General features: G+C 36.3%; 395 protein-coding genes, 9 tRNA genes and 1 other RNA gene (1 of these 405 only partly in view). 209 read left to right on the forward strand and 196 right to left on the reverse strand.

What is annotated here, in order from left to right:
* The 6 genes from E0Y80_RS20595 to E0Y80_RS02985 form a co-directional block, all read right to left on the reverse strand.
* On the reverse strand, positions 1–566 hold a 566-nt coding region (locus E0Y80_RS20595), incomplete at its 3' end, for an ISAon1 family transposase (RefSeq protein WP_197091491.1).
* Between the two features lies 1 nt (position 567).
* Complete coding sequence (locus E0Y80_RS02965; RefSeq protein ID WP_156305935.1) at positions 568–933, reverse strand: ISAon1 family transposase N-terminal region protein; 366 nt, start codon at positions 931–933, stop codon at positions 568–570.
* Positions 934–1,117: 184 nt separating this feature from the next.
* Positions 1,118–1,191, reverse strand: a tRNA-Pro gene (locus E0Y80_RS02970).
* A gap of 148 nt (positions 1,192–1,339) precedes the next feature.
* Entirely contained in the window at positions 1,340–4,402 is a 3,063-nt protein-coding gene (locus E0Y80_RS02975) for a beta-L-arabinofuranosidase domain-containing protein (RefSeq protein ID WP_231595901.1), read from the reverse strand.
* Between the two features lie 206 nt (positions 4,403–4,608).
* On the reverse strand, positions 4,609–6,093 hold the full coding sequence (locus E0Y80_RS02980) for a SusD/RagB family nutrient-binding outer membrane lipoprotein (RefSeq protein ID WP_156305937.1): 1,485 nt from the start codon (positions 6,091–6,093) through the stop codon (positions 4,609–4,611).
* Between the two features lie 14 nt (positions 6,094–6,107).
* On the reverse strand, positions 6,108–9,341 hold the full coding sequence (locus E0Y80_RS02985; protein WP_156305938.1) for a SusC/RagA family TonB-linked outer membrane protein: 3,234 nt from the start codon (positions 9,339–9,341) through the stop codon (positions 6,108–6,110).
* 505 nt (positions 9,342–9,846) lie between these two features.
* Here E0Y80_RS02985 and rplS point away from each other — a divergent pair.
* Positions 9,847–10,191 (forward strand): 50S ribosomal protein L19, encoded by a 345-nt coding sequence (rplS, locus tag E0Y80_RS02990; protein WP_093098782.1) that lies wholly within the window; start codon positions 9,847–9,849, stop codon positions 10,189–10,191.
* Positions 10,192–10,270: 79 nt separating this feature from the next.
* On the opposite strand, the gene E0Y80_RS02995 is transcribed toward rplS, so the two are convergent.
* Entirely contained in the window at positions 10,271–11,260 is a 990-nt protein-coding gene (locus tag E0Y80_RS02995) for a potassium channel beta subunit family protein (protein ID WP_156305939.1), read from the reverse strand.
* A 239-nt stretch (positions 11,261–11,499) separates the two neighbouring features.
* Here E0Y80_RS02995 and E0Y80_RS03000 point away from each other — a divergent pair, with 239 nt between their 5' ends.
* Together E0Y80_RS03000 and yidC are read left to right on the forward strand one after the other, a co-directional pair.
* Positions 11,500–13,110, forward strand: coding sequence for a CTP synthase (locus E0Y80_RS03000; protein ID WP_156305940.1), 1,611 nt, complete (start codon positions 11,500–11,502; stop codon positions 13,108–13,110).
* Between the two features lie 38 nt (positions 13,111–13,148).
* A complete protein-coding gene (gene yidC, locus E0Y80_RS03005; protein ID WP_156305941.1) occupies positions 13,149–14,981 on the forward strand; it encodes a membrane protein insertase YidC in 1,833 nt (610 codons plus the stop codon).
* Between the two features lie 37 nt (positions 14,982–15,018).
* On the opposite strand, the gene E0Y80_RS03010 is transcribed toward yidC, so the two are convergent.
* Positions 15,019–16,368: an acyl-CoA dehydrogenase family protein gene (locus tag E0Y80_RS03010; protein WP_156305942.1), complete on the reverse strand. Its 1,350-nt coding sequence runs from the start codon at positions 16,366–16,368 to the stop codon at positions 15,019–15,021.
* 236 nt (positions 16,369–16,604) lie between these two features.
* On the opposite strand from E0Y80_RS03010, the gene E0Y80_RS03015 reads away from it, so the two are divergent.
* The 10 genes from E0Y80_RS03015 to E0Y80_RS03060 all read left to right on the forward strand — a co-directional run bounded on the left by E0Y80_RS03015 (position 16,605) and on the right by E0Y80_RS03060 (position 25,003).
* Positions 16,605–16,823 carry a hypothetical protein gene (locus tag E0Y80_RS03015; protein ID WP_156305943.1) on the forward strand — a complete coding sequence of 73 codons (219 nt, stop codon included), beginning with the start codon at positions 16,605–16,607 and terminating at the stop codon, positions 16,821–16,823.
* Positions 16,824–16,962: 139 nt separating this feature from the next.
* Positions 16,963–18,312 (forward strand): adenylosuccinate lyase, encoded by a 1,350-nt coding sequence (gene purB, locus E0Y80_RS03020; protein ID WP_156305944.1) that lies wholly within the window; start codon positions 16,963–16,965, stop codon positions 18,310–18,312.
* 73 nt (positions 18,313–18,385) lie between these two features.
* Positions 18,386–18,940, forward strand: a complete 555-nt coding sequence (locus E0Y80_RS03025; RefSeq protein ID WP_156305945.1) for a NifU family protein — start codon at positions 18,386–18,388, stop codon at positions 18,938–18,940.
* A 236-nt stretch (positions 18,941–19,176) separates the two neighbouring features.
* Positions 19,177–20,025, forward strand: coding sequence for a transketolase (locus E0Y80_RS03030; protein WP_156305946.1), 849 nt, complete (start codon positions 19,177–19,179; stop codon positions 20,023–20,025).
* Positions 20,026–20,051: 26 nt separating this feature from the next.
* The gene (locus E0Y80_RS03035; protein WP_156305947.1) at positions 20,052–21,005 is read left to right on the forward strand and encodes a transketolase family protein; all 954 of its coding nucleotides are present in this window, start codon (positions 20,052–20,054) and stop codon (positions 21,003–21,005) included.
* 6 nt (positions 21,006–21,011) lie between these two features.
* A complete protein-coding gene (locus E0Y80_RS03040; protein ID WP_099369662.1) occupies positions 21,012–21,557 on the forward strand; it encodes an RNA polymerase sigma factor in 546 nt (181 codons plus the stop codon).
* A gap of 34 nt (positions 21,558–21,591) precedes the next feature.
* Positions 21,592–22,527, forward strand: coding sequence for a hypothetical protein (locus E0Y80_RS03045; protein WP_156305948.1), 936 nt, complete (start codon positions 21,592–21,594; stop codon positions 22,525–22,527).
* Complete coding sequence (locus E0Y80_RS03050) at positions 22,527–22,958, forward strand: hypothetical protein (RefSeq protein WP_231595902.1); 432 nt, start codon at positions 22,527–22,529, stop codon at positions 22,956–22,958. Before E0Y80_RS03045 ends, E0Y80_RS03050 begins: the two co-directional genes overlap by 1 nt.
* Before the next feature lie 58 nt (positions 22,959–23,016).
* The gene (locus E0Y80_RS03055) at positions 23,017–24,204 is read left to right on the forward strand and encodes an aspartate aminotransferase family protein (RefSeq protein WP_156305950.1); all 1,188 of its coding nucleotides are present in this window, start codon (positions 23,017–23,019) and stop codon (positions 24,202–24,204) included.
* 43 nt (positions 24,205–24,247) lie between these two features.
* Positions 24,248–25,003 (forward strand): SGNH/GDSL hydrolase family protein, encoded by a 756-nt coding sequence (locus E0Y80_RS03060; protein WP_156305951.1) that lies wholly within the window; start codon positions 24,248–24,250, stop codon positions 25,001–25,003.
* Between the two features lie 66 nt (positions 25,004–25,069).
* Here E0Y80_RS03060 and E0Y80_RS03065 read toward each other — a convergent pair whose 3' ends face one another.
* From E0Y80_RS03065 to thrA, 4 genes are all read right to left on the reverse strand, one after another.
* Positions 25,070–26,254 carry a class I SAM-dependent rRNA methyltransferase gene (locus E0Y80_RS03065; protein WP_156305952.1) on the reverse strand — a complete coding sequence of 395 codons (1,185 nt, stop codon included), beginning with the start codon at positions 26,252–26,254 and terminating at the stop codon, positions 25,070–25,072.
* A 120-nt stretch (positions 26,255–26,374) separates the two neighbouring features.
* Positions 26,375–27,682 (reverse strand): threonine synthase, encoded by a 1,308-nt coding sequence (thrC, locus tag E0Y80_RS03070; protein WP_156305953.1) that lies wholly within the window; start codon positions 27,680–27,682, stop codon positions 26,375–26,377.
* Positions 27,683–27,697: 15 nt separating this feature from the next.
* Positions 27,698–28,696: a homoserine kinase gene (locus E0Y80_RS03075; RefSeq protein ID WP_156305954.1), complete on the reverse strand. Its 999-nt coding sequence runs from the start codon at positions 28,694–28,696 to the stop codon at positions 27,698–27,700.
* Positions 28,697–28,720: 24 nt separating this feature from the next.
* Positions 28,721–31,168 carry a bifunctional aspartate kinase/homoserine dehydrogenase I gene (gene thrA / locus E0Y80_RS03080; protein ID WP_156305955.1) on the reverse strand — a complete coding sequence of 816 codons (2,448 nt, stop codon included), beginning with the start codon at positions 31,166–31,168 and terminating at the stop codon, positions 28,721–28,723.
* A gap of 483 nt (positions 31,169–31,651) precedes the next feature.
* Here thrA and E0Y80_RS03085 point away from each other — a divergent pair, with 483 nt between their 5' ends.
* Together E0Y80_RS03085 and E0Y80_RS03090 are read left to right on the forward strand one after the other, a co-directional pair.
* Positions 31,652–32,227, forward strand: coding sequence for a C40 family peptidase (locus E0Y80_RS03085; RefSeq protein WP_156305956.1), 576 nt, complete (start codon positions 31,652–31,654; stop codon positions 32,225–32,227).
* 101 nt (positions 32,228–32,328) lie between these two features.
* Complete coding sequence (locus tag E0Y80_RS03090; protein ID WP_156305957.1) at positions 32,329–32,844, forward strand: phosphoribosyltransferase family protein; 516 nt, start codon at positions 32,329–32,331, stop codon at positions 32,842–32,844.
* Positions 32,845–32,890: 46 nt separating this feature from the next.
* Here the strand turns inward: E0Y80_RS03090 and E0Y80_RS03095 are convergent, their stop codons facing one another.
* From E0Y80_RS03095 to E0Y80_RS03115, 5 genes are all read right to left on the reverse strand, one after another.
* Entirely contained in the window at positions 32,891–34,345 is a 1,455-nt protein-coding gene (locus E0Y80_RS03095) for a LysM peptidoglycan-binding domain-containing protein (protein WP_156305958.1), read from the reverse strand.
* 147 nt (positions 34,346–34,492) lie between these two features.
* On the reverse strand, positions 34,493–34,708 hold the full coding sequence (locus E0Y80_RS03100; RefSeq protein ID WP_156305959.1) for a Sec-independent protein translocase subunit TatA/TatB: 216 nt from the start codon (positions 34,706–34,708) through the stop codon (positions 34,493–34,495).
* Positions 34,709–34,784: 76 nt separating this feature from the next.
* Positions 34,785–36,062, reverse strand: a complete 1,278-nt coding sequence (locus E0Y80_RS03105; RefSeq protein WP_156305960.1) for a murein hydrolase activator EnvC family protein — start codon at positions 36,060–36,062, stop codon at positions 34,785–34,787.
* 110 nt (positions 36,063–36,172) lie between these two features.
* Positions 36,173–36,952: a lipoprotein insertase outer membrane protein LolB1 gene (locus E0Y80_RS03110; RefSeq protein ID WP_231595903.1), complete on the reverse strand. Its 780-nt coding sequence runs from the start codon at positions 36,950–36,952 to the stop codon at positions 36,173–36,175.
* Positions 36,930–38,636 (reverse strand): tetratricopeptide repeat protein, encoded by a 1,707-nt coding sequence (locus tag E0Y80_RS03115; RefSeq protein WP_156305961.1) that lies wholly within the window; start codon positions 38,634–38,636, stop codon positions 36,930–36,932. Before E0Y80_RS03115 ends, E0Y80_RS03110 begins: the two co-directional genes overlap by 23 nt.
* A 375-nt stretch (positions 38,637–39,011) precedes the next feature.
* On the opposite strand from E0Y80_RS03115, the gene rplM reads away from it, so the two are divergent.
* The 11 genes from rplM to E0Y80_RS03170 all read left to right on the forward strand — a co-directional run bounded on the left by rplM (position 39,012) and on the right by E0Y80_RS03170 (position 48,476).
* Positions 39,012–39,455: a 50S ribosomal protein L13 gene (rplM, locus tag E0Y80_RS03120; RefSeq protein ID WP_094255220.1), complete on the forward strand. Its 444-nt coding sequence runs from the start codon at positions 39,012–39,014 to the stop codon at positions 39,453–39,455.
* Between the two features lie 11 nt (positions 39,456–39,466).
* A complete protein-coding gene (gene rpsI, locus E0Y80_RS03125) occupies positions 39,467–39,853 on the forward strand; it encodes a 30S ribosomal protein S9 (protein WP_093098740.1) in 387 nt (128 codons plus the stop codon).
* An 18-nt stretch (positions 39,854–39,871) separates the two neighbouring features.
* Complete coding sequence (rpsB, locus tag E0Y80_RS03130) at positions 39,872–40,678, forward strand: 30S ribosomal protein S2 (protein ID WP_099369648.1); 807 nt, start codon at positions 39,872–39,874, stop codon at positions 40,676–40,678.
* 187 nt (positions 40,679–40,865) lie between these two features.
* Positions 40,866–41,702 carry a translation elongation factor Ts gene (gene tsf, locus E0Y80_RS03135; protein ID WP_156305962.1) on the forward strand — a complete coding sequence of 279 codons (837 nt, stop codon included), beginning with the start codon at positions 40,866–40,868 and terminating at the stop codon, positions 41,700–41,702.
* A 201-nt stretch (positions 41,703–41,903) separates the two neighbouring features.
* The gene (locus E0Y80_RS03140) at positions 41,904–42,968 is read left to right on the forward strand and encodes an AI-2E family transporter (RefSeq protein ID WP_156305963.1); all 1,065 of its coding nucleotides are present in this window, start codon (positions 41,904–41,906) and stop codon (positions 42,966–42,968) included.
* A gap of 133 nt (positions 42,969–43,101) precedes the next feature.
* On the forward strand, positions 43,102–43,845 hold the full coding sequence (locus E0Y80_RS03145) for an SDR family NAD(P)-dependent oxidoreductase (RefSeq protein WP_156305964.1): 744 nt from the start codon (positions 43,102–43,104) through the stop codon (positions 43,843–43,845).
* A gap of 121 nt (positions 43,846–43,966) precedes the next feature.
* Positions 43,967–44,833, forward strand: coding sequence for a bifunctional transcriptional activator/DNA repair enzyme AdaA (locus E0Y80_RS03150; RefSeq protein WP_156305965.1), 867 nt, complete (start codon positions 43,967–43,969; stop codon positions 44,831–44,833).
* A complete protein-coding gene (locus tag E0Y80_RS03155; protein ID WP_156305966.1) occupies positions 44,820–45,422 on the forward strand; it encodes an alpha-ketoglutarate-dependent dioxygenase AlkB family protein in 603 nt (200 codons plus the stop codon). The genes E0Y80_RS03150 and E0Y80_RS03155 overlap by 14 nt, the downstream gene beginning before the upstream one ends.
* Positions 45,423–45,573: 151 nt before the next feature.
* A complete protein-coding gene (locus E0Y80_RS03160) occupies positions 45,574–47,163 on the forward strand; it encodes an ABC-F family ATP-binding cassette domain-containing protein (protein WP_156305967.1) in 1,590 nt (529 codons plus the stop codon).
* A 19-nt stretch (positions 47,164–47,182) separates the two neighbouring features.
* Entirely contained in the window at positions 47,183–47,722 is a 540-nt protein-coding gene (locus E0Y80_RS03165; RefSeq protein WP_156305968.1) for a dihydrofolate reductase family protein, read from the forward strand.
* 229 nt (positions 47,723–47,951) lie between these two features.
* Entirely contained in the window at positions 47,952–48,476 is a 525-nt protein-coding gene (locus E0Y80_RS03170) for a hypothetical protein (protein WP_156305969.1), read from the forward strand.
* Here the strand turns inward: E0Y80_RS03170 and E0Y80_RS03175 are convergent, their stop codons facing one another.
* From E0Y80_RS03175 to E0Y80_RS03195, 5 genes are all read right to left on the reverse strand, one after another.
* Positions 48,477–49,247, reverse strand: coding sequence for an SDR family NAD(P)-dependent oxidoreductase (locus tag E0Y80_RS03175; protein ID WP_156305970.1), 771 nt, complete (start codon positions 49,245–49,247; stop codon positions 48,477–48,479).
* A gap of 7 nt (positions 49,248–49,254) precedes the next feature.
* On the reverse strand, positions 49,255–50,898 hold the full coding sequence (locus E0Y80_RS03180; protein WP_156305971.1) for a sodium:solute symporter: 1,644 nt from the start codon (positions 50,896–50,898) through the stop codon (positions 49,255–49,257).
* 9 nt (positions 50,899–50,907) lie between these two features.
* The gene (locus E0Y80_RS03185) at positions 50,908–52,128 is read right to left on the reverse strand and encodes an enolase C-terminal domain-like protein (RefSeq protein ID WP_156305972.1); all 1,221 of its coding nucleotides are present in this window, start codon (positions 52,126–52,128) and stop codon (positions 50,908–50,910) included.
* A 38-nt stretch (positions 52,129–52,166) separates the two neighbouring features.
* Positions 52,167–53,213 carry an alpha-L-fucosidase gene (locus E0Y80_RS03190; RefSeq protein ID WP_156305973.1) on the reverse strand — a complete coding sequence of 349 codons (1,047 nt, stop codon included), beginning with the start codon at positions 53,211–53,213 and terminating at the stop codon, positions 52,167–52,169.
* A 174-nt stretch (positions 53,214–53,387) separates the two neighbouring features.
* Positions 53,388–53,819 (reverse strand): L-rhamnose mutarotase, encoded by a 432-nt coding sequence (locus E0Y80_RS03195; RefSeq protein WP_197091472.1) that lies wholly within the window; start codon positions 53,817–53,819, stop codon positions 53,388–53,390.
* A 180-nt stretch (positions 53,820–53,999) separates the two neighbouring features.
* On the opposite strand from E0Y80_RS03195, the gene E0Y80_RS03200 reads away from it, so the two are divergent.
* Positions 54,000–54,866, forward strand: a complete 867-nt coding sequence (locus E0Y80_RS03200) for an AraC family transcriptional regulator (protein ID WP_156305974.1) — start codon at positions 54,000–54,002, stop codon at positions 54,864–54,866.
* A 10-nt stretch (positions 54,867–54,876) separates the two neighbouring features.
* Here E0Y80_RS03200 and E0Y80_RS03205 read toward each other — a convergent pair whose 3' ends face one another.
* Positions 54,877–55,167 (reverse strand): GNAT family N-acetyltransferase, encoded by a 291-nt coding sequence (locus E0Y80_RS03205; protein ID WP_156305975.1) that lies wholly within the window; start codon positions 55,165–55,167, stop codon positions 54,877–54,879.
* A gap of 597 nt (positions 55,168–55,764) precedes the next feature.
* On the opposite strand from E0Y80_RS03205, the gene E0Y80_RS03210 reads away from it, so the two are divergent.
* A complete protein-coding gene (locus tag E0Y80_RS03210; RefSeq protein WP_156305976.1) occupies positions 55,765–56,433 on the forward strand; it encodes an ATP-binding cassette domain-containing protein in 669 nt (222 codons plus the stop codon).
* Between the two features lie 6 nt (positions 56,434–56,439).
* Here the strand turns inward: E0Y80_RS03210 and E0Y80_RS03215 are convergent, their stop codons facing one another.
* From E0Y80_RS03215 to E0Y80_RS03260, 10 genes are all read right to left on the reverse strand, one after another.
* Positions 56,440–58,407, reverse strand: a complete 1,968-nt coding sequence (locus tag E0Y80_RS03215) for a DUF1963 domain-containing protein (RefSeq protein WP_156305977.1) — start codon at positions 58,405–58,407, stop codon at positions 56,440–56,442.
* A 120-nt stretch (positions 58,408–58,527) separates the two neighbouring features.
* Positions 58,528–58,950 (reverse strand): hypothetical protein, encoded by a 423-nt coding sequence (locus tag E0Y80_RS03220; RefSeq protein WP_156305978.1) that lies wholly within the window; start codon positions 58,948–58,950, stop codon positions 58,528–58,530.
* Positions 58,951–59,082: 132 nt separating this feature from the next.
* Positions 59,083–59,856, reverse strand: coding sequence for a hypothetical protein (locus tag E0Y80_RS03225; RefSeq protein ID WP_156305979.1), 774 nt, complete (start codon positions 59,854–59,856; stop codon positions 59,083–59,085).
* Positions 59,857–59,947: 91 nt separating this feature from the next.
* Positions 59,948–60,661, reverse strand: coding sequence for a hypothetical protein (locus tag E0Y80_RS03230; protein ID WP_156305980.1), 714 nt, complete (start codon positions 60,659–60,661; stop codon positions 59,948–59,950).
* A gap of 96 nt (positions 60,662–60,757) precedes the next feature.
* Positions 60,758–61,318 carry a sensor histidine kinase gene (locus E0Y80_RS03235; protein ID WP_156305981.1) on the reverse strand — a complete coding sequence of 187 codons (561 nt, stop codon included), beginning with the start codon at positions 61,316–61,318 and terminating at the stop codon, positions 60,758–60,760.
* Positions 61,287–62,045: a hypothetical protein gene (locus tag E0Y80_RS03240; RefSeq protein ID WP_156305982.1), complete on the reverse strand. Its 759-nt coding sequence runs from the start codon at positions 62,043–62,045 to the stop codon at positions 61,287–61,289. Before E0Y80_RS03240 ends, E0Y80_RS03235 begins: the two co-directional genes overlap by 32 nt.
* Before the next feature lie 8 nt (positions 62,046–62,053).
* Positions 62,054–62,680 (reverse strand): response regulator transcription factor, encoded by a 627-nt coding sequence (locus tag E0Y80_RS03245; RefSeq protein ID WP_197091473.1) that lies wholly within the window; start codon positions 62,678–62,680, stop codon positions 62,054–62,056.
* Between the two features lie 69 nt (positions 62,681–62,749).
* On the reverse strand, positions 62,750–62,923 hold the full coding sequence (locus E0Y80_RS03250) for a hypothetical protein (RefSeq protein ID WP_156305983.1): 174 nt from the start codon (positions 62,921–62,923) through the stop codon (positions 62,750–62,752).
* A gap of 363 nt (positions 62,924–63,286) precedes the next feature.
* The gene (locus E0Y80_RS03255; protein ID WP_231595904.1) at positions 63,287–63,829 is read right to left on the reverse strand and encodes a hypothetical protein; all 543 of its coding nucleotides are present in this window, start codon (positions 63,827–63,829) and stop codon (positions 63,287–63,289) included.
* 246 nt (positions 63,830–64,075) lie between these two features.
* Positions 64,076–64,501, reverse strand: a complete 426-nt coding sequence (locus E0Y80_RS03260) for a hypothetical protein (RefSeq protein WP_156305984.1) — start codon at positions 64,499–64,501, stop codon at positions 64,076–64,078.
* Positions 64,502–65,036: 535 nt separating this feature from the next.
* Between E0Y80_RS03260 and E0Y80_RS03265 the strand changes: the two genes are divergently transcribed.
* The 4 genes from E0Y80_RS03265 to E0Y80_RS03280 all read left to right on the forward strand — a co-directional run bounded on the left by E0Y80_RS03265 (position 65,037) and on the right by E0Y80_RS03280 (position 69,012).
* The gene (locus tag E0Y80_RS03265) at positions 65,037–65,450 is read left to right on the forward strand and encodes a type II toxin-antitoxin system HicB family antitoxin (protein ID WP_231595905.1); all 414 of its coding nucleotides are present in this window, start codon (positions 65,037–65,039) and stop codon (positions 65,448–65,450) included.
* 397 nt (positions 65,451–65,847) lie between these two features.
* Positions 65,848–66,222 carry a hypothetical protein gene (locus tag E0Y80_RS03270; protein WP_156305985.1) on the forward strand — a complete coding sequence of 125 codons (375 nt, stop codon included), beginning with the start codon at positions 65,848–65,850 and terminating at the stop codon, positions 66,220–66,222.
* A gap of 327 nt (positions 66,223–66,549) precedes the next feature.
* Complete coding sequence (locus E0Y80_RS03275; protein ID WP_156305986.1) at positions 66,550–68,343, forward strand: GmrSD restriction endonuclease domain-containing protein; 1,794 nt, start codon at positions 66,550–66,552, stop codon at positions 68,341–68,343.
* Positions 68,344–68,805: 462 nt separating this feature from the next.
* Positions 68,806–69,012, forward strand: coding sequence for a hypothetical protein (locus E0Y80_RS03280; protein WP_156305987.1), 207 nt, complete (start codon positions 68,806–68,808; stop codon positions 69,010–69,012).
* A 69-nt stretch (positions 69,013–69,081) separates the two neighbouring features.
* Here E0Y80_RS03280 and E0Y80_RS03285 read toward each other — a convergent pair whose 3' ends face one another.
* The 9 genes from E0Y80_RS03285 to E0Y80_RS03325 all read right to left on the reverse strand — a co-directional run bounded on the left by E0Y80_RS03285 (position 69,082) and on the right by E0Y80_RS03325 (position 76,807).
* A complete protein-coding gene (locus tag E0Y80_RS03285; protein WP_156305988.1) occupies positions 69,082–69,564 on the reverse strand; it encodes a hypothetical protein in 483 nt (160 codons plus the stop codon).
* 23 nt (positions 69,565–69,587) lie between these two features.
* Complete coding sequence (locus E0Y80_RS03290; RefSeq protein WP_156305989.1) at positions 69,588–70,028, reverse strand: hypothetical protein; 441 nt, start codon at positions 70,026–70,028, stop codon at positions 69,588–69,590.
* A gap of 19 nt (positions 70,029–70,047) precedes the next feature.
* Positions 70,048–70,329, reverse strand: a complete 282-nt coding sequence (locus tag E0Y80_RS03295; RefSeq protein WP_156305990.1) for a hypothetical protein — start codon at positions 70,327–70,329, stop codon at positions 70,048–70,050.
* A gap of 288 nt (positions 70,330–70,617) precedes the next feature.
* Positions 70,618–71,070, reverse strand: a complete 453-nt coding sequence (locus E0Y80_RS03300; protein ID WP_156305991.1) for a JAB domain-containing protein — start codon at positions 71,068–71,070, stop codon at positions 70,618–70,620.
* A 522-nt stretch (positions 71,071–71,592) separates the two neighbouring features.
* Positions 71,593–73,422 (reverse strand): hypothetical protein, encoded by a 1,830-nt coding sequence (locus E0Y80_RS03305; protein ID WP_156305992.1) that lies wholly within the window; start codon positions 73,420–73,422, stop codon positions 71,593–71,595.
* Between the two features lie 62 nt (positions 73,423–73,484).
* Complete coding sequence (locus tag E0Y80_RS03310) at positions 73,485–73,946, reverse strand: hypothetical protein (protein WP_156305993.1); 462 nt, start codon at positions 73,944–73,946, stop codon at positions 73,485–73,487.
* Positions 73,947–74,235: 289 nt separating this feature from the next.
* On the reverse strand, positions 74,236–75,333 hold the full coding sequence (locus E0Y80_RS03315) for a hypothetical protein (protein ID WP_156305994.1): 1,098 nt from the start codon (positions 75,331–75,333) through the stop codon (positions 74,236–74,238).
* Between the two features lie 130 nt (positions 75,334–75,463).
* A complete protein-coding gene (locus E0Y80_RS03320; protein WP_156305995.1) occupies positions 75,464–76,576 on the reverse strand; it encodes a tyrosine-type recombinase/integrase in 1,113 nt (370 codons plus the stop codon).
* Positions 76,577–76,733: 157 nt separating this feature from the next.
* Positions 76,734–76,807, reverse strand: a tRNA-Met gene (locus E0Y80_RS03325).
* 328 nt (positions 76,808–77,135) lie between these two features.
* On the opposite strand from E0Y80_RS03325, the gene E0Y80_RS03330 reads away from it, so the two are divergent.
* Complete coding sequence (locus tag E0Y80_RS03330; RefSeq protein ID WP_156305996.1) at positions 77,136–77,513, forward strand: START-like domain-containing protein; 378 nt, start codon at positions 77,136–77,138, stop codon at positions 77,511–77,513.
* A 470-nt stretch (positions 77,514–77,983) separates the two neighbouring features.
* Positions 77,984–79,447 (forward strand): LptF/LptG family permease, encoded by a 1,464-nt coding sequence (locus E0Y80_RS03335; RefSeq protein ID WP_156305997.1) that lies wholly within the window; start codon positions 77,984–77,986, stop codon positions 79,445–79,447.
* Between the two features lie 72 nt (positions 79,448–79,519).
* On the opposite strand, the gene E0Y80_RS03340 is transcribed toward E0Y80_RS03335, so the two are convergent.
* The 3 genes from E0Y80_RS03340 to E0Y80_RS03350 all read right to left on the reverse strand — a co-directional run bounded on the left by E0Y80_RS03340 (position 79,520) and on the right by E0Y80_RS03350 (position 85,720).
* Entirely contained in the window at positions 79,520–81,937 is a 2,418-nt protein-coding gene (locus tag E0Y80_RS03340) for an outer membrane beta-barrel family protein (RefSeq protein WP_156305998.1), read from the reverse strand.
* Positions 81,938–81,992: 55 nt separating this feature from the next.
* Positions 81,993–83,171, reverse strand: a complete 1,179-nt coding sequence (locus E0Y80_RS03345) for a PepSY-associated TM helix domain-containing protein (RefSeq protein WP_156305999.1) — start codon at positions 83,169–83,171, stop codon at positions 81,993–81,995.
* Positions 83,172–83,248: 77 nt separating this feature from the next.
* Positions 83,249–85,720 (reverse strand): TonB-dependent receptor, encoded by a 2,472-nt coding sequence (locus E0Y80_RS03350; RefSeq protein WP_156306000.1) that lies wholly within the window; start codon positions 85,718–85,720, stop codon positions 83,249–83,251.
* Positions 85,721–85,825: 105 nt separating this feature from the next.
* Here E0Y80_RS03350 and E0Y80_RS03355 point away from each other — a divergent pair, with 105 nt between their 5' ends.
* From E0Y80_RS03355 to E0Y80_RS03365, 3 genes are all read left to right on the forward strand, one after another.
* Complete coding sequence (locus tag E0Y80_RS03355) at positions 85,826–86,803, forward strand: helix-turn-helix transcriptional regulator (RefSeq protein WP_156306001.1); 978 nt, start codon at positions 85,826–85,828, stop codon at positions 86,801–86,803.
* A 164-nt stretch (positions 86,804–86,967) separates the two neighbouring features.
* On the forward strand, positions 86,968–88,179 hold the full coding sequence (locus E0Y80_RS03360) for a bifunctional 3,4-dihydroxy-2-butanone-4-phosphate synthase/GTP cyclohydrolase II (RefSeq protein ID WP_156306002.1): 1,212 nt from the start codon (positions 86,968–86,970) through the stop codon (positions 88,177–88,179).
* A gap of 106 nt (positions 88,180–88,285) precedes the next feature.
* Entirely contained in the window at positions 88,286–89,719 is a 1,434-nt protein-coding gene (locus tag E0Y80_RS03365) for an NAD-dependent succinate-semialdehyde dehydrogenase (RefSeq protein ID WP_156306003.1), read from the forward strand.
* 11 nt (positions 89,720–89,730) lie between these two features.
* Here the strand turns inward: E0Y80_RS03365 and E0Y80_RS03370 are convergent, their stop codons facing one another.
* The 6 genes from E0Y80_RS03370 to E0Y80_RS03395 all read right to left on the reverse strand — a co-directional run bounded on the left by E0Y80_RS03370 (position 89,731) and on the right by E0Y80_RS03395 (position 94,065).
* The gene (locus E0Y80_RS03370) at positions 89,731–90,237 is read right to left on the reverse strand and encodes a hypothetical protein (protein ID WP_156306004.1); all 507 of its coding nucleotides are present in this window, start codon (positions 90,235–90,237) and stop codon (positions 89,731–89,733) included.
* 10 nt (positions 90,238–90,247) lie between these two features.
* Positions 90,248–90,799: a protoporphyrinogen oxidase HemJ gene (gene hemJ, locus E0Y80_RS03375; RefSeq protein ID WP_156306005.1), complete on the reverse strand. Its 552-nt coding sequence runs from the start codon at positions 90,797–90,799 to the stop codon at positions 90,248–90,250.
* Between the two features lie 132 nt (positions 90,800–90,931).
* Positions 90,932–91,957 (reverse strand): uroporphyrinogen decarboxylase, encoded by a 1,026-nt coding sequence (hemE, locus tag E0Y80_RS03380; protein WP_156306006.1) that lies wholly within the window; start codon positions 91,955–91,957, stop codon positions 90,932–90,934.
* Positions 91,958–91,968: 11 nt separating this feature from the next.
* The gene (locus tag E0Y80_RS03385; RefSeq protein WP_156306007.1) at positions 91,969–92,484 is read right to left on the reverse strand and encodes a hypothetical protein; all 516 of its coding nucleotides are present in this window, start codon (positions 92,482–92,484) and stop codon (positions 91,969–91,971) included.
* Positions 92,485–92,492: 8 nt separating this feature from the next.
* Complete coding sequence (locus E0Y80_RS03390; protein ID WP_156306008.1) at positions 92,493–93,200, reverse strand: response regulator transcription factor; 708 nt, start codon at positions 93,198–93,200, stop codon at positions 92,493–92,495.
* Complete coding sequence (locus tag E0Y80_RS03395) at positions 93,190–94,065, reverse strand: sensor histidine kinase (RefSeq protein ID WP_156306009.1); 876 nt, start codon at positions 94,063–94,065, stop codon at positions 93,190–93,192. Before E0Y80_RS03395 ends, E0Y80_RS03390 begins: the two co-directional genes overlap by 11 nt.
* 120 nt (positions 94,066–94,185) lie before the next feature.
* Here E0Y80_RS03395 and E0Y80_RS03400 point away from each other — a divergent pair, with 120 nt between their 5' ends.
* Complete coding sequence (locus E0Y80_RS03400) at positions 94,186–94,887, forward strand: YjjG family noncanonical pyrimidine nucleotidase (RefSeq protein ID WP_156306010.1); 702 nt, start codon at positions 94,186–94,188, stop codon at positions 94,885–94,887.
* 18 nt (positions 94,888–94,905) lie between these two features.
* On the opposite strand, the gene E0Y80_RS03405 is transcribed toward E0Y80_RS03400, so the two are convergent.
* From E0Y80_RS03405 to E0Y80_RS03420, 4 genes are all read right to left on the reverse strand, one after another.
* The gene (locus E0Y80_RS03405; RefSeq protein ID WP_156306011.1) at positions 94,906–96,015 is read right to left on the reverse strand and encodes an SGNH/GDSL hydrolase family protein; all 1,110 of its coding nucleotides are present in this window, start codon (positions 96,013–96,015) and stop codon (positions 94,906–94,908) included.
* Complete coding sequence (locus tag E0Y80_RS03410) at positions 96,015–96,833, reverse strand: 3-keto-disaccharide hydrolase (RefSeq protein ID WP_156306012.1); 819 nt, start codon at positions 96,831–96,833, stop codon at positions 96,015–96,017. Before E0Y80_RS03410 ends, E0Y80_RS03405 begins: the two co-directional genes overlap by 1 nt.
* Positions 96,834–96,891: 58 nt before the next feature.
* A complete protein-coding gene (locus E0Y80_RS03415; protein ID WP_156306013.1) occupies positions 96,892–99,384 on the reverse strand; it encodes a TonB-dependent receptor in 2,493 nt (830 codons plus the stop codon).
* A gap of 86 nt (positions 99,385–99,470) precedes the next feature.
* Positions 99,471–99,752 carry an ATP-dependent Clp protease adaptor ClpS gene (locus E0Y80_RS03420; protein ID WP_156306014.1) on the reverse strand — a complete coding sequence of 94 codons (282 nt, stop codon included), beginning with the start codon at positions 99,750–99,752 and terminating at the stop codon, positions 99,471–99,473.
* Positions 99,753–99,820: 68 nt separating this feature from the next.
* Here E0Y80_RS03420 and E0Y80_RS03425 point away from each other — a divergent pair, with 68 nt between their 5' ends.
* Complete coding sequence (locus tag E0Y80_RS03425) at positions 99,821–100,870, forward strand: 3-oxoacyl-ACP synthase III family protein (RefSeq protein ID WP_156306015.1); 1,050 nt, start codon at positions 99,821–99,823, stop codon at positions 100,868–100,870.
* Positions 100,871–100,921: 51 nt separating this feature from the next.
* On the opposite strand, the gene E0Y80_RS03430 is transcribed toward E0Y80_RS03425, so the two are convergent.
* From E0Y80_RS03430 to E0Y80_RS20930, 10 genes are all read right to left on the reverse strand, one after another.
* Positions 100,922–101,623, reverse strand: a complete 702-nt coding sequence (locus E0Y80_RS03430; protein WP_231595908.1) for a sterol desaturase family protein — start codon at positions 101,621–101,623, stop codon at positions 100,922–100,924.
* Positions 101,624–102,330: 707 nt separating this feature from the next.
* The gene (atpG, locus tag E0Y80_RS03435; protein WP_156306016.1) at positions 102,331–103,212 is read right to left on the reverse strand and encodes an ATP synthase F1 subunit gamma; all 882 of its coding nucleotides are present in this window, start codon (positions 103,210–103,212) and stop codon (positions 102,331–102,333) included.
* Positions 103,213–103,284: 72 nt separating this feature from the next.
* Positions 103,285–104,859 carry a F0F1 ATP synthase subunit alpha gene (gene atpA, locus E0Y80_RS03440; protein WP_156306017.1) on the reverse strand — a complete coding sequence of 525 codons (1,575 nt, stop codon included), beginning with the start codon at positions 104,857–104,859 and terminating at the stop codon, positions 103,285–103,287.
* Between the two features lie 58 nt (positions 104,860–104,917).
* Positions 104,918–105,463 (reverse strand): ATP synthase F1 subunit delta, encoded by a 546-nt coding sequence (atpH, locus tag E0Y80_RS03445; protein ID WP_156306018.1) that lies wholly within the window; start codon positions 105,461–105,463, stop codon positions 104,918–104,920.
* A gap of 27 nt (positions 105,464–105,490) precedes the next feature.
* A complete protein-coding gene (locus E0Y80_RS03450; RefSeq protein ID WP_156306019.1) occupies positions 105,491–105,991 on the reverse strand; it encodes a F0F1 ATP synthase subunit B in 501 nt (166 codons plus the stop codon).
* A gap of 107 nt (positions 105,992–106,098) precedes the next feature.
* Positions 106,099–106,290: an ATP synthase F0 subunit C gene (gene atpE, locus E0Y80_RS03455; RefSeq protein WP_156306020.1), complete on the reverse strand. Its 192-nt coding sequence runs from the start codon at positions 106,288–106,290 to the stop codon at positions 106,099–106,101.
* Positions 106,291–106,328: 38 nt separating this feature from the next.
* The gene (gene atpB / locus E0Y80_RS03460) at positions 106,329–107,414 is read right to left on the reverse strand and encodes a F0F1 ATP synthase subunit A (RefSeq protein ID WP_156306021.1); all 1,086 of its coding nucleotides are present in this window, start codon (positions 107,412–107,414) and stop codon (positions 106,329–106,331) included.
* Positions 107,415–107,503: 89 nt separating this feature from the next.
* Positions 107,504–107,908: a hypothetical protein gene (locus E0Y80_RS03465; protein WP_156306022.1), complete on the reverse strand. Its 405-nt coding sequence runs from the start codon at positions 107,906–107,908 to the stop codon at positions 107,504–107,506.
* Positions 107,901–108,128: an AtpZ/AtpI family protein gene (locus E0Y80_RS03470; protein ID WP_231595909.1), complete on the reverse strand. Its 228-nt coding sequence runs from the start codon at positions 108,126–108,128 to the stop codon at positions 107,901–107,903. Before E0Y80_RS03470 ends, E0Y80_RS03465 begins: the two co-directional genes overlap by 8 nt.
* Before the next feature lie 138 nt (positions 108,129–108,266).
* The gene (locus E0Y80_RS20930; protein WP_156306023.1) at positions 108,267–110,465 is read right to left on the reverse strand and encodes a helix-turn-helix domain-containing protein; all 2,199 of its coding nucleotides are present in this window, start codon (positions 110,463–110,465) and stop codon (positions 108,267–108,269) included.
* Positions 110,466–110,576: 111 nt separating this feature from the next.
* On the opposite strand from E0Y80_RS20930, the gene E0Y80_RS03480 reads away from it, so the two are divergent.
* The 4 genes from E0Y80_RS03480 (at position 110,577) to E0Y80_RS03495 (ending at position 116,040) form a co-directional block, all read left to right on the forward strand.
* Entirely contained in the window at positions 110,577–111,083 is a 507-nt protein-coding gene (locus tag E0Y80_RS03480; RefSeq protein WP_156306024.1) for a cupin domain-containing protein, read from the forward strand.
* Positions 111,084–111,347: 264 nt separating this feature from the next.
* Complete coding sequence (locus E0Y80_RS03485) at positions 111,348–113,249, forward strand: DNA topoisomerase IV subunit B (RefSeq protein ID WP_156306025.1); 1,902 nt, start codon at positions 111,348–111,350, stop codon at positions 113,247–113,249.
* 1 nt (position 113,250) lies between these two features.
* On the forward strand, positions 113,251–114,093 hold the full coding sequence (gene purU / locus E0Y80_RS03490; RefSeq protein WP_156306026.1) for a formyltetrahydrofolate deformylase: 843 nt from the start codon (positions 113,251–113,253) through the stop codon (positions 114,091–114,093).
* Between the two features lie 174 nt (positions 114,094–114,267).
* Positions 114,268–116,040, forward strand: coding sequence for a hypothetical protein (locus E0Y80_RS03495; RefSeq protein ID WP_156306027.1), 1,773 nt, complete (start codon positions 114,268–114,270; stop codon positions 116,038–116,040).
* Positions 116,041–116,126: 86 nt separating this feature from the next.
* Here E0Y80_RS03495 and E0Y80_RS03500 read toward each other — a convergent pair whose 3' ends face one another.
* From E0Y80_RS03500 to E0Y80_RS03510, 3 genes are read right to left on the reverse strand one after another with little or no spacing between them, the layout of a single operon-like run.
* Positions 116,127–117,029: a class I SAM-dependent methyltransferase gene (locus E0Y80_RS03500; RefSeq protein WP_394350217.1), complete on the reverse strand. Its 903-nt coding sequence runs from the start codon at positions 117,027–117,029 to the stop codon at positions 116,127–116,129.
* Positions 117,030–117,076: 47 nt separating this feature from the next.
* A complete protein-coding gene (locus E0Y80_RS03505) occupies positions 117,077–117,841 on the reverse strand; it encodes an ABC transporter ATP-binding protein (protein WP_156306029.1) in 765 nt (254 codons plus the stop codon).
* A 6-nt stretch (positions 117,842–117,847) separates the two neighbouring features.
* On the reverse strand, positions 117,848–118,582 hold the full coding sequence (locus E0Y80_RS03510; RefSeq protein WP_156306030.1) for an MlaE family ABC transporter permease: 735 nt from the start codon (positions 118,580–118,582) through the stop codon (positions 117,848–117,850).
* A 211-nt stretch (positions 118,583–118,793) separates the two neighbouring features.
* On the opposite strand from E0Y80_RS03510, the gene E0Y80_RS03515 reads away from it, so the two are divergent.
* Together E0Y80_RS03515 and ispG are read left to right on the forward strand one after the other, a co-directional pair.
* Positions 118,794–119,711: a LiaI-LiaF-like domain-containing protein gene (locus tag E0Y80_RS03515; protein ID WP_156306031.1), complete on the forward strand. Its 918-nt coding sequence runs from the start codon at positions 118,794–118,796 to the stop codon at positions 119,709–119,711.
* A 28-nt stretch (positions 119,712–119,739) separates the two neighbouring features.
* Positions 119,740–121,746, forward strand: a complete 2,007-nt coding sequence (gene ispG / locus E0Y80_RS03520; protein WP_156306032.1) for a (E)-4-hydroxy-3-methylbut-2-enyl-diphosphate synthase — start codon at positions 119,740–119,742, stop codon at positions 121,744–121,746.
* A 122-nt stretch (positions 121,747–121,868) separates the two neighbouring features.
* Here ispG and E0Y80_RS03525 read toward each other — a convergent pair whose 3' ends face one another.
* Positions 121,869–122,654 (reverse strand): META domain-containing protein, encoded by a 786-nt coding sequence (locus tag E0Y80_RS03525; protein ID WP_197091474.1) that lies wholly within the window; start codon positions 122,652–122,654, stop codon positions 121,869–121,871.
* A 247-nt stretch (positions 122,655–122,901) separates the two neighbouring features.
* Here E0Y80_RS03525 and nuoH point away from each other — a divergent pair, with 247 nt between their 5' ends.
* From nuoH to E0Y80_RS03585, 12 genes are all read left to right on the forward strand, one after another.
* Positions 122,902–123,975 carry an NADH-quinone oxidoreductase subunit NuoH gene (gene nuoH, locus E0Y80_RS03530; protein ID WP_156306034.1) on the forward strand — a complete coding sequence of 358 codons (1,074 nt, stop codon included), beginning with the start codon at positions 122,902–122,904 and terminating at the stop codon, positions 123,973–123,975.
* Positions 123,976–124,539 carry a 4Fe-4S binding protein gene (locus E0Y80_RS03535; RefSeq protein ID WP_156306035.1) on the forward strand — a complete coding sequence of 188 codons (564 nt, stop codon included), beginning with the start codon at positions 123,976–123,978 and terminating at the stop codon, positions 124,537–124,539. It begins immediately after the preceding gene.
* Entirely contained in the window at positions 124,539–125,081 is a 543-nt protein-coding gene (locus E0Y80_RS03540) for an NADH-quinone oxidoreductase subunit J family protein (protein WP_156306036.1), read from the forward strand. The genes E0Y80_RS03535 and E0Y80_RS03540 overlap by 1 nt, the downstream gene beginning before the upstream one ends.
* Entirely contained in the window at positions 125,078–125,383 is a 306-nt protein-coding gene (gene nuoK / locus E0Y80_RS03545) for an NADH-quinone oxidoreductase subunit NuoK (RefSeq protein ID WP_156306037.1), read from the forward strand. The genes E0Y80_RS03540 and nuoK overlap by 4 nt, the downstream gene beginning before the upstream one ends.
* Positions 125,383–127,386: an NADH-quinone oxidoreductase subunit L gene (gene nuoL / locus E0Y80_RS03550; protein WP_156306038.1), complete on the forward strand. Its 2,004-nt coding sequence runs from the start codon at positions 125,383–125,385 to the stop codon at positions 127,384–127,386. The genes nuoK and nuoL overlap by 1 nt, the downstream gene beginning before the upstream one ends.
* A 1-nt stretch (position 127,387) precedes the next feature.
* On the forward strand, positions 127,388–128,992 hold the full coding sequence (locus E0Y80_RS03555; RefSeq protein WP_156306039.1) for a complex I subunit 4 family protein: 1,605 nt from the start codon (positions 127,388–127,390) through the stop codon (positions 128,990–128,992).
* Positions 128,993–129,003: 11 nt separating this feature from the next.
* Positions 129,004–130,503 (forward strand): NADH-quinone oxidoreductase subunit N, encoded by a 1,500-nt coding sequence (locus E0Y80_RS03560; protein ID WP_156306040.1) that lies wholly within the window; start codon positions 129,004–129,006, stop codon positions 130,501–130,503.
* A 448-nt stretch (positions 130,504–130,951) separates the two neighbouring features.
* Complete coding sequence (locus tag E0Y80_RS03565) at positions 130,952–131,557, forward strand: DUF4254 domain-containing protein (RefSeq protein ID WP_156306041.1); 606 nt, start codon at positions 130,952–130,954, stop codon at positions 131,555–131,557.
* Between the two features lie 7 nt (positions 131,558–131,564).
* Positions 131,565–132,584 carry a glycosyltransferase family 9 protein gene (locus E0Y80_RS03570; RefSeq protein WP_156306042.1) on the forward strand — a complete coding sequence of 340 codons (1,020 nt, stop codon included), beginning with the start codon at positions 131,565–131,567 and terminating at the stop codon, positions 132,582–132,584.
* Positions 132,585–132,636: 52 nt separating this feature from the next.
* A complete protein-coding gene (locus E0Y80_RS03575) occupies positions 132,637–133,875 on the forward strand; it encodes a glycosyltransferase (protein ID WP_156306043.1) in 1,239 nt (412 codons plus the stop codon).
* 89 nt (positions 133,876–133,964) lie between these two features.
* A complete protein-coding gene (locus E0Y80_RS03580; protein WP_156306044.1) occupies positions 133,965–134,777 on the forward strand; it encodes a glycosyltransferase family 2 protein in 813 nt (270 codons plus the stop codon).
* Between the two features lie 7 nt (positions 134,778–134,784).
* Positions 134,785–135,594 (forward strand): glycosyltransferase family 2 protein, encoded by an 810-nt coding sequence (locus E0Y80_RS03585; RefSeq protein WP_156306045.1) that lies wholly within the window; start codon positions 134,785–134,787, stop codon positions 135,592–135,594.
* Here the strand turns inward: E0Y80_RS03585 and E0Y80_RS03590 are convergent.
* Both E0Y80_RS03590 and E0Y80_RS03595 read right to left on the reverse strand, forming a co-directional pair.
* Complete coding sequence (locus E0Y80_RS03590) at positions 135,591–136,244, reverse strand: glycosyltransferase (RefSeq protein WP_197091475.1); 654 nt, start codon at positions 136,242–136,244, stop codon at positions 135,591–135,593. The genes E0Y80_RS03585 and E0Y80_RS03590 overlap by 4 nt on opposite strands.
* A gap of 19 nt (positions 136,245–136,263) precedes the next feature.
* On the reverse strand, positions 136,264–137,457 hold the full coding sequence (locus E0Y80_RS03595; protein WP_156306047.1) for a glycosyltransferase family 2 protein: 1,194 nt from the start codon (positions 137,455–137,457) through the stop codon (positions 136,264–136,266).
* A gap of 164 nt (positions 137,458–137,621) precedes the next feature.
* Here E0Y80_RS03595 and E0Y80_RS03600 point away from each other — a divergent pair, with 164 nt between their 5' ends.
* From E0Y80_RS03600 to E0Y80_RS03615, 4 genes are all read left to right on the forward strand, one after another.
* Complete coding sequence (locus E0Y80_RS03600) at positions 137,622–138,107, forward strand: SixA phosphatase family protein (protein ID WP_156306048.1); 486 nt, start codon at positions 137,622–137,624, stop codon at positions 138,105–138,107.
* A gap of 22 nt (positions 138,108–138,129) precedes the next feature.
* The gene (locus tag E0Y80_RS03605) at positions 138,130–140,139 is read left to right on the forward strand and encodes a thioredoxin domain-containing protein (protein ID WP_156306049.1); all 2,010 of its coding nucleotides are present in this window, start codon (positions 138,130–138,132) and stop codon (positions 140,137–140,139) included.
* A 21-nt stretch (positions 140,140–140,160) separates the two neighbouring features.
* Positions 140,161–140,661: an FKBP-type peptidyl-prolyl cis-trans isomerase gene (locus tag E0Y80_RS03610; RefSeq protein WP_156306050.1), complete on the forward strand. Its 501-nt coding sequence runs from the start codon at positions 140,161–140,163 to the stop codon at positions 140,659–140,661.
* A 414-nt stretch (positions 140,662–141,075) separates the two neighbouring features.
* Positions 141,076–142,539 carry a sulfatase family protein gene (locus E0Y80_RS03615; RefSeq protein WP_156306051.1) on the forward strand — a complete coding sequence of 488 codons (1,464 nt, stop codon included), beginning with the start codon at positions 141,076–141,078 and terminating at the stop codon, positions 142,537–142,539.
* 3 nt (positions 142,540–142,542) lie between these two features.
* Here the strand turns inward: E0Y80_RS03615 and mnmD are convergent, their stop codons facing one another.
* Positions 142,543–143,208, reverse strand: coding sequence for a tRNA (5-methylaminomethyl-2-thiouridine)(34)-methyltransferase MnmC2 (mnmD, locus tag E0Y80_RS03620; RefSeq protein WP_156306052.1), 666 nt, complete (start codon positions 143,206–143,208; stop codon positions 142,543–142,545).
* Between the two features lie 60 nt (positions 143,209–143,268).
* Between mnmD and E0Y80_RS03625 the strand changes: the two genes are divergently transcribed.
* The 5 genes from E0Y80_RS03625 (at position 143,269) to E0Y80_RS03645 (ending at position 150,200) form a co-directional block, all read left to right on the forward strand.
* Complete coding sequence (locus tag E0Y80_RS03625; protein WP_156306053.1) at positions 143,269–144,501, forward strand: dicarboxylate/amino acid:cation symporter; 1,233 nt, start codon at positions 143,269–143,271, stop codon at positions 144,499–144,501.
* A 283-nt stretch (positions 144,502–144,784) separates the two neighbouring features.
* Positions 144,785–145,204, forward strand: coding sequence for a cytochrome c maturation protein CcmE domain-containing protein (locus tag E0Y80_RS03630; protein WP_156306054.1), 420 nt, complete (start codon positions 144,785–144,787; stop codon positions 145,202–145,204).
* A gap of 22 nt (positions 145,205–145,226) precedes the next feature.
* A complete protein-coding gene (gene ccsA / locus E0Y80_RS03635) occupies positions 145,227–147,695 on the forward strand; it encodes a cytochrome c biogenesis protein CcsA (protein ID WP_156306055.1) in 2,469 nt (822 codons plus the stop codon).
* On the forward strand, positions 147,695–148,468 hold the full coding sequence (locus E0Y80_RS03640) for a Rossmann-like and DUF2520 domain-containing protein (protein WP_156306056.1): 774 nt from the start codon (positions 147,695–147,697) through the stop codon (positions 148,466–148,468). Before ccsA ends, E0Y80_RS03640 begins: the two co-directional genes overlap by 1 nt.
* A 178-nt stretch (positions 148,469–148,646) precedes the next feature.
* Entirely contained in the window at positions 148,647–150,200 is a 1,554-nt protein-coding gene (locus E0Y80_RS03645; protein ID WP_156306057.1) for an FMN-binding glutamate synthase family protein, read from the forward strand.
* A 4-nt stretch (positions 150,201–150,204) separates the two neighbouring features.
* On the opposite strand, the gene E0Y80_RS03650 is transcribed toward E0Y80_RS03645, so the two are convergent.
* Entirely contained in the window at positions 150,205–150,648 is a 444-nt protein-coding gene (locus E0Y80_RS03650; protein WP_197091476.1) for a MarR family winged helix-turn-helix transcriptional regulator, read from the reverse strand.
* Positions 150,649–150,703: 55 nt separating this feature from the next.
* Here E0Y80_RS03650 and E0Y80_RS03655 point away from each other — a divergent pair, with 55 nt between their 5' ends.
* Positions 150,704–151,201 carry a hypothetical protein gene (locus E0Y80_RS03655; protein WP_156306058.1) on the forward strand — a complete coding sequence of 166 codons (498 nt, stop codon included), beginning with the start codon at positions 150,704–150,706 and terminating at the stop codon, positions 151,199–151,201.
* A 6-nt stretch (positions 151,202–151,207) separates the two neighbouring features.
* On the opposite strand, the gene E0Y80_RS03660 is transcribed toward E0Y80_RS03655, so the two are convergent.
* Together E0Y80_RS03660 and E0Y80_RS03665 are read right to left on the reverse strand one after the other, a co-directional pair.
* Entirely contained in the window at positions 151,208–151,984 is a 777-nt protein-coding gene (locus E0Y80_RS03660; protein WP_156306059.1) for an amidohydrolase, read from the reverse strand.
* A gap of 70 nt (positions 151,985–152,054) precedes the next feature.
* On the reverse strand, positions 152,055–153,032 hold the full coding sequence (locus E0Y80_RS03665; protein ID WP_156306060.1) for a polyprenyl synthetase family protein: 978 nt from the start codon (positions 153,030–153,032) through the stop codon (positions 152,055–152,057).
* 92 nt (positions 153,033–153,124) lie between these two features.
* Here E0Y80_RS03665 and E0Y80_RS03670 point away from each other — a divergent pair, with 92 nt between their 5' ends.
* On the forward strand, positions 153,125–154,300 hold the full coding sequence (locus E0Y80_RS03670; RefSeq protein ID WP_156306061.1) for a glycosyltransferase family 4 protein: 1,176 nt from the start codon (positions 153,125–153,127) through the stop codon (positions 154,298–154,300).
* Positions 154,301–154,311: 11 nt separating this feature from the next.
* Positions 154,312–154,641, forward strand: coding sequence for a metal-sulfur cluster assembly factor (locus E0Y80_RS03675; RefSeq protein WP_156306062.1), 330 nt, complete (start codon positions 154,312–154,314; stop codon positions 154,639–154,641).
* Here E0Y80_RS03675 and uvrC read toward each other — a convergent pair.
* A complete protein-coding gene (uvrC, locus tag E0Y80_RS03680) occupies positions 154,636–156,447 on the reverse strand; it encodes an excinuclease ABC subunit UvrC (RefSeq protein ID WP_156306063.1) in 1,812 nt (603 codons plus the stop codon). The genes E0Y80_RS03675 and uvrC overlap by 6 nt on opposite strands.
* Before the next feature lie 67 nt (positions 156,448–156,514).
* Positions 156,515–158,776 (reverse strand): penicillin-binding protein 1A, encoded by a 2,262-nt coding sequence (locus E0Y80_RS03685; protein WP_156306064.1) that lies wholly within the window; start codon positions 158,774–158,776, stop codon positions 156,515–156,517.
* A 224-nt stretch (positions 158,777–159,000) separates the two neighbouring features.
* On the opposite strand from E0Y80_RS03685, the gene E0Y80_RS03690 reads away from it, so the two are divergent.
* Positions 159,001–160,218, forward strand: a complete 1,218-nt coding sequence (locus tag E0Y80_RS03690; RefSeq protein WP_156306065.1) for a TCR/Tet family MFS transporter — start codon at positions 159,001–159,003, stop codon at positions 160,216–160,218.
* Here the strand turns inward: E0Y80_RS03690 and ispF are convergent.
* Positions 160,215–160,697 (reverse strand): 2-C-methyl-D-erythritol 2,4-cyclodiphosphate synthase, encoded by a 483-nt coding sequence (gene ispF, locus E0Y80_RS03695; protein ID WP_156306066.1) that lies wholly within the window; start codon positions 160,695–160,697, stop codon positions 160,215–160,217. The two genes, E0Y80_RS03690 and ispF, sit on opposite strands and share 4 nt — an antisense overlap.
* 136 nt (positions 160,698–160,833) lie before the next feature.
* Positions 160,834–161,655 carry a glycogen/starch synthase gene (locus tag E0Y80_RS03700; protein WP_156306067.1) on the reverse strand — a complete coding sequence of 274 codons (822 nt, stop codon included), beginning with the start codon at positions 161,653–161,655 and terminating at the stop codon, positions 160,834–160,836.
* Positions 161,656–161,803: 148 nt separating this feature from the next.
* Here E0Y80_RS03700 and panC point away from each other — a divergent pair, with 148 nt between their 5' ends.
* The 8 genes from panC to E0Y80_RS03740 all read left to right on the forward strand — a co-directional run bounded on the left by panC (position 161,804) and on the right by E0Y80_RS03740 (position 169,497).
* A complete protein-coding gene (gene panC / locus E0Y80_RS03705) occupies positions 161,804–162,652 on the forward strand; it encodes a pantoate--beta-alanine ligase (protein ID WP_156306068.1) in 849 nt (282 codons plus the stop codon).
* Positions 162,653–162,695: 43 nt separating this feature from the next.
* Positions 162,696–163,043 (forward strand): aspartate 1-decarboxylase, encoded by a 348-nt coding sequence (gene panD / locus E0Y80_RS03710; RefSeq protein ID WP_094255370.1) that lies wholly within the window; start codon positions 162,696–162,698, stop codon positions 163,041–163,043.
* Between the two features lie 48 nt (positions 163,044–163,091).
* On the forward strand, positions 163,092–163,454 hold the full coding sequence (locus E0Y80_RS03715) for a hypothetical protein (protein WP_156306069.1): 363 nt from the start codon (positions 163,092–163,094) through the stop codon (positions 163,452–163,454).
* A 177-nt stretch (positions 163,455–163,631) separates the two neighbouring features.
* Positions 163,632–165,974: a TonB-dependent receptor gene (locus tag E0Y80_RS03720; protein ID WP_156306070.1), complete on the forward strand. Its 2,343-nt coding sequence runs from the start codon at positions 163,632–163,634 to the stop codon at positions 165,972–165,974.
* A 5-nt stretch (positions 165,975–165,979) separates the two neighbouring features.
* Positions 165,980–166,447 (forward strand): thioredoxin family protein, encoded by a 468-nt coding sequence (locus tag E0Y80_RS03725; protein ID WP_197091477.1) that lies wholly within the window; start codon positions 165,980–165,982, stop codon positions 166,445–166,447.
* Positions 166,448–166,522: 75 nt separating this feature from the next.
* Positions 166,523–167,104, forward strand: a complete 582-nt coding sequence (locus tag E0Y80_RS03730; RefSeq protein ID WP_156306072.1) for an FKBP-type peptidyl-prolyl cis-trans isomerase — start codon at positions 166,523–166,525, stop codon at positions 167,102–167,104.
* 145 nt (positions 167,105–167,249) lie between these two features.
* On the forward strand, positions 167,250–168,890 hold the full coding sequence (locus E0Y80_RS03735; protein WP_156306073.1) for an NAD+ synthase: 1,641 nt from the start codon (positions 167,250–167,252) through the stop codon (positions 168,888–168,890).
* A 49-nt stretch (positions 168,891–168,939) separates the two neighbouring features.
* Positions 168,940–169,497, forward strand: a complete 558-nt coding sequence (locus tag E0Y80_RS03740) for a DUF4136 domain-containing protein (protein ID WP_156306074.1) — start codon at positions 168,940–168,942, stop codon at positions 169,495–169,497.
* A 47-nt stretch (positions 169,498–169,544) separates the two neighbouring features.
* Here the strand turns inward: E0Y80_RS03740 and E0Y80_RS03745 are convergent, their stop codons facing one another.
* The 5 genes from E0Y80_RS03745 to E0Y80_RS03765 are packed head-to-tail and all read right to left on the reverse strand — an operon-like array spanning position 169,545 to position 175,954.
* Positions 169,545–169,916 carry a DoxX family protein gene (locus E0Y80_RS03745; RefSeq protein ID WP_156306075.1) on the reverse strand — a complete coding sequence of 124 codons (372 nt, stop codon included), beginning with the start codon at positions 169,914–169,916 and terminating at the stop codon, positions 169,545–169,547.
* A gap of 35 nt (positions 169,917–169,951) precedes the next feature.
* The gene (locus E0Y80_RS03750; RefSeq protein ID WP_156306076.1) at positions 169,952–170,992 is read right to left on the reverse strand and encodes a GntR family transcriptional regulator; all 1,041 of its coding nucleotides are present in this window, start codon (positions 170,990–170,992) and stop codon (positions 169,952–169,954) included.
* Between the two features lie 42 nt (positions 170,993–171,034).
* Positions 171,035–171,349, reverse strand: a complete 315-nt coding sequence (locus tag E0Y80_RS03755) for an L-rhamnose mutarotase (protein ID WP_156306077.1) — start codon at positions 171,347–171,349, stop codon at positions 171,035–171,037.
* Positions 171,350–171,360: 11 nt separating this feature from the next.
* On the reverse strand, positions 171,361–174,216 hold the full coding sequence (locus tag E0Y80_RS03760; protein ID WP_156306078.1) for an alpha-L-rhamnosidase: 2,856 nt from the start codon (positions 174,214–174,216) through the stop codon (positions 171,361–171,363).
* Between the two features lie 4 nt (positions 174,217–174,220).
* Entirely contained in the window at positions 174,221–175,954 is a 1,734-nt protein-coding gene (locus E0Y80_RS03765; protein WP_156306079.1) for an alpha-L-rhamnosidase-related protein, read from the reverse strand.
* 470 nt (positions 175,955–176,424) lie between these two features.
* Here E0Y80_RS03765 and E0Y80_RS03770 point away from each other — a divergent pair, with 470 nt between their 5' ends.
* From E0Y80_RS03770 to catB, 16 genes are all read left to right on the forward strand, one after another.
* Complete coding sequence (locus tag E0Y80_RS03770; RefSeq protein WP_156306080.1) at positions 176,425–179,700, forward strand: SusC/RagA family TonB-linked outer membrane protein; 3,276 nt, start codon at positions 176,425–176,427, stop codon at positions 179,698–179,700.
* 10 nt (positions 179,701–179,710) lie between these two features.
* Positions 179,711–181,195, forward strand: coding sequence for a RagB/SusD family nutrient uptake outer membrane protein (locus E0Y80_RS03775; protein ID WP_156306081.1), 1,485 nt, complete (start codon positions 179,711–179,713; stop codon positions 181,193–181,195).
* A gap of 42 nt (positions 181,196–181,237) precedes the next feature.
* Complete coding sequence (locus E0Y80_RS03780) at positions 181,238–183,916, forward strand: c-type cytochrome (RefSeq protein WP_156306082.1); 2,679 nt, start codon at positions 181,238–181,240, stop codon at positions 183,914–183,916.
* A gap of 8 nt (positions 183,917–183,924) precedes the next feature.
* Positions 183,925–184,998 carry an aldose 1-epimerase family protein gene (locus tag E0Y80_RS03785; RefSeq protein ID WP_156306083.1) on the forward strand — a complete coding sequence of 358 codons (1,074 nt, stop codon included), beginning with the start codon at positions 183,925–183,927 and terminating at the stop codon, positions 184,996–184,998.
* A gap of 11 nt (positions 184,999–185,009) precedes the next feature.
* Positions 185,010–186,221 (forward strand): hypothetical protein, encoded by a 1,212-nt coding sequence (locus E0Y80_RS03790; RefSeq protein WP_156306084.1) that lies wholly within the window; start codon positions 185,010–185,012, stop codon positions 186,219–186,221.
* A gap of 21 nt (positions 186,222–186,242) precedes the next feature.
* Positions 186,243–187,283 (forward strand): sugar phosphate isomerase/epimerase family protein, encoded by a 1,041-nt coding sequence (locus E0Y80_RS03795; RefSeq protein ID WP_156306085.1) that lies wholly within the window; start codon positions 186,243–186,245, stop codon positions 187,281–187,283.
* A gap of 17 nt (positions 187,284–187,300) precedes the next feature.
* A complete protein-coding gene (locus tag E0Y80_RS03800) occupies positions 187,301–188,461 on the forward strand; it encodes a Gfo/Idh/MocA family protein (protein ID WP_197091478.1) in 1,161 nt (386 codons plus the stop codon).
* 17 nt (positions 188,462–188,478) lie between these two features.
* Positions 188,479–189,276, forward strand: coding sequence for a 3-keto-disaccharide hydrolase (locus E0Y80_RS03805; RefSeq protein WP_156306087.1), 798 nt, complete (start codon positions 188,479–188,481; stop codon positions 189,274–189,276).
* Between the two features lie 25 nt (positions 189,277–189,301).
* On the forward strand, positions 189,302–190,024 hold the full coding sequence (locus E0Y80_RS03810; protein WP_156306088.1) for an EboA domain-containing protein: 723 nt from the start codon (positions 189,302–189,304) through the stop codon (positions 190,022–190,024).
* 11 nt (positions 190,025–190,035) lie between these two features.
* On the forward strand, positions 190,036–191,016 hold the full coding sequence (locus E0Y80_RS03815) for a TatD family hydrolase (RefSeq protein ID WP_197091479.1): 981 nt from the start codon (positions 190,036–190,038) through the stop codon (positions 191,014–191,016).
* A gap of 11 nt (positions 191,017–191,027) precedes the next feature.
* Positions 191,028–191,900: a UbiA-like protein EboC gene (gene eboC / locus E0Y80_RS03820; RefSeq protein WP_156306089.1), complete on the forward strand. Its 873-nt coding sequence runs from the start codon at positions 191,028–191,030 to the stop codon at positions 191,898–191,900.
* A gap of 12 nt (positions 191,901–191,912) precedes the next feature.
* Positions 191,913–193,094, forward strand: a complete 1,182-nt coding sequence (locus E0Y80_RS03825) for a 3-dehydroquinate synthase (RefSeq protein WP_156306090.1) — start codon at positions 191,913–191,915, stop codon at positions 193,092–193,094.
* Positions 193,081–194,295 (forward strand): metabolite traffic protein EboE, encoded by a 1,215-nt coding sequence (gene eboE / locus E0Y80_RS03830; RefSeq protein ID WP_156306091.1) that lies wholly within the window; start codon positions 193,081–193,083, stop codon positions 194,293–194,295. The genes E0Y80_RS03825 and eboE overlap by 14 nt, the downstream gene beginning before the upstream one ends.
* A gap of 2 nt (positions 194,296–194,297) precedes the next feature.
* Positions 194,298–195,680 (forward strand): alkaline phosphatase family protein, encoded by a 1,383-nt coding sequence (locus E0Y80_RS03835; protein ID WP_156306092.1) that lies wholly within the window; start codon positions 194,298–194,300, stop codon positions 195,678–195,680.
* 94 nt (positions 195,681–195,774) lie between these two features.
* Complete coding sequence (locus tag E0Y80_RS03840) at positions 195,775–197,316, forward strand: hypothetical protein (RefSeq protein WP_156306093.1); 1,542 nt, start codon at positions 195,775–195,777, stop codon at positions 197,314–197,316.
* Positions 197,317–197,461: 145 nt separating this feature from the next.
* Positions 197,462–198,094 (forward strand): type B chloramphenicol O-acetyltransferase, encoded by a 633-nt coding sequence (catB, locus tag E0Y80_RS03845; protein WP_156306094.1) that lies wholly within the window; start codon positions 197,462–197,464, stop codon positions 198,092–198,094.
* Between the two features lie 155 nt (positions 198,095–198,249).
* Here catB and E0Y80_RS03850 read toward each other — a convergent pair whose 3' ends face one another.
* From E0Y80_RS03850 to E0Y80_RS03860, 3 genes are read right to left on the reverse strand one after another with little or no spacing between them, the layout of a single operon-like run.
* Positions 198,250–199,689 carry an MFS transporter gene (locus tag E0Y80_RS03850; RefSeq protein WP_156306095.1) on the reverse strand — a complete coding sequence of 480 codons (1,440 nt, stop codon included), beginning with the start codon at positions 199,687–199,689 and terminating at the stop codon, positions 198,250–198,252.
* A gap of 29 nt (positions 199,690–199,718) precedes the next feature.
* The gene (gene uxuA, locus E0Y80_RS03855; protein WP_231595911.1) at positions 199,719–200,921 is read right to left on the reverse strand and encodes a mannonate dehydratase; all 1,203 of its coding nucleotides are present in this window, start codon (positions 200,919–200,921) and stop codon (positions 199,719–199,721) included.
* A complete protein-coding gene (locus E0Y80_RS03860; RefSeq protein ID WP_156306097.1) occupies positions 200,890–201,711 on the reverse strand; it encodes an SDR family oxidoreductase in 822 nt (273 codons plus the stop codon). Before E0Y80_RS03860 ends, uxuA begins: the two co-directional genes overlap by 32 nt.
* Positions 201,712–201,853: 142 nt before the next feature.
* Between E0Y80_RS03860 and E0Y80_RS03865 the strand changes: the two genes are divergently transcribed.
* Together E0Y80_RS03865 and E0Y80_RS03870 are read left to right on the forward strand one after the other, a co-directional pair.
* Positions 201,854–202,846: a sugar kinase gene (locus E0Y80_RS03865; RefSeq protein ID WP_156306098.1), complete on the forward strand. Its 993-nt coding sequence runs from the start codon at positions 201,854–201,856 to the stop codon at positions 202,844–202,846.
* A gap of 1 nt (position 202,847) precedes the next feature.
* Positions 202,848–203,498, forward strand: a complete 651-nt coding sequence (locus E0Y80_RS03870; RefSeq protein ID WP_156306099.1) for a bifunctional 4-hydroxy-2-oxoglutarate aldolase/2-dehydro-3-deoxy-phosphogluconate aldolase — start codon at positions 202,848–202,850, stop codon at positions 203,496–203,498.
* Between the two features lie 5 nt (positions 203,499–203,503).
* Here the strand turns inward: E0Y80_RS03870 and E0Y80_RS03875 are convergent, their stop codons facing one another.
* The 18 genes from E0Y80_RS03875 to E0Y80_RS03960 all read right to left on the reverse strand — a co-directional run bounded on the left by E0Y80_RS03875 (position 203,504) and on the right by E0Y80_RS03960 (position 221,496).
* A complete protein-coding gene (locus E0Y80_RS03875) occupies positions 203,504–204,184 on the reverse strand; it encodes an MgtC/SapB family protein (RefSeq protein ID WP_156306100.1) in 681 nt (226 codons plus the stop codon).
* A gap of 127 nt (positions 204,185–204,311) precedes the next feature.
* The gene (gene rpoC, locus E0Y80_RS03880; RefSeq protein WP_156306101.1) at positions 204,312–208,589 is read right to left on the reverse strand and encodes a DNA-directed RNA polymerase subunit beta'; all 4,278 of its coding nucleotides are present in this window, start codon (positions 208,587–208,589) and stop codon (positions 204,312–204,314) included.
* Between the two features lie 73 nt (positions 208,590–208,662).
* Entirely contained in the window at positions 208,663–212,472 is a 3,810-nt protein-coding gene (gene rpoB, locus E0Y80_RS03885) for a DNA-directed RNA polymerase subunit beta (RefSeq protein ID WP_156306102.1), read from the reverse strand.
* A 165-nt stretch (positions 212,473–212,637) separates the two neighbouring features.
* Complete coding sequence (gene rplL, locus E0Y80_RS03890; protein ID WP_156306103.1) at positions 212,638–213,018, reverse strand: 50S ribosomal protein L7/L12; 381 nt, start codon at positions 213,016–213,018, stop codon at positions 212,638–212,640.
* 78 nt (positions 213,019–213,096) lie between these two features.
* The gene (gene rplJ, locus E0Y80_RS03895) at positions 213,097–213,615 is read right to left on the reverse strand and encodes a 50S ribosomal protein L10 (RefSeq protein WP_093098563.1); all 519 of its coding nucleotides are present in this window, start codon (positions 213,613–213,615) and stop codon (positions 213,097–213,099) included.
* A 2-nt stretch (positions 213,616–213,617) separates the two neighbouring features.
* Positions 213,618–214,316: a 50S ribosomal protein L1 gene (gene rplA / locus E0Y80_RS03900; RefSeq protein WP_156306104.1), complete on the reverse strand. Its 699-nt coding sequence runs from the start codon at positions 214,314–214,316 to the stop codon at positions 213,618–213,620.
* Between the two features lie 22 nt (positions 214,317–214,338).
* Entirely contained in the window at positions 214,339–214,782 is a 444-nt protein-coding gene (gene rplK, locus E0Y80_RS03905; RefSeq protein WP_094255405.1) for a 50S ribosomal protein L11, read from the reverse strand.
* A gap of 154 nt (positions 214,783–214,936) precedes the next feature.
* Positions 214,937–216,160 carry an FG-GAP repeat domain-containing protein gene (locus E0Y80_RS03910; protein ID WP_197091480.1) on the reverse strand — a complete coding sequence of 408 codons (1,224 nt, stop codon included), beginning with the start codon at positions 216,158–216,160 and terminating at the stop codon, positions 214,937–214,939.
* An 84-nt stretch (positions 216,161–216,244) separates the two neighbouring features.
* Positions 216,245–217,261, reverse strand: coding sequence for a glycoside hydrolase family 18 protein (locus tag E0Y80_RS03915; protein ID WP_156306106.1), 1,017 nt, complete (start codon positions 217,259–217,261; stop codon positions 216,245–216,247).
* Between the two features lie 12 nt (positions 217,262–217,273).
* Entirely contained in the window at positions 217,274–218,497 is a 1,224-nt protein-coding gene (locus tag E0Y80_RS03920; protein ID WP_231595912.1) for a DUF5009 domain-containing protein, read from the reverse strand.
* A gap of 255 nt (positions 218,498–218,752) precedes the next feature.
* Positions 218,753–219,298, reverse strand: a complete 546-nt coding sequence (gene nusG, locus E0Y80_RS03925; protein ID WP_093098554.1) for a transcription termination/antitermination protein NusG — start codon at positions 219,296–219,298, stop codon at positions 218,753–218,755.
* Between the two features lie 20 nt (positions 219,299–219,318).
* The gene (gene secE / locus E0Y80_RS03930; RefSeq protein WP_156306107.1) at positions 219,319–219,513 is read right to left on the reverse strand and encodes a preprotein translocase subunit SecE; all 195 of its coding nucleotides are present in this window, start codon (positions 219,511–219,513) and stop codon (positions 219,319–219,321) included.
* A gap of 24 nt (positions 219,514–219,537) precedes the next feature.
* Positions 219,538–219,608, reverse strand: a tRNA-Trp gene (locus E0Y80_RS03935).
* A 158-nt stretch (positions 219,609–219,766) separates the two neighbouring features.
* Positions 219,767–220,954, reverse strand: a complete 1,188-nt coding sequence (gene tuf / locus E0Y80_RS03940) for an elongation factor Tu (RefSeq protein ID WP_156306108.1) — start codon at positions 220,952–220,954, stop codon at positions 219,767–219,769.
* 72 nt (positions 220,955–221,026) lie between these two features.
* Positions 221,027–221,098, reverse strand: a tRNA-Thr gene (locus E0Y80_RS03945).
* A 90-nt stretch (positions 221,099–221,188) separates the two neighbouring features.
* Positions 221,189–221,261, reverse strand: a tRNA-Gly gene (locus tag E0Y80_RS03950).
* Positions 221,262–221,315: 54 nt separating this feature from the next.
* A tRNA-Tyr gene (locus tag E0Y80_RS03955) sits at positions 221,316–221,399 on the reverse strand.
* Between the two features lie 24 nt (positions 221,400–221,423).
* Positions 221,424–221,496 (reverse strand) — tRNA-Thr (locus E0Y80_RS03960).
* A gap of 288 nt (positions 221,497–221,784) precedes the next feature.
* On the opposite strand from E0Y80_RS03960, the gene E0Y80_RS03965 reads away from it, so the two are divergent.
* Positions 221,785–222,954: a BamA/TamA family outer membrane protein gene (locus E0Y80_RS03965; protein ID WP_156306109.1), complete on the forward strand. Its 1,170-nt coding sequence runs from the start codon at positions 221,785–221,787 to the stop codon at positions 222,952–222,954.
* Positions 222,955–222,994: 40 nt separating this feature from the next.
* Here the strand turns inward: E0Y80_RS03965 and E0Y80_RS03970 are convergent, their stop codons facing one another.
* Genes E0Y80_RS03970 through E0Y80_RS03985 form a run of 4 tightly spaced genes read right to left on the reverse strand, consistent with a single transcriptional unit; the run spans position 222,995 to position 227,488 of the window.
* Positions 222,995–223,462 (reverse strand): hypothetical protein, encoded by a 468-nt coding sequence (locus E0Y80_RS03970; protein ID WP_156306110.1) that lies wholly within the window; start codon positions 223,460–223,462, stop codon positions 222,995–222,997.
* 24 nt (positions 223,463–223,486) lie between these two features.
* The gene (locus E0Y80_RS03975; protein ID WP_156306111.1) at positions 223,487–224,806 is read right to left on the reverse strand and encodes a sensor histidine kinase; all 1,320 of its coding nucleotides are present in this window, start codon (positions 224,804–224,806) and stop codon (positions 223,487–223,489) included.
* A 3-nt stretch (positions 224,807–224,809) separates the two neighbouring features.
* Positions 224,810–226,165 (reverse strand): sigma-54-dependent transcriptional regulator, encoded by a 1,356-nt coding sequence (locus E0Y80_RS03980; protein WP_156306112.1) that lies wholly within the window; start codon positions 226,163–226,165, stop codon positions 224,810–224,812.
* 15 nt (positions 226,166–226,180) lie between these two features.
* Positions 226,181–227,488 carry a TolC family protein gene (locus tag E0Y80_RS03985; RefSeq protein ID WP_156306113.1) on the reverse strand — a complete coding sequence of 436 codons (1,308 nt, stop codon included), beginning with the start codon at positions 227,486–227,488 and terminating at the stop codon, positions 226,181–226,183.
* Between the two features lie 285 nt (positions 227,489–227,773).
* Between E0Y80_RS03985 and E0Y80_RS03990 the strand changes: the two genes are divergently transcribed.
* From E0Y80_RS03990 to E0Y80_RS04060, 15 genes are all read left to right on the forward strand, one after another.
* Positions 227,774–229,027 carry an efflux RND transporter periplasmic adaptor subunit gene (locus tag E0Y80_RS03990; protein ID WP_156306114.1) on the forward strand — a complete coding sequence of 418 codons (1,254 nt, stop codon included), beginning with the start codon at positions 227,774–227,776 and terminating at the stop codon, positions 229,025–229,027.
* Between the two features lie 66 nt (positions 229,028–229,093).
* Entirely contained in the window at positions 229,094–231,481 is a 2,388-nt protein-coding gene (locus E0Y80_RS03995) for an ABC transporter permease (RefSeq protein ID WP_197091481.1), read from the forward strand.
* A gap of 51 nt (positions 231,482–231,532) precedes the next feature.
* On the forward strand, positions 231,533–232,216 hold the full coding sequence (locus tag E0Y80_RS04000) for an ABC transporter ATP-binding protein (RefSeq protein ID WP_156306116.1): 684 nt from the start codon (positions 231,533–231,535) through the stop codon (positions 232,214–232,216).
* 259 nt (positions 232,217–232,475) lie between these two features.
* Positions 232,476–232,763 carry a hypothetical protein gene (locus E0Y80_RS04005; protein WP_156306117.1) on the forward strand — a complete coding sequence of 96 codons (288 nt, stop codon included), beginning with the start codon at positions 232,476–232,478 and terminating at the stop codon, positions 232,761–232,763.
* Positions 232,756–235,116 carry an ABC transporter permease gene (locus tag E0Y80_RS04010; RefSeq protein WP_156306118.1) on the forward strand — a complete coding sequence of 787 codons (2,361 nt, stop codon included), beginning with the start codon at positions 232,756–232,758 and terminating at the stop codon, positions 235,114–235,116. The genes E0Y80_RS04005 and E0Y80_RS04010 overlap by 8 nt, the downstream gene beginning before the upstream one ends.
* A 383-nt stretch (positions 235,117–235,499) precedes the next feature.
* Positions 235,500–237,875: an ABC transporter permease gene (locus E0Y80_RS04015; protein WP_156306119.1), complete on the forward strand. Its 2,376-nt coding sequence runs from the start codon at positions 235,500–235,502 to the stop codon at positions 237,873–237,875.
* A 71-nt stretch (positions 237,876–237,946) separates the two neighbouring features.
* Positions 237,947–240,358 carry an ABC transporter permease gene (locus E0Y80_RS04020; RefSeq protein ID WP_156306120.1) on the forward strand — a complete coding sequence of 804 codons (2,412 nt, stop codon included), beginning with the start codon at positions 237,947–237,949 and terminating at the stop codon, positions 240,356–240,358.
* A gap of 55 nt (positions 240,359–240,413) precedes the next feature.
* Complete coding sequence (locus E0Y80_RS04025) at positions 240,414–242,810, forward strand: ABC transporter permease (RefSeq protein ID WP_156306121.1); 2,397 nt, start codon at positions 240,414–240,416, stop codon at positions 242,808–242,810.
* A 22-nt stretch (positions 242,811–242,832) separates the two neighbouring features.
* Positions 242,833–245,280 carry an ABC transporter permease gene (locus E0Y80_RS04030; protein WP_156306122.1) on the forward strand — a complete coding sequence of 816 codons (2,448 nt, stop codon included), beginning with the start codon at positions 242,833–242,835 and terminating at the stop codon, positions 245,278–245,280.
* A gap of 10 nt (positions 245,281–245,290) precedes the next feature.
* Positions 245,291–247,678 carry an ABC transporter permease gene (locus tag E0Y80_RS04035; protein ID WP_156306123.1) on the forward strand — a complete coding sequence of 796 codons (2,388 nt, stop codon included), beginning with the start codon at positions 245,291–245,293 and terminating at the stop codon, positions 247,676–247,678.
* Positions 247,679–247,785: 107 nt separating this feature from the next.
* Entirely contained in the window at positions 247,786–250,191 is a 2,406-nt protein-coding gene (locus E0Y80_RS04040; RefSeq protein WP_156306124.1) for an ABC transporter permease, read from the forward strand.
* Between the two features lie 76 nt (positions 250,192–250,267).
* Entirely contained in the window at positions 250,268–252,670 is a 2,403-nt protein-coding gene (locus E0Y80_RS04045; protein WP_156306125.1) for an ABC transporter permease, read from the forward strand.
* 94 nt (positions 252,671–252,764) lie between these two features.
* Positions 252,765–255,161: an ABC transporter permease gene (locus E0Y80_RS04050; protein WP_156306126.1), complete on the forward strand. Its 2,397-nt coding sequence runs from the start codon at positions 252,765–252,767 to the stop codon at positions 255,159–255,161.
* 224 nt (positions 255,162–255,385) lie between these two features.
* Positions 255,386–256,045 (forward strand): ABC transporter ATP-binding protein, encoded by a 660-nt coding sequence (locus tag E0Y80_RS04055; protein ID WP_156306127.1) that lies wholly within the window; start codon positions 255,386–255,388, stop codon positions 256,043–256,045.
* Between the two features lie 47 nt (positions 256,046–256,092).
* The gene (locus E0Y80_RS04060) at positions 256,093–256,953 is read left to right on the forward strand and encodes a transglutaminase-like domain-containing protein (RefSeq protein ID WP_317163512.1); all 861 of its coding nucleotides are present in this window, start codon (positions 256,093–256,095) and stop codon (positions 256,951–256,953) included.
* 33 nt (positions 256,954–256,986) lie between these two features.
* Here the strand turns inward: E0Y80_RS04060 and E0Y80_RS04065 are convergent, their stop codons facing one another.
* The gene (locus E0Y80_RS04065) at positions 256,987–258,069 is read right to left on the reverse strand and encodes a hypothetical protein (RefSeq protein WP_156306128.1); all 1,083 of its coding nucleotides are present in this window, start codon (positions 258,067–258,069) and stop codon (positions 256,987–256,989) included.
* 126 nt (positions 258,070–258,195) lie between these two features.
* Between E0Y80_RS04065 and E0Y80_RS04070 the strand changes: the two genes are divergently transcribed.
* From E0Y80_RS04070 to E0Y80_RS04140, 15 genes are all read left to right on the forward strand, one after another.
* Positions 258,196–258,846 carry an epoxyqueuosine reductase QueH gene (locus E0Y80_RS04070; protein WP_156306129.1) on the forward strand — a complete coding sequence of 217 codons (651 nt, stop codon included), beginning with the start codon at positions 258,196–258,198 and terminating at the stop codon, positions 258,844–258,846.
* Between the two features lie 74 nt (positions 258,847–258,920).
* Entirely contained in the window at positions 258,921–259,457 is a 537-nt protein-coding gene (locus E0Y80_RS04075; protein ID WP_156306130.1) for a YceD family protein, read from the forward strand.
* A 15-nt stretch (positions 259,458–259,472) separates the two neighbouring features.
* On the forward strand, positions 259,473–259,664 hold the full coding sequence (rpmF, locus tag E0Y80_RS04080; protein WP_156306131.1) for a 50S ribosomal protein L32: 192 nt from the start codon (positions 259,473–259,475) through the stop codon (positions 259,662–259,664).
* 104 nt (positions 259,665–259,768) lie between these two features.
* Positions 259,769–260,707, forward strand: coding sequence for a phosphate acyltransferase PlsX (gene plsX, locus E0Y80_RS04085; protein ID WP_156306132.1), 939 nt, complete (start codon positions 259,769–259,771; stop codon positions 260,705–260,707).
* A gap of 5 nt (positions 260,708–260,712) precedes the next feature.
* Positions 260,713–261,702, forward strand: coding sequence for a beta-ketoacyl-ACP synthase III (locus E0Y80_RS04090; RefSeq protein ID WP_156306133.1), 990 nt, complete (start codon positions 260,713–260,715; stop codon positions 261,700–261,702).
* A gap of 66 nt (positions 261,703–261,768) precedes the next feature.
* A complete protein-coding gene (gene accB, locus E0Y80_RS04095) occupies positions 261,769–262,254 on the forward strand; it encodes an acetyl-CoA carboxylase biotin carboxyl carrier protein (protein ID WP_156306134.1) in 486 nt (161 codons plus the stop codon).
* A 68-nt stretch (positions 262,255–262,322) separates the two neighbouring features.
* Positions 262,323–263,684 carry an acetyl-CoA carboxylase biotin carboxylase subunit gene (gene accC, locus E0Y80_RS04100; protein WP_156306135.1) on the forward strand — a complete coding sequence of 454 codons (1,362 nt, stop codon included), beginning with the start codon at positions 262,323–262,325 and terminating at the stop codon, positions 263,682–263,684.
* Positions 263,685–263,774: 90 nt separating this feature from the next.
* Positions 263,775–264,647: a twin-arginine translocase subunit TatC gene (tatC, locus tag E0Y80_RS04105; protein WP_156306136.1), complete on the forward strand. Its 873-nt coding sequence runs from the start codon at positions 263,775–263,777 to the stop codon at positions 264,645–264,647.
* A gap of 6 nt (positions 264,648–264,653) precedes the next feature.
* Positions 264,654–265,091 (forward strand): ribose 5-phosphate isomerase B, encoded by a 438-nt coding sequence (gene rpiB, locus E0Y80_RS04110; RefSeq protein ID WP_156306137.1) that lies wholly within the window; start codon positions 264,654–264,656, stop codon positions 265,089–265,091.
* Between the two features lie 12 nt (positions 265,092–265,103).
* Entirely contained in the window at positions 265,104–266,693 is a 1,590-nt protein-coding gene (locus tag E0Y80_RS04115; protein ID WP_156306138.1) for a M28 family peptidase, read from the forward strand.
* 132 nt (positions 266,694–266,825) lie between these two features.
* The gene (locus tag E0Y80_RS04120; protein ID WP_156306139.1) at positions 266,826–267,644 is read left to right on the forward strand and encodes an ATP-binding cassette domain-containing protein; all 819 of its coding nucleotides are present in this window, start codon (positions 266,826–266,828) and stop codon (positions 267,642–267,644) included.
* Positions 267,641–268,423, forward strand: coding sequence for a hypothetical protein (locus tag E0Y80_RS04125; protein ID WP_156306140.1), 783 nt, complete (start codon positions 267,641–267,643; stop codon positions 268,421–268,423). Before E0Y80_RS04120 ends, E0Y80_RS04125 begins: the two co-directional genes overlap by 4 nt.
* Positions 268,424–268,777, forward strand: a complete 354-nt coding sequence (locus tag E0Y80_RS04130) for a GntR family transcriptional regulator (protein ID WP_156306141.1) — start codon at positions 268,424–268,426, stop codon at positions 268,775–268,777. It begins immediately after the preceding gene.
* 2 nt (positions 268,778–268,779) lie between these two features.
* The gene (locus E0Y80_RS04135) at positions 268,780–269,553 is read left to right on the forward strand and encodes a hypothetical protein (RefSeq protein WP_156306142.1); all 774 of its coding nucleotides are present in this window, start codon (positions 268,780–268,782) and stop codon (positions 269,551–269,553) included.
* A gap of 8 nt (positions 269,554–269,561) precedes the next feature.
* Positions 269,562–269,759, forward strand: coding sequence for a hypothetical protein (locus E0Y80_RS04140; RefSeq protein ID WP_156306143.1), 198 nt, complete (start codon positions 269,562–269,564; stop codon positions 269,757–269,759).
* A 72-nt stretch (positions 269,760–269,831) separates the two neighbouring features.
* Here E0Y80_RS04140 and E0Y80_RS04145 read toward each other — a convergent pair whose 3' ends face one another.
* Positions 269,832–270,386 carry a ferritin gene (locus E0Y80_RS04145; protein WP_156306144.1) on the reverse strand — a complete coding sequence of 185 codons (555 nt, stop codon included), beginning with the start codon at positions 270,384–270,386 and terminating at the stop codon, positions 269,832–269,834.
* A 150-nt stretch (positions 270,387–270,536) separates the two neighbouring features.
* On the opposite strand from E0Y80_RS04145, the gene E0Y80_RS04150 reads away from it, so the two are divergent.
* From E0Y80_RS04150 to E0Y80_RS04160, 3 genes are all read left to right on the forward strand, one after another.
* Positions 270,537–271,478 carry a DnaJ C-terminal domain-containing protein gene (locus tag E0Y80_RS04150; RefSeq protein WP_156306145.1) on the forward strand — a complete coding sequence of 314 codons (942 nt, stop codon included), beginning with the start codon at positions 270,537–270,539 and terminating at the stop codon, positions 271,476–271,478.
* A 3-nt stretch (positions 271,479–271,481) separates the two neighbouring features.
* Positions 271,482–271,757: a chaperone modulator CbpM gene (locus E0Y80_RS04155; protein WP_156306146.1), complete on the forward strand. Its 276-nt coding sequence runs from the start codon at positions 271,482–271,484 to the stop codon at positions 271,755–271,757.
* Positions 271,758–271,827: 70 nt separating this feature from the next.
* Positions 271,828–272,511 carry a phosphoribosylaminoimidazolesuccinocarboxamide synthase gene (locus E0Y80_RS04160; protein ID WP_156306147.1) on the forward strand — a complete coding sequence of 228 codons (684 nt, stop codon included), beginning with the start codon at positions 271,828–271,830 and terminating at the stop codon, positions 272,509–272,511.
* 14 nt (positions 272,512–272,525) lie between these two features.
* Here E0Y80_RS04160 and E0Y80_RS04165 read toward each other — a convergent pair whose 3' ends face one another.
* From E0Y80_RS04165 to arfB, 6 genes are all read right to left on the reverse strand, one after another.
* Entirely contained in the window at positions 272,526–273,392 is an 867-nt protein-coding gene (locus E0Y80_RS04165; protein ID WP_156306148.1) for a hypothetical protein, read from the reverse strand.
* Between the two features lie 48 nt (positions 273,393–273,440).
* A complete protein-coding gene (locus tag E0Y80_RS04170) occupies positions 273,441–274,790 on the reverse strand; it encodes an energy transducer TonB (protein WP_156306149.1) in 1,350 nt (449 codons plus the stop codon).
* Positions 274,791–274,814: 24 nt separating this feature from the next.
* Positions 274,815–276,170, reverse strand: a complete 1,356-nt coding sequence (locus E0Y80_RS04175; protein ID WP_156306150.1) for a TonB family protein — start codon at positions 276,168–276,170, stop codon at positions 274,815–274,817.
* Between the two features lie 11 nt (positions 276,171–276,181).
* Positions 276,182–276,553, reverse strand: coding sequence for a BlaI/MecI/CopY family transcriptional regulator (locus tag E0Y80_RS04180; protein WP_156306151.1), 372 nt, complete (start codon positions 276,551–276,553; stop codon positions 276,182–276,184).
* A gap of 266 nt (positions 276,554–276,819) precedes the next feature.
* Entirely contained in the window at positions 276,820–277,317 is a 498-nt protein-coding gene (locus tag E0Y80_RS04185; RefSeq protein ID WP_156306152.1) for a hypothetical protein, read from the reverse strand.
* Between the two features lie 155 nt (positions 277,318–277,472).
* The gene (gene arfB / locus E0Y80_RS04190) at positions 277,473–277,910 is read right to left on the reverse strand and encodes an alternative ribosome rescue aminoacyl-tRNA hydrolase ArfB (RefSeq protein ID WP_231595919.1); all 438 of its coding nucleotides are present in this window, start codon (positions 277,908–277,910) and stop codon (positions 277,473–277,475) included.
* Between the two features lie 66 nt (positions 277,911–277,976).
* Between arfB and bshA the strand changes: the two genes are divergently transcribed.
* From bshA to E0Y80_RS04210, 4 genes are all read left to right on the forward strand, one after another.
* A complete protein-coding gene (gene bshA, locus E0Y80_RS04195; protein ID WP_156306153.1) occupies positions 277,977–279,125 on the forward strand; it encodes an N-acetyl-alpha-D-glucosaminyl L-malate synthase BshA in 1,149 nt (382 codons plus the stop codon).
* A gap of 53 nt (positions 279,126–279,178) precedes the next feature.
* Positions 279,179–279,886: a UMP kinase gene (gene pyrH, locus E0Y80_RS04200; protein ID WP_156306154.1), complete on the forward strand. Its 708-nt coding sequence runs from the start codon at positions 279,179–279,181 to the stop codon at positions 279,884–279,886.
* A gap of 25 nt (positions 279,887–279,911) precedes the next feature.
* A complete protein-coding gene (frr, locus tag E0Y80_RS04205) occupies positions 279,912–280,475 on the forward strand; it encodes a ribosome recycling factor (RefSeq protein WP_156306155.1) in 564 nt (187 codons plus the stop codon).
* A gap of 98 nt (positions 280,476–280,573) precedes the next feature.
* Complete coding sequence (locus E0Y80_RS04210) at positions 280,574–281,569, forward strand: sugar phosphate isomerase/epimerase family protein (RefSeq protein ID WP_156306156.1); 996 nt, start codon at positions 280,574–280,576, stop codon at positions 281,567–281,569.
* A 54-nt stretch (positions 281,570–281,623) separates the two neighbouring features.
* On the opposite strand, the gene purE is transcribed toward E0Y80_RS04210, so the two are convergent.
* The 10 genes from purE to E0Y80_RS04260 all read right to left on the reverse strand — a co-directional run bounded on the left by purE (position 281,624) and on the right by E0Y80_RS04260 (position 290,822).
* Entirely contained in the window at positions 281,624–282,124 is a 501-nt protein-coding gene (gene purE, locus E0Y80_RS04215; RefSeq protein WP_156306157.1) for a 5-(carboxyamino)imidazole ribonucleotide mutase, read from the reverse strand.
* A 13-nt stretch (positions 282,125–282,137) separates the two neighbouring features.
* Positions 282,138–283,280, reverse strand: coding sequence for a 5-(carboxyamino)imidazole ribonucleotide synthase (locus E0Y80_RS04220; protein ID WP_156306158.1), 1,143 nt, complete (start codon positions 283,278–283,280; stop codon positions 282,138–282,140).
* Positions 283,281–283,288: 8 nt separating this feature from the next.
* Entirely contained in the window at positions 283,289–283,801 is a 513-nt protein-coding gene (locus E0Y80_RS04225) for an NADH-quinone oxidoreductase subunit B (protein ID WP_156306159.1), read from the reverse strand.
* Positions 283,798–284,385, reverse strand: coding sequence for an NADH-quinone oxidoreductase subunit A (locus E0Y80_RS04230; protein ID WP_156306160.1), 588 nt, complete (start codon positions 284,383–284,385; stop codon positions 283,798–283,800). The genes E0Y80_RS04225 and E0Y80_RS04230 overlap by 4 nt, the downstream gene beginning before the upstream one ends.
* Before the next feature lie 203 nt (positions 284,386–284,588).
* Complete coding sequence (gene ffh / locus E0Y80_RS04235) at positions 284,589–285,932, reverse strand: signal recognition particle protein (RefSeq protein WP_156306161.1); 1,344 nt, start codon at positions 285,930–285,932, stop codon at positions 284,589–284,591.
* Between the two features lie 149 nt (positions 285,933–286,081).
* Positions 286,082–286,717 carry a hypothetical protein gene (locus E0Y80_RS04240; RefSeq protein WP_156306162.1) on the reverse strand — a complete coding sequence of 212 codons (636 nt, stop codon included), beginning with the start codon at positions 286,715–286,717 and terminating at the stop codon, positions 286,082–286,084.
* Positions 286,718–286,735: 18 nt separating this feature from the next.
* Positions 286,736–287,446 carry a hypothetical protein gene (locus E0Y80_RS04245; protein ID WP_156306163.1) on the reverse strand — a complete coding sequence of 237 codons (711 nt, stop codon included), beginning with the start codon at positions 287,444–287,446 and terminating at the stop codon, positions 286,736–286,738.
* A gap of 180 nt (positions 287,447–287,626) precedes the next feature.
* Positions 287,627–288,310 (reverse strand): zinc metallopeptidase, encoded by a 684-nt coding sequence (locus E0Y80_RS04250; protein ID WP_156306164.1) that lies wholly within the window; start codon positions 288,308–288,310, stop codon positions 287,627–287,629.
* 415 nt (positions 288,311–288,725) lie between these two features.
* Complete coding sequence (locus E0Y80_RS04255) at positions 288,726–289,316, reverse strand: RNA polymerase sigma factor (protein ID WP_156306165.1); 591 nt, start codon at positions 289,314–289,316, stop codon at positions 288,726–288,728.
* A 234-nt stretch (positions 289,317–289,550) separates the two neighbouring features.
* The gene (locus tag E0Y80_RS04260) at positions 289,551–290,822 is read right to left on the reverse strand and encodes a serine hydroxymethyltransferase (protein ID WP_156306166.1); all 1,272 of its coding nucleotides are present in this window, start codon (positions 290,820–290,822) and stop codon (positions 289,551–289,553) included.
* A gap of 360 nt (positions 290,823–291,182) precedes the next feature.
* Here E0Y80_RS04260 and E0Y80_RS04265 point away from each other — a divergent pair, with 360 nt between their 5' ends.
* From E0Y80_RS04265 to E0Y80_RS04295, 7 genes are all read left to right on the forward strand, one after another.
* Positions 291,183–291,536 (forward strand): HesB/IscA family protein, encoded by a 354-nt coding sequence (locus E0Y80_RS04265; RefSeq protein ID WP_156306167.1) that lies wholly within the window; start codon positions 291,183–291,185, stop codon positions 291,534–291,536.
* Positions 291,537–292,383: 847 nt separating this feature from the next.
* Positions 292,384–295,797: an isoleucine--tRNA ligase gene (gene ileS / locus E0Y80_RS04270; RefSeq protein ID WP_156306585.1), complete on the forward strand. Its 3,414-nt coding sequence runs from the start codon at positions 292,384–292,386 to the stop codon at positions 295,795–295,797.
* A 3-nt stretch (positions 295,798–295,800) separates the two neighbouring features.
* Positions 295,801–296,184, forward strand: a complete 384-nt coding sequence (locus E0Y80_RS04275) for a TraR/DksA family transcriptional regulator (RefSeq protein WP_093100778.1) — start codon at positions 295,801–295,803, stop codon at positions 296,182–296,184.
* Between the two features lie 57 nt (positions 296,185–296,241).
* Entirely contained in the window at positions 296,242–296,892 is a 651-nt protein-coding gene (locus E0Y80_RS04280; RefSeq protein WP_156306168.1) for a lipoprotein signal peptidase, read from the forward strand.
* Positions 296,893–296,957: 65 nt separating this feature from the next.
* Complete coding sequence (locus tag E0Y80_RS04285) at positions 296,958–297,908, forward strand: M20/M25/M40 family metallo-hydrolase (RefSeq protein ID WP_156306169.1); 951 nt, start codon at positions 296,958–296,960, stop codon at positions 297,906–297,908.
* The gene (locus tag E0Y80_RS04290; RefSeq protein WP_156306170.1) at positions 297,896–298,825 is read left to right on the forward strand and encodes an SDR family oxidoreductase; all 930 of its coding nucleotides are present in this window, start codon (positions 297,896–297,898) and stop codon (positions 298,823–298,825) included. The genes E0Y80_RS04285 and E0Y80_RS04290 overlap by 13 nt, the downstream gene beginning before the upstream one ends.
* A gap of 2 nt (positions 298,826–298,827) precedes the next feature.
* Complete coding sequence (locus E0Y80_RS04295; protein ID WP_156306171.1) at positions 298,828–299,355, forward strand: acyl-CoA thioesterase; 528 nt, start codon at positions 298,828–298,830, stop codon at positions 299,353–299,355.
* A gap of 27 nt (positions 299,356–299,382) precedes the next feature.
* Here E0Y80_RS04295 and E0Y80_RS04300 read toward each other — a convergent pair whose 3' ends face one another.
* The 6 genes from E0Y80_RS04300 to E0Y80_RS04325 form a co-directional block, all read right to left on the reverse strand.
* On the reverse strand, positions 299,383–302,583 hold the full coding sequence (locus E0Y80_RS04300; protein WP_156306172.1) for a sensor histidine kinase: 3,201 nt from the start codon (positions 302,581–302,583) through the stop codon (positions 299,383–299,385).
* 11 nt (positions 302,584–302,594) lie between these two features.
* Positions 302,595–303,332, reverse strand: coding sequence for a LytR/AlgR family response regulator transcription factor (locus E0Y80_RS04305; RefSeq protein ID WP_156306173.1), 738 nt, complete (start codon positions 303,330–303,332; stop codon positions 302,595–302,597).
* A 161-nt stretch (positions 303,333–303,493) separates the two neighbouring features.
* Positions 303,494–303,901 (reverse strand): EVE domain-containing protein, encoded by a 408-nt coding sequence (locus E0Y80_RS04310; protein ID WP_156306174.1) that lies wholly within the window; start codon positions 303,899–303,901, stop codon positions 303,494–303,496.
* 46 nt (positions 303,902–303,947) lie between these two features.
* On the reverse strand, positions 303,948–304,298 hold the full coding sequence (gene gldC, locus E0Y80_RS04315; protein WP_156306175.1) for a gliding motility protein GldC: 351 nt from the start codon (positions 304,296–304,298) through the stop codon (positions 303,948–303,950).
* 2 nt (positions 304,299–304,300) lie between these two features.
* Positions 304,301–304,543, reverse strand: a complete 243-nt coding sequence (locus E0Y80_RS04320) for a hypothetical protein (RefSeq protein WP_156306176.1) — start codon at positions 304,541–304,543, stop codon at positions 304,301–304,303.
* Positions 304,540–305,871, reverse strand: coding sequence for a DEAD/DEAH box helicase (locus E0Y80_RS04325; protein ID WP_156306177.1), 1,332 nt, complete (start codon positions 305,869–305,871; stop codon positions 304,540–304,542). Before E0Y80_RS04325 ends, E0Y80_RS04320 begins: the two co-directional genes overlap by 4 nt.
* A gap of 111 nt (positions 305,872–305,982) precedes the next feature.
* Between E0Y80_RS04325 and E0Y80_RS04330 the strand changes: the two genes are divergently transcribed.
* Positions 305,983–308,121, forward strand: coding sequence for a S46 family peptidase (locus E0Y80_RS04330; RefSeq protein WP_156306178.1), 2,139 nt, complete (start codon positions 305,983–305,985; stop codon positions 308,119–308,121).
* A gap of 127 nt (positions 308,122–308,248) precedes the next feature.
* Complete coding sequence (locus E0Y80_RS04335) at positions 308,249–308,431, forward strand: histone H1 (protein WP_099371976.1); 183 nt, start codon at positions 308,249–308,251, stop codon at positions 308,429–308,431.
* 166 nt (positions 308,432–308,597) lie between these two features.
* On the opposite strand, the gene E0Y80_RS04340 is transcribed toward E0Y80_RS04335, so the two are convergent.
* Both E0Y80_RS04340 and E0Y80_RS04345 read right to left on the reverse strand, forming a co-directional pair.
* Positions 308,598–309,383, reverse strand: a complete 786-nt coding sequence (locus E0Y80_RS04340) for a GLPGLI family protein (protein WP_197091482.1) — start codon at positions 309,381–309,383, stop codon at positions 308,598–308,600.
* Positions 309,384–309,391: 8 nt separating this feature from the next.
* Positions 309,392–312,178, reverse strand: coding sequence for a TonB-dependent receptor domain-containing protein (locus E0Y80_RS04345; protein ID WP_156306180.1), 2,787 nt, complete (start codon positions 312,176–312,178; stop codon positions 309,392–309,394).
* Between the two features lie 217 nt (positions 312,179–312,395).
* Between E0Y80_RS04345 and E0Y80_RS04350 the strand changes: the two genes are divergently transcribed.
* The 10 genes from E0Y80_RS04350 to E0Y80_RS04395 all read left to right on the forward strand — a co-directional run bounded on the left by E0Y80_RS04350 (position 312,396) and on the right by E0Y80_RS04395 (position 322,745).
* Positions 312,396–313,766, forward strand: a complete 1,371-nt coding sequence (locus E0Y80_RS04350; protein ID WP_156306181.1) for a dipeptidase — start codon at positions 312,396–312,398, stop codon at positions 313,764–313,766.
* Positions 313,767–313,836: 70 nt separating this feature from the next.
* Positions 313,837–314,571: a lysophospholipid acyltransferase family protein gene (locus tag E0Y80_RS04355; RefSeq protein WP_156306182.1), complete on the forward strand. Its 735-nt coding sequence runs from the start codon at positions 313,837–313,839 to the stop codon at positions 314,569–314,571.
* A gap of 136 nt (positions 314,572–314,707) precedes the next feature.
* Entirely contained in the window at positions 314,708–314,929 is a 222-nt protein-coding gene (locus E0Y80_RS04360; RefSeq protein WP_002996718.1) for a DUF2795 domain-containing protein, read from the forward strand.
* A gap of 165 nt (positions 314,930–315,094) precedes the next feature.
* Complete coding sequence (locus E0Y80_RS04365; protein ID WP_156306183.1) at positions 315,095–315,568, forward strand: hypothetical protein; 474 nt, start codon at positions 315,095–315,097, stop codon at positions 315,566–315,568.
* A gap of 204 nt (positions 315,569–315,772) precedes the next feature.
* The gene (gene trpD, locus E0Y80_RS04370; RefSeq protein ID WP_156306184.1) at positions 315,773–316,762 is read left to right on the forward strand and encodes an anthranilate phosphoribosyltransferase; all 990 of its coding nucleotides are present in this window, start codon (positions 315,773–315,775) and stop codon (positions 316,760–316,762) included.
* Between the two features lie 25 nt (positions 316,763–316,787).
* The gene (locus tag E0Y80_RS04375) at positions 316,788–317,396 is read left to right on the forward strand and encodes a phosphoribosylanthranilate isomerase (RefSeq protein ID WP_231595921.1); all 609 of its coding nucleotides are present in this window, start codon (positions 316,788–316,790) and stop codon (positions 317,394–317,396) included.
* A complete protein-coding gene (gene trpB / locus E0Y80_RS04380) occupies positions 317,374–318,558 on the forward strand; it encodes a tryptophan synthase subunit beta (protein WP_156306186.1) in 1,185 nt (394 codons plus the stop codon). The genes E0Y80_RS04375 and trpB overlap by 23 nt, the downstream gene beginning before the upstream one ends.
* Position 318,559: 1 nt before the next feature.
* Positions 318,560–319,318 (forward strand): tryptophan synthase subunit alpha, encoded by a 759-nt coding sequence (gene trpA / locus E0Y80_RS04385; RefSeq protein ID WP_156306187.1) that lies wholly within the window; start codon positions 318,560–318,562, stop codon positions 319,316–319,318.
* Between the two features lie 277 nt (positions 319,319–319,595).
* Complete coding sequence (locus E0Y80_RS04390) at positions 319,596–320,048, forward strand: HYC_CC_PP family protein (RefSeq protein WP_156306188.1); 453 nt, start codon at positions 319,596–319,598, stop codon at positions 320,046–320,048.
* Between the two features lie 57 nt (positions 320,049–320,105).
* Positions 320,106–322,745, forward strand: a complete 2,640-nt coding sequence (locus tag E0Y80_RS04395; RefSeq protein ID WP_156306189.1) for a TonB-dependent receptor domain-containing protein — start codon at positions 320,106–320,108, stop codon at positions 322,743–322,745.
* Positions 322,746–322,808: 63 nt separating this feature from the next.
* Here E0Y80_RS04395 and E0Y80_RS04400 read toward each other — a convergent pair whose 3' ends face one another.
* The 3 genes from E0Y80_RS04400 to floA form a co-directional block, all read right to left on the reverse strand.
* Positions 322,809–323,399 (reverse strand): Maf family protein, encoded by a 591-nt coding sequence (locus E0Y80_RS04400; protein ID WP_156306190.1) that lies wholly within the window; start codon positions 323,397–323,399, stop codon positions 322,809–322,811.
* Entirely contained in the window at positions 323,399–323,917 is a 519-nt protein-coding gene (locus tag E0Y80_RS04405) for a KdsC family phosphatase (RefSeq protein WP_156306191.1), read from the reverse strand. The genes E0Y80_RS04400 and E0Y80_RS04405 overlap by 1 nt, the downstream gene beginning before the upstream one ends.
* Before the next feature lie 364 nt (positions 323,918–324,281).
* Entirely contained in the window at positions 324,282–325,259 is a 978-nt protein-coding gene (floA, locus tag E0Y80_RS04410) for a flotillin-like protein FloA (RefSeq protein ID WP_156306192.1), read from the reverse strand.
* A 541-nt stretch (positions 325,260–325,800) separates the two neighbouring features.
* Between floA and E0Y80_RS04415 the strand changes: the two genes are divergently transcribed.
* The 7 genes from E0Y80_RS04415 (at position 325,801) to E0Y80_RS04445 (ending at position 334,893) form a co-directional block, all read left to right on the forward strand.
* A complete protein-coding gene (locus tag E0Y80_RS04415) occupies positions 325,801–329,241 on the forward strand; it encodes a hybrid sensor histidine kinase/response regulator (RefSeq protein WP_156306193.1) in 3,441 nt (1,146 codons plus the stop codon).
* Complete coding sequence (locus tag E0Y80_RS04420) at positions 329,229–330,062, forward strand: CheR family methyltransferase (RefSeq protein WP_156306194.1); 834 nt, start codon at positions 329,229–329,231, stop codon at positions 330,060–330,062. The genes E0Y80_RS04415 and E0Y80_RS04420 overlap by 13 nt, the downstream gene beginning before the upstream one ends.
* Before the next feature lies 1 nt (position 330,063).
* The gene (locus tag E0Y80_RS04425) at positions 330,064–330,633 is read left to right on the forward strand and encodes a chemotaxis protein CheB (protein WP_156306195.1); all 570 of its coding nucleotides are present in this window, start codon (positions 330,064–330,066) and stop codon (positions 330,631–330,633) included.
* An 8-nt stretch (positions 330,634–330,641) separates the two neighbouring features.
* Entirely contained in the window at positions 330,642–332,264 is a 1,623-nt protein-coding gene (locus E0Y80_RS04430; RefSeq protein WP_156306196.1) for a response regulator, read from the forward strand.
* A gap of 65 nt (positions 332,265–332,329) precedes the next feature.
* Entirely contained in the window at positions 332,330–332,875 is a 546-nt protein-coding gene (locus E0Y80_RS04435; RefSeq protein WP_156306197.1) for a plastocyanin/azurin family copper-binding protein, read from the forward strand.
* A gap of 118 nt (positions 332,876–332,993) precedes the next feature.
* Positions 332,994–334,400 carry a dihydrolipoyl dehydrogenase gene (gene lpdA / locus E0Y80_RS04440; protein ID WP_156306198.1) on the forward strand — a complete coding sequence of 469 codons (1,407 nt, stop codon included), beginning with the start codon at positions 332,994–332,996 and terminating at the stop codon, positions 334,398–334,400.
* Between the two features lie 85 nt (positions 334,401–334,485).
* On the forward strand, positions 334,486–334,893 hold the full coding sequence (locus E0Y80_RS04445; protein ID WP_156306199.1) for an acyl-CoA thioesterase: 408 nt from the start codon (positions 334,486–334,488) through the stop codon (positions 334,891–334,893).
* On the opposite strand, the gene E0Y80_RS04450 is transcribed toward E0Y80_RS04445, so the two are convergent.
* Positions 334,890–335,186 (reverse strand): DUF3817 domain-containing protein, encoded by a 297-nt coding sequence (locus tag E0Y80_RS04450; protein WP_156306200.1) that lies wholly within the window; start codon positions 335,184–335,186, stop codon positions 334,890–334,892. The two genes, E0Y80_RS04445 and E0Y80_RS04450, sit on opposite strands and share 4 nt — an antisense overlap.
* Positions 335,187–335,377: 191 nt before the next feature.
* Between E0Y80_RS04450 and lpdA (E0Y80_RS04455) the strand changes: the two genes are divergently transcribed.
* A complete protein-coding gene (lpdA, locus tag E0Y80_RS04455; protein WP_156306201.1) occupies positions 335,378–336,766 on the forward strand; it encodes a dihydrolipoyl dehydrogenase in 1,389 nt (462 codons plus the stop codon).
* A gap of 136 nt (positions 336,767–336,902) precedes the next feature.
* Positions 336,903–337,397 (forward strand): YdcF family protein, encoded by a 495-nt coding sequence (locus E0Y80_RS04460; RefSeq protein ID WP_156306202.1) that lies wholly within the window; start codon positions 336,903–336,905, stop codon positions 337,395–337,397.
* A gap of 1 nt (position 337,398) precedes the next feature.
* On the opposite strand, the gene E0Y80_RS04465 is transcribed toward E0Y80_RS04460, so the two are convergent.
* Positions 337,399–338,436 (reverse strand): DUF2157 domain-containing protein, encoded by a 1,038-nt coding sequence (locus E0Y80_RS04465; protein ID WP_156306203.1) that lies wholly within the window; start codon positions 338,434–338,436, stop codon positions 337,399–337,401.
* A 129-nt stretch (positions 338,437–338,565) separates the two neighbouring features.
* On the opposite strand from E0Y80_RS04465, the gene uvrA reads away from it, so the two are divergent.
* Positions 338,566–341,415 carry an excinuclease ABC subunit UvrA gene (gene uvrA, locus E0Y80_RS04470; protein WP_156306204.1) on the forward strand — a complete coding sequence of 950 codons (2,850 nt, stop codon included), beginning with the start codon at positions 338,566–338,568 and terminating at the stop codon, positions 341,413–341,415.
* A 28-nt stretch (positions 341,416–341,443) separates the two neighbouring features.
* Here the strand turns inward: uvrA and E0Y80_RS04475 are convergent, their stop codons facing one another.
* From E0Y80_RS04475 to E0Y80_RS04530, 12 genes are all read right to left on the reverse strand, one after another.
* The gene (locus tag E0Y80_RS04475) at positions 341,444–344,146 is read right to left on the reverse strand and encodes a M14 family metallopeptidase (protein ID WP_156306205.1); all 2,703 of its coding nucleotides are present in this window, start codon (positions 344,144–344,146) and stop codon (positions 341,444–341,446) included.
* 1 nt (position 344,147) lies between these two features.
* Complete coding sequence (locus E0Y80_RS04480; RefSeq protein WP_156306206.1) at positions 344,148–346,568, reverse strand: alpha/beta hydrolase family protein; 2,421 nt, start codon at positions 346,566–346,568, stop codon at positions 344,148–344,150.
* Positions 346,546–348,099, reverse strand: coding sequence for a S10 family peptidase (locus E0Y80_RS04485; protein ID WP_156306207.1), 1,554 nt, complete (start codon positions 348,097–348,099; stop codon positions 346,546–346,548). The genes E0Y80_RS04480 and E0Y80_RS04485 overlap by 23 nt, the downstream gene beginning before the upstream one ends.
* Positions 348,100–348,111: 12 nt before the next feature.
* On the reverse strand, positions 348,112–349,599 hold the full coding sequence (locus tag E0Y80_RS04490) for a RagB/SusD family nutrient uptake outer membrane protein (RefSeq protein WP_156306208.1): 1,488 nt from the start codon (positions 349,597–349,599) through the stop codon (positions 348,112–348,114).
* 23 nt (positions 349,600–349,622) lie between these two features.
* A complete protein-coding gene (locus E0Y80_RS04495) occupies positions 349,623–350,213 on the reverse strand; it encodes a hypothetical protein (protein WP_197091483.1) in 591 nt (196 codons plus the stop codon).
* Complete coding sequence (locus E0Y80_RS04500; RefSeq protein ID WP_156306210.1) at positions 350,210–352,894, reverse strand: SusC/RagA family TonB-linked outer membrane protein; 2,685 nt, start codon at positions 352,892–352,894, stop codon at positions 350,210–350,212. The genes E0Y80_RS04495 and E0Y80_RS04500 overlap by 4 nt, the downstream gene beginning before the upstream one ends.
* A 244-nt stretch (positions 352,895–353,138) precedes the next feature.
* Positions 353,139–353,567 (reverse strand): energy transducer TonB, encoded by a 429-nt coding sequence (locus tag E0Y80_RS04505; protein ID WP_197091484.1) that lies wholly within the window; start codon positions 353,565–353,567, stop codon positions 353,139–353,141.
* Positions 353,568–353,622: 55 nt separating this feature from the next.
* On the reverse strand, positions 353,623–354,603 hold the full coding sequence (locus tag E0Y80_RS04510) for a hypothetical protein (RefSeq protein ID WP_156306212.1): 981 nt from the start codon (positions 354,601–354,603) through the stop codon (positions 353,623–353,625).
* Between the two features lie 86 nt (positions 354,604–354,689).
* Positions 354,690–355,340 carry an alpha/beta fold hydrolase gene (locus E0Y80_RS04515; protein WP_156306213.1) on the reverse strand — a complete coding sequence of 217 codons (651 nt, stop codon included), beginning with the start codon at positions 355,338–355,340 and terminating at the stop codon, positions 354,690–354,692.
* 18 nt (positions 355,341–355,358) lie between these two features.
* Complete coding sequence (locus E0Y80_RS04520; protein ID WP_156306214.1) at positions 355,359–357,470, reverse strand: type IA DNA topoisomerase; 2,112 nt, start codon at positions 357,468–357,470, stop codon at positions 355,359–355,361.
* A gap of 70 nt (positions 357,471–357,540) precedes the next feature.
* A complete protein-coding gene (locus tag E0Y80_RS04525; RefSeq protein WP_156306215.1) occupies positions 357,541–358,887 on the reverse strand; it encodes a deoxyguanosinetriphosphate triphosphohydrolase in 1,347 nt (448 codons plus the stop codon).
* Between the two features lie 49 nt (positions 358,888–358,936).
* Positions 358,937–359,407: a hypothetical protein gene (locus E0Y80_RS04530; protein ID WP_156306216.1), complete on the reverse strand. Its 471-nt coding sequence runs from the start codon at positions 359,405–359,407 to the stop codon at positions 358,937–358,939.
* A 107-nt stretch (positions 359,408–359,514) separates the two neighbouring features.
* Here E0Y80_RS04530 and E0Y80_RS04535 point away from each other — a divergent pair, with 107 nt between their 5' ends.
* The gene (locus E0Y80_RS04535; RefSeq protein WP_156306217.1) at positions 359,515–360,582 is read left to right on the forward strand and encodes an aldose epimerase family protein; all 1,068 of its coding nucleotides are present in this window, start codon (positions 359,515–359,517) and stop codon (positions 360,580–360,582) included.
* A 125-nt stretch (positions 360,583–360,707) separates the two neighbouring features.
* Here E0Y80_RS04535 and argH read toward each other — a convergent pair whose 3' ends face one another.
* Positions 360,708–362,039: an argininosuccinate lyase gene (argH, locus tag E0Y80_RS04540; protein ID WP_156306218.1), complete on the reverse strand. Its 1,332-nt coding sequence runs from the start codon at positions 362,037–362,039 to the stop codon at positions 360,708–360,710.
* A gap of 737 nt (positions 362,040–362,776) precedes the next feature.
* Here argH and rbfA point away from each other — a divergent pair.
* The 4 genes from rbfA to E0Y80_RS04560 are packed head-to-tail and all read left to right on the forward strand — an operon-like array spanning position 362,777 to position 365,525.
* Complete coding sequence (rbfA, locus tag E0Y80_RS04545; RefSeq protein WP_156306587.1) at positions 362,777–363,148, forward strand: 30S ribosome-binding factor RbfA; 372 nt, start codon at positions 362,777–362,779, stop codon at positions 363,146–363,148.
* 16 nt (positions 363,149–363,164) lie between these two features.
* The gene (gene aat / locus E0Y80_RS04550; protein ID WP_156306219.1) at positions 363,165–363,833 is read left to right on the forward strand and encodes a leucyl/phenylalanyl-tRNA--protein transferase; all 669 of its coding nucleotides are present in this window, start codon (positions 363,165–363,167) and stop codon (positions 363,831–363,833) included.
* Complete coding sequence (locus E0Y80_RS04555; protein WP_156306220.1) at positions 363,811–364,890, forward strand: aminotransferase class V-fold PLP-dependent enzyme; 1,080 nt, start codon at positions 363,811–363,813, stop codon at positions 364,888–364,890. Before aat ends, E0Y80_RS04555 begins: the two co-directional genes overlap by 23 nt.
* Positions 364,887–365,525 (forward strand): hypothetical protein, encoded by a 639-nt coding sequence (locus tag E0Y80_RS04560; protein WP_156306221.1) that lies wholly within the window; start codon positions 364,887–364,889, stop codon positions 365,523–365,525. The genes E0Y80_RS04555 and E0Y80_RS04560 overlap by 4 nt, the downstream gene beginning before the upstream one ends.
* A gap of 110 nt (positions 365,526–365,635) precedes the next feature.
* Here the strand turns inward: E0Y80_RS04560 and E0Y80_RS04565 are convergent, their stop codons facing one another.
* Positions 365,636–366,052 carry a hypothetical protein gene (locus E0Y80_RS04565; RefSeq protein WP_156306222.1) on the reverse strand — a complete coding sequence of 139 codons (417 nt, stop codon included), beginning with the start codon at positions 366,050–366,052 and terminating at the stop codon, positions 365,636–365,638.
* Positions 366,053–366,384: 332 nt separating this feature from the next.
* Between E0Y80_RS04565 and hemA the strand changes: the two genes are divergently transcribed.
* The 5 genes from hemA to E0Y80_RS04590 all read left to right on the forward strand — a co-directional run bounded on the left by hemA (position 366,385) and on the right by E0Y80_RS04590 (position 372,569).
* A complete protein-coding gene (gene hemA, locus E0Y80_RS04570) occupies positions 366,385–367,626 on the forward strand; it encodes a glutamyl-tRNA reductase (protein WP_156306223.1) in 1,242 nt (413 codons plus the stop codon).
* 104 nt (positions 367,627–367,730) lie between these two features.
* The gene (gene hemC / locus E0Y80_RS04575) at positions 367,731–369,317 is read left to right on the forward strand and encodes a hydroxymethylbilane synthase (protein WP_156306224.1); all 1,587 of its coding nucleotides are present in this window, start codon (positions 367,731–367,733) and stop codon (positions 369,315–369,317) included.
* A gap of 60 nt (positions 369,318–369,377) precedes the next feature.
* Positions 369,378–370,349, forward strand: coding sequence for a porphobilinogen synthase (gene hemB, locus E0Y80_RS04580; RefSeq protein WP_156306225.1), 972 nt, complete (start codon positions 369,378–369,380; stop codon positions 370,347–370,349).
* A 71-nt stretch (positions 370,350–370,420) separates the two neighbouring features.
* Positions 370,421–371,866 carry an asparagine--tRNA ligase gene (gene asnS, locus E0Y80_RS04585; RefSeq protein ID WP_156306226.1) on the forward strand — a complete coding sequence of 482 codons (1,446 nt, stop codon included), beginning with the start codon at positions 370,421–370,423 and terminating at the stop codon, positions 371,864–371,866.
* Positions 371,867–371,948: 82 nt separating this feature from the next.
* Entirely contained in the window at positions 371,949–372,569 is a 621-nt protein-coding gene (locus E0Y80_RS04590; protein WP_156306227.1) for an L-threonylcarbamoyladenylate synthase, read from the forward strand.
* Here E0Y80_RS04590 and E0Y80_RS04595 read toward each other — a convergent pair.
* From E0Y80_RS04595 to tilS, 8 genes are all read right to left on the reverse strand, one after another.
* A complete protein-coding gene (locus E0Y80_RS04595) occupies positions 372,564–373,004 on the reverse strand; it encodes an SRPBCC domain-containing protein (RefSeq protein ID WP_156306228.1) in 441 nt (146 codons plus the stop codon). The two genes, E0Y80_RS04590 and E0Y80_RS04595, sit on opposite strands and share 6 nt — an antisense overlap.
* 44 nt (positions 373,005–373,048) lie before the next feature.
* Positions 373,049–373,615, reverse strand: coding sequence for a Crp/Fnr family transcriptional regulator (locus tag E0Y80_RS04600; protein WP_156306229.1), 567 nt, complete (start codon positions 373,613–373,615; stop codon positions 373,049–373,051).
* Positions 373,605–374,516 (reverse strand): EamA family transporter, encoded by a 912-nt coding sequence (locus E0Y80_RS04605; RefSeq protein ID WP_156306230.1) that lies wholly within the window; start codon positions 374,514–374,516, stop codon positions 373,605–373,607. Before E0Y80_RS04605 ends, E0Y80_RS04600 begins: the two co-directional genes overlap by 11 nt.
* Positions 374,517–374,539: 23 nt before the next feature.
* Entirely contained in the window at positions 374,540–374,854 is a 315-nt protein-coding gene (locus E0Y80_RS04610) for a DciA family protein (protein ID WP_156306231.1), read from the reverse strand.
* A complete protein-coding gene (gene recF / locus E0Y80_RS04615; protein ID WP_156306232.1) occupies positions 374,838–375,950 on the reverse strand; it encodes a DNA replication/repair protein RecF in 1,113 nt (370 codons plus the stop codon). The genes E0Y80_RS04610 and recF overlap by 17 nt, the downstream gene beginning before the upstream one ends.
* A 35-nt stretch (positions 375,951–375,985) precedes the next feature.
* A complete protein-coding gene (locus E0Y80_RS04620; protein ID WP_156306233.1) occupies positions 375,986–376,288 on the reverse strand; it encodes a DUF4834 family protein in 303 nt (100 codons plus the stop codon).
* An 82-nt stretch (positions 376,289–376,370) separates the two neighbouring features.
* Positions 376,371–376,856 (reverse strand): hypothetical protein, encoded by a 486-nt coding sequence (locus E0Y80_RS04625; RefSeq protein ID WP_156306234.1) that lies wholly within the window; start codon positions 376,854–376,856, stop codon positions 376,371–376,373.
* Positions 376,857–376,861: 5 nt separating this feature from the next.
* Positions 376,862–378,187, reverse strand: coding sequence for a tRNA lysidine(34) synthetase TilS (gene tilS, locus E0Y80_RS04630; protein ID WP_156306235.1), 1,326 nt, complete (start codon positions 378,185–378,187; stop codon positions 376,862–376,864).
* 95 nt (positions 378,188–378,282) lie between these two features.
* Between tilS and E0Y80_RS04635 the strand changes: the two genes are divergently transcribed.
* From E0Y80_RS04635 to E0Y80_RS04645, 3 genes are all read left to right on the forward strand, one after another.
* A complete protein-coding gene (locus E0Y80_RS04635) occupies positions 378,283–380,742 on the forward strand; it encodes an OstA-like protein (protein WP_231595922.1) in 2,460 nt (819 codons plus the stop codon).
* A 471-nt stretch (positions 380,743–381,213) separates the two neighbouring features.
* Positions 381,214–384,375 carry a SusC/RagA family TonB-linked outer membrane protein gene (locus E0Y80_RS04640; RefSeq protein ID WP_156306236.1) on the forward strand — a complete coding sequence of 1,054 codons (3,162 nt, stop codon included), beginning with the start codon at positions 381,214–381,216 and terminating at the stop codon, positions 384,373–384,375.
* 11 nt (positions 384,376–384,386) lie between these two features.
* Positions 384,387–385,835: a RagB/SusD family nutrient uptake outer membrane protein gene (locus E0Y80_RS04645; RefSeq protein WP_156306237.1), complete on the forward strand. Its 1,449-nt coding sequence runs from the start codon at positions 384,387–384,389 to the stop codon at positions 385,833–385,835.
* 51 nt (positions 385,836–385,886) lie between these two features.
* Here the strand turns inward: E0Y80_RS04645 and E0Y80_RS04650 are convergent, their stop codons facing one another.
* The 4 genes from E0Y80_RS04650 to E0Y80_RS04665 all read right to left on the reverse strand — a co-directional run bounded on the left by E0Y80_RS04650 (position 385,887) and on the right by E0Y80_RS04665 (position 389,533).
* Positions 385,887–386,456, reverse strand: a complete 570-nt coding sequence (locus E0Y80_RS04650; protein WP_156306238.1) for a non-canonical purine NTP diphosphatase — start codon at positions 386,454–386,456, stop codon at positions 385,887–385,889.
* Between the two features lie 72 nt (positions 386,457–386,528).
* Complete coding sequence (locus E0Y80_RS04655) at positions 386,529–387,080, reverse strand: hypothetical protein (RefSeq protein WP_231595923.1); 552 nt, start codon at positions 387,078–387,080, stop codon at positions 386,529–386,531.
* 19 nt (positions 387,081–387,099) lie between these two features.
* Positions 387,100–388,080, reverse strand: coding sequence for a deoxyhypusine synthase family protein (locus E0Y80_RS04660; protein ID WP_156306239.1), 981 nt, complete (start codon positions 388,078–388,080; stop codon positions 387,100–387,102).
* Between the two features lie 343 nt (positions 388,081–388,423).
* The gene (locus tag E0Y80_RS04665) at positions 388,424–389,533 is read right to left on the reverse strand and encodes a mandelate racemase/muconate lactonizing enzyme family protein (RefSeq protein WP_156306240.1); all 1,110 of its coding nucleotides are present in this window, start codon (positions 389,531–389,533) and stop codon (positions 388,424–388,426) included.
* Positions 389,534–389,743: 210 nt separating this feature from the next.
* Between E0Y80_RS04665 and gltB the strand changes: the two genes are divergently transcribed.
* A complete protein-coding gene (gene gltB, locus E0Y80_RS04670; RefSeq protein ID WP_156306241.1) occupies positions 389,744–394,240 on the forward strand; it encodes a glutamate synthase large subunit in 4,497 nt (1,498 codons plus the stop codon).
* A gap of 18 nt (positions 394,241–394,258) precedes the next feature.
* Entirely contained in the window at positions 394,259–395,731 is a 1,473-nt protein-coding gene (locus E0Y80_RS04675) for a glutamate synthase subunit beta (RefSeq protein ID WP_156306242.1), read from the forward strand.
* A 178-nt stretch (positions 395,732–395,909) separates the two neighbouring features.
* Here E0Y80_RS04675 and E0Y80_RS04680 read toward each other — a convergent pair.
* Positions 395,910–395,982: transfer RNA gene (locus E0Y80_RS04680), tRNA-Met, on the reverse strand.
* A gap of 56 nt (positions 395,983–396,038) precedes the next feature.
* Positions 396,039–396,111, reverse strand: a tRNA-Met gene (locus tag E0Y80_RS04685).
* 113 nt (positions 396,112–396,224) lie between these two features.
* Between E0Y80_RS04685 and era the strand changes: the two genes are divergently transcribed.
* On the forward strand, positions 396,225–397,103 hold the full coding sequence (gene era / locus E0Y80_RS04690; protein ID WP_156306243.1) for a GTPase Era: 879 nt from the start codon (positions 396,225–396,227) through the stop codon (positions 397,101–397,103).
* 39 nt (positions 397,104–397,142) lie between these two features.
* Here era and E0Y80_RS04695 read toward each other — a convergent pair whose 3' ends face one another.
* The 3 genes from E0Y80_RS04695 to E0Y80_RS04705 all read right to left on the reverse strand — a co-directional run bounded on the left by E0Y80_RS04695 (position 397,143) and on the right by E0Y80_RS04705 (position 399,786).
* Positions 397,143–398,447 (reverse strand): cation:proton antiporter, encoded by a 1,305-nt coding sequence (locus E0Y80_RS04695; protein ID WP_156306244.1) that lies wholly within the window; start codon positions 398,445–398,447, stop codon positions 397,143–397,145.
* A 6-nt stretch (positions 398,448–398,453) separates the two neighbouring features.
* Complete coding sequence (locus E0Y80_RS04700; RefSeq protein WP_156306245.1) at positions 398,454–398,933, reverse strand: cation:proton antiporter regulatory subunit; 480 nt, start codon at positions 398,931–398,933, stop codon at positions 398,454–398,456.
* Between the two features lie 73 nt (positions 398,934–399,006).
* A complete protein-coding gene (locus E0Y80_RS04705) occupies positions 399,007–399,786 on the reverse strand; it encodes an MBL fold metallo-hydrolase (protein ID WP_156306246.1) in 780 nt (259 codons plus the stop codon).
* 115 nt (positions 399,787–399,901) lie between these two features.
* Between E0Y80_RS04705 and recJ the strand changes: the two genes are divergently transcribed.
* From recJ to E0Y80_RS04725, 4 genes are all read left to right on the forward strand, one after another.
* Positions 399,902–401,602, forward strand: coding sequence for a single-stranded-DNA-specific exonuclease RecJ (gene recJ / locus E0Y80_RS04710; RefSeq protein ID WP_156306247.1), 1,701 nt, complete (start codon positions 399,902–399,904; stop codon positions 401,600–401,602).
* A 32-nt stretch (positions 401,603–401,634) separates the two neighbouring features.
* Positions 401,635–402,375, forward strand: a complete 741-nt coding sequence (lptB, locus tag E0Y80_RS04715; RefSeq protein WP_156306248.1) for an LPS export ABC transporter ATP-binding protein — start codon at positions 401,635–401,637, stop codon at positions 402,373–402,375.
* 16 nt (positions 402,376–402,391) lie between these two features.
* Positions 402,392–403,909: a GH3 auxin-responsive promoter family protein gene (locus E0Y80_RS04720; protein WP_156306249.1), complete on the forward strand. Its 1,518-nt coding sequence runs from the start codon at positions 402,392–402,394 to the stop codon at positions 403,907–403,909.
* A gap of 608 nt (positions 403,910–404,517) precedes the next feature.
* Positions 404,518–405,585: a branched-chain amino acid aminotransferase gene (locus tag E0Y80_RS04725; RefSeq protein WP_156306250.1), complete on the forward strand. Its 1,068-nt coding sequence runs from the start codon at positions 404,518–404,520 to the stop codon at positions 405,583–405,585.
* Positions 405,586–405,670: 85 nt separating this feature from the next.
* On the opposite strand, the gene E0Y80_RS04730 is transcribed toward E0Y80_RS04725, so the two are convergent.
* The 5 genes from E0Y80_RS04730 to pdxA form a co-directional block, all read right to left on the reverse strand.
* Positions 405,671–407,173: an alpha-L-fucosidase gene (locus E0Y80_RS04730; protein ID WP_156306251.1), complete on the reverse strand. Its 1,503-nt coding sequence runs from the start codon at positions 407,171–407,173 to the stop codon at positions 405,671–405,673.
* Between the two features lie 291 nt (positions 407,174–407,464).
* A complete protein-coding gene (gene miaA / locus E0Y80_RS04735) occupies positions 407,465–408,373 on the reverse strand; it encodes a tRNA (adenosine(37)-N6)-dimethylallyltransferase MiaA (RefSeq protein WP_156306252.1) in 909 nt (302 codons plus the stop codon).
* Positions 408,374–408,450: 77 nt separating this feature from the next.
* Positions 408,451–409,032, reverse strand: coding sequence for an IS1096 element passenger TnpR family protein (locus E0Y80_RS04740; RefSeq protein WP_156306253.1), 582 nt, complete (start codon positions 409,030–409,032; stop codon positions 408,451–408,453).
* Between the two features lie 77 nt (positions 409,033–409,109).
* Positions 409,110–410,513, reverse strand: a complete 1,404-nt coding sequence (locus E0Y80_RS04745; protein ID WP_156306254.1) for a CCA tRNA nucleotidyltransferase — start codon at positions 410,511–410,513, stop codon at positions 409,110–409,112.
* Between the two features lie 73 nt (positions 410,514–410,586).
* A complete protein-coding gene (pdxA, locus tag E0Y80_RS04750; RefSeq protein WP_156306255.1) occupies positions 410,587–411,642 on the reverse strand; it encodes a 4-hydroxythreonine-4-phosphate dehydrogenase PdxA in 1,056 nt (351 codons plus the stop codon).
* A gap of 139 nt (positions 411,643–411,781) precedes the next feature.
* Between pdxA and rsmA the strand changes: the two genes are divergently transcribed.
* Genes rsmA through E0Y80_RS04765 form a run of 3 tightly spaced genes read left to right on the forward strand, consistent with a single transcriptional unit; the run spans position 411,782 to position 414,647 of the window.
* Positions 411,782–412,561 (forward strand): 16S rRNA (adenine(1518)-N(6)/adenine(1519)-N(6))-dimethyltransferase RsmA, encoded by a 780-nt coding sequence (gene rsmA / locus E0Y80_RS04755; RefSeq protein WP_156306256.1) that lies wholly within the window; start codon positions 411,782–411,784, stop codon positions 412,559–412,561.
* Position 412,562: 1 nt separating this feature from the next.
* Positions 412,563–413,717 carry an FAD-dependent monooxygenase gene (locus E0Y80_RS04760; protein ID WP_156306257.1) on the forward strand — a complete coding sequence of 385 codons (1,155 nt, stop codon included), beginning with the start codon at positions 412,563–412,565 and terminating at the stop codon, positions 413,715–413,717.
* A 3-nt stretch (positions 413,718–413,720) separates the two neighbouring features.
* Positions 413,721–414,647 (forward strand): NAD(P)-dependent oxidoreductase, encoded by a 927-nt coding sequence (locus E0Y80_RS04765; protein WP_156306258.1) that lies wholly within the window; start codon positions 413,721–413,723, stop codon positions 414,645–414,647.
* Here E0Y80_RS04765 and E0Y80_RS04770 read toward each other — a convergent pair.
* The gene (locus tag E0Y80_RS04770; RefSeq protein WP_156306259.1) at positions 414,630–415,499 is read right to left on the reverse strand and encodes a UbiA prenyltransferase family protein; all 870 of its coding nucleotides are present in this window, start codon (positions 415,497–415,499) and stop codon (positions 414,630–414,632) included. The genes E0Y80_RS04765 and E0Y80_RS04770 overlap by 18 nt on opposite strands.
* 179 nt (positions 415,500–415,678) lie before the next feature.
* Here E0Y80_RS04770 and acs point away from each other — a divergent pair, with 179 nt between their 5' ends.
* Positions 415,679–417,595, forward strand: a complete 1,917-nt coding sequence (acs, locus tag E0Y80_RS04775; protein ID WP_156306260.1) for an acetate--CoA ligase — start codon at positions 415,679–415,681, stop codon at positions 417,593–417,595.
* Positions 417,596–417,659: 64 nt separating this feature from the next.
* Here the strand turns inward: acs and E0Y80_RS04780 are convergent, their stop codons facing one another.
* On the reverse strand, positions 417,660–418,742 hold the full coding sequence (locus tag E0Y80_RS04780; protein WP_156306261.1) for a metallophosphoesterase: 1,083 nt from the start codon (positions 418,740–418,742) through the stop codon (positions 417,660–417,662).
* A gap of 146 nt (positions 418,743–418,888) precedes the next feature.
* On the opposite strand from E0Y80_RS04780, the gene E0Y80_RS04785 reads away from it, so the two are divergent.
* From E0Y80_RS04785 to mnhG, 7 genes are read left to right on the forward strand one after another with little or no spacing between them, the layout of a single operon-like run.
* Entirely contained in the window at positions 418,889–421,198 is a 2,310-nt protein-coding gene (locus E0Y80_RS04785; protein ID WP_156306262.1) for a putative monovalent cation/H+ antiporter subunit A, read from the forward strand.
* 3 nt (positions 421,199–421,201) lie between these two features.
* The gene (locus E0Y80_RS04790; protein WP_156306263.1) at positions 421,202–421,615 is read left to right on the forward strand and encodes a Na+/H+ antiporter subunit B; all 414 of its coding nucleotides are present in this window, start codon (positions 421,202–421,204) and stop codon (positions 421,613–421,615) included.
* 3 nt (positions 421,616–421,618) lie between these two features.
* A complete protein-coding gene (locus E0Y80_RS04795; RefSeq protein WP_156306264.1) occupies positions 421,619–421,975 on the forward strand; it encodes a Na+/H+ antiporter subunit C in 357 nt (118 codons plus the stop codon).
* Complete coding sequence (locus E0Y80_RS04800) at positions 421,972–423,489, forward strand: proton-conducting transporter transmembrane domain-containing protein (RefSeq protein ID WP_156306265.1); 1,518 nt, start codon at positions 421,972–421,974, stop codon at positions 423,487–423,489. Before E0Y80_RS04795 ends, E0Y80_RS04800 begins: the two co-directional genes overlap by 4 nt.
* Positions 423,486–423,962: a Na+/H+ antiporter subunit E gene (locus E0Y80_RS04805; RefSeq protein WP_156306266.1), complete on the forward strand. Its 477-nt coding sequence runs from the start codon at positions 423,486–423,488 to the stop codon at positions 423,960–423,962. Before E0Y80_RS04800 ends, E0Y80_RS04805 begins: the two co-directional genes overlap by 4 nt.
* Positions 423,959–424,231, forward strand: a complete 273-nt coding sequence (locus E0Y80_RS04810) for a monovalent cation/H+ antiporter complex subunit F (protein ID WP_099372782.1) — start codon at positions 423,959–423,961, stop codon at positions 424,229–424,231. The genes E0Y80_RS04805 and E0Y80_RS04810 overlap by 4 nt, the downstream gene beginning before the upstream one ends.
* A complete protein-coding gene (gene mnhG, locus E0Y80_RS04815) occupies positions 424,224–424,640 on the forward strand; it encodes a monovalent cation/H(+) antiporter subunit G (RefSeq protein WP_156306267.1) in 417 nt (138 codons plus the stop codon). Before E0Y80_RS04810 ends, mnhG begins: the two co-directional genes overlap by 8 nt.
* On the opposite strand, the gene E0Y80_RS04820 is transcribed toward mnhG, so the two are convergent.
* A complete protein-coding gene (locus E0Y80_RS04820) occupies positions 424,641–425,741 on the reverse strand; it encodes a lactonase family protein (RefSeq protein WP_156306268.1) in 1,101 nt (366 codons plus the stop codon). It lies immediately after the preceding gene.
* Between the two features lie 139 nt (positions 425,742–425,880).
* Between E0Y80_RS04820 and E0Y80_RS04825 the strand changes: the two genes are divergently transcribed.
* Complete coding sequence (locus E0Y80_RS04825; protein WP_317163517.1) at positions 425,881–427,299, forward strand: peptidylprolyl isomerase; 1,419 nt, start codon at positions 425,881–425,883, stop codon at positions 427,297–427,299.
* A 73-nt stretch (positions 427,300–427,372) separates the two neighbouring features.
* Here the strand turns inward: E0Y80_RS04825 and E0Y80_RS04830 are convergent, their stop codons facing one another.
* From E0Y80_RS04830 to tgt, 6 genes are all read right to left on the reverse strand, one after another.
* Positions 427,373–428,233 carry a DUF4440 domain-containing protein gene (locus E0Y80_RS04830; protein WP_156306269.1) on the reverse strand — a complete coding sequence of 287 codons (861 nt, stop codon included), beginning with the start codon at positions 428,231–428,233 and terminating at the stop codon, positions 427,373–427,375.
* Between the two features lie 23 nt (positions 428,234–428,256).
* Positions 428,257–429,723 (reverse strand): cysteine--tRNA ligase, encoded by a 1,467-nt coding sequence (gene cysS, locus E0Y80_RS04835; RefSeq protein WP_156306270.1) that lies wholly within the window; start codon positions 429,721–429,723, stop codon positions 428,257–428,259.
* Positions 429,724–429,740: 17 nt separating this feature from the next.
* Positions 429,741–431,042, reverse strand: a complete 1,302-nt coding sequence (der, locus tag E0Y80_RS04840; protein ID WP_156306271.1) for a ribosome biogenesis GTPase Der — start codon at positions 431,040–431,042, stop codon at positions 429,741–429,743.
* Positions 431,043–431,637: 595 nt separating this feature from the next.
* Positions 431,638–432,516, reverse strand: a complete 879-nt coding sequence (locus E0Y80_RS04845) for a DMT family transporter (protein ID WP_156306272.1) — start codon at positions 432,514–432,516, stop codon at positions 431,638–431,640.
* Between the two features lie 12 nt (positions 432,517–432,528).
* Positions 432,529–433,614: an LptF/LptG family permease gene (locus E0Y80_RS04850; RefSeq protein ID WP_156306273.1), complete on the reverse strand. Its 1,086-nt coding sequence runs from the start codon at positions 433,612–433,614 to the stop codon at positions 432,529–432,531.
* Positions 433,615–433,628: 14 nt separating this feature from the next.
* Positions 433,629–434,759 (reverse strand): tRNA guanosine(34) transglycosylase Tgt, encoded by a 1,131-nt coding sequence (gene tgt, locus E0Y80_RS04855; protein ID WP_156306274.1) that lies wholly within the window; start codon positions 434,757–434,759, stop codon positions 433,629–433,631.
* A gap of 128 nt (positions 434,760–434,887) precedes the next feature.
* Between tgt and E0Y80_RS04860 the strand changes: the two genes are divergently transcribed.
* Both E0Y80_RS04860 and rsmG read left to right on the forward strand, forming a co-directional pair.
* Positions 434,888–436,030 carry a glycosyltransferase gene (locus E0Y80_RS04860; protein WP_156306275.1) on the forward strand — a complete coding sequence of 381 codons (1,143 nt, stop codon included), beginning with the start codon at positions 434,888–434,890 and terminating at the stop codon, positions 436,028–436,030.
* Between the two features lie 20 nt (positions 436,031–436,050).
* Positions 436,051–436,686, forward strand: coding sequence for a 16S rRNA (guanine(527)-N(7))-methyltransferase RsmG (rsmG, locus tag E0Y80_RS04865; RefSeq protein ID WP_156306276.1), 636 nt, complete (start codon positions 436,051–436,053; stop codon positions 436,684–436,686).
* A 118-nt stretch (positions 436,687–436,804) separates the two neighbouring features.
* On the opposite strand, the gene E0Y80_RS04870 is transcribed toward rsmG, so the two are convergent.
* Positions 436,805–437,035 carry a hypothetical protein gene (locus E0Y80_RS04870; protein WP_156306277.1) on the reverse strand — a complete coding sequence of 77 codons (231 nt, stop codon included), beginning with the start codon at positions 437,033–437,035 and terminating at the stop codon, positions 436,805–436,807.
* A 92-nt stretch (positions 437,036–437,127) separates the two neighbouring features.
* Here E0Y80_RS04870 and dprA point away from each other — a divergent pair, with 92 nt between their 5' ends.
* The 7 genes from dprA (at position 437,128) to E0Y80_RS04905 (ending at position 443,547) form a co-directional block, all read left to right on the forward strand.
* The gene (dprA, locus tag E0Y80_RS04875) at positions 437,128–438,228 is read left to right on the forward strand and encodes a DNA-processing protein DprA (protein ID WP_156306278.1); all 1,101 of its coding nucleotides are present in this window, start codon (positions 437,128–437,130) and stop codon (positions 438,226–438,228) included.
* 14 nt (positions 438,229–438,242) lie between these two features.
* Positions 438,243–439,775: an MFS transporter gene (locus E0Y80_RS04880; RefSeq protein ID WP_156306279.1), complete on the forward strand. Its 1,533-nt coding sequence runs from the start codon at positions 438,243–438,245 to the stop codon at positions 439,773–439,775.
* A gap of 2 nt (positions 439,776–439,777) precedes the next feature.
* Positions 439,778–440,005: a DUF6814 family protein gene (locus E0Y80_RS04885; RefSeq protein WP_156306280.1), complete on the forward strand. Its 228-nt coding sequence runs from the start codon at positions 439,778–439,780 to the stop codon at positions 440,003–440,005.
* A gap of 81 nt (positions 440,006–440,086) precedes the next feature.
* Positions 440,087–440,184, forward strand: an RNA gene (gene ffs / locus E0Y80_RS04890) — signal recognition particle sRNA small type.
* A gap of 101 nt (positions 440,185–440,285) precedes the next feature.
* Entirely contained in the window at positions 440,286–441,128 is an 843-nt protein-coding gene (gene accD, locus E0Y80_RS04895) for an acetyl-CoA carboxylase, carboxyltransferase subunit beta (RefSeq protein ID WP_156306281.1), read from the forward strand.
* 193 nt (positions 441,129–441,321) lie between these two features.
* Positions 441,322–442,722, forward strand: a complete 1,401-nt coding sequence (locus tag E0Y80_RS04900) for a sialate O-acetylesterase (protein ID WP_231595924.1) — start codon at positions 441,322–441,324, stop codon at positions 442,720–442,722.
* A gap of 489 nt (positions 442,723–443,211) precedes the next feature.
* Positions 443,212–443,547 carry a MerR family transcriptional regulator gene (locus tag E0Y80_RS04905; protein WP_094255579.1) on the forward strand — a complete coding sequence of 112 codons (336 nt, stop codon included), beginning with the start codon at positions 443,212–443,214 and terminating at the stop codon, positions 443,545–443,547.
* Here E0Y80_RS04905 and E0Y80_RS04910 read toward each other — a convergent pair whose 3' ends face one another.
* Together E0Y80_RS04910 and E0Y80_RS04915 are read right to left on the reverse strand one after the other, a co-directional pair.
* Positions 443,548–444,039, reverse strand: coding sequence for a metallophosphoesterase family protein (locus tag E0Y80_RS04910; RefSeq protein ID WP_156306282.1), 492 nt, complete (start codon positions 444,037–444,039; stop codon positions 443,548–443,550). It abuts the gene before it with no gap.
* 1 nt (position 444,040) lies between these two features.
* Positions 444,041–444,745, reverse strand: a complete 705-nt coding sequence (locus E0Y80_RS04915; protein ID WP_156306283.1) for a tRNA1(Val) (adenine(37)-N6)-methyltransferase — start codon at positions 444,743–444,745, stop codon at positions 444,041–444,043.
* A gap of 121 nt (positions 444,746–444,866) precedes the next feature.
* Here E0Y80_RS04915 and E0Y80_RS04920 point away from each other — a divergent pair, with 121 nt between their 5' ends.
* Positions 444,867–445,262 carry a hypothetical protein gene (locus E0Y80_RS04920; RefSeq protein WP_156306284.1) on the forward strand — a complete coding sequence of 132 codons (396 nt, stop codon included), beginning with the start codon at positions 444,867–444,869 and terminating at the stop codon, positions 445,260–445,262.
* A 16-nt stretch (positions 445,263–445,278) separates the two neighbouring features.
* Here the strand turns inward: E0Y80_RS04920 and mutS are convergent, their stop codons facing one another.
* Positions 445,279–447,885: a DNA mismatch repair protein MutS gene (mutS, locus tag E0Y80_RS04925; protein WP_156306285.1), complete on the reverse strand. Its 2,607-nt coding sequence runs from the start codon at positions 447,883–447,885 to the stop codon at positions 445,279–445,281.
* Between the two features lie 138 nt (positions 447,886–448,023).
* On the opposite strand from mutS, the gene mtgA reads away from it, so the two are divergent.
* Positions 448,024–448,767, forward strand: a complete 744-nt coding sequence (gene mtgA, locus E0Y80_RS04930; RefSeq protein WP_156306286.1) for a monofunctional biosynthetic peptidoglycan transglycosylase — start codon at positions 448,024–448,026, stop codon at positions 448,765–448,767.
* An 8-nt stretch (positions 448,768–448,775) separates the two neighbouring features.
* Here mtgA and E0Y80_RS04935 read toward each other — a convergent pair whose 3' ends face one another.
* The 7 genes from E0Y80_RS04935 to E0Y80_RS04965 form a co-directional block, all read right to left on the reverse strand.
* Positions 448,776–449,810: an isoaspartyl peptidase/L-asparaginase family protein gene (locus tag E0Y80_RS04935; protein ID WP_156306287.1), complete on the reverse strand. Its 1,035-nt coding sequence runs from the start codon at positions 449,808–449,810 to the stop codon at positions 448,776–448,778.
* Positions 449,811–449,913: 103 nt separating this feature from the next.
* A complete protein-coding gene (locus E0Y80_RS04940; RefSeq protein WP_156306288.1) occupies positions 449,914–451,251 on the reverse strand; it encodes a DUF5125 domain-containing protein in 1,338 nt (445 codons plus the stop codon).
* Complete coding sequence (locus E0Y80_RS04945; protein ID WP_231595925.1) at positions 451,248–452,744, reverse strand: glycoside hydrolase family 30 protein; 1,497 nt, start codon at positions 452,742–452,744, stop codon at positions 451,248–451,250. The genes E0Y80_RS04940 and E0Y80_RS04945 overlap by 4 nt, the downstream gene beginning before the upstream one ends.
* Positions 452,745–452,756: 12 nt before the next feature.
* On the reverse strand, positions 452,757–454,286 hold the full coding sequence (locus E0Y80_RS04950) for a RagB/SusD family nutrient uptake outer membrane protein (protein WP_231595926.1): 1,530 nt from the start codon (positions 454,284–454,286) through the stop codon (positions 452,757–452,759).
* A 10-nt stretch (positions 454,287–454,296) separates the two neighbouring features.
* Positions 454,297–457,266 (reverse strand): SusC/RagA family TonB-linked outer membrane protein, encoded by a 2,970-nt coding sequence (locus E0Y80_RS04955; RefSeq protein ID WP_156306290.1) that lies wholly within the window; start codon positions 457,264–457,266, stop codon positions 454,297–454,299.
* A 194-nt stretch (positions 457,267–457,460) separates the two neighbouring features.
* The gene (locus tag E0Y80_RS04960; protein WP_156306291.1) at positions 457,461–459,119 is read right to left on the reverse strand and encodes a DUF6377 domain-containing protein; all 1,659 of its coding nucleotides are present in this window, start codon (positions 459,117–459,119) and stop codon (positions 457,461–457,463) included.
* The gene (locus tag E0Y80_RS04965) at positions 459,109–459,519 is read right to left on the reverse strand and encodes an RNA-binding S4 domain-containing protein (RefSeq protein ID WP_156306292.1); all 411 of its coding nucleotides are present in this window, start codon (positions 459,517–459,519) and stop codon (positions 459,109–459,111) included. The genes E0Y80_RS04960 and E0Y80_RS04965 overlap by 11 nt, the downstream gene beginning before the upstream one ends.
* A 105-nt stretch (positions 459,520–459,624) precedes the next feature.
* On the opposite strand from E0Y80_RS04965, the gene E0Y80_RS04970 reads away from it, so the two are divergent.
* The 3 genes in view from E0Y80_RS04970 to E0Y80_RS04980 are tightly spaced (at most 8 nt apart) and all read left to right on the forward strand, a layout consistent with a single transcriptional unit that may run on beyond the window.
* Complete coding sequence (locus tag E0Y80_RS04970) at positions 459,625–460,449, forward strand: 2,3,4,5-tetrahydropyridine-2,6-dicarboxylate N-succinyltransferase (protein ID WP_197091485.1); 825 nt, start codon at positions 459,625–459,627, stop codon at positions 460,447–460,449.
* Between the two features lie 8 nt (positions 460,450–460,457).
* On the forward strand, positions 460,458–461,039 hold the full coding sequence (locus E0Y80_RS04975) for an L-threonylcarbamoyladenylate synthase (RefSeq protein ID WP_156306293.1): 582 nt from the start codon (positions 460,458–460,460) through the stop codon (positions 461,037–461,039).
* Positions 461,040–461,041: 2 nt separating this feature from the next.
* A protein-coding gene (locus E0Y80_RS04980) for a DUF4920 domain-containing protein (protein ID WP_156306294.1) crosses the window boundary here: on the forward strand, positions 461,042–461,373 show its 5' portion. 148 nt of this gene lie beyond the right edge of the window; 332 of the gene's 480 nt are visible here — the first part of the coding sequence; it begins with the start codon at positions 461,042–461,044; its stop codon lies off the right edge, out of view.

Below are 461,373 nucleotides of genomic sequence, written 5' to 3' on the forward strand. Positions count from 1 at the left end.
CTTGCGAGTAACTGTTTGATGGTGTCACTGTTGGATAGGACTTCCGGAAAATAGGTTTCCTTATTCTTTCGTGCTTGTTCAATTGCCTGGTTTTCATCGTCAATGGCCTGCCAGCGGTGCTTTATCCTTATTTCCTGAAGCGCTTCGGTAGCAAGTTGCTGAACATGGAAACGGTCTATTACCTGAACAGCATTGGGAAAGCATCTTTTGGCTATCAATCCCATATTGCCGGCTAGATCAAGCGTTATCTCTTGAACTTTATTGCGTAATCTCTGTGGGATCTTTTGAAGGATCGGGATAATGTTCTCTGATTTTGTCCCGTTCAGTATGGCTACGATGGTCCCTTTTTTACCTCGTGCTTCCTTGTTGGTGACAACGGTATAGAGCTCGCCATGGGAAAGGCAGGTCTCGTCAATAGAAAGATGGGCGCTGACATTTTGTGGGAAGATCAGTCCATTCCGTGCATCCTCGCGATGCTCCCAATCCTGGAAACCGCTCAGTTTATTGCGGTAGTATCTCCTTAGTTTACTGGCTGATATCCCATAGAACGAACTGATGGTCTGGATACTATGAGCCTGGCTGTCCGTTGATACCTTTTAAAAAAGCAGCGAAATCCTGTGTGATACGCGTCCCTTTTGCTACTAAATCCCAATTCCTGTAAACCACTTTGTCGGTATCCTGATTGAGCCACCTGCGGCGTTTCACATGCAGGTAAACCTGTTGGCCACGGATAGGAAAATCTTGCAGGGTAACAGGCTCGAAGAAACCTTTGGAGATCAGCTTATTCTTTTGAAACTCTTCCGGAATAGCGTTCATCTCTTCTAGGAAGATATCCAGCCGACCCTCTCCTTGGGAATAGTGCGTCATCTCAAAATAATCGGAAACTCCTTCAGGAATGATAAGCGGCATTAAAGCTTTAAATGAATCGTGCATCTCTATATAAGTTCAAAGCACAAATATCTAATTATTTTTTACCCCCTCCACAACTTTTGTACATGATCCCATCAGCCCCACATCCCCAAACACACGCCCTGATGCTCCTTCGGATCGAACCACGGTTCGAATCTGCCACACCCGGACACAAAAAAAGCCCGACGAAGTCGAGCTTTTTATTGTGTCGGGGTGGCAGGATTCGAACCTACGACCTCCACATCCCAAATGTGGCGCGATACCGGGCTACGCTACACCCCGAAAAGGTATCACCTTTGTTTTGTGTGGCACAAATATACGGGGATATTTTTTATTTACAATAGTATTGAAAAAAATATTATGTAAAACATTGACTATTTGAATAATATATTGCAAAAAGGCAAATACCTTGAAAATAATCCATTGGAAATTACTTTAAAGTAACATCCAAATAAACCGAATGACGACCATAACTATCGTAAAATGGTTTGTAAACTACACCATCAATGTTAAATTCTAAAGTCTTTGGATCACCTTGGATTGATTTGCTGATATCTCTTGCATCAAATGTTACCTTTCTCCATTCATTTTTTGGTTCAGACTCCTGAGCAGCCAATAAGATTGGACCATAAAATAAACTAGCTATGTTAGGTTGATCCATTACTGGATCTAAGTGAAAATCAAATGGCATAGTCAATTCGATATGGTCACCATCCTTCCAATCACGTTTGATAGCAAGATATGAACCAGGGGTAGCTTTAAACTTTTGTTCTTTTCCATTAATTTTTACGAAAAATCCCTTGTTAGCCCATCCAGGAACGCGCACATGAACTGTAAATTTCCCATTGCCATGGATGTTCAACCTAGTTTGATCTTCCTTTGGATAGCTTGTTACTTGTTCGATTTTCACATTTTTCTCTTTCCAGTCTAAGGTCGAAGGAATAAACAAATTTACATACAGATCATTGTTGTCAAGGCTTTTGAAATAGATTGAGTTTTGCAGTTTGGTACTGCTTTCAATAGCAGTTCCATTGCAGCAGGTAAAACCTTTCATATCGGGATTGCCAAATTGCTTGCTAGATCCCGGTCTCAATGATACGTGGTAAGTATTTGCTGGACTATCTTCAGCAACGGATGCCAGGATGTGGTTATATAATCCACGTTCATAATAGTCCATTAACTCAGCTCGCTGATCAAACATAAAAAGATCACTGGTCAGTTTCAGCATATTATAGGTAGCACAGGTTTCATTCTGTCCCCCTGCAGAAAATCCATTTTCATAAATAGAAGCTGGTTGAGCTATAAAGCATTCTGCATTTGCCGGATTTCTTGCCCCAGCAACGCCACCGATGCTGTACATATAATCGTTTACCGCTTTATACCAAAAGTTATCGGCAATTTTGTAATAATTAGGATCGTTGGAAACGCGATACATCTCCATGCTTCCGACAATCTGAGGGATATGTTGATTTGCATGTAGGCCACGGAAGCTGTCGACATTTTTCGCCAATCCGCTTGAATGTTCAGAATCACCATAGAACATCTTAATATTATCAAATAATTGCGCTGTTTTTAAGTAATCTGGATTTTTAGTGATGTGGGAAAGACGAGCCATAGATTCATTCATTCCTCCATATTCACCAGCGATATAGGTATTCCACATCTTGATAAGCGTTTCTTTAGGCAATTTACTAAGACGAGCGTGGACCCATTTACCCATTCCTTCAGCCACTTCCAGCGCCTTTTCATTCCCACTCACTTGATAGATATCCATCAAGCCCGCTAAGATTTTATGCAGTGTATAATAAGGAGCCCAAATTTGATTGTTTTTGGTGCCATAGGTTGCTCCATTTTCCAGCATAATAAATTGATCTGGAGGATATGCACTGATGAATCCTTCGCCCCAGTTCCAATAATCAGTTCTGATTCCAGCTTCCGTTAAATCTGAATCAAAATCCTGTTTATTAGGTCCCTTTGGAACGGCTGTAGGATCTGAATTCTTAGGAGCTCCTGGCTCTTTTGCATATCCGGAAAGTTTAGAAAGATCATAAAGTGTATTCACCATATAATCCATCTTTTTTGCGAAGTTGTCTTGAAGGGCTTTATCATATCCGGTACTGGCATATGCCTGCGCAATTGCCGTTAAATAATGCCCTGTAGCATGACCTCTTAATTTAGTGTCCTGACTATCCCAAACCCCTAATGGAATTGCCCCGACAGGTTGTTTTTGTCCGAAAGCATGACGGAACATGTAGAGAAATGAGTTGGGATCGGTCGTTGCCAGGGTGTTTACAAATTTATCCCTGTTCTCAATAAATTTGGTTTCGTGTTTTTGAGCATCCGTATTTAAGGATACTTGATTTAAAGCAAAGGGAACTAGTTTTTCCTTTGGAGTTGATGGCTTATTAAATCCTTTTACGGTAACATAAGCCTTTGGTTTAAGTGTTGTTCCTGGAACACGACCAGTAACCGTGTATTCACCAGCACGCAATACCGCCTCATTGTCCAAATCTGCAGGCCAGATCACTCTAACTTTTGGCCCCTGCATACCATCCTTGTATGCTCCTTGTATATAGCTTGGAAGGCGGGCTAATTCGCCCAATTGTGTTTCTACTTTCACATCGGCAACAGATTCCAGATAAGCATTGTATAACTGTGCCTTTGTCAAATCATACGTTGGCAAGTTATCTTCTGCTTTTCCCATTCTTTGCGCATCTTCGCGAATACCTTTAAGTGCATTATAATAAATTCCTGAGATTTGTTTCTTTGTTAATGCAACACGATAGATTCTAAAGTCATGCAACAAAGCTTTTAAACTAGTACCATCAGCTTGTAAGGATTTGCCAATTAAAAGCTTGTTGGAGTTACCATTATTGGAACCGAATACTTGGGAAAGCTCCTTAGGGATATTGTTTGCTTCTCCCACCTGTTTTCCATCAACATAGGTTATAATAGATTTTGAAAAGACATCAACGACAATTGCAACATGCACCCATTTATTCAATTGCAGTTCAGGAGCGATTGCACCTGGTTTATTATTTCCATCAGCTGTAATAAGGGCTTGAAATCCTTTTTGACCTTGAGTACCAAAAGGTGCTGCAAAGAAATGTTGATTATTGGATTTCCCAAAATCAAACAAGAATTGACCTGATTGATTGGCTCGTAAATTTACCCAACCAGAAATACTAAGAGATTCTAAATTAGTCAAAGTTCCATCCGGGAGAACCACAAAATCATTCTTCCCTCCTTCTAATGAAAGTACGTTTCCAAATTTTTCATCTTTAAGAAACTTAGGTTGCCCATCCTGAAATTTACCATGAAGGCTGTTTCTAGACCAGTCTCTTAAATTACCATCAAAAACATAGCGTGCGATCATGCCTGTTTCTCCAATTCCATCTAGTATTTGATCCCCAGCGGATTGAGCATTTACCGAATTGGCACCTCCAAAAAGGGCAACAACCATCAATACCACCTGCGCAAATCTTCTGTTCATTCTCATGTTAAGTTCTCAATAATTTAGATTTTACCTGCTTTCATAGGAATACGTAATTCCACATTATAAAATTAAAAAGAATATTATGGCGTGCACACATTCATTTTAGCCAATTCAGGCAGGATTTTAACTATAATAAAAAAGAAGAGAGCCATACAGGTACGGCTCTCATTCTCGAAGTATTATTGTTATTAATTATGATTTTATTAGAATTTGCCAGTTCGCTTATCCCACCACATCTGTTCACCCCACACGTAATCCTTTACATTTGCCGCAGCTTTATTGACATTATCAGCATTATATAAGAATTCATTATTTGGATAAGGATTTCTGAAAGGTTGGTCGTTATGTGCTTTACCATAAACTGATCCTTTAGAAGGATAATTTGTAGAAGGGATTCCAGTACGACGGTATAAGCTCCAAGCTTCAAAGTTTTCTTTGAACAGTGCTACCCACATATCCCACCAAATTCTTTCTTTGGTATTGTTCCATTTTCCTTTTCCTGCTAAATATTTATCGATTGCAGCCGTAGCGATTTGATTATCTTCCATTGATAGGCGTACAGCCTTTTCATAAGCCGCTTGGGCAGTCATTCCTACATTGTAGCCTAACATAGCAGCTTCGGCATAGATGTAATAGGTTTCAGAAGATTTATAAAAAGGTGTAAACCCAGCGGCGTCCTTCATGTATTTGTCCCCGATAAAGGAAATGGATGTTAATGAAGCAGGCGAACCAGGAGCACCATTAACATATCCTCTATAGGTATTATCTGAAGTTTTGTTTGCAACTTTTGCAATACGAGGATCTTCCATTTCCATTAAATGGTTGATAAAAATATCCGACATACCAAAGTTGTCAACCCTCTTTCCAATATACCCATTATTATACCATGGCTCGTAATAAGGAGCTGCTCCAGGATAATAGAGGTAACAACTTTCATCGTTGCTTTCAATCACTGGGTATTTTGTTGGATTTCCAGCTATTTCTTCAATGGTAGATTTTGCCAAAGCGGAAGAAACTCCAGAAATACGCATAGCCATACGAAGGCGTAATGAATTGCAGAATTTTTGCCATTTTTCCATATCACCCTTGTAGATAAAATCTCCTTCACCTAATTCATCCTTACCAAGACCAGCGGCCATTTCATCTGCTATGATCTTTAAGTCAGCCAATACTTTTGGATATATATCTTCCTGTTTATCATATTCCGCTTTCAGAACATTCCCTTTATCAGGAGTACCTTGTAAAGCTTGGGAATATGGCACATTTCTCCACCCATCAGTAAGGTAGGACCACATATAGTTTTGCCAAATTCTGGATACTAGGCGGATATTTTTAAATCCATCCGCATTTTCTTCAGTCATTTTCAGCAATTCATTTAATTGGGTATTGTTATAATAACATGCCGCCCAACGGTTTCCATATGTATTGTTTGTTGGAATTAAACCTGACATATAATCCATGTACTGGATTTTCACAATGTATCCAGCGAAGGTTCCATACCCATCGACATCACCACCAAATTGTTCTCCGGTATTTCGGATGACATTCGCTAAAATATTGGTTGGAGGAACTTTAGTAAGTGCATCTGGATCTGTATTTACCTCTTCAAAGGATTTAGTACAACTCGTTGCTGCTAAACTCAAGAACAAACAAGCAACAATTGAATATCTATTAAATTTTATTTTCATGATTCCTATATTCCTTAAAATGTAACACCCAATTTAAGTCCGAAACTGCGTGAAGTTGGAACAGAAGCCTGTTCGAAACCTACCCCGCGACTATCACTTGACACCCCACCTGTTTCTGGGTCTAAACGCATGGTATTTGATTTATGCGTCCACAAAAGGGCCAGATTTGAACCAATCAAAGAAAGATTGACGCGACTTATTCCTTTTAAATTCTGTAAATATCTAGAAGGAACATTGTAGGTTAAATAAGCTTCTCTTAATTTCAAGAAAGATCCATCAAACACATACATCTGGGAAATACCACCGCTTTCAAACCAAGTTTGGGCATCTGTTTCTATTGTGTTTTCCACCCAATTTCCACTGGCGTCCTGCATTGCGAAACGTTCGTTTGACATGACATCCCTACCCGCAATAATGGCTTTTTCACGCACCCCGTTTTCAGCGGTAATACCGGCAACACCCGCAGTATAAGCATGGCTCATCGTTTGAGACCAGATATCACCTCCTATACGAAGGTCTAATAAAAAGCCCATTGAAAAATCCTTAAATCTAAAATCATTTCTCCAGCTAGCCAGGAATTTAGGAGTAACATTACCGATATTTTGAGCACTCTTATTCACAACAAGTCCATTCTGATTGACCTTAATTGCTCCTTTCATAGCGCCATCTTCAACACGGTCATATCCCCCACCAACTAAGGTACCCCAGCGCTCACCTTTTCTAGCTACGTTGGCAATACCCCAGGTCCAGCCTATCTGATAGGTATTCAATCCCAATTCAGGATATAACTCGATTACCTTACTGTTATCTTTTGCATAATTCAAGGTTGTAGACCAGTTAAATCCTTCTTCTTTCTTGATTACATCCCCTCTTAATTGAATTTCAATACCTTTATTTTCAATTTCACCAGCATTTAATAACATTGAACTAAAACCTACAACATTGGAAGTCGTAACGTTCATGATTTGATCGCGAGTAGTTTTATAATAATAAACGACATCAGCATGTACTCTATCATTGAATAAACCGATTTCGGTACCAATCTCCCATGTTCTAATTTGTTCAGGTCTTAAATTTTCGTTAGGAAAAGTCATGGATCGATACATTTGGGCAACCCCGTCAAAGGATGCAGATTGCGCATAGTAATAGGCTCTATTTTGGTAGGCAGTAGTACCTGCTCCAATTTCAGCCCATCCACCTCTTATTTTCCAGAAATTCAATACATCATTTCTTAACCCCGGGAATGTCGACGTCGGAAGCCAGCTCATACTTACGGAAGGGTAGAAAAAATCATCTTTAATTGTAGAGCTCCAATCATTTCTGGCACTCATATCCAAATAAACCTGATCTTTCCATCCTAAGTTAGCAGATGCGAACACTGAATTTGAACGAATATGACTATGATCCATGGTATTTACGGCATCACCAGATTTATTTGCAATGGTATAAACGCCTAATACAGTTAAGGCATCAGCACCCATTACGGAATTTGACCATAATACATTCCTATAGTTTGCGCCTGCAGAAGCAAGTACGTTGAAATCACCAAATTGTTTATTGAAGGTGGCTAAGAAGTCTAGATTTAGCTCTGTATTATCAGTCTTACGATCGCGGAATCCACCTAAAGGAAATGCACTGTTAAAATAGTTCTTTTCAAATGCTTGAGAATTATAATAATCAAGTCCGGCACGTCCTTCAAACTTCAGGTACTCCACTGGTTGATAATAGAGGGAAGATTTACCGAAAAAGCGATCTCTTTTGTAGGAGTTAGTATTTTCGTACACATTAAAATATGGATTGACATGGTAATTGGTATTCCAGTTATACAGGGTGAAGTTTCCCTGTGCATCTCTTTGATCCCAATTATCTTTCAAACTTTTCATATTAATCTGACGGCCTGACCAAATAAATCCGTTCATCGGGTTGTTACCATCATAGCCTTGATTTAAAATGTTATCACTTTCTGTACGTGTATAATTAGCACTTACATCAAAGGAAACTTTCTCCGAAATGTTGGTGTTGTTGTTTATTTGTAAACCATACCTTTTTTGATCAGTATTAGGCACTGTTCCTTCTTGATTTCTAAAGGAAAGAGCAGCCCTTGTACTGGAATTCTCACTTTGTGCTAGTACCGATAAATTATGATTCATAGAATATCCAGGCACAAAGAAATCACGATAATTATTTTTATGAGAGATCCAATCAGTCGCCTGTCTAACACCATTTACTACCGGGCTATCAAATTGTGGCAATTTTAATCCAGCATCTAAACGAGGACCCCAAGATTCATCATATCCATCGAATACGCCATTACCGCTTCCTGTTCCATCATCATATGCAAAGGATTTTTGTCTAGAATAATCTTGGTAAGACAGATTACCTCCATCTAATTTATAGTGATATTCGTCACCATTATATCCTTGACCATACAGGTTTTGTAATTTCGGGAGATTTGCTACTTGATCAACAGAAAAATTACCATCATAGGCAAGTTGAACGCCTTTATTACCTTTTTTACCTGATTTTGTAGTAATAAGGATAACCCCATTACCAGCACGCATACCATAAAGTGCAGCAGAACCACCCTTTAAAACTGTAATTGTCTCAATATCTTCAGGATTAATATCATTAATTCCAGATCCATAATCCACGCCACTATAGGTATTATCGCCGGATCGTTGCGTATCATTAGAAATGGGAACACCGTCCACCACAATTAATGGCTGTTGATCGGCATAGAGCGAAGAGTTACCTCTTAAGCTAATACGAGCAGATGCTCCGACAGTACCACCGAACTGGTTAATCTGTACACCGGCAACTTTTCCGGAAAGAGCACTAGTTACATTTACCTGCCCTGCTTGGGTTAATTCTTTCGCACCTACCTCCTGCACGGTATAACCCAGGGATTTTTTGTCCCGAGAAATTCCTAAAGCCGTTACCACCACTTCATCCAGTCCTTCTGTACTTGGAAGTAAGGTAATATCCAAAGAAGTCTGATTGGAGAGGTTAATCATTTTGCCTCCGTATCCGAGGGCGGAAACTTTCATTTCACCGGCTTGGTCATAGGTAATATTAAATTCACCATTAGGACCTGTTTGGGTGGAAGTTCCATTTTTAAGAGTAATGGTTACCCCGGGGATGGGAGCACCACTTTCGTCAACAACTCGGCCTTTTAGCTGTGTTTGAGCAAAAAGATAGGTCGAGAAGAAAAGACTTGCTGCTAAAAAAGCAATTTTTCTTTTGTTCATCTAAATTTAGTCGTTTTGGTTATCAATCATTAACTAGGCTAATGTCTGAACATTTATCGCTAAGGAATGACCATTTTTTAGCAAATACCTACCATATTTTAACCAATTATTAATTTAATGTTAACAAACATTAAACAATGTTAAAATATAAAAATTATTAATTGAATATCAATAAAATTGTGTATGCAACGAATTTCTGGAATGGAGGTTCCAAATTTTGATTTCAATAGTTGAGTTTAAAATTTGTGATAAAATTATTTGAGAGAAATTTTAATAGTTAAAAAAGCTAAAAATCTCATTTTATGCTAATTATAAAACAGGGATGATAAAGTTTAAAATTTAAGATACAATAGATGATTAAAAAGGGGTAATTTTTTTATACTTTTGCAGGCAATCTAGGAAAACTAGAATATTTTTAAAAAAGAATTTTCAAATATCAAAATAAAGCTGTAATATTGCATTCCGATTTTTACAGGTTAAATATCGTTATTAATTACTCAGAATCATGGATTTAGTAAAATTTGTAGAAGAACAAGCGGTAGTAAAAAATGAAAACCCCGCTTTCAAAGCCGGAGATACCATCAGCGTTCATTATAAAATTCGCGAAGGAAATAAAGAGCGTGTTCAGGTATACCAAGGTGTGGTAATTCAATTAAACAGCGAAGGAGCTAATGCTACTTTTACCGTTCGTAAAATTTCTAACGGTATTGGTGTAGAGCGTATTTTCCCTGTAAACTCACCTAACATTGAGAAAATAGAAGTTAACAGCATTGGTAAAGTACGTCGCGCTAAATTATTCTATTTACGTGGTCTTACCGGTAAAGCTGCTCGTATCAAGTCAAAAAGATAATCGAGTTACTTTAAAAAAATTATATTTAAGGGCTTTGCAAATCGCGAAGCCCTTATTTATTGTTTTAAAGAATCGGAAATTAATTCTGAATTATGGTGGGTTTAGTTCCCATAATTGTATCAATCCTCTCTTTAACTTCCCCGTTTATTAGCGGTAAAACCTCTAAGGCTTTGAGATTTTCGGTAAGCTGAATTTCTTTTGTAGCACCAAGAATTGCGGTAGTTACGTTAGGATTGCTGATACACCAGGCAATACAAAGCGTTGGAAGGGACACTCCCAATTCATTTGCAAAAAGCCCCAATTCCTTCACTCGACTGAGTTTATCGCTGACAACTGCTTTATCTCTCAACCATTCATATCCTTCCAATGACATTCTTGATCCTTCTGGAATACCATCGTTATATTTTCCGGTCAGCAATCCTGAAGCCAAAGGGCTCCAAATGGTAGTTCCCATCCCTATGTTTCTAAAAATAGGATCATAGTCAACCTCAATCTTTCGGCGATTAAAAAGATTATATTCAGGTTGTTCAACTGCAGGACCTTCCAGACCAAACTCTTTCGCTATCATATGAGCTTCAACAATTTCCGCTGCTGACCATTCTGAGGTTCCCCAATAAAAAATCTTTCCTTGCTGGATCAAAGTATTCATGGTACGAACAACTTCTTCTATCGGGACATTTTTATCTGGTCTATGGCAATAAAACAAATCCAGATATTCCACTTGCATACGTTCAAGCGCTTCATGACAAGCTTCCATCAAATGCTTACGGCTAAGACCGTGCTGGTTCGGTTTCTTTCCCTCTCCCTTCCATCCAAAAAATGCTTTGCTTGAAAGCACAAAAGATGAACGGTCCCAATTTAATTTCTTCAGGACACGTCCCATCATTTCTTCGGACAGTCCGGCAGAATAAACTTCAGCATTATCAAAGAAATTCACTCCGGCATCATAAGCTTGAGCCATCAACCGTTCGTTTGTGTTATCGTCGGTTTGTCGGGCAAAAGTAACCCAGGACCCAAAAGAGAGTGCACTCAATTGAAGTCCGCTTTTACCCATTCTTCTATATTCCATATATTCAAATTTTAGGTTAAAGATAAAGGAATTCAGCAGTTCAAAACATCTGTTGAAAGTAAAAAAACTGATAAAAAACAGCTCAAGTGATTGACAATCGTTCTCTTAGGGAAACAAAAGGTTTAGAACTATTTTTTTTAGCCCTTATTTAATAAAAATTCGTACCTTTGTATCCCGTACATAGAGCAGATGAGCGGTTGATTTTATCGTCTTATCTGAGTTAGAAATCCATTATTGTTATGACTAAATATATCTTTGTTACGGGCGGCGTAACTTCGTCGTTAGGGAAAGGAATTATTGCAGCCTCCCTTGCCAAGCTTCTCCAAGCACGTGGTTTAAAAGTAACCATCCAGAAATTTGACCCGTACATCAACATTGATCCAGGAACATTAAATCCATACGAACATGGCGAATGCTATGTTACAGAGGACGGTGCCGAGACAGACCTTGACTTAGGTCACTATGAGCGATTCTTAAATGTTCCAACCTCCCAAGCAAACAACGTGACGACCGGCCGTATTTACAGCCATGTAATCGAACAAGAACGTGCAGGAGCGTACTTAGGTAAAACTGTACAAGTAGTTCCCCACATTACTGATGAGATTAAACGTCGTATGTTGCTTTTGGGTCAATCCGGAGAATATGATATCGTCATTACAGAATTGGGTGGTACAGTAGGAGATATTGAATCTTTACCTTTTATTGAAGCTGTACGTCAGTTACGCTGGGAGTTGGGCAATAACGACTCTCTGGTTATCCATTTGACCTTAGTACCATACCTAGCAGCTGCTGGAGAACTAAAAACTAAGCCAACACAACACTCCGTAAAAACTTTATTGGAATATGGTGTTCAACCAGACATCCTGGTTTGTAGGACAGAGCACAAACTGAACAATGACATTCGCAAGAAATTGGCTTTGTTCTGTAATGTAAATATCAATGCTGTAGTAGAGTCTATTGATGCCCCAACGATTTACGATGTTCCATTGAATATGCTGAAAGAACAGTTGGACAAAACAGTTTTGGCTAAACTGAAGCTTTCGACGAAAAACGAACCCGATTTAGAAAATTGGAAGAAGTTTTTAGGTAGATTAAAAAATCCGACCGACGAGGTAAACATTGGATTGGTAGGTAAATATGTTGAACTTCCAGACGCATATAAATCAATTGCGGAAGCATTTATACATGCAGGTGCAACAAATGAGACAAAAGTTAAAGTAAAATATATTGCTGCTGAGAGTGTCAACCAAGAAAATGTTGCTGAAAAACTGAAAGGTTTAGACGGAGTCTTGGTAGCTCCAGGATTTGGTGAGCGGGGATTGGACGGAAAATTAGAGACCATCCGTTACGTACGTGAAAATAAAATTCCATTTTTTGGTATTTGTTTAGGTATGCAATGTTCGGTAATTGAATTTGGCCGTAACGTTCTTGGACTAAAAGGAGCCAATAGCTTTGAGATGGACGAGAATACTCCACATCCGGTAATCAACTTGATGGAGGAGCAGAAAAACATCAAGAATATGGGCGGAACCATGCGTTTAGGGGCTTATGATTGTGAGATTAAGAAAGGAACTAAAGCCTATACAATCTATGGAAAGTCAAAAATTACTGAGCGACACCGTCATCGTTATGAGTTTAACAATGCGTATCTAAAAGATTACGAAAATGCGGGAATGATAGCTTCAGGGATTAATCCATCGACTGGATTGGTTGAAATCGTTGAATTAAAGGATCATCCTTTCTTTGTGGCGGGACAATTTCATCCAGAATTAAAATCAACTGTTGTGAATCCTCACCCACTTTTTGTTAGCTTTGTAGCCGCTGCTTTAACGCACAAAAAATCACAGTAGGGTTTAGGCCACTACATATTTATAGTAATTAATAAACAATGGATAGAAATAACATTCTAGGTTTCGTCTTAATCTTTGCCATCTTGGCGGGCTCCTTCTATTTACTGAAGCCTTCACAAGATGAGATCAAAAAAGAACAACAAGTACAAGATTCAATTAAAAGAGCGAAAGAAGGACTAGCACCAATTAGCGATTCTTTGAAAGCAACTGTAGAAGCTCCAAAAGTTGCAGATTCGGTATTAATGAGTCAGCCCTTTGGCGCTGCTTCGGTAGGAACAGAGCAAATCGTTACTTTGGAAAACGAGTTGTTAAAAGTAAATGTAAGCTCAAAAGGCGGACGTGTCAAATCTGTTGAGCTAAAAGGCGAGACAAACTTTGACGGTTCAAAGCTTATATTATTTGATGGAGATGAAAATCGTTTTGGACTTGAGTTTAATATTCCAGGGAAAGCGGTAAAAACAAATGATTTATTCTTCCAAGCTCAAGGCGCAAGCTTTACGGTGGCTGGACAGGATTCTAAATCATTAACAATGCGTCTTTCCTATGCTGCTGATAAATACATTGATTACATCTATACACTAAAAGGGAATGATTACAATGTTCAATTCGACATTAAAACTGTTGGCATTGGAAGTTTAGTAGATGTAAGCTCTAAAAAGATGTTATTAAATTGGGAAACCACTTTAAAACAGAAAGAGCGCAATGCAAAATCGGAGCGTGAGAAATCAACTATTTTCTACAAAGAAGTTGACGGCGGGGTAGATCATCTTTCCGAATCGGGAGATGAAAAAGAAATTATTGAAGAGAAAGTTTCTTGGATTGCATTCAAGCAACATTTCTTCTCATCCGTTTTGACTAGTAAAGAGGGATTAAACAATCCTGAGCTTGCAATTACTTTCTTAACACAGGATAGTGTTGTTAAAAACTACAAGGCAAATGCTGAGCTTACGTTTAACCAACAGAATGATGCACAATATGGATTTAGTTTCTTCTTTGGACCTAACAAATACAACACTTTAAAGGCTGAAGGAAACGGGTTTGACAAAATCATCAATATGGGATGGGGTCCAATGGGATGGATTAACAAATTTATCACTGTTCCCATCTTTGATTTCCTAGATGGTTTTAATATGAATTACGGTATTGTAATCCTGATCTTAACCTTGTTCTTAAAATTATTAATGTTCCCATTAACCTATAAGTCTTACCAGTCTATGGGTAAAATGCGGGTATTAAAACCTCAATTAGATGAAATTAAGGCGAAGGTGGGTGATGATAATCCGATGTTATTGCAACAGGAGCAAATGAAGCTCTACAAACAGGCTGGAGTAAATCCACTTGGAGGTTGTTTGCCATTATTATTGCAAATGCCGTTTACCTTAGCATTCTTCTTCTTCTTCCCGAACTTATTCGAATTGCGCGGAGAAAGCTTTTTATGGATTAAGGATTTATCAACCTATGATGCACCAATAACTTTTGCTCCACTTCCTTTATTAGGAGTTGACCATATTTCATTTATGTGTGTTTTGATGACCTTGACTACATTATTAACTACATGGTATAACAACTCGACATCAGGAGCGGTAAATAACCAAATGAAATATATTGGTTACATCATGCCATTGGTATTCTTCTTTGTGTTGAATAGTTTCCCTGCAGGTTTGAACTATTATTATTTCCTATCGGCAGTTCTTACTTTCTTAACTCAAGTAATCATTCGTCAATTCGTAAATGATGATAAGATCCTTGCTAGCATTGAAGCAAATAAAAAGAAACCTAAAGAAGAGAAAAAACAGTCATCCTTCCAAAAGAAAATGGAAGAAATGATGAGACAGCAACAAGCTTCACAACAGAATAAAAACAAAAAATAAAAATAATCCCCGGTTGATGAAACCGGGGATTATTTTTTTAAACAAAGGCACTAATACCGGTGATACTTCTTCCGACAATCAAGGAATTAATTTCTTTAGTCCCTTCATAAGAATAGATTGCTTCGGCATCAGCTAAGAATCTTGCCACATTATATTCTAATAGAATACCATTTCCTCCCATAACTTCACGTGCTTTAGAAACTATATCCCGCATTCTTAGCGTGCAGAATACCTTAGCCAAGGAGGCATGCTCATCTTTTAGTTTATCATCGTCTTGAAGTTCTGATAAACGGAATACCAAGGTCTGCATAGCAGTCAGATTGGAAAGCATTTCAACGAGGTGATTTTGGATCAATTGGAATGAAGCAATTGGTTTTCCAAACTGTTCTCTTTTAATTGTATAATCTAATGCGTTTTCATAGGCCCCACGAGCACATCCAACAGCCATCCAAGCCACACCAGCACGGGTCATTTGCAGTACTTTCGCAGTATCTTTAAAAGAGTTGGCATTCGGCAATCTATCAGATTCAGGAACAACACAATCCGTCAATGTTATCAGACCGTTCTGCACGATTCTCAATGCCATTTTATCTTTAATTTTCTCCACAGAAAAACCAGGATTCTCCTTACGGACGATAAATCCCTTCACTTGCTGATCATCCAGATCTCTTGCCCAAATAATGGTGATGTCTGAAAAGGTTGAATTACCTATCCATTTCTTCTGTCCATTCAATATCCAATTATCCCCGTCTCTTTTACAGGTTGTGGTTAATCCACCAGCTGTAGCTGATCCCACCAAAGGTTCTGTTAATCCGAAAGCACCAATTTTATTTAATTGTTGCATATCAGGCAACCATTGCTGCTTCTGTTCTTCGGAACCGCACATATAGATGGACCCCATTGCCAAGCCGCTTTGAACACCTAAAAAAGTAGCGATAGAAGGGTCTACCCTACCAAATTCTGCAGCGATGATTCCATCCATCAATGAAGTACCTCCTGCACATCCATAACCCTCATAAACATAGCCACACACATTCAACTCCCTCAATTTGGGAATTATTTCAAAAGGGAATTCATCATGCAACCAATATTTGTTGACAATCGGTTTAATTTCTGCCTCTAAAAATGAGCGGACTTTCATTTGAAGAGCACGGTCTTCCTCTGAAAGTTTGGCCGAAATATCATAAAAATCCGCATTTATAGGAGGAGGATCTTTTTTCTTTTTACTTCCGGTCAACATTTTCATAGCCATTTTCAATTGATTTTCGTCCATTTTTGAGACTGCGCCTAAAACTTCAGCTAAATCAACTTTTTTTGATATCTTCTCCAATTGCTCGAAATCGACTGATTTAATGAGCTTTAGGATGTTTTTCATCTTATCTAGCATAATATTTATTTAAAAAATTAACAGAAATATAACAATTTTTGTTTTTTCTTGTTGCAAATCAACAAAACAGTAGTATATTTGCGCTGCCTTAAGGAAAATATTTAAAAACAACCCGCTGAGTATCAGAAGGTTTAATAAAAATTTTAAAAAAATATAATTTCTTGGGTTACCTTTTAAGGTATTGGGTATTAAGAATTAAATAAACAAATTTGTTTCAACTAAATAGAAAATTAAAAATGAAAAATTTATTCAAATTCGGATTCTTAGGTTTAGCTTTAACTATCGCTGTTGCATCTTGTAACAACGCTGAAACTAAAACTGAAGCTACTGCTGACTCTTTGTCAAATGTTGTAGATTCAACTACTGAGAAAGTTGCTGATTCATTAGAAAACGTTGCTGATTCAGTACGTGCTACTGGTGATTCAATCGCTGACTCTTTGAAAAACGTTCAATAATCCGAACTAAATTTTAAAAATACATCAAGAGCTCGTTTTAGAAACGAGCTTTTGTTGTTTATAGACCATAGGTAATCGAAGAAATCATCTACTTTTCACATCTATTTCTTATTTTTGCCTCCGTACAAAAGAAAATAAAATGACTTTATCACCTTTAACTGCAATCACTCCCATTGATGGCAGATATTATAACTCCACAAAAGATCTATCGAATTACTTTTCAGAATTCGCATTAATAAAATACCGTGTCTTAGTTGAAGTAGAATATTTTATTGCTTTATCGGAATCGGGTATTCCACAATTGGCTCATTTTGACGGGAGCTTAAATGATAAATTGCGTGATATTTACCGTAACTTCAGTTTGGAGGATGCTCAATGGATTAAGGATACCGAAAAGGTTACAAACCATGATGTAAAAGCAGTTGAGTATTTTCTGAAAAACGAATTTGAAAAATTAGGACTTTCAGATTCTCTTGAGTTCATACATTTTGGCTTAACTTCTCAAGACATCAATAATACTGCAATACCCTATTCATGGAAAGATGCGCTTAAAGAAGTTTATCAACCCGCAATCAAGGAATTAGTTGATGAATTGAAAAAATTAAGTTCAGATTGGGAAAATGTACCGATGCTAGCACGTACCCATGGACAGCCAGCCTCTCCTACTCGTTTAGGGAAGGAGATCAAAGTATTCATTGAAAGGATCGAGAAGCAATTAAATTTATTGAATCAAGTACCATTCTCAGCAAAATTCGGCGGAGCAACAGGCAATTTAAATGCACATCATGTTGCTTATCCTCAAAATGATTGGGTTGCATTTGGCAATAAGTTCGTGAATGAGGTATTGGGATTAGACCGTTCTCAAACAACAACTCAAATTGAGCATTATGATAATTTTGCGGCGAGCTGTGACGGTTTGAAGCGAATCAACAATATCATTATTGACCTTTGCCGCGATATTTGGACTTATATCTCCATGGATTATTTTAAACAAAAAATTACTGCAGGACAAATTGGTTCTTCGGCAATGCCACATAAAGTAAATCCAATTGATTTTGAGAATGCAGAAGGAAACCTAGGATTGGCAAATGCTGTTTTAGAACATTTGGCTGCAAAACTTCCAATTTCAAGATTACAAAGAGATTTAACAGACTCTACAGTTTTAAGGAATATTGGAGTTCCATTTTCATATACATTAATTGCTATTAAATCTACATTAAGGGGTTTAAGAAAATTAATTTTGAATGAACAAGCCTTTCAAGAAGATCTTGAGAACAACTGGGCAGTTGTTGCAGAAGCAATTCAAACCATTCTTAGAAGAGAAGGTTACCCGAAGCCTTATGAGGCTTTAAAAGACCTGACAAGAACGAATACGCATGTTACGAAAGATACCATTGCGGTATTTGTAGATCAGTTGAATGTTTCAGAAGAGGTGAAAGCAGAGCTTAAATCTATATCACCAAGTAATTATACAGGGGTAAAGCTGTAAGCTTTTACCCTCCAATGACGTATAGGAACAGGTATTTGCAGTATATTTGTTCTTTCAAATTAGAATTTAAAAAATGGCAACTATAAACGTATATACTGAAAGCACTCCGAATCCAGCTACGATGAAGTTTTTGGTGAACAAATTATTAATCAATGGTAGTTTGGATTATCCAGATCGTGAGAAGGCACAGGAGTCTGCATTTGCGAAGGAATTATTCAAATTTAACTTTGTGAATGGGGTTTTCTTTGCTAGTAATTTTGTGACGGTGACTAAAACTGATGATGCTGAATGGGATGATATTGAAGCCTTGTTAAAGGAATTTGTTAAAGGTGCCGTTGAATCTGAATTGGCAGTCAAACCAATTGAGCATAATGAAGATGTCGTTTTTGAGGGTTCAGAGGTTGAGGTAAAAATTCAACAAGTTCTACATGATTACGTACGTCCAGCTGTAGAGCAAGATGGAGGAGCAATAGCATATAAATCATTTGAGGACGGAAAAGTGACTGTTGAACTACGTGGATCTTGTTCTGGATGTCCATCATCTACCATTACCTTAAAAGCTGGAATAGAAGGCTTATTAAAGAGGATGGTACCTGAGGTGGAAGAAGTTGTTGCCGAGGCTATGTAATTGTAGGTATACAAAGAAATTTTTGGTATTTATTTACCTTTAAATTTAAAATATATAAAAGCTTGAGATAATATCTCAGGCTTTTTTATTCAGTTCATTTTTCCCATTCCTAAACTTTTCTTTGTTTTTGCTCAAAAAACAGGGAAATGTTTATTAAATAATTCAGTTTAAGGGTCTCTACTCCATTAAAAATCATTAACTTTAGCAGCAAAATAATCGAAATATTATACTTTAAAATGAGTGCAGACATAAACAAACTTGAACAGATCGCTTCGCAGGTAAGAAGAGACATTGTTCGTATGGTGCATGCATGCCAATCGGGGCACCCAGGAGGATCATTGGGTTGTACTGACTATTTTGTGGCATTGTACTTCCACGCGATGAAAAATGACCCATCTTTCAACATGGATGGCATTGGTGAAGATATATTCTTCTTGTCAAACGGTCACATTTCTCCAGTTTTCTACAGTACGTTAGCGAGAGCGGGGTATTTCCCAGTGAGTGAACTAGCAACGTTTAGAAAAATCAATTCACGTCTTCAAGGACACCCTACTACGCATGAACACCTTCCAGGAATCCGTATTGCTTCGGGATCATTAGGTCAAGGCTTATCGGTAGCACTTGGTGCAGCACAGGCTAAGAAGTTGAACAAAGACAACAACTTAGTTTACGTATTGATGGGTGATGGCGAATTGCAAGAGGGACAAGTTTGGGAAGCAGCTATGTATGCTCCACATAATAAAGTAGACAATATCATCGCCGCAATTGATTATAACCGTGCGCAAATTGATGGTTCAACAGACGAGGTTTTGTCGTTAGGGAACCTACGTGCGAAATGGGAAGCATTTGGCTGGGATGTATTAGAGGTTGACAATGGAAATGACATGGCATCGGTAGTTGCCGGACTTGACGAGGCAAAGACTCGTACAGGAAAAGGAAAACCGGTTATTATATTATTGCATACTGAGATGGGATCAGGTGTTGATTTCATGATGGGATCGCATAAATGGCACGGTGTTGCTCCAAATGATGAGCAATTAGAATCTGCTTTAAACCAAATCCCTAGAACCATAGGCGATTATTAATCTTATTTTAGACGTTAGTATACATAATGAAAAAATATACATACACAGAATCAAAAGATACACGTTCAGGTTTCGGAGCTGGTTTATTAGAAGCTGGTCAAAAAAATGAGAATGTTGTAGCTTTATGTGCTGACTTAATCGGTTCATTAAAAATGAACGACTTTATCAAAGCATACCCTGAGCGTTTTTTCCAGATTGGTATTGCGGAAGCAAACATGATGGGTATTGCAGCAGGTCTAACCATTGGTGGTAAAATTCCTTTTACAGGAACGTTTGCTAATTTTTCAACAGGTCGTGTTTATGACCAAATCCGTCAATCCATTGCATATTCTGGTAAGAATGTTAAGATTTGTGCTTCACATGCTGGATTAACCTTAGGGGAAGATGGTGCAACGCATCAGATTTTAGAGGATATCGGATTGATGAAGATGTTACCAGGCATGACGGTAATTAATCCATGTGATTATAACCAAACAAAAGCGGCAACAATTGCGTTAGTAGACCATGAGGGGCCTGTTTACTTACGTTTCGGCCGTCCGGTAGTTCCTAACTTCACTCCTGCTGATCAAAAATTCGAAATTGGTAAGGCAATAATGTTGAATGAAGGTACTGATGTTACTATCATCGCTACGGGACACTTAGTTTGGGAAGCAATCCAAGCAGGTGAGGAATTGGAGAAATTAGGCATCAATGCTGAAATCATCAATATCCATACGATTAAACCATTGGATGAAGAAGCCGTATTAAAGTCTGTAACGAAGACTGGATGTGTTGTAACAGCAGAAGAACACAACCGTTTAGGAGGACTTGGTGACAGTGTGGCCCAATTATTGGCGAAGAAATTACCAACACCACAAGAGTATGTTGCGGTAGACGATAGCTTTGGCGAATCGGGTACTCCAGCGCAATTGATGGAAAAATACGGTTTAAATGCTGCAAATATTGTAAACGCAGTACGTAAAGTAATTACAAGAAAATAACAATCTATGGAAGATTCCCTGATAATAGCAAAGTTTGCGGATGAGAAAACTCGAGAAGAGGCATTCCGTTTACTGCTAAAAAAATATCAGCAAAAGATTTATTGGCATGTAAGGCGTATGGTTATAGACCACGATGATGCTGATGATGTTGTACAAGATATCTTTATCAAAGTATGGCGTAATCTTGAGAAATTCAGGGAAGATTCTCAGTTATATACATGGTTGTACCGCATTGCTACCAATGAGTGTATAACCTTTTTGAATAAGAAAAAACAAAAGCAGAGTGTTTCATTAGATGATGAAAACTCTGCTTATTTATCTGATTCGTTAGCCGATGGGGCATACTTTAACGGCGACAAGGCTCAGATGAAATTACAGCAGGCATTATTAACCTTGCCTGACAAACAGCGGTTGGTCTTTAACATGAAATATTTCGAAGACATGAAATATGAAGAAATATCAGAAGTGTTGGGAACGAGCGTAGGAGCATTAAAAGCTTCATACCATTTAGCAGTTAAAAAAATAGAGAACTTTTTTGCCTCAAACGATTAAACCTTTTGGAGTAAAAACTATCTATTATGGTACTATGAAAGAAAATAACACATATTACGAAAATTTAGGAGACAACCAACTACCTAACTCGTTGCGTGTCAACCCTTTCATTGTACCTGAAAATTACTTTGAAAAGCTAGCCGAAAGGAGCCTATTCTTTGCGAAACTTGATCAGATTTCAGACACAGGAAAAATTGGTTTGAGCACTCCGAAAGGATTCTTTGAAGAACAAGAATCCCAATTGTTAGGTCAGATAAAGATCGATCAATTCCAGAGTGTTGACAGTTTTACTGTTCCTGAGCAATACTTTGATCAGATGAGCGAACAGATTCTTGCCCAAGTCCAAATCGATGGAATCAAGGAAATGGAAGAAACGGAAGTTCCAGCTGGTTACTTTGAAAACTTGACTAATCGCATTCTGAATAGAATTGAAGAAGAAGAGTTATCGCTAGAGATAGCAGAACCAGGGTTTACAGTTCCTGAAGGATATTTTGAAGATGCTGATAATCAAATCATGGCTTCCATTTATTCTGAAGAGCTTAAATCTCATGTTCAAACAGAAGGATTTGAAGTTCCGGCAGGATACTTTGAAAATATGTCCAATGCTATTTTAGACAAAGTTCAGGACAAGAAGGTTATTCAATTGCCTTCACGTGATGAGTCTAAAACTTCAGATTCTAGAAAGAAAGGGAAAGTCTATGCTTGGTTGACCTCCGCAGCGGCAGCATGTGTTGCAGCTGTAATAGGAGTATCTGTTTATAATTCAGATAATAATCAACCGATGCAAACGGAAAAGCTGTCGTTGAATGAAATCCCAGAGGATGAAATCATCAACTACCTTTCCAATTACAGTGATGCTTCTGATCTAGAATACTATGCAGAGTATATCTATCAACCAGAAGAATCAAAAGGTGTAGGTTCGGGGATTGATGAGGAAGTTTTAGAAGATTACTTAAATTATACATTATAATGATTCGTTTAAAACATATTATTTCAACGCTTAGTTTGATTTTGATAGCTTGTTTTGTTGCGAATGGACAGTCTCGTCAAGAAAGGTTTGAAGCCATTGAGAGCCAAAAGGCTGCTTATATAACCAAACAGTTGAGATTAACTCCAACAGAAGCACAGAAGTTCTTTCCTCTATACTATGAGTATTCGAAAGAGATAAGGAATGTCAAGTCAAAGAAATCAAGGGGCAACCAAAAGGTAGATTCCAGAGGCAACTCCTTTAGACCGGGCAATGATGTAATTGAATTTGACGCTCAGGAGGTAGACATCAAGAAAAAATACCGGGCAAGATTTGCCGATGTCGTAGGTCAGTCCCGCGCATCCCAATTCTTCTCCGTCGAACAAGAATTTATAGAATTGCTGTACAAAGAACTTAACAGCAGAAGACATTAAGGAAAGAAGCTCTAATTTTTGAGCTTCTTTTTTTGTTTATACCTATCTTTGTCCCATCATGATAAGTAATAGAGAACTTTTTCTAAAAAACACTGCACAAACATCCGATTCCCCCCGATTACTAGAAATTGACCGTGCCGAAGGTGTTTACCTTTATGGTCCAAATGGCGAGAAATACATCGATTTAGTTTCTGGGTTCAATGTGAGTAATATCGGACATAGACATCCCAAAGTTTTAAAAGCAATACAAGATCAACTGGATCGTTTTATGCACGTCACAGTATATGGCGAATTTGTTCAGGCACCACAGGTTCAATTTGCAACTGAGCTATTAGAGGTATTACCAAAAACATTTGAGTCGGTTTATTTTACAAACTCAGGGGCAGAAGCCGTTGAAGGATCCATGAAGGTTGCTAAAAAATATACGGGTCGTCGTGAAATTATAGCTGCAAGGCATGCCTATCATGGCAGTACCCAAGGTGCATTAAGTTTGATTGGGAATGAAGAATATCGAGAAGCCTACGCTCCATTATTGCCTGAAATATCGTTTATCGATTACAATCAACTCAGCGATCTAGATAAAATCACCGATAAAACCGCAGCAGTAATTGTTGAGGCTATTCAGGGAGAAGCAGGCGTGCGTGTACCTGATAAAGAATACATGCAAGCATTGCGAAGGAAGTGTACAGAAGTTGGAGCTCTTCTCATTTTTGATGAAATTCAAACAGGCTTTGGAAGAACCGGAAAACTATTTGCATTTGAACATTTCGATATTGTTCCAGATATTTTAATGTCAGCCAAAGGGATTGGTGGTGGAATGCCTTTAGGCGCCTTTGTTACTCCCAAGGAAATGATGGATGTGATTAAGGCAAATCCAATGCTTGGCCATATTACAACTTTCGGTGGTCATCCCGTAAGCTGTGCTGCTGCCAGAGCATCCCTTCAGGTTATCCAAGAAAATAATTTAGTCCAAGAAGTAGATCAAAAAGCAGATTTGTTCAGGAAAGAACTAGATATTCCGCAAATTAAGGAAATCCGTGGTTTAGGATTAATGATGTGCTTACAGCTTGAGAATTTTGATCAAGTTTATCAAGTGAGTAATTATTGTGCCAGTCAGGGGTTGATTATCGATTGGTACCTGCATTGCGAAACGGCATTAAGAATTGCTCCACCATTGACCATTACAGAGGAAGAAATCCTAAAATCCTGCAAAATAATCAAGGAAGGAATTGCCAAATTCTGTTAGATTAATTAAATTGCTAATACAATTTCAACCTATTAAAGCAAAAATGGATAACAGAAGAGACTTTTTAAAGAAGAGCTTGTTGACACTAGGGGCAGCTGGCTTAGGAACTTCATTGGCAAATGCCATTGATTTTTCAACAGGTGCTAAGGCAAAATTAAGCATCAACCAAGGTGACGTTATATTATTTCAAGGCGATTCGATTACGGATGCAGGAAGGAACAAAGAGAACCAGAATCCTAATGATGGTAATGCTTTTGGAAATGGATATGCTTTTATGGCTGCAAGTACACTCCTAAACAAGCATGCGGATAAGAATCTAAAAATATACAATAGAGGTATCAGCGGAAACCGTGTACCAGATTTATTGAATCGTTGGCAAGAACAAGCTATCGACTTGAAGCCAAATATTTTGAGCATTATGATCGGAGTAAATGATTTTTGGAGAACGATGGACAGCGGTGCTAAGAATACTCCAGAAGATTATAAAGCACAGTATAGGGAATTGTTAACAAAAACTAAGGCAGCTCTTCCAAATGTTAAGTTGATTATCATTGAACCTTTTGGCGTTAAAAATGTAAAGCACGTCACAGATGCATGGTTTCCGGAGTTCCCGAAATATCAACTTGCAGCAAAGGAAATAGCACAGGAGTTTGGGGCAATTTTCTTACCCTATCAACAGACATTCGACCAGGGATTAAAAAGAAATAGTGATGGTGGATATTGGACAACAGACGGTGTTCACACCACCATGGCAGGAGCCAATTTAATGGCAGAAGCTTGGTTAAATTTGATAAAATAAAATAAAAAATCCCTTAGTTATTAACCTAAGGGATTTTTTTATAAATCTTACTATTCAAGAATTAGCTTAAACCACTCTTACCAGCAAACCTTTCAAGTACTCACCTTCGGGGAAGGAAGCTCTCACAGGATGATCTTCAGGTTGACAGAATTGATAGATGAATTGGATTTCTTTACCAGCATCCAAGGCAGCCCATGCAAGAACTTGTTTGAAAGTGTCGATATCCATAGCGCCGGAACAGGAAAAAGTCGCCAAGAGACCGCCGCTGTTTAACAGCATCAATCCCCTTCGGTTAAGATCTTTATAAGCCCGAGAAGCTTTTTCTAAAGCTGCCCTAGAAGGAGCATATTTTGGAGGATCTAACACGATGACATCAAACCTCTCCCCCTTCTCACCTAATTCACGCAAGTATTTATTGACATCCGATTGAACCGCAATATGCTTACCGCTATCGAAGCCATTATTCTTTACATTATTTATTAAAGTTTCGATCGCCAATCCTGAACTATCAACCGAGGTTACAGAGCTCGCCCCTTCGCGGAAAGCGTTTAATGTAAATCCACCAGAATAACAAAAACAGTCCAATACCGACTTATCTTTTACATATCTAGCTGTAATTGCTCTATTCTCTCGTTGATCACAATAGAATCCCGATTTTTGACCTTCCGCTATATTCACTTGATAATGTATTCCATTCTCGATCACATCGACAAATTCCGGTGGCATATCGCCAAATAGTTTTCCATTGGTATCAGGAAGACCTTCATATTCCCTAGATTTCAGATCACTGCGTTCATATATTCCCTTTGGATTCAAAAGCTGAACCAATTGCTCTATCAAAATATCCTTTACTTTTTCAATCCCAGCAGAATGAACCTGAATAGAAATGAAATCTGCATATTTATCAGCAATTAGTCCTGGAAGGAAATCTGCCTCGGCGAAGATTAATCGGACAGTATTGTTCTGTTCAGTCAATAAAGGCATTCTATTTTGAACTGCCTTTCCAACTCGATTTCGCCACCACTGTTCATCAATTTCATTACGAGGATCCCATTCTAGCAGTCTTACAGCAACCCTAGAATTACCATTGTACATTCCGTAGGCAATAAATTCATCTTCTATATTATAAACAGAAACGATATCACCATTCTGAGGTTTCCCCATTACCGATGAAATGGCACCAGAAAAAACCCAAGGGTGTAATTGCCAAGCAGCTTTATCCTTTCCTCTATTCAGGATTATTTTATTCATGAATGCAAAAATAAATAGAATTGAAAGAAAATAATTCATCCCCAAATAAAAAAATGAATAAAAAAGGCAGAACCATAATATTCTGCCTTTTATTCTAATTAGATTACTTTAAGGATTTGTCTAATTATTCTTGATCAAATATTCTTTAAATGTTGCATAATCGACATTCATTGCCTCGGCAAGTTTTGGTTTTCCCTGTAGTTTTTCTGCTCCTTCAGGCAGTTTAACATCTTTGAAGACCTCTGAATCAATAGCTTCAGAAAATTTGCAAGGATGGGCTGTTGAAAGAAATACGGAAGCATATTCTCCAGGATGTTCATTGCGGTATGCTTCAGAAGCTAGGTAGGCAATAGCAGTATGTGGACAAGCAACGTATTTATAGTTGTCATAGAGTTCCTTCATTCCATTGACTGTTTCCTCATCATTATAGGTGTATGAGGTCACTACCGATTTTAATTCCTCTAGGTTGTTGTGAAACAAGTCTTGGATTCTGACCCAATTACTAGGGTTTCCAACATCCATAGCATTTGCTAATGTTTGGACAGACGATTTGGGTTCATATTTGCCAGAATTTAGAAAGCGCGGAACGGTATCATTCACATTTGTTCCGGCAACAAAATGTTCGACAGGCAATCCCATTCTATAAGCCAACAGTCCTGCACCAATATTTCCAAAGTTCCCGCTTGGTACAGTAAAAACAACTTCATTGATCCCCTGAGCTTTTAATTGGGCATAAGCCCAAAAGTAATAGAAAGTCTGAGGAATAAGTCTTGCGATATTTATTGAATTGGCAGAGGTTAAACGAAGTTCCTTATTCAATTCAGGATCATTAAAAGCTTGCTTTACCAATGCCTGGCAATCATCAAATGTACCGTCAATCTCAATCGCTCGGATATTCCGACCATTGGTTGTTAATTGCTCTTCTTGAACTTTTGACACCTTACCCTTCGGATAAAGGATGGTTACACGGGTTCCTTCAACCCCTAAAAAACCTAAAGCAACAGCACCACCAGTATCACCAGAAGTAGCAACCAATACGTCTAAAAGCTTATCTCCTTGCTTAGAAAAATAACCCATCACTCGACTCATGAACCTTGCCCCGAAGTCTTTGAAGGCATATGATGGGCCATGGAATAATTCCAGGACGGCAGTATCTGCACTAAGGAATTTCAATGGAGCATCAAAATTAATAGCATCATTGATTAATTTCTTCAAATCTGCTTCTGGAATATCCTTCCCGATTATTGCATTGGCAATTTGAAAGGCAATCTCCTGAAAGGAGTATTGTTGAATATTCTTGAGGAAATAAGGGGCTAATTGAGGAATTTCCTCAGGCATATATAATCCTTTGTCTTGAGGCAATGAATTGAACACCGCCTCTTGAAAAGAAACTCGTAAATCTTTATTATTTGTACTATAAAATTGCATAGTGTTAAGTTTAGATTATGATTTAGACAATACTTTTGGTCCTTCAGCATTTACAGCAGAGACAAACTGTAAGCTTTCAATTCCATTGGCTGTAAGATGCTCCTGAATGCGATCCACAGCATTTTGGGCAGCATCGAATCCTTTGCTAATGGCTACAACCGAAGGTCCTGATCCGGAAATACCAAAACTCAATACTCCAGAATCCATGGCAATGCGTTTCATCTCGTAAAATTCAGGAATGAGGATAGCTCTTGTAGGTTCAATTAAAACATCATGCATACTTCTGCTGATTAGCTCATAGTCGTTTCTATATAAACCAGCCACCAAACCTGCGATATTTCCCCATTGGCTTACGGCATCCTTCAGGTATACTTTTTCCTTGATCAATTGTCTGGCATCCCTTGTCGGAACATCAACCTGTGGAAATACAATTCCAGCAACTAAATCTTGGGGAACGGGAAGATTGATAATATCCAATGGTTCATAGCCACGAATTAATGTGATACCGCCCATCAATGCTGGCGCTACATTATCTGCATGACCATGTCCACAAGCCAGCCTTTCCCCCTCCACGCAGAACGGCATTAGTTCATCTTTTGTCAAAGGGTTGCCCAATAAAGTATTTATTGCAAATAGACCTGCAACCGTACTCGCTGAACTAGAACCTAAGCCGCTACCAATTGGCATATGTTTGATTAGCTCTATTTCAATTCCTATCTTATCAGCTAGGTCAAGGTGATTCAATAGCATTTTTACACAGGCACTTACCGTGTTCTTGTCAGGATCTATTGGGAGCCTCCCATCATCTCCTTGGATGGAACGGATTTTAACACCTACTGTATCGACTCTTTGCATGTAAACTTCATCTCCGGGCTTATCAACCGCAAATCCAAGGATATCGAATCCACAGATCATATTTGCAACAGTTGCCGGAGCAAATACACGGACTTCATTTAACCATTTATCAGCATTCACTTTTGATTCCTTGTTTAATATTTGTTCAGGATATGACATCTTCTTATTCTTTAAATTATTGTATTATGCCCCTACATTCACTAGGTCAGCGAATACACCTCCTGCGGTAACCTCAGCTCCTGCACCAGGACCTTTAACAACCAGTGGTCTTTCTTTATACCGTTCTGTTGTGAACGAAATGATATTATCGCTTCCTGAAAGTGCATAGAATGGATGTGTTTCATCTACCATCTGTAAGTTTATTTCAACTTTTCCATTTTCCAATGAGCCAATGTATCGAATGACTTTTCCTTGTGTTTCGGCTTCGTTTTTAAGATTATTGAAGAATTCATCAGCCTTCAATAATTCAGCATAAAATTCATCTACAGAAGAAGCTTTTAAGCAACTTTCCGGAAGGATATTCCCTAATTTAACGTCAGAGGACTCAATAGGAAATCCAGCATCTCGCGCTAAGATCAGCATCTTTCTCATGAAGTCAATTCCTCCCAGATCATCCCGAGGATCAGGTTCCGTATAGCCCAATTCCTGTGCTTTCTTTACCACATCATAAAAGGAAGCATCTCCTTTAAAATTATTAAAGATGTAAGAAATTGTCCCAGAAAGGATAGCCTCTATCTTAAGCAATTGATCTCCGCTCATCATTAAATCTTTTAACACCCTTACAATTGGCAACCCGGCACCAACATTTGTTTCATAAAAGAAATCTACACCATGCTTGCGCGCCGTTTCATGAAGGAGTTTATAATGAGCATATTCCCCAGAATTAGCAATCTTATTACAAGTTACAATGGAAATATTTGACTGAAATATGCTTTCATAATAAGTCGCCGGTAATTTACTAGCTGTATTATCAACAAAAACACAGTTTGGCAGATTCATTTCCTGCATTTTAGCAATGAAAGTAGCTAAGTCAGCAACTTCACCATCTGCTTCCATTTCCTCCTTCCAGCTGTTTAAATTCACTCCATCAGCGTTGAACAACATTCTTCTGGAATTTGAAATTCCTACGACCTTGATTTCAATATCATTCTGATCCTCCAAAAAATCATGTTGCTTATTTAATTGGCTGAATAATGTAGAACCAATATTGCCTGTTCCTACATTAAATACGTGTAAGGTCTTTTTTAATTCGGCAAAGAAGGCATCATGTACAGCATTAAGAGCTTTTGACAGATCCTCTTTATTGATAATGACAGAAATATTAAATTCAGAAGATCCTTGCGCAATCGCTCTAACGTTAATTCCATTTCGACCTAGTGCAGAGAATAGCTTACCAGACATTCCTGGCGTACGCTTCATGTTTTCACCTACAATCGCAAGGATAGAAAGGTCACCCTCGATCACTGGCATAGACAGCTTATTGGCAAGCAATTCCAATTCAAATTCATTCTGGATGAGTTCAACAGCCTTCTGAGAATCATTAGGATTCACAGCAAAGGTTATACTATGTTCAGAAGAGGATTGGGTGATTAAGATTACATTAATCTGCTCACGAGCCAACAATGTGAACAAACGACCACTAAAGCCAGATTTTCCGACCATTCCACTTCCCGTCAAATTGATCACAGAAACATCCGAAATAGAAGAAATCCCTTTGATCGGGTAAGCAGACTTACCACTTTCGAATTGGATAACTGTACCTGGAAACTTTGGTTGAAAAGTATTACGGATAACAATTGGAATTTTCTTCATAAATGCAGGTACCATCGTAGGAGGGTAAATCACCTTGGCACCAAAATAAGAAAGCTCCATCGCCTCTGTATAGGATAATATAGGTAGAGAGAATGCTTTTTTCACAATACGCGGATCTGCAGTCAACATACCATTGACATCTGTCCAAATCTCTATTGCAGACGCATTGAGTACTGAACCAAAAATGGCAGCTGTATAGTCTGAACCACCCCTGCCCAAGGTAGTCACCCTACCTTTTTCATTTGAGCCAATAAATCCAGTTACAAATAAGAGTTTATCGGAATGTGTTTGAGAAAGTGCTTGGATAAGTTGATTTGTTAATGGTTCGTTGAGGTGAGCATTCCCAAAGTTTGAATCTGTTTTAATGTAGTAGGAAGCGTTGATATATTCAGCATCTGGGACCTCCTGTTCCATGATCTTCGATACTAGGTAATTGCTGCAACGTTCGCCATAAGAAACAATCAAGTCTTTACTTTGGTTACTCAATTCTTTGAGTGCAGCTACCCCCTGTAAAAGATCTTCCAGTTCGTTTATCAATAGTTTCAACTTTGTTAAAACAGGATTTTGATATTTCACTGCAATTAATTTCTTGACTACTTCGAAATGCTTTTCTTCCATCAACTTCAAATCACTAGCAAATGGCTTCCCTTCTGCAGCATCTTCAGCCATTTTTGTCAATAGGTTGGTGATTCCTGACATAGCTGATAAAACGACTAAAGGCTTCTCGCCGGCATCGTAAGATTCTTTCACGATAGCTAATACTGCTTTGATACTTTCTACGGAACCTACGGATGTTCCGCCAAATTTTAGAATTTTCATGCTTTATGCGCTGTTTATATACTGTTAGTTTGTTGATTAAGAACAAAAAAGCCCTCCTCTAATGAGGAAGGCTTCTAATATCTGTACTATTTACTATACAATAGAATCACTTCCTCCTGGCTTCTCCCCCGGTGGTAATGATAATTGTAATAATAATAGATGCGTTTAACATTAATTTTGTTTTTGTTTTTCCAAATATATTATAAAATTCTATATAATTATGCAGTTTTATTAAAAAAATCGAAAAAAATATGAAATGATGGTATTAAGGCTATATAAGGCTGATTTATTAAAATTATTCCTTAGAAAGTCTGTTGTCACATATTTTTTGGAAATGTTAAAAGTGTTAAAACTTTGTTAAATTTAGATGAAAATGTTTTGAATTCTATACAGTATGTATTAGATTTGCTTCAGCTCCTTTGAAAAATTACAAAAAAATGAACATTTTTCGGAGAGCTTATGGTTGTATAAATTAGCGATTTAATGAAAACAAAGAAACTAGTGGCAGTGATGCTATTCATAGGCTTATGTCTATTCTCGCAGGCTCAAACCAGCCAAAAATCCTCAGACCCTGATAACCTAGCAAAAGAATACTTCTCTCAAATCATGGGCGTTGCTTCAAACGCTACCACAAACACAAAACTTTATCAATTTGTTTATGAATGGTTAGGGACTCCTTATCGCTTAGGGGGAGATTCTAAAAGAGGAATTGACTGTTCAAAATTCTCTTTGGCAGTTTACGAAAATGTATTTAACACAACAATCGGATACAATAGCCGTAACCAATATTCAAATGTTACTCCAGTACGTAAAAATGATTTACAACCAGGAGATCTAGTTTTCTTTAAAATCAGAAGCAGAAGCATTACACATGTTGGCGTTTTTTTAGGCGATGATAAATTCGCACATGCATCATCAAGCAAAGGTGTCATGGTAAGCAACCTAAATGAAGCCTACTGGAAAAGATATTACTATAATGGCGGCCGTCCAAAACTCGAAGAAGAGGAACGTATCATGACTGCCGATGCAAATCCAACAAGCAAAGGAAATCTACACTAGTTTTAGCGTAATTATAAAATATAAAATAAAGTCCGAAAGCATTACTTTCGGACTTTATTTTTTAAATTTTTGCTAAATTTACCCTGATCAAAAAAGCGAAGATGTCATCTAAGAAAACTCTTATATTAAACAAGGAACAAATCCATCAAAAATCAAAACGCATCGCCTATCAAATTGTAGAAGATAATTTTGATGAACCTGCGATTGTTCTTGTCGGATTAGCTGAACGTGGATATGTATTTGCAGAACGTTTACAGAAACTATTGCAGGAGATCGCTCCTGATAAAACATTCGAATTGATTAAGGTCACAGTTCAAAAAACCAAACGCAGCCTAGAGGCTCATACGGACGTGCCTGTTGACATCGCAAAGAACAAAGTAGTCATACTTATCGATGATGTATTAAACAGCGGCAGAACGCTTGCCTATGGCTTAGGGGTATTCTTGAATGTTCCATTGAAAAGAATGCGCACAGCAGTTCTAATTGATCGCAGTCACCATCAATTCCCTGTATTCAGTGATTACTATGGATTAAAGCTTTCAACCATCCTCAAAGAACATGTTGAGGTTGTATTGGAAGAATACGATAAAAAAGAAGATGCGGCATATTTATCATAGCCGCATCTTTTCTTTTAATTAATCTGGTTAGGCAAGGAAAACCTCATTAGCTCTTCCCTTTATAGATCTTCAGTTTCTGTCCTATCTTAAGGTTAGACCCACGAAGATTATTATCTGATTTTATTTTCGAAACAGTTGCTCCACGATGTTTATCAGCAATTCCCGATAAGGTATCACCTTTTCTAACAACGTAGGAAACAAAGGTTTGATTATTACTACTTCTGGCACTCTTTACTTTGCTGGCAGCGACAACATTTCTCGTCAGTTCTTCATCAATCGCTCTTGCTACGACTAAAGTCTTGCCGCTAATGGATGAACGAGAAGTCAGATTATTCCAAGCCAATAAGTTTGGAATACTTACATTATATTTTTTCGAGATAGATTGCAAGGTCTCTCCCCTAACGACTGTGTGGCTTTTATCTTCTTTAACCTCTACCGCAGCAATCGCATTCTGTATTGCCACATTATTTGTATTATTTAATGCCGCATAAATCAATGAGTCACTCATTGCTTCACTTATTGGAATCACCAATCTTCTTTGCTTTTGGGGACTAGCAACAACTATATCTTTCTTATAACCTGGATTCAATTGTTTTAACAGCTCAGGAGAACAGGTCAATGCAGATGCTACCTGACCCAGATTGATCGACTTATCCAACATCAACACTTTATGTTCCGTTCGTAATTCGTTATCAGATGCATTTAATCCATACAATTCAGCATGATTCAATACATAAGTCATTGCAATAAATTTTGGAATATAATTTTGGGTCTCCTTCGGAAGAAATGGTGATAATTCCCAATAATTAGGACTGTTAAGGCCTGATCTAATTATAGCACGTCTCACACATCCTCTACCACAATTGTATGAAGCTAATGCCAGCAACCAATCATTGAACTCATCATAAGCCTCTTTCAAATATGAGGATACGGCATTGGTCGTAGTATAAACATCCTTACGCTCATCAAAATTAGAATCCATGGTCATATTATAGACCTTAGCAGTTCCATAGACGAATTGCCATGGACCTACCGCTCCTGATGTTGAAACCGTATGTGGATTGAGCGAAGATTCTATAACGGATAGATATTTCACCTCTTCGGGAATTCCTTGCTCGGAAAAAATCTGATCATAGATTGGAAAATAATACTCGCTTAAGCCAAGTAATTTTTCTATATAAGGTTTATAGTTTTTAGAAATATATTTATCCAGGTAAGCTTTTACCCGGGCATTATATTCCAAAGGAACAGTTTTTTGGATTTTCTGAATGCGCTGAGCAATGTTTGCATCCTCTTCATTAAATACCACTGCTCCACCAGAAATTTGTTTGATAGAATCTAAAAACTGATAGGTCTTTTCTTTATCCCTTTCCAATTGGTCAATAATATTGGCCTGGAAAGTTTCCCCAAACTGATTGGGTTCAAAATGTTGTTCTTGTGCATTGCCAAATTTGATGACACACAAGCCTATTGTAACTAGGAAACTAATTTTTTTGTTCATAAGTATTATGCGTACTGTAAAACTATCTGTGTTAGTTCTTCGCTTATCGTTGGCAAATTGCCAATTCTATTGGTTAGCTCAAAAAAAAAGTTTCACAAGATAGTTATTCTACCTCGTGAAACTTTTTAAAATCTTTAATGACCTTTATTAACGTTGATTGTTAACTGTATCATTATTAGTATTTGTATTTGTATTGTTTTCTGCATTTTGATCATCTTTCTGGCCTTCTTTGAATTCCTTCACGCCACGACCTAACCCACGCATCAATTCAGGAATTTTTTTACCCCCAAATAACAACAACGCCAATACAACTATAATGATAATCTCATTGGTACCGATAAATAATAATCCTGATGTATACATATTCTACTAATTTACTAATTCTTTCAAGTTGATATATCTAACAAATATATAGATAAAATATTTAAAAACCATGTAACTATCTTGCTATCCAGATAGATGGATTCATGGAGGTTGTACCGCGATAAACGCTCAAATCAATATATGAATATCCAACCTCTGGATCCGAATCTGCAGACCCAATAACGGTCCCAGTTGATATCTTCTGACCCTTCTTAACAGATACTGATTTCAAGTTTGAATAGGCCGTTAAATACTCCCCGTGCTGCACAACAACAGCGTAAGATCCAATATTGATAACCTGTAGTACAGTGCCTTCAAATACGGTTTTTACAGGCGCTCCATCCGAAGTCCGGATACGGATATAATCATAGAAGTCACGAACTCCGCGTTCAACCGTAACACTTCCGTAATTACGAACGACATTACCTGACCCTACTGGCCAAGGAAGCCTACCTCTATTTGATGAAAATCCTGCTGATAATTTTGTTGCCTCCGGTGTATTGTTCAATACCGCAGATCCAGTTTTCTTTTCAATTTTCTTCTCAGCTTCTGTAACAGTCGTACCTGTTTTCTTAGCTTCTGCTTCTGCAAGTCTTCTTCTCCGCTCTTCCTCTGCCCTGCGTGCTGCTTCAACTTCTCTGGCAATTGCAGATTTAATGGCAGCATCTAAACGTTTTTTCTCTTGCTGTTTCTTAGTCAGCTGCCCGCGGAAACTACGTTCCTCTTTTGCTAACTGATTCAACTCTTGTGAGTGAGCCGCTTTATCCTTAGCAATAGTATTACGTTCAGATTCCTGCTCTTTCAATAATCCCTGCTGTGTTTTCTTATCACGCTCCAATTGAGCAATCTTCAATTCTATCTGCTTCTTTGTTCCTTCAATTTCTGCCACTTTCACTTTCCTTGCATCCGTAAACTGCTGCAAATATTTCACCCTCTTGAAAGCTTGGTTGAAGTCTTTAGAAGCGAAGATGAACATCATCTTATTATAGGAATTTTTATTTCTAAAGGCGAATAGGATCATCTTTTCGTAATCCTGTCTCATTTTTTCAAGCTCCCCTTTCAATTTATCAACAATCACATTATTTGAAGAAATGTTCTTATTGATAATTCGCAATTCAGAGTTGATAGTACTGATCTTATTCTCCCTCAAGTCCAGCTGCTTGCTCAATGCAGCAACCTCTTGTTGCGATAAAATCTTTTCTTGAGTTTTCGCGCTTAATATTTTTTGAAGCTCAGCAATCTCCCTATCCAATCTCTCTCTTTGTTTTTTTAATTCCAAACTACTTTGGCCAAAGCTTAAGCCAACAAATAGAAACAAGGAAAATATACTGAGTACAATCTTTTTCAAATCCATGAAATGCTAAATTCTTTCGAGTCTTTTTTTATAGAACTTCCAAAAATAAGGATATAGTTAATACGAAAATAAAAAAAACACAATTTCTTTACATTAACAACCAATTCTAATTAATTGATAGCCTTATATCTTGAGGGAATATTAAAAGGTAATTCTACTGTTTTATTGAATTCGGACTTATTATACAACATATCCGAAGACACCTTCGTACCGCTTCCCTCAATGTTTAACGTGAATCTTTGGGGAAAATTATGCCCGTCAATTACTGCAAAATCACTGTAATGCGCTTCCAACTTATTTGTCTTCCCTATTTCTACCAGATTAAAGGTAAATGGTCGATTACTTTTATTAACACCATAATGGAAGGTTAAACCCTCTTTTATCCCAATTACCTGTACATCGTCTTCACTCGTAGCAATCTGCAGCTGATCCGTCCGCAACATCTCCGTCGAAATATTTCCCATCAAGATATCCTGTAACATCCGAAAGGTAATCCCCGGATTCGTGTACTTATAAATATAGGAGAACGGCTTGGATACATATTCGCTTTGTAATCGATTCATAATTTTGACGCTGTCAGGAGTAATCAAGACTCTAGCAGCCTCAATTCCTAATAAGGCAGTTACTGAAATCCATATCGCCTTATCTCTTTCCATCCTAACATTTAAAGTTACATTCTGAGTTTCCTCACCATACTGCACTTTAGCTTTTGCCCTTCCGGAAAAGGTAATAAAATTCAAATTATTAAGCTCGTATGTACTCAGCAAATCCTTACCTTTCGCAGTAATGCCTGTATCATTTTTTACGGTCGCTTTTTTACTGCCACAAGAATATGCCAGCACTAGAACCGCAAAAACCAAACTAATTCTACTCAATATATTTCTTCTCACTGATTTTCTGTTTTAATTTATCTTTATCAACGGAACTCCCCTCTGCGGAAATCATGGCTTTCTCCCATTGCTTCAGGGCATCCTTAGTCTTCCCTAACTTACTTAAGATATCACCATAATGCTCATATAAAACTGCAGATGGTTCCGAATTCTTAATTGCCTTTTCTATCCAAACTAATGCTTCCTGATATTTTTCCTGTTGAAATAGAACCCATGCATAGGTATCTTCAAATGTTCCTGAGTTCGGTTCTAGTTCATTTGAGCGTTTGGAATATGCCGCAGCTTTTTCCAAATCCTTCTTCTGAACTGCCAAATAATAGGCTGCATTATTCAATACCGTTACATTGCTACTGTCTAATTTTATGGCTTCATCATATGCCACCTCTGATGCTGAATTCATCTTTATTTCATGGTAAAGATCTCCTAAACCACCATAAACCATAGATTTTACAAAATCATTCTCATTAGCACTCTGATCCAACGCTCGCTCTAAGAAAAGTCTTGCATTATCATGATCCTTCTTCATCATATAAGCCACACCTACAAAATAAGTGATGATTACACTATTTGGATTATGGGTCAAGGCTTCATTTCCATCAACGATTGCTTCATCCAGTTTATTTCCTGCCAGCTCAACATTGATCAACTTCCTCCATGCCTCCACGTGCTGAGGGTTCATGCTTACCGTAGTCAGATATAAGGACTTGGCTTGATCCAATTCTCCGCGCATCCAAAGCACATCCCCTTTAAACATATGGCTATCGGGCATTCTTGGATGCTTCAATACCAAGGTATTTGCTAAATCCTGCAACTGGTCCTTACTGAATTCCTTATTGTTATTCACAATGTTCATCATGACCCGATGCTTATCAATAAAGTTGACAGCATCTGATAGAAATGCTTTTTTGATATTCTCAAATGCCTGAGGACCTTTCTTAAGAGCCATGTTCGCATCCGCCATATCCATGTATAGCAAATCGTCTTTCGTTGTGGCCAGTCCCTCCTCCAATACGGTTAATGCTTCTTTTGGCTTATTCTCATCTAAAAGAATATAACTTAAGCTACTATAAACCTGTCGGATAGGCGATTTTTTCTTTCTCCAGACTTGCAAAAGATCATTTGCTTCCTTTGGACGATCTAAGTCCATAAGTATTTCAGCCTTTAAAACATCAAGGGTATCCGTTTCACCAAATTTAGCTTTCGCATCTTCATAAGTCTTCAAGGCATCATCTGATTTCTTACCAGCATGCTGCATCATGATCTTTTCGCGATAGACTTGGGGATTGTTGGGTTGTTTAGCAATAAAGTTATCTAAAACCTGCACGGCAGAACCAAAGTCGCCTTGACTTTTATATAATTCCAGTAGGTGGTTATTATATAATATATTTTCTGGAGCTATTTTCACCGCCTCTTCGGCAGCCGGTAAAGCCACATCAAAATTCCTGGCCTGCGCATATAGTAAAGACTTCGCATAGTAAACTTCTGCACCATTGGGGTATTTTGAAAGGGTTTCTTCTATACTTTGAAGGGCATTCGCAAGATCACCACTTTTCAACTTTGACTCAATTGAGGCTAATTGTTCCTTATAACCCTTATCATCTTTCAAATCTTGCGCAAACAAAACCTGTCCCGCCATCAACATTAATCCTAATGCTAGGGGTTTGCACCATTGTGATCTTCTCATCTAAATCTCTTTAATATTCTCCTATTCTATTGCCTTTTCACGGTTTAAGGCAATTCAAGGTAACAAATTAATTTTAAAGAGCACAAAAATGCAGAAAAGTTTAAAGGCTAAACTTTAATAAATGTTAAATAACCTGAATTCGACCAAAATTATATTAGAAAGGGATAGGATAACAGAACAATATTTAAGGTTTTTAAAAGGAGATGAAACAGGTAAGATCTCCTTTTAAATCAGAAATTTAGATAAAGCGTAAACAAAACCAGAAAAAAGTAAATATGGCTTTGACAATTAAAAATTAATATTGTACCTTTGCAGACCTCTTTGTAGTGATTACAAAAGGATTTAAAACATTATTAATTAATTAAATAAAAGCAAGTGAATACGTTAAGTTACAAAACTGTCTCTGCTAACAAGAACACCGTTAACAAAGAATGGATCGTTGTTGACGCTGAAGGCGAGATTTTGGGGCGCTTGGCAAGCGAAATCGCGAAAGTGATTCGTGGAAAACACAAGCCTTCATTCACCCCACACGTAGACTGTGGAGATAACGTGATTGTTATCAATGCAGACAAGATCAGATTGACTGGAAACAAATTAGGCGACAAAGTATATGTTCGCTACACGGGCTACCCAGGTGGTCAACGTTTCGTTTCTCCAAAAGAGTTAATGGCAAAACACCCAGAGCGCATCATCGAGAAAGCGGTACGCGGGATGTTACCTAAAAACCGTTTAGGACGTCAATTATTTAAAAACCTTTATGTGTATGCTGGAACAGAGCACAAACATGAGGCACAGAATCCAAAACCAGTTAAATTTTAAGGAGAACGATTATGTCAACAACTAACACTTCAGGAAGAAGAAAAACTGCTGTTGCCCGCATCTACTTAACTGCTGGCAATGGAAACATTACCGTTAATGGTAAAGACTACAAGGAATATTTTCCTACATTACCTTTGCAATACATCGTTACTCAATCTTTATTGGTAGCTGATTCTCTTGCAAATTTTGACATCAACGTTAACGTTCAAGGTGGCGGGGTTAAAGGTCAAGCAGAAGCTGTTCGCTTAGCGATCGCTAAAGCTTTAGTAGAGCTTAACCCAGAAGTAAAACCTGCTTTACGTGCTAAAGGTTTAATGACTCGTGATGACCGTATGGTTGAGCGTAAAAAACCAGGACGTCGTAAGGCTCGTAGAAGATTCCAATTCAGTAAACGTTAATATAAGGAGGATCAAAAAATGGCAAGAACAACATATCAAGAATTATTGGATGCAGGTGTTCACTTTGGTCACCTTACTCGTAAGTGGGATCCGAAAATGGCTAAGTACATTTTCATGGAACGCAATGGTATCCACATTATCGACTTGAACAAAACTCTTACAAAATTAGAAGAGGCTGCTTCAGCGATTAAACAAATCGTGAAATCAGGTCGTAAAGTGCTTTTTGTAGCAACTAAAAAACAAGCTAAAGAAATCGTAGCTGAACAAGCTAAAGCGGTTAATATGCCTTTCGTTACGGAACGTTGGTTAGGTGGTATGCTTACTAACTTCGCAACTGTTCGTAAATCAATCAAAAAAATGTCAAACATCGATAAAATGCAAAAAGATGGCACTTACGATGTATTGTCTAAAAAAGAAAAATTGATGATTCAACGTGAGCGTATTAAGTTAGAAAACCTTTTAGGAGGTATCGCTGACTTAAACCGTTTGCCAGCTGCATTATTCATTATCGACGTTAAGAAAGAACATATTGCTGTTGCTGAGGCGATGAAATTAAACATCCCTACTTTTGCAATGGTAGATACAAACTCTGACCCTACGAACATCGATTTCCCAATCCCTGCGAATGATGACGCTACTAAGTCAATCAGCTTAATCGCTAGTGTAATTGGTAAAGCTATTATCGAAGGATTAGAAGAACGCAAACGCGATAAAGAAGAGGACGCGGAAAAAGAAGCTGCTGCTGCTAAAGCTGCAGTTGACAATGGTGAAGCTACTGAAGCTGCTCCAGGAAAACGCACTCGTAAAGCGAAAGACGTAGAATAATATTATTCTATTATATAAGCCGGATAGACTAGTGTTGGTTTCTGGAAGATCTGCTTCCTTTTACCGCCACTGTCTACCCGGTTTTTTGATAATAAGCAAAAAACAGAACATTAAAAGTTAACATTCTTTTGTTTTAAAAACAAAGAATCCTTAACACATCAATCGTAATTTTAACAAAAAAAATACTATGTCAGTACAAATCTCTGCATCAGATGTAAACAAATTGCGTCAACAAACTGGCGCTGGTATGATGGACTGTAAAAAAGCATTAGTGGAAGCTAATGGTGATTTCGAAGCTGCTGTTGACTACCTACGTAAAAAAGGTGCTAAAGTTGCTGCTAGCCGTCAAGACCGCGACTCAAACGAAGGTGTTATCATTGCTAAAGCTAACGCTGATGGCAAATCAGGTATCGTAGTTGAAGTTAACTGTGAAACTGACTTCGTAGCGAAAAACGCTGACTTCGTTGCTTTTGCTGAATCTGTAGCTGATGCTGCTTTGGCAAATAGCCCCGCTTCATTAGAAGAATTAAAAGCTTTAGAAATCGGTGGTGCTAAAATCGCTGACCTTTTAATCGAGCAAACTGGTAAAATCGGTGAGAAAATCGACGTTTCTAAATTCGAATCTGTTGCTGCTGATAAAGTGGTTGCTTACATCCACGGTAACTACCGCCTAGGGGTATTGGTAGGCCTTTCTGCTGATGCTGCTGGTGCTGAAGAAGCTGGTAAAGATGTAGCTATGCAAATCGCTGCAATGAACCCTGTCGCTATCGATAAAGACGGTGTTGATACTAAAACTATCGAACGCGAATTAGAAATCGCTAAAGAACAAATCCGTGCGGAAGGTAAACCAGAAGAAATGGTCGAAAAAATCGCTCAAGGTAAATTGAACAAATTCTACAAAGAAAATACTTTATTGAACCAAGAGTTCGTTAAAGATTCTTCTAAATCTATCGCTCAATTCTTAGACTCTGTATCTAAAGGATTAACTGTTACTGCTTTCAAACGCGTACAATTAGGAGCATAGTCTGAATAAACAAAAAAAGCCCATCCTTAAAAAAAGGATGGGCTTTTTTTGTTTATTAGTAGTTAGTATTGAGTATTTAGTAGTAAGACCTAAGGACGCTAATGGGGTAAAAATTAGAGTTGAAAATATCAAACTATACAAATCTAATTACTAACTACTAAATACTAAATACTAACAAAAATTCCTAAATTGCTTCTGCATATGAGAACGAAGCAGATTAACAACAATTCCATCAATCAGATCATGCTGATAATAATTATCATTTTGGTCTGTATCCTTATTTTCAAGAATCTCTATTATTATCTTCCTGGATTTTTAGGTGCTATTACGTTATATGTACTTTTCAGAAAGAGTTATTTTAAATTGACAGAAAAAAGAAGATGGAACAAGATCCTTACTAGTCTGCTTGCTATTCTAATTTCCATTGTTTTCATTGTACTGCCTATATGGGCATTAGTTGATTATTTAGTTCCTCAAATCACCGCACTCCTTTCAAATACTGATAAGATCCTTTCGCAATTTAATTTGTTGAAGGAATATATGGCCGATAAACCTTTTCTTAAGGATATTGACATGTCAAATGAAGCTTTGTTGAATATTTTACAGAGCTTTACTAAATATGTACCAAGCATCTTAAATTCGGTGGCGGAGGTTATGATCAATATTATCGTGGCTCTATTTGTCCTATACTTTATGCTCGTTTATGGTCGGCAGATGGAAGGTTATATTTCCCGTGCTGTTCCGTTCTCTCCAAAGAGCAAGCAAGAATTATGGACTGAATTCGATTCTATGGTCCGTTCCAATGCTATTGGTATACCAATCTTGGGCTTTTTCCAAGGCTTGGTTGCCATGCTGGGTTATTGGATTTTTGGGGTTGAAAACTTTATACTTATGGGAATGCTGACCGGCATTGCCTCCATTGTTCCGGTATTGGGGACCATGACCATTTACGTCCCTCTTGGCATCATTACATTGGCTGGTGGTGAAACAGCAAATGGTGTTGGTATTTTGTTATATGGATTCTTGTTAATTGGTAGCATTGATAATATTCTTCGCTTTACCATTTTAAAAACATTGGGCAATGTCCCACCTCTAATTACTGTATTTGGAGTTCTATTAGGGCTAAAATTGTTTGGTATGCTGGGCTTAATTTTTGGACCATTGATTCTTTCATCAGTTGGAGTCTTGATAAAAGTTTATTCCAATGAATATGGAAAAGGTGATGCTATAATTTTAAGCAACGATCTTCCCGAAAATAAAGAATAGACAATTATCAAAACTTTGTAACCTTTCCACTTTTCTTTCCTATTAAAGTCATAATCAGTTAATTCAATGACTTTGGTCACACTTTGTCCTGCGTATTCTTTGTACCTTTTGATATTAAAAAAGAGGTATTATTATGAAACAACTAAATGACAAAGTAGCTATTGTAACTGGAGGAGCTTCAGGTATTGGTAAGGCTATTGTTGAACTTTTTGTAAAAGAGGGTGCTAAAGTGGTTGTAGCGGATTTAAATGAAAAGTTAGGCAATGAACTTATCAACAATCTTGGGGATGGAAATGTAATTTTTATCAAAGCTGATTCATCTTCTCCGGAAGACAATAAAAAAATAGTGGCTGCTGCTATCGAGAATTTCGGAGCGTTGCACATCGCAGTAAACAATGCTGGAATCGGCGGTGAAGCCAATCCGGTTGCCGAACTATCCATAGAAGGCTGGAAAAAAGTGATTGATATCAATCTAAATGGAGTTTTCTATGGCATGCACTATCAATTGCCAGAAATCGAAAAAGTCGGCGGAAGTATTATCAATATGGCTTCGATCTTAGGGTCTGTTGGATTTGCGCAGTCATCTGCCTATGTCGCGGCAAAACATGGTGTAGTCGGATTGACCAAAACTGCAGGTTGGGAATATGCCACCAAAGGCGTTCGTGTCAATGCCATCGGACCAGGATTTATTGCTACCCCATTAATTGATGAAAACCTTGATCAAAACACCTTAAAATATCTTGAAACCCAACATGCTTTCCAAAGATTAGGAAAACCAGAAGAAGTTGCTGAATTAACCTTATGGTTGGCTTCAGATAAAGCTTCTTTCGTCACCGCATCTTACTATCCAGTAGATGGAGGTTATTTAGCAAAATAACCCTGATATATAGTTTATTCGGGAAGGTAGATGATCATTTCATCTGCCTTTCTTTTTGTAATATCTCGTAACTTAGCAAGAATCGGATTTTATCTTCTGCCATTTGTAGGGAAATTTGAATATGGAAAAGACACAAAAAGAATTGAATTATGAACGAATTGCTAAGGCAATCCAATACATCCAGGATCACTTCCAAGAGAAGCCTAGTTTGGATGCCATTGCAGAACATGTTCATTTAAGTCCATTTCATTTTCAACGGTTGTTTAGTGATTGGGCAGGTACAAGTCCTAAAAAGTTCCTACAATACACCCAGGTGAATTATGCAAAGAAGTTGTTGAAAGAAGAACAGAAAACCCTTTTCGAAACGCATCTATTGACGGGAGTAGGAAGCACAAGTAGGCTACATGATATGTTTGTACAGATAGAAGGAATGACTCCTGCAGAATACAAACAAGGTGCAGAGGGCATGGATATTTCTTATAGTTGGCAGGAAACACCTTTCGGAATCTGTTTGGTTGCTTCAACCGAGAAAGGAATATGCTACATGGCATTTGTAGATCAAAAAGAAGAAGGAGTACAGGAATTTGAGCAGGTCTTTGAAAACGCCAATTTAAGCGAGCAGGAGCTGCCGATTCATCTTGAGGCTGTACGAATATTCAACCCAGAAGATAACTCCTTAAAACGAATAAAACTTCACTTAAAAGGAACACCATTTCAACTCAAGGTATGGCAGGCTTTACTTCAGATTCCCTTGGGAGAAGTAAGCAGTTACAAAGATATCGCGAATAAAATCGAGCAGCCGAATGCCTCCCGAGCAGTAGGAACCGCAATCGGACAGAACCCCATTGCCTATTTAATCCCTTGCCACAGGGTAATCCAAACCACCGGACAAACCGGAGGATACCGTTGGAAACCAATTCGAAAATCTGTTATATTGGGCTGGGAGTTCGCTCAAAACGACAAAGAAATCACAAATGAAGCTATTTAATACCGCTGAACCTTCGAAGAATCTTTTGCCCCATGATGGTACTGTCAATTATTATGGGGTCATTATACCTGATACAAATTTTTATTACAATACCTTGCTCAATTCCATTGAATGGAAGAATGACCAAGCCGTCATCTTTGGAAAACATATCGAAACTAAACGCAAGGTAGCTTGGTATGGTGATAAAAGATTTGAATACAGCTATTCAAACATCCAAAAAGTTGCCCTTCCATGGACCAAGGAATTATTGGAATTAAAAAAAAGAGTGGAGGAAGAGTCTGGAGAAACCTATAATTCCTGCCTGCTCAATCTCTACCATGATGGTTCAGAGGGCATGGCATGGCACAGTGATGGGGAAAAAGACCTTAAAAAGCATGGTGCTATTGCCTCATTAACATTTGGAGCCGAAAGAAAATTCTCTTTCAAAAACAAGCAAACAAAGGAAAAGATTGATATCCTACTTGAAAACGGCAGTTTACTTATCATGAAAGACAATACTCAAGACCATTGGCTGCATAGGCTTCCTCCAACCAAAGCATCTCATGGTCCGAGAATCAACCTCACATTCAGAACCATAGAGAACGCTTAAACCTCGAAAAGGATAGGATTAAAAAAATAATTCTATATTTGTGTAATCAAAAATCAAAATCGGATATATGTAATACCCAAATTCTTTCCGCAACAATTCACAAAAAGCAAATTGCTTTTTAATGGTTTTATTCCCCTAGCGAAAGGATTTTATGGTTATTCTACAAAACGCAACATATATTCATCCCAATAAGGATATTTTATTTCAAGACATTCAATTTGTCGTTAACAATCAAGAAAAATTGGCATTGATTGGCAATAACGGTACTGGAAAGTCAACATTATTAAAAATCATTGCCGGCCAGCTCAGCCTAAACTCAGGAACCGTAGCATGTGACAGCAAACCGTATTATATTCCACAATTGCTTGACAACTATAATAACATGAGTGTCGCCGAAGCCCTTGGCATTCATGAAAAGCTGAGAGCTTTCCATGAAATATTAGACGGAAAAATGACGGCTGAAAATATGGACACCCTCAATGATGATTGGGGAATCGAAGACCGTTGTCAGCAAGCACTGGAACATTGGAATCTTTCCGAAATATCCTTGGATCATAAGATAGAGGATCTAAGCGGCGGACAGAAAACCAAGGTATTTCTTGCAGGTATTGCCATTCAGGAACCCGAAATTATATTAATGGATGAGCCAAGTAACCATTTGGATTATGAAGGCAGAAATCTACTATACCAATTCATTGAGAATTGCAGCCAGTCACTTTTGGTTGTTAGCCATGACAGAACTCTTTTGAACCTGTTGCCTGAAATCGCTGAAATGACCAAATCAGGAATTACGAAGTATGGTGGCAACTATGATTTCTTTGCCGAACAAAAAGGCATCGCCCAAAACGCATTAGATCAGGATGTAAGAGCAAAAGAAAAAGAACTCCGGAAAGCCAAAGATAAGGAGCGTGAAGCCAATGAAAGGCAGAACAAACTAAATGCTCGCGGTAAAAAGAAACAGGAAAAGGCCGGTATTCCAAAAATCTTAATGGGCGCACTGAAAAATAAAGCTGAGGGTAGTACCTCCAAGCTTAAGGGGGTGCATCAAGAGAAGATTTCCGGATTACGCCAAAACCTACACGAATTGAGGGCAAACCTCCCTGAGCTTGACCAAATGAAGTTTGGATTTGATGATTCAGGTCTTTACAATGGAAAAAATCTGGTTGAAGTTAAAAACCTCAACTATCAAATTGCCGGTAAAAACCTGTGGACCGAAAATCTTAATTTTCAAGTCAAATATGGGGATAGAATAGCCCTTAAGGGATTAAATGGCTCAGGAAAAACCAGCTTAATAAATTTATTGATTGGCAAAAACATGCCTAGTCAAGGAGAGGTTAATCGGGTTAATCTTAACTATGTTTATGTCGATCAGGATTATTCTTTAATAAAATCCGACCTTACGGTTTATGACATGGCACAGAGCTTCAATCAATCGGGATTACAAGAACATGAAGTAAAGATCAGATTAAATAGATTTCTATTTCCAAAAGAATCCTGGGATAAAAGTTGCCTCTTTCTAAGCGGCGGTGAACGCATGCGTCTTCTGTTATGTTGCCTAAATATTTCGAGCAAAGCACCCGATATTATTATTCTTGATGAACCGACAAATAATATCGATATCCAAAACATTCAAATCTTGACTGCCGCCATTCAAGCATACCAAGGTTGTTTAATTGTGATATCGCATGACCATTATTTTTTAGAAGAAATTCAAATAGACAAACAAATCGAGTTATACTAATTATAAGAAAGGATATACTATGAAAAAGATTATATATTATGTAGCCTCCTCAATAGATGGATTTATTTCAGGTCCGAATAACGATGTCAGTCGCTATATCTATGAAGGAACTGCCATAGAAACCTATTTGGAAGATCTTAAAGCATTCAAACATGTATTGATGGGAAGAAAAACATATGAATTTGGATATCAATTTGGAGTAAAGCCAGGTGAACCCTCTCCTACTTATTCTCATATGACCCAGTATATTTTATCTGATCATTTGGAATTGGAACATCTTCATAATCAGGTTAAAATCCTTCCTTTAAATGTAGAAATATTAACAAAATTAAAAAGAGAAGTAGATTCGGACATCTATCTATGCGGAGGAGGCAAGCTAGCTGGCTGGTTATTAGAGAATAAACTTCTTGATGAAGTAAAGATTAAGCTCAATCCTGTCATTATTGGTCATGGAACAAAACTTTTTGAGGATGTTGATTCTGCCTATGCCCTAAGCTTGCTAGACGAATTGAAATATGATAAAGGGCTTATGATTCTACATTATGCCATCAAATATTAAATCAGCATCAAATTTCCATGAATTATGTCGGAAAATTTTATTTCTTAAAAAGAAAATGATATTTTACCAAACAAGAAATGGAAATTTGATGGATTTGAATAAAATCAATTTAAATAAAACATTTATTTTACTCTAAGTGTTTGATAACAAAATAGTTTAACTTAAATTAGAGTATTCTAATATTATTTAACCTTCTTTCCATTATTAATTAACCAAAATAGCGGAAGCCATGAAAGGAAAATTCTTACTCTTAATCGCATTTGCCTTCCTTATAGGCTGTAAAGAGGAAGATATGTCCCCTATTGACGGTGAATTCAATCGTGCACTTTTAGAAAAATACATCTGGAAAAATGATATTTTAATCAATGAGGTTTTTACAGATAATAGTTCTCCGGAAAGTTATATCCGTTCAACGACCCTAAGCTTTACCCCAACACAATATTCACATACCATAAAAGACTCCATTCATCAGCTTGCAGGAATTAAGATCGCAGATCTTTCCGAGCTTAAGCATAAAAGAGTTTCCGAATATTGGGGTGATTATAAAATTAACGGTCAAGATTCTACCCTCATTCTATCCTACAGAGTGAATAATAAAATCTCCGAAAAACTAAATTTAAATGCTGATTCCTTAGTGATTTTCAGCAAGTATAAAATCATTCATCTAAGTGAGAATGAATTAACGCTAAAGCTTACGAATGACTCTTTAATGAATGGGTTTAACACCGTTATGACTTACAAACCAATTAAATAGCTATCCACCCCTCCTATACCCTAACTCTGCTCCACCACTAACCGGCATATTAACTCCGGTAATAAATCTAGCTTTATCCGACAATAAAAAAACACAGGCATCAGCTATAACATCGCCTTCAGGGCAATATCCCAATAGGTGGATATCATTTAAAAAACCTTCGGTTATTTCGGGATCAGGCTGTTCTGACACCCAATTTTTAAGCATCGGGGTCATAACTGCTGCAGGCAAAACAGAATTAACTCGAATCCCATCCTTTGCATAATCTATAGCCATCGATTTAGTCAATGCATTGACCGCTCCTTTCGTAGCTGAATAAGCAGCATGATTGTCTTGTCCGATTTCCCCTACTAAACTACTTGTATTCAAAATACATCCCTTGGATTCCTTAAGATAGGAATAGCCATGACGGGTGGTATATAGCAAACTTCTTAAATTAACATTGATTAAATTTTCCCACTCATCATCTTCCGTAAGGTGAAGAGGTTTCGAAGGACTTGCCAAACCAGCATTATTATGAATGGCATCCAACCGTCCAAAAGTATCCACAGTTTTCTGAATAATAATTTTTACATCAGCATCATTAGAAACATCTGCTTGCAATCCTAAATGCGGATTCCCAAATAAAGCTTTGGCCTCCTCCACAGAAGAATGATCCAAACCAACAAAAACTACCTTTGCTCCAGCTTTGATATATGCCTTTACACATTCCAAACCGATACCGGCAGTTCCTCCGGTAATCAATATAACTTTGTCCCTTAGTTCGCTCATGTTCTCTTTATCTAAATACAATATAAAGCATTATTACCATTCCCAATAATAGAGCTGAGAGGAATCTATAATTTCCAATGCCTTTCCAGGCTTTCCCACGCAAGGGATCAAGGGGATTTTTCCAATAAAGCTGCTTGCTTTCTTCTGTATGTTGAACTGGATAGATCAATGAAAACAAAACCTGAATCAGCACACAAAATATAAACAAATAAAAAGCCATCATCATAAAAGGTATATGACCAATAAAGGATTCAGGCATCAATTTATTAATTGCAAAGACCAGCACGCCTAGAAGGGAACCTATCCATAACGTTAATTTTGCCGATTTCGCAGAAGCTTTGCTCCAAAAGACACCTAATAAGAAAACACAGGTTATTGGTGGAGCAATATGCGCTATCACATCATTAATCCCATTGAAAATTGACTCATACCTGTCCAATAAGGGGAGCAAGAAAAGAGAAGCGATCATAGCAACGACTGCCGATACCTTACCGATCCAAATTAATTGTTTATCTGAAGCATTCGGCTTTTTCTGCTTATAGATATCATAACTAACCATAGTTGATATACTATTCAAGGCCCCGGAAATTTGACTCATCAACCCAGATAGCAACGCTGCCACTAAAACCCCTATTAATCCCGAAGGCAATAATTGGGTAATCATCAAGGTATAGATCCCTTTGGAATTCACATTTCCGGAAGCATCCAATCCCAAACTGCTCAGATCCAAATGGCCTGATTTGAACAAGGTATAGGCAAACAGCCCTGGCAATACGAAAATAAAAACCGGCAAGATCTTTAAGAATCCACAAAACAGGGCTCCAACCCGACCATGATTTTCATCTTTTGCTCCCAATACCCGTTGAACGATCGTCTGATCGGCACACCAATACCAAATCCCTAAAATTGGATATCCAAGGATGACCGCTTGCCACGGCATTCCGCTTGCATCATCCGTGGGTCTTAACATGGATAAACGCTCCATCTGTCCTTCCGTATGTAGGACATCTAACATTGGAGACCAGCCACCCATTTTATGAAAAGCCGCATAACTAATAATAAAGGCTCCACTCAATAAAACAACAGTCTGTATGGATTCCGTAACTACCACCGCTTTCAATCCTCCCAATATTGTATAAATACCTGTTATAATGCAAATTACACCAATACTCAAGTACATATTGAATCCGAATAAAGTTTTCAGTACAATTCCTCCTGCCAACATCGAAAAGGCAATATGAATGACGATCGCTGAAACGATAGAAATAATCGTCAACCAATCTCGGCTAGCCCGATCATAACGCCTTTCCAGAAAATCAGGCAAGGTCGCAACGCCAGACTTTAAATAAAATGGAACGAAGAATAAGGCAAGCAGAATTAAAGTAAAGGCTGCCATCCATTCAAAATTTCCATTTAGTAAGCCGGTATCAAATCCACTTTGTGCCAGACTTACCAAATGAACAGTTGAAATATTGGTAGCAAATAATGCTAACCCAATAGCAGGCCATCGTAAGGATTTCCCAGCTAGGAAATAACCATCTGCAGTTTTCACCTCACTTTTCCCTTTTTTACTCATCCCAGCCCAAATCCCGACCAGCAAAATAAGGAGGATATAAAAGATAGAAATTCCTAAGTCAATATTTCCTAGCATAGTAACATCTTATAATAAATCGCAACTACTACCAACTTCCATTGGTGTTTTATAAACTCCATTTTTAATATCTACAGGATGGACAAAGTGTGATTTTAGATGCGGAATATGTTCCAAAAACAAAGCTTCATGTCCCATGTTTATATGATTGAACAATACCAAATGTTGGTGCAATTGCCCCATATCACCGACATGCGGAACCACTGGAATATTAAACTTTCTTGCCAGTAGGCTTACCGTCAAAAATTCACTTACCCCACCTACTCGAACTGCATCAACCTGTACAAAACCGGCTGCTCCCAACTGAAGGTAATTCTTGAACAGTACCTTATTGGGGACATGCTCTCCCATTGCAATTTTTATCGGTGAAACAAGCTCCGCCAATTTCTTATGTGCATATACATCATCCGGATGGGTTGGCTCTTCTACCCAATAAGGGTTCATTTCTTTCAGTTCATTACAGATGGATACAGCTTGAGGATAGGTCCATTGCTGATTCGCATCCAACATCACTGTAGCAGCATCCCCAGCAACTTCCCTAACGATATGCGCACGTCGGATATCGCGTAGCGGATCAGAACTTCCCACTTTTAACTTCATCGCTGTAAACCCGCTATCAATTGCTTTCTTACAGTTTTCACGGATCTGATCATCCGAGTAATTAAACCAGCCAACTGAGGTGTCATAACCTGTATATCCCTTTTCAATGATATTCATGCGGGTATCCCTGCTACGCATATTATCCTGAAGTAATTGAATCGCCTGATCCTTTGTCAATTCATCCTCAAGGTAGGATAGGTCCAAGGTATTGACTAGCTCCTCAGCAGATAAATCAATCAATAATTTCCATAGCGGGACACCTCTTTTTTTAGCCCACAGATCGTAGCAAGCATTCGTTACGGAGGCAAGCGCCAAGTGCACCACACCTTTCTGTGGCCCCAACCAACGGAATTGCTGCTCATTGCTTAATGCATTGAAAACCTGCCCAAAATTAGCCATGATTTCTTCAATGTCCTTACCCTTCAACTGTTCCGCATAGAATGCAGCAGCTTGACAGACCAGTTCATTTCCAGCTCCAATAGTAAAGGCAAGCCCTGTTCCTATATGCCCGCTATCATCAATCAATTCCGTAACTGCATATGAATAGATTGGATCCTTATGAACTGCATCACTTCCAGCACCGGTTAATAATGGAAACCGCTTGTCCTGGACTTTAAAATTTAAAATCATTAATTGTTTAGTTTATGTGTTTAGGTGATTAATTTCTTTTATAGTTTGAGCTTTTCTTTCAACTTCATCAGGATATCCACATCAGAATCCTTCACACGACCATCTCTATTCGGTCCCACATTCAGGATTAAAATGTTGTCTTGTACGGTCGCCTTCTGATAAATATTTTCTAGCTCTTCCAATGTTTTGTATTTTTTATCAGTTGTGTTGAAGAACCATCTTTCGCCCAATACCACCGTAGTCTCGAATGGCATATAATAGCTGTTCCCCTGCGCTGAAAAGATCTTAGGATCAGGATTGCTAGGTAGATAAGGATCTCCTAATCTAAAGTCGCTCGGAAAATAACGGATAGGGAAATGTTCCTTTTGCATATCCGGCAAGACAGCATGTTTATCCGCATTTTCTGGAGATCCAATACTCCAGTTAATTCCGATTTGACAAGCTGGTGCTTTTTTCTTCACCAAGTTATAGATATCTTGAGCTGGCCATCTGTAATTTTCCTTTTCCCAACCTCCATCTAACCATAACTCTACGATATCCGAATATTTACCGGTCATATCGAGAAGCTCTTCCAGCTGTTTTAGCATATAGGCATTATAAGCCTGATCTGCTGAAACATCCTTAACATTTGGATTTTCCTTTCTATCCCAAAGAGAATAATATAGGCCAAGTTTAATACCCTGTTTTTTACATTCTTTCGCAACTTCCTCCACAACATTCGTTTTGTTAGGAGAATTAGCAACATCATATTCTGTGTACTTACTGTCCCATAAACAGAATCCCTCATGATGTTTAGAAACCAGGATAATATGCTTCATTCCTGCATTCTTCGCTGTCTCTACCCATTGCTTGGCATCAATAGCCTTAGGGTTATAACTGCTCGCCGGCATTGAACCATCTGTCCATTCTTGATCATGAAAGCTATTGATTCCAAAATGAATGAACATCCCATATTTTCTGCTGATCTGTTCTTGCTGAAACTTATTAGGTTGAGTACTAGGAACAGGGACTATGACCCGGTTTTGTGCATAGGCACTAAACATCATCCCGAAAAGGATATAGGTGAATAATAAGACTTTTTGCATCGTTTAGATTTTAATTGTTAACCAAAGATATTGGCAATTCAACAAAACAGCTTAAACGATATTGCCTGCTATTACAACTATATTGACAATTTATGGCAAAAAAAAAATCCACCTTCCCCAAGGTGGATTTAAACCAAATTAAAAACTATATTGACTAACTAACTCTTTAAAGTTCTATTCCATATGAAAAACCTCTTCCATTGCTGACCACACCTCGCCTTTTGCCTGTGCATCTGCCAATGGAATTTGGCATGGATCTGTTTCCTTCCACCATTTCTGTGTTTCCGGATCCGCAGCCATATTCTTCATATCCTGCTCAAAATCATCCCCCGTGTATTCAAAATAACTGAATAAATAATATTCACCTTTGATCTCTTTTAAGTAGATTGAATAATTCTGAATCTGGCAATCTTTCAATTTACTTAGTACAGTTGGCCACACATCGGCATGAAGCTTCTTATACGCTTCCAATTTTTCAGCTTTCAATCCTGTGATTGAAGCGTACCTTAAAACCTTATTCTCTTTTTGAGATTTACTGCATGACATAACAACAGCGAAACAAATTAACCCTAAAAGTAAAAAGTGCTGACGGAGTCGTTTGAACATATCAATTCAATTAACAGGTTTATTCTTTAATTGGAATACACGAAAATAATCTAATGTTAGGTAAAGAACTTTGCTTGAATTAACATATTCACACACTATATTAACATCGTTACCTTGATTTTCAATAACTCAACTATTTACAGTATCTTGTCATCATAATAATCAGTCAATAAGCTATCGATGAAACCTGTTTTTGCCAAAATACTTGAAGGCTCGGAAATCAAAACATTTGCGACAAAGGAGGTCAATCGCCCAATATTTTCTACCGAATTCCACTTTCACAGTGCCTGTCAGATGACCTATATTGTTCAAAGTGAAGGAAAAAGAATTATTGGCGATAACGTTGATAGATTCCTCCCCGATGAATTGACCTTTATCGGTTCTGACCTTCCTCATGTTTGGCATAATGACCAGAACAGCGACCTGCTTGTGGAAGAAGCAAAATCTTTAGCATTATATATTGAACCTTCTTTAACTATCGAAACTTTAGGTCAGTTTTTTAATTCACATAAAATTGATGCCTTTTTCAACCTCTCTAAACGTGGGTTGATCTTTTATGGAAAGACCAAAAGGGAACTCAAATCCAAACTATTAGAGATAGTAAGAACACCCTATGGTCCGCAAAAAACAATCTTACTACTGGAAATATTGGACACGATGGTTAATACCGACGAGTTTGAATGTATTTCATCCGTTGGTTATACCAATAATTATAATCCTGTTGACAACAATAAGATTGAGAAAGTGTTTAAGCACGTATTTGACAACTACGCAAAAGAGATTTTACTAAGTGACGTTTCTGATATGTCCAATATGTCAAAACATGCTTTCTGCAGATATTTTAAAACCAGGACACAGAAAACATTCATCCAATTTGTCAATGAGGTGAGAATTAGTGAAGCATGTAAAATGATTACTGAGAATAAACTGCAGATCACCAACATCGCTTATGAATGTGGATTCAATAGCCTTTCCAACTTTAATAAAATATTTAAATCAGTAAAGGGGATTACTCCAAGTGAATTCAAAAGTCAGGTCTTGAGATAACTGATTGAACCTATAGTGTAGGATGATAATCACGATCGATCTGTTCCCTCACTTCAGGATGCTTCTTCACATATTTGGCAACAAAAGGACAGTACACCATCACTTTTTTATTCTTTGATTTTGCAAATGCGAATGCATGTTCTGCCAAAATAGAAGCAATACCCTTTCCCTGCATACTTTCAGGAACAACAGTATGCATCATGGCAATGCTCTTTTTGTAAAACCTATATTCCAACCGTGCAACCTCCTCCCCCTCTCTAATCTCAAATTGAAGATTGTCTTCATTATTCCGAACTTCCATAATATTCTGATCTATATTCCTAATTTAAACAATTTTGGCCATAAATCCCCGTCCCCCCCCTATCATCCTCATCGCAAGATGAGGAAACCGCTTCCTTTAAAAACATCCCCATAACGATTCTAAAAACCTAATACATCAATATCCCATTTGTTAATTATTGTGAAGAAAAAAAATTAGAGAGAATAAATTATTAGTTTTAACCTCAAGAGAATGAAATTAAATTTCACTAAAAAATTTAATGATTCAGAACATTCGTTAATAACCTATTATTAATTAAACCATTAAAGAAAAACAACTAAATTCTATGGGATTAAGACTCGAAAAGACATTTTATTTTTCAAAAATCTTTTACATTTTTAATCTTTCATTAAGTGTATTACTATTAATAATAACACTACAGAATCTCTCAATCCCTCCGGATATTTCATTTTACAACTTACTTATTTGGATAAAAATTCTAGGTTATGCCTCTTCTGGAGTAATTTACTATCTCATTTATTTTAGAAAATATAGAGATTTTATGAGAAACACGAGCGTTTCACTTTTCAGTATGCTAACCATTTTCTTAATCATTGATCTGGTAATTTTTACATTTATATGCATTATAATCAATCACTTTATATAGACAGTTTATCCTACACTAGATCGGGATTTAAAATACTTGACTCCATATATCTAGATTTACCAAAAAACTCTATTCTAGGTTTATTGGGGAGGAATGGTTCAGGAAAATCAACGCTTTTAAACATTATTTTCGGCAATTTAAAACCCGACTTTGCATACATGAAATGTGAAGGGGTTAAATTTGAAAAAGGATATAAAACAAATAAAATCACCTATTTACCTCAGGGACAGTTATTCCCTTATAACATGAAAGTAAAAGATATAATTAGATTTATGCCTTGCCAGGAATCTTATTTATATGAAATCGATTTAATTCAAAAAAATTTAAATCTTAAGTTATATCAATTCTCGGCCGGTGAAGCTAGATTGATAGAAATTTTAATAATCTTGTATTCAAATAGACCATTCCTCTTACTCGACGAACCATTTACAAAATTGAGCCCCATATTAATAGCTTTTTTAAAAAGTCACATTTTAATAGTTAAAGAAAAGAAAGGAATCATTGTGAGCGATCATAATTATGCTGATGTATTTGAAATATCAGATAATTTGAGCCTTCTACACAACTCCAATTTAGTGAAGGTAAATGATTTTAATGATTTAGCCTTTTTCAATTATATTCCCTCCCATTATATAGATTAATCTCCATTAACCACCTTCCATGGTTACGAATATTCTGCTAAAATCTTTTCTAGTTAAATCACTTTTATGAATAACAAAAAACAGATCGCCGGCATCCCCCCATTGAAAGTCACCGATTGATTTTACCTCTAGCAGAATGATCCAGTCTTGGGGATTTCCTTTCCAAGATAAAGAAGCCTGTAATTCTGGCGATTCATGCTGCGTAAATCCATAACAATTCATAGCATGATCAAATTTTTTCAAATTCAGAACTGGCACTTCAAAAGTCTCATATAAATCATCGAGTAATTTTTCCTGATGTTCCAGTGATTGTGCATTCCCCTCAAATAAATATCGATTTTCCCTGTGAGCATAGAATGAAGGCGCTGAATTGACTTTAAAAGCTTTTGCTTTGAAAGCCTTATACTTAGCATTTGGGAGTTCAAAAAAATCATCCTCCTTAAAATCGAACCGACTTCCGGAGTTCAATGTTCCATTGTCCGCAACATAAATTACCTTTGCTAGGTCTTTATCATCATATCCAAAAAATTGTAGGCTTTTAAAGAAAAAGAACAAAGTTCCTGACTTGGGAAGAAACTCCTGCAAGTTTGAAAGTTCTTCACAATTTATCTGGGCAATAAACTCATAAAGGAAATCCTTATCCCTATAATCATTATAAAAACTAGGAAATGGGATATCTAAAGGCAAGTCAGGATAACCACCAAATCGGTGATTTCCTAATTTCTGATAATCCTCATTTTCATACTGCTCAAATCCGATGGCTTTTTTCAGCAAAGACAATAATGCTTCACGTGCTTGTGTTAATTTATTTTTCCTGATTATTTCATCTACAGGTTTAATTAACTCTCGATCAGATTCAGCGGCGAAAATGCTGTCATCCCATGGAACCATACCCTGTCCGTCTGCCCCTTTATAGGTATAATCTAATAAATTCCTCTTGTCTTCGATGGAAATTTCTAAACCTTGAAATGAATTATATTCGTTAGGAAGATATTCTAAGGGGTTATCATTAGCTAAAATAGATTTTATAGCGGGTTGTTCAGTAAGAGAACCGGGCAATGTTTTTAATTGATTCTCTTTGACATCTAAAACTTGTAGCGACGGTAAATTTATCTTTTCAGGTATTTCTCTAATTTGGTTACTGAATAGATATAGGTATTTTAAGTTCGGTAAGGACCATAAAGAATCTGGCAATTTCTTTAAACCACACATATTGATGGATAATACCTCTAAATTCTTCAAATGACCAATGTCTTCAGGAAGTTGATGAATAGAGGCCTTATTGACTGTTATAGATACTAACTCGGTTAAATCAGCAATACGTTCGTCAAATTCCTTAAATGCTAACTTGCTTTGGTCAAAATAATCACCCAGCTTAGTAATCGACAAATAAGATAAGTTCTTAAAATCATAGACTTCATCGGGAAGGGATGTGAATGTAGGGTTTACAATATCCAATTTTCTCACGATCAATGGGTCAGCAGTAACAGTTTCCTCCAGACTTTTAAAATGATATTTGCTCCAATTTAATACTTCAGCATTGAATTGTACTGCAACCTGTAAGCTATAGACCGCCGAATCACCATATGGAGATTTTAATTCCCCTTCGATCAACACCCAATTGTCTCGATAGGTGACTGTCCCATAAAATTTAAGGCTATACTCAAAACCCTCTTTGTTAAAATATTTGTGATCGACAGGATTTTTGTCCTCTTCAAATTTTGTCTGTCCAGTTGGAACTCCACTTTCAAAAATCCTTAAGGATTCAATAGAAATCTTTATTTTTCTATCTGGATTATAATCATCCAGTAGATCATTTTCTTCTACCGAAATGTCTTTTGGAATATCAACCGTTATTTCAGTTAACAAGGTAGAAGTTAGTTCAGCGATCGTCCAAAATGTCCGGCTCCAATCTATTGGATAATCTTTTCCATCAACCCTAAAATACTGCACCTGATCAAAACTTTTTTCCATAGTTTGTAATTGACGTAAGAGAATGTGTTACATAATATAAGAATTATTTTTTTATGTCATTAAGTTATAGATTAAACAGTTTCCCGAGCTAAAGTTCTAGAATGAAACAACAATCTCTTCTTATTTTACCTCATAGGTCCCATCCTCTAACCATTGTATTGCCTCCCTAAGTGGGATACCAAAATACCCCGCTTTGCCTTCATCAAAAGCATTTTTCCAACGCGTATAACCAAGCTCATAAATGGGTAATGGAACATCTGCATCCTTTAGTTTGGTCGTACTCTTTCTCAAAGCATTTTCAGCAATGGGCAAATGCAGCACCTCTTCTAAAGCACCTTCAAAGTATTTTGGATTTTTAATTTTAACTGCAGCGAATGAAATATGTATAATGGTACCTTCCTTTTCGTAATCTTCAATTTTTAAGATTTTTAAAGTCGAGGATTCTTCACCAGGACGGGTATGGTAGTGCCATTGTTGACCTACTTGGTAGCTGATTGAGGGTTTTTCTTTTATGGTTTTATTAAATAGGTTATATAGATTCATTTTGTTCTTTTTTTAAATCTTTAATCGACGTTAAGACATTGGCGCATTGATTATTATTACTTTAAAACTTCAGTTTTTACTGTTTAAAAATTAAATCCTAAACTCACTTGCCAAAACTTGTGTTTTAACCATTTATAGTTCTCTAAACCATTCTTCCTTAATTAACTTATGCTTTCCATCATTCCATAGGAGGTAGGCGGAAAAACCTTTTACTTTTTCTGGAGTATTCGAATCATTAAAATCTTCAGGATAAATGAGTATATAATCGAACTTTTCTTTTGAATGCAATGCGTAAAGTTTTTCTGAAAATGCTTTATTAATCGAAGTATTAACGTAGAAAGAATTTTCGAAGTCAAAATCTCTCATTCTCATCAAATATTTAGGCTGAATGATTGCCTGATTTCCGTTTTTATTTGGGGCGAGCTTTGCAATAACTTCTTTAGTTTCAATATTGATGATAGTAATGCTGCAACCTTTGATATCTGGAGGTTTATGGTAAGCAATCTCCAAGGCGAAAATCGTGGGTTGAAGAACATGATATCCCGTATGGTTATTAGCTGGCGAAATGACTTCTTCTCCTTTTCTGTCTATAATCGCGAAGCTTGTTATTCCAAACTTTTCATAGGCTTCAGTTCGACAGGGGCATTCTATTTTCCTATCAAAGCTTTTTACGACCTCGTTATATTTTGAATTTTTAAGAAAGAAATATGGAATCCTATATTCAAAAATTGGTGCTATGGCAACCACATTAGGATCTCCACTCCTTTTATAATCGGAGTATCGGAATCCGTATTTACCATTTTCTTCAAATGTCGTCCAATCTTTAGATTGATCAGCATTGGTCTGACCAAAAGATAAATTGTTGCCAAAAAACAACATAATCATTATAAATGCTATTGTTTTCATAATCAGATATTCTAAGTGTAATTGATTCTATCAAAAAAATTCTTTCTTCTTGCCAAAAAATAGCTTTAAGAAGCTCTGTTGACCATTGGATTTACTTTACCCGATACCATGTTGCACTGCCTAATTTAAAAGTCGATCCATCATTACTAATTTCAAATTCATGGTAGGAGCCAGGAGCCCATCCAGTTCCATGATAATAAAGGTGGTTTTTGGCTTTATAGCCTCTGCTACTTGTTTTTTGAACCTCTGTAAAAAAGATTCCTCCTAAAGCTTCTTTTGGAAACCTTGATCCTCCATGAATTAATTTTCCGGTTCCATTCCTGTCAGAATCTATCCATACCACCTCGCCTGTAGCTGGGTATTTCCAAGCACCAGCAATTTGACCGAAACCACTATTTTCAGCAGGTAAACCCACCGCATCTTTCACATGAAAACAGCCATTTGCCATACCGTAATGCGTCCTTTCATTGCAGTCCATTTTATAGGAATAACCGACATCTTTGGCACTTTTGTCTGAGTGATAAAAGTATTCATAGTGAGTGTAATACCCGCTATAATTCTGGTCACCATTTACAACAACCCGTTTGATTTCTCCTGGACTGAAGTCGATTAATGCCTCATCGACTACTACACATGAAAATTCTTCGTTGAAAAATAATTTATCTCCATCCGTAGAATAAGGATATCCTCGATATTTTCGAATTTCTAGAACACCTTTTTCCAATTTTTCACAGGCAGTAAACGGAAGGAACAGTAAGAGGGCAAATAAGATACTAATGCTCCTCATTTTTTGAGTGAATTTCATAATAAGCTTGTTTAGATAATACTGGTTTGTTATCCAAAATTATTAGGAAATCACTCCTCGGTCAATACCGAAAATGGGTAATTGATTTGATGCTTTTTAACTAGTGGTAATTATTCGGACATCAATCTGCGTGCCTTGCCCCTGAGAATGGAAAAGCACTTCTCCTTTTAGTTTCTCTACACGCTTCCTAATCGACTTTAATCCATACCCTTCTGGGGCATCAGGCAATAGACCAATACCATTGTCCTGTATGATAAGATGGATGGATCGGGAATTTGCGTTGATCGTCAATATTACTAGATTGGCTTGACTGTGTTTGGCGCAATTATGGAATCCTTCTTTCAGAATCAATAATAGATTATACCTAACTTCTGCATAAAGACTGGATTCAGGATCCTGTACGTTTGATATATGCTGAAATGATATGGAGGTCCTTTCAAAATATTCTTCAGCATAGCGAATACAATACTCTTCAAAATTCTTTAAGTTATCATGATCCGGATTAATGGACCAAAGCATTTCTCGCATCGACCTGTTCATATGGTCGGAAATGGTAATTAAATTATCCAACTCTTGTGCATTATAACCACTTCCATGTTGTTTCTTGAGAATCTCCGATTGTAATTTAATAGCCGATAGGTGCTCCAAGTTCATCATGCATATCAAATGCAATGCGCTCGCGTTCTAAATTCAGTGATGCTTCCTTCTCTTGCTTTTCTATTTCTACTAAATTCTCCAATCGCTCAATTTCCAGTTTCTGTTCATTCTCCTTACTGATGATCGCTAAAAAAAAGAAGCAAAAACAGATCAAAATCTCAAATTGAAAGATCAGATATCCTGAAATATAACGGTCAAGCCCAAATAATGGATCACCAATATAAATCAGGACGGCACAAATAATCACAGTTAGCAAACCATAAAAGATATAAAGGTAATATCCGTTACGTTTGTTCCAGATATGGTAAATCATGACCCCAATTATATATAGATCGACGTAAGTGTATAAGGATTTATACAAACTATTGATTGATGCAAACATGGTAAAGTTCGACATCAATAATCTAGAGAACATACCTATACCAATATAAACGATACCCGCAATAAGGCTAATACGAACAAATTTACTTAGTCGCGAATCCAAGAAGGATAGGACAAAGGCATAAAAAAATAAGACTACTGCTTTTCTGGAAATACGAACCCATGTATAATCGCCATTTACAACTTCTAAGCGAAGAATTAAATTTGTAGTGAAAGAAAGACTGAGAAGGGCTAGAAATAAATAATACTTATTGCTCTGTTCATAAAAATATTTGAACGTCAGATACAACATAAAACAGATGTTGAATCCAATATTCAATAAACTGAAAATAGTCTCGTTTAACATGGTAGGTGTTAACTATATTTTCGTAAATAATTAATTGCCTCTACTTTATTACTTACTCCAAGCTTTCTGTAAATATTACTGATATGTTTTTTGATGGTTTCTATCGAAACCTTTTTTCTGTAAGCTATTTCTTTATATTGCTGTCCTTTAGCCAACAAGTCTAATACCTGTAGTTCGGTAACAGATAACTCAGGAATATTTATTTCCTTTTCAGATTGACTCCTAAAGAATTTTAGTACCTTTTGAGCGATGGAATTACTCATTGGTACACCACCATTATAAGCGTCGTGAATAGCTTTCACGATGTTATCCAGACTTTCCCCCTTCATCAAATAACCCACAGCCCCTACACGAAGTGATTCAAAGACATTCTCATCGTCCTCAAAGCTGGTAATAACCACAAAACTACTCTGAGGCATTTGACCTTTCAATACTTTTATCACATCGCTACCCTGAGAATCTTTTAAATGTAGATCCATTAACACAATGTCTGGGCGTACTATTGGCAATTGCTTCAATGCTTCAGCACCCGAATACAACTGAGCGACACAAGTAAACTCCTCATGTATATCCAGCACCCTTTTTAGGCTGTTGTTATAAAATTTCTCATCTTCTACGATACCAACAGAAATCATGATAGCATTTTTTACAAAGATTAGTAACCCGATACTTTTTGTCAATAACGATTTAGTGTAATGCGATATTTATATCTTTTTCCCGCACACAAATTGAATGTTTCCAATAACGTCGGATTCTTGAAGACTGGAAAATCGTTGTAGGTTGAAAACCTTTACTTCCTTTTCCTTTGCAAAGCTGCTGGTTGGCAAACAAGTAGATAAAACCAATAGGAAAGTGATAAATTGGATAATTTGCTTCATAAGATTAGTAATCTGGTTTGTAGCAACAATTTACAAATCTTTCCAGCTTAATCCTAAAGACTTTTTACAAGTGCGGGTAATAAGCAATTACTTTTTGATGGAACAAAAGGAAATTTTCGGAATAAATCCTTTGCCTTACTTTTTTCGATTCAAAGTTAAAAACAAAGCATTACAACTAATCACAATCTGTTCGAACGTGAATTTAAAGATAGTAAGGAGTGGCTATGAGATTGCGACAAAGCATTCAACGCCATAGGCATGACGAATTACCAAACCTGGTAGGATAAGAATATCACGCCAACAGAGATTTGTTAGGGTTGTCACTTATCACTAAAACCAGCAAGAATATCTGATAATAGTTCTTTATAGATTGATGTTATAAGGCGCAGAAAATTTACCTTCAGTCACTTCAATGATTTTATCGTCAACATCACGTAAACGGCCAGAAAAAGTACCTTTTACTCCCCAATCGTCAAGACTTGTAATGTTTAGTGAAAAATGGGTATCACTTAATCTTCCTCCACTATAACATTTAGTTTCTACAAAGTTTTCACCTTCATAAATTTGTAAACAATAATCTGCATCAAGTTCAGGTGAAGAACCACCTTCTACATGATAGATCCCTTCTGTGATATTTTCCTCAGAGACCAGCGTTATTCCAAAAGAAGGTGCTTTGACTACGTCATCATTTTCAAACCCAGCAACAACTACGAAATGAACCGTCTCTTCAGCTGGTGGATCATTGGCATTGGTTACACTATTAAATTTGTGTAGTTTCCCATTAAGTTTACATTCAAGATATGCTTCCCCTTTTATAGGATCTTCACTTTTGCCACAGGAGTTCATTAATACACCAGTTAGCATTATAACTATAAAAAATAGCAGTAAATTTCCAAACTTTCTCATACTAACTGTTTTAAAGGTTTACAATCAATATTGAATTTATCAAATTTACCTTTGGTAAAAAATACCTGTTTTTAGGTAATTTATAAATCAAAGCTTTCATTTTTATATAAATAGAAATGTTCGATTTATAATAGAAAATGTTTTTATAATAATCCTTTTACTTTGTTTTATCTCCTTTCATGACCAAGAAAGAACAGCAGAGAGTAGACAACTTCGTTGCCTGAGTGAATAGAAGGTGATCTACTCTTATTTCTTTTCCAAGATTAACGTTGGACCATCTACGTAAGCTTTACTCAAAGTTATTTGAGAATCTGAAAAATTAAAAACCCATTTTGAATCATTAATAATTACAAGGTTAATTTTAGTTTCTTCAGCCGAAGGAGAACCACTTAAATAATCTTTTTTGAATTCATACGGGTATTCTCCATTACTATATCCAAAATTTTCACCGCCGCTAACTTTTAACAAATTGTTTTTTTGAAAATTATAAATCACATTTTTTGAACTGTAATCAGTTGTAGATTTTTTAATTCCTGAGGGATTCATAACGTCTTGTTCAATTCGAACTAATTTCCATTCTCCAACAATCCTCGTATTGTTAATATCAATTTCATTACGCTCACAGGAACATAATGTTATAATGATTGAAATCAAAAAAATAAATCTTTTCATAGCTCATCAGTTTAAAATTACTTTTAATCATTTTCCTATAATCATGTGCTGCCGTTGTCATCACCTATGTCAGCATTCCCGTTAAAGGCATTCCTTTATTTCTTTTTACTGTTAGTCTCTTTTGCTTTTTGGAAAAATTATAATTTTAGGTATCAATAAACTGATCAACATCCTGTTAATCATACACTAATATATGAATTCATGTCTATTATTCGAAGGCTTTATTAAAATGGAATGCAGGATTGGCAATAAGGCATTAAATCGGCTTGTCCAAAGATATCTAAACGATTGCTAATATTGGAAAGAAATTCTTCACAACTAGTTTATAACCTTCGTTTCATACAATGACTACATTCTCTATTGAATATAAAAAACAATTTTTGTAAACAGTAGTAAATATACTACCTTTATATTATGGAGTTAGAGATATGTCTCATTCCCTATCATGGTAGTAAGGAAATTGGAGAAGGCCTTCGCAAAAAAATAATGAAAGATTTGGGGCTTAAATAAGCTTCAAGTTCTCAAGAAAACTAAAATGGACAACATTATGAAAACCTTGAAAATCATCATCGAGCGCAGTGACGATATGTTCAGTGCTTATGCAGAGAATGCCGAAGGCATCTATGGCGGAGGAGATACGGTGGAAGAAGCAAAACAATCCATTTTAGATGCTATTAGCATTATTAAAGCAGAGTTTACGCCAGAAAATATCCCAACTATATTAAAAGATGATTATGAAATTATATATCATTTTGATGTGGAAAGCCTATTAAACTACTACAAAGGGATCTTTACCAACTCGGCTTTGGAGAAGATTACTGGTATCAACCAACGACAGATACAGCATTACTCTTCTGGACTAAAGAGGCCTCGACAACCCCAATTGAAAAAAATAGAGGAAGGGCTTCATCGACTTGCTGCTGAATTACAGGCACTGAAGTTAGTTTAGGTCATTTTTTGCGATTTCACCTAATATTTTAAATTATCTATATTCTAACTACCCCCCATCCCCGGCACAGCTGCCGGCGTCTAACTACTAAATACTCCCTACTAAATACTAAAAAAGCTCGACTTTCGTCGAGCTTTTTTCCAGTAGCGGGGAGCAGGATCGAACTGCCGACCTCAGGGTTATGAATCCCTCTAATTAGCCTTTAAACCCACATCTGACTAGAAAAAAGCCTTTTCAAATTGCACAAAAACAAACGAATTGTCTCGCGTGTGTCTCACTAAATTATATAAAAAGTGTGAAAATAGCAACAGGTTTTGGACTCCATTCTTTGCATCTATAACCCCATGTAAATTTTCGTGTCCAAATTATTTATATATTTATTATAAATAACATAATTATGATTAGATATACTTGTTTAGCTGTTATAAGCTTTATTTTTCTATTAAATTCATGTGCGACTTCCATGTCTCCCTCTCAAGTTAATAGTTTATTACCACGAATGACAAAAGCAAAATTTTACAGCCAAATTCAAGCAGAAGAATCAATTAAAAGTGGAGGATGTAAATTGTTGGTTTCAGAACGTAAGTATAGAGCGCCTATAGGAATTTCAACATCTTCCGACTTAAAAAATGGCGCACGAGGTATAGATGAATGGGTGAATATTGATGGTGGAAATGCATATTTTTTAAAAAATTATCAATGGATACCTTTAGATGGTGCAGAGAGTAAAACACAATTAACTATTGAATTTGGAACTATGCTTTGCAATTGATACAGCTCGCCGTCCTGCGAGTTGAGCGAGGTGTCGTTGAAGAGAAATGCGCAAGCATGATTCAACGATATGTACGAAGTACACGTAGACTGTTGGCGGTATTTTTGTTTCAAAAATAGTGACAACATCGAAGCCTGAGCGATCAGCAGGCGAGCCAAACTCTAAAAGCAGGAAGATTTTTAATGAAATTAAAAAGATTTAGGAGCTTTTATGAAGCCGATCCAATGTAAAGAAATTAGCATGACATAATATTTTATTATGGCGTGATAATTTTCTATATTGGCTGAGGCGGAATGCCTTATTTCCAATTAATAATGATGTAAAAATATGACAATTAAAAAGGACTCATCAGATCTTTCAATTAAAGGTGAAAGCATACAAACCTTATATGGTTATTATCTAAAGAAACAATTCTTAGTAAACAGAAGGTATCAGAGAAAACTTGTCTGGTCAATTGAAGAGAAGAAGAGCTTTATTAACTCAATAATCAACGGTTATCCAGTGCCATTAATTTTACTCGCTGAGGTAACTATTCATGAAGAAAAAACGTTGGAAATTATCGATGGAATGCAACGTATGAATGCTATAATGTCCTTTATAAATCAAGAATTTGATATAGAAGGCAAATATTTTGATTTAGATACAATGGCAGATTCCAAACTTCTTAAAGATGATGGTAAACTTGTTCAGAAGACTGAGATATTAGATAGATTTTTATGCGTGGAAATAGCAAGATATCAGATTCCACTGTCAATTTACCAAGAATCAGAGGAGAAGAATGTTGACGAAATTTTCAGAAGATTAAATTCAGGAGGAAAGCATCTATCCAAGCAAGAGCTTCGACAAGCAGGTGTATTAACAGATTTTGCAATATTAGTTCGACAACTTTCATCAAATATTCGTGGAGATTCTAGTGCAAGCCAGATATTAGATCTAAATTCTATGAAGAATATTAGTATTACTAATAAAAATTTAGAATACGGGATTAATATAGAGGATATATTTTGGGTGAGGAATAACATTATTTCTAAAGAAGATCTTAGACAGTCTAAAGATGAAGAAATTATTGCTGATATACTGGCTTGGGTAATTTCAGATAAGAGCATTAGGTCAAGTTATGAAATTTTGGATGAACTGTATGGTTATAATTATGACAAAGAAGAGTCGGCTATATACCAAAATGTTGAGACTAATATTAAGAAAATCAATACGGAGGTTATCTCTAGCAATATCCAGTTTGTATTCGATTCGCTTATAGAATTATTAAAAGTCTCTGGTAAAAATTTTAATAATTTAATCTTTGAGAGTCAACAACCTAGAATTTCTAGATACTTTCAAATTGTTTTTTATTCTTTATATGAATTACTTATTTCTCAAAACAAACAGATATCCGACAAGAAGGCTCTCATAGCCGCACTAGATAAAGCAGGAGATAAAGTAATCAAACTTTCTGCAGGTGGCGGCCGTTGGTCTGCTAAGGAAAAACAAACTCAAACTGATGCTCTTGTAGGCGTTATATCACGTAATTTTATTGATTCTGACAATAATGATCCGGCTAGAAGTCAATGGATAACAAAATTCGAAAATATTCTTATGCAGTCATCAACTGAACAGACCTTGTATGATTTTAAAGTCGGGTTGCATAACTTAGATGAAGCTAGAGAGTTTAATAATGAATTATTCAACAAAGTTATATGTACCTTAACCGCAATGGCAAATACTCATAAAAATGCTGTAGGATATTGTTTAATTGGTGTGTCAGATACTCCAGATACAACAAGAAGATATAAGGAAATTTATGGTACTGAAGCTATAAGATATTCTAACTTTGATATAACTGGTGCTAATGGCGATGCTAGTAACTATAAAAAGCTAAGCGATGAATACTTCACTAAATTAGTCAACCTTATAAAAACTCAACCAATTACTGAAAGAGATAAAGATAATCTGCTGAGAAACATATCTCTCATAAAATACTTTGAAAAGGAAGTTATACTCCTAAAGATAGAATCTGATTCAAAGCCATCAATTTATAATGGAAAATATTTTGTTCGTCATGGAAGTAATTTGAGTGAGGTTTCGGCCGAAAATTTTGCGGATTTGTTTAAACGATTTCAATAATATTTGTTTATCTTATCTTATACACGAAACCCTCCAAATTTTAAGTGAGTGTAATGATTTTAAGTGAGGCACTAAAAATTATTCAGGTGTTAATAAAAGTATATAGTTGTAGCTTACAAGACTTTATTATCCTTAAACCATATAAACTAGCATATACATCCCTAATACTCATGGAAACTCTCAAAAGTTTCATATGATGTGTTAAGGATTGTTTTCAAAAGAATGATAAAGAAGAGAATGGAGTCTGTATCATCACATAAAAATTTGGACACCATATTTGGTTTTTAAAACCCTGAGTAAATTTCTATGTCCAAACTCAAACTATCATAAGAAATCCATAAATAGCTAAAAGTCGACAAACTTTAACAAATTACAAGTTTAGGTTTAACGACAAAATAGTATTAATTAAATTCGAAAACTAAATTTTGAATCACATTTCTTAATAAAACTTAAAAGAAAAATATGAATTGGGTAAAAACAAGTGAAAGGCTTCCAGAAGCAAATAATGATTTTTATGTGGTTTCGGTTACAAAAGGAAATTTCACATTTCTAGCAGTAGGACTTTACATGAGACTTGAAAATAAATGGTACTATATGGATAAGGAGAGACCAAGTGGTGAAGTCATTGAAAATGTAAATGCTTGGGTAGAACATATTGGCGTTTATTAGAAAATAAATATCTAATAAAAAATAAAGCCTCTTCTAATGGAGAGGCTTTATTTGTATTTAAGAATTTTATTACTCTAATCCATCAATAAAGTCTGTTGTAGTAACATTATGGTAAGAATTATTTTCCGCTAAATCAATCATTTGAGAAATTGTAGAAAAGCAATCACTATTCAAAGAACCAATGTGTATTTTCCCTTCTAAATCACCACTTGTAAATTCGTAGATTCTCCTTAAGAGAGTATTAGTAAAATAATCACCTATAAGATCTTTTATCCGATGATCTAGACTATAAACTATACTAAATATACCTTCAGGGGAACAGCCCAAAGAAACTATTGCAAATGGAGTTGTAATTTGTTTAATTAATGATTGCGATTGCTTTGAATTCAGGAAATCACTCTTAACACTAAATCTAAGCTCTTCATGTTTAAGCCAAGATTGGACCCTCAATAAAGTTTCTTCAATGTTTATAAAAGCCTGTTTTAAAGCGTTATTGCGATTTTGTATTTCATTAGTTTGAGTACAAGATGCATCAATATAATGTGTTGACATATTATGAAAAGATTAATACTTGCTTATAATAACTTTCTGTATTTATTATTGGTTTTGTCAATTAACTCTGCCAATTCAATTCCGTAAAAATCATTATACTTTTTAAGCTCCATTCTAAGTTGATAAACCTTGTCGCTTAATTCATCTTCTCTTGTATATTCATTAAATTTAATCAATCTGACATCAAAATAATATTCAATAGAACAATTTGAAGGATTCTCTGTGGTCATAGTTAATTCAATAAGATTATAATTCTCTTTCCATAAGTAATCCATAGCTGTTTTATAGGCTAAATCATACTTACAGGATTTTGAAAGTTGTTCATTCATTCTTTCTTCCTCTCTTACCTTTAACTCTTGTTTTTTCTCGGCTTCCAACTCCTGTTGATGGATTTCTTTTTGTTTTTTATTGTAAAAAAAATACGCTGGCAATCCTATTCCAATAAGAATTGCTAAAACATTCATAAAAAAATTTTTCATAATCCTATCTATTTCTATTTTCCAAAATAAAATCAGACTGTCTCTGTCCTTGATTTTGTTCAACCAAAATTTTGTCTTGGAAATAATAGAAGAAATTAAAATCGTTGGCTTTGTAAACTGTCTTAGTCAAAGTCTGCTGTACAAGGTGAATACGCTTACGATTTTTCTTAGTTTCTAAAAATTCTTGCTCAGTCATTCCAATTCTGCTCCAAACCTTTCCAGATCCACAAGAACTCAAGAATAATGCTCCTAAGATTAGGGCAAATAAAAAAGTTTTAAAATTCATAAAAATTAAAATTAAATGGTTCGAATGCCCCTGTTCGAAAGGTTAATAAATAAAAAGCGTGGGACGTAACCTAGAGCTGAATTGCTGAGAGAGGTACCTAGGAGAACCCTGCACAAACAAAACAGATAGGCACGTCCCACGCTTATATATAGCGTAGAACGTTACCATATCCATCCTTGTTGCGCAAATTGAAAATTTCCTAGGTTTTCTCTGTCACAAGAACTTCAAGCTAACGCTTAATTTCTTAAATATTTTAATGATACAAATATAGCAAATAATGAATTGCAGTTAAAACATTCCTTCATCACGTAAACTAATGTAGCTGTCATTCGATAAAATCAAGTGATCGCACACCTCAATATCCAATAGTTTGCCACAATCAACAGCTTTCTTTGTAAGTGCAATATCATGGGAACTGGCAATCAGTTTTTCGGATGGATGGTTATGTGCAAGTATAATCTTGGATGCAGATGCTTTCAATGCTATAGAAAATATAACCTTCATATCAACTGGTACAAAGTCTTTACCACCCATTGCAATGTCAACAACTCCTAAAACTCTATTTGCATTGTTCAAAAGGATTACCTTGAACTCTTCCAAGAATGTCATTAATCCTTCATCCCAGACATTTTTAAATATCTGAAAGGCTTCCTTAGAAGATGAAACTTGGGGACATTCAGAAAGCTTGAATTTAGGTTTAAATTCAACTTTTATTTCAGATACGTTCATTAGATTTTTCATAATCGATTGTGAAAATTTGTACATAAAAAAAGCCTATCGGTTTTTCCGATAGGCTGTGTTATTGGTTTTGATGTTGAAAGAATGGCTTCCAACTCGAAGCGTTGTGGGGGGATGTTGATATCTAGGATTGATGCGGGGGGAATAGAAAAAAAGTTTGATAGTGGTAATATGTTGACAATAAGGATATCTGAGGTCAAATAGATTTTTGATTGATTTTAAATGGATGATAATTAAACAGTTTTATCAAAATTAAACCCTCTTGTTTATTGTATAATTAGGTGCAAGATTAAAAATGAAAATATTGATTCTTTATCTTTTAGGATTCGAACTTTCTGGCTCGAATCGTGAAGAATGAAACATTTCATCAGATTTGGTATTTTTTAGTTTAATTGGGTTGAACTTTTTCATAATTCGTTTTGGAAAGCAAATTGAAGTAGAATTAACTCTAAAAATGGGACAGTATTTTTCTTGAAATACCTCTTATAGGGGTAAATAATTTACTGTCCCAAAAAATTGAGTTCATTATTTATGATCTAATATTTTATAAAACCAAATGTTACGATTTTCCCCTCTTCCTTTGTAGCGATCACTAATTTCTAAGTATCGTTTTGCATTAACAATAGTATGTTTCATCGGAAGGGAATATTTGTCAATTATATCTCCAAATTGTTGCTTTAGATCATCTCCTTGCCATTCAGAATTGATTGGAAATTCATTTCTCAAATCTTCTATAAAGGGGATGCAATCGGCTGAGTCGTTAATCAATTTTGACTTAATTGCTTTTTCAACATCAGTTTTACAATGTGCTTTATATATTTCTTCTAATAGGTTCAACTTTATAGCCAGGAATATCTCTGGAAAATACATTTGAGTTTCAGCCACTTGCTGTTGTAAATCATTGTATTCATCAGAGGTTGGTTCGAAATGATTATACCCATCTAAAAGATCAAAAATTCTTGTTATGTTTTGTTTGTAAGATCTGAATATTCTTCTTGAAATATCTGACTGTGAATCGTAGAAAAAATTTCTGAAATAAGTTTCAACGTTAAAATAATTAATATCAGTATTAAAAATTGAAGAAGTATTATAAGAGTCTATTAATTCGACTTGGGAGGTATACTGAAATAAACATTTTTGCTTTAAAAAATAATTATCAATAAGGAAATAAGATTTTTTACGAGTGATGGGATCGAGAAATTTATTATAAACATGACCTTCGAATGAAATTTTAAAAGCTTCTCTTTGAGATGGTTTTGTAGAAGCATCATGAAGTGCTAATAGGTGGCTATAAACACAATCAAGGGTATGGATAAATATCTCTGCGTCTTCAATTTTCTTGCAATTTAGTTTATCATCAACGTTCGAAATAGCTATTATTTTCTTCCTAAAACTATCATTTCTAAATCTTCCTATAATTTGTATTGCTTCCGAATTAGCATCGATTATAGAATGTTCTGCCATATGAGTGTCTGTGATAAGAAATATATTACAATCATAATCTATATCAATATCAACGGCCGAGAAGAATCTAGATGTGAAAAAATTATACTTCACAAAACATTCTTCTTCAATTGAAGAGGAGGCATATTGCACCTTTCCTTCTATGTCACCTAAACTTTTATCTGATACAAATACTGCACTTTCATTAGAAATATTAAGTTTTGAAATGATTTTTTCAATTCCTCTTGTTGAATTGAAGAAAATGAAATTTTTACGACCTTCATTTTGCTTTATAAGTAACTGAAATAATGCATATTGATTATTTGTAATATGCAAATCGATATTCATAGTGATATCATAGTTTGGAATTATTGAAAGATATTCAAAGTTTTGACTTTTAAATCTCGGATCGGTTGGGACTAGTGCAGTTGCAGAAATGAATGCTTTGTTATCAAACATGAAGAAATGTATTAGTGGATCTGTTATTGATTCTCGAAATTCAATATCCTTAGTGATTTTGTCGCACTCATCAAATAAAAGGAAAAAATCTTTATATAGGTTAAAACGACTTTGGTTATCAATACATGCCAATACTATCTTTTGAAATGATTCAGGAGTGGTTAGAATTTTCTTCTTTTTAATGTTTTCATTTAGTAAATATTCTAAAACATGTCTCTCGGACACTCCTCTATAAACACCTAGGATTTCAGGATGTTTTTTCTCCTTACCTATTATAACTGGAACATTTGGTTCAATAATGATTGAATGCCTTGTTAAATCTAGAATTTCCATTGTTGTTGCACCAATACCTGTGATGTTTTTAAAAATAATATGGTTAGATGGAATGTGAGGAAATATTGATTTAGGTAAATCCATTAATTTTTGTCCTTTATTGATTGTAATAGTTTTCATGATTTTAATATTTGTAGGTTAAAAAATAGGCTGTCCAAATAGGACAGCCTTGACTTATTTAATTATGCGGCAAAATCCGCATCCTCAGAAGTATCACCTTCATCAGGAATTTCAATTTTAATGTTTAGGTAATCAATCAACTCTTGAAAGCTAATATAAACTCCTTTGGTTTTTAATGCCATTCTAAAATTTTCAAAACCAGGGAAGCAGATCACTTTAAATTTTTCTCCACCGCCAGAAATATAATTTATGTTTACATATACATAATCAACATCAAAACGATCAGTGTATACTTTTGACGAAACATTTACTCTGGCTTTTATGAATAAATTTTCTAGTAGAAATCTAAAGGAAGTAAATTCATTTTCGTCTAGATTAGAAATATAATTTATCATTTCTTCTTTTGTACAGATACCAGATTCACTATTATCATCTTTAAAGAATGATAAAACAGTAATTGGTTGGTTTTTAGTTTGGAAGCCTGCAACCTTGTTGCTTACTTTCCTTAATGTAATTTTTTTCATTTTAAAAATTGTGTGCATTATTTATAATTTCCAACTAACCAACTGCACATTTATTGGCTAGATGTCATGAGCAAAGCTCTTTGTTTAATTTGAGGGGCAACTATTAAATTAATATTTCCTTGCCCCCATTTTTTCTTGTATTGTTATCGCATTTCAAAGAACACTCAACAGTTTATTCGCATATTTTCTGAGGCGTTATCCGCTGTTGACAATACAAAGGTGCATCAACGAAAAAGGGGGATAAAAACAACTTAATGTTTCTATCCCCCCTTTTTGGAATTGAGTTAATTTATCTTAGAAGCTGTTTGACAAAGTCTTCCTTAACATCCTCATTACCATTTAATTCCAAACCTTTCTTGTCAGGAATAAATGAAAAAGATCTGAGCAAAGAAAAAATAAGCATGTGCTTGTGTTTTTTCTTGAAACCTTTAATAGCATGATCCTCTAAGAAACTATTGAGTGCTGGAACAACAACTTTTAAGAATTCATATGTTGGTGTTAGTCTGGTTTCAAAATGAGTATTATTATGAACCATGGTATAAAGTGAATCAAAATATTCAAAACTCATTGAGGGTTTAATGCCTTCAAAATTCAGAATGGCAATTGCTTCAGATATGAAGCTTGTGAGAGTGAATTTAGAGGTTACTTCATTTGAATAAAGTTTGGACTCCAGTTTCTCCTCGTTAGAAATTTCACCTTCAAGCTTATAAGAATTAATAAAGTCGTAATATTTACGTTTAATGAAAGGTTCTAACATCAATTTTAAAATATCATCTTTAACCTTTTGGGTTTCAGAAATTATTACAGAGCCATATTCATCCTTTTTGCGGAGAGATATTTCAACGTTTGATATATTCTCCCATTTATCCAAGAGCTGTCTTAAATAGGTTATTTCTTCAATGTCTTCATTGAATCCAGACTTTGATAATGATTCATGATATTGAGAATAATAAGAATTCCAGTAATCAACTTTAAAAAGAATAAACAGATCTATCAATTGATTGAAAAACTCATTTAACCTTTCTTTCTCCTCAGCATTTATAACGTTTAAATCTTTTTTAAAAAGTAAAAGAGAAATGAATTCATAAATTCTAGAATCATCATGGTAAAACCTTCCATCTTCGGTTTCCTCAAAAACCATATAAAATGTTTCATTTACGATTCTGAAATTTTGGTGTTGCTCTTCAAGCGTGTTTGTTAGATTAGATTTATTCCCAATTGATTTAAAAGTAATATCAAGTGGATTGAAATACCTTTTATATAGATCGGTAATTTCAATCGTACAATTTAGATTGAATTCTTCTTTTAGCAGTTGAGTATTCGCAGGTTCTTGGAAATTTGAAGGGTCAAATAGTTCATCTTCATCCCCATAATTGTATTTAGACATATAATGTGAATTGATGGCTAATAATAAACAAAAAAGCCCAACCCCACAAAGGGAATTGGGCGAATTTAGTTTTTATGATTTGGACTTCGTTTTTTGCATGGGGATATAAATGTATATTTTCGAGTCCAAATTAAAGTTCAGGCATTACACTTCTAAGCTCTTCTGTATTGTGAACACCTAATCCACGAAGGTATTTTAATGTTACTATCATGTCTGAATGACCTAAAAGCTGTTGAAGGATATGGAGGTCTTTAGTTTTCTTGTAAACGTTAATAGCTGCTGTATGACGGAAAGAATATATTGTTTGTTCCTTCCTAATAATTCCCTTTTCTAACATAACCTTTTTTGAACGTGTCCATAGTGTTCTAAAATAATCATCATTAAAAGGCAGATTAGATAATGAGAAAATGTTATCATCACGCTTAATCTGATCAAGAATAGGTTTTAATTCCTTTTGTACAAATAATGGAACATTCACAGTTCTGATTACTCGACTTTTGTTCTCAACTCCACTTAATGTAATAATGGAATAATCACCATTAAAATGCTTTTTATTTAACACCCTTACTTCATTGTGAGGTCTTAAAAATGTTCCATAAACTAACAAACAACATAAATACAAATATTGATTAGTCTCTTTAAGATAATCTAAAACTGTTTTTAACTCCTCTTTTGAATAAATTTCATGAAGTTTTGCAATTGATTTTTTGGGTTTTACTTTTCTAACAACATCGATATCCCTATCCAAAATTCGACTGGCTTCTGAAAAGATTGCCATTAAATTTATTCTTTTATTTGAAAATGTAGTATTAGAAGTTCGATATAAATTCAGAAACTTTTCAATATGAATAACCTTTAATTCTAATATTGAAACCGTATGAAAGTGTTTTGGTAATACATTTAAAAAAGCTTTCAAAGTTAATTTTAAATCGCTCTTATAAGATTTGCTAAGATTTTCAGACAATTTTCTATTTAAAGCTTCGATAAGGATTTCCTTTACTTGGAAGTTTTCAACTTTAGAATTAGGATTTAGAACACCATTTTTTAACGCTGATAAAAATTCAAACTGAAGTTGATCTAAAAGCTTTCTTTGCTCTTTTAAGGTCTTTGCTGAATTCGGAAAAATATGCAAGCCTAGTTTTTTTCCTGTGTATTCTTTATAACGTTTGCCGTTAAAATAATAATAGATATAAGACCTTGTCTTAATATCTTTTCCTTGAACAATGATTGGATCTGTGTACATCTTATTAAAATTCTGTCTCGCTTGTGTCTCGCTTAGAATTTCTGTACAATCTGGAAAAGCAATTGCTAGTTAAAATATTTAGTACCCAAACGTCAAAATATGAGTTTAACGTGGATATATACTAAAAAAGCTCAGCGAATGCTGAGCTTTTTTTCAGTAGCGGGGAGCAGGATCGAACTGCCGACCTCAGGGTTATGAATCCTGCGCTCTAACCATCTGAGCTACCCCGCCGTTTTTCGGTATGCAAAGATAGCAATAAGGAATAATTATCAAAGAATAATTTATACAATTTTAGGATTTAAATCATCAATTCCTAGCCTATAATTCACAATCAATTTATAGTCAAAAAGATAGCTTAACAGCAATTAAATGGAAATTATCGGTAAATACAGGCTCAGTCCTGCCTTTAGACTGTTAATAATGCGCTTTTTGTGAATAAAAGATTTAATTAGATTTTTTTGAATAACGGATTAATTCATTATACTTACAAAAAGTAGCATGTATTACATGTGAACAGATTACTAACAAAAATTTATATAGATCTACTTATAAGTATCAAATGGCAGAAAAGATTAAATTAAACCTAGAATATGTACTAAATTCTTCACCTAGAATTCTCTTTCCTTACCTACAGGAGCCTAATGAGCTTGCTCAGTGGTTTGCAGATGATGTGAATTATCATGATGGTATTTATGAATTTATTTGGGATAATGAGTCCCACAGAGCACGATTGGTCGCTACCAAAGAAAACAAGAGCGTAAAATTCAAGTGGTTGGATGATGAGCCTTATTTCTTTGAAATTGAAATTATTCAAGATGAACTGACCAATGATGTTGCATTAAGTGTCACAGACTATGTCAAAGAAGACAACATTGATGACCGAAAACTTATTTGGAACAATTCGATCGGTTACTTGCAAAGAGTAATCGGAGCATAAAAATTTTTCTTAACTAGAGCCTCTAATGCAAATTAGGGGCTTTTTTCATTTTGTCCAAGCTTTTTTTTGATTTCAGCCATGTCTGCTTTTGGTTTTGCTCGTGTTTTGCTAGTGTCTCATCCACAGCTTGTCCAAAACTTATCCGGAGCTCGTCCGCTCACAAGCGGACGAGCTGTGGACCATGTCATAACAAGGTGCGGACCATTCACGAGCAAAACACGAGCGAAACCCGACTGGAACCAATGCAGAGCCAATGCAGAGCACTGATTTACACAGAATTTCAACTGAACGAAAAATATAATTTTTGCTAATAGCATAAAGTCAAAAAAATTAGTCCAGTAAAAACAACCTTCAATATTGAATTTCAGATTAACTTTTTCTAACATTTTTTGAATAATCAAAATTGTATCTTTGCATTTGGAACCTCGTATTTCAAGGAGAAAGCCGAGGCATTCCGATTAAGGAATCAAATGAAAAAAGTTAACTTACTCATATTACAAGCATTCATAAAGCCATTTTTGGTGACATTCTTTATTGTCATGTTTGTTCTCGTGATGTTATTTTTATTCAAATACATTGATGACTTAATCGGCAAGGGATTCCAATGGTATGTTATCTTGGAGCTGTTGAGCTATCAATGTGCTGTTCAGCTTTCCATGGCGCTGCCACTCTCGATGTTGCTATCGTCGATTATGACTTTTGGGAACTTAGGTGAAAGCTATGAGCTAGTTGCCATTAAGGCTGCTGGGGTATCTTTACGTAAAGCTATGACCCCATTATTTGTGGTGGTGGGACTATTCAGTGCAGGATCTTTTTTCTTTTCCGACTATATCTTACCGGTGGTGAATCTGAAAATGGGTTCACTATTGTATGATGTCCGGAAGAAAAAAGCCGATTTCTTTATCAAACCGGGAGTATTTAACAATACCATCCCTGGATATTCGATTCGTGCGAAAGGGAAAAGTGAAGACGGGACGACCTTGCATGATTTAATGATCTATGAGCACCCATCAGGTGGTACAGCTACGAACGTTACTTTTGCGAAGGAAGGATTTATACAGAATTCACCCGATAATAATTTTATGGTGCTGGAATTGAAGGATGGGGTTCGCTATGAGGATTCACGATCGGAAAACGCGAAGCGTTATGATCCCAGACAGCAGTTCACCAGATTTAGATTCAAGGAGACAACGACTAAATTTGATATGGGAAGTTTCCAGATGAATAGAACGGATCAGGACCTCTTCAAATCCCATCATCAGATGTTGAACTTGAAGCAGCTAAAACTTTATTCAGATTCTAATCGGATTTATATTGACAGCTTGGAGCGGACAAATTCTTTTGAAGCAAAACGTTATATTAACTATTATTCGCCCTACTTTAGGGAAAATAGTCCCGGAAGGACGAAGGCTAAGGTATCTCTACCTGACTTTGATACAAATGGTCAGATGAGGATGTCCATTAATAATGGCTTGAGCCAGGCACGTCAGATTAAAGATATGGCGGTCAATCGAGAAGCAGAATTTGCTCCGTATGCGGAGAAGGATGTTCGATATGATATCGAATGGCACCGTAAGTTTACCTTGGCTTTTTCCTGTTTATTGCTCTTTGGTATCGGAGCGCCATTGGGAGCCATTATCCGCAAGGGCGGATTAGGACTTCCTGTTGTGATGGCGATCATATTCTTCTTAATCTATCACGTCATTGCTACGGTTTCGGAAAAAGCAGCTAAAGATGCCAGCCTGACTCCTATGTGGGGAATGTGGATGGCAATTATAGTACTGACACCACTTGCGATATTCCTGACCTACAAATCGACTTCCGACTCGGCTTTATTTGATGCCGATCAGTATAAGATGAAGGCACAGGCAATCTGGAATAAGATCATTGGATTTTTCAATAAAAAGAAAGAGAATAAGGGTACGCCCGCATAATAATTAACAGTTAAAAGGAAAGGGCTTCGATATTTGAAGCCCTTTTTTGATTAACGATATATTTGAATTGGATTAATTTCCTCCTCTGACTCTACTTTGTTCATCCTGTTCGCTAGGATTTCTTTTTTTCTTACTTAATTCTTTTCCTAACTTGAGGGATGCTGAAAAAATAAGGGTTCTTGTATCCAGGTTGAAATGCTGATTCATACGTACTGATCCTGAATGGGAGTCTGCATGATAGTTCATGGTTTTAAAGATATCATTAGCCGCTAGCTTCAGGGAAAGCCTGTCTTTCCAGACGCTTTTCATCAGCCCAGCAGAAACAAATCCAAATCCTTTTCTTACAAAAACACCGCTGGATTGGTCTGAATTATATTGTCCGTTGATTTCAAATGCCCAACTTTTAGGTAGCTTAAAGATATTGTTGCTCTGAATCTCATAAGACCAGGATCTGTTTTTAATGCGTTCAGCATTAAAGTTTCCGAAATAATTATTTTCAAATACATTGGCATTGTTGATACTTGTCCAGAATTGAAGTGGTTTATAAGTATGATTTAGATTCATACCGATATTTCTAAAGCCTTCAATATTGGCAATGGATCGGATGGTCACATTCTGTTCTGGAATTTGAGTCAAAACACTGGTCATGACATCTTTTACATCTGTAAAATAGAAGGAAGCATGCAGGTTCTTTCCTAAGCTATAGTTTAATTCAAAGGAGTTTGCTAATTCGGGCTGCAATAGAGGATTTCCTTGATAAAACACGAAGGCATCAACATAGAAACGAAAAGGATTTAAATCCTCGTAATCTGGTCTGTTGATCCTGCGGCTATAAGAAAATTGGATACTATGGCGATCATTTAATTTTTTGCTGACCGAAGCGCTGGGAAATAGATTGGTATAGTTTCTTTTGTTCACGACCTTACTCGTCAACTGATTGCCTAGTGAATAGGTATTTTCAACACGTAAACCGGCTGTAAAATTCCAATTATTGTACTCCAGATGATAGTTGGCATATCCAGCGTGGATATTTTCTGAATACAGAAAATGATTGCTTGTACTCAAATCGCTGACCCATTGACCCGCTTTTAAGGTGTCGTTTATTGCATTATTGTCTGTTTCAATAAAACTACTCTTCCATCCTAGCTCCAATCGTTGGTTTGTCGAGATATGATGTAGATAATCTAACTTACCGACATATAATTCAGAGATCGAAGGGGTTTTATTTTTCCTTTTGGACAGATAAGGGTTTTGATGGCCTGTTTTTTGAAAATCGGACGTTAATTGTTGGTCGGATTTATAGTCGGCTACTAAATATTCAAAATCCGCCGATAGTAAATTTCCATGTTCTCCAATTGCTTGCTGTACATTGGCCATCAAGGTGTTGGTATTCCATTTACTTATATTGCTATTATCGGTCAGGGAATTGGATATCATTTCATCGTTGCTGAACAAAATATTATTGAATCCTTTATTGAAGTTATTGTAGGTTCCGAAGCTCCCGGTCCATGCTATTCCTAAATTCAGTTTTTCATTTGCCTGAAAATCGATTCCGACTTTCGCATTGTTTGTTTCCAAGGGTTCATCGGTATCGGAATATTGGACTGATTTCCTAGCTAAGGTTTCATCAGGATTCTTTTCAAAAAAGCGGTTGAAGGTTCTGTACTCCCTTTCACCCCTGTAGCCGCGATCATAACCTAAGATAAAATTCCATTTGTTGACCTGTCCATTAAAGTTTATTCCTGCGCCATATCTTTCTTTTCGACCTGCTCCGCCGTAGGAATTAACCGTAAGGTTGTAGCCAGCTTTCTTATCATTCTTCATAACAATATTTATCATTCCTCCCATCCCTTGAGCATCAAATTTTGCAGAAGGGTTGGTAATGAGCTCTATGCTCTTTAAGGAAGAAGAAGCTGTTCCTTTTAGTAAGGTTGCAAGATCCTTGGGAGATAAGTAAGATAATTTTCCGTTGATCATAACCGCAACATCCGATTTTCCACGCATGCTGATGTTACCATCATCATCGACTTTAACAGCCGGAGCCCGTTGAAGAATTTCTAAGGCAGTCATTCCATCGGCGAGAATGCTGCTTTCAATATTCAGCACCATCCGGTCAGATTTACGTTCAATAAGATTACGTTCGCCTTTGATGCTGATTTCATCCAAAGCTAAGGACGAAGGGATGAGGTTGATTTTTCCTAAATCCAGAGTCTCCTTTGCGACATTCAAATTAGTTTTCACATAATTCGAGTAGCCTTGGTAGGAAATTTCAAGATTGTAGTTTCCTTCAGGAATTTGAATGGAAAACTCACCCATTTCATTGGTCAGTCCAGTTTTAAGGGGTTGGAGCTGACTTCCTTTTAAAGAGATGGTAACCTGGCTTAATGGTTCATCATTTTCATTAAGGACAATACCCTGAATTCCAGATTGTGAATAGGCAAATGATGAAAACAAGAGTAGTAACAAACACAATTGAGTAGATAATAGCATATAGAAAGATTAAAATGAATAGAATGGTTTGTCGTTTTCATAGATCGATAGATTATTAGCCTGCAATTTTCTTTTTCTTTTTCCTTCTTCCCCACCAGATTAGGAAACCAGTAATAGGCAATGAAGTAGCAATAATACCGGCAAGAAAAGTTGAGAGTTTTCCAAATTGTCCCCACCACTGGCCCATGTGCAGTTGCCACACATAGTTTTCAACTTTCTCATGAACGATGTAAGGAGTCTCGACCGTTAGTTTTTCTCCGGTGTAGCGATCAAATATTTCCATGTCGAGATTTTCAGTACTTTTTAACCCTGACACTCCCATTTGAAAGACATAAGCCCCCAATTCGTTAAGGTTGTAAACCCAAATGGAAGCATTCTTTTTATGTGGGTTTTCAGCTAATGCTTGATAAGCATATTGGGCATAATCCAATGAAGATTTATGTTCGTCATAAGCTGGTAAAACAACGTCAATATGTTCATCAGAACCACCAAAGGATTTGATAAGCACATCACCTAAAGAATGGAAGAAAATAATGATGCCTGTTGCACTTAGAATAAAACATAGTAATAAGGAATAAAATCCGTAGACATTATGAAGGTCATAGTTTAGTCTTTTGAATTTTGCTTTCCATTTCACGGTGAAGCTATCCTGCCTTGTTTTTTTTGTCCATCTTTTTGGCCACCACAAAATCAATCCCGTGATACAGCTTAACAGAAAAATAACTGTTGATACCAATACAATCCAACCTCCAAATTGTCTGTTCAGCAAATTGGAATGCAGGTGTGCGGTGACATAAAAGAAATGCCCTGTATAATCGACTTTTAAAACCTCTGCGGTATAGGGGTTGATATAGATAAAGTTCAACCGTTTTGAATCATCATGGAAGGCTCTGACCCGGACAGATCTTTTTGGATCGTTAAAGAATACGACTTGAGACAGGCGTAATTTAGGATCTTTTTTATGGATAGCTTCCACAATTTGAGATGCGGTTGCACGTTTTTCACCAACCTCCACAAATTTAGACTCAGCGGCTGTAAAATCTAAAATTTCATCACAATAAACGATGATTGTCCCTGTCAGACATACAAAAACAACGATTAATCCTGAGACAATAGATGGCCACAGATGCAACCAAGCATTCAATCTACTGAACCAGTTTTTTCCTTTCTTTTTTACCGGGGCAGTATTCAAAGCTGGCTTGGGTCTTGTTTTTAATTCAAAATTCTTTATCATTCTATTTTAAGGTTGCTTTTGAAAATAAACTACCGCAGGAAAGATACCTGCAGTAGTTTGGCATTAGAAAAATCAAATTAGAATTTGAAAGATAAGTTCGCTAAGAATTCAAATGGACGTTGTGGTTTTCCATATACATCCCAGTATTTAACATTAGCGATATTATTTAATTTTAGTCCGACACGATACTTTGGTTGGTCGTAAAATATTGTTCCATTCAAAAGAGTATAGGCGGGTACATAGAAATCATCTTGCATATTTAGCAAGACATCACCTACGTAGTTAATACCTGCTCCAAATCCTAATCCTTTAACCCCATTATCCAAGAATTTATATGAAGTCCAGAAGTTGGCCACATGTTTAGGGCTCCAAGCATCACGTTTTCCGACTTGATTTTCAGCCGCAACAATGTATTTGCTGTCGTTATAACCATATCCTGCAATGATGTTCCAGCCTCTGCTCGGACTTGCTATCAGATCAACTTCCAAACCTTTACTTTCAAGTTTCCCATCTTGTACACTGATTCCTGGGATCACCGTTCTCAACTTGTCTTTAACACGGATGTCATAATAGCTTAGCGTTGCATTTAACAAACCATCAAATAACTCCAGTTTTGAACCTACTTCAATTTGATTGGCCTGTTCCGGTTTCCATTTTGTCAAGACAGGATCGGATTCAGGATCTGAAGGATTGGAAAGTCCCTGAGAAGCCCCGATATTCGAAAAACTATTCATGTAATTTGCAAAGACAGATACCCTATCTTTTAGGGGTTGATAAACAACGCCAATTTTAGGGGAGACATTTATTTGAGAATACCCTTTTTCGACCTCATAAAACGGATCGGTAGCTTTCTGTTCCACTTTACCTTGTTCATTAACAACCTGAGGTTGTCCAGGGTTATAGGTTGTTAAATCGTTTTGATGAAAGGCATTTATACGCGCGCTTAACATGACAAATAAGCGGTCAGAAATATTAGTCACATTGGATAGATAACCGCTAATTACGCGATAGTTACTTTCATCAATTCCATCGCCATAACTTCGTTTGGGTCTTGATGCTTCCACTTCAGATCTTGTCAAGGGTTTCCAATATGGATCCTTCACACTTACCGTGTCATATATGGCGAAGTAAGGAAACATATATAGATTTTTATCCTTGAAGAAAGTTGCATCAGCACCGATTAAGATTTTGTTCTTCACTTCCCCAAGCTGATATGATCCATTGAAATTTTGCTGCACAGCTGTAAAGTTCATGCTGTAATCATCAAAGATTCTATATCGACGTTCTACCCTATTGTCATCTACGACCATGGGAACCATGAAAATAGAACCTTTGTCGCCAGTATTATTATATAAGAAGGAAGTTTTTGAGCTCCAGTTCTCAGAAATCTGATATTCCAATTCAGCACCGATATTGATATTAGTACGGTTTGTAGCAATATCGTCAGAAGTAAAGGAGCGATCATAAGGAAGGTTATATTCTTTCAAATTAGAAGAAGACAGCTTATTTGTATTTCTTAGGAAAGCAACCAAGGGTTTAGTTGTATTATAAACATCAGCATCCAACCTGACCGTTGTTTTATTATTAGCTTTGAACAGGAGGCTAGTAGCAAATCCCATTGCTGTAACTTTACCTTCATTCTGAAAACCGTTGTTCGTCATTCCAAGTACATTAAATCGTCCCATAGCAGTTCGATCTTTATTAAGAGGGGTATTGATATCAGCCGTCAACCGATTCATTCCAAAGCTTCCAGTAGTGTAGCTTACTTCACCTCGAAAAGATTCAAATGGTCTTTTAGTCACATTATTTATGATACCACCATAGCTTGAGGATTGAGCACCGAACAAAGTTGCGGAAGGACCTTTAATTACTTCTACCTTTTCTAAATTGAAGATTTCAGATACTGCTCTTGATTCGACCGGCATACCATTTCTGACCATATTGGATCCTCCTTGATTGGTATTGGAAAAACCACGCATGGTAACTCCATTTCCACTATCGTTAACTCCATTGGTAATAATTGCACCTGGCACTTGAGCCATGGCAGAAATATAATCTGTAGCTGCAGTTTCCATCATTAACTCTTTAGTTATCACGGAATAGGCCTGCGGATTTTCAAGATTTGCCAAAGGCATCCTTGCAATGTCCTGCGTTTCTTTTCTAGCGAATTTGTTTCGTTGAATGTCCGAGACAATAATTTCTCTCAGTTGCGTTGATTTGGATTGTACAGTAATCCGATCCACTTGGGTCGTTTCACCTGGTTCTATATTAATTGAGATGGAAGAAATAGTATAATTAGCATAGGAAACCTCTAGCGTATAATTTCCCTTTGGGGCATGTAAGGAAAATGATCCAGATTCATCAACAGATGTGTTGAATTTGGTGTCTTTTAAGCGAATAGTAGCATATGAAAGTGGTTTACCATCTATAGTAAACACCTCCCCTTCAACAATACCTGTTTGTTGAGCAAATATGAGTGCTGGAATAGTAAATAAAAATGTTAGTGTAATAGCAGCCTTAAATAATTGCTGCGAAAACCAGTTTTTCATGTATTAATTTTATTTAGATTAATTATAAATAATGAGGCAAAAGTATTACTTTTGGTTACGCATCGATAACATTTAAGGGATATTCAACAACAAATAAGGGATAAAATGAAAACAGTTACCCTAAAAGAACTGTATGGGAAAGAAGAATTAAACACATTATTGGCCTCATCAGAGAGTCATAACTATGCAAATGGTTTTTCAATAAAGACTATAAATAATGAGCTCATTGAAGGCAGATTATATAAATTTCATGATGGATGCATTACGGTAAGCTTTCAGGAATGGAAATTATTGCAACCATTTCGGTTAAAAGTAAACCATAAAGAACCCATGATAAAGGTTCAATTTGAGATTGAGGGAGATTCTTTTTTTGAAAGTCTGACAAACGAATTTATACATATTCCCTCCAACCATTTTCAATTTATTAATATCCCAAATACGAACGGTCATCTTACTTATAATTGTTCGCGGAAGGTATTGGACATTCATATTGATCAGCAATACCTATATGACTTATTAAGGACACAGGGTTACTCTGAAAAGCATCTATTGGAACATTTCCTATTAAAGAATTATACGTTTTACCGTCATGCCTCGATAATCTCTGAAGTCCAAAAAAAGTTGATTCATGAATTATTGGAGCATACTTATCAATCAGAATTTGCGAAGCAATTTATCAGGACCAAGGCCATCGAGCTTATGATAACTGTTTTTTCAGGTTCGAAGAATTCTGTCGAAAAAAGTAAATGGAGTCAGACTGATATTGGCATTATGATTACATTGAAGAGTTATCTTGACGAGAATTTCCATCAAGATCTTCATCTCAAAACTTTAACACGACAATTCGGGATTAATGAATTTAAATTGAAAAATGGTTTCAAAGATTTATTCGGTGATACCGTATTTGGATATATCCGCAAGCAGAAATTAAAGAAAGCACAGGAACTGTTAATCCATACAGATTTGGAGATTAAGGAAATAGCTTACCTAACAGGTTTTAAGTATTCCCATCATTTCTCAAAAGTGTACTTTGAATGTTTTAAAATTTTGCCAAGTGTATATAGAAATCAGAAGGTAAGTTAGAGATAGCATGCCAATGAAAATAAAGGAATTTAGAATGGTCGGTCAAGCCACATAGTTGTTTAAACAATATAAATTCGAACAATAAGTTGAGCTCATCGATTTATGACAACTTACTTATAAAATAATGGTTAAATAGCCCTACCTTTGTATCATATTTAAAGCAAATGAAAATCCAATTAAATACGATTGAAGAAGCGATCGAGGACATTAGAGCAGGCAAGGTTATCATTGTAGTTGACGATGAAGACCGTGAGAATGAGGGTGATTTTGTTACTGCTGCTCGCAATGCTACACCTGAAATCATCAATTTCATGGCTACGCATGGTAGAGGATTGGTATGTGCCCCATTAACCGAAGAACGTTGTAGAGAACTTAATCTTGGTTTAATGGTCAGCGATAATACAGCGGTTTATGAAACGAACTTCACAGTTTCAGTAGACTTGCAGGGATATGGCTGTACGACTGGTATTTCAGCTTCGGATCGTTCCAAAACAATCAAAGCATTAATTGACCCGAACATAAGACCTGAGGAATTGGGTCGTCCAGGACATATTTTCCCATTAATTGCTAAAGATGGGGGTGTTTTACGTAGAACAGGACACACGGAGGCTTCTGTGGATCTAGCTCGCCTTGCTGGTTTTGAACCTGCAGGAGTATTGGTAGAAATCTTGAAGGATGATGGTGAGATGGCTCGTCTTCCAGACCTAATCAAGGTGGCCGAGCGTTTTGACCTTAAAATTATTTCAATTGAAGATTTGATTGAATACCGTTTAAAACACGATACCTTAATCCAGGAAGAGGTTACCGTTGAAATGCCTACAGAATGGGGAGACTTCAAAATGAAAGCCTTTACCCAAAAGAATACAGGTGAGCAACATTTAGCGTTGTATAAAGGTGAATGGAAAGAGGATGAGCCTATTTTAGTTAGAGTTCATAGCTCTTGTGTTACCGGAGATATCTTTGGATCATGTCGTTGCGATTGTGGGCCACAGCTTCATAAATCGATGGAGATGATTCAGAAAGAGGGAAAAGGGATTATCGTATATATGAATCAAGAAGGAAGAGGCATTGGCCTTGTTAACAAGCTTCATGCATATAAGCTTCAGGAAAGTGGAATCGACACTGTGGATGCCAACCTGCAGTTAGGTTTTAAGCCTGACTTGCGTGACTATGGTGTTGGTGCACAGATTTTGAGATTCATGGGCGTTACAAAAATGAAGTTGATGTCTAACAACCCTACAAAACGTGCTGGATTAATTGGATATGGCCTAGAGGTTGTAGACAACGTTCCGATTGAGATCGTTCCAAATAAATTCAACGAAGGATATCTTAAAACTAAAAGAGATAAAATGGGTCATACCCTTAACAATCTTTAATAAAGCATAGAAATGGAGGTTTAAAACCTCCATTTTGCATTCTATAAGGTGCAAATTACTGAAATAAACATTTCTCATTTCCAATTGTTCGATTAAAAAGTTTACTATGAAGAATTCCCTAATAATTGAAAAAGCATATTTAAACGGTTCATTCATCAGTTCCGATAAAACATTTGAAGTGATCAATCCATCGACTCTAAAGCCGGTAGGGAAATTACCGGATTTGACAGTAAAGGATTGTCAGAAATTTATCAATACGGCATACAAGTCATGGGATTCATGGAAGTCCACACCTGTCGGTGAACGATCCAGGATCCTTAGAAACTTATACAATCTAATTAATGAACATAAACAGGAGTTGGCTGAGATTATGACTTTGGAGAGTGGAAAACCCATTAAGGAATCCCTGACAGAAGTTGATTATGCGAATTCATTTATAGACTGGTTTGCGGAGGAAGGAAAGCGGGCATACGGCGAGACGATTCCCTCCATGGCAGGAAATACGAGAATGCAGACCATTAAGCAGGGAGTTGGGGTAGTCGCGGCCATTACGCCTTGGAATTTTCCATTGGCCATGATCACGCGCAAGGTTGGCCCGGCATTGGCAGCAGGCTGCACGGTAATCTTGAAGCCGGCATCACAGACTCCATTTTCTGCGATTGCATTAGCAAAATTAGCCGATCAGGCCGGGGTTCCAAAGGGTGTATTTAATGTGATTACCTCGAAGGACAGTAAAGGCATAGGTAAGGAATTGGCAAGCAATGAAAAAATCAGAAAGATATCATTTACGGGTTCAACCTCAGTTGGGAAAACGTTGATGGAACAGGCTGCCAGCAGCATCAAGAGAATTTCATTGGAATTAGGAGGCAATGCACCGTTCTTGGTTTTTAAAAATGCAGATATCGATAAAGCAGTAGCTGGAGCTGTTACTGGTAAATTCAGAAATACGGGTCAGACCTGTGTTTCGATCAATCGCTTTTATGTACAGGAAGAGGTTTATGAGGAATTTACCAAAAAATTGACCAAGGCTGTAAGAGAATTGGTTGTTGGAGACGGCTTGAAGAAAACATCGCAGGTTGGTCCGTTAATCAATGCGGATGGACTTAAAAAGGTTGAAGAGCATGTTCAGGATGCCATTTCTAAAGGTGCGAAGGTGGAAACAGGAGGCAAGCCTATGAAAGGCCTCTTTTATGAACCGACGGTTCTTTCCAATATGCCTAAGGACAGTATTATAGCGACAGAAGAGACTTTTGGGCCTATCTGTGCCTTATTTAAATTCAGTTCCGAAGAGGAAGCCATACAACTAGCAAATGATACGCCATTTGGATTGGCATCCTATTTCTTCAGCCAAGATGTTAACCAGTGTTTTCGAGTTTCAGAGCAATTAGAAGCAGGGATGGTCGGAGTGAATACCGGTTTGATATCGAATGCTTCTGCGCCTTTTGGTGGCGTTAAACAATCCGGTTTGGGCCGCGAAGGATCCAAATACGGTCTAGACGAATATATTGAAGTAAAATATGTATGTTTTGGAGGATTTTAACCTCCAAAACATTACCAAATATGATATCTCAAACCTAACATAACGTAATTAGGTTCGGCAACTTCATTCTTAAATTGATACTTGACTTTATATCCCGTATATAAGGACAAATCCACAGCAGGAAAATAATAACTTAAGCCAAGTTGTCCATTTGCTTTGGTAAAGTTTTCCGTGCGACGCATGGGTTGGTCCTCCGTACCTTCAACAGAATAGTCATAAGTAAAGAACTCCTGGCCCAATCCAAGCCCCATAAAGACGTTAAAGTTTGATTTCTCCTTGTTCAAAAAGCTAACCAAGTAATCAGCGCCAACCGCTAATAAATCGCCCCGACCATGGAATTGTGCCTGAATGGATTGACGGTTAGTAAAGTCATATTTACCCTGAACACCGAAGCTGGCATCATAGCCCACATCGTCTAATTTCAGATCGCTATAAAGACCAAATGCCCAATCATGTTCCTGCGCATTTAAAGTTATTGGCAAGATAAAAGCACAAACAATCCAAAGTAATTTCTTCATAATATACATATTAGTCAACCTGCTCGCCTTTATTTTTTCTATATTTTTTATAAAGCTTAACAAGTATCATGAGTAGAATTCCCAATCCAAAAATGCCCAATACGCCAAACACCCAGCCTAACGCTGATTTCAGGATAACTAGGAAAACGATGGCAAACAGAATCAGAGTAGATACCTCATTCCACAGCCTAAACTGGGAAGAAGTCCAATTACACTGCTCATCTCTCAGCTGATGCATGAGCCTTTGAGAAATAAAATGATAAACAATCAGGGCAGCAACAAAACATAGCTTGATCTGCATCCAGCCTGTACTTAATAATGCAGGATTAATGTAGAGCATGGTCAATGCTGAGAAGACAGCAATATACATGGCCGGAGTTGTAATTACCCACCACAGCCGATTCTCCATAATCACAAATTGCTTATGTAAGACTTGATATTCAACATCGGATTTTTGTTTCGCTTCGGTATGGTAGACAAACAATCGGGGCATGTAGAAAAGCCCCGCCATCCAGCAAATAACAAAAATAACATGAATTGCTTTCGCGTATAGATAAAGCATAATTTGAATTAATATTCAAAAATAAAAATTATATCCTCAAATAATGACATTGGTACGTAAGGAAATGATTTGCATTCAAAACGAAAGGAGCTGCCACAATGTGACAGCTCCCCTATTCAAAGTTGAAAATTCTTAATATCTGAATTCCTTGATTACCTCAATTGCATATTTTACGTTGTCAAAAGGCATATCAGGCATGATTCCGTGTCCTAAATTGAAGATGAAACCTTTTTCACCGCGCATACGTTCGAATAATTCTAATATTTTCTTTTTAATCACCGGTTTATCAGCGTACAGAACAAATGGATCCAAGTTTCCTTGAACGGCCATATTGCTTGGCAATGCTTTTTTGATATTCAATAGATCAGCATTCCAATCTAATGAAACCACATCAGGCTGTGCTTCAGCCATCACTGGGGCAAATACCGAACTACCTTTGGCAAATGAAATAATCGGAACATCTTTTCTATTTAATTTTGAAATGATGTATTTATTGTATTGGTGGGAAAATTCATGATAATCATTCCAAGATAAAGCCAAAGCCCAGCTATCGAACAATTGTAAAGCGTTCACACCGGCAGCAATTTGCATGTTTAGGTATTCAACGGTAACATCAGCAATTTTCTGAAGAATGCTATGAGCCAATTCAGGTTGGTTGTTCATGAAAGTCTTGGTTAATTTAAAGTCTTTCGAAGAACCACCCTCTACTAAATAACTAAGAATGGTGAAGGGTGCACCTGCAAATCCAATCAAGGGAACATTTCCGTCCAAACGTTGTTGGATGACGCGAATGGCATCAGCTACATACTGCAATTTATCCAAACAATCTACATTCAGGTATTCGGCATCTTTGGCATTTCTGATTGGATTTGAGAATCGAGGACCTACCCCTTGTTCGAAGGAAAGGTCTCCGCCCATTGCTTCGGCGGTAACTAGAATATCGGAGAATAAAATAGCTGCATCCACACCTAATAGGTCTATTGGCAGCATGGTAACATCTGCGGCAATTTCAGGGGTTTTGCACATTTCCAAGAAAGAATACTTGTTTTTAATTTCCCAATATTCTTTCATAAACCTTCCTGCTTGACGCATCATCCATACTGGAGGTCTTTCCGTAGGCTGCGACATCGCAGCGCGAATCAATAGATCGTTTTTCAAATTTTTGTCCACTACTTATGCTTATTAACTTCGTTTTGTATTTTCTCAATAATTGACACTTGGCGTGCCGTAAGCTTTAATTTATTGGTGACGTCCAAGTAAGCTTGAACGCGCTCATAATCATGCTTTCTCAGGTTGATATTTGCAAGATTAATTAACACCATCCCTTTCTCATTATCTTTTCTCCAAGGGAGCCTAGAAGCTAATTGAAAGTGATATTCCGCTTCTTCTATCTTTTCCTCTTTCAAGGCGATATTGCCCATCATAAATTCATAGAAATTACGTCTTCCCTTTCTTAATTTATCTGGATTCTTGATTTCGGCTAACAGTCTTTTCGTTTTTTCGTAGTCCTGTTTATGAAATGCCTGAGTTGCCAGATAAACGGTTCCTTCTTTAAAATAACTCCAAACCAGGTAGGCTATCCCACCAAAAATATAGACGGCGATATTGTAATGCTTTGCATAGATCGCATACAATAGAAAGGCGATCGCAATTGCGATTACTATTTTTCGTGCTTGATTCGTCATCGATTTACTTAGTTCGAGTTGTCTGTAAATTTATATCCAACGCCACGGATGGAGTGGAAATAAATTGGATGTTTTTGATCAGGCTCAAAGTACTTCCTAAAGGTCAAGATAAAGTTGTCAATTGTTCGGGTAGATGGGTAAACATCGTAATTCCAAACGGTTTCCAGAATCTGTTCACGTGAAACAGCCTCATTTCTACGCTCAATTAACAATTTTAGAAGCATAGTTTCTTTTTTTGTTAATGATGTAATCGTACCATCTGCCTGATGCAATTCAAAAGAGTTGAAGTAGATAGTTTTATCACCGATTGTATAGGAGTTCAATTCCTTAAGGTCATCTCCCTTCATTCCTCTGCGGATAAGGTTACTGACACGAAGAATTAATTCTTCAAGATTGAACGGTTTTACCAAGTAATCATCGGCACCTTTTTTCAGACCCGTAATACGGTCTTCTGAGCTGTTTTTAGCAGTCAAGAACATGATTGGTACTTCAGAGTTCTGTAATCTGATTGTTTCCGCAACTTGGAAACCATCGATTTCTGGAATCATAACGTCCAAGATAATCAGGTTAAAACGCTCTTCCTTAAAAATCTTTAATGCTTTTTTACCATCAGTAGCAGTAGTAACACGGTACCCTTCAAGTTCTAGGTTTAACTTGATTGCTTCTAATAGATGTTCTTCATCTTCAACTAATAGTATACGTTGTTTAGTTTGCATAATTTTCAAAAATAACTTCAAAAATGCTTCCTGTAGGAGTATTATTTTTCACCCTAATGGTTGCATTGTGTTTTAGTAATACTGTTTTAACAATATATAACCCCAAACCAGTTCCTTTGGTTTTACGGGTTGCCTCACTACCCACTCGATAAAACTTATTAAATATAAGTTTTTTTTCCTCATCAGGGATTCCTTCGCCGTGATCTGTTACTGAAAACAACAAGTTTGAACCTTGTTTGTTCAGTTTTACGAAGATGGTTGCACATGGAGGGGAATATTTTACGGCATTTTCGATTAAGTTGGTAATGACATTTGTGATTGCGAACTTATCTGCCTTGATTTCGATATCGGGATCCAGGTCAAATTTGATAACTTGGGATTTACATGCATTTTTCTGCAATCTATCGATAATCTGTTCCACTAATTCGGTGATATTGAAAGCCTCTTTAGGTAGTTGATAGGCTCTGTTTTCAAGTTTTGTAGTCAAAAGGACATTCTCCACTAAATCATCCAATCGCTCAATATCCTTGAGTGAGTTTGCCAAAAAGACTTTCTGCTGTTCACGGTCAAGGTCACGCTTTAAGATGGTTTGGATATACAGCTTGACAGATGCCAAGGGAGATTTTAACTCATGTGTAATGGCCAGTAAGAAATTCTGCTGCTGCTGGTTAATCTCATGTTCACGCTTTACCTGCTTCTTTAATTTCAAGGCACCCCAAATAAAGATCAATAAGAAAATCAATCCTTCTCCGATAATCATTCCCTTTCTATCTGGTTCGAATTTCACCAAGATAAAGCCCCACCACAACAATTGGGTGATTGCGTAAAAAATCAAGAAATAAAACAGAAATAATGCTTTTTTCATATCCTATAAATCCTGCGCAAATGTACTTAAATACGTCCTCATTAGGAAGTAAGCGCAACTTTATGACAGTAAACTTAGATTACAGGTTGATACAGCAAGGTATAGCCCTTATATTTGCACATGTTCAACGATAAAAAGCATCTATTTTTTGATTTAGACCATACCATTTGGGATTTTGACAGGAATGCTGAGGAAACGCTTAAGGAACTTTACTTCCGATATTCCTTTGATGAAATATTTAATTCACCAACCTCTGATGGGTTTATAAGCACCTATACAGCCAATAACCATAGGTTATGGAATCTTTATCATCATGGGGAAATTGACAAGGCTACACTAAGGAAATTGAGGTTTGCGGATACATTTACCCAATTAGGTGTGAACCCTGAATTATTCCCGGTTGAATTTGAAGAAGAATACTTGGAGATCTGTCCGACCAAGACAAATCTATTCCCAAATGCCCACGAAACATTAACTTATCTTAAAGATCGCTATACGCTTCACCTCATATCCAATGGATTTAAGGAGGCCTGTGAGAAAAAATTAAAGCATAGCAATCTGTCAGTTTACTTTGAAACGATTGTAATTTCTGAGATCATTGGGATTAACAAACCAGACCGAAGGATATTCGAGCATGCCCTGAATAACGGCAAAGCAATAAAGGATGAGGCTGTGATGATTGGAGACAATATCGATGCTGATGTTCGAGGGGCGCAGAATGCTGGTCTAGAAGCAATTTTCTTTAATCCATTGGAGGTTGAAAAACCTCAGGATGTAAACTATATGATCAAGGACTTAAAAGAATTACAAGAGCTTTTTTAATAAGCTCTTGTAATCTGTTTATTTTAGGATTCTCTTCAGCAATTTGCTATAGGCAGTTGCAATTTTCTCCATTCCGAAATCATTGGGATGAGCATAATCTACAGTTGAGTTATTGTCTAAGCCAATTTCCTTTTCAGTAAGCCAATATAAATTTTGATCTCCTTTTTGCTGCAGGCTTTTTACAGCCTTCTCCGCCACCTTGGAACGGCTTTGGTAATCCGCATTGGTTTTGAGGTTATAGACGGCAGGAACTTCGCTAGAGCTGTGTGCGGCGATGATTATTGGGGTATTTGGATGTACAGTTCGAATGGTCTTGACTGCATTATCAATCAGGTCAATTAATTTCTGTTCACCATTTTCACCTGCTATGGATAAATTTGGGATACAGTCAAGAATAAAAACTGATGCGTCTTGCTTATTGATCAAATCTAGGATAGGTTGCTCCAGACGGCCATTTCCACTAAAGGCAAGATTTATAACCTCTTGATTAAAATTTCTACCCATCCAATTGGTCCATCCTAATCCAGGTCTTGATGCACAGGCACCTTGTGCAATGGAAGTACCATAGATGACAATGGGCTTGGTTTTTTGATGGATGAATTCGATTTTCTCACCTTTATCTGTTCCAATTTCCATCCATTGCACAGAATTGTAAAGCGGAAGATATAGACGGTAAATGAAATCCGGGTTTGAACCAAAATCTTCAAACACATAAGATATGGTATCCTTAAAGCTATATTTACCATGCATCCAATTCCAGGTCTGAGAATTAGATTCCTTAGCATAGAGGTCAAGACCACTAACACCTGTTGTTGGCATATGGGGCATATTCAAGCTTCCTGAAACTTTATATCTGACGGTAAATGATTTGGACGGCGTTTTAAATTCTACATAGACACCAGCGCCATTTTGTCCAAGATCCCATACAGGTTTCCGGACTTGATCTTTTAGTTTTAAAGGCAGCCTAGCATATCCATCATCGGCATTCACTTCGCTTACACGACCTTCTAATGCTCCTTCTTGAAGAACATTCCTCCAGTCCAGTTCCTGGGCAGAAAGGAATAAGGTCGAGATACAAAAAAGAGAGCCCAAAAGGCTCTCTTTCCAATATTTAATTTTCTTAAACATTATAATTCTTTAACAGTGATATTTCTTAACCAAACATCATCTCCGTGATCTTGGAAGCCAATTACACCTGATTTTGATTTTCCACCAACATTGTTTAACAATTCGAAAGCTAAAGGCCATTTTTCTTTGCTGAATTTACTAGCCTCTAATAATTGAGTCCATTCTGGAGTCCATAATTCGTATTCCACTACTTTTTCATCATTTTGGTAATGGGTTACTTTTCCTTTGTTCACCACGATTTTAGCTCTGTTCCACTCGCCTGCTGGGAAAGCATTTTGAGGTTTTGCAGGGATCATATCGTATAAAGAAGATGATTTACGGTTTCCATCGACGCCTTGTTTTGCATCAGGGTGGTTTTCATTATCCAGGAGCTGGAATTCCGGACTTGAAATATAGATCGGTTGATCTTTAATTTCTTTAGCCAAGAAGAATACACCTGAGTTTCCAGCCTGAGAAATCTTCCATTCGAATTCTAATTCGAAGTTTTTGAAATCATGAGCAAAAATCAAGTCGCCACCTTCAGGGTTTTGAACACCTGCAGGAGCCTTGGAGAATTTCAATGTTCCATTATCAATAGCCCATTTACTCGGTAAATGGTCTTTTGCATATCCTCTCCATCCATTTAATGAAGATCCATCAAATAATACGTAGGCACCAGCCGAATTCTTTTTAAAGTCTTTAAGGGATACTTTAGGCAGTTCAAGTACTTCATAGGCAGGAACATCAGCTCCTTTAGGCGACGCTGCATTTTTTGTTGCACATGAAGCAACTGTCAGTCCGATTGCACCTACTAATACATACATAAAGTTTCTTTTCATAGTATAAAGTTGATTAAGTGAAAGTCTAATTTAAATATTCTTATCGTAATATCAAGTATTAAAATTGTTGTCCGCCCATATCTTCCATCTCAGGCCCTTGCTCTTCGCGTTTATTTTTACCTAAGTTCTGGATTCCGAAACGGTAAGTAAATGATAAAGTAACCATCCTACGCATCCATCTATGCGAAAACTGCATTTCCCTATTTGGTAAATAATTATGCATCTGGAATTTACGGGTATTAAATGCATCACGCACATTCAGCATAAAACTACCTCTATTCTTTAAAACATCTTTTTTCAACGCCACATCAACACCCTGCATAGGTTTCATTTCTCCCTGCATGGTCTTCATTCCACTTCTATAATCACCTCTAACCTGTGCAGAAAATGTCGGTGTAAATTTTACATTCGTGGTTAGATTTGCATTCCAGTTGAAGGACTCTCTTCCTACCAATCCCAATCCATCTTTTGGATGGAAGGTGATATGTGATAGATTGGCATTACCTGTAACATCCCACCATTTGGTCAGATTAACTTTGGTAATTAATTCGAATCCCATTGCATCTAAGTCGGACGCATTCTCCCACTTCATGTAAGTGACATTTGTTCTGTCACCTACGATATCGGCAATTAGGCTTTCATCGTAAATGACAGGCTGTGTCTGATCGTTTACGCGACGATAAAATACCGAAGATATAAAGTTCCATTTATCATAGAATTTTGAAAAGCTCAATTCCGTGGCATGTATATCCTCAGGCAACAGATTTGGATTACCCTGACGGTAATTCTGCACGTCTGACACATCAATAAATGGATTTACCTGCCATCCACGAGGACGTTGAACACGTCTTGAATAGCTTAGCTGAACCTTATCGCCTTGTCCTTTGCCAACAGCATAGCTTAAAAATACGCTTGGATAAAGTCTAAAATAATCTAATTTACCTTGATCATTTTTGATTATCGATGGATTTTCTAAATCATGTGACAATATGTTTGTATTAAGATTAGCTTGTTCAGCACGTAAACCTAATTGAACACCTAACTTTTCTGTCAACTGTCTTTGATAATTCGTATAAAGTGCATGGACCGTGCTTTTCATATCAAAATCGTTTGTGATTCGATAATCTGGCAAAAACTGTTGTGTCAAAGAATCCAATTCTTCTGAATATTGGCTTTCATCAGAATACCTTAGAATGCTGCGGTAACCAGCTTCGAATTTATGGTTTTCGCCTAATGGCAATACATAATCCAATTGCATGTTCCAGTTCTTTCCTGATTCTGATGTGTTGTTCACACGTTTTAAGTCTGCATTTCCATTGGCGAATGTTTGGTGGAAATCGTTCACACCATCTTCAGTATCATAACCAAAAGATACATTGGCTGTTAATTCTTCACCTTCGCGTTTTAATGTTCTTTTAAAGTCCAATTGTGCATCGACACCAAAGTCATCTTCATTTTGCAATGAATTACGGAAACTTGACGTTCCTAATCCGGGGACATTCCAGTATTCATAGTTGATATCGTTTCCACGTTCGTTATCACGTAAGCTAAAATTCGTTGTAAGACTTAGCGAGGTCTTGTCATTCATGTAATAATCCGTACCGAATCGAATCGTATGATTATATCCTAATCGTTTACTTTCTTCGATACTTTTGGTTCTAGGACTTAGGTCAGTAATAACACCATTGATATAATCGGTATTATCAGAGAATCCATTTCCTAGGCTATTTCTTCTGCTGAAGTTATAGTTACCAAAGTAGTTCATTTTACCATCTCTATAATTTAAGGTCACTCCGGCATTGGCATTTTCATAAGATCCGCCCGAAGCGTTTACTGAGCCATTCAATCCTAGTCGGGCATTCTTTTTAAGGATAATATTGATAATACCGGACTGTCCTTCTGCATCGTATTTTGCAGAGGGATTGGTAATGATCTCTACTTTTGCAATTGCATCTGCAGGCAATGATTGCAGAAATGAATTGATATCTGACCCAGCCATAGCAGATTCCTTGCCGTCTACTAAGAATCTGACGTTACTCGACCCCCTCAAGCTGATGCTACCATCAGATTCGAGTTGTAAAGTGGGAACATTGCCAAGAAGGTCTTGAGCGGATCCTCCTACACTGACCATACTTTGGGAAACATCGAAAACTTTTTTATCGATACCTATTTGTAGGTCAGGCAATTTTCCTTGCACAACGACCTCAGAGATCAGTTCTCCAGCTTCTTCAAGTGGGATGGTGCCTAGGTCAATATTCTTGCCAGGAGAAACCACGAAGTTGTTTCGTGTATATGTTTTAAATCCGATATAGGTAACTTGAAGATTATAGGTTCCTGGATCAACACTTTCAATTACAAAATTTCCGTTTGATCCTGTTTGGTTACCTCTGATATAGGCATTATTAACAGTTGATAAAAGACTTACGCTAGCACCTATTGCTGATTTTGAGCTGTCTTGTTCAATAATCCGACCTTTAATATTTACGGATTGGGCTAATAAAATAAATGGGAATAATAAAAATAAACTACTGAGGGTTTTCTTAAATAGCATTGTGGTCTTCCATTAGTGATTCAAGGCACAAATTTGCATATAAAAACATACAATAAAATCATCGTAACTGCATTATTACGAGGTTTTTACTCTACGGAGACAGTCAATCCCTCAGTTTTTAGGATTTTTCTATACACTTCCACTTCAGTGAAAGAGCCTTCTAAAATTGTACATTTCCCTTTGGTATGAACGGTCCAAGCAATTCTGGCGGCTTCTGTTTCGGAGTATTGTAGGTAGTGCATGAGGCAATGAATGACATGATCAAAGGTATTGAAATCATCGTTCCACAAAATCAACTTGTTAGAATCCTTGGTTACAGCAAGGATTTCTTCCAGGGTAAATGTTTCTTGTTCAACTTCAACGCTCATAGAGCAAAAATAGCTTATTTTTCAAATAAATCAGTATTTTAGCTGAATTGTTTATTAAAGTTAGACCTATGTTTCAATCAAAAATTGCTGGTTTGGGATACTATGTTCCAAAGAACGTATATACGAATAATGACCTTACACGATTTATGGACACGAGTGATGAGTGGATTCAAGAGCGTACAGGGATCAAGGAGCGCAGATATGCCAATAGGATTGGAGAAACAACAACAAGTATGGCTGTTGAGGCCTCCAAAATAGCGATAGAAAGAGCAAATACGACAGCTGAGGAGATAGATTTTGTCATTTTCGCAACCTTATCTCCGGATTATTATTTTCCAGGCTGTGGAGTTTTATTGCAACGAGAGATGGGGATGAAAGAAATTGGGGCATTGGATGTAAGAAATCAATGTTCGGGGTTTGTTTATGCCTTATCCATTGCAGATCAATTCATCAAAACCGGGATGTATAAGAACATTTTAGTTGTAGGATCTGAGAAGCATTCATTTGCTTTGGACTTTTCCACAAGAGGTCGTGCGGTTTCCGTAATTTTTGGGGATGGTGCCGGAGCGGTTGTTCTACAGCCTACATCAGAAGAAGGCAAAGGAATCTTAAGTACACATTTACATTCTGATGGTTCTGAAGCAGAGAAATTAGCCATGTATTATCCCGGTGCTTCTGCAGGCTATTATTTAGGGGAGAACATGCCCGAATGGCCGAATGTAGAGTTAGGAGAAATGTTGATGACCAAGGAAATGTTAGAGGACGGATCTGCATTTCCGTATATGGACGGACAGGCAGTATTTAAAAAAGCCGTTGTAAAATTCCCTGAAGTTATTGGGGAGGCATTAGCAAAGAATAATCTGAAGACGACAGATATCGACATGTTGATTCCACATCAAGCGAATCTTAGAATTTCACAATTTGTGCAGAAAACACTGGGATTATCCGATGACAAGGTATTCAACAATATCCAAAAATATGGAAACACCACAGCTGCATCCGTACCTATTGCACTATGTGAAGCCTGGGAAGAAGGACGTATAAAGGATGGAGAGTTGGTTTGTCTTGCTGCATTTGGAGCAGGGTTTACCTGGGGATCAGCTTTAATACGTTGGTAAAAATAAAGAAAGAACGGGTTCAGAAATTCTGAACCCGTTTTTATATAGTCGTTAATTTAATTGTTCCTCTTTAAGTTTTTCGGAATCCTTAAAAGAATTCACTTGCAATTTTTCAGAAGATTTAACCCCTTTCTTTTTAGTGAACCCGGAGCCGAATATGACATCCCAAATTGCTGAACTGACTCCGAATCCTCTTTCAGGTTCAGAATAATGGTGCAGCATGTGGTGATCTTTTATCCTTTTAAATAGGCCAGATTTAAAGTTAGCATGATGCATAGCATAATGACATTCATCGTAGATTAGGTAGCCCAATAGGAATCCTGAGAAAAATGCCGCTAAAGTATATTGTGAAAAGAATATACTAAAGATAAAATAAATGATGGTTGCCATTGGAATACTTGCAGATAGAGGCATAACTAAACGAAGTCTATCTTTAGGATAATCATGATGAACACCATGGAAGATAAAGTGAATCCGTTGCCCGAATTTTGAGGTTGGTTCATAATGAAAAACCCAACGATGCAGGATATACTCTGCTAAGGTCCAAAACAATAAACCAAAGAAATAATACATCAGTACTGTAGCAACTGACAGTTCACCAGGTACAAGAGCTTTCCAGATAAAATAGATCTTAACGGGGATCCAAAATATGATGGGAACCGAATAATGAACCTTCGTTAATGATTCCAGGAAATCATTCTTAAACATCCTTGAAGATTCGGTCGAATTAGAAACATATAACTTCTTTGCCATATCCTACAAAATTTCATATACACTCTGAGTTAACAATCTTAACCCATAAACATCCACATTGGTCGTTATTGAACAGTACAAATTTAAAAATTTGCTAATCAGAGCAAATAAAAAACTAATATTTTGACAATAATACGATAATAGTCAAAAATACAGCTCTAAAATCTTGGCTTTCAGCCCCTGATATTTAAGATTACTTTATATACGTATGAACAATAGTGATATGGAATGGTTTTTTTAAGACTGGTTTATACCCTTTTCGAACGACAATCAAAAAATAAAATTTTATCTATATTTATATTGCGCTAGTTTTAAGATTTAACTGAATAAAATTTACCATAAATCACACTAAAAATATGTCGGAGGATCTTCAATTAATTGTTATATATGGATCAGCTTTATTTCTTATTTATGGATTAATCATTTGGATATCGATTAGGAAAAAGCAAGGAATAGCACCCTATATAGTTTGTTTAGCATTAAACATCATTACTTTTCTAATCTTTTTGAATATAATTTCTCAGCCGGTCAATGATCCACAGGGAGGAATGGGCTTAGGGCTGTTATTAATAGTATTTGGGATATGTTATGTTAGCTTTCCCATAATAGCATTGATAATCTTTATAGTTAGGCAGTTAAGAAGAAAAAAAGCATAAAAAAGCCATCACAATTGTGATGGCTTTCCCTATACAAATTATAATTTTTTCTTAGCTATTTGAAAGTGCAGCAGCACCAGAAACAATTTCTGTTAACTCGGTAGTGATAGCTGCTTGACGCGCTTGGTTGTACGACAATTTCAATTGACGTAACAGGTCGCCTGCATTTTCTGTTGCTTTATCCATCGCTGTCATACGAGCTCCATGCTCGGAAGCATGCGAGTCTAATACCGCTTTGTATAACTGAATCTTGATTGCTTTAGGAATAAGCTCTTCGATGATTTTTTCTTTTGAAGGCTCGATGATGTAGTCCAATTCAGCAACATCCTTATCTTCTTTATTATCTGGCAAAAGAGGTAAAATCTGCTCAGAAGTTAAGATTTGAACTGCTGCATTACGGAATTGGTTATAAACTACTTCAACACGGTCGATGTTACCTTCTTTAAACTGATCCATTACATATTGGGTAATTTTAGAAACGTTCTCAAAATCTAAATTATTGAACAATTCGTTGTTATTACCGATTACGTTGAATTCGCGTTTACTGAAGAAATCCTGACCTCTTTTACCGATAGCAATAATGCTTACATCACCTCTTGCGAATTGATCAGCATATTTTGTTGCAATCAAGTTATTTGCAGTTTTAATGGCATTAGCATTGAAGGCACCCGCCAATCCTCTGTTTGAGGTAACCACAATGATCAATACCTTTGTAGGGATACGATCCTGTGTGTACGGCGAATCATTACCTTCTACAGAAGCTGAAACTTGAGCGAGGATCTCTCTCAACTTAGTCGCATAAGGACGCAATTGAATGATAGCATTGGTCGCACGCTTCAACTTCGCTGCAGAAACCATCTTCATTGCTTTGGTAATCTGTTGCGTAGAGCTAACGGAGGTAATACGATTTCTAACTTCTTTTAAGTTTGCCATAATTTCTTTCTAGAAAAGAGACATTAGACAACAGTATTTGAGAAAATCTGTTGTCCAACATCTATTGTCTAATTAATATTTTGATGCTAATTCTTTAGCTACTTTTTCTAATACATCAGTTAATTCATCTGAGAACTTACCAGCTTTAAGCGCTGACAATACTTCAGGATGACGTTGCTCAAGTTGAGTCAAAAATTCTTCTTCGAACTCTCTAACTTTATTTACAGGGACATTACGTAATAAACCTTTTGTACCTGCATAGATAATTGCAACTTGTTTTTCAACAGAAACTGGAGCATATTGACCTTGTTTCAAGATTTGCACGTTACGGATACCTTTGTCCAATACTGCTTTTGTAGCAGCATCAAGGTCAGAACCGAATTTAGCGAAAGCTTCTAGCTCACGGTATTGAGCTTGGTCAAGTTTCAATGTACCAGCCACTTTCTTCATTGATTTAATCTGCGCGTTACCACCAACACGTGATACAGAGATACCTACGTTTATCGCTGGACGAATACCTGCGTTAAACAAGTTAGACTCCAAGAAGATCTGACCGTCGGTAATTGAAATTACGTTGGTAGGGATATATGCAGATACGTCACCCGCTTGAGTTTCAATGATAGGAAGAGCTGTTAATGAACCACCACCTTTAACTTTACCTTTTAAAGATTCAGGAAGGTCATTCATGTTTTGCGCGATTTCATCAGAAGTGTTGATTTTAGCAGCACGCTCTAATAAACGAGAGTGAAGGTAGAACACGTCTCCTGGGTAAGCTTCACGGCCTGGAGGACGTTTCAATAATAAAGACACCTCACGGTAAGCCACCGCTTGTTTAGATAAATCATCATAAACGATTAATGCAGGACGACCTGTATCGCGGAAGTACTCACCGATTGCTGCTCCAGCCATTGGGGCATAGAACTGCATTGGTGCAGGATCTGCAGCAGAAGCAGAAACGATTACTGTATAAGGCATAGCACCTTTTTCCTCAAGGGTACGAACGATGTTCGCAACAGTAGAGTTTTTCTGACCAACAGCCACATATATACAGAATACTGGTTGACCAGCTTCATAGAATTCTTTTTGATTGATAATAGTATCAATACAAACTGCAGTTTTACCAGTTTGACGGTCACCAATCACAAGCTCACGTTGACCACGTCCGATAGGAATCATGGCATCGATAGCTTTGATACCAGTCTGTAAAGGTTCAGTTACTGGTTGACGATAGATAACTCCAGGAGCTTTACGCTCAATTGGCATTTCGAAAGTCTCTCCAGCAATTGGTCCTTTACCATCGATAGGCTGACCTAATGTATTTACCACACGACCTAACATACCTTCACCTACTTTAATAGATGCGATACGGTTAGTACGTTTGATAGTATCACCTTCTTTAATTTCATCCGATGCACCTAAAAGTACAACACCTACGTTGTCTTCTTCTAAGTTCATCACAATACCTTGTAGTCCACTCGCAAACTCAACCAATTCACCTGATTGAACTTTTGTTAAGCCGTAAATACGTGCAATACCGTCACCTACTTGCAATACGGTACCCACTTCTTCTAACTCGGCTGCTGACTTAAAGCCTGACAATTGCTCTCTTAGAATTGCCGAAACTTCATCTGGTCTTACCTCTATCATTGTTGTAATTCGTATAAGGGGTTTTTGATTCTATTATATCTTATTCTCAACCGAAGGGTTATACACCTTGGTTTTCGAAATGTCTTTCTAATTTGTTTAATTTTCCTTGGATACTAGCATCGATCTGCATATCACCAACTTTAACGACAAATCCACCAATTAATGATTTGTCCACTTTGTTTGATAAAATAACTTCAGCATTGATCTGAGAAGCTATCTCTTGTTTCAAAGCTTGAAGATTGGCTTCAGATAAAGGAGATGCAGAAGTCACTTCAGCATAAACGATTCCTTTGACCTCGTTGTATTCACGGATAAATTCTAAAGCAGTGGCATAAACTAAATCAGCACGGCCTTTTCTAACCATGATATTGAAGAATTCCAATATCTCTGGTTTTACTTTATCTTGAAATAAAGCCTTCAAAATTGCAAGTTTCTTGTCTGTCTTGATGATTGGATTGTTTAAAACTGCTTGTAATTCAGTATTAGACTTAATTACAGCAATAACACCATCCATATCAGCTTTGACACCATCTAAATTTTGGTGTTCTTTAGACAAGTCGATTAAAGACTTGGCATATCTTGAAGCTACTTTGAAAACTGACATACGTTAATTTTTAAATTCGTTAACCAATTAGTTTAATTTAACATCTTTCATCAAGTCAGCTACTAAAGCTTCTTGCTTACCTTGATCTTCGAATTCTTTCGTTAATACTTTACGTGCAATATCTAAAGATAAGGTAGAAACTTGGTTTTTAACCTCTGCCAAAGCTTTTAATTTTTGATCTTCGATTTCGCGTTTAGCTTGTTCGATCAATTTACCTCCTTCAGTTTGAGCAGCATCTTTAGCTTCAGCAATGATTTTATCTTTCAATTGCTTAGCTTCTTTCAAGATAACATCGCGTTCTTCACGAGCTTGTTTCAACAAGTTTTCGTTTTCATTAGTCAAACGTGCCATTTCCAATTTTGCTTTTTCAGCAGAAGCTAAAGCATCAGTGATGCCTTTTTCGCGTTCTTCTAAAGCATTTACAATCGGTTTCCAAGCAAATTTTCCCAACAAAAAGATAACGATCAAAAGAATGATCAATTGCCAGAAAACTAACCCGAATGAAAAATCATGAATTAAAGCGTCCATTTATTTACGTTATTATTATTTGTAAAAATTAATTTTTTGTTTTGATAAACACAACTTGCAACCAACCGTTGCAAGTTATGTCTATTGTTTTTTTGATAAGCCTGGGCTTATGCACCTAAGATTAAAGCACCGAATGCTAAACCTTCTACTAGGGCACCGATGATGATCATCGCTGTTTGAATTTTAGATGCTGCTTCTGGTTGACGAGCGATAGCTTCCATTGCTGAACCACCGATTTTACCTAGACCAATACCAGCTCCGATAACGATCAAACCTGCTCCTACTAAATTTGGAATCATAACAATTTTATATTTAAAAATTTAACAAAAAATTCGAATTAATGATGTGCATGTTCTTCTACTGCCATACCGATAAATAAGGACGACAACATGGTGAAGATAAATGCTTGCAAAAATGCAACTAAAAGCTCCAAGAAAAACAACACTAATGTCAATAGCATCGATACCCCGATACTACCACCTAAAGTAAGTTGATGTTGGAATAAATAAATGATGGCGATCAAACCCATAACAACGGAGTGACCAGCCGTGATGTTTGCGAACAAACGTAGCATCAATGAGAATGGTTTCGTGAACATTCCTAAAACCTCGATTGGTGCTAAAATAAATTTGAAAGGAACTGGAACACCTGGCATCCAGAAAATATGTTTCCAGTAATCCTTGTTTGCTTTGAAGTTTGTAATAAAGAAAGTAAATAAAGCCAGACAAAGAGTTATGGAAATATTACCAGTTACGTTTAGTCCAAGAGGAGTTAAACCTAATAAGTTCAATAAGAAAATCAAGAAAAATACCGATAATAAATAAGGCATGAATTCTTTGTAACGGTGGCCAATGTTAGGCACAGCCATTTCATCTCTCACATAAAGAACTAAAGGCTCAAGAACACGACCTACACCAGTAGGGATATTGTTTGGTCCTTTTTTGTAAGTTTTTGCTAAGCTTAAGAAAGCTAAGAATAACAATAATGCTGCAAGCAATAAACCTACTACGTTTTTAGTGATTGAGAAATCTAAGGGTTTAGCGTTAGTTGGGTGGTGTTTTTCATCATAAGTGATGGTACCAGCAGCATCAGTTTTATAGATTTTGCTGTGGTATAATTTGTAATAATTACCGTCTTTTTCTACTACTTTTTTACCGTGATCAAATTCGCTTGAAGAAAAAATATGAAGTCCATTGTCGATTAAAATTACTGGTAATGGAAAACCATAGCTTTGACCTGTTTTTGAATTTGTAGCAAAATTAAAGAAATAATCATCCTTTAAGTGGTGTTGGATGTGCGCATTGATTTCTTCCTTGCTGGATGTTTTACCTGCTGTAGGAACTGTCTCGGCTGCTAATCTAAATGGATTTACAGTGAATAAAATCACTGCCAATAATAAAAGTAGTTTCTTAAGACTCACCATTTTAAATAATGTTGAATTATGACAAATTTTGCGCAAAATTACAATTTTATTTCGCATTAGTCTACACAATGCAAAAACTTTTTAAAAATTTACTTTTTAAGCTCTAAATCTTGTTGATTTACAAGGAAATACGCAACGAATGCGTCAAACAATAAATAAACGAAAAATACAATTAGGAAATTTAATTCGATAAAGTCATTCTCCAACAAATTGACCCCATCTTTAATATAGAAATAACTGGCTCCGGCTTTGATGGTCATTCCGACCAAAAAACCAAATCCAGTTTGCTGTGGCATGGAGTAATCCAGACCAAGATATACCATCATCATGACTAAGGATGACACTGCACCAAAAATGTACATTCCTGAAAGACTATATCCCGAACCAATCCACCAATGATCTAGGTCGTTAAATTTCAATATAGCATAGTGAATACCAAAACATATCCCGGTAACGGCAAGTAATACTAGTACTAATAATAGGAATTTATTCATTTTTATTTATATAATTTACTTGTCTAATAAATTGGTAAAGAGACACTACTACGCCTAACATAGTAAGACCTTTCATCCACCATTCACCTTCAACTGCATATCTTTCGTCTAACCAAGCACCTACCCAATGGAATAAATAGATGGTCGCTCCCATTTGAAATGGCATGGAGGTAAAAACCAACCATTTGTTGACCTTCTTATTTGGTTTGTTTTCTTTCAAGTAAAGTAGATGTGTTTAGAAACAAAGATAATTAAATATGAATATGCTGTTAATTTTAGTGTCATTTTTTCAATAATTACCTATAAAACATAGATTATCTACAAAGTAATGGCTTGAAAGGATAAGCAAACGTAACATTTACTTAATTTCAAGGTATTTTTGAGCAATCCTAATCTGAGGGTAGTCCACCTTCATGTCCATTAAGGTCCTGATTTCAGTAGCGGAGGCTTCAGGATGTTTTTGTAAAACCAAAACGATATTTTGGAGTTCATCTTCCGATATTAAATCAGATGCCTCAATATCAGAACCAATAAAGTTAATTAAGTGACCATAAATTGTCCCAATCACCATATCTCTCTTGGCTGCGATTTCTTCAATCTCCATTCCATCCATAAACATATCCAAGGAGACCTGTTTTGTATCCTTTTCTTTTTCATCGACTTCCTTTACCAGATCATCTTTCGGTTTATTCCACTGCACTAATTCCTCAGTCAATTCGTCTGAAGATTTATTTAGGGCATCGGCGATTGTTTGGCTATGTTTTAATTGCTCATGCTTTCTTTTAAAATCCAAAAGAATACTCTTTAGCGTCGAAATGTATTTCTTGGTTCTTTTTTTGACTTTCCACTCATCAATATGCTTTTCCAAAGGTTCTAAACATTCTTTATTGAAAGTTGGAATAAACCAACTAACCGCAGCATTAGAACGTTCGCAGATTTTTTCATAATCAATATCGACCTGTCCTAACATCTTATAAAGTTGCGTTACGAATTTATTAGCGACAACTTCTTGTGCCTTGAGCTTAGATAATAGGTCTTTTAGAAAATCAACTGCCTCTTCTTTTCCTTCGATTTTCTTTCCATCTTGCTCAGCAATCAATGATTCTAATTCGTCACACATATTAGTCCATCGGAAACTTTGTAGGAGAATCTGTCCTAAATATCGTCTTTGAGCTTCTTGAAGAATAGGCTCCAGATCGCTTGATGCTGCCATCTGTTTCATGAAATTGACAACTTGAAAATCCGTCCTGATGGCATAAGATGGAACTCTGGACCTAAGCACTAAGCCTTCCAATCCTGTTAACCTACTTAAAGCGACATAAACTTGGCCAGCTGCAAATGAAGTTCCGGCATCAATAATAGCTTTATCGAAGGTCAATCCTTGACTTTTATGAATCGTAATTGCCCAAGCTAAGCGCAACGGAAACTGTGAAAATGTCCCTAGTACCTCTTCCTCGATTTTATCATCACCTTTGTTGTAGGAATATCGGATGTTCTCCCAAGTCTCCCTTTTTACTTCGACATCTTCCTCCCCATTTGGAAAGGAAACGATAATTTTATGTTTATCGATCTGAATGTCTTTTACCGTTCCTATTTTACCATTAAAATATCGTCGTTCCTCTCCTACATCATTTTTGATGAACATAACTTGCGCTCCTTCGCGAAGGCTCAGAGTATCTTCAGCAGGAAACAATCCATTTTGAAATTCATCTTTGATAATGGATTTTATACGGTGCAGTTTGCTGTCCAGGCTTTCAAGTTTTTCCTGGTTAATTTGATCTGCAAGGCGGTTATGTGAAGTCAGGGTAATGTACTGTTCTCCAGTTGGAGGCACAAAATCTGGCTTATAATGAGCATTTAGAGCTTCCAAATCATCGTTGGAAGTTTCATTGTTTCTGATTTTATTCAAGATATCGATGAAAGTACTGTCCTGCTGCCTATATATTTTTTGCAGTTCGATTAAAACTGGGGTTTGTTGTTTGAATACTTTTGCATCAAAGAAAAAGGGACTGGTATAATAATCTCTTAATACCTGCCACTCTCGGTCTTGGACAACAGGAGGCAACTGATAGAGGTCGCCAATAAAGAGCACCTGAACACCTCCAAATGGACGCATATCACGACGAACACTTTTCAAGATGACATCTATGGCATCCAATGTATCGGACCTTACCATAGAGACCTCATCAATGACCAACAATTCAAGTTCCTGAAGGATTGCTCTTCGATTCTTGGTTAATTTAATGGTACTAAAAAGTCGATGCTTGTTATAGATAAATTGATCTTTATCTTCCCATTGCAAAGGATAATCTTCGATAAACACACCGAAAGGAAGCCAAAAAAGAGCATGCAAAGTAGTTCCACCAGCATTCATTGCCGCCACACCAGTTGGGGCAGTGATTGCCATTTTCTTATAGCTATTCTCCCGAATAAACTTTAGAAAGGTAGTTTTTCCAGTCCCTGCTTTTCCGGTAAGGAAAATAGGTTGCTGGGTTTGATTTACAAATGCAACGGCTTTGGCAAAAATATCGTTTTGAGTATCGAATGCTTGTGACATGAGGAAAAAATCTATTTTGCAAATATAAGGTAAAAACAACCGATAGACTTTTTTAACGGTTTGTTTTAATACAAAAGTTATATTATCTTCACATAAGTAAACATAGTAACCATGACATATATAGATAAAAGCGAATTATTTCAAGAGATAGCAGGTAAACTTACAGACAAGGGCTTCAAGATCGAGAGTGAAGATCAGAATAGACCATGGGGAGGTTTCTTTGTTATCAATGAAGATCAAGCACAGGAGTTTGCCAACGCATATTTTGAGGGTATGGACGTTCAAGACCTAAAAATCTCTGGAAAACTAAGTCCAAAAGTATTAATTGTTGGTCCAAATAAGCGTTTATCATGGCAGTATCACCACCGTAGAGCTGAAATATGGAGAGTTATCCGTGGTGAAGTGGGTGTTGTAACTAGTCCTACAGATGAGGAACACGAATTAAAAATTCTAAAGGAAGGAGAATCCATCCGCTTAAGTCAAGGTGAAAGACATCGTTTGGTGGGTTTAGGCTCATACGGAGTGATTGCTGAAATCTGGCAGCATACGGATTCTGCAAATCCTTCAGATGAAGAAGATATCGTAAGGGTTCAAGATGACTTCGGAAGAGGCATTTAGGACCAACCAGTATAAAAAAAGAGAGGCTTTTTGATTAAAAGCCTCTCTTTTTTTATACTGGTTGGTCTAGTATTTAGTATTAAGTAGTTAGTAATTAGACAAATGTCCAACGTTAAATAGAGTCTAAAATATATTGAATCTGGGGTTTAAAGGAATATTTTAGGGAATTGAGCGGGATAAATGGGTTAATTGTGCAAAAGTGTTGTGCAAAAGTCGATTAACTTTTTTATATTTTTGCGATGGTTCAATATTATCAAAATTTTTATGACAACATATAACGAAGATAGCATACGATCCCTCGATTGGAAGGAACACATCCGATTGAGACCGGGGATGTATATTGGTAAGTTGGGCGATGGATCTGCCTATGATGACGGGATATATGTATTATTAAAGGAGGTCGTTGACAACTCGATCGATGAGTTTGTCATGGGAGCTGGAAAGATTATTGATATCACAGTTAACGAAAATAAAGTAACGGTAAGAGATTATGGTCGCGGTATTCCTATCGGCTCGGTGGTCGATGTGGTTTCCAAAATCAATACCGGCGGTAAATATGACAGCAAGGCTTTCCAAAAATCAGTTGGATTAAATGGTGTTGGTACAAAAGCTGTAAATGCATTATCTAATCAATTTACTGTTCAATCGTATAGACAGAACGTAACTCGTATTGCATCTTTTAGCAAAGGCGAATTAGTTTCAGACGAGCAGAAAGATACAACCCAGAGAAACGGAACGTCGGTGACATTCTATCCTGATGATAGTATTTTCAAGAACTATAAATACAGGTTAGAGTTTGTTGAGAACATGATCTGGAATTATGTTTTCTTAAATTCAGGATTAACGATCAACTTCAATGGTCAAAAATTCATTTCTGAGAATGGATTAAAAGACCTTTTGGAACGCAATGTAGATACTGAAGGAATGCGCTATCCGATTATTCACCTTAGAGGAGATGATATTGAAATTGCGATGACCCATGGTCAGCAGTACGGAGAGGAATATTATTCTTTCGTTAATGGTCAGCATACCACGCAAGGAGGTACCCATCAGGCGGCATTTCGTGAGGCATTGGTGAAGACCATCCGTGAATTCTACAAAAAAGAATTTGATGCTTCAGACGTAAGGTCTTCCATTATTGGGGCAATAGCTATCAAAGTTCAAGAGCCGGTATTCGAATCCCAAACAAAAACTAAGTTAGGATCACAAAGTGTAGGTCCGGAAGGCCCAACAGTCCGTACATTCATCAATGACTTTGTCAAGAAGGCATTGGATGATTACCTTCATAAAAATCCAGCTACTGCAGATGCCCTTCAGAAACGTATTTTACAATCTGAGCGTGAACGTAAGGACATTGCAGGAATCAAGAAATTAGCTAACGAAAGAGCAAAAAAAGCATCTTTACATAACCGAAAACTAAGAGATTGTAAAGTTCATTTTAGCGATAAGCACGAACGCAACCTAGAAACTACCCTTTTTATTACCGAGGGTGATTCAGCTTCAGGATCTATCACAAAATCCAGAGATGTTTACACACAAGCAGTATTTAGTCTTAAAGGTAAGCCATTGAACTCATATGGTTTAACGAAAAAGATTGTCTACGAAAATGAAGAATTCAATCTGTTGCAACATGCCTTAAATATTGAAGATGGAATTGAAGGATTGCGATATAACAACATTGTCATTGCTACGGATGCTGATGTGGACGGAATGCACATCCGATTATTAATGATGACTTTCTTTCTACAATTTTTCCCTGATCTTGTCAAAGCTGGACATGTATCGATCTTGCAGACTCCATTGTTTCGGGTAAGAAATAAAAAGGAAACTTTTTACTGTTACTCCGATGAAGAACGTATAACTGCCATTAATAAATTAGGCGGCAAACCAGAAATCACTCGATTCAAAGGACTTGGAGAGATTTCCCCTTCAGAATTTGGAATGTTTATCGGTGAAAACATCCGTTTAGAACCTGTAATCTTATCCAAAGACAATAAGCTTCCGCAGTTATTGGAATATTATATGGGTAAGAATACTCCAGACCGTCAGGTCCATATCGTTAACAACCTTCGTGTTGAATTAGACACGGAAGACGACATGGTAAAAACAAAAGAACAACAATCTGAGGAATCAGAAATGGAAACGGTTCAAGAAGCTGTAAGTTAACATGAACAATCAAACCTTAATTCTCATCCAATGTCAGGATGCTGTCGGACTGGTGGCCATAATTTCCAATGTTCTAGCAGAACAGGAACTTAATATTGTCACTATGCGTGAGTTTGTTGACGAAGTGAATAATAAGTTCTTCGTCCGAGTGGTCTGTGCAGGAGAATTATATAATAAAGATATCCTCCATCAGGCTCTAATTGCCCGGTTACCGGCAAACAGTCAGGTCATGGTGAATCCTGAAGGAAAAAAACGATTAGTAGTTTTAGTAACTAAAGAGCACCATTGTTTGGCAGACATCTTGGTTAGGCATTTCTTCCAAACCATGCAAGCTGAAGTTGTTGCTGTAATCGGCAATTACGATAATCTTCAGGAATTTACGGAGAAATTCGGACTGCCTTTTCACTATATCAGTCATGAGCATAAAAGCAAAGAACAATTTGAGGAAGAACTGGCAGAAACCATTGCCTCCTACCCTTCAGATTACATTATCCTTGCTAAATTCATGCGAATCTTATCCCCATCTTTTGTATCCAAATTCAAGGGAAAACTCATCAATATCCACCATTCCTTTTTACCGGCCTTTATAGGGGCGAACCCTTATAAACAAGCCCATGACCGAGGAGTTAAAATCATAGGTGCAACGGCACACTTTGTAACCAATGACCTGGATGAAGGACCAATAATTGTCCAAAACACAAAATCCATCGACCACAGCTACGATGTCACAAAAATGCGAAACGCAGGAACCGAAATCGAAAAAGCTGTTCTCAGCAAAGCCATCCAACTACTTTCAGAAGACCGAGTAATGCTCCATGGAAATAGGACGATTGTTTTTAAGTAGATTTAAGACAGTAGACATAAGACACAAGACATAAGACTGGTGTATCTCGGCTCTTATGTCTTTTGTCTACTGTCTAATGTCTCTCCACAGTGACCAACATCACATTTTAATTGCGCCTACTGTTACTTTTTAGTTGCTGAATGTTTTGTTATTTGCGTTCAGTAAATCACATACATGACGCATTCATTCCATATCCCTGTTTTAGGCCTCGCATTTTCGATAGATACCCCAATTAAGGTAGCTCAATTTGGTATTTCATCAGTTATTTCAATTGTTGATGATGAGTTGATTGAAAGGATGCGGGAATACTATGCTAAAGAAAACGGGTTAGAATATGAAGCAGTCAATAAAAAGAATGCAGATTATAGAGCAGAAAGGATCACTCGTTATTTGGATTTAGTTCATGATTTGGTTCATGGACAGATAGAGAGATTAAAACGAGTAGACTGGAATGAGGATGAGGATGCACAGCGTTATTTCGAGCTATTGCCAGAAGATCACCCAAGCAAGAAGAATTTTGAGATTTGGAAGAGCCTTAAGCATGGATATGAAAACCATCTGGTAGCAAAAGAGATCCGCGCGGCGATGGTTGCTGGAGAAATTGATGTAAACATTATGTCGAAGGTTGATAAGGTGAATAAAGATGCAGAGGGGAATGATCTTCCTGACCTATATTCAGATGCTTCGGCGGCAGTAAGAGGATTTGCCAAAAGTAAGTTGAATTCATCGTTAGTTCTTTCCGCAGGAATGAACCCCCGATTATACGCGTACCTGTCAGAGTTGGGTACCTTCTTTCCAGATGCCGATGGAAATTTCAAGAAGAAAATTACTCTGAAAGTTTCCGACTATAGGTCGGCTCTTATCCAAGCCAAGTATTTGGCAAAAAGAGGTATTTGGATTTCTGAATACCGCATCGAATCGGGCTTAAACTGTGGCGGTCATGCGTTTGCCACCGACGGGTATTTATTAGGCCCGATTCTCGAAGAGTTTAAAAACAACAAGGAAGCATTGGTAAAGGATATCTATCCGCTGTACCAAAGTGCCCTTCAAGATTTAGGTCTAAATAGTGAAAACGCTCCTGCAATAAAGTTTACCGTCCAAGGAGGTGTGGGAACTTCGCAGGAGCATTCTTTTCTGTTAGATTATTATGGTATGGATGCTGTAGGATGGGGTTCACCATTCTTGTTGGTTCCGGAGGCTACTACGGTAGATGATGAAACCCTTAATAATTTAGCCAATGCTACAGCAGAGGACTTTTATATCTCGCCAGCCTCTCCACTTGGTGTACCGTTCAACAACTTTAGAAAAAGTACCGCTGAGCAAAGTAGACTTAGAAGAATTGAACAGGGAAAACCTGGATTCCCTTGCACCAAGAAATATTTAATTTCTGATAACAGTACATCAGAAGAACTACTATGTACTGCCTCCAGAGCATATCAAGTAAATAAATTAAAGGAATTGGAAAGTCAAAATCTAGATCAAGAAAGCTATAAACTTGCTTTTGAAAAGATTGTTGAGAAGCAATGTCTTTGTGAAGGATTATCGACTCCAGCCTATATTAAATATGGCATTTTAAAGCCTAAGGAACGTAATGCAGTTGCGATCTGTCCAGGACCAAACACCGCTTACTTCAACAAGGTATATAGTTTAAAAGAAATGGTTGATCATATCTATGGACGCATCAATGTACTGAAAGACGTTCAAAGACCATCATTTTTTATTAATGAATTAGATCTTTATGTGAAGCACCTGACTGGCTTTATTAAAGAAAATTTGCCAGACCTGGATGTCAAAAAGAAAAAATACATTCAGAAATTTCAAACTCAACTCCTAGAAGGAATTTCCTATTACCGATCATTGCAAGCCAAGGTAAATTTTGCCTTCGGTGAATCGAAGAATTCGTTTAATGATCAGCTAAATAGGCTTGAGTCCCAAATTGCCCCTTAGATGTGTAATACTTAATATTAACCTACCTATGAAAAACAAAAATAGCCATCACGTTGATGGCTATTTTCCTTTATGTTCGTTGTTTATTACTTTGTAATCTTTCTAAATTTTCCAAACACCCCCAATGGTAATTTAGGCCCAGCAGTTGCTTGGAGATAAAGCTCTCCTATTTCCAGGTTTTCAACTGTTGGGAATGAAGTTTTAATTAAGTTTTCTACAATAACAGAAGAGAAACCTAATGAATAGGTATTTAGAATCAAGAAGTGCTCTTTAGGGTCCAATAATTGAACAACATCGCGCATCATTTCCATGATGTGATCTTCCAATTTCCATTTTTCCCCTTTAGGTCCATGTCCATAAGCTGGAGGATCTAGGATGATGCCATTATAAGTATTCCCTCTTTTTAATTCGCGTTTTACAAATTTTAAAGCATCTTCGACCACCCAACGTATATCGGTTAAGTGTGAAAGTTCTTGATTTTCATTCGCCCAAGTTACAACTTGTTTAATTGAGTCAACATGAGTTGTATCCGCGCCTGCAGCTTTTGCAATTAAAGAAGCTCCACCCGTATAGGCAAATAGATTAAGAACTTTGGGTTTTGGAGTTTTAAATGATTTAACAGAATCAGAAATATAATCCCAATTCACGGCTTGTTCGGGAAAAATTCCGACATGCTTAAATGAAGTGAGACCAAGTCTGAACTTGATTTCAGCATCTTTATTTTTGTATTGAATATGCCAACGGTCAGGAGTTTTAGGATTTTTTTTCATCCAATCTCCGGAAGTTGCCGAGCGGCCTTTAAATTTAATATGATATCGCTTATTCCACTCTGCATCTCCAAGAGCTTTTGGCCAAACCGCCTGTGGCTCTGGACGAATTAGGATCAATTCTCCGAAGCGTTCTAACTTTTCGAAATCACCACAGTCGATTAGCTCGTAATCTTTCCAATGTTGTGGCGTCAGTAATTGTATTTGGGAATTATTATTCAAGATGCTTATTTTTCTGCAAAGATAAAAAATTCATAGGAACTAGGAACTTAGTCCTCTATTTTCAAGGTTTCCCGCGCTGCTTTCATTAATGGACTAGCAAATACAAAATCATTCAGTTCCTTATTGTCCGATTTCAACATATCCTGATTTGACCCTTCCCAATATTTTTTACCTTGATAGAGGAATAAAATATAATCGCCAATTCCCATTACGGAGTTCATATCATGGGTTACCACGACGGTAGTACATTTGTATTCTTCGGTTAGATCTTGAATAAGTTCGTCAATCAATATGGAGGTTGCAGGATCTAAACCTGAGTTTGGCTCATCACAGAAGAGGTACTTAGGGTTCATACTGATTGCACGCGCAATTCCTACCCTCTTTTTCATCCCACCAGAAAGTTCAGAAGGGAATAATTTATTTTTACCAGCAAGATTTACCCTTTCCAGGCAAAAATTAGCTTGTTCAATTTTTTCAGCTTTACTCATATCCGTGAACATATCGAGTGTGAAGACGATATTTTGTTCAACAGTCATTGAATCAAAAAGTGCTGAATTTTGAAAGAGCATTCCAATTTCTTTACGAATGGGCACCTTTTCTTCAAAATTCATTTTTGTAAACTCTTTTTTATCGAAGAATACTTTTCCTTCGTTTGGCTGATGCAAACCTACAATACATTTTAACAAGGTACTTTTACCGGAGCCAGAGCCACCGATAATCAAGCTTACTTTTCCGGGTTCAAAAATAGCATCGATTCCATCAAGGACGAGGTTATCTCCAAAAGACTTATGTATATTCGTTACTTCAATCATATATTATTACAGCATTAATGCAGTGATCAAATAGTCACATGCTAATATGGAGATACAACCTATAACCACGGCCCTTGTACCAGCTTGACCAACCTCTAAAGCACCACCGCGAACATGAAAACCTTTATAAGCAGGAACAGAAGTAATGATAAACCCGAATACAGTAGCTTTTACCATGGCTACCACCATAGTAAAACCGTTAAATCCACCTCGAATACCTTCAATGTAATCATCGGGAGTTACGGCACCAGAAAGCGCGCCACCTAAAAGACCTCCGACTAACGCGCATGCAATAGCAACGATCACCAAGACCGGAACCATAATCACTCCAGCGATAATTTTAGGGAGAATAAGGTAACCTGCAGCATTGATACCCATGATTTCCAAGGCATCAATCTGTTCTGTTACACGCATGGAACCAATTTGAGAGGAAATGGATGATCCTACTTTTCCCATCAATACCAAGGCTGAAATGGTAGGACCTAATTCTAAGATGTTGGAGTCACGGTTAATTTGACCAATTACCGATGTAGGAATCAAATCGGACACCAATTGGAATGCGATCTGCATGGTCATTACAGCACCAATAAAAGTAGAAATGATAACAATTAAGCCCAACGACCCAACACCTATCTCTGTCATTTCATGAAAGACTTCCTTTAAATAAATCTTCATTTTTTCAGGTTTTCGAAAAACCTTCTTTAATAACAGGATATATTCACCAAAATAATAAAATATCATACGTTGGTATTAGTATTCTTTTTGTTTTTAATCAATAATTCTAACGTATCCTTTACAAAAATGTTTCAGATGAGTTCAAGATACAAATTCTCTATGAATCTTTTCACCGACAAAACTAATTGATTTACCGAAAAAATAAAGAGACAAGCCTATTTTCACTTAGATAATTTGTATTATCGTATTAGTTTTGGTTCAACAAAGCTAACAAACAATGAACAATAAAATCGCAACAGGTATATGGTTGGTATTTGCAGGACTCGTTTTCTTGCTACACAACTTGAAAGTCATAGATTTCAATTTCTACGCAATAATCCAATTATGGCCATTAATTCTTGTATCAATAGGTATAAGCCTATTATTACAAGGCCGAACATTTGGCAAATATATCGTGATTGCTGCGAATATATTATTATGTGGGATTATCTTTTTTAAAGGGGTAACTAGCCAAGACAGTGTTTATGATAAATTGGATAAGATTGATTTTTCCTCAGGCAATGAAGTTGCAGGGCCATATTCCCAAATCGTTTCTCAGCCAATCACTGCAGAAACAGAGACCGCGAAATTAATTATCAATGGCGGAGCTGCAAAATATGACTTTAAAACTGGTTCAGATTCAAGCCTAATTATCAGCGCTAAAACTGCTCAATCTACTTCATCATTAAATCTTCAGACTTCAGGGGAAAAGAATATGAAATTAGAGTTGAACAGCAGGATGAAAAACAACAAATACAACAATAGCCTAATCAATGTTGAATTAAACAACAGACCTGTTTGGGATTTGGAGTTTAATGTTGGGGCCGCTGCAATTATTGGAGATTTTAAAGCCTTACAAATAAATAAGGTTGAAGTAAATTCAGGTGCGAGCTCTTTAAATCTTCACTTACCGCAACCAAAGAATGGTATTTGTGAGATCGAAGTAAATACTGCAGCATCAAAAGTTTTACTTTACCTTCCTAAAGGTGCGGCATGCCGTGTAGAGACTGACGCATTATTCTCAAACAATAAATATGAGGATGTCGATATTGTTCAAGATGATGTCCGTAAGAGTAAAAACTTTGATCAAGAATCCAATAAGTACGACATCAAGGTTGCAGGAGCCGCAAATTCATTATCTATATTACGCTATTAAACTCGAAATTAGCTAACTTTGCAGGGATATGGAAAGTAAGCAATTGACATCATTGGCCGGCGGATACTGCAACAGCAAAACTGAATATTCGAGATTTTTTACTCGAGAGGTTCAAATTGGCGATATTCCGATGGGTGGAAATAATCCCATCCGTATCCAAAGTATGACCACTGTAGATACTATGGACACCCTTGGGTCGGTTGAACAAACCATCAAGATGGTTGACGCAGGTTGTGAATATGTACGTATTACTGCTCCTAGCATAAAAGAAGCGGAGAACTTAGCAAACATCAAGAAGGAGCTCCGCGCAAGAGGATATACAGTTCCCTTAGTCGCAGACATTCACTTTACCCCAAATGCTGCTGAAGTAGCTGCAAGGATAGTGGAAAAGGTGAGAGTAAATCCTGGAAACTACGCTGACAAGAAGAAATTTGACCAAATAGACTATACAGATGCCGCTTACCAAGGTGAATTGGACCGTATCTACAAAAAATTTGCGCCATTAGTCAATATCTGTAAGGAGTATGGCACGGCGATGCGAATAGGAACCAACCATGGCTCGCTATCTGATCGTATCATGAGTCGTTATGGAGACACTCCTGAAGGGATGGTGGAATCTGCATTAGAGTTTATCCGCATCTGTGAAGATTTAAATTATTACAATCTTTGTGTTTCCATGAAGTCATCCAACCCTCAAGTTATGGTCCAAGCCTATCGCATGTTGGTTGAGAAAATGGTATCTGAAAACATGAACTATCCACTACACCTAGGTGTTACGGAGGCTGGCGATGGAGAAGACGGACGAATTAAATCAGCTGTTGGAATCGGAACTTTATTAGAGGATGGTTTGGGTGATACCGTTCGTGTATCATTAACAGAGGAGCCCGAAAAAGAAGCCCCAGTTGCTATTGCCCTAGTCAAAAGATATTCAAAGCGCGCTCAACAACTTTCAGAAAAACCAAAAAGAGAAATCATTCAGATTGCAACCTCTCAAGAAACTAAACGATATGAATCAAATGAAGTCAATGCCTTCATCGGTGGTTCATTAGTCCCTAGGATAATTGTTGATATTTCGAATAAAAACCTTAAAGACCCATATATTCTTACAGACGTAGGTTATAAATATGATGCCATTTTAGACAAGTATCATATGGGTGATCAGTCAGTAGACTTTGTTTTCTTAGGTGATTCCCTACCATCTTTTACGATGCCCGGAAACCTAAAACAACTATACAACTATGCAACTTGGTTGAAATTGGAAAACAAAACGAATATCCATCCAATTTACACCTTGCATGAATATAATGTTGCAGAGGAAAAAGACCATGCAATGAATCTTATTTATGTGAGCAATGATCAATTGGAATCAGAAGAATTTGCAAATCTTCAGATGGATAAGACCACAGTATTCATTCTTCAAACGGAGCATATTCATGGAATGGCGGATCAAAGGCAATTTTTTGCTAACCTCCAAGAAATTGGGATTGATTGTCCTGTAATCATAAAACGTAGTTATCCGGCTGAAGATTTTTCAGGTCCAATTGGAGATATTATGAACCCTGAAGAGCCAATATCAAAGATTCAATTGTATGGGGCCACAGATTTTGGCGCATTATTAATTGATGGATTAGGTTCTGGTATCTGGTTGGACTCCCCTGCTACTCCAACCGACAAAATAGCATCAGTGTCATTTGGAATTTTACAGGCTACCAGGTCTAGAATATCAAAAACAGAATATATTTCATGTCCAAGCTGTGGTCGTACTTTATTTGATCTACAAGAAACTACCCAAATGATTAGGAGTAGGACAAACCATCTGAAAGGTCTTAAGATAGGAATTATGGGATGTATTGTGAATGGACCGGGCGAAATGGCAGATGCAGATTATGGTTATGTAGGAGCTGGACCAGATAAGATCACATTATATCGAGGCAAAGAAGTTGTAAAACGCAATGTATCTTCCGCAAAAGCTTTGGATGAATTGATTGAGATCATCAAATCTGACGGTCAATGGATCGATGAGAATTTGAATTAAGGATATCTCCTTCTAGTAAAAAAAAGATGTTTTTAATGATAATCAATAAAGAAGCCGCAATAAATTAAAGTTTATTTGCGGCCTCTCTACACTTTATCTAGATACTCGAAATTTTTCTATTATTATTTTATTTTTTTGAATCTCATTTTTGCGATATCACCTACAATCAAAGTAAGCTGATCTCCATTCACACTCTGAACATTAATTTTTTCTAGAGTCTGAAAGAAAAGAGGTTCACCATTTCCCTGACATGCCATCCTGGTAGAAGCAATTGGACCGAACTTAATGTTTCGACCTTGAACCTCAACATTTGAATTGAAGTTATTGCAACCGCCATTTCCACTAACCTTACCTGATGTAGAATCAAATGTGATGGAAGGCTTATTATTAGGATATAATTCATTAAAAGTTACACCAGAACCATCAATGTAATCCAATTCCCAAGTTCCAGCCAAACTGTTTTGGGCATTTACTTTTTTGAATTTTGCCAATGCTGCTTTACGCCCTTTATTTAAGGAAAGTACATCATTACTTAAGGTATAGTTGTTTGCATTACGAAATACTTCAGTAAGCAATTTATCAGTTTCCATATCATCACATGCCATCATGGTGGTCATTCCTGGCTTAAAGGAAATTTTACCATTGCCAGCAAATAAATATTCACCTCCCAATGTATTACATCCACCCGAAGCTGAATAACGTGATCCATCATTTAAAAAAACTAGGAAAGGTTCTTTATTATTTAATTTTCCTGTAATTTCCTTGCCATTCAACTCAACCAACACCCATTTATTACCGGTTATTTCTGTTTGTTCCGAAGATTTATTAGCACTTACTTTTTTACCACCTGCACAACTAGCAAATAAAATTGTTAACACAGCTAATCCTGCAAAAATTGATTTTTTCATATATATCATTGTTTAAACTCTTATTATTAATACCCAAAATTTATCAAAAGGTTTAAAAAAAATTTTTTTGTCTTTCAATAAATTACCTATCAAAGGCAAATACCATGCAATGTTTTACGAATTGTTGAAACTTTGCTAAAATTTAAAAAAACAGTGAAATCCTTATTCAAATTCACATTAACTATGGCTTATTTAATACGATTTTCCTTATGTTTGTAGCTAATTAAGAATTAATCTAAAAAGAAGATTGGACAGCTTAATCTTGAATATCCTAACCCCTGTAGCAATATTTTTATTTATTGCCCTATTTACGCTATTTGCTGTTTATGCAGAGCGTAAGATTGCAGGTTTTGTTCAAGACCGACTAGGTCCAATGGAAACTGGTAAATATGGGTTACTCCAAACCTTTGCCGATATCCTTAAACTTCTTCAGAAAGAATTTATTTCACCATCAGCATCGGATAAAATCCTATTTGCGCTTGCACCAATCCTAATTTTTGTTGCTGTTTTTGTCGGTTATAGCGTAATTCCCTGGGGGCCAAACTTAATACCCTCGAATACCCATACAGGCTTATTTTTTATTATGGCAGTAGTTTCTATTGATGCGATAGGAATTTTGATGGCAGGCTGGGGATCAAACAATAAATACTCTTTATTAGGATCAATCCGTGCGATCGCTCAAATGATTTCTTACGAATTGCCAGTAGGTTTATCGTTGATAGCAGCAGTGATGATTACCCAAACGCTGAATTTAAATGAAATAGCATTCAATCAAGGGCTATTATCAAGTAAAGAGATATATTTTTTGGGATTTTGGAAAGTAAATGAGATTGGTGGAATCTTTGGATGGAATATCTTTCAAGCGCCCCACTTAATGGTCAGCTATGCTATATTCTTTATTGCCTCTCTCGCAGAATGTAATCGGGCACCATTTGACATTCCAGAGGCAGAATCTGAATTGATCGGGGGTTTTCATACAGAGTATGGAGGAATTCGATTTGCATTTTTATTTTTGGCGGAGTATGCTATGATGTTCCTGGTTGCCATGTTAGGAGTTGTTATATTCTTAGGGGCCTGGAATAGCCCATTACCCAATATTGGTCCAGCAAAACTAGCAGATTGGACTACAGGTCCTGTTTGGGGTGTATTTTGGACTTTAATAAAATCTCTTTTCATCGTTGCTGTTCAAATATGGATTCGTTGGACACTTCCTCGTTTCCGTGCAGATCAGTTGATGACTTTATGTTGGAAAATTCTTATTCCCCTTGCCTTTGTATGCATGGCCATATCAGGCTTATGGAGGATATTAATCATGATATAATTGATATTTAAAACGACTATACAAGGATTGGCAACGGCCATAAAAGGACTTACCCTCACGGTGAGGCATCTTTTTAGTGCCCGTAAAAAACGACAATCATTGGATATCAAGAAGGATAATTACTTTGAGGAACAGCAAGGTGTAACCACGGTTCAATATCCTAAGGTTAAAATGCCTATTCCGGAGGTAGCACGCTATCAATTGGATGTGGTGATTGATGATTGTATTGTTTGTGACCTTTGTGCCAAAGCATGTCCGGTAGACTGTATAACCATTGAAGCGATTAAATCTCCTGAGGCAATAGGAAAGACCTCTGACGGTTCAGTAAAAAGACTTTATGCTGCCGAATTCGATATCGACATGGCAAAGTGTATGTATTGTGGTTTATGTACTGTTGTATGTCCTACAGAGTGTATTACTATGACCGACAAATATGACCGTGTAACAACGAATTTGGCGGATCTAACCTATACTTTTTCCGATATGACTCCTGAAGAAGTTAAAAAGAGAAAAGAAGAATGGACAAAGTTTCAAGCTGAAAAGGAGGCAGCAAAGAATAAATAATGGAATTAGCAATTTTTTATGCTTTTGCGGCATTAGTTATTGGATCTGCATTATTGGTTGTTAGCTTAAAGAATACGGCTCGATCGCTCTTTCTTTTCTTTATTGTGTTATTTGGAATGGCAGGCTTATTTATTTTCGCTTTAGCTGATTTTGTAGCAATCACCCAAATTATGGTCTATGTTGGTGGGGTTTTGATACTTATGATCTTTGCATTTATGCTATCCAATAAAGAATTGCTGGCGGACCTTCAAAACACCTCTTCCAAATTCCTTTCTATTCCTAATTGGCAATCATTATTGCTTTCCATAGGCTTCTTAGCAGTTATGTCTTATGGAATTATCGAATGGCATGATAATTTTCCACAATGGATTACTGAAAATATAAGGCAAGGAAATATCATCAAATCATCTGACAACAACATCAATCAATTGGGAATAAAATTCATGACTCAATATCTGTTGCCATTTGAAGTTATATCCATTTTCTTACTCGCAGCTTTAATCGGTGCTGCACACCTTTCAAGAAAGGAGGATCCAAAATGATCAGCCTAACTCATTTCCTATTTGTTTCAGCATGTCTATTTTGTATCGGTTTATATGCCATTATAGCAAAAAGAAATTCCATTATGATTCTCATCGGAATAGAATTTATCATTAACGCGGCTATCCTAAATTTAGTCGCATTTGGTCGATATGATAAAATCAATTATTCCGGTCAAATCTTTGCCTTGTTTGCGATTGTTTTGGCAGCGGCTGCAGTAGCAGTTGGCTTAGCGATTATACTCAATGTTTATAGAAAGTATAAAACTATTAATCCAGAAAATATAACAGATTTGAGAGATTAATGAGCGATTTATTAAACATATCACCAATAATTGGAAGTATGCTAGTCGTTTTGCTTCCTTTCCTAGCCTTCCTTATTCAGGCCATCTTAGGAAAGCGTAGTCAATCAGGCAATATCGCGTTGGTATCAATTATTCTAAGTACTATCTTCAGTTTGATCTTTGTATTTGCTGAAGTTTGGAAACAAGAACCCATCTCGGCAAATGTCAGTTGGTTTACAATCGGCACCCATACTTTTACATTGGGCATCTTATTAAATAATCTGACTGTATTAATGCAGCTTATTGTCTGTATTATTGCTTTACCGGTACATATCTATTCAAAATCCTACATGAAGGGAGATCCGGGAATTCATCGATACTGGATGTATCTCAGTTTATTCTGTTTTGCGATGCTGGGTCTGACCATTTCTAGTAACCTTTTGATGATGTACATTTTTTGGGAATTGGTTGGTTTTGCTTCTTATTTACTCATTGGGTTTTGGTTTACAAAAGAATCCGCAGTTCAGGCCAATAAAAAAGCATTTATTATCAATAGAATTGGTGATTTAGGATTTTTATTGGGAATTGCATCCGTCTATAGTATGTATGGGAGCCTTAATCTTGTTGAACTCTTCGGAAAGGACGGCTTATTCTATAGCTTACCTGCATCTTCAGATGGATGGTTAACTTTTACGGGAATTTGTTTCTTTATCGGGGCAATGGCAAAATCTGCTCAATTTCCTTTACATGTTTGGTTACCGGATGCCATGGAAGGTCCAACGGCGGTTTCATCACTTATTCATGCGGCTACCATGGTTGCAGCAGGTGTATTTCTATTAAGTACGGTCTTTCCACTATTCAATCAAACTGTATTGCTAACTATAGCTATTATTGGCTGTATTACCGCATTGATTTCTGCCTATTTTGCAATAAGCCAAACAGATATCAAAAAAATATTAGCCTTTTCAACCATATCACAGTTGGGATTTATGGTGGTTGCTGTCGGTGTTGGAGCATGGGATGCTGCCATGTTTCACCTTGCCACCCATGCATTTTTCAAATGTCTTTTATTCCTTTCAGCGGGTGCAATCATACATGAAATGGCTCATTTGAAAGAGGCAAACAAATTGGATATTGACCCACAAGACATCAATAATATGGGCGGATTGAAAAAATGGATGCCTAAAACATTTATCCTGATGTCCATAGCATCATTAGCGCTGGCAGGATTCCCATTGACCTCAGGGTTTCTTTCAAAAGATGCAATTTTAATTTCAGCTTTTGAATGGGCTGCCCAATTGAATGGACTTTACTTCCTAATTCCAATTACGCTGACACTGGTAAGTATTTTGACCGCATTCTATATAGGTCGATTGATTTTCAAGGTCTTCTTTGGTGAATTGAAAATTAAAGTGGAGAGGATACATTTACATGAAGCAAACCTTAGCATGTTAGGTCCAATGATTTTTCTAGGGATCTGTTCTATTTTTTTGGTTTTTTCTTGGAATCCCATTGCTTACCACCATTCTTTTATTTTAACAGGTTTCTCAATCACATATCCTTTTGCTGAGATTCACAGCCTACATATTATCTTACCCATCATATTAACGATAAGCTCTGCCATAGCATGGGTTATCGGATGGAATTGGTATGTGAAGGGTAAGTATCCATTGAATTCAGGGAACAAATTATTGGATATATCTATGAATCAAGGATATATTAATGAATTTTATAATAAAATATTCGTTAAAAGTACTCTGAACTTGAGTAAAGGGCTATATTGGTTTGACCAAAATATAGTTGATGGGTTTGTTAATTTTTTAGCGACAATAGTAAGAAATTTGGCTCATTTCAGTGCTTGGATAGATAGATATATTGTGGATGGCTTAGTTAATACCATAGCTGGCACAGCATATTATATAGGTCATCTATTGAGATGGGTACAGAACGGTAGATTACAGAACTATTTGGGTTTTGCTTTTACTGTGGTATTAATTGGAATAATTTATTTGATAATAAAATAAGATGGGTGCATTATCCTTGCTTATATTTCTTCCCATGATTGCTGTAATAGGTATCCTATTGCTACCAAACCGTATGGGTCATAGTTTTAAATATTTAGCATTACTAGCTACAGTCCTTCAATTTGGGTTAGCTGGTTACCTTTATATAAATTTTAATGGTTCAGCAGGAGCCTTTAGTGAAGTATCGACGTACCAATATGTGGAACAATTACCATGGATCAGGTTGGATTTGGGTTCATTAGGAAAATTAGAAGTCGATTACTTTCTCGGGGTTGATGGTTTTTCTCTTCCCTTACTCCTATTGAGTGCGTTTGTGATGTTGATGGCAGTGGGCGCATCTTGGAATATAGAAAAAAGTAAGAAGGGTTATTTTGCTTTATTGATGCTTCTCAATACTGCTGTTATGGGTATTTTCTGTGCATTGGATTTCTTCTTATTCTATGTGTTTTATGAGGTGATGTTGTTGCCGTTATACTTCTTAATCGGCATTTGGGGAGGAGCAAGGCGAGAATATGCCGCAATTAAATTCTTCATTTATACGTTGTTTGGATCGGTATTTATGCTTTTGGTCATTGTTGGGCTCTATTTTTCAGTTCAAAACCCCAACACAGGAGCACATACCTTTAATATGCTTTATATGATGAATCCTGAGAATTATGTTCCAGGATCATTTTTCGATTTCTTAGGCAATGCAAATGAAATATTTGGGATTCCGGCTAGGATGATTGGCTTTATAGTTTTATTTGTCGCATTCGCCATCAAGATTCCAATTGTTCCTCTACATACTTGGCTACCGGATGCACACGTTGAAGCTCCAACTCCTGTTTCAATTATATTAGCGGGTATATTGTTAAAAATTGGTGGTTATGGAGTTATTCGCATATGCTTGGGAATTTTCCCAGACGCCGCAGCGGATGCAAACTGGTGGTTAGGATTGATTGGCGTTGTTTCCATAATCTATGGTGCACTGAATGCTCTGGCCCAGACCGACCTTAAACGATTGATTGCCTACTCTTCTGTTTCGCACATGGGATTTGTCCTTTTAGGTATTTCTTCATTAACAGCAGAGGGTATTTCTGGAGCCATGTTTCAAATGTTAAGCCACGGGTTCCTATCAGCAGCTTTATTCTTCCTAGTTGGGGTTGTATATGATCGCGTACATGACCGTTACATTTATAATTTTCGAGGATTGGCGAGTATTATGCCAAAATATACTGCATACGTCGCTATTGCTTTTTTTGCCTCATTAGGACTTCCTGGATTTTCCGCATTTATAGGAGAAGCCTTTGTTATTATAGGAACATTCAATGCTGAAAGCATGAATACAGGAATACCACGTTGGATGGCGATCTTTGGTTCCCTAGGAATTTTATTAAGCGCCGCATACTTCCTTTGGACCTTACAACGCATGTTTTTCGGTACAACACGTTTGAAAGGTGGTGAAGAATGGGTCAAGGAACTCAAGGATGTCAATATCAGAGAACAGATTATCCTATTCCCTACCCTTGCATTAGCGCTGTTATTGGGAATAATGCCATCCTTAGTTTTCGGAGTATTAAATAACTCTGTATTGAGTTTATTGGATTTGGTTACACCATATTTGTAGGGTTAAGATAGATGAACGAATTTGTTTTCCAAGTTTCAGACAGTATAGATCATATCATTAGATCGATTCCTTTATTTAAAGTGGAATTTGCATTATCTTTTGGATTCTTAAGCAGTATTGTCTGTACCTTAATTTTCGATAAGTATTGGAAGCATTCTTCTTTTTTTGTCACGATATTAAGTATCATTTGTGCATTCCTCATTTTAATGACACAGCATGATCAGAGCAATTTTGGTTTCTACAATATGTTAATTGTCGACAAAACCTCCTTTTTCGCTAGAGCATTTATTTCAATAGGTTTACTAATATCGGCCATTTTTCTGCAACAGCATTTTGCGAATAAAGAGTTTAAAAAGCGGAAAGGAGACCTCTATAGTATCTTACTTGCTGCAGGTATAGGGTTAAATCTGTTTTCAATGACAACGCATTGGCTTATGGCCTTTATAGCGATTGAGATGGTTTCAATCTGTTCCTATATCATGGTTGGATACTTTTCTGAAAACAAAAAACAAGCAGAAGCAGCAATGAAATATGCGTTATTTGGATCAGCATGTTCCGCTGTCATGCTTTATGGACTTTCGCTAATTTATGGGTTTACGGGCGATTTAAATTTTGCGAGTCCAAAACATATTCAAGGGTTGATTGCTGCTCCAGAAGTAATGGTCAGTATAGCTATTTTATTTGTTTTTACAGGAATAGGTTTTAAATTAAGTTTTGTGCCGTTCCATCTGTGGGCACCCGACGTATATGAAGGGGCTCCAACACCAGTTACCGCTTTTCTTTCTACTGTTCCTAAAATAGCCGCCATTGTCCTTCTAAGCAGGTTGGCTTCAGCATGGATCAGTACACCGTTCTACTTTAGTGAACTTACTTTTATGTTTATCTCCTTTGTTTCAATTGTCACCATGTTGGCAGGTAATTTAATTGCCCTGAGACAAACGGATATAAAGAGAATGATGGCATATTCTTCCATAGGCCATACTGGTTTTCTTATGATGGCTATCATCGCCTATAGCAATGGACAGCAGAATATCCTATTTTTCTATGTACTAGTGTATACCTTAATGAATTTTGCGAGTTTCGCCTTTATAGATGTATTGGAACAAAAACTCGGCAGTACACAGTTAAGTTCATATACAGGTTTAGGAAAAAAGATGCCCATCATTTTCACCTGTTTTTCTATTATCGGTATTTCGTTAATAGGTCTTCCCCCAACAGCAGGATTCATAGGAAAATTATTTGTATTCAGTAGTATCTTCGAAATCTATCAATATGGAGGCGATCAAATATTTCTTTGGCTTCTTATTGTAGGCGCACTAACATCCGTTATATCTCTCTTCTATTATTTTAAAATTCCTTTGTTTGCTTTCTTAAGAAATAATAAGGAGGAAAACATCGAAAACATCAATCCTGCCTTAAGTCCTATGTTGGTAATAGGAGTTATTTTAACCATTTTGGTGGTACTTATTGGGATTTTTCCAAGTGGGGTGTTTGGAGTAATTAGTAATTAGTAGTTAGTATTTAGTAGTTAGTAGTTAGACTGATTGATAGGTGTGTTAATGGAAGGAGACATAAGACAAAAGACATAAGACATAAGAGTCTGGATAGTAGTAAGTTGTCATTAATTGACGATTAAATGGTTTTCAGAGCTTTAGCTAGAGACAGACGATTTTTTTTAAATGGGCGATTTTCGGGGGATTTTTTTGAGGCACGCCTCAAAAAAATCCCCCGAAAATCGCCCATTCTCCCCCATGTTATGCATGTCATTCTTCATCGCAAGATGAAGAAACTATTTTTAAGAAGATGAATTACACATCATCCTATACATCTAAAATTCTTTTCAATTCTTAACGAATTTCAACAAAACTAAATTCAACATAATCATCATTTTCTGCTAATTCAATTGGGATTTCAACGGTCTAAATACTAAATACTACCTACTAAATACTATATTTGTATATGATCTCTTCAACAGCAAATACAATATTTCAGAAGGTAATCGAAGATTACCATGTTCATGATAAGATTGACCAACCTATTGAGAATCCCTATAATCGCGATAGCTTGGAACACTTATTATATTTAAAGTGCTGGATTGATACGGCACAATGGCATATGGAAGATGTAATTAGGAATCCAAATATTGATCCTAGGGAAGGATTATATTGGAAAAGAAGAATTGATCGCCAAAATCAGGATCGTACAGATACGGTTGAATTTATTGACAGTTATTATCTGCAACAATTTGCAGATGTAATAGCATTAGCAGATGCAAAAGTCAATTCAGAGAGTCCAGCTTGGGCAATTGACAGGTTATCCATTCTTGCCTTAAAAATCTATCATATGGAGCAAGAAACACTTCGTACGGATGTTTCAAAAGCTCATCAAGAGTCCTGTCAAATAAAATTGAATATATTGTTAGAACAGCGGGTTGATTTATCTCTAAGCATTGACGAGCTTTTAGAGGACATCAAAGCTGGGAGAAAATACATGAAAGTCTACAAACAGATGAAAATGTACAATGATCCAAATTTAAATCCAGTTCTCTACGGGTCACAGAAATAAATTCAATATGAAGCGAATCTTGGTCACTAGGTTTTCAGCGATGGGTGATGTCGCAATGGTGGCTTCGGTCTTACGTGAATTTCAAGAACAGCATACGGACACAGAAATCATTATGGTTTCCCGTCCGTTTTTTTCTGCTTTTTTTGAAGGTATCCCACGTTTAAAGTTTCATCCCATTGACCCAAAAAACAAGCATAAAGGCATAGCCGGATTATTTAAGCTCTATAAGGAACTCAAGTCCTATAAGGCTACGCAAGTTGCTGACCTGCATAATAATTTAAGGTCCAGGTTTTTGGATATACTATTTAAAATATCTGGCTATACGGTTCAGATTCTGGACAAAGGAAGGGCAGAAAAAAAAGCATTAACTAGGTCGGAAAATAAGATTTTCAAACCCTTAAAACTGACGACAGAAAGGTATGCAGATGTATTCCGTCAACTGGGATATACTTTATCACTTTCACATCAATTACAAAAGCAACACAGGCTCATTCCACCAGGGATGATGCCAATCTTGGCTTCCAATATGAAAAAAATTGGAATTTCTGCTTTTGCCCAACATCCGTATAAAGTCCTTTCAAAGGAAAAAATGGGCGAAATAATCAGAGTACTTTCAGAAATCCCGGTTCAAATTATTCTTTTTGGGGGAGGATCTGAAGAAGCTCAGGTAACTGAGGGTTGGGAAAAACAATTTTCAAATGTTCGTTCTATAGTTGGCCAATATAATTTGAGCCAAGAATTGGATATCATCGCTCATCTTGACCTGATGATTAGTATGGATAGCTCAGGAATGCATATGGCCTCATTAATGGGGGTATCTTGTGTTTCCATTTGGGGGGCGACGCATCCTTATGCGGGATTCCTTGGTTATGGACAAAGTATTGATGACTGTGTACAGGTTGAGCATCCCAGTAGACCAAGTTCCATCTATGGTAATAAAGCCTGTCCATGTGATGGAATTGAAGCCATCGACCTTGTTACAAGTGGAATGGTTGTTGAGAAGGTTAAATTAAAATTAAACTTATAGTAGCGAATTGGCGTCTAATAATCGTTTTAGGAGTCAATCATCAAATTAAAATATGGAAAAGATTTGTTTCTTAGTTTGTCAGTATGGAAATGAGGTAAATGGTGGCGCGGAATATCATTGTAAAATGCTTGCTGAAAGACTAATAAACGATTACCAGGTTGATGTTTTAACTAGTAAAACAATTAATTATAATACATTTGAACCCTATTATAAAGAAGATAGTGAGTTAATAAATGGAGTAAATGTATTAAGGTTCGATTGTAAACCATTTGATCCTAAGGAACACAAAAAATGGCGTAAGAAAACTAAGTTTTCCAGGAAGGTTCGTCGGAATCTATTTCGCTTAGGTTTATTGGAATCTGTAGCAAATCTGAATCCTGTTTGGAATCTTGGAATTAAAAATGAAGAAAAGTTACTTCAGAGCCATGGTTTTTATTCCAAACCACTACTTGATTATTTGGAACAGCATCAGGAGGAATATAAAGCGATTATTTTATTTTCTTATGTATATCCACATACAGTTTTCGGGGCAAGGATAGCTCCAAATAAGACCTTATTAATTCCGACCGTTCATAATGAAGGGGATGTATTTAGATCCGTCCATACGCATGTTTTTACCTCAGTAAAGCATATCGGATTTAATACCGAAGAGGAGCATCATTTAAGTCAGCAGATTTTTGGGAATAAGATGTCCGAAAACAGCATAGTGGCTGTCGGGGTTGAAACCGAATTTGAGAAGGAAGTTCCATTAGTCGAATTGAAATCAAAATTTAATCTTCCCGAACGCTATATACATTATTTTGGCAGGATATGCGGCTCTAAAATGGACAGTCTGATTCCATGGTTCATAAATTATAAGAAGAAATTTCCAAGTGATTTAAAGCTTGTTTTGACAGGTCGTTTATTTCAGGAAAAAATCGAACATGCCGATATTATTTACACCGGATTTGTAACGGATGAAGAAAAAGTTTCTCTAATCAAGAATGCCACTTTGATTGTCAATCCATCGAGGAATGAAAGTCTTTCATTATTGTTATTAGAGGCCATGGACCTCGGAAAAACCGTGTTAGTCAACAGCAAATCAGATGTTCTTCTAGGTCATTCAAGGAAGAGCGCACAAGCGACTGAAGCATATGGGGACGAGCAGGATTTTCATGCTAAAATCCATAAATTTATTTCTGATCCAGATTTAATTGAACAAAATAAAAGCAAGGCAAAAGATTATGTTCAAAAAAATTATTCTTGGCCATTAATTATGGGTAGATTGAGAAAGATAATTGAGTCCATGTAATTCTTTCTCTTGGATACCAAATCAATTCAAAAACATATTTCCACAAGTAATCGATAATTTATATTATTGAGAAATAATTGTCAAACTGCATGATTGTAAAGAACTGTTCATTAATAATAGCAACGTATAATTGGCCAGAAGCCTTACATTTATGCTTACTCAGCGTAGGTGAACAGAGCATTTTACCTAAAGAAATTATCATTGCAGATGATGGATCGACTTCTGACACAAAGGAACTGATTGATACGATCAAAAGTTCATTTTCTATCCCTATTAAACACCTGTGGCAGGAAGATGCTGGTTTTCGAAAGACAATTATGCTGAACAAATGTTTTGCAGTATGTACACATGAATATATCATCCAAATCGATGGCGATGTGTTTCTGCATAAGGATTTCATAAAAGACCACTTAAAAGCCGCTAGACCAAATTATTTATTGCAAGGAAGTCGTGTGATGCTAAGTGACGAATATTCTAAAAAATTGATCAATGATTTAAATGTACACCCCAAGCTTTTTGGAGGAGGTAACAAAAGAATAGAAAATGGTTTCCGTATTCCGGTTTTATCCAATTATTTACTTAACCGCTATAAGAACTCCTACCCTGTTTACTATGCCCGAGGGGCAAATATGTCCTTTTGGAAGAAAGACATCTATGCGGTAAATGGATACAATGAGGCATATGAGGGCTGGGGTCATGAAGATAGCGACTTAACGTTGAGGATGATGAATAATGGGATAAAAAAATCAGTTATTAAGTTTGCTGCCATAGTTTATCATTTACACCATCCTGAGAAAAAAAATGTAGATCAGGAAGGTCGCAATAAAGAAATTATGGAAAAGACTTTAAAGGACAATATTACCTGGACGGAATCCGGCTTGGACCAATATTTAACAAATTAGAATGAAAATGGCGGCACAAAAACCCAGTACTGTTAGTATCATGGTTTCGACTTATAATTGGCCGGAGGCATTGGAGCGCTGTGTACAAACCATTCTTTCGCAAAATCGATTGCCAGATGAAATTCTAATTGCAGATGATGGATCAAAGGAAGAAACAAAATTGTTAGTTGAAAGGCTAAAAACACAATCTCCAGTACCAATAGTTCATATATGGCATCCAGATGAAGGATTTAGGTTGAGTGTAATTCGTAATAAAGCCATTGAAGCAGCTCAATCAGAATATATCATTCAAATTGATGGTGATATTCTATTGGATCCACATTTTATTTCAGACCATTTATCTTTAGTTGAAAAAAATCATTTTTTATGTGGAAGCCGGGTATGGATTGACCAGAAACAAAGTAAAGAGTTATTGGAACAGAAAGGCAGCATAAAAGTGGACCGTAGTAAATTTCCTATGTCTTTTATTTTAAATAGCTTACGATCTAAGGTACTTTCTAAATTCTTAGCAGATCGATACAAGAAAAATCAGCCGGCAATACTGAGGGGATGTAATATGTCCTTTTGGAAGGATGATCTAATAGCTGTAAATGGATACAATGAAAGCATACAAGGTTGGGGATCTGAGGATTCTGAGATGGCCTTTAGATTGATGAACAAAGGAGTAAAAAAGAGGTTTTTAAAATTTTCAGCGGTTGCATATCACCTTTATCATAAGGAAAACAACAAAGATAATTTATCAAAAAATGATCAAATCTTAAAAAGCACTATTGATGAAAAGAAGATTTGGACAGATTATGGCATACAGAAGGATTAAAAATTATTATCGTAGAATTCGTTTTGTTGTTCTTGTTTTTTGATTTCCTTGTTATGAATAATAGCAAATTCATAACCTTTTCCTTTTAATCTTCCGACTTTTTTATATCCTACCAAAACTTCATGAACCTTATTTTTCCATTTAATGGGGTTCGATGGATCCAGTTTAAAAATTCTCATCTGCCAATCCGGATAATTAATATATCCATCTTTATTAATTTGCCAATTCCATTTCTTGATATGTTCGTCAGTAATTCCAGCCACCGTATTTTTGCGAGGAACATTGAAACAATCATATTTGGACTTTAAAGCTAAATAAGCAGGAAGTTTTTTAATTAAGGAATCAGGAATCAATTCATCAGCATCGATTTGGAATAAGTAATCGCATGATGCCATTGGTATCAATTCATTCTTAAATGTTGCAAAGTCTGCATTGAGTTTTGAGGTTGAAACTTTAATCCTATCCGCATATTTGTTCAAGATTTCGGAAACTTGTTCATTTTTCTCTGTAATATCCTGAAGAACAACAACCTCATCCTTATCTCTCAATTTGGGTAATAAGCTAGCTAATAATTGATCTATCTCTTTATGTTCATTACAAACAGTAATTGCGTAAGAAATGGAAGGACGATTGTTAAAAATGTAGGACAAAAAACCCATTATTGGAAAATTAATGATTTACAACAACTGGGAAATTCTCCTCCAAAGATCTGAAGTCATTAACTTCTCCAATTATATTTCCAAAATTAATTTTTTTGTAATTTTTAAACAATCTTTTAAGTGGATTATTATTTTTTATTTCATTTTTCGATATAATATCAGAAAGTTTTTGAATTTGATTGAAATCAGCATGATTCAATTTACTTTGATCTAAATAAATAATAACATCATGTTTCTTTAATTCTTGAATTGGCAATACTCTTTTTTTTAGGTTAATCCTTGTTGTATGTTGATATTTAGAGATATATTGTGCAATATTTGAATCCGTATAGACTTTATGAACAAAGGGTTCGATTTTAAATAATCCCTCAGGAGTTGCATTCTCTACGACGGCCACAACATCATAAGCTTTTCTATACTCTGCAAATGGGTGAAATCTCCATTTTCTGTAGAAATTACGAATAGCAAGAAGGTCAATATTTTTACTTGATTCACTATATTCCTTGGAAAATCTAGATGTTTTACTGACAAAATGATAGGCAATGGCTTGAGGTACTTGCACTAATTTGGCTCCTTGAATGGAGAACCTCATTAACAGGTCAAGATCTTCGCAAAACATTGGATTAAAGGTTGAATCCAAGCCGCCCATACTTACAAGCCAGGATCGTTCGACACACAAAAAGAATGAATGGTCGTTTGTGGGAAATGGAGGTTCTTTTTTCTCTCTTAGCCTATTTACAAATTTGTTAAATGCTTTCTTATCAAATGTCTTAAGATCGGTCCCAAAGTCCTTAATTGTTTTCCAGTCAAAAGAATCATCTGTGAATACAGGAGGTTCAATTAAGGAATAAAATGTTACTGTTCCCGGTTCCCAGGCTTCAATCAACGCCTCAACAAAACCTTCACCTATAATCATATCATTATGAACATAAGTAACCAGCTTTGAAGTGGCTAATTCAACCCCTTTATTATAGGTTTCTGATAAGGATTTGGATTCCTTCCCATAATGATATTTTACGTTGGGATCATTCAAACTATCCAGCCATTCATGTGTACCATCGATACTACCGTAACTGACAAATACAATTTCAACTTTATCGTATAGCTTGCGGATAGCACTGTAAAAAGCTTTACTATATTCTAAATTATTTCTTAAGCCAACTATTAAAGACAGATCATTCTGAAATGTACCTTCTTTACCCATATTTACTGTTTTTCAATGTTTAGATATATCTATAACGATAATATGTTTAATTCCGATACATGTATATCGATTTAGTTTTATACTAAAACTTTTCCTTAACAATTTCAGAACCTTCTATTAACTAAGATTTCGTTATCTTGTAGCCTCACTAATTCGGGAATATCATGGCAACATTATATCTAGTAAGACATGCAAAAGCTGAAGAACATAGCTTTTCAAAAGAAGATTTCTATAGAGATTTGCAGAAAAAGGGAAAAGATAGGGCGCATCGTATAGCGGAGGAACTCAAAGAGATAATACAAATTGACACAAAAACCTTAGCCATTTCATCCACGGCAAATCGAGCCATTCAAACTGCAGAAATCTTTTGCTCCGTTCTTGGATATAAATTGGAAAACATCCAACAAACAAAGGATATCTACGAAGCTCATTTTACAGATATTTTAAAGGTGATCAATAACGTTTCAACTAATTATGATAAATTATTGGTATTCGGCCATAATCCTGGCTTATCCAATCTGACGAATTACCTTAGCCATTCAGAAATTGAACTAGCGACTTCCAATGTTTCAATTCTAGAATTAGAACAAGGATTAACCTTTGAAATGTTGGCAGGAGGAACTGCCAATCTCTTAGGTTTATTAAAATAATAATTAATTACCTTCGTTTACTATGGCAAATAAGTTACAAGGTGAAAATTCCCCATATTTAAAGCAACATGAACACAATCCAGTTCAATGGTTTCCTTGGGGTGAAGAGGCATTAAACAAAGCCAAAGCAGAAAATAAACTAATTATTGTCAGCATAGGTTATTCGGCATGTCATTGGTGTCATGTTATGGAGCGAGAGAGTTTTGAAAATGATGCTATTGCTCAAACCATGAACAAATTTTTTGTTTGTATAAAGGTGGATCGCGAAGAGAGACCTGACATCGATCAGATCTATATGATTGCTGTTCAGCTGATGACCAATTCTGGGGGTTGGCCATTAAATTGCATTTGTTTGCCAGATGGGCGCCCAATTTATGGGGGCACCTATTTTAAGCCTCAAGACTGGCAGCAGGTTTTGCTACAAATTGCTCAAATGTGGGAGGAAAAACCTGAAGGAGCTATAGATTATGCTGAAAGACTAACCCAAGGAATTCAGCAAGCTGAAAAATTACCCATTCAAGAAATTCCAGAGCAATATACATATCAAGACGTTGAAGCTGTTGTAGAACCGTGGAAAGAACAATTCGACGAAAAGAACGGCGGTTATAGGCGTGAACCTAAATTCCCATTACCCAATAATTGGATTTTCTTCCTCCGATACGGTTATTTGAATCATGATCAAGAAATTCTAGACCATGTACATTTTACCTTAAAGAAAATGGCAAATGGAGGTATATATGATCATATTGCTGGTGGATTCGCTCGATATTCCGTAGATGGCAGATGGCATGTACCACATTTCGAGAAGATGCTTTATGATAATGGCCAATTATTGAGCCTATATAGTGAAGCTTATCAGCAAAAGCCCTCCTTGCAGTATAAAAATGTTGTTGAAGAAACAATTTCTTGGGCGGAACGAGAAATGATGGATCCTAATGGCGGATTTTACTCAGCCTTGGATGCTGATTCAGAAGGCGTTGAAGGTAAGTTTTATACTTTCGAGGATGCTGAATTTAATTTATTGGGCGAAGATGCTGAACTGGCTAGGAACTATTACAACATAAAGAAAAGCGGGAATTGGACGGAGGAACAGATAAATATTCCATTTGTGCAAGCAGAGGACGAGCACATTATTTCAGAAGCTGGATATTCTGAGCAAGAATGGGATACACATCTCAAAGAGATAAAATCAAAACTATTAACATACCGCAGTAAAAGAATTCGTCCAGGACTAGACCATAAACAGCTTACGACCTGGAATGCACTATTTTTAAAAGGCCTTGTAGATGCCTTTAGGACATTCCACGAGGACCGTTATCTAAAACTGGCATTAGGTATTGCCAATTTCATAGAAAGCAAATGTTGCCAAAATGGCAGATTACTTCATCAACCGTCAGATAGCAATAGGACTATTTTTGGCTTTTTAGATGATTATGCATTTACCATTGAAGCCTATATTTCACTCTATGAAGCAACATTTGATGAATCATGGTTAAATAAGGCCAAAACATACACAGACATTGCAATTTCGCAGTTTTATGATGCATCTATAGGCACATTTTATTATAGCGGAATTGATGCTGAAGTTCTTATTGCAAGAAAAAGTGAGATCATGGACAATGTCATTCCAGCATCGTCCTCTACAATAGTTAGGAATTTATTCAAACTCGGCTTATTATTTGATAATAATGAGTACACGGAAATTGCAGATCGAGTTTTTGCAAATGTATTTCCACATATTAAATCTTATGGTTCAGCGTATTCAAACTGGGCAATTCAATTACTTGAACTCCATTATGGATTTTGGGAAATTGCCATCACGGGAGAAGATGTAAAATCATGGCGAAAAGAACTTGATCAACATTATATACCGAACAAAATCACATTGGGAGGAACAAAAAGCAGGCTTCCGTTGTTAGAGAATAAAGTCGGTTTGGAATCAAAAGCATACCTTTGTCAGAACAAAACATGTAGTCTTCCTCAATCGACGATTGCAGGCATTATAGAATTAATAAATAATAAACAGGGATAAACTCCCAAAATCTAATTTAGAATGGCAGTAGAAAATAACAATGTAGTAACATTGAACTACGTTCTTCATACAATTGAAGATAACGGTGAAAAAACATTGGTAGAGCAAACAACAACTGAAAATCCTTTAACATTTTTATATGGTGTAGGCATGATGTTGCCTAAATTTGAAGAAAACATCGCTGGATTAAATGCTGGTGATAAAAAATCATTTGAACTTGAGGCGGCAGATGCTTATGGCGAACGTGATGATCGTGCAATTGCACAATTACCTGCTGATATGTTCAAAGAAACTGGATTGCCTCCAGTTGGTGAGGTTCTTCCATTACAGGATAACCAAGGAAATCAATTCCGCGCGGTTGTGGTAGAGGTAACACCAGAAACAGTTGTTGCTGACTTAAATCACCCAATGGCTGGAAAAAAATTAAACTTTGATATCGAAGTATTAAACACTCGTGAAGCTACTCCAGAAGAATTATCTCATGGACATGCTCACGGAGCTGATGGAAACGAAGGTCACTAGTATCTTTGGTTTTATAAAAAAAATGCCGCAGAGAAATGTCTCTGCGGCATTTTTTTTAGACAGTAGACAATAGACAGTAGACATAAGAGCCTAGATAGTTGAAATTAACGCTTATTCCAGACCCTGCGGGTCTGGCTATAGATATGCCATCCCGATGGGATTTTTAAGAAGAGACAAGGAGATATTAGACAGTAGACATAAGAGCCAGAGAAAGTTGTAAAAAAATAATGCAATATCTAATTTTAATAATTTATTCTCTAATAAGTATTGTAAATTGGCTACTGGATAGTTTATATTGCCAACAGCAGAGAATAAAGAGAAAGGAGTCAGTAGTTAAGAATCATTTTGTCAACTTTCTAGAGTCTTGTGTCTACTGTCTTGTGTCTTAAGTCTATCCTCTAAACCCCTAAACCTATGAGAAAAATCTTATTTCTATTCTTAATTTTAACTACTACGGTTGTTTTTGGTCAGAAAAAACAGGAGTTACCTAATATTGTTATTGTATTTATGGATGATTTAGGATATGGTGATTTGGGAGTTACAGGAGCTTTGGATTATCATACCCCTGTTTTAGATAAAATGGCGAATACAGGTATACGATTTACAAATTTTTTGGTGCCGCAAGCGGTTTGTTCAGCGTCGAGATCGGCCTTATTGACTGGTAATTATCCGAATAGGATGGGCATTAGCGGGGCGTTTATGCCAAATACGGGAGTAGGATTACACCAACAGGAAATCACTATGGCGGAAATGTTGAAAAGCAAAGGATATGCAACCCAAATTATTGGGAAATGGCACCTTGGCAGTGAACCTGAATTTATGCCGACCACACAGGGTTTTGACGCTTATTATGGTATTCCATATTCTAATGATATGTGGCCAGTAGGTTTTGATGGGCTGCCTGCAAAAGCGGATAGTTATGTTGCTAAATACCCTGTATTACCCCTATTGAGCATCAAATCCGGACAGGTAATTCCTGATACGGTTATGAAAATCAATAATCTAGAAGACCAATCAAAATTAACAGAAAACTATACAAATCAAGCTGTTAATTTTATAAAAACAAATAAAGACAAACCTTTCTTCCTTTACCTTGCCCATAGCATGACGCATGTTCCTATCGCAGCTTCCAAAAAATTCAGAGGGACCTCCGAGCAGGGCCTTTTCGGAGACGTGATGCATGAGATTGACGATTCCATGGGACAAATATTGCAAGCATTAAAAGCTAATGGAATAAGTGATCATACCATCGTGATATTTACCAGCGACAATGGACCATGGCTGAACTTCGGGAACCACAATGGCTCTGCAGGAGGATTTAGAGAAGGGAAAGGAGCGAGTTGGGAAGGCGGTCAGCGTGTTCCATGTATAATATCATGGCCTAGCAAAATTAAAGAAGGCCGAATTAACAACTACCTAACCAGTAGCATGGACATATTTGCCACCATTGCGGAGTTGACTAATTATTCGGACAATCCGCAGCAAATAGACGGAATCAGCTTTTTAGCTCAGTTAAAAGATCCAAAAGCACCAGAGTCTCGAACCTCCATGTATTATTATTATAATCAAAATGATCTTGAGGCTGTACGATATAAAAACTGGAAGTTATTCCTTCCGCATAAGTCAAGAAGCTATGAAGGAATACTTCCAGGGAATGATGGATTTGGCGGACAGTATAAGGAATTAGAAGTGAAAACCACGGAGCTCTATGATTTACGAAGAGATCCGAGTGAGCGTTATAATGTTATTGATCAAAATCCGGAAATTGTTGAAAAACTATTAGAAATTGTAGATGAAGCCCGTCGAGATCTAGGTGATAACTTAACGAAATCCGAAGGACAAAACCGTCGACCGCTCGGCCGGATAAATAAAAAATAGGATTTAAAGCTTGGTTGCTCTTAGCATTTCACGTTTGCCAGGAGCACCAGGCGCTTTTTCAATACTAAAACCTAAAGCTTTCATTGCCCGTTTTAGATTGCCTGTGATAGCATAGGTAACAAATACTCCATTTGGTTTCAAAAATTGAGTCACATGAGCCAAGGTTTCAGGGGTCCACATCTCCGGTTGATGGATTTCTGCAAAAGCATCAAAATAAATCACATCAAATTGTTCCAAGCTATTGAATTCCATCACTTTCTGATGTGCAATTTCCAAATGAATATTATCCGTTAATTTTATCTTTGAATTCAACGCTTCAGTATAATTCAATAAGAAATCCTTCCAGATATCTTCTGAAATATATTGGTTGTATTCTGATTGACTTACTAACTCATTAGATAATGGAAAGGCTTCAATCCCAACATAATTTAGTCCGATTAAATTCTTTGCACAATAATCTGCTGTTAACAAGAAATTTAAACCTGTACCGAAACCAATCTCCAAAATAGAGGCATTCTTGGCAACATTTTTTTCTAACCAATAACGCAAGCCTGTATTTAAAAACACATGAATACTTTCTTGCTGAGCACCATGCTTGGAATGATAATGCTCTCCTATCTGTTCATGGAACAAAGTTTTTGATCCATCTGCTGTTTTAACGAATTCCATTGTATATTTTTGGCAAATCTAAAATAAAAACAAGTATTTTAGCTTGAGCAAATTACATAAATGAAAGACATCATTAAAAATTATGGAAGTATAATTTTGCTTCTGATAGGTATTACCGTTGGTAGCCTGATTGGAGTATTCTTCCCCCAACTGGTTGTAATCCTGAAACCTATCGGTGATATATTCCTGAATTTACTCTTCGTTTCCGTTATCCCACTCTTGTTTTTTGCCATCTCCTCTTCGATTGCCAATATTGAGGATAGCAATAAATTAGGAAAGACCATCGGAATAATGACAGCAGTATTTATTGGAACCATCATTATTGCGGCAATCGCAACAATTGCTGGTTTGTGGGCCTTTCCAGTAACGGCCATATCAGATGGATCTGCAGTCAATGAGGTTTTGTCGACCAATCCTAATGAAACTTGGGGAGATCGAATTGTCAGGTTCTTAACGGTTGATGAATTCGCTAATCTCCTTTCCCGCAAAAATATTCTTGCATTTGTCATCTTTGCCCTTCTTGTAGGAACAGCTACCCGAAAATCCGGTGAAATGGGAAAACAATTCACGGCATTTCTGAATGCAGGAAATAAAGTGATGGAAAACCTTCTCATTTTAGTGATGAAAGCAGGACCTATAGGCTTAGGGGCATATTTTGCTTATCAGGTAAAAACATTGGGACCTGAGCTGTTTGGATTTTACGCGAAACCTTTAGGGTTCTATTATGGATTTGGAATTATTTTCTTCCTAGTATTTTTCAGCTTTTACGCATTTATTGCGAAGGGTACTTCCGGCGTAAAAACATATTGGAAACATAATATTTCACCAACCTTAACGGCAATTAGTACCTGTAGCAGTTTGGCAACACTACCAGCGAACTTAATAGCAGCTAATAGAATTGGTATTCCAAAGGAAATATCAAGCATCGTTATCCCAATAGGGAATACATTATATAAAAATGGCTCATCAATTTCCTCCATTTTGAAAATTTATGTTGCATTTTCCATTTTAGGATGGGATTTCTTTGAACCAACTACCATGATTACTGCGGTAGGAATTACAGTATTAGTTTCTATGGTTGCTGGGGGAATTCCAAATGGTGGATTTATTGGAGAAATGCTCATGATTTCTCTTTATGGAATTCCAAATGAAGCCGTGCCATCTATCCTCATCATAGGGGCATTGGTCGATCCTTTAGCAACGGTCTTAAATGCAACTGGTGATACAGTTGCGGCAATGCTGGTCACGAAATTTTCTGGAGAACAATTTAATCCAGAACAACCTGAAGCCTAATTATTCGGAACAATATTTTATTAAAAAGCTCTTTTTAGGAGAATAATCCAAAAGGAGCTTTTTCTTTTGAATCATTATTATTACAGTGCATCAGAATTAAGTTGCAAAGTTATATGAAAGGAAAATACCATGATCAAGTTAATTAAATTGACTATCAATACATTAACAAATTACGGGTAGGTAAATTAGAATTATTCTAAATAGTTCAATTTCTTTGCTAAATTCATTCCTTGGAGTAGTATTTTGTAATTTTGCAGTTGGATTATTATTTATTCTAATAAAGATGAAGAAAAGTTCGATCATTTTAATTGTAATTATAGCGATAGCTATTGCGATGATACTTGTGATCTATACCGATTCTAGTACATATTCAACATTTACAGAAGCGAAGGAAAAGAAGACCGAGATTTATGTTGTAGGCGTATTGAATAAGCAAAAAGATTTACATTACGATCCGGTGAAAGATGCAAATCATTTTTCCTTTTATATGTATGACAATGACAGTACAGAATGCCAGGTTGTATTCAATGGTTCAAAACCACAGGATATTGAAAGGTCTGAACAAATCGTATTGACTGGAAAAATGGAAGGCGGTGTTTTCCATGCAAGTAAGATATTGATGAAATGTCCTTCGAAATACAATCAGGATCAAATGGAGGTTATTGAAACAACCTCAACACCTGCAACCGCATCTGTTAATTAACAATTCATTACCTTAAAATTCTATGGACGTAAATTACGTTGGAGAAAATCTACTTCCAGGTCAAATTGGACAGTTTTTCGTAGTCCTATCATTTGGAGCTGCACTATTATCCTTCATTTCCTATTTCTTTGCTACAAAATATCCAGAAGAAAAATCGTGGAAACAATTGGGGCGTATCGGATTTTGGCTAAATGCATTATCCATCGTTGTCATTGGGGCCACGCTATTTTATATTATCTATAATCATTTATTTGTCTATCATTATGCCTGGGCGCATTCATCGATGACCCTTCCAACCCATTATATTATTTCATCATTCTGGGAAGGACAAGAAGGGAGTTTTTGGTTATGGATGTTTTGGCAAGTGGTTATGGGATCAATCCTTGTTTTTAAGGCGAAAAGTTGGGAAAGTCCGGTGATGACCTTTGTGATGCTTTGTCAATTATTCTTAGCATCAATGCTTTTAGGCGTTGAAATATTCGGATCCCGAATTGGAAGTTCTCCCTTCATTTTATTACGTGAAGCGATGGACTGGCCGATTTTAAAAGACCCTAACTATTTGAACATGATTAAGGATGGTCGCGGGTTAAATCCATTATTACAGAATTATTGGATGGTTATTCACCCTCCTACCTTATTCTTGGGTTTTGCTTCGATGATCGTTCCATTTGCATATGCTGCGGCAGGACTTTGGCAAAAACGCTATAAAGAATGGATTAATCCAGGTTTACCATGGGCCCTTTTTGCGGTGATGATCTTAGGAGCTGGAATTATCATGGGATCTTTCTGGGCTTATGAAGCATTAAACTTTGGTGGATTCTGGGCCTGGGACCCTGTAGAAAATGTTTCTATTATCCCTTGGCTAACCTTAATTGCTGCCGTACACGTCATGGTGGCTTATAAGAATACTGGACATGCCTATTTCACAGCGGTATTCTTAGCGATGATCAGTTTTGTTTTAGTGATTTATGCATCTTACCTAACGCGAAGTGGTATTTTGGGAGAAACTTCTGTTCACTCCTTTACCAGTTTAGGAATGTCTGGTCAGCTGATTATCTTCAATTTGATTTTCTTAATCATTATGATCGTCTTATTGGTATCCAGGAAAAAAGAAATGCCTAGCACCAAAAAAGAGGAAGAAATCTATTCCCGAGAATTCTGGTTATTTATTGGGGCATTAGTATTAACAGTTGCTTGTGTTCAGATGATTGCTACGACTTCCATTCCGGTATTCAATGCTTTATTTGGAACTAAAGTAGCCCCTCCTATTGATCCTATTCCACATTACAATAAATGGCAAGGTGCTTTTGCAGTTGTTGTCATGTTATTAACTGCCTTTACCCAATTCTTAAAATATAAAAGGACAGATAGCAAAAAATTCTGGGCTGCAACAATTGCTTCCTTAATATTTGCATTAATCATATCTGCAGTTGTCGTGTACTTTACTCATATCTACACGAACATTATGTTTATCCTACTTACCTTCACCTCAATCTTCTGTATTTTGGTGAACTTGCGAGTTTTAGGAGATTCATTCAAAGGAAAATGGCGTTTAGCAGGTTCAGCAGTTTCGCATATTGGCTTCGGATTATTGTTGATTGGAGCATTGATTGCTGCTGCAACGAATGAAGTTATTTCTGTAAATAATAGTAATTACATTGCTGTTGCAGGATTTGACCAAGTCGAAAAACCTGGAGACAACTTATTCCTTACAGAAGGAGAGCCTGTCAATATGGGGAAATATAAGATCACCTATATTGGCGATTCGGTAGCTAGACCCAATGTATTTTATAAGATTAAATACGAAGAAGTTGATGAGGAAACAGGAAATGTAAAAAAATCTTTTATTCTAATGCCATTCGCGCAAAACAATCCGCAAATGGGAGGTTTAATTGGTACTCCTGGAACAAAACATTTCCTTACCCATGATATCTACACTTTAATTACGGCGGCGGCCTCAGACTCACAGAAACCGGCACAATCTGAAGAACAGGTCGGTTCAGCGGGATTTGAAGAATATGACGAACCGGCAACATACGAAGTAAATGTTGGAGATACATTACGATATAGAAACGGATTTTATGTAATCCAAGGTCTTAATAAAGACGCTAAATTGGAAAACATGCCTAAAGCAGAAGACGATATTTTGGTTGGAATGAAAATCAAAGTTGTTTCAGCTGACGGGAAGGAGTCATTGGTCGAGCCTGTTTTCTTAATCAAAGGCGGCAATACATTTGATTTTTACAAGGACGTTCCTGAACAGGGTCTTCGTTTTAGATTTACGAAGATTATGCCTGAGAAGAACAAGTTGGAATTAATGGCCTATCAAAAACCTCTTCCTGAAAAAAAATGGGTAGTTTTTAAAGCAATAAAATTCCCTTATATCAATTTCTTCTGGTGTGGTACTATCGTTATGACCATCGGTTTTGGAATGGCCATTTACAGAAGAGTAAAAGATAATAGAAATAAAGATTCTAAAGAAGTTGCATAATGAGGATTGTCCTGATTGGAAGCGGTAATATTGCCACCCATTTAGGGAAAGCATTCGCTGATGCAGGACATCAAATTTTGCAAGTATACAGCCATACAATAGCCAATGCGAATGCATTGGCTATTGCTCTTTCCAGTGAAGGGATCAATGAATTAAAGGATATCAATCTAGGAGCAGATTTTTATTTGCTAGCGGTATCTGATCATGTTCTGAAAGAAGTGATAGATTATCTTCCAAAAGATATAACTGGAGTAGTGGCTCATTGTTCAGGAGGAACAGATATTTCCCTTCTATCCCAGTTTAATAATTACGGCGTCATTTATCCTATACAGAGCTTTTCTAAACATAAGGATTTGGATCTTCAGCATACGCCATTTGCTGTGGAAGGAAATAATCCGCTGTCATTTGAGCTTTTGTATGGATTAGCAACTGAGATTTCGGATCATGTATTCCCATGTGATTCTCAGCAAAGACTGGCATTACATGTATCAGCTGTATTCGCAAATAATTTTAGCAATGCTCTTTTTCAGGTTGCTTTTGAATTGTTGAAAGCGCATGATTTATCATTTGATCTTATTCGGCCCATCATCCAAGAAACGGCAGAAAAGGTGCAGAATCATGAGCCGAAGGACGTTCAGACAGGTCCAGCGGTAAGAAATGACAAAACCACGATGTCAACGCATTTCAACTTTATTAGTTCCCATCCTGATTGGCAACTTATTTACCAAAAAATGTCAGACCTTATTATTAAAACAAGAGAGAATAATTCATAAAATTAGGAATTCGGTAAATCGTATTTCTTATTGTTTATTTTTTCTTAATACCCATTGAACTTGCTAATTTTGCATGCAAATAACCGGTTACGTGGTTCTCAGCTTTTATGGCACATTTATAGCGGAACCTAAACTGTGGTAAAATAAATTATAATAAGTTTAGCATAATATTTACATCATGCAGGTAAGAAAACTCATCCTTGGGACTATTATTTTAATCAATTTAATAATCATCTCCTTTGGTATAATCTTTACACCAAAATGGTTCTGGTTACTACTTATACCATTTCCACTTTTAATTATCGCCTTGTATCATAGTTTCCAAACAAAGCATGCGATTTTAAGGAACTATCCATTGGTCGGATATTTTCGTTATTTTTTGGAATCTATCCGTCCTGAATTAAGACAGTATTTTTGGGAATCAGACACCGATGGCAGACCTTTCAACAGACGTCAGCGTTCAATCGTCTATCAGCGGGCAAAAAACCAAAGGGAAACGGTTGCCTTCGGTATGCAGAGTGATCCTCAGGCTGTTGGAAACGAATGGGCTGCTCACAGTATCTTTCCTGTCCATATCGAAGATCATAATCTTCGCACGATGGTAGGGAACAGTTCCTGTAAACAGCCATATAGCTTAAGTGTATTTAACATTTCGGCAATGAGTTATGGTGCGTTGAGCCGTACAGCGATTACAGCATTGAACAAAGGCGCAGCCTTGCAAAACTTCGCTCATAATACAGGAGAAGGTGGTATCAGCCAATACCATATCAGTGGTGGGGACTTAATTTGGCAAGTTGGTACCGGGTATTTTGGCTGTCGTGATGAAAATGGATATTTTGAACCTAATTTATTCCGTGAGAAATCATCCCGTCCATATGTGAAGATGATAGAATTAAAGTTATCACAGGGTGCGAAACCTGGGCATGGAGGTATCCTTCCGGCCGCTAAGAACACCCCTGAGGTTGCTGCGATCCGTCATGTGGTACCGGGAACTGATGTCATGTCTCCACCTGCACACAGCTCATTTAAAACTCCTGTTGAAATGATGCATTTCATTCAGAAATTGCGTGAACTTTCGGATTTTAAACCGGTAGGTTTTAAACTATGTATTGGCGATAAGCAAGAATTTATTGAGATATGTCAGGCGATGCAAGAAACGCAGATTATGCCAGACTTTATTTCCATCGACGGTTCAGAGGGAGGTACAGGAGCTGCTCCATTAGAGTTTACTGATAACTTAGGGATGCCACTTTATGATGCACTAGCATTTGTAACAACGACATTAATCAACTTTGGCTTGAAGAAACATATTAAAATAATTGTTTCAAGTAGAATTGTAACTGGATTTGACATCCTTAAAGTAATTGCTTTAGGTGCCGACGCATGTTACAGTGCTCGCGGTATGATGTTCGCTTTGGGATGTATCCAAGCATTAAAGTGCAACGAGGATGTATGTCCTGTAGGTGTTGCGACGCAGCAGCCGCATTTATATAAAGGTCTGAACGTAGACGACAAATATGTTCGCGTAGCACAGTTCCACCGTAACACTTTACGTGCAACGGTAGAAATCATGGAAGCCTGCGGATTTAATAGTCTTGAAGAAGTCAATGCAGACAAATTCTTCCGTAAAGTAGATAGTCAGACGACCTTAAGCTTCCAAGATATATACTTTAAAAATACTGGTAAATTAGTTAACAATCGAAGCGATTTCGCTCCAGAGGTTTTTGACTAACAGCCTATTTTAAATTGTTAAAAACTATCTCTAAAATTTGCTGGGCTTGTTGCATAGAACCTCTATCAACTCCAGACAAAGCTTCAGAGATAGTTTTTTCTGCTTGTTGCATACACTTATCTTTAATCTTATGACCTTGGGCGGTTAAATAGATTTGATTAGCACGTTTATCTCCAGAACTGCAAACCCGAACCAAAAGCTTCTGTTTTTCCAGATTTGATATCAACCTAGAAACACTAGGTTTGTCCCTAAACGTTAATTTAGCAATATCTTGCTGACTTAATCCCTCTGATTCCCAAAGGTAATACAGTACACTCCATTGTTCAGCGGTAATATGCAATCCACTTTCCTTAAAGTTTCGTTGCAATCGTCTTCCGATTGCCGTAGAAACTCTCCCCGTTAAGAAAGAATAGAATTCACTCGCGTAAGAAATTTCATTTGTCATCATATTCGGTTAAAATGGTAATAAGTTGTTGATGCAATTAAATCATTAATTGCTGTATTTGCAAATTATTTTATTAGGATTTAATAAACTCATAAAAAATTTAGCTATTTTTATAGATATGGACAATCCTATTTTAATAGCTCTGATTATCATTGGCAGTGTTATCTATAAGATCTATCAAGGATACAAGGAAGAGCAAGAAAAAGCAAAAAAAAGGATGGAGCAGCTTAAAAAACAACTCCAAAAGGATAGTCCATTTCAAGAAATACCAGTTCCAGTTCCTGCAGCCAAACCCGTAAAAACTGTTTTAAAAACTACTTTAGTAAGTCATAAAAATCAGGAATTATCTCGAGACATCCCACAATATGACGAAATTGAAATTGCCAGACAAAGGAAATTAGAACAGCAAAGAATTGCTGCTGAGAAAAGAATAAAACAAGAAAAATCTAAAACAGCAACTAAAAGAATTGAAATAGAGGTCCTCGAAGGCCAGCATTTCGATTTACGGCATGCAGTAATTCAACAAGCTATCTTAGAAAGACCTTACAAGGATTAATAAAATTTATAAAATTTTAAATTGATCTTGATCTTTCAAGAATGGGAATTGTTCTCTACTATCTTCTAAATCTTTCGGATTTAAGGTAAAAGTATAAAGATCTTCATCTTCAGGTTTATAGTATACCACATCGCCATTAGGAGATATACACATCGAGCCACCAGAGTAGTACACTTCTTTTCCATCGTGGCCAACACGATTGACACCAATTACAAAAGCTTGATTTTCAATAGCCCTTGCAGGAATTAAGGCCCTCCAATGTGCCGAGCGCTTATCTGGCCAACTAGCTGTATAAACCATTAAATCATAAGCTGCATTTTGATTTCTTGACCAAGTTGGGAACCTCAGGTCATAACATATCATCGGGCAAATCTTCCATCCTTTCAATTGAAAAATAATACGGGATTGACCAGCAGTAAATATTTTGTCCTCCCCTGCCATTGTGAACAAATGCCTCTTATCGTAGTGAACAAAACTTCCATCTGGAGACATCCAAACAAAACGATTGTAATATTTGCTATCTTCCTCAATAATTAAAGAACCAGCAACGACACATTCAAATTTTTTGGAAGTTTCATAGAGCCAATGCATGGTCTTGCCATTCATTGTTTCCGCACATTTTTCTACATTGGTTGTGAATCCTGTGTTGAACATTTCAGGCAAAATGATCAAATCTGTTTTTTCACGCAATGAAGACAATCTCAAACCAAGGTTCTGAAGGTTTTTATCGACATTCTCCCAAAATAGATATGCTTGAAATATAGTGATTTTTAATGGCTCCATTGACGTTCTTTACTCTGTATAATCTTTTACTGAATTCACCAAATTATAAAAAACATAGCAAATTTCATAATTAACGCGTACGGTGCATTAAGGTATCTGCAAGCTTTCTCAATTCTGCCTTCTGCGGTTCTGAAACGCTAATTTGCTCCAATTTATTGTATGCCAGGTCAGTATAGCGTAACTTAATGTCTTCAGCATATCGATCTACTTGAAATTTTGCATATAGATTTTTCATCCTACTTACTTTTTCACCGTCCTCAATTGTATCTGACGATAATAAATCATCAAATTCTGCCCTTGCTTCCCCATCAATTAATTGCTCCGTTTTTATTCTTAGGTAAGTCTTTTTGTTACAAAGAATGTCTCCTCCTACTTGTTTACCAAATGCTGAAGGATCTCCATAAACATCTAAATAATCATCCTGTAGCTGAAAGGCAATCCCTAAATTGACTCCAAAATCATAGATTAACTGTTGTTGTTTCTCATCAGCATAGGCCAAAATAGCTCCCATTTGTAATGCACCTCCTAATAAGACCGAGGTCTTCAAACGAATCATATTTAAATATTCATCCTCAGAGACATGGTCAATTTTCTCAAAGTCCATATCTAACTGCTGTCCTTCGCAAACTTCTAGTGCTATTTTATTGAAAACCTGCAACAGACTAGGTATTCTATCTGCGGGACTTTTTCCTAACTCTTGATAAGCCTTTACTAACAGTGCGTCCCCCGATAAAATTGCAACATTATCATTCCATTTTTGGTGAACTGTGGCCTGCCCTCTTCTCAAAGGTGCTCTATCCATGATATCATCATGGATCAAAGAGAAATTATGGAAGTATTCTATGGCAATACCAGCTGGCACAACCTCCTTTAAATCTTCCTTTCCAAATAGTCTTGCCCCCATCAGAACCAACATCGGTCTGATACGTTTTCCAGATAAAGAAAGAATATACTTGATCGGGTTATATAAGTCGGCAGGTTGAACAGGATACTTTTCATTTTGAATGTATTCACTAATTAACTTACCATAGGGATGCTGTTCGAACATAATATTTAAATATGAAGACGAAGATAACAATTTTGAGGCCTAATAGCGTTAGATTAAGGATTTGATTTTAGCCATTTACTGTGTAAATTGCGATGAATTTAAGAAATCTACATATGCGCATACTCATCATTCATAATCAATACCAACATATTGGCGGAGAAGATTTTGTAATGGGACAGGAAATGGAGGCATTGAGAAAAAATCATGAAGTAGAGTTATATACTGTTCGTAATGTAAAAGATCTTAAAGGTTATATCCAATATCTATTATATCCGATCAATTGGCCAGAAGTCAAAAAAATAAAAGCTAAAATAGAAGAATTCAAGCCGGATATAATACATATCCATAATATACATTATGCTCTTGGACCTTTATTTATCCTTCATATCAAAAAACTGAAGGTGCCCATGGTTATGACCTTACATAACTTTAGACTAATCTGTCCATCAGCAACACTATTTTATAATGGCAATATTTTTCTCAAATCAATAAATGAAGACTTTCCATGGGATGCAGTAAAAAAGAAAGTATTGGAGAATTCTTATTTCAAAACATTCTGGACGGCATTTACTTATTGGGTACATAGGAAAAGAGGCACTTTTAATTTAGTAGACCGTTATATAGCACTTTCGGATTTTTCTAAATCCATTTTCATCAAATCAAAATTAAACATCCCTAACAACAAGTTTGTGGTAAAACCAAATTTCGTCAAGGTTGCAGAGGTTAGCAAAGTTTATCCGAGTGATTATTTTGTGTATGTTGGGCGATTGTCGGAAGAAAAAGGTATCCTTCCTATGCTTCATGCATGGAAAGCAACAAACCATAATATCAAAATTTTTGGTACAGGACCTTTGCAAAAAGAGGTTGAGCTTATTTGCAGCAATAGTCCAAATATGCAATATTTAGGCTTTCAAGATAAACAAAGCCTCAGTAATCATATTGCTTCCGCATCAGCAGTTATTGTTCCTTCCATCTGTTATGAATCCATGCCTCTGGCCGTTTTAGAAGCCTACGCCCTAGGAACGCCAGTCATAGCCAGCAATATTGGCATTTTAGCTGAAATGGTCGTACCTTTGTATACAGGATTGCTTTTCGACCCGCACAATCATATTAACTTAGTGCAAACACTGTCAGAATGGAATTCCCTACCGGCAGATCAGATAAATGAAATAAAAGATAATTGCCGAAAAGAATATGTTGAAAAATATAGCCAACAGATTGTAATGGGTGAATTGGAGAGAATTTATTCAGAAGTGTTGGCAGAATAAAATTTAAAGATATGAATATCATTATAATGGACCGTTTGGGATTAGCTCCAAAGATTGAAGAAGTACTCGCTACAGTATATGATCCGGAATTAAAACCAGCAAATATTTTAGACTTAGGTTTGATTTATGAGATTATAACAAAGGAAAACAAGCAGGCTAAGATCGTAATGACCTTAACTGCCCCAGCCTGCCCTGTAGCCGGGGAAATTATGAATGAAGTTCAACAAAAAGTTGCAGCCATTGAGGGAATCGATGAAGCTATCGTGGAATTGACTTTCGATCCGCCATGGACAAAAGACATGATGACTGAAGAAGCTAAATTGGAATTGGGATTCTTATAGCACCTTATTCTTTTCAGAAAAATAATTCTTCAAAGATTGTAGCTGTTTTAAATTCAACACCTTCATCAATTCTTCATCTGTAGCTTCACGCACTTTTTTAACGGATTTAAAAGTTTTCAATAACTTCTCAACGGTTATTTTTCCGATTCCGGGGATGTTATCAAGCTCGGAAACAAATGTTTTTCTACTCCTCTGATTCCTATGAAAAGTGATTCCAAATCGGTGGGCTTCATCTCTTAAATGTTGAATTATTTTTAAAGTCTCAGACTTCTTGTCCAGATACATCGGATACTGGTCTCCGGGATAATAAAGTTCTTCTAATCTTTTGGCAATCCCGATAACCGTCATTTGCTTCTCAATACCCAACAACTTTAAGCTCTTCAATGCGGCGCTCAATTGCCCCTTCCCTCCATCAATAATAATTAACTGTGGCAATGGCTGATCTTCATCCAAAAGTCTTCTGTAGCGCCTAAAAACAGCCTCCTCCATCGTGGCAAAATCATTTGGTCCTTCAACTGTCTTTACATTGAAATGTCTATAATCCTTCTTGGACGGTTTTGCATCCTTAAAAACGACAATCGCAGAAACTGGATAATTCCCTTGAATATTCGAGTTATCAAAGCATTCAATATGTCGAGGCAATTGAGGCAATCTCAAATCCTTTTGCATTTGCTTTAATATGCGCTCGGTCTTTACTTCAGGATTTAACTTTTCATACTGAAGTAATCGCTCTTTTTTGAAATAGGCTACGTTTTTCTGTGAGAGTTCTAATAATTTTTTCTTGTCCCCTAATTTTGGAACATTGAATTTTATATCTTCATTTCCTTCAATATCGAGTTCAAATGGCACGATAATTTCTTTAGAATGGCTTCTAAACCTTGATCTCAATTGTGGAATGGCGATTGCCAGCAACTCCTCATTAGTTTCATCTAGACGTTTTTTTAATTCTACGGTTTGAGTCTGAATAACCACACCGTTAACAACCTTTAGAAAATTAACAAAGGCATAATTATCCTCGGAAGCAATGCTGAATACATCAACATTGGTTATCGAAGAACTTACGACTGTTGACTTACTTTGATAATTTGAAAGCTTATCGAGCTTGACCTTAAATTTGTGTGCAGCTTCAAAATCCATTTGCTGAACTGCCATATTCATCTGCTCCTTGAGTCGATTAGTAACAACAGCAATCTTTCCGTTTAAGATATCTTTAATGTCAGCGAGGTTCTGATCATAATTAACTTCAGTTTGATAACCTTCGCAAGGACCCAAACAATTTCCTAACTGATATTCTAAACAAACTTTGAATTTGCCTTTAGAAATATTTTCTTGGGTTAGGCTAAGGTTACATGTTCTTAACGGAAACAGCTCCCTAATCATATCTAAGATTATATGCATCATACCTACGGATGCATAAGGTCCATAATATCGAGAACCGTCTTTAATATATTTTCTTGTCCAGAAGATTCTAGGAAAAGGTTCATTTTTAATGACAATCCAGGGATAGGTTTTGTCATCTTTCAACATTACATTATACCGGGGTTGATGTTTTTTTATCAGGTTATTTTCTAATAACCAAGCATCAATTTCCGTGTCCACAATGGTGAAAGCAATTTTATTGATCTTGCGGACCAATACACGAGTTTTACTATTGAGCTGATTTTCATTCACAAAATAAGAACCGACCCTATTTCTTAAGTCCTTAGCTTTTCCGACATAGATCAGTGTATCATCCTTATCAAAATATTGATAGACCCCAGGTTTATGGGGAATCTTAGTTAATTCTTTTTTATAATTAAATTCCATCGTAGCAAAAAAACAGACCTTTATTGTTTGAAGAATAAAGGTCTGGTCTAATTTATTAAAGAATCGGTTAAAATCCTAACCTATCGTCTTCCATTAGTTGCGAATCATTCTTCGCAGGATCATTTCCATAGAATTGTGAGAAATTCGAACAGTTCATTTCGAATCTGGTAATTCCACCTGGCGGCTGAGGGAAATCTTCTTGGGAATAACTCAAGTCTTTATCTTTATAAACTTTATTCATATAAAGTCCAAAAACAGGCATCGCAGCTGCAGCACCTTGACCGTATTGCATACTGCTAAAGCTAATTCCACGATCCTCGGCACCGGTCCATACACCGGTTACTAGTTCAGGTGTAATCCCAATAAACCAAGCATCTGAATTATCATTTGTTGTTCCCGTTTTCCCACCAATTGGATTTTTCAATCCTCCAAAATTAGGGTCCCATCTAAGACGAGATCCGGTACCACCATCAACAACGCCTTTCAGCATATCAACCATGGCATATGCCGTTTCACTGTTCAAGGCTTTTAAAACTTTAGGAGCTTTCTCATAGATTGGAGCACCATTTTTATCTTCAATTCTTAAAATCATTGTTGGTTCAACCCATGTTCCTTGATTTACGAAAGCTGAATATGCACCAACCATATCAAATAAGGAAGCATCATATGATCCTAAAGCAATAGAAAGGTTGTTTGGAATATTTGAATTGACTCCCATTCTTTTAGTAAGATCTGCAACATTAGCCGCTCCGACCTCACTAATTAAATAAGCAGAGGCAAAGTTTTGAGAATATTTAATGGCATTTTTCAATGTTATGGGGTCACCACCTTGGGTAGTTCCTTTCGGAGTCCAATCTCCATAAGTACGCATGTGATTAGGTACTGATACACAAGGTCCATATCCATTGTCGATAGCATAAGCATATACAAATGGTTTAGCTGTTGAACCCACTTGTCGAGTACCCAACTTCACTTGATCATATTTAAAATGCTCAAAGTCTATTCCTCCTACCCAAGCACGGATGTAACCTGTTTGAGGTTCCATTGACACCATCGCATTCCTTAAAAACAACTTGGTATACTTAATTGAATCCATAGGAGTCATTACGGTATCAACACTACCTCGCCAAGTAAATAAGTTCATAGGAACCTTTTTCTCAAAATCCTTCTTGATCTGATCTTCGGAAAGACCTTCTGCTTTCAATACTCTGTACCGGTCTGAGCGCTTCATCCCAGTAACCAATAAGTTTGCATTTTTCCCGGTGAAAGCATTTCTACGACGCCATTGTTTATCAAACTCATTCTGCAAGCGCTTCATCCACTCTTTTTGAGCTTCCTCAGCATACTGTTGCATTTTGAAATTGATTGGAGTATAGACTTTGAGACCATCACGATCTAAATCATATGGTGTACCATCTGGCTTAGTAATGGCCAAACGTTGGAATTCTTTTTTAATTTCTTCCTTCAGGACTGCTCTAAAATACGGAGCTAAACCTTCACCATAGTTTGAAATGGTTAATTTTAATCCCAAAGGTTCGCTTTTGTATTTGTCGAATTCTTCATTAGTAATATAATTCTGATCTCTCATGTTTTGAAGGACTAGATTCCTTCTTGCAATTGCTCGCTCAGGGAATCGAACAGGAGAATAGTATCCCGGTCCCTTTAACATACCAACTAATAATGCAGACTGAGCAGGAGTTAATTTTTCTGGAGTGGAATTAAAGAACGTTCGAGCAGCGGATTTGATACCAAAGGTATTATATGCCCCAAAGTCAACCGTATTGAAATACATCATAACGATTTCTTCCTTGGTATAATTTCTTTCTAGACGAACAGAGGTAATCCATTCCTGGAATTTCTGCATAATACGTTTGATGGCATTTTTTTCTCTTTTCTCAGCAAAAAGATTTAATGCCAACTGTTGAGTAATTGTACTCCCTCCTTGCTTATTTCCGGCAAGAGTGAGTAAAACTGTTGACATTGTACGGGAATAATCGATTCCTGAATGTTCGTAGAATCGTTTATCCTCTGTAGAGATTAAGGCTTGAACTAGCGAAGGTGCTAATTCATTGTATTTCACATTTGATCTGTTGTGTACGAAGTATGTTCCCAAAACTCGGTTATCATCAGTCAAAATCTCAGATGCTAAATTGCTTTTTGGATTTTCAAGATCTTTGAAGGTAGGTAACTTACCGAAAATTCCAATTCTCACACTCAGGAGGAATAGACCTGCAAACAAAACCAAACCCAACAATACTTTCCAGAAAAGACCTGAATATCTCTTTACGTCTTCTTCAGTCAGTTTACTACTTTTTGATTCTCTCTTCATTTGTTAATTTAATGAAACAACGAACTTATTCTTACTACTTTAAGTCCTTTTCCCTATAAACAGTAAGTGTGCCAAATCTCATTTGACAACAACAAAAATACCATATTTTTCTCGATGTCAATAAATCTTGTCCTTCTAAGTTCTAAAAAAGATGAATTGATCTTGGGAATTGTCTGTTTAAAACGAATTGAAGGCGGAAAAAAATAACTACCTTAGTTTAGTATATGCCAAAAATAAAATCACAAGCTGGACTACTTTTTATTTTCATTACCGTTGTTCTAGATTCTATTGGACTGGGGATCATTATCCCGGTAATGCCGGCATTAATTAAAGAATTGATTCATGGTGATCTTAGTCAAGCATCCTCTTATGGCGGGTGGTTAACGTTTTGTTATGCCTTTATGCAGTTCTTTTTTGCAGCGATTTTAGGAAATCTTAGCGATCATTATGGCCGAAGGCCGGTTTTACTATGTTCATTATTCGGTTTTACAATCAATTATTTATTAATCGGGTTTGCACCATCAATATTTTGGCTATTTGTAGGTCGATTGGTCGCTGGTATCACAGGAGCAAGTCATACTGTTGCTGCTGCCTATATAGCTGATGTTTCAACTAAAGAAAACAAAGCACAAAATTTCGGGTTGTTGGGAGCTGCATTTGGGTTGGGATTTATTATCGGACCAGTAATCGGTGGTGTCTTAGGACATTACGGACCTAGGTATCCGTTCTTCGCTGCAGCTGGATTAACCTTATTTAATTTTCTATATGGATATTTCGTAGTTCCTGAATCGCTCCCGAAAGAACACCGTAGAAATTTCAGATGGATAAATGCAAATCCTATCGGCAGTTTTAGGCATTTAAAAAAATACCCGATTATCATGCCGCTGGTAGTTTGTATTTTTCTGATCAATATAGCTGCTCATGCAGTTCAAAGCACATGGTCTTATTTTACCATGGAAAAATTTCAATGGAATGAAAGAATGGTTGGTTATTCTTTGGGAGTCATCGGCATACTTTTAACTATTGTTCAAGCTGGATTAATACGGGTTATCATACCTAAATTGGGGATTGCTAAAAGTATAATTCTAGGTTTAAGCTTAAACTGTATTTCCTTATTAGGATATGGACTTGTTGACAGCACTATGCTATTATTTGTGACGAGTATTTTTTATGTTTTTGCTGGAATTGCGGGTCCGGCCATGCAATCATCGATTTCAAATCATACTCCGGCAAATGAACAAGGTCAGATTCAAGGGGGATTGACCAGCATCATTAGTTTAACGGCAATTATCGGACCTTTAGTAATGACCAGCTTATTTTCATTTTTCACCAAAAAAAGTGGCCCGATTTACTTGCCGGGCGCACCATTTTTTCTTGGAAGTTTTCTAGCATTGATAGCAGTTATTATAGCCATCAATTACTTTCGACACAATAAGAATTAATTGATTTTTTCTAAAAGGCATACTGCATACGCAACCACACCTTCTTCCCTGCCTATAAATCCCATTTGTTCGTTTGTTGTCGCTTTAATGGAAACATCTTCAACGGAAATTCCAGCAGCTGCCGCAATATTTTCCTTCATTTGAGGTATATATGGTTTTATTTTGGGTGCTTCTAGGCATAACATGCCGTCAATATTCCCCAATTCAAACCCTTTTTCTTTTATTAATTTGATACAGTGTCTCAACAAGTCTAGGCTATTTGCACCTTTCCAACGTTCATCCGTATTTGGAAAGTGATAACCAATATCTTCTAAATTTGCAGCACCCAGGATTGCATCGCAAATTGCATGTGCCAATACATCTGCATCCGAATGTCCAAAAGCACCGGCGTGATGATCCAAGGTTACACCACCCACGACAAATGGGTGTCCTGACTTCATTTGATGGACATCAAATCCAAATCCTACTTTAATCTTCATAAAACGAAGATAGCGAATATTATTAGACGAAGGGAAAGCATGGAAGGTTTCTGATGTTATCAATAGAAAAAGACTAGAAGCTAAAAAAGGGCAGGAATGTTATCCCTGCCCTTTTTTAGCTTCTTAAATTCAAGCTTTATGCTGAAACTTCTTCGTTTACAAACTCATCGTATAGTTCTGAGAAAGCTTCATAATCTTCATCAGATGATGGTTCGAATGTACGGATATTATTTTCTTGGATATAAGCAAGAATTTCCGGGTTTATGTCTGCATCAGCTTTAACTACTACATCAGTAAAGGAAAGAGCTCCTTTGTAAATGTCGACATAGCTTCCAGAGCCATAATCTTTTAATTTGTCTGCATCGATATCTACTTGCGCAGCCATCTCAGCATACTTGCTCCCTAATGAATCATTTCCAAATTCTTCATTATATAATGAAAAGAATACTTTGGAGTCTTTGAATGTAGGGTCATCTTGATAAACCGTCTTTAAATATGCAGGTACCATTGCAGTAAACCATCCATGACAGTGCACTACATCTGGTGACCAGCCTAATTTTTTAACGGTCTCTAAAGCGCCTTTACAGAAAAACAATGACCGCTCATTGTTGTCTGCAAATCCTTTTCCATGCTCATCACGAAAAACTTTTTTCCGCTGAAAGTATTCTTCATTATCCAAGAAGTACACTTGCATTCTTGCCGCCGGCAAAGATGCTACCTTAATAATTAGCGGATTATCATTATTGTCCACCACAATGTTCATTCCCGACAACCTTATCACTTCATGAAGACGATTTCTGCGCTCATTAATATTACCAAAACGCGGCATTAGAATTCGAATCTCGAATCCTTTTTCTTGCATAGCATGTGGTAACTGGCGTGTAATTTCAGAAATTTTACTTATTTCAAGGAAAGGCGACATTTCATGGGTTATAAACAAGATTTTCGTTTTTGCCATCTCCAACTGTTTTTTTTGTATTATTGAATAGTAAAATCGGTCTACAAAGATACAATTAATTTATCAATTTTACAATTGATTAAAAATCATCATTTTATAATTTAAAGATTATTCCCCACTTTTGCACCTTATTTCTTAATTTTTGCCCGTGAAAATATTTCGCACAAAGGTGGAACTCCAACAAGAATTGAGTGGAATTCGCCAAGAAAATAAAGTCATTACCTTGGTTCCGACCATGGGTGCACTACATGAAGGACACCTGTCACTTATTAATTATGCCAAACCACTTACCGATGTAACAGTATGCAGCATATTCGTTAATCCAACTCAGTTTAATGATCCTAAGGATTTGGAAAAATATCCTCGCCCTATTGAAAACGACATTGCCCTTCTAGAGTCTGTTGACTGTGATATCCTGTTTATGCCTTCTGTTGAAGAAATGTACCCTGAAAATGATCCTGAATGGCATATTGACTTAGGAGATTTGGATAAAATCTGGGAAGGTGAACACCGTCCTGGCCACTTCCAGGGTGTTACACAAATCGTTTACAAGCTGTTTAATTTAGTAAAACCAAATCAAGCATGCTTTGGACAGAAGGATTTTCAACAAGTCATGGTCATTCAACGAATGGTTGATATCAAAAAACTGAACATTAAACTTCTTATCTGTCCGATCATTAGGAGCGACAAAGGCTTGGCATTAAGTTCGAGAAACGCAAGACTTTCAGCTGAAGGAAAAGAAAATGCATTGACACTCATTAAGTCACTTACATATATTAAAGATCATTTTGGTAAAAAAACTATTCCCGATCTTTTGAAAGCTGCGGAAGAAATTATTGCCTCGAACCCAGCAGTAGAACTGGAGTACTTAAGCATCTGTGAAACAAAAACATTAGCTCCGGCAATGAATATTGACCCAAGCAAAGATTATGTAGCATTAATTACTGCATGGGTGGAAGGAGTCCGTTTAATAGACAACATATTACTTTCTCATTAGAATAATATTTAAATCAAATTTTTTAAAAGACTAACTTTGCATTATGATGATAGAAGTAATGAAATCGAAAATTCATAGAGCCCGTGTTACGCAGGCTGAATTGAATTACGTGGGAAGCATCACCATTGACCAAGATTTAATGGATGCTGCAGACATAATTGCTAATGAAAAAGTACAAATCGTAAATAACAATAACGGGGCAAGGCTAGAAACTTATGTTATTCCTGGCGAACGCGGGACAGGCACAATCTGTTTAAATGGAGCTGCAGCTCGTCTTGTACAAGTAGGTGATATCGTAATTATCATCTCTTACGCTTTAATGGAACGTGAAGAAGCAAGAAACCATAAACCTTTATTGGTTTTCCCTGACGAGCATAATAAAATTGTTTAATAAGAAAAAACATTTTTTTGCTAATTTTAGCATACATTTGACTAGTGCATGCATAGACTAATCTCATATCGTCAAGTCGTTGCCAATTTCCTCCTTGTATGGATGATTGGCATTATCGTCAGTGGCGTAGTCTTCATGCACAAAGAGGTCACTTCAACTGGTGAAATTGTCACCCACATTCACCCTTACAACCTTGGTGAAAAAAAACACCACCAGCATCATTCAGATGCTGAAATCCGATATTTAGATATTGTTTACCAAGGGAGTTATCTTAATTGGTCTTCTGTAGTCTTTGAAGCCCCAATTCTACCTGAATTCTCCATAATGGAGTTTGGCTTTAAATTTTATGAGCTTATTTTTCAAACTCATGAAATTCGTACTGGGCGCGGTCCACCTTCCTATTTAGCTTAAAAACATTCTTTATTAATTGACCTTATTGGCTTTAAAAACAGGACACTTTCCTTGTAATTAAGCCAAATTGTCTCCATTTTTTGATGTATGCTGTAGCCATTAATATTGAGCTACAAATTGCTTGGTCATTCCACATAATGTGGTTTGGTTTCGCAATAATTTATCAGCTAATAAAATATGAAATTATTTCTACTCAGGAATTTCCTGATCATTATATGCCTCGCATTAGGCAACCAAATTCTCTATGCTCAAATTTCCGGTCGTGTGATCAACGACAAACAAGAACCCATTGCTAATGCTACCGTTCAATTAGAGGGGACAAAGATCGGGACATCAACAGATAGTCTGGGATTCTTTGAATTAGATCAGCAAACGCTGAAAAACACAGTTGTTTCTGTAAGGGCAGTTGGATATCAACATGCAAAGAAACAGATCACCTCAAACTCACAATCTAATGTCAATATTGTCCTTCATGAAGATAACCTCAATTTAAATGAGGTTGTAGTAAGTGCTTCACGGTATGGTATGGAAAGAAAAAAGGCACCTGTTATTGTGAATGTATTGAGCCCAAAACTATTTACAGCTACACAATCAGTCGCCATGTCTGAAACTTTAAATTATCAACCTGGAGTCAGGGTAGAGAACAATTGTCAAAACTGTGGATTTACGCAAGTTCGTTTAAATGGCATGGAAGGAGCATATTCACAAATATTAATTAATAGTAGATCCGTATTTTCTGCTCTCAATAGCGTATATGGATTAGATCAAATCCCTACTTCGATGATCGACCGAATTGAAGTCGTTCGTTCAGGCGGATCGGCTCTATTTGGTGCAAATGCAATTGCTGGAACAATAAATATCATTACAAAAGACCCCGTTGAGAACGATTGGCAAATAAAATCTACGAACAGCATTATTGATGGCCAATCATGGGACAATACCATTGATTTTAACACCTCTTATGTAGACAATGACTTAAGAGCTGGAGCAACTTTTTATGGCATGCACCGCAATAGGCAGGCTTACGATGCAAATGGAGATGGGTTCTCAGAAATGACTAAATTGAAAAACATAACCTTTGGAACGAAAGCTTTCTATAAACCCTCAGAGTTCAACAAATTAACACTTGATCTGAGTGCCTTAAATGAATTCAGAAGAGGTGGTGACAATCTTGACAAGGCTCCTCACTTTACAGATGTAACTGAACAGCTTCGGACAAACACGTTTATTGGGGGATTAACTTACGATCATTATTCAAAAGATTATAAACATAAAATTTCAATTTATGGTTCTGGTCAACTCACAGATCGAGAAAGCTTTTATGGAGGATTAGGAGGTGGCAGAACTCCACAAGATAGTGTTCTTGCATCAAATGCATATGGTGATACAGATGATTTTGCCATGGTTGTTGGTGCTCAATATACCTATACTTTTGAAAAGGACGTTTTAACTGCTGGAATAGAATATAATAACAACCGAACTAAAGATAAAATTCCAGGATATGATCGTCTGATTGACCAAAAGACAAATGGTTTGGGTTCATATGCTCAATATGAATGGAACATTTTAGACAACTTTAAAACATTAGTGGGTGCGAGATATGACTATACTTATGTAGATGGCAGCTATAAATTAGCCGGATACGACCGGAATTCATCGCAAAATTTTGGAACATTCAGTCCTAGGTTGACGCTATTATATGACATTACAGATTATCTGCAATTTCGAGGGGGGTATGCTAGGGGCTTTCGTGCTCCGCAAGCATTTAATGAAGATATGCACGTAACATCTATAGGTGGACAACAGGTGTTTGTTCTAATTGGAGAAAATTTAAAAACCGAATATTCAAATGCCTATACAGGTTCCTTAAACTTTACAAAAAATTTTGGTTCTGTTCAGACTAGCCTATTGCTTGAAGGATTTTACACGGATCTTCAAAATCCTTTTACAAATATCATGACCTCACAAGATGAGAATTTGATCATCCAAGAAATGAGAAATGGTACAGGAGCAAAGGTTTATGGTTCAAATATTGAGCTAAATGTAGCTCCTTCATCCAAATATACTTTTCAAATGGGAGGAACCATTCAAAGGTCTGAATTTAATGATGAACAATTATTGTATGAAGGTTCAACAGCTGATCAGAATATAAGCAGCAAAAGTTTTGTCAGAACACCCAATACTTATGGTTATTTGAATGCTAATTGGAAACCTCTTGAACCATTGAGTATTGATATCACAGGTGTCTATACTGGAAGCATGATTGTCCCACATGTATTGGAAGGAAAGGAGATGATCTTAAAGAATTCTCCTGACTTCTTTGAGGCAAATTTCAGGCTAGGATACACCTTTTCTTTAAAGAAAGAATTCAGCATGGAGATATTTGGAGGTATGCAAAATGTTTTCAATGCCTTTCAGAAAGATTTCGACCGCGGAGCTTTAAGAGATTCAAATTACATCTATGGACCTTCACGACCTAGGACCATTACTTTTGGGATTAAAATTGGTCATTTTCACTAATGCGCTTGTTACAAATCATAATAATTACTGTTCTTTTGACAACAGGTTTAGTCCACTCTCAAGAGAAGGTTAAACCTAGCGTCAATTGGATCAGTTTTGAGCAGCTGGAAGATTCTTTACAAACCAATCCCAAACCTGTGCTCTTATTCTTTCATACGGACTGGTGTTCTTATTGCAAAAAGATGTTGAGTGAAACATTTACTGCCCCTGAAGTCATTGAAAAGCTTAATTCTCATTATTACGCTGTAGAATTTGATGCAGAATCAATAGACAGCATCCAATTTGATGGTCAACTTTTCAAAAATGATTTTACTATCAAAAGGACTGGAAAATACCATGAATTAGCAAAAATTTTAATGGGTTCTGAAAATAGGGCAATTTTCCCTACGACTATGCTACTTAATGAAGATTTTTCAGTAAAAACGAAAAAAATTAATTATCTAAGTATTAAGCAAATATTAAATATTTTATAAATTTATCACCGCTACTGTAGCGAACATCATTTGATTATCGTTTTCAGGAGCATTAAATAAGATACTTAAACAAATATGAAAAACTTTAAATTACTCTTAGTTGCTTTTTTAGCTGTGATTACTGTATCCTCATGTATGAAAAATGAAGATAATAGTGGAATTGATTATGAAAAAGAACAACAAAGAATTGATTCTACCTTGAAAGCACAGGCAGCTCCTTTAGCAGAATATGCTGCTGAGAATTTTGGCCCTACTGCAAAAAAAGACAGTGCAACTGGAATATGGTACGAAGTACTTCCATCAACGGTTGATAGTACTTTTGAATATGTTTCTTACGGAAACTCATGGGTACCTGTAGTAGCTAATGTTAAATATAAAGGTCAATTAATGGATGGAAAAGTTTTTGATGAAAAAACTACAGCAACTCAAATGGCCATTAATAATGTAATTCCAGCATGGTTGTATATTTTTTATCCAAAAAACAGTACACCTAATAGTTTCTCAGGAATTTTACCAGATGGATTATTAAAAGGTAACAAAGTTAGATTTATCGCTCCATCACCTTATTGTTATGATAATAAATCTAATGAAACTATTCCAGCGAATTCTCCATTAGTATTTACAATTGAGGTAACTGAAATTAAAAATCAAAACTAGTCTCAAAACAATTAAAAATATCGAAAAAGGCAATCCTAGGGTTGCCTTTTTTGTTATTAAAACCTAATTTATTGATGATTGTTTCTATCTTGAATTAGTTAAATAGAAAAATTTTATTGCTATTTTTACATTAAATGTCAAGCATATGAAGATAGCTTTATCACAGCTCAACTACCATATAGGAAATTTCGAACAGAACAATCAAAAAATTATTGATAGTATACAAAAAGCAAAAACAGCAGGTGCAGAACTAATTGTATTTGCTGAACTTGCTATAGGAGGCTATCCCGCCAAGGACTTACTACGGAATGATGCTTTTTTAAAACATTGCTATAATAGCATTGAGGAAATTGCAAAGCACTGTACTGACATTTCATGCATCATTGGTGCTCCAATTCCAAATCAGGATGGCGAAGGAAAATCATTGTACAATGCCGCTGTAATGATTGAAAATGGTGAGATTTCTAAAATCACTAAGAAAAGCCTACTACCTGATTACGATGTTTTTGATGAATATCGTTATTTTGAACCTAATGCTCATGTTACCTGTATTAATTTTAACAATAAGACTATAGCCTTAACAATATGCGAAGACCTCTGGGATGATGATGGACCAAATTCTTATGTTGGCGATATTATGCTGGAGTTGGCAAAAGAAAATCCTGATCTAATTATTAACATTGCCGCTTCTCCATTTTCATATACACATTTCGAAAGTAGAAAAAACGTATTGAAGCGCAATGTCATTAAGGCGAATGCGCCTTTGATTTATGTGAACCAAGTTGGAGCACAAACTGACATCATATTTGATGGTCGTTCCTTGGCTCTAAATAAAAAAGCTGAAGTGATCCTTGAATTAAAATCTTTTGAAGAGGATTTACAATATGTTGAATTAAATAACAATGACCTACAGGCAGAATCTTCCTATACGGAGAAAAAAAACGCTGAAATTGCTTTGATACATGACGCGCTGATTCTTGGTTTGAAGGACTATTTCCATAAATCAGGATTTAAGACAGCAGTATTGGGCTTGTCTGGAGGATTGGATTCAGCATTGGTTGCTGCCCTAGCTTGTGAAGCATTAGGCTCTGAGAATGTACTTTCCATATTAATGCCATCTGTTTATTCATCGGACCATTCATTGAAGGATGCATTGGATTTGGTAGAAAACACAGGATGTCAGCATAAAATCATCCCTATAAAAGATATTGCAGCAGCATTCGAAGAAACATTGGAAGAAACATTTATAGGGAGGGAAAAAGACACCACAGAAGAGAATATTCAGGCAAGGACGAGAGGAACTCTATTGATGGCAATCTCAAATAAATTTGGAAACATCCTATTAAATACCTCAAACAAATCTGAGGCAGCAGTAGGCTACGGGACATTATATGGGGATATGGCAGGTTCATTAAGTGTCATCGGAGATGTATATAAAACGCAAGCCTTTGAACTCGCAAAATATATCAACAGAGATCGTGAAATCATTCCTATCAATACTATTGTCAAACCCCCTTCTGCTGAATTAAGACCAGACCAAAAAGATTCTGATTCTTTACCAGACTATGAAATTTTGGATTCCGTTCTCTTCCAGCTGATTGAAATGGAAAAATCGAAAGATGATGTGATTCATTTAGGCTTTGATGAACCGCTGGTTAACAGGGTGTACAAACTACTTTGCAATGCGGAATTCAAGCGATTCCAAGCCCCTCCTATTCTGCGTGTTAGCCCAAAAGCCTTTGGTCCTGGCAGGTCAATGCCACTTGTAGCAAAATATTCATTTTAACATTAAACTTTTTGATGATATATACGTCTAATAAAATAAATTGAGATTTATGAAAAAGTTATGGTCGATTATGCTGTTGGGAGCTATCCTAGTTTTGGGTTCCTGCAGTTCCTATAAATATAACACTACCAGAGTCCAAACACTTGATTTTTCGAAATATAAAACCTATGGTTGGTTACCACCTGTAGATTCTCTTTCTAAGAATTATTTTACAAATGATATTGCTAGAGAGAATATTCTTTCTTCAGCAAACCATCAATTGGAAGCACGTGGTTTAAGATATAGTAAAGAAAATCCAGATGTATTATTCCGTTATATTACTATTGTTAACAACAAAAGTAAAATGGTATATGGAAATACTGGCTGGGGATTTGGTGGCCCATGGGGCTTCAGTCCTTGGTGGGGATATGGTTGGGGTGGCAGGTCATACCCAATCGGAAAAGAAAAAGTGCGCTATTCTCATTTAATTATTGAAGCAGTAGACCGCAGCTCCAATTCAGTAGTTTGGCAAGCTAGAGGTTCTGGTGAAATCACCTCTCCTGAGAGAGCTATCAATAACCTTCCTAAGGTTGTGGAAGGTATTTTCAAAGAATATCCAGTTAAGTAGGGAAACAGATATTAAAAAAAAGCGAACATGATGTTCGCTTTTTTATGCTATTTAATCATTGGAAGATATTTTTTCCAATGATCAGCAATAATCCATACATCAATTAATCCTAAAACCAGAGCCATAGGCGTTCCAGAAGGATCTAATGTAGAATGGTGTAAAATAATTCCTATTAAAATAGGTAATAGAATTATTGCTCCTAACGCTCTTGTCTTCGGGAATACTATCAGTAAACCTCCTATTATTTCCATACTGCCTACCAATGGAGTAATCCATTTTAATTTCATAAGCGCTTCGTTAATGGCCATTTGTGCATCAGTAAATTCTGGAACTGGAATAATTTTGATGAATTTTGCCGTTCCAAAGAAAATAAAGGCCAGACCAAAGAGGATAAAAATAATGTTCTTAACAATTTTCATTATGTAATAATTAGGGATGTAGATTATTAATTATTTCAAACAGACTGTCTTTGATTTAAATAAAAAGGCACTTCAACATGATCTTTTGATTTATTTTTTATCAACTCAGCAGCCATTTTACCCATCATCTCAAAGTCTGTTGAAATTGTAGTAATGCCATTTAGGATAAATTTTTTTAATGGTGTTTCATTATAGGAGATTACCCCTACATCCTGACCAATTTTCAAGTTCTTTTTGATGATTTTATCTAAAAGCTTTACTAAATCATCTTCTGCAATATTTATATAGCAAGTACCTAATTCTATCTTTTCCTTTTCCAATTCGCTCACAAGCGAATGGTTAAATGCGAATTGCTGAGCGAATTTGTAAAACCCTTTAATAATTGCTTTAGGATAGTCGCTATTATCTGGAAAAATAAGATTTAAGGTGTGGTACTTACTTAAAGAAGGTAATGCTTCTTCTAAAGCTCCATAAATATCCTTTTCATAATTTTCATAAACGGCTGCAAAATCGCCTTGAATATCATCAATATATTTTCCTAACAAGACTAATTTTTCCCTTGGAATCAGTTTATTGATAATTTCAGGAGCCTGATCTCTACCTTCTTTAAAATGTGGGAATAGAACATAATAATCATAGGTCTTTGTGAGACCTCCAAGTAAGGTTCTTAAATAGGTTATATCTGAATTATAAACAAAAAGGTCAAGTGCGGCATCATCTTCTAGTTCGCGAGCAAAAGAGTCATAAACGATTTTCTTATGTGCACTTAATTTATTGAGAAGCATCGCAATCTTTTGTCTTTGCTTAACATCAGTTGTTGCAATATAATATCCTTTACCGGGTATGGATGCAATTACTTCAGCATTCTTGAGAAATTTATAAGCCTTCTCAACCGTATCCCTCGAAATATCTACATAAACTGAAAGCTCATTGATGGATGGTAACATATCATCCTTCTCCAATGTTCCATATTTGACAGCATCAATGATTGCACTTGCTAATTGTTTATACTTAGGAGTAGCAGAAAAGTCACTAATCTGAATAGTTTTCAAGAAATCAGTTACCTTGTTAGTCATAAATTAGTTAGAATTACAATATAGGTTTCTTTTGTATCTAACCTAAGGTAAGTAAAATACTTGTTTTAATGGTGAAGATTTTGGTGAATTATCAGTATTTGTCTCCATCAGATCTTTCATATAATCCCACCATTCTTTCATAATTGGGTCCAGCTTCAACCTCTCTTCATTAAAATTCATATCTAATTTTTGAACCGCAAACAAGTCTAATGTATCAGAATCCAAAAAAATAGCATAATCTGAAATTCCATTTTCTTTGAGCAGTTTAGATAATTTCGGCCAAATCTCCTGATGTCTGCGTAGGTATTCTTCCTCGTTTCCAGCAAGTAATTTCATTTTAAATGCAACCTGTTTCATTTGTAAAATGTCTAATAAGTTGTTTTGATGATATATTTTCCTGAACCTAATTCCAACATCACCTGTGACTCCAATCGCTTAACGGATAAGACAAGGTCATTTTTGTCAATTGGTTCTCCATTGATACGGATTGAATCTGTATGATCAGTTTTAATATAACAGAAAGCCTTCACATTCACAGGAATCTCAATTTCTTGCGTAAGATCCTTTTCCGATTTTACCCAAGAACTTTTAATATTTCCAGCTAAAGAACGAAAAGATCCTGATACGTTATTGATGCCAAAATCACCTATTTCCGGCTGAATATATATTTGTTGATAACCGTTTTCTTTGGCTTTGATTCCCAACATATTTTCAAAAATCCATTCATTCACCGAACCAAAAGCATAATGGGAGAAAGAATTCATCGCAGCATTATGTACAAATCCCTTGTCTTTGGTAAAACTATCCCAACGCTCCCAAATTGAAGTTGCCCCATTTACTACCTCATAGCCCAATGAAGGATATTCAGTACTCTGCAATAATTGATAGGCTTTATCTGACGAGCCTGTTGAGGTTAAGGCTGGTAATAATGGTTTAAACCCTAGAAAACCAGTGGATAATTTATTTCCATTATCTTCTAATAATTTTCTCAAAAATTCCCCTGCAATTTTCTCATCGGCTTGGTCCAATATACCGGAATAGATTGCATTGGCATAGGCTGTTTGGGTATGACCAGAAAATCCATTTTGGCCTTCCACATAACCAGCGCCATCCCCATAAAAAGCTGCATTAGTTTTTAACTTACCATTAATATCCATATAATGCTTTTTAAAGCCGTTTTTTACTGCAAACAATTCCTTTTCATAATCATTGGCCAACTGCATATCACCAATGGCTCTACACATTTCCGCCATGAGCTTATTACAATAAAAATAATAGGTCGTAGCCAATAAATCCGGGCTCGTTTTTTCACCAACAGATAACCAATCACCGAATCCTCCTTTTGGATTTACATCTTCAAAGGAACCCTCCAACAGCACATTACCCTTTGTTCTCGATTTTAGAAAGGCCATAAACTTGTTCATGAAAGGCAATGATTCCTTAACGATTCTTTGATCATTATATGCTTTAAAGATTTCATAGGTACAAATGATACCTGCTTCAGACCATCCAGGAGAAAATGAATCGGATGCTCGAATAGCTGCAATCCCATCTTGGTTGACAGGCATTGGGGAGTAAATCGGATAGGCTCCATTCGGCCATTGAGAATCATTCAGATCCTTTATCCATTTCTTGTGAAATGGCGCAACATCTGCATTAAAGATTGCAGAGCGCATATATACTTGAGCATCACCTGTCCATCCAAGCCGTTCATCTCGTTGAGGGCAATCTGTTGGAATATCCAAATAATTTGCCCTTTGGGTCCAAATAATATTGCTGTACAGTTGATTCAACATACTGTTGTCGGACTCAAAATGTCCTACGGGATCTAAATCAGAACTCAATACCAGTCCTGTTAGAAAATCAAGTTTAGGCTCTTCTTTCAAGCCAGAAATTTCAACAAATTGAAACCCATGGAAAGTAAAACTCGGGCTCCAGTTCATAGTTCCGCCTTCCCCAAATATATACGTATCGGTTGCCCTTGCTTTCCTTAAATTATCTGTCATTAGTGTTCCATCTGGAAAAAGCATTTCTCCATAACGAAAAACCAATGAATCACCAGTTTTACCTTGATGTTTCAAACGAATATTGCCAGCAAAGTTCTGCCCGAAATCAACAATATATTTCCCCGCTGCAATTTTCTTAATTGATTTAGCTGAAATTTCTTGTACAATACGAACAGGATTTCCGGGATAGAGCTCCAAAGATTGACCTTCCTTATTAACAAATTCTTTTATGTTTCCCCAGGATGTATCATTGAAACCCACCTTATTCCAATCCTTGGGTTCTTTTCTAGCATCATGTTTCTCACCTTCAAGAAAGTCAGATTCCATAATGGCTCCTGTACTTGTTTTCCAGGAGGAATCCGTATTGATGATTTCGGTTGTTCCGTCTGCAAATTCAACATCGACTTGTGCCTTAAGCATTGGAAACTTACCGTAGAATTGGTTTACTTGAGGTGAACCGACCAAAAGCGCATACCCTAAATACCCCGAATACCAACCACTTGATAAAATTGCGCCAAATACGTTCCCCCCTGATTTTAATTTATCTGTAACATCATACACATTATAATAGACCCGCTTATTGTAATCCGTCCAGCCAGAAGCGAAATAATCAGCCCCTATTTTCTCGCCATTTATATAAAAATTATGAAGTCCTAATGAACTAATATACAATCGCGCTCTTTTTATTTTTTTGTTGATTGTAGTCACTTTCCTTAAATAGGGTGATGGTGGCAAATGATACTCCCCCTTTTTAGCTAGGTGGTTTAGGTCTATACCTATCCATTTTGCTGACCAATCGTTTTGATTGGGTTTAGCCAGTTCCCAATATTGAATTTCAGACCATTTACCAATATTGTCATGTTCGTCCCAAGCCCTGACTTTCCAGAAAACCCTTTGACCAGATAAAAGTAATTTACCTGAATATTCAATTTGATTAGTCTGATTTCCGGAAACCTTTTTACTATCCCAAAGATCGCCATGATCCTTATTTAATAAGTCTTTTGAAGAGGCTACCAAAATTTGGTAGGCGGATTGAAATTTATTAAATCCTTTCCCGTCCAATTCCCAACTTAACCTAGGTTTGCTCTCTTCTACAAAGGGATTGACCTTATATTCGGTTCTTAAATATTGCGGATAGATATTCGCGTATAATGAACTAAGCGAAATCATAAAAACAACACTTAGCAATAATCTTCCTATAAATAATCTGCTTCCCATCCTATTATCTGATAATCTTTATTTCTTGGGGTGCTTCAATTTCAGAAATCACTTTTCCAGATTCATCCTTTGTATGCTTAACTTTTATTACTCCATATTTTGTTGGGAAAGTACCTTCAGCAAATGTCAGGTCTCCAAGGTTAGGCTTTACGATATATGCCTTCCCTCCAGGTTCAGCAACTTTGATTCCCAAAACATGCTCTGATAACCATGAAGTTGGACCTGATGCCCATCCATGGGCAAAACTATGTCGATGACCAACATAGCAGTACGCTCCAAAATCTCCATGAATATCAACTTTTCCTGCAGGAACCAATTCATCGATACGACTGGCATTTGGCAGCCATTCTATATTGAAATCTTCCCAAAATGTGGTTGCTCCTAAATCTAACATAGCACCCCAATATTCTGAGATGATCTGCATGGCCTCCTTATATTTCCCAGCTTTGGCCATTGCTTCAAGCATATAATATCCATAAAAGGTTGAAAAGTTCTTTGCACCCCCTACTTTTAATACATCATTATATGCTTTTTGTTTATCCATTAATCCCACTAAAGACATCAGTGCAGCCGCCTGTTTTGAATGATTGTGATTTGGTTTTATTTTTCTCATTTTCACCAATTCATTTTCACAAAGTTTTTTTGTTTCCGGATCATTTAAAAATGTGGAAATCTGGGCAGCTTTCTCTAGACCTAATATAGTCATGGCCTGTAAGCCGGCATGTACCGCAATGCTATCTTCGCTAGATGGCCAGTCTAAGAATCGTGTGCCGTCCATATTTTCTTTTCCATTCTTGACCTTGCTGATAATCTGTTTCACCAAGCCTTGAAGATAAGGTTGTTGTTCCTTTAAATAATTCAAATCTCCATGAGCCATATACCAATCGTAATGCAATACAATCCACCACATGGAATAAGTACTTATACCACACATCCAACCCGGTAAAGGCGTTGACTCACGAGCCAAATCCAAGCTTTTTGGAACAACCTCATTGTATCCAAACACCGTATTTACCGTTGCTACTTCAGGATGTAAATCACCAACCCAAACTAAACGGTCCCTCTTAATGGCGTCCCAAAGAAAATCTTGCATATTTAAATGAACGGTGTATGCACCAACCTCCCAGATTTTATTCAGCCGTTCGTCACTACTTTTAAAAGAGCCCAAATATGGAATATCCCGGTAAGTTGCTATTGCTCTCACTTCTCGTAAATGCAATTCAGCATCAGGATCCAAAAAATCTATTCTTGCAAACCTAAATCCGGATTCCCCGGTTTGATTTTTACCTAACCAAGGAAGCTGCAGATTCATATCCCGCATGGCATGATCATTTGTTGCCCCTTTAGCACCAATCTCCGACATGGCCTCCGAAACAGATTCCCCCAGCCTTATCCTAACGTTCTTAGGAATATTTCCTCCCGGCCACATACCTGTTACGATTTCCAAGGCTCCATTTAACTCCTTGCCAAAGTCCAATAAAACCGAGCTGGTCTTATTCCCACTATTTTTTAGAATACTTATATTCTCATTGGTCAGATTTGCCTGTCCATTCCCTGCAACTTTTAAGTTTTCAGAAGATTTTATATCACCCTCTTGCCAAATAATTCGAGTTGGATAGATATATTCTCGTGTGAGAGGACTAATATGTTTGGGTCCATCGCTCAATTTACGTTGAGCATATAAAGTCATACTGGATAATAAAATACTGAAAAGAATAAGAAGATAGCCGCGAGTCATGATCGGTTAGGTTATAATTTGAAAATATTTTTAAATATAAAAAAGCGTTTCGAAACCACTATCCTGTTCTTTCAGGTTGGCAAAAATTTGCAGAGGATATGGCTTATATAATGACCAAACCATTTCATTTGTTTTCCCGTAAAACTAAGTTCTCCACTATTTACAGGACGGTGCAGGATGCTCAACCTAAAGTCGATAGCTATATTTGATTCACGGCCTTTTTGAAAGGCAACCTAATTAATAAACTATAACCGGTAACTTACTTCAACCTATGTTACCTATAAACCAAAAGAAAAAGAAAGACATGTATTATTTAGAAGAAGGCTGATTTGTTATTGATAAATAACTATGAAAAACACCAATAAAAAACCGACAGTGTTCCCGCACCATCGGTAGATTATTAATGGTCTTTTAAACTAACCAAGAGGGTCGAAACTCTTTATTGTTTAACCAATTAATTATGCAAAGGTATGCAATATGACCAACTAAACAAAACCAACAACAGACGATTAATTGCGCCTACAACAACATTTAGAAAGGTTTTAGGGTTCACTTTCGGAACAGAACCCAAGAAAAGATTTCTGCAATTTTCGTTGATTTTTCCTGCGTTGATATTATCGCAGACAGGCTATTCCGAAGCCAAAAATTATTCAGACATGAATAGAGAAGCGCTCAACATTTCCATGGTAACGACTTTGGAGAATTCGCTTACAGCAGCTCCGAACCAAGAAAAAATCAAGGTTACCGGTACTGTAAGCAATTCCGAAGGATCCCCTATTGCCGGTGTTTCCGTCCGAGTAAAAGGAACGAATATCGCATCCGTTACTGATGCATCAGGAAATTATGAGATTGAGCTTAACAAAGGTCAAACATTGACCTTTAACAACATAGGTTATGCTTCCCAAGAAGTCGTAGTGAATGCCTCAGGTACTCAAAATGTTACATTATCGAGTAGTTCTGAAGACATTTCAGAAGTCGTAGTCGTAGGTTATGGTAGTCAGCAGAAAAAAGATGTGACCGGTTCGGTTGCTGCTGTATCCATGAAAAATGTAAGAGGACAAGCTATTGCCAGTCCAGACCAGGCGCTATCTGGTCAGATTGCTGGGGTCCAAGTAAGTACATCCAATGGTACTCCAGGTGGAGGTCCAAAAATCCAAATTAGAGGGATGAGTGCTATTGGTGCTGGAAGTCAACCTCTTTATGTAATTGATGGATTCCCGGTTCCTACCTCATCAAGTGAAAGAGGAAATCCCTTAGCTACACTAAATCCAAATGACATTGAGTCAATGACGGTTTTAAAAGATGCTTCTGCAACAGCAATTTATGGTTCTCGTGGATCTAATGGTGTTATCTTAATTAATACTAAAAGAGGTTCGGATGGCAAAATGAAAATCGATGTTGCTCTCAGCTCCGGTTTACAGCAAGTCCCTCAAAAAGGCAGACCTAACTTAATGAATGCTGCTGAATTTGCACAGTTCCGTAAGGAAGCAATTGAGGATAAAATTCGCTATGAAGAAAATAGAGAACCTACAATTAATGATATTCCTGAAGAATATAGAAATCCTGCAGCCTTAGGTGAAGGTGTGGATTGGTATGATGCAGTATTACAGGTAGCTCCTTTAACCGATGTAAACGTAAGTTTTAGCGGAGGTAACGAAAATGTAAGATCATTTGTTTCTGCAGGTTACTTGAATCAAGAAGGGGTTATGTTGAATTCAGGCTTCGATCGTTTTTCTATCCGTGCTAATGTGGAAGGTAATTTGGCAAATAAGTTAAAACTGGGAATGAACATCAACCCTACCCTTTCCTATTTAGAAGGAGGAATTAACGGTCAAGGACGTGATGAATTTTTTGAAATCACAACGCCAGTAGGTAAAATATATAATGATGATGGTTCTTTTGTTCCATACATTCAATCTCCAGGGACATTCGGTAATCCAAATCCGGTGATGTTCCTTGAACAGCGTAAGAATAAAAGCTCAAAATTAAAGCTCTTGATGAGCACATTTGCTGAATATAGTTTTATGACGAATCTAAAGTTCAAAACTACGTTCAATGTGGATTATGAAGATGAAAGTGGTGATACATTCAGGCCTTCAACCATCCCAAATCAAAATGCACCAGGTCTATCAATTCCTAGTGGAAGCACTTGGAGAGGCAGCTATTTAAACTGGGCAAATGAGAATACCTTAAACTATGATTACTCGTCTGACAATGGGCATACTATTTCAGCTTTGGCAGGTTACTCCATCCAAATGCAGAAAAATAGGAGTTCCAATTTCAATGGTAGTCAATTCCCGGATGATGATATCCAAACCTTAAATGCAGCAGCAAGAATTACAGGTGGTACAGGTATGCAGGATTGGGGATTAATCTCCTACTTAGCTAGGGTGAATTATTCATATCTAGATCGCTATATTTTAACCGCATCATATCGGGCTGATGGTTCATCTCGTTTTGGCAAAGACAATCGTTGGGGTTCTTTCCCTTCTGTAGCAGTGGGATGGCGTTTATCCGAAGAAGATTTCTTAAAGGATAAAGAATGGATCAATGAGTTGAAATTAAGAGCTTCTTATGGTCGAAGTGGTAACTTCAACATTGCAAACTATGCTTCATTAAGTGGAATCGGAACTGCAAACTATGTTTTTGGAGGAAAATTAGCCCCAGGACGTACAATGAACAGTTTAGGAAATAGCTACCTGGGTTGGGAACGAATGAAAGAATTAAACATTGGTTTAGACTTCACGACTTGGAATAACCGCTTGACTTTTACAGCGAACTACTATAAACGTAATACTTTAGATCTATTATTGAATACTCCAATACCAAATTCATCAGGATTTGGCTCTGTAACTGAAAACAGAGGTGATGTGGAAAATAAAGGGTTTGAGTTTACCGTTAGCTCGGCAAACATTGCTCGTGAAAATTTAACATGGAATACCGATTTCAACATTTCATTCAACAGAAATAAAGTAATTGCTTTAGGAAGAAGTACTGACCCAATTTATTCAGGAGCTAGTTCTGAAGGAAACTTCACAAACATTACAAGAATTGGTGAACCAGTAGGAATGATCATCGGTTATGTGGTAGAAGGAATTTACCAAAACCAAGCTGATTTGGATAAATATCCTGCATTCCCAGGTGCTATCCCAGGAAACCTAAGAATGAAAGATGTAAATGGAGATGGTCAAATTACACCTAATGATGACTTTGATGTGATTGGAAATCCATATCCTGATTTCACTTTGGGTATGACTAACACCGTAACCTATAAAGGATTTGATGCTCGTGTAAATCTTGTTGCTTCTATGGGACAAGAAATGTTGCATGCAACAAGATTCTATACAGACAATATCGATGGTGTATTTAATGTAAGAAAAGAGGTTGCTGATCGTTGGCGTTCAGAAGATAATCCGGGAAGTGGGAAAGTTCCTACAACTAATGGTACAGGAAGAGGTCGTGTGATGTACCGTGATACACATTCATTATTCATTGATAAAACTGATTATTTATGGATTAAGAATATCACTTTTGGATATACCATTCCAAAAAGTATAGGTGGTGTTGTAAATAACCTAAGAATTTATGCTAACCTTCAGAATCCATTTGTATTTACAGGTTATGAAGGTAATCCAGAAGGAACTAATTTAAACAGAGGCGATACCAGCCCTCTAGTACCGGGTATTGATTATTCAGCTTACCCAGTTCCAAGAATTTACTCATTAGGTTTGAACTTCAATTTTTAAGACGAGAATTATGAAATTAAAATATATTCTATTAGGTCTAGGGTTATTGAGCATGAGCTCTTGCAATAAATTATTGGATGTAAAACCCTATGACTTTTCCAGTGGAGATAATTATTACGAAAACGAAGGCCAAGTTCTTCGTGCCGTAAATGGTGTATATAGTAGATTGCAAGGATTATATACAAGTGATTTTTGGGCAATGACTGAAATGATTTCAGATAATACCAATTATCAATATGACGAGACCGACCGTGGTGCACAGCAACGAGAAGAAATTGATGAATTCTTGATCACCTCATCAAACAATTACGTCAATACTACATGGGTTAACTTATTCGGAATTATTCAACAAGCGAACGTTATTATTAGTAGAATTGATCAAGTTCCTTTCGCGGATGAAAAAATAAAGTTACAATACCTAGGAGAGGCCAAATTTATCAGAGCATTTTCTTATTTTCACTTAGTGCGATTATTTGGGGAGCTACCTTTACATTTGAAGGAGGTGGCAAATCCATCGGAAGCATTTACGGATGGCAAGAAAGCAACTGTCGATGAGGTATATACCGCAATTATACAGGATGCAAAAGATGCTATAGCAAGTTTACCTCCAGATTATGACCCTGCCAATTTAGGGAGGGCGACTAAAGGTGCTGCCTATACTTTATTAGGTGATGTTTATTTAACGCGCAAGCAGTATGCCGAAGCAGTAACAAACTTCACAGAAGTAACTAAACTGGGATATTCATTGATGCCTGATTATGCGTCTTGTTTTAGCCCGACTTCAAAGAATAATGATGAATCCGTATTTGAAATTCAGTACGACCAATCTGTGGAAGGAGAGAATAGTAACTTCATCTACATGTTTGGTCCTCGAAATGCGAAAATGAAATTGGTTGGATTCTCAGGAAATCTGGGTGGAAGTAATATTCCAACTCCAAGCATTTATGATGCATATGAGGCAGGCGACAATAGAAGAGATAAATCTATTGAACTTTTTACCGATCCATCTAACTCGAGTTTTCAAGAGTCGATAGCATTCGGAGGTAAGATTCCATTTATCAAGAAGTTCTATCATTCGCCTTATCCTGAAGATGGAAGATCAAATGAAAATTGGCCGGTATATCGATACGGACACGTGTTATTGCTATTGGCAGAAGCACAAAACGAAGCAGGATCTGGAGATCCTTATGCTAACCTAAACCTGGTAAGAAAACGTGCAGGCTTAAAACCTCTATCAGGACTTTCTAAAGATGCTTTACGTGAAGCAATCGCCAAAGAGCAACGTGTTGAAGTTGCATTTGAAGATCATCGTTGGTATCAGCTGTTGAGAACCGGAAAAGCAATCGAAGTTATGACTGCTCATGGTGCTGCAGAAAAGAAACGTCTGTCAAGGTTGAGTGCAGCTTCTTACAATATTCAATCGTTCAAACTATTGTTCCCGATCCCTCAAAGAGAGATTCAGATCAATGGAATTGAACAAAATCCAGGTTGGTAAAACCATATAAGCTGTTATTTACTAATACAACATAATAACCAAATGATAAAAACTAAAAGAGCACAATTGTATTTGTTTTCCATGCTTTTACTGTTCATGGCAGGAGCATGTAAGCAAGAGAAGGAAAAAGAAGAAGTCAAAGTCCCAAATCCCAAAACAGATAAGATTGTATTACCTGAAGGATTTGTGATAGAACATATCTATAGCCCTTCTGATGACAAAAAAGGATCTTGGGTATCCATGACTTTTGATGACAAAGGTCGTATGATCACGTCAGATCAATTTGGTGGTCTATTTCGAGTAGAATTGCCTCCAATGGGTTCTGATTCCACGGTAAAACCAAAGATTGAAGCCTTGGATTTCCCTATTGAAAATCGTGATCCGAAGGACACAACTTCCAATAAAGTTGGGATGGGCTTTGCTCAAGGTTTATTATGGGCTAATAACAGCTTATATGTCATGATCAACCACCGTCCAAACGAAAACCTTTCCAAAGGATCGGGCCTTTACCGAATCCAGGATACCAATAACGATGATAAACTAGATAAGATCACTCAACTTTTAGCCTTAAATGGTGAAGGTGAACACGGTCCTCATAGTATTGTTCAAGGTCCTGATTCTGCGATTTACATTATTGCTGGTAATTTCACCGAAATCCCTAAGATGGATAGCTATCGTTTGACTCCCAACAACAATGTTGACAATTTAATTCCATTGATTCTTGACACCCATGGTCACGATTCTGATTCGCATAACCATGGTGGATGGATCGCCAAAACAGATGCAGAAGGTAAATCCTGGGAGCTAATCGCTTCGGGTATGCGTAATGGATTTGATATCGCATTCAACAATGAAGGCGAATTGTTTACTTACGACTCTGATATGGAATGGGATTTCGGAATGCCATGGTACCGCCCTACTCGTATTCTTCATGTAACTAGTGGTGCTGAATTCGGATGGAGAAAAGGTGATGCAAAATGGGATGCAAGATTTTTAGATAATCTACCTGCCGTATTGAATATTGGTCAGGGTTCTCCGACCAACTTTATCAATCCTAACAAAGCTAAATTTCCTGATAAATACAGAAATAGCTTATTGGCGTTTGACTGGAGTTTCGGGATTATCTATGCAATCCAATTAAAACAAGATGGTGCAAGTTATAAAGCTAATGCGGAAGAATTTATTTCTGGTTCCCCATTACCTTTAACTGATGGTACAATTGGTCCCGATGGCTCATTGTATTTTCTGACCGGCGGAAGGCGTTTAGAATCTGATTTATACCGTGTGTACCATAAGGATCACGAGAAAATCAAAGCCGAAACAGCAAAATCTGAGCCATCTAAGGCCATTAAATTACGTCGTGAGATTGAACAATACCACCGTAAATCTGATGGTGCTGCAGAAAAAGTATGGGAATATTTAGGTCACGAAGACCGTCATATCCGTTATGCAGCGCGTGTTGCTTTAGAACACCAACCATTCGACTCTTGGAAAAACTTAGTCTTCGCAGAAAAGAATGTAGTACGTTTAACGGAAGCAATGGTAGCTGTCGCTCATGTGGCTGACCCATCTAACAAAACTCAAGTATTAAATAAGCTTGCAACCATTCCTGTTGATAAAATCACTCCAAAGATGTTGGAAAACTTATTGAGAGTTTACGAAATCGTGATTTCCAGAATGGGCAATATTGAAGGTGCGCCAGCAGCAGCAATTGCGCAACGTTTGGAACCTTTATATCCAGCTAAGACAAATTATCTAAACAGAGAATTAGCAAAAGTTTTGTTAGCACTCAATAGCGAACCTGCTGTAAAGAAAACATTAGATTTATTAGCTAACGCTAAGGACGACACGATTCAAACGACCTATATGAGCTCTTCAGATATGATCTTAAGAAACCCTCAATATGGCTTGGACATCGCTGATATGTTAGCAAATATCCCTCCTGCTCAACAGATATTCTTGGCAACAGCATTGAGTAATACAAGTGCTGGATGGACTCCAGAATACCGTGATGAGTATTTCAAATGGTTCTATAAAGGATTCGGTTATAAAGGTGGAAATAGTTATATCGGATTTATTGACAATGCACGTAAAATGGCATTAACCCATGTTCCAAAAGATCAATTTGCGATGTACAGCAAAATGTCTGGAGATTCATTAATTAATGAAAAAGGAACCAGACTTGCTGAAAATGTTGAAGGACCAAAAGGCCCTGGAAGAAATTGGGAAGTGGACACTGCATTGAAAGTAGTCGATGAAAACACAGGTGTTCGCAACTTTAAACGCGGAAGGGAACTATTCTTGGCCATGAAGTGTGCTTCTTGCCATACCATCAAAGGCGAAGGCGGTTCTGTAGGACCGGATTTAACCCAATTAGGAACTCGATTCTCAAAACGTGATATGCTTGAAGCGATTATTGAGCCTAGTAAAGTAATCTCTGACCAATATGAATCTAAAGTATTCAACATGAAAGATGGTACTTCTGTATTGGGTCGTTTAATGAGTGAAGATGAAAAGAATTATGTGATTTCTCAAAACCCTTACGCCCCACATGTTACAAAATCAATTGCGAAGAGTGATGTTAAATCCATGAATCGTTCTGAAGTATCAATCATGCCTCCAGGAACATTAAATGTAATGAGCCCTGATGAGGTGAAGGATATCATTGCCTACTTAATGTCTGGAGGTAATGAGAACAATGAAATTTATAAGAAAAAATAAAAGGGAAATTGGAAAGCTCAAATAAAGACTGGTTGGATAAAGTCTCCCACATCGCACAAGTTGGGGGAATAGAAACTTCTATTTTAGACAATGGAAGAGGTAAAGGAACCCGAATTGCATGGATCAACACTGGTGCTGGACTACGATTTAAAGTAGTCATAGATCGGGGTATGGACATTGCGGACGCTTCATTCAATCAGTTTAATTTGAGTTGGTTAAGTCGACTGGGCGTCACCTCTCCACAGCCTTTTTCTGATAAAGGGATTGATTGGCTGAGGACATTTGGTGGTGGTCTGTTAACAACTTGTGGAGTGACCCATGTGGGTGGTCCAGAAGAAGATGAATTCGGTAAAAGAGGATTACATGATCAATACAGTAATACTCCTGCTGAGCTTATCACTGTTAAACAACCAGACCTTCTTAATGGCGACTTAGAAATGTCTATTTCCGGAAAAATGTTTCAAGGCCATCCCCTAGGTGATAACATCGAAATAAAGCGCACTATACGATGTATTCTAGGCGATCCAAAAATTTACTTGGAGGATGAAGTTCAAAATATTGGTAACATCTATTCTTCCCATATGATTTTATACCATTTCAACTTTGGATGGCCTTTTATTGATAGCGGAACCAAACTCCTTTGGAAAGGGGCTTGGAAATCTCGCGAAACTGGCGAAGACAACAAAATATTTAAAGAAGGACAAGACTTTCGTACTTGTCAGGAACCAAGGGACGATCACAGCGGTTCTGGTGAAGAAGCAGTCCTAATTGATATTGAGGCAGACCAAGAGGGTAATGCGACCTGTGGAATCTACAATGAAAAATTAGGCTTTGCATTAAAATTAGACTTCGATAAGAAGCAATTGCCATGGTTAACCAATTGGCAACATTGGGGAAAGGGTGAATATGTCACCGGACTCGAGCCCGGAACCAACCCTCCCTTAGGACAGAAACTCATGCGTGAGCGTGGAGAATTAATTCAACTTAAACCCGGAGAAAAGAGAAAATATACCTTAGAAATAAGTATATTGAATAACTCGGACTCCATAACCGAATTTGTAAACAAGTATATAAACCTATAATAATTACGAGAATGGAAATCATTGAAAAGGCATTCGAACAAGGAAAAGGAATATTAAGACTAGCACCAAACTGGGTTCCTAGATCTTTTTGTGTACCTGGACGAAGAATAAAACTTCACCCAGACGACTATTATGTTTTAGGCGGTGAACGTGGTGGTATCGATGAAAGATGGTTTTCATCAACTACGCCTGCTAAAAACGGTCCTCTGACTGGTGACTTCGAAGGCCTAAGTTTTGTAGTATATGAAGAAAACGGTAAAACTGAACAAGTTTTACTAGCGGATTGCGTAGATCATTTAAAAGGAAAATTAATAGGTAATAGACTTTGGGATGAATATCAAAGTTGGCCAATGTATTCAAAATTCTTTGATAATATGGGGCCATTACCTCACCATATCCATCACAATGATGAAAAAGCTGCCTTAATTGAACAACAAGGAAAACCAGAAGCATATTATTTCCCACCTCAATTAAATAACCATGGAGGCGATTTCCCATATACATTCATGGGAATTGCACCAGGCACTTCTAAGGAAACAATCAAAGAATGCCTAGAAAACTTCGCAAAAGGAGATAATAAAATAACAAATTATTCTCAAGCATACCGCCTTGAACCAGGCACAGGATGGGATGTCCCTCCTGGCCTATTACATGCTCCAGGTAGTCTTTGTACTTACGAACCTCAAAAAGCGTCAGATGTATTTGCGATGTACCAATCCTTGGTCAATGAAGCTATTATCCCTGAAGAATTACTTTGGAAAGGTGTTCCCGAAAACATGAAAGGTGATTATGATGCACTTATGGACATCATAGATTGGGATCTAAACGTGGATCCCGACATGATGAAGAATAGGTTCATGGCTCCTCTACCTGTTAAGGAAGAAAAAGAAATGGAGGCTGCTGGATATTCTGAAAAATGGATTTGTTATAAATCTACCGCATTCAGTGCAAAAGAATTAACTGTTTTCCCAGGACAAACAGTCACCATTAAAGATGGAGCAGCATATGGATTGATCATGATGCAAGGATATGGTAAAATGAATGATTGGACTATTGAAACTCCTGCATTAATTCGTTACGGACAGTTGACGAATGATGAATTCTTTGTATCTGAAGAAGCTGCAAAAAGAGGTGTAACTATTCAAAATCATTCGCAAACAGATCCGATTGTCATGTTGAAACATTTTGGCCCTGACAATCCTGATTTAGAAGTAAAAGGTTAAGAATCAAATAAAAACTTAGTGATGAGCAAGAACAATTTCCCAAAATTACATAATGCTACATGGCCAGGCATTGTAGGTAAAGGTGACCAAGAACCGATCATCTCCTTAGATGAGTTGTTGGAAAAAACGGCAAATGCAGAAGTTGATGGTGTAAAATTCGACGGCGTTGACTTAGGATTATTTGATGCCCATGTTAAATTAGATCCTTCAGATGATCATATAAAATCAGTGGTTGATAAAATTGGTGGTCAATATGGTTTATCCATTGGTACTCTCGTTGCTCCTATTTGGCCACCAGATGGTGGTTCAGCAATGGGATCACAAGCAGATCGGGACAACTTTGTTGAAGTCGTAAGAAAAGCTTCTGAGTTTGGATATAAATTGAGAAAGGAAGGAATCCGTACCAATAACGTGATCCGTATTGATTCAGCTACTAGTGTGGAAGAATGGGCCAAAAACCCAACAGAAAACACCAAACTAATTGCTGAAACTTTTCGCAGGGCATGTGATGCCGCTGCTGAATACGGCGAAAGACTTGCAGCTGAAGGTGAGATTTGTTGGGGTGGAATGCAAAGTTGGAGAACCATGTTAGATACTTTGGAAATGGTGGATCGCGATAATATCGGTTTCCAGGCAGACATGTCTCATACTTTCCTTTATTTATTGGGTTATAATGCTCCTGAAGACCGCATCCTAAAACCAGATTTTCAATGGGATGACCGTGAAGAACTTGAAAGAGGTCTTAAATTCTTAACATCAAAACTGCGCCCTTGGACCATAGACTTCCATGTGGCACAAAATGACGGAACTGTATTCGGATCTGGATCTCATGATAAAACAGGTAGACATTGCTTACCGACAGACCCGAATGGTAGATTGGATATTGCGAAAGATGCAGGATTTTGGTTGAGAGATGATAACGGCAACCTAACAAAAGCATTCAATCATATTTGTTGGGATGGTTGTATGTTCCCTAATGAGGTTATGCACAAGCAGGAAACCTGGAACTCAATCTTAAAAACCTTGATTGACGTTCGTGAAAAAAATGGATGGTCTGAGTAATTTGTAAAACAAGAATTATGAGCAAAAAAGAATTAAGAATAGGATTAATTGGTTGTGGATTCATGGGTAGAACTCACTCCAATGGATATAAAAGAGTAAGTAATTTCTTTCCAGATTTGGAATATAAACCTGTTTTGAAGGCGGTTTGTTCCCGTAGCGAAGATAAGGTTAAAGCTTTCGCAGAGCAATGGGGTTATGAATCATATGAAACGGATTGGAAAAAACTTATTGCAAGAGAAGATATTGATGCCGTAGATATTTGCACACCTAATAATATGCATATGGAAATTGCAATCGCTGCTGCCGCAGCGGGCAAGATGGTTTTATGTGAAAAACCATTATCCAGAACACTTGAAGAAGGTGAAAAAATGGTTGCTGCAGTAGAGGCAAATCAAGTGAAAAACACGATTTGGTATAATTACCGTCGCCTACCAGCTGTTACTTTAGCGAAGCAAATTGTTGATAGTGGAAAATTGGGTAAGATCTTCCATTATCGCACCAACTTCTTACAGGATTGGACTATTAATGAGAATTTACCCCAAGGTGGAGCTGCATTTTGGAGAATGGATGCTGAGGCAGCGGGTTCTGGAGTGACAGGAGACCTTTTAGCACACTGTATTGATCTAGCAATGTGGTTGAATGGTGGAATCAAAGATGTTTCTGCAATGACCGAAATCTTCGTAAAACAAAGGATGCATGAAGAGACCGGTAAAATGGAAGATGTAAAAATTGATGACGCTTGTTTATTCCACTGTCACTTTGATAATGGTTCTTTGGGATTATTTGAATCTACTCGATATGCACGCGGACATAAAGCCTTATTTACTTTTGAAATCAATGGAGAAAAAGGATCATTAAAATGGGATCTACATGATTTGAACCGATTAGAATATTTCAACAATTCAGATGAAGGTATAGTTAAGGGATGGCGCTCCATTCATGTCACTGATGGCGACCAACCTTACATGGATAAATGGTGGGTTCCAGGCTTATCAATAGGTTACGAACATTCATTTGTTCATCAAGTAGCAGATTTTTTACAATCAGTGGAAAATGGCGAAGAATGTCATCCAACTTTCCGTGATGCATTGGAAACTCAGAAAGTCTGTGAAGCAGTTATTAACTCTGCTAAAAACAGAAAATGGGAAGACACAGATGTAGATTGGAAAAATAAATAACCAATAAAAGAGCATACATGAAAAAAATATTCAAATTTAGCTGTATATGCCTTACAGCGACCGTTTTACTTAGCTCTTGCAATGGTAGTAATGCGGAACAAAACAACAAACAAGACAGCACTTCTGCATCCGAAGAAAGCCTCGATCAAGGTTATGTTGACATGTTTGACAAAAACTCATTAACTGGTTGGGAAGGTGATACAACATACTGGAAAATGCAAAATGGAGTGCTTACCGGGGAGATCCGAACAGATCAAGAACCCTTGAAAAACAATACATTTTTAATCTGGAATGGTGGTGAAGTCGGAGACTTCTCGTTGAAAACTAAGTTTAAAATTTCCGAAAATGGAAATAGTGGTGTAAATTACAGAAGCGAACGCTTTACTGAGGTCCCAAATGCGTTAAAAGGATATCAGGCAGATATTGACGGTAAGAACAACTATACCGGTCAAAATTATGAAGAACGCAAGCGTACAACTTTGGCATATCGTGGTCAACGTACTGAAATCTTAAATCCAGCTGATGGATATGAAGGTGAAGTGAAAGGTAATGCTTGGACAAATCTAAAAATAATTGATTCTGTAGCAACACCTGAAGAGTTAAAAACGATTGTTAAGCCAAATGACTGGAATGAATTGGAAATTGTGGCTGAAGGTGATAAATTAACCCATTTTATTAATGGTAAAATCATTGCTGAAGTTATAGATAATGATCCAGTTCAGCGCAAAGAAAAAGGACTAATTGGAGTGCAAGTACATGTTGGGCCTCCAATGAAAGTCGAATATAAAGACATGCAAATTAAAATTTTGAAATAATAAAATTATAATAATAATCCGCAATATGGAATGGAAAGAAAATGTGAGAAATACCTTATTCGAACTGCTTACAGCAGAAGATAAAAGTTATTTAGTGGAATGTGAGCAATCTATTGCAGAGAATTATTCATCAAGTTTCGTCAAATTTTTTTCCTCTCTAAGTAGGAAATTAAATACGAGCAAGGACAAATTAGTAAGTATGGTCCAAGAGGATGACAATCCTTTGATTGTAGAACATTGGACCGTACTTAGACTTGCGCGAGTCTATCTTTTAAGTCTAATCCAAGACCAACAGGAACCTTATTTCACGTTTCTTGAAAAGTTATTCAACTATTCAGATATGCAAGAGTTAGTAGCTCTATATTCAGCATTGAATATATATCAATTTCCTAAAATATGGATTGACCGTTGCCAAGAAGGAATAAGAAACAATATTGGTCCTGTTCAAGAAGCAATTATGGAGCAGAATAAATTTCCTGCTAATTACTTGTCTGAAGAAGCATGGAACCAACTTGTGCTAAAAAGTTTTTTTACCGGCAAGGATATTAAAAAGATTTACGGTCTTTATGAAAGAAATAATGTAAATCTTGCAAATTCAATTGTCGATTATATTTATGAACGTGATTCTGCCAAAAGAGAAATCCATCCTATGTTATGGGAGCTGGCAAAGGATCATTTACCTCCTCGTGCTGTAGAAATCTTAAAACAGCAGAAAAATCTTAGCCCAGAATTATTAGAGAAAATTTAAAACAGACAGTAATGTGCACAGAATTAAATAGAGACTTAGCGAGCATGGGTAGACCTATGCCCTTGGACTTTGAATTAATTAAAGGGATGAAATTCGTGGACCCACATATTCATATGGTTTCACGTACAACGGATGATTACCAAGCTCTGTTTGATGCAGGAGTCCTATTATTGATTGAACCTGCTTTTTGGGTTGGTCAGCCTAGGACGGGAATTGATACCTTTAAGGATTATTACAGTAGCCTTATAGGTTGGGAAAGATTTAGGGCTTCCCAATTTGGGATAAGACATTTCTGTACCATTGGCTTAAACTCAAGAGAAGCCAACAATGAAGCATTAGCTGAACAAGTCATGGAGATTCTTCCTCATTTCATATATAAGGAAGGTGTATTAGGGATTGGAGAGATTGGTTATGATGATCAAACTTCTGCCGAAGACAAATATTACAGAGCTCAACTTGAATTAGCAAAAGAAGCTGGGCTTCCTGTCCAGGTTCACACACCTCATCGTGATAAAACAAAAGGAACAACTAGAAGCATGGATGTAGCCATTGAACACGGCTTAGATCCTAAAACCGTTATCATTGACCATAACTCTGAAGAAACTGTAAAAGAAGTTTTAGACCGTGGCTTCTATGCCGGATTTACCATTTATCCATTTACAAAAATGGGCAATGAAAGAATGGTAGAAATTGTCAAGGAATATGGTTCAGAAAGGATTATGGTTAACTCTGCAGCGGATTGGGGAATAAGCGATCCCTTAGCGGTACCTAAAACGGCTGCCTTGATGGCTCAACATGGCATTTCTAAAGAAGATATCGAGAAAGTATGTTTTCAAAATGCGCTAGACGCCTTTCAGGTAAGCAATCACATGAATCTAGGTGATCTAGACAAAACATATTTTGCTGATCCAAACGAAAAATTTGAAGGCAACACGATTTTGCGTGGTGGTCAACAACCAAGGTTAAATAAGGATTCTATTATTATTTCTTAAATAAGCATCATATGTTGAAACCATGGATCCAAATAATTCGGCCTTCCAATGTTTTAACAGCAATATCCGATGTTTTAGCTGGCGTTGCTTTAGCTTGTCTATTTCTACAAAGCAATCTGCCCGATGCTAATAGTTTGATATGGATAACCTTATCCAGCATGTTGTTATACACAGGAGGCATCGTTTTTAACGATGTCTTTGACGCTGAATTGGATAGAATAGAGAGACCTGAACGTCCGATTCCTTCAGGAAAAGTTAAGAAGTCTGCTGCAGCATTTTTAGGAACATTAGCCTTTGCCGTAGGATGCCTATTAGCATTTCTCGTAAATATAACTGCCTTTTATATTGCATTGGCTATTGTATTGATGTGCCTTTTATACAATGGAAAAGCAAAGCACCATTTTATTGCTGGCCCCATTGTTATGGGAAGTTGTCGAGGTTTAAATTTATTGTTAGGAATGGCAGTACTACCAGCCTCTTTGATTTACTGGTATATAGCTATTATTCCAATAATCTATATTGCATCAGTGACCAATATCAGTCGAGGTGAAGTATATGGAAATAATAAAACGGCAATGTTAGTTTCTGTGGGATTATATTCCATCGTAGTGCTAACACTTCTTTACTTCACTTTCAGTAGCAAAAATTATTTGGCGTTAATATTTATACTTTTATTTACTTCTATGATTGCAATGCCTTTATTAAAGGCCTTAAAATCATTAAACCCTTTAGATGTTAGAAAAGCCGTTAAATTTGGTGTTTTAGCACTGATTTTAATGAATGCCAGTTGGATTGCAATCTCAGGCTTTTGGCTTCTTGCTATTGCCGTTTGTGCCATCCTACCTGTATCAATTTACTTAGCCAAAAAATTTGCCGTAACCTAAACCTTGCGCACTATGGAACGATCATTAGAACAAAAATTTACAGTCGAATATCAATATAATGTTTACTTCACTAAAGGATTATTCTCCTTAGGTAATAACCTTTTTAAGGATTTCCTTTCTAAAAGAAGTAATCCTGGCTTCAAACAAAAAATACTTTTTGTAATTGATGCTGGATTTAGTGAAAAAAATCCTGAATTAAGCAATCAGATCCGCAATTACTTTATGGAATCTGAAGATTTTATTCTTGCAAGTGAACCTCTTGTAATTCCTGGAGGTGAAATCTGTAAGAATGACATTAAATGCCTAGATTCTATTATACAAGCTGTAGATCAATATGGCATTGACAGACATTCCTATATCGTAGGAATAGGTGGTGGTGCTATCCTTGATTTAGTAGGATTTGCAGCAACCATTTCACATCGTGGAATTAAACACATCCGTATTCCTACAACGGTATTATCCCAAAATGACTCTGGAGTAGGGGTTAAAAACTCAATTAACTATAAAGGGAAAAAGAATTTCTTAGGCACTTTCGCACCTCCTCAAGCAGTATTCAATGATTTTGAATTCCTACATTCTCTAGATGATAGATCTTGGATTGCAGGAGTATCCGAAGCTATTAAAGTTGCTTTAATTAAGGATATCAATTTCTATGAATGGATTGTGAACAATGCCCAAAAAATTAAAACAAGAAATTCTGCAGAAATGGAAGACCTAATCTACAGATGTGCAGATAAACACTTAGAACATATACGAAATGGGGACCCATTTGAACTAGGTTCTTCCAGACCTCTAGACTTTGGCCATTGGAGTGCTCATAAATTAGAGCAGATGACAGATTTTAAGGTGCTCCATGGTGAAGCTGTTTCTATTGGAATCGCAATTGATGTTTTATATTCTTTTTTGGTTGGAAAGATTTCAGAAAAAGATGCTTACAGTGTCGTTGAACTTCTACATCAATTAGACTTACCAATCTATCACCCTATGTTGGATACGGAAGAGGCTAGATTTATATTACTATCTGGATTATTAGATTTTCAAGAACATCTAGGAGGAAAATTGACAATTGTCCTTTTGGAAAAATTAGGCAAAGGAATAGATGTGCATTCATTAGAATATCCTTTGGTCCTTCAAGCAATCGATTTATTGAAGAATTTTTGCCAAAATCAAAAACCTGTTTATGAAGCTAGCTAATTCACATATTTCCTATTGCAGCAACATTCACCCAGGAGAATTATGGAAAGATCATTTCCATGAATTAAAAACAAATCTGCCAAAAATTAAAGCAGCTGTTTCTCCGAATCAAAACTTTGGAATAGGGTTAAGACTTTCTGCAAAAGCAGCAAAAGATTTAGCGAACCCCGCTTCCCTTCAGGAATTCCAAACATGGATGAATGAAAATGGGTTTTACGTCTTTACAATGAATGGATTCCCATTTGGAGATTTCCATATCAAAGAGGTAAAAGATCAAGTTCATGCTCCCGATTGGACCAGCAATGAACGTTTTCAATACACAAAAAACCTGTTTGATATTTTAAATCAATTACTGGAGAATGGTCAAGAGGGTGGAATTTCAACTTCTCCCCTTTCCTACCGTTTTTGGCATACCGAAAATACTCAAGAATGGAAATCCAAAAGAGACCAATGCACCAAACATATCCTTTTAATTGCTGAATATCTTTACGAGAAAGAAATTTCTACAGCAAAATATATGCATTTGGATATTGAACCTGAACCTGATGGAATGCTTGAAGATTCCCAAGAATTTATTGATTGGTATACCCAGGAACTAATTCCAATGGCTATTTCTTATTTCAATGAAAAGAGCAAATTGGATGAAGACCAGGCAAAGGCAATTATAAATCGCTATATCTGCCTTTGTTATGATGTTTGCCATTTTGCCTTGGAATATGAAGACCATCAGCAATGCATGGAACAGTTAGAAAAATTAAATATTAAAATTGGAAAGTTCCAAGTTAGTTCTGCCATTAAAGTTCCACTAGCAACTAATCCTGAAATAAGAAAAAATCAGAAAAATAAATTAAAAGAATTCAATGAACCCATTTATCTGCATCAAGTAATTGCAAAGGATTTGGATGGGAATCTAATTAAATATAAAGATCTTCCAGATGCATTGAATGATACAAATGATATCAATCATATCGAATGGAGAAGTCATTTCCATGTTCCTATCTTCTTGGAAAGTTATGGAGAACTAGATTCAACCCAAGAAGATATTTTAAAAGTAGTTAACCTTCATAAGGAAAAACAAAGAACCAATCATATCGAGGTAGAAACCTATACTTGGGGAGTATTACCCAAATCTTTGCAAGTTCCAATTGAAGAATCCATTGCAAGGGAATTGAGCTGGTTATTGGATAAATTAAAGAGTTAAGTATGAAGAGAATTGTAGTAATTGATATAGTTGGGCTTTCAAGCTCTGTAATCGGGGAACACACCCCTTTCATCCAAAAATTTATTGCTGAAAATAAATTACGCCATATTAAACCCGTATTACCTGCATTGACAACGTCTTCACAGACTACTTATTTAACCGGCGTATCTCCCAGTCAGCATGGTATTGTGGGAAATGGTTGGTATGACCACACAGCTGCTGAAATACAGTTTTGGAAACAAGCCAACGGCTTGGTCCAAGGGGAAAACGTTTGGGAAACAGCAAAAAAAATGGACCCTTCCTTCACCTGTGCTCAGATGTTCTGGTGGTACAATATGTATAATGGAGCTGATTTTTCAGTCACTCCTCGGCCAAATTATCTGGCTGATGGTAGAAAAATGCCTGATTGTTATGCATACCCAAGTACATTACGAGATGAATTGACAGAAAAATTCGGAAAATTTCCCTTGTTTAATTTCTGGGGACCTAATGCCAATATTACCTCTTCCAATTGGATTGCAAATTCCGCAATGTATGTTGAAGAAAAACATAAACCTACCTTGAATCTGGTTTATCTGCCTCACTTAGATTATTGCCTTCAGAAATTTGGTCCTAAAGCAGATCAAACCGCAGTGGAATTAAAACTAATCGATGAGTTGGTCCAAAAGATGGTTACTTTCTTTAAAGAACGTGATGTTGAGATTGTTTTAATTTCAGAATATGGAATTGCTCCAGTAGATCAACCTATTCATATCAATAGGATATTAAGAAAAGAAGGTCTATTAGATATTAGAATCGAAAGAGGACTAGAACTATTGGATGCCGGCGCATCTGAAGCATTTGCAGTTTCCGACCACCAAATCGCACATATTTACACCAAATCCGAGAAAACAAAAGAAAAATTGAAATCCTTATTGTCCAATGTACCAGGGATTGCAAAGGTACTGGATAAGGAAGATAAAAAACTTTATCAGATTGACCATAATCGCTCGGGAGATCTCGTTCTATTGGCCGAGAAAAACGCTTGGTTTACGTATTATTTCTGGGAGGATGACACAAAAGCACCTGATTATGCTAGAATGGTAGATATACATAAAAAACCAGGTTATGATCCTGTCGAAATGTTTATGACCTCCAAATCAAGAGCAATCTTTAAACTGATATTGAAGAAAATAGGTTTAAGAGCAGTATTGGATATTACACCATTAGATCCAAGCTTAGTAAAAGGTTCTCATGGAATTACTGATATTGACCAAGAATATTATCCTATTCTGATAGGAAATTTCGATCAGCTGGAGGACATTGTAGAACCAACTGCTATCAAAAACCTTTTGCTGAATAAGGTATTTGTAAACAAATCTGTTGATGAGATAGTAAGTTCTTAATATGTAGATAAAATGTAGACATCCTAAACTGTTATGGATAAATTGCTTTAGAAATATCTTTTGCATTTTTATAAATCAAACATTTAGGATTTTTATGTCATACCATGCTATTGAAAACTTAATTGAAAGTACTATTCTTATCATTGAAAAGAGCAATCTTTCAATTGAGAAACAACGTAATCTTATATATAATCTATATCAATTCCAAAATCGTTTTGATACAAGTTATACTACATTACGTTGTTTTCCATTTTTGGAGAAAATCGGATTTATCAAAAAGCTCCCTGTTAAACAACACCCTGATTTCAATAGTAATCCTGCATATTTTGCATCGATTGAAGAAAATTGGATCTCTTCCAAAATTAATTTAGGTGATGAAAGCGATGTCGTTTTTTACGAGGATGGTTTTATTTTTCCTGAATATGGTTCCGATACTTGGAAAAGGTTGATTGAAGAAGGTAAGTGGTTAGAAGCAAAAGAAGAACCTCAGGAAATTCCTATATTAAATTTAATTTCTACAGGAATTGAATTAGCAGAAAAATATAAGGAAAAATCAGTGATGCATGATTTCTATTTAGCGTTTTTAAATGCATTTTTAGAATATGATATTTCCTCAGATGATGGTATTCCAAATGATATTGAGGGTTGGATAAACAATGGAGATCTTCTAAATCTTCGTGAACTTTTCATTAAATACAGCCTATTGTCCATTAAGAAAACGGAAACAGAATTTGAAATTCCTAGTCGGACAAATGAACTTTTAGGAGACCCAACACCAAATCAAAAAGCAAAAATAGAATTCTTGATGGATCCCAAGAAGACTGTTGAGAAAATTTATGCATCCTATCTTAAAAATAAAAAATCACTTGAAGATATAGCTGAGAAAGTTCAAACAATTGAAAAATATATAAAGCAAAAAATCGACTCATCAGATTTCAACTTTCTATCAAATGAGGTGTCAATCAATTTAAAAAGTCATGAATGGGTCTGTTTTAAAGATGTTAAAACAAAATTATCCAATAGTAGAGTCTTTAATAAGATAACCCTAGAAGTTGAATTAAAATCAATATTTATTGAAACTTATGTTCAGTATGATCTATTAATGAAATGGCAAAATTTGACAGCTAACACCTATATTGAGGACGCACATTTTAAAACATCTCTTTTTGAGCTAATCCCTTATGACAAAGAGTTTGAAAAGAAGCTAAACATTTGGGGATTATGGTTGCTTCCCTTGAAATCAAAGGATCAGGCGATCATCAAATCATTAGAAGAGTTTTTCACTTATGTCAATAATTTAGAAGGGGAATACCTCACAAAAATAGAATCTGAATTTCCAGAAACATTTTTCTCAAAACCATATCAACATTATATAAACATTTTTGAATCCGACGAGCCAATTGATGACTTTCTTTTGATTAAAAATTTATATTCCATTTCACTTTTATTTATCTATAAATTGGTTGGAGAAGGAAAGCTGACTGAAGCTTTAGAAATAAACAATCAAATGGAAGAAAGATTGTCAGACCGTTTCAGAGAAACTATCCCATGGTATAAAAACTCCTATTTGCCCTATATCAAAGCAATCAAAAAAGGAAAGAAACCTGTGCTGCCTCATTTATTTAATAAAGACTAACTGCATAGATAGAAATCATTTAAAATGAGTTCACTATATTTGAACAATGAAAAAGTCAGATTAGCAGCATTCAACTAAATACAACTAATTTAAGTAAGGCAACTATTGCTTTGCTTGTATTTTAATGAATTAAAATAATGCTAAAATGAAAAATTATTTCGAAAGCCCTTTTAAGGGCAAAATAATCAAAGATCATATTACAAATCCCAATATCATTGCAGGAAGATTTTCCTACTATTCGGGTTACTATCATGGACATTCTTTTGATGACTGTGCTCGTTATTTATTTCCTGATGAAAAAGGGATTGCCAAGTTAATTATTGGATCCTTTTGTTCTATAGGAAGTGGTGCTAGCTTTATTATGGCAGGAAATCAAGGCCATAGGTATGATTGGATCTCAACCTTCCCATTCTTTTATATGCCTGATGTGGATTTATTTGATGGCAGTTTAAATGGTTATCAATCATCTAGCGATACAATTGTTGGAAATGATGTATGGATTGGAACTGAAGCGATGATCATGCCTGGAATTAAAATTGGAGATGGTGCTGTAATAGGTAGTCGGGCATTGGTAACAAAAGACGTAGAACCTTATTCTATTATCGGAGGCAATCCTGCCAAATTTATCCGTAAAAGATTTAAAGAGGAAGAAATCGAGATGCTTTTAGAATTAATGTGGTGGAAATGGGATGATGCCAAACTTAAGCATGCAATGCCTATTCTAAGTTCAGGTAATATCCATGAACTTTATAATTACCATCAATCATACCATAAATAACCCCAGAAAAACAAAACCCCTGTGCGAAATTGCACAGGGGTTTTGTTATATTTTTAATCCTCACATCTCATATCCCACATAAACAACCATATCGACTCTTATGTCTTTGCCGCATGTCTTTAGTCTAACTACTAACTACTAAATACTAACTACTTCTATAAATGAATCAACTTCATCTTAGGAACTAAAATCCTCATAATGGTCCACGCTAACAGATAGGCAACGGAACACACACTGAAAATAATAAAATAACCTGATTCAATTCCTTCGAATCCGAAAACCTTCATATTAGTTTGTTCGGCGTAATCAAATAATACTCCAGATATTTTATTGATTAAAAAGGATCCTATACCACCTGCTAATCCACTAATTCCAGTAACCGTTGCAATAGCTTTCTTTGGGAACATATCTCCAACAGCAGAGAAAATATTGGCAGACCAGGATTGATGAGCAGCCGCACTGATACCAATCAGGATTACCGGAAACCAATATGAATATTCTCCTAAAGGTTGTGCAAATAAAATCAATAAGGGGAAAAATGCAAAAATTAACATCGCTCGCATTCGACCTGCATATACATCCATACCTTTCTTTTCAACAAAATAAGTTGGAAGCCAACCCCCGATGATCGAGAGCATCGTGATGGCATAAAGTACAAAAATGGCAATCTGACCTTCGAAATCCGAAGATTTAATATCATAGACCGAGCTTAAATAGGCTGGAAACCAGAACAACAAAAACCACCATACTCCATCGGTGAAGAACTTTCCAAAGATTAATGCCCAAGTTTGCTTAAACTTTAAACATTCAAGAATAGAAACCTTGCTACTTGCTGGCTTTTCTGCAGAAGCAACCTCTCCATGATCAACATCCTGTTTAATATATGATAATTCTGCCTCATTAACTCTTGGGTTTTCTTCAGGCTTTTTATACATAAACTGCCAAAAGCCCATCCATATAAACCCTAATGCGCCAATAATTACAAAAGACATTTCCCAACCGTATTTAGCAGCAATTACTGGAATCACAAGTGGTGCAACTAAGGCTCCTATTGTTGTTCCGGAATTAAATATGGAGGTAGCAAAAGCTCTATCTTTCTTAGGAAAATACTCGACGCAAGCTTTCATGGCGGCAGGAAAGTTTCCTCCTTCCCCTAGTGCCAGTACAATTCGTGCAAAAATAAAGACCGTAACAGAAATATTAACTACCCGGGTTATATCCTCTATTCCAGCAATGATTTCTTTTGACTGTTGAAAAGTTACTAACCACTGACCTGTCAGCACTCCGGAAGTTATCATTCCACAAAAAGCATGTAAAACAGCACCAATTGACCATATGGCAATAGCCCAAAGGTAACCCTTCTTGGTCCCTAGCTTATCAATGATACGACCAGAAAGCAACATGGAAATGGCATAGACTATAGCAAATATTGCCGCTACGTTCCCATAATCATTGTTGGTCCAGTGAAATTCAGGCGCAATAAAATCCTTCCAGGTTAACGAAAGAACTTGTCTATCCAAATAATTGATGGTCGTCGCGAAAAAAATTAATACGCATATCGTCCACCTATATTTTGTAGGTTTAGTGGTTTCCATAATTGTTGTTTATGTTGGTTGATCTTTTGTTAAGACCTTAATATACCTAGTTCCAATCCCCTTAATTCGGCCAAGCCTCGTAGCCTTCCTATTGCTGAATATCCCGGATTAGTTACCTTAGATAAATCATCCAGCATTTGGTGACCATGATCCGGTCTAAAAGGAATCGCAATTTCTCTTCGTTGATTTTCTGCACTAAGTCCCTTTACAATAGCATACATATCAACATCTCCATCTAAATGGTCTGCCTCATAAAAGCTGCCCAATTCATCGCGTTGAACGTTTCTTAAATGTGCAAAATACACCCTGTGTTTAACCTTATCCAAAATTTCAGGAAGGTTATTTTTAGGGCCTGCACCTAAAGAACCTGTACAGAAACATATTCCATTAAATGCCTTTGGCTGCTCATTGATAATAAAGGTCAAATCTTCTTCATTGCTAACCACCCTAGGAAGCCCTAAAATCGGATAAGGAGGATCATCCGGGTGTATAGTCATCTTGATGCCATTGTCTTCACAGGTGTCAGCTATAGCGTTCAAGAACCGAAGCAAGTTCTGCTTCAATCCATCCCTGCCAATTTCTTTATAAATATTGATGCTATTTTGAAGTGATTCCAATGATATATCACCCTCGCCTGGAATTCCCATTAAAATATTAAATTGAAGATGAGTTTTTTCTTCATCGCTCATTAACTCATATTTAAGTTTAGCGCGTTCCTGAATCTCTTCAGAATAATCGGAAGGTGCATCTGATCTTCCTAAAATATATATATCAAATATCGCCAGATCGATCCAGTCAAAATACAGAGCTTTTGAGCCATCCTTCATAATTAAGTCCAATTGTGTCCGTGTCCAGTCCAAAACAGGCATAAAATTGTAGCAGATGGTATAAATTCCACAGGCAGCTAAGTTCCTTAAGGATTGTTTATAGCGATCTATATATTGAGGTGCATCGGATGCGTTTGTTTTAATAGATTCATGCACTGGTACAGATTCAACAACTGACCAAGTCAATCCTGCAGATTCGATAATTCGTTTTCTTTCCTGAATATCTTCCAATGGCCATACTTCCCCATGCGGAATATGATGCAATGCCGAAACAATGCCGGTTGCCCCTGCCTGTTTTACATCTTGCAAGGATACAGGATCATTTGGCCCATACCACCTCCAAGTTTGCTCTAATACTCTTTTATTTTCCATATTATACTCCACACCAAGAGTTGAAACCGCCATCAACGAAGATAATCTCTCCAGAAACAAACGCTGATGCCTCGCTCAATAAATAAACTAAAGTTCCTTCTAATTCAGATGGGTCCCCTAATCTACTATATGGAGTTCCATTGATAAATTTTTGTGCCCTATCTGTATAACTACCATCCGGGTTAGTTAGTAAAGTACGGTTTTGCTCAGTCAAAAATACTCCCGGAGCTATGGCATTGACACGAACCTTATCTCCGTATCGTAATGCAAGCTCGGTCGACATCCATTTAGTAAATCCATCAATTGCATGTTTGGCAACCGTATATCCCAAAACTCGAGTCAATGGTCTTGATGCTGCCAAAGATGAAATATTGATAATCGAGCCTTGACCCTTATCAGCAATCACCTCCCCGAATATTAAAGTAGGAATGATGGTTCCGTATAAATTCAACTCTATTGCTTTGATTGTATCTTGAATCTTATTGTCAAAAATGGATTGGTCTACCCCAATAGTTGCACCAGGAATATTTCCTCCAACGGCATTGATAAGACCATCGATCGTACCAAATTTATTCAGGATCTGATGTTTTGCCTGCTTAACGGATTCCTCATCCATCACATCGGCAACAAGTCCAATCGCATCAGCACCCAAATCTTTTGCCATGCTTATACGCTCATTAATTTTGTCTTGGTTCCTTCCAATGATACAGATCTTCGCTCCGGCTTCGGCAATTGCCTTAACAAAGGATTTACCCAAAATACCTGTGCCACCAGTCACAACAATAACTTTATCTTTTAGGGAGAATTTCTCTAGAATACTCATAGTTTATGGTTAGATTATTTTCAATAATACTGAAATTAATGCGAAATAACGCCATGTTATTCATGAATATTACTTAAACGTTTTCGTAATATTTCATTGACGATTCAGGCAAAAACTTTATATTGGAACAACAAATTAACCTATGCCGTACATTTTAACATTTGGAGAAGTCCTATATAGACTTCAAAGTACTAATGAATCCATTTTTTCTGTTGGATCAAACCGTATGAAAATTTATCCCGGCGGTTCTGAAGCCAATGTAGCCGTTGCGCTTGCACAAATGGGAGACCAAGTACAATTCTTTAGTGCTTTCCCTGACAACAAACTAGCAAACGAAATTATTGAATCCATGCAAAATGTCGCTGTGGATTGTTCCAAATCAATTACTTCAGGTGATCGAATCGGAAGCTACATCCTACTGTCCGCAAATGGCTTAACCAGTGGAGAAGTTATTTATGATAGAAAGTATTCCAGCTTTAGTTCATTGAAAGTTTCAGAAATAGATTTTGATAAACTATTCGATCAGGTTAGTTGGTTGCATTGGTCTGCGCTGACTCCTGCACTTTCTCAAGATATGGCAGATCTTATGGAAGCTGTACTTCAAGAAGCTGCACATCGAAATATTAAAATATCAGTGGATTTAAATTATAGAAGCAAACTATGGAAATATGGCAAAACGCCTTTGGACATCATGCCTAAACTCGTTTCCTATTGTCAGGTCATCATGGGTAATATTTGGGCAGCTAACAATATGTTAGGTAGTCCAGTCCAAGATGGACTTAATAGAAATACAAGTACGGAAAAATATATGGAATGTTCCAAGAGATCTGCAGATTATATCTTTGAGAATTTCCCAAATGCAGAATCAATAGCAAACACCTTTCGGTTTATGGATAACCCTAATCACAATCTATTCTATGGAACCTATCACAACAAAACCGAAGATCGTATTTCGGCGGTTTTTGAAACCAATGAAGTGATTGATCGTATTGGAAGTGGTGATGCCTTTATGGCTGGTTTAATCCATGCATTAACTCATCATATGAATGCACAGGAAATCATAAATTATGCTACAGCAGCAGGATATCAGAAATTATTCGTTGAAGGTGATTTTGGAAATGGAAAAGCAATTTAAAATGAAAGAACAACTTATAGAACAAATATTAAAGACACCGGTATTACCAGTGTTTTATGATGCAGATGTTGAAATATGTCTTGAGGTATTAAAGAGCTGTTATGCTGGCGGCATACGGGTTTTTGAATTTGTAAATAGAGGAGAAGCTGCTGAGCAAAACTTCAAAGCGCTTAAAGCGTATAAAGAGGAATTCTTCCCGGATCTAAAACTGGGTATCGGGACGATCATGACAGCCGAAGATGCAGATCGATTTATTCTGTTAGGTGCAGATTTCTTAGTTAGTCCAATCTTCTCAAAAAGTATCGCATTACGTGCTCATGAAAATAATATGCTTTGGATTCCCGGATGCATGACTCCCTCAGAAATTGCCAATGCTCAAGCTGTAGGATGCACATTCGTTAAATTATTTCCAGGGGAAACCTTGGGCCCTGGCTTCTTAAAAAGTATTAAACCAGTGTTCCCAAAATTAAAGTTCATGCCAACAGGTGGTGTTGACTGCACCGAAGAAAGCATCAATAAATGGTTTGAAGCTGGTGTAAGTGCTGTTGGATTAGGATCCAAATTGTTTACCAAGGAAAATGGTCAATACCAATTCCAAAAAATAATCGAAAATTCAGAAAAATTATTGAAATGGGTGAAAACAGAAAATTAGAAATTTTATAAACTTATTTCAATAAGCCTTTGATTTTCAAGAATCACGTGCTCAAATTTCCTAATATTTCGCTTATCAATCAATACTTCCATTTCCATGGAAATAATATCAGCAGACATCGTCTGCTTTTTTATTTTGACATGTTTTGCCAACGGCTTAATCTTGGATAACATTTCATCCTTTACATCCAATTCATTCCTAGAAAAACTGATCGTAACCATTCTTACAACATTATGGATGACATACTTGTTCAACAGTGGACCTGAAACGATAATAGCGAAACAAGCTAAGAGAAAGATAGCTGCAATTACATAAACACCAAATCCTATTGCCATGCCTATTGCTGCCGACATCCAGATAATACTTGCAGTAGTTAAGCCATTTACATTCACTCCATCCTTAAAGATAACACCTGCGCCTAAAAACCCAATTCCTGAGACAACGTATGAAGCTATTCGAGTAGCGTCTTCAGATTCCCCCGCTCCCAGTTTAAAAGACAGAAGTGAAAATAATGTGCTTCCCAAACATATGATCGAAATCGTCTTAAAGCCTGCAGACTTATCCTTCCATTCCCTTTCAAAACCCAAGACAAAACCCGCACAAAGTGATAAAATAGCCTTCAACAGGTCATTCCAATCCCATACCAATTGAGAATAAATAAAATCTAATGATGCAAAATCTGTCATAATGTTTGAACAAATATAAAATGAAAATGTTGTTAACTAGGAATATTTGAGTGAATAAAAAAAGCTCGGCTACGTGAGCCGAGCTTTTCTATGTTAACCGGAATTATTATTCCGACTTATCTTAAAATTAATCTTCTTCTTTAGAAGCTAATAACTGATCGTACTCCTCGCGAGAACCTACGATGATGTTACTGTATTGACGTAAACCTGTTCCTGATGGGATTAAGTGTCCAACGATTACGTTTTCTTTCAATCCTAATAAGTTATCACGTTTACCTGCAATAGCAGCTTCATTCAATACTTTAGTAGTTTCCTGGAACGATGCAGCAGAGATAAATGATTTCGTACCTAATGAAGCTCTCGTAATACCTTGTAACAATGGACTTGAAGTCGCTGGAATTGCATCACGCACTTCCACTAATTTCAAATCTTGACGTTTCAAACTTGAGTTTTCTTCACGTAATTTACGAAGATTAACGATCTGTCCTGGACGAAGCGTTTTTGAATCTCCTGAATCTACAACAACTTTCTTGTCGTAAATTGAATCGTTTTCTTCCATGAAATCCCATTTATTTACTGCTTCTTTTTCTAAGAAACGAGTATCTCCCGGATCTTCGATATTCACTTTTTGCATCATTTGGTGAACGATGGTCTCGAAGTGCTTATCGTTGATCTTCACACCTTGTAGACGGTAAACCTCTTGGATACCATTTACAATGTACTCTTGAACCGCAGATGGGCCTTTGATTGATAAGATATCTCCAGGAGAAATCTGACCATCTGAAAGTGGCATACCTGCTTTGATAAAGTCATTATCCTGTACTAAGATGTGCTTAGAAAGTGGAACTAAGTATTTCTTAACTTGTCCATCTCTAGACTCGATAGAAATTTCACGGTTACCACGTTTAACACCTCCTAAGGATACAACACCATCAATCTCAGTTACAACAGCAGGGTTCGATGGATTACGAGCCTCGAATAACTCCGTTACACGAGGAAGACCTCCCGTAATATCTCGGGTCTTACCTGTAGAACGTGGAATCTTAACTAATACCGCTCCTTCTTTTACTTTCTGTCCATCTGATACCGATACGTGAGCTCCTACTGGAATGTTGTATGAACGAATAACCTCACCTTTATTATCTAAAACCTTAATAGTAGGGTTTTTAGTTTTATCACGAGTTTCGATAATTACTTTCTCTTTGTGTCCTGTCTGCTCATCTGATTCCTCACGGAAGGTAATACCTTCAATAATAGCATCAAACTCAATCTTACCAGCAAATTCAGAAATAATTACCGCATTATATGGATCCCAATCAACTAGTTTGGTACCTTTTTCTACTTTCTCACCTTCTTTAACGTATAGGTTAGAACCGTAAGGAATGATTTGTTGGTAAAGAACTTTTTTGTCTTCATTAACAACCTTAATCTCTCCTGAACGACCTAAGACAACTTGGTATGGACCAAACTCGCCTTCTTTCTCAACCGTACGTACGTTTTCGAATTCGATTTTACCATCATATTTAGCGATGATTGATGACTCAGCAGCAATGTTAGATGCCGTACCACCGACGTGGAATGTACGAAGTGTTAACTGTGTACCTGGCTCACCAATAGACTGTGCTGCAATTACACCAACTGCCTCTCCTAATTGAACACGCTTTCCTGACGCTAAGTTACGTCCATAACAACATGCACAAACTCCTCGTTTTGACTCACATGTCAATACCGAACGGATATCAACACCTTCAATCCCTGCGCTCTCAATCGCCTCTGCAACCTCTTCTGTAATATCATCATTCGCAGCAACGATTAGCTCGTTTGTTTCTGGATGGAAGACATCGTTTAATGGAGTACGCCCTAAAATACGGTCGTATAATGGTTCAACGATATCATCATTATCCTTAAGTGCTGTCGTATAGATACCACGTAATCCGTTACAATCTTGATCAACAACAATCATATCTTGTGCTACGTCATGTAAACGACGAGTTAAGTAACCCGCATCAGCCGTTTTTAATGCCGTATCCGCAAGACCTTTACGTGCACCGTGGGTAGAAATAAAGTACTCTAATACTGACAAACCTTCTTTGAAGTTTGACAGAATCGGGTTCTCAATAATCTCACCACCTGATGTACCTGATTTCTGCGGTTTCGCCATCAATCCACGCATACCACATAACTGACGAATCTGCTCTTTCGATCCACGTGCTCCTGAATCCAACATCATATATACTGAGTTGAAACCTTGATTGTCGTTCGAAAGAATATCCATCACGTGTGATGTCAACTTGTTGTTGATACGTGTCCAGATATCGATGATTTGGTTATAACGTTCGTTGTTCGTAATGAAACCCATGTTATAGTTATTCATTACTTCTTCAACTTCATTCGATGCTTGAGCAATTAAATCTGCTTTCGCAGCAGGGATGTTCAAATCTTGTAAGTTGAACGATAATCCTCCTTTGAATGCCGTCTGGAATCCAAGTTCCTTCATGTCATCTAAGAACTTCGCCGCACGAGCCATACCCGTGTTCTTAACGATTTCTCCAATAACATTACGAAGTGATTTCTTAGTCAATAACTCATTGATGTAACCAACCTCTTCAGGAACGATTTGGTTGAAGATTACACGACCAACTGTGGTATCAATGATCTGATCTTTGAATTCTCCTTCTTTAGTTTTAACACGTGCCTTAACCTTGATAAATGAGTGAAGATCAATTTTCCCTTCGTTCAAAGCGATAATAACCTCTTCTGCTGAATAGAAAGTACTTCCCTCACCTTGCATTTTGCGGCTATCATCAGTCTTACGGCCTTTAGTAATATAGTAAAGACCCAATACCATATCCTGTGATGGAACGGTAACTGGTGAACCATTTGCTGGGTTAAGAATGTTATGTGCTGCCAACATCAAAATCTGTGCTTCCAAAATTGCAGCATTACCTAATGGTAAGTGAACTGCCATCTGGTCACCGTCGAAATCGGCGTTGAACGCTGTACACACTAATGGGTGTAATTGAATCGCTTTTCCTTCAACTAAGGTTGGTTGGAAAGCTTGAATACCCAAACGGTGAAGCGTAGGTGCACGGTTTAGTAATACTGGGTGTCCTTTCAATACATTCTCAAGGATATCCCATACTACTGGATCTTTGCGATCTACAATTTTCTTAGCAGACTTCACTGTTTTTACAATTCCTCTTTCAATCATCTTACGAATGATGAACGGTTTGTAAAGCTCAGCAGCCATGTCTTTAGGAAGACCACACTCATGTAGTTTCAAGTGTGGACCTACGACGATTACCGAACGAGCAGAATAGTCAACACGTTTACCTAATAAGTTTTGACGGAAACGGCCTTGCTTACCTTTAAGGATATCCGATAAAGATTTCAATGCACGGTTACCTTCAGTCTTAACAGCATTCACCTTACGTGAATTATCGAACAACGAGTCTACAGCTTCTTGAAGCATACGTTTCTCGTTACGTAAGATTACCTCTGGAGCCTTGATCTCGATCAAACGCTTCAAACGGTTGTTACGGATAATTACACGACGGTACAAGTCATTTAAGTCTGATGTTGCAAAACGACCTCCATCCAAAGGTACTAATGGACGTAACTCTGGTGGAATAATAGGAACGATCTTAACAATCATCCATTCTGGACGGTTCTCGATATGATCATTTGCTCCACGGAAAGCCTCAACAACATGTAGACGTTTTAACGCCTCATTCTTACGTTGTTGTGATGTTTCATTCGCAGCTTGGTGACGAAGATCGTATGATAACTGGTCTAAGTCTAGACGTTTCAATAAATCTTCTAACGCCTCAGCACCCATCTTAGCAATGAATTTTTGAGGATCATTATCATCCAAGTATTGGTTTTCTTTTGGAAGCGTATCTAAGATATCTAAGTACTCTTCTTCAGTTAAGAAATCCATGTATGAAATACCATCTTCTTCTTTGATACCTGCTTGAATAACAACATATCGCTCGTAGTAGATGATCATATCCAACTTCTTCGTTGGAAGTCCTAATAAGTATCCAATTTTGTTTGGAAGAGAACGGAAATACCAAATATGAGCAACAGGAACTACCAAATTGATGTGTCCCATACGCTCACGACGTACTTTCTTCTCTGTTACCTCAACACCACAACGGTCACAAACGATACCTTTGTAACGGATACGTTTATACTTACCACAGTGACATTCATAGTCTTTTACTGGACCGAAAATACGCTCACAGAATAGACCATCACGCTCTGGTTTGTAAGTACGGTAGTTGATGGTTTCTGGTTTAGTAACCTCACCACTTGAACGCTCCAAAATAGTTTCTGGAGATGCTAAGCTGATCGTAATCGATGTAAAGTTACTTTTGATTTTATTATCTTTTTTGTAAGACATACTTAGTAAAAAGTTAAAGCTGTATATGAAAGCTTAAGAAGGTTATGCACCCTCTTAAGCTTAATTTGCTTGATTAATCTAATGTGATATCTAAACCTAGTCCGCGTAGCTCGTGTACCAATACGTTGAACGATTCTGGTACCGATGGAGTTGGAAGGTTGTTTCCTTTTACGATTGCCTCGTAAGTTTTCGCACGACCTACAACATCATCAGACTTAACAGTTAAGATCTCTTGTAGGATGTTAGATGCACCGAATGCCTCTAATGCCCAAACCTCCATCTCACCAAAACGCTGACCACCGAACTGTGCCTTACCACCTAATGGTTGTTGTGTAATCAACGAGTATGGTCCAATTGAACGAGCGTGCATTTTGTCATCTACCATGTGTCCTAATTTCAACATGTAGATTACCCCTACTGTAGTAGGTTGGTCAAAACGCTCTCCTGTCAATCCATTGTATAAATAGGTACGACCTGATTTAGGTAATTCCGCTTTCTCTACCCACTCCTCTACTTGGTCCATTTCTGCACCATCAAAGATCGGTGTAGCAAACTTAACACCTAATTTCTGTCCTGCCCATCCTAATACAGTTTCATAAATCTGTCCAAGGTTCATACGAGATGGTACCCCTAATGGATTTAAAACGATATCAACTGGTGTTCCGTCCTCTAAGAATGGCATATCCTCATCACGTACGATACGTGCTACGATACCTTTGTTACCGTGACGACCTGCCATCTTATCTCCAACTTTCAGCTTACGTTTTTTAGCAACATAAACCTTAGCCATTTGAACAATTCCTGATGGAAGCTCATCTCCCACTGAGATCGCGAATTTCTCACGTTTGAATGCACCCAACTCCTCATTAAGCTTAATGTTGTAGTTGTGTAATGCAATCTTAATCATGTCATTCTTATCGTCATCAGTAGTCCAGCCTGTTGGATTAACGTTGTTATAATCTAGATCTGTAAGAATCTTTTGAGTAAACTTCGCTCCTTTTGCTACCAAAAGCTCTTTATAAACATTGTAAATTCCTTGTGAGGTCTTACCGTTTACAATCGTAAATAATTTGTCAACTAAACGATCTTTAAGAACTTTAACATTCCTATCATGTGCTACTTCTAGTTTCTCTAATGCTTTACGCTCTACTTCCTTAGACATTTTCTTAGCACGAGAGAATAACTTCGTATCAATTACAACACCTTTAATAGATGGTGGAGTTTTTAATGAAGCATCTTTCACGTCTCCTGCTTTGTCACCAAAGATGGCACGTAAAAGTTTCTCTTCTGGTGAAGGATCAGACTCTCCTTTTGGTGTAATCTTACCAATTAAGATATCTCCTTCGCCAACCTCTGCTCCGACACGGATAATACCGTTCTCATCAAGGTCTTTCGTAGCTTCTTCTGAAACGTTTGGAATATCAGCAGTCAATTCCTCCTCACCACGTTTTGTGTCACGAACTTCTAGTTCAAATTCCTCAATATGTAATGAAGTGAATAAATCTTGTGATACTACACGCTCTGAAATTACGATCGCATCCTCAAAGTTGTATCCTTGCCAAGGCATGAATGCTACTTTCAAGTTTCTACCTAATGCTAATTCGCCGTCCTCAGTTGCATAACCCTCACATAATACTTGTCCTTTTTCAACACGTTGTCCTTTTCTTACGATAGGCTTCAAGTTGATACAAGTATTTTGGTTGGTTTTCTTGAATTTAGTCAATCTATAAGCTTTCACATCATCATCGAAAGAAACTAAACGATCGTTGTCGTTTCTGTCGTAACGGATATGAATTTCTTGTGCATCAACATATTCTACTACTCCGTTTCCTTCAGCATTGATCAAAGTACGTGAATCTTTAGCTACGCGAGCCTCTAATCCTGTACCTACAACTGGTGCTTGTGGACGCAATAATGGAACTGCCTGACGTTGCATGTTCGATCCCATCAATGCACGGTTAGCATCATCATGCTCCAAGAATGGAATCAATGATGCCGCAATTGAGGTAATCTGGTTAGGAGCAACGTCCATATAGTCTAATTTCTCAGGCTCAATAATCGGGAAGTCACCCTCATATCTTGCTTTTACTTTCGCATCTAAGAAATTACCTTTATCATCATACAAAGCGTTTGCTTGTGCAATTGTTTTGTCATCTTCATCTTCCGCTGATAAGTAAACAACTGGTTTGTCAACAACAACCTTACCTTCTGCTACGATACGGTATGGTGTTTCGATAAATCCTAAGTTGTTAATCTTTGCATGGACTGAAAGTGATGAAATCAAACCAATGTTTGGACCCTCTGGAGTTTCAATAGTACACAAACGACCGTAGTGCGTGTAGTGAACGTCACGTACCTCGAAACCAGCACGCTCTCTTGAAAGACCACCAGGACCTAAAGCTGAAAGACGACGTTTGTGCGTAATCTCCGCTAATGGGTTGGTTTGGTCCATGAACTGTGATAACTGGTTCGTTCCGAAGAATGAATTGATAACCGATGACAATGTACGAGCATTGATCAAGTCCGTTGGTGTAAACACCTCGTTATCACGTATGTTCATACGCTCACGGATTGTACGTGCCATACGAGCAAGTCCTACACCGAATTGAGCATATAATTGCTCACCTACCGTACGAACACGACGGTTAGATAAGTGGTCAATATCATCCACCTCAGCTTTTGAATTGATCAAGTTGATCAAATACTTAACAATAGCAATGATATCTTCACGCGTTAATACTTTCGTATCTGATGGCGTATCAAGTTTCAATTTACGGTTGATACGGTATCTACCTACATCACCTAAATCGTAACGTTTATCCGAAAAGAACAAACGGTCAATGATACCACGTGCAGTTTCCTCATCAGGTGGTTCTGCGTTACGTAATTGACGATAGATATGCTCCACCGCTTCCTTCTCAGAATTCGAAGTATCTTTCTGTAATGTGTTATATATAATCGAATAGTCCGCATTGTTCGACTCATCTTCCTTAGTAAGGATAATGGATTTTACTCCAGCGTCGATGATTAAATCAATGTGGTCTTCTTCTAAGATTGTTTCACGCTCAAGAATAATCTCGTTACGATCAATCGATACTACTTCTCCAGTATCTTCATCCACGAAATCTTCTGTCCATTTGTTCAATACCCTAGCCGCTAAACGACGACCAACGTATTTCTTCAATCCAGATTTACTAACTTTTACTTCATCTGCAAGGTCGAAAAGTTCTAAGATTTCCTTATCCGAATCAAAACCGATCGCACGTAACAAGGTAGTAACTGGGAATTTTTTCTTACGATCGATATAAGCATACATAACGTTGTTTACGTCTGTTGCAAACTCGATCCAAGATCCTTTAAAAGGAATAACCCTAGCAGAATAAAGTTTAGTACCATTCGTGTGTCTACTTTGACCAAAGAACACACCAGGGGAACGGTGCAATTGAGAAACAATAACACGCTCCGCTCCATTGATAACGAAAGTACCTTTTGGAGTCATGTACGGAATTGTTCCTAAATACACATCTTGTACAATGGTTTCAAAATCTTCGTGTTCTTCATCATTACAAGATAACTTCAATTTTGCCTTTAAAGGAACGCTATAAGTCAAGCCACGCTCGATACACTCTTGAATATCATAACGCGGTGGATCAATGAAATAATCCAAAAACTCTAGCACAAAGATGTTTCTTGAATCAGAAATAGGGAAGTTTTCTGCGAAAACCTTGTAAAGCCCTTCCTGATGGCGGTTGTCAGAAGTAGTTTCTAATTGAAAAAACTCCTTGAAAGACTCCAATTGTACGTCCAAGAAATCCGGGTAATCAATTACCTTCTTACTTGTCGCAAAATTTACTCTTTCTTTTTGAATATTATTGTTTGCCAAGGGAATAAGAATTTAGTTTAAAAAAACTGAGCTAACATGTTGCTGATTTAACCTTCCGATCAAGCATCAGCAAAAACTTGATCCGTATACTATATATTATAAACAGGAATAGACTCTGATAGATTTGGACTATCAGAGTCTAAGTTTTTGGCGCTTTATGCGAGATTACTTAATCTCAACAACAGCTCCAGCTTCTTCTAATTGTTTTTTCAAAGCTTCTGCTTCGTCTTTAGAAACACCAGTTTTTAATTCTTTAGGTGCACCGTCAACTAAATCTTTAGCTTCTTTCAAACCTAAACCAGCTAAGTCTTTAACTAATTTAACTACAGCTAATTTCTGACCACCAGCTTCTTTCAAGATTACATCAAATGATGTTTTCTCTTCAGCAGCAGCAGCACCTTCGCCAGCACCTGGAGCAGCAGCAACAGCTACAGCAGCAGCAGCAGGCTCGATACCATACTCGTCTTTTAAGATATCAGCTAATTCTTTAACTTCTTTTACTGTTAAGTTTACTAACTGTTCAGCAAGTTGTTTTAAATCTGCCATTTTATTTTGAATTTTTGAATTTCTTTAAAAAATATTGTTAATTAAAATTTAACGAACGTCTGTTAATGTGAGGGTTCGTTAGCCTCTTTCTTCTAAAGCTTTTACTAAGCCTGAAATTGTATTTCCGCCTGATTGAAGTGCAGAAATAACGTTCTTCGCAGGTGATTGAAGTAATGCAATAACGTCTGCAATAAGTTCTTCCTTAGATTTAAGGGTAACTAATGCGTCAAGCTGGTTGTCACCAACAAAAGCAGTCTCTTGAATATATGCCGCTTTTAATACTGGTTTGTCACCTTCTTTACGTAATTGCTTGATCAATTTCGCCGGAGCATTCCCTGTTTCTGAAAACATTAAGGTTGACGCTCCTTTTAATACGCCAAAGATCTCTTCTGAATCAACACCAGCCTCTAACAACGCCTTCTTAATTAAAGTGTTTTTTACAACCTTAATCTCGATTCCTTGCTCGAAACATTTACGACGAATGTTATTCACCTTCTCTACTGTCAGATTAGCAGTGTCAGCAATGTAAAAATTACCGTAAGATTTAATCTGTTCAGCTAAAGCTTCAACAATTTCATGTTTAAGTTCTTTTCTCATGATTAAATTCCTGCTACTGATTTAGTTTCAATATGAATACTAGGACTCATAGTTGAAGAAATGTGAATACTCTTGAAGTACGTTCCTTTTGCTGCAGATGGTTTCAAACGTGAAATCGTTTGTAACACTTCTAATGCGTTGTCATAGATTTTATCTGCGTCGAAAGACACTTTACCAACTGAAGTATGGATGATACCCGTTTTGTCAACTTTGAAGTCGATCTTACCAGCTTTAACCTCAGTTACAGCTTTTCCTACTTCCGTAGTTACTGTACCTGTTTTAGGGTTAGGCATTAAGTTTCTTGGACCTAAAATACGACCCAATTTACCTACTTTCGCCATAACACTAGGCATTGTGATGATAATGTCAACGTCAGTCCAACCACCTTCGATTTTGCTGATATAGTCATCAAGACCTACGTAGTCTGCACCCGCCGCCTTAGCTTCTTCCTCCTTATCAGGAGTACATAAAACTAATACACGAACTGTCTTACCAGTACCGTGTGGCAATGTTGCAATACCACGAACCATTTGATTTGCTTTACGAGGATCTACGCCCAAACGAACGTCGATATCCACAGAAGCATCAAATTTGGTGTTGGTGATCTCTTTTACTAAAGCCGCAGCGTCTTTCAAAGAGTATGCTTTACCAGCTTCAATTTTGGATAGTGCCGCTTTTTGATTTTTTGTTAATCTAGCCACTTTCTTAAACTGATTTCGTTAATTAATTTTTCCAAGGAGCATCACCTGAAACAGTGATACCCATACTACGCGCTGTACCAGCAACCATTCTCATAGCTGATTCTACAGTAAATGCATTCAAATCTGGCATCTTATCCTCCGCAATTGTCTTTACTTGATCCCAAGTAATTGACGCTACTTTCTTACGGTTTGGCTCCCCTGATCCGCTCTTAAGCTTCGCTGCATCCTTTAACTGAACAGCTACCGGAGGAGTTTTAATGATAAAATCAAAAGATTTGTCGGCATATACAGTGATCACAACAGGTAATACTTGTCCTGGTTTGTCTTGCGTACGAGCGTTAAATTGCTTACAGAAATCCATAATGTTCACACCCTTAGCACCTAATGCAGGCCCTACTGGTGGAGATGGATTCGCAGCTCCGCCCTTCACTTGTAATTTTACTAACGCACTGACTTCTTTTGCCATTTTTTCTGTGATTTAATTTGTTAAATGTTTGTTAGTAAGTTGGAAGCAATAACGTAACATTTAATTTCTCGCCAGCGCAAACGCAATATTTGCAACCAAACGAGGTGCAAAGATAACTATAAAATCTATAAAATGAAAACTATTTTTTCTTTTTTTATTTACCCAATAATAACCGAACCTGATCACCCCAGGCACCTATCAATAAATCCGGAATCTTATCCCCGTTTACATCCCCCACACTCTGACCCCAGGCCCGCTCAACAGTAACCTTCGGAATAACTTCTTCCGTCGCAAAACTGAACCTACCCTCACCATCATTCCGCAATGCCTGAACTTGCATCGCCTCAAATGGCGGAATCTTTAAAGCACTCAATATAATATCCATATCACCATCACGATCAAAATCAATCACATTGGTAGCATACGTAGAAAAATCATAATCTGGAATCCTTTCCTCCGTTTCATCAACAAATTTCCCATCTCCTTTATTCATAAATATCCTTCCCCTTGAGTTTCGTTCCTTATTCCCACCATTACTGGTTAGGTTCGCAAAGAATATATCTGGCTTCCCATCTTTATCTGCATCAAATACGATAACTTCTCTTGAATGTAGCGGCTCCCTTTCAACTAAAGATCCTTCCCTTTCTGTGAACTTGCCCTTGCCATCATTAAAGTACAGCCGACTTGGTGGAGCCTCATTCGCTACCACCAAATCCAAATCCCCATCTCCATCCGCATCAAATAATTTCACAGACTGGCTTTGGCTTGTATAATCTGGCAACAGTTCTGCCGTAGAATCAATCAAAAATCCAGGCTTTTCCGAATTGTTCAACCATAAAAATAATCCCGGCTTATCTCCTGTATTGCCTATAACAATATCTGGAAGGCCATCTCCATTAACATCCCCAATATCCAAACCATTTCCTTCACTTTTTCCTAATAACCTGTCCGAAACATTCCGAAATGTACCATCTCCATTACCTAAATAATATTCATGATTTTGGTCGTCTTCAGCTACAAATACCACATCTACAAAACCGTCATTATCCATATCGGCAACCCGAACATGTTCGGTATCATGGTTAGCATCCGCAAAAACACCCTTCTTCCATGTGAAATTTCCATTTCCATCATTTATGTATAGCCGATTTGGCTGGTTTTCCAATGCTAATACGATATCTAATGAATTATCCCCATTGACATCTACCAAGACTACATCCAAAGCATGAGTCTTTGGATCCAATGGAATGCTGGTTTCTGTAATGTCTGAGAAATATGCTGTTTCATTATCCTGTCCATATAAACAAGTTTCCATTCCAAAAAGGAGTAAAAGAGCCGTAAAGCCCAATTTACTGGGTTTTAAAATTTGATTATTCATAAGCTTTATTTTATAATGGTTAACAGAAATAAAAGATAACCCCTTGTATGACAAACAATAAGATAACATTTTTGTTTGAAAACACTATTTCAATCCTTCATAAAGTGTCTTACTTAATAATAAATCATCGTTATCTCCATAAAACTCCCAATACATCGCCCCAAGGATTCCTTGTGATTTTATGTAAGCAGCCTTTTCTTTTAAGGATTTCTCATTTTCAAAAGTCAGTACCAAAGTTCCAGTTGAATCCACTAAGTACGGAACCTTCGATTTATCATCCCATTTCTCTGTGAATTGGGTCAATTTTGGAATATCTTTAAAGTTCACAAAATCATTAACCTGTTTTTTGTCACCCCTACCGTAAAATGGAATGCCCATTACTAATTTGCCTTTGCTAACTCCGGCATCTAAATGTGCCTGAAGGGCTTCAACAAATGTAATTCTCCCCGCAAGATCTGAACGATACAAACTATTATGCTGTAACGGTGGTTTTGAAACATCATACATCATTACATTGACAAAATCGATATACTTGTCGATTGCCCTGAAATCAATATATTTTCCATCTGCAATTGTCGCTAAGGTCAATAATTTCTTAGGCCCGATCTCCTTGCGGATATCACGCATCAATAAGGTAAAATTGTCGGTGTCATCGGCTGAGGAAGAAATCCCAGCTTCATTGCTCGTTGGATATTCCCAGTCTATATCTATACCGTCGAGATTAAATTCTTTCACGATCCTTTGACAATCTTTCGCAAAGCTCATTCTATACTTTTCATCCGCAGCCATCTCGCTAAATCTTCCAGATGTCCAACCGCCAATTGATAATAAAATCTTCAGATCTGGATTTATCTTTCTCAATTTTACTATCTCACGAAGTCTTTCTGGATTATCAAGCTTGATACCATCGAATGTTTGATTCACATGACCAAAGGCATAATTGATATGACTGATTAAATTGGGGTCAGGGATAGGCTTGGTCCATGACGTTACATAGGCAACGATATGTGGCTTTTTGCCCTGTGCATAATTTAATAAGGGGGCAACGACCAATAAAAGCATCCCAAAGATCCAAAGGACATTTCTCTCATTTCTTCTCATAATAAATTGTATTTATAGTTTAAGTTTAATTCCAATTCGGTTAAGGATAATGCCAAACCATAACATCAAGTACGCCCACACTAAAGAACCTAGCACTGCAAGCCACATGTACTCCCCTTGCTTATAGAACAAGACAGGAAGGCCAAATCCCCATATGATAAAGTAGATTATGTCTGGGGCAAGGTATGTGGTCAGCGAATTTTGTCCTGCCAATTCAAATAATCTACTGAATTTTGTGTAACCCCTTACGTCTATCCAATAATAAATTAAGACAAATATTAATATACTAATCCCATTGCATAACATTCCCCAAGATGGTGTTGCTAAAATTTTGGAGACTATAAACCATTGATGAAGAATCAATCCCAAAATCAAACATACCAATCCATATACGGAGAGATATATGGCAAGTTTTTTCCAATCGCTATTCATCTTTCGTACAATTAATGCCGCTAACAATCCAGATACAACGATCATAGGAACATTCCCACCTAATATGACATTAAACCAATCCTGCACGGGTGATAACATGGGAATAAGGCCACTCGATGAAATAATATTCAGAATTAGAAAGAATAGAACGGCAAGTATTCCCAATAAAATTCTTTCCTTGATGATAAGATAAACCGATCCTCCAGCTAGGTACCCCCAACCAATTAATCCTAGGATTCCCCACCAACTGCGTTCAAACCATCCGAGAGATTCTAATGTTCCTGACCTAAAAATAGACGCTAAGAAAATCATCCCTATAATCCCTAACCATTTCAATCTAAGAAACAGCTTGGTATTTCCTTCTTTTGGATAATTGTTCCATATCAGAAAAATAGAAACATACACCAATCCTAACCAAACTAATTTATTTAAACCTGTAAGTTCAGGGTTAAGGCTGCTTGAGTTAACAATCAAAAGTCCGATAATGATTAAACTGATGGAACGGCTGAGAATATGCAAGAATACCAGTACATCCGAATCACCTTTCTTCATCCTAGCTGTAACTGCATAAGGAATTGCCATACCTACCATAAAAAGAAATCCTGGAAACACCCAATCTGAAAGACCCATTCCATCAACCTCTGCTTCGCTGTGTAATAACCATTTTGGCACAGCAGCTGTGTACAGATCATTCACAAAAAGCATAAGAAATAAAGTTAAGCCTCGCATAATATCGATGGCTCGTACTCTGATTTTTACAGGAGCCGAAAGATTAGAAGATAAGGTTTCGGATTTCAACATCATTAATTTAGGTGATTCAATATTTAAATATAAAGATTTTAATATTATTCAGATAAAGGAGATTTATATATCGAGATAATCATTTATTATAGATATAGCAAACCAATGAAATCCTTTAAATATACATCCCAATAAAATTTACAAATTATTCTTGCTTTGGGATCATTTACCAAGCCCAGGAGCATTATACAACAAAAAAAAGCTCCATCCTGAAGGATAGAGCTTTTAAATTCTTTTGCTTTTCTAATGTTTCAAAGATTACTCTTTTTCAACTTGCATATAGTTCAATTCAAGAGGAGTTTTACGACCGAATACTTTTACCATTACGGTTAATTTTTTCTTGTCTTCGTGAACTTCTTCGATTTCACCTGTAAAACCATTGAAAGGACCGTCATTAACTTTTACTGTTTCGCCAACGTAATAAGGAACCGAGATAGATTCTCCTTGTTCTGCCATTTCGTCAACTTTACCTAAGATACGGTTAACTTCTGCTGGACGTAAAGGAATCGCATTACCGGCTTTATCACCTAAGAATCCGATTACACTATTTACATTTTTGATTGCGTGTTCGATCTCACCGTCTAATGCCGCTTCGATCAATACATATCCAGGGTAGTAGTTACGTTCTTTGGCTACTTTCTTGCCGTCGCGCATTTGGTAGTACTTCTCCATAGGGATAAGAACCTGAGTAACCAAATGTTGAATGCCTAAACGGTTGATTTCAGCTTCAAGGTATTGCTTAACCTTTTTCTCCTTACCGCTAACAGCACGCACAACGTACCACTTTAAACTTTGATCTGCCATAATACTGTTGGATTAGAAAATTAAGATGCTGTATTGTACAACAGTTCCATTATATTGCTTGATGCTTTATCCATAACGAAAATTATCAAAGCGATAATAATAGACGCAACAAGTACAATAATCGCGTGACTTTGTAATTGAGCCCATGTAGGCCAAGTCACTTTCTCGGTAACCTCTGTATAAGAGTCCTTAATAAAATCAAGTACTTTTGCCATTTTTTAAGTTTCTATTTTTATTAGCACGGGCACCAGGATTCGAACCCAGATCAAAGGTTTTGGAGACCTCTATTCTACCATTGAACTATGCCCGTGTAGATTTTTTTTGTGTTGCAAATATAGGCTTTAGACCTCATTACAACAAATATTATTTCAATTTATTTGCGATTTTCCGCAACTTATTTCGCAGTGAAAAAATAAGCTAATCAGCCTGAGCCAATTAGCTTATTTTTATTTAGATAATCTATATAGATTATTTAATGATTTCAGTTACCTGACCAGCACCTACTGTACGACCACCCTCACGGATAGCGAAACGTAGACCTTTTTCCATTGCGATCGCGTTAATCAACTTAACTGTGATTGTAACGTTATCACCTGGCATAACCATTTCAGTTCCCTCTTCTAGAGAAATCTCTCCAGTTACGTCTGTTGTACGGAAATAGAACTGAGGACGGTATTTGTTGAAGAATGGTGTATGACGACCACCTTCAGCTTTTGATAATACGTAAACCTCTGCTTTGAAGTCTGTGTGTGGAGTTACTGAACCTGGTTTACAGATAACCATACCACGACGGATATCAGTTTTCTCAATACCACGTAACAATAAACCTACGTTATCACCAGCCTCACCGTAATCTAAAATCTTACGGAACATCTCAACACCTGTTACTGTAGATTTCAAGTTTTCAGCTCCCATACCTAAGATCTCAACTGGATCTCCAGAGTTGATTACTCCTCTTTCGATACGACCTGTAGCTACTGTACCACGACCTGTGATTGAGAACACGTCCTCGATTGGCATCAAGAATGGAAGATCTGTCAAACGTGGAGGAATTGGAATGTAGTTATCTACAGCATCCATTAATTCCATGATTGAATCAACCCATTGTGTCTCTCCGTTCAATGCACCTAATGCAGAACCTTTGATTACTGGAACATCGTCTCCAGGGAATTCGTAGAATGATAATAATTCACGAACTTCCATCTCAACTAAGTCTAATAATTCACTGTCATCAACTAAGTCAACTTTATTCAAGAATACTACTAACGCAGGAACACCTACCTGACGAGCCAATAGGATGTGCTCGCGAGTTTGAGGCATAGGACCATCTGTAGCAGCAACTACGATGATAGCTCCATCCATCTGTGCAGCACCTGTTACCATGTTCTTAACGTAATCGGCGTGACCTGGACAGTCAACGTGCGCATAGTGACGGTTCGCTGTTTGGTATTCTACGTGTGAAGTGTTAATTGTGATACCACGCTCTTTCTCTTCAGGAGCAGAGTCAATTGAATCAAATGAACGAGCCTCTGAAAAACCTTTATCAGCTAAAACTTTAGTGATAGCAGCTGTTGTAGTTGTTTTACCGTGGTCAACGTGACCGATAGTACCAATGTTTAAGTGCGGTTTACTACGGTCAAATTTCTCTTTTGCCATGTTTATGCGAATTAGTAATTATAAAATATTTCTTTTAATTAATCTTACAAAGTTACAAAACTTATGTATTCGAGCCAAAGATGGGATTTGAACCCACGACCTCTTCCTTACCAAGGAAGTGCTCTACCCCTGAGCTACTTCGGCTTACAAAAAGCTTATTTACAGATATAAGCCTCTACCCTTTCAAAAATAAATTGTTAAGAAGACAGAGACTTAGATTTGTTTTATAAATTGAGCGGAAGACGAGGTTCGAACTCGCGACCTATAGCTTGGAAGGCTATCGCTCTACCAACTGAGCTACTTCCGCTTAATAGTTTAACACTCTGGATTACCTCTTTACAAAGGTAGAATGCAAACTTTTTGGTGGAGGGAGAAGGATTCGAACCTTCGAAGCCGAAGCAACGGATTTACAGTCCGTCCCATTTGACCGCTCTGGAACCCCTCCAGACCTACAACTTACGTTGTTTTGAGCCTCCTATCGGAATCGAACCAATGACCTACTGATTACAAGTCAGTTGCTCTACCAGCTGAGCTAAGGAGGCGTATTTAATTTAATAAAACTTTCTGTTTTAAAGAACGACTATCTTTGGATAGCGAGTGCAAAAATCTAATATTTATCTGATATTCGCAAGTTTTATTTTTTATTTTTTTTCTACTTAAAGAACTAAACCATTTCAGTACTTATTTTCCCGATTTGATGTTGCAAAGATAGCTACTCCAGCAACATATCAAAAATATTTATCCATTTTTTTTACTCCTGAAAACCATATCATTGATATGCAAGTAAATAATTTTCATTTTCCATTTCATTAGATACCCTATATTTGCACATGAATAATACATTTGCTTTGAAAAATTATATACATATTCTTATTTGCTTAGCCCTTTCAGCTTTAACTATTGCCCCAACTCACGCCCAAGAGAATCCCGGTTTCATCAATAAATTGATCAAAAAATTCGTCTCCTCCGAAAAAGATTCCTCTAGATCCGGAAGTTTTGTCGTCCTGCCCGCTGTGGGTTATGCCCAGGAAACTGGATTCGAATATGGAATCGCCAGTACTTACAACTTCTACATGGACAAAGAAAACTTAGACAGTAGAACCTCAAATGTAACACTGATCGGCACGCTCACAACCAAAAAACAAAAAAATATCAAGCTCACTTCAGATATCTGGACGAATAATAATGATTACCACTTTATCACCGAATTGAGATTCAGAGATTGGCCATTTAACTTCTATGGCATCGGTAATGATACTTGGAAAGAAGATGAGGATTACCTCGACCAAAAACTTTACCGAATCAAAGTTGATGGCGAAAAGAGATTTGCCCCTAATTTTTATGCCGGAGTCAACCTCAACTATGAAAATTTCGAATTCAACGATATCGAACCAGGAGGAATCTTTGAATCCCCAGAGGTATTTGCTAAGAAGGGCGGACAATACCTTGCAATAGGTATCTCTGCATTATATGACACTCGTAACAATACCACTTATTCAACTAATGGATTCTATGGACGAGCAAAATATAGTTATGCCCCTAATTTTTTTGGAAAAGATAATTATGTAGGAAACCAGATCGAACTGGATATACGTGGATTCTATCCCATCAACAAGCAATTAACCATTGCAGCTCAAGGATTATTCCGTGGCTCCTATGGTGATAATGTCCCTTTTTATGTTATGCGTGACTTAGGTGGTGATATGACCATGCGGGGTTATTATTTAGGAAGATATAAAGACAAAAACTACCTAACCGCTCAGGCAGAATTAAGATTTAGATTTCACCCACGCGTAGGAATCAATGGATTCCTGGGAACAGGAAGTACCTTCTCAAAACAGCATGATATTAGACTTATTCCTTCCTACGGAGCCGGTTTACGCTATTTCTTCTCCCTAGAACACAATAGCAGCATCCGATTCGATTATGCGTTCGGCGAACAACGCCCAGGTGAAAAAAAACAATCCGGATTCTACCTCAGCATTAGCGAAGCTTTCTAGACATCAGCCACTCTTATGTCTTTTGTCTTTTGTCTAACGTCTATCTCGTCCTCAACAAAAAATCCTCTTTTCTTTGCCCATCTCTTTTCAGCACAATTCCGAAATGAAAGAGATTTATTGAAACTATGACTCTTTCGTCAGCGATAAGGTTTTTCCAAAGCCTATTCTGTGCTCTTTGATATGGTTCATGGACTATCAATATTTTACCCTGTTCCACTAAATTCAATAATTCAGGGAAATTTTGTTCCGGTCCTTCAATCCAATAGGCCTTAGCTATCGAATCCTTTAAATCGGTATTCAATCTTGGAACTTCCCAATAACTCAAAATTTTGTTTAATAGATTCCAATATTTTGGGCCAAATCCTTTTGGATAATCAACATGATACTGACTCTTAAAAACCGGATTATAAATCACTTTTTCAGCCAATGAATAAACAAAAGGTGAATGCGTACCATGACGGCTATTGGAAATAAAAAAATGATAGATATAGGACAGTAAGTACCGCATAAGAGCACAAAAATACGAATAGTATTAGAATTGTAGGGTAAAGGTACTTCCAGCCCCTTCTTTGCTGTCTACAGAAATATTACCTCCGTGCATCAACATGATTTGCTTGCTTAAAGTCAATCCTACCCCAGTCCCTGTTTTTTTCGTCGTAAAGAATGGTGTAAAAATCTGTTCCTGAATTTCTAGCGACATGCCAACACCATTATCCTGAATCTTTAACTGAATATAATCTCTCATTTCGATCGCAGATAGACTGATATATGGTTCCTCCACCTCCTTAACCGCTTCAATTGCATTTAAAAGCAAGTTGATAATAACCTGCTCTAATAAATTAACGTCCGCTCGCAAAATGAGTCGGGTGTTTTTGATGATAATATCCACATCAATATTTTTCTGAAGCAAGGTAGGTTCTAACAATTGATAGATATTTTCGAACAATTGAATAACCAGGATTTCTGAAAATTGAGGTTGATCAACCTTATTGATCAATCGATAACTTTTAGCGAATTGCAACAAGCCCTCACTCCTACGCTTAATTGTAAAAATGCCAACCTTAAGATCTTCAATATCTTGTTTGCCTTCCCAATGTTCCAATCTTTCGTGCAGGGTCTCCGCTAAGGAGCTGATTGGACCAATGGAGTTCATGATTTCATGCGTCAATACGCGCAATAACTTATGCCATGCCCTAGTTTCGGTTTCATCAATCGCCTCATTGATATTCTGATAGACAATGATTCTAAAGGATCCATCTTGCGTATCAAATCCCGAACTCTGCATCAGCAACTTAATCTTTCCCTTGCTCGAGTGGGCGGTCTCCATTTGATGTTTTCCGACCTGAAGCTGAATTGTTTTTTCATAAAGCTCCGGATGTCGCTTCTTCATGCCCGACATATTGCCCAAATGGGGAACTTGGAACAGATCCTTGAACGCTTCATTTAGCCAAATTACCTTCCCTGACTCTGCATGATAAAATATAATCGCCGTATCCAGCATATTGATCACCTTGTTCAAATATTGGTGCTGCAACGCTTGATCGATACTGATGTCCTTATAAACTTCATTGATTTGATTGAAGGCCGAATACAGTTGGCCCTCCACAGATTTTGGCCGTTTAACAACGAACCTGCGTGTAAAGTCCCGATATTTTACCGCTTCTGAAAACTCCACCAATTGCTTAAGCAGAAAACGATGTTTGGAAAACATTTGATAGGCAAAGATTATCAGAAAGAAAAATGCCAATCCAGAATACAGATAAAAGCCCTTAAATCCCAAATATGCAATGCCGACAGCAAGCGCCATGAGCAATAACATCTTGAAAAAATCTGTTACAGCCAGCTTGATCATGCTTTAAAGGTTATATTTTTCCAACCTTCTATATAATGCTGCACGCGTGAGCCCCAATTCCTTGGCCGCCTTACTGATGTTGCCATTATAACGCTCTATCGCAGATTTTATAGCCTTGCGTTCCATATCCTCCAAATTATGGGAGGAAAAATCGCTAACGATTGGCTTCTCAATCTGCTGCTGTTCTATCGGTGAAAACAGAATATCTTCAGCACGTATACTTTGCTGGTCAGACATAATGACTGCACGCTCTATACTATATTGCAGTTCCCGAACATTGCCCGGGAAATGATAGCCCCTCAATTTATTTAATGCATCTGATTCAAAACCAGCTATATTTTTATGATATTTTGCACAATAAAATTTTAAGAAATGATTGGCAAGCAATGGTACATCTTCCCCTCTTTCACGTAGTGGTGGAACTTGAATCTCTAAGGTATTGATACGGTAAATTAAATCCTTTCGAAACCTGTTTTCATCAGCCAGTACTTTCAAGGGAACATTCGTGGCGGAGATCAATCGGATGTCTACAGAAATAGGCTGGCTGGAACCTAATGGAACAACCGCCCTATTTTGTAATACACTCAATAGCTTCGCTTGCTGCTGCAAACTTATATTTCCTATTTCATCCAAAAATAAAGTTCCCCCATCAGCATGCTCAAACCTACCCTTCCTATCCTCTCGAGCATCCGTAAAGGCCCCTTTTTTATATCCAAATAGCTCACTTTCAAATAAGGTTTCTGTCAATGATCCAACATCGACTTTAACAAAAGACTCCTTGGAACGTAATGAACGCTGATGAATCGCATTCGCAATCAGATCTTTACCCGTACCATTTTCGCCCAATATTAAAATATTTGCCTCCGTAGGAGCAACCTTATCAAGCTTATACTGTAAATCTTCCATAATGGCAGAATTACCTATAATCCCATGTTGATCCCTCGAACCTACAAATGATTTGTCCTTTTGGTTCGGCCTTGTTTCTTCGTAAATCCCAGTTAGGGTATTTAAAAGCTGTTCATTTTGCCATGGCTTGACTATAAAATCTGAAGCTCCTTGCTTCAATGATTTTACAGCTAGATCAACAGCTCCATATGCCGTGATCATTACTACATTAACCTTCGGAAATTGCGACTTGATCTTCGACAACCAATACAACCCTTCATTTCCCGTATTGATAGCACTCTTATAGTTCATATCCAACATGACAATATCAACCGGATTCTTTTCCAAGATATTAATCAGCCTTTCAGGATTATGCTCAACTAAAACTTCCTTTACATTTGGCCTTAATAATATTCGCGTGGCGGTTAATAAATCTTGATCGTCATCAACAACTAAAATGGTCGCTTTCTTCATTGTTAGCTAAGTTAACTATAAATCTAAAGAACCTGCGTAATAATCATTCACATATTTTTGCATCAACCATTCATATTGCCTGATGATCAACTGGCTACGTGTAGCATCCAATTTGTTTTTTGCTATCAAATAAATTACTGAGTTACTGTTGCCCGCTTCAAAATGTACTTTCGCAATCCTAAAAGATTCGGCATAACTTACCTCCTGATCCCGAAGGTTTACTACATTTTTTTGAGTAATATTTAAGTCGAAAACCGCTTGTGCTGTTTTCATCCGAAGGTCATTCCTCATGATATCTTTCGTCAGATTCGCATCATTCAATGAAACTTCAGCCAATCTTACCTGTGTTCTATTCTTAAATTGATTGAATATCGGAATAGAAAGATTAATTCCGACACCCTTACTCAAGTTATTCTTAATCTGGTTGAATACCGCCCCCCCTTCTTTACTGTAATTGGAACTCATCCCACCAGAGAGCGATAGGCTTGGCCAATAATTCGACTTTGCAACTTTGATCCCTTCTTCCATTTCCTTAATTCTCCAATCCAATGCCTTAAATTGTGGCATGGCATTTAAAGATTGTTGAAATAATTCCTCCGAACTCTGAATGCTTATCTCAGCTGGAATATCAATAGGTTTAAGTTCCCCCAAATTCTGAACATCGATATTCATAAATCCCGCTAATTGTACACGTGCATTGTTGAGAGTTTGCTTAGTTAACTCTACAGCGTTAAGTTCACTTCTATATTGACCTTTGATATCATATAAATCACCTGGCTTGGTGGCTCCCTCTCTACCCAAAATCTCTTGCCTATGTAACTCCTCCTTCGTAACTGCCAATTGACCTTCCGTTTGAACCAGCATATCTTTTGCCGTCAAAACTTTCACATAGGCCTCAATTACATCCAGTTTCAAATCATTAACAAAACCTTCATACTCCAATTTTCCAGCATCCAATGCGTTGGATTTCATACGAATATTATGAAGAATATAAAATCCATTAAAAATCGGAACATTTAAGTTCAGGGATTGACTCCCTGAACTATTGTTATCATCTATATATTGATTGGTTGTCGGATTAATGGTCCTACCTTGGGATATACTATGCCCAATATTCGCATTCAATGAAGGTAGGCGATCGAATTTTGCTTGCTTATAAGCTAAATCTGAACGATCGACAACCAGTTCATTTCTTTTTAATGTAGGATTATTCTGTATAGCTTGTTGAACGCAATCGGTTAAGGACAGGAAGCCATCCTGTCCTTTTACCGTGCTAATTAAACAACAAACAAATATGATTACAAATAGGTAATTATTTTTCATTTAAAACTTATTTCCATTTGCATTTCATAGGCTGTGCCAAATAATTAATAATTTGAATTTCAACTGATTAACATTTTATCGTTATTAAACCTGTTCGAAGCCGAACAGGCAAGTGTTCATAAGCGAACACTGAAATATAATATCCTCATTGTTCAGCATCGCACATATACTGTTCGCTTTCGAACAGTTTAAAACTCAGTTTTTATAATAAATAGCTGATTTTCATAACATTAAAAATTTGGCACAACCTTATCTATGCTTTTATCAAAATTGATTAATAATTACATGGACAGACCGATTAAACAAAAGACGTGGAATACAAAAAGGATCCTTACAGTTGCCGGAATTGCTGGCATTGTTGCCCTGATTGGTGCTAGTTATTATTATACGAGCGGAAATAGCAAACTGAACGTAGATGCAGAACGTATTTCAATCTTCGAAGTTAAGGAAGATACCTTCCAAGAATTTATTCCAATTAATGGATCGGTAATGCCCATTAGTAGTATTTACTTAGATGCATCTGTTGGAGGAAGGGTCGAAGAAAAGTATGTGGAGGATGGCGCTCATCTTCATAAAGGTGACCCAATTATGCGTCTTTCCAATACCGATATGGAATTGAATTTAGTACAAAATGAAACTCAGGTCCTGAACCTATTAACACAGGCACAGATTGCACAAACAAACGCTCAGCAAGCATCCATCTCCAATAAAAATCAAATGGCAGAAGTTGAATCTGCATTTCGTGAAGCTGAACGTGTTTATAATCTTAATAAAAAACTTTTGGCCGAAAAAGCAATCGGTACTCAAGAATATGAAAAATCTCTTAATGATTATAAGTATCAAAAAGAACGTATTGGATTAACGGAACAAATCCTAAAACAAGATGAGGTTTCAAATACACAGAAATTAAGTCAGGACCGCAAAACTTACCAACGGACTCAGGAAGCCTTGGAATTAATGCGTAAAAAGGTCGGCGATTTAATCCTTCGTGCACCGGTTGACGGTCAATTGACCTCATTCGATGCTGAGGTAGGTCAAAATAAAAACCCAGGCGAAAGATTGGGCCAAATAGACGTGTTGACTGGATTTAAGGTCCGCGCTGATATTGACGAACACTATATCAACAGAATCTTCCCAGATCTTAAAGGCCAATTTACAATAGGAAGCAAATCCTATGAACTGAAAATCAAAAAGGTCTATACCCAAGTAAAAGACGGTAGATTTCAAGTAGATATGGAATTTGTTGGCGAAGTACCACAAGGAATTCGTCGTGGTCAAACTTTAACAATCCGCTTGGCATTGAGTGATGAAACCAAAGCTATATTACTTGCTAAAGGGGGATTCTATCAACAAACTGCTGGTAATTGGATCTTTAAGCTAGACAAAGATGGTAATACAGCTTATAGAACCGATATTCAATTAGGAAGGCAAAATCCTGAATATTATGAAGTGCTCAACGGATTGAAACCTGGAGACAAAGTCGTGGTTTCAAGTTATGAAACCTATGACAAGATTCAGGAATTGAGTATTAAAAAATAGAATTAAATTCTTTAACCCTTATCTGAAACAATGAAGATAAGGGCTATCTCTATTAAAATAACCATTATGATAAAGAATTTTATTAAATCAGCTCTTAGAAATCTTTGGAAAACGAAAGGCTATAGTTTTCTGAATATTTTCGGCTTGGCGTTGGGGATCGCTGTAACAGCCTTAATTTTTCTTTGGGTTGAGGATGAGGTTTCATGGAATAACAACTTTGTAAACAAGAAAGATATTTATATTACCAAGTCTAAACAGACCTATGATGGTAACATCAATGTTTTTGAATCTACTCCTGGCCCATTTGCAAAGGAACTCCAACGAGAATTTCCCGAAGTAATTCATGCAGGTAGATTAAATTGGGGAAGTTCCAATCTGTTTACCGTCGATGAGAAACAGATCTATCAATTCGGTTATTATGCTGATCCTCAAATCCTATCCATTTTAGCCCCAGAATTCTTAGATGGTGACGCTAAATCTGCATTAAATGAACCTAGCAAAATTGTTCTGAGTGAAAGTGGTGCCATCAAGCTATTTGGGACAACCCAAGCTGTTGGTAAGACAGTCAAGTTTGATAATAATGAAGTTTTTACCGTTTCGGGAGTTACTAAAGATTTTCCAAAAAATTCCAGTTTTAGGTATGATTGGCTTATAGACTTCAAGAAATTAGAATCAGCAAATGCAAATTTCGGATACGACAATTGGGGCAATAACAGTGTAATAACTTTAGTGCAATTAGACCCTACAGCTGACCTCAGCGCAGTAAACAATAAATTAAAATATTATATTGAAGATAAACAAGGTGCTAAAGAACATGTAGATGAAAATTTCCTATATCCTATGGAACGTTGGAAAATGTACAATGTCTTTAAGCAGGGAATCGAGCAAGATGGAAAAATCAAAAGCGTGAGGTTATTTACCTCTATTGCCTGGCTGGTTCTCCTCATCGCTTGTATCAATTTCATGAATCTTTCAACAGCAAGGTCAGAAAAGAGAGCTAAAGAAGTGAGCATGCGTAAGATTGTTGGCGCAAAGAAAAAATCATTGATCTTCCAATTTTTAGGCGAATCTATTGTTTTTGCATTTCTTGCCGGTCTATTAGCCATTGGCTTGGTAAAGCTCGGTCTCCCATCCTTCAATAGTTTCGTATATAAAGAATTAACAATTGGCATTGACAAATGGTCTCACATAGGATTTATTACTGCCATTATATTTGTATGCGGAATTGTTTCTGGTAGTTATCCAGCATTTTTCCTTTCCTCCTTTGACCCATTAACTACATTAAAAGGAGGAGCCAGAAAGATTGGATCTAGTGGAATAATTAGAAAAGCATTGGTCATTATCCAATTCACTGCAGCAATTATTTTGATGATCTGTACATCTGTTATTTATCTTCAGGTCCAACATGCAAAGAATAGAGATCTAGGATTCGACCGCAGCCAAGTTATTATGACCAATATACAAGGCGATATGTCGAAGCATATCGACGTGATCAAAGAAGAACTAAAAGCAACAGGAAAAATCGATGCTGTAGGATTAAGCATTTCTAGTATTTTAAATGTCGGTTCAAATACCTCTGGATTTAAATGGGATGGTAAGGATCCGAAATCATCCATATTAATTGGATATACTTTTGTCGACCCAGACTTCATCGATGCATTGAGCATTAAATTAAAGGACGGAAGAAACTTTAGACCAAATTTCCTTGGAGATAGCTCCTCGGTTTTAATCAATGAAAGTTTTGCGAAATTAATCCAACCTGATGGATTGGTTGCAGGAAAACCCATTGAAATGAATGAATTACCATTCACCATTGCAGGTGTTGTCGACAACTATATCTACAATAATATTTATGGCTCTCCCGAACCTCTTATGTTAGCTCCCCTAGATGTTGGTTATAAATATGGCTATACGGGCGGGGTCATGAATATTAAGACTAAAGCTGGGGTTGATATCCCAGAGCTGATAAAACAAATAGAAGGTATTGTAAAAAAATATAATCCTGAATTTCCATTTGACTATAAATTCTTGGATGAAGCATTCAACAATTTCTTTAGTACAGAAATTATGCTTCAGAAACTAGCAAGCTTATTCGCAATACTAGCAATTATTATATCTTGCTTAGGATTATTAGGCCTAGCAGCCTTTTCAGCAGAACAGAGAGCAAGAGAAGTTAGTATCCGCAAGGTTTTGGGAGCCTCGGTGGGCAGATTGGTTGGTATGCTGAATCTAGAATTCATTATTTTAGTTGGAATATCCTGTTTGATCGCATTCCCTATTGCCTGGTATTTTATGAACGAATGGTTAAATGGTTACAGCTATCATATGAACATGCCTTGGATAATCTTTATTATGATTGCCGCATTGGCTTTAATCATCGCTCTATTTACGATCAGTACCCAAGCACTACGTGCAGCAACTAGTAATCCAACGAAAACTTTGAGAAACGAATAACATATACCTATTATAAAACTAAATTAATCCATTAAAAAACAAAGAAACACCATGATAAAAATCACCAATCTACAGAAATTCTACCGTACCGAAGAGGTAGAAACCGTTGCCTTAAATGACGTGAATATCCACGTTAAGGAAGGCGAATTTGTTGCAGTAATGGGTCCTTCCGGATGTGGCAAATCAACACTGCTAAATATCATCGGCCTATTGGATGATTTGGATGAAGGTAGTTATCTTTTTAACAATATTGAAGTAGCTCACTTTAAAGAAAACAAACGCTCAGACCTTCGTAAACACAATATTGGATTTGTATTCCAAAGCTTTAATTTGATCGATGAACTGACCGTCTTTGAAAATGTGGAACTACCCTTGGTATATACAAATGTACCAGCTGCTGAACGTAAAAGACGTGTAGAAGAAGTATTGGAAAAAGTCCAAATTATGCACCGTCGAAATCACTTTCCGCAGCAACTTTCAGGTGGTCAGCAACAGCGTGTTGCCGTAGCCAGAGCAGTTGTCAACAATCCCAAACTTATCCTTGCCGATGAGCCTACAGGTAACTTAGACTCCAGCAATGGTAATGAAGTGATGCAGTTGCTTACAGAACTCAATGAAGCCGGTACAACAATCGTTATGGTAACCCACTCAGAACACGATGCTAAATTCTCTGATAGAGTCATTAGAATGCTAGATGGACAGGTAATCTTGGAAACTTCTACTGCGGTGTTGTAAATAGTAGTTAGTAGTTAGATAACTGAATGGTGTGAAATTTCGTAAACGTTAGATTATAATAATAATTTTTCCATAATGCAGAGTCCGGGATAATTCCTGGACTTTTTTATGTTGTAGCCTTTGTTCGCAAGCGAACAGAAATTGTTCGAAATCGAACATGTTTATTTTAAAAATTTTATCTATACAATTGATTTTAAACACTTTACACTCTTGGCAAATTTTTGGTTTGGATAAAGTAACTATATTAATTATTTCAGCCATGAATAAGAATTATTTTAAAATATATATCGGAAAATTCATCAAAGGTGAAGATTCAGATTCCATTAAAAATGTGAAGTATGCATTGCTAATGGGTACTATTTTGTTGATCCTGCTGTTAGTCAATCTACAGTATGGCTTTAATAAAAATTACCCTAAAACTGGGATCTGGTATGCAGAAGGAACCCATGAGGTTGTTTATCCTAAGGTATCAACAGAAATCATTAAAGTAAAGACTGAGAGCTCTCAAGAAGTATATATTTCTAACCACAGGAATTGCCATGCTTAAAAATTATTTTAAAATCGCATTTCGAAATCTAAAGAAAAATAAAGGTTTTACTGCGATTAATATCGTCGGATTGGCAATTGGAATGGCAGCTGCTATGTTAATTATGTTATGGGTGAATTATCAATTGACCTTTAACAAAACTTTTCCGAAAAACGACCAGCTATATGTTGTAGGATCCAAAGAATTTTCGGACGGAGAAATTGCAGTTTGGTTCTCAACTGCTAAGCCATTAGCTCCAGCACTTAAAAATGAAGTACCGGAAATTAAAAATATATCCAGATTATCCGGGAGCAAAGGTTTGCTACTTGATATTGGCGAAAAGAAAGTTCCATCCAAAGTTGGGGCATTTGTAGACTCCGCCTTTTTAAATATGTTCGAATTACCGATTTCTGCAGGAAAAAGAAACTCCGCATTAACAGATCCCAATCAGATTGTAGTTTCTGAGGACCTTGCCATTAGGCTTTTTGGAAATACTAATGTATTAGGTAGAACGGTTAGGATAGATAGCACCAATGTATTGACTATTAGTGGAGTTCTAGAAAAGGATTTAGGAAACAATATTTTTCAAGGCTATGATTATTTCCTGCCGTGGACATTATTCGAAAAATTAGGCTACTCAGATAATCAGTGGGGAAATAGCTCGGTTGATTTATATGTTGAATTAGAGAAGAACACAGCATTAGATAAAATTCAAAAACAAATACTTGATATTTCAACAAGAAATTCAAAAGTAGAGACCCAAACCTTTCTGAAACCCTTCGGAGACTTATACCTATACAATAAATATGAGAACGGTGCATTGGCAGGTGGAAGAATAGAGATGGTTAAAACATTCTTGCTTATAGCGGGACTTATTCTTTTGATCGCATGCATCAACTTTATGAATTTAAGCACCGCGCAGAGTGAAAAAAGAGCGAAGGAAGTAGGTATTCGTAAAGTTGTTGGCGCTCAAAAAAAATCCTTAGTCCTGCAATTTCTTTCAGAATCCTTCTTATTGGCATCGATATCAGGAATCCTTGCCTTACTCATCGTTTCTCTTCTTGTGCCAAGCTTTAATAATCTGGTGGGAATAAAATTAAGTCTGCCTTGGAAAGACCTCAATTTTTGGGGATTAATCTTAGGTTTTATAATGTTGACCGGATTTTTAGCGGGTATTTATCCTGCATTTTTCCTTTCATCTTTTAATCCAATAAAAGTATTAAAAGGTAAATTCCGTCAGGTTCAGAATAAGGTTAATCCAAGAAAGATTCTTGTTGTTATACAATTTAGTACTGCAATTATTCTTATTGTAAGTACCATCGTCATTCAAAAACAGATCAAACATGCTCAAAGTCGTGATTTTGGATTTGAAAAAGAAAATCTCATCTATGTCAATGAAGTTGGGGATATCAGTAAAAACTCAAGATTGATCAAACAGGAATTGCTAGACCAAAATATTGCCCAATCTGTAAGTCGGTTTATGTCTCCTCTTACTGAGCGTTGGAGTGGATGGAATGGATTTACTTGGGAAGGTAAAGACCCCAATGCCGTCATTCAGTTTAATCGACAAACTGGCGACGATAAAGTCGTTGAAACAGCAGGTTTCGAATTAATTGCCGGAAGGGATTTTGATTTAAGTAAATTCCCTACCGATTCTTCAGCCGCTATTATCAATGAAACTGCAGCTAAAGTGATGAATTTTAAGGATCCTATAGGTCAATATTTCGACGACTCTGGTCAAAAGTTTCAAATTATTGGAGTAATTAAAGACTTTATTCAAGAATCACCTTTTGATCCAGTCAAACCATTGGTTTTTGAAGGGGCTAGTCGCTGGATGAATAATATGCACATCCGATTTAACCAAACCTTAAATACTGAAGAAGCTCTTAGAAAAGCAGAAGCAATCTTTAAGAAATATAATCCAGACTATCCATTTGACTATAAATTTGTTGATGAAGCCTATGCTAAAAAATTCTCTGAGACACAAAAAACTGGACGTTTGGCAACTCTATTTGCTGGATTAACCATTTTTATATCTTGCTTAGGCTTATTTGGTCTAGCTGCTTTTATGGCTGAAAGCAGAACAAAAGAAATTGGTATCCGAAAAGTTCTAGGTGCTTCCGTACTCAAAGTAACAGGAATGCTTTCCAAAGAGTTTATTGTCCTTATCGTATGTTCTTGCTTACTGGCATTTCCAATCGCTTATTGGGCTATGAATAAATTCTTATCTGAATATTCCTATCGGATATCGATTGACTGGACAATATTTGCTTTAGCCGGTATTGGTGCAATTTTAGTGACCTTATTGACCGTCAGCTATCAGTCTATTAAAGCTGCATTGGCAAATCCGGTGGATAGCTTAAGGGATGAGTGATGACCAAGAGAATTGTAATTAATGCCGATCCCATAAAAAATAGTATTAAGAAATTAACCCCTATTTTGATTATTCTTAGAATGTGAGAAACCGAATACCACAGATATTTAAAGCCGTTTATAGATTTAGTTTCAACAGAATATTATGGATCAAATGGGGGTCTTTTTATCAAGAGGCTATCTAATATTATTTAAGAGTCAATAATCTATATAAGTTTTGTTCGCAAACGGACAATAAACCGTCCGATATCGAACAATAAAATTTTGAAATTTTATCATAATATCCTGTATATAAACATTTTAAAACATTGGCAAACCAATTGAATCCTTCATTTAAATGGTTATTATTAATGTCTATTGATTTATTAAATCTGCCATATTCAAATGATAACAAATTATATTAAAATAGCTTTCCGGAATCTTAAGAAGAATAAGGGATTTACAGCAATCAACATTATTGGGTTGGCAATTGGAATGGCCGGGGCCCTGATGATAATGCTTTGGTTACAGAATATGTTGACTATGGATCGTTATCATGATAAAAGCGATCGATTATATGTCATCAGCAATCGGGATAATTATCAAGGTTCGATGTACGCATGGACTTATACCTCAAAGATTATGGGCCAGGAAATGGGAAAAACATTTCCAGATATTGAATCATATTCGAGGTACTCAAATCAGAACAATTTCCTAACAACATACGAAGACAAAAATTTGAAAACAAATTTTGCATTTGTTGATTCAGGATTCTTTAATATGTTCTCATTTCAATTGGTAGCAGGAAATAAAGAAAAATTGCTGACAGACCCTAGGTCAATTGTCCTTACTGAAAAAAAAGCAAAAGATTTATTTGGAACCGAAAACCCCATAGGTAAAATAATCAGGATAGATTCGGTTGATCAGTTACAGGTACAAGCTGTAATAAAAGATCTTCCTGTAAATTCAAGTTTTGATTTTGAAGGTCTATTATCTTGGGAATATGCTAAAACAATTAATTTCTATGATGAAAATTGGACCAATAATTCGGTCGAGACCTATATTCTATTAAAACCAAATGTTGCTCTTTCAGATTTCAACTCTAAAATAAAAACCTTTACACGTGACAATATATCTGTCGATAAAAATTTAATAAAGAACTTAGAAATATTCGCTTTTCCTTATAAAGATCACTTTTTATACAATAACGGAACAGGTGGAGAGTATAAATCCGGCCGTATTGATTTGGTAAAACTATTCGCTTGGATTGGCGGGTTTATTCTCCTGGTTGCCTGTATTAATTTTATGAATTTAAGTACTGCCAAATCTGAGCGTAGGGCAAAAGAAGTCGGTGTAAGGAAGGTTATTGGTGCTAATAAACAGAGCTTAATCTTTCAGTTTCTCACTGAAAGTGTCCTCATTAGTTTCTTTGCCGTCGTTTTGACCGTAATTATAATGGTTATTACCTTGCCATATTTCAATGAATTGGTTTCTAAAAACCTTTCCTTATCCTTTCTTTCATTGAACTCCTGGTTGTTTCTATTTGGATTCGCATTATGTACTGGTATTCTGGCAGGTGCATATCCTGCATTTTTCCTTTCCGCATTCAAACCTATTCAAACGCTCAAAGGAAAATTTAAAGGCAGCACTAAAGGCATGAGTATGCGATCAATATTAGTCGTAATACAATTTTCTTTAGCTATAATTTTAATAATTGCTACAATTATAGTCTCCAAACAGATTAATCACACGAAAGATCGCGATCGAGGATATCAAGAAAACGGACTGGTTTATACTGAAATGGAGGGAGATATTTTTAAAAATTACAACAGTATTCGGCAAGATTTATTAGCAAGCAATGCAGTTGTATCAGTTTCCAAAAATATGTCACCTATAACCGATCGTTATAGTTCAGGATGGGGATTTACATCTAATGCATCCCTTGAAGAAGACAAAAGAATAAACTACAATCGATTCAGCACAGATGCAGATGCCGTTAAAAACTTAGGCTTAACCTTAGTTGCAGGTAGAGATATTGATATCTATAAATTTCCGACAGATAGTTCAGCAATTATTTTGAATGAAGCCGCAGTAAAATCATTAAAACTTAAAGAGCCTATAGGAAGTATTATTTCCGGAGATGGAGAGAAATGGACCGTCGTTGGTGTAATCAAAGATTTTATCATGGGATCGCCATATGGGAAAAATGAATCTACTGTAATCCTAGGCCCAAATGCTTGGTTTAATGTAATTCATTATCGATTAAACTCCGCTAGAAGTACGAAGGACAATCTAAAAACAATTGAAGGTATTTTTAAGAAGTACAATTCTGAATACCCTTTCTCCTACCATTTCATTGATCAGGTGTTTGAAAACAAATTTAAGGAAACTAAGGCAGTTGGAACGATTTCCCTATTATTTGCCGGACTGACCATCTTTATTTCTTGCTTAGGGTTATTAGCATTAATTGCTTATATGGCTGAAACTAGAATGAAAGAAATTGCAGTACGCAAAGTTCTAGGTGCATCTGTTCCTCAAATCACTTCTCTCCTATCATTCGACTTTATCAAGTTGGTGTTTATTTCTATTCTGATTGCTTCGCCTATAGCTTGGTGGGCTATGACTAATTGGCTTAAAGACTTTGAATATAGAATTCAGATCGAATGGTATTATTTTGTATTTGCTGGTCTAGCCGCCATATTCATTTCATTGGCTACCATAAGCTACCAATCGATCAAAGCAGCATTGACAAATCCAGTAAATAGCTTGAGGGATGAATAAGGTAAATAAATGCTAGGAAATTTAATCAATGAAGATAGATACTAGAATAATAATTCCATAAAGGTTAAATCATGATAAGAAACCATTTCAAAACAGCCTGGAGATTTTTAAGGAAAAATATTTTGATTTCCTCTATTAGCGTAGTAAGTCTTGCTATTGGAATTTGCGCTACTTTAATCATCTTTCTAATGCTTCGATATGAGTATAGTTTCGACAAGCATCTTCCTCATGGAGACAGAGTTTATAGAGTTGTTAGTAATGGAGGATTTAAAGGAAGTGCTATCTTGGTGCCTTTAATTCGTGAAATGGAAAGCGACCTTACCGGAATAGAGACCTTAGTACCTGATTTAGAGTTGGGAAAGACAAAACTTAAGTCTTTTCAGAATGATAAGGAAGAACCACAGTTGTTTAATGATCAGGAAGGATTGACTTTTAGTAATGAGAACTATTTTAAGATTTTCCCTACTGAAACTTTAGCTGGTCATATAAATTCTTTAAAGGAACCTAATCAAATTGTTCTTACTAAAAGTAGATCGGCCTTATATTTTCCGAAATTGGATCCTGCAGATGTTATTGGTAAAATAATTCTTTATGGAGATAGTATACATCTACAAGTTGGAGCTGTTGTTGCAGATTTCAAGGAAAATTCAGATTTCAAGTATGATGGCATTATTTCATATATAACCATTCCTCAGTACAAGTCACTCAAGGATCAAAAAAATTGGGATCAATGGACTTCTTATAATGGAGGCAACCAATGCCTGTTGCTTTTGAAAAAGGGAACCAATACAAATGCTATTGAAAAGACAATTGCTGGAATTCTAAGTAAAAATAAAAAAAAGGAAGATGGAGCCTGGGAGGATAAATTTGAACTACAACCCCTAAAAGATGTTCATTTCAATAGTACTTATAATTATAATGCAGTAAAATCGTCCACACTTAGGAATTTAATATTATTAGCAATTTTCCTATTACTGTTAGGAGCTATTAATTTCATTAATCTTTCTACGGCACAGTCATCTGAACGAGCAAAAGAAATTGGAATTCGTAAAACATTAGGCGGAAAAAAATCAAGTTTGGTAAGACAGTTTCTTTTGGAAACCTTCCTGGTTGCAGGATTTGCAACTCTGTTATCCATACTATTATTGCCTATACTTGTCCATGCTTTTGAAGGATTTCTCCCAAAAGGTTTTACGGTAAATTCTATCCCAATTCTAGAACTCATTGGCTATCTGACTATTCAACTGATTGTCATCACGTGTATTGCAGGTTTTTATCCCGCATGGGTACTAACCGGATACTCTCCGGTTATGGCCCTCAAGAATCAGGCAACTAAAAACAGCAACCTGAGCCGTAGTGCATGGATTAGAAAGGGTCTAACGATTTTTCAATTCGTTTTGGCACAAGGTTTCTTAATTGCTGTTTTGGTCGTTAGTAAGCAAATACATTATGCCGTAAATATGGATATGGGCTTTAATAAGGATGCTGTAATAACCATCTACATTCCTGAATTTGATAAAAAAGCCGTAGGGAAAACTTTTAGAGATGAGCTTCTCAAAATTCCAGAAGTAAAGGCTGCAAGTTTTGGAAATCAGTCGCCAGCGTTTAATGGCTGGATGACTTCATCAATGCAATATGACCAAGCAAAAACTGAAGACAAATCTGTGACCTTTGATGCAAGGAATGGGGATGAATATTTCTTAGATGTATATGGTATTCCTCTCGTTGCAGGAAGAAATGCAAGAATTTTAGATACGCTCTCTGAAAGCATGATCAACGAAAGAATGCTCGGCACATTGGGGTTGAAGAGTCCTGAAGATGCCATCGGTACGACACTTAACAATGGCCAAATTACCATTGTTGGTGTCATGAAAAATTTTAATGTTTCATCTGCACATGAACCCGTGAAGCCAACCATGTATTGGACAAGGAAAGACGGTTATATTGTACATGTGGCTTTAGATAAAAATCATCCTGAATCTTGGAAAAATGGCATTTCAAAAATCGAAAAACAGTTCAAGAATTTTTATCCTGAGGATACCTTCAACTATAAATTCATCGATGAAATGATCGCCGGATTTTATAAAAATGAGCAAAATCTCAGCAAATTACTGACATGGGCGGTATGGCTTTCGATCAGTATAGCCTCATTGGGATTATTTGGACTTGCTGTATTTATCACGAACCAAAGGATCAAAGAAATTGGAATCAGAAAGGTTCTGGGCGCTACGATAAGTCAAATCGTGTTTTTATTGCTAAAGAACCTGTTGCTACTCGTGTTAATTGCCTCATTGATTGCCTTTCCTATTGCTTGGTACTTTATGAATGAATGGCTCAATGATTTTGAATATAAAACAGAATTATCCTTCTGGATATTTATTCTTGCCGGTATTGGGCTGACAGCTGTTGCTACCCTCGTATTAACGTCGAGAACTTATTTTGCAGCAAAAGCAAATCCTGTCGATAGCTTGAGGGATGAATAAGGCTTGCTTATGATAAACATTTGACGAATAAAAACAAATAAAAAATTTTAAGATCATGCTAAAAACAGCTTGGAGATCCATAATAAAGACAAAGTCCTTGAGTATAATTCACATATTAGGACTCGCGATAGCAATTGCTGCCTCAACCGTTCTTTTCCTCACAGCGATGTTTGAGCTTTCGTTTGACAATTTTCACAAAGATGGGGATCGGATTGCATTGCTCTACAAACGATCACAACCTGAAGTTGGGAAAAGAGAAGACTCTTCCATGCCTGTTCCTTTAGGACCACAACTCAAGAAAGATATCCCAAGTATTGAAAGCTTTAGTAGGGTTCGCAATAGCACCGTTTTACTAAAGAATGCTGATAAAGAGTTTGAGGCTACGAATAGGTTTGTTGATGCTGATTTCTTAAATATTTTCGACTTTCCATTTGTATCAGGAAATAAAAACGCCCTATCTGAACTCAATAATCTTGTTATTACAGAATCAATGGCCAATAAATTATTTGGATCTACTGATGTCGTGGGAAAGCAAATTGAGGTCAATAATAATGGTGCGTGGCAAGCTGCCACAATAAGTGCTGTCCTAGAAAAAATACCATCCAACTCAAGTTTTGAATTTTCGTCCCTGATGAGATTTGAAAATAAACCCGGGTATCAGCAACAATTAAACCTTTGGGATAATCAAGATCATCAAGTTTTTGTAAAAGTCAAAGGACAGTCTATAAATGATGAGGCATTCAGTAAAGAATCTAAATCATTTACCGCCCAATTTTTCAAAGAAAATATTGATCGTTTAAAACGTGATGGAGGTAAACCGGATAACAATGGGGATTATTTTAGCTTACATTTATTGCCTCTCTCCAAATTACATTTAAACGACTTTAGCTTTGGCGAAACCATTTCAGCAGATTTCCCTTGGATTCTCTTATTAATCTCAGGATTAATATTGTTTACCGCATCATCAAATTTCATAAATCTTTCACTGGCAAATTCAATCAGTAGAAATCGTGAAATTGGTACACGAAAGACATTAGGAGGTACTACTTGGGACATTGTCAAACAACTATGTCTTGAATCGATTATTTTATGCGTCCTGGCTCTACTCCTTGGTTTGGCAATCGCTTATTTTATTCTTCCAGAATATAATGCAAATATGAATTATCAACTGAAAATTACGGATCTATTCAATGGCAAGAACATCCTTATTTTCACTATTATTCTTATTGTCCTTACCTTAATTTCTGGCGCACTCCCTGCAATTAAAGCAGCAAGGACAAATATTATACAATCCCTTAAAGGGTCTTCTAAAATTAAGACCTCGAATTTGAGAAATTCTTTAACCGTCCTCCAGTTTATCATTGCAACATTATTAATAATTGCCACCATCGTTATAAGTAGCCAACTATATTATATTTCTAATAAACCTCTCGGATTCGATAAATCTGAAGTCATCAGCATTCCAATTGGTAATGGAATCAATAAAGAAGATGCCTTAAAACGAATGCGAGTTGAATTAGCACAGCAACCTAATGTTAAATCTGTAAGTGGTTCTGATTTCAATATTGGAAGAGGTAAAGATGGAAATGTTATGCGAAGTATTTTTGGATTCGAACACAATAATAAAGAGGTTAAAACCAATTACATGCGGGTAGATTATGATTATCTAAAAACGCTAGGAATTTCTTTATTAGATGGTAGAGATTTTGATCGATCGTTTGGTACAGACTCTAATACAGTTATAGTCAACAAACAAATGGCTTCTTTATTAGGTGCCACCGATAAAATAGTGGGGCAAAAAATTGAAATTAATGGTTCGAGTACGGTGATTGGAATTATGGATGACTTTAATTTTCAAGACTTAAAATCTCAAGTAGAGCCGTTAACAATTTCAGTCAATCCAAATGTATTTGATGTAGAATATATTTTTGTCCGTGTAGAGACCAATCAATTAGGTGAAACCTTGAACAAGGTTAATAACATTTGGAAGAAAGTCAATCCAAAGGCCAAGATTGACCCCTCATATTTGGATGAAAACACCCAAAACCTCTATCAATCTGAACGTATTTTTTCAAGAATTGTCATAAGTGGAACCACGATAGCTATTATTATATCCTGTTTAGGACTTTTTGCTCTAGCCTTACTGACGATTAATACCAGAGTAAAGGAAATTGGTATCCGTAAAGTTTTAGGATCTTCAGTCAGCAGTATTATTTTGTTACTTTCTAAGGATTTTATAAAACTAGTATTTATCGCCTTTATCATTGCCTCTCCTTTAGCTTGGTGGGCAATGAATAAGTGGTTACAAACTTATGCCTACAGAATTGAAATTCAATGGTGGATGTTTGTATTAGCCGCCGTTATTTCAGTTGTTATCGCGTGGTCAACCATTGCTTGGCAAGCTTTCAGAGCAGCTAATGCAAATCCAGTAGATAGCCTGAGAGATGAATAGCAATCAAAGAAAATAAGTTATTATGTTAAAGAATAACATCAAAATCGCTTGGCGAAACTTAAAGAATCAGGGGTTCTTTTCGATCATAAAGATTGGAGGCTTTGCAATAAGTATGGCAATCTGTCTTCTTATTGTTTTATATATCAAGCATGAACTTAGTTACGATAAGTTTTATAAGGATTCCAATCAGGTATTTCGTATCGTGGGCATGGTTACCAGGGACAACATTGTTCAGAAAGGGGTATCGATGCCGGCACCGGCAGGACCAGTTCTCAAAGAGGAATTCCCTGAAATCGTTGAGTCAGGAAGAGTGCTTTCTAACCCACTGTTCGGCGCAGGAAGCAATCAGGTGGCGACTACTGAAAATCCAGAACTATTTTCTGAAGAAGGTTTTTGCTTTGTGGATCAATCCATGTTTGATATTTTCCAATTAAATACAGTTTACGGCACATTAAAGCATGCTTTGGACAATCCAAGAACCATTGTTATTACAAAAAGTAAGGCCGAGAAATTATTTCATTCTGATCCCATTGGAAAGTCTATTTACCTGAACAATGACAAATCAAATTATTATACCATAACTGCCGTTATTGAAGATTTACCTTCTAATTCTAATTTTTATGGTTTTGATTTCTTTATGACCTTAAGTGGGCATGAACCCTACCCAGGTGAGAAGCAAAATTGGATGGCCTCCAATTATGCAACTTACTTTAAAGTTCGAGAAGGGACTGATATCAATCAATTGGAAGGAAAGATCAGCAAATCCTATATCGATGACCATTACCGACCTGCTGTAATTCAAGCAGGAATGGCAGTTAATGAGGAGATATGGAAATCAGCACGTATGACCTTACAGCCATTGAAAGATATCCACCTCCATTCTAAAGGTGTCCAAGAAAATAAAATCGAAACCCAAAATCGAGGGGATATTCAGATGGTCTATATCTTTGGAGGTATAGCAGCATTTATTTTATTTATTGCAATTATTAATTTCATCAATTTATCCACTGCAAATGCAGCTTCACGAGCCAAAGAAGTTGGCGTAAGGAAAACCATCGGATCAGACAGAAAATCTTTAATCTATCAATTTATGACAGAGTCACTCCTGTTTTCTGTGATTTCCATGCTCTTAGCATTATTTATTGCCTACCTGCTTTTACCTTATTTCAATAATATCTCAGGAAAATCGCTAATATATCCTTGGAAAAGTTTAGCCTTTATCCCTGGCATTCTAGGGTTTGGAATGTTGATCGGATTGATTTCTGGAATTTACCCTGCCCTGTATCTTTCAGGATTTAAGCCAATTTCAGTTCTTAAAGGTAATCTCAACCTTAAGTCCAGCAACAATTGGTTCCGTAATGGATTAGTTATCTTTCAATTTGTCACTTCTATTATTTTAATCATTGGAACCTTGGTGATCAGCCAACAGGTACGATATATTTTACATAAGGACCTAGGATTCAATAAAGAACAGGTATTGGTTTTACGTGGAACAGGAACATTGGAGGGAAGGCAAAAAGCATTAAAAGAAGAATTAAAGGGAATTTCAACAGTTTCCTCGGTTTCCATTTCAGATTATTTACCGGTCATGATGGATGCGGTAAAAAGAAATGGTAATTCGTATTGGATCGATGGAAGGCAAAATGAAGACGTCGGTGTTGGCGGGCAAAATTGGATTGTAGATGAAGATTACATCAATACATTTGGGATAAAGTTAGAACAAGGCAGGAATTTCAATATGGAGATGCCAACAGACTCTGCTGCAGTCCTTGTTAACCAAAGTATGGTCAAAAAACTTGGCATCAAAAATCCAATAGGTACCAAAATTAGAAACTTTGCGACATTCACCATAATTGGTGTTGTAGAAGATTTCATTTTTGATAATATGAAAGGGGATGGAGTCAAGCCCTTGGCTTTGTTAATTGGTGGAAGTCCTAACATGATTTCCATTAAATTAAAAACAGAAAATTTAGAGAAGAGCATATCGGAAATTACGAAAGTATGGAATTCCTTTTCACCTAATCAAAAAATACAGTACAGTTTCTTGGATGAAGGCTTTGAAGCACTGTATGCGGATGTGCAACGGACAAAGACAATCGTATCGATCTTTGCTGGATTTGCAATTTTCATAGCAATCCTCGGGCTCTTTGGCCTCGCAGCGTTTGTGACCCAACAAAGAACAAAAGAAATTGGAATACGAAAAGTTTTGGGAGCCAGCCTTCCCGGGATTATTAAATTATTATCTACGGATTTTATCCGCCTTGTAATAATCGCAATTCTTATTGCCTCTCCTATAGGTTGGTGGGCTATGAATAAATGGCTACAGGACTTTAGTTATAGAACGAACATTTCTGCCTGGGTTTTTATTACCGCAGCCGGAATCAGCTTGTTGATCGCATTCGGAACGATATGTTATCATGCCCTAAAAATTGCCAAAATTAACCCTGTCCAAAGTCTGAAGGACGAATAAATTTTAATTTATGAATACACTAAAAATAGCATTTAGAAACATTAGGAAAAACAGGGGATTTGCTATCATTAATATTGCGAGTTTAGCATTAGGAATAACTTGTTTTTTGTTATTGTCAGCTTATGTTTACCATGAGCTTACTTATGACAGATTTCTATCGAATTCGGACCGCATTTCGATGGTGACATCTGGGGTGAAGGCTGCAGACGACGAAGATTATCAATATTGGTCTGTTACTCCTACAGCCTTAGCTCCTGAGTTTGAAAAGGAGTTTCCAGAAATTGAAAAAGCTGTTAGGATGTACAATTACAACGATGCTGCACTTGTTGAAAAAGGTTCAGAAACGATTAAGGAAAATGGATTAAAATATGTTGACTCAGACTTCTTAAAGGTATTGGATTACAAAATCTTGGAAGGAAATTCGAATTCACCACTCGCTAATCCTAGCGATATCGTTATTACTGAAAAATTAGCGAAGAAATATTTTCCAAACACCAATCCTATTGGAAAAACATTAGTTGTCGATAACACTCCTTGGAGGGTCTCTGCCATCATTGAGGATTTGCCAACATTTACGGAAATTAAATTTACTGCACTTCTTTCAAACAAAGGTCTTGAAAGGTATAAACAGACACAATGGGGTTCTGCAAATGATTTAACCTTTTTATTGTTAAAGAATAACATAGATACAAAGGCTTTTCAAAGCAAGGTTGACCGCTTCGCAAACGAAAAATTTAAAGAAGAAGCGAAAGCTGGATTTACTATTAAATTCAATATCGAACAGATTCAAGATATTCATTTACATTCAAAGGCTGCAGGATCTGGAAACATGACCTATATCTATATTTTTGCTTTTCTCGGATTTGCCTTATTGGTTATTTCTGCTGTGAATTTTACAAACTTATCTTTATCCCATGCTACTGAAAGAGCAAAAGAAATAGCTGTCCGAAAGGTATTGGGTGCTGCAAGAAAATTAGTTTTTAAACAATTTATTAGAGAAGGTGCCGTGATGGTTGGACTTGCATTGATTATTGGCTTAGTTTCAACATGGTTTTTATTGCCGATATTCAGCGCTTATATTGCTGTTCCCATAAAATTAAATATCTGGACAAATCCTATTTTTTATATTTCTATGTTAGGATTTTTTATAATCCTAAACTTCCTAGCCTCCGGATGGCCAGCCTGGGTTATTTCACATTTTAAGCCGATAAATGTTATTAAAGGTCAACTTAAATCAAATTATGCTAAATTCTCAGTTGCTAAAATTCTAATTACTTTTCAATATTGCATCTCGATTTTTTTGGTGATATGCACCTTATTTGCCTTTAGGCAGATGCAATTTATTCAGACTAAGGATACAGGTTTGAACCGTTCGCAGATCCTCGTGCTGGATGGTGATATCTGGAAAAATATAGAGCGAGAAACAATGAAAAACGAATTAATGAAACTCAGTAGCATCAAAAATGTATCTGCTTCTTATGATTCACCTGTCAATATACAAGGAGGATATTCGCTACAAACAGCCGAAGGAAAACAAGCAAATTTCAAAATGGATATAACGGCCATACCTATTGAAAGAGATTTCTTAAGCACCTTTGACATCCCCATAATTGCGGGAGAAAATTTGAATGAAACCGATATTATAAAAGCTAAAGATACCTCAGTCAATAGATCAGTTGCTATTATCATTAATAAATTAACTGTTGAAAAAATTGGTTGGACTCCTCAAGAAGCTATAGGTAAACAAGTTCATATCAATGGACGAAAAGGGCCTGTAAAAGCTGTCGTTGATAATTTTAACTTTGCCTCTTTGCGTGAAGAGGTCAGGCCAGTTGCTTTATTTCCTGAATATAATTATTTCGGTAATATTTTCGTGAAATTGGAGGCTAATGCCAATTCTAAACAAGCCATTCAAGAAATCGAATCTGTTGTCAAAAAACTCAAACCTAATGCTCCTTTTGAATACCATTTTTTGGATGAAGATTATGCAGATCTCTATAAACAGGAACAACAAACAACCAAAATCATGCAGTTATTCGCCTTGGTAACAGTAAGCATCGCCTGCATCGGATTATTTGCAATTTCCGCTTATGCTGCTCAGCAACGCGTTAAAGAAATAGGAATTCGAAAAGTCTTGGGAGCTTCGGTTGCTAAGTTAGTGGGATTATTGACCAATGACTTTATTAAACTAGTCCTGATTGCGTTTATTATCACAGTTCCACTTGGCTATTTAGCCATGGATAAATGGCTGGCGAACTTCGCTTACCACATTCATCTGGAATGGTGGATTTTTGTAATCGCCGGTTTAGTAACTCTTGTCATTTCTTTCTTAACAATAGCTGGACAAGCATTCAAAGCCGCAAGAGCCAATCCAATCTATAGTCTGAAAGATGAATAAAAATAAATTAACATAAAATTTAAGATCTAACTTTTCTCGGCTCTTTTGCCTTATGTCTTCTGTCTTGTGTCTAACGTCTAACTTCTTAAATCTAACAAAACCACCCCATGAAAAATATCAATCTAATTATTAGAAAATTATGGAAGAACAAGATGTTCGCCTTTTTGAACATTATTGGATTAGCCATTGGCATTAGTGCATGTTGGATTGTTTTTAGAATTGTAAATTATGAATTCAGTTTTGACAAACATCATCCGAACCAAGAAAAGATATTTAAAGTTTTCGGAGTGTTTGATGAGGTGAGTTCTACAGATTATTTTGATGGGGTGCCGACCCCTCTTTCAAGGTATATTAAAGAAAATCTCAGTACCGTAGAATATACGGTCCCCATCAATAAAAAACACTTTCCAATTATTAGTAATACCTCTGATTCTAAAGATCCGATATTAATTGAGGATCAGCAAAACATCGTTGAAACAACTTCTGATTATTTTAAGATGGTTCCTTATGAATGGATTGCAGGAAATCAAGAGCGTGTATTTCAACATCCTAACGAGGTGGTACTAACAGCTTCGAGAGCTAAGGAGTATTTCCCAAATGTGGAGTTAAAAGATCTTGTTGGAAAGACTTTGAAATATGATACCTTGATGTACTCCATTGCAGGTGTTGTAAAAGATTTGGAACATCCCAGTAGCTTTCTGGCTAAAGAATTTATGAATGTTTCAAGTAATGACTGGAATAGTGATAATTGGCTAACCTTTATGTCAGATTACACCTTGTTCGTTCAATTAAAGGACCTGAATAGCAAAAGTTCTTTTGTTGATCAAGCAAGTAAGAAGGTTTTTGAAATGACAAATGAGGAGTTTAGTAAATCAGATTCAAAAGCAAGGGTTGGAATTACAGCATTAGCGGATGTGCATTTTGACCAGAACCTACAAGACAGCACAAATATTAAAATACTATATGGGTTGATTGGTATTGGGATTTTCTTAATGCTACTAGCAACTATTAACTATATTAACTTAACAACTGCACAGGTTCCTTATAGGGCAAAAGAAATCGGAATCCGAAAAACTTTGGGAGAACAACCATTTGATGTTAGTAAATCATTTTTCTTTGAAACTTTTATTATCACAGCTATTGCACTATTACTTTCCCTCCCACTGACTAAAATCTTTGAAAAAACTTTTGCCTCCTTTCTGCCAGCCAACATAAACTCATTTTCGGATCAATGGCCGGTTATCCTATTTATATTGGCGCTATTGATTATAATCACATTTATTGCAAGTATATATCCTGTATATTTAATCAATAAGGTTCAAATATCGGAAGTCATTAAAATGAAGGGGATAGGCAAACTTTCCTTAGGGAGTATCTCTTTACGCAAAGTGTTAATTGTATTCCAATTTATTATTGCCCAAATATTCGTGATAGCCACTTTTATTATGGGACTGCAAATGAAACATACCATGAAATCTGATTTAGGATTTAATTATAATGCGATCGTGACCTTTCAATTACCATTCAAAAAACATCAAAATAGTGATGTAGATCCGTATGTTTTTAAATCTGCTGTAGAAAAGCATAGCCAAGTAGAAGGTGTATCTCTTGGCCATTTTCCATTGAGCAATGACCATTGGGGGAATAATGTCTCCACGGCATCAGACACTGGTGAAGTAAAGGTGAATATGCCTATAAAGTTTATTGACAATGACTATTTAAAAGTTTATAAAATTAAATTACTAGCAGGAAGGCCTATGACTATTGCAGATACCAGTTCGGGAGTGATCCTCAACAAAATTGCTATTGAAGAATTGGGGTTCCGCACTCCAACAGATGCTATAGGCAAGCCAGTTCAAACTTATGGCAAGGACAGAACAATAACCGGAGTAGTTGAAGACTTCAATAGTAAAACCCTTCATTCCGAAAAAAAGAGTATTGCGCTATTAACATCTGCATACAGAGGTCAGCTGCAAAGGGCCTCCATAAAATTGAAAGATGACCCTAAAACATGGAAATCAAGTTTAGAAACAATTGAAAAAGAATGGAAAACAATATATCCAAATGCTCCTTTTGCTTTTGAGTTTTATGATCAGAAAATGCGTCAATTCTATGAAAGTGATTATAAGTTTTCCAAGATTATCAATCTTTCCACAGGGATCACCATTTTATTAAGTTGTTTAGGTTTAATCAGCTTAGTTACTATCTCTACTGCTCAAAGAACTAAGGAAATTGGTATCCGAAAAGTTCTTGGAAGTACGATTGCAGGAATAGTTGGTCTTCTATCAAAAGACTATTTGAAACTCATTTTTATATCGATTTTAATTGCCTCTCCGATTGCTTGGTGGGCATCAAACAAATGGTTGCAGGATTTTGCCTATAAAATTGAACTATCCTACTGGATGTTCCTAATTCCTGCTATCGCAACAATAATTATTGCTTTTTTAACAATGGGGTACCATTCGCTCAAAGCCGCAAAGGCTAATCCTGTAGATAGCTTAAGGGATGAATAAGGTATAGGATCAATATTAGAGAAATGAGGTAAAAAGGTAAAATGGATAAAGAATATTAAATTAATAGCAGAGGATTATGATTTTAAATGATTTGAAAATAGCATGGAGAAACCTTTGGAGAAATAAAACATTTTCAATCCTTAATATTTTAGGATTAACCTTGGGTTTCACAGGATTTATTCTTTCTTATCAATATATAAATAGGGAAATGAGCTATGATCGCTGGAATCCAAAATTTGATGATATTTATCAGATTGGATTAGAATTGAATGGTCAATACAGCATAGAGACTGTTCCTTCAATGGCACCAATGATTAAGGACAATTTTCCTGAAGTGGAGCTGGCTGGAAGGTATATGGTTTATCCTTTCGGTGGCTATCCAATTGCTGGTGAGTCAACGCTGTATATGAAAAATGGAGCAATCCTAGATTCTGCAGCTGCTGAAATCTTCCAGGTTCAAAGTATTAACGGTCCTATTTTTAAATCCAAAGAACAAAAAGAAGCTACGCTGATTAATGAGAGAGATGCCAAATTATTATTCAAAGCTGAGGATTTACAATTTTTAGAACCGAAAATCATTCCTATGCTCCCTATTAATCTTGGGATGCAAGAAACTATTAATGGAATCATTAAAGAACGACCGCCATCTCTAATCAACCAAGATGCAATTTTCATCAGAGATATTGCTGATGAAAAAGCTGCGGGAAATCCTTTCACATACCAAACTTTTATCCAAGTTAGGAAGGGCACTAATATTCAAGCCTTAAAGGATAAGATTAATGCACTATACTTAAGTGAAATTGCCACTTATGATAAAATTAAATCCACCTCATTTTCCAAAGGAAACATTTATTTAGAACCATTGGCAAATATTCATTTGATGCCAAAAGCTGGATCAAATACAGGTTATCTTATTATATGGATCATAGGAATTCTTTCAGCAATTATCCTAATTCTTGCCTCAGCGAATTTTGCTAATATGATCATGGCACAGGCAGACCATCGTGTAAAGGAATTGGCAATTAAAAAAATATTGGGAAGTAGCAGAGCGGCAATAATTGGTCAATTGTTGATCGAGGTATTTATTTTAACCTTGCTATCTGCTTTTTTAAGTTTAATTGCTCTTGCAATATCAGGAAATGTACTACAAAAATGGTTTAATGATGATCTTATACATTATATTTTTTCGGTCCAAACCATCATTCAATTGGTATTAGCGTTAGTAACGACTACTCTATTGTCGGGAATCTATCCTGCTTTGGTGCTTTCTGGATATAAAAGCATTTATCTTTTAAAGGGTGGGGCTACAAAAACAATTAAAAATTTTACATTTCGAAATGCCCTCTTAACTTTTCAGGTCATATTTGCCATTATATTTATTGTTGGGATGTTTGTTGTCCAGCAACAAGTAAAATTTATTCAGAATACAGATAAGGGGTTTGAGCCTGAACAGATTATAAACTTTAATGGAATTGGTCTATATTTCAATTCTGCAATGGATGGAAACTTTGAAGATTTTAAAAAAAGGTTAATTAATGATCCCAGTATAGTTTCGGCATCTTCCCCTACCAATGTACCTGGATTCGGAGAAAGACCCATGAAAATGGAATTTTTTTCAAACACTACTAAACATGATTTGGAACATATTGGTATCGATCCACGATATTTTGAAACTTTGAATATCGAAAAAATAGCAGGTGATGACCATATATCCTTAAGCCAAATCTTAAAAGATAGCTTATCAAATTATGCAGTAATCAATGAGACTGCAGCAAAATCATTAGGGTTGACAAACCCCATAGGTTCAAGAATTTCAGGTTGTAATGTCAATTTTAATATTATTGCTGTAGTTAAGGATAGTAAAGCATATGGGTTTGAGGAAAAAGTTGCCCCTACGGTTTACAGCTATAAAAATGAATGTGCTGCCGGAAGGATGAAAATAACTTTAATGGTGAAGGCAGCGCCTGGAATGGTCGACCAAGCTATAAAAGTCGTTGAAAAGGAATGGCAGAAAAATGAATATTCTCAAGATCTTCCTTTAGACTATAAATTTATGGATCAACAATATGCAGCTCTGCATGCTAAACAGGTAGAAATGCAATCAGCATTCAATATTTTCAGTATAATTTCGGTAATTATTGCCTCCCTTGGTCTATTTAGCATGTCGGCTTATCAAGTTACTTTGAAACGAAAAGAAATGAGTGTAAGAAAAGTGCTTGGAGCTTCTGTAAAATCCATATTCATTCAATTGAATAAACCATTTATTAAGATTTTTACTATTGCATCTATAATTGCCATACCCCTTGCATTTTTATTGATAAGGGGCTGGTTAAACAATTTTGCTTATCATATTTCTATTCAGTGGTGGTATTTTGGATTAGCATTAATATTGGTTTTAATTATAATTCTACTTACCATAAGCTATCAATCCATTCAAGCAGCTAAAGAAAATCCTGTAGACAGCTTAAGGGATGAATAATTTTAAAACTGCACGTTCGCTTATTGGATTTTGTTCAAAAACAAGATTAAGCTAGATAAACAATTATTAATAACATTTACATATTTTGAATTAAATGAATAGCATAAAATTAGCATACCGGAATATTGTAAAGAATGGATCTTATACCGTTATCAATGTATTGGGATTAACCCTGGCTTTTACTTTATGTTTATTGGTTTTTTCGGTATTAAGCGAAGAAAAATCATACGACACGAGTTGGTCCAAGGCGAATCGAATTTATCGGATTAACACGGTTGAATTGGATAAAGGTATTGAAGGAGAAATAAACCAAGTTTACGCAAATCTAGGCTTGGAGTTAAAGAATCAATTTCCTGAAGTTGAAGCTGCTGCAGCTATGTTCAGTCGAGAAATTTTTTTAAATCTCGGAACTGATCAAACAGTTGAGGTTCGTTCAATCTTTATGCAAAAAGATGCCTTTAATATCTTGGACTTTAAAATAATTGAAGGAAATCCAAACATATTGGTTGCTGGGAAAACGAATATCATGATTAATCGAGAATTCAGGGACAAATATTTTAAAGGGGAAAATGTTATCGGAAAATTGATTAAGTCTTCGGATCCGCTATTAGAAGAAAGCGAGAATGTGGGATACGTTATTGTTGCAGTTTTCGATGAAATTCCCTATAACTCAACTTTTAGGACACCAGTAATAACTTTTTCTGAAGTTTTAAATAATAAACTTTCTAAAAATGGAGATGGATACTATCAAGAGCAGTATATTGCATTAAAACCAAACACGGATATTGCAGCTTTTTCTCAGAAAGCCAATAAATGGTACAAAGATTTTCTTTCAGATTCTGCTGTAAAGAATTTTAGTTTTCGATTTCAACCATTGAAGGAAATCTACATGAATCCGGTAAGCCATTCCGACATTTATGGAAATGAAAAAACAACATTTATTTTTCAAATTATCGCACTATTAGTCCTAGTTATATCTTTTATTAATTTTATAAACCTTTATGCTGTAAGAACCATAAAACGCATCAAGTCGCTTAACCTTCATAAAATATTGGGAGCAAGTAGATATTCATTGATTAAATCACTCTTGCTGGAAACTATTATTATTTTTTTGATTGCCGCCTTAATTAGTATTTTCTTTTACTTATTAGCATTACCTCCTTTAGAAAGTTTCCTTAATTTCAAACTATATTTTACTCGTGAAATTGTAGGTAGCATTCTCATTTATTTCATACTTACTGTTCTACTTTCTGGATTAATAATTGGTTTCTATCCTGCCTGGATAGTATCCAATATTAAATCATCAGAAGCTTTGAAAAATAAATTATCGAAAGTTTCTAATGTGGAGGTTTGGATGAAAAAATCTTTAATCATTTTCCAATTTAGTGTTTCACTGATCGTCATTGTTGGCTTGATTACAGTCAAGTCCCAATTGAACTTAATTCAAAATACTCCAAAAGGATTAAATACGGAAAATCTTCTCAATATTAAACAACTCTACTTGTCCAATAAATCTTCTACCATAAAAAATGAGCTATTGCGAATTCCAGGAGTAGAAAAAGTAAGTATTTCAGCATGGAGGCCTAATATAGGTTCTGGATATCTAGCAAGAACTGTGGATGATAAAAAGAATGTAGGTGAAAAAATCAGAGTTAGTTTTATTGGGGGGGATGCTGATTTCACACCCTTGTTAGATATTAAGCTTATAGCGGGTAGAAACCTTACTGAAAAGGACTATATCGGCCATCCTAAACCTAACCCTAAATTTGAGGGCGATGAATTTTTAAATGCACTCATTACCGAAAGCACTGCAAAAAGGTTAGGCTTATCTGATCTTGGGATTCCAATTCAAGGTTTAGATATAATTCCGGTTGGAATAGTTGCAGATTTTCATAGTGAGTCATTTCATAAGCCTCTATCTCCGACAGTCATACTGGCAAAGGACTTTCAGGAATATGGAAATATATTGATAAAAATAAAAGATGGACAAGAAAATGTTGTTGGAAAACGGATTACCCAAACCATGTACAAACATTTTCCAGATAAATATTTTAATTTTGAATGGGTTGATGATTTGATTGCCAACAATTATCAGAAAGAATTAAAACAAGCGCAAATCTTTACCTTATCTGCCTTTTTGGCGCTTTTTATATCAGCATTAGGTGTTACGGGATTGATTCTACAAAGTGTGGAACAAAGGACTAAGGAAATAGGTATCCGTAAAGTTTTGGGAGCATCAATTGCCAGTATTTCCAATCTGTTTGGAAAAGAATATGTTTTGATGATTATTATTGCTATTGTTATTGCCAGTCCAATAGCCTGGATTTTAGCTAACAAATGGCTTGAGGATTTTGCATTTAAAACAGAAGTAAAATTGTGGTTTTTCGGCTCTGCAGGATTCATCGTATTAATCGTCACTTTAATCACCGTTAATATTCAAACAATAAAAGCTGCCCTAGTTAATCCTGTAGATAGCTTAAGGGATGAATAATTCTTGGGCGGACATTGTCCAATTGTGAACGGAACCTGTTCGAAACCGAACATATCATGAATTAAAATATTTCTTATAAAACTGAATTTCAAATCATTATATAAATGGCAAACCGATTGTAAGTGCTTCCATGAAAGTCTGTAATTCAATTACCTGCTATCGTATGCTATTGAATGACTTAAAGATTAATTAAATTAGACACAAAACAACAGCAAATTAATATCATGATAAAACTGGAGCATATTTTCAAATGGTACAATGTAGGTGGAACGAAATCATTTATTTTAAAAGACATTAATCTAGAGATTAAAGAGGGTGATTTTGTTTCTATCATGGGTCCTTCAGGTTCTGGAAAGTCAACTCTATTGAACGTTATAGGGATGTTGGATGAACCTGATGAAGGAAATTATTTCTTTATGGATGAGGATGTTCTAAATATGAAGGCCAAAAAACGGTCTCAGCTTTTTCAATCGCATATTGGCTATGTTTTTCAGTCCTACCATTTGATCGATGAATTGACTGTATATGAAAATATTGAAACTCCATTAATCTATAAAAACCTATCTTCTTCAGAACGTAAAAGTATCGTTTCGGACCTATTGGACAGGTTCAATATTGTAGGTAAAAAAGATCTTTTTCCTGCCCAGCTTTCAGGAGGTCAACAGCAGGTTGTAGGTATAGCTCGAGCATTGGCAGGATCACCCAAGTTATTACTCGCAGATGAACCCACTGGTAACTTAAACTCAAAACAGGGGGAAGAAATCATGGAATTATTCAAACAACTCAATGAAGATGGTGTAACCATCATTCAAGTAACACATTCGGAAAAGAATGCGGAATATGGTAAATCCATTTTGAATATGCTGGATGGCCAAATAAAATAATTAAAATTTTAAGGATTTTTGGGATTGCCTTTTATTTCGTAAATTTCATGGTGAATGAAAAAGAAATAAAGGCACTCATCTTTCTTTTGGACGATCCCGATCGGGAAATCTTTCAAGAAATTGAGTATAAGTTAATCACCTGTGGGCCGGAGGTCATCCCTCTATTAGAACACTCGTGGGAGTCTTCTTTTGATCCACTTTCCCAAAGTAGGATAGAAAATATTATTCACAGAATTCAATATGATCAGGTTAAAAACGATCTCCAACTTTGGAAATTAAATAACTCTGAAGACCTTTTAGAAGGTCTATTAATTATCAATCGATATCAATATCCTAATTTGCATGAAGAACAAGTCTACTATCAATTAGCAGAATTGCGTCGAAATGCATGGTATCATTTGATGTATGATATGAGCCCAGTAGAAAAAGTTAAGCTCTTGAATAATATTATTTTTCGGGAATTTGGACTATCTGGAAACACCTCAAACTATCATGACCCTCAAAATTCATTTATACACAAGGTATTAGAATCTAAAAAAGGTAATCCAATTAGCTTAGCCTGTATTTATGCTTTAGTTGCTCAGAAACTTGATATTCCAATCTATGGAGTCAATCTCCCAAAGCATTTTGTTTTAGCCTATGTGGATCCCGAAAATGAACATAAAATCCTGTTCTATATCAATGTTTTCAATAGAGGGCAGATAATGCGGGAAGAGGATATCTATGCCTTTTTGAGACAATTAAACCTACCCTTATCCGACAACTATACCTTGCCTTGTGATAATATTGCAATTATAAAAAGGGTTCTTAGGAATTTAATCTCAGCATATGAACATGTTGATAACGCAGAAAAAAAGCTGGAAATAGAAACACTACTCTCTTTAATAGAAGAAGACGAGATTAAATAACCTCGTCTTCCCAACAATTTTTTTTATAATCCTTTAATTCCTAGCATCTAGGGAAATCCCCATTGGCGAGAACATGATTCCAGATTGACTATAAGTATAGGTTGCATTAGGAGCTACGTTCCCATTATCAGATTTTAAGAATCGATAGACTGCTTTGGAAACTGGGTCTGCAACATATAAATATTTGCTTTCCTTTCTAAAGTCCAATTCAACATCGACTGGTTGTAGAAGCTTTGTGCTTACACCCTCGATAATTCTACTAGGCTTAATGGTCCCTGATGCCTGACTTATAGCGTTGTAATCATCAAAAATCAATATTCTACCTACATAAGTGGGATTAGTAGCAGTCCCTTGCTGAACATAGTCAGTCAAGGCTAGCATATTATTTACAGTATCTACTGACATCCCCTGAATATTACTCGAATTTTCAACAGTCAAAATTTTAGAAGGATCTACTGAATTAATCGTTGAGTCACGCGAAACAATAAGATTGTCATAAATCTCAACACCTCCATTTGTACCAGACTTACTGACAACCAAACCACTTTTTACAATAGTCACATCCCAATATTCGTTATCATTCTTGAATTGATAAGTTTGTCCAGGTTTATGGAATGTGGTCAACCCTCTTGGCCTATCTAACACATAAAATCTCGAAGTATCTGGTTTTATGTTAATTGCATAAAGCTTATCTAGACTTGGGTGGAACACCATTCCCCTAACATTATTTAAGAATCTATGCGATATCCTTCCACTATTACTTAATCCCCCAGTCAAACCTATAGTCATCTTATTGATAAAAGTATCGGCTTCCAATGCATAATTGGAGGATTGAAATACAAGCTGTGCACTGGGATTGAAATAAATGCTTCTTCCCCCTTTGGCATCTGTTAAGGAAGGTGCTGCCCCTTTTGACATTAAAGAATCATCCGAAAATGGCAATAATACCACATTATTGAACTTCGTAGCGGAAGTATTTGGATTATAGTTGGAATAAGAAATATACAGTCGAGAAAACACGTTACTTTCAGGCGGTTCGTCATCGTCCTTTTCACAGGAATAAAACCCTAGGACGGTTGCGATAGCAAGTAGAGCAAAAAGGTACCTTAGTTTCATAAAACAAATAATTTATTACAAATGTATAAAATTATCGTTTGCCGAAGAGTTCTGGTAGCGCTAAGAAGTGTTAAAGTTGATTAAATAAATGGTTTTATGTAAAATTGCAGAATAGAATCTTATGCAATGGAGAACAAAGAATTTGTAAGAGAGAAGTTGGAATTGCCCAACAAAGGGAAAAAGCTGTTGCTTCACTCCTGCTGTGCTCCCTGTTCTGGTGAGGTGATGGAGGCATTGATAGCATCGGATATAGATTTTACAATCTATTTCTACAACCCCAATATTCACCCACGAAAGGAGTACGATCTTAGGAAGGAAGAAAACATCCGCTTTGCTGAAAAACATAACATTCCCTTTATCGATGCGGACTATGATGTTGATCATTGGTTTGAGTTGGCTAAGGGTATGGAGAATGAGCCTGAGCGTGGAATTCGCTGTACCATGTGCTTTGATATGCGATTCGTAAAAACTGCTGAATACGCAGCAGAAAATGGGTTTGATGTGATTTCAAGTTCATTGGGTATATCAAGATGGAAAACAATGGAGCAGATTAATGACTGTGGTCTGAGGGCAGCTTCCAGACATCCAAATATGGAGTATTGGACCTTCAATTGGCGTAAAAAAGGTGGCTCGGCAAGAATGTTGGAAATCAGCAAAAAAGAACGCTTTTATATGCAGGAATATTGCGGCTGTGCATACTCTCTTCGGGATACAAATAAATGGAGAATGGCCAATGACCGCCCAAAAATTGAATTAGGAAAAAATTATTACGAATAGCATAGACGATTTTTTAAAATAAATTTCATTTATGATTAATTAATCGTTACTTTTGCAGGCTCAAATGCAAGATTGTGAAGTATCTAAAAAAATACAGAATACCATTTTCAGGTCTTTCAACAGGTAAGCACAGTTTTGACTTTGATATCGACGAGAAGTTCTTTGCATGTTACGAACATTCCTTAGTACAGGACGGCAACCTTAAAGCGGTTGTTGAATTGCAGAAACAGGAAAACATGTTGATAGCTCATTTCGACATTCAAGGTACAATAAAACTTACCTGTGATGTTTGTCTATCAACATTTGATTCACCTGTTCATATTAAGGAACGTGCTTTGGTAAAATTCAGCGATGAAGATTGGAACGAAAACACTGAAGAAGTGATTACGCTTTCCAAAAACGATTATGAATTGGATATCGCCCCATTACTTTATGAGTATATTAATGTGGCTGTACCTCCTTATCCAAAGTGTAGTGAAAATGGTGATGGAATTACATGCGATCCAGAAATGCTGGGCATGATCCAAAATGAAGAAGAAAGCTCGTCTGAAGAGGACAATGACAACATTGACCCTCGTTGGGAAGCATTGAAGAATATTAAAAATAACTAAAACAAAAAATACGAGATGGCACATCCAAAACGTAAAACTTCTAAATCTAGAAGAGACAAGAGAAGAACACACTATAAAGCTGAATTACCTAGCTTAACTGTTTGTAAAGAAACTGGCGCGGTGCACAGACCTCACACTGCATATACAGTAGACGGTAACTTATACTACAACGGTAAATTAATTATCGAGAACACCGCTGCTGTCTAAAGACATCTTTCTAAAAAACATCCCAAAAAAGTGTAATATTTTATATTATTCACTTTAACTTGGGATGTTTTTTGCGTATTATTGAATAATATAAATAATAACGAATGAAGATTGGATTAGACGTGTTGGGGGGAGATTTTGCTCCAGATTCTAATATCTCAGGAGCAATTGAAGCTCAAAAACAGCTGGATAATTCCCAGAGAATTGTCCTATTTGGCGATGAACAAGCAACCAAAAAGGCAATTGCCGAAGCTGGAACTGACCCCTCAAATTTTGATTATGTTCATGCTCCTGATATCATCAGTATGCACGAACATCCCACAAAAGCAATCAGCCAAAAACCGAACTCTTCTATAGCTAAGGGGTTTGACTTATTGAAAAACGGAGAAATAGATTCTTTCTCATCTGCAGGTAATACCGGAGCCATGCTCGTAGGTGCTATGTTCAGTGTTAAAACTATTTCAGGGGTGATAAGACCTGCTATTGCAACGAATGTCCCCAAACTGAAAGATGGTTTCGGAATCCTTTTAGATGTTGGTGCTAATGCTGACTGTAAACCCGAAATGCTTAATCAATTTGCCATACTTGGTAGCTTATATGCTGAACATGTTTATGGTATCCCTTCTCCGAAAGTCGGTCTATTAAACATCGGTGAAGAAGAAGAAAAAGGAAACAACCTAACCATCGCTACCTACCCCCTATTAAAAGAAAATAACAAAATTAATTTTATCGGAAATGCTGAAGGTCGTGATCTTTTTAGTGATCATGCCGATGTCATTGTGTGCGATGGATATACTGGTAATGTGGTCTTAAAACTTGCTGAATCATTTTATGTAGTTACTCTAAAGAAAGGATTTAAAGATCAATTTTTCGATAGATTTAATTATGAGCAATACGGTGGCAGCCCGATTCTTGGTGTTAATGCACCAGTCATTATTGGCCATGGAATTTCAAGTCCAGAGGCTATTAAAAATATGGTATTATTGTCTAGAGATATGATTGCCTCAAAATTTATTGAGAAAATCAAATCTGCGTTTAACTAAAATTTATGTCTAAAATTCACGCAGCAATTACTGCAGTACATGGTTACGTCCCTGATTATATCCTGACCAACAAAGAGTTGGAAACAATGGTGGATACAAATGATGAATGGATTGTAACCCGTACCGGAATCCGTGAGAGAAGAATATTAAAAGATCCTGGAAAAGCAACATCTGATTTGGCCGTACCTGCGGTACAAGGCCTTTTAGAGAAAAGAGGAATTTCTGCTGAGGAAATTGATTTGATTATCTTTTGCACAAGTACTCCTGACATGTTGTTCCCTGCAACAGCAAATATCTTGGCAGACAAGATCGGAGCAAAAAAGGCTTGGGGATTTGACCTTCAGGCAGCTTGTTCGGGTTTTTTATTCGGATTAACTACCGGCGCTCAATTTATTGAGTCTGGTAAACATAAAAAAGTATTGGTAGTTGGTGGCGATAAAATGTCTGCTGTGGTAAACTACCAAGATAGAAACACCTGTATCCTTTTTGGTGATGGTTGTGGTGCTGTTTTATTGGAACCTAATGATGAAGGAAATGGTCTTATCGATGCCGTATTGAAAACAGATGGATCAGGTGGACAATTCCTAAATATTAAAGGGGGCGGTTCATTGAACCCCGCATCTCATGAAACCGTCGATGCTGGTTTGCACTACGCTTATCAGGAAGGTCGTACCGTTTTCAAATTTGCAGTTACCAATATGGCTGACGTTGCAGTTGAGGTGATGGAAAGAAACAAATTGACCTCCGATGATGTTAATTGGTTAGTACCGCACCAGGCAAATAAACGAATCATCGATGCAACAGCCGAACGTGCTGGTTTACCTGAAGAAAAAGTGATGGTCAACATTCAGAAATACGGAAATACAACTAGTGGAACTATTCCTCTTTGTTTATGGGAATGGGAAAGCCAACTTAAAAAAGGTGATAACCTTATCCTTGCTGCTTTTGGTGGCGGATTTACTTGGGGTTCCGTTTATTTAAGATGGGCGTACTAATCCGTATTTTATTATTACCTTTATAGCTATTTATTTTTTAAAATTATTAAACAAACCTACTAGCATATGAGTATGGATATCAAACAAATTCAAGATCTGATAAAATTCGTTTCAAAATCGGGTGTGAATGAAGTATCAATCGAAGAGAAAGATTTTAAAATTACGATAAAAACAAATCAAGAGCCTACGTATGTAACAGCGTCAATCCCAACTGCTCATGCAGTTCCTGCCGCTGCAGCTCCTGCGGCTCCTGTAGCAGTTGCGGCTGCTCCTGCAGCGCAATCAGCTCCTGCAGCAGATGACAGCTCTAAATACATTACCATTAAATCTCCTATTATTGGAACCTTCTACCGTTCACCTGGCCCTGACAAATCTGTTTTTGTTAACGTAGGTGATGAGGTTACTCCAGGTAAGGTTATTTGTATCGTGGAAGCAATGAAATTATTCAACGAAATCGAATCTGAAGTTTCAGGTAAAATCGTTAAGATTTTAGTAAATGACGCTCAACCTGTAGAATACGATCAACCTTTATTCTTAGTAGATCCTAGCTAGTTTTTGGAATTCCTCCAAAAACTATTTTTAATTGTGCGAAGAGATAAAGAGTTATACCATACAGTATTATGTTCAAAAAAATATTAATTGCAAATAGAGGTGAAATTGCACTTCGAATTATCCGTACTTGTAAAGAAATGGGTATTCAAAGTGTTGCAGTTTATTCAACTGCAGATCGTGACAGTTTACATGTTCGCTTTGCGGATGAAGCTGTATGTATCGGTCCTCCTGCTAGTAAAGATTCCTATTTAAATATTCCAAATATTATTGCAGCAGCAGAATTGACAAATGCTGATGCTATTCACCCTGGATATGGATTCTTATCAGAAAATGCCAAATTCTCTGCGATTTGTGCTGAGTATGGCATCAAATTCATTGGTGCAACTGCTGATCAGATCGAAAAAATGGGCGATAAGGCTTCTGCTAAAGAGACCATGAAAAAAGCTGGGGTTCCTACTATTCCAGGTTCTGATGGCCTATTACCAGATGTTAAAACCGGTATTAAGATTGCCAAGGAAATGGGCTATCCTGTTATCCTTAAAGCTACAGCTGGTGGTGGCGGTAGAGGTATGCGTATTATTTGGAAAGATGAAGAATTTGAAGGCGCATGGGATTCAGCACGTCAAGAATCAGGTGCAGCATTCGGAAACGACGGCTTGTACCTCGAGAAATTTGTTGAAGATCCTCGCCATATTGAAATCCAAGTCATTGGTGATCAATACGGAACTGTATGTCACCTTTCCGAGCGTGACTGTTCTATCCAAAGAAGACACCAAAAATTAGTTGAAGAAGCTCCTTCACCATTCATCACTCCAGAATTACGTGCTAAGATGGGTGAAGCTGCCATATTGGGAGCAAGAGCTGTTAAATATGAAGGTGCTGGTACCATTGAATTCTTAGTGGATAAACACCGAAACTTCTACTTTATGGAAATGAATACTCGTATTCAAGTAGAGCACCCGGTTACCGAAGAAGTAATCAACTTTGACTTAATCAAAGAACAAATTAAAGTAGCTGCTGGAATTCCTATCTCTGGAAAGAGCTATGAACCAACAATGCATGCTATTGAATGCCGTATCAATGCGGAAGACCCTTTTAACAATTTCCGCCCTTCTCCAGGAAAAATCACCAATTTCCATTCACCTGGTGGACATGGAGTACGTGTAGATACGCATGTATATTCAGGATATACTATTCCACCAAATTACGACTCCATGATTGCAAAACTTATCTGTGTGGCGCAGACTCGTGAAGAGGCTATCAACACAATGGAGCGTGCATTAAGTGAATTCGTAATCGAAGGGGTGAAAACAACAATCCCTCTTCACCTTAGATTAATGCGTGACCCTAACTTCAGGGCAGGAAATTTTACAACAAAATTCATGGAAACTTTCGACCTTACGGAGTATCCTGATGAGGAGGTTGTATAAAATTTACTTTACATAAACAAAACATGCCATTCTTCGAAAGAAGAATGGTATTTTTGTTTTCTTACGAATAGATTATCGCAGCTAAAATACATGTCCAAGAATATTAAACTTATAGAAGCAATAAAGAATAAAGGAAAAAACATCGAAGCAGAAATGTCTTTCTTCGATCACCTAGAAATCCTGAGATGGCATATCATCCGTTCTGTTATTGCAATTACCGTATTTGCAATTCTTTCCTTTACATTTTACGATTTCGTCTTTAACCAGATTATCATGGGTCCAAAGAATCTAGATTTTTGGACATACCGAATGATGTGTAAAGTGGGTGCCGCATTGAACTTGGATGGTTTTTGTGTCGAAAAAATCCCTTTCAATATTATCAACACAGAATTGGCTGGACAATTTATGCTCCAAATTAACTCCTGCTTGTTAATGGCAGTTGCATTAGGATTTCCATATCTGCTATTCGAGATTTGGTTATTTATTAAGCCCGCACTTACCGATGTGGAAAGAAAATCTGCAAGAGGATTTGTTTTTTATGCAACAGTGCTATTCGTAATAGGGGCTCTATTTGGCTATTATATTGTGGTTCCATTATCGGTCAACTTCTTGGCAAACGTTTCCTTAAGTGAGGAGATTACTAATCAAATTACAATCGATTCATATCTTTCAACAATTGCTACTTTAACTTTAGGATGTGGTATTATCTTCTTACTTCCTATATTAATTTTTATCCTTTCGAAGATAGGAATCATGACTCCGGAATTTATGCGTGCAAGTCGTCGATATGCCATTGTAATTATTCTGGTAATCGCAGCTATTATCACTCCTACAGCAGATATTATTACCTTATTGACAGTAAGTGCTCCAATGTTTATTCTTTATGAATTGAGTATTATGGTATCGGCAAATGTGAAGAAGGCAAAGGAATTAGCAGAAAAAGAATTTTATAATACAAAATAACATATCATGTCTAAAAAAATCGCAATTGGCAGTGATCACGCTGGGTTTGAATATAAAACAGCATTAATCACATTCTTAAATGAATTAGGTTATACTGTTCAGGATTTTGGTCCTGCTTCTGCAGATTCAGTTGACTATCCTGATTTCGCACATCCCGTTGCATCAAGTGTTGAACAACAAGAAAACGAATTGGGAATCTTGATTTGTGGCAGTGCAAATGGTGTGGCTATTACGGCTAACAAACATCAAGGAATTCGTGCCGCAATTTGTTGGTTGGAAGAAATTTCAGCATTAGCACGCCAACATAACAACGCAAATATCGTGTGCATTCCGGCTCGTTTTATTGACTTAGATTTGGCTAAACGTATTGTACGCACCTTCTTGTCAACAGACTTCGAAGGTGGACGTCATGCAACCCGTGTCAACAAAATCTCTTGTGCATAACCAATTTATTCTATGAAAAAATATCTTATCCTTTCCCTGTTGTTACCGACTATTTTTAGCTGTTCGGTGGCTCAACAGGCAAATCAGAAAAAATATGCTGATTTATTAACACAAGAATCAGCAAAAAACCACCTGACTATTCTTACATCTAAAGAATTTGCAGGACGTGGAACAGGACAAGAAGGCGGTAAGAAAACCGTCGAATATATTGCAAAGGTTTTCAAAGACCTCGGATTAAAACCTGCTGTAAATGGTTCTTATTTTCAACCGGTAGCATTAGAAAGATCATCCTATGTCGTAGAAAAATTCGACCTTAACAATAAAAACCTTACAAACGGCAAAGATTTATTTATCCAAGGAAATAACAATATGAAGGATTTTAAAGCTTCGGATATTGTATTTGTTGGATACGGAATTAAAACCGACAAGTATAATGATTTAGAAGGGCTGGACCTAACAGGTAAAGTTGTTTTGGTAATCAATGAAGGCGAACCGACAAATAAGGATGGAAATTCTTTGATTACTGGATCAAGTGTAGGATCAGATTGGTCAACTAGTAGATTCAAGAGAATCCAAGAATTGAGCAAATTAAATCCTAAAATGATCTTAGCAGTAAGTTCTCAAAATGCTGAAATGATTACCCGTTATGGCAATCGATTAACGGCTGGAAGATTTTCATTGCGATCTAATGAAGCGCAGCCGAACCAACCGACTATGGAAATTCCTGTAGCTAATATTACCGTAGAAACGGCAAATCAATTGTTAGCCTCCAAAAATACATCGGTTGCTCAAGTCATTGAAAAGATTGGCTCAACTGGAAAACCAAATTCCTTTGACATTAAATCTTCTTTAGATGCCAATATGGGTGTTAAAAAAGAAGAATTCAATGATCCTAATGTACTTGGGCTTATTGAAGGAACTGACTTAAAAGAAGAAATCGTTATCATCTCAGGTCATTATGATCATGATGGTATCTTACCTGATGGAACATACTTTCCTGGTGCTGATGATAACGGCTCAGGAACTGTTGGCGTTATGGAACTAGCACGAGCTTTTGCTGCAGCTAAAAAAGAAGGTAAAGGTCCAAGAAGAACTATTTTATTTATGGCATTTGCTGCTGAAGAAAAAGGCTTATTAGGGTCAAATTATTATTCCCAAAATCCTATCTTTCCATTGAGCAATACCGTTACCTGTTTAAATATGGATATGATCGGTCGTATCGATGACAAACATTTAGATGGAAATCACAACTACATCCATGCTATTGGATCGGATATGTTAAGCTCGGAATTGAAAGCAATCAATGAGAAAGCAAATAAAGATTTCACTCAAATGGAATTAGATTACATGTATGACGATCCTAAAGATCCATTGCGTATCTATTACCGTTCTGACCAATATAACTTGGCGAAACACGGAATCCCTGTGATTTTCTTCTTCTCAGGGTTACACCCAGATTATCACACACCTAATGATACTGTCGATAAAATCGATTTCCCAATGATGGTAAAACGTGAAAAATTAGTTTTTCATACCGCTTGGGATATTGCAAATCGCGATAAAAAATTAGTGGTAGACAAAACTCCACCGGCTGCTCAATAATCATTCGCAGAACGTATTACTAAGAAGCACTCTCAAACAGAGTGCTTCTTTTTTTTGTTTTTTCTTGCAAATTAGAATCTCATTACTATATTTGTAGTGTACTACCATATTAATACACTAAAACTATGAGATATGTTAAGCATAAAATCATTATCGTATCATTATAAACCAAATAGGAATATCCTCTGGAATATCAATTCAGATCTAAAACCTGGGAATATCTACGGCCTCTTAGGATTGAATGGTGAAGGAAAAACTACCTTTCTAAAATTAATTGTAGGTATGTTAATTCCAAAGGATGGAACAGTTGAATACAATGGACATCTCAGTAGTAAAAGAGCTTCAGAATATCTGAATGATGTTTATTTTTTACCTGATCATAGCAAATTACCCGATCTAGGTATTGAGCAGTTCGGAAAACTTTACGGAGCCTTTTACAGCAAGTACGACCATCAACAATTTGTTGACTGTATAAAAGAATTCAATATTCCAGTGGAAAATAAGCTGAAAGCTCTTTCTTTAGGACAGCATCGAAAAGTACATCTTTCTTTCGCTTTAGCCTGTAATAGCGCAGTCCTACTCATGGATGAGCCAACAAATGGCTTGGATATTCCTTCAAAAGCTATCTTTCGAAAATTGTTAACTAAATACATTAATGACGATAGAATATTTCTAATAGCTACCCATCAAATAAGAGATGTCGATACCTTATTCGATCATCTATTGATTATGAAAAATGGAAGCCTTGTGCTTGATGAAAACATCTATCTTCTTTCTAAACAATTTAGAATTAGTAAATCTCCAATGGATGCTGAGCTTGCTCTGTATACCCAGGATGATTTGGCAGGACCTTTTTATCTCATTAAAAATAATCTTGAGGAAGAAAGCAAGCTTGATATTGAATTTATGTTTAATGCATTTACCAATAACCCAAAACCAATAGAACTATGAAAAATATCATCCAATATTTAAAATGTGTGTTTGCATCCAATAAGTATTTACTCTTTGCTATTCCATTAATTGCATTTGTTCTATTTGGAGTTGGATTATATTTCTTATCAAGTCCTGTATTTGATGGCATTATTAATAGCAGTTCAATAATAAAGTCAGATGAAGCATTAATATCGACCTCAAGATTGCGAGATATTAATTGGACAGTAGCTTTAGTCATTGTTCTTCCCTTTTTCTACCTTACAATTATTCCAATAAACTTTAAAAAAAGCTATGATTTTATTCTTCCTATTAAAACTTCGCAAAAGCTTATAACCTATTGTTTCATTGGTCTAATCATTTATTTATATAACCTGCTAGTTGTTTTGGGATTAAATTATATCGTGGAATTATTTTATAAACAAACCTATTGGAATGCCATAATGGAAGCTTTTGATAGAAAAGGACACCTATATCTGACAATCGAAAAAGACTCGATTTTTTATAGTGGAAAAAATGCTTTGCAATATTTTATTACTGTGGGCATTTTCTTAATGTTCTTTCCATTTTATTTAGTGGCTAGCTTATATTTCAAAAAATATAGCTTTTTAATTTCTCTAGCATTAATTTTAACCTTTATGATTTTTGGTACTTATTTAGGATCCAAAATCTGGACCGGAAATTCTAATCTAATTTCCAATCAGACTTATATATTCCTCTATAAATGGTTAATCATCTTTATTCCCGCTGTACTTTGTTACATAGGATTTTATTTCTTTCTAAAAGAAAAGGAGGTATAGATGCAATTTCAATCAGACAAACCCATTTACTTACAGATAATTGATTTGGTAATGGAGAAAATATTAATCGGAGAATGGAAGGTTGGTGAAAAAATTCTATCTGTTCGTGAATTCGCAGCAAGTGTTGAAGTAAATCCAAACACGGTCATGAGATCTTATGATAAATTACAACAAGATGAAATTATTTTCAATAAGCGTGGTTTAGGACTTTTTGTTAAAGAAAATGCTGTCAAGATCATCATGAATGAAAAGAAAGCAAATTTCCTTCAGCATGAAGCACCTAAATTCTTTCAAACTGCCAAATTATTAAACATTGAAATCGACGAATTAATTGAATTATTTAAAGCTAACTAAATATGAAAAAATCAACGTTATTTATTATGGCCGCTGTCTTAATTTTATGGCTTTGCTTGGCCGTAATTAAACCATTAGATGGAAGGGTATTTATAGATTCAAATGAGAAACCAAAGGATTTTATCTCTGGTATTATTAATAATTTTGATAAATCTAAAACTTATAAATATGCATCACTAAAGGGTATCAATCATATTAAATTGCTAGGCTATCCAAATAAAAATGCCTTCATTGAATTCGTCCAATCTGATTCGAATAAAGTTTATTTAATGGAAAACAACCGTTATGTTCCTTATGATTTTGAAAACAGCGCTGATACTTTAGTAATAAAATTAAATGAAAGTGATTTTAAAGCTATTTATATCTATACAAATTCATCTTTAAAAACTCTCATTTTAGATAAATTAAATGCTTCCCTTCGGTCAGTACCAAGAGAAGGAAATTTATCCTCCTTTGAAAATTTAATTGTTCAAAATCAATCTCAGATAATTGGGTCTAATGAATCAAGAGATAATCTCCATAAAATTAATCCAATAAAAATAACTGTAAAAGACAAATCCCATTTGGAATTCCATGGCAGCACATTCTGCAGCATAGATTTAAAACTCAACAATGGAATGCTTATTCTGAACGAAGGTTCCTTCATTGACACGTTGAATGCCAACCTTCAGGGATTAAGTAATATTATTATTGGTAAATACCCTGATGATAAAAGAGTGAAGTTTTTAGAAATCTCTGGCAATTTAGACTATTACAACAAAAGGAAACCGCAATAACAATGATTATGATTTCAAAAATCATTATTAAAATATTTGGGATGTTTATCCTCAGCATATCCTCCTTTCTAACTAGCATTGTAGATCATTTTGTTCCAGTCGAAAATAATCCTAATCATATAAATGCAACGAGTATAAAAAATGAAGGGAAGGAAAGCAGTTTAAAAGAAATCGCATATATTGAAAAAATCAAAGGGCAGAAATAAATTCTGCCCTTCTTTGTTTTTCAAGTTTCATGGCTTTGGGACGCCATTAAATATTTTAGATAAATTGTATGTCTATTCCGGATTATCTGCAGTGGATTCTCTCGCCAAAGTCACCTCATCAGGTGCATTGCCTAAGTACTTATCCAATTCAAATAATGATTCATCACTTGCACGGTCTCCTCCAGCAATTTTTAATTTATCGATCAATTCCATAGCCAATTTTTCTTCTTCGGTCTGTTCTTTAACAAACCACTGTGCGAAATTCCAAGTAGCCCAATCTTTTTCTTCCATGGATTGATTAACAAGGCCATAGATAGCATTTGTGTTATCAACCTCATGTTTAAATACCAGTTCAAAGCATTCTGAAATTGTTTTAGGAAGTTTCTTTGGCTCTTCTACAGCCTCCACCTTCGGTGTTCCTCCACGCTCCAGAATATACATCATAATTTTAATCATATGATTTCTTTCTTCCTGTGCATGTCGAAATAAAAAATTAGCAACACCGCCATACCCTTTTGTATCTGCCCAGCATCCTAATGCTAAATATATCTGAGATGCTTGATTTTCTTTTGTCATTTGCTTTATCAGCGAGGTCTCCATCGCTTTAGAAAGTCTATTGGTATCCATAATAATTCCTTTTTCTATTAGAACAGTTCATAATCGACTTTGTTTCCTTTAACTCCCTTTACTTTTACACTTTTAGATTGTAAATTTGAGTAAAGCTATTACTAAACAAAACCCTACTCAACTTGTTCTTTTTTTAAATCAATAAACTATATGGCATTTTTAGATTATTATAATGTTTTAGGATTGGATAAATCGGCAAGTCAAGATGATATCAAGAAAGCTTACCGTAAGCTGGCCCGCAAATTTCATCCTGACTTAAACCCGAATGACGAAAGTGCGAAGAAAAAATTCCAAGAGATAAACGAAGCTAACGAAGTCCTTACTGATCCCGAAAAACGAAAGAAATACGATCAGTACGGTGAAAACTGGAAACATGGCGAAGAATATGAGAAAGCACAACAGGACTATGCTCGTTCGAGAGGCTCTCGATCAAGCGGCTCTGCCGGTCAAAATCCTTTCGAAGGATTTGATTTCAATAATTACAATGGTAATTATGACACCGGTGAATATTCAGATTTCTTTGAGGACCTATTTGGGTCAAGATTTGGAGGTGGCCGCTCATCGGGAAAACGTGGAAGTTACAGAGGACAAGACTATGAAACCCAAGTAGAATTAACCCTATTACAAGCTTCTCAAACACATAAACAAACATTTACGGTAAATGGTAAAAACATCCGTATTACCATTCCGGCAGGTGTTGAAGACGGTCAAAAGATCCGACTGAAAGGACAAGGGGCAGATGGAGTCAATGGAGGACCAAATGGAGACCTTTATATTACTTTCTCTATAAAACCTGACCATCGATTTAATCGCCGAGGAAATGACCTTTATACTCATATCGATATAGACTTACCAACCGCATTATTGGGTGGGGAGACTATTGTCGATACCCTGACTGGTAAAATTAACGTTAAAATAAAACCAGAGACCCAAAATGGATCTAAAATCCGTTTGAAAGGAAAAGGATTCCCAATCTATAAAAAGGATGGTGATTTCGGTGATCTCTATGCTGAAATACAGGTCAAATTACCGACAAACCTAACAGCGGATCAGAAAAATATAGTAGAACAATTAGCAGATTCATTAAAATAAGCTATGGAAAAGACATTATTTAGAGTAATCGACATCTGCAAAACCAACAATATTGAATATACCTTTGTTCATGAACTCCATAGCAACGGACTTATTCAAATCATTGTACAGGAAGAGCAAGAATATTTAGAGGAAGAGCAGGTGTACCATGTTGAACGTTATTCAACTTGGCACTATGAATTGGATTTAAATGTTCAAGGAATTGAAGTAGTCAGCAATTTGATAGATAAAATCGAGGATTTACAAAGAGAATTGAAGGCCTTAAAGCTAGAAAAGTAAGCATTCATTATGGATAGCCTAGAAATTAGGTCATTTTTTAATAAATTCGCCTCAATTAACTGAAACCATCATGGAAAAAATCTATCAAGGAAAAACAAAAGACGTTTACAGTCTGGGGAACAATCAGATTCTTCTGCAATTCAAGGATGATGTAACTGGAGAAAACGGAGTCTTTGACCCAGGTGCTAATACGGTAGGATTAACAATTGAAGGCGCTGGAAAATCCGGCCTCAAAATGACCACCTACTTTTTTGAAGTTCTGAATAAACTAGGAATACCCACCCATTTTATTTCTTCAGACATTGACAAAGTTCAAATGATTGTAAAGGATGCCAAGGTATTTGGAAAGGGACTTGAAGTTATCTGTCGTTATAGAGCGGTTGGAAGCTTCCTAAGAAGATATGCAGCATATTGCGAAGAAGGTCAAGCTTTGGACAGTTTTGTCGAAGTAACCATTAAAGATGATGAACGTGGAGATCCTGTTATTTCAGAAGACGCATTGGAAATGCTGGGATTACTAAACAAACAACAATACCAAGAATTAAAAGACCTGACCAAGAAAATCTGCGGAATCGTTAAAGATGAATTAGCAAAAAAAGGTCTGGAACTTTACGATATAAAATTGGAATTTGGACACGATAAAACAAATGATCAGATCATTTTAATCGATGAAATATCCGGTGGAAATATGCGTGTTTACAAGGATGGAAAATACGTAGCCCCTTTAGAGTTAGAAAAACTATTTTTAGCGTAAAAAGTCAAGATCCTTCAGTTTCCTGAAGGATCTTTTTCTTTCCCTATACTAAATTCACCTTTTTCCAATATATTTCCCTTTTCATCATAGTATTCAAATACATAGTTATTTGGGCATAAACTAAGTTCTATGGAACCCGTATCTCCCTTTTTTATAAGCTTGAAATAAGAGATCGTCTTATTGGCACCATAAATATCAAAAAGCTTTAAATAAATTATATCCCTGCCTTTTAATAATTCAGCATTCGGCTGTATGGACCAGGGCTTCCTGGAAGTTGAACCACAATCAAATATTTGCCAATACGATTTGTATTGAAGCTCTTCCTTTAATTCCAATGCATTAATTTTTGCTAAATATTCAAATCTACCCAAAGGCAGGTCTCTTGGATTGCCTTCCACATTCAGGGCATAAAACAATAAACTCATACTCTCTTTTTTCCCGTAAGGGATATAGACATGTTTTATGGTCATCCCTTCAGTGGAATAATCTTTCTGAAAATAATCTGCACGATTATAGGTTCGCTTTTCAAAATCTTCTATATTGAATTTCCTCCTTTTGTGCTTGACCGCAACCATATTATAATAAGGCCTTGAGTCTGGAACAACAGAAAATAGAACCTTATCCCCTTTCCTACCTAAGCCTACGGACTTCATCATTCTTGTATCCAATGGATAGAACGATTGAGTTCTCAGCCCCGTATTCCCTGTATCCCGAGGTTGGAAAGATCGATACACCCATACATTAACCCCCTCTTTTTCATTGAAATATTTATCGACATCCGCTGTGAAAAAACCATGGCTAGAAAATTTTTCGGTTTTGCATGAAATGAAGAATATTAATATACATCCCACAAGGAAATTTATCAGGATTCTAATGACCATACCCATAAAATTTATCCTATTTTCAGCCTTTTAGATTTTGTTAATTAATTAAATTTCTGTTAAATTCAATCGGAGTGGAAGGTTATAGTTCACATCTGCTTCCAATCCCTTATATTTTCCAGGTTTCCAAGTTTTTGTACTTTTAACAGCCTTTACAGCAGCTAAACCAGATCCGTATCCAAAATCCTTAACTACCTTAATATCCACAGGCCTGCCCTCTTTATTAATGACAAAGCTAAGTTCTAGCTCTCCTGTTGCACCTGCATCTATGGCCGCTTGTGGGTATTCAAGTGCTTCAGATACATCATTTCTAAATTGATTAATTCCACCAGGATATTCAGGTTTTACCTCAACCTGATCGTAGCTAAACACCCCAAATGTTCCTGTTGCTTTTGCCTCTTTACCAGGATATCCGTCTTTAGATTCTGTCTTCTTGATCTCTTCCTTAGCATTTCCTGTAGCATTCGATTCTGACAATTTCACGGTATCAACTGATGGTTCATTTTCTGCCTGGGCATTCTCCTGCGATGGAGAGCTTATTGCTGTTTCTTCCGATCCGCTTTCTTTGGTTTCTTTATTTGGTGATTTGCAGTTTACTGTTAATCCAAATAACATAACTGCCATCGGCAGGATTGTTAAGTAAAACAACCTGTTCTTTGATTTTGATTTATCTTTAAATATCATTTCTATTCTTTCCTTTAATTGTGATTTATTGGAAAACTCATGACTCAGCTGATGTGGCTCAGCATCCATAGCCTGTGCAACAAGCAGCTCAGCATAGGCAATCCTATCCTCTGAAAAATGCTCGTCAACGATGCATTCATGCTGGAATTTTAATTCGTCCCTCATCCATATAAAAACCGGATTGAACCAATTGAATGCCCTTACCAACTCGACGAACAAAATATCATAACTATGGCCTTGACTAACATGAACCTCTTCATGCTTCTGAATGACCTGATTATCTTTCCCTTCCTCTGCCAACATAATTTTTCCGAAAAATGAATAACTTCTATGTTGTTGAATTTTAGAATTTCCCCTCAACAATATCATCGCTCTGTAGATCAATAAGTATGCAGCAACAACTCCTATCCAATAGCAAAGCATCAACCAGTTCTCTCCAATCCAATTTCTTTGCTGAATTTCCTCCACCGTTTTTGTAATAGCTACAGTATTATTCGCTTTGTTTAGAGTCAGTTCAATAACGGGCAAGGTGACCTGCATCAGCTCTGGAACACGAAAGTCGATAAAAAGAAACAGCGGCATCAGGTATGAAATGAGAACACTGCTTAATAGATACCAGCGGTTCAAGCTGAAAAAGGTCAATTTCTTTAATCCAAATCTGTAGATCAAAAAGAAAATTAGCAATGCTAGGTTCGATATCAGAAGGTAGTTCATAGCTATTCAGTTTATTTCTTATGTTTACGTTTGTGTAAGGTCAAACCTAATCGGAAGCAAATATCTGACAGCAACGGGTTTTCCATTATGAATTGCAGGCTTCCAATCTTTGGTTTTTTTCAATGCCTCAACACTTTGTTGAGCCATGCCGTATCCAACATCTTTAGCTACCTTAATATCCTGAACCTTCCCTTCAGTATCGATTATAAAACTGAGCTCAACAGTTCCTCTTGCTCCAGCATCGATAGCTGCTTGGGTATATTTCACTGTCTCCCCGACCGTTTTTTTAAATTGATTTAACCCACCAGGATATACTGCAGGAACTTCTACCTGATCAAAATCCATAACATCATCAATCTTCGATTTTGGTTCTGGAAAAATAATTTTTTCCTCTTCAATATTTTTTGAATTCACCTCAATAGGTTCTGAAGAACTACTCTTCTCCTCCTGCACACTTTCAGCAGCGAATTCTTCTACCTTTGAAACGCTTGAATCAGTCATTGCATCATGTCCAGTAGTTGCAATGGTATCGACAGTACTTGAACTCGATTCCTTATTTGGTGATTTACAATTGATCGTCAGACCTAAAAGCATAGCGGCCATAGGCAATACCATTAAGTAAAATAATCTGTGTTTTGAATTTGATTTATCCTTAAATATCATTTTTATCCTTTCCTTTAATATTGATTTATTGGAAAACTCATGGCTCAAATGATGAGGATGAATATTCATGGCATAAGCGACCAAAAGCTCCGCATACGCAACCTTGTCTTCAGAAAAATGATTGTCTACAATACATTCATGTTGGAATTTTAGCTCATCCCTGATCCAAAACAAGATTGGATTGAACCAATTGAATGCCCGAATAAGCTCCACAAAAAGTAAATCATAACTATGACCTTGCTTCACGTGCAATTCTTCATGAGCTTTGATTAACGATTTCTCCTTGACTTCAGCTCCAATATTGATGTAATTGAAAAATGAATAGCTTCCGTGTTTCTTCGCAGAAAACTGCTTCGAAAACAATAGTAGAATCCTAAATCCTATCATTGCAAGCGTTACAATTACGCCGATCCAGTATAACAATTGAACCCAATTACCTACGACCCAATTCTTCTCCTGAACCATATTTGTTGCAATAGGTACCAGTTCTTGCTTAGGCTTTCCATTTAAAGAAAGATCTAAGATTGGCAAAGTGACTTGCATCATTTCTGGAACTTGGAAATCAATAAATAAAACCAACGGAACCAGATAGGCGATAAAAATACTGCTCAACAAATACCAGCGGTTTAAATTGAAAAAAGTCAATCTCTTAAGTCCAAATCTATAGATCAGAAAAAATAATGCAAGAGCCAAGTTCGATATCAATAGATAATTCATAGCGATCTATTTTATTTCTTATGTTTCTGAATGAGTTTCATGATCTCATCTAAATCCTGCACATCCAGTTTCTTTTCCTCCAAAAAGAAAGAAAGCATAGAGCTAGCAGAATTCTCAAAATAACCTTGTAATAGTTTTCCGGTTATGAGTTTTTTATATTCTTCTTTTTCAATCTTTGGAAAATAACGATGGCTTTTTCCAAAAGACTCATGATCCACAAAACCCTTGGTCTCGAGAATCCGTACAATAGTAGATACAGTATTATAGGCAGGCTTTGGTTCCGGAAGGATTTCAATAATATCTTTAACAAATCCTCCCTCAATCTCCCACAAACTATGCATAATTTGCTCCTCGGCCTTTGTAAGTTCTTTTAATTCGTCCATTATTCTATTAATATTAAAAAAGACAATATTGCCTATAATCGATTATAAACCTAAAGTATAACTACGTTTTTAGTTATACAACTAAAAACTTAGTTAAATACTTGGATAAATTACAATACACTGTTAATCAGTATTATAATTTTTATAAAAAATAAATATTAAAGGAAAATGTATCGGATAGAATTGATTTACTTAAGATTGAGCACGAGTAGTATCAAGAATATTATTTGTCGATTTTATTATTTTAAAGAAAAGAAAAAGTATTATTATTCCTCTTCTAATTCAATTGGAACAACCAATGTTCCATTATATAATATATTTAACGGTTTATCAGTTTTATAAATACTATCTTTTTTTAAGTTTAATGAGAACCTGATCCCAATAGTATTTGGAGTTGTTGAAGTAGTAAAACTCATAAATTCAAATGAGTTATTTTTGCTGTTATCCAACCTATATCCATTTTTAATAGAAGCACAATGTTCACAATTAGCCTCAATTAATCCAGCCAAATATGATTTCTGTTCGCCCATATTTTTATCATCCCTCTTAAAACCTAAGTCTAAACGTTCATTTGACCCTCCAAAAACCATAATATTTAACATACTATCTTTTGGATGATAAAAGCCTTTAGCGGATGAAATGTTCCAAGAATCTTTATCCTTAAAGATTTGTGAAACAAATGAGTGTTCTTTAGGTATTTCAATTCCAGGTTTGGTACAGGAAAACAATAATGTAAATAGACAGATGAGGAGTAAAGATTTCATATAGTTTATATTTTAATTCAATCATCTTATTTACAAAATGGCCTAATCTTATAAATCAGATTTATATCACAAACTTATGAAATATTTTTTTCTAATTGAATTATGCAAATCCAATTAATTTCAAACCACCGTTTTAATAGAAGCTAAATATGAAATTATTCCTCATGTTTCCACCGACGATCAGACTTTTTGGAAGCTTGTCTTTTCTTACGGTCTAATCGCTCTAAAATAATTGATTTGGGAATTTTTGTTGGGATTCTTTTAGGATCAACTTTTAATGCTTCTTCGATTAAATTTAAAAATCGTTCTATTACTAATTCTTTGTTCTTCAATTGGCTCCTATCTATGCTTGAATCTAATTGTAAAAGCCCCTCCTTAGATATACGATTAGCCAATTTCTCCCTGATTAAATTTTTCTGATCGGAATCAACTCCTTGAGATGCTTCTAGATCCCAATTCAACATCACCTTCGAAGAAACTTTGTTCACATTCTGTCCGCCCTTACCTCCCGATCTCGAAGTTTTAAAGCTCAATTCTTGAATTAATAATTCTTTATTTACACGCATTTGTAATAAAATTACAATTTTTTCCATTCCACTTAAAATTTTGCGTGACTATATAGATACCATTCTTATCTTTAAGGAACGAAAACGGAACTTATGAAAATAGGCATAGTATGTTATCCAACTTTTGGAGGCAGTGGAGTTGTAGCAACCGAATTAGGTAAAGCTTTGGCGAACAATGGACATCAAGTTCATTTTATCACCTATAGCCAGCCTGCTAGACTTGACTTCTTTTCAGAAAACTTATATTATCACGAAGTAGCAATTAACCAATATCCATTATTCGATTTCCCACCTTATGAAACGGCTTTAGCAAGCAAGCTTGTTGATGTCGTGCGTTTTGAAGGTTTGGATCTATTACATGTCCATTATGCGATTCCGCATGCTTCTGTTGCCTTCCTTGCAAAACAAATCTTAGAAACATATGGAATCAACATTCCTGTTGTGACCACTTTACATGGAACGGATATTACTTTGGTAGGTAAAGACAAGAGTTTCAGCCCGGTAGTTACATTTTCAATTAACAAATCCGATGGTGTTACGACCGTTTCCGAAAATTTAAAGGAACAAACCCAAAGTTATTTTGATATTACAAATGATATTAAGGTCATCCCGAATTTCATTGACCTTCAACGATTCCATAATAAAAATCACGAACATTTCAAGAAAGCCATTGCTCCTAATCAAGAACGAATCATCGTTCATACCTCAAACTTTAGAAAAGTAAAACGTGTAGAGGATGTGGTAAAGATTTTTCACAAGGTAACTCAGAAGGTACCAAGCAAATTATTGATGGTAGGTGATGGTCCTGAGCGTCGAAATGCGGAAGAATTGGCTAGGGAACTGGGTATAATGGACTGTATCAGATTCTTGGGAAAACAGGATGCTATCGAAGAAATTCTTTCAATTGCTGATCTATTCCTGATGCCTTCAGGTTCAGAAAGTTTTGGATTGGCTGCTTTGGAGGCTATGGCCTGTAAAGTTCCAGTGGTATCTTCAAATACCGGCGGTCTGCCAGAATTAAATAAAGAGGGTTTTAGCGGATTTTTAAGCGAAGTAGGTGATATTGATGATATGGCTAAAAACTCAATTTATATTTTGGAGGATTGTCAAAGATTAAATGAATTCAAAGAAAATGCATTACAACGTGCTAAGGACTTTGAATTGAGCAAAATCGTCCCAATCTATGAAGAATTTTACGCACAAGTTATTGAAAAGGTAAAAAAAGGAAATAAATCTAATTAATCGCAAGCAAAAAGTCATATCTTTGGCTTTTGGAACTATTCCAAAAGTCAAATATGAAATACAAACGCATCCTACTTAAACTTAGTGGCGAAGCTTTAATGGGCGAGCAAAGCTACGGTATCGACATTAATCGTGTTCAACAATACGCACAAGACATTCAGGAACTTCATAGCTTAGGCATGGAAATCGCCATCGTCATTGGTGGTGGTAACATTTACCGTGGACTGAGCGCTGAGAAAGCCGGAATGGACCGCGTTCAAGCGGATTACATGGGAATGTTAGCTACTGTCATCAATTCAATGGCATTACAAGATGCCCTTGAAAAGGTCGGAATGAAAACCCGTCTGTTAACAGCGATTAAAATGGAACAAATCTGTGAACCATTTATCCGTAGACGTGCTGTACGTCACTTAGAAAAAGGACGTATCGTCATCTTCGGTGCCGGAACAGGAAACCCTTACTTCACAACAGATACAGCTGCTTCCCTACGTGCCATTGAAATCAATGCCGACGCCGTGTTAAAAGGTACTCGCGTAGATGGTATTTACACTGCCGACCCAGAAAAAGATCCTAATGCAAAGAAATTTGACCAAATAACATTCACAGATGTCTATGAAAAAGGATTAAATGTGATGGATATGACTGCATTTACTCTTTGCCAAGAAAACAACCTACCTATCATCGTTTTCGACATGAATAAACCTGGTAACCTATTGAAATTAGCCAATGGTGAACATGTTGGAACTGTAGTAAGTAATTAATTTTAAGCAAATAATAAATCAAGATATGAACGAATTCATTTCACTTCAACTGGACGAATGCAAAGATGGCATGGCTAAAGCTGTTGCTCATACAGAATCTGAATTAACTAAGATTCGCGCTGGAAAAGCTAGTCCCGGTATGCTTGATGGAATTTATGTTGATTATTACGGCACAGCAACGCCATTATCGCAAGTTAGCAACATAAACACACCTGACGCAAGAACAATCGTTGTTCAACCATGGGAAAAAAACCTCCTTTCTACGATTGAAAAAGCAATCATGGAATCTAATATTGGATTAAACCCTCAAAATGACGGCTCTATAATTCGTTTAGCTGTTCCACCGCTTACTGAAGAACGTCGTCGTGACTTAGTGAAAAAAGTTAAAGAAGAAACTGAAAAAGGTCGCGTAGCTGTTCGTAATATCCGTAAGGATAGCAACGAAGCGATTAAGAAATTAAAAAATGATGGCGCTTCTGAAGATGAAATCAAAGCCGGTGAAGCGGAAGTACAAAAACTAACCGATTCTTTCATCGTTAAAGTTGATCAATTAGCCGAACTGAAAGAAAAAGATATTATGACGATCTAGTCATTCTTTTCAAGATTATTCTCAAAAGGATTCTTAAAATTAAGAATCCTTTTTTTATTAAAAATTTACCTATATTCATTTAATAAATTACATTCTGCATGACACAATCAAGAAGAAATTTCATCAAGCTTGCGAGCATGGGATTAGTTGGCGGTCTGGTTGCTCCACACTTGATTTCATGCGATAGCATGAAAAAAACACCGGGTTCACCCCTCAAAAACATAGGCTTGCAACTATTTACTCTACGTGAACTGCTAGCTCAAAATCCTCAAGAAGTTTTAAAATCTGTCTCTAAAATAGGTTATACTCATGTGGAAACCTATGGTGCTGATCCAACTAACGGAACCCTATGGGGTGTATCCATTGATGAACTCAAGAAGATTTTAAATGACAACAACCTTAAAACGCATAGTGGCCACTATGATTTAGGAAAATACTTAGATAAAGACAGTACGGATAAAGAAAACATTGAGAAATATATTGAAATTGCTCACAACCTAGGTCAAGAGTATATCATTGCTCCTGTTCCTCCGATGCACAAATTAAATAAACTCAATCAATCCGATTATCAATACATGGCCGAGCAGCTGAATAAAGCCGGTGAGATGTCCAAAAAAGCTGGTATTAAAATGGGTTACCATAACCATTTCTGGGAATTTAAAGAGTTTGGAAATGGAACAAATGGACTTGATGTCCTTTTGGCATTTACTGAAAAAGACCTCGTGGATTTCGAATTAGATATGTTCTGGATTACTAAAGCTGGTGCCAGTCCACAATCTTATTTCGACAAACATCCTGGCCGCTTCCCCCTATGGCATATCAAAGATATGGACAGAGCATTCTCAACTCCTTTGGATATCAATAAAATTGATCCAAAAACAGGCAAAAGAGATACCCTGGATCTAATGGAAACTTTCAAGAACATAAAATATACGGAAGTTGGAACGGGTAGTATCAATTTTATGAACATATCTCAATTTGCCAATGAAAGTGGTTTGAAATATGCTTTCGTTGAACAGGATGAAATCTATACTCCAGATAAATACGCAAGTATCAAAAAGAGTTTTGATTATATGCAAAAGAACTTTAAATAAAATAGAAAAGGCGGAATTGAATTTCCGCCATTTTTATATCTCCATTTCAAGAAATTAGAATACTAATCTTTCTACTTCTTCAGCGGATTCTTCAACTTTTTCCCTTAGTTCATTTTTGAACTCCTGTATTCTTGTCACCAAGTTCTCATCACTAGTCGCTAAGATCTGAGCAGCTAGGATCCCCGCATTTTTAGCTGCATTTAAAGCTACTGTAGCTACTGGAATACCATTTGGCATCTGCAAGATTGAAAGTACGGAATCCCATCCATCAATCGAATTTGAAGATTTAACCGGAACACCAATAACTGGAAGATGAGTAATAGAGGCTACCATTCCCGGTAAATGCGCTGCACCACCCGCTCCTGCAATAATCACCTTGATTCCTCGACCTGCGGCTTGCTCCGCAAAATCAAACATACGCTTCGGTGTACGGTGTGCCGAAACGATCGTTAATTCGAAAGCCACACCTAAATATTTTAAAACTTCAATGGCATCTTGCATGACAGGTAAGTCTGACTTGCTCCCCATGATCACAGCTACTTTAGCGTTTTCCATTTTTCTAATTTTATTATGCTATTACCTTAATCAAATTCTGAACCTTTCGCGCAATCTCGATCGCTAATGCACGATCTTGATTGACAATCGTGACATGCCCCATCTTGCGAAATGGCTTGGTATATTTCTTACCGTATAAATGCACATATACCCCAGGAATGCCTAAAGCTTCCTCAATCCCTTCGTATTTTGCCAAACCTTCATATCCCGCTTCTCCTAATAAATTGACCATAATTGCGTTTGCTCGCGATGCTGTATCGCCCATGGGTAAATTAAAAATTGCTCGCAAATGTTGCCCGAACTGAGAGGTGAAGTTCCCCTCTATCGTTTGGTGTCCTGAATTATGTGGTCTTGGCGCTAATTCATTTACAAGTATATCTCCATCCTTCGTCAGGAACATTTCAACAGCTAACACGCCCACTATCTGAAGGTCATTGGCAATCTTCATCGCAATACTTTCAGCTTTGGTCTGTATGTCAAAAGAATAGGTCGATGGAGATATTAAGAATTCAACTAAGTTCGCCTGTGGGTTAAATTCCATTTCTACCATCGGAAAAGTGGCCATCTCACCACGATCATTACGGGCAACCATCACCGCAATTTCCTTTTCAAAATCAACCAGTTCTTCAACAATGCACGCTGTATCAAATGCATCCTCAAAATCTGCCGGACTATTTATTCTTTTAACCCCTTTACCATCATATCCATCTTTACGCAATTTTTGAATAAATGGCAGCTGTATTTGGCTTGATGCTAATCCTTCTTTATTGGATATAAATTGAAATGCCGATGTTGGAATATCATTTTGCTTAAAGAATTGCTTCTGCAATCCTTTATCTTGAATCAACCTGATAACTCTCGACTGTGGAAATACCAATACACCCTCATTTTCCAAAGCCTCTAAGGCATCTACATTTACTTTTTCAATTTCAATAGTAACCATATCAAGGTCTTTACCGAAATTATAAACCGTATCAAAATCAGAAAGGGAGCCGATCTCAAATTGATTGCACAGTTTTTTGCAAGGTGCATTTGGATCGGGATCCAATACATGAATGTTAACATTAAAGTTTATTGCTTCCTGGATCAGCATTCGACCTAACTGGCCTCCGCCTAAAATCCCTAGGCGCAAATCACCATAAAAATCTTTAGCCATATTTTATTCTATTGCTCCACTGCTTCTGGGAATATATCCCCTTTCAGTAAAGACTGTTGTTCTATTATTTTCTGTAATTCTAAGAAGGCACCTATCAGTGCTTCTGGTCTTGGTGGACATCCTTGCACATACACGTCCACTGGAATAATTTTGTCCACCCCTTTAACGACATGATATCCGTGCTGCCAGTAAGGTCCACCACAATTTGAACATGAACCCATTGAAATAACATATTTCGGATCGGGCATTTGTTCGTATAGTTTTTTAATCCGATCAGCCATCTTAAAGGTAACTGTACCAGCGATGATCATTACATCAGACTGTCTTGGTGAAGGCCTTGGAAAGACTCCCAATCGATCTAAATCATAGGTCGATGCCATTGCACCCATCATCTCTATCGCACAACAAGCAATCCCAAAACTAACCGGCCACATCGAAGATAGTCTAGCCCAATTTAATAGGTCATCCATCTTTGCAATGATTACCCCGTTATTTTGCTGCAAATGCTTATCTAAACTCATGATTCTGAACTTGGTTTTTTAAATTTTGGTTTAAAACCCATTTTCACGGGTGAAGATGCTTTTTCTGCAAGAACCTCTTCTATTTCCTGTTCCTTATAATCTCGAATCTGGTATTCTTTTGAATTCAATTGTTCATAGGCCGAGGCTGGAATCCCAACAGGTACCGTGGGCTTTTGATGCGTAGGCTTTATCCAGCTGATATCCCCACTCTTCCACACATACCATAATCCAATGATTAAAACTCCTAGGAAAATTGCCATTTCTATTAAGGTAAACCAGCCCCATCTCGAATCTGCAGCAATGAATTCCGCATTTCCAAAAACTGTCGCCCATGGAAAAATAAAAATTAATTCCACGTCAAATAGAAGAAATACCAAAGCAATAACATAAAATCGAGGATTAAATTGAACCCATGAAGTTCCAGTGGTCTCTTCACCACATTCATAAGTGCTCAATTTGATAGGATTTGGATTTTTAGGGGAAAGAATACGAGCTAAGAACATGGTGGCACTAACCAATATAACAGCAATAATTGCCATCAATAGTATTTTACCATATTCCGATATCTGCCCGGGGTCGTCCATAATGCAAAATTAACAATTAATTCAATTCAATTTATAGGATTTTAGCTTTCTTGTCTAATCAATCTACACTAATATACAAAACAAGCAAACAAACATCAATAGAACAGGTCAATACTCCATAAATTATACCCTAATTAAACAAAAAAAAGGGTTGCAGCTCAAGCTGCAACCCTTTGTCTTTTTATCAAGGCATAATGCAACCCTTAGAAAGGTTTCCCAGGCATCTTAGGCATATTGCGCATCATTTTCGCTGCCATACCTGGATTTGACATCTGTTTCATTACCTTACGCATATCTGAAAACTGCTTCATCAGCTTATTCACTTCATCAAGACTGGTCCCCGAACCTTTCGCAATACGTGCTCTGCGCTTAGGATCGATAGCATCAGGATTTTCACGCTCAAATGGAGTCATCGAATCAATAATCGCTTCAATCGGCTTGAATGCATCGTCATCTATTTCAACATCCTTAATCGCCTTACCGACGCCAGGAATCATCCCCATCAAATCCTTCATATTACCCATTTTCTTAATCTGCTTGATCTGTGATTTAAAATCATTGAAATCAAACTTATTCTTGCGGATCTTCTTCTGAAGTTCTGCCGCTTCCTTCTCATCAAACTGCTGTTGCGCACGCTCAACTAAGGAAACAACGTCACCCATACCTAAAATACGCGAAGCCATACGGTCAGGGTGGAAAACATCAAGTGCCTCCATCTTCTCACCTGTACCAATAAACTTGATCGGCTTATTGACAACAGATTTAATGGACAAGGCTGCTCCACCACGTGTATCACCATCTAATTTAGTTAATACAACCCCTGTAAAATCCAGACGATCGTTGAAAGCTTTCGCTGTATTCACCGCATCTTGACCTGTCATGGAGTCAACCACAAATAAGATCTCATGTGGCTGGGTCGCATCTTTAACTGCTGTAATCTCATTCATCAGCGCCTCGTCAATTGCTAAACGACCCGCCGTATCAATGATAACTACGTTATTTCCATTTCTTTTTGCCTCTTCAACACCCGCAACAGCAATTCCAATCGGATCGGTAGATTCCCGATCAACATAAACTGGAACGCCAACCTGCTGGCCTAAAACTTCCAACTGATCGATTGCCGCCGGACGATAAACGTCACCTGCAACCAACAATGGCTTCTTGTTTTTTGATGCCTTTAAAAAGTTAGCTAGTTTTCCAGAGAACGTAGTTTTACCCGCACCATTCAATCCCGCAATTAAAATAATGGTTGGATTCTTGGTAATTTCCAGCTCAGTAACTGTTCCTCCCATTAACTCAGTAAGCTCATCATTCATAATCTTGGTCAATAATTGACCCGGAGAAATGCTGGTCAATACATTCTGACCTAATGCCTTTTGCTTAACTTCATCGGTAAACGTTTTCGCAGTTTTATAATTCACATCGGCATCTAATAATGCCTTGCGAATTTCCTTCATCGTTTCTGCAACGTTGATTTCCGTAATATTGCCTTGCCCCTTTAATACTTTAAAGGCCCTGTCTAACTTATCCTGTAGATTTGAAAACATCTTTTAACTTTCTATTAATCAATACCTTGCCCAATCCCCAGCATAAAACTGAAGATATTTGTAAAACATTTGTTTTGACTTTATCTTACAAATATAGCTTTTTGCTTGTTTAATTTAAGATTTGGAATCAATATCAGCTAATTTCCTTTTTACATTGAAGATAATTCATTATTCTCGCTTACAGTTGGCTCTATTAAATTACCCATCAACTGATCAAATGTGAAATCAATTATTTTACCATAACTTTCCATAAATGCAGAAGATAATTTACCCCGTCGAAAAGCTTGGGTTTCAAGTTTTGTCCTCTCCCCAATTTTGAATGTAGCATATTCCGTTGTTCTCTGTAATATGAGTTGCGAAATGGTTACTGTAAATTCTCCCTCTCTAACCTCAACCTTAATCCCTCCATTGATAACCGAATAAACTAAATACCTAGGCATATCAAACTGTGAAATACCCATTTTCATAAAGTCGGGAAATATTCCATTAAACGATCCTGAAAACTGTCCGTCATGTATATAAAAATCTTTAAAATATCCTGTTGAAATTAATTTCATAAAAAGATCTGGGGCATCCAAATTTGAGGTAAAGGTTTTTTTCCACTCCAGTTTATTAGCAGAGTTTAGTTTTAAATTCAGATGTTCAAAAGATTTGTTCTCTTGCTTCCACAGGATGTTTCCATCCTTATTTATAGCCACAGTTAAGGTATCGTTTTGTCCTGAAATTTGTGCAAATGCATTGATACCCACAAACAGAGCCACAAAAGTTATTAAAGTAGTTTTCATAAGTCAATTTTTTAAGATTTACCAACTCTTTAAATAGATTCTGTTATCAATTTCGAATAGCTTCTCTAAAGTAAAATTTAGAGGTTTGCTGAAATCCTTCCTAAACTTCTCGGATAAGTAAGCACCTTCTTTTCCAACTTGAACGGCATATTGATTTATACTATATTGCTCCACGATTTCAGAATAAGAAACACTACTCACTCTGTTAATGTTATGCTCTTCAACATCAAAATTTAAATTTGACAGCGTAACTCGATATTTTCCTTCCTTATACTCAATTAAGAGAGCTGCATTTATCGTAGAGTTATCCAAAGGTGATTTAAGTGAATTTTTTGGAACATTCATCCCCAAATAATTAGGTTCAATTTTAGAAATGTTTCCCGCTATACTATTATCAGAAACATAAACATCCTTAATTCCTTTCGAAATTAGCTTGAGGAATAGATCATTTTTTTCTAAATCCGTATAAAATACCCGTTGCCAATATAACTCACCATTTTGGTTAACCTGAAACCCATTGACTTCAACAAAATAACCATCAGGAAGCATGGACTTAGGTCTTAAATAACCACTTCTTAAAGCCATTGAATCAAGTTTACTATCAGGTTTAATGGTGGATTCAAAAGCTACTTTTCCAAATCGATCCAGATTATAATAAAGGGTATCAGACTGAGCAAAGGAGCACAATGCCATGGCGACACCCGTCAGGGAAAGAATTAATTTTTTCATCTTTTATGGTTAATATGATTTATTATTTAAGTATGACAACAATCAATACCAACAGTTTAAGCGATATAAAATTAAATTATTGTTAATTTTTTATTACGACCTCCCAAATAAACAAGCTTTAAAACCAAAAAGAGCCCAGATCTTTCGATCTGGGCTCTACAAGGGGAAATCCCCAATTTTTTAGTCTCTTCTTCCGAAAAGTATGGAAGCGTAGTACAATAAAGTAACCAATGCTGAAAGCGCTGCTACTACATAAGTCATTGCTGCCCATTTCAAAGCATCTTTAGCTCCATCATGCTCTTCTGTGCTATGCGTAACATTTGATGCATTCAACCATGCTAAAGCGCGATTCGAAGCATCAAACTCAACTGGCAGGGTAATAAAACTAAATAAAGTTGTTAAGAACAACGCACCTACGCCAATTGCTAGTACATATACGTTTCCAGAAAATGCCATCATTATAACTCCGATCATCAATACCCAGGTAGTCATTTTTGAGGCAACGCTAACGATAGGAACCATTGCCGAACGGAACTGTAACCATGAATATGCTGTCGCATGCTGAACAGCGTGACCACACTCATGTGACGCAACAGCAGCCGCAGCTACCGAACGACCATGATAAACATCCGGACTTAAATTAACTGTCTTATTTGCCGGATTATAATGGTCAGTCAACTGCCCTTCTACCGAAATAACCTGTACATCGTTAATTCCGTTTTCGTTCAACATTTTCTGTGCAATCTCTGCTCCTGATAAACCTGATGACAACGGCATCTCCGAATATTTCTTAAACTTATTCCTGAATGTAAACTGAACTATCCAGCTTACTACCATAATTCCAATGAAAATTATCCAATACATATCTTTAATATCTTGTTTTCTATTTTAATAGTGATTATCAAAACTAATTCCAAACCACATAATACCACAAAGAAAGAAAAAATAATGTCTTAAACAAGTCGAATTGTACATAAAATAGACAAAGTGACAGAAACCTTACTCAAAAACAGCCATAATGTGTATTTGGTTTCACTTTGGTTTTGCTCGTGTTTTGGTCGTGAATGGTCCGCACCTTGGTTTGACATTATCCACAGCTCGTCCGCTTGTGAGCGGACGAGCTGTGGATAACCTTTGGACAAGCTGTGGACGAGACACGAGCAAAACACGACTGAAACCCGACTGAAAGCAAACGAAACAAAAAAAATTTCGCAAAAAAAGAGGCAGTACCTGATTAGATACTGCCTCTTTCCTTTTATTAACCTTAATCCTTATTGTATTATCCGAGTTGAAACATCATATTGTTTTCTTCAATCATTTTCCTGAGATTACTCAATGCATAGCGCATTCTTCCCAATGCGGTATTAATGCTTACTTCCGTAATATCCGCAATATCCTTAAAGCTCATATCACAGAATAACCGCATGATTAACACTTCTTTTTGATCATCCGGTAGTAACTGGATGATTTTCTTTAAATCAACATCGCGTTCATCCTTTACCATTTTCATTTCCACACTGTCATCCGAAAACTGAAGCACTTCAAAAATATCAAAACCATCATTGTTGATGACATTTGGAGCTCTTTTCTCTCTTCTGAAATGGTCAATGACCATATTGTGTGCAATACGCATTACCCAAGGTAAAAATTTACCTTCATCATTATATCTGCCGGCTTTAAGCGTATTGATGACTTTGATAAAAGTCTCTTGAAATATATCCTCTGCTAGGTATTGATCCTTAACTTGATGATATATTGATGTATAGATTTTCGTTTTATAACGATCTAGTAGTACTTGCAAGGCTCTTTCTTCACCTTTTACATACGCTTGTACCAGTTCCTGGTCACTTTTCTTATTCAATAGTTTCATAATTATGCCTCCACAAATGATGTAAGAGTTTTCTATGTCTTTGTAATATTTTAGTTTAAGCGTAGTTGTGTTCCGATAGGCTTTATGTTTAATGTTGTTAAATCAAAGAGAGTTAAAAATTCTGATTAATCAAAAAAAGGTTAGGCATTTTAACATTTCTTCACATTCACTTCTCACAACAAAAATGGCTCCAAAGTTACCCTTTGGAGCCATCATACTGTTAAATTTTACCTTTTACTTATATAAAGGGAAAATTGCCATCATTTCCTTCACTTTTCCGTGAATGCGATCTAACGCAGCATTGTCTGAACGGTTGTTCAATGCTTCGTCGATTAACTCACCAATTTGAATGATTTCATTTTCTTTAATACCACGTGTTGTGATTGCTGCAGTTCCAAAGCGTACTCCTGAAGTAACAAATGGAGAACGTGAATCAAATGGAACCATGTTTTTATTAGTAGTAATACCTGCAAGACCTAAAACTGCCTCTGCATCTTTACCTGAGATATCCTTATTTCTTAAATCAACTAACATTAAATGGTTGTCAGTACCTCCGGAGATGATTTTGTAATCTTTCTCTACAAAGAACTGAGCCAATGCAGCAGCATTCGCCTTTACTTGTTTAATGTAAGTTAAGTATTCATCTGATAAAGCTTCACCGTAAGCAATTGCTTTAGCAGCGATTGTATGCTCTAATGGGCCACCTTGTGTACCTGGGAATACAGCTAGATCCAACAATTGTGTAATGGTACGAGTTTCTCCTTTTGGATTTTTAATTCCCCAAGGGTTTTCAAAATCTTTACCGACCATAATCATTCCACCACGAGGACCACGTAAAGTTTTGTGGGTCGTTGTAGTAACGATATGACAGTGAGGAAGTGGATCATTTAATAAACCACGAGCAATTAATCCAGCAGGGTGAGAAACGTCAGCGACAACAAGTGCACCGATTTCATCAGCTACTTTACGGATACGAGCATAATCCCAGTCACGAGAATAAGCAGAAGCACCACAGATAATAACTTTTGGTTTTTCACGGCGAGCAGTTTCTTCCAATTGCTCATAATCAATAAGTCCAGTATCCTCTTTTACACCATAGAATAATGGTTCGTAAAGTTTTCCGGAGAAGTTAGCAGGAGAACCATGTGTCAAGTGACCGCCATGGCTTAGATCGAATCCTAAAATTTTATCACCTGGTTTTAAGATTGCCAAGAAAACAGCAGCATTAGCTTGAGCGCCTGAGTGAGGTTGTACGTTAACCCATTCAGCACCGAATAGTTCTTTTGCACGGTCGATTGCGATTGTTTCGATTTTATCGACAACCTCACAACCACCATAGTAACGTTTTCCTGGAAGTCCTTCTGCATATTTGTTTGTCAAAACAGAACCAGCAGCTTCCATAACCTGCTTGCTAACAAAGTTTTCTGAAGCGATAAGCTCAATTCCTTCTTCTTGGCGTTTAAGCTCTTCGGCAATTAGATTAAAAATGGATTGATCTCTTTCCATATTGCTATTTTTTATTGGGGGATATTAAAATTTCAATTTTGTTGCAAATATAGATAATTACAAAGAAATGGGCTTATAATTACCTAAATTTCTGTAATGAATTTTAAGAATTACAATTTTGACAAGAATTAATGCAAATTATATCCATTGATCTGTTCCAATAATACATTTAAAACGTCCTTTGAAGGCTCTATATTATATACTTTAGCGATAGTGGAACCTAAAACGTGGATATGGGTAGGATTGGGTGATTTTTTTTTAAAAACACGCAGTGTTTATGGATTGTCATTTTCATTTGAATTCCCGTAAAAGAATCTAAAAATTAGTATTTTTGTAGAAGTAAATGAATAGTAAATTAATATGGCTTCAGATAATTTAACAGTTGCAGCTCCAGTTACTTTTACAGAAGGTGCACTTAATGAACTTACAAAACTGATCGACCAACAAGAGATAGGTGAAGATTTTGGTTTACGTGTAGGCGTTGAGGGTGGAGGATGTTCAGGTATGAGCTACATTTTGGGATTTGATCAAAAGAAAGATGGTGATACAGAATATGATATTCAAGGTATCCGTGTTTTTATGAACAAAGCTCACGGGCTATATTTAGCAGGTATGGAAATCGATTTCAAAAACGGTTTAGATGCTCGTGGATTTACCTTTAACAATCCAAATGCTTCAAGTACATGTGGCTGCGGAAGCAGCTTCTCAGCATAAAGATTATTGCTCCAAAAAGGATTCGTCATGCGGAATGACGACAGTATGAAAATCGCTAGCGAGAAAACCCAAAAAAATCTGTTGTTTAATTTTTACTCTTGCAGTGAAAACTATCGAAACAGTCAAATTGGCGAAACCTTTTTTTTAAGTAGTTAGTAGTTAGTAGTTAGTATTTAGAACTGTAGGGCGGGTTATTAAGTAGTTGGTATTAAGTAGTTAGTATTTAGAACCGGAGGTGCCGAATTTTTTAGTAGTTAGTATTTAGAGCAGGGAGGGCGATTTTTTTATAGCTCTAGCGTTAGCCGACCAAATTATTCCTTGGATATTTTTCCATTTTTATTTCTTGAGGTAGGATTTGATTTCATAAACTTGATAAAGTATTCTGATAAATCTAATATGCCACACCTACGGCGTTGAATTCTGTGATGTAAAATAATTTCTATAGATATTGCATCCCTACAGGATTCATTGGATATTCCATCCCTTTGGGATTTGACAAATATATTATCCCTACAGGATTCATTCATATTCCATCTCTACAGGATTGGACAAATATATTATCCCAATGGGATTCATTGGATATTCCATCCCTTTGGGATTTGACAAATATATTATCCCTACAGGATTCATTCATATTCCGTCTCTACAGGATTTGACAAATTTATAATCCCGATAGAATTTAAATTTCTTGGACAATGGACATTTGACAAAATCTCGGCTCTTTGTCTTTTGTCTTCTGTCTTTTGTCTAACTACTAAATACTATCTACTAAATACTATCTACTAAATACTATATAAAACTTTTTCATTAAATTAGCGACCTTTAAAAAACAGAATTAGACTACGTGATGTATAAGGAATATAAGCAGTTAAATCTATCAGAAGTAGGCAAAGAGGTATTGAAACGTTGGGAGGCTAACGGCATCTTTGCGAAGAGTATATCCAACCGTCCAGCTAGCAAGCCATACACCTTTTATGAAGGACCACCTTCAGCGAACGGCATGCCTGGTATTCACCATGTTATGGCGAGAACGATTAAGGATATTTTCTGCCGATATAAGACTTTAAAAGGCTACCAAGTTAAACGCAAAGGTGGCTGGGACACACACGGATTACCGATTGAGCTTGCTGTAGAAAAGACTTTAGGAATTACTAAGGAAGATATTGGTAAAAAAATATCGGTTAAAGATTATAATGATGCCTGCCGCAAGGAGGTAATGAAATATACTGATGTTTGGAATGACCTAACAGAGAAAATGGGTTATTGGGTAGATCTTGAGCATCCTTACATCACCTATGAAAACGAATATATTGAAACCTTATGGTTCTTGTTGAAGGATCTTTATAAAAAAGGGCTTTTATACAAGGGTTACACCATACAGCCGTTTTCACCGGCTGCTGGAACTGGATTGAGTTCACATGAATTAAACCAGCCTGGAACCTATAAGGACGTTAAGGATACAACGATCGTTGCGGAATTCCGTTTAGACAAACAACAAATCCATCCTATGATGGATCGTTTGGTTGAAAGCCCAGATGAAGATGTTGCATTCCTTGCCTGGACGACGACTCCATGGACCTTACCTGGAAACAGTGCTTTAACGGTTGGAAAAAACATTGATTACGTTAAAATCAAAACTTTCAATCAATATACAGGAACGGCAGTTTCTGTTATATTGGCTAAGAATCTAATTCCAAAACATTTTAAATCCGAAGGTCAGCAAGTTTCATTTCAAGACTATAAATTTGGAGACAAAGTTATTCCTTGGGAAATCGTTGAAGAATTCAAGGGTTCCGAAATTGAGGGATTGCGATATCATCAATTAATGCCTTATGTAACATCTGAAGAGTTATTAGAAAAGGCATTTCGAGTGATATTGGGAGACTTTGTGACTACGGAAGATGGAACAGGTATTGTTCACACCTCTCCTACCTATGGTGCAGATGACTTTAGAGTAGCTAAAGAAAATGGCATACCATCGATTATGGTGAAGGATGAGAACGGCAAAGAAGTTCCTACAGTTGATAGAAGAGGACGTTTTGTAAAAGAGATTACTGATTTTGCAGGTCGTTTTGTCAAGGAAGAATACTATTCAGATGCAGAACGAGCAGATAAAGATTTCCGTCCTACGGATGTCTTGATTGCGATCAAATTAAAAGAAAAAAATAAAGCGTTCGACGTTAAAAAATACGAGCACACGTATCCACATTGCTGGCGTACAGATAAACCTGTACTTTACTATCCATTGGATAGCTGGTTTATTAGAACTACGGCAGTAAAAGAAGAGTTGGTGGCCCTAAATAAAACGATTAACTGGAAACCAGAAGCTACAGGCTCTGGTCGCTTTGGCAATTGGTTGGAGAATTTAGTAGACTGGAATTTATCACGTTCCCGTTATTGGGGTACCCCACTTCCAATTTGGAGAAGTGAAGATGAAAATGAAGAAATCTGCATTGGATCGATGCCTGAGTTGAAATCTTATTTAGAGTCTTCCCTAAATTCTGATGTGCTAAGCGCAGAAGAAAAAGCTATCAATAAATCGTATTTAGATAAGTTTGGAACAGAAGAACTAGATCTTCATAGACCATATGTAGATCATATAGTTTTAGTTTCGGACGGTGGTCAGAAGCTATTTCGTGAACCTGATTTAATCGATGTTTGGTTTGATTCAGGGGCCATGCCTTATGCACAATGGGGATTAGATTACGAAAAATTGGAAAGAGGAGAAGCCTTACCATTTAAAGATGAATACTTTACAGCTTTCCCGGCGGACTTCATTGCGGAAGGAGTAGATCAAACACGTGGATGGTTTTTTACCCTACATGCGATCTCTACAATGGTTAGAGGATCTATAGCTTTTAAAAATGTGGTATCCAACGGATTGGTATTAGATAAGAATGGCAACAAGATGTCGAAACGTCTTGGTAATGGAGTAGATCCATTTGCTACGATCGAGCAGTACTCTGCAGATGCGACACGTTGGTATATGATCAGCAATGCAGCTCCATGGGATAACTTAAAGTTCAATGTTGAAGGATTGGATGAGGTACGTCGTAAATTCTTCGGAACGTTATATAATACCTATGCATTCTTTGCATTATATGCGAATATTGATAAGTTCAGTTATGCAGAGCCCGAGATTCCAATTCAGCAACGTCCGGAAATTGACCGCTGGATCATATCCTTGTTAAATAGTTTAAGTAAGGAAGTAGATGAGTATTATGCGGATTACGAGCCTACAAAAGCAGCTCGCGCAATTCAAAACTTTGTTGATGAACATTTAAGCAATTGGTATGTACGTTTATGCCGCAGACGTTTCTGGAAGGGCGAATATTCGGAAGATAAGATCTCCGCGTATCAAACGTTGTACACCTGTTTAGATACGATTTCTAAGTTAATAGCTCCTATTTCACCATTCTTTGCAGATCAGTTATATCTTGATTTAAATGCTGCAACGAAAAGGGAAAACTTTGAATCTGTTCATTTAGCAGACTTCCCGGTTTATCATACGGATTTAGTTGACAAAGCTTTGGAGGAAAGAATGGCACTAGCCCAAGATATATCTTCATTGACCCTTTCTTTAAGAAAGAAAACGGGCATCAATGTACGACAACCATTGAGTAAGATTTTGGTGCCAGTATTAGACAGTTCATTCCAGGAGAAAGTAGAAAAAGTGAAGGACTTGATCCTTTCAGAGACAAATATTAAGGATATTGAATTTATTACGGACACGACGGGCATCATCAAGAAAAAGGTTAAACCGAATTTCAAAGCCCTTGGTGCAAAGGTAGGTAAGGACATGAAAACTGTTGCTGCGGCGATCCAAGGATTTAATGCGGAGCAGATTCAACAGCTAGAGAGTACCGGTACTATAGCATTAACTGGCACGGAATATGTAATTAGCAGCGAAGATGTCGAAATTATCGCAGAAGACGTTGAAGGATGGCAGGTTGCTAATCTTGGTAAATTAACAGTAGCCTTAGATGTACATATTACTGCGGCATTAAAGAGTGAGGGAATGGCTCGTGAGCTTATTAACCGTATCCAGAACTTGAGAAAAGAGAAGGGATTTGAAGTCACTGACCGCATAAATGTGACATTAAGTCAAAATACTGAAATTCAACAAGCTGTAGATAATAATTTCTCGTATATTTGTACGGAAATTTTGGCCGACAAATTAAATTTCGATAGCGGACTGGCAAATGGAGAAACTATTGAAATTGACGGAGAGAATTTATTGCTATCAATAGATAAAATTTAAAGTATGGGAAACACAGAGAAAACACGGTACAGTGATGCTGAATTACAGGAGTTTAAAGCAATAATTCTTGAGAAATTACGTATTGCAAGAGAAGAATTAACTTCGTTAACAACTTCTTTAAGCAATAGCAATGCTAATGGAACTGACGATACAGCAGGTACTTACAAAACATTAGAAGATGGATCGGCAACATTGGAGAAAGAACAAATCAACCAATTAGCTGCCCGTCAAAAGAAATTCATTGACAATCTTGAAGCGGCATTAGTCCGTATTGAGAACAAAACTTACGGGATTTGTAGAGAAACAGGTAAGTTAATCCAAAAGGAAAGATTGAAAGCAGTACCTCATACGACATTGAGTATTGAGGCTAAGAACAAACAATATTAAGCACAAGATTAACTGAATGGTCTTTGCAGGAAAACGCAAAGACCATTTTTATATGCTATGAAAGGATATACCAAGCCAATTCTACTTATTCTAATTATTTTAGTGGTTGACCAGATTTCAAAATTCTGGGTTAAAATGAATATGACCATTGGTCAGGATTTCAAAGTTTTGGGAGATAAATTCCTAATCCATTTTATTGAAAACCCTGGAATGGCATACGGAATGGAGTTTGGTGGGGAATATGGCAAGCTTTTTCTGAGTGTATTTAGAATTATTGCTGTAATGGGGATTGGTTATGGTCTTCATTATATGGTTAAGAACAAATACAATCGCGGCTTCATACTCAATGTCGCGTTAATATTTGCAGGTGCATTGGGGAATATCATTGACAGTGCTTTTTATGGTTTGATATTCAGCGAGAGTACTCCATTTTCAAAAGCTGTTTTATTCCCAGAAGGAGGTGGTTATGCTACCTTTCTACATGGAAAAGTGGTAGACATGCTATATTTTCCTTTGTTAAGTGGGACATTTCCAACATGGTTCCCGATCTGGGGAGGAGAAGAATTCTTATTCTTTCGCCCTGTTTTTAACATCGCTGACTCCGCAATTTCAGTTGGTGTATTTCTAATCCTTATTTTTCAGAAACGTTACTTTAAGGAAGAACATAACGAAAAAACAAATGTGAATAGTGAGATCATTGAAGATTAAAACATTTGATTCACAAAGTTATCTAATCTAAACAATCTCTTTTACCTTAATCCGTATATTTGGACATGAAAAATTTCCGAATCATATTTTCTATTGCCGCGATGGTCGCATTTTTAGTGGCTCCCAATTGGGCGATTTCACAAGTAAATCCAAAAAATTTAAAGAAGCATATCAAATATCTTTCTGCAGATAAAATGAAAGGAAGAGAAACAGGTATGCAAGGTTCATCAAAAGCAGCTGATTATGTTGAGAAATTCTTCAAAAAATACAAGCTAGAACCCAAAGGAGTGCAGGGATTTAGGCAAAGTTTTCCTGCCAAAATCACGAGAGTAAAAATCAGTAATGCTGAAAGAAAATCTGACAATATTATTGGGTTTTTGGATAATTCTGCGGAATATACCATTGTTATCGGGGCACATTATGACCACTTAGGAACAGGTCATATCGGGGGTTCCAGAGATTCATTAGGAGTAGGAAAGATTCATAATGGTGCGGATGATAATGCCTCCGGAGTTGCAGGTTTGTTAGAATTAGCAAGGCATTATACATCCAATGATATTATAGAGCCATTCAATATACTATTTATAGGATTTGGGGCTGAGGAGTTAGGATTACTAGGTTCAAAGTATTTCACTGAAAACCCTACCATTCCCTTAAATTCCATTCAATGGATGCTAAATATGGATATGATTGGCAGATATAACCCAGACAATGGGGTGGCAGTAATCGGTTACGGAACGAGCTCTGCATTTCCAAAGATATTCGAGGGAATAAGCAGCGACATCAAATTTAATTTGAGCCGTGATGGGAACGGAGGTTCAGACCAAACCTCTTTTTACCGGAAGAACATTCCTGTCCTATTCTTTCATACCGGCGGACATGATGATTATCACAAGCCTACTGATGATGAAGAAAGAATCAATTACAAGGCTATGGAATCCATTCTGAAGCTTGAAATAGAAGTTTTAGACAATTCGATGAAACAGCCTAAAATGGATTTTCAATGGACGAATTAAAGAATTCAAGGCGGGTCATAATCACTGGTTCGAATGGTTTCTTAGGTCAGAAATTGACAGATATGCTTGTTGAAAAGCAACAGGTTCAATTGTGCTGTACCTCGCAGGGGCCGAATAGAAATCCAAATACAAAGGGATACGAATTTGTACAGTTGGATTTGTTAGATACTGAAGGGTTAAGCAGCCTTATCGACAGTTTTCAACCGACACATATTGTTCATACAGCTGCAATAACGAGCGTGGAAATTTGCGAGCAGGAACCCGAGAAGTGCAAAAAATTAAACATAGATGTCGTCAGCACGATCGCAGAACTTTGTCGATCCAGAGATATTCATCTTACCTTTCTATCCACAGATTTTGTTTTTGATGGCAAAAATGGGCCCTATGATGAGCTTTCACCCAGCAACCCTTGCAATGCCTACGGTCAAAGCAAATTAATGGCAGAACGAGCTATCCATGATTCCGGATGCAAGGCAGCCATTCTAAGAACGATTTTAGTATATGGGATTATTGCCGACAAAAACAGGTCCAATCTAGTCCTATGGGCAAAATCCAAGTTGGAAGCAAAGGAAGCAATAAAAGTAGTATCAGATCAATGGCGAATGCCAACTTGGGTAGATGATCTTGCTAAAGCTTGTATTCTTTCCATAGAAAAAAATGCGACTGGCATCTATCATATTTCAAGCGATAAAATGTTCAGTATTCAAGAAGCTGTAGAAGAAGTGGCAGCATTCTGGGACCTTGACAAAACATTAATCACAGCCATACGAGCTGAAGAAATAGGACAGGCAGAAAACCGACCACAAAGGACCGGGTTTATCCTTAAGAAAGCGAAGGATGAATTAGGCTTTCAACCAACAACTTTTCTAGAATCCCTAGCATATATCGATCAACAATTTAAATACTATAGAAAATAATTATGCAAGAAAAATTCGCAAGAGAATCCTATACGGTGATGAACGAGCTCGTTCTACCAAATGATACCAATACATTTGGAAATTTAATGGGAGGAAGGCTATTATACTGGATGGATATCTGTTCAGCCATGGCTGCGCAAAAGCATTGCAAGAATCAAGTGGTTACGGTATCTGTTGACAATGTATCATTCAAACGTTCCATTAAACTTGGGGAGGTTGTGACGATCGAGGCACAAGTTACCAGAGCATTCAATACATCAGTTGAAGTAAGAATGGAAATATTTGCGCAGAATTTACCGCAGGGAACAAAAGTAAAATCAAATGAAGCTTATTATACATTTGTTTCCATCGATGAAGAAAACAAGCCAAAGGCTATACCTAAATTAATTCCTGAGACTGACAAGGAAAAAACCTTATTTGAAGAGGCATTAAGGAGGAGAGAATTAAGATTATTGTTAGGTGGAAAATTAAAACCTGAGAATGCAACTGAAATCAAAAACTTGGTGAGTCTTTTTGAGCACAAAAGCTAATTAAAGTATATGGAGCCTATCCTCGTATTATTCAGGATAGGATATTTTATGATGAGCGGGTAAATTAATGACTACTTTGGTCGTAAATTCCTCTCCGATTAATTGTTCAATTTGCAGAGATGCAATTGGATCCTTTAAATTACTATTGATAATATGGATTCTTTCCCTTACTCCTTTTATACCAAAAGAGGTTGTTTTGAACGATGAAGATTTAACACTTGAAGAATCCTTAAATCCTACTCCATTATCTAAAATCTCAATAATAATTTTATTTTCATCTTCAGAGATTTTCAATCGTATACATCCTTTTTTATCTTTCAAATGACGTACGCCATGATGAACTGCATTTTCTACCATGGGCTGGATAAGCATAGATGGGATCTTGATATGATCATCGACCAATCCCTTTTGAATATTCATTTCAAAATCAAAAGCATGATTAAAACGTTCCTGTTCAAGTTCTAAATAAAGCTTTAATAGTTGGATTTCAGACTTTAGTCCCACTGTAGAAAATTGAGAATTTTCAAGTACCAATCGGCTTATACTTGCAAACTTTTGAATTAATCGACTTGCACTTTTGCTGTCACTTTCGACAACATAAGCTTCAATGGAATTCAAAACATTAAAGATAAAATGCGGATTCATTTGCGATCTTATCGCCTTCAACTCGCTCTCATAGAGTTTCTGTTTATAATTATTTTCCATCCGCTCCTGCTTTTCCCTTTCTATATCTGCTGCCTGTTCTTTTATTTTTATAGCATTCCTAGATAATTCTTCTTTTAATTTCTCATTATAATCTACTTGAAGTTTATTGATGTTTTTATGTTCGCGAATCCTGTACAGAAAGAACAAGATAATGGCTGCAAGAAACAGGATAACTAATAATATTTTGAACCAAATTGTGGCATACCAGTGTGATGCCAGATTAATATGGACTGAACTTATTTTGGGTGACCAATTTCCAAACTGGTCCCTCACACGTACCTTAAACTCATACCTTCCACCATCTAAATTATTATATAATGCGAGCTGTTCGGAAGAACTTTTCACCCAGCTATTGTCAAACCCTACTAGCTGATATTCAAAATCCAGGCCTTGCCTAGTGAGCTGTTCAACGACAGCAAAGTGGAAGGAAAAATTATTATCATCTGGTTTGAGTTTAATTTCATTTTTAAAGAGTTCAAAGGACCTATCCTGGTGATGAACAAAAAACTTATTGATTAATACGTTGATTTCTGGTGATTTGTCAGAATGAAAAGTTGGTAACTCTCCTTTTATCAAGCCATTTTCAGTACACCAAATGACTTCATGATCATTCAGATAAAAATTATACGTATTGATATTTGCAGGAGGATAAATCCCTTCCGATTTATTTAAATGAATAAATACTTTTGAGTTTGGATCGAACAGCATAGTACCATCCAGAGCCTGGATCCAGAATAATCCATTTTTATCTGCTGTAATTTGAATAGGATAAAGCCAAGGATAGATATTTTGGTCAGCATACTGAATGAATTGATAGGATTTTCCATTAGGTTTGATTTCACCTATTCCGGAATTTGAATTACTAAACCAAAATCTTTTCTCTTTATCCAGGTAAAAGGTAAATACTGTATTCGATTGAACCGTATTTGCCGATGATTGCTGTTGGGCGAATTGTTTAAATTTTGGAGTTCCTTTTTCTTCCAATAATACTATTCCATAGCCATCCATTCCTAACCAAATATCACCTTGTCCATCTTTTCCAAGCGTGATTATTTTATGATCTGGAAGTCCATCATTTACAGAAAATAATTCAATGGATTTAGTGGACATATGGTATTTATATAACCCTGAATTCCAAGATCCAATCCACAGAATTTCTTCAGAGTTTAGGCTGTCCAATATCACAGAATTACAATCTGCATTTCGGAAGTTAAAATCATTACCTTTAATTTCTAAAGGTTTAAGGCCGTTTATTGGATTTCTAAATTCATATACACCTTTGTCAATGGTAGAAAAATAGATTACGGAGGGAGTTGTATTAATAGAACCGATATTTAAATTCTGAAGGGAGAAGGAAGATTTTCGTTTTGTTAAGGAGCTTTCCATCTCGCCAAAATTCTTTTTGGTCCAATACCAGGTTTTATTATTCCATTTAAAAAGTTCGATAATTGGGTCTTCAGAGTTGTCAGCGATGAGTGTATTCACCTGATTTAATTTTTGCGAATAGAAAAACAATCCAGAAGATGTAGCAACCCAATATCCATTTGCTACGGGACAAATAGCGTGTATTCGGGAAGGTTTTGGTAGTTCAGGCATTAAATCATCCCAAGAAATATGTTCTAAGGTTTTCAACTCTGGTTCGTAAGCATACAATCCATTCAGTATATGCCCGATTAAAATCTTATTTTCGGATGGCCAAAAGGTATTACAGCTGATAAAATTGTCATAATAATCCATATTTTTTTCCCAACCTAACAATGATGTTTTTAAGTCAGAAAAATCATATTTAGCAGAAATGAGGTCATGGTCATAGTAGCCAGCATAAAATCGATCTGGTCGAAAAATAAAACCATCCACTGCATTTTCACCAGTATTTGCAAGGTCGATCTGTTGTGCCGAATTGTTTTCAGGGTTATAACGAATAAGCCCGTCATACCTTGTCCCCAACCAGATATTTCCGAGAGAATCTTCTTTCAAGCTAAAAATTGTGAGGTAATTGTCCGATTTTATTCTAGGCATAACTACCTGTTTGGTTTCACCAGTTTCTGGATTTAGAGCTTGCAGGTCTGTTTCTTGTCCTGAAAAATAGATTATCCCAGATTTAGAAACGATAACATCGTAAAGCGAGTTTTTTACAAGCCCGGATTGGCTAATTTTTGCGTGGTAGGATTTTAGGTTTTTACCATTGGGTTTGGTTCTATCATAGCAGATTAATCCATTGTTTTGGGTTGTGATCCAAATCCTATTCTGAGGGTCAATAGCAATGCTTCCGAGATAATTTGTCATTCCTTCGGACTCGCCTTCGAATTTTACATCAGTAAATTTTTGTCCATCAAAATATGACAGACCTCTTTTGCTAGTTATCCAGATCAACCCATTCCGATCTTCAGCTAATCCTGCGATTTCATTGCTTGCCAATCCATCTTTTTCCGTAAAATGCAGGAAGTTATAGATCTTCTTTTGGGCATGAACATGATGAACGAATAAACTTAAAGCAAGGATTAAAATGAATACAATCCTCAATGTAGTACAATTTAGAATGTGGAAAATAACCTATCCATTAACTGCTTTTTCTTACTTGGGGAGACTTCGATTTCCGAACCATCCAGCATCTCTACAGTCCCACCCTCACCTTTTCTATATTTAACGATATAATCAAGATTTACGATTACACTTCTATTGATTCTTAACAGCTGTGTGTTTTCTAATAACAACTCAAATTCTTTTAATGTTCTGGAAACAATAATTTTTGAGAGGTTGCTGAGATAAAAAATGCTATAATTACTCATAGCCTCCACCCGAAGAATGTCATCCCTTTTCACCAAGTGTATTCCTTCAGCAGTTGGAAGAGCGATTCTGGCCATATTAGGACGGGATTCAATTAAGTCTACCTTTTTCAGTTTTTCTTTTTGAGTAATTCTGTTTTGAAGCTTTCGGATTGCTAACTCTAGTTCCTCATTGTTAACAGGTTTTAATAAATAGTCAAGCGCGTTTGCCTTCAGGGCATCAAGCGTATAGATGTTATATGCTGTTACAAAAATAACCTCAAAATCAAATTGTCCGATTTTTTCCAAAAATTCAAATCCATTCATGAAAGGCATTTCCACATCTAAAAACAGAACATCAGCTTCAATGTTAGGAATTTGTTTTAAGGCCTCCTGAGGATCATTAAATACCGCAGCAACTAACAAGAACTCCTGGAACTCTTGCAATTTATGCTGTAACAATCCGCTACCACGGATTTCATCGTCCAAAATGATTGCCTTTATCATTTGCTGAATAATTGGTTATAAATAGCACTTGCTAATATAAAGTTATTTTAATTTTTTGAATTAACCCTGAAGAATGAGTAAAGGCAGGTTTTAAGGAGATGAAATAAGGGTGTAAATGAGGCAATAAAAAAAACTCTCCTGTTGGAGAGTTTTAATCACTTTTAAGAATTTCCAAGTTCGACAATTCTATCGAATTCTTCTTGTTTTAAAGGCATGACTGACAGCCTTCCTTGTCTTACTAGGGCAATATCTTGTAATAAGGGATCCGCTTTAATTGTTTCCAATGTTACCGGATGTTTAAAAGTTTCCACAGGAGCTAAATCAACTACAACCCAACGTTCATCCTCAGTAGTAGGATCTTGATAGAATTCCTTTACAACTTTAGCCATCCCCACAACTTCCTTTCCTTCATTGCTATGATAAAAGAGGACTAAATCTCCTTTTTTCATAGCTTTTAAGTTGTTTCTTGCTTGGTAATTTCTTACACCGTCCCAAAAAGTTTCGCCGTCCTTATTAAACTTTTCCCAGCTATACTTAAATGGCTCTGACTTCACTAAAAAATATTCCATTTATGCTTTCAATTTCGTCAAAATCAATTGACAGATTTTTGTTTAATTAATTCTGTTGCTCCAAAATATCCATTTTGTCCGCATAATGCGCACAATAGTCTCGAAGGTCAGCAATAACTTTTTCAGCCATTGGATCACCACCTGAGGAACGTAAAAAAGAGTCACCTAATGTTTGAAGGGTCTCATAGAAAAACCTTTTCATTTCATCATAAGGCATATCTTTCGTCCACAGATCGATTCTTAATGAATTTTTATATTGCGCATCCCATAGAGCCAGGAATAATGCTTTAGCTGGAAGCTCCTCTGTTTTTTCACCATCCGTTGATGACCATTGAATTGTTTCAGGAACATTCTTATCATCTAATTCAATTTGAAGCTTGATTTCTGCTTTCTTCATATCTAAAACTGTAATTTTATTAATATTGAAATTATACCTACCAGCAAAATAAAACCTATCTGCATAATCCATAAGCGTTGGGTATTCTTTGTCCATAGTCTAAAGAGAATATCGACAACGATTAATACGACAGATAAGATGAGCAATCCTGCCCAACTAAACAAAGCCTTATCCGTGGAACCCATTTCTGAAACTGCCCATACCAATACACAAGCTAAGGTAATATTCAGCGGAGTTAACTTCATCTTTTTTTACTTGGCTTACTATTTCCTTTTTTCACAGGTTTTCCTTTGCCTCGAACTGGTCTTTTGGAATTATTTGTTTTTGGCGCATATTTTTTCTCATGGAATGCACCTTTGAAATCAGGGTCTTCTTTTCTTTTTTGAGTATCAATTTCCCTTGCAATAACCTGTTTTTCATCAAACGGTGTTTTTTCAATAACGACATCTGCAGGCAATTCTTTAACAGGAATAGATTGTCGGATTAATTTTTCAATTTTGCCGACATAATACTCTTCTGCAGGATTACAGAAGGTAATTGCATCTCCGGTTTGAAAAGCACGTCCTGTTCGACCAATACGGTGAACATAATCTTCAATAACAATAGGAACATCAAAGTTGATGACATGGCTTACTTGCGACACATCCAATCCTCTGGCCGCAACATCTGTTGCTACCAAAATCCTTACTTCGCCCTCTTTAAAAGCATTGATAGAATTGATTCTCGTATTTTGGCCTTTATTGGCATGAATGACACGAACATCCTCAGCACCATATTTACGCTCTAAAAAAGAATAGACACGATCGGCCACGACCTTGGTTTTACAAAAAACGATTATTCTATTGAATGTTTCATCATCCTTAAAGAAATGTTGCAGTAAGTTGATTTTTGTTTTAAGATTTGGGACATGGTAAATTTCCTGTGTAACTGTTTTGGCAGGCGTAGCCTGTTCCGTAACTTCAATAACGGTTGGAAAAGCGAGGAAGTCACCAGCAATTTTCCGTACGAGTTCGCTCATCGTCGCTGAAAACAATAAGTTTTGCCTTTTTCGGGGCACCACTTCAAGGATTCGATGGATTTTCCCAATAAACCCCATATCCATCATTTTATCAGCTTCATCCAATACCAAGAATTTTAAGCTTTTAACGTTGATATCCTCTTCTAAATAAAGGTCGAGAAATCTGCCTGGAGTTGCTACAATAATATCACAGCCTTTAGCCAACTGTTCTTTCTGAGTTTTTGGTCCCAAACCACCGTACAACAATACGGTTCTCAAGTCCAAATAGGTAGAAAATAACCTGATATGTTCTTCAATCTGCATAGCCAACTCACGAGTTGGGCTTAAGATCAATGCTCTAGGATCATTTCCTTGGGCATATTTCAGCTTCATGAGCATTGGCAGAACAAATGCTGCCGTCTTACCCGTACCAGTTTGAGCAATCCCCATTACATCCTGACCTGCAAGAATCGGCGTAATAGCCTTTTGCTGAATTTCAGTTGGATTAGAATATCCCGCTTCGTCTATTGCGTTTAGGATTTGCTTATTAAATTTAAAGTCTTCAAATGACGCCATCTCAGCAAAGATAATTAAAACCAATCATATGCCATGAGGTCATTTCCTTACAAATGATTTTGATTTGCGCCTAAATTCCGGCAAATTTGTCCTACCATTAAAAAGGTTGATATGAAAAAACTATTATTACTATGTGTGCTAACGCTTGTTAGTACCTTCTCATTTGCTGATGAGGGCATGTGGTTCTTGATGCACCTGAAGCGTCTGAACGAAGCCGACATGCAGAAAAAAGGCTTGAAATTAACAGCTGAAGAAATTTATAGCATCAATAATTCCAGCTTAAAAGATGCAATTGTACAATTCAACGGAGGTTGTACTGCAGAGATCGTCTCAGGGAGTGGACTTGTTTTCACGAACCATCACTGTGGATATGGTGCAATTGCAGAACTATCTACACCTGAACATGATTATTTAACCAATGGATTTTGGGCTAAAAATCATGCTGAGGAATTAAAACCAAAATCTTTATTTGTTAGATTCTTTGTGCGTATGGATGATGTATCTAAGCGCATCTTGGGATTGGTAAACGATAAGATGACAGAGAAAGAGCGTGAAAAAATTATAAACCAAGAGATTGCTAAAATTCAAAAAGAAAATAGCGAGAATGGTAAATACGTTGTATCTGTCCGTCCATTCTATAATGGTAATGAATATTATTATTTTGTTTATCAAGACTTTACGGATGTACGTTTAGTAGGAACCCCACCAAGCAGCATTGGTAAATTCGGTGGAGATACGGATAACTGGGAATGGCCACGTCATACAGGAGATTTCTCAATTTTCAGGGTTTATGCTGATAAAGATGGTAATCCTGCAGAATATTCGAAGGACAATGTTCCATTGAAACCAAAAAAATTCCTTCCAGTAAGTATCAAAGGCTTCCAAGATGGGGATTTCTCGATGATCTTAGGATATCCTGGTCGTACAAATCGTTGGATGAATGCGGCTGGAATCGACCAAAACGTAAATTATGCTTATCCAGCATGGGTTGAGGCTTCAAAAGTTGGAATGGACGCGATGAAAAAACACATGGATAAGGATCAAGCGGTGAAGCTAAACTATGCATCCAAGTATTCCGGAGTTGCCAACTACTGGAAAAATAGACAAGGGATGATCGATGCGTTGAAAAAACACAGGACCTCTGCGACCAAACGTAAGCAAGAAAAAAGATTTAACAAGTGGGCAAATCGTTCTGAAAACAAAGAAAAATACGGCAATGTATTATCTGTAATCAACGATTATTACACAAAAACCAATGATAAAGCGAAACACGACAACTACCTGACGGGTATGCTTCGTTCATCAACTTTTGCTGCCATGCCAGCTTCCCTAGGTGCTGGATTAAAACAATATGCACAAGAAAATGAAGCGAAACGTAAAGAAATGGCACCACATATCGAAGCATTCATAACTGATAATTATGAAAAAGCTTATATGCCATTGGAAATCGATGTTCTTGCTGATGAGTTAAATCTTTATTCAGCAAAAGGAGGTGAAATTTCAGCTTATGTTCGCGAATTAGCAAACAAAAATGCTGGGAATTTTCAAGGAGATGTTAAATCTGCCTTTGATCAAAGTGTATTTGGGTCCCAAGAAAAACTTGCCGCGTACTTAAAAAACCCTGATGCCAAGCTAATTGATGAAGATCCTCTTTACAAACTTTCTTCAGCATTAATGGATAAGTATCGTGAAACCTCCCCGGAAGCAGAGAAGATGAATGATGAGTTCTTAGGAGCATCCCGCAAGTATATTGCTGGGGTATTGGAAATGGATCCTAACGGAAAATATTATCCAGATGCAAATTCTACTTTACGTTTAACTTACGGAACAATAAGAGCACTTCCGAAGGATAAAAGAAACGATGCAAAAGAAAATTATTATACGACCTTAAAAGGCACAATCGCAAAATATAAACCTGCAGATGAGGAGTTCGATTTACCTAAAAAATTAATGGAACTATATGAAAATAAGGATTATGGACGTTATGCAGACAAGGGAGGTTACCTTCCAGTTAACTTTTTAAGTGATCAAGACATCACTGGTGGTAACTCAGGTTCACCTGTTTTAAATGCAAATGGGGAATTAATTGGCTTGGCTTTTGATGGAAACATCGAAGCAATGGCAGGAGACGTTATTTTCGATCCTAAATTGCAACGTACAATTTCGGTTGATATCCGATATGTTCTTTTCATAATTGACAAGTTTGCGGGAGCACAAAACATCATTGACGAATTGAAAATAGTAGAGTAATTGCCATAAAAAAGGCTTTTATAACACAAAAAAACTTTTTAAAATTCGCATAGTTTGCATTCCTTTTGTATATTTATGATATATTAGAGAATTAATTAAGAAAAACTAAAATTATATTAATTAAAAAATGGAAAACTACACTAAATTAAAAGAGCTAGTAGCTTCAATCGAAGCTGACGCAGAAAAATTCTTCAATAACGGAAACTCTGCTGCAGGAACACGCGTACGTAAAGGGTTACAAGAAATCAAAACTTTAGCTCAAGAAATTCGTAACGAAGTTACTTCTAAGAAAAACGATTCAAAGAAATAATTCGAAGAATTAAAGCATAAAATCCCGATCAGAATTGATCGGGATTTTTTTTTGCTACAATTTTCATAGAATGAAATATGCATTAAAAAGCAAAGGAGCTAGATAATTCTAGCTCCTTGCATCATCACTAATTTTGAATTGCTTAATAAATAAATTCTTAAATAATTTATAGGAACATAGCGGCCGTTATCAGGTTGAACTGTTTATCTGTCATCCATCTTCCAAAAATTTCCTTCATTCGATCTTTTGTCTGTTTTCTTGTATAGATATCAGACTTCTTTTTAAATATGTTCGCATTAACAGTTGTTGCGGTCATTTCAACTTTTGTTGCATATATGTTGAAATGCTGTTCAGGGATTACTAATCCTAAGATCATCCCCGGCAATCCATGCACAGTACTAGGAGCGCCAGCGGTTGGAATTTGATCGGTATAGAATGCTACCACATACACAGAGTCCAGTGTAACGCCATTAGCTCGTCTACAATCGTATCCTGCAATGTTTCTATACTCATTGGTGATCTTCCATTTTACGTTTGTCAAAGAGTCTTTAATGTTGATCTGAGAGCCTCCCATTTCCATGGTCATCAAAGATTCATTTTTAGCAAGGTTCTGGTAAATCTTGGTACCATAGTCCAACAATCCCATTCTTAATAAATTGGAAATCATCTGTGGCTGGTCTTTTTCAACCGGTTCAACACTTAATTCATCGCCGCTAAAGGATACTTTTTTAGTTAAGACGGCAGTCTCAGGAGCCTTAGTCATCATCTCCTCAAAATACTTTTTGGAGAAATCCCCGTCCTTTAGTGTTTGAATATGTCTACGCATCAGGTTTTTTACGTGAACTGTTTTATCATAGGTAATAGAACCTTGTTCAGGAAAAAATGCGTGCTGTGCATTAGCAAATCCAATACTTAGGATTGCCAATACTAAACTTGATATAATATTTTTCATTTTCATAATTACTCTGCTCCTTTCATTGATGTGAATTCCCAAGTTAATTTCAACATATAATATCTTGCGATATTATTATAGCGCTGTTGCGTAATACCTTGTCCACTTTGACTTCTGCTAAATCCAACGTTCTGATTGAAAACATCATTTACATAGAAATTGGCGATTAAACTCTCATTCTTTAAGAATTTCTTTTGAATACCCGGCGAGAATTTCAATCTGCTAAATGAACTTGGGAGCGCTTTAGTTGGAGCTTCATACTCATAATTCAAATCTCCAGTAATTTGGAATTTCTTAGGTAAGAAGTAAGTGAATCTACCATAGGTATCAAAAGTAAAACCTTCTGAATTTAATTCTGGGTTCAATGTTGTATTTAACACTCTATATCCAGGACTGAATGATACATAGAAATCAAATCCTTTGGTCGTGCTTTTTTGGAATCCAATATCACCACTGAAGTTATAGCTCACATTTTTGTTTTCTTCAAATTCTCTAGGATTAGCTGGATCAGAAAGATCCTTAATCATATTATAATAGTTATTTAAGCTACCATTTAATCCAACATTCATTTTAATTTGATGTTTCTTAATCAAATTAAAATTATAACCACCATAAAGATATCCGTTGGTCATTGCCTTATCGGTATTCACATAATATAACTCACGTTTCAAGTTTTCATATACAATTACGTCAGTTTGGATAGCACCTAAGGTTTGAGTAAATCCTAAACCAGAATACAATCCTTTACCCTTCATCATATCATACCAGTAATAATTCAAGTTATAATTATTAGAGACAGATGGTTTAAGGTTTTCATTACCAAAATATTGATTCATTTGATCCTCATTTTGTTTTAAAGGCTGAATCTGGAATAATGAAGGTAACTGATTTGATCTGTTATAAGAAAGGTTCAAAGATTTAGCTTTGCTGATATTATATCTAAGACGAGCTCTTGGATTATACGTTAAATAATCTCTACTCATAGAATTATCCGCAAGATTATTCCTTTGGAACATATCATCATGACGAATATTATTGGTCAAATTGAACTCTAATTTTTCAGCTTTATAATTAACAGAAAGATTAGCTGCATTACGTACAGTATTAAAATTAAAGTCATTACTGAATTCAGAGTCAAACTCGGTATAATTACCCGCGGCATCCTTATTGAAGGCACTGTTAATGGAGTGAGCTTTTGAGTTGGTATATTCATAGCCAACAGACATATTTACCTTTTTAGAAATCGGTTCAGTATATGTTGCTGCCGCCATAATGGAACTTGAATTATTTGAGTTATCCTTAAACTGATCAATTACATTTTCAGTTCCGGCTACCACATTATTTAATTTTGAGTTCAATAACATATCCCCCTGAGTCTTACCATTATTACCTGTAAATTTCAAATTGATTGATCTTCCTTCTTTTGCAAATTTCCTAGTAAAGTTTGCATCGTAATTGAAATTATCATTTGAGGTATTAATTTTCTGACTACGTTCATCTTCAGTGATTAACTCACCATTCTTAAAACTATTTCCTTTTCTATACGTGTCATTTTCTCCATTCATTTTGGAAGCTGCCACTCTTAAAGTCAAGGTTGTTAGTGAGTCGATTGCAAAATCATATTTAGTATTGAATCGATGTCCAGTACTTTTAGATACATCGCTATTATCAAACTCAGAATTAGAAATTCCGTCTGCTAATGGAGTTTGAGAAATTGTATTGGTATTAATTTCATTTTCTGCTTGACCATATTTGTAATTTAGGTTAAGCTTATGTTTCTTTTCTTTCCATGCATCCATAAAAGACACCCCTGCAGTGATTGCTCGAGGTTGCCCTCTATTGGTATTGCTAAGGAAGCTACCCCCACCAGAAATCATGATACCACCATCATCCAACATGGTTACATTATCATTGGCAATACCGAATTTTTCAGCTTCTTGCCAACCTAGATCGGTTGTTCCATCATTGGATGTAATTCCAAATGCTGATATCTTTCTAGAACCATTAAATTTATTTAGGGCTACTTTACCAAGGTAATAACCAGAGTTATCATCCATACCGCCTCCGCCTTCGAGCTTACCGAACATACCATTTTTAGCATCTTCCTTAAGCTTGACGTTAATTGTTTGAATGCGTTGCCCATCATCTACCCCAGTTCGTTCAGCGTCCTCAGATTTCTTCTCAAATACCTGAACTTTATCGACCATGTCGGAACGGATATTTCGGGTAACCAAGGTAGGATCATCGCCAAAGAACTCTTCACCATCGACCAATACTTTTTCTACGGTCTTTCCTTGGGCCGTAATCTTACCACTAGCATCTACAGAAATACCAGGGAGAACTTTCAATAAATCTTCAACTTTAGCATTCTTTTCGGTGACAAAACTAGAAGCATCATATTCTACGGTATCCCCTTTTATGACAACGGGAATTTTACCGGTAATTAAAATTTCCTCAATTAGATTTGCAGAACTTTGTAATGCAAGTTCACCTAGATTTTTATCCCCAGATCCTTTGGCGATTTCTTGAAAATAATCTCCAAATTTTGGATAACTGACGATTAATAAATAATCAGAAGTATCGGGATTGTTAAGGGAGAATTTCCCATCTTGATTAGCTCTCGTAAAATTGACGAGAATTGAGTCTTTTGCTTGAAGTAGCATGACCGTTGCATTGCTGAGTTTGGACTTATCTGTCTCATCAACGACCGTACCCGTTAATTTAGTTTGGGCAAAAGTCGTCAGAGATGATAAACCCAATACCAGGCTTAAAATTACTTTGGTTAGTAGTTTCATAAAAAAGTTAAAGTTACAATCTAAAAGGCATCGCTAAATTATCACTATTGTGAGAATTATTGAGAGAATAAAAAGTATTTAACAATCATTTAACACAAATCGAGATTTAGGGTACTCATTATCTATCAAATTCTCTAATTCATTAGTCGTAGATTGATAAAAAAAGTTACAGCCCATGTAAAATTTATTTCATTACCTTTGTAAAAACCCTTTTGAAATGCAAAAAATCAAAGACTATGTAGAAGCAAATAAGGACCGCTTCTTAGAAGAATTATTTGAATTATTGCGCTTTCCGTCAGTAAGTGCTGACCCACAGTACAAGGAAGGCGTGCTAAATACCGCACAATTTGTAGCTCAAAAATTGAAAGATGCTGGTGCTGACAATGTTGAGATTTGTCCTACTGCTGGATATCCAATTGTATATGGCGAAAAAATCATTGACTCAAGCTTACCGACCGTATTAGTTTATGGCCATTATGATGTTCAGCCAGCAGACCCTATCGAACTATGGGAAACACCTCCATTTGAACCGACCCTACGTGATGGTAAGATTTACGCACGTGGATCAGCTGATGATAAAGGTCAATTCTATATGCATGTGAAGGCCTTTGAATATATGATGAAAGAAAATGAATTGGCATGTAACGTTAAATTCATGATCGAAGGTGAAGAAGAAGTTGGCTCTGCGAACTTAGGGATATTTGTGAATGCAAATAAGGAACGTTTGAAGGCTGATGTAATTGTTATTTCTGACACCTCGATGATCAGTCTAGAAAATCCTTCATTAGAAACAGGACTTCGTGGGCTATCCTATGTTGAAGTAGAAGTTACAGGACCAAACCGTGACTTACACTCGGGAGTTTATGGTGGAGCTGTTGCAAATCCGGCTACGATCCTATCGAAAATGATTGCTTCATTGCATGATGAAAACAACCATATCACGATTCCAGGTTTTTACGATGATGTATTAGAACTTACGGAAGCAGAAAGAAAAGCTTTAAATGAGGCTCCATTTGATATCCAAGAATACGAAAAGGATTTAGGAGTAAACGAACTATGGGGCGAAAAAGGTTTCAGCACTATAGAACGTACAGGTATTCGTCCAACATTAGAGGTGAACGGTATTTGGGGCGGCTATATTGGAGAAGGAGCAAAAACCGTATTACCATCAAAAGCTTTTGCTAAGATTTCAATGCGTTTAGTTCCGAATCAAAATTCTGAGCGCATCACTAAATTATTCAAAGATCACTTTGAAAAAATTGCGCCAAAATCTGTTAAAGTTGAGGTAAAACCACACCATGGAGGAGAGCCAGTTGTCACACCAACAGACAGTATAGCCTATAAAGCGGCAGAAAAAGCGCTTGAAGAGACATTCAATAAAAAACCTATTCCAACGAGAGGTGGTGGATCCATTCCAATCGTTGCTCTATTTGAGAAAGAATTAGGAATCAAGACGGTTCTATTAGGTTTTGGACTTGATTCAGATAACCTACACTCACCTAACGAAAAATATGGAGTAGAAAATTATCTAAAAGGAATTGAAACTATTCCTTTGTTCCATAAATTTTATGCGGAAATGAGTAAATAAAATAAAAAGCTTCACGATTGTGAAGCTTTTTCTATTTTTACATCATAGTTAATTTTTTCGCAGGGGAAATATGTTGTTTTTAAAAAAGGTCCTTAGGATATTATATTTTGTTTCAGTTCTTTTTTTCTTTTCGTTAAGTTTTCCCGTATTATACTTCTTAAGTAAGCATCCAAAAAAATATTATTCACATATAGTTTGGTTTAGAAAATGGATCTCCATTCTGAGTCTACATTTGGTTGGAGTACGTTTTAAAATTAATTACGAAGTTCCAATTGATTGGACAAAACCATATATTATTTGTCCGAATCATACATCTATCTTGGATATAACAGCGTTGACCTACCTTTGTCCACAACAATTCTCTTTTATTGGAAAAGAAGAACTCTTAAAAAACCCGGTCACTCGAATTTTCTTTAAATCAATTGACATTTCAGTGAATAGGGAAAGCAGGATTTCGGCCTTCAAGGCATTTAAAAAAGCCACTGAACTATTGCAAGAAGGAAAGTCGATCGTAATCTTTCCAGAAGGGAAAATAGATGATGAATTTCCCCCGATGCTGCATAAATTTAAGGCTGGAGCCTTTAAAATGGCAATAGAAAACAAAATTTCTATACTACCTGTAGTCATTCATAATGCATATGAAATACTATGGGATGATGGGTCAAGATTTGGTTCAAAACCAGGGATAATTAAGATCTCGGTACTAAAACCCATACTGTTTGAGCCTACCTCAAACCAAAAATATGATTCGATTGAGATGGAAGTTTATGAAAAAATGAACAAAGTTTGGAATAACAAATCCTAAATCCACCTTACACATCAATTTAAAGCATTGATTTTCTGAAAGATAAACGTCTTAACAAAGAATTAAAGATTATTTCCTTGCATTAGTTAAATTAAATATTATTTTTGCGAAAACGTGAAACTTAATTAAAAGAGATATGTATTGGACACTTGAATTAGCTTCTCATTTAGAAGACGCTCCATGGCCAGCGACAAAAGACGAATTAATTGATTATGCAATTCGCTCAGGAGCACCAGTTGAAGTGATTGAGAATCTTCAGGCGTTGGAAGATGATGGTGAACCTTATGAAAACATTGAGGAAATTTGGCCTGATTATCCAACAAAAGATGATTTCTTTTTCAACGAAGACGAATATTAAAAATCGCTATAGGAAAGCGCCTTTATAAGAGGCGCTTTTTTATTTGAATGTATTTATAAGGACTTATATATCCGTTCACATTTATGTAATTCTATGGTTAATCATCAAACAAATTAATCCTTTTGCTATTTTTAAGGTCAATAGTTCGATATTAAAATGAACAGAATGAAATACTATCTACTTTACTTTTTGTTAATGATAGCACCTATTGTCTCTTTTGCTCAATATGAACATGAGGATGATATTAGGCAGAATAATTCATCCAAAAGCAGGGATATTGCAACTGATTTTATTTATGATCTAAATAATTCTGAAATTCCTTTAGATGTTATTCTAAGTCAATGGGTAATCGTGGAAGAACCATCAGATGAGTTATATGATTATTTAGAAGTAAGTCTTGAAGAAATCAGACTAAACTTAAGCTACAAAAACATCGATCAGATAGAAATTAAGAACTATCATGAAATGCCTAAAAAGGAGATTCGGGACATTGATCCTGAAGGCTTAAACGTTAACAACATGTATTTCATTTACTATAAAAACAGGTTGGTTACTAGTGTTTATGTTGAGGGTGATAAGATTGGGTCATTTACATTAGTTTCGAAAGGAAATGAAATGGCTCATTTTGTACTTTATTAACAAAAAATCATTTTTTCTAATGTTTTCTTGCAAATATCAAAAACATCTTTGATATTTGTTAAACTAACAATGACAACAATACAATTCAATACAGCTTGGTGGTGGCACAACAATTAATGTTGTGGCAGACACCTATTGGTTGAATTCAAAGAACTAAATAATAGTGGGCTTGCCTTTTCGGCAAGCCTTTTTTATTAAAAAATAATGAAAGAAATATTAGCCCATCTATTCGAATATAAGTCCTTCAGCAGAAAAGAGGCTTATGATATATTGACAAATATTGCTACTGGCAAATATGATAGCCATCAAATTGCAGCCTTTATGACCATTTATGGTATGCGGAGCATTAAAGTGGAGGAACTTGGAGGATTCCGAGATGCGATGTACGATTTATGTAATAAGGTTGACTTTTCTGGTTACGATTTAATTGATATGTGTGGGACTGGAGGTGATGGAAAAAACACATTCAATATTTCAACCATGGCTTCTTTTGTGGTTGCTGGGGCAGGTTATCACGTAGCAAAACATGGAAATGTAGGTGTATCATCAGGATGCGGATCTTCTAATGTGATGGAATATTTAGGATATACATTTACGAATGATAAGGCTGTTTTGGAAAAACAATTGGAGACTGCCAATATTTGCTTTCTTCATGCACCGTTATTTCATCCTGCGATGAAAACCGTAGCACCTATCCGAAAGGCACTTGCTGTAAAAACATTCTTCAATATGTTAGGTCCATTAACAAATCCGGCAAATCCAAAATTTCAATCTGTCGGAGTATTTAGCCTTGAACTTGCAAGATTATATGCCTATCTATACCAGAATACAGAGAAACAATATAGCATCATCCATGCACTAGACGGATATGATGAAATATCATTAACAGGTGATTTCAAGGTTATTAATAATCAAGGAGAAAATTACTATACGGTTGAAGAATTAGGCTTTACAGAGGTTAATGCGGAAGATTTGACAGGAGGAGATTCGGTGGAACAGGCAGCAAAAACCTTCCGTCAGATTATTGAAGGTAATGGAACAGCTGTGCAAAACAATGTGTTGTTGACCAATGCTGCATTTGGCATAAAGACTTTCCATCCGGAAAAAAGTTTCGGCGACTGTTACTATGAAGCTGAAACTTCATTATTAGGCCACAAAGCTTTAGAGAGCTTTAAAAAGCTTGTCAATGCCTAAGGATTTATTGATAAAGGTTTGCGGGATGAAGGAGCGAAACAACATAATTCAGCTCTCAGAATTGTCAATTGATTATATTGGCCACATCTTTTATCCTAAATCACCACGCTATGTTAGAGGTTTAATTGACGTTGAACTCCCAGCAAGCATAAAAAAAACTGGGGTTTTTGTAAATGTCGACTTAAATGGAATTCTTGAACAGGTAAAAGAACATTCTTTACATACCGTTCAATTACATGGCAATGAAAGCGCTGAACTTGCGGAATCCCTTAGGAATGTTGGGATAGAGGTTATCAAAGCATTTGGGGTTGACAGCAACTTTGACTGGCATCAACTTGATGGGTATCTTAATCATGTCGATTATTTTCTTTTTGACAGCAAAAGTCCACAATATGGCGGAACAGGGGAAACATTCGATTGGCAAAAATTAAAAGAGTACCCCTTTGACAAACCTTATTTTTTAAGTGGTGGACTATCATTAGAAAACCTTAATGAGGCGCTACAGTTTGAGGATGATAGATTAGTAGGCTTGGATTTAAATTCAAAATTTGAAATCGAGCTAGGATTAAAGAATATTGAAAAATTAAAATTAGCACTGAAAATTATACGAAATGAGCAAATATCAAGTAAATAGCAAAGGATATTACGGTCCTTTTGGAGGAGCTTACATTCCTGAAATGCTCTATCCCAATGTAGAGGAGCTGCAAAATCAATACTTGGAAATTATAGAAGATCCGACCTTCAAGAAAGAATTTGAATCCTTATTACGTGATTATGTTGGCAGACCATCACCGTTATATCCTGCGCAAAGGCTTTCAGAAAAATACAATGCAAAAATATTCCTTAAAAGAGAGGACTTAAACCATACCGGCGCACATAAGATTAACAATACAATCGGTCAAATCTTGTTGGCAGAAAAACTTGGTAAAAAAAGGATCATTGCAGAAACAGGTGCAGGTCAACATGGTGTAGCAACTGCGACAGTATGCGCATTAAAAGGATTGGAATGTGTTGTATATATGGGAGAGATTGATATTGAGAGGCAAGCCCCAAATGTTGCAAGAATGAAGATGATGGGTGCGAAGGTGGTTGCAGCTACTTCGGGAAGTAAAACCTTAAAAGATGCGACCAATGAGGCATTGCGTGATTGGATTAATAATCCAGTAGACACCCATTATATCATCGGCTCTGTAGTTGGACCACATCCATATCCTGATATGGTTGCTCGGTTTCAATCAATTATTTCAGAAGAAACCAAAAAGCAATTGTTAGAAAAAACGGGGAAACAAAACCCTGATATTGTAATGGCCTGCGTTGGTGGAGGATCAAATGCGGCGGGGATGTTTTATCATTTCTTGAATGAAGAAGATATACAATTAATTGCTGTTGAGGCTTCTGGCCATGGAGTTGATAGTGGAGAATCCGCGGCGACTACGGTTTTAGGTCATGAGGGAGTTCTTCATGGCAGCCGTTCCATCCTTATGCAGACAGAAGATGGACAGGTGATTGAGCCATATTCCATATCAGCAGGATTAGACTATCCAGGAATTGGTCCACAACATGCTTGGCTTTTTAAATCGGGTAGAGGAACCTACGTTAGCGCAACGGATGATGAAGCTATGCAAGCTGGTCTTTTACTGACGAAACTAGAAGGGATTATCCCGGCGATTGAAAGTTCGCATGCATTGGCTCATCTTGAAAAAATGAAGTTTAAAGGGAATGAGACAGTGGTTATTTGTCTTTCAGGACGAGGAGATAAGGATTTGGATATTTACATGAAATATTTCGGTTTTTAGTATGATACAGATTAATAAACAAGCAAATGGTTTGCTATCCATATATTTTACTGCAGGATACCCAAGCATTGACAGTACGTTAGATATTGCGGAAGAGTTGGAGAAAGCAGGAGCTGATTTTTTAGAAATTGGATTTCCCTATTCAGATCCTGTAGCCGATGGACCTACCATTCAACACAGTTCAGAAGTCGCTCTAAAAAATGGAATGACATTAAAAGTTTTATTCGAACAATTAAAAGATTTAAGAAAAAGAGTATGTATTCCTGTTTATTTAATGGGATATGTAAATCCAGTAATTCAATTTGGGGTAGAAAATTTCTGTAAAGCCTGTAAAGAAGTGGGTGTAAATGGCACGATCATACCTGATCTACCGATGTATGAATATGAAGATTTGTATCAAGGGATATTTGAGGAAAATCAAGTTAGTAACGTGTTTTTAGTTACTCCGCAAACATCCGATTCGAGAATTAAAAAGATCGATTCACTATCGACAAGTTTTATTTACCTCTTGTCATCCAATGCAACCACTGGTACACAACTAAATGTTGAGGAACAATCTGAAGCCTATTTCAATAGGGTTAAAGAAATGGATTTAAACAATCCATTGGTTATTGGATTTGGTATTCATAATAAAGAAACCTTTGAAAAGGCAACAAAATATGCTAACGGAGCAATTGTAGGGACTGCATTTGTGAAGTTATTGGCTGAGGATGATTATTTGGAAAAGATTCCAGGATTTATAAAATCCATTAAAGGATAATGATTTAAAGAGGGGGACGATAGTTTGTCCCCCTACTTATTAATTAACTCTTCTCAGAATTTTGTTGGCTAGGAAAACTACCAAGATTCCTGCAGTAACAAGGCTAACTAAGCCTGCATACAACAGATTTGGGTGTGCAGCTAATGTTTCCATAAAAATATAGGTTTATAAAGTACTAAGTCGATTCTAATATAATTAGTGTGAATCCAATTGACAAGAAAAAATTACAATTAATTATCCACATAATAGGTCTATCTTTCCTATCTTTGGGGCAAAGATGAGAAAAATTGTAGCCATATGCTTACTATTGATTTATTCTGTATGCAGTACAGGAGCTACAATCTATATGCACCATTGTGGAAAAAGCACCTCATTCTCTGTACTTGATGATATAAAAGTATCACATGACAGCTGTCCAATGTGTACAAAACCACATGAGGACCATAACCATGAACAAAACGAGTTAGGCAATGCTTCTTGTGAGGATGATCATTCCTGTAAGGACTCCAAGGTAGATTTTGAATTAAATTCCGAAAGCGACCAATTGCGGACAAAAATGCTTTTTGGGAGTGTATTTGATTTTTCTCCAGCCATTGTGCTGATCCCTTGGATCATTACTACATGGGAAAACATGATGGAAGTACAACCACAAGTTCCCATCCCATTAAAACCTGCACTATTTGCGGAGAATCATTCCGTCTATCTTCTAAACTGCACTTTCATTATTTGATGTATTAATATTCTAAAAATCATTCTAGACTTTTTGAATCATTAATAACATTGAAATATGCACTTATTTAGATATTTATTCGTATTAATTTTTATTTCCGTGGGCACTGGACTATTTGCCCAAAACAAGACAATAACAGAAAAATTTGAAGTTTCTGGTAACTGTGCCATGTGTAAAAAACGCATTGAAACAGCAGGGAAAGATGCCGGAGCAAAATCCATCAATTGGGATATCAACACCGGAATTGCTTCTGTATCCTATGATTCTGAAAAGACCTCCCTGGACAAAATCAAGCAAGGGATCGCTGGGGCAGGACATGACACAAAACAATATAGAGCACCTGACGATGTATATGAAACTTTACATGAATGTTGCCTATACCCAAGAATGGATGCAGCATCCGAGAGCAGCCATGAAGAACATGAACATGCAGAAGGCGATGCTCATGATCATGATGCAAATGGTGGGCATGACCACGATCATGACCATGAAGTAACTGGAGTAGTAGTGAATGAAAGTGAAAAGGGAGACCTCACCCCTATTACCAACGTTACAATTTATTGGGCAGATAATCCGAGCAAAAAAGTGAAGTCCAATGAAAATGGTGTATTCAAAATTATGCATCAGAAACCTTATAGAAACCTTGTCATTTCACATGCGAGTATGCAAGGAGACACTATAGAAGTTAAAAACCTTCACGAAGTATTAGTTATTCAAGCAAAGAACAACTCGTTGAAGGAGATCGTTGTCACGCGCAGACAAAAATCAAACTACATTTCAAAATTAACCCCCAATCGTGTAGAAACGATTACGGCAAAGGAGCTATTTAAAGCAGCCTGTTGTGACCTAAGTGAAAGTTTTTCAACCAATGCTTCAGTAGATGTTGTTAGCAGTGATGCTGTAACGGGTAGTAAGCAAATTCAAATGTTGGGATTAGCAGGGATTTATACGCAATTGACTGTAGAGGGCTTGCCAGGACCGAGAGGTTTTGCTTCACCATTAGGGTTAAACAGTATTGCCGGAACATGGATTGAAGCGATCAATATCAGTAAAGGGATTGGATCGGTAGCGAATGGTTTTGAAAATATGGCTGGACAGATTAATGTTGAACTCAAAAAACCACATAATTCTGATAAGCTATATTTCAATGCTTATGCAAACAACATGGGTAGAACTGACATTAACCTTAATCTAGCACAACATATCAATGAAAAATGGTCGGTTGGGCTTTTACTACATGATAATTTCATGTATAACAAGGAAATGAATTTCAGTAAAAATGGTTTCCGTGATTTGCCGGTAGGAAACCTATTTTCAGGGATCAACCGCTGGCATTATGAAAACGGGAAAGGTATCATTGCACAATTTGGAATTAAATTCTTACATGATGATCGTATAGGAGGTCAAATTGACTTTAATGAGGATACAGATAAATTCACGACCAATAAATACGGTTTAGGATTTAAGAATCAACGTATCGAAGGTTTTGGTAAACTGGGATATGTTTTTCCAACCAATAAACATCGTAGTATTGGTTTGCAATTATCAGCAAGTCAATACAAACAAGAAAGTTTCTTTGGTTTAAATGCTTATGATAATGAACAGAACTCCTATTATGCGAACCTATTATTTCAGGATATCATTGGGAATGTTGCTCACAAATATAAAGTTGGCGCATCCATCCAATATGATAAGTATGATGAATTATTGGCCCGAAAGGAGTTAAATTCAGAATATAAATATGACTTTGGCAGAAAAGAGGCTGTAGCAGGAGCGTTTGCAGAATATACATTTAGTCCTAGTGAAAAATTTGATGCAGTATTGGGATTGCGCCAAGATTACAACAACCTATATGGCTGGTTTACAACTCCAAGAGCGGTTTTGCGTTATGAGCCAATTTTAGGAACAACCATACGATTGAGTTCAGGTCGCGGACAAAGAACAGCGAATATATTTGCTGAAAATTTAGGAATCTTTGCTTCGAGTAGAACAATTGCCGGGCTTGCAAACCTGACTGCTGGAGATGGTGCGTATGGATTAAAACCTGAAGTATCATGGAACACAGGACTAACATTGGATCAAAGCTTCCAATTATTTGGAAGAGAAGCAGGTTTATCGGTTGAACTATTCCACAATAACTTTCAAAACCAAGTTGTTGTCGATTTTGAAAACCCGCGAGAAGTATCATTTTATAATTTAGATGGTAAGTCCTATTCCAATAGCTTACAGGCTGAATTTAGGTTTATGCCTCTGCAGCACTTTGAGGCAAGAATGGCATATCGTATGCTTGATGTTCAAACGGACTACCAATCAGGAAGATTACAGAAGCCATTAACTGCTAAACATCGAGGATTTATGAATCTTGCATACAATCTTCATTCTGGATGGAGCTTTGACTATACATTGAATATTGTTGGTAAGAAAAGAATTCCAAATACTAGCACTAATCCTGTTGAATTTCAATTACCAACAGAATCAGATTCTTATGTAACCATGAATGCTCAAGTCAGCAAATCCTTTGGAAAAAATAAAAACTTTGATATTTATATTGGCGGAGAAAATCTGACAAATTTCTATCAAAAAGATCCAATTCTTGCATTTGAACAACCATTTGGTCAAAACTTTGACACCAATATGCTTTGGGGACCAATTGCTGGTAGAATGTTCTATACAGGAATTAGATATACCATTAAGTAATTAGAAGTAGTTTCCAGCGTTAATTCGCTGGAAACTACTCCTCCTAAGAGTAAAAAGATGAGTTTAAATAAATAATTCTTTAAGTGCTTTATGTAACCTAGCTGTAGGCAGGCCTATTACATTTTCATAAGAGCCCTCAATTCTTTCTATTGCAATTCTTCCAATCCATTCCTGAATACCATATGAACCCGCTTTATCCAGAGGTTTATATCGATCTACATAATAAGCAACTTCTTTCTCGGAAATTTCATTAAACCATACTTTCGTTTCTTCAACGAAGGAGATCTTCTTTCCCTGATAAGAAAATGCTACAGCGGTATACACCTGATGTTTTTTCCCTGATAAGCCTAAAATCACATCCTTTGCTTCAGCTAGATCTTGAGGTTTTCCGATAACTTTACCATTTTGATCAACTACAATCGTATCGGCACAGATGATTAAATGGCTTGGATCTACGTCATTGAATGCTAATAATTTAGTTTCTGCAATATATTTGACGATATCTAACGCGCTCCATTCCTTATTAAAAGATTCATCTGTTTCTCTAACCTCTATACGGAAGTCAATATCCATAGACTTTAATAATTCATTTCGTCTAGGAGATTTAGACCCTAGGATAACTGGGATTTCCTTTAGTTTATTTTGTAATAACATTAAACACTTTTTATTTCAGTCTGAACACCCCATTTACCTTGTAGTTTAAGGATCTTTTCTAATACATCCCGAACAACCCCTTCGCCTCCATTTTTAGGAGACATATAATGAGATATTGATTTGATATCCTCAACGGCATCATTTGGACAGACAGCAAGTCCCACGACCTGCATCACTTCATAATCTGGCATGTCATCACCCACATACATTAAATCATGTAGATTTAACTGATATTTCAGCAATAACTGACTGAGTACTTGCATTTTATTTTTCACACCCAAATGTATTTCGGTAATTCCTAAACCCAGCAGTCTCTTTTGCACACCAATGGATTTCCCTCCTGAAATTACCCAAATCTGCAATCCCATTTTTACAGCAAGCTGCATGGCATATCCATCCTTTACAAAGAACGTACGGAGCTGTTCACCTGCTTCCGTAAACAGGAGTTTACCATCCGTTAATACCCCATCCACATCCAACACTACTGCTTTAATAGCAGAAAATTTCTTTATGACCATAATCAATCGTTATCCTCAAAAATAAATATTTTTTATAGACCAAAAACTTTTATTCCTAATCCGATTAAGCCAATTTTTTATTTGTTACAACAATTAAATCAGAGAATTGTCAGAAAATGGTTGCAAAGGAAACTTTTTATTAACAATTCTTTGCTAATATTAATTCTCGGCGTACCTTTGTTTCATAATTCGAAGGATAAGTAGAATTAATATTTAAAATTGTCTTTTCATAATTTAGGTTTATAATTGGTTAGTATCAAACCCTGGCGCCCATCGTCAGGGTTTTTTCGTATAACAAAAAACCCTAATAAGAGAAGACAGGATCTTAGCTTATTAGGGTTTTTTAATAAGAATTTTTGAATTTCTATTTCTTTTCAGGGCCTTGTGGTCTCGAGATAGAGGATCTCATATCCGTATCAGCCTGAATATTCTGCAATTTATAGTAATCCATTATTCCAAGATTACCACTTCTAAAGGCCTCTGCCATTGCCAACGGCAATTGTGATTCGGCTTCTATCACCTTTGCTTTAGCCTCCTGAGCTTTTGCTCTCATTTCTTGCTCTGTTGCAACCGCCATTGCTCTTCTCTCTTCGGCACGTGCATTTGCAACTTTTAGATCAGCCTCAGCTTGGTCGGTCTGTAATTTCGCGCCCACGTTTTCACCAATATCAATATCAGCAATGTCAATTGATAAAATTTCAAAAGCTGTTCCAGAGTCTAAACCTTTTGACAATACGGTTTTGGAGATACGATCAGGATTTTCCAATACTTCCTTGTGATTTTCCGATGAACCAATTGTTGTTACAATCCCCTCACCAACACGCGCAAGAATAGTCTCCTCACCAGCACCACCTACCAATTGATTAATATTCGCTCTAACAGTAACCCTTGCTTTTGCAATCAGTTGGATACCATCCTTTGCCACAGCAGCTACAGGAGGTGTATTGATTACTTGCGGATTTACTGATAATTGTACTGCGTCAAATACGTCACGTCCAGCTAAATCTATCGCTGTTGCTAATTTAAAATCTAGAGGGATATTCGCTTTATCTGCGGAAATTAAGGCTTTGATTACCTTATTAACATTCCCACCAGCTAAAAAGTGAGTTTCAATTTCATTTGATGTAATTCTTAATCCAGCTTTGGTCGATGTAATCATCGCATTCGTTACCAATGACGGAGGTACCTTACGTAATCTCATCAACACTAAATTCAATAAACTGATCTTTACATTAGACAACTGAGCTGTAAACCAAAGATTTACAGGCAATAAATATAACAGTATGAAAATGGCAATTACTGATCCAGTAATTAGGAGAACTAATTGAATTGGTGAGTCCATTAATTTTAAAATTAATAATGTTTCTAAATCTTAAAGATAAAAAAATAAATCAAACTTGATACCCTTCAATGCTTCCCTTTTTAATTAATTTATTTATTAATTGATCAATTGAATCTAAAAATCATTTCATCATTAAATAACTATTATTAAATTTATGAGTGAATCTCTAGTGTGATTTGGGGATAAATTCAACAATTATTAAGGCCGGATTTAAACTTAAACATCTAATTATTAAATTTTTAAACTAAAATAAACTAAAATTAAAACAAAAATTCAGATTTTTGTAAGAAGTTAATTAAAACTTAGTGAATCAACATTACAGTATCTATACTATTAAACAGTATTATAATAATCATTTTTGAGTTATAACACGTATTCATAATAGTTGCTTACATTTGCAGCTGTTTACCATGTATTAACTATTTTTCAAATGTTATAGTTAGGAGCTTTATTTTTCAAAATATTGTTAAACAAAGCTAGTGTAAAAGTGAATCAAAAAAGTTTATTCTTATGAATTTTAAAGCTAATATTCTGATCTAACATGAATAAGTTCAGTCAATTAAAGTGGCAATTTATTATTAGTATTATTGTTGCCAATCTAATCATCATATTTTCCTATTGGTATTTTTTAAATAAACAGCGTGACTATTCAGTTAATATTGATAATTACATTGAAATAGCGCAGGAAAGTTTTTACAATATTCAGGAATGGGAATTGGATTTACAGAAATTGTCGAAGTATAAAAACTTGGAAAAGAATGCAAATCCGCTGCTTGAAGAACAACTAAATGATGAAATCCAGGGGTTTATTCAAAAGATAGAACAGCCAAATGAGTTATTCAGCAGCATTCCAAAATCGGCGGAAGAGGTTAAATCCTTAACAAAATTAATTCTTGAGAATAATCATGACTTTAATAAGGAAACTGCAGATGAGATCCTTCAATCCTTAACCTCTGATCAGACAAAAATCAATGCTGCTAGAAATCAATATACCAATGATGTTATCAATGCGAGAAAACGGCTTATTGACAATGAGTCCAAGCAATTAAATAACACAAGGATCTATACGGCAATTTTTGGAATACTTTCTTTACTGGTTATCTTCTTAGCCTTTATTCAAACATTGCGCATTTTGGAATATCTGCGTAGAAACACTAAAAAAGAAAAAGAATTAAATAATAACCTGACTAAGACTTCAGAAGAACTTGAAGGAGTGAACTGGGTTTTAACCAATTCTTCCAAATTACACAACTCCATATCCGGTGTCATCACGGAAACAGAGATTGCTAAAACCTCCTTGGGCATTATTTCAGAAGTTACTGAGGCCTATGCGGGAGCATTTTATGTTAGAAAAACAGATTCTTATGAATTTAAGTTGAGAGATTCTAGAGGTTTAAATCCTTCTGAATTATTAGATGAATTCAAGAGTGCTGAAGGGATTCTTGGAACGGTTGCTGAATCAAAGAAAGCAAAGACCCTTGCTGCAATTGAACTCAACAATACAAAAATCAATACTGCAACTATAAATACTGCAAATGCAGACGCCATTGTATTCCCGATTATATATGAGGATTATTGTATTGCCATCATTGAATTAATAGGTTCTTTTCCAGAATCAAAACTTGAAAATGTGCTGAGTTATCTGACAAGGACCAGTCGTTCAATCGGATCCACTTTACACAGCAGACAGAGTCATGCCCTTGTAGAAGGCTTGCTTGAAGAGACACAAAGACAAACAGAAGAACTTGAAGCACAGCAGGAAGAATTAAGAATTACCAACGAAGAATTAGTCTATAAAACAAACTTACTGGAGGCATCAGAAGAAGAATTAAGGGTACAACAAGAAGAGCTTTCCCAAGCGAACAAGGAATTGAATGAAAAAGCGGCTGAATTAGAAAAAAGAAACAACGATTTAAATCATGCGCATTCAGTTGTGGAACAAAAAATAACTGAAGTAGAACAAGCAAGTAAATATAAGTCAGAGTTTATGGCCAATATGAGCCATGAATTGCGCACTCCATTAAATAGTATCCTTATTCTCGCCAAACTATTACAAGACAATAAACGCGATAACTTAACCGATGAACAAGTTAAATACGCATCAGTGATTCACAATGCGGGATCTGATTTGTTACAGTTAATAAATGAATTGCTTGATTTAGCTAAAATTGAATCCGGAAAAGTAGAAATTCATAAAGATTCAATCAACAGTAAACATTTCGCATCAAACTTAGAGTCTTTATTTAAGGAAATAGCTAAGGAAAAGAAAATTAAATTTATCATAGATACGGATAAAGCTCCGGAACAATTCATATCCGACGAATATCGAGTTGAACAGGTTATTAAGAATTTCTTGTCTAATGCCTTTAAATTCACGGATCAGCATGGTGAAATCAAACTGCAGATATTTAAACAATCAGGGAATTTACATTTTGCTGTTTCAGATAATGGGAAAGGTATTTCAGAAGATAAGCAAGCCTTGATTTTTGAAGCTTTCCGCCAAGAAGACGGCTCTACGAGTCGCAAATACGGAGGCACAGGATTAGGCCTTTCAATATCAAAAGAGATATCTTCCCTATTAGGTGGTCGGATAACTTTGGAAAGTGAATCAGGAAAGGGCAGTAAATTCAGCTTAATTGTTCCATTGATAGAGGCTATTGAACAAAGCAGCAAGACGAAGGATTCGATTGCCAAAGCAGAAATTCAAAAGACTGAAATTCCTATAGTTCCGTCTGCCCTCTCGTCAGATAAGGTTTCAGAGCCTGTTCAGCAATCCGACTTAGCAACAAAAGAGGATAAAACAATTTTAATCATTGAGGATGATGTCAATTTTGCTGATATATTAAAAGGGTTTGCTCAAGGGTTTGGTTTTACGGTATCAAATGCATATGATGGGTTGGCAGGAATAGAATTGGCGAAGGAACAGATTCCAGATGCTATCATATTGGATGTCATGTTACCGCTGGCAGATGGCTGGGAAGTTCTTAAAACACTTAAGGCGGATGATTCCACCAAACATATTCCTATTCACATGATGTCCGCAGCAAACTTTAACAAGAAAGATTTTCTTGAAAGTGGAGCTATCGGATTTATGGCAAAACCAGTAACAGAGGAAAGTATTAGTCAGGCTTTTGAGAATATCAAACTGAATGTAGACAGGGATCTTAAAAAAATCCTATTGATAGAAGATCAGGAGTTCCAAAGTGATTTAATTAAGAAAGCATTTGCAGAACAGAATATTAATGTCATTCAAGCATTTACAATAGAATCAGGGTTGAAAAAACTCGAACAAGAGAAAAACCTGGATTGTATAATTCTGGATGTTAAGCTCCCTGATGGAAGTGGATTGGAGATGTTAGATATTATTAAATCGAATCCGAAATATGAAAAACTTCCTGTAATCATAAATACGGCATATGATTTGAGTACAGAACAAACTGAAAGAATTATGAGACACACTCAGTCAATGGTCTTAAAATCAAGCAAGTCCAACAACAGGTTGATTGATGAGGTGAACTTATTCTTGAATAAATTATCAACACCTGCATATAATCCGATCAAACATCCAGAAAAGATTGGTCCTAAAGAAAACTATGGAACCAGTACACTAGATAGTAAGAGCGTTTTAATTGCGGACGATGATATGAGAAATGTTTTTGCATTAACTTCTTCGTTACAACAATACAATATGCATATTGAAATTGCAAATAACGGATTGGAGGCATTAAACATTATAAACGATGAGCATAAAAAGGTAGATATTGTTCTAATGGATATTATGATGCCTGAGATGGATGGTTATGAGGCAATACAAGAGATTCGCAAGAATAAGCAATTCAACAACCTTCCAATCATCGCAGTAACCGCGAAAGCAATGAAGGGAGATCGAGAAAAGTCAATTGAATTAGGGGCTAATGATTATGTTAGTAAACCAATTGATTTAGATAAGTTAGTATCATTAATGCAAGTATGGCTGAGTTAAAAGATTCGAATGAATTAAGTTTTGCTGAAGTAGAAGAGATTGTATTTCTTTTAAAGAATGTATCTGATTTTGATTTATCAGGATACACGAGGTCTTCATTGAAACGTAGAATTCAAAGAATCATGAATTTGGAGGATATGGATATGGTGGATTTAAAGAATGCGCTAATCAATGTGGAAGGATTTCAGCAATACTTTATTCAGGAAGTTACGGTAAATGTTACAGAGATGTTTCGAGATCCGGGCTTCTATAATAAACTAAATAAGGATATCATACCCTATCTTCAAACGTTTCCACGGATTAAGATATGGAGTGCAGGCTGTTCAACAGGTGAAGAAGTCTATTCCTTAGCTATTCTACTTAAAGAAAATAACCTGAGCGATAGAGCATTTATTTATGGAACTGACATCAACAGCAAGGTTCTTGATGTTGCTAAAAAAGGAATTTACCCTATTAAAAAATTCAAGGAATATTCCGATAATTTTAACGCATATAACTCAACTGAAAGTCTTTCAAACTATTATACCGCGCGATATGATGCTGCAATCATAAATCATGATCTGAGACAAAACATTTTGTTTTCCACTCATAATTTAGCCACAGATCAAGTATTTAATGAATTTCATTTAATTACCTGTAGAAATGTTCTAATCTATTTTGATTTAAAATTGCAGGAACACGTTATCAATCTTTTTTATCAATCCTTAGCATTATTTGGATTCTTATGCCTTGGCACAAAGGAAACATTAATGCGTCATGACATTATGGAAAATTTTAAATTAATTGATAAAGAGTATAATATCTACCAAAAAATAAAATAATATGGAGAAAACAGCATCAAAAATTATTGTAATTGGTGGCTCCGCAGGTGCATATGAACTAATAGTTGAAATATTAGATCATCTACCGACAGAGTTTAGTGTTGCAATAATTATTGTTCTCCATAGAAACTCAAAATACGAGACAAAAATTGAAACAAGTTTGTCGAAACGATTAAATAGAAATGTAATATCGGTACGAGATAAATTACCAATCCTAGAGAACCATATTTATTTTGCTCCTCCGGGATACCATACTCTGGTGGAACCTGATTGTATATTTTCCTTAGACATTTCAGATCCCGTACAGTTTTCAAGGCCATCTATTGATGTGTTTTTTGAGTCTGCGGCTGCAGTTTATGGTAAAAATGCGACAGCATTCCTTTTATCTGGGGCCAATAACGATGGATCAGAAGGGTTAAAAGCTTTAGTAAATAATGGTTCTACGTGCTTTGTTCAAAAGCCTGAGGAAGCTGTTATCAATACTATGCCATTAGCAGGCAGTCTTGTATCGGAAAAGGTTAAGGTAATTTCCAATCAACATATTATAGATTATTTCAGTCAATTAATGTAATGTCACCTATGAAAACGATCAATATTCTGATATTGGATGATAAGGAAGAAAATATCATCAGTCTTCACGCCTTATTGCAAGAAGTTGACCACATCAATATAATTAGTTCTACAGATCCTAATGAAGCACTTAAGATTTGTTGGAAAGATGATATATCTATTGCATTAGTTGATGTTCAGATGCCTGAAATTAATGGATTCGAATTTGTATCACTTTTAAAGTCAAATCCTAAAACTAGCCATATTATGGCGATCATGGTTACGGCCATATCCAAAGAAGATAAATACCTTCTTAAGGGACTAGAAAGTGGTGCAGTAGATTACTTGTATAAACCACTGAATCCTGAAATAACGATTGCAAAAGTTAAATCATTTGTCCAGCAAATTCTAATTCAACAAGAGCTTATCCAAAAGAATAAAGAATTAGAGGAGTCCAAAATTGAGCTCCTTAAAACGAGAGAGGAAGCCATTCAAGCAAGAAAGTCCAAAGAAATCTTCTTAGCAAACATGAGTCATGAAATTCGAACTCCTATTAATGGAATTATGGGTATTATGCATATGTTTAAAAGTTCGGAATTATCTGTGGAACAAAAAGATTGGTTAAAGAGACTTGATAATGCATCACATTCATTACTATTGATTATCAATGATATCCTTGATCTTTCGAAAATAGATTCAGGTATGCTGAAGATTGAATTTGAAGACTTTAGCTTAACGAAGATGATTGAGGATATCAATAGAATTTTCAAAATCAAGGCAACGCACAAGAATCTGAAATTCCATATTGATGTAGAAGAAGATGTTCCGCAGTATATACATTATGATTCACTTCGATTACAGCAAATCATTAGCAATTTTGTTTCGAATAGTTTAAAGTTTACGGAAAAAGGGTCGATTTTACTGAGTGTACAGGTTGTAAATAAAGATTTTGAGCGGCATAAATTAAGGTTTGCAGTTAAGGATACTGGGATTGGTATTCGGGAGGATTCAGTAGACAAAATCTTTATGGCCTTTGAACAAGCAGACGATGGAATTACGAAGAAGTTTGGTGGTACGGGATTAGGTTTGGCGATTGTTAAAAGGTTAGCAAAACTATTGAATGGAAATGTAGGTGCGAATAGCGTGTATGGTGAAGGTTCTGAATTCTTTTTTGAAGGATGGTTTGAGGAATCTGCACAAAGTGAAGTAGAAAAAGAGAAAGAAGTTCCCACGTACAACAGTTTTCCAAAATTTGACAATATGCGTGTCTTGGTTGCAGAGGACAATGAATTAAACTCCTTTATGCTTGCCCATATGTTGCGTAGTTGGAATTGTGAGGTTGATATTGTAAAAAATGGAAGATTAGCGTTAGAAAAAGTAGAGGCGGAGCAGTATGATCTGATTCTTATGGACACCCATATGCCCATTATGAGTGGTTTTGAAGCGATAAAAGAAATCAAAAACCATATCATCCCTGAGAAACATGGCATTCCAATTATTACGATATCAGCTTCCGTTTTGGAACACGAACAAGCCGCTGCATTTCAAGCAGGAGCTGACGGTGTAATCGGCAAACCATTTGATCCAATTGAATTATATCAGAAAATAATTCAAGTAACAAATAAGAATAAGAATCCAAAAATCACGTCCTAATGATTTAAAGCTCGTTTAAATCAATAATTTATATTAAATTCGTAGAAATTATATTATAAATAGCTATGAAGAAATTATTTATCATTCCTGCGCTAGTATTAGCAATAGGAATTACTTCTTGTGGCAATAACGCTGAGAAGAAAGAGGAAGGCGCTTCAACCGAAACCACAACAACAACAGAAACTGAAGCTACACCTACAACAACTGAAACTGTACCAGGGATTGAAGACGTAACCTTGTCAAACCAATGGACAGTTGAAGGGAACGATCAAATGCAATTTAACACGACTTTAATTCGCGTAAAAGCGGGTGAGCCTGTAGAATTAACGATGAAAAACGTTGGTTCTATGCCGGTTGAATCGATGGGTCATAACTTGGTTGTTTTAAAACCGGGTGTTGACGTTGCTACTTTTGGTGGCGAAGCTACTGCTGCTGCGGATAACGAATATATTCCTAAATCGGCATTATCTTCAATCGTTGCACACACAAAATTATTAGGACCAGGTCAAGAAGATAAAATTACATTCACATTAGAGAAAGGTGTTTATCCTTATCTATGTAGTTTTCCTGGACACTTCGGAATTATGCAAGGAAAAATCGTTGCTGAATAATTCAAAAAAAAATAATATGAAAAGGGCTCCAAAATTGGGGCCCTTTATTTTTACCATTTTCCCTCGCTTAATATGCATTTAAATAGTAAATTTGCCACGTAAACAAAGAAAAAACTCTATGCAATACGACGTAATCGTAATCGGAAGTGGTCCAGGTGGTTATGTTGCCGCTATCCGCTGTGCACAATTAGGCTTAAAAACGGCTGTCATTGAAAAATATAGCACATTCGGAGGTACCTGTCTTAATGTAGGATGTATCCCATCCAAAGCATTGTTAGATTCATCAGAACATTATCACAATGCAGCACACAGCTTTCAAGATCATGGTATTAACCTAAGCAACCTTAAAGTAGACATTAAAAAAATGATGGCTCGTAAGGATGATGTTATCGCGCAAAATACTGCTGGTATTACATTTTTATTTAAGAAAAATAAAATTGACAGCTTCCAAGGCGTAGGTTCATTCGTTGACAAAAACACCATTAAAGTTACAGGCACAGATGGTAAAGTTGAAGAATTAAGCACTAAAAATGTAATTATTGCAACTGGTTCAAAACCATCAGTTCTTCCATTTTTACCAGTCGATAAAAAAAGAATTATCACATCAACAGAAGCATTAAGCCTAACTGAAATTCCAAAGCACCTAATCGTAATTGGGGGTGGAGTAATCGGGTTAGAATTAGGATCTGTATATGCAAGACTAGGATCAAAAGTTTCTGTTGTTGAATATGCAAAATCAATCATCCCTACTATGGATGCTGGTTTAGGTAAAGAACTACAACGTGTCCTTAAGAAAAGCTTAGGAATGGAATTCTTTATGAGCCATAAAGTTACGGGAGCTACGTCGAAAGGAAAAACAGTTACCGTAACTGCTGAGGATTCTAAAGGCCAAAATGTTGTTTTAGAAGGAGATTACTGTATTGTTGCAGTTGGTAGAACTGCCTACACTGAAGGATTAGGTCTTGAAAACATAGGCATTAAGACCGAAGAAAGAGGAAATAAAATTCCTGTGAATGATCACTTGGAAACTTCAGTTGCTGGAGTTTATGCAATTGGAGATGTTATTAAAGGAGCTATGTTAGCTCATAAAGCAGAAGATGAAGGTATCTATGTTGCTGAAGCAATTGCAGGACAAAAACCACATATTGATTATAACTTAATTCCTGGAGTAGTATATACATGGCCTGAAGTTGCTGCAGTTGGTAAAACTGAAGAACAATTAAAAGAAGAAGGTAAAAAATATAAAGCAGGGAGTTTCTCATTCAAAGCCTCGGGACGTGCAAAAGCATCAGGAGATACAGATGGTTTCATTAAAGTATTAGCTGATGCAGATACAGATGAAATCTTAGGTGTTCAAATGATTGGTCCAAGAGCTGCGGATATGATTGCTGAAGCAGTTGTAGCGATGGAATACCGTGCATCTGCTGAAGATATCGGTAGAATTTGCCACGCCCACCCAACCTTTACGGAAGCATTTAAAGAAGCTGCCCTAGCAGCTACTGCGAATAGAGCTATCCACGCATAATTAAAATAGAAAAAGGCATTCTCAATACAGAATGCCTTTTTTATTTTTGACTCCATTTTGACCAATTTTTTTCATATTTTAAGTTATGAACTTTTACACTCGAAAATGGGTCAAACCTGAAGACCTAAACCCTAACGGTTCCTTATTTGGCGGAACCTTATTAAGATGGATTGACGAAGAAGCAGTGATTTATGCTATCGTACAACTCGGGAACCCACACGTCGTAACAAAATATATTTCTGAGATCAATTTTGTTAGCTCAGCCAAACAGGGAGACATTATAGAATTAGGAATTGAGGCGATCAATTTTGGGACGACCTCATTAACGATGCGATGTGTTGTCAGAAATAAAATCACAAGAATGGTGATATTATCAATTGACAAATTAGTTTTTGTGAATTTGGATAAAGATGGTACCCCTACCCCACATGGCAAAACTGAAATAACATATGCCTATATGGGGATAGAACCCAATATCAACAAAAGAGACTAGGCAGTCTTTTGAGCGACAATTTCTTTTTTAAGGTCTTTTTCAACCCAAAATGAAACAATAGGTATCAGACTTAAAAAGAAATATTTCACAACACGGCCAATCTTCCAATTGTAGGTTTGCCAACAAGCAATTAGTAATATTACAAATAAGACGACTAAAAATCCATGTATGGATCCTGCAACGCGTACAGCCTCAGGAATTCCTGCGATATACTTTAAGGGCATAGCAACAAAAAATAACAAAACGGTAGAGATTGCCTCCCAAAGGGCAACTTGCTGAAATATTCTTAACATATAAATTACTATTAATCAGCGCAAAGAAAAGGAAATCATTTAGGTAAACGAAATCCCAAATTCTGAAGTGACCTCGAAATGACATATAGGGTATAAAAATGACGTTCTTGGGGAAAAGATATGACCTGACTAAATAAAAAATGTGTATTTTTGATGAATTGTATTTGCAAACATAACGACAATTAATATTTATGAATTACGACATTATTGTTATCGGTAGTGGTCCGGGTGGATACGTTGCGGCAATCAGAGCTGCACAATTAGGATTCAAAACTGCCATTATCGAACGTGACGCATTAGGTGGAATCTGTCTTAACTGGGGCTGTATTCCTACCAAGGCACTTTTAAAGAGTGCACAAGTATTCGAATATTTAAATCATGCTGCCGATTATGGTATCAAAGTAAATGGTGGAGAAGCCGACTTTGAGGCTATTGTGAAAAGAAGTCGTGGTGTAGCAGATGGCATGAGTAAAGGTATACAGTTCTTGATGAAAAAGAACAAGATCGATGTGATCATGGGTACTGCAAAAATTAAAAAAGGTGGTAAAATCGAAGTCAAAGCTGCAGATGGCTCTACAAAGGAATATACTGCTAAACATACAATCTTAGCTACAGGAGCACGATCTAGAGAATTACCTAACCTACCCCAAGACGGTAAAAAAATCATTGGATACCGTCAAGCAATGAACCTTCCTAAACAACCTAAGTCAATGGTCGTAGTAGGATCAGGTGCAATCGGTGTTGAATTTGCTTATTTCTATAATGCAATTGGTACCAAAGTTACGATCGTAGAATTTATGGATCGTATCGTTCCTGTTGAAGATGAAGAAATCTCAAAACAATTAGAAAAATCACTAAAGAAAGCTGGAATTAATATTCTTACGAAATCTGAAGTTCAATCTGTTGACACGAAAGGTGACCTTTGTAAAGTTACTATTAAAACAGAGAAAGGTACAGAAACCTTGGAAGCAGAGGTTGTACTTTCTGCAGTAGGTATTACGCCAAACATTGAGAATTTAGGTCTTGAAGAAGTTGGAGTAAAAACGGATAAGGGCAGAGTTTTAGTTGATGATTTTTATAAAACAAATATTGATGGCGTTTATGCAATCGGAGATATCGTTAAAGGTCAAGCCCTTGCACACGTAGCATCTGCTGAAGGTATTACCTGTATTGAAAAAATCAAAGGCTTACACGTAGATCCGATTGATTATAATAACATTCCTGGATGTACCTATTGTTCTCCTGAAGTAGCTTCTGTAGGTTTTACGGAAAAAGCTGCTAAGGATGCAGGTTATGAAATCAAAGTTGGTAAATTCCCATTTTCAGCATCTGGTAAAGCTTCGGCTGCTGGAGCTAAAGATGGCTTTGTAAAAGTTATTTTTGACGCGAAATATGGTGAATTCCTAGGAGCACATTTAATTGGTGCAAATGTTACTGAAATGATCGCTGAAGTAGTTGTTGCTCGTAAATTAGAGTCAACAGGTCACGAAATCATTAAATCAGTACACCCTCACCCTACAATGAGTGAAGCTATTATGGAAGCAGTTGCCGATGCATACGGTGAAGTAATCCATTTATAAGATAATAACATCAAAAAAAGCCACCTCTGGGTGGCTTTTTTATTTCTATTTGATATCAGTTGAATTAAAATAAATACATTTTAAGATATAAAATGTCGACATTTTTTATAGATTTGAATAATAATAAAAATAAAAAATGAAAGCTATAATTATGGTTCTTGGTTCACCGAATGATAACAATGGCAATCTTTCAACATTTGCATTTGATAGATTGTACCGAACCTATGATTTGGCAGAATCAAACGAAACTTCCAAGATACTGTGTACCGGTGGAGTTGGAGAACATTTCAATAAAACCGATAAACCACATTTTTACTATGCTCAAGAATTTCTAAAACTTAAAGGCATTGATCCTAACCGATTTCTACCAGGTATCGCTTCAAAAAACACTGTGGAAGATTTTTCGCTTTCAAAATCAATGATCGAGGAAATAAAACCGGACCTGCTCATCATTATTACCTCTGAATTCCATATGGAAAGAGTCAAGATATTAGCTGAGGCAATTATTCCTGATTCGACTAAATTTTATGTTTCTGTTGACACTTCCCTTTCTTCATTAGAGATGAGACCTTTAATAGAACACGAAAAACATGCATTAAATTTTCTCAAGGAGAATGGAATAAAATATTAATTTATTTTTTCTTCCAAATACTTTCCGCCCATCTTCCAACAAACCAAAAGGATATCGCTAATAAAAGGAAGAATATGGTTCGGTTTATATTATCCCATAAATATTCAACAAATCTAGTGTAGAGATTCAAAATAAAGAATACGAAACCTATATCTCGGGCTACATGATTTTTGGTTTTCATGCCATAAATTGCTAACCCTAATGACAAGCCAACTCCTAATAAACCCCAATAAAAGATTTCGTATTGCCTAACACTTGACCATTTATCAAAATCGCTGTAATTTCCAAAAATGGACAATAACCATAAAGCAATCATGGTATATAAGAGTCCAACAGCAAATGATGTGGATTGAAAAACCTGAATAGATTTAATTCTCGGCTGCACAAAAATAGCGAAAGCGGTCAGGAGCAAACCAAAAATGGTAAATCTTAGTGGATAATTCATTCCCCAAAACTTAAAGCCCCAGTTGCTATGGAAAGCAGTTTCCGTAGCAAACCAAATACCTAATGCGACTAATGTGAATACCCAAAGCAATTTTGAAGTTAATTTGATGGAAAGAATGGCATATATTATGATAGACATCAGAAACAACCAAGTGAAGTGGTATTCATTTCGATCTAAAACCTGGCCTAAAAACCCAATGCTCGCTGCCGTTGAAAAAGCACCTGCCAACATGAGGGTTTCGTTGGAAAAGTTTTTATCGGGATTTTTGGCTTTATTCCTGAATCCCAGGATATAGAACAATACAGCCAGGCCAGCAAATCCCAAACAGAAAATAACATTTGGAGTTTCATAAAATTTTTCCACAAGATCCGACAGGTAACCATCCGAAAACAGAGATACAACTGAAAAAATCAAGGATGCCAAAGCTATCCAAAAGGCATACCTAGCCAACATTCCCCATTCAAACCCTTTGTCATCAAGGTTGTTCTTTAATTCTTCAGATTTCTCTGTGCTTAGCAATCCCTCGCGCTCCCAATGCTCTACAGCTTGCTCAATTGTTTCTCGTTCAGATTTATTTACGTCTAATTTCTTCAAAATGTCGCGCTTTGTTGATTAAAGGTAATACTTTTCAATAATCCTGCCTAATAGAAGATTAGCCTTTCGGTTCTTAAAAATCTCTACCTAAAAATCTGTAACTTTGCATTTTGCTAAAAGGATAGATTAATGGCCGTAAAAAAAGCAGTAGACCTCGGAGATCAAAGCGAAGTAGAAGTTTTTGGTGCTCGAGTGCATAACCTCAAAAATATAGACGTATCATTTCCAAGAAATCAACTCGTTGTCATTACCGGATTAAGTGGGAGTGGAAAGTCCTCTTTGGCTTTCGACACTATTTATGCGGAAGGACAAAGACGTTATATGGAAACTTTTTCTGCATATAGCCGTCAGTTTTTAGGAGGTATGGAGAGACCAGATGTGGATAAAATTTCCGGTCTTAGCCCAGTTATTTCTATTGAACAAAAAACAACTTCCAAAAACCCAAGGTCGACAGTAGGAACAATCACTGAAATCTATGATTTTCTAAGATTGCTTTACGCAAGAATTGGTGAAGCCTACTCCTACGTTACCGGGAAAAAAATGGAACGTATGTCTGATGATGAAATCACAGACAGAATTCTTGGTGAATTCAATAATGAAGGAATATACATCCTTGCTCCAGTTGTAAAAGGGAGAAAAGGTCATTATCGGGAACTATTTGAACAAATCAGAAAGCAAGGATATACGAAAGTTCGAGTTGATGGTGAAATATTAGACCTAGTAGCAAAGATGCAGGTTGACAGATATAAGATCCATGATATTGAAATTGTGGTCGACAGAATCCTAGTTGAAAAAGAAAGTCGCAAAAGGCTTTTTACTTCGATAGGTCAGGCACTGAAAACTTCTAAAGGTATTATTAAGATTGCCAACAAGGAAAATAAAGAACAATTTTTCAGTAGGTATCTGATGGATGCCGAATCTGGAATTTCTTATGATGAACCGCAACCAAATACATTTTCATTCAACTCTCCATATGGGGCATGTCCAAAATGCGATGGATTAGGTTATATTTATGAAATAGACAAAAAAATTGTTATTCCTGATCGTAGCTTAAGTATCCAGAAAGGTGCTATTGTTCCATTAGGTCCAGTTAAAGATTCCTGGAATTTCGCAGTTCTAAAAGCTGTAGCTAAAAAATATGACATCTCTCTCTCCACTCCTGTCGATAAGATTTCCGAAGAATTAATTGACAATTTATTATTTGGTGAAGAGGAGCCTATCAACTTAACTGTTTCTTATGGTTCATATGGAGCTAGGGAATATAAGGTTCAATTTGCAGGTATTTTTAAAATGCTTGAGGAAATGAGTGCGAAATACAGTGAGGATACACAAGGCTTAGATGAATTTAGAACCCAAGTAATCTGTCCTGAATGTCATGGCGCACGTTTGAAAAAGGAATCTCTGCATATCAAAGTAGCTGATAGAAACATTTCAGAGTTAGCAGAGATGGATATAGTTGCCTTGAGTGAATGGTTCGACGGGATTGAAACCAAACTTTCAGAAAGACAAAACATTATTGCAACGGAGATTATTAAAGAAATCAAGACCAGAATAGGATTTTTGTTAGACGTAGGTTTGAATTACTTAACCTTAAACCGTAGTTCGAAAAGTTTATCAGGAGGTGAAGCACAACGTATTCGTTTGGCGACGCAGATTGGTTCACAATTAGTCAATGTGCTATATATTCTAGATGAACCTAGTATCGGCTTACATCAACGCGATAATGAGCGTCTTATCAATGCTCTTAAAAACTTAAGAGATATCGGTAACTCAATCCTAGTTGTAGAACACGACAAGGATATGATTCTACATGCAGACTATGTTATTGACATGGGTCCAGCGGCAGGATTACATGGCGGGAAGGTGGTTGCACAGGGAACCCCTAAACAGTTGATGAAGGAAAATACCCTGACAACAGATTACTTAAACGGAACAAGAGAAATAAAAGTCCCTGCTGAAAGGAGAAAAGGGAATGGCCATAAGCTATCATTAAAAGGTGCAAAAGGGCATAATTTAAAAAATGTCAGTATCGACATACCTTTAGGGGAATTGGTACTCGTCACAGGTGTATCAGGATCAGGGAAGTCAAGTTTGATCACTAATACCCTTTATCCTATTTTGAATCATCATTTCTTTAGGGCTAAAGCGAAACCACTAGCATACGATAAAATTGTAGGTTTAGAAAACATAGATAAGGTTATTGAGATTGATCAATCTCCAATAGGAAGAACCCCAAGATCAAATCCTTCTACTTATACTGGTGTATTTTCAGATATTCGTGCATTATATGTGCAGTTACCGGAATCAAAAATACGAGGTTACAAACCGGGGCGATTTTCATTCAATGTAAAAGGAGGAAGATGTGAGACCTGTCAGGGCGCAGGAATGAAAATTATTGAGATGAATTTTCTTCCTGATGTTCAAGTTCCCTGTGAAACCTGCAACGGAAAGCGCTATAATCGAGAGACATTAGAAGTTCGCTATCGAGGAAAGTCTATTTCTGATGTTTTGGACATGAGCATAGATGAGGCAGTAGGATTCTTTGAAAACATTCCTTCCATCTATAGAAAAATTAAAACCCTTCAAGATGTTGGGTTAGGATATATTACTTTAGGCCAATCTTCGACAACGCTATCTGGAGGGGAGGCTCAAAGGGTAAAACTGGCGACAGAACTCTCTAAAAAAGATACTGGGAAAACTTTTTATATACTGGATGAACCTACTACAGGATTACATTTTGAAGATGTCAATGTATTATTGGGAGTCATCAATCGACTGGTAGATCGCGGTAATACGGTATTGATTATTGAACATAATCTGGATGTGATCAAAGCTGCTGATTGGGTCATCGACATGGGGCCTGAAGGAGGCAAAAATGGTGGTAAGCTTCTATTCCAGGGTACTCCAGAAGATTTAATTAAGCAGAAAAATTCCGAAACGGGTAGATTCCTGAAAATCGAAATGAACTATAATAAATAAAAGAAAGGGAGCTTTTTGCTCCCTTTCATTATTTATAAAGCTGATTGAACAACATTTTAAATGTACCGTGACTTTGCGCCCGATTGGTAATCTCAGGACCAATAGCAACTAGTTTTCCTTTTCCAATTTTAGACACTAGACCAATATTTACATCTTTTAAATACTGCTGTCCATGTGCCCAACCACTCAATAAGGATTTATCTGTTGTAATAGCCCCCAACGAATACAATTGATCAGAATTCTGGAACTTAAATACCGGACTGTTATTAAATACAATATTTAGATCTTTAGGTAGGCCATAGTTTTCAGGTTTCGTGATGTCGACTTCTGCTTTGAGGATACTAGTAGGAACATAATATTTTACATTGGATAATTTGATCTTTTTACCATCTTTCCCTGTTTCCATTAATGGATTTTCTACTGGTAAATTAAAATGATATACTAGATCTGAAGAAGATCCTACAGTTAAGATCTGCCCGCCATTCTCAACAAAAGATTTGAGAATAGGCAATGATTTTTCAGTTGACACAGCGCCTAACATATGCTTATAACGCTCTGGTACTATGGATTCGTCAACCGATCTACCACCACTATTTGAACCAAATGCAGGAATACCTTGACCAATAAATAATAGGACATCAAAATTCTTAATAGAATTATTGTCAATATCTTGAGGATAAAACAGTTTACAGTCAAAACCATATTGTTCAAGAATCCACCTTACCCATCCAGAAGGCATACTACCTCCATAATAATCAAATAATCCAATTTTCATAGATTCTACAGGCTCTAACTGTTTAGGTTTTGAAGAAACTGTCTGGCTCTGCAAACCTAACTGATTTCCAAATTCCTTTAGTTTGTTTCCTTCTTTTGCATCCACATAGAAATCTTTAGTGGCCAGATCTCGATATACTTTTACTCCGGACTTAAGCAATTGGTTTACGGCTATAAATGCATCATTGGCCTTTCCATTGATTAAATAGCCAGCCTTAGAGTTAGAAACCTCCCTAGCCAATGGATTCAGTAAAACTCCATGTTCTTTTTGTTCTAGGGGAGCATTGAAATCATCATACACTTTATCATAATCAACGCCCATTTGCATGGCTAAGGTCCAGCCTGCAGCATCATATGGACGAATGGGAGGGCCACCTTCATATTCAACATCATGCGGATGATCCTGTGCCTCGAACATATCTAAAACTTGTGGCCTAAAAGCCTGATTGGTTTTAACAACTATAGAACCCTTTGGATATTTTTTTCCATTTAAATCAAATTCTGAAGTCGCTTGATAAACATACACACCAGATTTAATCAATGCATTTGTAAACTTGATTACAGTCCCAAAATCTGCCTGGTCTGCTGAAAGGATATATGCCCGAGGATCGCGTTTTGATTTATCATTGAAGATTGCCTCAAAATAGCTATTAGGGATTATCTTCGAGCGATAGTAAGAATTGTTTTCCTCTTTCTTGATTTTCCCTGAAGCAATATCAGCATCATAAGCCTTTTCTATTGATTCAGCATATTTTGGATACTTTGTCCATGTATCTGTATTACCTCTATCAATAGAATTTTTACCCATTTTATAGAAATTATACAACAGTTTATCACCGTTTCTAGCTGCATAGTCAAGTATTGCAAAGTTCATCGATACGGAATAGTCAATTGATTTTCTGAAATTCCATTTTTGAGGAGAAACCGGGAATGGAAGACCATTTCTAGGAATTTGTCTTTCTGCAACTAAAGGGATCTCTGAGGGAGTTGGATTACCCGTAATTTCAGTTAATATTCCTATCATATTATGGAAATATGGAGCTGTCCTCAATCCGCCATTCCACCAAGTTGAAAATCCAGATTGGTCCATCCTGACATATCCAGGCTTGTCTTCCTCATTAAGTCTGTTGATCATAGAAAAGCCTACCCCATCAATTCCGGTAACTAATAAAGGATCGAAAACATAATTGAAAGGATCTCTATAAGGAGGTCCAGCAACGATGGTTCCATCAGGAGAAGTCTGATGATGATTATAGATAATCTGGGGCAACCAATCTACATAGACAACTTTAGCCAGATTGCTAGCCTCCTTCATATTATACATAAAGAAATCCCTATTATTGTCATGACCAACATATTTCTGATATAAGGTTGGAATGGACATGTTTCTTTTCTTTACATCATCATATTGCATATACCAATCCGCCAACAAATCCTGACCATCCGGATTGACATGCCACATCAGGACAACAACTTTATCCAGATAATTATTGATTTCAGCATCATTTCTATTGGTTAATTGATAAAAGGTTTCAACCAATTGATGCGAGCCAACCATTTCATTGGAATGCATACCCCCATCTATCCAGACAACAGGTTTTCCCTGAGTTGACAATTCTTTCGCTTCATCCTCAGATATGCCTTCTGCACGTCCTAATGTTTGAGAAATTTTCCTATATTTTTCTATATTCTTTAGGTTATCAGGAGAAGATATAATCATTAAATATTGCTGTCTTCCTTCTTCGGTCAAACCTGCTTTTTGGATAATAACGCGGTTGGATTCCTTAGCAACCTTTAAGAAATAACTTTCCATTTGCTTATAATTGGCAAGCTTATAGTCATCCCCAATATTATAACCAAAATGGTCTTTAGGACTTGTTACTTGTTGGGCAGTACCATAATTGAACTGACCGATCAAAAGGGCAACAAGAACTGATTTTATGGTGTTTTTAATCATTTTATTTTTTATTTTTTACATATTTTTCCAACCATTGATGCTGCTCCCAAAAAGTATGCAATACCCCTTCTCTACTTCTGTAGCCATGGAATTCCTTAGGTAGTAGAACCAATCTGACGATACCGCCATGTCCTTTGACAGCCGCATAGAGGCGTTCACTTTGGATGGGAAAAGTACCGGAATTTTCATCATCCATACCATGAGTCATTAGCAAAGGTCTTTTGATCTGTGGTGCATAAGTGAATGGAGACATCGCGTCGTAGGTATCTTTTGCTTCCCAATAAGTTCTCGCTTCACCTTGAAAACCAAAGGGGGTCAAGGTTCTGTTATATGCCCCACTTCGTGCGATACCAGCGGCAAACAAGTCAGTATGCGCCAATAGGTTGGCTGTCATAAATGCTCCATAAGAATGTCCTCCAACGCCAATTCTATTTCTATCAGCAACCCCCAAATCAACCACATAATCAATCAATGCACTTGCATTGTCCTTAATCTGCTCGATAAAAGTATCATTAGGTTCTGATGTTCCTTCTCCAACAATTGGCATGTCAGCTTGATCGATGACCGCATATCCTTGAGTAACCCAAAATACCGGTGATCGAAAAGCTAATCTTGGAAATCGATTCGGTGATCCCTTTACTTGGCCTGCAGCTTCCTTCGTCTTGAATTCACGAGGATATGCCCAAACCAATACCGGTAATGGTGCATCTCCTTTTTTGAAACCTTCAGGAACATACAACACCCCTGATAATGTCAAGCCATCTTTTCGAGGATAGGATAATAAGGTTTTTTGAACATTAGCAATGCTTGGGTAAGGATCTGTAAAGGATGTAATCTGTGACTCCTTCTTATTCTTGAGGTTGATAGCGAAAACATTAGGAGCATCTTTAGCAGATTCCCTAGAAACATACACTACCCCAGTATTATTAAAAAACACTGGTTCTTCGTAGAATCCTCTTTTTGATTTATATAAGGTATCCTGTTTTCCATTTTCCACATTCCATTTCATCACAAATGGTCGGTCACCTTCTGCGGAAGCGCCAAGACCTTGGGTAAAAACAGAGCCTTTTCCATCGGTTAACAATAAACCTTTTGCATTCTTGATAAAGGTTCCTGGATCAGTATAAGTATCTTCTGATTTTCGAGTAGAAAGTACCTTGGCGACTTGATTGGTTTTAGAATTTAACAAGGTTAATTTCGAAGATCTGTCCTTACGCCAATTTTCAGCAACAATAGCGATTCCATCTCCCCATTGAACGCCTCTTACTCTATAGTTAGCAGAATAAATTTTAGTAGAACCTGATAGATCAAAAGGTGCATGCAATTCAAAAAGCTCATCTCTGATCTCAGATTTGGTATTTGGATTTCCTTTATCAAAAGCTTGAACATATATTAATGAAGCATCTTTATCTTTTCTCCATTCAAAATCTCTTGGTCCCTCTAAGACAGCATCAAAACTGATAGGAAGGTTATCTGCCAATGGAACAGTATAAATATCTTTAACTTTTGAACCAGATGCTGAATATACTGCAACCTCTACTGGGAATAAATAAATGGGAACCAAATAGGAATATGGTTTTACCACCTTTTCTGTTAAAATGTATTTCCCATCTGGGGAATAGGATACTGATTTAAATATACCCTTTATTCCAATAGGTTTTGCATTACCTTGAAGGTCAACCTGAACCAGATCAGAGGATAGGTAATATTCCATTAAGCTTTCATCATAGGCATTTGCCAATAAATTCTGATAGGTTCTACTTGGAGTGATACCGCCAAGGTTTTCCTGAACTACGGGACCTGTAGGAACTGGATTCTGAACGGGCACATCGCCGCGGTTTGAAATTACCTGTTGAGCCAACAAGGCTGTTCCATCAGCATTCCATTGAAAAGTACTGCCATAGGTATCATTCACTTTACTAAGAACTTTCTTGGCTGTTTTTGTATTCAAATCTGCAATCCATAGTTCGGTATCCTGCAAAGACTTATTTAAGAAGGCAAATATCCCAGGCTTTGAAGACCATTTAACATCAGCAATCTGCAAATCCTGCGGTAAACCGTTGATATTAAAATCAGAATTCTTGCTAAGGTCTCGAACCTTAATTCCTTTATAAGTGCCTAAATTTTCAGCAACTGTAGTATTTGTCACAGGGTTGATCCTCAACCCTGCTATACCCAAAACGGGTTGAGATGCCTGAATGATGGTCTGGAATCCTGGAACATCCAATACTAACATATATTTCCCATCAGGGCTGAATTGTTCAACAGGAATCTGTGGAGCATCCACTAAATCCACAATCGATTTTGGTGGAAGTTGATAGTTAATGGCTTGTTGAGCAAATCCTAGGCTACTACTTGTCAAGAAAGCAATAAAAAGGCTTGCTTTCAAATAATTTTGGTTAGTTTTTTTTATAGAAATCATCAGCATCTTTATTTAATTGTACCATACAATCTTTCGGCATATAAACCATATGCCCGGCTTCATAATAAGTAAAGGAAATTTTTTCCTTTTGTTCCGGTCTCAAATTCATGTGCTTCATTACATATTCAGCAGCATGATAAGGAGTGGCTAAATCATAGTAACCACCAATAACCCAAACCTTTAAGTCTGGATTCTTTGCCATTGCCTGTCTCAATAATTCTGAAGCATTCAAGTATTTATTTTGAACATTATTATAATTCCAAGGAGAAACAGCGCCGGAGAAATCATATGGTAATTCATTTTTAAATTTAAGTTCCGTCCTAATATAATGATTCATTGCGGAAGAAAATGTTCCCGCTGTCTTTCCCGCAGGATCAAATTCAAATCGATCTGATGCATCATCATAATCACGACCTATCGATCGACTGTCTAAGCGACCAACCGTCAGACCTTCGTCTCTTCTTAATTCCTTACAGAATTTATGGATATTGATTCTCAAATTAGTTTCTTTTATATAGGCTTTACTTAATCCTGTATAACGAGCTAATTTGGTGGCAATCTGTTCATACTCTTGCTCTGTCAGATCAGTTCCCTTGTTCAGTGCCAGAATATATTCTGAATTGGCAAAATTTTCAACCTCGTCTAAGGTTGTCCTTAAATTATTTTGCAGACTAGGATCCAATTGCTTATGATAGAAGGCGGTTGCAGTGTAAGTAGGTAAAAAAAGATGATACGGTAAATCATTCCCAATTTCAAATCGGGCAGTCTGCATATTCAAAATTGAACTTAGCATAATGACACCATCAAAATACATGCTATATCTGTCCTGTAAATATTGAACTAGGCCTGCTGCTCTCGGGGTACCATAACTTTCACCCATGATATATTTCTTGGAATTCCAGCGTTCATTTTTTGTAACATATAAACGGATAAAGTCCGCTACTGACTGAACATCTTCCACAAAACCATGAAATTGCTTTGGATCCTCTCCCTTTACAGCACGGCTATATCCTGTAGATATGGGATCAATAAAGACCAAATCACTTTTATCTAACCATGTCTCTGGATTATCTCCGTAGCTATACGGATAGACTGCATCACCCTCCTCGGTTAAGGTAGGCCTTTTAGGCCCCATAAAACCCATATTTACCCATACGGAAGCTGATCCAGGACCACCATTAAATGCAAAAGTAATGGGGCGATCTTTTTTATTGCTGGCGATATAAGCAATAAAGAATACATTTCCTTTTGGATTTCCATCTTCATCTTTCAATTGGATATATCCTGATTGGGCAGTGTACTCCAAACTTCCTGATCTTAGCTTAGCTACATGCTTTGTTTCTACAACTTTAGGAATCAGGGCTGAATTTGAAGAAATAACCGAGCTGTCTAATTTTATGGTTTCTGTTGCTTTATTCTTACTGTATTGAGGTCCTCGTGGAATATTGGGCGCCAAACTTTGCGCCCAACCAGTAGAAAGGATCAACATGCATGCTAAGAAGCATATTGTTTTTAAATTTTTATAATTCATGAATAAGTCCTATTAATTGTTTTCCATTAAATTGTTCAATATCAGTTCGTTGCTAGGGATGGGCAAAATATAAGCGGGATCATCTGTTGGAACTGCAGCAATTGCATGTTGTGATTTTGCGGGAATGGTTAATCCTAAACGCATGATATCACCATTACGAATTCCCTCACCGACGAATTCAATTCTGCGCTCTTCTATGATTCTGTTTAAATAAGCATTGACATTGGCAAAGGATGAGGCACTCAAAGAAGAGCCTTGATTGGATCGACCGTATACAGCGTTCAAAAAAGCCAATGAACGAGCATCGACTGTATTAGTTGTTCTAGCTAAAGCCTCAGATAAGTTCAATAAAACTTCGGAGTATCGAATTACCGGGGCATAATCGATATACGGTGATGCTTGGTTGAATTTTGTTAACCATGCCTTACCCGTTTTTGTTCCTATTTTGGTCAGGCTTTTTCTCGCATCAGAATCTACCCATAATGGGGAGGAATAAATTCCTTCCACTTTATTCAAAGAATACTCTCCCGCTCCATTACTGGTCGCAGTACCTCCATCACCCGTTCCAGGTAAATAATATCTAGACAGTGCAGAACCAGGAGCATCATTGTTTGTAAAAGGCATAGAGAATATAGACTCATTGCTCGAATAAGGGGATTTAAAGATGTCTGCGAAATTCGCTTCCAATTTATTTCCGACCCCTGAACTTGCTATGAATGGTGCTGTTGCCGGAACTAATTTATTAGCTTCTGTTACGACTTTTGCATAGTCACGCATACTCAGGTAAACACGTGTTTTTAAAGCTATTGCGGAGTTTTTATGAGCTCTTGTTGTGTTTAGGAATGCTGATGAATAATTGCTTGGCAGATTCTGCTCTGCAAAATCTAAATCCGCCAATACTTGCTTATAGGTATCTGCAACGGAACTTCTTGCTAAGTCATAATTACCGGGACCTGTATTACCTGTAAGCCGCAATGGCAGTCCAGGCTTGCTTCCATTCCCATCCCAATATGGTCTAGCATAAAATTGCAATAGATAATAATAAGTCATACCACGTATGAGTCTTGCTTCGGCGCGATAGTTATTGGCTACGGCGGCATCTAAAACCGCATCTCCACCATTATCCATATTGTCGAGAAAAACATTGATCTTATTAATGGATGCATATAAGGCCACCCAGATATCATTAACATCGGTTGTTGTAGTCTGTGGCAACATAGAATACATGGTAGAACCAGTTGCTGCATTCATATTGCTACAGTGGAATTCTCCTGTACGAACGTCAGAAATGATGGTATACCAACTGCCTAAATAACTGGTGGTTTTCATACTTGCATATAGGCCATTTACTTGGCTTAATATACGTTCTGGGGTACTAAATGCTGTAACATCTGTGATCAGTGTTTTGGGTTGAGGATTTAACCATTCCTCTTTTTTGCAACTGCTAAACAATAATGTTAATCCGGTTGCACATAATATAATCGATTTACTTGATTTCATTTTTCTAAGATTATTGTTTGCCATTAAAATCCAACATTAAGTCCAAAAGTGAATGTTCTCGCATTCGGTGCCTGGTTCTTGTCCACTCCTTGTCTAATTGCATTATTTCCATTCGTGGTCACATCTGGATCATAACCTGTATATTTTGTCCATAGGGCTAAGTTTTGTCCACTGACATAAACGCGAATGTTGCTCAATTTCATTTTACTTACTACTGTACTTGGAAGGGTGTAAGAAAGCATTACATTCTTTAAGCGTAAATAATCTGTTGAAGAAATATTATGGGTCAAAGGAAGGGTATTACCATTGGAAACATTATCATTATTTACAACACGAGGAATATCTGTTTGATCTCCTGGATTTTGCCATCTGCGCATCAAGTCAACAGAGTTATTCCAAAAACGTAAATCACGCATGGTGCCTCTGTTTCCATTCATCATATATCCTCCCAATTGATAAGTTAATAGAACTGTCAAATCAACCCCTTTATAATTGAAGGTATTTGACCAACCCCCAAACAATTTTGCTGCAGTTGGTTTGTAAGGTTTGGCATCATCTGCAGGAGTGATTGCTCTGGCACGTGTTCCGTCCTCATATTCCCACTGATATTTCACATCATTCTTTCCGGTAATACTCTGTTGATAAAACACCTTCTTCCCATCACCATCAATAAAAATTCGACGGCCAGTTTCTGGATCAACACCGCGGTCTCGATGGCATAAAGCATACCTGCTGACTCGCCGGGTAATGTTATTGTCATCCCATCTAAAGTTCCAGAAATAATGCTCGGCACGCCATTGGCAAGAGTTACAACTTCATTATGGTTTGTTGTCAAGTTAAATGAGCTATTCCAGCCGAAATTTTCCTTTTTAATCGGAGCACCGCTTAAAGTGAATTCCAAACCACTATTAAACATTTCTCCAACGTTTTGAAGGATACTATTGGCGGTACCGTTTGGAACTCCTGCAGATGGAGGCAAAGGGACTGCAAAGATTAACCCATCAATGGAATTCTTGTAATAGCCAATCTCACCGGTGATTGCAGAATTAAATAAAGCAAAATCAACACCTACATCAAATTTCTTACTTGTTTCCCATTTTAAATCTGGGTTGCCTGTTACCGAATAAGTTAATCCTGGCTGGCCGCCATATAAAATAGCAGAATACGTATTGATGGCGCCGAAATCACTTAAACCACCAACATTTCCAACCTTACCAAAACTGCTTCGCAATTTGAAAGCATTAATTTTTTGTCCTAATGAGCTTGAAGACCAGAATGATTCTTTCGCTAAATCCCATCCTCCAGATATTCCCCAGAAAACACCTTTCTTGTTGTTTAATCCTAAGGCTGAATATTCATCCTGTCTTAGGTTTGCGGTAAAGAAATATTTCTTTTCATAATCATATTGGAATCGGGAGAACAGAGAAAATAAGTAATTATTTATTTCTTGATTGTCCGTCCTATAGTCGAAGACATTCTGCCAACCTCCTTGAATATTCGAATAGTAAGGATCTGTTTGTCCGGTACGTTCCAATCCAAACATTGATCCGGTTGTGCGTTGCTGCTCCTGTCCTAATAATAAGTTAAAGCTGTGCTTATCATAATTTTTGTCCATAGTCAAGGTATTGGTCCATACCCATCTTTGACGTTTAGAGCTAACACTGCTCGCGGAGCCATTGCTACCTAAGCCCTCTCCTGTTATTGGAGAAGAATAATTATTATAATCAACATTACGATAATCGATACCATAAACTGATTTATAGGTAATCCAGCTCAATGGTTTAATCTGAACATAGGCATTGGACTGAACATTATTACCGGTATTGTTGGAATAATTATTCAATAAAGAAATTACGGGGTTATAAAATCCTAAACGAGATTGATTTAAATGCCCGGTATTATCCATCAACCCTAAAAATCCATTGGAGGTAACATTAAAGGATCCATCATTATTATATGGGCCAATAATAGGGGCTGAAATCAAAGCAATACGAGCCATTGCTCCAGAGGATGATGAAGACTGAAAGCCACCACTACCACCAGATGCAGTCGCCATAGCAGCCAAGTTATTTTCATTCACATAGTTCAATTTAACTCCTAATTTCAACCAATCCGTAGTGGTATTATCAATATTGAACATTGCTGATTTTCTATTGAATCCATTTTTCTGGAAGATACCTTGTTGATCGGTATAAGCAGCAGAGCCATAATAGGTTGTTTTTTCCGTAGCACCAGAAATATTGATGTTATGGCTATGGGAGGTTCCAGTTTGATAGATATAATCGTACCAACGAGTGTCAATGGTATTACCATTTGCATCCTTACTCAATCCGTAATAGTTGGTGTTTTCATTGTAGGTACCATCATTCATTAAAGCTTCATTTTTGATTTCCACATATTGAGAAGCATTTAATAATTCTGGAAGTCTGTTTGCAGTGGTGTATCCTAACCAGCCTTCATAATTAACTTTAGCATTTCCACGTTTTCCTTTTTTTGTGGTGATAAAAACTACACCATTTGCTGCACGAGAACCATAAATACTTGTCGCGGCAGCATCTTTTGCGATATCGATACTTTCGATATCAGCGGGATTAATTGCCGAAAGAGGGTTAGCTGCTGCATAACTTGGTCCGGAATCATCGTTATCATTGAACGCAGGAACTCCATCGATGACAACTAGAGGATAGGTACTTAAGGATAATGAATTTGTACCTCTGATTTTGAAAACTGGGGCTTGATTTAATACCCCCGCACTAGTATTTACCTGAACGCCGGATGAACGTCCTGCCAATGAGGCATCAAAACTTTGCACCGGTAAATTGGCAACTTCATCACCTTTTAAGGAAGTTAAACTTCCAGTAGTTTCTTTACGGCTTTGGGTACCATAACCAATTACCACTACTTCATCCAACTCTTCATTGGATTCGGAAAGCGTTAAGTTTATGGGATTGGAATTTAATACCAGATGTTCAATAGGCTGATATCCCATTGAAGTAATAACTAAAACACTATTACGAGGTACTTTTAAAGTAAAATTTCCTGTAGAATTTGTGGATGTACTAATACTCTTTCCTTTCACAGTAATAGAGACTCCTGCAACAGGGCTACCATTCTTATTAACGATTCTTCCATTAATTTCAATTTCTTCTTGATAAGAAATTGAGTTTCCATATTCTTCCGCAAATATAGTATTAGGAAAACTTAAGAGTGAAAGGCAGGTAAAGCCAATAAGGGACCATCTGCTTGTAAAAAACAGAGGTTTTGCCCAAGGATTTGGACAGTTAGATTGTTTCATAAATTTCAATTTAGGGTAGGTAATATTCTTTAAATTAATTCATTTTTCGAACAACCTATCAGGAAGGTGGTCTTTTCATATATAGTATTTTTTAATTTAGGTTCTCCAATATTAAATACTAAATGAAAAAATAACAACAGAAAGTTAAAATAAATATGATTTTTTCTGTAAAGATACTTTTACAAAAAACTTTCCAAAAGAATTAAACGTCATTTTTACAATACTAATTAGTTTTAGCAATAAATTAGTATGATTCTAGGATGGCGGTAATTGGCTGCCGTATGCGTGTTCTAACAGGTAATTTATTCTTGACAGCGGGAGTCCATTTTGGTGATTTTTTCATTACCCGCAATGCTTCTTTAGCAAAAGCTGGACTAATTTTAGACTGATTTACTATTTCAAATTCACAGACTTCCCCATCTTCACAAACGGTGAATTCAAGGATAGCAGTTTGTCTTAATCCATATTCCACATATTGAGTGCTATCCATTTCCATAATGGCATCAGCAATGTCCATATTTCTTTCCAGGAAGTTTTGCCAACCCCGTTGACCACCTTGAAACTGGGCTATAGCATCCACCTCTCGGACGATACTGCTATCTACCATAGGCTTATCCTGTCCAATTGCGAACAGGGATATGGAAATAAAAATGCAAACCAGTAAAACCCTCATCACTAAATAATTATACATTACTAATTTACGAATTATCGAGCAAGAAAATTAAAAATTATCTCGGGAGTTCAATGTTTTCGAGGAAATTATGCTGTTCATCCAATATAAAAGACATGGGATGTTCTGGATTCTTTATGATTTCAAACAAGATAAATCCCCAGGGTTTCCAAAAACTTTCCAAAACCTGTCCATAGGTTTTGACTGTCCATTGATCAAATATGGGTTTCAATGTCCAATCATTTAAAGGCATAGGTTCAACATACACTTTCTCTCCGACTTCCATATAGGTATATTCCGGTAAGCGATTGAATAAATAAGCAGAATAGAAATAACGGGCACATATTTCTTCAAACTGAATGGGATGAAGAATCTTTCCATCAACCTTTTTAAGTATATCTTCATGGTAAATTTCATGAACACCATTATCCTGTAAGGTGGCAATAATTGCAAAATCCTTCATTCGGAGTGAAAAAATCAGTGTGTTGATTTCATCCCGATACATAAAAGTTTCAGCTGTGCTATCTACTGGAAATACGGCAAAAGTGAAAGGATTTTTCTGCTCAAACTCCATTGGAACAATCAATGATTGCAGCATAAAATGAAGGTTTTTGAATTTCTGTACCAATGCTTGAGAAAAATTCAACTGCTCTCCAGAAATAAATGCCTGTCTTATCCCAACTTGTATCTCATTGAATACCACTCCATAAAGTATTTTGCTAACCCATTGAAATAGAGTTATCTGGTCTAAATTTTTGACGGCTGAATAACCCAATCCTACAGCATCCTCCACTTTTTTTTCCAGCTCTTCAAAAAGATCAGATACAGGTGTTGAACATGGCAATTGCAATTGCTTATAGGTAACCATACTCTCATCCAACATTTTAAAAGGTTTATCCTCCAAATCAAAGGAACGCATCATCCATTGTGGAAATACCTGTATTTTCTCGTTGTCTGAATTTAATGCTTTACCTGACAAGAAACATGTTTTGTTGTCGAAATGAAAATCTAAAAATGGATTGTAAAGTCTATTTGCCATATGCTGCAAAGGTAGCACAAATCAAATATTAGGAAAGCTATCGCAAGACAATTGACCGCAACATGACTTTATGAACAGTCATCAAATTAAAGGAGAAAGTTACGAATAGGAAAAGAAAGCTCTGTCGCCTTATTCCAAATCATAAAATGTCCTCCACCTTTAATCCGGATTGTATAATCAACATTTTGAATAGGAATTAGGCGATCTTTATCACCATGTATATGAAGGCAATTCACTGGAACATGAGTATTTGTCCAATTTACAATCTTATCAACTGCCCATTTCTGAAAATCAGGGTCGGTAGTTTTGATGATATCTTCTAATAACCCCTTTTCTTCATCAGTCTTTACACCAAAAATCCAATGCAATAAAATATGAGGGGCATGCTTTCCATTTCCGTCTGGAAGTAATTTATGTAGTGAAAGGTATTTAGATACGCCTAACACTTTAGGAAGTTCATCCTTGGTTTTAGCAGATGATATCAGGACAGTCTTTTTGAAATCATAATATTTGGATAGTTCGGCAATACACATACCGCCAAAGGACAGGCCTAAAACGACAGCCCCCTGTTTGGGAATATGATAATGTTCAGCCAAGCGGAAAACATAACTCTCCAATGCTTCTGAAGGTCGAGGTTTTAACCAATCGATATAGACTACCTGAAAACCTGAGAAGTCTATTTTCGAAAATACCCTACGATCAGCACCTAAACCCGAAAAAACATAGATAGTGTCCATCTAACTAAGTTAATGAAATCAGCCTACATTTACTTTAAAGTTTTCGAAAATCAAGGCCGCTGCAACTACTTGGCCATCCTGATTTTTGACCCCTTGCATAACAGATGTTTTTCCTTTTTCAAGAAGGTTCTTCATTTCCTTCTCATCCAGGAAAACACCGTTTAATGTTCGCCATATCTTAAAATCGCAGCCACGAGCATAATGATCACATTGCGCAACCTTATCATAAAGTTGAATATTTCCTTTGGAACATTTTGGACATTTTATCTTCCCTTTTTGTAGGGGTTTGAGTTCTTCATGGGCAATGGCCACTCTCAATTGCAAGAGTTCTTTTGTAATTTTCTCAGTATAGTCCTTAATATGTTTCATGAACACATCATAACTTACTTTATTGGCACGCATTTCCTCTAATTTTTGCTCCCATTTCCCGGTTAGAGTAACTTTAGCAATTGAACGGTCTTTTACCAAATAATAGACTGAGAGACCCTTTTCGGTAGGTATGAGTTTCTTTTTATCCCTCTTGATATAGTCCCTTTGAAACAGGGTTTCTATAGTTGCAGCACGAGTAGCCGGTGTTCCAAGGCCACAATCTTTCATTGCTTGACGCATCTCCTCATCCTCAATTTCTTTACCTGAGGTTTCCATTGCTTTTAATAAAGAGGCTTCGGTATGGATTGGTCTTGCTTTGGTAAACCTTTCTGCAAGGTCCAAGGTCAGAACTTCTAACAGCTCCTCGACACTTAGTTTGGGCAGCTGAGCATTCTCATTATCCTGATCGTCACTGTTCTTGTCTTCATCTGGCAATTCAACTTGATCAGCAGATAACCGCCATCCATATTGTCGAATTACTGTACCCTTCGCAATCAATTCAATATCGGCTGCATCAATTGTCACGGTGGTAATATCCTTTAAGCATACTTCAGAAAAACTTTCTACCATACGCTTTGCAATCATATTGTAGATATTCTGCTGATCCATCGGCATGGGTCCTGGCTTTTCATCAGTAACCAATAAGGCATGGTGATCTGTAACCTTTTTATCATCAACAGACCTCTTATTCAATTTAGCGCCAATCAAGTTCTTGCTGATAACAGCTATTTGCTCTTGAGCTGTATCTGCTAAATGTTGGAATAATTCTTCAATCTTCTCGAAAACGTCTTCTCCAATATATCGTGAACCAGTACGAGGATATGTGATAACCTTCTTCTCATAAAGTGTTTGAGCGATACTTAATGTCTGATCTGCAGAATAACCGAACTTTTTGTTGGCGTCCTGCTGTAATGAGGTCAAATCGAATAATAATGGAGGTTGTTCCTTGGTTTCTTTCGCTTCGACATTCTTTACCAAAGCATCCATCCCAACATTGAGTTTTCCAAATGCAGCTTCAGCTTCTTCTTTTTTATCAATTTTATTGGAAGTAGCCTTAAATTGGATGCCTTCTTTTTCAAAGCCGGCCTGAATTTTATAGAATGTTTGGGGTTTAAAATCTTTATTTTCGAGATATCTCGAACAAATCATTGCCAATGTTGGAGTTTGTACCCTTCCTAATGACAATAATCCTCTGTTACCAGCGGCCAATGTTAATGCTTGAGTAGCATTGATACCAATTAACCAATCAGATTCAGATCGAGAACGTGCAGACATGTAAAGGCTATCATATTCAATTCCTTCTTTCAAATTTGCAAATCCTTCTTTAATTGCCTTGTCTGTTTGGGAAGAGATCCATAAGCGTTTAAAAGGTACATTTGAATTTAAATAATAATAAATATTTCTAAAGATCAATTCGCCCTCACGCCCAGCATCTGTTGCAACAATAATCTCTTCAGCATCTTTCAACAAAGATTTAATGGTATTCAGTTGCTTTAAAGCCCCTGAATCATCAATTTGCTTCCCATCACGCTTTACTTTTTTTACTTCTAACTCAAATTCCTTTGGAATTATGGGGAGATTGGAGACTGACCAATTGTGAAATCCATAGGCTTGGGGCGTACATAGTTGAACTAGATGCCCAAAAGCATATGTAAAGGCATAGCCATTTCCTGAAATATATCCGTCTTTAACTTCCTTTGCTCCCATTACTCTTGCTAAATCTCGCGCTACAGAAGGTTTCTCAGCTATTACTACTTTCATTCAATATCTTCACTTGAAACTCTTATAATGAGCTTCATTCTTTAATAAAATATAAAATTCAAAACGCTTATTACTCTAAGGATGCAATAGATATCCCTTGTATTTTCCGATAAAGGTCGACCGCATAAACATCTGTCATTCCGGAAACATAGTCAAGAACCGCCCTGATTTTTGAATAGGTATCCTTATTATCAGTATGGAACTGTTCTGGAATCATGGCCACCAATTTTTTATCGAACATAGATTTGTTTGATTTCAAATAGGCTGGAACAAACTCCTCTAACAAGGCATTCATGACTTTAAATCCTGCGATTTCGATTTGAACTACCGTTGGTGCGTTATAAATCTTTTCAACTGAAATCTTGGAAATTACATTCATCTGACCGACAATATCAGGATCTAGAGCATCCATTAAAGGCTTATCGAATGTACCTTCCAAAAATGCATCTTGATTTTTGACAAAAACTTCAGCACATGCCCATATCAATGTATTAATTGCTTTTGCTCTTAATAATGAAACTCGACTCGCTGTATCAGCAAGAGCATCCAAACGAGCTCTAAGATCTTCACCTGCACATAAAGGCAACAACAATTCCTCGACTTTTTCATAGCTTAGGATCTTAAGATGGTGAGCATCCTCCAAATCGATAATATTATAACAGATATCATCAGCGGCTTCAACCAAATAAACTAAGGGATGCCTCAAATAACCTTTTGGATTTGAAGGGTCCTTTTGAAGTCCCAACTCGGATGCAATCTTTTCAAAATCCTCCTTCTCTGAATCAAAATAACCATATTTCTTTCTGTGGTGTGAACCTTTGACATGTCCATCCATTGCTGAGCAGGGATATTTAACAATGGCTGCTAAACTTGTATAAGTCAATGCAAATCCCTTAGGATCTTTGCCATTAAAGGCATGAGTTAAAATCCTTAATGCATTGGCATTTCCTTCGAAATGAGTTAGGTCTTCCCATTGCTCCTTACTAACCATCTCCTGATATTTCTGACCCTTTCCTTCAGTAAAGAAGCTTGAAATGGCAGCCTCCCCTGAATGACCAAATGCCGGATTTCCTAAATCATGGGACAAACAAGCTGCGGAAACGATATTTCCTACCTCTTGGAGGTATGGAGCCTCGACATCGATGTTTGGATTCTCCTTTTTTAGCATATTATAGAATAATCTTCCTAAAGATCTTCCTACAGAAGCTACCTCTAAACTATGTGTTAATCTATTGTGGACAAATACTGCTCCTGGTAATGGAAATACCTGAGTTTTATTTTGAAGCCGACGAAAAGGTGATGAAAAAATTAAACGATCGTAATCTCGTTGAAACTCTGAGCGTGCATCAAATTGTTCATTGTTAGAACGGCTCTCATAGCCCCATCTTTTTGCCGATAACAGTTGCTTCCAGTTCATGTATTGTCTTGGATTTTGAATGGCAAATATACGTTTAAAAAATCGGAGCTTAATTCTCTGAATTGGATTTTCGATAAATCAATCCCACTATTAAATTTATTACATAAAGGAATTGTAGTAGAATCATAATAATAAAGGTTCCTGTATAGAATTTTTCTATCCGTTCAAATCTTTCCATTTCTTTAGGATCAGGAATATTCTTTGATAGGCTATCTTCTAAATTCCCAAAATAGACTCGTTCTACAAATCCATAAGTCCAAATATTGATGATCAGACATAGGAAACAGATTAAATGCATTACACTCCAGGTTTTGGAGTAAAGATATTGATCTGTAAAATGGTAAAGGCCTGCAAAGATCAACCCTAAAAGGCCTAAAAATTTAAAAAGTGAAATAGAAGATACAACATAATATGTAAAGGAATAACTTAAGGTAATGGCAGAATCTTTTGCTGGAACAAAAAAGGCAAAAGCAATAACAAGAATACCGGCGACTAGGAAAAGCAAAGAAATCTTGACCATAAAGATTGATTTTGAACAAATTAATAAAATATCATCGATTATTAAAATGATTCTACTTGGGAACAAATACCTTTATTGTTATCTTTAACAGAAGCAAATGATATCCAATGACAACTTATAAACTTCCTCTCCCTAAAGACTTTGAAGGTAAATACAAAAATAAAAACACTCACCTTATTACGCTTACGAATAGGGCCGGAATGCAAATTGCATTGACCGACTTTGGAGCTAGGTTAGTGAGTGCCCTTGTCCCTGACAGGAATGGAGACTTGATTGATGTTGTATTAGGATTCGACAGTATCCAAGGCTATTTAAATGCTAAGGAACATTATCATGGCGCTACAATCGGACGATTCTGCAACCGTATTGCCAATGGGAAATTCAGCATCGACGGAAATGAATATTCCCTTCCACAAAATAATGGCAGCAATTGTTTACATGGTGGCAACGAAGGTTTTCACAACAAAGTATGGGACAGACAGGTCAGCTTTAACAAACTTGTCGACTTTTACTATGTTTCTCCCGATGGTGAAGAAGGTTTTCCTGGAGAGCTTAAAACAACAGTTTCTTATGAGCTCACTAATTTTAATGAAATCATCATCAAGTTTAGAGCAACAAGCAATGCCCCAACGGTTGTTAATTTCACTAATCATGCATATTTCAACCTCAACGGCGAAGGCAATGGTGATGTTCTCAACCATGAGGTTACAATTTTATCCAATGAATTTCTACCTCTGAATGAAGATCAAATTCCAACTGGAGAGATTTTCCTAGTAGAAGGTACTGCTTTTGACTTCCGTCAACCCAAAACCTTGGCAGAAGACATTAACAGTCAAGAAGAACAAATTAAAATTGCTCAAGGATATGACCACAGTTATGTTAATAACCAACCCATCAGTGAACCAATTGCTACGGCATATTCGAAGGAATCTGGAATTGAACTTCAGGTTTTCACGACTGAACCGGGCATTCATCTTTATACTGGAAATTTTCTGAGTGATGATGTTGGAAAATCAGGAAAAAAATATCTGCGGTTTGGAGGTCTATGTTTCGAAGCTCAACACTTCCCTGACAGTCCAAATCAAGATATTTTCCCAAGTGTTAGACTCAATCCGGGAGAAGTTTTCGAAAGTGAAATCAAGTTTAAATTTAACATCCGCAAACCTGGAAATTAAAGAATGTAGCTCGTTTTCATTTTCTTTGAAAACCAATCAATCTTTTATAATTAAAAAAGCCGTATTCAAAGAAAATTGAATACGGCTTTTTTAAGATTTACTCACTTGTTTATATCTTCTCCCCTCTATCCCAGCAATTCATCTAAAGCCTTATCGACTTTTTCGAAGCCAAATTCAGCTTTAACTTCGCTGAACATTCGTTGGATTTGATCATTGCATAAGTTTCCAATACTACCTTCATGGGTATGATTAACCTCTTTAGCAGGTTTAAATTTACCTTCTTCAATATCCAATCCAATTTTCCTGTATGCTTCGCGGAAAGGAACACCACTCAGTACTTCATTATTCACTACTTCTACCGAGAATAAGTAATCATATTTGGGATCATCAAGGATATTTTCCTTGATTGAAATATTTTCGAGCATATATTTTGCTATTGATAAACAGTCATTCAAAGATTGAAATGCAGGGAATAAGTTTTCTTTCAACAACTGTAAATCTCTATGATAGCCAACCGGAAGGTTTGTAGTCATGAGGGCAATCTCGTTTGGTAATGCTTGAATCTTATTACAACGAGAGCGAATCAATTCAAATACATCAGGATTCTTTTTGTGGGGCATTATTGATGATCCGGTTGTCAGATGGGCTGGAAAAGAAATAAATCCAAAATTCTGATTGATAAATAATGTTACATCCATGGCAAATTTTGCTAAAGTAGCAGCAATAGAGCTCATGGCTTGAGCTAGGATTCGCTCCGTTTTACCTCTCCCCATTTGGGCGTAGACAACATTATAATTCAAATCTTCAAATCCCAACAATTTGGTAGTCAGAGTACGGTTCAATGGAAATGAAGATCCATATCCAGCTGCTGATCCCAATGGATTCTTATTACAAACATTCCATGCAGCCTTTAATAACTGTAGGTCATCAACTAAACTTTCTGCATAAGCGGCAAACCATAATCCAAAAGATGAGGGCATCGCAATCTGTAAATGCGTGTAACCAGGCATCAAAATGTTTTTATGTTGATTACTTAAAGAGATTAGCTCATTGAACAGCTCTTCGGTATTATTGAAGATGCTTTCAATTTCAGATCTAAAATATAATTTAAGATCAACTAGAACCTGATCGTTTCTAGATCTACCGGAGTGTATTTTCTTTCCGGCATCGCCGATTCTCTCAGTCAACATCATCTCTACCTGAGAATGCACGTCTTCAACACTATCCTGAATACGAAAATCTCCGGCTAAAATTTCTTTATAGATATTCTTGAGTTCCTTTTGAACATCTAATAGATCCTGATCAGTCATTAGTCCAATACTATTCAACATTTTTGTATGTGCCAGAGAACCTAACACATCGGCTGCTGCCAAGTTCATATCCATTTCACGATCCTGTCCAACAGTAAATGTTTCAACGAAAGAATCTACATCTATATTTTTTTGCCAAATTTTCATCTTAAAAATCTTGTTGAACAAAAGTACCAATATCTAAGGAAAATTCAAGTTCAATGTTAACTATACCTTAAGAACATGAATTTTATTCAGTTCTGCCAAAATTATTTTTAGTGAAGATCAATAAATAATCAAATTAATTAGGTGAATTATGGGAAAAATAAAATGAAAATATAGGTTAATAACTAATCTATTCTGAGTAATAATAAATGTTAAAATTTGTTAAAGCTTTTCCGTTTTAGCAATGGCTTAAACACTTAAAAATCACATTATTCTATTACTTACAAGTGATAAATATATGTGTGGTAAAATGGAAGAAAAGTTAAACACAACCGTGTGCATTCCTATTTTGTCAATTAAGTAACCACTTACTTTTTTTTAAAAAACCTCTTGTGGGGTCGTAATTAAACCTCTATGTTTGTGATGTAAAGGGGAATGAAAAAAAATTAAAAGTGAGTTTGTACTCACAGCTAATAACCGACTACAAATTACTAAACATGATAGACCGAAAAGTCTTAAAACTTTGAAAGAATTATTCTATCCAATTATAAACTAATTTTGATTAAAGACTTGTCACCATGCCCACGACAAGTCTTTTTTTTATTTTGTGAATTTCATTTAGCACGGAAGGTAGAGGTGATCTGAGGAGAAATGTAACGGTATTAAATGCTTGAAAAAAGAAAAGCCTTATATTTGTAATACAGAAAGGTAATTTAGCTTTTCTGCATATGGATAATAAAATGGGAACAGAAAGTAAAAGACAACAACGATTTGCTGGAGTAATACAACAAGACCTTGCGGAAATGTTTCAGCGTGAAGGAAACTCTTGGGCTCCTGGTGCTTTTATTACCGTTACCAAAGTTCGAGTAACACCTGATTTAGCAATTGCAAGGGTTTATTTAAGCTTCCTGAATACTAAAACTGCAAAATCGGATTTAGATAATATTAAATCTAAGTCCAATGAAATCCGCTATAAATTAGGAACCCGAATTAAAAATCAAGCTCGTATTGTACCTCAATTGGAATTCTTCCTTGATGATACCAATGAATATGTTGAGCATATGGACAAAATATTTGAAGAAATCAGCAAGGAACCTAGGCAACCAGAATAAGTTTCAATAGATTCCTATGGTTTATTTATTAGACGAAAAGGAATTGGTTTTTCCACATCCATCACATGCTGACGAGGATGGACTGTTAGCAGTTGGTGGAGACTTGTCTATTGACAGATTAATGCTAGCTTATGAAAACGGGATATTTCCTTGGTACAATGAAGATAGTCCAATCTTATGGTACGCCCCATTAGAAAGGTTTGTATTGAGTCCTTCAAAATTGAAAGTTTCCAAGAGCCTTAAGCAGATATTAAGAACTAGCAAGTACAATGTTACTTATGATCGAAATTTTCCTGAAGTCATTAGAAGTTGTGCTGTTATTCCTAGAAAGAACCAAGATGGAACTTGGATTGTTGAGGATATGCAGGAAGCTTATATAGAACTTCATCGAGCAGGCTACGCTCACAGCATTGAGGTATGGGAGAATAATTTGTTGGTAGGCGGACTATATGGAGTTCAAGTTGGAAAAGTTTTTTGTGGGGAAAGCATGTTTTCGAAGGTTTCCAATGCTTCTAAAATAGCATTAGTTTTTTTAGCAAAGAATTTTGGATTAGAGCTTATTGACTGTCAGATACCATCGGAACATTTGACTAAATTAGGGGCTGTAACAATACCTCAAAAAGATTATTTATTAATTCTGAAAAACCAAGAAACAAGACCCTATGAATTTCAAAGAATATTTTAACCTTCCTGAGACTGTTGTTTACTTAAATACTCCTGGAAATGGCCTAATTCCTAAAGAATCTTTAGCATGGCGAAAAAAATGGGAAGAAGATTTTTTTGAAATCAATGGTTTATTACGGGATAAACAACCTGAATTTATTCAAACTGTAAAATCAACGGTTTCAGATTTTTTCGGGGCAAAAACAGAAAATACGTTTCTCACGCCGAACTTCTCTTTTGCCTATGCGACTTTAATTGATCTCTTACCTGATAACTTTACATATTTGGTACTTGAGGATGAATACCCTTCATTACAATATCCAATAGTTAACCGGAAACTTAAGCATTTTACGGTTCCCGTAACAGCGGATGTTGAAACAGAAATACAAACTGCTGTCAAAAAATATAATCCCGATGTGCTTATTTTAAGTATAGTCCAATACATTTCTGGATTAATGATAGACCTTAATTTCATTAAGAAGTTGAAAGCTAATCACCCCAGTCTTTTGATTATTGCCGACGGGACTCAGTTTTTGGGCACATCAGTTTTTAATTTTGAAGAATCGGGAATAGATGCATTGGGTTCTTCGGGGTATAAGTGGCTCTTATCTGGGTTTGGTAACGGCTTTATGTTATTAAATGATGATTTGCGCATAAAATTAGAGGATTTAAATGCTGGAATCCCACTACCGACTGTAGCTATGTGGAAGCATAAGAGTATCTTGGATACATTTTTTGAACCCGGGCATCAAGATACCTTAAGCCATGGAACATTACAGCAGAGTCTGAAGTTCTTGAAAAGTCAAGGAATGGAGCAAATTCAGCAGCATATTAAATCAGTTAGTGAAGAGGCATACAAATTATTATTAGAACGAGAACTAGTTTTACCATTTATAAGGGATCGCCAAGTGCGATCAAATTTGATCAATGTACAAATTGACCCATCCCTTTATCCTAATTTGATGAACAGTGGCATTAAATGCTTTCCAAGAGGTACAGGGATTAGAATTGGAATACACCTTTACAATGACATAAGGGATATTCACAACTTTATTAATATCATAGAAAGTTTACGATGAAATATAAAATAGGAGATTTAGTAAGATTTGTGGATGAACCCATTGAGGGACATATCACAGCATTTTTAAGCAATGGATTGGTTGGGGTAACTGATGACACTGGATTTGAGATTCCTGTCATGCAGGATAAGATTACCTTAGTTCATGGGAATATGAGAATGGAGGAAGACGAAGAGCCAACAACAGTAGTTCATTCAGGAAAATTCCTTGAAAAGGGTATTTACCTAGCTCTAACCGGGGAACAAAAGGACGGCTTGGTTAAATTCTTTATTGTGAATGAAACATCCTTTGAATTGATGGTTTATGTATCAGAATCTCTAGGCAATAAGAGAACCGGGATATTTGCTAACATTGTTCCAGCAAGAGAATACAACCAAATCTATACTGGGAATTTTTCTGCCATCAACAAATGGCCTACTCTGGAATTTCAAATCTTAAGGACTTCAAGGAAACAGCACAATACCCTACCTCCACTTGAAAAAACAATTAAGGTTAAACCTCTGGACCTAATTAATTCGAAAGAAAGTCCTGAGGTATTGCCTGAAAAAGCATGGTTATTCGAATTAGACAAGATTGAAGAAAACATTGGTTTGGATAAGCTGAAACAACATTTTATATCGCATAGGCCGAAATAAGTAAAATTTCAAAATTTTGGAATTGACAACATTAAGTCATAATCTTGAAAAAGCCGTAATTTGCTCTATACAAATTTCGGCTTTTTGCTCTCTCATTTAGAAAGTGTATTTTACATATTAACTTTTTCTTCGACAACTTTTCTTCTCTTACCTACCGATAACAATATAAGGATAGCTCCCAGTAATAATACCCCCCAACCCCATTTAATGTCCAATGTTTTTGACAATAGGCCATCTAGAAATTTTAATCCTATGTAATTGTTTATTTGGAAATAAACGAGGATAAAAGAAAGAATTATCCAAGTGATTAATGTAAGAGCTGAAATCCGGAAGGCATTGAGCTTACGCATAAAAAACAACAACACACACAATCCCAAAAGGCCATTTGTAATCATAAACAATGCTGTATCTACTTGATAAAGATTCCAGTTTGCTTTTAATGGTACTTTTAAAAAAGGGCAAAAAATTGCGGAAAAGAATACCACAAAAAATCCAATTAATGCCAATGGTTTGTTTAAGTTTCTCATGTTTAAAAATATAGTCAAATATGAGGAAATCGGGATGAAATACAAAAGGGAAAGCTTGGTTTTAGAGATTAAAAGATAGATTTAACGTCATAATTGGAGAAATTATGCATCTATAAACAGTAATTTGCGTCATTTATTGCTGACCCAAGAAATGATTGTCATCACAATAATCAGCGGAACACGTTCGTAAGGCGCTCATTATCTTGTTTTTAACATTATTTTAACACTATTTATAATCGTTCTAAATTCGTTCTATTGACACATTTTTGACAATATCAACGCTGTTTTACTCTACATTTGCAATACAAAATTATCGGAGAAATAATAAGGCTTTGAAGAATTTAAAAGTAATAGCGTTTACCCACAAACATGTTGATCTAAAGGATTTGGGGAATCTGGTCATATGCAATGAAGAGTTGGATAGTCGCCTTATTAACCTTAAAAACAGTTTAGATATTCCAGAGATATTCTACATCGGAACATGTAACCGTGTGGAATTTGTATTTTATGGGGGTCATGAATTAAACGATGATTTTGTAGTTCAGTTTTTAGATAGCATGAATTTCTGTGTTCCAGCAGAGCGTATGCAATGCTATTTAGGTCAGGTTAACAGATATTCAGGTCTTGATGCTTTAAACCATTTATTCCGCACTTCATGCTCTATGGAGAGTTTAGTTGTTGGGGAGAAAGAAATCTTAGCACAAATCCGTAGGGCATACGACCGTTGTAAAGCGGCTGGTTTTACTGGTGATTTTTTAAGATTGATGATGGATCGATTAGTCAAAACCGCGAAAGAAGTTTATACCTATACCAATATTTCCCGCAACCCAATTTCTGTAGTTTCTTTAGCCTACCGCAAATTGCGTGAAGTAAAATTAAAGGAAAACCCAAGAATCCTTGTTATTGGTTCTGGAGAGACCAATCAAAATTTAGCAAAATACCTGAAGAAGCATAAATACAGTAATTTTACAATTTTCAATAGAACCGTTGCGAATGCACAGACATTAGCTGAGGAGTTACAAGCACCGGTTTATCCATTAAGTGAGTTAAAAAATTACAAAAAGGGATTTGATGTTATGATTACCTGTACAGGGGCACCTGAAGCTATCATCCACGAAGACCTATATGAATCTTTATTGAATGGAGAGGACGACAAGAAAGTAATTGTCGACTTAGCAATTCCAAATGATATTGATGCTTCAGTCATTGCAAAACATCCAATTTCCTATATCGAAGTAAGCAGTTTACAGCAAATCGCTGAAAAAAACATCCAAGAGCGTTATGCAGAGTTGGAAAATGCGGAAAAGATTATTGAACAGAACATTAAGGAATTCCTTCCAATATTGAAACAACGTCGAGTTGAGGTTGCAATGAAAGAAGTTCCTGAGAAGATCAAGGAGATCAAAGCAATGGCCTTATCAGAGGTTTTTGCGAATGAAGTAGAGCAATTGGATCCGCAAGCACGAGAAGTGTTAAATAAGGTCATAAACTATATGGAGAAGAAGTATATCAAAGTTCCAATGGTTATGGCGAAAGAGATCTTGGTAAAATCTGCCGAATCAGAAAGCAATTAATATTAAATTTTCTTAAAATATTTCGATTCTGAATTTAAACTTCAGAATTAAGAGGCTATTTGCGTAAATTTGCCACCGGAATATTCATTTGTAAATCTTTGAACGTGAACAGAAAACTAATTATCGGTACTCGAGGCAGTGAATTAGCATTATGGCAAGCTAATTTTGTTAAGGATCGATTAGCCGAGATATCCATAGAAGCCGAATTAAAGATCATTAAAACTCAAGGGGACATTGTCCAGCACTTACGTTTGGATAAGCTTGAGGGCAAAGGATTCTTTACAAAAGAATTGGAGGAAGAACTATTATCAGGGCAAATTGACCTAGCTGTTCATTCACACAAGGATTTACCGACTGTTAATCCACCGGGGTTAATTATAGCCGCAGTATCTGATCGTGAAGATCCATCAGAACTACTGATTATTCACAAAGATTGCGTAGATATTTCAAAGCGACTTTCCTTAAAGCATAATGCCAGTGTAGGTACATCTTCCAATAGAAGGAAGGCTCAATTGTTATCATTACGTCCTGATTTAGAATTTGAGGATCTTCGTGGAAATCTTCAAACGCGTGTTCAGAAATTACGCGATGAAAAATATGATGCTATCGTATTGGCGAAAGCAGGAATTTCAAGAATCAATATGGAACTATCAGATTTCCATTTAGAAGAAATTCCAGCAGTTGAGGTTATCCCTGCCCCTGCCCAAGGTGTTCTTGCTATCCAAATCCGAGAGTCTGACAAGGAGCTGTTTGATCTATTGCAACCTATCAATGATCGGGAGGTCGCCGAAACGATATCTGTTGAGCGTAAGGTTTTGAATCTTTTCGATGCTGGCTGTCATGCTCCACTTGGAAGTTACTGTCGTAAAAAGGATGGCATTTTTCAATCGTGGACTTCGATAGCGGATACGAATGAAGATTTTCCGGATCGTGTTTATTTAGAATCAAACACGGTAGATGGAATGGCAGAAAAAATATTTGCGAAGTACCAAAAGGACAGAAAATTACCATCATCCGTATTTATTACGCGAGATTTAGATGAAAACTCATATTTAGCACGATTTTTAAAAAAACACAATATTCAAGTTGATGCGAGATCTTTGATCCGTATTTTTCCGACCATCAATAAATTGGATTCATTTATATTAAAGCGTGCAGATTGGATTTTCTTTAATTCTAAGAATGCAATAGAGCATTTCTTTAAATTGGAGCCATGGATTTTGAAAAAGACCAAGATTGGGGTTTTGGGGAGAGGTTCTGAAGAGACGCTTCGCAAGTTCAATAGGGTCGCTGATTTTTCGGGAGATAATTTAGGGATTGACACGGAAGGCATTGCTAAAGAATTTGCAAAATTAGTTGATGGACAAACGGTTTTAATTCCTCGTGCGGAAGGTTCGCTTCAAACCATTCAAAAAGCATTGACTGAAAACACTAAGGTTATTGACATGCCAATCTATGAAACGGTAATTGAAGAAGAAGTAGACAAAACAAATGCTGAGGTGATGATTTTCACGAGTCCAAGTAATGTTGATGCGTATTTCCGTGAAAATTTAGCTGATCCTGACCAAAAGATAATCTGTATTGGTCATTCGACAGCCAAATCTATTGCAGCATTAGGTTTAAAATATACCCTTCCATATACTCCAGATGAAATTGGATTAGCCGAAGCGGTATTTGGATTAGACTATTAATAATAACATTTGGCGAAGGGGGAATTTTCCCCCTTTGCTTATACATAAAAATTTAAAATCATGTTACACCGTCCTAGAAGAAACAGGAAATCAGCAGTTATTCGCGATATGATTCAGGAGAATCATTTATTTGCTTCGAATTTGATATTTCCATTGTTTATTGTAGATGGAGAAAACCAAAAAGTTGAAGTATCCTCCATGCCTGGTATTTACCGTTATTCAATTGACAATTTACTTCGTGAAGTAGAGAGTTGTATGAATTTAGGGTTAAATGCATTTGATTTATTTCCTGCTGTCGAGGAGTCATTAAAGGACAAATATGCGACTGAGAGTTATAAAAAAGGGACTTTATATTTAAGAGCTATTGAGGCTGTTAAGAAGAATTTTCCTGAAGCATGTGTAGTTACAGATGTTGCGATGGATCCATATAGTTCAGATGGTCATGATGGGATTGTTGAGAATGGTGAAATCTTAAATGATGAAACCTTGGAAGTTTTAGGAAAGATGGCCTTAGCTCATGCTGAAAGTGGTGCTGATATCATAGCACCATCCGATATGATGGATGGACGAATTGGATATTTACGTACTGTTCTTGATGAGAATGGGTTCAGCAATGTTTCATTAATGTCATATACAGCGAAATATGCATCGGCATTTTATGGGCCATTTCGGGATGCTTTAGGTTCAGCGCCTAAAAAAGGAGATAAAAAAACATATCAAATGAATCCTGCCAATAGTAAAGAGGCATTAATTGAGGCACAATTAGATTCACAAGAAGGAGCGGATTTCCTGATGGTAAAACCGGGCCTACCCTATTTGGATGTGATTCGGTTATTAGCGGACAATTTCGACTTACCGATTGCCGCCTATAATGTATCGGGTGAATATGCTATGCTAAAAGCGGCGATTTCAAATGGCTGGTTAAGTGAGCAAGTTATACTAGAGACCTTGATGAGCTTTAAAAGAGCTGGAGCAACCTCTATATTAACATATCATGCTAAAGAAGTTATTGAAAAAGGCTGGGTAAAATAGTCCAAAAGTCAATTATTTGGCTATTTTTGTAAGCCTAATTGGCGACCATTACATATTATTTTCTAGAACAAATGGAACATACACGTATTAAAGAATTATTAAAATCTGAGGATTTCGGAAAAGAGGTTATTGTTAAAGGATGGGTTCGTACCTTTCGTAACAATCAATTTGTAGCTATCAACGACGGGTCTTCAATCAATAATATTCAAGCGGTAATTGATTTTGAAAATACAGCAGATGATATCTTAAAAAGAATTACTACGGGAGCTGCTATTCGTGTAAAGGGTAATTTAGTAGAATCATTAGGGAAAGGTCAAAAGGTAGAGATCAAGGCGACTGAAGTTTCAATAATAGGCGATTCAGATCCAGAGAAATTCCCATTACAACCAAAGAAGCATAGTTTGGAATTCCTACGTGAAATTGCACATTTGCGTTTTCGTACAGGAACATTCAATGCTATTTTTAAAGTTCGAAATGCTTTGGCATTTGCTGTGAACAAATTTTTTCAAGAACGTGATTTTGTTTACATGCATACACCAATTATCACGGGTTCGGATGCTGAAGGAGCTGGAGAGATGTTTCGTGTTACCACGATCGATCTGAACAATGTACCAAGGACTGAAAATGGGGATATAGATTTCAAGGAAGATTTCTTTGGGAAATCAACCAATTTAACAGTTTCTGGTCAATTAGAAGGTGAATTGGCGGCATTGGCATTTGGGAATATTTATACATTTGGTCCGACCTTTAGGGCTGAAAACTCAAACACGACGCGTCACTTAGCGGAATTCTGGATGATCGAACCAGAAATGGCTTTTTATGAATTAGAGGACAACATGGATTTGGCGGAGGATTTATTGAAATATGTGATTCGTTACGCACTTGAACATTGTCCTGAAGAGATAGAATTCTTAAGAAACCGTTTATTAGAGGAAGAGAAATCAAAGCCACAGGCAGAACGTTCAGATTTAGATTTAGTACAAAAATTAAATTTCGTTATTGAGAATGATTTCGAACGTGTTACCTATACGGAAGCTATCGACATCTTGACGAAAAGCAAGCCAAATCAAAAGAAACAATTCAAGTATTTGATTGAAGGTTGGGGAGCTGATTTACAATCGGAGCATGAGCGTTATTTAGTAGAAAAGCACTTTAAAAAGCCTGTTATCCTGACAGATTACCCAAGGGAAATAAAATCATTTTATATGAAACAAAATCCTGTGGATTCTGAGGGGAGACAAACTGTACGAGCAATGGACATCCTTTTCCCAGGGATTGGTGAGATGGTAGGAGGCTCACAGCGAGAAGAAAACCTAGAAAAATTGGTTACAAGAATGGGAGAAGTGGGTATCCCTGCTGAGGAGATGGAATGGTTCCTAGATACGCGCAGATTTGGTTCAGTACCGCACTCTGGATTCGGGGTAGGATTTGAACGATTAGTTTTGTTTACGACCGGGATGACCAATATTCGTGATGTGATTCCTTTTCCAAGGACACCAAATAACGCAGAATTTTAATCATAAAAAACACATAAAAGAACCGTCAAAACAAACATTATTTTGGCGGTTTTTGTTTACATAACAAATAATATCGATTCACATGCTATTAAAGATATATGAAGACAATCCAAATCCTAAAGCGATCGAAGAGGCTGTAGCGATTTTAAAAAAAGGTGGAGTAATCATTTACCCTACGGACACTGTTTATGGCATGGGCTGTGATATCACGAACCAGAAAGCAATAGAGCGGGTTTATGCTTTACGAGGATTAAAGCCAGACAAGACTAATCTTTCCTTTATTTGTTACGACCTAACGGACATATCCCAATACACAAAACCGTTTGACACCACAGTATTTCGGGTTTTAAAGAAGGCACTTCCGGGACCATTTACATTTATATTCAACGCAAGTTCTCAAGTTCCTAAACTATTGAGTTCTAAAAAGAAAACTGTTGGTATCCGTGTTCCAAACAATAATATTGTTCGGGACATTGTCAAAGAATTGGGCAATCCGATTGTTACGACTTCCATTCATGATGAAGATGAAATCATCGAATATTCAACTGATCCGGAATTGATTTATGAAAAATATCAAGACAAGGTGGATTTAGTGATTGATGGTGGATATGGAGATAACGTTGCCTCTACAGTTGTTGATATAACTTCTGGAGAATTTGAGGTAATTCGTGAAGGCAAAGGAGATCTAGACCAATATTTATAGTCTAGACTCTACCCTCTCCTTAATCGCTTCGTTAAAAAGATCAAATCCATTTTTTGTATTTCCGTGAATCATTTTTTTAAATAAAGGAACCAATATTCCGGAGAATAATTCACCTTGGATTAATCTGGTTTGGTTGTCTGAAATCCTTTGAAGGATAAAATAATGCTCTCCATCAAATATTCCATTCATAAGCAATCTATCCTTCCATCTCAATTCTTCATTTACATCAATTTTTAAAAAGACAGGGTTCATTTTCATACTTGTCCCTCCAGGTTGTTTTAGGAGTACTTTAGTACGCTGACCAACTATTGGTGTACCAAAAAATTCAGAAATTGTTGGGCTCCAACTTGGATATGAGTTGAAATTAGACAATACCTTCCAAACAGCTTCTGCAGGGGCATTGATTGTAATTTGAGATTCTATTTGTTCTTTCATAAACCAAAGATAGGTTAGAGAACATCAGAAGCTCTTGACATTTGTCAAGAAGATAATTTATTACGGATTCTACTTAAGGTTTCAGGACTCATACCTAATACAGATGCAATATATTGTAAGGGGACCTGATTAAAGAGCTTTTTGTTCGTTTCAAAATATTTAATATATCTCTCTTCTGCAGTAAGTGCTATAAAGTCAAAAACGCGATGTTCAACCTGCATAAAACATTTGGCTATAAAGCGTTTTTCCAATACATTCCAATTAGGGATCTGTTCCTGAATTTTTAAGTATTCGGATTTTTGGAGTGTCCAAATCTTTGCATCCGTCAATGCTTCTATTCCCCAATTAGAAGGGAAATTAAAGAAAAAGGAAGCCAGATCGGTGATAAAATAACCGTCGGAACCAATCCATTGTGTTACTTCCTTTGATTCAGTCAATTTAAAAATCCTAAAGATACCGGATTCGATAAAACTTAATCTATTGCATGTTTTGCCTTCTTCCAGAAAAGATTGATTCTTTTCTAAATGTTCCGGAATAAATCTGGAAATAATAAGATCTGCTTGATCGTCCGATACTTCAAATAATTGAAACAGCTGTTCCTTAAACTTCATTAGGTTCGGGTTTTAAGACCGATTGCCGTTTTCTTTCATAGATATATGCGATATTAAAGATAATAACAGCAATTAAAATCATAGAGAAAGCTGCAACCTGAGTTAGTGTAATTGCCTCTTTAAAATATAAGACTGCCAAAAAGAAGCTAATGATAGGATTAATATACAAAAGAATCCCCACAACTGAGGAATCCAAACCTTTAAGTGCATAAATATTCAGAAACAATGGTATGATGGTGTAACCAATGGCAATGATAAGAACATAAGAATAGAATTCCGTCGATTTAGGGATAGAGGCATCTACTACAGAAAGTATTGGCAACAACAAAATTGTACTGACTAATATGTGAATAGTTAGAGTAAAGAATTTATCGATTTTAAAGTTATTTTTTTGAAGAACTAAATATCCTGCATATGAAAGTGCTATGATAAAACTATAAAATAGATCTAGGAAATGGCCATAGGCTAAAATAATACAGCTTACCACACTGAGGCCAACTGCAAACCATTGTCCTTTGTTTAGGTGTTCTTTTAGGAAAATGCTAGCAAGTACAGTTGTTAAAATTGGACAGATCATATATGCAAGTGAGGTGGCATTAACACTCACCGCATTCATCACATAAATAAATAGGAACCAATTCATTCCTAATAATATGGCACTGGCGATTACATTGACAATAAGTTTTAATCTTTCATTTCTACTGGTGGATTTAATAAATCGAATGCTTTCTAAAGTCTGTTTTCTTCGAAATATAAAACAAGCTAACAAGATACATACTGATGCAAATAGGACTCGATGGATTAAAATGTCTAGGGCTCCGAACCCACTGAGAGGTTTTAACACAAGGGCAAATGTTCCCCATATAATAAATCCCATCAGTGCGGATAGGTAATATTTCATAAATTAGAATAAGAATAAAAGAACTACAGAATCACAAACTCCTCTATGACCACTTTTCCAACGTATTCATTTACACGTCCAATAATTTGTCTTCGCATCATTGCCAGTTCATTTTTAATGACTGCGGATTCGACTCGGACAAAAAGCTTCTTATCTCTAATATAAATTTGTTGGGTTCGGTTGGCAATTGCAGGTCCAATAAGTTCTGGCCAAGCGGTGACGATTGAAGTTTCATCAAACTTACGTCTAAGTCTATAAACTTCTAATAATTTATCAACTGCCTGTTTGATGGTTACATCATCACTTCTTCTAAATGCATCATCATTGTACTTCGCCATTAACTAGACCTCCTTGTATGTCAAAGATACGAATTGGCTTTCCGATTTCTTGAAATATTTTCCTAATTCTAGCTGAGTCGGTATCGGTAAGAAATATTTGTCCAAACTCATCTTCAGAGACTAATTGCATTAACTTACGAGTTCTTTGATCATCTAATTTATCAAAGATATCATCGAGTAATAGTAGAGGTTTAAATTGCTTTCTATTTTTCAGAAATGCATATTGAGCTAACTTCAAAGCAATAAGGAAGGATTTTTGTTGGCCTTGGGAGCCGAATTTCTTGAGTTGCATTCCTTCGTGTATACTGAATTGCAAATCATCTTTGTGAATCCCTACGGTTGTTCGTTCCAAGGCTCTGTCCTTATCCAAGCTCTTGTTTAATAGGTCTAAGAAATCTTGGTTCTGCAATTGAGATTCATAGACTAAATCAACCTGTTCGACATCATCTGACAGAAACTGATAGTAGCGTCGGAATTCGGGTAAAAATTCATCCATAAATTTCTGCCTTCTTATAAATATCTTTTCACCGGCATCTACCAATTGAAGGTTCAAGACTTCCAATAAACCGATATCAAAAACCCCAGTTTCCCGAATATTTTTCAATACGGTATTACGATGCAAGAGCAGTCTATTATAAGAAATTAAAATATCTAGGTATTGATTGTCCGTTTGGGAAATAACATTGTCAACAAACTTCCTACGTTCTTCACTCCCGTCCATGATGATAAAGCTATCATTTGGGGAAATCATAACGAGGGGAAATTGTCCGATGTGATCTGCCAATCTTCCGTATTCTTTCTTGTTTTTTTTAAATTGTTTTTTTTGATTTTTTTTAATGCTACAGGATACTGCATCAAGATTGAGGTCTTTGTCAAATTGTCCTTGAACCATAAACCAATCTTCACCTTTTTTTATGTGCTGGGAATCAATTGGATTGAAATAAGACTTACAAAGAGATAAGTAATGTATTGCATCTAAGAGATTCGTTTTTCCGGAACCATTTTGCCCTGTAAAGGCATTCGTTTGGGGTAAAAACTCTAAAGAAGAATCAGTATAGTTCTTAAAATTTAAGACGGATAGATGTTTGAGCCACATAGCAACACAAAGATAAACTTTTTAGGTTCTATGTCCTATTTTACTTCTTCGAAGTCAATAAATTCACCTGCTGTTTCAGTTCCTTTTCTTTGTTTTTCTTGTTTTGGGGGCATGTATTCAACACGAACTTTACCGTCAGGACGTTGTTGTTGCTTGAATTGAGAAAAAGGGTCATTATACTGCTGTTGGTTGGGACCTCCATTAGCATATTGACCTTGAGCGCCGTTCATTATTTTCTCGGCCACTTTTTTCATAAAGAATGGCATAAGTAAACGTATACCTATTTTAAATAGATAATAAAAAATAACTGCTGATATTAAGATATAAATAAATGTCATTTCTAATGCTTTTTACCAAATTTAATAAATAAACAAAAGCAAAGCGGGTTTGATTGTCAAGTAAATCTCAATTAACATTTTTTTACTTTTCGTTTTTTGCTTTTATAACAGCTTGCAAAAGTTGAGCTGGATGCTGAGAACCAATAACATAGACAAGTCCATCTTTATCGGTTAGCCATAAAGCTTCTTTTCCTCCAGAATAGAATCTAATTTTTCCATTCTTGTGTAAATTATAAACTGGATTATTAAAAAAGAAAGTTGAGTAGTTTTTCTTTTCTACGGATTTGATTGAGTTCAAGTCTATTTTCACCAAGCTTGTTGTCCAAAGGCCGCTTAAGATTACGTGAGTTTTGGTAATTGTAGTTCTGTAACTCACCATGTAGAGCATAATGATTGAGACCAATAGGATTCCAACTCCTACAATGAAGAACAATTGCTGAGAAACGACATGTTCCCAATTGATATAATAGGCAACAAAGCAAAACAAGGCTAAAATTAACCTTACACTAATCCAAGTCCAGTCTCTACCTAGGTATTGTTTTTCCTGAAATAAGATTTGATCCTCCATAATTGCTATTTATATACTAAAGTAAGTACTTTCTTTGTATTTTCTGTCACTTTAAAGCGATTATCTAAGCGCATTCCTAGCACCCAAATAATAATTCCATCGGCATTAACTAATATAGGGACAGTGTTTTTCTCGAAACGATTTATCTTTTGCTGAATAAAATAATCACTAAGCTTTTTAGATCCTTCCATTCCCAAAGGCTTAAAGGAATCTCCTTGATTCCACGTTCGTATGGTTAAAGGGAACTTAAGCAAATCCTGATCAACCTGTACTTTCGATTTGTCATCAGAAAATTCAATTTCGTGACCTTCTTCCATCGAAAACAGTTTATCCTGGAGCTTTATTTTTGAATCCAATTTTTCAATTTTTTCATCGATAATTCTGTCTTCAGCACGTTCTCTAATTATCAAGTCATTCTGACTCAATAAAAGTTCATGAGTTTGCGATTGAAAAACCTGCCCCATTCCCTGATCGAATACAGAGATTAAATCCTCAATAACATTTCGTTGGAAATGATATATTTTAAAGATTTCAAATAACAGATAAGATTCCTGAAGATAAGGTCGGATCAGATCCTTTAATATTATGATATTCTCATCTTGGGATTGAAAAATTGATTGTCGAATGCTTTCAACTTGTCTTTGGATAAACTGTTGGCTCTCTTCAAAGTGCTTAATATTTTGAAGAATGATCGTTTCAAAATCTGGTTGTATCTCTTTGAATTTAGGTATGATTTCAAGCCTTATTTTATTGCGGGCATATTTGGTTGAAAAATTTGACTGATCATCACGATATGGAACTTTCAATTTGTCAACAAGTTGAGCGATTTCCAAGGCAGACAAGAACAATAATGGACGAATGATAAAACCGCGTTTTGGCTGAATACCCAAGAGTCCTTGAATTCCCGTTGATCTCGTAAGATTTAATAGGACAGTCTCCAAATGATCATTTGCATGTTGTGCAATGGCAATTACACTACAATTATGTGTTACCCGTGCTGATTCAAACCATTCATATCGCAATTGTCGAGCGGCCATCTGAATTGAAATTTTATTCTTAGCAGCAAATTGTTCGGTATCGAATTTTCTAAGTAAAACTGGGAACCCAAGTTCTTCACAATATTCAACCACCAATTTCTCATCTTTATCAGACTCTTCCCCCCTTAACTGGAAATTACAATGTGCAACAATGGCATCAACATTTAAATCATGGAAAAATTTTGCCATAAGCATAGAATCCTTCCCGCCACTTACTGCCAAAAGAACGCGATCTCCCGGAGTTAGGAGGTTCTTTTCGATGATGAACTGTTTTAATCTTTCCAAAACTGGCATTTCCAAAATTACAGATTATTAATAATGTAAAGTCAGAGGCATTAAAATTTATTGTTTAACAAATTTTTGCTAATTAATTCTATATTTTTGCGCTTGTGAGATACCTATTGTTAATACTTATCAGCATGATCTGCATTTCTGCGCACGGGCAGGATGAATTTACTCCTGTAAATACAGCAGAGAATAATGATGCGCCTATGCGTTTGGTATCGTCTTCAAGTAGCAGATTCATCAATCAAAAGATCTTAAGGAGTTATAATGCTGTTTACGAACATAAAGGATCAACTTTAGCGGCAGACAGTGGTGATTTATATAAAGACGATATTGGAAATGAATTTTTTGAAGCCCATGGAAATATTGTTATAACTCAACCTTCCGGAACAGTTATTCAAGGTACACATCTTCACTATGATGCTTCCTCACAACATGCCGTTCTGACAAAGAATGTCAAGATGGTGGATGCACAGAGTACTTTAACCACAAATTATCTTACCTATAATTTAAGGAGCCAGCAGGGAACTTATACTGGTGGCGGTCGTATTATTGGACAAGGAGACACTATTACCTCTCAAAAGGCTTATTACTTTGAGAACACGAAGGATGCTTATTTTAACAATAAAGTTGTTGTAAGGAATCAAAGCACCATAATTTATACCGATACAATGCAATATAATACGATGTATCGAGATGCATTCTTTTTTGGCCCCACCACGATAAATGGTCGTTCTGGCGAAAAATTATATACAGAAAAGGGAACATACAATACAGAATTTGGCATAGCTAAGTTCAACAAGAACAATCTGTATACTGAAAGCAGCAAGTTTTTAAAGGGAGATAGTTTGTTTTATGACCGCAACAAAGGGATTGGCGAGGCCTTTAGAAATGTACTTTTTGTAGATACACTAGACAAATTTTATGCGAGTGGAGGCTATGGTAAATATCTTGAAAATGAGCAATCCATTCTAATGACGAACAAGCCATTGATCAAATACGTCGTCCAGACAGATTCCAATGATACTTCCCAAGATACCATTCAAACTGATTCTATTCCAACTGAAGCATTATCGAAAAGAGAGCAAAGAAAACTAGATAGAGCCCAGGAAAAAGAAAGAAAAGAGTCTGAGAAATTAGAGAAGGATAGACTCGAAAATCAAGGCTTAGTAGTCACGAAGCCTGATGAAGTAGATAGTTTAGCGAAACCTATTTTGCCACGGCAAACCAGCAAAGTTGATACGGCATATATGACCGCTGACACCCTCTATTCTCGGGTTATTTTTGTTCGGGATTACAGGCCATTGGATTTAAAATTGGATCGTAATGGTGGTCAAATGGAGGACACAACAGAAGTCGATTATGGGGCATTGGATGAAGTTGAATTATTTGAATCGGGTGATTCAACAACTATTTCAGACACTACAATCAGCAATGAGATTACAAAAGCTGTACCTCAAAAAAAACCGACAACAACAGTAAAGGAAATACCGGTTAAACAAAAAATTGCAGTTCCGGCAAAACCAAAACCAGTTGATTCGGCAACGATTCAAGCCAGTACAAAAGCGGATAGTATCCTGCGAAGAAATGCGGTCATGCCTACAGGAAAAGAACAGGACAGTTTGATGTCGAATGCATTAAAGGTTGCCCAAACTGCGGATACGCTATTAAAGGATTCCACCCAGATCTATGCAGACACTGCCCGAACAAGAATTGTTAAGGCCTATTACAATGTTAGGGTTTTTAAGTCCGACCTTCAAGCAGTAGCCGATTCGGTTTATTATGGTATGGTTGACTCTATGTTCCGATTTATGGGTTCGCCCATGATTTGGTCTGAAGGATCACAAATCAATGCGGACACCATCTATATGCAGATCAAAAATAACAAGATGGACAATGCATTATTAAAAGATAATGCCTTTATGGTCAATGCAGTCTTAGATACATTAAAATTTAACCAATTAAAAGGCAGAAAGATTACCGCCTTTTTTGCCAATAATAATATTGATCGATTATATGTCGATGGGAATGCTGAGAATTTAGTTTTCTCTACAAATGATAAAACCAATACGATTACTGAAATGTTCCATGATCGAAGCAGTCGTATTAAAATAAATATGGAAGGCAAGAAAATAATTGATTATGTATCTATTCGAAAGGTAGACCAAAAGGTTTATCCATTTAAACTAGTTACACAAGAAATTGAAGTCTTGCCAGGATTTTTATGGAAACCTGAAGACAGGCCAAAATCAGTTGAAGATATGCTGAACCGAAAAAGGTCTAAATCCACTGGCATCGAGAACCAAAAAGACAGTTTAGGGAATAAGAATATAGGAAATCAATTGAAAATTGAGTCAGATGAAACAGACAATGGCTCTAAATCTAAGGTTGATTCTACAAAATTAGAGCAGGAAACACCGTCAAAAAAACCTGAAGATAAAATGGAAACCAAAATCGATAGTTCTAAATCATCGAGTACCACAACCCAAAATTTACCGGAAAGTATTAACTCAGTCATCTCTGATAGTTTAAAAAATAAGGGACAAAATATCCCAAAAAAGTAGGTTCATAAGTTCCGAATTTTTAATTATAACCTATTCCTAAATAGCCTAAATTGAGGGTTCCCTATCCAACATCATTGTTACAAATATGATTGAATCTTTAAAAAAACTGAACAATTTAGAATAACCTCCCATCAATTGAATAACAATAATTTCATTTTTCGTAAAATATAGAATTAAGATAATATTTACTTCTTTAGATATATTTTATTAACCGAAAGCATCTGTTAATTGAAAATACAAATATTTAACAGTTAATTAACGTTAATTTTAAAAATATATTTTACATATTAAATAATTTTTAATCACCAATATAGGTGGTTTTTATAAATTTTACAATAAGCAACCGTTTGATATGTAAAAATTTATAAACATATTCAACCCGAAAGTTGAATTCTAGAGGCATCTTTCACTAACCAGTAAGTATTTGATCTAAAGAGCTGTATTTACTAACTAATATTAACTAAACAACACATGAAACAAAGATTACTTAGCATGCTTGTGCTATGCGTGCTGCTTATTGGCAGTGCCTATGCGCAAAATCGGCAGGTATCCGGAACGGTTACTTCTGCCACAGACGGCACTCCGATCTCTGGAGTATCGGTAAGAGTTGTCGGAACTTCTACAGCAACTCAAACATCAGGAGATGGATCATACACGATCTCAGTACCTGACAACAATGGTTCCCTATCCTTTACGTACATTGGGTATCAATCCTTCCAAACAGCGATTGGAACACGTGCTGTTATCAATGTACAATTAGCTTCAGATGATGAAACATTAGATGAGGTTGTTGTAACGGGATATATGGTACAGAGCAAAAAAGACTTTACGGGAGCATCTGCAAAAGTTTCTGGAGAAACCGTTGCAAACCGTCCATTACAGAGTTTTACCCAAGGGTTAACAGGACAGGCTTCAGGAGTAAACATCATTCAGCCTAGCGGTGTATTAAACAATCCTCCGGTTGTTCGTGTACGTGGATTGAGCTCACTTTCATTAAGCTCCTTTCCATTAGTAGTTGTTGATGGTATTCCGATTTCAACTGGTGATGTTTCAGAAAACTCTGCAGCGAACAATCCATTAGGTGATATTAACCCAGAGGATATTGAATCAGTTGACATTTTAAAAGATGCGGCTTCAACAGCAATTTATGGATCAAGAGGTGCTGCAGGGGTCTTATTAATAACAACTAAAAGAGGTAAAGCAGGTGCTGCAAAAGTTTCTTATGATGGTTGGTTTGGCTCTTCAAAAGCAGTTCGTTTAGCTGAACTTATGAATGCCGAGCAATACATTGCACATAAGAATAATGCAATTAAAAATGCTAGAGAAATAAATCCAAAATTATCTACGGCTTCGTATCCTGTTGACGGAGGATTCTTCCCAACATTGGATGCAAATGGTAATCCAGTTGATACACGTTGGTATGATTTTGTGTATGATACTGGAATTTCTCATAATCATAATTTAAGTGTTAGTGGTGGAAATGAAGCTACAAAATATTTTTTCTCAGGTAACCTATCTGATCAAGATGGTATTTTGGTTAAAAACTCATTTAAAAGAAAAGGTGTTCGCGCGAACATCGATCATAAGGTAACAGATTGGTTTAAATTAGGAGCAAACTTAAACTTCACAAACAGTGCTAATAATTCTCCAAATTCTGGTTCAGTAGCAGGTGCTGCTTTCAATACTTCGGGATTAGGACGTATTGCTATGGTACAAGCACCTAATGTTCCAGGATATTTACCTAATGGTGATTACAATGTAACAGGAAGTTCAATTGGAAAAGGGGCGAATGTTTTGGCACCTAACTATCCTAACCCACTACCAATTCGTGATTTAGACAAGAACAGTTCAGAAACAAATCGTTTCTTTGCGAATATTAACTCCACTTTTAATTTATTAGATGGGCTTACTCTAAATAATAATTTCACTTGGGATTTAAGAAATACAAATAATCAACAGTTTTGGAATCCTATCAATGGTGATGGTTATAGTTTTAATGGTTATGCGTACAATAATTCCGCTAAAAGCAATAACTGGGTTGTTTTGAACTCTTTGGTTTACAATAAATCTTTTGGTGACCATAACTTAGTAGTTTTAGCAGGACACGAAGCACAAAGTACTCGTGTTGAAAACTGGGGAGGTGTTCGTTATGATTTAACAGACTGGTATTTCAATCAATATCAAGGAAACTTCTTAACCAATGATGCTGGTGGTAATGGCATTGGAGAAAACAGAATTCAATCTTTTCTGACTTCATTAAATTACAACTTTGCAAACAAATACTATTTCACTGCCAATTTCAGACGTGATGGATTATCAGCTTTAGCTGCAGGTAAGAAATGGGGTAATTTTGGTGGTGTTTCAGCAGGCTGGACCATCTCACAAGAAGAGTTCTTTAAATCTAGCTCATTGGCAAATGTAGTATCAAACTTACGTCTTAATGCTAGTTGGGGTAGAGTTGGTAACAGTGCAATATCAAATTCATACGGTTCATTTGACATCTACGACCCAACAATTTACGGAAATGCTGGTGGTATGATTTTCACGCAAGCAGGAAACAGAGAGTTAGGTTGGGAGACCTCAGATCAAACCAACTTTGGTATAGATGTAGGTTTCTTGGACAATAGAGTGTCATTAGAAGCAAGTTATTACAACAAAGACCATAATGGATTAATTTTAGCGGTACCACAAACACCTTCAAAAGGTATTCCAGGAAATTCAATTTTAATGAACATAGGTTCTATGTACAATAGAGGTTTTGAATTTGCTTTAAATGTACGTGCAGTACAAAAAGAGAATTTCAAATGGACTACTACATTAAACTTCTCGACGAATAAAAATGAAGTGACTGCATTAGATAACGAAGGAAGACCTTTAATTGCAACAACAGCTGGATTAGAGACTACAAGTATTACTGAGGTTGGAAAATCTGCAGCGCAAATCTATGCGGTACCAACGAATGGTGTTAACCCTGCAAATGGAAGAAGAATTTTTATCAACAGAGATGGAGAAGAGGTTCAATATTTACATAATGCTCCAAATACTGAAGGATTTTATTCTTATTCATACTTAGACGGAACAAGAGCAGCAGGTGTAGCTGGTGATGCTGTTGCAGCTGGTAATACCTTGCCAACCTACTTTGGAGGTTTCAATAACAATTTTCAATTTGGCAATTTTGATGCGACCTTAAACTTTACTTTCTCAGGAGGCAACTATATCTACAATGGTACTAGAGCTGGTTTAAGAGATCAACGTATCTGGAACAACTCTGTGGACATGTTGGATTCTTGGACTCCTGAAAACAAAAATTCTGATATTCCAAGAGCAATTTATGGAGATAATATCTCCAATGGATCTGCATTCGCTATACAATCAAACATAGAGAAAGGCGACTTTATCAGATTACAAACTGCTTCATTAGGATACCGTTTACCAAGCAGCATCTTTGGAAAATCAGGTATTTCAAGCTTAAGAGTATATGCAGCGGTAAACAATGCATTCTTAATTACGAAATATACAGGTGTTGACCCGGAGATTTCATCGAATGGAGATGGAAATTTAAACTCAGGCGTTGAACGTAACTCTATGCCAAATGGACGTACATTCACATTCGGTATTAACTTAGGTTTTTAATTATTTGTGTCATGAGAAGATTTAAAATCAAAAATAAAATAGTAGGGCTATTGGTTCTTACGCCCTTATTGTTCAGTACGGTCTCTTGTAAAAAGGACTTTTTAGAACTAGCTCCTGAAATCTCTATCCCAAGCGAATTTGTATTTTCAAGTGCAGATCGTATAGAATCTCAGGTTGCAGGTATATATTCATCCATTAAAAATGGTCAATTCTATGGTGGACGTTATTTAATCTATAACGATATCCGTTCAGAGGAATTTGTCAATCAAAGACAAAATAATGTTACAGGTTATTCCACCTATCAATTCAGTAATGATGAAACAGACAGTTATGTTGCTGATTTTTGGATACGTGGCTATTTAACCATTAACCGTATCAATATCTTTTTAGAAGGAATTGAGGAAGTAGGAACAGATATTCTTCCAGCGGATAAAAAATCTCAGTTGGTGGGTGAGGTTAAGTTTGTTCGCGCCTTAACCTATTATTCATTGGTCCAGTTATTTGCAAAACCTTATGCAGCTGATAATGGTGCTTCAAAAGGTATTCCTTTACGTTTATTAGCAGAACGTAATTCTGAAAACAATGATTTGCCAGCTAGTCCAGTTAAAGATATCTATTCTCAAATCATTAAAGATTTAAACGAGGCGGAAGCGGCAGTTCCAGCAACATACGGCGACGCAACAACACAATCAACTCGTGCGCATAAGAATACTGTAATTGCATTTAAATCACGTGTTTATTTAGCGATGAAAGATTATGCAAAAGTTATTTCTGAGTCCAATAAGATTGTGAGTGCAACGGCACCATTCAAAGCAAGTACGGGTGTTCCTCATCAATTAGCTCCTGCCATTAAAGATGTATTTACCAATTACACCATTAATGAGCGTATCTTAAGTTTCCCATTTGAAGCGAATAATGCTCCAGGAACTCAAAATCAATTGGGCTATTATTATAATGAAGGAAATATTGAATATTCATTATCTCCTGATGGAATTTTCGGAAGTGCATCATGGCCAACCACTGATGACCGTAAGAAGGAAATGACTGCAAAATCCTCAGATGGTAAATTGAATTTATTGACCAAATTCTCTGGTGCATCTCCTTTCTTGGACTGGATTCCAGCGATTAGATATTCTGAAGTTCTATTAAATCTAGCAGAGGCAGAAGCAGAGGCAGGATCACAAGTAAGAGCATTGGCTTTATTAAAGGCGGTTCGCAACCGTTCTGATGCTGCTTATACCTTTCCAGCATCTCCTAGTAAAGCTACTTTAGTAGAGGCTATTCTATTAGAACGTAGGATTGAATTCTTAGGTGAGGGCTTACGCGTACCTGATCTTCAGCGTAGAAATATGCCAATTAATTCTGAAGGTGCTGGACGTTTAGTTCAACCAAATGATGAGCGTTATACATTCCCTACTCCATTAGTAGAAATCATTACTAATCCAGGAGTAAATAATTAAGATTTGCTGAGTGATATATTATGGGGGCTGTCCAATTGGACAGTCCCTTTTTTATGAATTAAGAAATTCGACAAGTTTTCCAACAGCAATAGACCGATGACTAATTTTATTTTTTTCTTCTAAAGTCATTTCAGCGAAAGTTTTGTCGAATCCGTTTGGAATAAAAACAGGATCATATCCAAAACCTTTGGTTCCGGTTCTGACCTCAATAATTTTTCCTTCGACAATTCCTTGAAAGAAATACTGCTGATTATTAAGAAACAAAGAAATCACTGTTTTAAAACGAGCATTTCTGTTTGTTTCGGCATTTAATTTTTCGAGAACAAGGTCGATATTTTGTTCCATATCTCTAGATCCGGAATAGCGAGCAGAATAGACACCGGGCTCACCTCCTAATGCTTCAATTTCTAATCCTGAGTCATCAGCAAAGCAATTAACATGATATTTTTCAACTAAATAATTAGTCTTTTGCTTGGCATTATCTTCAAATGTGTTTCCAGTTTCGGGAATATCATCAAAGCAGGAGATGTCGGCAAGTGATTTAATAGAAAACCTATTGCCAACCATTTGTTGGACTTCTTCTAATTTATGGGCGTTGTTTGTAGCAAATACTAATTCCATAGCTAAATTTATATATTCAAAATTAGCAATCTAAAAGGGGATTAAGGAAAGGAAGTGAATATTATATTGATATTAGGATTGAATGAATGTTTTAAATTCCATCCAGAAAAGTTTCTTTTTCTGTACATCTGCGAACATTTCTTCAAAACTAAAGGTATTGAAAACAGTTGCGATCTTACCTCGCATATAGGAATTATGTCCAATCTCAGGGAGTTTTAAAGAGGTGGGTTCTACTCCAAGTAGGGTGATTTTTTTAGGTTGAAAGAATTCCATGATTCTTTTCCATTCATTGGGATTGTGAGCATTCGCTAAATTGACTACTGCTACATTTTCGGCATTCAAATTTAAGGCACCTATTGTTTTTAGGAAAGCTTCTTCGGCCTGCGGGGAAAAGTAAGGGAAATTGGGATATCGAAGGATAAATAAAACTCCAGTTGATTTATCACCTTGATAAATAAACTCCTCAGCAGCGGCTTTAATATGGCCTTGCTGAGGAGTAGAAAAACTTGATCCTGCCGATTGAGTTTCAACAATCGGCAGGTTATTTTCAGGGATAGCAAATATTGTTTCAGACATGAGTGCCTGAATAGCGAATGGATTATCTGTAGTTAGATTTTGTTCCAAAATATCCCTTTTATAAATTTTATTGACCAAGAACCCAGGCAAAGATCAAAGGAGCTACGATTGTAGCATCAGATTCTACGATGAACTTTGGCGATTGTGTATCTAATTTACCCCAGGTGATTTTCTCGTTTGGAACTGCACCAGAGTATGAACCATAAGAAGTTGTTGAGTCAGAAATTTGACAGAAGTAAGACCAGAAAGGAACATCATGCCATTCTAAATCCTGGTACATCATCGGAACGACACAAATAGGGAAGTCACCTGCGATACCACCACCGATTTGGAAGAATCCTACACCTTTGCCACCTGAGTTAGCACGGTACCACTCAGTAAGATACATCATGTATTCAATACCAGTTTTTACTGTATGAACATTTAATTCACCTTTGATAACATATGAAGCGAAGATATTACCAGTTGTCGAGTCTTCCCATCCAGGGACGATAATTGGAATATTTTTTTGTGCGGCTGCGATAATCCATGAGTTTTTAGGATCAATTTCATAGTATTGTTCCAAATCACCTGAAAGCACAACTTTATATAAGAATTCGTGTGGAAAATAACGTTCACCAGCAGCTTCAGCGTCTTTCCATGCTTTTTCTAAGTGTGATTGTAATCTTCTGAAAGCTTCTTCTTCAGGGATACAAGTATCCGTCACGCGATTATAATGGTTTTCCAATAATTCCCACTCATCTTGAGGAGTAAGATCGCGATAGTTAGGGACACGTTTATAGTGTGAGTGTGCTACCAAGTTCATAACATCTTCTTCAAGGTTTGCACCAGTACAAGAGATGATAGCAACTTTATCTTGACGGATCATCTCCGCCAATGAAATTCCAAGTTCAGCAGTACTCATCGCACCTGCTAATGAAACCAACATTTTACCACCTTCAGCTAGGTGTGTTTCATATCCTTTGGCAGCATCAACTAGGGAAGCAGCGTTAAAGTGAAGATAGTTTTTCTCAATAAATTGAGAAATAGGACCTCTTTGTGTACTCATAATCTTATATTCTGATAAATGTTCACAAAGGTACTCAATTATTCAAGAATACCCCAGTGAGGGTGATTCAAAACCACTTAATTACCGTGAAAATTTAATTCCAGTCACTAAATAACACCAATTTAAGTTATTTAATCCTTCAAAAACTAACTAAATGAGTCAATAGAGCCACTCTTTTAACATTTGTTAAAAAATGGAATAAGCTATTCATAACCGGTTAGCAACAATTATTTTCGTTTAAGAAGTTTTGAAAACAACCAGAAAAAAAATGTTACAATCACTACTAAAATCATAATAATTATGATTTCATTTGTTCCTAAGTTCCAAGTGTCATTGTTCATACCTAATCATTATTTTCAATAGTCCATTTTTCACATTTATCTAAAAATAGAGGATCAATATCAGCAGCTATTCCCGGGCCCTCAGTAATTTTGATTGCATAACCATCGTATTGAATTCCTCCTATTACCGGATCTTCAAGATGGCCCACCATACAAGTATCCAAATCAAAGAACTTTACATTATTAGCAGCATATGCGAAATGTGTTTTAGCAGCTAAAGCTAAACGACTTTCCAACATACCACCAATCATACAGGGTATTCCATATTCACTAGCCACGGATTGAATTTTCAAAGATTCAGCAATACCTGATGATTTAGAGAATTTGATATTAATATAATCGCAACTATCTGTCCGACATAATCTTTCAGCATCATGATGGTCATACACAGACTCATCAGCCATAATAGGTACGATAGTTTCTGACCTTAATTGCGGAAGCAAATGGTCGTTATAGGTTCTCATTGGTTGTTCACAAAATTGGATTTTTAAAGCTTCCAAACCCTTTAATGCTTCCACCGCTTCTTCAAAGCTCCATCCTTGATTCGCATCAATCCTGATTGGAATATCAAAACCGACAGCTTGGCGAATAGCTCTAATTCTAGCGATATCATCTTGAGGTTTTTTACCAAGTTTCACTTTCAATGCTACTGCACCAGCATCATGAAGCCTTAAGGCCTTTTCCGCCATTTCCTCAGGAGATGATATACCAATTGTTATATCTGTTACAATTTCACGGGGCTTACCTCCCAAAAATTGATAAAGAGGAATTCCTTCTTTTTTGGCGGCCAAATCATATAAAGCCATGTCAAAAGCAGATTTGATTGTAGCGTTCTTGGCAATGAAAAGATTTAGTTCAGCCAAACGTTCTTCAATTTTCAAGGGATCTTTCCCTATCCAAATTTTGGCAAAATCCTGTGCTACAGCGATGCATGTATTTTGGGTTTCACCTACGATCATTGGAAAAGCAGAACACTCACCTACTCCATATAAACCTTCGTCAGTAATTACCTTAACAAAAGTATTTTGAGCAAATTCCATGATGCCAGTTGCAATTACAAAAGGCTCCATGGGAATACTTAACCTATAGATTTCAATTTTTTGGATTAGCATAATTTATTAGTTCAAATAGCAAATGTAACGAATGATATTCCATTTTTATAAGCATATAGAGAAACAAATACAAAATCAATTATTAAACTGGGTTAATTTTGTATTAACTGTAATGTTTTTATACAATTTTTATAAGAATTGTAATTATTTAAGGATTTTATTCATATATTAGCAAACTCGTTTGTTATTTTATCTAATTATCATATTACAATGCAGCAAGAAGGACTTTATAACCCAGCGTTTGAACACGATGCCTGTGGTGTAGGATTTGTAGCCCACATCAAGGGTCAAAAGTCACATCAACAGGTAGAAGATGCGCTCACCATGTTAGAAAACATGGAACATCGTGGCGCTTGTGGGTGCGACCCAGAATCCGGTGATGGAGCTGGAATCATGATTCAATTACCACATGAATTTTTATGGGAAGAGTGTATTAAGTTAGGGATTCAATTACAAGAACCAGGATATTATGGTGTAGGGATGTTATTTCTTCCTAAGGAGGAAGAGATGAACCGTATTTGCCGTGAAGTAATCGCTGAAGCTGCAAAAGAAAGAGGAATGGATTTATTAGGATTCCGTTCTGTTCCTGTAAACCGAGATGGTATTGGGCCAACCGCTTTAAGTGCTGAGCCGGAAATTGTTCAATTCTTTATATCAAGACCATCGGGTGTAGCGACAACAGAGGATTTTGAAAGGAAATTATTTGTTTTAAGACGTTTAATTATCCAAAAAATCAAACTTCATCAGGAATATCCACTTCCCCTTTATATTGCTTCACTATCCTGTAAGACAATCATTTATAAAGGACAATTAACGACCTATCAAGTAGGTTCATATTTTAAAGATTTAAGAGACCCTAGAGTAGTATCTGCATTTGGATTGATTCACTCCAGATTCTCTACGAATACATTTCCTTCATGGTCTTTGGCTCAACCGTTCCGCATGATTGCGCATAATGGTGAAATCAACACCTTAACAGGAAACTTAAACTGGTTCTATGCTGGAGTACGAGCATATTCATCTCCTTTCTTTACAGAGGAAGAGATGGAAATCTTACTACCTGTTGTAGATAGAGGTCAATCGGATTCGGCATGTTTAGACAATGTCGTAGAACTGTTATTGCATAGTGGTCGCAGCCTACCACATGTCATGTTGATGCTGGTACCTGAGGCCTGGGATGGAAACGATCAAATGGATCCATTGAAGAAGGCATTTTACGAATATCATGCAACATTAATGGAGCCTTGGGATGGACCGGCCGCGCTATGTTTTACAGATGGAAAAATTATCGGTGCTACTTTAGACCGCAATGGTTTGCGACCACTGCGTTACGCAGTTACTTCAGATGACCGCGTAGTTGTTGCTTCAGAAGCAGGAGCTTTACCAATTGACGAGTCTCTAATCATCAAAAAAGGAAGACAGCAACCAGGAAAGATATTTGTTGTGGACATGGAAGCTGGTAAAATCCGTTCCGATGAAGAAGTAAAGGGCGAATTAATCCGTCAACAACCTTATGGCGAATGGATCAATAACTATAAAATTAAATTAGAAGAACTTGCAGATCCGAGGGTAACATTTACTTATCTATCAAAGGAATCAGTCTTTAAATATCAGCTTTCATTTGGTTATTCCAGGGAAGATATTGAAACGATCCTGACTCCAATGGCTTTAACGGGTTACGAACCTATAGGTTCAATGGGAACTGACGTGCCATTGGCTGTACTTTCAGATCAACCACAACATATTTCAAGTTATTTTAAACAATTCTTTGCACAAGTTACGAATCCACCGATCGACCCTATCCGTGAGCGATTAGTGATGAGTTTGGCAACTTTTATTGGCAACTCAGGAAATATATTAGTAGAAGACAAAAAATTCTGTCACTGTGTGACCTTGGAACATCCAATATTAACATCCAGTGAATTAGAGAAATTACGTTCAATTGATACCGGAGTATTCCAAGCAAAAACTATTCAAAGTTATTTCCGCGCAGATGGTAAACCGGGATCTTTAGAAGCAGGAATAGAACGCCTTTGCAGATATGCAGACGATGCTGTACGGGATGGATTTGAAGTTATTATTCTTTCTGACCGCGCGATTGACTCCCAACACTGTGCAATACCATCTTTATTGGCAGTTTCTGCGGTTCACCACCATTTAATTAAAACAGGAAACCGCGGTGCCGTTGGTTTAGTTGTGGAAGCTGGAGATGCCTGGGAGGTTCACCACTTTGCGTGTTTATTGGCATTTGGTGCGACGGCTATCAATCCTTACATGGCCTTAGCAAGCATCCGTACGATGAAAGAAATCGGACAACTTGAAACCGATTTAACATGGGATGACTTGAAAAAGAATTATGTCAAGGCAGTCTGCAATGGACTATTGAAGATATTCTCAAAAATGGGAATATCAACCTTACAATCTTATCATGGAGCACAAATTTTTGAAGTATTAGGAATAGATAGTGAGGTTGTTGATCAATATTTCTGCGGTGCAGTATCCAGAATTGGAGGATTGAATCTTGATGATATTGCCAAAGAAGCATTAGCAAAACATTGGCGGGGATTCGAAACTAGCAGAATTGCTCCATCCTTATTACCAGAAGGAGGAATATATCAATGGAAAAGAAGGGGTGAAGGTCATTTATGGAACCCAGAAACTGTTCATTTGCTTCAACAAGCTTGTAGGACAGGTGACTTCACAACCTATAAAAAATATGCAACCCACATTAACAATCAAAAAGAACGTATGTTCACATTAAGGGGATTGCTAGACTTTGCAAAACATCGTAGTGCTATTCCTATTGATCAGGTAGAGCCAGCAAGCGAAATCATGAAAAGATTTGCAACAGGCGCAATGTCTTTTGGTTCTATTTCCCATGAGGCACATAGCACCCTAGCGATAGCTATGAATAGAATTGGAGGAAAATCCAATACCGGAGAAGGAGGTGAAGATGAGATGCGCTATCAAAAATTACCGAACGGTGATTCGATGCGCTCAGCGATTAAGCAAGTTGCATCCGCTCGTTTTGGTGTCACTTCAAATTACTTAACCCAAGCGGATGAGATACAAATTAAGATGGCTCAAGGTGCAAAACCTGGAGAGGGAGGACAATTGCCGGGTCATAAAGTTGATGACTGGATTGCAAAAGTTCGTCACTCCACACCTGGGGTTGGATTAATTTCACCACCTCCTCACCACGACATCTATTCGATTGAGGATTTGGCACAATTAATTTTCGATTTAAAGAATGCAAATCGACAAGCAAGAATCAACGTAAAATTAGTTTCAAAAGCAGGGGTTGGTACTATTGCAGCAGGAGTTGCCAAGGCACATGCGGATGTTATATTGATTGCAGGCTATGATGGTGGCACAGGAGCCTCTCCAATTAGTTCCATTAAACATGCTGGATTGCCATGGGAACTGGGATTAGCTGAAGCTCATCAAACATTGGTTCAAAATAAACTTCGCAGCCGAGTAGTATTGCAAGCGGATGGACAGATGAAAACTGGACGCGATCTTGTTATTGCTACCTTATTAGGAGCGGAAGAGTGGGGTGTTGCAACCGCAGCTTTAGTCGCCGGAGGTTGTATTATGATGCGAAAATGTCATTTAAATACGTGTCCTGTCGGTGTAGCGACACAAGACCCGGAATTAAGGAAACTATTTTCAGGAAAACCAGAAGATGTAGTGAATCTATTCCAATTCTTGGCAGAGGAAATGCGTGAGATAATGGCAGAATTAGGGTTTAGATCAATCAATGAAATGGTTGGAAAGGCTCAGTTCTTGAAAAAACGTGAAAACTTAGAACATTGGAAAGTAAACAAAATCGACTTTTCAGGGATTCTTCATGTTGCCAATTCCCAAGGAGGGACATTATATAACACCGAAGAGCAAGATCATGGGATGAGCATGATTTTAGACTGGGGTTTATTGACACAATCTAAATTAGCATTAGAAGCTAAAACACCGGTTTTTGGAACCTTCAAGGTGAAAAATACGGATCGTACAATTGGAACGATGTTATCAAATGAAATTTCAAAAATATATGGATCTGAAGGTCTACCAGACAACAGTATAAACTTCAAGTTTGAAGGATCTGCTGGGCAATCATTTGGTGCATTTAATACAAAAGGAATTTCATTTGAACTTGAAGGAGAAGCGAATGACTATGTAGGCAAAGGATTGTCAGGTGCACAATTAGCCATCTACCCTGCAAAAGAAAGCACTTTGGTTCCTCAAGATAATATTATTATCGGTAATGTGGCCTTATATGGTGCTACTTCAGGACACCTATTTATTAACGGTAAAGCAGGAGAAAGATTTGCTGTAAGAAACTCAGGAGCTACTGCAGTGGTTGAGGGAGTAGGTGATCATGGTTGTGAATATATGACAGGAGGACAAGCACTTATTTTAGGAGAAACAGGAAGAAACTTTGCAGCAGGTATGAGTGGTGGAATTGCATGGATATATGACATCGCAGGTACTTTTAAAGAAAACTGTAATAAAGAAATGGTAGACCTTGATCCACTTGAGACAGAGGATGAAACCGCTATCATTGCCTTATTAAAAAAGCATATCCATCTTACGAATAGTGAAAGAGCAAATTACATTCTAACCCATTGGGCTTCTGAGAAGAATAGGTTTATTAAAGTATTCCCTCGGGAATACAAGAATGTATTAAAGAAAAAATTAGTAACAGTATAATTAAGGAGGAACATCAACATGGGAAAACCAACAGGATTTTTAGAATTTGAAAGAGCTCTTCCTCAAAAGGATACTGTGGAGAGCAGAAAACAAAATTATCAGGAATTTGTCCGTTCATTCAGCGAGGATCAACTTAACAATCAGGCTGCTCGTTGCATGAATTGTGGCATTCCATTTTGTCATTCAGGCTGTCCATTAGGAAATGTTATTCCTGAGTTTAATGATGCCGTATATGATGGCAATTGGGAAGAGGCTTATAACATTCTTTCATCAACCAATAATTTCCCCGAGTTTACAGGAAGGATTTGTCCTGCACCATGCGAATCTGCATGTGTATTAGGAATAAATAAGAATCCAGTTGCTATTGAGGAAATAGAGAAACATATCATCGAAATAGCCTTTAAAAAAGGTTTCGTAAAACCCAATAAGAGTTATTTAAAAACTGGCAAACGTGTTGCAGTTATTGGTTCGGGACCTTCAGGGCTTGCTGCTGCAGCCCAGTTAAATAAAGCTGGCCATGATGTTGTTGTATATGAAAGGGACGATAAAGTTGGTGGTTTATTAAGATATGGCATTCCGGATTTCAAACTTGACAAATCTATCATTGATCGTCGAGTTGAGGTAATGGAAGAATCGGGTGTGGAATTTAGGACAAATTCAGAAGTTGGCTCAAACGTACCAACAAGTGAATTAGAGGGATATGATGCAATTGTATTAGCTGGAGGCTCAACCATTCCTAGAAATTTAAATATTCCAGGAAGAGAGTTAAATGGAGTACACTATGCTATGGAATTCCTTAAGCAGCAGAATAAAAGAGTGGGCAATTCCCCTATTGATGTTGTGGAAATTCATGCTAAAGATAAGAACGTGCTGGTAATCGGTGGTGGTGACACAGGGTCAGACTGTGTCGGCACTTCCAACAGACATGGTGCGAAGTCTGTAACTCAATTTGAGTTAATGCCTACACCTCCGACAGCACGAACAGAAGCTATGCCATGGCCAAGCTATCCAATGTTATTAAAAACTACAACTTCACATGAGGAAGGCTGCCAAAGACATTGGAGCATCAGCACAAAAGAATTCATAGGGGATGAAAACGGAAACCTAAGGGCAGCTTTAGTTGTTGATTTGGAATGGGAATTAGATCCTACTGGAAGGCCCATTTCATTCAAAGAGGTTGTAGGGTCAGAGCGGGAAATAGAAACTGAACTCGTTACTTTAGCAATGGGTTTCTTACATCCTCAACACGAAGGTCTATTAAAGGATTTAGGTGTAAAAATCAATGATCGAGGCAATGTAGAAGCAACGGAAACGGAATTCAAAACCAACCAAGATAAAATATTTGTAGCGGGTGATATGAGAAGAGGACAATCATTGGTGGTTTGGGCAATTTCCGAGGGAAGGGAATGTGCTAGGAAGGTTGATGAATACCTTATGGGCAGTTCAGTACTTGAAAGCAAAGAAGCAGTCTATAATTACGCTAATTTATAGTGGAAATATAAATTCCGCATAGCTAAATAATCTATTCTACAGGCCCTATAAAGGGCCTGTTTTAATTTAGGTGAACCTTATCGAGTTTACTTATCAATAGAAAAAAAAAGGATACAGAGTAAATGACTTTTCTCTCAAACAAAAAAAGGTTCCAATCTTTCGATTGAAACCTTAGTAGTAGCGGGGACCAGACTCGAACTGATGACCTTCGGGTTATGAGCCCGACGAGCTACCAACTGCTCCACCCCGCAATATGACCTTAAATATCTTTGGATTGAACCTCGCGTTCAATCCTACTTTGTTTTAGTAGCGGGGACCAGACTCGAACTGATGACCTTCGGGTTATGAGCCCGACGAGCTACCAACTGCTCCACCCCGCAATATATTTTCTAGAAATCTACTCAGATATTTAATAAAAGTAGATTATGCTATCTCCGAATTGGAGCACAAAGATATTATTTGTTTCTTTGTAAAACAAATAAAAAATAAAATAATGTCACATAAAGCAGGATTCGTGAGTATCATCGGTAAGCCAAATGCTGGTAAATCGACTTTGATGAATGCCTTGGTTGGAGAAAAGATGTCAATCATTACCCCTAAGGCTCAGACAACTAGACACAGAATCATCGGTATAGTAAATGATGAAAACTATCAGATTGTTTTTTCAGACACGCCCGGTGTAATCAAACCGAATTATGATCTTCAAGAATCTATGATGAACTTTGTAATGAGTTCTCTAATAGATGCAGACGTTATTCTATTTGTTACAGACATTCATGAGAAATACGATGAAAACGATGTGCTGGAGAAACTTAGAAACACAAGTTCACCTGTCGCAGTGGTCATAAACAAAGTAGATAAATCTTCAGAAGAAGAAGTAAAAGCAAAAATTCAATTTTGGCAAGAAAAAATTAATCCTGATGCTGTATTCCCTATTTCTGCATTATTAGGTTATAATGTGGAAGCTGTGATGGAGTATATAAAAAGCAAATTACCTGTTCACCCACCTTATTATGAAAAGGATGAATTAACGGATAAGACAATGCGTTTCTTTGTTTCAGAAATTATTCGTGAAAAAGTTTTCAAGCTTTATGATAAAGAGATTCCTTATAGTACAGAAGTTGTGGTAACCTCATATAAAGAGGAGGCAAATATCACTCGGATTGCCGCTGAGGTTATTGTGGAAAGAGATTCTCAAAAAAATATTATTATTGGTAAAGCTGGCTCAATGATTAAGAAAGTTGGAACTTATGCCCGTCAAGACATTGAGGAGTTTATAGGTGGCAAGGTATTTCTTGAACTTTTTGTCAAAGTACTTCCTGATTGGAGGAGTAAGAAGAATTATCTGAAACGTTTTGGATACGATGATTAAAACATAAAAAGGGTCGCAAAATATTGCAACCCTTTTTTATTATTTAGCATCTTGAATAGACGCTTCCAAATCACTTAATTTTTTCTTAGGTTTTCGAGTTACATCGTCTTGTCCAGCTAGTTTATTCCATATATTTCGAGACTCTTTTGTTAGAAGTGGTGATACGATAGAAAGTATCAATACGTACACAACAACGAATGATTGAATAACTGGCAACAATTTCCCCGCTTTACCAATATTTGCCATGATTATAGAGAATTCACCTCTCGCGGAAAGGGTAAAACCAATATCTACAGAATTTTTTGCTTTTAATCCAGAGAATCTACTTGCAAAATATCCTGAAGCCACATTTCCTATGACAGTTATTACAGCAGCGAAAGTTGCCCATCCTACGGCACCCCCTAAGGAATACATATCAATTGACAAACCAAAGCTAAAGAAGAACATCGCTCCAAAGAAGTCTTTAAATGGCAAGACCATCCCTTCAATTTTCTTTATATATTTTGAGTCTGCGAAAACCAACCCTGCCATCAAGGCTCCGATAGCTTCGGCAACATGAATAGTTTCCGAGAAACCAGCAATTGTAAATAGGAGACTGAAAATAATGAGAATAAATAATTCGGATGATTTCTCCTGTAATAACTTGTCGATAAAAGGCACAAGCTTCCTCCCTAAAATTAAAAAGGAAAGGATAAAACCCAATGCTAAGAGAGATGTTCCCGCAACCGTCCAAAATGACCCGCCGCCAGTTAGAATTAATCCTGAAAGAAAGGAGATATGCATAGCAATGAAAAGGTCATCAAACATGATCATCCCCATGATTACTTCAGTTTCAGGATTTGCTGTTCTTTTTAAATCAGTTAATACTTTAGCCACAATTGCAGTAGACGAACTGGTCATGATACCACAAAGAACCATCATTTCTTTAAAAGGAAGGTCCATCATCCATCCTACGAGTATTCCAGACAGGAAATTTAACACTACATAGATGCTTCCTCCTGCTACAATTGATTTACCGGATTTAATAAGCCTCCCTACAGAAAACTCTAGGCCAAGATAGAATAATAGGAAAAGAACCCCTAACCTACCCATAAAGTCAATAAAGGGTTTACTTTCAGTAAATGTCAGAAATGACCAAACAGAATTAACTGTATCCGTTACCTGATCATTTCCAATTTTTGCTAAAATATCGGCTACAAAATTTGGATAATTTTCATTGCCAAGCAGCATACCAATCACAATAAAAAAAGGAATTACTGAAAATTTGAGCCTATTAGCCAATAATCCGACTAAGGCTACTAATAAAACGGCGATTCCAATTTCTATGATGAGATTACTGTGCATAAATTCTTATAGTAAAATTTCTTTTAAAAGCTTGATATTCTTTTGTTTACCAGCGATTACCAAGGTGGTACCTGGTGTAATTACATAATCTGGACCTGGGTTAATGATGGTTTCATCTTCTCTGATTGCAGCAATAATAGAGGCACCAGTTCTTTGTCTCACTTCTAATTGACCAATACTCTTATTGACACCATCGTTGGATTCACCAACTTTGTACCATTCAATTCTTAGATCATCAAGTGCTACTTCTATGGTTTCTAAAGCTTTGGGTTTGTAAGACAGACCACCAAGTATACCAGCAACCTGGCGGGATTCTTCATCCGATAAGGTCATGACACAATGGGTTTCATTGTCTTCATCTTCATGACGGTATAATTCCCTACGCCCATCATCATGAATAACAACTACCATATTGTCTCCAGCATCAGTTTCAATTTGATATTTCTTACCAATACCAATCAGGTCACTTTCTCTAACTATCGACATGATTTCCTTTTATTAATTAAAAATTAGAAAAATTATTTGTTCCTTATTATCAAATATATTGAATTTCGATGGATTATTCGGCATTTACGATCTTATAGCTTCCATCAGATCGCTGTTCCGGTCTTCCTACAGCGATGTTTTTCGAATGGTAAAACAAGTACACCCATCCTGCAGATGCTCCTTCTTCCCAATATTGAGCGCGCAAATCACGTGCTTTTCTACCATCATAGTCATACTTAGCGATAAAGCTTCTAAAAATTTCCTCCGGTTCTGGAAGTTCGTCGCCCCCGAAGAAAAAATGCTCTCCTTCAGCTTCAACATGAAAGACTTGATGAAATTCACTATGACCACCAGACAGTTGATAACTAATTTCAGGTGTTAATTGGCCGTCACCATTTACGAATAGTATATTCCCACTTCTTTGCAATACATCAAAAACATCTGTTCGATAAGAGGGTGATTCTGTACTATAGGCCGCCTCCCATTCTTTTTCTTGAATTACATATTCTGCATTCGGAAATGCCAATCGCTTGACACCATCTTTCACATCAACCATTCCTCCGGCGTGATCTTTATGTAAATGGGACATCAATACATATTTAACATCATCTACGGAATACCCTAATTTCTTGATGTTTTCATGGATTACCAATTCTCCTTTTTCATTTCTTAGCCCAAGTCCTGTATCAAGAACTAAAAGACCGTTTTTGGTTTCAATTAAGAAGGGGTGTACATGGATAAATAAAGATCCCGGTCTATCTTTGGGATCATCTTTTTTGGGATCGAAGGGAATAAATTGCTTGCTTATATCTACAGAGTAAGAACCTTCAAATAATGAGTGAGCTTGCGCCATTTGTATTTGTTTGTTATCTTGACAGTTATGTGTGCATAACATTTTACATCCATGTCACTATTAGGTTAGTAGCATGATATAATGTATCTTTACACGTTAATTATAAGGCAAAGATATGCAAAAAAGGTGGGTGCTGAAACCTAAAAAGAACGTAGACAAGACAAACAAGCTACAACAAGAATTGGGTGTAAACCATATTATTGCAGAACTATTAATTAACAGAGAAATCGAGACTTTCGATCAAGCAAGAGAATTCTTTCGACCATCTATAGAACACCTTCATGACCCATTCCTGATGCAGGATATGGACCGTGCAATCAATCGAATTGAACAAGCAATTGGGAACAAAGAAAAAATTCTTATTTATGGGGATTACGATGTTGATGGCACAACTGCTGTTTCGGTTGTATATAGTTTCTTTAGAGATTTTCACAGTGGTTTAGAATTTTACATACCTGACAGATATAGTGAAGGGTATGGAATTTCGACTCAGGGAATTGACTATGCGTATGAAAATGGATTTACTTTAATTATTGCTTTGGATTGTGGGATAAAGGCAAACGACAAAATAGATTATGCAAATTCCAAAGGGATAGATTTTATTATTGGAGATCACCATTTACCGGGTGAGACCTTGCCTGCAGCATATGCAGTATTAGATCCAAAAAGAAAAGATTGTTCCTATCCCTATAAAGAGCTTTCAGGTTGTGGTATCGGCTTTAAAATTATCCAAGCTTTCATCATGCAGAATGGTATGGATATGGGATTAGCCTATCAATATTTGGATTTAGTTGCTGTCAGTATCGCTTCAGACATTGTCCCAATCACAGGTGAAAATCGTATTTTGACGCATTTTGGTTTAAAAAAACTCAACACAAACCCAAGTTGTGGCTTACAAGCTCTTATAAACCTATCAACACATAAGTCTGGACTATTTACTGTCAATGATATTGTTTTCCAAATAGGTCCTCGAATAAATGCTGCAGGCAGGATAGACCATGCCAAAGATGCTGTGAAATTATTGACTTCAAGAACTTTGGCAGAAGCTACGATTTATTCGGTAAGTGTGGACGACCAAAACAATACCCGTAAAGGCTATGATTTAAAAATTACTGAAGAGGCTCTAGCCTTATTGGACAACAATACACAATTACAAAGTCGAAAAACAACTGTTTTATATAAGGAAGATTGGCATAAAGGTGTAATAGGGATTGTTGCTTCACGATTAACAGAGCGATATTACCGACCTACCATTATACTTACTCATACCAATGGTCATATTGCAGGATCAGCACGGTCTGTCCTTGGATTTGATTTATATGAAGCCTTAAGTGAATGTAGTGACTTATTGGATCAATATGGTGGTCATAAATATGCAGCAGGATTAACTATGCAAACGAGCAATGTTGGCTTATTTCAACAACGTTTTGAGGAGGTTGTCAGTAAAACCATAAAACCCGAAATGCTTCAACAGGAAGTTTTAATAGAAAAAGAAATCAAATTATCGGAAATAGATTCTAAGTTTTATAAGATATTACATCAGTTTCAACCCTATGGTCCACAAAATGAAGCTCCAATATTTTTATGTAAGCAAGTGCTGATGGGATATAATGCCTATGTTGTCGGAAATACACATTTAAAATTCTCAGTTAAACAAGCAGATTCACCCATTTTTGACTGTATTGGTTTTGGATTAGGAGAGTTTGCAGAAAAAATTAATCTGGGAAAACCATTTGATATTTGTTTCAGTATTGAAGAAAACACATGGCGCGGTAAAAAGAATTTGCAATTAAATGTGAAAGCAATTCGATTTTAAAAAATATATTTGCAAATAAGGGTTTTAAGAACATGATTCTAAGAGCAGAACATTTAATCAAGAAATATAAACAACGTACAGTTGTTAACGATGTTTCCTTTCATGTTGAGCAAGGAGAAATAGTAGGTTTATTGGGTCCAAATGGAGCTGGTAAGACCACATCTTTTTATATGATTGTTGGCTTGATTAAACCAAATGAAGGTCATGTTTACTTAGATGATTTAGAGATAACTCAAGACCCAATGTATAAACGCGCACAGCGCGGAATTGGTTATTTAGCACAGGAGGCGTCAGTCTTTCGTAAGCTTTCTGTTGAAAATAATATCTTAGCAGTATTAGAAATCCACTACCCTAATAAGGAGGAAAGAAAAGCTAAACTTGAAGAGCTTTTAACGGAATTCAGTTTGCATCGAGTAAGAAAAAACCGTGGAGACCTTTTATCAGGAGGAGAACGAAGAAGAACAGAAATTGCGCGAGCATTAGCTGCAAATCCACATTTTATTTTATTAGATGAACCATTTGCAGGAGTAGACCCAATTGCAGTGGAAGAAATTCAAACCATCGTTGCAAAATTAAAAACCAGAAATATCGGAATATTAATTACTGACCATAACGTTCAGGAAACTCTATCTATTACAGATCGCGCTTATCTTCTCACAGAAGGTAAAATCATGTTAACAGGTACACCTGAAGAAATAGCTGACAATGAACTTGCACGTAAATTCTATTTAGGAAGGCATTTTGAGTTGAGACGTAAAAAATTCGAAATATAATTATTCCCTACTACCTATGGCTTTATTGAATTCTCTATTTACTTGGATAATGAAGAAGCGGATGCATCAGATTGACCTATTCATGAAGTATCCTCATGACGTCCAAGACGAATGGTTTCAGAGCCTAATTTCTGCTGCAGAAGCAACAGAATGGGGGAAAAAGTATGGGTATAATAGTATCCTTACCCCTGACGAATACAAGAATCGAGTTCCTATTCAAGATTATGATGACATAAAAGGTTATGTAGACCGAATGATAAAAGGAGAGCAAAATATTCTTTGGCCATCGGACATAAAATGGTTTGCGAAATCTTCAGGAACAACTTCAGATCGTAGCAAATTTATTCCTGTAAGTATGGAAGCACTAGAAGAATGCCATTATCAAGGTGGAAAGGACATGCTTTCAATTTTCTGCCATAATAAACCAGAGAATAAAGTTTTTACAGGCAAATCTGTAGTAATTGGAGGTTCATCACAAATCAATAATTTCAGCCCCGACTCCTATTATGGAGATCTGTCCTCTATATTAATTAGAAATTTACCCTTCTGGGCAGAATTTAAAAGGACACCAAACCTTGAAGTAACTCTAAATCCTAATTTTGAGGAAAAGATTGAGCAAATTGCTCAAATAACCATTAAAGAAAATGTAACGAGTTTAGCTGGAGTACCTACATGGAATATGGTAATGGCAAATCGCATTTTAGAAATTACAGGTAAAGACAATTTATTGGAAGTATGGCCAAATTTAGAATTATATAGTCATGGCGGAGTAAGTTTCAAACCCTATAGGGATCAATTTAAAAAACTAATCCCCTCCGAAAACATGTATTATCTTGAAAACTACAATGCATCTGAGGGATATTTTGGATTACAGGATTGTTCAGATTCAGAAGATTTATTGCTCATGTTGGATTATGGCATTTATTATGAATTTCTTCCGATGGAAAATATTCAAGAAGGACATCCAAAAACATTGTGCCTACATGAGGTTGAATTAGGGAAGAATTATGCACTCATCATTTCTACAAATGCTGGTTTATGGCGATATAAAATTGGAGATACCATCAAGTTTACTTCCTTATCTCCGTATCGTTTTCAAATTTCAGGCAGGACGAAGCATTATATCAATACTTTTGGTGAAGAGGTGATTGTTGACAATGCCGATCATGCTTTACAAGTTGCATGCAAAGCTACAGAAGCGACTATTCAGGATTATACAGCCGGACCAGTTTACTTTAACAATAAGACAGCTGGCGCACATGAATGGATTATTGAATTCGAAACAGAACCTAATGATTTCCAAAGATTTGGAGAAATAATGGATGCTACTTTGAGAGAAATCAATTCAGATTATGACGCAAAGCGATATAAGAATATGGCATTATCGTTTCCAATCATTCACAATGCCCCAAAAGGAAGTTTTTATAATTGGATGAAAAGTCGCGGAAAATTAGGTGGCCAAAATAAAGTGCCTCGATTGGCTAATAACAGAGAATACTTGGATCCATTATTAAGAATGATCCAGTCCATATAAAAAGAATTTTCTCCCACCCAAGGAATTAATTCTTCAATAAAATCACTTAACTAACGTATGCGTAATCAATATATCAATTATGGACGAATTGCAGTTTTATATAAGTAAACAAAAAAGCCAAGGATAAATTTCCATATCCCTACTGTTGTAGCTGCTTGAGCATTAAAATCAGACGATTTTCTTTCCATTTTTTGGATTAATTAGTTAAACCTTTAATTATATGCCTTTCATTTTAACGAATCACCTCTAATTCAACAATTTAAATCAAAACAGCCGTCCTATTAACCTACCTAAATTAGTTTTGAAATTTGGTTATAAATTTTAAATAGACTATTGTTAAAAAGCATATGCCCTGTTCCAAATATTGTACCGTTAACTAAATAGCCGTCTTAACACTAAATCAATTGACTTAGTTCCTTATCGAGTATAGCAAACTATACACCAATATGGATAGGAAAACATACAATTTAATTTTTTTGATTTTAATAATTGAATTCCGTACATCAATTAGAGAGTTTTAAAGGGTATGGGATATATTTTAAGAGAGTTTTAATTTAAGCTTTTAATATTTTTACCTAAATTGCACAGCAATAAACATTCTTTTTGATATGAGTGCCATAGATAATATCAGTATTCAAGTTGAGCCTACGCAACAATCAAGAATTTCGCAAGTAGACTTTGACAACTTAAAATTTGGTCAAATTATGTCTGACCATATGTTGGTCGCAAATTATGACAACGGACAGTGGGAAAATGTCAAGATTGTTCCTTATGGGAACCTGAGTGTAAGTCCTTCCATGTCGGCACTTCATTATGGTCAAGCAATTTTTGAAGGAATCAAAGGATATAAATTTGAAGACGGGACAATAAGTATCTTTCGTCCAGACAAAAACTGGGAAAGATTCAATAAATCAGCTTCAAGGTTAGAGATGCCGGAAGTTCCAGAGGAGATCTTTATGGATGGTTTGAAAAAACTTTTGGATGTAGACCGTAATTGGATTCCATCTAAAGAGGGTACAGCTCTTTACATTCGTCCATTTATGTTTGGAACAGAAGCTGCTCTTGGCGTGCACCCTTCAAAATCTTATCAATTTATTATTATTACTTGCCCAGTAGGTGCATATTACAGTAAACCAATTAGCTTAAAGGTAGAAACTCATTATACACGTGCTGCTGAAGGCGGTGTCGGATTTTCTAAGAATGCAGGTAATTATGCATTATCCTTATATCCTACTCAATTAGCTAATAATGAAGGTTATGACCAAATAATGTGGACTGATGCCAAAGAGCATAAGTATATAGAAGAAGCAGGTACAGCAAATTTAATTTTCCGTATCGGTGACAAGATAATTACTCCTCATGGAGATACGATCTTGCATGGTGTAACCAGACGTACAATAATGGAGCTTGCTGAGAAATGGGGATATAAAGCAGAGCAAAGAAAAGTATCGGTTCAAGAACTTATTGATGGAATTAAGTCTGGTGAAGTTTCAGAGGCATTTGCAGCTGGAACGGCAGCTACCATCACACATATCGATAGAATTGGCTTCGATGGTCAAGACTATTCATTACCTCCAGTAGAAGGTCGTGAATTTTCAAATAAAGTCTTGGCATATTTAAACGATTTAAGATATGGTAAGATTGAAGACCAATTTGGTTGGAATTTTATAGTTTAATCTATTATAAAAATATAAAAGAGGGGATATGCAAAACATATCCCCTCTTTTTTTTAATTACAGACTTATTGGTTTTATATTTACCTTACATTTTAGCATCCATTAATTTATCTGATTTTGAAATTGGCATACCCATCTTCATTTTAATAACAAATGCCCTCTCTGGAGAAAATTCCTTAGGGAGAAGGATATCATAATAAGTATTCTTATCCAAATCTAATCCAATATCAGAATGTTTAACAACTAACTCTGATTCATATCCACCTAATATAGAAGCAGTAACAGGTACTTCATTAGAATTTTTAGGTATCGCCAATCTGATGATATTATTAATAGGCCTATTGAACACAGTTAGATATAAATTTTGATCTTTTTTAGTGTAATAGCCATAATTAGATTTAGGCAAGTCTACATGTCGAACCCCATAGACAGCTTCAGAATTTACCTTCATCCAATCTCCTACCTCTTTCGCAATTATATCCTCTTCTGGATGCATTAATCCATTTCCATCAGGGCCAAAATTCAGGACAAAATTACCATTCATAGAAACTGTATGCATTAACATATCTAAAAGGTCATCGGTTGTTTTGGTATAAAGTCCTGTCCAATCTTTCATATATCCCCAACCATTTGGAGGAATAGTCATCACTGCGTCCCAATCATTGCCATCAAGCCATTCAAATGCTTGAGGTAATTTCCTTTCCCAACCTTGTTCATAATCCCCAAGAATATCACCATTGCTATCAAAGTGTCTCTTTCCGAACTCATCATTTCTAAATCGAGAGCCAATAATTAATCCTGGATGTTTTTCACGCAACTCTTTTTCTAAATTATAGGTAAAATCATATGCCTTAACCCAAGATTGATCCCAGGTACCATCAAACCAAAAACCTTTTATTTTCGGATAGTTTTCCAATAGTTCAAGTAATTGATTTTTGGTATAGGATAGAAACTTTTCATATTTCTTTTTTTCAGCTTCAGTTTTTGGCTCAACTGAAAAATAATCTGAATTATTCCATTCTAGAACTGAAAAGTAGAGATAAACATCAATACCTTCTTCAGTATATGCATCCACCACTTCTTTTACAATGTCTTTTTTATAGGGAGATTTGGTAATATTATAATTTGAAAATTTTGTTGGCCAGAGGGCAAAGCCATCATGATGTTTGGTTGTAAAGATCATATATTTTGCCCCCATATATTTTGCTTGTTGTGCCCAGGCTTTAGCATCGAATGTTTGAGGGTTGAACTTTTTATATAAGTTATCATAAATATCTTTCCAGTTTTTAGGCGCAGTTTGCCCACCCCAAGTTCTGATCCACTCAGAAGCAGCGGCCCCATTTCTTGCACTTACCCCCTCCCACTCATTCCCTGGAATTGCATATAATCCCCAATGGATAAATTGTCCTAAGCCATAATTTCGAAATGCCGCCATATCAGTATCACTCCTGTTTTTAGGAGTTAGTGAGCCATATCTTATTTCTTTCTTTTCTTTGGGTTTTACTTTTGGCCCAGTCCATTGGGCATGCAAAGAGCTCGTCCAAAGAATCAGAAAAAAGACTGAGGTGAACAGCTTAAATATTTTCATATCAAACAATTATTTATAAAAAGTATATTCTTTAATCCGGTTTATATTTACCGAATATAATTATTTCAAAATCTTAAAATAATATCAATCGATTGCGTTATTAACGAAATGGTTTTCGTAACTATTCTAATAAACAATTACCCGAAAACAGGTATTTTCAGGGTACATAATATGCAATAACTTTGGAGAACATATTGATATAGGTTAAAATCGATATTTAGAAAAGACTAATCCATCTAACTATTAGTACGTATACACTATTAAAAAAATAGCCCATCTCTGGGCTATTTTCTATTTCAAGGTATACTCAAGGTATTGTATAATTTTCTCTTCTTCTTTTGGTTCAAACCAGACAGTGTTGCCATATTTTTTAAACCATGTAATCTGCCTTTTGGCATATCGTCTAGAATTCTGTTTGATTTGGGACACTGCATCTGGAAGTGATATTTTATCATCTAAAAAATCGAACAACTCGGCATAGCCAACAGTTAACAAGGCGGGTTTGTCTCTAAATTGCTGTAATGATTGAACCTCATTCAAAAGACCTTGTTTCATCATAAGGTCCACTCTCAAATTAATTTTATCATAAAGAACCTGACGATCCGTATTCAGACCAATTGTTATTACTCGAAAACTTCTTTCTGATTTTTCATTTTTCAAATAAAATGAAATGGGATTTCCTGAAGCTTCATATACTTCAATTGCCCGTATTACACGTTGAGGATTTTCAACATCCGCTTTTGCATAATACTCAGGATCAATTTTTTCTAATTGCTTTTTTAAAGGCTCTAGTCCTTCATTTTTAAATTGAAGGTTGAGGGAATGCCTGATTTCATCGGAGGCTTTTGGAAGGTCATCTAAACCATCTGTTAAGGCTTTAACAAAAAGACCTGAGCCACCAACAGCAATAACGACCTCGTTCTTTTTAAAAAGGTCTGATAAAGTGGTTAGAGCTTCTCTTTCAAAATCTCCAGCACTGTATTCTTCAGAAATGGAGTGAGAACTAATAAAATAATGAGGGGCTTGACTTAATTCTAGTGAAGATGGTTTAGCAGTTCCAATATTCATTTCTTTATAAAACTGCCTTGAATCTGCAGAAATTATTGCGGTTTTAAAATGCTGAGCCAACTTGATTGACAATGCAGTCTTTCCTACCGCTGTAGGACCAACTACAACAATTAAGGTTTTAGATTTAGCCATTGAGTTACAAAATACTATAGAAAAAAAATAGATGATAGAATAGTCTACCATCTATTTTCAAATTATATTTTTAAATTTTAATAATCTTCGTCATTTGATTTTTTTGAATCAGAACCTTCTGATTCCTCACCTTCTTCATCATCAAACATATCATAATCATCTTCTTCATCCACGCCATACTCTTCAACATCTTCTGATACAAATTCATCATCGTCATCTTCCTCAGATCCCAATGGAAAATTTGCAGCTGTTAAATTCTTTGGTGCTTCGCCTATTTTCTTATATAATAATGGATACACTTTGCCCTCTTCTTCTTTAAGAATTTTAATCAATTCTACATGAAAGTCATAAGGACGGTCAAAGTTATAGGTGTAGTAAAATTTCTGATGCGGATCATCAATGAACTTGCTCAAACGGATCTCTTCCACTTTCAATACTCCCGCTGCTTTCTTTCTTTCATTTGGCAGGTAAGCAATCTCAATTCCCTTTTTCCATTGATCATTACTCACATAAAAAGAAGAAGAACGTTCAAGATCATAACCCGTGGTTTTTTGAATCTGCACGTGTAAATCAAAGAAAGTACTTTTTGAGGGCATATCAATTTCTCTGTAAATATCTTCGTAGTCCTCAAAAGTTACTCTAAATCTGTATATCGCCATGATAATTTAATCTATTAATACGGATAAGCTGTGTTTCAACCTTTAAAATTACATAAATTTTTAAAAAATCAATTTATTCAAATTTGTGTTAATCCAAGAGTTTTACCTTTCTCTAACATAAAGGAAAGGGCTTCTTGACGGGAGTTTGGAATATCGCCTTCTAAAATTGCTTCACGGATAGCATTTTTAATAATTCCAACATGTCTACCAGGACCAATACCAAAAGTTTTCATGATGTCATCTCCATCTATAGGAGGTTGCCACTTTCTTAAATGGTCTCTTTCCTCAACATCTTTTAATTTTTGCTTTACAAGGTCAAAATTTTCCCTATATTTCTTTTTCTTATATTCATTTTTAGTCGTTACATCTGCGTGGCATAGCGTCATGAGATCATCTATATCGTCAGCTGCCTCAAACAACAACCTTCTAACTGCAGAATCAGTAACGATATCTTTTGCTAAAACAATTGGCCTTAAATGAAGCAATACAAGTTTTTGAACAAACTTCATTTTTTCATTTTGCGGTAGTTTTAATTCTGCGAACAATTTAGGAACCATTTTGGCCCCTCGGTCTTCGTGCCCATGAAAAGTCCAGCCTATTTTCTTATCAAAACGTTTTGTAGCAGGTTTAGCTATATCATGCATAATAGCTGCCCATCTCAACCATAAATCAGGTGACATTTCTGCGACATTATCCAACACCTCCAAAGTATGGTAAAAATTATCCTTATGGCCTTTACCATCAACATATTCTACACCATGTAACTGATACATCGCTGGAAATATCCTTTCCAACAATCCAGTATCAAAAAGGTATTTAAAACCAATTGAAGGCTTTTCTGAAAGGATAATTTTATTAAGTTCATCAGTTATTCTTTCCTTGGAGATGATCTGTATCCTTTCTACATTCTCGCTAATTGCATTTAATGCTTGGGAATCTATTCTGAAGTTAAGCTGGGTAGCGAAACGAATAGCTCGCATCATACGTAAAGGGTCATCTGAGAAGGTGATATCAGGATCTAAGGGTGTGCGGATAAGTCTATTTTCAATGTCATTTTTCCCATTAAAAGGGTCCACCAATTCGGCATAACTTTCTTCATTCAGTGAATATGCCAATGCATTGATCGTAAAATCCCTTCTGTTTTGGTCATCTTCAAGAGTTCCATCCTCTACGATTGGTTTTCGGGAATCTTTTCGATATGACTCTTTTCGAGCACCTACAAATTCTATTTGCAAACCCTCGTAAACTAACATTGCAGTACCAAAAGATTTATATACGGCAACTTTAGTTTTTAGTTTTTCACCTAATTTATTAGCAAAATCAATTCCGCTTCCAATAACAAGGATATCTATATCATCCTTAAGAGGACGGCCCATTATTCTATCTCGCACATAGCCGCCAATAACGTAGCATGATACCGCCTCTTGGCTTGCTAATTCTTTAATAATCGGAAAAATGGGATGACTTAAATTCTCACTCATAGCAACAAAGTGCAAAAGTAATGAAATTTATAGAGAACATAAGTTGGAAGGTAAACTAAAATCAGCAAGACGCTTAATCGCGGTCTTTCGACAATCTTCGAAATGCTAAAGGATTTTCTGTTAATACCTCTTGTTCTCTACGTCTATTAACTATATGTACGGCTTCGAAAATAGCTTCTAAAAAAGATGCATGTGAAGCAAGATTTTTCCCTGCAATATCATATCCTGTGCCGTGGTCGGGAGAAGTTCTAACAATAGGCAAACCAGCGGTAAAATTAATCCCGTTCCTGTTAGCAATATGTTTAAATGGAATCAGTCCTTGGTCATGGTACATTGCAAGTACGGCATCAAATTTTGTATAGGCATCAGCTGCAAAAAATCCATCTGCAGGATAAGGACCAAAGCAAAAAATATCTTCAGCATTTGCTTTCTCAATTGCAGGCTTAATAATATCCTGATCTTCTGTACCAATCAAACCATCATCACCTGCATGAGGATTTAATCCCAAAACAGCAATTTTAGGTTTTTGAATCCAAAAATCTTTCTTAAGACTATCATTCATCATTCTCAATTTATGGAGAATACCTTCTTCAGAAATAGAATTTGCAACATCTTTTACGGGAATGTGACCAGTAACCACTCCAACTCTCAATCCATCACTTACCATAAACATCAGCACATCCTTCGAATCAAATGCATTTTGCAGATATTCTGTATGTCCAGGAAAGTTGAATCCTTCTTGTTGGATATTATGTTTGTTAATTGGTGCAGTTACTAATGCATCAATTAGACCAGCTTTTAAGTCTTCCGTTGCTTTTTGAAGCGAAAGAAGTGCATATTTCCCTCCAATTTCATTTTGTTCTCCAAGTGATAGTTTGACATCCTCTTGCCAACAATTGATCATATTTGGTCTTTTAGGGTTTGCCTGATCCGCAGAATTTACAACATTGAAACTGAAATCATTGACACCAATAGCTTTACGATGAAAAGAAGCAACTTTAGTATTGCCATAAACTATGGGTGTGAAAAAATCAAGGACTCGATTATCCATTAGAGACTTGATAATAACCTCTAAACCAATCCCATTGATATCACCTACTGAAATGCCAATTTTTAATTTTTCACTCATCGTCCGTGCTTTTTGATATAGTCAAAAATAGCAAAAAAACGCAAACATTATCTTGGAATTGCTATTTAGCTTTAATTATAGGGGATTAAATTGAATTCCTTCAATACTAAAAACACTATCTTTGTGACAAATACATCCTATGGGTTCAGTACGCGCGAAAAAACATTTAGGTCAGCATTTTCTTAACGATAAAAATGCGGCACAACGAATTGTAGAGGCTTTAACTCCTTCACTTGGATTCAAACAAGTTCTGGAGGTCGGCCCTGGAATGGGAGTTTTGTCTGACTTTTTATTACAGAACACTAATTATGAGACATTTTTGATTGATGTAGATGATGAGTCTATTGAATACTTAGGGGAGAAATATCCGAATTTAGGGAAGAGATTGATTCATGGAGACTTTTTGAACCTAGATTTCAACGCATATTTTGAAGATAAAATGGCGGTTATCGGAAATTTCCCTTATAACATTTCATCACAGATACTTTTTAAAGTTTTAGAAGAACGAAATCGAGTAATTGAGATGGTTGGTATGTTTCAAAAAGAAGTAGCAGAAAGATGTGTTGCTAAACCAGGAAACAAAGAATATGGGATTTTAAGTGTTTTTTTACAGGCTTATTATGATGTTTCCTACCTCTTTACTGTAAAGGCTGGTGCATTCAACCCTCCTCCAAAAGTACTTTCTGGTGTTATGAGAATGGTTAGAAATAATCGAGAAACATTAGATTGTGATGAAAAATTATTTTGGAGAGTAGTAAAGGCTGGATTTAACCAACGAAGAAAAACGTTGAGAAATGCATTATCAGCAGTTGTTCCGAAAGACAGGATGAGTGATAACCCCTTATATGAATTGAGAGCGGAGCGACTATCTGTTCAAGATTTTGAAATATTAACGAACGAAATTTCAAAAAACCTCTAAAATGCAAACACAGAGTGAATTTACGATAATTGGAGGTGGCGTTGCTGGATTAACGGCTGCAATTGCACTTAAAAAAATAGGTCGTGATTTTCATTTGTTTGAACAAGTTAAAGAACTTAAGGGAATTGGAGCAGGTTTTGGATTGGCTGCTAATGCCATGCAAGCTCTGGAGCATATTGGTTTGAAAGATGAGATTGAATGCTTAGGTTATTATATTGATTCATTTGCTATTCTTGATGAAAAAGGAAAAATATTAGTAAATCCGAACACTCATGTACTTTCAGAAAAATATGATCAAAAAAACTTTGCCATCCATAGAGCGGACTTACACCTATATCTCCTTTCAAAAATAGATCAAACTCAACTTACCTTAGGTAAAAAGGCTTTAAAAGTCGATCAAAAAGAAGAATTTGTGGATGTACTATTTGAAGATGGGACTTCTCACAGAACTAAATTTTTAATAGTTGCTGACGGGGTAAAATCACCAATACGTCAACAGTTGATACCTGATTCAAAACCTAGATATTCAGGGTATAGTTGCTGGAGGGCAACTATAGATAACACGGACTTGAAACTAAAGAAAGGAACAGAAACCTGGGGCAATAAGGGTAGGTTTGGCCTTACTCCACTAATAAATGATAGAATTTATTGGTACGCCTGTATTAACGGCCCTCAGAAAAACCCAGTTTTCAAAAATTATAATATAAGAGATTTACAAAAACAATTTTCTACCTATCACCGTCCAATACAAGAAGTTTTATCCTTTACAACTGATGATCAACTAATTTGGAGTGACATTATTGATATTAAGCCGTTAAAACATTTTTCTTTTCACAATATTCTTCTCATAGGAGATGCTGCACATGCCTGTACTCCAAATATGGGTCAAGGTGCTTGTCAAGCGATAGAGGATGTAGCAGTACTGATGAATGAGTTGATAAACCAGAAGAATGTTATTTCTGCCTTTAAATCTTTTGAGAAAAGAAGAATTCAAAGGACTAAATATATAACGGATACATCAAAGTTAATTGGGGAAATAGCACAATGGGAAAACAGGGCATTTATTGCCATAAGAAATAAACTAATGAAAATTATGCCTGCAAAAATGAATCAAAGAGCACTGAATAAGCTATTTGAGCAGGACTTTATGAAATAAGATATGAACTTATTAATAGTCGACGACATCCATGAGATTTTACTTGAAAAATTAAATAAAGCAGGTATTTCTTATACTTACAAGCCAGATGCTAACAGAGAAGAAGCAGAAAAACTTATTTTAAGGCACGAAGGATTAATTATTAGATCGAAGTTTCAAGTAGACCAGAACTTTATTGATATCAACCCAAATTTAAGATTGATTGGAAGGGCTGGAGCAGGAATGGATAATATCGATGAAAATTATGCATCAAGCAAAGGGATTCATCTTATTCCAGCAAATGAGGGAAACAGGGATGCTGTTGGGGAACATATGATTGGGATGCTACTAAGTTTAATGAATAATTTAAACAAAGGTGACAAGGAGATCAGAAATGGCTTTTGGAGAAGAGAAGAAAACCGTGGTTACGAATTAAAGGGGAGAACTGTTGCTTTAATTGGATATGGCCATAATGGTCAAGCAATGGCAAAAAAATTGTCAGGTTTTGATGTCAAGGTCATTGCCTATGACAAATATAAAACTGGTTTCTCTGACCAATATGCTTCAGAAGTATCCATGGAAGAGGTTGTTAAGCAAGCTGATATCTTAAGTTTTCATATCCCTTTAACTAGAGAGACCAAGGGAATGATAGATGACGAATATTTATTTCACTTCAGAAAACCTATTTTTTTTCTACTTGGAGCACGAGGTGGAATAGTGAAAGTTCCAGCTGTTCTAAAAAAATTAGACGAAGGAAAAATAATTGCTGCAGCATTTGATGTTTTACCTGTAGAAAATTTTCCATTATTAGCTGAACAGGACTGGTATTCAGATTTGGTTAGACGAGAGAACGTTTTGTTAAGTCCACATGTGGCCGGCTGGACATTTGAAAGCTATTATAAGCTATCAGAAGTTTTAGCTGATAAGATAATTTCATACCTTAACAAATAACCATACTAATAGCCATTGAATGATTAAAGCTAAATCTAGAAGGTAAACATGGTGATAATGTTTTCCTTTATTGAATATTATTATTCTAAACAGGAATAATATAAGCACTGTCGTCAGTAATAATGCTATTTTAACATTATTAGGATTTGGAGACAGAGCAATTAGTATGAGATGAAAAAAACCAATGGCATAGGAAAGTTTAATTGCTCGATCCTTACCTAATAAAGTAGGTACCGTCTTTAGGTTATACAAGTTATCCTGTTCAAAATCCCTGATATCAAATGGAAGTGTGCATAACACTAAAAACACGATTTTAACTATTCCGAGGTAGTTAGCCGAATACCAATCTATGGTCGCTCCATTTGCATACAATTCTATCACTGGCAGTCCTACGCTACTCAGTGACCATACAATTGCTATATAAAAAACCTTGAGTCCTGGAACTTGACGCATTCCCATCCATTTACCTTTTACTTTTATTATAGGTACAGCATAAGCCAAACTGACTACTCCAATAATTCCCAAAAAGAAAAGTGTTAAATAATGGACATGAAAAAGTGTCCAAACAGTTATTACAACAGCCAAAAAACTTAACCCCCAGAATAAAGACATATTTCTACTAACCCATCTCGTTCTTTGGAATGGAGATTTGCTAGGGTCTTTGGGCATTGATAAGTATAAGCTCAAATTATATAAAAGAAGAGTAGTTGCCCCCTCAATCCAAAGAATTTCGTAGTTAATAGGAGATTTCAGGATATAATAAGTTAGGGCACATTGGGCTGCTGCTGCTAATGAAATCAGCAGGTTGCTGTGTACCATAAAATAATAAATCCTTTTAAAAAATTCTGTCATATATCGCTAACATTTAGACTCAATATTTGTTCCTAGGACACAAAAATTAGCATTTCAGTCGAAAAAAAATTAAATTAGCTAAACAGGTCTTTGTTTTTTCCGCTGTCAATAAGTAATTGACCGAATTAAATAATTTCCTGATGTAAAGATAATGTAGACCTATAATTTTTTTATAAAAAATGAATTTTCAACTTAAATCTTTTGATGAGTATCAAGAAGCTTACAAAAAGAGTGTAGAAGAACCCGAAGCATTTTGGAGTGAAGTTGCAGACAATTTCTTTTGGAAAAGGAAATGGAACAATGTATTGAAGTGGAACTTCAAGGACCCAGACATAAAATGGTTTGAAGGCGCCAAACTAAATATTACTGAAAATTGTTTAGACCGTCATATTTATAAATTAGGAGATCAGCCTGCGATCATTTGGGAACCAAATGATCCAAATGAGGCTCACAGAATTCTAACGTACAAACAATTATTACAGAAAGTAGAACAATTTGCCAATGTATTAAAGAACAATAATGTCCGCAAGGGCGACCGTGTATGTATTTATTTACCGATGGTTCCCGAATTGGTTATTGCAGTATTAGCTTGTGCAAGAATTGGAGCAATTCACAATGTTGTATTTGGCGGATTTTCAGCTAGATCGATTGCTGACCGAATCAATGATGCAGAGTGTAAATTAGTTATTACAGCAGATGGAGGTTTCCGAGGTCAGAAAGTCTTGGAACTTAAATCAATTGTGGATGATGCATTAATGCAATGTGATACCGTTGAAAAAGTAATTGTACTTACCCGTTCACGCACTCCTGTTTCGATGATCAAAGGTCGTGATGTTTGGTGGGAAGATGAAATTAAGAAAGTAGAAACACAAGGTAACCCAGCATGCCCTGCAGAAGAAATGGATGCCGAGGATACTTTATTTATTTTATATACTTCAGGATCAACCGGAAAACCTAAAGGTGTTGTCCATACCACCGCTGGTTATATGGTATATACTGGCTATACATTTGCAAATACATTCCAATACAAACCTGGAGAAGTTTATTTCTGTACAGCTGACATTGGATGGATTACTGGTCATAGTTATATTATTTATGGTCCATTATCACAAGGAGCAACTTCTTTAATGTTTGAAGGAATTCCAACGTATCCGGATGCGGGACGTTTTTGGGATATTGTTGATAAGTACAATGTAAACATTCTTTACACAGCACCTACTGCGATCCGTTCCTTGATGGCATTTGGAGATGACTTCCTTGAAGGTAAGAACCTTTCCTCTTTACGTGTTTTAGGAACAGTTGGTGAACCAATCAATGAAGAAGCTTGGAATTGGTATCATGACAAAATCGGTCGTGGCCAATGTCCAATTGTTGACACTTGGTGGCAGACCGAAAATGGTGGTCATTTAATTACCCCTATTGCTGGTATAACACCGGAAGTTCCAGGATATGCCATGCTCCCATTACCTGGGGTTCAACCTTGTTTAATGGATGAAAATGGCGAAGAAATACAAGGAAATGATGTATCAGGAAATCTATGTATTAAATTCCCTTGGCCAGGAATGCTGCGTACTACTTGGGGCGACCATGAACGTTGTCGACAGACTTACTTCTCAACCTATGAAAATATGTATTTCACAGGTGATGGTTGCTACAGAAGTCCCGAAGGTTATTACAGGATTACAGGACGTGTAGATGATGTATTGAATGTTTCCGGACACCGAATTGGAACTGCAGAAGTGGAAAATGCAATTAATATGCATTCCGATGTTGTTGAATCAGCTATTGTAGGTTATCCTCATCCTGTTAAAGGTCAAGGTATATATGCTTACGTTATTGCTAATCATCATATTGACGCAGAAAAAACAAGACAAGATATCTTACAAACTGTAACCCGTATTATTGGGGCTATTGCAAAGCCAGATATTATCCAGTTTGTTTCCGATTTACCTAAAACAAGGTCCGGAAAGATCATGAGAAGAATACTTCGAAAAATTGCTGAAGGGGAATTGAACAATTTAGGTGATACTTCAACTTTACAAGATCCAACTGTCGTAGAATCAATCATTGAAGGTTCAAAAGAGATGAAAGGTTAAAAAGTAGAATTTCTAATTAATATTAAGAGGTCGAATTAATATTATTCGACCTCCTTTGTTACGGTTAATCCAAACTGAATTCAAATTCTTGATTTTCCTCTCTTTTATAAGCAAGATTTTGTGTAGCTGGTGATATAGCAAATAATGGAGAGAATGTTTTAACTTTTACTGTCTTACCATCAGGCATAAACTCTAAATATCTTAACCAGCCATCTCCACCATTTCCAAACCATCCACCTCCCATGGCTTGAGCATTAAAAGTCATTTGAGTAACCGTTTTTCCTGCTGCATTCTTATCTTGTCTGAAACCTAGGTGACCTTCAAACTTATCAGGTTCTCCAATATGTCCTGAAAAAACCATCCGAATATTTTTTGATGGTTTAACTAATTTTTCAAATACTGCCGCCCCGTAATTGGCATCTTGGATCTTGTAGCCTTCAGTTTTAATGTGGTTGCTATTTTTATCTAAGTATGTATGTGTTAGCAGGATTACATCGTGATTTTCATATTTAGATTGGTCTAAAGTTTTCTTTGCCCAATCAATAACTTCATTTCTCGGAGCAAACTCCAGGACTAAAACCAATAAATTTTTTGAATGTGGTGTTCTGAATTCATATAGCGCATTCACCGTAGAGGAATTACCATTTAAGGAAGGTCCAACTTCGCGTAAAGCTTTTGCATTTAATCCATTTTGTTCTGGAGAGAAATATTTATCATATTGCGTTGAGCGATATTCTGCACTGACATGTCCATAATCATGATTCCCTGTCCCTAAAACATAAGGAACACTATTATCTAATTTTCTGAACGCTTCACTCGTATTAGTCCATTGTTGTTTACTGTTTTGATTGGATGCTGCTCCATTCGGATTTAATAAGTCATTTTGTTCTACGAGGTCACCTGTACAGAGTACAAATTGAGTGTTTAAAGAGTCAACATTTTCTCTTACCCAAGAAGTCATTAAGTTCAGAATTCCAACATTTCTATCGTATTTAACATAAGTTTGAGGGTCGGGGATTAGAATTAAGGTCCAGGAGTTATTATCTGACAATTTTGGCTTTACATATCCTTGTTGACTGAATGTTTTTGGAGAAATAAACAGTAACCCGATAATGAGGATAAGAAATTGAATAGGTTTAGATGTCATAATGTTTAATTTGTTGATTATTTAAATCTAAGAAGAAAAGGGAATTTAATCTATTTTTTTTCAGGCTTAATCTTAAAAATATTAAAGAAAAATGCCTGTTTTTTATTATTTTTAACGCAATCCCTTAATTATATATGTAAGCGCCCATGTTATTTACCATACTTTTAGGCTTGATTTCTTCGATTTTGCTTATACCATTTGGCAAACGTTTTAAATCATCTTGGAGTATTTTATTACCATTTGTACCCACCGTTTTATTTATTTATTACCTAGGATATATTCCTAAGGTGGCTTCGGGGTTGACTTATTTTCAAGAAATAAATTGGGTTCCATCCTTAGGTGTAAATTTTAATCTGAAATTAGATGGTTTATCCCTACTTTTTTGCCTATTAATTACTGGTATTGGAACTGGAATCTTCTTTTATGCACGCACATATTTGAAAGGACATCCATATTTTGACCGATTTTTTGGCTATCTATATTTATTTATGTCTGCCATGCTCGGTTTGGTGCTTTCAGACAACATTTTATTACTTTTTATATTCTGGGAGTTAACAAGTATCAGCTCATTTTTTCTCATTGGTTTCAATAATGATCAAGAAGCATCTAGAAAGAGTGCCATGACGGCTTTAACTATAACTGGTATGGGTGGTTTCTTCCTTTTAGCAGGGCTGATATTGATAGGTAATGTTGCTGGTACATTTAAAATTTCAGAATTAATAGAATACAGAGATGTCATCTTAAATCATCCACAGTATCCCCTGATATTAGGATTAATATTCTTAGGAGCATTTACTAAATCGGCCCAATTCCCTTTTCATTTTTGGTTGCCTGGTGCAATGAAGGCCCCAACCCCAGTTTCAGCCTATCTTCATTCCGCGACAATGGTTAAAGCAGGTATCTACCTCTTGGCAAGATTCTTTCCCGTTTTAAGTGGAACAGACTTATGGACCTATACATTGATGGGCATTGGAGGATTTACAATGTTATATTCAGCAATACATTCCTTATTTCGAATTGACCTGAAATCTATTCTGGCTTTTACTACCATTTCTGCATTAGGTATGTTAGTGTTTTTACTGGGTATTGGTACTAAACAAGCTGTTATTGCAGCAAGCGTTTTTATTTTGGTTCATGCCCTATATAAAGCGACTCTGTTTTTAGTGACAGGTATTGTCGATCATGAAACTGGAACAAGAGATATTACCAGATTATCAGGATTAAAAAAGGTGTTAGGTCCAGTTGCATTGGCAGCAGGATTAGCAGCCTTAAGCAGCGCTGGCCTTCCCTCTACTTTTGGCTTTATTGGTAAGGACTTAATTTATGAAGCTACTCTACATGTGGAGAGCCACTGGATATTAATTTTGACTGTTATTGCTGTCGCCACCAACATATGTTTAGTTGCTGCAGGCTTTATGGCCGGATTCAAACCATTTATTGGCTCATTACCTCAGGAATTTGAAAAACTACACTTACCTTATAAATCGATGTGGATACCTCCACTGATATTGGGTGGATTAGGCTTAATTTTCGGACTATTTCCAGGATTTATAGGCAATTACTTAAGCTACCAAACCGCCAACAGCATTTATGCAGGGGATACTGAAATGCATTTGGCAATCTGGCATGGTTTCAATACTGTATTAATCCTGAGCCTTGTAACCTTAGCTGCAGGAACATTTTTATATTTTATTAATAAACCATCTGCCGAGAAAGTTGGCTTTATTGAAAAATTCGAAAAGATATCACCGCAACAGATTTTTACAGGCTATGCAAATGATATTGTAAAATTTTCAGAACGGTTTACAAATTTCTTTCATAATGGCTATTTAAGATCCTACCATATGAAGATTATTCTGTTCGCAGAAGGATTATTGATATACAAATTATGGCAAAGTGGACCTATAAAGATTGTCTTTGACAATTTAACTCCTTTAACGATCTATGAAGTGGCCGTCGTCATTATCCTATTGGGGGCATTGCTAATTGTAGTTTCAACCCCATCAAGATTAACTTCTGTCGTTGCAATGAGTGTAATTGGCTATTGTATCTGTTTGATGTATGTATTTTACAGTGCTCCCGACTTAGCCATGACTCAATTTACCATAGACACCTTGAGTACAGTTTTATTCGTATTAGTATTATATAAATTACCAAGTTTCTTAAACTTAGCATCTGCACGTGAGAGATATCGTGATAGTATCGTAGCGTTAGGATTTGGTGCGATTCTTTCTATCATAGCACTTAAAGTTCTTTATGAACCTATTAAAACAGAAACAAGCGATTTCTATGGTGAAAACGCATATATATTAGCTAAAGGAAAAAATGTAGTTAATCTAATTTTAGCAGACTTTCGAGGGATTGACACTATGTTTGAGACTGTTGTTTTAGGAATAGCTGCATTAGGAGTATATAGTTTATTAAAATTGAGATTAAAATCATCGGAAAAGGAATAAGGTATGCGAAGTATTATTTTACAGACAGCGACAAGGTATCTATTACCTATCCTACTTTTATTTTCATTCTTTCTATTGCTTAGGGGACATTATTATCCTGGAGGGGGATTTGTAGGGGGATTAGTTGCATCTATCGCCTTCGTCCTGCATAGTTTTGCAAATGGAACTGAAGCTACTATGAAAATTTTGAAAAGAAAGCCATTATCCTTAATCCCTGTTGGCTTGGGAATATCAGCAGTAAGTGTAGTTCTACCAACATTTTTTGGTCTCCCACCTATGACTGGATTATGGTGGGAAGAAAAAGTACCAGTAATTGGAATGATTGGTTCTGCCTTATTTTTTGATTTAGGAGTCTATCTAGTTGTTATCGGGGTTGTTTTAACCATATTGTTCACCATATCCTTAACAAAAGATTAATCCATGGAATTATTATTAGTACTTGTTCTAGGATTACTATATGCTGCTGGAGTTTATCTAATCCTCCGTAGAAGCATGGTTAAGCTTTTACTTGGGATTATGTTATTAGGTAATGGAACCAATATCCTCATCTTCTTATTGGGATCAATTACAAAAGGTAAACCTCCAGTTATAGATTCCAACCATAATGTTTTTCAAGATATTTATGCAGATCCTATTCCTCAGGCATTAATCTTAACTGCTATTGTAATCAGCTTCGCTTTGACAGCCTTTGCAATCGTATTGTTAAAGCGAGTATATGCTTTAGTAGATAGCGATGATTTGGATGATTTAAACACCCCGGAAGAAGAAGATATATGATTGACAATCACATTTTAGCCCCTGTTTTTATCCATCTATTCACTGCTATAATTCAATTGATAGCATGGAGAAAAACGGTTTCTCAAAGATTCCTAAGTGTGGGTGGAACATTTATTGGATTACTAATTGCCATTCGATTATTTGCGAAAGTCTATACTGAAGGATCCCTACATATGAATGCCTCCAATTGGGAAGCGCCTTTTGGGATTGTATTTGTAGCAGATCTACTCAGTTCAACCATGGTTCTCTTAACCTCAATTGCAGGTTTTGCAGTTTCTATCTTCTCCTCGGTAGGATTGAGCAGACAACGGATGCTTTATGGATATTTTCCAATTTTCCATTTCCTCCTGATGGGATTAAATGGTGCCTTTCTAACAGGTGATATCTTTAATCTATATGTTTGGTTTGAAGTTGTTATTATCTCTTCATTTGTCCTAATGACGCTTGGAGGAAGAAAAGCTCAATTAGAAGGAGCGGTGAAGTATATGGCGATGAATATTTTAGCCTCTACTTTCTTCCTTACAGGAATTGGAATTCTTTACGGGATTACTGGATCATTAAATATGGCTGATTTAGCAATAAAAATTAGGAATTTCGACAATAAAGCACTAGTCGGTATTACGTCTATTTTCTTTATTCTGGGTTTTGGAATTAAATCAGCTGTCTTTCCACTTTATTATTGGTTACCATCTTCATATCATACACCACCTTCAGCTGTTGCCGCAACTTTTGGAGGATTATTGACAAAATTAGGAATCTACGCTATTCTAAGGGTTTTTAGCCTAATTTTTATCCCAGATGATTTTACACGAACCTTATTTATGGTTCTTGCTGTTCTAACGGTTATAACCGGAGCTTTTGGGGCGTTAATAAAAACAAACATCCGTAGAATGTTTTCATACCTAATCGTCTGCCATATTGGGTTTATGCTTGGAGGTATCGCTATGTTTACCAAATTAGCATTAATGGGTACTGTATTCTATTTAATCCATGATATTATGGTAAAAACAAATATGTTCTTGATTGCAGGCTTTATTCGTATGGTTAGTGGTACTATGGATATGCAGAAATTAGGCGGCTTATATAAGAACTATCCTTTAATATCCTTAATGATTGCTTTGGTGCTATTCTCATTGGTAGGTATTCCTCCACTGTCCGGGTTTTGGCCTAAAATATATTTATTTCAGGAAGCATTTGTAGATAAGCAGTATTTCTTTATTGCAGCTTTAATAATTGGAAGTTTGGTAACTATGTATGTCATTGCAAAAATGTGGGCAGATGTTTTTTGGAAGGACGTCCCGGAAGGAGTAGCAATCGAAGATAAATATAAAGACCTTCCTTTGTTTAAGAAGTTATTATTAGTTGTACCTATTTTATTACTTTGTTCTGTTACTTTGTATATTGGATTCAATGCGGAAAACATTATTATAGTTGTTGATCGGATTACAAACGAATTGTTGGACACTAGCCCTTACATCCGCAACGTTTTGGGCGATAAAGCTTTTGAACAATGATTAAGTTTTTTTTAATGAATCTTCTGCTATCCTTTATTTGGGTGGCACTAACAGGTTCCTTGTTCTATTCTAATTTTATTTTCGGATATCTTTTAGGGTTCGGAGTTCTATGGATTATGAATAGAAATGAGTCTGATCAACGTTATTTTTATAGGGTTCCAAAGATTATCAACTTTTTCTTCTTTTTTTTATACGAACTGATCAAAGCTAATGTTCAGGTTGCTTATGATGTAATCACACCTAAATATTTTTTTAAACCCGGAATCGTCAGATATCCTGTCAACACTACAACAGATTTTGAAATTAATATTTTGGCAACTTTTATTTCACTGACACCTGGAACTCTAATCATCGATATTAGTGATGATAAGAAAGCGATTTATATTCATGTCATGTATTTAAAGGATAAGGATCAATTTATAAAGACACTTAAAACAGGGGTTGAACGTAAATTATTGGAGATACTAAGATGAGTTTAGAAACCTATTTTGATTTTGTAATTCTACCTATATTAACTATCTCAGTTTTATTGGTGTTTATCCGATTGTTCAAAGGACCATCTGTAGTTGATAGAGTTATGGCTCTCGACTTAATCATTACCATTGGTATTGGTATTATTACCGTGTATAGTATTCGTCAAGAGCAAGAAGTATTATTAGATGTTGCCATAATCCTAGCTCTGATTGCATTTTTAGGAACAATTGCATTTTCATATTATATAGAAAAACAGAAAGATGATTAATATAATTTTAGCAATTTTGAGCACAGTGGGGGCCCTTTCTATTCTTTTTGCATCAATAGGTGTATTGAGGATGCCTGATTTTTATTTAAGGTTATCTGTTACCGTGAAGGCTTCAACCTTAGGCGTTGGCCTATTATTAATTTGTGCTGCAATTATGTTTCCAGACGATGTTTCAGTTACAACAAAATCCATCGCTATTATTTTTTTCCTTCTATTAACTGCCCCAATTGCAGCTCATATGATAGGAAAGGCAGCATATTTCATAGGAATACCTCTTTGGAAAGGTACAATTATTGACGAACTAAAAGGAATGTATAATAAAGAAACACATTGCCTAGAAAGCGACCCTAAGAAAGCAGACAAAAATGCCGAAGACAATATTGCCCATACTGATGATGCAACGGATTAATTAAAACAAAATACAAACAGGCTTTGAAACTTTGATCCTTTTCCCAGAATCTATTAGTAATCCTGTTTTCTTATTTCTATTAAATATCACGATTTCATCTGTCAGCTGATTTCCAACCAAAACAAAACGTTCGTCAGGACTAAAGTTTAAATTCCGAGGACCCTTACCTTTCGTACCACTTACCTGTAATTTCTTCAACTTAGCATCTTTAGCAACTTCAAAAACAGTAATCGTGTTTGCATCAACCCTATCTGTTGAATATAAAAATCTGCCATCTGATGAGAGCTTCAAATCTGCTGCACCACTTTTCCCTTTAAAATCAGCTTCCCTCATCGATATGGTTTGGATCGAATTCCAATCATTTCCTTCTTTTTTGAAAACCTCAATATCACCTGTTAATTCTTTAAGTGAATATAAAACATTACCCTTTTTGTTAAAAGCAATATGTCTAGGTCCTCCTCCAAGGCTACCTTTTAAAGTAGTAATTTCTTTAAACCTCAATTTGCCAGATAAATCCTTTACAACATCCAAAACATAAATTTTATCAGCGCCCAAATCGGATACATACAACAACTTGTCAAGACCTATAAAGGTCGAATGTATATGAGAGGCTTGTTGCCTATCCTTATCAACACTTTTATCCTGATAAAACTTAACATCTTCTTTTGATAGGATTTCACCGTTTTCAGCCAGCGCATATAAATTCAAAGCGCCACCAAGGTAGTTTGATACTACAGCATATTTTCCATCTTCATCAATAACCACATGACAGGGAGCAGACCCATCTGTGCCCATTTTATTAATAAACTCCAATCCATTGTTGGTAATAGTATATGATGAAATGGATTGCTTGCCATCAGTCAATTCGTTAACAGCTAATAAAAACTTATCTTTTTTAGCTAAAAATGATGGGCTTAGAGTTTCAGTCTCATTTTTTAAAATGGCATCAGCAGTTTCTGTGTTAAACTCAAATTCATATATGCCTTTGCTCCCATTTTCTGAAGTATATGTTCCTACATAAAGTGGAATTTTATTAGTTTGTCCTACTAAAAATGTGACATTCATGGAAAGAATCAGAATAAAAATAATGCGTGTGATCATCTGTTAAATATGGTTAAATAGCGTTAAGTTTACAGCTGTTTAAGTATTTTAGCCCGAATTACTTAGTTTAAGCTAGTTATTAATTCAATTATTACTATATAAAAGTAGAAAAAAGGCATAATATTTAATAATTTTGCCATTGGACTTTAGAATCAGAGTGACGATAGACAGCATGAAAAACTTTTCAAGTTTACTTATAATAATCTTATTAGCTTGTACATTCCAAGCTAAATCTCAAGAAAAATTAATTGATCGAGTTGTTGCAACTGTAGGTTCAGGAATTATCCTGCAATCTGACGTTGACATGCAATACTCTCAATACCTAGCCAACGGCGGAACACCAACGGAAGATTTTAAATGCACCGCATTACAACAGCTCATAATGACTAAATTGCTCTCTCAACAAGCAGCATTAGACTCTATTGAAGTTTCAGAATCTGAAATTGATGACCAACTTAACGCACGTATGCGCGAAATGACACGCCGAGCTGGAGGTAAAGAAAGGTTAGAAGGATTTTTGAAACGTTCATTGTTACAATACAAAGAGGAAATGAGACCTGTCTTGTCTGAACAAATGAAAGCCGAAAAATTCCAAAACACCATTATTAGTAAAGTAACTGTAACTCCCCAAGAAGTAAAAAAATATTTCGAAGGATTGAACCAAGATAGCTTACCTGCATTCAATACTGAAGTTGAAATTGGTGAAATTGTAGTCTATCCAGAATTAACAAAAGAAGAAAAGAATGTCTTTAGAACTAAGGCCGAAGGATTCCGTCAACAAGTCGTGGATGGAACTGACTTTGGAACAGTTGCACGTTTTTATTCTGAAGACCCTGGATCAGCAAATCAAGGTGGAGAGTACGATTTCGCTCCTCGGGAAAATTATGTAAAGGAATTCTCGGCAATGGCATTTAAATTAAAACCAGGCGAGTTATCTCCCGTTTTCGAAACGGAATATGGATTTCACTTTTTACAAGTATTAGAACGTCGTGGTGAAGAAGTAAAGGTTAGACACGTGTTAGTAACTTCAAAACCTACACAAGCCAGCTTAGACCGTGTTAAAGGCAAAATTGACTCAATCTATGATAAAGTGCAATCTGGAAAATTACCTTTCAGTACTGCCGCTACATTGCTTTCAGACAACAAAGAAACTAAGTTTAATGGAGGTATGGTCATTAATCCACAATCTTCTTCGAGATCAACTTTAATTCCTGTTGATTTATTAGAAAAAGAAGTTTTTATCGCTATTGATTCGCTTGAAGCTGGACAGGTTTCTAAACCTTATCAATTTCAAGACCCTAGATCTGGAAAGTCTGGCTATAAGTTCACTTATTTAAAAACCCGCATCCCTCCACATAAAGCTAGTCTAGAACAAGACTTCGCAAAAATTCAAGAAGCAGCTCAAGAGGATAAAACTAGGAGAAGCTTAAGTGAGTGGTTCGAGAAGAAGACCAAGAATACATTTGTACACATAAATAGCGAATTTGCTACTTGTGATGAATTACAGATGTGGATTACAAATGATACAAATAATTTAGCTTCCTCAAAAGAGGACTAAAAATCTATTATAAAAGAAAACCCCGCCTAAAATTTATAGGCGGGGTTTTCTTTTATTTGAATTTTTATTATGATTATCTTTCGAACATCATTTCTAAAATTACCTTCCACTGAAAATCATTTGATAATTGCCAGATTCTGATATAACTAAACTTAACAACTTTATCTTTTAGACCTACAGTTGCTGTTCCAGAAGTATAAGCAAATTCACCGCTGTATGCTCTACCAACATCATTTGGATCAGTATCAATTTCTAGACGCTCCTTCTTAATAAAAGCAAGGACATTATCACGACCTTCAATTTCATTTTGCCAAGGAAAATAAAAGCGCGCATCATCCGCTAGAAACTCACTGTACCCGGTTTTGGTATCTGCTTTTAATATTGTTGAAAATAATTCATCAGTCTGCATAACAACTTCTTCTCGTTGTTCTAACCTTTTAACAGAACGATGTTTTAGATAATTCTTTTCATCCGGCTCATAATACTCTAATGGATTAGCCTTCTTCTTCCCATAATTCTCCACTTCAGCACGCAAATGAGCTCTCCAATTACCTTTTCGATCTCTATGCCAAACCGTTAAATATTGACCAAATCGTTTAATGGATCCCATTTTCTGAAATTCTATTGGCCCTGAGGTTACTCCCCAATCTAAGCTTCTAGATACAAGCGCAAAATTGGGATTCCAAGACAGCCGATCCGGAAGATTAGGTCGGTTATCTAAATAATTTGCTGCGTTTACAGGTGAGGGGACTAAAAATGTAGTTTCCTTATCAATGATGTATTTTAATCCAGTATATGGACTTTCATTTTTAGAAAGGTTAGCAGCTGTTCTATCAACCGAAAGAAGCCCACCTACCTTCTCAGGAAGTTGGGCAAAACTCGAAAAAGAAATTAGCGTTGCGGCTAATAGAGTTATGCCTTTATTATAAATCATTTTTGTAATTTTTACCTTACTACTCAAATCTTATTCCAAAGTGTACCATCCTTATTATCTTTAAGTTGGATACCTACAGAATTTAATTGTTCCCGGATACGGTCTGAGGTTACAAAGTCCTTATTTTTCTTTGCCTCATTACGAAGATTAATGATAATCTGCATCAATTCATCCATGTTATCAGCATCTCCAATTTGGTCATCCTTGAGGCCAAGAACGTCGAAAACGAATGATTGTAAATATGATTTCAGATCTTCTAAATCCTCAGCAGAGATAGTTAATTTCCCGTCATAGATCGAATTGATTATCCGTACAGCTTCAAACAATTCAGCAATCAACACCGGACTATTGAAATCATCATCCATTGCAGCATAGCTCCTTCTTTTGATTTCCGATAAATCACCGAAGTTTGATTTTGAAGAAGGTACAATCTTGTCAAGCAAACCTATTGCTGCCATTAATCTTTTATATCCTTTATCAGCAGCTTCTAAAGCATCATTAGAAAAATCTAATGTACTTCTATAGTGGGCTTGAAGCATAAAGAACCTTACAGACATAGGTGAATAGCCTCTGTTTAGTAATGGGTGATTTCCAGTAAAAAGCTCTCCTGGAAGAAAACCATTTCCCGCAGATTTCGACATTCTAGTTCCATTGACTGTAAGCATATTGGTATGCATCCAATATTTTGCAGGTGTAGTATGATTACAAGCTTCAGACTGTGCAATCTCATTGGTATGGTGAGTTGCCGCTAAATCCATTCCTCCACCATGGATATCGAATTGGTCACCTAAATATTTTCTACTCATAGCAGAACATTCAATATGCCAGCCTGGAAAACCTACACCCCATGGAGAAGGCCAACGCATGATGTGCTCAGGTTTAGCTTTAATCCATAAAGCGAAATCTAAACGACCCCTTTTCTCATCTTGCCCACCAAGCTCACGCGTATTGTTCAAAAGGTCTTCTAAATTTCTATTGGTAAGAATAGTATAGTTATATTCCTTTACGTATTTCTCCACATCAAAATAAACCGTTCCATTAACTTCATACGCGAATCCATTTTTAATGATTTCCTGGATCATTTCTATTTGTTCAGAGATATGACCAGTAGCTGTGGGTTCTATACTTGGAGGAATGGTATTAAATAGACGCAGAACATCATGGAACCCTATGGTATATTTTTGTACAATTTCCATAGGTTCCAATTTTTCTAATTTTGCTTTTTTTGCAAATTTATCATCTCCTTCATCATTATCTCCTTCAAGGTGCCCTGCATCAGTAATATTACGAACATAACGAACTTTATATCCTAAATGCAATAAATACCTGAAGATCAAATCAAAAGAAACAAATGTTCTACAATTACCAAGGTGTACATCACTATAAACCGTTGGCCCGCAGACATACATGCCGACTAAATTCGGATGAAGGGGTACAAACTTTTCTTTTTTACGAGTTAGTGTATTATATAATACTAAATTATGCTCCATACGATTGCTGAAACTAATTATTTTTGTCTAAAAAATACTTGAATAGGGACACCTGAAAAATCGAAATTCTCACGTAATTTATTTTCAATAAATCTCTTATAAGGATCTTTGATATATTGAGGAAGATTACAGAAAAATGCAAACATTGGTGATCTTCCAGGTAATTGCGTTACATATTTTATCTTGATGTATTTACCTTTTGTAGCTGGCGGAGGATAATTTTCAATGATTTCCAACATTACATCATTAAGTTTCGACGTTGGAATTTTCTTCGTTTTGTTACTATAAACTTCCATTGCTGTTTCAATAGCCTTGAAAATACGCTGCTTTTCAGTTACCGAGGTAAAGATGATAGGGACATCAGTAAATGGAGCAATTTTATTCTTAATAGATTGTTCAAATTCTTTTGCAGTCTTATGGTCCTTTTCTACTGTATCCCATTTGTTGACTAATATCACAATACCTTTTTTATTCTTTTCAGCAAGGTGGAATATATTAATGTCTTGAGCCTCTATTCCATCCTTAGCATCAATCATTAATATTACAACATCAGAATCTTCTAATGCCTTGATTGTACGCATAACTGAATAAAACTCAATATCTTCATTTACTCTAGACTTTCTACGCAATCCTGCAGTATCAACCAATAGGAACTCATGACCAAATTGATTATAATGAATACGGATTGAATCTCTTGTAGTCCCAGCAATTGGAGTTACAATATTTCTTTCTTTACCAAGAAGAGCATTTGTAAGGGAGGATTTACCAACATTAGGGCGACCAACAATCGTGAATTTAGGAAGTTCAGACTCCTCCTCTTCTTCAATTTCAAAAGTGGATACTACCGCATCTAAAAGCTCACCAGTACCCGATCCGGTCATGGACGAAATATTATAAACTTCACCTAATCCGAATGAATAAAATTCAGCAGAGTCATGCTGTTGTTTAGCACTGTCAACTTTATTCGCAACCACATAAACTGGTTTTTTACTTCTTCTTAAAAAATTGGCAATTTCATCATCTAAATCTGTAATTCCTGTCGTTGCATCAACAACAAATAAAATTGCAGATGCCTCTTCAATCGCAATTAAAACTTGATCGCGGATTGCTGCTTCAAAAACATCATCTGACCCATGGACAAATCCTCCAGTGTCTATTACAGTGAATTTCTTTCCGATCCATTCTGCTTGACCATAATGTCTATCACGAGTAACACCGCTAAAGTCATCAACAATAGCTTTTCTACTCTCTGTCAAACGGTTATATAAAGTGGATTTACCAACATTTGGTCTTCCAACAATTGCTACGATATTTGCCATATTTCTTTTTGTTCGTTACCTCACGGCAACGTTTTCAAGTTTCTTGTAAAGGTACAAAGTTACGGATAAATCGTACATCTTGGGCGAGAAATGATAAATTGAATGCGATAAACCTAAAATAAAATAGGCCAGCCCTTATAAGGTTGGCCTAAAATTAGTTTTGAAAATTAACAGTTAGAAATTTTATTTAGAATCTAAATCAATTAACAAAAAAGTTAATCGAATTAAATTATAATATTCATAAAGACTTTTGACTTCGTCTAATAATTGTGAAAGATAGAAAATATATTCCTAAAACTTAAATAATTCCCGCCTGAATTTTTAACCAATTATGAATCTACATGATTATGATTAATTAAATTCTTAAATATTGTTGATAATTAAGAAATTTATATAACTTAAAGATGTAAAACACTTGTGACATCAAACGATTAAAGAAATAAAATAAGTGAAAAGAGAAAATTTACGTTGTAAAAATTTTCTCGCTAAAATATCCTATATATCTATAATATTTTTTAATAAGACAAATTTAGTTTGAAAAGACCCTTTTTTGAATAAAAGCTTTGGAAGATATCTAAGATTGCTCCTCTACAAATTAAATTTTGATCTTGGTTTTAAGATAGGGATAAATAAATACAGCGCTCAAAATGATAATTGCTCCAAAATAGAACCCAGTGCTCATCGCTTCTTTTTGCCCAAATATTAATAAAGCCAAAATAATCCCATAAACAGGCTCCATATTGGTTGTAAGTGCTACTGTAAAGGCGGAAAGTTCCTTCATAACTGCAACTCCCAAAACATAGGCAATTGCTGTACAGACTACTCCTAATAACAACAAATACAATAAATCTGATTGACTTAATATCATTTGATTATCAAAATCCCCTGTAAAAAGCATAACGACAGAAACTCCTAACCACGCACCTATCATTTCATATAAAGTAATAGTCGTTGGGCTGCCTTTTTTTACCATTCTGGCATTTAATATGGAAAATATACTAGCACAGATTGCACAAGATAAACCAAAAACTATTCCCCAAAAGTATTTGAATTCAAATTTGAAGATCAGATAAATACCAAAAATTATAACTAGACCAACAATGACATCTGCAATTGATATTCTTTTCCTGTTAATTAATGGCTCTAATATAGCAGTGAATAAGGTTACAGAAGATAATGTAACCAGAGTGACTGAAACCGTTGAAACCTTAATCGCATGGAAAAACAATACCCAGTGCAATCCTACTATCATACCTACTGCGAGATATTGAAGAATTTGATCTTTTGGGACCAAAAGCGATTTCTTCTTAATCAGATAATAAATTATTAGGGTTAATGCAGCAATCAATACCCGATACCATACAAGATGTAAAGCAGAAACACTTATAAGTTCTCCTAATACACCTGTAAAACCCCAAATTAATACAGTGAAGTGCAATATTAATATATTGCGATTGATGGTCAATTTTGGCATGGTTGGTAAATATTACTTAGGTGCTTTTTTAAGTAAATAGAAACTTAATATCAGGAAGATCACATTTGGAATTAACACTGAAATTAGTGGATCCAATCCCCCTTTGATGGAAAACATACTTGAAAATCTTTCAAGAACGATATAAATACAACTTAAGCCAATACCCAATCCTAAACTTAATCCTATCCCGCCCCTAACTTTTTTGGAAGATAGAGACACCCCAATTAAGGTTAAAATAAAAGCAGAAAAAGGATTAATGATACGTTTGTATTTTTCAAGTAGCAATTCGTTCATCATTCCTGTACCTCGAACCTCTTCTTTACTGATACGCTCATTTAATTCTTTTTGGTCCATCGTGGTAAAAACGTTTTCATAGGACTCAAAATCTTGAGGTCTCATGTCAAGTGTAGTATCTCTTTTTTCTCCACTTAGCATTTTCTCCTTAAACCCATTGATTTCTCTATTCGTAAAAGTATGTAAACTCCATTTACTTGCAACTGAATCCCAAGTAACGCGTTCAGCCATTAATTTTTCTATCATTTTGTCCCCATCAAACTTCTCAAGGCTGAAGTTATATCCAACTTTGGATTTTGTATCGAAAGAACCCATATACACATAGGTATTGGAATCTACTTGCATATGAATTGAAGATGAAGTTGTACTGACTTTATTAGGTTTTACATAAACATTTTCAAAGTTTACCTTATATTTATTAGTATAAGGAATAACATATATATTGGAAATAAGCGTCATGGCAAAAATAAGCCCAGCACAAATCATATAAGGACGCAACAGTCTATTGAAGCTCATTCCGCCACTGAGAATCGGAACAATCTCCGTTTGATCAGCCATCTTAGAGGTAAAGAATATGACTGCAATAAAATTAAAAAGTGGAGTAAGCATATTTATAAAAAATGGCAAACTTCCTAAAGCATAATATTGAAAAAATACCTGCGTCATGGTAGCCCCATATTTATTGAAATCATCGATCTTCTCAGATATATCAAAAATCACAATCACCACACAGAAGATGGCAACCGTGAAGACAAAAGTAGACAAGTACTTTTTCATGATATATCGATCGATAATCTTTAGCATAAACTCTTAATCAATTAAAGTCTTTGATCTAAAATTTTAACCATTTTATTCTTCCAATCATAAAACGAACCATCTATAATTCTCTCTCTGGCCTGTTTCATTAACCAAAGATAAAAATGTAAATTATGTAATGATGCGATTTGGGCTCCTAATATTTCTTGGGATTTAATTAAATGCCTTAAATAAGCTTTTGTATGTATTTGGTCCACTAACAAATCTGACTCAGCTTCAATAGGACTAAAATCATCTTTCCACTTTTCATTCTTTATGTTGATGATTCCATTTTGTGTAAAGAGCATCCCATTTCTGGCATTCCTTGTAGGCATCACACAATCAAACATATCTATACCCAAAGCGATGTTTTCCAAAAGGTTCACAGGTGTCCCAACCCCCATTAAATATCTTGGCTTCTCATGCGGTAGGATATTGGTTACTACTTCTGTCATTGCATACATTTCTTCTGCAGGTTCTCCAACCGACAACCCTCCAATTGCATTACCTTCTCTATTGAAAGATGCAATAGTTTCTGCCGATTTTTCACGAAGATCTTTGTAGACTGACCCTTGGACAATTGGAAATAAAGTTTGATCATAACCATATAATGGTTCTGTACTATCAAACCGGTCACAACAACGTTTTAACCAACGATGTGTCATGTCAAGCGATCTTCTAGCATATTTATAATCACATGGATATGGAGTACACTCGTCAAATGCCATTATGATATCAGCCCCAATAATACGTTGCGTATCCATCACATTTTCTGGGGTAAATAAATGCTTCGACCCATCAATATGAGATCTAAACGTTACACCTTCCTCTTTGATTTTACGAACCTCAGTCAAAGAATAAACTTGGTAACCCCCAGAATCAGTCAATATTGGACCATCCCAGTTGATAAACTTATGTAATCCACCGGCTTTATTTAGTACATCAAGACCCGGCCTTAAATATAGATGGTAAGTATTCCCTAAAATAATTTGGGCTTGAATATCATTAACAAGTTCATGCTGATGCACTGCCTTAACTGTTCCAGCAGTTCCAACAGGCATAAAAATTGGAGTTTGGATTTTCCCATGTGCTGTTTCAATCTCTCCTGCTCTTGCTCTTGAAAATTTATCTAATGCTTGAAGCGTAAAATTCATAGTGTTCCTTAATCGACCGCAAAAATACTATAAAAATCTTTGCTATTGACAAATCCTTAACTTAATTCGCATTTCTTAACAATTAACAAACTTTTTAAGGTATAACCTGTATCTTTGACCCTACTTCTATGGGCAATCAATTCGAAATAAACTTCCAAATATCACATCTTCCTTATGTGATTTTACTGCTTTTGCTATTCATTCAGCTTTACTTTATCCTTGTGGTTTATGGAAAACTAGCTTTTTATAAGGTCAAATCATATAAAGAAAAACCTGATGCAAAACCAGTATCTATCATAATTTGCGCTCATAATGAACAAGAAAATCTAAAAATTTACCTCCCTGAAATATTAGAACAAGACTACCCCAATTTTGAAGTTATTGTGGTAAATGATTGTTCATTTGATGATACGAAATGGGTATTACAAGATTTTGCCACTCAGTATTCCAATCTTAAAATTGTTGAAATCAAAGAACACATCCAATTAAAGCATAGCAAGAAATTTGCCCTAACCATGGGAATCAAAGCCGCTCAAAATTCTTATCTATTAATGACAGACGCAGATTGTCAACCAGCCAGCAAATGTTGGCTTTCAGAAATGGCTGGAACTTTTCAGCCTAATAAAGAAATTGTACTTGGTTACTCCCCATATTTTAAATTTCCTGGTTTTTTAAACCGCCTTATTCGCTTTGAAACTACTCATACTGCAATGAGCTACCTTTCTTATGCTTTAAAAGGTGATGCATATATGGGTGTGGGAAGGAATCTAGCCTATACTAAGGATCTTTTTTTTACAGCAAAAGGATTTACAGAGCACATGCACATTAAGTCAGGAGATGATGACCTGTTCGTCAACGCGAATGCAAACAAAAAAAACGTTGAAATCAATATTCATCCTGATTCCATGGTTTACTCAGACCCTAAACAAACTTGGAAAAGTTATTACAAACAGAAAGCAAGACATTCTGGAGCATCAACCTTATATAAGGGAAGACATCAAAGAATGCTTGGAATACAACTCATCTCAGCGGTGTTATTTTATTTAACCCTGATTCCCGCAATACTAATTTCTCCAAGTTTCTGGTATATTGCATTAAGTTGTTATCTAATAAGGTTAATTTGCCAAATCTTTATCTTTCGTCCTATATACAGAAAACTTCAGGTAAGTGATATACTTGTTTGGCTACCTATTTTAGATCTATATTATTATTTTTATATCTGTTTCAATGGTTTATTCAATAGATCAAAAAAACAGGTATCCTGGAAGTAAAATTTTATAAACATTAAGCAGTGAATCCTACAGTCGACATTATTTACAACTATTTCCCTAAACTTAGTGAAACTCAAAAAGAGCAGTTTGCTAAACTGGAAGAACTATATCCTTTATGGAACGATCAAATCAATGTAATCTCTAGAAAGGATATTGAAAGCCTTTACTTGAAACATGTGTTACATTCCTTAGCTATAGGAAAATTCGTTGGAGAATTCACTCCTAATACCAGAATTTTGGATGTTGGCACTGGCGGAGGATTTCCAGGAATCCCCTTAGCAATTTTATTCCCAGAAGTAAAATTCCATCTAGTCGACTCAATTGGAAAGAAAATTAAGGTTGTTCGTGAGGTAGCTGATGGATTAGGTTTGAAAAATATTGAAGCAGACCACATTCGAGCAGAACAATTGGATTACAAATATGATTTTGTAGTTTCTCGCGCTGTTACTAGATTAGGTGATTTTATTCCTTGGGTTAGAAATAAAATCGAGAAAAAAGATAAGAATGGAATCCCTAATGGAATACTGTATTTAAAAGGGGGCGACTTGAAAGAAGAAATAAAAGAGGCTCGTGTAAAAGCCGAGCTCCATCCAATTTCTCATTATTTTAAAGAAGATTTCTTTGACACCAAATACGTCATGTATATCCCCATTTAACCAAAAAAATGAGCGGGATTGATGATGAAAAATCATCAATCCCGCTCAATCACTTAATATTTTCAATATCCCCAACTTGAAAACCAATTGATTTTATCAAATTTAGTGAGGATAGTTATTATTGGATATTCTTCAATATCTCAGCCCCAATCAAATTAATTTCCTCATCCATCCCAAACATTGGTAAACCCGTTTCAGGATTTAATTTTAACCAAGAAGTATCCGTATCCTTAATAATCTGAACATATTCTTTCCCGTCTTTAAATATTGTATAGGTATCCTTTTCGTCAGGGAATACTGAATAGTTAATATCTCCGATTTCAACATCAAAAGGCTCTTGCATTTCCATAGTAATTCTTTTAAACAAAGGTAACATTTTATAAATAATGGATATTGCATAAAGCTAGTCGATTCCTTATCTTTAATGCTAAGCTAACCAAAATGAATGCAATAGAAAAGATCGCCTTGACCAAAATAAAGGGAATAGGTCCTAAAACAAGTCGACAATTATTGGCTTATTTTGGGAGCTTAGAAGAAATTTTTAATTGTTCCAAGAAACAATTATCTCAAATCCCCGGAATTCACAAAACCTCCATAGAACAACTGATTTCAAAAAGTTATTTGGATGAAGCCGAGCAGGAATATAAATATATAGACAAACATAAAATAGATGTCCTTTGGTTTGAAGATCCTGATTACCCATCTCGTTTAAGGCATTGCGAGGATGCCCCTTTAGTACTTTACAAAAAAGGATCTTGCAATCTAAACAACACTAAAATAGTGAGTATTGTCGGAACGCGAAACGCCACTTCATATGGCAAAAGACTCACAGAAGAATTAATTCAACAATTAAAAGATTTAAATGTCCTAGTCGTCAGTGGTCTCGCTTATGGAATTGATATTTATGCCCATAAAGCTTCTTTGCAGGAAAAATTAGAAACCACGGCGGTGCTAGCGCATGGATTAGATAGAATCTATCCTTTTGACCACCATGATATTGCAAATGACATTGTTAAGAATGGTTGTTTATTAACTGAATATCCTTCTGGTACTGTTCCAGATAAAACCAACTTCCCTATGCGAAATAGAATTGTTGCTGGACTATCAGACGTAACGATCGTAGTTGAAGCAGCCCATAAAGGCGGCGCATTAATAACTGCGGAAATAGCTAATAGCTATAATCGGGATGTCTGTGCCTTTCCAGGTTCTGTCGATTTATATTATTCAGCTGGATGTAATGAACTCATAAGAACTAATAAAGCACATTTGATTCGCCATGCCAAGGATTTGCTAACGCTTATGCAGTGGGAATTCAGTTCCAATGAAAACCTAAAAAATCAAATACAATTACCTCTAATTTTTGATCTCTCCAATGAAGAACAAAAAGTTTTTGACTATCTTAAAGATACCAATGAAGCCGGAATTGATGAAATTGCAGCATATTGTAATTGGCCACAAAGTAAATTAGCAATCACTCTTCTAGAAATGGAAATGAATGGAATTATTCATTCTCTTCCTGGAAAAATATATAAACTAACTTAAGCCTAACTAATTTTATGCAAGAAAATGTAAACAAAAAGGGAATTTGGAAAGTCATTGGCGCTTCTTCTTTAGGAACCCTTATTGAATGGTATGACTTCTTTATTTTTGGAAGTCTATCCATTGTCATCTCAACTAAATTCTTTCCCTCTGACAATCCAACCGCAGCTTTTTTGTCAACTTTGGCAACATTCGCGGCGGGATTTGTTGTAAGACCTTTTGGAGCTCTATTTTTTGGCAGACTTGGAGATCTAATTGGCAGAAAATATACGTTCATGGTCACACTCATGTTAATGGGTGGTGCAACCTTTCTGATTGGTTGTATACCTAGTTACGAAAGTATTGGCTTCTTTGCTCCATTAATTGTTTTAATATTAAGATTACTTCAGGGTCTAGCATTAGGAGGTGAATATGGTGGTGCTGCCACCTATGTTGCCGAACATGCCCCTAATGGTGAAAGAGGATATTGGACTTCCTGGATTCAAACCACTGCTACATTTGGCTTGTTTATCTCTTTAGTCGTTATATTATTAACAAAATTCTTTTTAACTGAAGCACAATTCGATAACTGGGGTTGGCGTGTGCCATTTTTGCTATCCATCCTCATGGTTTATGTTTCCTATTTAATTAGGAAAAATATGGATGAGTCTCCTGAATTTAAAAAGGCAAAAGCTGAAGGCAAAACTTCCACAAACCCATTAAAAGAAAGTTTTGGGAACAAATACAATTTGAAATTTGTCCTGTTAGCTCTTTTTGGCGCGGCTATGGGACAAGGTGTTGTTTGGTATACCGGTCAATTCTATTCGATGAGTTTTATGAAAACTGTCATGTTATTGGACTCCGATCAAGCTGATATGATCTTGGGAATTGCATTGTTATTCGGTACACCATTTTTTGTTGTTTTTGGGCGATTATCCGACAAAGTAGGACGAAAATGGGTGATGTTATCAGGAATGCTCTTGGCTGTGTTAACCTATAGACCGATTTACCAAGCAATGTTTAACCTTAGCGAACAAAGTAATAAGCAGGAAATAGTAGAGAAAAGAACTGAAACATTAACTCCCGCAACCATTGACGATGAAAGGGAAATAAAGACAATTACAAAATATTATACAGATGGTTCTTATAGCAAGGAAGAGCATATCAAACAGAAACAGATTATCGACCAAAATCATTCGGAAGAATTTAAAATGACCGTAAAAACCAATATGTTTTTATCTGGAAGCAACTATTTTGCATTAATTGCTTTGATTTTCATACAAATCATATATATCACTCTTGTATATGGCCCGATAGCTGCATTCTTGGTTGAAATCTTTCCAGTAAAAATTCGATATACCTCCATGTCATTACCTTATCACATTGGAAATGGCATTTTTGGAGGTTTGCTACCTGCAGTTTCTACATACCTCGCCACGAATGCTAAAACAGCAATGGATCCAACTTATTATTTAGAGGGATTATGGTACCCAATCATTATTTCAGCTGTCTGTTTTGTAATTGGGGCATTATATATCAATAAAAACATGGTTGCAAAAGATTTAAATTAGACATGGAGAACATTAAAAAAATATTGGGAATCCTTTGGATTGCACTAGCATTACTTACGGCATATTTTTGCATCGCACAATTTGGTTTACCAAAAATTGTATCTGGGAAACAAGAGGATGTAGTTTTTGGTATAATTATTCTTTTCATCCTTACTCCTATCATATCAGTTGGCTTGGGAGTATTTGGATATTTTGCTTTAACTGGTGAATATCATAAGGACAAAATGTAATTTACAGATTGAATCTCAGCTGTATACGCCAAAAATGCAATTTTCTTTTCCGAAAGATTAAAATTTTGTTAATTTTGCCGTGGGTAAGTCCTCTACGACCAGCTCCCATTGACTCCCCCAGGTTGGGAACAAAGCAAGGGTATTTGGTTGAGCGGTGCGATAGAGGGAGCTTACCCATTTTTTATTCGCCTAAATTCCCTCTAAATTTCCTTCATTTCGTTTTCTAAATACACATATTAGATATTTTTCGTTTATTTGTAAACCGAATTAACATGAGTCTATGAGTTGGTTTAAAAGAAACAAAGCAGGTATACATACTGCTACTGAAAATAAAAAAGAGGCACCTGATGGCATGTGGAATAAATGTCCTAATTGTAAGAAACCTCTTTTAAATGTTGAACAGGTTGAAAACAAGTATGTTTGTCATTACTGCGATTATCATATTCGTATAGGATCTGTTGCTTATTTCTCCATTTTATTTGACAACAACGAATTCACAGAGTTATTTCCAAACTTAAAAGCTGGCGATCCCCTTAATTTTGTTGATACCAAACCTTACAAAGAGAGATTATTAGACAGCCAAGCTAAAACAGGGTTAAATGATGCATTAAGATCTGCTGTAGGCAAAGTAGATGGTCAGGAACTTGTTATAGCCTGCATGGATTTCTCTTTTATTGGAGGTTCAATGGGATCAGTGGTAGGTGAAAAAATCGCTAGATCAATTGACTATTGTATTGAGCATAAACTTCCATTTATGTTAATTTCAAAATCAGGTGGTGCCCGGATGATGGAAGCAGCATTCTCACTGATGCAAATGGCTAAAACCTCTGCTAAATTAGCTCTATTAGCTGAAGCTAAATTACCTTATATCTGTTTACTTACTGATCCAACCACAGGTGGTGTTACCGCATCATATGCTATGTTAGGTGATATTAACATTGCTGAACCTGGTGCATTAATCGGGTTTGCAGGACCTCGAGTTATTAAAGAAACGATTAAAAAAGATCTACCTAAAGGCTTCCAAACTTCTGAGTTCGTTTTGGAACATGGATTTTTAGATTTCATTGTAGACAGAAGACAATTGAAAGAAAAAGTAGCTACATTTCTTAAAATGGTTAAATAAGCTATCATCTAAAATATTTAAAGCGCATAGTAATATCTTACTATGCGCTTTTTTATTAATAATTTCTTTTATTTCTTCAATAGATTAATTTTTTTATAAAAAAACAGAATTACCCATATTTTCTGAGTTTCGTTGGAGTGATATTGTTTCTTTTTTATTAAATTTATATATCAAGAAACCTAAACTTATTTCGATGAACATAAAGAAACTTATCTTTCTAACATTCCTAGCCATCCTTGGCTTTAACTTACAAGGTTTTTCCCAGCTGAGAGTGCCAAATTTCTTTTCAGACCATATGGTCCTTCAACGTGGAACTACCATAAATTTTTGGGGATGGGCACCTGCAAGTAGCAATATTAAAATTGTTGGCACTTGGTTTCAAGACACGGTATCAGCAAAAACAAATGGAAACGGGGAGTGGATGGCAAATTTACCTCAGGGTAAAGCAGGAGGTCCATATGAACTAAAAATCATGGCAAATCAAGAAACTATTACTCTTTCTGATATCCTTTTAGGGGATGTGATCTTATGCTCTGGCCAATCGAATATGGAATGGGGAGCAAATCAAAATCTTAAAGAAATTATTGATGAAATGCCAAATGCAAATAACCCTAATATTCGCCTGTTACATGTTAGTCATGTGGGATCAGCTAATCCACAAAATAACATCCCAAATACTTGGGCAAAACTAAGCGCTGAATCTTTGCAACCTTTTTCCGCAATCGGTTATTTTATTGCCAAAGAATTGAACAGCAATGAAAATGTGCCCATTGGTGTAATCAATTCGAGTTGGGGTGGTACACCTGCTGAAGTATGGACTCCAAGTTATTTGATTAATAACGACCCTTTCCTACTAAAAAGGGCAAATCTTCAAGGCGTGAACGACTGGAGACCTAACAGCCCAGGCGTATTATGGAATGCCATGGTCCATCCATTTGCCGGATACAACTTAACAGCAGCTTATTGGTACCAAGGGGAAAGTAATGTTGGAACCTGGGACGGATACGATAAACTCATACAAACAATGATCAATTCTTGGCGTGCTGCATGGAACCAAGATTTTCCATTTTATTTTGTTCAAATTGCACCATTTCAATATAACAATAAGGAACCTTTAGCCGCATTTTTGAGAGAACAACAAACATTAACAGCAACAAATCTCCCAAAAACAGGGATGGTCGTCGTATCAGACCTTGTAGACAATATCAAGGACATTCATCCAATTCAGAAAAAAGAAGTAGCTAAACGATTGGCAGACATTACTCTTGCAGAAGTTTACAATGCTCCCTTAAAGGATTATAAATCTCCTATATACAAATCCCAAGAGATTAAAGGCAATACCATAGAAATCAGTTTTCATAATTTAGACGGTAAATTAACCTCAAAGGGAGATATTACCGATTTGTATATTGCAAGTGACGACAAGAATTTTAAACCCGCTAAAGGAACTATTAAAGGCAATAAGCTAATAGTGCAATCTTCCGAGGTGAAGAGTCCTGTTGCAGTAAGATTTGGTTTTACGGAAGTAGCTATGCCAAATTTATTTAATAGCAATGGACTCCCAGTTTCACCATTTAGGACAGACAATTGGTAACAAAAAAGGGATGAGAAACTAAACTCATCCCTTTTTTCTTGTTACATATTTTAATACCGAAAAAAGTGGTCTTGTACGCAAATAATCTAGATTATGTTCATTTGAATAAGCTTCTCGTTCAAATGAGATATTTAAGTACGCCCTAGTAAAATTCCTATATTGAAATAATCGAATAACAAATTCTAAAAGATAAAAAATGTAGAATGGTAGAATTAGCAATTCTATGGCTTGTAATATGTGGATTCTTTCATGATTAATTAGAATCCTATTCTTCTTATCCGTTGAATATTTCAAAAATATAAATGGAAAAATAGTAATTGCTTGAGCTTTTCCAAAAGAAAAGAACTTAGTCCAAAACTTACTAACTATTACTTTGCCTCTCATCTAAAGGTTAAAATTACGAAATAGCCTTTAACTTTATATCAATCATGGTTTTTTGATTTTCAAACTTAGATTGTATATTTGTTAATACACTAAAATCAAATGTTCATGCCGTACAAAGAACGAGAAATTAATAAGCTGTATTATACCATGGGGGAAGTCACTGAGATGTTCGGTGTTAATGCATCTCAAATCCGTTTTTATGAGCGTGAATTCGATATCCTTCAGCCAAAGAAAAACAAGAAAGGAAATCGTCTATTTACCCAAAATGACATTGCTAACCTAAAAATCATCTTTAATTTGGTTAAAGATAAAGGCTATACCTTACAGGGGGCTAGAGAATTTTTAAGAAGCAACAAGAATGAAGCGCGAGAAAACCAAAGGATAATTGAATCCTTAGAAGGTCTAAAAAGCTTTTTACTAGAAGTGAGAGATAGCCTATAACTATCTCGGGTGAAGTTCAATTACTTCTAAATTCTCAATTTTATCAGAATTTATTTCAAATCTCATTATCGTTCTAACTTTTTGCCAGCCCTGTTTTCCTGCAGCTCCAGGATTAATATGGAGTAACTGCAATTTTTGATCATATTGAACTTTTAAAATATGCGAGTGCCCTGTTATAAACAATTTTGGGGGATTATTTATTATTTCTGGTTTAACTAATGGACTATATTTATTAGGATATCCACCAATATGGGTAATCCAAACATCCACATCTTCACATTTAAACCTTAAATTTTCTGGGTATTGTATTTGGATTGACTTATCATCGATATTTCCATATACCCCACGTAAAGGTTTAAAAGTTCTTAACTTCTCAATAACATCTAAAGAACCAAAATCTCCGGCATGCCATATTTCATCACAGTTTTCAAAATATTTGAAAACCGAATCATCTAAATAGCTGTGTGTATCTGAAATTAATCCAATCTTCATCTTAAAAAGCTAAAAAATAAGGTTTTAATAGTGACTTATAGGCATCTGAATAAACTGATTGATCTTGATATAAGATAAATGTTTCTTTTATTTGATTGGAAGTATCTTTTTTAAAACTTAAAATACTTCTGAAAGGATCTGAATCTTTAAAGGATTGAATATTTATTACATGAGTTAAATTCAATCCATTTGAAACCGCCTCATTGATTAAAAAGTCTGATAACTCAATAGGCACAACGATTTGAAGTTTCCCATCTTCCATTAAATGTTGCGCTGAAAATTGCATCAATCCTTTAAAAAAATCACTATCGGTATGTTTTGCCACTTTCTTTCTCTGATCTGGATTATGAAGAGAATTAATATAAAATGGAGGATTCGAAACAATAAGGTCAAATTTTAGGTCCGTATGCCATTGGAAAATATCAGAATTTATAATACTCATTCGGTCTTTAAATAAGGAAGATTTAAAATTTTCCTCAGCTCGTATTGATGCCAGTTTATCAATTTCAACAGCCCAAACTTGAGAGTCTTCATATTTCTGAGCCAACATTAAAGCAATCACACCTGTACCAGTGCCAATGTCTAAAATATTTCTTGCTGAATTTTTTTGTGCAAATGCTCCTAACAGCACACCATCTGTATTAATACGCATTGCACAGCCTTCTTGATTGACTGAAAACCTCTTGAAATCAAAGATATTGCCCATAAAACAAAGTTAACTTATTAACCTATTTACCCAATAAAAAAAATGTAAAGTAGTTTTTTTATCCATGAACATTAATCTAAATGGAATTTAAGAAGTCTATCACTAAAAGAAAGACAGAGATATGAAAAATAAGCTACTTAAAATCGTCGCACTTATAATGGTAATAGGATTGTTTTCCTCATGTTCCAAAGATTATTTTGAAGGACCTCTTTTTTATCCAGATGATTTTGGGGTCGATATTGTGGATGCTTATCCTGCCGGCCCAAATTCAATAAAAATTGATTTCGCAGTCAGTAATCTATCCAACTTAGATTATTACCAAGGCCAGGATGGAAACTATTATTTAGAATTCTCTATTGCTAGCAATAATGGCAGTTTATTTTATAATGAAATCCCTATTGGGACGCTATATGCTGGTGAATATTTCCGAGGAAGTATGATAATACAAATTGATCCAAGGATGACTTTTAATTTGAATAATATTACTTATGATATTTACGATGCTGATAGGTACTAACTATCAGCATTTATTTTTAATTCTTTAATAATCTTTGAATTTCATCCAATTTCATTAATGCTTCAACCGGTGTTAATGTATTAACATCCAAATTATTCAGCATATCTCTAATCTTCTCTAAAACAGGATCATCAATTGAAAACATCTGTAACTGATAGGCTTGTTTTTGGATCTTGCGCATGCTGTCTTTTATTTTCTCCCCTCCAGTTCTTTCTTGTTCTAAACGTTTTAATATTTCTCCAGCACGGTTAATCAATTTTGAAGGCATTCCCGCAAGCTTAGCCACATGTATACCAAAGCTGTGTTCTGATCCTCCAGGAACTAATTTCCTTAAGAAAATCACCTTATTATTTACTTCCTTTACACTAACATTAAAGTTCTTAACCCTAGGCATTGAAGTACATAATTCATTTAATTCATGATAATGTGTTGCAAATAATGTTTTTGCCCTATAGGATGGATGTGAATGCAGATATTCTGCAATTGCCCATGCTATGGAAATCCCATCATAAGTACTGGTACCACGACCAATTTCATCTAAAAGAATTAAACTTCTATCCGATAAATTATTCATGATACTTGCGGTCTCATTCATCTCAACCATGAATGTAGATTCTCCTGAACTCAAATTATCTGATGCTCCAACCCGAGTAAAGATCTTATCAACAATCCCTATATAAGCCTCTTTTGCTGGGACAAATGAACCTATTTGCGCCATGAGCACAATTAATCCAGTTTGCCTCAACAAAGCAGACTTTCCAGCCATATTTGGACCTGTTATAATAATAATTTGTTGACCATCAGGATCTAAAAAGGTATCATTGGTTATATAATCCTGTCCTATTGGAAGATTCTTTTCGATAACGGGATGTCGTCCACCTTTTATGTCTAACGTCCTACTTGAATTTACTTCAGGTTTGACATAAAAATTCTTCTCAGCTATGATTGCAAAATTCAGTAATACATCCAATTTCGCTAATAATTGTGCATTTAATTGAATAGGCTTAATGTATTCGGAAATAGCCAATAGTAATTCTGAATATAAACGATTTTCTATAGCTTGAATTTTCTCTTCCGCTCCAAGTATTTGCTCTTCATACTCTTTTAATTCTTCCGTGATATATCGCTCCGCATTTACTAAGGTTTGTTTTCTAATCCAATCTGAAGGAACTTTATCCTTATGCGTATTTGTTACTTCAAGATAATATCCAAAAACATTATTGAATGCGATCTTCAATGAAGGAATACCTGTCTTTTCAGATTCCCTTTTTTGAATCTCGATTAGATAATCCTTTCCTCCAAAAGCAACCTTCCTCAATTTATCCAAATCAGCATCTACCCCATCAGCAATTACATTTCCCTTGTTGATGGCAACCGGTGGCTCTGCCTGCATGCTGTTCTCTATCTTATCCCGAATGATTAAACATGCATTCAATTGCTCAGCAATTACTTTCAGTGATTCGGATTCTTGCTCTTGACAAAGTTCTTTTAATTTTTCTACCGCATATAAAGCTCTTTTGAGCTGAATAATTTCTCTTGGATTAGCTTTTTGTAAACCTATCTTAGAAATCAACCTCTCTAAATCCCCTACCTGCTTGATCTCATGAACCAATTGATCCCTGAGTTCTCGATTATCATAAAAATCTTGAACTACTTGTAGACGCTCGTTGATTGATTTCTCATCTTTCAATGGCATAACAATCCAACGTTTTAATAATCTCGCGCCCATAGGCGAAGAAGTTTCATCCAAAACATCCGATAAGGTCGTCGCATTTTCATTATTAGAGCCAATCAGTTCGAGATTTCGAATGGTAAACCTATCTAACCACATATACCGTTCCTCTTCAATTCTAGAAATATTTGATATATGTTGTAGATTTCTGTGTTCCGTTTCATTCAGGTAATGAAGGGCTACTCCTGCAGCAATTATGCCGATAGGCATTCGATCAATTCCAAAACCTTTCATGGAATTAACCTCAAAATGTTTCAGTAATGACTCTGTAGCATAATCGCCTGTGTATGGCCATTCATCAAGTGTATAAGTATAATATCCACTTCCGAATTGCTCAAGAAACTCTTTGTATTGTTTTTTAGGAAGGATAATCTCAGTCGGTTTAAACCCCTGAAGAAGTTTGTCAATATAATTTATTGACCCTTGCGCAACAAGGAATTCCCCTGTTGAAATATCTAAAAATGAAATCCCAATCCCAAGTTTATCAAAATAAACAGATGCTAAATAGTTATTGGATTTTTGTTGAACTATATTTTCATTGTAGGATACGCCTGGGGTTACTAATTCCGTTACTCCTCTCTTGACGATCGTTTTTGTTTGTTTTGGATCCTCTAGCTGATCGCAGATAGCAACTCTTTGGCCGGCTCTAACTAATTTTGGTAAATAAGTTTCCAAAGAATGATGTGGAAATCCTGCCAATGCTGTTTCAGACTCCGATCCATTTCCTCTTTTTGTTAATACAATCCCTAAAATCTTGGCTGCTTTGATCGCATCTTCCCCAAATGTCTCATAAAAATCTCCAACTCTAAACAACAATAAGGCTCCAGGGTATTTTGCCTTAATCGTATTATATTGTTGCATTAATGGAGTTTGTTTCTTCTCTTTTGCCAAGGTGATCCTATTTTTGTATAAGATGTAAAAATAGCAGATTTGTGTCGATTTGCAAAACTATAGCTTCCCCAAAAAGCATTCAGGAAATGACATAAAAATTAAAAAATACATCTTATGTTTGCATAAAATTTCAGAGTAATGGCAATTAAGCGTTCTACTTCCAAGAACAAAAAGAAACAAACCAAAAATTCATTCGGCAGTTTTATGAAAACTAAGGTTTTACCATGGGCTGTTAGGGGGATTATCGCTTTTTTTGCCTTAAGCATACTTTGGGTTATTGCACTTCGATTTACAAATCCTCCAATTACTTATTTGATGCTCAAAAGAGGTTTCGAAAGAAAAACTGAAGGTAAGGAATGGAAGCTAGAAAGAAAGTGGTTAGCATATGATGACATTTCCGATAATTTAAAAAAAGCTGCTCTTGCCGGAGAAGACGCTCATTTCATGACCCATAATGGCTTCGACACTGAAGCTATAAAAGAGGCTTTTGAAAAGAATAAAGAAGGAAAAAGACTTCGCGGAGGAAGTACAATTAGCCAACAGACTGCGAAAAATGTATTTCTCTGGCCAGGCAGATCATGGATTCGAAAAGGATTAGAAACCTATTTCACCGTGTTGATTGAAATTTTTTGGAATAAAAGAAGAATTCTTGAAGTATATCTAAATGTAATCGAAACTGGTCAAGGTGTATATGGTGCTGAGGCAGCAGCGCAATATTATTTTCATAAATCCGCTAAGAGTTTAACAAAAAAAGAAGCCTCTTTAATTATAGCAATTTTGCCAAGCCCCCAAAAATGGGATGCCAGAAGACCTTCTAATTATGTTAATCGTAGAGCCAACAGTATTGCTCGATATTTGAATTATTATAAAATCCCAAATTAGTAATCCTGCTATTTATAAATTTCAACTTTAATTTTCCCATCAGAAGTCACTGTTCCACGATACATACCTTCGGTATTAAATGGCATAGCGATATTTCCACTTTTATCGATTGCTATTAATCCACCATCACCACCTAGTTTTTCAATTTCATCAATAACTTCCTGAGTAGCTTTTTCAATATTCATTTTTGCATATTTCATTCTCGCTGATACATTATATGCAGCAACTGAACGAATAAAGAATTCACCCCAGCCTGTACATGAAATAGCAACAGTTTCATTGTCAGCATAGGTACCTGCTCCAATAATTGGGGCATCCCCAACTCGACCAAATTTTTTATTGGTCATTCCTCCTGTAGAAGTTCCAGCAGCTAAATTCCCCATTTTATCTAATGCAACACAACCAACTGTTCCAAACTTCTCATCTTTATAGGGTGGGAGAAATGCTTGCTTATCATCGTGGTCCAATTCTGCTCTCTCCTTATCTCTTTCTAATGCTCTTTGCAAACCATCCCAACGCTGTTTTGTCCAAAAATAAGAAGGATCAACTATTTCTATTCCATTCATTTGTGAAAATTCCTCCGCTCCTTTGCCAACCATCATGACATGATCTGATTTATCCATTACCGCCCGTGCTGCACTGATTGGGTTTTTAATAGTTGTCACTCCAGCAACAGAGCCAGCTTTTAGGTTTGATCCATCCATAATTGCAGCATCAAGTTCATTCTTCCCTTGATTGGTAAAAACAGCACCTTTACCCGCATTAAATAATGGAGAGTCTTCCATTATATGGATGGCCGCTTCAATAGCGTCAAGACTTGATTTACCTTGTTTTATTTGTTCATATCCTGCCTGAAGCGATTCCGTTAATTTTGATATATATGCCTGCTCCAAAGAGTCTGTCATATTCTTTTTTAGAATTGTACCCGCTCCACCATGAATTACTAAAACATATTTTGGCTTATTGTTTATTTGAGCTGCTGACTTATTTACACCCATAGTAATACTCATTAAGGTTAATAAGAAAATGACACTATTTTTCATAATTAGATTCAGTTTTAACAAAGTAAGCTATAAAATAGTAAAAAACAAAAAGGGGTGGAAACGCCTTAATCCACCCCAGTTTTACTCAATTTATTAGTTTGTTTTACTGCTTTGTCACTGTTAATTTGGCTTTATTATTTCCTTCGGAAAGGTCAACAAGAAATACGTAAGTTGAACCAACTGTTAAGGTTTTCCCTGCAACCAAGCCTAAGTTACCAGGATCTCTTCCATTGGTACCATCCCCTACTAAAATGATGTCACTATTTGTAGTTAGTTCAGTATTTTTATACTCACCACCCCAGTTCTTTTGATGGAAGAATTTAAAATTGATATTCGTTGCATTGATGGTCTGGCCAGCAACAACAGTTACCTGATATTTCTTCTCACCTATTGGTGCCATACAAATTGCCTTGCCTGGATCCCAACCTACTTGATTATCTGCTACGCTAGGCTTACCAATTCCTTCTCCAATTATCCAAATTGCCCCTGTTCCATCTGGATTTAATACCGCCGGATCACTTCCGTTTAAAGCTTCAACTTTTATGAATTTCTTAGCCACATCGGCAATAAACCTATATTTACCCGATATAACCTTTGAATAATATTTGTCGCCATCTTGACGGATATAATCTTGGTCAATCCACCAGCCTTTTATTCCTGGGATATCACTTAATACCAACTCCTCATCTTTTCCAACAGTTAAATCAACTGAATAAAGATCATCAGCAATCATTTCCATATCCGTATCATTGATCGCATACCGTATAAATGGTGCACTTTCATATGTCAATGTATTAAAGCTAATGGTATAGCGACCATCAAATGAATTTGAAAAAGGAATTACAGCATTTACTCCTTGAATGATACTTTTATTTTCCCATCCAAATTGAATCTTATTACCAAAGGCTCCAACAGCTGGGGCTTCTATATAAGCTGCAGCTTTCATTGGAAATTCATCCGTAACTTGGTATTTATTCGCAGAAACCTTCAGCATTTTATAAGTCTTTCCTCCTTCGCTAATTAAATTTATATAAGGAAAGTCAGGTCTCGATATATTCACAACTTTCTCCTCAGTTGTTTTTACCATTTGAATATTTTCAAGTGTAAATTTCAACATACCTGTACCATTTGGAATATTCTTTAAAAATGGAACAAATAATTTACCTGAATATTCTCCTGCGGATTTAGTTCTTAAAGTTTGTTCTGCAACAACTTCATCACTAAACAACAATTGTACTTTCAAAGTCGACAGATCAATACTTTTATCTGAAACATTGACTGTATATTGTAAACTATCTCCGAACAATGAAGCAGTTGGTACTTTTACTACTTCAATATGTGGTTCCCCAGCACCATACGGCACAATTAATTCATCCTCTTGACAAGAAAACATAAGTGTCATTAGGACTGAAACGGTTAAATAATTGATTAATTTTTTCATTTTTTCCAAGAATAAGAAACAACAGACCCTGCAGGAATATCATAACTGAAGTTATTTTTTCCATCTTCAATAACGATTCTTGCATTGCTACCATTTGAATTAGCAATAACAAAGGCATAAGTACCATCAATATTTTTGAATGCAGAGTAGGTTAACCCTGAATCCGTATATCCTTCTGTACCTATACGAACTGCGCCCGGCTTTACCACCGCAGACATATGTCCTACGATATAATAATGTGAATTTTTACGAATGGTCTTATAATCAGATTTACTGATGTCTACAGCTCCATAACATGTCTGGCAACCTCCTTCACGATTCGGTCCTCGCTCTGAATCCAACATTAAATTCCAAACTATTACCCCTTTACTCCAGTTATTTACTGTACCCAAGGCAACTTCACGCATATCTTCCAATAACCTTTTTCCTAATGCATGACCATCATTCCATGTACCAATTGATGTTTCGGTAAAAATGATGTCTTTTTCAGGCGCTTTTGAATGGATATCCAATAATTCTGCCTTATCCCCTCCATAATTATGATATGCAGAACCTGCAAAGTAGGCTGCAGCAGCAGGATCTTGAAAGATTTTAATTGGATAGTCCTGTTGTTCAGTCATATTATCATAATTATAGTTATGATCAAATGCATAAATCTTTGTCTTCAACCCTGCTGCCTTCATTTTAGGACCCAATGCCGTTTTTACAAAATCACGCTGCTCATTCCAAAACATAACCAAGGATGCTGAGTTTTTATCGTTTAAAGGCTCATTTTGTGTGGTGATAGAATAAATATTAATTCCATGACCTTTCATCGCTTCAATCCATTTCACGAAATATGTTGCATAATCCTGATAATACTTAGGATTCAAGTGTCCCCCTGTCCAAGAATCATAAGGCTTTAATTCTTGAAGATTATTCACCTTCATCCATTTTGGTGGAGTCCATGGTGAACCCATGATTTTTATATCCGGATTTATGGCAATAATCTCTTTTAAAACTGGAATAACATATTCCAGTTCTTCTGATTGTAAAGCGAAGTTCTCAATTCCTGGTTTGTCTGCTAATGTATATTCATCCAATGAAAAGTCTGAACAGCCAATTGCAATACGAATATAACTTTGGCCCATTCCCTCAGTTGTTGAAAATGTCTCTTTTAAAAATTTAGTCCGGTCTGAAGGGCTCATTTTTAAAAGATTATATGCAGTAGAGCCAGTAATTGCTGCTCCAAAACCATCCATAGTCTGATAGGTTTTGCTCTCATCTAGCTTAATGGTTTTTGTCCCCATATTGCTGGATTTGCTAAAATCTAAGTAAGACTTCTTAAAATCATGGCTTAATGAGCCAGTAGTTGTATAAATTAATACATCTCCTGAAGTTGGTTCAACCGGTACTACAGGTTCTCCCCCATTATTGTTGTCATTGCCACATGCCGTCAGAACTGAAGAGAACAAACTTGCAACAAATATGTATTTCTTTAAATTATTCATCATTTGTGTATATTATTAATATCCTAAATTTTGCTTGATCTTAGGATTCTGGTCAATAATCGATTGAGGAATTGGTAGGCGGTAAGAGTTCTCATTAAACTGATAAACCTGTGGCTTTCTTCCTGAATCCTTCGCAAATACTGCATTCATTACAGATTCTACTTTATTTAATCTTGCTAAATCATACCAGCGCTGTCCTTCGAAAGCTAATTCTAATCTACGCTCATTTAGTACAGCTGTTAACATCGCATCTTTACTCGCTTTTGTTGCAGAACTTAGTTTAGAAAGTTTTACTCGTTGACGAACTTTATCAATTATTTCTGCAGCAGCAGGTAGATTGGAGCTTTCTCCCATAATTAAGGCCTCTGCTTTCAGCAATAAAATATCAGCATAACGATATTTTATAATATTGCTAAATGCCGAACGGGTCTTATACATAAATGGATAATTACTCGCTGGATAATAATTGCTCCATCCTGCTTGATAATATACAATCGATTCTGTGTAACGGATCTCATCTCCTTCGCGAGTGAATGCATTAATTAAATCTCTCGAAGGAGTGATCCATTTGGCCCATGTAAAGTTGCTATTGTAGTTAGAAAGATCTCTACCAAACATCCATGTTACCCAATTGCCATTTCCTGCAAAAAATTGAGTCTCTAATATGGATTCCTTTGTGTTTCTTTTCTTTGCTTCTGCATTGCCTTCTTGAACGCCAAATAGATCCCTATAATCAGCTTCTAAATCAAATCCATCTGCAGCCAAATCATCAGCATATTGAATGACTTTCTTATAGTCACGAATCGGCTTTTCAGCATATACTTTTGCCAATAATGCTTTCGCAACTGACTTTGAAAATTTGGTCTTATTTGACGAATTATTTGATGGTGCATCAGGAATTGATTCTAACAAATCCTTCTCAATCTGTTGGTATGCTTCTTTTTCCGTTTTTTGGTCTGGAAAATAATCAGAATAAACCTCTTCGATATTTTCCGCCGTAATATCCCGACCTACATTTGTTACTACAGGAATATCTCCCCAAAGACGAACCATGTCAAATAGAATCATGGCACGGAATATCTTCGCTTCAGCTTTATATTGCTTACGTAGGGCAGTTGTCAATGAATTATCCGCTACAGAATCAACATTTACAATTAAAATATTTGCACGAGCAATATCTTCTAAATATCTCTTCCAATCACGTTCAACCACAGAGTTTGAACCTTCAATCCCATTGGTCTCATATGGAACAACCTCTGCGCCTGTAGTACCCGCATAAGCATTGTCTGAATGTGACTCTGCTATCAGCAATTGATCCAAATACCAGTGCTCCATACGATCACGCATAAGGTTGTAAATCCCTTGTAAGTGACTTTCAACAGCAGCCTTATCCTTAAAGGCTACTTTATGTCCTTCCTCATTAACCCCTTCAGTAACATCCGAATATTCTGATAAAGGATCTTTTTGTAAAGAACAGCTTGTAATGACAGCAACTGTAAGTAATGCCATCATACTCTTTATTAAGTTAACTTTTAACGTTCTCATAATCATAATCTTAGAACTCAACATTAATACCTACTACAAAAGATTTACTCTGTGGATAGGTCCCCCAATCTAATCCTTGAACCCTACCAGAATTTCCCCATTGGTTTACCTCAGGGTCTAAACCTGTATATTTTGTAAGTGTTAATAAATTTGTTGCAGATACAAAAGGTTGTAATTTGTTTATTCCTATCCTGTTTAATGCAGGTGCCTTAATGTTATAGGATAATGAAACATTCTTCAAGCGTATATAGCTTCCGTCTTCAATAAAATAAGTGGAGTTTAACATATTGTATCCCGCTTTAGGAACCTCTGTAACCTGTCCCGGAACTCTCCAACGTTGTAAAACTCTCGTCGATTGATTTTTACCATCATACATCCCTTCCATATCCATTCTGGATGCATTATAAATATCGTTGCCTTGTGAACCTTGAATAAATACATTCAGGTTGAAGTTCTTATAAGAGAAATTGTTGGTAAATCCGAACGTAAAGTTTGGATTTGGATCTCCGATATAAGTACGGTCCGAAGATGAAATCCTTCCATCGCCATTGATGTCCTTATAATTCATGTCTCCTGTCTCTGGATTGACGCCTTCACTTACATATCCAAAGAAACTTCCCATAGGTCGACCTGGTTCATTTCTAACAACATAGTCATTTACATAGTCTACTGTTTTAGCATCTAAATAAACTGGCTGTAAGGTTAGTTTACTTAGTTCATTTTTATTGAATGAAATATTGAATGTTGTATTCCACCTAAAATCACCTCTAAAGTTTTCTGATGTAACATTGGCCTCAAAACCCTTATTAATCATTTCTCCTTCATTTCTTTGAATCGATGGAATTTGACCAGTTCCACTTAAATCTACATACATCAACATGTCTGTTGTTTTTTTGTAGTAATAATCTAAGTTTACTGTAATCCTGTTGTCAATTCCTGTAAAGTCTAATCCTACTCCAGTTTGTGTCGTTCTTTCCCATCCAAGGTCATTTGCCCTTAAGTTTGCTGGTGAAACGGAAACTAAATCATTTGTTTTTCCTTCTTCAAACCATGGTGAACGAGAAATGCTATACCGTTGTAAATAAGAGTAATCCCCGATTCCTGATTGATTTCCTGTTTGACCCCATCCTCCTCGGATTTTTAAGTCATTCATCCAAGAAACATCTTTCAAGAACTCTTCAGAGGATAATCTCCAAGCTGCAGAAACTGATGGGAATACTGACCAACGGTTATCAGGATGTAATTTTGAAGAACCGTCTGTTCTTACATTAGCTGTAATTAAATATTTCCCATCATAATTATAGGAAAGACGGCCAAAGTATGACATCATGGCCCAATCTGACGCACTAGAGTTTGTTGCTGTCCATGAAATTTTATTAGCCGCATTTAAAGTCTCAATTAAATCTGACCTAAAATGTGAACCTAAAATATAACTGCTTGTATATTGTGAATTGGTCCAAGAAGAACCTGCCATTGCTTCAAAACCATGTTTATCTAATGTTTTGTTGTATGATAACACGTTGTCGAAGGTCAAAACAGTATTCATATTTCTTGAATCACTTGCTTCACCGAATTGGTTTCTACCCCATGATGTCGACAATGGATCCAAAAATGTTGAAGAAAATGCATTTCTTCTATCGATTGCGAACAATGATTTAAAATTCAATTCAGGAAGGATATGAATCGTCGCTGATCCAGAACCAATTAACCTATTTTCACGGTTGCGGTTGTTTGCTGTTGTCCTTAGATTTTCCAACGGACTAGTCACATTCAAACCATAAAAGTTATTATAGAATTGAGCTGGATTAAATGGATCCATAATAGGTGCAAAAGTAGGTGTATTGATGGACGCTAGAACTACACCGCCTCTATTTGAACCCGTACCTTCAACCATTCCGTTTCCATTATAATCAGCATATGAGAAATTCGCATTAACTGTTAACCAATCTCTAACTTTATTCTCAATATTTCCTCTAAAATTATAACGCTTGTAAAACGTAGAGTTTACTATACCCTTATCATTGATATAACCTCCGGAAAGGAAATATTTAATTCGATCAGATCCGTCCGATACAGAAACTTGATAATCTTGAATAACACCATTCGAAAAGGTAGCATCAAACCAATCAGTTTGGTCGGTCAAATTATCTGGAAGAGAGATAATCTTGATTTCATCCATTAAATCCTTGTATTGTGCTGTATTCAATGGTTCAATCTTACTAGTCACCCTGTTCTGAGTGGCCAACATATTGAATGTAATTTTAGGGTTCCCTACTCTACCTTGTTTTGTGGTAACTAATACAACCCCATTGGCAGCTCTAGAACCATAGATTGCTGCTGAAGAAGCATCTTTTAACACTTGCATATCAGCAATATCCGTTGGAGATAAGAAATTAATGTTATCTACCGGAACTCCATCTACAACATACAATGGATCATTACTTCCATTAAAAGAAGTTGTACCACGAATACGGATTGAAGTACCTCCCCCTGGTGCTCCTGATGGTTGAGAAACCGTTACCCCAGCGGCTTTCCCTTGAATTGCTTGATTAGCATTTACAATCGGACGCTCATTTACATCTTCCAATGAAACACTGGAAATTGCTGTAGTCACATCCTTTCGCTTTACTGCCCCATAACCAATTACGACAACATCCTCTAAAGTGTTGGTCGCACTGCTTAGAGCAATTGTCATTTCACTTGATTCTGCAATAACTTCGCGGCTCTCATAGCCTAAATAAGAAATTCGAAGTTTTGAGTTTGAAGGAACATTTTCGAGTGTAAATACTCCATCGTTATTCGAAGAGGTTGATGTTGTCCCCCCGATAACGGTAATGGTAGCACCAATTATTGGCTCATTGGTGGCTTCGTCTATAACCTTTCCTGTTATCCTATTCCCCCCCTGTGCATATGCAAGGCTAAAGAATACAGATACCAAATAAAGGCAAAGACCGATACTAACTTTAGTAAAAAGTTTCATACGACTTATAATCAGTTATTAGATTAATAAAATAATTCAGGTTATTCCTAAACTTCCCAATCCAAAGTTAAGCAGGGGTTATATGTTTATTAAGCTTTTGAAATGCCCAAAAACAAAAAAGTAAACGAAGTAATCCAATAACCATTGAATTACAACCGTTTAGACACTTTTAAAATGAAAAAAAGTAAAGCTTTTTAGGAGGTTTTTATGTTACCAATCTCTTTTATTTGCTCATCAAAGTCTTCTTTAGTCCCTAAAACCTTGTTCCGAACCTTGACACGATAGTTGTAAACTGTACGTAAGGAATACCGCAAGAATCTGGCAATTTTTGTGGAATCCGAAATACCTAATCTTATTAAAGCAAAAATTCGAAGTTCTGAATTTAATAATTCATCATGTTTAAGAGTCAACTGCTCCTCAGGTTTAAGTAGTTTATTAAATTCTTGAATAAAACTAGGATATAGATTTAAGAAAATAACATCAAAATTATGGTATAAATCATCTAACTCTGTATTGATGAAATCTTGAGATTTCAACTCTCTATTCAATTCGTCCAATTGATTATTTGAAAGTTTCTTTAAAATTCCTTTCCGTGTATTATCTAATTTATCAATATAGGCAGAACATAATTCAAAAAACTGAGCCATATATTCTTCCTTGATATGATTGGATTCTTGTAGATCTTGATTAACCTTTAACAATTGTCCATTCAAACCTTGAAGTTCATTATTTAGTGTTTTTAAATCCCTCCTCGTTCTTTTTAATCGCTTCATCTGCATATACAGTACAATAAATGCAACCAGCAATAAAATAGACATTAAGGAAATGATATATAAAAATGTTTTTAATTGATTTTTATTGGCCAATTCCTTTTCTTGAAATGCCGAATTAATAATAGGATAGAATGATGAATTCTCAATGGTTCGAAATCTTACATTACAAAATAAAGCATCCTCCATTGCCTGTTGAATGAATAAATAAGCCTTATCAATTTCATTTCGTTCAAAATATACTAATGCCAAACTTTGCATGGAGGCATTATCTTTTACCGTGTTTTTAATATCGGTAATGGCAGATTGACCTAAATAATAAATCTCATTTTCTTGATCCCCTTTATTTTTATAAAGAAGACCTAACAGATATGCAATTACAGCTCGTTCATGCTGTGGGTCTTTATATTCTTGCAATAGTTGCTTCAGCTCAGACTCTGCTTTATCAAAATTATTGCCGAACAAGGCTCGGGTTGCCGAATTGATCCTATATTCTTTTGAATCTTTTGGCAAAACATTTAATAATGAGTCTCGGTAAACCTCACTTTGGGTAAAGTATTGATAATGATTAGTACTTTGACCATAATGTGAATAAAAATCAGAATATGCACGGTAATAATCTGCCTCTTGTTCACTTGATAGACTTTGCCTTGGTATTCCTTTTAATATTTGATTTGACTCTATAAAACGGCCAGCAGAAGAATATAATCCGGCCAATTGAATATCAACCTCATTAATTAAAATCGGATCTTTTAATTGTTGGGCTATCTTTTTATTTTCATTTACGTAAAAAATAGCAGAATCTATTTGATAGGTTTTGAATTCATCATAGAGATTTTGCAATAATTGATATCGATCGGAAGGAGCACTCCTTAAGCGAAGGCGTTCTTTAATTTCGAATATCTTAAGCAATTTATCCTTTTCAAATTCAATCTTTCGTCCAAGTACTTTCTTTAATTCACGCTCAACTGAATCTTTTGGACTTACTTCATCATCAGCTTTGGCCGTTGTACCTGTTATGGTCAATGCTAATATTAAGGTCAAACAATAAAAAAGACTTCTTAATTTAAGTTTAATTTTCATTTTCTTCTTCCCACCAATCGGTTTTCAAATCATCAATTTCTCTACGATCTTTTTTAGTAGGTCTTCCTGTGCCACGATCCCTTTTCAATACAGGTGCATGGAATGAAGATTTGAAAGCATATGTATCTTCAACAGGGGTCAGATCTTCATAAAATTGAACGGCAGTTTTTGCATCTACGCGTCTCTCAAGCAGGCCAATAACTTTGATGACTTTCTTCTCAATCCCTTTTTGAATCGAATACGTTTCCCCAACCTTTGCTATTCCGGAAGGTTTTACATTTTGTCCATTCAGTTTTACCTTACCAGCTTTACATGCTTCCGTGGCTAAACTTCTCGTTTTAAAAACACGTATAGCCCATAAGTATTTATCAATCCGTAATTTGTCTGCCGCCTCTGCCATCTTACAAAAATAGTCATATCTTCTTAATTTTGCCCTTACCGTGACTTACTTATCAGTAAAATTCTTCATATTTGTCATTAATTTAAATTTAGTTTTAACAATATCATGATAGACTGCACAATCCTTCAAAAATTAGTAGAAGAAGCTTGGGAAAATAGACAATTATTAGAATATAAAGAATATTACGAAGCTATTGAATTCGTTATTCAACATTTAGATAAAGGTGAACTTAGAGTTGCTGAACCGGTTGGAGAATCTTGGTATGTAAATGATTGGATTAAAAAAGCCGTTATTCTTTATTTCCCTATTCGTAATATGGAAGTCATTAAGAATGATCCTTTTGTATATTATGATAAAATGAAGCTCAAAACTAATTTTAAAGAATTAGGGGTACGTGTTGTTCCTGGCGCTTCAGCAAGGTATGGTTCTTATTTAGCTAAGGGAGTTATTATGATGCCTTCCTATGTAAATATTGGTGCATATGTTGGTGAAGGAACTATGGTCGACACTTGGGCAACTGTTGGTTCTTGTGCACAAGTTGGTAAAAATGTCCATCTAAGTGGTGGTGTCGGTCTTGGCGGAGTTTTAGAACCTGTTCAGGCTGCTCCAGTTATTATCGAAGACAATGTATTTGTTGGATCAAGAGCAATTGTAGTAGAAGGCGTACGAGTTGAGGAAGAAGCAGTTCTTGGTGCAAATGTAGTATTAACTGCCTCAACGAAAATCATTGATGTTTCTGGCCCTGAACCGATCGAATATAAAGGTTATGTTCCTTCTCGCTCAGTTGTGATCCCGGGATCATATACTAAAAAATTCCCTGCGGGTGAATACCAAGTTCCTTGTGCTTTGATAATTGGTCAACGAAAAGAATCAACTGACAAAAAAACCTCATTAAATGATGCGCTTCGTGATCATAATGTAGCCGTTTAATATCAATAATGCAAAGACCCTATATCGACAAGGAAGATTTAAACAAAGCTTTAGAAACATTAAAGTCGGGTGGATTAATTCTATATCCTACAGATACTATTTGGGGAATTGGTTGTGATGCAACTAATCCTGATGCTGTTGAAAAAATATTTGCCCTAAAAGGTAGAGATAAGGGAAAAAGTATGATTATCCTTTTGGAAAATGATTACCAATTAGAGGGGTATGTTAAGGACGTACCAGATGTTGCTTATGAATTGATTGAGGCAACAGATAAACCCCTTACTATTATTTATTCAAATGCTAAGAATTTAGCCGAGAATGTGGTCGCAGAAGATGGTTCCATAGGTATTCGAATTGTACAACATCCCTTTTGTGAACAACTATTGCAAAGGTTTCGAAAACCAGTTGTCTCAACATCTGCTAACATTAGCGGTGAAATTTCAGCAAGGAATTTCTCGGAAATCTCAGAAGAAATAATTAACGGGGTTGATTATGTAGTAAAATTTGGCCAACATGAACTAGCAAATGGAACTGCATCAACAATTATGAAATTAGACCCAAGTGGTAAATTCGAATTCTTAAGAAAATAAATATGAAAAAGCTTATTTCAATCATCATTTGTGTATTTGCTTTTGTAGCCATCAGCAATGCGCAATCTTCTATTCAACCTGCAAAGGCTGGTGTGAATTACGGAAAAAAAGTCGATAAAAAAGGTGCTATTTCTGTTAATCAATTGGAAAAAGCATTAGAAAGAAAAGATTCTTTTAGTGGAAAAGTGGAAGGCGAAGTTGTACAAGTATGTACTAAAAAAGGTTGTTTCTTGACTTTAAAAACTGAAGCCAATAAAGAACCTATTATGGTAAGATTTACTGATTACGGTTATTTTGTCCCCCAAGATTTAATTGGTAAAACAGTAGTCCTTGA

The sequence above is a fragment of the Sphingobacterium endophyticum genome, from assembly GCF_009733535.1.
Lineage (GTDB): Bacteria > Bacteroidota > Bacteroidia > Sphingobacteriales > Sphingobacteriaceae > Sphingobacterium > Sphingobacterium endophyticum.

What these genes read in the sequence shown, in the direction of transcription:
- E0Y80_RS02965 (WP_156305935.1), bottom strand. Translation starts at nt 933, where the DNA reads ATGCACGATTCATTTAAAGCTTTAATGCCGCTTATCATTCCTGAAGGA.
- E0Y80_RS02975 (WP_231595901.1), bottom strand. Translation starts at nt 4,402, where the DNA reads ATGAACAGAAGATTTGCGCAGGTGGTATTGATGGTTGTTGCCCTTTTT.
- E0Y80_RS02980 (WP_156305937.1), bottom strand. Translation starts at nt 6,093, where the DNA reads ATGAAAATAAAATTTAATAGATATTCAATTGTTGCTTGTTTGTTCTTG.
- E0Y80_RS02985 (WP_156305938.1), bottom strand. Translation starts at nt 9,341, where the DNA reads ATGAACAAAAGAAAAATTGCTTTTTTAGCAGCAAGTCTTTTCTTCTCG.
- rplS (WP_093098782.1), top strand. Translation starts at nt 9,847, where the DNA reads ATGGATTTAGTAAAATTTGTAGAAGAACAAGCGGTAGTAAAAAATGAA.
- E0Y80_RS02995 (WP_156305939.1), bottom strand. Translation starts at nt 11,260, where the DNA reads ATGGAATATAGAAGAATGGGTAAAAGCGGACTTCAATTGAGTGCACTC.
- E0Y80_RS03000 (WP_156305940.1), top strand. Translation starts at nt 11,500, where the DNA reads ATGACTAAATATATCTTTGTTACGGGCGGCGTAACTTCGTCGTTAGGG.
- yidC (WP_156305941.1), top strand. Translation starts at nt 13,149, where the DNA reads ATGGATAGAAATAACATTCTAGGTTTCGTCTTAATCTTTGCCATCTTG.
- E0Y80_RS03010 (WP_156305942.1), bottom strand. Translation starts at nt 16,368, where the DNA reads ATGCTAGATAAGATGAAAAACATCCTAAAGCTCATTAAATCAGTCGAT.
- E0Y80_RS03015 (WP_156305943.1), top strand. Translation starts at nt 16,605, where the DNA reads ATGAAAAATTTATTCAAATTCGGATTCTTAGGTTTAGCTTTAACTATC.
- purB (WP_156305944.1), top strand. Translation starts at nt 16,963, where the DNA reads ATGACTTTATCACCTTTAACTGCAATCACTCCCATTGATGGCAGATAT.
- E0Y80_RS03025 (WP_156305945.1), top strand. Translation starts at nt 18,386, where the DNA reads ATGGCAACTATAAACGTATATACTGAAAGCACTCCGAATCCAGCTACG.
- E0Y80_RS03030 (WP_156305946.1), top strand. Translation starts at nt 19,177, where the DNA reads ATGAGTGCAGACATAAACAAACTTGAACAGATCGCTTCGCAGGTAAGA.
- E0Y80_RS03035 (WP_156305947.1), top strand. Translation starts at nt 20,052, where the DNA reads ATGAAAAAATATACATACACAGAATCAAAAGATACACGTTCAGGTTTC.
- E0Y80_RS03040 (WP_099369662.1), top strand. Translation starts at nt 21,012, where the DNA reads ATGGAAGATTCCCTGATAATAGCAAAGTTTGCGGATGAGAAAACTCGA.
- E0Y80_RS03045 (WP_156305948.1), top strand. Translation starts at nt 21,592, where the DNA reads ATGAAAGAAAATAACACATATTACGAAAATTTAGGAGACAACCAACTA.
- E0Y80_RS03050 (WP_231595902.1), top strand. Translation starts at nt 22,527, where the DNA reads ATGATTCGTTTAAAACATATTATTTCAACGCTTAGTTTGATTTTGATA.
- E0Y80_RS03055 (WP_156305950.1), top strand. Translation starts at nt 23,017, where the DNA reads ATGATAAGTAATAGAGAACTTTTTCTAAAAAACACTGCACAAACATCC.
- E0Y80_RS03060 (WP_156305951.1), top strand. Translation starts at nt 24,248, where the DNA reads ATGGATAACAGAAGAGACTTTTTAAAGAAGAGCTTGTTGACACTAGGG.
- E0Y80_RS03065 (WP_156305952.1), bottom strand. Translation starts at nt 26,254, where the DNA reads ATGAATAAAATAATCCTGAATAGAGGAAAGGATAAAGCTGCTTGGCAA.
- thrC (WP_156305953.1), bottom strand. Translation starts at nt 27,682, where the DNA reads ATGCAATTTTATAGTACAAATAATAAAGATTTACGAGTTTCTTTTCAA.
- E0Y80_RS03075 (WP_156305954.1), bottom strand. Translation starts at nt 28,696, where the DNA reads ATGTCATATCCTGAACAAATATTAAACAAGGAATCAAAAGTGAATGCT.
- thrA (WP_156305955.1), bottom strand. Translation starts at nt 31,168, where the DNA reads ATGAAAATTCTAAAATTTGGCGGAACATCCGTAGGTTCCGTAGAAAGT.
- E0Y80_RS03085 (WP_156305956.1), top strand. Translation starts at nt 31,652, where the DNA reads ATGAAAACAAAGAAACTAGTGGCAGTGATGCTATTCATAGGCTTATGT.
- E0Y80_RS03090 (WP_156305957.1), top strand. Translation starts at nt 32,329, where the DNA reads ATGTCATCTAAGAAAACTCTTATATTAAACAAGGAACAAATCCATCAA.
- E0Y80_RS03095 (WP_156305958.1), bottom strand. Translation starts at nt 34,345, where the DNA reads ATGAACAAAAAAATTAGTTTCCTAGTTACAATAGGCTTGTGTGTCATC.
- E0Y80_RS03100 (WP_156305959.1), bottom strand. Translation starts at nt 34,708, where the DNA reads ATGTATACATCAGGATTATTATTTATCGGTACCAATGAGATTATCATT.
- E0Y80_RS03105 (WP_156305960.1), bottom strand. Translation starts at nt 36,062, where the DNA reads ATGGATTTGAAAAAGATTGTACTCAGTATATTTTCCTTGTTTCTATTT.
- E0Y80_RS03115 (WP_156305961.1), bottom strand. Translation starts at nt 38,636, where the DNA reads ATGAGAAGATCACAATGGTGCAAACCCCTAGCATTAGGATTAATGTTG.
- rpsI (WP_093098740.1), top strand. Translation starts at nt 39,467, where the DNA reads ATGTCAACAACTAACACTTCAGGAAGAAGAAAAACTGCTGTTGCCCGC.
- rpsB (WP_099369648.1), top strand. Translation starts at nt 39,872, where the DNA reads ATGGCAAGAACAACATATCAAGAATTATTGGATGCAGGTGTTCACTTT.
- tsf (WP_156305962.1), top strand. Translation starts at nt 40,866, where the DNA reads ATGTCAGTACAAATCTCTGCATCAGATGTAAACAAATTGCGTCAACAA.
- E0Y80_RS03140 (WP_156305963.1), top strand. Translation starts at nt 41,904, where the DNA reads ATGAGAACGAAGCAGATTAACAACAATTCCATCAATCAGATCATGCTG.
- E0Y80_RS03145 (WP_156305964.1), top strand. Translation starts at nt 43,102, where the DNA reads ATGAAACAACTAAATGACAAAGTAGCTATTGTAACTGGAGGAGCTTCA.
- E0Y80_RS03150 (WP_156305965.1), top strand. Translation starts at nt 43,967, where the DNA reads ATGGAAAAGACACAAAAAGAATTGAATTATGAACGAATTGCTAAGGCA.
- E0Y80_RS03155 (WP_156305966.1), top strand. Translation starts at nt 44,820, where the DNA reads ATGAAGCTATTTAATACCGCTGAACCTTCGAAGAATCTTTTGCCCCAT.
- E0Y80_RS03160 (WP_156305967.1), top strand. Translation starts at nt 45,574, where the DNA reads ATGGTTATTCTACAAAACGCAACATATATTCATCCCAATAAGGATATT.
- E0Y80_RS03165 (WP_156305968.1), top strand. Translation starts at nt 47,183, where the DNA reads ATGAAAAAGATTATATATTATGTAGCCTCCTCAATAGATGGATTTATT.
- E0Y80_RS03170 (WP_156305969.1), top strand. Translation starts at nt 47,952, where the DNA reads ATGAAAGGAAAATTCTTACTCTTAATCGCATTTGCCTTCCTTATAGGC.
- E0Y80_RS03175 (WP_156305970.1), bottom strand. Translation starts at nt 49,247, where the DNA reads ATGAGCGAACTAAGGGACAAAGTTATATTGATTACCGGAGGAACTGCC.
- E0Y80_RS03180 (WP_156305971.1), bottom strand. Translation starts at nt 50,898, where the DNA reads ATGCTAGGAAATATTGACTTAGGAATTTCTATCTTTTATATCCTCCTT.
- E0Y80_RS03185 (WP_156305972.1), bottom strand. Translation starts at nt 52,128, where the DNA reads ATGATTTTAAATTTTAAAGTCCAGGACAAGCGGTTTCCATTATTAACC.
- E0Y80_RS03190 (WP_156305973.1), bottom strand. Translation starts at nt 53,213, where the DNA reads ATGCAAAAAGTCTTATTATTCACCTATATCCTTTTCGGGATGATGTTT.
- E0Y80_RS03195 (WP_197091472.1), bottom strand. Translation starts at nt 53,819, where the DNA reads ATGTTCAAACGACTCCGTCAGCACTTTTTACTTTTAGGGTTAATTTGT.
- E0Y80_RS03200 (WP_156305974.1), top strand. Translation starts at nt 54,000, where the DNA reads ATGAAACCTGTTTTTGCCAAAATACTTGAAGGCTCGGAAATCAAAACA.
- E0Y80_RS03205 (WP_156305975.1), bottom strand. Translation starts at nt 55,167, where the DNA reads ATGGAAGTTCGGAATAATGAAGACAATCTTCAATTTGAGATTAGAGAG.
- E0Y80_RS03210 (WP_156305976.1), top strand. Translation starts at nt 55,765, where the DNA reads ATGCATTATAATCAATCACTTTATATAGACAGTTTATCCTACACTAGA.
- E0Y80_RS03215 (WP_156305977.1), bottom strand. Translation starts at nt 58,407, where the DNA reads ATGGAAAAAAGTTTTGATCAGGTGCAGTATTTTAGGGTTGATGGAAAA.
- E0Y80_RS03220 (WP_156305978.1), bottom strand. Translation starts at nt 58,950, where the DNA reads ATGAATCTATATAACCTATTTAATAAAACCATAAAAGAAAAACCCTCA.
- E0Y80_RS03225 (WP_156305979.1), bottom strand. Translation starts at nt 59,856, where the DNA reads ATGAAAACAATAGCATTTATAATGATTATGTTGTTTTTTGGCAACAAT.
- E0Y80_RS03230 (WP_156305980.1), bottom strand. Translation starts at nt 60,661, where the DNA reads ATGAAATTCACTCAAAAAATGAGGAGCATTAGTATCTTATTTGCCCTC.
- E0Y80_RS03235 (WP_156305981.1), bottom strand. Translation starts at nt 61,318, where the DNA reads ATGATGAACTTGGAGCACCTATCGGCTATTAAATTACAATCGGAGATT.
- E0Y80_RS03240 (WP_156305982.1), bottom strand. Translation starts at nt 62,045, where the DNA reads ATGTTAAACGAGACTATTTTCAGTTTATTGAATATTGGATTCAACATC.
- E0Y80_RS03245 (WP_197091473.1), bottom strand. Translation starts at nt 62,680, where the DNA reads ATGATTTCTGTTGGTATCGTAGAAGATGAGAAATTTTATAACAACAGC.
- E0Y80_RS03250 (WP_156305983.1), bottom strand. Translation starts at nt 62,923, where the DNA reads ATGAAGCAAATTATCCAATTTATCACTTTCCTATTGGTTTTATCTACT.
- E0Y80_RS03255 (WP_231595904.1), bottom strand. Translation starts at nt 63,829, where the DNA reads ATGAGAAAGTTTGGAAATTTACTGCTATTTTTTATAGTTATAATGCTA.
- E0Y80_RS03260 (WP_156305984.1), bottom strand. Translation starts at nt 64,501, where the DNA reads ATGAAAAGATTTATTTTTTTGATTTCAATCATTATAACATTATGTTCC.
- E0Y80_RS03265 (WP_231595905.1), top strand. Translation starts at nt 65,037, where the DNA reads ATGGACAACATTATGAAAACCTTGAAAATCATCATCGAGCGCAGTGAC.
- E0Y80_RS03270 (WP_156305985.1), top strand. Translation starts at nt 65,848, where the DNA reads ATGATTAGATATACTTGTTTAGCTGTTATAAGCTTTATTTTTCTATTA.
- E0Y80_RS03275 (WP_156305986.1), top strand. Translation starts at nt 66,550, where the DNA reads ATGACAATTAAAAAGGACTCATCAGATCTTTCAATTAAAGGTGAAAGC.
- E0Y80_RS03280 (WP_156305987.1), top strand. Translation starts at nt 68,806, where the DNA reads ATGAATTGGGTAAAAACAAGTGAAAGGCTTCCAGAAGCAAATAATGAT.
- E0Y80_RS03285 (WP_156305988.1), bottom strand. Translation starts at nt 69,564, where the DNA reads ATGTCAACACATTATATTGATGCATCTTGTACTCAAACTAATGAAATA.
- E0Y80_RS03290 (WP_156305989.1), bottom strand. Translation starts at nt 70,028, where the DNA reads ATGAATGTTTTAGCAATTCTTATTGGAATAGGATTGCCAGCGTATTTT.
- E0Y80_RS03295 (WP_156305990.1), bottom strand. Translation starts at nt 70,329, where the DNA reads ATGAATTTTAAAACTTTTTTATTTGCCCTAATCTTAGGAGCATTATTC.
- E0Y80_RS03300 (WP_156305991.1), bottom strand. Translation starts at nt 71,070, where the DNA reads ATGAAAAATCTAATGAACGTATCTGAAATAAAAGTTGAATTTAAACCT.
- E0Y80_RS03305 (WP_156305992.1), bottom strand. Translation starts at nt 73,422, where the DNA reads ATGAAAACTATTACAATCAATAAAGGACAAAAATTAATGGATTTACCT.
- E0Y80_RS03310 (WP_156305993.1), bottom strand. Translation starts at nt 73,946, where the DNA reads ATGAAAAAAATTACATTAAGGAAAGTAAGCAACAAGGTTGCAGGCTTC.
- E0Y80_RS03315 (WP_156305994.1), bottom strand. Translation starts at nt 75,333, where the DNA reads ATGTCTAAATACAATTATGGGGATGAAGATGAACTATTTGACCCTTCA.
- E0Y80_RS03320 (WP_156305995.1), bottom strand. Translation starts at nt 76,576, where the DNA reads ATGTACACAGATCCAATCATTGTTCAAGGAAAAGATATTAAGACAAGG.
- E0Y80_RS03330 (WP_156305996.1), top strand. Translation starts at nt 77,136, where the DNA reads ATGGCAGAAAAGATTAAATTAAACCTAGAATATGTACTAAATTCTTCA.
- E0Y80_RS03335 (WP_156305997.1), top strand. Translation starts at nt 77,984, where the DNA reads ATGAAAAAAGTTAACTTACTCATATTACAAGCATTCATAAAGCCATTT.
- E0Y80_RS03340 (WP_156305998.1), bottom strand. Translation starts at nt 81,937, where the DNA reads ATGCTATTATCTACTCAATTGTGTTTGTTACTACTCTTGTTTTCATCA.
- E0Y80_RS03345 (WP_156305999.1), bottom strand. Translation starts at nt 83,171, where the DNA reads ATGATAAAGAATTTTGAATTAAAAACAAGACCCAAGCCAGCTTTGAAT.
- E0Y80_RS03350 (WP_156306000.1), bottom strand. Translation starts at nt 85,720, where the DNA reads ATGAAAAACTGGTTTTCGCAGCAATTATTTAAGGCTGCTATTACACTA.
- E0Y80_RS03355 (WP_156306001.1), top strand. Translation starts at nt 85,826, where the DNA reads ATGAAAACAGTTACCCTAAAAGAACTGTATGGGAAAGAAGAATTAAAC.
- E0Y80_RS03360 (WP_156306002.1), top strand. Translation starts at nt 86,968, where the DNA reads ATGAAAATCCAATTAAATACGATTGAAGAAGCGATCGAGGACATTAGA.
- E0Y80_RS03365 (WP_156306003.1), top strand. Translation starts at nt 88,286, where the DNA reads ATGAAGAATTCCCTAATAATTGAAAAAGCATATTTAAACGGTTCATTC.
- E0Y80_RS03370 (WP_156306004.1), bottom strand. Translation starts at nt 90,237, where the DNA reads ATGAAGAAATTACTTTGGATTGTTTGTGCTTTTATCTTGCCAATAACT.
- hemJ (WP_156306005.1), bottom strand. Translation starts at nt 90,799, where the DNA reads ATGCTTTATCTATACGCGAAAGCAATTCATGTTATTTTTGTTATTTGC.
- E0Y80_RS03385 (WP_156306007.1), bottom strand. Translation starts at nt 92,484, where the DNA reads ATGACGAATCAAGCACGAAAAATAGTAATCGCAATTGCGATCGCCTTT.
- E0Y80_RS03390 (WP_156306008.1), bottom strand. Translation starts at nt 93,200, where the DNA reads ATGCAAACTAAACAACGTATACTATTAGTTGAAGATGAAGAACATCTA.
- E0Y80_RS03395 (WP_156306009.1), bottom strand. Translation starts at nt 94,065, where the DNA reads ATGAAAAAAGCATTATTTCTGTTTTATTTCTTGATTTTTTACGCAATC.
- E0Y80_RS03400 (WP_156306010.1), top strand. Translation starts at nt 94,186, where the DNA reads ATGTTCAACGATAAAAAGCATCTATTTTTTGATTTAGACCATACCATT.
- E0Y80_RS03405 (WP_156306011.1), bottom strand. Translation starts at nt 96,015, where the DNA reads ATGTTTAAGAAAATTAAATATTGGAAAGAGAGCCTTTTGGGCTCTCTT.
- E0Y80_RS03410 (WP_156306012.1), bottom strand. Translation starts at nt 96,833, where the DNA reads ATGAAAAGAAACTTTATGTATGTATTAGTAGGTGCAATCGGACTGACA.
- E0Y80_RS03415 (WP_156306013.1), bottom strand. Translation starts at nt 99,384, where the DNA reads ATGCTATTTAAGAAAACCCTCAGTAGTTTATTTTTATTATTCCCATTT.
- E0Y80_RS03420 (WP_156306014.1), bottom strand. Translation starts at nt 99,752, where the DNA reads ATGAGCGTTGAAGTTGAACAAGAAACATTTACCCTGGAAGAAATCCTT.
- E0Y80_RS03425 (WP_156306015.1), top strand. Translation starts at nt 99,821, where the DNA reads ATGTTTCAATCAAAAATTGCTGGTTTGGGATACTATGTTCCAAAGAAC.
- E0Y80_RS03430 (WP_231595908.1), bottom strand. Translation starts at nt 101,623, where the DNA reads ATGGCAAAGAAGTTATATGTTTCTAATTCGACCGAATCTTCAAGGATG.
- atpG (WP_156306016.1), bottom strand. Translation starts at nt 103,212, where the DNA reads ATGGCAAACTTAAAAGAAGTTAGAAATCGTATTACCTCCGTTAGCTCT.
- atpA (WP_156306017.1), bottom strand. Translation starts at nt 104,859, where the DNA reads ATGATAGAGGTAAGACCAGATGAAGTTTCGGCAATTCTAAGAGAGCAA.
- atpH (WP_156306018.1), bottom strand. Translation starts at nt 105,463, where the DNA reads ATGTCAGTTTTCAAAGTAGCTTCAAGATATGCCAAGTCTTTAATCGAC.
- E0Y80_RS03450 (WP_156306019.1), bottom strand. Translation starts at nt 105,991, where the DNA reads ATGGACGCTTTAATTCATGATTTTTCATTCGGGTTAGTTTTCTGGCAA.
- atpE (WP_156306020.1), bottom strand. Translation starts at nt 106,290, where the DNA reads ATGATTCCAAATTTAGTAGGAGCAGGTTTGATCGTTATCGGAGCTGGT.
- atpB (WP_156306021.1), bottom strand. Translation starts at nt 107,414, where the DNA reads ATGGTGAGTCTTAAGAAACTACTTTTATTATTGGCAGTGATTTTATTC.
- E0Y80_RS03465 (WP_156306022.1), bottom strand. Translation starts at nt 107,908, where the DNA reads ATGAATAAATTCCTATTATTAGTACTAGTATTACTTGCCGTTACCGGG.
- E0Y80_RS20930 (WP_156306023.1), bottom strand. Translation starts at nt 110,465, where the DNA reads ATGTCACAAGCATTCGATACTCAAAACGATATTTTTGCCAAAGCCGTT.
- E0Y80_RS03480 (WP_156306024.1), top strand. Translation starts at nt 110,577, where the DNA reads ATGACATATATAGATAAAAGCGAATTATTTCAAGAGATAGCAGGTAAA.
- E0Y80_RS03485 (WP_156306025.1), top strand. Translation starts at nt 111,348, where the DNA reads ATGACAACATATAACGAAGATAGCATACGATCCCTCGATTGGAAGGAA.
- purU (WP_156306026.1), top strand. Translation starts at nt 113,251, where the DNA reads ATGAACAATCAAACCTTAATTCTCATCCAATGTCAGGATGCTGTCGGA.
- E0Y80_RS03495 (WP_156306027.1), top strand. Translation starts at nt 114,268, where the DNA reads ATGACGCATTCATTCCATATCCCTGTTTTAGGCCTCGCATTTTCGATA.
- E0Y80_RS03505 (WP_156306029.1), bottom strand. Translation starts at nt 117,841, where the DNA reads ATGATTGAAGTAACGAATATACATAAGTCTTTTGGAGATAACCTCGTC.
- E0Y80_RS03510 (WP_156306030.1), bottom strand. Translation starts at nt 118,582, where the DNA reads ATGATATTTTATTATTTTGGTGAATATATCCTGTTATTAAAGAAGGTT.
- E0Y80_RS03515 (WP_156306031.1), top strand. Translation starts at nt 118,794, where the DNA reads ATGAACAATAAAATCGCAACAGGTATATGGTTGGTATTTGCAGGACTC.
- ispG (WP_156306032.1), top strand. Translation starts at nt 119,740, where the DNA reads ATGGAAAGTAAGCAATTGACATCATTGGCCGGCGGATACTGCAACAGC.
- E0Y80_RS03525 (WP_197091474.1), bottom strand. Translation starts at nt 122,654, where the DNA reads ATGAAAAAATCAATTTTTGCAGGATTAGCTGTGTTAACAATTTTATTT.
- E0Y80_RS03540 (WP_156306036.1), top strand. Translation starts at nt 124,539, where the DNA reads ATGGAATTAGCAATTTTTTATGCTTTTGCGGCATTAGTTATTGGATCT.
- nuoK (WP_156306037.1), top strand. Translation starts at nt 125,078, where the DNA reads ATGATCAGCCTAACTCATTTCCTATTTGTTTCAGCATGTCTATTTTGT.
- nuoL (WP_156306038.1), top strand. Translation starts at nt 125,383, where the DNA reads ATGAGCGATTTATTAAACATATCACCAATAATTGGAAGTATGCTAGTC.
- E0Y80_RS03555 (WP_156306039.1), top strand. Translation starts at nt 127,388, where the DNA reads ATGGGTGCATTATCCTTGCTTATATTTCTTCCCATGATTGCTGTAATA.
- E0Y80_RS03560 (WP_156306040.1), top strand. Translation starts at nt 129,004, where the DNA reads ATGAACGAATTTGTTTTCCAAGTTTCAGACAGTATAGATCATATCATT.
- E0Y80_RS03565 (WP_156306041.1), top strand. Translation starts at nt 130,952, where the DNA reads ATGATCTCTTCAACAGCAAATACAATATTTCAGAAGGTAATCGAAGAT.
- E0Y80_RS03570 (WP_156306042.1), top strand. Translation starts at nt 131,565, where the DNA reads ATGAAGCGAATCTTGGTCACTAGGTTTTCAGCGATGGGTGATGTCGCA.
- E0Y80_RS03575 (WP_156306043.1), top strand. Translation starts at nt 132,637, where the DNA reads ATGGAAAAGATTTGTTTCTTAGTTTGTCAGTATGGAAATGAGGTAAAT.
- E0Y80_RS03580 (WP_156306044.1), top strand. Translation starts at nt 133,965, where the DNA reads ATGATTGTAAAGAACTGTTCATTAATAATAGCAACGTATAATTGGCCA.
- E0Y80_RS03585 (WP_156306045.1), top strand. Translation starts at nt 134,785, where the DNA reads ATGGCGGCACAAAAACCCAGTACTGTTAGTATCATGGTTTCGACTTAT.
- E0Y80_RS03595 (WP_156306047.1), bottom strand. Translation starts at nt 137,457, where the DNA reads ATGGGTAAAGAAGGTACATTTCAGAATGATCTGTCTTTAATAGTTGGC.
- E0Y80_RS03600 (WP_156306048.1), top strand. Translation starts at nt 137,622, where the DNA reads ATGGCAACATTATATCTAGTAAGACATGCAAAAGCTGAAGAACATAGC.
- E0Y80_RS03605 (WP_156306049.1), top strand. Translation starts at nt 138,130, where the DNA reads ATGGCAAATAAGTTACAAGGTGAAAATTCCCCATATTTAAAGCAACAT.
- E0Y80_RS03610 (WP_156306050.1), top strand. Translation starts at nt 140,161, where the DNA reads ATGGCAGTAGAAAATAACAATGTAGTAACATTGAACTACGTTCTTCAT.
- E0Y80_RS03615 (WP_156306051.1), top strand. Translation starts at nt 141,076, where the DNA reads ATGAGAAAAATCTTATTTCTATTCTTAATTTTAACTACTACGGTTGTT.
- mnmD (WP_156306052.1), bottom strand. Translation starts at nt 143,208, where the DNA reads ATGGAATTCGTTAAAACAGCAGATGGATCAAAAACTTTGTTCCATGAA.
- E0Y80_RS03625 (WP_156306053.1), top strand. Translation starts at nt 143,269, where the DNA reads ATGAAAGACATCATTAAAAATTATGGAAGTATAATTTTGCTTCTGATA.
- E0Y80_RS03630 (WP_156306054.1), top strand. Translation starts at nt 144,785, where the DNA reads ATGAAGAAAAGTTCGATCATTTTAATTGTAATTATAGCGATAGCTATT.
- ccsA (WP_156306055.1), top strand. Translation starts at nt 145,227, where the DNA reads ATGGACGTAAATTACGTTGGAGAAAATCTACTTCCAGGTCAAATTGGA.
- E0Y80_RS03640 (WP_156306056.1), top strand. Translation starts at nt 147,695, where the DNA reads ATGAGGATTGTCCTGATTGGAAGCGGTAATATTGCCACCCATTTAGGG.
- E0Y80_RS03645 (WP_156306057.1), top strand. Translation starts at nt 148,647, where the DNA reads ATGCAGGTAAGAAAACTCATCCTTGGGACTATTATTTTAATCAATTTA.
- E0Y80_RS03650 (WP_197091476.1), bottom strand. Translation starts at nt 150,648, where the DNA reads ATGATGACAAATGAAATTTCTTACGCGAGTGAATTCTATTCTTTCTTA.
- E0Y80_RS03660 (WP_156306059.1), bottom strand. Translation starts at nt 151,984, where the DNA reads ATGGAGCCATTAAAAATCACTATATTTCAAGCATATCTATTTTGGGAG.
- E0Y80_RS03665 (WP_156306060.1), bottom strand. Translation starts at nt 153,032, where the DNA reads ATGTTCGAACAGCATCCCTATGGTAAGTTAATTAGTGAATACATTCAA.
- E0Y80_RS03670 (WP_156306061.1), top strand. Translation starts at nt 153,125, where the DNA reads ATGAATTTAAGAAATCTACATATGCGCATACTCATCATTCATAATCAA.
- E0Y80_RS03675 (WP_156306062.1), top strand. Translation starts at nt 154,312, where the DNA reads ATGAATATCATTATAATGGACCGTTTGGGATTAGCTCCAAAGATTGAA.
- uvrC (WP_156306063.1), bottom strand. Translation starts at nt 156,447, where the DNA reads ATGGAATTTAATTATAAAAAAGAATTAACTAAGATTCCCCATAAACCT.
- E0Y80_RS03685 (WP_156306064.1), bottom strand. Translation starts at nt 158,776, where the DNA reads ATGAAGAGAGAATCAAAAAGTAGTAAACTGACTGAAGAAGACGTAAAG.
- E0Y80_RS03690 (WP_156306065.1), top strand. Translation starts at nt 159,001, where the DNA reads ATGCCAAAAATAAAATCACAAGCTGGACTACTTTTTATTTTCATTACC.
- ispF (WP_156306066.1), bottom strand. Translation starts at nt 160,697, where the DNA reads ATGAAGATTAAAGTAGGATTTGGATTTGATGTCCATCAAATGAAGTCA.
- E0Y80_RS03700 (WP_156306067.1), bottom strand. Translation starts at nt 161,655, where the DNA reads ATGGCAAAAACGAAAATCTTGTTTATAACCCATGAAATGTCGCCTTTC.
- panD (WP_094255370.1), top strand. Translation starts at nt 162,696, where the DNA reads ATGATGATAGAAGTAATGAAATCGAAAATTCATAGAGCCCGTGTTACG.
- E0Y80_RS03715 (WP_156306069.1), top strand. Translation starts at nt 163,092, where the DNA reads ATGCATAGACTAATCTCATATCGTCAAGTCGTTGCCAATTTCCTCCTT.
- E0Y80_RS03720 (WP_156306070.1), top strand. Translation starts at nt 163,632, where the DNA reads ATGAAATTATTTCTACTCAGGAATTTCCTGATCATTATATGCCTCGCA.
- E0Y80_RS03730 (WP_156306072.1), top strand. Translation starts at nt 166,523, where the DNA reads ATGAAAAACTTTAAATTACTCTTAGTTGCTTTTTTAGCTGTGATTACT.
- E0Y80_RS03735 (WP_156306073.1), top strand. Translation starts at nt 167,250, where the DNA reads ATGAAGATAGCTTTATCACAGCTCAACTACCATATAGGAAATTTCGAA.
- E0Y80_RS03740 (WP_156306074.1), top strand. Translation starts at nt 168,940, where the DNA reads ATGAAAAAGTTATGGTCGATTATGCTGTTGGGAGCTATCCTAGTTTTG.
- E0Y80_RS03745 (WP_156306075.1), bottom strand. Translation starts at nt 169,916, where the DNA reads ATGAAAATTGTTAAGAACATTATTTTTATCCTCTTTGGTCTGGCCTTT.
- E0Y80_RS03750 (WP_156306076.1), bottom strand. Translation starts at nt 170,992, where the DNA reads ATGACTAACAAGGTAACTGATTTCTTGAAAACTATTCAGATTAGTGAC.
- E0Y80_RS03755 (WP_156306077.1), bottom strand. Translation starts at nt 171,349, where the DNA reads ATGAAACAGGTTGCATTTAAAATGAAATTACTTGCTGGAAACGAGGAA.
- E0Y80_RS03760 (WP_156306078.1), bottom strand. Translation starts at nt 174,216, where the DNA reads ATGGGAAGCAGATTATTTATAGGAAGATTATTGCTAAGTGTTGTTTTT.
- E0Y80_RS03765 (WP_156306079.1), bottom strand. Translation starts at nt 175,954, where the DNA reads ATGACTCGCGGCTATCTTCTTATTCTTTTCAGTATTTTATTATCCAGT.
- E0Y80_RS03770 (WP_156306080.1), top strand. Translation starts at nt 176,425, where the DNA reads ATGCAATATGACCAACTAAACAAAACCAACAACAGACGATTAATTGCG.
- E0Y80_RS03775 (WP_156306081.1), top strand. Translation starts at nt 179,711, where the DNA reads ATGAAATTAAAATATATTCTATTAGGTCTAGGGTTATTGAGCATGAGC.
- E0Y80_RS03780 (WP_156306082.1), top strand. Translation starts at nt 181,238, where the DNA reads ATGATAAAAACTAAAAGAGCACAATTGTATTTGTTTTCCATGCTTTTA.
- E0Y80_RS03790 (WP_156306084.1), top strand. Translation starts at nt 185,010, where the DNA reads ATGGAAATCATTGAAAAGGCATTCGAACAAGGAAAAGGAATATTAAGA.
- E0Y80_RS03795 (WP_156306085.1), top strand. Translation starts at nt 186,243, where the DNA reads ATGAGCAAGAACAATTTCCCAAAATTACATAATGCTACATGGCCAGGC.
- E0Y80_RS03800 (WP_197091478.1), top strand. Translation starts at nt 187,301, where the DNA reads ATGAGCAAAAAAGAATTAAGAATAGGATTAATTGGTTGTGGATTCATG.
- E0Y80_RS03805 (WP_156306087.1), top strand. Translation starts at nt 188,479, where the DNA reads ATGAAAAAAATATTCAAATTTAGCTGTATATGCCTTACAGCGACCGTT.
- E0Y80_RS03810 (WP_156306088.1), top strand. Translation starts at nt 189,302, where the DNA reads ATGGAATGGAAAGAAAATGTGAGAAATACCTTATTCGAACTGCTTACA.
- E0Y80_RS03815 (WP_197091479.1), top strand. Translation starts at nt 190,036, where the DNA reads ATGTGCACAGAATTAAATAGAGACTTAGCGAGCATGGGTAGACCTATG.
- eboC (WP_156306089.1), top strand. Translation starts at nt 191,028, where the DNA reads ATGTTGAAACCATGGATCCAAATAATTCGGCCTTCCAATGTTTTAACA.
- E0Y80_RS03825 (WP_156306090.1), top strand. Translation starts at nt 191,913, where the DNA reads ATGGAACGATCATTAGAACAAAAATTTACAGTCGAATATCAATATAAT.
- eboE (WP_156306091.1), top strand. Translation starts at nt 193,081, where the DNA reads ATGAAGCTAGCTAATTCACATATTTCCTATTGCAGCAACATTCACCCA.
- E0Y80_RS03835 (WP_156306092.1), top strand. Translation starts at nt 194,298, where the DNA reads ATGAAGAGAATTGTAGTAATTGATATAGTTGGGCTTTCAAGCTCTGTA.
- E0Y80_RS03840 (WP_156306093.1), top strand. Translation starts at nt 195,775, where the DNA reads ATGTCATACCATGCTATTGAAAACTTAATTGAAAGTACTATTCTTATC.
- catB (WP_156306094.1), top strand. Translation starts at nt 197,462, where the DNA reads ATGAAAAATTATTTCGAAAGCCCTTTTAAGGGCAAAATAATCAAAGAT.
- E0Y80_RS03850 (WP_156306095.1), bottom strand. Translation starts at nt 199,689, where the DNA reads ATGGAAACCACTAAACCTACAAAATATAGGTGGACGATATGCGTATTA.
- uxuA (WP_231595911.1), bottom strand. Translation starts at nt 200,921, where the DNA reads ATGGCGGTTTCAACTCTTGGTGTGGAGTATAATATGGAAAATAAAAGA.
- E0Y80_RS03860 (WP_156306097.1), bottom strand. Translation starts at nt 201,711, where the DNA reads ATGAGTATTCTAGAGAAATTCTCCCTAAAAGATAAAGTTATTGTTGTG.
- E0Y80_RS03865 (WP_156306098.1), top strand. Translation starts at nt 201,854, where the DNA reads ATGCCGTACATTTTAACATTTGGAGAAGTCCTATATAGACTTCAAAGT.
- E0Y80_RS03870 (WP_156306099.1), top strand. Translation starts at nt 202,848, where the DNA reads ATGAAAGAACAACTTATAGAACAAATATTAAAGACACCGGTATTACCA.
- E0Y80_RS03875 (WP_156306100.1), bottom strand. Translation starts at nt 204,184, where the DNA reads ATGACAGATTTTGCATCATTAGATTTTATTTATTCTCAATTGGTATGG.
- rpoC (WP_156306101.1), bottom strand. Translation starts at nt 208,589, where the DNA reads ATGTCTTACAAAAAAGATAATAAAATCAAAAGTAACTTTACATCGATT.
- rplL (WP_156306103.1), bottom strand. Translation starts at nt 213,018, where the DNA reads ATGGCAGATTTAAAACAACTTGCTGAACAGTTAGTAAACTTAACAGTA.
- rplJ (WP_093098563.1), bottom strand. Translation starts at nt 213,615, where the DNA reads ATGAGAAAAGAACTTAAACATGAAATTGTTGAAGCTTTAGCTGAACAG.
- rplK (WP_094255405.1), bottom strand. Translation starts at nt 214,782, where the DNA reads ATGGCAAAAGAAGTCAGTGCGTTAGTAAAATTACAAGTGAAGGGCGGA.
- E0Y80_RS03910 (WP_197091480.1), bottom strand. Translation starts at nt 216,160, where the DNA reads ATGAATAATCAAATTTTAAAACCCAGTAAATTGGGCTTTACGGCTCTT.
- E0Y80_RS03915 (WP_156306106.1), bottom strand. Translation starts at nt 217,261, where the DNA reads ATGAGAAGAAATGAGAGAAATGTCCTTTGGATCTTTGGGATGCTTTTA.
- E0Y80_RS03920 (WP_231595912.1), bottom strand. Translation starts at nt 218,497, where the DNA reads ATGATGTTGAAATCCGAAACCTTATCTTCTAATCTTTCGGCTCCTGTA.
- nusG (WP_093098554.1), bottom strand. Translation starts at nt 219,298, where the DNA reads ATGGCAGATCAAAGTTTAAAGTGGTACGTTGTGCGTGCTGTTAGCGGT.
- secE (WP_156306107.1), bottom strand. Translation starts at nt 219,513, where the DNA reads ATGGCAAAAGTACTTGATTTTATTAAGGACTCTTATACAGAGGTTACC.
- tuf (WP_156306108.1), bottom strand. Translation starts at nt 220,954, where the DNA reads ATGGCAAAAGAGAAATTTGACCGTAGTAAACCGCACTTAAACATTGGT.
- E0Y80_RS03965 (WP_156306109.1), top strand. Translation starts at nt 221,785, where the DNA reads ATGAATAATACATTTGCTTTGAAAAATTATATACATATTCTTATTTGC.
- E0Y80_RS03970 (WP_156306110.1), bottom strand. Translation starts at nt 223,462, where the DNA reads ATGCGGTACTTACTGTCCTATATCTATCATTTTTTTATTTCCAATAGC.
- E0Y80_RS03975 (WP_156306111.1), bottom strand. Translation starts at nt 224,806, where the DNA reads ATGATCAAGCTGGCTGTAACAGATTTTTTCAAGATGTTATTGCTCATG.
- E0Y80_RS03980 (WP_156306112.1), bottom strand. Translation starts at nt 226,165, where the DNA reads ATGAAGAAAGCGACCATTTTAGTTGTTGATGACGATCAAGATTTATTA.
- E0Y80_RS03985 (WP_156306113.1), bottom strand. Translation starts at nt 227,488, where the DNA reads ATGAAAAATAATTACCTATTTGTAATCATATTTGTTTGTTGTTTAATT.
- E0Y80_RS03990 (WP_156306114.1), top strand. Translation starts at nt 227,774, where the DNA reads ATGGACAGACCGATTAAACAAAAGACGTGGAATACAAAAAGGATCCTT.
- E0Y80_RS03995 (WP_197091481.1), top strand. Translation starts at nt 229,094, where the DNA reads ATGATAAAGAATTTTATTAAATCAGCTCTTAGAAATCTTTGGAAAACG.
- E0Y80_RS04000 (WP_156306116.1), top strand. Translation starts at nt 231,533, where the DNA reads ATGATAAAAATCACCAATCTACAGAAATTCTACCGTACCGAAGAGGTA.
- E0Y80_RS04005 (WP_156306117.1), top strand. Translation starts at nt 232,476, where the DNA reads ATGAATAAGAATTATTTTAAAATATATATCGGAAAATTCATCAAAGGT.
- E0Y80_RS04010 (WP_156306118.1), top strand. Translation starts at nt 232,756, where the DNA reads ATGCTTAAAAATTATTTTAAAATCGCATTTCGAAATCTAAAGAAAAAT.
- E0Y80_RS04015 (WP_156306119.1), top strand. Translation starts at nt 235,500, where the DNA reads ATGATAACAAATTATATTAAAATAGCTTTCCGGAATCTTAAGAAGAAT.
- E0Y80_RS04020 (WP_156306120.1), top strand. Translation starts at nt 237,947, where the DNA reads ATGATAAGAAACCATTTCAAAACAGCCTGGAGATTTTTAAGGAAAAAT.
- E0Y80_RS04025 (WP_156306121.1), top strand. Translation starts at nt 240,414, where the DNA reads ATGCTAAAAACAGCTTGGAGATCCATAATAAAGACAAAGTCCTTGAGT.
- E0Y80_RS04030 (WP_156306122.1), top strand. Translation starts at nt 242,833, where the DNA reads ATGTTAAAGAATAACATCAAAATCGCTTGGCGAAACTTAAAGAATCAG.
- E0Y80_RS04035 (WP_156306123.1), top strand. Translation starts at nt 245,291, where the DNA reads ATGAATACACTAAAAATAGCATTTAGAAACATTAGGAAAAACAGGGGA.
- E0Y80_RS04040 (WP_156306124.1), top strand. Translation starts at nt 247,786, where the DNA reads ATGAAAAATATCAATCTAATTATTAGAAAATTATGGAAGAACAAGATG.
- E0Y80_RS04045 (WP_156306125.1), top strand. Translation starts at nt 250,268, where the DNA reads ATGATTTTAAATGATTTGAAAATAGCATGGAGAAACCTTTGGAGAAAT.
- E0Y80_RS04050 (WP_156306126.1), top strand. Translation starts at nt 252,765, where the DNA reads ATGAATAGCATAAAATTAGCATACCGGAATATTGTAAAGAATGGATCT.
- E0Y80_RS04055 (WP_156306127.1), top strand. Translation starts at nt 255,386, where the DNA reads ATGATAAAACTGGAGCATATTTTCAAATGGTACAATGTAGGTGGAACG.
- E0Y80_RS04060 (WP_317163512.1), top strand. Translation starts at nt 256,093, where the DNA reads ATGGTGAATGAAAAAGAAATAAAGGCACTCATCTTTCTTTTGGACGAT.
- E0Y80_RS04065 (WP_156306128.1), bottom strand. Translation starts at nt 258,069, where the DNA reads ATGAAACTAAGGTACCTTTTTGCTCTACTTGCTATCGCAACCGTCCTA.
- E0Y80_RS04070 (WP_156306129.1), top strand. Translation starts at nt 258,196, where the DNA reads ATGGAGAACAAAGAATTTGTAAGAGAGAAGTTGGAATTGCCCAACAAA.
- rpmF (WP_156306131.1), top strand. Translation starts at nt 259,473, where the DNA reads ATGGCACATCCAAAACGTAAAACTTCTAAATCTAGAAGAGACAAGAGA.
- plsX (WP_156306132.1), top strand. Translation starts at nt 259,769, where the DNA reads ATGAAGATTGGATTAGACGTGTTGGGGGGAGATTTTGCTCCAGATTCT.
- E0Y80_RS04090 (WP_156306133.1), top strand. Translation starts at nt 260,713, where the DNA reads ATGTCTAAAATTCACGCAGCAATTACTGCAGTACATGGTTACGTCCCT.
- accB (WP_156306134.1), top strand. Translation starts at nt 261,769, where the DNA reads ATGAGTATGGATATCAAACAAATTCAAGATCTGATAAAATTCGTTTCA.
- accC (WP_156306135.1), top strand. Translation starts at nt 262,323, where the DNA reads ATGTTCAAAAAAATATTAATTGCAAATAGAGGTGAAATTGCACTTCGA.
- tatC (WP_156306136.1), top strand. Translation starts at nt 263,775, where the DNA reads ATGTCCAAGAATATTAAACTTATAGAAGCAATAAAGAATAAAGGAAAA.
- rpiB (WP_156306137.1), top strand. Translation starts at nt 264,654, where the DNA reads ATGTCTAAAAAAATCGCAATTGGCAGTGATCACGCTGGGTTTGAATAT.
- E0Y80_RS04115 (WP_156306138.1), top strand. Translation starts at nt 265,104, where the DNA reads ATGAAAAAATATCTTATCCTTTCCCTGTTGTTACCGACTATTTTTAGC.
- E0Y80_RS04120 (WP_156306139.1), top strand. Translation starts at nt 266,826, where the DNA reads ATGTTAAGCATAAAATCATTATCGTATCATTATAAACCAAATAGGAAT.
- E0Y80_RS04125 (WP_156306140.1), top strand. Translation starts at nt 267,641, where the DNA reads ATGAAAAATATCATCCAATATTTAAAATGTGTGTTTGCATCCAATAAG.
- E0Y80_RS04130 (WP_156306141.1), top strand. Translation starts at nt 268,424, where the DNA reads ATGCAATTTCAATCAGACAAACCCATTTACTTACAGATAATTGATTTG.
- E0Y80_RS04135 (WP_156306142.1), top strand. Translation starts at nt 268,780, where the DNA reads ATGAAAAAATCAACGTTATTTATTATGGCCGCTGTCTTAATTTTATGG.
- E0Y80_RS04140 (WP_156306143.1), top strand. Translation starts at nt 269,562, where the DNA reads ATGATTTCAAAAATCATTATTAAAATATTTGGGATGTTTATCCTCAGC.
- E0Y80_RS04145 (WP_156306144.1), bottom strand. Translation starts at nt 270,386, where the DNA reads ATGGATACCAATAGACTTTCTAAAGCGATGGAGACCTCGCTGATAAAG.
- E0Y80_RS04150 (WP_156306145.1), top strand. Translation starts at nt 270,537, where the DNA reads ATGGCATTTTTAGATTATTATAATGTTTTAGGATTGGATAAATCGGCA.
- E0Y80_RS04155 (WP_156306146.1), top strand. Translation starts at nt 271,482, where the DNA reads ATGGAAAAGACATTATTTAGAGTAATCGACATCTGCAAAACCAACAAT.
- E0Y80_RS04160 (WP_156306147.1), top strand. Translation starts at nt 271,828, where the DNA reads ATGGAAAAAATCTATCAAGGAAAAACAAAAGACGTTTACAGTCTGGGG.
- E0Y80_RS04165 (WP_156306148.1), bottom strand. Translation starts at nt 273,392, where the DNA reads ATGGTCATTAGAATCCTGATAAATTTCCTTGTGGGATGTATATTAATA.
- E0Y80_RS04170 (WP_156306149.1), bottom strand. Translation starts at nt 274,790, where the DNA reads ATGAACTACCTTCTGATATCGAACCTAGCATTGCTAATTTTCTTTTTG.
- E0Y80_RS04175 (WP_156306150.1), bottom strand. Translation starts at nt 276,170, where the DNA reads ATGAATTATCTATTGATATCGAACTTGGCTCTTGCATTATTTTTTCTG.
- E0Y80_RS04180 (WP_156306151.1), bottom strand. Translation starts at nt 276,553, where the DNA reads ATGGACGAATTAAAAGAACTTACAAAGGCCGAGGAGCAAATTATGCAT.
- E0Y80_RS04185 (WP_156306152.1), bottom strand. Translation starts at nt 277,317, where the DNA reads ATGAAATCTTTACTCCTCATCTGTCTATTTACATTATTGTTTTCCTGT.
- arfB (WP_231595919.1), bottom strand. Translation starts at nt 277,910, where the DNA reads ATGGAAAAAATTGTAATTTTATTACAAATGCGTGTAAATAAAGAATTA.
- bshA (WP_156306153.1), top strand. Translation starts at nt 277,977, where the DNA reads ATGAAAATAGGCATAGTATGTTATCCAACTTTTGGAGGCAGTGGAGTT.
- pyrH (WP_156306154.1), top strand. Translation starts at nt 279,179, where the DNA reads ATGAAATACAAACGCATCCTACTTAAACTTAGTGGCGAAGCTTTAATG.
- frr (WP_156306155.1), top strand. Translation starts at nt 279,912, where the DNA reads ATGAACGAATTCATTTCACTTCAACTGGACGAATGCAAAGATGGCATG.
- E0Y80_RS04210 (WP_156306156.1), top strand. Translation starts at nt 280,574, where the DNA reads ATGACACAATCAAGAAGAAATTTCATCAAGCTTGCGAGCATGGGATTA.
- purE (WP_156306157.1), bottom strand. Translation starts at nt 282,124, where the DNA reads ATGGAAAACGCTAAAGTAGCTGTGATCATGGGGAGCAAGTCAGACTTA.
- E0Y80_RS04220 (WP_156306158.1), bottom strand. Translation starts at nt 283,280, where the DNA reads ATGGCTAAAGATTTTTATGGTGATTTGCGCCTAGGGATTTTAGGCGGA.
- E0Y80_RS04225 (WP_156306159.1), bottom strand. Translation starts at nt 283,801, where the DNA reads ATGAGTTTAGATAAGCATTTGCAGCAAAATAACGGGGTAATCATTGCA.
- E0Y80_RS04230 (WP_156306160.1), bottom strand. Translation starts at nt 284,385, where the DNA reads ATGGACGACCCCGGGCAGATATCGGAATATGGTAAAATACTATTGATG.
- ffh (WP_156306161.1), bottom strand. Translation starts at nt 285,932, where the DNA reads ATGTTTTCAAATCTACAGGATAAGTTAGACAGGGCCTTTAAAGTATTA.
- E0Y80_RS04240 (WP_156306162.1), bottom strand. Translation starts at nt 286,717, where the DNA reads ATGAAAACTACTTTAATAACTTTTGTGGCTCTGTTTGTGGGTATCAAT.
- E0Y80_RS04245 (WP_156306163.1), bottom strand. Translation starts at nt 287,446, where the DNA reads ATGAAAAAATTAATTCTTTCCCTGACGGGTGTCGCCATGGCATTGTGC.
- E0Y80_RS04250 (WP_156306164.1), bottom strand. Translation starts at nt 288,310, where the DNA reads ATGTATTGGATAATTTTCATTGGAATTATGGTAGTAAGCTGGATAGTT.
- E0Y80_RS04255 (WP_156306165.1), bottom strand. Translation starts at nt 289,316, where the DNA reads ATGAAACTATTGAATAAGAAAAGTGACCAGGAACTGGTACAAGCGTAT.
- E0Y80_RS04260 (WP_156306166.1), bottom strand. Translation starts at nt 290,822, where the DNA reads ATGGAAAGAGATCAATCCATTTTTAATCTAATTGCCGAAGAGCTTAAA.
- E0Y80_RS04265 (WP_156306167.1), top strand. Translation starts at nt 291,183, where the DNA reads ATGGCTTCAGATAATTTAACAGTTGCAGCTCCAGTTACTTTTACAGAA.
- ileS (WP_156306585.1), top strand. Translation starts at nt 292,384, where the DNA reads ATGTATAAGGAATATAAGCAGTTAAATCTATCAGAAGTAGGCAAAGAG.
- E0Y80_RS04275 (WP_093100778.1), top strand. Translation starts at nt 295,801, where the DNA reads ATGGGAAACACAGAGAAAACACGGTACAGTGATGCTGAATTACAGGAG.
- E0Y80_RS04280 (WP_156306168.1), top strand. Translation starts at nt 296,242, where the DNA reads ATGAAAGGATATACCAAGCCAATTCTACTTATTCTAATTATTTTAGTG.
- E0Y80_RS04285 (WP_156306169.1), top strand. Translation starts at nt 296,958, where the DNA reads ATGAAAAATTTCCGAATCATATTTTCTATTGCCGCGATGGTCGCATTT.
- E0Y80_RS04290 (WP_156306170.1), top strand. Translation starts at nt 297,896, where the DNA reads ATGGACGAATTAAAGAATTCAAGGCGGGTCATAATCACTGGTTCGAAT.
- E0Y80_RS04295 (WP_156306171.1), top strand. Translation starts at nt 298,828, where the DNA reads ATGCAAGAAAAATTCGCAAGAGAATCCTATACGGTGATGAACGAGCTC.
- E0Y80_RS04305 (WP_156306173.1), bottom strand. Translation starts at nt 303,332, where the DNA reads ATGATAAAGGCAATCATTTTGGACGATGAAATCCGTGGTAGCGGATTG.
- E0Y80_RS04310 (WP_156306174.1), bottom strand. Translation starts at nt 303,901, where the DNA reads ATGGAATATTTTTTAGTGAAGTCAGAGCCATTTAAGTATAGCTGGGAA.
- gldC (WP_156306175.1), bottom strand. Translation starts at nt 304,298, where the DNA reads ATGAAGAAAGCAGAAATCAAGCTTCAAATTGAATTAGATGATAAGAAT.
- E0Y80_RS04320 (WP_156306176.1), bottom strand. Translation starts at nt 304,543, where the DNA reads ATGAAGTTAACTCCGCTGAATATTACCTTAGCTTGTGTATTGGTATGG.
- E0Y80_RS04325 (WP_156306177.1), bottom strand. Translation starts at nt 305,871, where the DNA reads ATGGCGTCATTTGAAGACTTTAAATTTAATAAGCAAATCCTAAACGCA.
- E0Y80_RS04330 (WP_156306178.1), top strand. Translation starts at nt 305,983, where the DNA reads ATGAAAAAACTATTATTACTATGTGTGCTAACGCTTGTTAGTACCTTC.
- E0Y80_RS04335 (WP_099371976.1), top strand. Translation starts at nt 308,249, where the DNA reads ATGGAAAACTACACTAAATTAAAAGAGCTAGTAGCTTCAATCGAAGCT.
- E0Y80_RS04340 (WP_197091482.1), bottom strand. Translation starts at nt 309,383, where the DNA reads ATGAAAAATATTATATCAAGTTTAGTATTGGCAATCCTAAGTATTGGA.
- E0Y80_RS04345 (WP_156306180.1), bottom strand. Translation starts at nt 312,178, where the DNA reads ATGAAACTACTAACCAAAGTAATTTTAAGCCTGGTATTGGGTTTATCA.
- E0Y80_RS04350 (WP_156306181.1), top strand. Translation starts at nt 312,396, where the DNA reads ATGCAAAAAATCAAAGACTATGTAGAAGCAAATAAGGACCGCTTCTTA.
- E0Y80_RS04355 (WP_156306182.1), top strand. Translation starts at nt 313,837, where the DNA reads ATGTTGTTTTTAAAAAAGGTCCTTAGGATATTATATTTTGTTTCAGTT.
- E0Y80_RS04360 (WP_002996718.1), top strand. Translation starts at nt 314,708, where the DNA reads ATGTATTGGACACTTGAATTAGCTTCTCATTTAGAAGACGCTCCATGG.
- E0Y80_RS04365 (WP_156306183.1), top strand. Translation starts at nt 315,095, where the DNA reads ATGAAATACTATCTACTTTACTTTTTGTTAATGATAGCACCTATTGTC.
- trpD (WP_156306184.1), top strand. Translation starts at nt 315,773, where the DNA reads ATGAAAGAAATATTAGCCCATCTATTCGAATATAAGTCCTTCAGCAGA.
- E0Y80_RS04375 (WP_231595921.1), top strand. Translation starts at nt 316,788, where the DNA reads ATGAAGGAGCGAAACAACATAATTCAGCTCTCAGAATTGTCAATTGAT.
- trpB (WP_156306186.1), top strand. Translation starts at nt 317,374, where the DNA reads ATGAGCAAATATCAAGTAAATAGCAAAGGATATTACGGTCCTTTTGGA.
- trpA (WP_156306187.1), top strand. Translation starts at nt 318,560, where the DNA reads ATGATACAGATTAATAAACAAGCAAATGGTTTGCTATCCATATATTTT.
- E0Y80_RS04390 (WP_156306188.1), top strand. Translation starts at nt 319,596, where the DNA reads ATGAGAAAAATTGTAGCCATATGCTTACTATTGATTTATTCTGTATGC.
- E0Y80_RS04395 (WP_156306189.1), top strand. Translation starts at nt 320,106, where the DNA reads ATGCACTTATTTAGATATTTATTCGTATTAATTTTTATTTCCGTGGGC.
- E0Y80_RS04400 (WP_156306190.1), bottom strand. Translation starts at nt 323,399, where the DNA reads ATGTTATTACAAAATAAACTAAAGGAAATCCCAGTTATCCTAGGGTCT.
- E0Y80_RS04405 (WP_156306191.1), bottom strand. Translation starts at nt 323,917, where the DNA reads ATGGTCATAAAGAAATTTTCTGCTATTAAAGCAGTAGTGTTGGATGTG.
- floA (WP_156306192.1), bottom strand. Translation starts at nt 325,259, where the DNA reads ATGGACTCACCAATTCAATTAGTTCTCCTAATTACTGGATCAGTAATT.
- E0Y80_RS04415 (WP_156306193.1), top strand. Translation starts at nt 325,801, where the DNA reads ATGAATAAGTTCAGTCAATTAAAGTGGCAATTTATTATTAGTATTATT.
- E0Y80_RS04420 (WP_156306194.1), top strand. Translation starts at nt 329,229, where the DNA reads ATGGCTGAGTTAAAAGATTCGAATGAATTAAGTTTTGCTGAAGTAGAA.
- E0Y80_RS04425 (WP_156306195.1), top strand. Translation starts at nt 330,064, where the DNA reads ATGGAGAAAACAGCATCAAAAATTATTGTAATTGGTGGCTCCGCAGGT.
- E0Y80_RS04430 (WP_156306196.1), top strand. Translation starts at nt 330,642, where the DNA reads ATGAAAACGATCAATATTCTGATATTGGATGATAAGGAAGAAAATATC.
- E0Y80_RS04435 (WP_156306197.1), top strand. Translation starts at nt 332,330, where the DNA reads ATGAAGAAATTATTTATCATTCCTGCGCTAGTATTAGCAATAGGAATT.
- lpdA (WP_156306198.1), top strand. Translation starts at nt 332,994, where the DNA reads ATGCAATACGACGTAATCGTAATCGGAAGTGGTCCAGGTGGTTATGTT.
- E0Y80_RS04445 (WP_156306199.1), top strand. Translation starts at nt 334,486, where the DNA reads ATGAACTTTTACACTCGAAAATGGGTCAAACCTGAAGACCTAAACCCT.
- E0Y80_RS04450 (WP_156306200.1), bottom strand. Translation starts at nt 335,186, where the DNA reads ATGTTAAGAATATTTCAGCAAGTTGCCCTTTGGGAGGCAATCTCTACC.
- lpdA (WP_156306201.1), top strand. Translation starts at nt 335,378, where the DNA reads ATGAATTACGACATTATTGTTATCGGTAGTGGTCCGGGTGGATACGTT.
- E0Y80_RS04460 (WP_156306202.1), top strand. Translation starts at nt 336,903, where the DNA reads ATGAAAGCTATAATTATGGTTCTTGGTTCACCGAATGATAACAATGGC.
- uvrA (WP_156306204.1), top strand. Translation starts at nt 338,566, where the DNA reads ATGGCCGTAAAAAAAGCAGTAGACCTCGGAGATCAAAGCGAAGTAGAA.
- E0Y80_RS04475 (WP_156306205.1), bottom strand. Translation starts at nt 344,146, where the DNA reads ATGATTAAAAACACCATAAAATCAGTTCTTGTTGCCCTTTTGATCGGT.
- E0Y80_RS04480 (WP_156306206.1), bottom strand. Translation starts at nt 346,568, where the DNA reads ATGATTTCTATAAAAAAAACTAACCAAAATTATTTGAAAGCAAGCCTT.
- E0Y80_RS04485 (WP_156306207.1), bottom strand. Translation starts at nt 348,099, where the DNA reads ATGAATTATAAAAATTTAAAAACAATATGCTTCTTAGCATGCATGTTG.
- E0Y80_RS04490 (WP_156306208.1), bottom strand. Translation starts at nt 349,599, where the DNA reads ATGAAATCAAGTAAATCGATTATATTATGTGCAACCGGATTAACATTA.
- E0Y80_RS04500 (WP_156306210.1), bottom strand. Translation starts at nt 352,894, where the DNA reads ATGAAACAATCTAACTGTCCAAATCCTTGGGCAAAACCTCTGTTTTTT.
- E0Y80_RS04505 (WP_197091484.1), bottom strand. Translation starts at nt 353,567, where the DNA reads ATGAGGGTTTTACTGGTTTGCATTTTTATTTCCATATCCCTGTTCGCA.
- E0Y80_RS04510 (WP_156306212.1), bottom strand. Translation starts at nt 354,603, where the DNA reads ATGGCAAATAGACTTTACAATCCATTTTTAGATTTTCATTTCGACAAC.
- E0Y80_RS04515 (WP_156306213.1), bottom strand. Translation starts at nt 355,340, where the DNA reads ATGGACACTATCTATGTTTTTTCGGGTTTAGGTGCTGATCGTAGGGTA.
- E0Y80_RS04520 (WP_156306214.1), bottom strand. Translation starts at nt 357,470, where the DNA reads ATGAAAGTAGTAATAGCTGAGAAACCTTCTGTAGCGCGAGATTTAGCA.
- E0Y80_RS04525 (WP_156306215.1), bottom strand. Translation starts at nt 358,887, where the DNA reads ATGAACTGGAAGCAACTGTTATCGGCAAAAAGATGGGGCTATGAGAGC.
- E0Y80_RS04530 (WP_156306216.1), bottom strand. Translation starts at nt 359,407, where the DNA reads ATGGTCAAGATTTCTTTGCTTTTCCTAGTCGCCGGTATTCTTGTTATT.
- E0Y80_RS04535 (WP_156306217.1), top strand. Translation starts at nt 359,515, where the DNA reads ATGACAACTTATAAACTTCCTCTCCCTAAAGACTTTGAAGGTAAATAC.
- argH (WP_156306218.1), bottom strand. Translation starts at nt 362,039, where the DNA reads ATGAAAATTTGGCAAAAAAATATAGATGTAGATTCTTTCGTTGAAACA.
- rbfA (WP_156306587.1), top strand. Translation starts at nt 362,777, where the DNA reads ATGGGAACAGAAAGTAAAAGACAACAACGATTTGCTGGAGTAATACAA.
- aat (WP_156306219.1), top strand. Translation starts at nt 363,165, where the DNA reads ATGGTTTATTTATTAGACGAAAAGGAATTGGTTTTTCCACATCCATCA.
- E0Y80_RS04555 (WP_156306220.1), top strand. Translation starts at nt 363,811, where the DNA reads ATGAATTTCAAAGAATATTTTAACCTTCCTGAGACTGTTGTTTACTTA.
- E0Y80_RS04560 (WP_156306221.1), top strand. Translation starts at nt 364,887, where the DNA reads ATGAAATATAAAATAGGAGATTTAGTAAGATTTGTGGATGAACCCATT.
- E0Y80_RS04565 (WP_156306222.1), bottom strand. Translation starts at nt 366,052, where the DNA reads ATGAGAAACTTAAACAAACCATTGGCATTAATTGGATTTTTTGTGGTA.
- hemB (WP_156306225.1), top strand. Translation starts at nt 369,378, where the DNA reads ATGTTACACCGTCCTAGAAGAAACAGGAAATCAGCAGTTATTCGCGAT.
- asnS (WP_156306226.1), top strand. Translation starts at nt 370,421, where the DNA reads ATGGAACATACACGTATTAAAGAATTATTAAAATCTGAGGATTTCGGA.
- E0Y80_RS04590 (WP_156306227.1), top strand. Translation starts at nt 371,949, where the DNA reads ATGCTATTAAAGATATATGAAGACAATCCAAATCCTAAAGCGATCGAA.
- E0Y80_RS04595 (WP_156306228.1), bottom strand. Translation starts at nt 373,004, where the DNA reads ATGAAAGAACAAATAGAATCTCAAATTACAATCAATGCCCCTGCAGAA.
- E0Y80_RS04600 (WP_156306229.1), bottom strand. Translation starts at nt 373,615, where the DNA reads ATGAAGTTTAAGGAACAGCTGTTTCAATTATTTGAAGTATCGGACGAT.
- E0Y80_RS04605 (WP_156306230.1), bottom strand. Translation starts at nt 374,516, where the DNA reads ATGAAATATTACCTATCCGCACTGATGGGATTTATTATATGGGGAACA.
- E0Y80_RS04610 (WP_156306231.1), bottom strand. Translation starts at nt 374,854, where the DNA reads ATGGCGAAGTACAATGATGATGCATTTAGAAGAAGTGATGATGTAACC.
- recF (WP_156306232.1), bottom strand. Translation starts at nt 375,950, where the DNA reads ATGTGGCTCAAACATCTATCCGTCTTAAATTTTAAGAACTATACTGAT.
- E0Y80_RS04620 (WP_156306233.1), bottom strand. Translation starts at nt 376,288, where the DNA reads ATGACATTTATTTATATCTTAATATCAGCAGTTATTTTTTATTATCTA.
- E0Y80_RS04625 (WP_156306234.1), bottom strand. Translation starts at nt 376,856, where the DNA reads ATGGAGGATCAAATCTTATTTCAGGAAAAACAATACCTAGGTAGAGAC.
- tilS (WP_156306235.1), bottom strand. Translation starts at nt 378,187, where the DNA reads ATGCCAGTTTTGGAAAGATTAAAACAGTTCATCATCGAAAAGAACCTC.
- E0Y80_RS04640 (WP_156306236.1), top strand. Translation starts at nt 381,214, where the DNA reads ATGAAACAAAGATTACTTAGCATGCTTGTGCTATGCGTGCTGCTTATT.
- E0Y80_RS04645 (WP_156306237.1), top strand. Translation starts at nt 384,387, where the DNA reads ATGAGAAGATTTAAAATCAAAAATAAAATAGTAGGGCTATTGGTTCTT.
- E0Y80_RS04650 (WP_156306238.1), bottom strand. Translation starts at nt 386,456, where the DNA reads ATGGAATTAGTATTTGCTACAAACAACGCCCATAAATTAGAAGAAGTC.
- E0Y80_RS04660 (WP_156306239.1), bottom strand. Translation starts at nt 388,080, where the DNA reads ATGAGTACACAAAGAGGTCCTATTTCTCAATTTATTGAGAAAAACTAT.
- E0Y80_RS04665 (WP_156306240.1), bottom strand. Translation starts at nt 389,533, where the DNA reads ATGCTAATCCAAAAAATTGAAATCTATAGGTTAAGTATTCCCATGGAG.
- gltB (WP_156306241.1), top strand. Translation starts at nt 389,744, where the DNA reads ATGCAGCAAGAAGGACTTTATAACCCAGCGTTTGAACACGATGCCTGT.
- E0Y80_RS04675 (WP_156306242.1), top strand. Translation starts at nt 394,259, where the DNA reads ATGGGAAAACCAACAGGATTTTTAGAATTTGAAAGAGCTCTTCCTCAA.
- era (WP_156306243.1), top strand. Translation starts at nt 396,225, where the DNA reads ATGTCACATAAAGCAGGATTCGTGAGTATCATCGGTAAGCCAAATGCT.
- E0Y80_RS04695 (WP_156306244.1), bottom strand. Translation starts at nt 398,447, where the DNA reads ATGCACAGTAATCTCATCATAGAAATTGGAATCGCCGTTTTATTAGTA.
- E0Y80_RS04700 (WP_156306245.1), bottom strand. Translation starts at nt 398,933, where the DNA reads ATGTCGATAGTTAGAGAAAGTGACCTGATTGGTATTGGTAAGAAATAT.
- E0Y80_RS04705 (WP_156306246.1), bottom strand. Translation starts at nt 399,786, where the DNA reads ATGGCGCAAGCTCACTCATTATTTGAAGGTTCTTACTCTGTAGATATA.
- recJ (WP_156306247.1), top strand. Translation starts at nt 399,902, where the DNA reads ATGCAAAAAAGGTGGGTGCTGAAACCTAAAAAGAACGTAGACAAGACA.
- lptB (WP_156306248.1), top strand. Translation starts at nt 401,635, where the DNA reads ATGATTCTAAGAGCAGAACATTTAATCAAGAAATATAAACAACGTACA.
- E0Y80_RS04720 (WP_156306249.1), top strand. Translation starts at nt 402,392, where the DNA reads ATGGCTTTATTGAATTCTCTATTTACTTGGATAATGAAGAAGCGGATG.
- E0Y80_RS04725 (WP_156306250.1), top strand. Translation starts at nt 404,518, where the DNA reads ATGAGTGCCATAGATAATATCAGTATTCAAGTTGAGCCTACGCAACAA.
- E0Y80_RS04730 (WP_156306251.1), bottom strand. Translation starts at nt 407,173, where the DNA reads ATGAAAATATTTAAGCTGTTCACCTCAGTCTTTTTTCTGATTCTTTGG.
- miaA (WP_156306252.1), bottom strand. Translation starts at nt 408,373, where the DNA reads ATGGCTAAATCTAAAACCTTAATTGTTGTAGTTGGTCCTACAGCGGTA.
- E0Y80_RS04740 (WP_156306253.1), bottom strand. Translation starts at nt 409,032, where the DNA reads ATGGCGATATACAGATTTAGAGTAACTTTTGAGGACTACGAAGATATT.
- E0Y80_RS04745 (WP_156306254.1), bottom strand. Translation starts at nt 410,513, where the DNA reads ATGAGTGAGAATTTAAGTCATCCCATTTTTCCGATTATTAAAGAATTA.
- pdxA (WP_156306255.1), bottom strand. Translation starts at nt 411,642, where the DNA reads ATGAGTGAAAAATTAAAAATTGGCATTTCAGTAGGTGATATCAATGGG.
- rsmA (WP_156306256.1), top strand. Translation starts at nt 411,782, where the DNA reads ATGGGTTCAGTACGCGCGAAAAAACATTTAGGTCAGCATTTTCTTAAC.
- E0Y80_RS04760 (WP_156306257.1), top strand. Translation starts at nt 412,563, where the DNA reads ATGCAAACACAGAGTGAATTTACGATAATTGGAGGTGGCGTTGCTGGA.
- E0Y80_RS04765 (WP_156306258.1), top strand. Translation starts at nt 413,721, where the DNA reads ATGAACTTATTAATAGTCGACGACATCCATGAGATTTTACTTGAAAAA.
- E0Y80_RS04770 (WP_156306259.1), bottom strand. Translation starts at nt 415,499, where the DNA reads ATGACAGAATTTTTTAAAAGGATTTATTATTTTATGGTACACAGCAAC.
- acs (WP_156306260.1), top strand. Translation starts at nt 415,679, where the DNA reads ATGAATTTTCAACTTAAATCTTTTGATGAGTATCAAGAAGCTTACAAA.
- E0Y80_RS04780 (WP_156306261.1), bottom strand. Translation starts at nt 418,742, where the DNA reads ATGACATCTAAACCTATTCAATTTCTTATCCTCATTATCGGGTTACTG.
- E0Y80_RS04785 (WP_156306262.1), top strand. Translation starts at nt 418,889, where the DNA reads ATGTTATTTACCATACTTTTAGGCTTGATTTCTTCGATTTTGCTTATA.
- E0Y80_RS04790 (WP_156306263.1), top strand. Translation starts at nt 421,202, where the DNA reads ATGCGAAGTATTATTTTACAGACAGCGACAAGGTATCTATTACCTATC.
- E0Y80_RS04795 (WP_156306264.1), top strand. Translation starts at nt 421,619, where the DNA reads ATGGAATTATTATTAGTACTTGTTCTAGGATTACTATATGCTGCTGGA.
- E0Y80_RS04800 (WP_156306265.1), top strand. Translation starts at nt 421,972, where the DNA reads ATGATTGACAATCACATTTTAGCCCCTGTTTTTATCCATCTATTCACT.
- E0Y80_RS04805 (WP_156306266.1), top strand. Translation starts at nt 423,486, where the DNA reads ATGATTAAGTTTTTTTTAATGAATCTTCTGCTATCCTTTATTTGGGTG.
- E0Y80_RS04810 (WP_099372782.1), top strand. Translation starts at nt 423,959, where the DNA reads ATGAGTTTAGAAACCTATTTTGATTTTGTAATTCTACCTATATTAACT.
- mnhG (WP_156306267.1), top strand. Translation starts at nt 424,224, where the DNA reads ATGATTAATATAATTTTAGCAATTTTGAGCACAGTGGGGGCCCTTTCT.
- E0Y80_RS04820 (WP_156306268.1), bottom strand. Translation starts at nt 425,741, where the DNA reads ATGATCACACGCATTATTTTTATTCTGATTCTTTCCATGAATGTCACA.
- E0Y80_RS04830 (WP_156306269.1), bottom strand. Translation starts at nt 428,233, where the DNA reads ATGATTTATAATAAAGGCATAACTCTATTAGCCGCAACGCTAATTTCT.
- cysS (WP_156306270.1), bottom strand. Translation starts at nt 429,723, where the DNA reads ATGGAGCATAATTTAGTATTATATAATACACTAACTCGTAAAAAAGAA.
- der (WP_156306271.1), bottom strand. Translation starts at nt 431,042, where the DNA reads ATGGCAAATATCGTAGCAATTGTTGGAAGACCAAATGTTGGTAAATCC.
- E0Y80_RS04845 (WP_156306272.1), bottom strand. Translation starts at nt 432,516, where the DNA reads ATGCCAAAATTGACCATCAATCGCAATATATTAATATTGCACTTCACT.
- E0Y80_RS04850 (WP_156306273.1), bottom strand. Translation starts at nt 433,614, where the DNA reads ATGCTAAAGATTATCGATCGATATATCATGAAAAAGTACTTGTCTACT.
- tgt (WP_156306274.1), bottom strand. Translation starts at nt 434,759, where the DNA reads ATGAATTTTACGCTTCAAGCATTAGATAAATTTTCAAGAGCAAGAGCA.
- E0Y80_RS04860 (WP_156306275.1), top strand. Translation starts at nt 434,888, where the DNA reads ATGGGCAATCAATTCGAAATAAACTTCCAAATATCACATCTTCCTTAT.
- E0Y80_RS04870 (WP_156306277.1), bottom strand. Translation starts at nt 437,035, where the DNA reads ATGGAAATGCAAGAGCCTTTTGATGTTGAAATCGGAGATATTAACTAT.
- dprA (WP_156306278.1), top strand. Translation starts at nt 437,128, where the DNA reads ATGAATGCAATAGAAAAGATCGCCTTGACCAAAATAAAGGGAATAGGT.
- E0Y80_RS04880 (WP_156306279.1), top strand. Translation starts at nt 438,243, where the DNA reads ATGCAAGAAAATGTAAACAAAAAGGGAATTTGGAAAGTCATTGGCGCT.
- E0Y80_RS04885 (WP_156306280.1), top strand. Translation starts at nt 439,778, where the DNA reads ATGGAGAACATTAAAAAAATATTGGGAATCCTTTGGATTGCACTAGCA.
- accD (WP_156306281.1), top strand. Translation starts at nt 440,286, where the DNA reads ATGAGTTGGTTTAAAAGAAACAAAGCAGGTATACATACTGCTACTGAA.
- E0Y80_RS04900 (WP_231595924.1), top strand. Translation starts at nt 441,322, where the DNA reads ATGAACATAAAGAAACTTATCTTTCTAACATTCCTAGCCATCCTTGGC.
- E0Y80_RS04905 (WP_094255579.1), top strand. Translation starts at nt 443,212, where the DNA reads ATGCCGTACAAAGAACGAGAAATTAATAAGCTGTATTATACCATGGGG.
- E0Y80_RS04910 (WP_156306282.1), bottom strand. Translation starts at nt 444,039, where the DNA reads ATGAAGATTGGATTAATTTCAGATACACACAGCTATTTAGATGATTCG.
- E0Y80_RS04915 (WP_156306283.1), bottom strand. Translation starts at nt 444,745, where the DNA reads ATGGGCAATATCTTTGATTTCAAGAGGTTTTCAGTCAATCAAGAAGGC.
- E0Y80_RS04920 (WP_156306284.1), top strand. Translation starts at nt 444,867, where the DNA reads ATGAAAAATAAGCTACTTAAAATCGTCGCACTTATAATGGTAATAGGA.
- mtgA (WP_156306286.1), top strand. Translation starts at nt 448,024, where the DNA reads ATGGCAATTAAGCGTTCTACTTCCAAGAACAAAAAGAAACAAACCAAA.
- E0Y80_RS04935 (WP_156306287.1), bottom strand. Translation starts at nt 449,810, where the DNA reads ATGAAAAATAGTGTCATTTTCTTATTAACCTTAATGAGTATTACTATG.
- E0Y80_RS04940 (WP_156306288.1), bottom strand. Translation starts at nt 451,251, where the DNA reads ATGAAAAAATTAATCAATTATTTAACCGTTTCAGTCCTAATGACACTT.
- E0Y80_RS04945 (WP_231595925.1), bottom strand. Translation starts at nt 452,744, where the DNA reads ATGATGAATAATTTAAAGAAATACATATTTGTTGCAAGTTTGTTCTCT.
- E0Y80_RS04950 (WP_231595926.1), bottom strand. Translation starts at nt 454,286, where the DNA reads ATGAGAACGTTAAAAGTTAACTTAATAAAGAGTATGATGGCATTACTT.
- E0Y80_RS04955 (WP_156306290.1), bottom strand. Translation starts at nt 457,266, where the DNA reads ATGAAACTTTTTACTAAAGTTAGTATCGGTCTTTGCCTTTATTTGGTA.
- E0Y80_RS04960 (WP_156306291.1), bottom strand. Translation starts at nt 459,119, where the DNA reads ATGAAAATTAAACTTAAATTAAGAAGTCTTTTTTATTGTTTGACCTTA.
- E0Y80_RS04965 (WP_156306292.1), bottom strand. Translation starts at nt 459,519, where the DNA reads ATGGCAGAGGCGGCAGACAAATTACGGATTGATAAATACTTATGGGCT.
- E0Y80_RS04970 (WP_197091485.1), top strand. Translation starts at nt 459,625, where the DNA reads ATGATAGACTGCACAATCCTTCAAAAATTAGTAGAAGAAGCTTGGGAA.
- E0Y80_RS04975 (WP_156306293.1), top strand. Translation starts at nt 460,458, where the DNA reads ATGCAAAGACCCTATATCGACAAGGAAGATTTAAACAAAGCTTTAGAA.